Below are 461,373 nucleotides of genomic sequence, written 5' to 3'. Positions count from 1 at the left end.
TTAGTCCAATTAGTAATTACTTCTTGGTAATGGGTAGTTGTTTTCTTTTCAATACTACAGATGCCACACTGGTTATCAAAAAACCAATGATGATTTTTTTGACCAAACTATCCAAAATGACATCAGAGGCTGTGGTGGCTTTTACTTTTTCATAGGACTCGATGTAGGAGTTGGCTCCCATTTCTTCTACGATCTTTGTCTGTGTGTCTTCTAAGCCTTTAAGCATAATCGCTACATGCTCGGAGATCAAGTCCGTATCAAACTGGATGAAAACGTACATGAATAGAGCGGTTACGAACCCTATAGTGAGATAGACAATGGAGCCAGCAGTCATGCCTTGCCAGTACTGGAGAAGGTGACCGTTGTATCTGTCTCTGTATTCTTTCAGTCCAAAGAAAATGAAGATAGGGATGATAAAGAGGTCAAACATCTGTAGCTCCTGTAGCGGGTTTTCTCCTGAGAAGTAAAACACCATAAACATGATGAAAATCAATGCTGATCCGATCAGTCCATAACGGAGTGATATTCTGAATAAGTCTCTCATGATGGGGTTTGGTATACTTTTTCGCCGTTGAGTGTTGCACTCACTTGTCCAGTTAGTTCTTTGCCATAGTAGGGACTGTTGACGGATTTGGAGAGGTTCGATTTTTGGTCATACTTCCATTTCTTCTTCGGATCGATGAGTGTCACATTGGCTTTTTCTGATTCGGCTATGGTGACAGGAGCGAGTTTTAGAATAGCTCTTGGGCGGCTTGTGATTTTGTCTATCCACTCGCTAGGATCGAGTTCTTCGTCGAGAGATAGGAGAGAAGGGATCATGGTCTGTAGTCCTAAGATGCCATCTTCTGCTCTGTCAAATTCTAGTTTTTTACTTTCCTCGTCTTGCGGACTATGTGCGCTGACTATGGCATCAATAGTACCATCTTTTAGTCCCTTGAGCAGTGCTTTTCGGTCTCTGTTTTCTCTCAGTGGAGGATTGATTTTATAATTGGCATCATACCCGACGATTGCTTGGTCGGTATGGAGTAGATGATGAATGCTCACGTCACAGGTGATTTTGAGACCATTTTTCTTGGCCTTTTTGATGAGTTTTACACTCTCGGTCGATGAGATATTGGAGAAGTGTAGGCGTCCGCCGCTATAGGCTAGAATGTCCAGATCTCGCTTGATCATCAGGTGTTCTGCCAGTGCTGGCATGCCTTTGAGTCCCAGTCCTGTACTGACTATCCCTTCGTTCATTGTTCCAAAGCGTGTCAATAATTTGTCCTCTGGGAGGTTGATGAGTAGTCCGTCAAATTTCTGTAGATAGATCAGGGATTTGAGCATGATGTCGGTGTGCCACATGGGCTGGTTGCCATCGGTGAAGGCAATCGCTCCCGCTTCGTGCAGGTCTATCATCTCGGTGAGGTCTTCGCCCAGTGCATCGATGGTCACAGCAGCCATTGGGTATATATCTGTCAGGCAGTCTCTGCTTTTAGATTTGAGGTATTCGATATGGCTTTTGGCCTGTACTACTGGAGCGGTATTCGGGAGTGTTGCTACTCCTGTGTAGCCAGATGCCGCAGCGAGTTGACATCCACTGTAGATGTCTTCCCGATGCTCGAAACCAGGGTCGCAAAAATTGGCTTTAAGATCGAACAGTCCTGGTGTCAGGAACTGACCTTTGGCTTCTATAGTCGTGTCTGCCTGATGTTCTTTGTTGTCAATAGATGTGATCACGCCCTCTTTTATCAAAACATTGACACGTTTGAGATGGTGAGGGGACTGAGGATCCAGGACTTTAACTTCCCTTATAAATAGGCTCATTTACAAAAATCTTAGTAGCATGGATTCGGCTATCAAAAATAGCACGGACAAAAGTAAAGCATATTTCCATAACTCTATGCTGTGGTATTTTTCTTTCAGCGTATGGCTAAAGTTCTTACTGTCGACCTGATCAAATAGGGTGAGCGACTGGACATCCGATAGGAGCGAAAGGTATTCTTCTTTTTCCATGATCTCTAGTTCGGACTCTAGTTTGCTGGGGTTGAAAGCGACATAGTCTAGTATTTGTTGGTCGGAGAAGAGCTGATAGTTGCCAGGTGTTAGAAGGTACTTCGGGAAATCCATGGCTAGTTGGTTTTGGATCAGTCGCTGTGAAGGGATTAGCTCTTGGTTTGTGTTGATGTTGTGGCGGAGTTTGTAGAGCTTTTGGTTGTCGATCGTATCGAGAAGGAGCGTGACGTGGCTGTTGTCTGCGCTGTAGTAAAGCGGGTTGGCACTGCTAGCACTGAGCTCTGCGATGCGCTGCATGACTGGCACGAAAAAGGCATGACGCTGAAAATTGGTGAACTCATCTGTCAGTGGAGACGATAGCACATAGAGGTTGCCTTGTTGTGACACCTTGGAGAGAAAAGGAGAACCTGTTTTGAGACTGAGTAGGGGGTGATGTAGTCCGGATAGTTTTATGATGGGATTAGCCTGGGGTAGCTGCGTCTTGCGGTCGAGTGATTCGAATATACCATCAAAGAATGGGTTGGTCAGGTCGGGTGCTTGTATATCTGTTTTTTGGGTATCCCCAGTCGCCTTGTATTGGAGGGATATAGAGGTTTTTAGGTCACTTAGTTTGGTGTTGGTGTTTGGGATCAGGAGTACGGATTTTCCAGATGTTAGACGAAGTTTGATTTGAGACTGAATGCTAGGGTTGATCTGACCGAGGCTGTGAATGATGAGAAGATCGGATTGTTCCAAGACCTGATAGTTGATGTCTCCAGTCGTGTAGCTATGGAAATCGAATAGTTCATTGCTGCCAAATACGTTTTGCATGTATGGTGTGCGCTGGGTATCGGTGATTTCGGTGATACGAATCGTTGGAGCTAGGTTGAATGAGAAATAGAACTCATTGTCGAAGGTGACAGGGAAGTCTTGAAATTCGATTCGTCCTGCGTTGTACTTGTTTAGGTTCTTGCCCAGCTCAAAGTCAATTTTTTTAGTACTGTTGGCTTCTAGGCTGATGGCTACACTGGCAGATTGTCTGTCATTGATCTGTAGTTTGACGATCAGATCTTCTACAGCTTGCGTACTGGAGTTTTTGATTTTAGCGGTTAGCGTGTTTTTTTTATGTGCGAGAATGAAAGGCTGGTCAAGGTAGACCGAATCGACATAGAGGTTGTTTTGCTGGGCAGTAGCGATGGGGATCAGGTAGTGATGGTGGATGGTGTCCGCGTACGCAGAGATCTGTCCAAGTGTACTACGCTGCATGTCACTCAGTATGAATATATCTGAATGATCATCATTTGACGTGAGGGTTTGGATACGATCGAGCACCTCTTGTCCTGATCTACTGACTGATGAGTAGTCCAGAGTATTTAGGTATTCACGGATTTTATCTGCTGATTTATAATGGTTGGCAGATGGAGCAAAATCATTATCGAGCAGTTTGAAGGTCGTGGTGCTCGGGTAGAGATCGACGATCTGATGAGCCATGGATTTGGCTGTCACTAGGCTCTCGTTGTTCTCTGAGCTTAGGTTAGTCATGCTCCCTGAGTTGTCTAGGTAGATGATAACCGTGTTTTCGTTGAGACCATTCTCTTGCCCTGGGATGAAGGGTTGGGCAAAGGCCAAAACCAGAAAAGTAATAAAGGCCAGTCTGCAGAGTAGGACGAGCAGTTGTTTGAGCTGTAGCTTGGAAGAGGACTTCTTTTTGACTTGATTCAAAAATTTAACATTTGAGAATCGGATTAGCTTCGCCTTTCGAAAATTGAATAAATGAACAATTATCGGGATACTTAGGGCGATCAGCCCCCATAAGAATGTCGGATTGGCAAAGTTCATCGCAGCAAATCTAATCCAAAATGTAGGGTAGAAAAGTTCCGATGAATTAAAAATTAGTTAGTAGTCGTTTTATCGCGTTTTGCTAAAAAATCATCGATCTCAATACCCCTATTTTTATTTGGTTTTTAAAATCCTTATATTCGAATTGTTGTTGTGGATTAAGATTTGATTAGTCCTTTTTATTTTGAGTTTTTGACCTTGGGGTTCAAGTTAAGTCTTGAACCCTATTTTTTTGCTCCTTCCTGAACGGGTGCAGGAGGTCAAAAACAGAGATCAATCCGTATTTCTGGGGGAGAGGTAGTAGATCACTTCGTGATTCAAGATTCATTGTTCGATATTCATTATTGTTTTTCGTGAATAACCATCTCTTATAAGTCCTTGAGGTTAAAATGAATAATTGGAATAAAAAATATCGAACTTGTCTACCGAGTTTATCCCTCCAACTTTACAGACTGACCCAAAAACTGTTTTGTATTCGTGGAATGTTTCTGTCAATTCAATCACAGTAGGTTTAGACGCTAAACAACTGAATAGTTTTACTCCCCTCTAAAACTAATATCGCATACTTAATTAGCTTTTCGTGACTGAACGATACCGTACACTAGTGTCTCATACCTGAACATTTTTCTGAATATTGGACGATTCTTTATTGTTGTAAAGTGCAGTTAATCAGTGTTTTGTGTGTGTGGCACTTTTATTGGCATGTCTTGGTCAATATCGAAATAGACATTGACTCAGTGGACAGAATAATACCTAAAAAGAAGTGGACAAAAAGCAAGCTATTATCCATAGCCGTAGGAGTGGTACTCTTGAGCTTTGTGATATACAGAGTAGTGTTCGCCGATGGAGGAGTTAAGCTTAAAGTTGATAGGGATAAGATTAAGATCGCTACCGTAGCTATGGGGCAGTTTAGGGAATTTATACCCGTTGATGGGACGGTGCTACCTATCAAAACGATTAGACTGGATGCAATAGAAGGCGGGATAGTGGAGCGTCGCTATTTAGAAGGGGGGGTATTGGTCGAGCAGGGTGACACTATACTGAAGTTAGCTAACAATAATCTAGTGCAAAGTTTTATTCGAGAAGAGACGCAGGCTTTTATATTGGTTAACAATCTGGAGAATACCAAACTGAACCTCCAACGGACTCAGTTCGAGCTCAAACGTAGATTGATCGATCTGGATTATGATATAGCGGACGCAAAGGATACTTATGATAGAGCGGTAAAGCTTAAAACTGAAAAGATAATTTCCGATCAAGAATTTCAAAGAATCAAGCGGGGGTATGATAGACTCGTCGATACGAGAGAGATTGAAATCGAATCTCAAGCATTTGATACTAAAAATGCCAGAATACAGATCCGGCAGACAGAAGAGACATTGATTCGAACGCACAGTAATTTAGAATTGATCAAGGCCAATTTGGAGAACCTATATGTCAAAGCACCCATCGCAGGTAGATTATCTTCGGTTAGTGCGGAGGTAGGAGAATCGATACAGATGGGACAAAATATTGGTCAGATAGATGATATGAATGGGTTTAAAATCCGAGCTGCTATAGACGAGCATTATATTTCTAGAATCTATGAAGGGTTGAAGGGTAGTACAGATTTAACAGATGGTAGGCATAGCCTAGAGATTACAAAAATATACCCTGAAGTGAGTAACGGAATCTTCTCAGTTGATATGAAATTCTCCCAGGAACTACAAAAAGGTGTGCGTAGAGGACAGACTTTGCAGATCAATCTACAACTCAGTGAGAATATCGAAGCGCTACAAATACCTAGAGGTAGCTTTTATCAAACAACAGGAGGGAGCTGGGTTTTTGTTGTGACGTCTGAAGGGGGAGCTGCGGTGAGACGACAGATTAAACTCGGAAAACAAAACCCGAGGTACTATGAAGTGCTGGAGGGGCTGGATCCCGGAGAACAAGTAGTGATCTCCTCTTACAATGGGTATGAAGATAAGGATAGACTGATATTTAACTAAAAGGGAGTAAAACAAAGAGGAACAATGGAAAATACGACTTCACTAATCAAAACAGTAGGTCTGAAGAAGGTCTATCATACAGATGAAATAGAGACTACCGCATTAGGTGGGGTCAATTTGGATATCAAAAACGGAGAGTTCGTTGCGATTATGGGGCCATCTGGGTGTGGTAAATCTACTCTGCTCAATATCCTCGGGTTATTAGATAATCCTTCTCAGGGTGAATTTTACTTTGATAACCAGGAGATTTCCCAATACGGCGAACGCAAAAGAGCCGATCTTAGAAAGGAGAATATTGGGTTTGTGTTTCAGAATTTTAATCTCATCGATGAATTGACGGTTTTTGAAAATATCGAGTTGCCGTTGATCTATCTTAAGTATTCTGCCTCCGAAAGGAGGAAAAGAGTGGAAGAGGTGATGGAGCAGATGAAAATCATGCACCGCAGGAATCATTTTCCTCAGCAGTTGTCAGGCGGGCAGCAGCAGCGAGCGGCGATTTCTCGAGCGGTTATAGCTAAGCCAAATATGATCTTGGCAGATGAGCCAACAGGTAATTTGGATTCGGTGAATGGGCAAGAAGTGATGAGTCTCCTCAGCGAACTCAATGACAAAGGCACGACCGTGGTGATGGTGACGCACTCCCCGATAGACGCAGAGTATGCCCATCGTATAATCAACCTATTCGATGGGCAAGTTGTCTCAGAAAATATCAATCCCTCGAACAAAACCTTGGTGTAAACGACAGTAATAAGTTTTCTCAATAATTAGTAAAATCCTCAATGGGTGTCCGTGATAGATGGGCATCCACTTGGGAACTAAATAATAACACGATGAAAGGTATATTGATAATAATAATGATGATGGTAGGCTATTGGCTATGTGCCCATGAGCAAGCACCCGTTCATCAGTCTGAACAAGTGCTTACGCTGGATGCTTCTAGGTAATGCATGCGGTGTTTATCCTAGTGCGATCACATTGATTTCTGGGATTTCTAGCCATTGTGCTTCTTTCATTTTTTGACGTGAGATGTAGCCGATCCAGTAGTTGCCATAGCGACTAGAATACTTTTCCAATACTTCCGTAAAATCTGCTTCGTCTGGTTGCTGATCAGCGAACCTTACGTAAACCCTCATTTGGAAGTCTTCATGGAGTTCGATCTTTTCCTTTGACTTAGCAGATTTTTTATATTCGTAGCGGTAGCCATAGCCTAGCGCCGATATATCTGATAGTACTGCTGATCCAGTTGGTTTGTCGCCAGCTCCCTTTCCATACAAGAATTGACTTTCTGAGAATGCGCTTTCTAATATGACTGCATTGTATTCGTTTTTGGTCTGAGCCAAAATAGAAGACTTGTCTACAAAAGTCGGTAGGACGGTTGCGTCAATTTGACTGCCAATTTTCTTTGCTTTTGCGATGAGCTTGATTTCAAAATTATTTTTCTGTGCAAATTCGATATCGAAGGTGTTGATTTTGGTGATCCCGAGCGTGAAAAGCGTATGTGGGTCTGTGATCAACCCAAAGGCGTGATAGAGTAGGATGCAAAGCTTGTATCTAGCATCGATCCCTTCCACATCTAGCGTCGGGTCAGATTCTGCGAACCCCAGATCTTGTGCTTCTTTGAGTACATCTTCGTAAGGAGCACTCTCATTGATCATTTTAGTGAGGATGAAATTGGTCGAACCGTTGAATATCCCCTCGATGGAAGTCAGAAGGTCGTTATCGTAGTATTCTTCCAAGTTGCGGATGATCGGAATACTCGCGCAGCATGAGCCTTCGTAGAGGAAGGATACTTTGTTTTGCTTTTGTAGTGCAAGAAGTTCTTCGAGATGCTCTGCGATCATTTTTTTGTTGGCTGAGACGACGTGCTTGCCGCTGTTCATGGCAGTCTTGACGATCTCAAAAGCTGCTTCTGCATCATCTATCAGCTCCACGATCACGTCGATCTCTGGATTGTCCAAGAGCTCGGTTTTGTCATCGGTAAACAAAGTCGCATCGAGGCTTCTTGGTTTAGTGATGTTCTTAATGCAAAATTTGGCAATCTCTGCTTGTATGGTGTTGGATTGCTGTAGCACGTGATACAAGCCCTGTCCAACCACACCAAATCCGAATATTCCTAGTTTCATACGTCTAATTATTTTCGTTTTTCAATCATCTTTGTAGAAGACTTTCAAGGACTTTTGTCTGGAAAAGGGCATAAAAAAATCCCTTCCAGACAAGCTAGAAGGGATGATATATTTTTTGAAATTGTATCTCGTGCCTCTCGCTTATCTTTTCCGATTGCTCGGAACTGGAATTAGCACCCTTCCGTCTCGCGGGGGTTGCTAAGGTTTCGCAGGGCCAAATCCCTCCACCTTTCTTGATAAGTCATTCAATAAAAATAGAACTGTCGCAAATGTAAAGAAGAGAACTTCTACGAAACAAGTATTTAATTTATTCTTTTAATAAATACTCACTACTCACTACCTCATTTCATATACACTACCTTATTGCCATTGTTGTCCATGACGAAAGCCTTGGTTTTGGCAGTGCCTATTTTGAAGGAGACTTGTTCGATTTGGGCTAGATCCCGTTCTAGAGGCATGAACTCTGTCGTCTCTACTGATTCGTAGGGTAGATGGATGAGTTCGAGAATGATACCGTCTTTGGTGAGGTAGTTTTGAAAGTGGAGGTTGGTGTCATCTACGATCTCGATCTCCTCAAAGCCCATCTGTGTCGTATACCACTTGAGTGTATTGATGTAGTCGGAGGATTGGATCGTGAAGTAGCAGGGGTCGATTTCATAGAGCTGAGAGTTGTTGGGGTGATTAAAAAATTGGATTTTGTTTCCGTCAGGATCTATAGCGATAAAACTTTCAATGGGTAAATTGGGGTCGGTATAGGTGTCTTTGAATAGTTTTTGTTCGTAATGCGCCAAATAGAGGTGAAGGCTGTCAAAACGGTTTGTTTTGAAGCCAATCTTATCAATACCGTTAATGTATTTCTTTCCTTCCTTGAATCGAATTTGACTTTTGAGCAAGGTGCCACTTCCTTGCCTTAGCGTGAGATGGAACTCGTCATTGCGCATTTTGACGTGCTGGTTGGGGCGGTACTCTTCAATACTAAATTGCAGGAACTTACGGTACCAACCTGCCGATACCTTGAGATCTTTGACGATCAATGTAGCACCAGTCATGCGTAGTTCGGAAATGCTCTTTTGAGAAAAGACTGGCTTAGGGTGAAACATCATCACCACATAAACGATTAACAATAGGAGAGGGGCGAAGTTTTGATTTTTGATCATGGGGTATCACTCAAATTGGAAGATCAAATGTAAGTAGTTCGAGCGCTTTATCAATTCCCTTTATGAGATAGTAGAAAAAAATTATCCGCTCAGAACTAACATCCTGTCAGAAAGGTAGTAATTTTGCATTTATTTAAAGTGAGTCTAAATAATTCGTAGCGAATGAGCAATGACGATCAAATATTAGAGGAATTTACCTCAAAAGAATACGAACACGGTTGGTCTGTGGATTTGGATGCTGATGAAGCACCCGCAGGATTGAGTGAGGAGATAGTTCGTTTTATTTCAGCCAAAAAAGAAGAGCCAGAGTGGATGCTAGAGTGGCGATTGAGCGCGTATGAGCGATGGAAAAACATGGAGGAGCCGGATTGGTCCAACGTGAAGTATCCTAAAATCGACTACCAAGCGATCAAATACTATTCTGCACCTAAGCAGAAGAAAGCTGTCGGTAGCCTCGATGAGGTCGACCCTGAGTTGATCGAGACTTTCGAGAAGCTAGGCATCTCTTTGAACGAGCAAAAGCGATTGACGGGAGTGGCTGTAGATGCGGTAATTGACTCGGTGTCTGTTGCGACGACTTTCAAAGAGACCCTTGGTGAGCGCGGAATCATATTCTGCTCGTTTAGCGAAGCGGTCAAAGAGCATCCAGAGTTGGTGAGAAAGCATCTCGGGTCTGTAGTGCCGGTTTCGGACAACTACTTCTCTGCCCTCAATTCGGCTGTGTTTTCAGACGGTTCGTTCTGTTATATCCCCAAAGGCGTCAGATGTCCGATGGAGTTATCGACTTACTTTAGAATCAATGCAGCCAATACGGGGCAGTTCGAGAGAACGCTCATCGTAGCAGACGAAGGATCATATGTGAGTTACCTCGAAGGATGTACAGCTCCACAGCGTGACGAAAACCAACTGCACGCTGCAGTGGTAGAAATCATCGCTGAGAAAGATGCGGAGGTTAAATATTCGACTGTTCAGAACTGGTACCCAGGCGACAAGAACGGCAAGGGAGGTATATACAACTTCGTGACCAAACGCGGTATCTGTGCGGGTGATCATGCGAAGATTTCGTGGACACAAGTCGAGACGGGGTCTGCTGTGACATGGAAGTACCCTTCATGTATTTTGAAAGGAGATTATTCGATCGGTGAGTTCTATTCGGTAGCAGTGACTAATAATCACCAGCAAGCGGATACTGGAACCAAGATGATTCATATAGGTAAAAACACCAAGTCAAGAATCGTATCTAAAGGGATTTCTGCGGGATATTCGCAAAACTCATACAGAGGGCAAGTGCAAGTGATGAAGCGTGCAGAGAAATCACGTAACTTCTCACAGTGTGACTCACTATTGATCGGTGATCAGTGTGGAGCGCATACGTTTCCCTACATTGATATAGAGAACTCAACTGCACAAGTGGAGCACGAAGCGACTACTTCGAAGATCGGGGAGGACCAGATATTCTACTGTACGCAGCGAGGGATTGACGAAGAAAATGCAGTAGCACTCATCGTCAATGGGTATGCCAAAGAAGTCTTGAACAAGCTCCCGATGGAGTTCGCAGTAGAAGCGCAGAAATTACTTGCGTTGACGCTCGAAGGATCGGTTGGTTGATTTCGTAGTTCTATATTCAAGCTTGAAGAAGGGTGGGAATTCAGCCTTTTGAGGGTTTGCTAAGCGCAGGTAGTTATTCAGTGTCGTTTTCAGGAAGTGGGTTCATTCTCTATTCCTATGAAGTGCTGCTTTCAACTGAGGACGACAGGTTAGGGAGTTTCTTGCATTATTAAGTATTTAAAGAATTCAGAATTCAAAGGAACTAAGTATCACTCAAGTTGATCTTGAACTTTGAATAATAAATTTTGAACATAGATTATGTTAAAAATAACAAATTTACAAGCTAGAGTAGAGGAGAAGGAAATCCTCAAAGGGATCAACTTAGAAGTGAAGCCTGGAGAAGTACATGCGATCATGGGACCGAATGGTTCGGGCAAGAGTACTTTGGCCAATGTCTTGGCGGGTAGAGAGGATTACGAAGTGACCGGTGGGTCTGTAGAGTATCTCGGTCAAGATTTGTTAGACTTGGCAGCCGAAGAGCGTGCGAGAGAAGGTATCTTCTTGGCGTTTCAGTATCCTGTAGAAATACCAGGTGTGACCACTACCAACTTCATGAAAACAGCACTGAATCAAATTAGAGAGCACAAAGGACAAGAGCCTTTGGATGCTGTGGGATTCTTGAAGCGTATGAAGGAGAAAATGGCGCTTGTAGAGATCGATCAGTCGCTATTGAGCCGTTCGCTCAACGAAGGTTTCTCTGGAGGGGAAAAGAAAAGAAACGAAATCTTCCAGATGGCGATGCTAGAGCCTAAGTTGGCACTCCTAGACGAGACGGATTCTGGACTAGATATCGATGCATTGAGAATCGTCGCAAATGGCGTCAATGCACTCAAAAACAAAGACAATGCGACCATCGTGGTGACGCATTACCAAAGATTGCTTGATTACATCGTGCCTGATTTTGTACATGTACTGTACAAAGGTCGTATCGTGAAGTCTGGTACCAAGGATTTGGCATTGGAGCTCGAGGAGAGAGGATACGATTGGATTATCAAGGATTTAGAAGGAGCAGAAGCATAAGAAGCGCATGAGTACAAAGAAAATATTTGGTCAAGAACTGATCGATCAGGCGGAGCAGTATGTTTCTAATTTGAACGGAAATGCGATCGCTCACCTGAAAGACAACAGGACGCAAGGCCTAGCATATCTGAAAGAAAATGGGTTTCCTGGTCCTAAGGCGGAGGAGTACAAGTTTACTCGTCTGACCAAGGCGATTTCTGGGAAGTTTGATTTCGCAACACCTATTGCACAGGGGGATTTGCCGATGGACAAGATCGCTGATATCAAGAAGCGACATGCAGGAGCGAATATCCTGTTTTTCATCAATGGCGTGTACAATGCCGAGCAGTCGGAGATCGTCTCTACTGTAGAGGAGCTGAGAATTGATTCTCTAGCAGATCGTGCAGATGCACATGAATTAATCGCAGAGAATAGTGATCCGTTTCAAGCTCAAAACAACGTCTATGTCAATAGCGGTGTAGTGATCGAGGTGCCAAAGAATAAGAAAGTGGCTCAGCCTGTGTTGTGCTACTACATCTCGGTAGACAATGGGGTCAACTATGGCTTTGTGAAAAATATTTATTTGGCCAACGAAAGTAGCCAAGCAGACTTTGTTCACTTCCATTTCTCGGAAGGAAATGCCAAGACTTTCGTCAATGAGACCAAAAACTATTTGGTCAAGGCGAACGCAAATGTGAAGCTGTATAAAGTACAGGAAGAGTCAGAAAATGCGGTATACGTAGGGAATACCAATGTGTACCAAGAGAAAGACAGTGTCTTTTCTTCGTTTGTGTTCACGTTCGATGGAGAGGTGGTTCGAAACAACCTGAACATCCGTGTCGATGGTCAGGGATGCGAAAGCAATATGTATGGACTGTATCTAGCCAAAGGCAAGACACACATCGACAACCACACGCTCGTGGATCATATCCAGCCCAACTGTAACAGCAACGAGCTGTACAAAGGGATCATTGCGGATCAGGCGAAAGGAGTCTTTAACGGAAAGATATTTGTGCGACAAGCGGCACAGAAAACGAATGCATTCCAGTCCAATGGCAATATTTTGTTGTCAGATAACGCAACCATCCATACCAAACCTCAGTTGGAGATTTGGGCAGACGATGTGAAGTGTTCGCACGGATGTACGACAGGGCAGCTAGATGAGGAAGCGATTTTTTATCTACGAGCCAGAGGCATAGACAAAGACAAGGCAAAATCAATGATTTTGCTGGCCAATGCCGGGGAAGTGATCGAACATATCGGCCTAGGATGGTTGAAGATGGAGATTGCGGACAAAGTGATGGAAAGATTACAAGTGGACTAAACAGTACAATGGTCGAGACACAATTGAATATTGAAAAAATAAGAAAGGATTTTCCTATCCTCCATCAGGAGGTCAACGGGAAACCATTGGTGTATTTTGACAATGCGGCTACCTCGCAGAAGCCTCAGTGTGTGATCGATGCGTTGACCCACTACTACAATACAGACAATGCCAACATCCACCGAGGGATTCATACCTTGGCGGAGCGGTCTACGACGGCTTTTGAAGCTACACGCAAGACCGTGGGTAAGTTTCTGAATGCTGCGGAGGCAGAGGAGATTATCTTCACCAAAGGCACGACGGAGGGAATCAACTTGGTCGCGGCGACTTTTGGACGAAAGTTTATTGGTGAGGGAGATGAAATCATCATCTCGGCGCTGGAACATCACTCGAATATCGTGCCGTGGCAGATTCTCTGTGAAGAGAAGAAATGTGTACTCAAGGTCATTCCTGTCAATGAGAAAGGCGAATTGATCTTGGCAGAGTATGACAAGCTTTTGTCCGAAAGGACGAAACTCGTCTCAGTCAACTATATCTCCAATGCACTCGGTACGATCAATCCGGTGCAGGAGATCATCGACAAGGCGCATGCAGTGGGAGCCAAAGTGCTGATCGATGCGGCGCAAGCGACTCCTCATGCTAGAGTAGATGTGCAAGCGATGGGTTGTGACTTTTTGGCCTTCTCAGCACACAAAGTGTACGGCCCTACAGGTGTAGGCGCCTTGTACGGTAAGCGCGCCTTGCTAGAGGCTATGCCGCCTTACCAAGGGGGAGGGGAAATGATCAAAGATGTGAGTTTCTCAGGGACAACCTATAACGACATCCCGTACAAATTTGAGGCGGGGACGCCCAACATCGGTGAGGTGATTGCTTTCAAGGCAGCACTGGACTATGTCAATGAGATCGGGTTGGAGAATATCGCGGCGTACGAGCACGAGTTGCTGGAGTATGCCAACGAGCTGCTGGCGGATGTAGAAGGCTTTCGGCCTATCGGTACGGCGGATCAAAAGGCAAGTGTGGTGTCGTTTTTGATCGATGGAGTGCATCCATTTGATCTCGGTCAGATACTGGATGCTAAAGGAATCGCTGTTCGGACGGGACACCACTGTGCACAGCCACTCATGGAGATATTCAACATCGAGGGAACTGTCAGGGCGTCTTTTTCTGTTTACAATACCAAAGAAGAAATCAAATATTTTGTGGAGGCGCTGAAGTCTTCCATTAAAATGTTCAAAAAATAATATGGCAACAATCAATTCTGTACAACAATCAATCATTGAGAATTTTGGGATGTTGGATGGCGACATGGAAATGACCATTGGTTATATCATGGAGTTGGGAGCGAAGTTGCCGGAGTTTCCAGAGGAGCACAGGACGGACGAAAATATCGTCAAGGGCTGCCAGTCAAAGGTGTGGCTCTATGCTCATCTAGAGGGGGACAAAGTAATCTATCAAGCGGACAGCAATACGGCCATCACCAAAGGGCTGGTGAGTATGCTGACGGAGATATTGTCTGGGCAGACGCCTGACGATATATTGAGTGCAGATCTGTTTTTTCAAGAGCGAATCGGGATGAACAGATTTATCGGTACACAAAGGTCGAATGGCTTTGGTGCCATGATTAAGCAGATGCAGATTTATGCATTGGCATTGAAATCTAAAATAGGAGCTTAAGATGGAAGATTTGAAAGAAAAGGTCGTAGAGGCCATCAAAAAAGTATACGATCCAGAGATTCCTGTGGATGTCTACGAGTTGGGATTGATCTATGAGATCAGTATCCATCCGGTCAATAGTGTCTACGTGTTGATGACGCTGACTTCTCCAGCTTGCCCGTCTGCGGAAGCGATTCCAGACGAAATGAAGCAGAGGATTCAAGAAATCGAAGGGGTAGGGGAGGTCAATGTGGAAGTGACTTTTGATCCTCCATACGAGACTGATATGATGTCCGAGGCAGCCAAGTTGGAACTCGGGTTTATGTAATAAAGAATTAGTCAGGCGATTGCAGATAGGATTTAGTCAGTGATCGTTTGATAGGGAAATTAAATAATAAAGAAATGTATCCAGAAGAATTAGTAGCCCCAATGAGAGCAGATTTGACCTCTGCGGGATTTGAAGAATTGAAAACAGCAGATGCTGTGACTGAGCACTTGACAGACCATAGTGGTACGACCCTTTTGGTAGTCAACTCGGTATGTGGCTGTGCAGCAGGTGCTGCTAGACCCGGTGTGAAAATGGCTGTCGCCAATGGCGCTAAAAAACCCTCACATTTGACAACTGTATTTGCAGGAGTAGATGCTGACGCGGTGCAGAAGGCGAGAGAGTTTACGTTGCCTTACCCTCCATCATCTCCATCGATCGCGCTGTTCAAGGACGGTGAGTTGGTGCACTTTGTCGAGAGACATCACATCGAAGGACGTAGCGCTGAGATGATCGCTGACCACTTGGTGAGTGTATTCGACGAGTACTGCTAAGCCAGTCTTAACATATTAGAAAATAGACATTAGAGAATCGAGTATCTGATGTCTATTTTTGTTTTACTCCATTTTGAGTTCTAATTATTAACCCCAAAACCATGGCCAGAACCGAATCCAATATGATGCCGCTAGGCACTGTCGCTCCCAAGTTTAACCTACCCGATACCGTATCTGGAAAGAAGCTTTCTTTTGATGCTATCAAGTCTGACAAAGGAACTGTGGTGATGTTCATCTGCAATCACTGCCCCTATGTGATACATGTCCAGGAAGAAATCGTCCGCATGGCCAAGGAATATGGCGAGCAAGGACTGTCCTTCGTGGCAATCAGCGCCAATGATGTGGTCAATTATCCAGAAGATGCGCCAGACAAGATGACGGAGCATGCCCGAAAATATAATTTTGATTTTCCCTACCTCTATGATGAGTCTCAGGAGGTCGCGAAGGCATATCAAGCGGCTTGTACACCTGATGTTTTCGTCTTTGATGGACAAGACAAGTGTGTCTACCGTGGTAGAATGGACTCTTCGACACCAGGCAATGGGCAAGTCGTAACAGGCGAAGAGCTTCGGATGGCATTGGATGATTTGGTCAAAAATCTCCCTATCGATAGAGAACAGCATCCGAGCATAGGCTGTGGGATCAAATGGAAGGCTTAATACACGTAGTTTGAACGTGTGAGGATGGCAAAGAGACCCGATTGTGTAATCTGGTTTTAACCTTTTATTTGTTCGGTATCAAATAAACTTTCAACTTTACGACTTTTAACATTGAACAACGGCCATGTCTGTACACAAACCCAATATCAAGCGCGTCACGACGCATCAACTACAAGAGATGAAAAATCGTGGAGAGAAAATCTCCATGCTTACGGCCTATGATTTTTCGATGGCGCGGATCTTGGATCAAGCAGGGATCGATGTGCTACTTGTCGGAGACTCAGCGTCTAACGTCATGGCGGGTAACGAAACTACCCTGCCGATCACACTGGATCAGATGATCTATCATGCGCAGGGAGTCGTTAGAGCGATCAACAGAGCTTTTGTGGTGGTGGATTTGCCATTCGGTAGCTATCAAGGCAATTCTCGTCAGGCACTCGAATCAGCGATCCGAATCATGAAAGAATCTGGTGCGCACAGTGTCAAACTTGAAGGAGGAGCGGAGGTACGAGAGAGCATTCAGCGCGTATTGACGGCAGGTGTGCCTGTGATGGGACACTTGGGACTGACACCACAGTCGATCTACAAGTTCGGGACCTATAGCGTGAGAGCCAAGGAGGAAGAGGAGGCCGAGAAGCTGATTTCAGATGCCAAGGTGCTCGAAGAATGTGGTTGCTATGCGATCGTTTTAGAGAAAATACCGAGCAAACTGGCCAAGCGAGTAGCAGAGACAGTGTCCATTCCGATCATAGGGATAGGGGCTGGGCCTGATGTAGACGGGCAGGTACTGGTCGTGCACGACATGCTAGGGATCACACAGGAGTTTCAGCCAAGGTTTCTACGCCAATATGCTGACATCAGCAAAGCCATGCGTGAGGCCACCGAAAACTATATCAAAGACGTCAAAGCCAAGAGTTTCCCCAATGAAAAGGAGAGTTATTGATTTAGCTTGTTTCTGTTTTCTTAGTTAGAATGTCTTATGACAGGAGTTAAATAAGGTGTAAATGATCAACTCAAATGAGTCTGTGCAATGCCTGCTGAAGAGAAACTGGATGTAGAGGTTGTAGAATTAGGGTGAGCTAACACATTGAGCCAGGATGATACAAGTCTGAAGACTTGTCTTACATAGACTCTTTCAAGTCTCGCTTCACTCTAAGACTTGAAAGAGCAGGGGTATCTTATGACAGGAGGAGCTGGTTTTTCGAGAGATTCCCAAAATTCATCTAGGAGTAATCGTTCTCTATTGAAGGGGAGTGGGCTATATAAGAGTTTTGATAAGTCGTACATATCAGATTATATCATTTCTCGGAAACCAAGGATATTCAAAGAAGCAACACCTGAGTATTTGGCTGAGCTCCATGTCAAACTCGCCGCTCGTCGCAAAAAGGAAATCAAGCGAAAAATCAAAGCCATGGTTCTGTCTTTATTGATCGTCAGCTTGATAGTGTTGTGGCTTTTTCTTTCGTGACCACAGTGGAGAGGTAGTGGCGTTAGAGATGTTTTTACAGAAATGTTAGACCTATGCGTTTGTTTAAGCCTTTTTCGAAAATCCTTATAAGGGTAGAAAGCTGGATATTTCCTTTTGCATTTTCAATTTTTGAAATGTAGCTTTTTTTAGTTCCAGCCCGTTCTGCCAATTGTTCTTGCGTCATGTTTGCCGCTTTACGGGCATCTTTGAGCATTTCACTCACAATAAACATTTGAGCACCTTCTTCATATTCGTTCCTTGAATCAGTACCAATTGAACCATGTTCTACTTCTAGTAGCTCATCGAATGTTGTAACTTTTGAGTAATCCTTCATGATCTAATGTTTTTTGATTGAAAGTATTCGTTTTTAAGTCGCACTGCTTTTTCAATTTCATTCTTCGGTGTCTTTTGAGACTTTTTCTGAAAGCCGTTAAAGAGAATAACAATTTGACCTTCATCAAAACAGCAAAATATTCTGTAGATATTTGATTGATATTCTACCCGTATTTCAAATAATCCATCATGTACCGTCATTGGAGCTAAGAATTTCTTAGGAACCATATCTACTTGCTTGATGAGTTCAAAAACGTATTGAATTTTTCTTTTAACACCATCAGGTAATTTAGAGTAGAACTTGATGAAATGACTTTCGTGAAAAATTATACGTCTTGTCATGCTGTAAAGTTATCTTAAAAGATAACATAAGGAGCGGTGCTAAAGCAATATTATTAGGAATAAAGGAGATGTATGAGTGTTTTTGTCCATAAATGGTCGGTTTTTGGTCAGTGAGGGTTATTTTTTCTGTCCTTTCAACCAATAGCCCAAGTAGAAACTGCGAATCATTAGGGCTAAGACGAGGGGGATGAAAGCTTCGTGTAGTTGCTGGGGGAGTGCACCACTGAGGATGACCTGTAGCATGAGCACGAACCCGTATAGGTTGAAATAGTATTTGAGCCATGGTGCTTTCTTTTTTCGGAGTAGGAGGATGAGTGCGGTCAGGTTGAGCGGTGTGCACCAGATGAGGTTGTAGTTGTGCTGGGAGAGGTGATCCGTGCCAAACCAAAGGAGTAGTAGACTGATGCCGAGCACACCCGTGCTGCCGAAGAGGATCACATCGACGAAACGGTAGTTGGCCTGATATTTCAGACTGCGGTGCGTGACCAGTCCTATAAAGAAAAATACCAATACGAAGATCAAAAATGGACGAATAGGACTTGCCATGCTGGGTTGGTCGGCTGCTTTGTTGACTATCTTTTTGGTTTTGACGAGCGGTTGAGTGGTCGAGTCATTGGAGAGCTGGGCACCATCTAGGGCGATCTCGAGGTACTCGGGCATGTACATGTAGGCTGCGCCATCGGCACGTCTGTCAATCTCCGACCCGAGACAAAAGTCTATCCCTAGGTCTCCCCATGGTTGCTCTCCCAGATATTGGTCCATGAGGTCTCTGTAGCTGAGGGAGTCGTTGGCATAGCTGTAGTTGAACTGGACGCGTCCGTCTAGTGATTGTTCGATGACGTCTCGGATTTTGGTCGCGCAGTTGTTGTAGCAGTAGTTGTAGTAGTAGTCGGCGTTTTCGGGTTTGGCGTTTTCCGTTAGGAAGTCGAAGATCTCCTGTTTTTCGGTTGGGCTTAGGTTGAGGGTTTGTTCGGTGATGGTGCGGTTGATACTCATGTAGTAGCGCAGAAAACGCGAGTAGTGTGCCGTGCCGAGCTTGTAGAGTAGTTTTCCTTTGGTGAAGTTGAGGTAGAAATTGGGCTGATCAAAGTCGAAGATACCGTAGTTGAACACGATATCGAGGCGGTTGAGATCGTCACGTACACGGACGGCACTGTGTCCAAAAGCCGAATAGAGCTCCTCCTGTCCGGGGCTCATGGTCATGACGATGATCTCTGCCTGACCCGACAGCTGCGTGCGTTGGGCGAGGGTAGCGTGAGCGATGAGGGATAGGAAAACGAGCGTTAGGAGTGTTTTGAAGCCTTGCATGTGTCAGAGTGTATTGAGCGAGTAAATTAACCTGTCGCTTTTTTTGAATCAAATTTTAGATGGACTAAAATGCAGCCTTTCTCCCAAAGGTGACACAACTACACGATCATATCAATCTACTCTCGAAACTGGATGTGCGCAAAGTGCGCAACGCCTATCAAGTGTGGAAAAGCTATCGCCGGAGTAAGGGGAGTGGCGGTTATGTCGCGCCGGGTTTGCCACTGAGTATCGCGATCGAACCGACGACTTCTTGCAACTTGCGGTGTCCCGAATGTCCGAGTGGTTTGCGGTCGTTTACCCGACCGACGGGGATGCTGGAGCAGCGCTTGTTTGAGCGGTCGATTGAGCAGATGAAGGCACATTTGATTTACTTGACGTTTTATTTTCAAGGAGAGCCCTACTTGCATCGACAGTTTTTGGATATGGTGCGCTATGCCAGTGATCGCCGCATCTACACCGCCACGAGTACCAATGCGCATTATTTGGATGACCGACAGGCCGAGGCTACTGTGCGATCGGGTCTCGATCGGCTGATTATCTCCGTAGATGGGACGACACAGGAGACCTATCAGAACTACCGTGTGGGTGGTTCGCTGGACAAGGTGCTGGCAGGTGCGCGAAACATGGTCAAATGGAAGCGGGAGCTCAAAAGCAAGACACCTCATTTGATTTTTCAGTTTTTGGTCGTAGGACCCAATGAACATCAAATCGACGAAGCAAAACAACTCGCCAAGGATATTGGCGTCAATGAAATACAGTTCAAGACGGCTCAGATCTATGACTACCAAAACGGGTCTGATCTGATCCCTGAGAACCCTCAGTATTCGCGCTACCGCAAAAATGCCTTGGGCAAATTCGAGTTGAAGAATCCACTGCTCAATGAGTGCTGGAAGATGTGGCAGGGCTGTGTGGTGACCTGGGATGGCAAGGTCGTGCCTTGCTGCTTTGACAAGGATGCCAAGCATCAGCTCGGAGATCTCAACGAACAACCCATGGCTGAGATTTGGTACAGTGACAAATACACGAATTTCAGAAAAAGCATCTTACAGTCTCGCTCCAATATTGATATTTGTCAAAACTGTAGTGAGGGCTTAAAAGTGTCGCTAACCGATGGCTAAAAAGAATCTATATTTCGTGGCAATCGTGCCAGAGGAATCTGTGCGAGAGCAGGTGCACCAGTTCAAATGCGAAGCGGCTGATCGCTACGGCTCGAAGGCTGCGTTGAAATCCCCACCGCACATCACGCTGCATATGCCGTTTCAGTGGAGAGACGACCGAGAGGATCAGCTGCTGGAGGTGATGCGTTCTTTTTCGTTTGATCGCTATCCGATAGAGCTGACGCTCGATGGGTTTGACTTTTTCCCGCCTAGGGTGGTCTACATCAAAGTGGAGGAAAACGAGGCATTGCGCGAATTGCAGAAGGATCTATGCGATCACATCCGTCGCGAGCTCAACATATTCAATGCGACCTACAAAGACATGGGGTTTCATCCACACATGACGATTGCATTCAGAGATTTAAAGAAGACGCTTTTCCCTCAAGTGATGGAGGATTATTCGCAGCGGAACTTCCAAACCAAAATGACTGTAGCAGGCTTTACACTGTTGAAAAACGAGTCTAAGCAATGGCAGGAGGTGCTGTATACGGGGTAGTGTGATAGAAAAGGTGTGTGCCACAGGCCGAGGATCAGAATAGTTACAATCCCTCCAAGGGCTGAGTTTTAATAAAGCAGCGCACGATCGACAGTCTTGATGTTATGGGGCTAAACCCTTGGAGGGTTTTCTGCTCTAAGGTTCGACTCTGACTTAATAGACCAGTTGATCGACGGGTTGTTTGGTGTCCAGTTTTAGACTTTTGTTGCCCTCTGGCGTTTTGACATGGACGAGATTGATCTGGTCAGCGAAGAGTTCGAAGAGTACGGTGTTTTTGACGGATAGCGATTTGAGTTTTTTGACCTTGGGTACTTCGATGAAGCAGATCAAAACATCCCCTTCTACTTTCGACCCGAGATAGTCGAGTGTGACTTGTTTTTCATTCACGGATATGACAAAATGCTCCAGCATGTAGGCCTCTATCAGAGGGTTGAGTTCGGTGAAGTCTTCTGTAGTGGAGATGTTGTATGCATGATCCGTATCGAATCTGGTGAGCGCCTGTTCTAGGTCATCGATGAAGATACGTTGGCTGATTTCTAAGGCTTGAGACTCGGTATCATGCTCTAGTTTGGTAACTGACACATGGAAATCATGGAGCATCATACCGCTCATATAATTTATTAGCAACACAAAAGAATAGATCGTCATGAAGTCTGATTTTAAAACTATGTTTACAATATACGTACCCACAAAAGTAAGGAAACTTACGAGAGAGGTGTTGGATATTATACAAACGGCGAGCGAATAGCGATGACAGATTTTCAGTTGTATTTTGAATTAGGGAGAGAGCATATCATGGACATCACAGCCTATGATCACATCTTGTTTGTGATGGCGCTGTGTACGATCTATCAGGTAGCTGAGTGGAAGAAAGTCTTGATTTTGGTGACGGCTTTCACGATTGGGCACTCATTGACATTGGCACTGGTGACTTTGGATTTGATCGCAGTGAACTCGGCGGTGGTTGAGTTTTTGATTCCCGTGACGATCCTGATTACGGCCTTGGGCAATATCGGAAAGCGCAACGTGGATTTTCATCAGCGCGCCTCTCGAACCAATTACTTCTTTGCTTTGTTCTTTGGTCTGATCCATGGTTTGGGTTTTTCCAATTACCTCAAAGCCTTGTTGGGTACGGATACAGATATTATTGGTCAGCTTTTTGCCTTCAACGTAGGGCTTGAGGTTGGTCAAGTTTTGATCGTATTGATTTTTATGGGGATAGCAGCGGTACTACATTTTTTCTTTCATATCGCGAGGAGAGATTGGATACTAGCCGTCTCCTCAGCCATCGCAGGTATCGCGGTGATGCTGATGGTCGAGACTAAATTTTGGTAATAGATTATTAACTAATAGGTGCGTTAGCACCGAGGATTCTACTTAAATAAATTTCACACTATGAAGAGAATAATGATGTTCGCTCTTGCTTTGATGCCGCTATTGTCGCAGGCGCAGGGTGTATGGGAGCAGAAATTTGAGCAATTGGGCACTACCCTGCCCACACCGAACCAATACAGAACGGCATCTGGTGCTCCAGGAGTAGACTACTGGCAGCAGAAAGTGGATTATACCATCGATGTAGAGCTCAATCAGGCAAACCATGAGGTGACAGGTAGTGAGGAGATTACTTACACGAACAATTCACCAGATCAACTCTCGTATCTATGGGTGCAGTTGGATCAAAACATGAGAGCTAAGGATTCGGATACACCACTCGTAGAGGCGAATGAAGTCAAAAAAGAAATGACAGGAAAGTCACTGCAAAAGTTGACCAATGGGTTTGATTATGATGGAGGATTCAAAATCAAATCTGTGACAGATGCCAAAGACGCGGGGCTGCCCTACACGATCAACAAGACGATGATGAGAGTAGATCTTCCTGAAGTTTTGAAAACAGGTGAGAGCGTTACGTTCAACATCGCATGGTCATATACTGTGCAGGACAGACTCAATATGGGAGGTCGTTCGGGATATGAGTATTTCCCAGCGGATGACAACTACCTCTATACTATCGCGCAGTGGTTTCCACGTCTAGCGGTGTATGATGATGTAGAAGGCTGGCAAAACAAGCAATTCCTCGGTAGAGGGGAGTTTGCGTTGGAGTTCGGGGATTATGAAGTTAACCTGACCGTCCCTGCGGACTTCATCGTGGCATCTACAGGTACGCTGCAAAACCCTAAAGATGTTTTAACGGCCAAAGAATTGGCTCGTTTTGAGAAAGCCAAAACGTCTTTTGATGCGCCTGTTATCATCGTGACAGAAGAAGAAGTCATCGAGAAAGAAAAGACTAAATCAACGGCAAAGAAGACTTGGAGCTACAAAGCTGAAAATGTAAGAGATTTTGCTTTTGCTGCATCAAGAAAATTTATCTGGGATGCACAGGCAGTTAAATTGGGTGATAAAACACCACTGGCAATGTCTTACTACCCTAAAGAAGGAAACCCGCTATGGGAAGATGAGTCTACCAAAGCAGTAGTCAATACACTCATCACGTACTCAAAACACACGGTAGAATATCCATATCCAGTAGCGATTTCGGTGCATACCGCAGCGATAGGGATGGAATATCCGATGATTTGTTTCAACTATGGACGTCCTGACGAAAATGGAGAGTTTTCTGATCGATTGAAATGGGGAATGATTGGTGTGATTATCCACGAAGTAGGGCATAACTTCTTCCCGATGATCATCAACTCTGATGAGAGACAGTGGACATGGATGGACGAAGGGTTGAATACATTCGTACAGTCACTGACCGAAAAGGCATATTATCCAGAGAAGCCTTTGAGAAGAGGCGAAGCGAAATTGATCGTCGATTACATGAAGGGAGACAAGATGTTTATCCGTCCGATCATGACGAATTCAGAGCAGATCATTCAGTTTGGAAACAACGCCTACGGGAAGCCAGCAGCAGCGCTTAGCGTATTGAGAGAGACGATCATGGGGCCAGAATTGTTTGACTATGCATTCAAGACGTACTCAGAGCGTTGGGCGTTCAAACACCCGAGCCCAGCGGACTTTTTCCGTACAATGGAGGATGCTTCGGCGGTAGATTTGGATTGGTTCTGGAAAGGATGGTTTTATTCAACAGATCACGTAGACGTATCGCTAGACAAAGTGACTTGGTACAAAATGGGCGTACCAGAAGAAACCGTAGAGAACAAGCCTAAGAAAGGTAAAAAGGACAAGAAAGTCTCTGAAAGTACTGAGGATGAGAAGGTGCTTGATTTTGCAGAAGAAGCAGAGATTTTCGAGTTTAAGGATACCGAAGACAAGAGCTACTTTGAGTTCTTGAACAGAGTAGACGATGCAGCTGTCAAACTGGCCAACGAGAACAAAAACTTCTATGAGCTGACGTTCTCTAACCAAGGAGGTCTAGTGACGCCATTGATCGTCGAGTGGACGTATGAGGATGGTAGTTCTGAGACGGAGTACATCCCTGCTGAGATCTGGAGAATGAATGAAAACGAAGTGAAAAAGGTCTTCGTGAAGGATAAGAAAGTCACCAATATCGTGATCGACCCTAAGGAAGAAACGGCTGACACCAATGTAGAAGACAATGTCTTCCCACGTGTAGAAAAGCCATCTGACTTTGATGAGTTCAAGTCGGACAAGAAATAAGGTCAATTAGAATTAGAATCGAAACCTCTGGGAATTATCTCAGAGGTTTCTTTGTTTAGAGGGCTATAACAAATCAAAAACTATGGAATCTTTCGAATATGTGGTGGTTTTAACTTCCTTGATTCTTGGCCTAGCGATGGCTCAGATTTTAAATGGTGTCTCTGATATGGTGGCACATTACAGCAAGATCAAATTCAGCTTTGCGCATACGATTCTCATCGTCATCATATTTTTTGTTACGATTCAGGATTGGTTTTACAGTTACCAGTACTCTAAACAGATAGAGGAGTGGACTATGCCGACCGTCTTGTCGATATTGAGTTTTCCGATTTTATTGTTTATCGAAGCACGAATCTTATTCCCAACAGGTACCAGAAGCAAGGAGGTGGATATGGATGTGTATTTCTATGACAACTGGAAGTGGCTCTATACGCTTTTCACGATGACCATCATTGTGAGTATCCTCCAAAACATCTTCTTCTCTGGGTTTACGATTATCGAACAAGTACCATTGATGCTTTATGCAGGGGTTTATTTGCTGTTTATTTTTGGAGACTTCAAAAACAAGCTCTACCATGATATATTCATGGTAGCACAGTTATTTGTGTGGTTGAGCTTCTTTATTTTAGAAAAATCTACGCTGTAGTCTTTGTGAACTTTTCGTGATCTTTTTGCCGTTTCTTTACGAGTGACTAATTCCTGATGCTTGACCATGGACAAAAAAGTACTGATCATAGAAGACGACGAGAGTATCGTAGAGCTGTTGACGATACATCTACGAGATTTACACTGCGAGGTAAGTAGCGCCTATCGGGGCAATGAAGGTGCTACTATGGCGATGACGGGAGATTATGACCTGATCGTCTTAGATATCAATCTCCCTGAGAAAGATGGTTTGGATGTATGTCGTGAGCTACGTGCCGCTACCGTACTGACGCCTATCCTGATGCTCACCGCACGCTCCGAGGAGATAGATAAGATACTGGGACTGGAAACTGGGGCTGACGACTACCTTACCAAACCTTTTAGCATTCGAGAGTTTACAGCTAGGGTTAAAGCTATTTTTCGTAGATCCGATATGTCTCGACCTCAAAATCAGAAAGAGGAGCTGGCTACCATCGTATTAGGTTCGCTATCCATAGATCAGGAAAAACGCAAAGTCCTCAAGTACAATGAACGTATCGAACTGACGCCCAAAGAATTTGATTTGCTAATCTTGCTAGCGCAGCACCCAGGCCGTAGCTACAGTCGCGAACGATTACTCTCACTGGTGTGGGGGTATGAATTTAACGGATATGAACATACCGTCAACTCTCACATCAATCGCCTGCGTGCCAAGATAGAAGATAACATGAATGCACCTCACTACATCCTCACCACATGGGGAGTAGGTTACCGATTCAACGACGAACTAACATAAATTATGGCTTCACCATCCAATTACTCGACGGGTTTGTTTCTCAAACTGGCAGGGATTTTTCTCCTTCTTTTATTGTCTGTTTCTGCGCTGTACTTTTACTTTTCCCTGACGGTGGCTGACAAGCATTTTCAGGAGAAGAATCAAAAACTGAATGCCGATGTGGCCAAGCATATCGGTACGGAGCTGAAACCGTTTTTGGACGGGAAACTTAATGAACAGGCTACGGACGATATTATGCACCACATGATGGCGATCAATCCCGCCATAGAAGTGTACCTGCTCGATACCACAGGGGCTATTCTCAACTATGTCGCACCTTACAAAAAGGTGGTTTTGGATCGTGTGGGTCTCCAGCCGATAGCAGAGTTTTTGAATCCGAGTTGTGAGGCGATGATCCTAGGTGATGACCCTCGAAAAGAGGGACGAAGCAAGGTCTTTTCTGCGGCTAAAATCGAGGAGGATGGACAAGCACTAGGCTATGTCTATGTGATCTTGGCAAGTGAAGAGTATGATAGTATCGGCGAGCAGCTGTTTGATAGTTATATACTGAGATTAGGGTCTGTATATGGGTTGATTGCGGTGCTGGCAGCGTTAGTGATCGGGGTGTTGGCTATTTATTTCATTACACGAAATCTGAGTACGGTGATTGATACCGTTCGCCGTTTTCAAAACGGGGAGATGAGTGCTAGGATCGAAGTGACGAAAGGGGGCGAAATCAATGAGCTCGCAGAGTCATTCAATGAGATGGCAGATACAATCGTCGGTAACATTGAAAACATGAAATCGATGGAGAACCTACGTCGAGAATTGGTCGGGAATGTGTCTCATGATTTGCGAACTCCTCTCGCGGTGATCCATGGATTTATCGAGACACTGATCATCAAAGAAAAGGGGTTGAGTGATGAGGAAAAGAGAAAATACCTGTCTAGAGCACTAGATGGAACCGAGCGTCTCAAAAAGCTAGTCGAAGAATTATTCGAGCTATCCAAGCTGGAGGCAAAACAAGTTATACCCAACAAGGAAGCGTTTTTTATCAATGAACTGATAGATGATATCACTCAAAAATATGCTGTGTTGTTAGAAGAGAGAAAGCTGACCATGATACCAGTGCATGAAAACCACCCGTTTATGGTGTATGCTGATATAGGACTGATCGAGCGAGTCCTTCAAAACCTAATAGATAATGCCATCAAGTATACACCAGAGAATGGAGAAATTCGCCTAGAAATCAATGCGGTCAAGGAGCAGGTTGAGATCAAAGTCACCGACACAGGTAAGGGGATTCCTGAGGATCAGATACCCTTTGTGTTTGATCGCTATCATATCGGAGACAAACGTATATCACTAGACCAAAACAGTACTGGGCTGGGGCTGGCCATTGTTAAGCGTATTTTGGAAATCCATGATTCGTCGATTCGGCTGACTAGCGCAATGGGGCGTGGGACGACGTTTTCCTTTGATCTACCACAGTACACGGCTTAGGTTTGAAGGTTTTATGATGTCTTCGTGATAGTTCTGTGACATTCAAAAAGGATCTTTGGATAGAACAAAAACTAAAACAATGAAGAAACTAATATTATCTCTAACCCTGTGTGCAGTGTTATTCACTGCTTGTAAAGAAGACGAAGGATCAGCTATGGGAGTCTTAAGCTTAGATATATCTGGTCTAGGTGATCTGGGCGATGACTATGTGTACGAAGGCTGGATTATTGTTGATGGCAGCCCCGTATCTACGGGTGTTTTTTCAGTAAATGATGCCGGAGTGTTGGATCAAACGAGTTTCGAAGTAGACGAAGCGATCTTGGCCTCTGCGACTACTTTCGTGCTGTCTATAGAACCAGAAATGGATAGCGATCCAGCCCCTTCAGCCACGAAGATTCTCGGCGGTGATTTTTCTGGAGATGCTGCAACAGTGATGATTAGCCATACTGCTGCACTAGGGACTAGTTTTACTGAAGTCGGAGGTAGTTACATCCTCAAAACTCCTACGACGACTACAGATTCGGATGACCTGAGTGGTGTATGGTTTTTAGACCCAGCGACTGGGACACCAGCATTGACCAATTTGCCAGACCTGACGAGTAAGACAGGCTGGGTGTACGAAGGCTGGGCTGTAATCGACGGCCAGCCTGTATCGACAGGTAGATTCAACATGGATACAGGTGCGGACCAAAGTAGTGTGTTTAGTGGTCCTGAGTCTGGGCCAGGATTTCCTGGAGAGGATTTTATAACCAATGCGCCGAGTGGACTGACTTTTCCTACAGACCTAACGGATGGTGGAGTGATCGTGCTTAGTATAGAGCCAGAGCCAGACAATAGCCCTAATCCTTTCGAACTGAAACCTTTGCGTGGTGCAGTGCCCTCTGGTTTAGCTCCAGGGACTTTGCAGGCCATGGAAAATATAGCTGCGAGTACTTATGCCAGTGGTACCGTTAGTAGATGATTTTTTTAAAAAAAAGTGTAAATAGAAAATAGCCCTTATCTCTAAGGGCTATTTTTTTGATCAAACGCGATAGCTCTTTGGGGTTAATCTTTCTTCACGTTTCGCTATGGCAGTTGAGTTTGTCGTCTTTGAGTTAAAGAAATTGACCGATTTGAGAGGGTATATTTTGAACGATTGTCAGTGGGGTAGTTATTTAAATTGTTCTCAGGTTCAGTCCATACTGTTCGTTGAATCCTGCGATACCTTGCAATCCACCTGTGTGTACCGCGACGATGGTTTTTCCTTCTTCGATTTTTCCTTTTTTGATTTGATCAAAAAGTCCGTACATCATTTTTCCTGTATAGATGGGGTCTAAAGGAATGCCGTGTTGATCGTAGAAGTTTTGGATGAACTCGATGAGCTTAGGCGTATGCTTGGCATAGCCGCCAAAGTCATAGTCATGTACGATAGCTTGCCGCTCGTGAAACTCTGGGGCGAGTAGTTGTCCAACTAGTTTTTCGAGGTAGTCTTCTCCTGCTAGTGAAGCGAACCCCAAAGCTTTCTGATGAGCCTGCAGTCCAGATGCTAGTCCTGCCAAGGTGCCTCCTGTACCTACTGGACATGTGATATAGTCAAAGGGTGTATCTATTTCGCTTAGGATTTCTTTAATACCCTGTAGCGCGAGGTGATTGCTACCTCCTTCTGGGATGATGAAGGCAGAGTATTCCTGCTGGTGCATGGTGAGCCAGTGTGGACTCGTCCGAAACATGTAGTCAGCTCTGCTCACGAACAGTAACTGCATTCCGTCTTCGTGCGCTTTTTGTAACGTAGGATTAGAGTTCTCGTTGAGTTCCTCGCCTCTGATTACCCCGATCGCTTGAAAGCCAAAGCGTTTGGCTGCTGCTGCGGTCGCTGCAATGTGGTTAGAATACGCTCCCCCGAAAGTGAGGATGATCTCTTTGTCCTGTTCTTTGGCTTTGATCAGGTTGTACTTCAGCTTTCGCCATTTGTTGCCTGAGATGTCTGGATCGATAAGATCTTCTCTTTTGAGGAAAAGTTTAATGTTCTTTTCTTCAAGCAATTCGTCATGAATGGGTACAAGTGGTGTTGGAGCTGATTTTTCAAACATGTCCAAATCTATGAAGGAGCGAGCAAATTAACCAACAATTCTAGCTAGATAATAGATCAGCTATTCGATCAGGTCATTGGCGTAGGCAAATTTTATTAGTCCAACTAGAGAATTTGTTTTGGTTTTCCTAAAGATGTTTTTGCGATGTGTCTCGACGGTTCGTTCGCTGATGAATAATTCATCTGCTATTTTTTTGTTGGTGTATTCTTTCGCGATCAGTTCGAGAATTTCTCGTTCTCGCTGCGATAGGAGTTTTGGCGTGGTGATATTGAGATTGTCAATCAATATACGATTAATGTCTTGGCTGACATATGACTTACCGGCAAGCACGGTTTTGATTCCTGTCACGAGCTCGTGTTGAGAATCCTTTTTGAGGATGTATCCGTCAACCCCTGATTTTAGGATTTCCTTGACGAGATGTGCCTCGTCATGCATGCTCAGAACGAGCGTTTTAGCAGAGGAGTTAGCAGCCTTTAGGTGTTTGATGAGGGTAAGGCCATCACCATCTGGGAGGTTGTAGTCTGTCACGATGATGTCATAGTCTTTTCGGGCAGTTAAGTCTTTGGCTCCTTGTAGGGTGGTGGCCTGGGCTATGGAGATGTTATCAAACTCTCGGTGGAGTAGTTGTTCTATACCATCTAGCATCATCTGATGGTCGTCTACGATTAGGAAATACACGCTTCTGTATGTTTTAGTTCAGAAATGTAGGGGCGATGTTGTTTTGGTTTGTGGGCTATTAAATTATGCGATTTCTTTAAGTATATCAGTGGTAATATCCATGACATCTGATACATCAAAAATCGGCATTTCTTTGTTTTTGAAATAGTTGCTATGGAGTTGAGCGACATAGGCTTCTGTGAATGTATCGTCCCACATAAAGTCCTTAGCCAACTGTGGAAACCTCGTGAGAATAATAGAATCTGAAATGTCCAGCATAGTACGTAGTACTCTCAGAAATTTCACTTCGTCCTCCCTTACCTCTAGGTCGGCGTATATGACATCCACGGCTACCTGAATGAGTTGTAGCTGTTGTTCTTCGGTCAAGTTTGATTTGCTCACCTTTCTGAAGTAGTCTTTGAGGTACTCGGTGCCTCTCAGATTGATTTTCTTTAGCATAACTTCTAGCTCTTCGTCGATGGTGATGTCTCCGAAAATATTGTTGCTCTGCCCCATGCGCATGATGGATACAATTTCTTTCTTGTCGATGTGACCATCGCAGGTCATGAACGAAAATGCTGTGCGTAAGAGTAGGTGGGGGAATGTTGACTTGGACATAATGTGATTAGGATATTTGAGGGATAAATTTAATCATTTTGATCAAATACCTTTTGTGCGATTTGATTAATACTATCTAGAGCCAATTGAAGTTGTTGGATTATTCCCTAATATTGAATTGGAAAGTAAGTAGTGATTCGATCGCAATGACTCACTGCTTGATGAGGGTATTAGACGATGAGTAGTTTGGACAAGAGAACATTTCAGTTTTTACAATTAGGGTTGGCAATATTGGTTATGAGTTCGTCAGGGACTTTAGGTAGGTTCGTTGGGATTCAGCCAGAGCAGACGATATGGGCTCGCTGTGTAGTAGGAGCGATTGTTCTTTTTGCTTATCTCAAATTTTCGAATACTCCTACCTATTTGGGATGGGGGCGGTCGTTTAGAACCGTCAGTATTAGTGCTTTATTCTTAGGAGTGCACTGGGTGACTTACTTCTATGCTTTGAAGTATACCTCTGTGGCTATCGGTATGCTATCTCTCTTTACCTACCCGGTGATTACTGCAGTACTAGAACCCTGTATTCTTGGTTACAAGCACAAGCTCGCCGACGTGCTGGTTGCTTTGTTGGCATTCACAGGAGTGTTTTTTTTGGTGCCAGCTTATACCTTTGGCAACCAGGTGACGCTGGGGATTGCTTTTGGAGTAGTGTCAGCTATACTTTATTCGGTTCGAAATATACTACTCAAAAAAGATATTGGAGAACATTCTGGAATTACACTCATGTACTATCAGTTGGCAATTCTCAGCATTGTCATGTTTCCTGTGATCTATCTGGGAGATGTTGGTTCAAACCTACATGGGATTGGAGGCAATTGGCAGCCCCTGTTGATACTAGGTGTATTGACTACTGCTGTGGGCCATACACTATTTGTATCTAGTTTTAGATATTTTTCCATTACCACTATTAGCATTATCAGTAGTCTAACACCACTTTTTGGAATAGGTCTAGGACTGTTGTTTCTTGGGGAGATCCCACAGCCTAAGGTTTTAATTGGTGGAGGTATTATTCTGAGCTCAGTAATCGTCGAGAGTATTCGTTCGACCAAGCGTTAATAGTTCTATATGCACCTGTCATATCTATAGCTTAAGGCCAAAAATGTTCCTAGCGTCTGACAGACTAGGTTGATAGTTTTTCCATATACCAAAGGCGGATTTCCTGATAGCTCCTTTGCCAAATGACGATCACATGTTGAGTTTTACAAATACTACCCATCCAGTTGGTTGAAGAACTCTAAATGCGTCTATTTTCTTAATTTTAGTTGCAAAAGTAGACTTTTAAGAGGGTGAAATTGAACCAAAAGGACACTGCTAAGAGAGCGTAAACCGTTCATTTATAGTGTAATAATAGGATGATTTCAATATCTGTTTGCTGTATACCAATAGAATTTAAATACCAACTTTTGAGTATTCGTTTAGACGCAATTAATTGATATTTTTGACCGTTGCATAATATGTCTGGTTTACGGGAAGGGAATGATTCAGTTGCAGGCATTTACATAACTTATTTAACTAACGATAGAGTTGCTATGGGGAAAACTTACTTACGAACGTTGTTTGTATTCGTATTTGTGATGGTTGGATTATCCAAAGTTCAGGCACAGAGCATCAACAATGTACAAGTGCAGGTCGATGGAGATGATATCAATATATCATTTGATCTTAAATTCAAATCCAGTATTCAAGAAAAGTACGACATAGAGATATTCTCTTCTCGGGACAATTACGCTACGCCACTTGCAGTCAAAGATGGCAAGCTAAAAGATGTAGCAGCAGTGAATGCTCGGTTGACATATGTAGTGGACGGAGCTATAGTATTCGAGGAGTTCAAAGGAGATGTCAATTTTCAGATAGTAGCGACAATGGTGTATGCACCAATCGTAATCGATACACCTAGCAAGCCGAGTAAGCACAAGAAAGGTAGTATGGTGCAGGTCAAATGGCATGGTGGAATAGAGGATGAAAAGTTCTCTGTTGATTTATACAAGAATGGTGTAAAGCAAGAGACCTTAGATGCCAACAATGAATACGGTACCTATAGCTGGGTCATGCCACGAAAACAAAAGAAGGGAAAATACAAATTAGCTATTCAGTCAGATAGCAATAGCTCTAATCGGGCATTTTCACCAGAGTTTAAAATAAAAAGTAAAGTTCCATTTATTGTCAAAGTACTGCCTGTATTAGCGGCGGGTGCTGCTGCCTACTATTTCTTAGAGGTACAAGGAGGAGAGTCCGTAACACCTCCGGGGGGAGGAGAATCCTTACCTAATCCACCTGAACTACCATGATTCGGATCAATCTAATAATGATGAGAAAATTAGAACTTTACTTAGCTATGCGAAACATTACTAAAAATAGAAACCTGCCTAATAGACGATCTGTTTTTACATTAACGTTATTAATTTTCACCCTACTTCTATCGGAGTTTAGCGCCTCTGCACAGTGGAGTACAGATACGCTTTCTGATGCCCGTAGAATTTTGAGTGCGTCTAGTGTCGGAGATAAAGTTTTATTTGCTGGAGGGTTTGACGGCACTAATTATTCTTCGGTAGTTGACATCTATGATAGCAACACTGAGCTATGGAGTACAGCAGCACTTTCCCAAGCCCGAGGTGAAATGGTTGCTGTGAATGTCGGAGATAAAGTTTTATTTGCTGGAGGAGGCACTAGCTCTTCTTCTTCGGTAGTTGATATCTATGACAACAATACAGGTACATGGAGTACAGGAACACTTTCTGAAGCACGTACTTGGTTAAGTGGAACGAGTGTTGGAGATAAAGCTTTTTTTGCAGGAGGGTTTAATTCTGCTGTATCTTCAGTTGTTGATATCTACGACAACAGTACAGATACATGGAGTACAGCAACGCTTTCTGAAGCACGTCGCTATTTGAGTGCTACGAGTGTTGGGAATAAAGTTTTTTTTGCTGGAGGGATAAATGCTTCTGAAGCTTCTTCGGTAGTTGATATCTACGACAACAGTACAGATACATGGAGTACAGAGGTGCTTTCTGTAGCACGATCTCTAATGAGTGCCACGAGTGTTGGTGACAAAGTTTTTTTTGCTGGAGGATTAGATGATGTGGGCTCTTCTTCAGTTGTTGATATATATGATAATAGTACAGATACGTGGAGTACCGCAACACTTTCTCAGGCACGTTATTTCCTAGTTGCTACGAGTGTCGGAGATAAAGTTTTTTTTGCTGGAGGGTTTAATTCTGCTGTATCTTCAGTTGTTGATATCTATGACAACAGTACTGATACATGGAGTACAACAACGCTTTCTGAAGCACGTCGCTATTTGAGCGCCACGAGTGTTGGTGACAAAGTTTTTTTTGCGGGGGGGGATACAGGTTCAGAGTCTTCTAATGTAGTAGATATCTATACCCTTGAGGAAGAAACTGAAACAGCTACCTACACAGGTGCTTTCAGTCTAGAGACTCTTTCGGGGTTGACTACTCCCCAGGATGTAGTGTTCGTAGATATAAACAATGATGGACTCAAGGATTTGATTGTTACTGATCAGATAGGTAGTGGGGCTTCTGTGCTTAGAGTTTATGAAAACACTTCTAGCGGAGGTGTCTTCAGTTATAATGAGCTGGCTAGCATATCAGTCAACGATACCCCAGTAGTACTAGCCACAGGTGACCTAAATCAGGATGGTCTAGTAGATATTATCTGTGGTAATAGCGACAATACTTTTACTCTCCATCGCAATACTGGTTCTGGAAGCTTTGCAGCCAGCCAGAGTGTGTCCTACGGAACAGAAGTAAGTGACATAGAGATAGGAGATATCGATACCGATGGCGTGGTGGATATCGTAGTGTCTAGCTACGATGGAGAGAAATTCTCAGTGTATCTCAATAATACAGCTGCCGAAGCAACGAGCTTTGGTTTTGATGCTGCTGTAGAAGAAACAGGTATAATAGGAGCGAAAGGATTGGCCCTGGGAGATATTGACCAAAATGGGGTGCTGGATGTAGTAGTTGCTAGTCAGGATGCTAACCTGTTTCGTGTTTATCAAAACAGCTCGACGGACGGAACTGTATCTTTTGGCAGTACAGGTAGTATTGCTCAGTACAGTGTTACTACTCCTCACGACGTAGTGCTACAGGATTTAAATGAAGACAATTACCCAGAGCTGATTGCCACGACAGGTACGGGTAATGTGGTGACTCTATATGAAAATGTAGGTTCAGGGTCAGGATCTTTTATTTTTTCGAACAGGCAAAATTTATTAACAGGAGGAACGACTCCCTATGCTTTGCAAGTAGTAGATGTTGATGGAGATTACTTGGCGGATCTAGTCATGTCTAATAGTGGTTCTGATGAGGTTTCCATTTTCCTCAATGAATATGAAGGGAGCGGTATAGCACTAGGAAGCCCTGAATTATACTCTGTAGGTACAGGAGGTATGGGAATAACTGTAGCAGATTTGACAGGGGACGGCTTGCCTGAGATCGCAGTAGCCAATGAACAAAGCAATACGGTTAGTGTATTGCTAAATGCTGGGGAAGAAAGTTCTGAAAGTAATGATTTAATCGCGCAATATTTATTTGAAGGTGATGCTACTGACAGTTCGGGCAATGCTAATGATGGTGTTTTGGGTGATGGTGTCACTAGTACCACTTTCCCTACGCTCACGACAGATAGGGATGGCAATGCAGATGCAGCTTATTCCTTCGATGGAGGCGATTATATTGCAGTACCGCATGATGAAGGGTTCGACTGGGGTACAGATGTGGATGTGACCGCTATGTGCTGGTTCAATACTACGTCAACAGAACTGAGCGCCCTGCTTTTCAAAGAGGATGGATTTAATGGTTTGATCGTTTACCTAAGCGATGGTTCTATATCTCTCTATGGTGGAGAGTTTTTGGAGAGTAATACAACTGATCTCAATGACGGTACATGGCACCATGTAGCGGTTACTTTAGATAGGGATCAGGGTATGTCCATATATATAGATGGTGTTTTGGATGCTAGCAATACTGTCGCTACATCTTTATATGATTTCACTGACACAAGAGATTTTTTGATTGGATCGGCTCAGACAACTGGCAGTGTTAAGAATAGTTTCTTTGTTGGGGCGATAGACCAAGTGCATGTTTATAATCAAAGCCTAACGTTGTCAGAAATTCAGAATGTTTTCGTCATGGAAGGTGACGAAACTGCTGCCTCAGATCGTGATGCGCTTATGGCTCTTTACAATGCCACCGATGGTGCCAATTGGACTAATGTTTGGGACTTAAATGCTGAAATGAGTACTTGGTATGGTGTTGGTCTTGACGAAAACGGACGTGTGGATTCGCTCAACCTTGCTGAAAACAATCTGACAGGTAGCTTGCCAGCTGAGGTAGGAGAGTTGACAGCATTGAGACATCTCATTATTCACAATAATCAAATAGGGGGAGTTCTTCCTTCAGAGTTAGGTGATTTGGAAGGACTTGAGATTTTGAGCTTGAGTATCAATGATTTTGAAGGTGAAATCCCAGCTGAGATAGGCGCTTTGTCTAATCTGTACGAGCTCTATTTAAATCAAAATGATTTAGTTGGCAGTATCCCTGTTAGTTTAGGAAGTCTGTCTGGTTTAAATAAGTTATATCTATATGGCAATGATTTGACAGGAGACATGCCGATAGAGTTGGGTAGTCTAACATCTTTAGAGATACTGGATTTAAGTAGTAATAAGTTGTCGGGTAGTGTTCCTGCCGAATTCGGTAATCTGACTTTACTGAAAGATTTACGTCTTCAATTCAATGAGTTGAGTGGTGAGTTACCTGTCGAGATAGGTAGTCTTACTTCTTTGTCTACATTGGCATTTCATGGAAATAATATCACAGGGATTCCAGATTTGACGGCATTGTCTCTTGATGCATTTGGGTTATATGTTTATGGTAATAGCATTGGATTCGGTGATATTTATGCGAATATCTCTTTGCACGAAGAAGGGGTGAATTTTTTCTACAGTCCCCAAACCATAGAGGAAGAAGAATTCTTGGAAGTTAGTGATGGACAGACTTTAAATCTTACAACGAGTGAGTCATTTACAGGAACAGTTTATCAGTGGTTTGTGAATGGTGATAGTATTCCAAATGCTACCACTAATACATATTCTTTTGTATATGCTGATGGAGACGAAGGAGTCTATACTGTTAAAATGACAAATGAGTTTGTGCCAGAGTTGATCATCTCTCGCGCGAATTATCTAGTGAGCGACGGGGTGAATGAAGCACCAAGTAAGATTAGTCTTTCAGATACTACTGTATTCGAAACAGATGCTGTGGGAACTATTGTTGCGAATTTATCAGCGACTGATGATCCTGGGGATAGTCATTCCTTTGCGTTGATTGCAGGAGATGGAGATACAGATAACGACCATTTTTCTATCAATGAGGCCAATCAATTGGTACTGGAGGAGGTAGTTGATTTTGCTACAAATGAGGTGTTATATATCAGACTACAGGCTACAGACCAGTTTGATGTTACGTATAGTGAAAATTTTGAACTTCAAATTATCCCAGATATTGTTTGTCAGAGTGACGTACTGACTGAAAGTGAAGGGGTATTTGATGACGGTAGTGCAGAGTTTAATTATGAAAATAATTTTAACTGTTCGTGGCTCATAGAAGGAGGTGTAGGAGAGCAAGTAACATTAGGTTTCAATGCATTCGATGTAGAGTTAGATTACGATTTTGTTCGCATCTATGATGGGAGTGACACGAGTGCCCCGTTATTGGCGGAGCTGACTGGTCAAATTACGCTTCCAAATGAAATTAATTCTACCTCAACTAGTCTTCTTGTGGTTTTCGAGACTGATGGAGGAGTAGTCGCTACGGGTTGGGAGGCTTATTATTCAATAGGTAGTGAAGTACTAAGCTCTATCAACGGGTATGGTGAAGCAGATGGTAGAGGAGGATTTAATGCGTCCAGTTTCTCTGACCAAGTTTCAACAGAAATGACGATTGAGTTTTTACTGAATGTAGATCAATTCCCAGAAGCAGGTGTATATAGTCAGATTTTTCAAATTGAGAATACAAATATTCAATACATTGAAAGTCTAGAAGGAGGCGATAGAAATGTAGAATTTTATACTGGGGATGGCATCAGCTCTGGTGCGTCTGATAGTTGGCTTGGTTTAAACCCAACAGAAATGGGAGGTTTTGAATCAAACAAATGGTATCACTTTGCTTTTGTTTATGCTAACGGGACGAAATCTATCTATTTGAATGGGAGTTTTGTTAAGGATGAGGCTTTCGAATGGTTGAATGCAGGCAATGTCTCAGATTTAGGGGTAATACCAAATTTTGATGCAAAGATTGATGAGGTTCGTTTTTGGAATATTGCTCGAACAGACATAGAAATACGAGATAATATGCAGACTGAGCTGGTAGGGAATGAGACTGGGTTGGTAGGCTATTGGCCATTTAATAGCTATACGGATCAAGGGGATGACAGTAGTATTACGCCAGATCTGACTACTAATCAAAAAGATTTGAGCTTTTCTAATGCCAATGCCCAAATCATAGGAAACTTGCAATCACCTGTTTTGAGTGAGGCCACAGAGGTTTCTTCTACAGGGTTTACGATCAATTGGGAGACAGTAGAATCAGCAACAGCTTACGATTTACTCATTGATGACAATGATGATTTTAGCTCGCCAGAGTTTACTGAGAATTTTGATGGTAGTACGATTACATTCACTGCAACAGGATTAAATCAAGAGACAGTTTATTACATTAAGTTGACTGCATCGATAGATGATGTTACCTCTGAGCCAGCCTATGGCACAGTATCAACTTTGGGTTTAGTATCTGTCTACTTTCCCTTCAATGGAAATACTAATGACGAGTCAGGAAATGGGTTTAATGGTGTGCTAGGAGACGGAACTGCTGGAACCATGCCTGTATTGACTAGTGACAAGTTTGGTAATGCCAATCAAGCCTATTGGTTCGATGCATCTAGCGACTATATCAAAACGGATTTTACCCCTGAAGCAGGTGACCTGAGTATATCTGTATGGGTATATTGGGAAGAGAATTTGAATGATTACCGTGAGATACTTGGTTTTACGTCAGAGGATAATTCGGTGATCAACTATTTAGGAGTTAATGCTGAAGGCAATATCAGGTTCAAGGAAGATATAGATGTCGCTATGCCAGTACAGCAGTGGACGCATATTGTGGTGACTTATGACGGGACTAATACATCACTATATATGAATGGTGAGCTAAAAGCAACGCAGTTTGCGGAGGGATATACGTTTGGCCCACTTACTATTGGAGCTTTTGACCGAAACGGGGGAGAGTCTTGGAATGGAGCGATTGATGAGTTAAAAATCTATTCTCAGGTCATAGAGGGATCGACAATTATGAGCTTATACCATGAGGGTTGGGAAGGTCTGTCTGACGAAGTGGATTTCTTGTCTTTTGAACTTAGTGATCAGATCGGTGTAGCGAAGATAGAGGAGGATAGTCATGAGATTACTCATAAAATCGCAGGTTCCGCTGATATTACTTCCCAGACACTGACCTATATTTTGTCATCAGGAGCTTCACTTTACGCCAATGATGTAGAACTGGTTAGCGGAAGCAGTACAATAGACTTCACGAATCCAGTTTCATTCGAAGTAATTGCATCAAATGGTTTTAGTAAATCCCAATGGACTGCTAATGTGACTAAAGAAGTTGGGCTTGCTGCATATTATTCATTTACTGCAGGTAGCCTTACTGATGGTACAGGGTTTGGCAATGATCTGATACTGGGCAATGGAGTAGAGGTCGGGTATAACCCCGTCACTATAGCTGATCGCTATGATAATGCGGGTAATGCATACATGTTTGATGGAGTGGATGACTTCATGAGTATTAATAGTGGAGCGGGCGTATCAATATCAGGAGATCTTACCTTCAACGTTTGGATCTACGTTACTCAAATTGACAATAGTGGGCCATTTATTCTTTATACGCTAGGGGATGTAGAATACATGGATTTTAGGCTGACTAGTGAGGGCTTGCTTGCATATAGTGCTTCTAATAGTGAGAACGTGTATTCGGAAGACCCTGTAAGGATGGAAACTTGGACGATGGCGACTGTAGCGAGAGTAGGTACTACTGTGAATCTTTATATCGATGGAGAACTATCCACAACTGGAGTTACGACGCAAACAGGTGGTTTTTCTGTGACCAGTATAGGAGGTAGTACAGATGCTGTTGCTTTTGGAGGTGCGATGGATGATATGCGCTTGTATGATCGTGGATTATCTGATGATGAAGTCCGTAGAATATATGAGTCAGAAAAGGTTAACGTACAGATTAGTTTATCGGCGAACGCTATAGATGAAAATTTAGAATCGGGACATGAAATCGGCTCATTCAGCGATGAAAATGGAACGTACTCTATTTTATCTTCTGGTACTGAATTTACAATTGACGGATTTAAACTGCTTGCCAACCGTTCTTTTAATTATGAAGAGCAATCTGTATATCCGATTACCGTAGGTTATGATAAAGGGAATGGGGCGGTTATAGAACAGGATTTTGAGATCACAATCAACAATGTTGAAGAGGTACCAGTGTTTTCAAATCCCACATTTAATAGTACGATTGACTTGAATATAGTGGAATCTACTGATGTTTCGATTGAGGTGTTTGACCCAGAGGGAGAAACGCTAACGGTAACTGTTAAGTATGTCAATGCTACTGAGAACCCTGAGTCGCCTAATACTCAAGCTGCTATTGTATATTTGGATGGGGTTTTTGGTTATACATTCGACGCTACTGATTTTGATCAGACCAGTTTGTCTTACGTTTTTGTAGCGAGCGATGGGATATCAGAATCGACTTCTGACACATTTAATATTGCTCCCGTTTTACCTAGTGGAGCGTTCAGCGTATCTGTTAATACAGGTTCTACTGAGAGCGATTACCGTATTGTCAGTTTACCCTTCCAAAGCGTATCTGTGACTGAGCTGTTTAGTGACTTGGTAGGTAAGGACAAAGATGAATGGAGACTTTTGCACTATAACGGTTCTAGTTATACTGAGTATCCAAGTTTGAAAACATTGGAAGCGGGTAAAGGGTATTGGTTTTTGAATACCGTCAGTTTTGATTTTGAAGTACCGAGTGCTACTGTAGTGCGTGCTACTGAAAACAGGCCTTTCGAGATTAGTGTAAGACAGGGACAAAACCAAATTGGTAACCCGTATCTCACGAATATCAATTGGAATGAGGTCATTAGTCATAATGGACTTTCAGGTACTTTGTATACCTACCAGAATGGTACTTGGAGTTCAGCTTCGTCGACTTTGCGTGCTTTTGAAGGTGCTTTTTATAGTAATTCTGATGCATCTTTAACTGAGATAGAAATACCACTGAGTGCTGTCCGTAATGCATCTGCGAGAACTACTGATGCTCCCAAATTGATGACAAGTCAAGGGGTTTTTGGATCGGACGATTGGAGTTTTGGTTTTAATATCAATAGTGGAAACAAAGGGTATTATGTATCAGCTGTAGGAATGAAGCCTGAAGCTGCCATTGGGCTGGATAGGTTTGACGCACTTCCTCTTCCTAGGTTTTCTGAATATTTGGATGTTGTGTTTACACAGCATGGTGTGACTAAGGATATCGTCTCTCCATCGGATAGTTATAGTTGGAGTTTTGACGTAAACAGTGCGAGTGAAAAGCAGGTTACAATAAACTGGGATAATAGCACCATGCAAAACAGTGATTTTGGCATGTATTTGATAGATGTCTCTAATCAAATGATCATCGATGTATCTAATAAGAGTTCATACACTTTTAAGCCTATTGCAGTTAGTACAAGTTTCGAGCTTATATATGGTAGAAAGGTAGATTTGAAAGAACAAATATCAACGATCACAGACTTAATGATAGATCCATACCCTAATCCATTTGCTGATCAGCTGGTGTTGCCTATCGCGACGACTGCTGAGTCATCTACGGTTTCTGTTATGATGTTGGATTTGTCGGGTAGAGCAGTGTATCAGATAAGTGAAGTGGGTGTGACGTCAGGCTATCATGAGTATATGCTAGAAGCGGGGCAATTGACAGATGGGGTTTTAAGGTCTGGTACCTATTTGATCCAAGTCAAAATTCAAAGCGCAAATCACCAATCAATTTTCAATAAGAGAGTGGTGTACATAAGATAATTATATAACTATGAAAAAGTTACTACTACTAATCACTATCACTTTAACAGCTATTACGGCGGGATACAGTCAGACTGTATCTGCAAAAAGTGGAACTGTGTCGTTGAACTATGTTACTAACTCACCGACATATTTGGAGTTGAGGAGCCCTGAGTATTTGGCTGAATATGATAAATCAAGAGGTTTTATTCAGAAAGTAGAGGTTGAATACATAACTATTGAAGGAGTGATCGCTGATGATGATGGTGTCAAAGGTTTATGGTTGAATAACTATGAAGTAGATATCTCAGAGAGAACGGGTAGTTTCTCTTACGATTTGCCCCTGCAGGTAGGAGACAATACGCTCACCTTTGAAGCTATTGATGAGAAGGGGAATACATTTAGCCGATCATATCAGGTAGAAAGAGAGAAGCCAATACCTGTGGAAGTAGAAGAGCCAGGGAAATACTATGCTTTGATTATCGGGATACAAGATTATGATGACCCATCGATCACAGATCTAGACAACCCAATCAAGGACGCTAAGGCGTTATACAAAATGCTGACAGAGCAATATACCTTTGACGTAGAGTATGCAACGCTTTTGGAGAACCCTACGAGGGATCAGATTTATGACAAACTTGATGGACTTAGTGCTCAGGTGACGACTAAGGATAATTTATTGATTTTCTATGCAGGACATGGGTATTGGGATGAGCAAGCACAAAATGGTTATTGGTTGCCTCGTGATGCAGAAGAAGATAAGAAGCGGGACTGGATGCGAAATAGTGCAGTGACAGAGTATGTGCGTGAGATCAATTCTAAGCATACTTTATTGATCACGGATGCGTGTTTCGGAGGGTCTATCTTTAAGACGAGAAAGGCTTTTAAAGACGCAAGTATGGGTATCAATAAGCTATATGAATTGCCAAGTAGGAAGGCGATGACCAGCGGGACTTTGACGGAGGTGCCAGACAAGAGTGTGTTTATGAAATACCTATTGAAGAACCTAGAGAGAAATGAAGAGAAGTATGTGGCTTCTGAGCAGTTGTTTTATCAGCTGAAACCAGCGGTATTGAACAATAGTCCGAATACACCGCAGTTTGGTGAGATCAGAAACACAGGAGATGAAGGAGGAGACTTTATCTTCCAGAGAAGAATAATTGAGACGTATTAAGAATAGAAATGTCTAATACAGTTTTGTGAAATAAGAAAAAGCCCGATTTTGATCGGGCTTTTTCTATTAAGTAGAATCCTCATACTGCGTGTATGACAGGTTATATGCTGTCAGTGTCAGTGAAGGCAAATTAAAAGGAACTCAGTAAAACAAGGGGTGTTTTAGAAGAATATTTGGATTGAGGTGTTAATTATTGTATTTGTTGCAATTATTGTAAAGAAGAGTCTTGTTTTGCCTAATGAAATCATACTTTGAGTAGATGGAATGTAACGGAAATGATAGTTTGTTGAAAATCTTACTTTTCATTCTATATTTAGCTTACTTTGCTTCACTCGATCAATATTGATACACTATGCCAACGATTAAAATTAATAGGATACAATGCACCGTTCCTGATGAAATAGATAAGGATGAAATGTTCTTGAAATTTAAGGGAGAGAAGGTATGGCCTGTAGGGAATTTGTACTTTAGAATAGATACTGGTGATAAAGTTGATGTGGATCTAAAGCTAGAAGTAGACTTAGGCTGGGTGGATGTAGAACTATGGGACTTTGATTTTCTAAGCTTCAACGACCATCTCGGTACATTTACTTTCAATGTGGATGATACACCTGGAGAGTACTCCACGAGTATGAAGCTACTGGAGAAGAACAGTACGGCCAGTTACATTATGCATTGGGAAATTTTGTGATATTAATGCAGTGATCTCTCTGACTCGGTCGCCGAATCAGAGAGCTAGACTTTCTTATTGAGCAGGGAAGTATTTTGGGACTAAATCTATGATTTTGTCTAAGGTGTCTGCTACTGATAACTTACTCATGCCGCCAGCTGCGTTGGCATGACCACCACCATCGAAGTGTTCTGCAGCCAATACGTTGACAGGGTTTTCTTCTCCTTTTGATCGAAATGAAATTTTCATCATCCCATCACGTTCCGTGAAAACGATGGCGGCTTTCATCCCTTTGATAGATAGGGCTTGATTTGCTAGGCCGTCTGTATCACCTTTTTGGTAATCGTATTGTTCTAGTTCTTCCTTGGATAGAGAGATGATGGATACATGGTAGTCTTCCATGATCACTAGTTTTTGGCTCATAGCATAGCCCTGAAGGCGCAATCGGCTAGCCGTGTTGTTGTCATTAAGTACTTCATGGACGAGATGATGTTTGACACCTGCGGCTAATAATTTGGCAAGTAATTCATGCGTACGTGGCAATACTGATGGGAAACGGAAGCTACCTGTATCAGTTAGAATGCCAAGGTACAGTGGTGTGCCGATATGTTCGTCTAGTAGGTTTTCATGCCCTGACTGTTCGATCAGTTCTACAATCAGTTGAGCAGTAGAGGAAGCTGAAGTGTCAGATACTGCGAGGTTAGGAAAATCCTGAGGGTTGAGATGGTGATCAATCATGATTTTTTTGCAAGTAGCAGATTCTAGTAGAGCTTGCATATCAGGACCGATACGATCCGTACCGTTATAGTCTAGGCAAAAGATGAGGTCTGCTTTTTGAAATGCTGCTGTCACTTCTTGTGGTTGATCCGTCATCAGCAAGATTTGAGAAGTATCTAGCCAGAACAGGAATTCTGGTGCAATATCAGGGTGACAGATGACTGCACTTTTTCCGAGTTTTTCTATGAATCGTTGCAGTCCCAAAGAACTACCTACAGAATCTCCATCAGGTGACTTGTGAGAGGTGATGACGATATGCGAAGCATTCAGTATTTCGGATTTTATCTGTTTATAAATGTTCATTGTGGCTGTGATATTAGATAATCAAATGTAGTAAGGAGGAGGTAAGTTTGTCTGATTGTAAACAAAAAAGCCGATTCAAATCCAGTTTGAATCGGCTTGCAGTTTTATATGTTTGTCTTACAAGTGAATTGCTTCACCATATGCATCCTCTACGGCATCTTTGATTGCTTCAGACATGGTAGGGTGTGGATGTATAGCTTTCATGATTTCGTGACCTGTTGTCTCTAGTTTTCTAGCAACAACCGCTTCAGCGATCATATCCGTGACGCCAGCACCGATTAGGTGACATCCGAGCCACTCGCCATATTTTGCGTCAAAGATCACTTTTACAAATCCTTCAGCATTGCCCCCAGCTTGTGCTTTTCCAGAAGCAGAGAATGGGAATTTACCGACTTTGATGTCGTATCCAGCTTCTTTAGCTGCTTTTTCGGTCATACCTACAGATGCGATCTCCGGCGTACAGTAAGTACAGCCTGGGATGTTTTCATAGTCTAGAGCTTCAGGATTCTCTCCGAATATTTTTTCGACACAGATGATAGCTTCTGCTGACGATACGTGCGCAAGCGCTGGCCCGTGTACGATATCACCGATGGCGTAGATTCCGGGCAGATTAGTTTTGTAGAAATCATCTACGACAATTTTGCCTTTATCGGTCATGACGCCTACATCTTCTAGCCCTATGCCTTCGATGTTGGTAGAGATGCCCACAGCTGAGAGCACGATATCACAGTCGATTTGCTCCTCGCCTTTTTTCGTTTTGACAGTCACTTTACATCCCGAACCTTTGGTGTCTACAGAAGTCACCTCTGCACTGGTCATGATGTTCATACCTTGTTTTTTGAACGATCTAGCGAGTTGCTTCGATACGTCTTCGTCCTCTACAGGCACGATGTTGGGTAGGTACTCTACGATGGTTACTTCCGTGCCAATCGAGTTGTAGAAGTAAGCAAATTCAACCCCAATAGCTCCTGACCCGACAATCACCATTTTCTTAGGCTGTTTAGCGAGAGACATCGCTTCTCTGTAGCCGATGATTTTTTTGCCGTCTATCGGTAGATTTGGTAGCTCTCTCGATCTACCGCCTGTAGCGATGATGATATGATCTGCGCTATAGGTTTCGGTCTTGTCATCTGCATCGGTTACTGTTACAGTTTTATTTGCTGCTACTTTTCCGAATCCTAGGAGTTGATCGATTTTATTCTTTTTGAGTAGAAATTGGACACCTTTACTCATCGTGTCTGCGACACCACGACTTCTTTTGACCATTCCACCAAAATCTGCTTTTGAGTCTTTTACGGTGATTCCGTAATTTTCCGCATGAGAGATGTACTCGAATACACTAGCACTTTTGAGTAGCGCTTTGGTAGGTATACAGCCCCAGTTCAGGCAGATACCACCGATTTCTGCTTTTTCTACTACTGCTACTTTTTTCCCCAATTGAGATGCTCTGATAGCCGCAACGTATCCACCTGGACCGCTACCTATCACTATTACGTCATATTTGTTTGCCATAATTTCTTTGTACTGAATAAGATGAGACCTTGTTTAGTTCAGGCCGTTAAAGAGCTGCAAATTTAACCGCTTTGCCTTGAGAAAAAAAGATAATGTTCAAGCATAAAGCTTAAACCTATAATTTTAGCATTGTGACAATGCTATCTGATTCATTGTTGATAGAAAGAGGAAAGTCAACCCTGAATAGGAGGGGCTAGAGGGATTTTTTGAGGAAAAAACATCGGGATAGATTGAAAGAGTGTATTTTTGATTCAAATTTCGAAAGAAATTATTTTAAGGAAACAATCAAACGAAATGTGCAAAAGTAGTGTCGTATCGACTCGTGTCGGTAGCGAGCATTGCGGATGCGGGAGGTCCGTCTGCAGTCAGTAGACGTGATATCATAAAATCAATGACACACATGAAATTATTGGAAGGAAAAACGGCATTAGTGACAGGCGCTTCTAAAGGTATCGGGAGAGCTATAGCGATTAAATATGCAGAACAGGGAGCCAACGTGGCTTTTACTTATTTGTCAAGTGTAGAAAAGGGCGAGGCACTCGTCGCGGAACTCGAAGCGTTCGGCGTGAAGGCGAAAGGTTATAGATCTGATGCGTCCAAGTTTGATGCGGCAGAAGAACTAATCGCTAATGTAGTGGCTGACTTTGGTCAACTTGATGTGTTGATCAACAATGCTGGGATTACCAAAGACAACCTTCTCATGAGAATGACTGAAGAAGCATGGGATGATGTGATCAATGTCAATCTAAAGTCTTGCTTTAATACTGTCAAAGCAGCTACTCGTACTTTCATGAAGCAGAAAGCAGGCTCTATCATTAATGTATCTTCTGTAGTAGGTGTCAAGGGAAATGCTGGACAGTCTAATTATGCAGCTTCTAAAGCAGGTATCATTGGGTTCACCAAGTCTATAGCGCTAGAGTTAGGCTCTAGGAATATTCGATGCAATGCCATCGCTCCAGGGTTTATCGAGACGGAGATGACGGATGTGCTGGATGAAAAAGTAGTGCAGGGATGGAGAGATGCGATCCCTATGAAACGTGGAGGAAAGCCTGAAGAAGTAGCTGATGCTTGTGTCTACCTCGGTTCAGATATGTCTACCTATGTTTCGGGACAGGTTCTTAATATCTGTGGAGCAATGCTCACCTAAAGTTTAGTCTTTCAATACTACGGTAAAAAAAAGGATCAAATCCATTGGGTTTGATCCTTTTTTGTCTTTTATATTCTTAGTATGTCACCTTTTTGTGAGGGTAAAATACAAACATAAATCGCTATCAGCCCAAAGACTCACAACGATCTATGTAGGTGACATAACATTGTAGATTCTATTTAGAAATAAAAATTAGCAGTTACTTGCCCTCCAACGTTCCCGATGCCTGCATTGATTGTATAACCGCTGTTCGAAGCATTGGTGTATTCTACTACACTGTTAGATTGGGAGTCCCAAGCCTCGTAAGTATTGCTGCTAGCACCGCTGTCCGAGTAGCTGACACCCCACGTAAACTTACCTCCTAATGAGAATTTAGGAAACAAAAATGCTTCTACTCCAATGAAACCGTATGCACCAGCACCCCAGTTTGTTGAGTTTTTGGTTTGGCTAGGGCGATATCCTTGAGAAGGTATGGTAGTGCCTCCAACTGGAAACGATGGGGCTCCAGTAGAGGGAGCTTGATTAGTTTCCGTGATTTCATTGCCATAGGTGTATTTATATGAAGTGCTTGCGCTAAAGTTTACAAATACATCTGCACCATATACACCTTGAATGCGACCGCTACCTTTTCGCTTTTCAATCCCAGCCAACAAAGTGACACTAGAGTTGGTTCGCGAAAGTTTGTCCTGAACGTAATCGTCAGGGCTGCTGCCATTGTCATCCATCACGTCATAGTAGGATACATTGTTGTAGAAGTTCAAGTTGAAACCGATTTTGTACGCTGTAGTACCCGAAACCATGTATTTTCCTTGAATTACAATTGGGCTTGTTGAGCTTTGATATTGCCACCAGTCGGCATTGTTATTAGTGCCGCCAGTGAAGATGTTTCCAACATAAGTAAGTGCTGTAGATGCACCTATCCCAACAGACCAATCACCTTGCTGAGGCAGTACTTCTTGACCATGTTTGTTCTTAAACGAGGGCTCACTATCTGTGCCTGTTTGTTGAGAACTCGTTGTTTCTTCTTGAGCATAAGCACATAAAGGTAGTACCAGTGCCCATATTAAAATATATTTAATCATAAGAAGTCTAGTTTAAAATTCTGATGTGAATGTGTAGTCGATTATTACATACTTCGTCTCGCCTTCTGTTAGAGAGATGGTTTGAGGATTTGCAGAATAGAACCCTGTTTTTGTTTCTTCATCGAAATCTTCATCGTACCCTGTGTATTCTGTCAGAAAGTCTAGTCCACTTACCGTGTAGGATACATCATTAGAAATGGCAGGTACTTCTACAGTGAAGCGTCCCTCATCATCTACAGTTACATCGATCACTTTAGTGACATCTACACCATTTGGCTGAGAGAAAGATAGATCATGGGAACTGTATGATATTTTGATCTTTGCTCCTTCTGCAGCGACCATTATGTCTTCACTGTCGGTCAGGTCATCGTCAAACTGTACTTTGCCTTCTATGATAGCTATACCAACACTCGTTTCAAAAGGGTTTTCCTCTGGGCTACAAGACACCATTACAAAAATCACTAAACTCAAAAGTGATAAACTTACTTTTTTCATATTCTTTTTTTTAGATAGATAATTAAGGCACAAATGTATATATTTTTAGTACTAAACTATGTTTTATTTGTATTATTATAATTTCTATTTATTTATATTATTTGGCTTGATCATAGACTCTTTCGTGTTTTTGATGGAATTGAATTATAGATTTGTGCCTATTGAAGAAGTGGAATGCTTTTAGTCAGAAGACATTTTTTGGGACAACTTTTTTATTCCTATCTTTCGAGCCTACTTCATTTACATAGAAATTTATACACTATTGCCTGTCATTCAATTTCAATATTCGATTTGGCTTCTGCCACTGTATTTGCTGATTGCTCTGGCTTTCACCTATCTACTTTATGCTAAAAGTGGGCCATGGAATCAGCAGACCAATCGGTTACTTTTCGCGCTACGATTTGCTTTGTGGAGTGTCCTATCGATACTCCTGCTCAATCCGATGATCAATCAATACCTCGAGCAGTTAGAAAGCCCCAGGGTAGTATTAGCGGTAGATAATTCGGCTTCTATCCGAAATACTATGGATTCGACACAGATCACACTACTCCATGATCAAATGTCCAAATTATCTGAGAAATTGGAAGGTCGAGGGTACGAGGTGATCAAGATGGGATTGGGTAGGGGATTTGAATCATGGGATGATATGACATTCGTCGAACCCACCACTGATCTGAGTGAGATGATGAGTAGTATCACTGCTAGTTTTGAGAATACTAATTTGGCATCCGTGTTTTTAATGTCGGATGGAAAATTTAATAGAGGCGTGTCTCCGCTTTATCAGCCGTATCAGTTTCATTTGAATACGATAGGTGTAGGAGATACAACTCAGCAACTGGATCTGGAGTTGGATAATATTCTGTTCAATAAGATCGCCTATCAGGGGAATCGTTATCCTGTTGTAGTAGAAGTGAAAAATTATGGGTTCAAAGGACGTAAAACCAAACTGAGTATCAGACGTGAAGGAAAAGTCTTGGAGACTAAGGAGGTTAATTTTGACTCAGAGCAAGGCGTGACACGTGTGGTTTTTGAAGTAAAAGCAACTCATGATGGTTTGCAGTCTTTGGATGTGGTGCTTGCGCCCTTGGATGAAGAGGTGATTCAACAGAATAATTCCCAACGCATCTATGTAGATGTGATTGACGGGAAGCAAAATATATTAATCGCGGCACCCGCTCCGCATCCAGATTTGAAGGCTTTAAAAGCTGTGATAGAGAATAATCAAAATTTTGAAGTCACAGTGTATATAACAGGAGTTGGGGATTACCCTGAAGAAAAATATGACTTAGCGATAGTTCATAATGTCTATGATGGCGCTAATCGTACTAGGTCAATATTGGCTAAGCTTGAAAAGCAGAAGGTGCCCCTTTTTTATATAGTGGGATCTCAAACTAATTTTAGAACACTCTCTCGTGAGAATAAAGTGCTACAGGTCGTGCAGAAACGAAACCAACGAGACCGAGTGATCGCCTCGCTCAATCCGGAGATGGACTTGTTTATACTAGACTCAGAGCTAAATGAACGGTGGCAAGAGTTCGTGCCACTCTCTGTGCCTTATGGAGATATTAATATCCCAGCAAATGCCAAAGTGTTGTTGAACCAGAAAATAGGATCAGTAACTGTGAATAAGCCATTACTCTTTACAGTAGCTGCCGATGATGTAAAGCAGGCTTATCTGCTGGCCGATGGTATCTGGCAATGGAGGATGCAAGAGTATGGTCTTTATGAAGATACACAGAGTTTTGATGAGTTCTTTCTGAAATTAGTGCAGTACTTGAGCACGAAGAATGACAAGCGGAAATTTAAATTCTACCCTACAGATACGGAGTATAATACCAATGAACCCGTACATTTTCAGGCAGAGCTCTACAATGATGTCTATGAGCGAATTTACGGGCAAGAAATCAAGATCTCTGTGGGAGAAGTAGGAAAGGAAACCAAAGAGTATTCATTTGTGCCTGCTTCACAATATGCTAAGCTGGAGTTAGCTAATCTAGAACCTGCCAACTACCGTTATGAGGCTTCTACCTTAGTGGATGGGAAATCAGAAAAGGTTTCAGGTAGTTTTGTGGTGAAGGAACAGCAACTGGAACAGTTAGATCAGGTTGCTGATTTTGGATTGTTGCAACAGCTAGCGATCCAGAACCAAGGCCAGTTTTATACGCTTGCCGATTGGGATGAAATGCTGGGTGATGTTGAATCGTATGATTTCAAGCCCCGTGTGCATTTCCAAGAAGAAATCTTTCCTTTGGTGAATTTGATATGGGTTTTATTCGTACTCCTAGTACTGGTATCTTCGGAGTGGCTACTCAGAAAATATTCTGGAGGGTATTAAAAAAAAAGAGTAGGCTCTGGGCCTACTCTTTTTTCTCTTTCTTAGAATTCTTTTTCTTCTTGACTGATATACTCAGCGTTTCTTCTTTTTCTATATGATCTCCTAACAGCGTATCCCCTTCCTGAACATCTCCAGTTAGGATAAACTCTGCTACTTGATCTTCCAAGTATTTTTGGATAGCTCTGTTCAGAGGTCTTGCTCCGTATGCAGGGTCATATCCTTTCTCTGCTAAGAAATCTTTAGCTTTATCAGTTAGCTCTACATTGTAACCTAGTTCGATCACACGCTCTAGCAATTTGTCTAGCGTGATATCGATGATTTTATGTACATCTTCTCTTTCTAGAGAGTTGAATACAATCACATCATCTAATCTATTGAGAAACTCTGGTGAGAAAGTTTTCTTCAGTGCGTTTTGAATCGTAGACTTCATGATGTCATCTAGATTCTCTTTCTTGTTCTGATTCATGAACCCGATCCCAGTACCAAAGTCCTTGAGGTCTCTAGCACCGATGTTAGAAGTCATGATAATCACTGTGTTTCTAAAGTCCACTTTTCTACCAAGGCCATCTGTCAATATACCATCATCCAATACTTGTAGTAGGATGTTGAATACGTCTGGGTGCGCCTTTTCGATTTCATCTAGGAGAACTACGCTGTATGGTTTTCTTCTCACTTTTTCTGTGAGCTGTCCACCTTCTTCATAACCTACATACCCAGGAGGTGCTCCTACCAGTCTAGATACGGAGAATTTTTCCATGTATTCACTCATGTCGATTCTCACCAAAGCATCGTCTTTATCAAACATGTATTTGGACAATACTTTCGCCAATTCGGTTTTTCCTACTCCAGTTGGACCTAGAAAGACGAAAGAGCCAATTGGTTTTTTCGGGTCTTTCAGACCTACACGAGTTCGTTGTATCGCTTTTGATAGTTTAACGATAACTTCATCTTGACCGATCACTTGCTTTTTCAAGTCATCTTTCATCGTGAGTAGTTTCTTGCTTTCCTTCTGTGCTACCCTTTTTACTGGGACACCAGTCATCATTGCGATTACTTCGGCTACACTATCTTCGTCAACTACATAGCGTTGCGATTTGGTTTCTTCTTCCCACTTCGCTTTGGCTAGTTCGAGTTGCTCTATGAGCTTCTTTTCTTTGTCTCTGAGCTGAGCTGCTTCTTCGTATTTTTGGCTTTTTACAACCTGATTTTTTTCTACTTTGACATCTTCAATAGAGTCCTCAAGACTGATGATCTCGTCTGGTACATATATATTGTTGATATGTACTCTAGAACCTGCCTCATCCATGACGTCAATAGCCTTGTCTGGCAAGAATCTATCGCTGATGTATCTGTCAGATAGTGCTACACACGCTTTGATTGCCTCTTCTGTATAGTTGACGTTGTGGTGATCCTCGTACTTGTCTTTGATGTTATTTAGGATTTGCACGGTTTCATCTACAGTTGTAGCATCCACCATCACCATTTGGAATCTACGGGCGAGCGCACCGTCTTTTTCGATGTACTGTCTGTATTCGTCCAAAGTAGTTGCCCCGATGCATTGAATTTCTCCACGGGCTAGTGCTGGTTTAAACATGTTAGACGCATCTAGCGATCCAGACGCTCCACCAGCTCCTACTATGGTGTGTAATTCGTCAATGAAAAGGATCACTTCAGGAGATTTTTCAATCTCATTCATGACAGCCTTCATTCTTTCTTCGAATTGCCCTCTATATTTTGTCCCTGCTACTAAAGATGCCAAATCAAGTGTTACCACTCGCTTGCCAAACAATACTCTAGATACTTTCTTTTGAATGATTCTCAGTGCTAGGCCTTCTGCGATAGCAGTTTTACCCACACCAGGCTCACCGATTAGAATAGGGTTGTTTTTCTTTCTTCTACTTAGGATTTGTGCAACACGCTCAATCTCTTTGTCGCGACCTACGATAGGGTCGAGTTTGTCACTCTCTGCTAGCTTGGTCAGGTCTCTACCGAAATTGTCAAGAACAGGAGTTCTTGATTTTTCTCCGCCTTTGCCTGATGGATCCTTACTTGAAGAACCGCCTGTGCCACCAGAGCCAAATAGACGAGAGTCGTCTTCGGGTTCGTCTGTATCAGAAGACGAAGACATCGGGTGCTCTGTTTGATATTCTAGCAATTCTTTGACGACATCATAGGCTACATCGAACTTATCGAGGATTTGAGTCCCTATATTGTCTTCATCTCTTAGGATAGAAAGCAATAGATGTTCAGTGCCTATGAGTTGGCTTTTGAATATTTTAGCTTCTAAGTATGTGATTTTTAGAACTTTTTCTGACTGTCTCGTCAGAGGAATGTTCGCTAGGTTCTTAACATTGTTAGTAGCAGACCCTTTGGTGGCTTTTTCTATGGAAGCTCTGAGTTCGTCTAGCGAGACCCCTAGTTTCTTTAGTAAGCTAATGGCTACACCTTCTCCCTCGCGAATCATACCGAGTATGAGGTGTTCCGTACCTATATAGTCGTGTCCAAGTCGGAGTGCTTCCTCACGACTCAATGAAATTACCTCTTTTACTCTATTCGAAAACTTTGCTTCCATGTGCTACTTCGTTGTAGTAAAAATAATTTTTAATCTAACAAAAACTAAACATTAAGATAAAAACGATCTATTCATGTAATCGTTGTAATCAGGCTTTAGTTTTTACAAATAGTTGTCGGATTCTGGCCCAGTATTACTGAGCAAATCCAGTACGCTCAAGTTGGCTGCAAATTCTTTACCAAACAGCTGTGGGTACGGGATGGGATCAAAGATCTTTGAACAAATATAATCTTTTTTGGGGTGAATCATGGACCTCATGTCTTCTAATTGACCTTCTGTATTGGATTCGTATTGTTCAGTGAAATTGATTTTTGCGCCAATATTGAGGACTTTGAGACAGAATGACAGTATCTCAGTGTTGAGATCGATGAGCCGCTCGTGTTTTGCGAATAAGATGTCGTGAATGTATGGCTCGTAAAATTCGAAGTAGGGGGACTTATTGTATGCGGAGATAATCGCCCGCCAGTGATCATTGAGCCACCGGTGTTTGTACTCGATTTTAATGTCCGAAATTTTGATTTTTTTGTTCCCGCCAATCATTGGTATGGCCAGTGGTAGGACTTGGTTAGAGCCTAAGATGTAGCAGCGATTTCTATAGGTTTGTTTGACGAAATGTTCCTGAGTTTCTATCCATACTTCCTCTTTAGATTTGAGGAAGGAAAAGTAAGCTACACACGGAAAATACTGACTGTCAATGATGGTTTTCATATAAAATCAGACAAGTCTCCCATACCTTCCCTGACGATTTCTGCTTCGCCCTCAGTGCAGTCCACAACTGTACTGGCGACATTGTTTCCATATCCTCCGTCTATGATCAAATCCACCTTGCCGTTATACTTTTCATAGATGAGTTCTGGATCGGTAGAGTATTCGAGTACTTCATCATCATGGTGTATGGAGGTGGTGATGATGGGGTTTTCTAGTTCTCTGACGATGTCTCTCGGAATGTTGTTGTCTGGGACTCGGATGCCTATTGTTTTTTTAGAAGTGTGTAGCATCTTAGGGACCTTGGTACTTGCATTGAGTATGAAAGTGAAGGGGCCAGGAAGGGCTTTTTTCATCAACTTGAAAGTCGAAGTGTCCAGAGACTTGGTGTACTCTGAGATATGACTTAGGTCATAGCAGATGAAAGAGAAGTCGACACGTTTGCTTTTGATTTCCTTGAGCTGCTTGATTCTTTCTATGGCTTTGGTATTGAATATATCACAGCCCATCCCATAAATGGTGTCCGTAGGGTAGATGATGACACCTCCTTTTCTTAGGACTTGAACAATTTGACTAATTTTTCTAGGGTCTGGGTTCTCTTCGTACAGTTTGATGAACTCTGTTTTCATAGGATTCAAATTTAATCAAATGTCCGGTTTATAAATAGCAAAACATTATTAGTTCAAGTCGGATGCCGAAATGACTAATTGCTTATTTTTGCCGCCTTATGAATAAGAAAAAAGTGATTTTGGGAGCTGTTATCGTTTCATTCTCAGTGATGCTCTCCTCATTTGGGTTTTATTTTCATCAGGTCGTTTACGCCCCGAATTTTTTGTATGAAAAGCAACCTAAACCTTTGATCATTCCTACAGGATCTGATTTTAAGTATGTTCAAAAAGAACTTTCTAAAGGCGGGTTTTTGGACGAGGTGATTAGTTTTAGTTTTCTCTCCAAAACGATGGGGTATGATGAAAGCGTAAAGCCAGGTCTCTACCTGATAGAGCCAGGGATGAGTAACCTGGAAGTGATTAGAATGCTTCGGTTGGGCAGTCAGACTCCCGTCAACGTAACATTCAATAATGTACGCTTGGTGTCGGACTTAGCTGAGAAAATCACGAAAAACCTAGAAATATCAGAAGCGGATTTTATGGGTGTTTTGCGAAATGACTCTTTGATTCGTGCCAATGGCTTTGATAGTTTGACGATTATTTCGATGTTTATCCCCAATACCTATCAGGCCTATTGGACTACTTCTCCTGAGTCGCTTTTTGCGAAGATGAAGCGGGAGTATGACAAGTTCTGGAATGAGGAGCGATTGGCAAAGGCAAAAGCACTGGGTTTGTCGACCAAGGAGGTTTCAGTGCTGGCATCTATCGTACAGGCAGAAACAATCATGTCGGATGAAAGACCGATTGTGGCTGGCTTATACCTCAATCGCCTCGAAAGAGGAATCCCGCTACAGGCAGACCCTACCTTGGTTTTTGCTGCGCAGGATTTTGAAATCAAACGTGTATTGACCAAACATACTTTGATAGACTCCCCATTCAATACCTACAAGTATGCTGGACTGCCTCCTGGACCGATCAACATGCCGAGTATCAAATCTATAGACGCAGTATTGAACCATCAGGACAATAAATTCATCTATATGTGTGCGAAAGAAGATTTTTCGGGCTATCACAATTTTGCCACGAACCTCCGTGATCACAATAATAATGCGATTCGATACCAAAGAGCACTTAACAAAGCTGGACTCTACCGCTAATGGCCAAGCAATACAGTTTTTTCGAGGATGTTTATGAAGTGGTCAAGTTGATCCCAAAAGGACGAGCGACTAGTTATGGTCTGATCGCTAACTATCTCGGAACGAAACTGAGCGCGCGCATGGTAGGTTGGGCGATGAATGCAGCGCATGGATTGCCAGACGTACCTGCCCATCGAGTAGTCAACCGAGAGGGGCTATTGACTGGTAAGGTGCATTTTGGGTCTCCCACGTGCATGCAGGAACTACTGGAGGCGGAAGGCTTGACAGTTGTAAAAGATAAGATTCAGCATTTCAAAGAGATCGTTTGGGATCCGATGAAAGAACTGGAGAATTAACTTTTTCGGCTAATGATCGCTAGTCCGACGAAACTCAGAAGTCCGTTGAGCAGTAAAAGCTCAAACCCGAATTGATATCCTCCGAACCATGTGGCAGAATAAGAGTTGATTACGTAGGTCAATATCGGAGTGACTAGGCATACCACAGGAACGAGCTCATCTTTGACAGCTCGTTTGGTAAACAGCCCGAACGAATATAGTCCTAAAAGTGGTCCGTAAGTGTAACCTGCTACTTTGAAAACCTGATTGATCACACTGTCGTCGTTGATGGCCTTGAAGATTAAAATGACTACTAGTATCAGTACTGAGAATCCAAGGTGGATCCAGCGTCGCTGGTGTGTGGCGGATTCGTTGGGGTCTTTCCCCAAGAAGTCTATATAAAAGGAAGTCGTCAGTGCAGTGAGTGCTGAGTCAGCACTAGAGTAGGCAGCTGCAGTGATGCCGAGTAAGAAAATAACCCCTCCCAATAATCCAAAATGATTGATGGCTAGGTATGGAAAGAGTGCATCGGTGGTTTGGGTAAGGTCAATGTTTTTGACTTCTACAAAGTGATAAAGTAGTGTCCCTAGCCCCAAAAAGAACAGGTTGACAAATACGAGGACGATGCTAAACCAAAGCATGTTTTTTTGCGCGTCCTTAAGGGATCGGCACGTGAGATTTTTTTGCATCATGTCCTGATCCAGTCCAGTCATCACGATAGCAATGAATGCTCCGGCAAAGAACTGCTTGAAGAAGTTTCGTGGAGCTTGCCAGTCCCAGACAAACATCTCAGAGGTAGAACTATTACTGATGATGTCTATGATTTGGCCCGGGGAGTAGTTGAGGTCAGAGGCGATGATCCAGATGCTGATGCCGACGGCTAGTAGCATAAAAAGTGTCTGCAGAGTGTCTGTCCAGACAATCGTTTTGATGCCTCCCTTGAACGTGTAGAGCCAAATGAGAGCGATGGTCACAAATACGGACACAGCAAAAGGGATGTCAAATGCATCGAAAAATGCGACTTGTAGTACGGTAGCAACTAGGAATAATCTAAAAGCAGCACCGATAACTCTAGATATGAGGAAGAAAAAAGCACCTGTTTTGTAAGATTTTTTTCCGAATCTGGAGTCTAAATATTGATAGATGGATACCAAGTTCATCTTATAATATAGAGGAAGAAGTACACTGCCTATCACCCAATAACCCAGAAGGTAGCCCAAGACAATTTGGAAGTAAGACCAGTGACTACTCCCTACTTCACCAGGGACAGAGATAAAGGTGACACCAGACAAAGAAGCACCGATCATTCCAAAAGCAACCAAATACCAAGGGGACTGTCGATTACCTGTAAAGAAGCTTTCGGCAGTAGAACCACGACTGGTGAGTTTAGCGATCAGCATCAATACAGCAAAATATCCAGCGATGATAAGGAAGACGAGTAGTGGGCTCATAGAGAATCGAATGTTGAATGTTGCCGCAAACATATTAAATTTTGTCGGCTATTTTGGTCTAGCTTTGATTGATGGTGTTAATAGGGGGTGGGATTAGTAAGTGAGCATTATTCCTGTTATTTTTGCCGCCTATGCAAGAGAGAGCTACCGCGGAGAAGGTATCATTCAATCATGAAGATGCTACTTCGAAACAATTCGTTCAGACATTGAACAAACGAGTGAACGAATACTTCCAGTCAAAGGGGATTTCCAAACATGGGAATGTGACCTTGTACATCAAGACCGTAGTGATGCTGTCTATGTTTATTGTGCCCTACTTTGTGGTCATTCTGATGGAGCCACAAGGTCTCGTAGCTTTAGGTCTGATGATCATCATGGGGATGGGGATGGCTGGAATCGGATTGTCGATCATGCATGATGCGATTCATGGGGCGTATTCTTCTAACCGTACGGTCAACAAAATCCTCGGCTATACACTCAATCTCGTAGGAGGCAATGCCATCAACTGGCGTATCCAGCACAATGTCAAGCACCACACCTATACCAATATCGAAGAGCATGATGAAGATATAGAGCCGAAGGCTATTTTGAGATTTTCTCCAGGGACGAAGTTGAAGCCTATTCATAAGTACCAGTATTTGTATGCATGGTTTTTCTACGGGTTGGGGACTTTCTTTTGGGTGACGTTCAAGGATTTTGCTAAGATCACGCGATACAACAAGGAAGGCTTGTTGGCCAAAAACACGAAGAGTATTGCAGGAGAGTATGTGATATTGATCCTAACGAAGGTCGTCTATTATATCTATGCGATCGGTGTGCCGGTCTATTTCACTTCGTATACGGGATGGCAGATTTTCGGTGGGTTTATCCTCATGCACTTTGTGGCAGGTATGGGCTTGGCGGTGATTTTTCAGCCTGCACACCTGATGAATAAAGTGGATTTTCCAGCACCAGACAAGGACGGTAACATGGAGTATTCGTGGACAGTACATCAACTGTACACCACCGTGAATTTCGGGAATCAAAACCGAATATTGGATTGGTACGCTGGTGGGTTGAATTTCCAGATCGAGCACCATTTGTTTCCGCATATATGCCATGTGCACTACAAGCATCTGGCTAAGATTGTCAAAGAAACTGCTGCGGAGTACAATTATCCTTACTACGCAGAGCCGACATTTAGATCGGCACTATTGGCACATGGGCGCATGCTCAAAGCCTTAGGTTTGCCTGCAAAGGCTGCAGCGTAGCGCTAGCGGGATGTCCAAAGATCAGAATCTCTGGAGGTGTGATATGAGATTTTTAATGGTTCTGTTTGTAAGAATTCGAGTTGTCTAAAAACTAGGTACCAATATCTCTACTTACTTACACTTTGCGAAAGCAATGTCTAGGTCCGTTTGGATGTCTTCGATGTGTTCTAACCCTACGGAGAGACGAATCAAGTTGGCGGTGATGCCGGTTGCTTCACGCTCTTCATCGGTGAGTTTGGCATGAGTCGTCGAGGCAGGGTGCGTTACGATGGTACGCGTGTCACCCAGATTGGCACTGAGCGAGCACATCTCTACGCCTTCCAAGAAAGTCTTGCCTGCTTCTAAGCCTCCTTTGATCCCAAACGAAACCATACCGCCGCCCGTATTCATCTGTTTTTTGGCAATTTCGTGCTGCGGATGTGAAGGAAGGAAAGGATAACGTACCCATTCTACCTGCGGATGTGCTTCTAGATATTCAGCCAGTTTGAGCGCGTTTTCGCTGTGTCGATCCATACGTACTGCGAGGGTTTCCAAGCTCTTGGATAGAATCCATGCGTTGAAAGGAGACAAGGAAGGTCCGGTACTTCTCGAAAAAGTAAAAATGTCTGCGATCAAGTCTTTGCGACCGAGTACCATGCCACCCATCACGCGACCTTGACCATCGATGTACTTGGTGGCAGAGTGGATGACCAAATCTGCCCCAAACTCGATTGGACGCTGAATATATGGTGTAGCAAAACAATTGTCTACGATCAATATTAGATCATGCTTTTTGCAAAACGCGCTCGCAAAATCTAGGTCGATCAATTCAATCCCAGGATTAGTAGGTGTCTCTAGGTATAGCAACTTAGAGTTAGGTTTGACAGCTGCGTCCCAGCTACTGGTGTCGTTGAGGTCGATATAGTCACTGCTGATGTTGTACTTGGGCAGAAACTTGCTGAAAATCGTATGCGTCGAGCCGAAGATCGATCGGACGGAGAGCATGTGATCCCCCGCTGACAATATCGTCATGAAGGTGGTGAAGATCGCCGACATCCCAGTAGCGGTAGCGAATCCCGCCTCTGCTTTTTCCAACTTGCACATCTTATCGATGAGTTCGCTGGTGTTGGGGTTGGTAAATCGGCTGTAGGTATTGCGATCGATTTCGTTGGCAAAAGTCGCGCGCATTTCTTCCACATCGTCAAACAAAAAGCTTGACGTCAAGTACATCGGCGTAGAGTGCTCCTTTTCTGGAGTTGTTTCTATCTGTGTCCTAATGGCTTCTGTTTCGAAATGCTTATTGACTTTACTCATCTTCTATCTAATCAATTGACGAATTGCCCTGTTTTGAGCAAGGTGCAAATATGGCTTTTTCTTCCCTGAAATTGAAGGAAGAGCGATGACTATTATCATACATTTACTTAGGTTTGCGGTCGCGTAAATTTATGAGTGACAAGCCACAAATACTGAAGATTGAAAAAACCTTTCCGCTAGAGCGGGGAGGGGAGTTGCCTGCTTTGGAGATTGCCTACCATACGTGGGGTGAACTCAATGAGGCCAAGGACAATGTGGTCTGGGTATTTCATGCGCTTACTGCCAATTCCAATTTGGCAGATTGGTGGGGCGATATCCTCACGGACGAATCAGCCCTCAGTCCTCAGAAGTATTTCATTGTATGTGCCAACATCCTCGGATCACCCTACGGGACCTCTAGTCCGCTGACCATCAACCCAGAGACGGGTGCACCATATTATTCGGATTTTCCGATGTACACGATACGTGACATGATCGCTGCGCACCAGTTGCTGAGGGATCATCTCGGGATCAAAAAAGTAGCCATTGGGCTCGGTGGTTCGATGGGTGGTTTTCAGGCCTACGAATGGGCGGTACAAGAACCAGAGTTCTTCGAAAAACTGATCCTAGTAGTGACTGGGCCGAAGGAGTCGCCATGGAGACTGGCTGTACACAGTGCGCAACGCATTGCCATAGAGGCTGATCCGACTTGGAGAGACCACGACATGCGTGCGGGTGAACATGGAGTCGCTGCGGCGCGTGCCATTGGGATGTTGTCTTATCGCAACCATACGATCTTTAATCAGACTCAAGCTGACGAGATATCCAAGATGGATGGTTTTCGGGCAGACTCTTATATGAGGTACCAGGGCAAGAAGCTGATCGATCGCAAGTTTCAAGGCTATCTCCTTTGGTCGATGACCAAGGGAATGGACTCGCATGATATCGGCCGTGATCGCGGTGGGGTAGAATCGGCACTGCAACTGATCCAAGCGGAGGTGCTCCAGATTTCTATAGACTCTGATATCCTATTCGCCTGCGACGAACAAGAGTGGATCGCCTCACACATCCCTAAGGTCACTTACCGTGAAATCAAATCTCTCTATGGACACGATGGTTTCCTGACCGAATTCGGTAAGATCAACGTCCTGATGAAGGAGTTTTTAGGCTAGTAGTTAGATGCTGGTATTTAGATTTTAGTATCTAGATCAAAAAAAGAAACCTTTTCTGCCCAATTTCTAGTGTCTAGCGACCTAAGGTCTTGATTCGTTAATGTAGAGATTTTATTCTCCACTTAATCTATAGTGCTTTCTGTATATAGTCGTTTAAGTCCCTCTTCTTTGTTAATTTTCTGTACTTGTAACTATTGTTACAATCCCAAGATGATCAGAGCCGTACATTTGTTGTATAGTTTAAATGAAGAACTTTAAAAACATTGACTCATGAAGATAGAACAGATATATACTGGGTGTTTGGCGCAGGGAGCGTACTACATCGAGAGCAAGGGAGAGGCAGCCATCATTGATCCGCTGCGTGAAGTAGACTCGTACATCGCTAAGGCGAAAGAAGACGGTGCTACCATCAAATATATTTTTGAAACACACTTTCATGCAGATTTCGTGTCTGGGCATGTGGATCTTGCTCAGAAGACTGGTGGGCAGATCGTCTATGGTCCGAATGCAGAGACGGCTTTTGAGAGTCACATCGGTACGGATGGTGAGGTTTTTGAGCTTGGAGATGTTAGGATCAAACTCCTGCATACCCCAGGGCACACGATGGAGAGCAGTACCTATTTGCTCTACGATGAGTCGGGTAGGGAGCATGCGATATTCTCGGGGGACACTTTGTTTATCGGGGATGTCGGACGACCAGACTTGGCAGTGAAGACGGATTTGACACGTAATGATTTGGCGAGCCATTTGTTCGATAGTTTGAGAGACAAAATCATGACTTTGCCAGACGAGGTGATAGTCTATCCAGCGCATGGTGCTGGGTCGGCCTGTGGCAAGAACATGTCCAAGGAGACGTGGGATACGCTGGGCAACCAGAAGGAAGTAAACTACGCACTCAGAGCAGACATGACGCGCGAGGAGTTCATCAAAGAGGTGACTTCTGGGATTTTGCCTCCTCCACAGTACTTTGCCAAGAATGCCATGATGAATAAGTCAGGCTATGACAGCATCGATGAGGTAATGGCCAAAGGAAATGTAGCCTTGGATGTAGATGTTTTCGAAGCGATGGCCAACCACGAAGGTGCATTGGTGTTGGATACGCGTAGCAAGACGGATTTTGTGGCGTCACACATTCCTAATGCTATATTCATCGGGATCGATGGGAGTTTTGCGCCATGGGTAGGTGCTTTGATTACGGACTTGAAACAACCGATCGTATTGGTGGCTGATGAGGGGCGTGAAGAGGAAGTCCTCACCAGACTTTCCCGCGTAGGGTATGACAACACGCTCGGATACCTCAAGGGAGGAATGACGGCTTGGAAACAAGCGGGTAAGGATACCGACAGTATCGAATCGGTCACTGCTGAGGAGCTAGGACAGCGGATGGCTAGCGAGTCCATGACTGTGATGGATGTGCGCAAGCCTGGAGAGTACAGTTCTGAACATGTCGATGGGGCTTTGTTTTTCCCATTGGACTTCATCAATGACAATATGGATGGGTTAGACAAAAGTGAAAAATACTACATTCACTGTGCGAGTGGCTATCGGTCTGTCATCGCCAGCTCGATTCTCAAATCACGTGGTTTTCACAATATCGCAGACGTGGCAGGTGGATTTAAAGCCATACAGGAGACAGGAATCAAAAAGTCAGATTATGTTTGCCCTTCGACATTAAAGTAGGATCAATCAAAAGTTATTTACCATGTACGAAAATATTGATGAAGAAGAATTTGCTGAGAAATTGGCCGCTGATGACAATGCTGTCTTGTTGGACGTAAGAACGCAGCAGGAATGGGATTCGGGCTATATCAAAGATGCGATCTTGTTGGACTTTTTCAATCCAGAATTTCCTAAGGAAGTAGAGAAGCTAGACAAAGCCAAAAACTACTACATCTACTGCCGCAGTGGCAACCGCAGTGGGCAGGCCTGTGGCCTCATGGAAGGCATGGGATTCACCGGAGAACTATACAATCTAGAAGGTGGTGTGATGGCATGGACTGGCGATCTCGAAGAGTAATGCCTCAGCGTCTCCTTTGATAGAAAAGGATAAGCGTTAGATAGCACCTAGATTTCTGGGTGCTATTTTTTTTGTCTCACCGTCGGGCTGTACCTGATTACTCCAAGTAGCCGGGGTACTTGGTTTTTCGATCCATTGATTTCTGATTTGATCTCCTGATGAACGCATGGTTATGGCTGGGTATTGAGCCAATGAAGATCGCGAACTAGGATTAAGCAAGTCTGGAGACTTGCCCTGTATAGATGCTTTCAAGTCTCGCTTTGCGCTAAGACTTAAAAGAGCGGGGTTCGTTCTGCCGAAGCTTGCTAAATGCTCAGTTCGCACATGCATCTATACGCCATGTTACAGACCGTATTTTTCGATCTGTTCAGTTAAGAGTTGCCTAAGCAGGTTAGCATCTTCACGTACCCTCCAAATAACAACAAATAGTTGAGCAGTAAATACTATTGGTAGGTAGATCAACCAATCATTCTGATGTTCAAGGTAAAAGTAGATAGATAACGGCCACCAAATAACGATTCCAAAAATCAGAAGGTTTCTAAGGCCTTTCTTCACTTGTACTGTTAAGTTGATGGAGATAGCATCTTCGATTGGTTCGTATTCACCCGTTACGACACTAAACCACATTTCGAAGAAGTTGCCCATTGAATAGTTCTCCTTCTTTTGAAACCAGAATGCTTTGTTCTCGCAGCTTCCCATCAAAAGTTGGTTGGTTGCAGCAAATTGATTTCCTAAGTTGTTAGAGTCAGCCACAGACGTTCGAAACCAATGGATGAATTGACTTTCAGCCGCTTTAACTTTAAAATCTATCTGTTTGCTGAAGATTGGCATATTCGTTCTGGCATGGTCTGTAACGATCAGCTAAGCACAGTCGGCTGAGCCTTTCAGATATCTCAAATGTATCCGATTCAAATGCCCTTTGCAAGTACCTAAGTCTGCCGATTGGGCTTAGCGTCTGTTACCAGCTTTAATTTGCAAGTATCGCTTTAGTTTCAAAGAGTTGCTGTCCACGTTGTTCCATGAGTTCGTTAATGTTGCCAACGAAGAGATCGTTAAGCACTTCCTTGTCACTTGCGTTCATACTTCCGTTCCCATTTTTGTCAAGGTTAGTAACAATATTGAGGTTGCCAATGAGTTCAAAGTTGTCTCTAAAACTCATAAATTCTTTCCTCCAAATTGTTAGGCCGTAACTACCTAGAAAGTTAGGTTTTATCTCAGGATGAACAGACCACATATTCTCAAGTTGGTCACTCGGATATTTGAAGTATTCATCTCGTCTATTCCCGATTCCATAAAATTTGGTGTGGATTATGGATTCAGTTGTTGGTTTGTTCGTGTCACTGTAGTTGGTTGCCGCAAATGTGAAGTTATGAGGGCTTGCTTGTTTGAATACACTTGTGCAAAAAAACAATTTGAAATGATTGTCAGATGCCTTAAAAGTTAAAAAGTCGCCTTGGTTAAGTTGAGTTATCTTTTTCGTCATGAAGGTATTGCTGGTAACATTTGTGTAAAGTGCACAGTGCACTTTATATCTGCTATGTCTTTTATACTGTTCTTTATTTTTCTACGTAGTGACAGCTCTCAATAGGGCGAATAGCTCACAGGGTAGAGATAGCTGCACACTTCGAAGATAGTGATAGTCTAGTGACCAAACAACAATCCTAGGTTGATACCTACTTGCTCCAAAAACCTACAGAAGGGCTATTCGGATTCCGAGTAATGCCTCAGGCGAAGGGTTCAAAGCTTATTTCGCGCTTCCCTTGATTGTGTACTTATTTCTCGAACTTATGCTACAGGAAGCCGACTGCTGATCGACTTGGTGAGGCCAAACTAGTATTTCCTGTCGATATTCCCCAAGGCTACAGGCAGATCCCTTCGAATATCACAAAACGCGATGAGGTGGGTGCTGTATTTTGGATTGGGAGGGGAGTGAGACCTGACCTGTCCAACCTAAGCTTAGTTCGGCTCCCATGTTGCCTTACCTCAGGGTCAAGGTAAGCTTAGTTTCACCCTGTAGTAAGCTTAGGTTGGGACTCTGGTAAGCTTACCTTCAGGCTCAGGTAAGCTAAGCTTTTGTCCAAAGCGCATAAAGCCTGCTCAAAAGCCTTTTTTGAAGGTTTTTGAGTGATGAATAACCCCCTGCTGGTTTCTGATTTGATACCCTGATGGACGCATGGTTATCGCTGGGTATTGAGCCAATGAAGATCGCCAATTAGAACTAGGCAAGTATGGAGACTTGTCCTGTATAGATGCTTTCAAGTCTCGCTTTGTGCTAAGGCTTAAAAGAGCGGGGAATCCTACGATCTGAGAGGCTGACAAGTAAGTAATAATGTCGAATAGCTCTAGAGGAAAGAGTCTCGAAAGGTCAGTTCGAACTCACCCAATACTGGAACAGGGGCTGATAATGTTTCATTGGTAAGCAATAAATCAAAAGCACCACAAACATGCATCTCAAAATCATTGCCATGCGCCCCATAAATATGAAAAAAATTAGAATTAACATCGCCATAGTAAACTAGCCATTCTGAGGATCCATTAATAATAATGGTAAACTTAGATCCCAATCCTCCATTTGGAATGTTTTCACTGATTAAATAGGATCCGGGCTTGATAAGCTTTGATAGCTCATTTTCTTCTGACTGACTCAACAACTGAAATTGGTATGTGGTTATTTTTTCTATATTATCTCCTGATAGTTTATACTCACTCAACCCCGCACCTACTCCTCGTAAACCATATTCCTCATATAGTTTGATTTGATTCATAGTGTCAGATATATAAAGTACACTATCAGGGAATGTTAACTTTACGAATGATATTTTTTCATCCGAGCAACTCTGATTGTCGAATAGCTCTAGCATGTAGTTTGGTACTATGGGCTCTTCCTGATGACAAGCGTTAAAGACTATGATTGAAGTAAGCAATAGGAAATGATTTCTCATAGCTATTTGGGTTGGGGTAATAAAAAATATAATGCTTAAACTAGGTAAACCAAGACCTGCCAACAATGAAACAGTGTTATTTTTTTATCTTATTATTTTTAGTGTTTTACAGCAGCCAAGCCCAGCTTGTAGATCTATAAAAAACAAACTTCCACCAAGCCTTTTCTTCTGCATACAGCCGTCGGGTAAAAACATCTACCCATTCTACGACTGCAAATGTGATGAAATAAATCCCCTACTGATTTCTGATTTGATACCCTGATGGTTATGGCTGGGTATTGAGCCAATGAAGATCGCCAATTAGGACTAAACAAGTCTGAAGACTAGCCCTGTAATATAGGCTTTCAAGTCTTGCTTTGCGCTAAGACTTAAAAGAGCGGGGGTAAAGGCAGGTTTGTTGTAGTCTCTTCTAGTCATAAAAAAAGCCCAAACCATGTTTGAGCTTTATTAGAATTTTATAGTGCAGTCCACAAGTCCTGCCATGTCGTGCACTGATGATACAAATGTATCAACTTAATGTCAGAACGACAAAAATCCCGCTTTTGTTTCAATGATATCTGTGAGTGCGGCATTCGATTTATGAACTTGCAATAAAGAAAGCACCTTCGCACTAAATTCATTTTCTCTATCAGAAGAAATTTTTGAGAGGTAGTATTTTATTAGCTTAAAAACACCATAGAGGTTGTTTTTCTCTTTGCCTGTGAATTTTAAACCATAGATGTCTGTATTGGCTTTTGCCAGTTGTAAGTCGAAAAGTTGTCCGCCGTGTGCGCAAATGTTTCTTACTGCAATAAGGTTTCTGATATGGTTGTCGAAATAGTGCTGATTTCTTAAATCGTAGTGCTTACAAATCTTCTTTTGAAGCTCCTCACTTTTCAAATTCTTATAGATGGTAAGGATAGAGCCAAATGGCATGAATTCTAAGGCTTTCCATGCAGGGGCGTAGATTTGATTGATGTATTTCTTGTGATGATTCTTTAATGCTGTGTTGTTGTTTTTGAATCGCTCATCATAATACTTAGGAAGTTGATTAATGAAACCCTTTTTCATGATACTGGGGTCGGCAAACCACGTAGGTTTGGCCTGGTAGTGATTAGAAGCCTCGTAAATCAGTTTGGTTTTGAAGTTGACCTCAATTCTGTTTAGGAATTTGATAAAAACATGCCTCAAATCCGAATCGAGATAGTAGAGATCCAGTGCATCTGAGAACTTTGCACCTTCTTTGAAGTGGTGATCCTTATTCTGTTCAAGAGGATTCCAGTAGAAACCCATACGGTAATACCCAATATCGAAGAGTACTTCTTTGGCTTTGTCTTCTCCGAGGTTTAAGTGCATGCCTCGGTCTTTAAGTTTTTGAACTTGTTCCGATATTGTTGTTGCTCTCTTTCCCATATTATTTTATCAGTACCGGTTGTTCTATGTAAAACGGTTTACAGCCTTGTGCTCTGATTATGTTTTGGTGATAAGTGTTGTTTTCTAAGTTCTGATACTTCAACACTGCCTGATAGGGCGGGATATCCTTTGTCTGTTGTATTTTCTTCGCCGAATTTCCTTCTAGCGTAATTGGCACCTCTGTTTTCACCTCTCTCTTTACATCTGGTTTTAAGAATTCGCCAAGTGGGTCTTCCAACTCAATAGATTTGGTCATACTTCCTTTATTGATAAAGTATAGCGTCCATTCATTTCCATTGGTCTTCGTTTCTGAGGAGTACTCTTCAAAGCGTGGTTGGATTGACTGTAAATCATTCGATATTTTCTGTTTCTTAGACCCCCTACGATCTTTTAGATAATTAAAAAACTTCCAAATGGGGATTATTAAACCAATTGATAGCCATTTGAATTGTTTTAATATTTCAATTAACTCATTTTTCATTTTAAAGTGCTTTTTACAATCTCAATATTAGGTCGGTTAGGCTTAACCTTTAGTAGGCTTTGTCGATGGATTTCCTAGGTTTGAGTTTATTTACAATCATTAAGAGTTGTTGGTCATTAAAAGATCGATCAATATAGTCACTTAGCTTATTATTCGCACCTGAGCGTGGGGTGATTTTAGCTCTTTTGGTTTTTTTAGGGAGGCGTTGGCAAAAACCAAATGTGCTAAAATGTGCGGTGGTTTTTTTTCGCTGCGCTTATGGCATACAACATTTGTATAAAGTGCACTTTACTCGCACTGCATCAATCCAAAGCTAACTGATTTGCGCTCCTCGTCAAATCCATTTTGCCTTCAAATCTCCAATCTCAAGTCAATACTTTTCAACAATAAAATCCATATTTGCAGCCGTATGGATAGAAATGCACCCATTGGGATATTTGATAGTGGTACGGGCGGACTGACAGTCGCGAGAGCGGTCAAGGATATGCTGCCGGACGAGGACATGATCTACTTCGGAGATTCGGCACACTTGCCCTATGGTGACAAGTCAGCCACGACGATTCAGTCCTACTCCATCAAAATCACCAACGCCCTGCTGGAGCGTGGGTGCAAGGTCATTCTCATCGCCTGCAACTCAGCTTCTGCCGCTGCCTACGAACTGGTCAAGGAATATGTCGGCAGCAGAGCAAAAGTGTACAATGTAATCGATCCTGTGATAGACCTACTGGCCCAAAGATTCGTAGACAAGAAAGTCGGACTGATCGGGACCAAACAGACGGTCAACTCTCAGGTGTTTGATCAGAAGATCAAACAACGACAGATAGAGGTGTCGCTGGTGTCGCTGGCTACTCCGCTACTCGTGCCGATGATCGAGGAGGGATTCATCAACAACTCGATCAGTCATGAGATCATCGCCCAGTATTTGGGAGACGAACGTTTCGAAGGGATCGAGGCATTGATTCTAGGGTGTACGCACTATCCGATTATCAAAGATGCCCTAAAAGATTTCTACAAAAACGAGGTAGAGTTGATCGATTCGGCTAATATTGTGGCTCAGAACCTCAAACAACAGTTAATAACCCAAGACTTAACTAGAGAGAAAAACAAAGGCAATGACCAGTTTCTTGTATCTGATATTACCCCTGCTTTCGAAAAGGCCGCCAGTCTTTTCTTCAATCAAGATATTCATCTTGAGAAGTACCCGCTATGGGAGTAATTGCTGTTGTTGTTGATTGATTGACACCCCCTCGAAAACAAGCCAAATTCTTGCGCTGTTTTCCCTTGTTATTTTTTTAAATTACGATTTTTAAAATCAATCAATGATAGCGTTTCTCATCTATCTTCCTTTTCTACTCGTCTTTGTCATTTTCGCGGTATACGCGGAGAGGAAAGTGTCTGCGTTCATGCAGGACAGGATAGGGCCTATGGAGACGGGCAAGTTCGGGATACTGCAGTCCTTTGCCGATGTACTCAAGATGATGCAAAAGGAGGATATCATCGCACTGGCTGCCGACCGCAAGCTCTTCTTGATGGCTCCCCTCGTGATATTTGTCTCGGTATTTACCGGATATGCCGTGCTGCCCTTGTCTGCGGATATACAGGGGGCTGCTGCAGAGACGGGGATCTACTTTCTCCTGGCGGTGATCTCGCTCGACGTGATCGGGATACTGATGGCTGGCTGGGGCTCGAATAGCAAGTTTTCGCTCTTTGGTGCGATGCGCTCCGTGGCGCAAATCGTATCCTATGAAATCCCGCTTGGGCTAGCCATCCTCTGCGTGATCATGCTGATGCAGACGCTGAGTCTACAAGAAATTTCGCTCCAGCAGGTAGGAGGCCTAGGCTTCATCCACTGGAACATCATCCAATATCCCTTTCTCATCGTGCCATTCGTGATATACTTCATCGCGTCGTTGGCTGAGTCCAACCGGACACCTTTTGATTTGCCCGAGGCAGAGTCAGAGTTGATCGGCGGGTTTCATACGGAATACTCCGGGTTTCGATGGGCGGTGATCATGCTGTCGGAGTACGGGATGATGCTACTCGTGTCGCTCATCGCGGTGATCCTGTTCTTTGGGAGCTGGAATACCCCACTGCCCAATCTAGGACCTGTGCGCTTGGCAGACTGGACTTCAGGGACGGTCGGACAACTGTCCGCCGATTTATGGGGGACGTTTTGGATCCTGTCCAAGGCGATGTTGATGATTTTTGTGCAAATGTGGGTGCGGTGGACTTATCCAAGAATTCGTGTCGATCAGATGATGTCACTGAGTTGGAAATACCTCACGCCGATAGGTTTGTTTATGGTTTTTGTGTCGGGATTTTGGAAACTTTGGATGTAAGCTGTGAAGACCTATTTTAAAAATATCATCAAAACAACTGGCGGGCTGCTCTATGGCTTGAAGATTACCTTTAGGCACTTCTTGAAGGCGCGCACTTCGCGCAAGCCGATAGGCGTGGCGGACAAGGATTACTTCGAGCACAAGGAGGGCATCTTTACTCTCAAGTACCCCCAAGAGGAGTTTCCCGTACCGGACAATGGCCGCTACCAGCTGCACAATGAGATCGACGACTGTATCGTCTGTGACAAGTGTGCCAAGGTCTGCCCGGTCAACTGTATCGATATCGAACCCGTACGAGCGACCGAGGAGATCGGCAAGACCTCCGACGGGACATCCAAAAAAATCTATCCAGCGAAGTTTGACATAGACATGTCCAAATGTTGCTTCTGTGGTCTCTGTACGACGGTATGTCCTACCGAGTGTCTGACGATGACCAAGGAGTACGACTTCAGTGTGTTTGATTTGAAGGCGCACAATTTTGAGTTCTCGGACATGACGGCTGATGCGGTGGAAGAGAAGAAGAAGGAGTTGGAAATATTCAATGCGGAGAAAGAAAAGGCCAAGGCAGCCGCCGCAGCAGCGAAAGCCAGTACGGCGAAACCTGCAGCCGCCAAGCCGTCTTTCAAGCCGCGTGTGAAGCCTGCCGCTACGGAGGGAGAAGCTACGCCAGAGAAGAAACCCGCTGCGAGACCCGCTTTCAAACCGAAGGTGAAGAAGGTAGATTCGGAGAGTCAAGAACCGAATGTAGATACTGAGAACCAAGAGCCAAAGGCCAAGAGTGCAAAGCCAGTGTTCAGGCCGAAGATCAAAAAGTCAGGAGACGATGGTCAGGAGTCGAGAGAGACAAAAGCGGATGAGGCAGCGGGGAAACCGAAAGCTGCAAAGCCGGTGTTCCGTCCGAAGATTAAGAAGGTAGATTCGGAGAGTCAAGAGCCGAATGTAGATACCGAAAGCAAAGAGCCAAAAGCGAAAAGCCCTAAGCCAGTCTTTCGGCCTAAAATAAAGAAAAAGAAAACAGATGACGGGGAGTCGTCTACCCAGAGCGAAGAATAGTGGAAGAGATCAATTTCAACATATTGGCATTTTATGGCTTTGCGGGGCTAGCGGTGATATCGGCGCTGATGATTTTGATGTCCAAAAACATCATCCATTCGGTGTTTATGTTGGTGCTGGTATTCTTGTCAGTAGCGGCGATATATATCATCACCAATGCGGAGTTTGTCGGTGTGACGCAGATTATGGTTTACATCGGAGGGATATTGATCCTGATGATGTTTGGCGTGATGCTCACCAATCGCATCGATGGAGGCAAGATGCTCACCGAACATAGGCGCATCATACCTGCGGTACTTTTGGGCTTAGGTTTGGCATTTGTATTCTACAGTACGCTACAAACGAAGTTTCCTTTGGCGGAGTTTGGTCCGCAATCCGAGCTGGACAAATCGGTGACCGAGACGATCGGGATCAATTTCATGACGCATCAGTTGGTCGCGCTAGAGTTGACCGCTGTTTTGCTACTGATGGCACTGATCGGAGCGGCCTTCCTTGCAGGATCTAAATTCGAAGACAAGAAATGATACCGATAGAACACTATATCGTCTTGAGTGCAGCGCTGTTGATCATCGGTCTGATGATCATCATCATCAAGCGAAACGCCATCATGGTGTTGGTAGGGGTGGAGCTGATCCTCAATGCCGCCAATATCAATTTGGTCGCTTTCGCGAAAAGCGACCCACTGCTCACTGGGCAGATGATGTCGCTCTTTGTGATCGTGATTGCGGTAGCAGAGTCTGCCGTAGCACTGGCGATCATCTATCAGGTGTACAGACACCAACAAGTATCCAACATAGACGAACTAGACGAATTGAATGGTTGATTTGAATTCCATATTGATGCTCACTATTCTCTTGCTGCCCTTGGTCGGAGGTTTGTTGGCCTACATGGCGGGCAACCGAGGAGGAGGCGTGACGATCGCGACGGTCTTTGCTGCGGTGCTCGGGATAGCCGTTTGGTCGTTTTTGACCATCCCTGCAGGAACCAACCTGCAGGCAGACTGGATTCGCTTGGGTCAATATAGTTTTGCCGTGGGGCTGTGGTATGATCAGTTGACAGGGATCATGGTGATGGTCGTGGCACTGATAGCACTACTGGTGGCGGTGTTCTCGATGGAGTACATGAAGCATGACGAGAGTCGTGCACGATATTTTGGCTTGCTGGGGCTGTTTGCTTTCTCGATGTACGGGATCGTCCTGTCTTCCAATTTGCTGTTGACCTTTGTGTTTTGGGAATTGGTAGGATTCTCTTCGTATCTATTGATTGGATTTTGGTTTGATCAGGTCAAGCCACCGCTTTCATCCTTCAAGGCCTTCGTGATGAACAAGGTAGGGGATGCAGGATTCCTCTTGGGTATATTTGTACTGTACGCCTATTTCAAGACGTTGAATATCGCGGAGCTATTGGTACTGGCGGAGGCTGGGCTGGATATCCCTGATGCGATGTTATTCATGGCGGGCTTGGGGTTGTTTTTGGCAGCCGTGGGCAAGTCTGCACAGTTTCCGTTGCAGACCTGGTTGCCCGATGCGATGACAGGGCCTACACCCGTCTCTGCGTTGATCCATGCCGCGACGATGGTAGCCGCTGGGGTGTATCTATTGGTGCGTGTATTCCCATTGCTGTCGCCAGACGTACTGCAGTTGATCGGAGTGATTGGCGGGGTTACAGCCTTTACAGGTGCTTTTGCCGCATTCGCGCAAAACGATATCAAAAAGATTTTGGCCTACTCCACGGTATCCCAGTTGGGATACATGGTGATGGCGATAGGTGCTGGGTTTCCAGTAGCGGCATTTTTCCACCTTGTGACCCATGCTTTCTTCAAGGCGGGCTTGTTCCTCTGTGCAGGGAGTATTATCCACTATTTTCACGAGACCAATCATAATCATGCTTTTGACGGTCAGGACATCCGCAACATGGGTGGTTTGCGCACGGTGCTCCCAGTGACTTTCGTGGCATTCACGATTTGTACGCTTTCCTTGGCGGGCATACCGCTGTTCTCGGGTTTCTTGTCCAAGGAGCTAGTTCTTGGAGGTGTTTTATCTTCGGGGCTGCCGATGATTGTTTCGATATTTGCATTGGTGTCCGTGTTTATGACAGCTGCTTATATGGCTCGACTGTATTTCAAAGTGTTCTTTGGGGAGAAGGTAGAGAGTACTTTCATGGAACATATCAGAGTGAAGTTGCCACTGATCGTATTGACTGCTTTGTCGTTTTGGATTGCTTTTACACTCAACCCCTTTGGATCGCATACGGGGGTGACGGATGCTTTAGCGCAAATCATTGCCAATCCCGAACCAGGACATTATGCTTGGCTGCCGATGCTGTCTGTCGTACTGGCGGTCTCTGGAATTTTGGTGGCTTACCTCTATGTAGAGAAAGGAATGTTGGTCAAACCGGTCAGCGCATCTAAGAAGATATGGGGCGGGTTGTCTGCCAATAATTTTTACCTCGATCACTTTCATCGAAAGATCGTGGCTGGAGGTGCCATGAAGGGCGCCTCGTTCTTGTTTTTCTTTGACAAGAAGATATTGGATCGTTTGATTGATCTATTGGCGAAAGCCGAAGTAGTCTTTGCACATTTTGTGGGATTGATTGACAAGCACGTCGTGGATGGGCTGGTCAAGTTGCTGGCTTGGACGGCACGTTTTGCGGGTGGTCGCACCCGAAAACTACAGAGTGGTAATGTGCAGATGTATTTTGTGTGGGCTTTGTTTGGCCTATTGATCATTATTTATTTTTTGACTTAATTATCTAGGTATATGCTCCTTGATCACCTATTGTCATGGTTAATATTCGTTCCTTTGATCGCTGGAGGAATCATGCTTTTCGTCCCCAGTGACAAAGAGCAGGCATTCAAAGTCATCGCTTTGGTGGCTATGCTTGTCGAGTTCGTGCTGACGATGGTACTGATGTGCTCGTTTGATCGTTCGCTTGCGGGCTATGGCGCATCGAGCCTGCAGTTTGCCCAAAAGCTTGAATGGATCAATTTGAATATCGGATCGTTTGGGAGTATCCTTATACAATATTATGTAGCAGTAGATGGCGTGAGTATCCTGATGGTGCTGTTGACAGCCATCGTGATGCTGGTCGGTGTGATCTCCTCTTGGAACATCAAGAAGAGTGTCAAGGGTTATTTTGTGCTGTACATGGTTTTGACGACCAGTGTGTTTGGCTGTTTTGTGTCCATAGACATGTTCTTGTTCTATCTCTTTTTCGAGTTTATGCTGCTGCCGATGTATTTCTTGATAGGCATCTGGGGTGGCAAACGTAGAGAATATGCATCGATGAAATTCTTCATTTACACCTTGGTGGGATCGTTGTTCATTCTCATGGTGATGATCGGGCTCAACCTGTCAGTGGTCGAGGCACCAGGTAGTTCGGTACATACCTTTGATATCATGAAGATGATGGACCCGTCCAATTATCTTGGCGAGGCTATGTTGGGGTTCAGTACACAGTGGATGGGAGTCAGTGTCAGAGTATGGGCTTTCTTGTTTCTGATGATTGGCTTTGCCATCAAATTGCCAGCTGTACCCGTACATACGTGGTTGCCTGATGCACACGTGGAAGCGCCGACACCTATATCGGTAGTGCTCGCAGGGGTCTTGTTGAAGATCGGGGGCTATGGTTTTTACCGCATTGCTTATTCGATCTTCCCAGAGTCAGCGGTGGCGTATGGGTGGTACATTGCACTTGCAGGTGTGATTGCCATCATCTATGCTGCATTGGTGGCGATGGCACAGTCTGATCTTAAGAAATTGATCGCATACTCTTCTGTTTCGCACATGGGCTTTGTGCTGTTGGGCTTGGCTTCTTTGACGATCGAAGGAGCGTCTGGAGCGATGTTTCAGATGTTTAGTCACGGGGTGATCTCCGCGTTGCTCTTCATTTTGGTAGGTGTACTTTACGATCGTACCGGCAACCGTGAGATAGCCAACTTCAGTGGATTGGCGACCAAGATGCCGTATTATTCTGCTGCCGTATTGGTTGGGTTCTTTGCTGCGCTGGGCTTGCCTGGATTCTCTGGATTCATTGCGGAGTTTTTGGTGTTGATTGGTGCGTTCGACGGAGCGGTCAATGGTAGCATACTCAGTACATGGATGCCGATAGTGGGACTGGTAGGATTGGTGCTGGGTGCTGCGTACTTTTTGTGGACGCTACAGCGGATGTTCTTTGGCAAGTTTTGGGTCAAAGACGAGTCGTGGCAATTGCCCGATCTTAACCGCAGAGAGTGGCTGATGATTTTGCCACTTGTGGTGTTGGCGGTGCTCTTCGGTATTTTTCCCAACATCCTACTCGATTATTCTAACGAAACGATCATTGGCTTTGTGGATTATATCCAATCGCAGAGTGAAGCCAATACCATACTAATCCAAGCAGGGAATTGAAGCAGTCAGAATTCATAGCGTACATCACCACACTGATTGGGGAGTTTGGGTATTTGTTGCCAGAGATGACCCTGATAGCAGGGAGCTTGTTTCTAGTGGTACTTGACCTGCTGTACAAAGGGACAGCTGCAGCGACGGTTAGGACGCTCGCGACGTTGGTTGTTTTAGCAGCCACTTCGTTGGCGATTGATGCGGCACCTATCGAAGGGGCGTACCTCAATGGTGTCTTGGCGCAGACGGCCGTTACACCTACTTTAAAATATTTCTTTGTCCTGATGACAGCTGCCGTTTTGCTGTACCCCAACAGTCGAGTACAGCGTAGGACGGGCGAATATCAGTACTTGATCCTGATGGTGTTGTTGGGTACATTCTTTTTGATTCAAGCACAGAATTTACTCTTGTTTTATGTGGCGTTGGAGCTCGTATCGATTACTTCTTATGTATTGATTGCCTTCTCTTTTCAGAGAAAAGGGTTCGAAGCAGGAATCAAGTACCTGCTATTTGGCGCCATGTCCTCTGGTTTGATGCTCTATGGTCTGTCGTTGATATATGGACTGTCTGGGAGTTTGGATCTCGCGGTGATCCCGCAAATGGTGGCTCAGAGCAGTGACCCTGCCTGGCTCAATCTCGCGCTGATGCTGTTCTTCGTTGGGATCTTTTTCAAGCTGGCCTTGGTGCCGTTTCATATTTGGTCTCCAGATGCCTATGAGGCTGGGCCTACGGCTGCCATTGCTTTGATCTCTGTCTTGCCCAAAGTCGCCATTTTGGTGTTTTTCTATCAGTTTACTCAGCTGTTGGATACAACTGATGTGGAGCTATTCAATTGGCAATATGCACTTAGCATCTTGGCGATAGGGTCGATGTTCGTGGGCAATCTCTCTGCACTGCGGCAAAACAATGCCAAGCGTATGATGGCTTATTCTTCGATTGCGCATGCGGGGACATTGCTGATCGGTGTGATCGTAGGGACAGCGTTTGGGTACGAAGCGATGCTGTTTTATGCAGTCGTCTATGGCGTCATGAATGTAGGGGTGTTCTATTTCATCGATTGGATGGAAAAAAATGAATTGGAAAATATCTCAGATCTTGCGGGTCTGGGGCGGCAGTTCCCAGCTGCCGGTGTGTGTATGACCGTCCTGCTGGTGTCGCTTGTAGGATTGCCACCTACAGGTGGTTTTTCGGCCAAGCTGTTGGTCTTTTCTTCGCTGTGGGATGTGTACCTGCAGTCTGCGGATAGCTACCTGCTGTGGCTCTTTGCACTAGGAATTCTCAATTCCGCTATCTCTTTGTTCTATTACCTCAAAATACCATACTACCTATTTCTCAAAACAACGAACTCTACGCAGCGCTATCGTGTTGGTGCAGTGAGTGTAGTCTTTTTGGCATGTACTGCTTTGTTGGTTTTGGCAACCTTCTTTATGGCAGACCTTTTGTTAGAAATGCTATTCTAGCATAAGCTATTTGGAGGAGGTTTAATCTATAGACTCCCTCTATTTAGGTGTTCAATAAGTTGAATTATCACATGGAATCCATGTAACTTTGTATTTTGAAACTGAGCAATGAGTGACCCTATCAAGCATGAATGTGGTATAGCCCACATTCGACTAAGAAAACCTCTCCAATTTTACATTGACAAATATGGTACGCCTCTTTATGGAGCCAACAAGCTGTTGTTGCTCATGAAGAAGATGCAGAACCGTGGACAAGATGGAGCGGGTATCGCCAATATCAAATTGGGACTAGAGCCTGGATACCGATACATCAGCCGCTACCGGTCGATCGATCCCAATCCCCTCAATAAGATTTTTGAGAAGGTAGGAAAGAAATTTGGCAAAGCCCGCAAAGAAGGAACGGATGAGCAGTTTCACTCTGAGGAGTGGCTCAAGAAGAATTATGGATTTACGGGTGAAGTATGGTTGGGACACTTGCGCTATGGCACACATGGTAAGAATGGCCTAGAGAGTTGCCACCCGTTTTTGCGTCAAAACAACTGGCGCAGTAGGAATTTGGTCGTAGCGGGTAACTTCAACATGACCAATGTGGACGAACTGTTTGATATCTTGGTTCAGTTGGGGCAAAACCCTAAAGAAAAGACTGATACCGTCACCGTGATGGAAAAGGTGGGACATTTTCTAGACGAAGAAAATCAGTTGTTGTTTGATGGGAACAAAGACGAGTATAATAATCTTGAGATTACTCAAAAGATAGAAGAAGAATTGAAAGTGATCAATATCCTCAAGAAGTCTTTCAAGGATTTTGATGGAGGGTATGCGATGTGCGGAATGATGGGACATGGAGCCTCGTTCGTGGCACGTGATCCTGCGGGGATTCGTCCTGCCTACTACTACGCTGATGACGAAGTGATCATGGTAGCTTCTGAGAAGCCTGCGATCAAGACGGCTATCAATTGTAATTATGATCAGATCAAAGAGGTCAAACCAGGTCATGCCCTGATTATCGATAAGGATGGAGACTGGACAGAGGAGCAGTTTGTAGACAATATTCTACCTAAGAAGTCCTGTACCTTCGAGCGAATTTACTTTTCTCGTAGTTCGGATCCAGATATCTACCGTGAGCGTAAGAAACTCGGGGAGTTACTTGTACCAAAGGTGCTCAAAGCAGTCAATTTTGATCTGAAGAATACGATATTTTCATATATACCTAACTCGGCAGAGACTTCTTATCTCGGTCTGATGAACGGGATTGATGAGTATTTGATCCAAAAGCGTAAGGAGATCATCATAGATGGCAAGCCGAGCACAGATGATTTGGATGCATTGTTATCCTTTCGCCCTAGAGTCGAGAAGCTGGTGATCAAGGACGCGAAGCTGCGTACGTTTATCACAGGTGATGCCGAACGTGACGAGTTGGTAGCCAATGTGTATGACACAACCTACGAAGTAGTAAACAAGGGTAAAGATAACCTTGTGATCATCGATGATTCTATCGTGCGTGGTACTACACTAGAGAAGAGCATTTTGACCCTACTCGACAAGCTAGATCCAAAGAAGGTAGTGATCGTCTCCTCTGCCCCGCAGATACGATATCCGGATTGCTATGGGATAGATATGAGTAAGATGAAGGATTTTATTGCTTTTAGAGCTGTACTTGCGCTTCTTAAAGATCACGGTAAACTGAACTTACTCGATGAAGTGATGGCGAAGTGTGTGGAGAAAGGTAGTGATAAAGATGCCCCGAACTATGTCAAGGAGATTTATGCACCCTTCACGCAAGAGGAGATCTCAGCGAAAATCACGGAAATCGTGAGACCCAAAGGAATGAAAGCTGATCTAGAAATACTGTTCCAAACGGTGGATAATCTACATGTAGCTTGTCCTAACCATGAAGGAGACTGGTATTTTACTGGAGACTTCCCAACACCTGGAGGAAATAGAGTAGTGAACAAGGCGTTCGTGAATTTCATGAAAGGTACGACGGGTAGAGCGTACTAGATAGAAAACATAAGACACAAAAAAAGCACTGAAGATATTCCTCAGTGCTTTTTTTGTGTCTTATGTAAGCTTAGTTAGCTGATTTTTCTAAATCAAATGTCCAAGTACCATTTACAGAGTTAGTTCTAGCTGCTCCTGTAGTTACTTCGAAACTCAATTCTAAATCTGCACCAGTTGAGCTTTGTGTTGCGTCCATGTCAATTGAACCATCTCGTGTGATTTCAAGGCTACCGTCTGCTGCTACAGAAAATGCTAATTCACCACTTGCTGGCCATACTGCTTCGTAACCAGCAGGAACACCTGTTGCTGCATAATCAGCACCACTTGCAGTTGCGCCTGATATAGTTAGGACAAAAGAATCCCAGTCTCCTGCGTCACCAGGTTGTGTAACACTAGTAGCGGTGTAGTCACCGTTAATCAATTCAGCTACTTCACCAAGGTTGATTCCACCATCACCGTCTCCATTACCATCACCATCGCTATCATCTCCGCCGCAGCTTGATAATACTGCTAGTGATAAAAACAATGCTGCCGTTAAATAATTTAAATACTTCTTCATGTTGTTGTTGTTGAGTAAAAATTAAAAATTTGATCTGTATCAAAAATATATTTTTTTGATCACTCTACCTAATTTTAGTAGGAGGTAAACGTGTCACTTCCCTAACGGCACGGATAGGTCTATTATTCTATTGCAGCTTTGGTATTCTTCTTTCTGATTGGAAGCGATGATGGTGATGGTCTGAGAAGGGAGTGCGTCAAGTTGCTGTAGGTACCAGTTAAAACCAGTTTGGTCTAGATTAGAGCCAGGTTCGTCCAGTAGTACTACTGATGCTTCTGTATGAAACGCTAGAGCAAGTTTGAGTCGTTGCTTCATTCCACTGGAGAAGTTTTTGATTAGTTTATTTTCGTGTCCCTCGAAATACATCAGACGGATTAGTTCCTTATGGCTGATTTGTTTTCGGATGGGTTTGAATTTGAAATGAAAGGACAGCATTTCCATCAGCGTGAAATCCTCTATGAGCTCTAGGTATGGACTGGCAAAGGTAATGTGTCTAATGAGCTCGTCTTCATGAATGGAAGTGTCCTTGTCTAGGTAGTGCACGTGCCCCGAAGAGGGAAGCGACATGCCTCCTATGGTACGCAGTAGTGTGGATTTTCCGCTACCATTATTGCCTATGATAGCAATGCGCTCTCCCGTCTCAAAAGTGTAGGAGAGGTCTTTGAAAATCCATTCTTTATTGGAATATCGCTTACTAAGATGTTCTAGGCGGATTTCCATAAAGAATGGATTGAAATGTTATTGATCCTTGCGAACGATGCTGGCAGTCATACTTCCTTCAGAAGCCAATTTGCCATTTACATGAGCAGTACCTTTCATTTTGGCAATGCCTCTTTTGATCGGTTGTAGGAGCTCGCATTTGATATCAAGTGTATCGCCTGGCATGACCATTTTTCTGAATTTGAAGCCTTCGACTCCTAAAAAGTAGGTCCAGTAGTTTTCTGGATCAGGTACAGAGTTGAGTACAAGGATACCACCGATTTGTGCCATTGCTTCGATTTGTAATACGCCTGGCATGACAGGGTTTTCAGGGAAGTGACCTTGGAAGAAGGGTTCGTTGAAGGTGACATTTTTAATACCAGCTACGTGAACCTCATCCAGGTGATATATTCTGTCGATCAACAAAAATGGATACCTATGGGGTAGGATTTTAGCGATTTGGTTGATGTCATATACTGGTGGTTTGCTCGGGTCGTATGGCGGTACCACAGGTGTGTCTTTCTCCATTTTCTGAATTTTTAACTTAGGTATTTTTATTCGAAGACCGCAAATTTAGCCTTTTTTGCTAAAGACAATTGTTTCGCTCACGAAAATTGCATTTGTGCGTCAATTGAAGTTGTCTAACGGTGACCAGCAGAAAAAGTGCTTGGTGACGATTTTGCTCATGGCTTTGATGTTCGGTAAGTCGGTAGCGACTTCTATATCTTGTAACTCGCCTCTTTTGTCCAGAATTCTAATCTTTTGATTGCTTTTGATGTAGGCAGCATTGCTGATCTTGCCTGTGCAGGAGAAGTAGCTCAGTTCATCGTTGCTCAACTGAGTATGCTCACGCATTTTGTCTTTCGTTTGGTCAACGAATGTTTTGCTGGGTTCTTCATTGTCCAAGATGATCTTGAATATCTCTCGGTTCAGTAGATTCTTGCTTAGAGTGGATAGTACTACGTCAGGATGTTCTCTCCAAAATTTCATAGAACCCCATATATCACTGTCATCTAAGAGTGCGAACCGTTCAATAAGACCCGCATCTTTGGTGAAATCGTCTTTTGTGATCGTATGCTCTAGAAAAAAAGTTAATGCAGGTGTAGCGATAATTTTTTGTCCTCGGTGTGTCAGGTTTTTTGCTCTACGAATTAGTTGGATGAGCATTTCTTCTGCACTCACAGAGGTTTTGTGCAGATAGACTTGCCAGTACATGAGTCTGCGTGAGCTTAGGAAATTCTCGACGCTGTAGATTCCTTTGGCTTCCACGACGATTTGGTCGTCCTTGACATTGAGCATGTTGATGATGCGTTCGGAACCGATGCTGCCCTCCGAAACTCCAGTAAAAAAGCTGTCTCGCTTTAGATAATCTAAGCGGTCAATGTCCAACTGGCTGGAAACCAGTTGGTGGAAGAATTTTCGCTCGTACTGGTCAGAAAATATGTCTAACCCCAGACTCAGTGCGCCGTTAAAATGCCTGTTGAGATGCTCGAAGAACATCAGAGAGATATCTTCATGGTTGATAGAGCCCATCAGGTTAAATTCTAAGGTGTGCGAAAAGGGACCGTGACCAATGTCGTGGAGGAGGATTGCAATGAGCGAACCTTCTAATTCTTTTTCTGAGATTTCTACCCCTTTGGCGCGTAGGTTATGCAACGTCTGCTGCATGAGATACATTGAGCCTATAGCGTGATGAAACCTTGTGTGAAGCGCACCAGGGTAGACGAGATTAGTTAGTCCCAGTTGTTTGATCCGTCTCAATCGTTGAAAATAGGGATGCTCTATAATCTCAAATATCAGGTCGTTAGGAATCGTGATGAAACCATAGACAGGATCATTGATGATTTTGTTTTTGTTAGTCGTCAAAATGAACTGGGATTAAATAGGTAGAGTGCCTTGATTTTTCTTATTTTGAAATTCTTTAAGCATTGGCTGAATGGTCGATCAAATCTAAATAAATATTATGCGTAATTATAAAATATTGTGGGCCGATGACGAAATCGATTTGTTGAAACCGCATATTATTTTCCTCAATAATAAAGACTATGATGTGACCCCCGTCAATAGCGGTTCGGATGCTTTAGATACACTGACCAAGGAGGGTTTTGACATTATATTTTTGGATGAAAATATGCCAGGTCTTACGGGGTTAGAGACGCTCTCGCAGATCAAAGAAAACTATCCGAGTATTCCTGTCGTGATGATTACGAAGAGTGAGGAAGAGCAAATCATGGAGGAGGCGATCGGTGCTAAAATTGCGGATTATTTGATCAAGCCATTGAATCCAAACCAGATTTTACTCTCGGTAAAAAAGATACTCGATAACAAAAGACTGGTCTCGGAGCAGACCAATATGAGTTATCAACAGGAGTTTCGTAGCATCAGCATGGAGATCAATGAGAATCTTGATTTTCAGGAGTGGATTGATATCTACAAAAAAATGGTCTATTGGGAGTTGCGTATAGATGAGACCGAAGAAAAGGATATGGCCGAGGTGCTCAACATGCAAAAGGATGAGGCCAACGCTGAGTTTGGAGATTTTGTAATGGAAAGCTATGAGGATTGGCTCAATAACCCGAATGAGGAAAAGCCACTCATGTCGCATCGTGTGATGAAGGAGCAGGTGTTTCCATTGCTAGGGCAGGGAGAACCTGTATTTGTTTTCATCATCGATAATCTGCGTTACGATCAGTGGAATCTGATGGAGCCTATTATCTCTGAGTTTTATAATATCGAGAAGGAAGTGCCTTTTTATTCCATCCTGCCGACTACTACGGCTTACGCACGTAATGCTATCTTTAGTGGGATGCTACCAGACGAAATGGCTAAAAAGCACAGCGATATCTGGGTAGGTGAGGACGAGGATGAAGGAAAAAACAACAACGAACAGGAGTTTTTGCAGCGTAATCTGAAAAGGAATAATTTGGATATTTCGGTCTCCTACCATAAAATATTACAGAAGAATCAGGGCAGACAGCTGGTCAATAATGTGAATAATCTCATGACCAATGATCTGAATACGATTGTTTACAATTTTGTAGATGTGCTATCGCATGCACGTACAGATATGAAAATGATCCGTGAGCTGGCACCTGATGAGTCGGCGTATCGTTCTCTTACTATGTCGTGGTTTCAGCACTCTACGTTGCTAGAGTTGCTGCGTATCTTATCTGAGAAGAAAGTTAAGGTAGTCATCACGACGGATCATGGTACGATACGTGTCAAAAAGCCAATCAAGATCATCGGGGATAGGAATACCAATTCGAACCTGCGATACAAAGTAGGTAAGAATCTAAAAGTAGACACCAAGGATGTTTATAGCAGCAATGATCCTGACGCGCTGCATCTTCCGCGTCCGAATGTATCGAGCTCTTATGTGTTTGCGCAGAAGAACGACTTTTTGGCCTACCCCAATAATTTCAATTACTATGTGAATTACTACAAGGATACTTTTCAGCATGGTGGGATTTCGCTGGAAGAAATGATCGTACCCTTGATTCATCTAAAACCTAAGAATTAAAGTATGGAACTGAAGTTGAGCTCGCTGGATGAGATTTCGGAAGTAGCTGCTGCGGTCATTGCCTACGCTGGCGATCGTAGGGTGTGGTTGTTTGAGGGACAAATGGGGGCTGGAAAGACGACACTAATCAAGGCGATCTGCGAGCAACTAGGGATCATCGATGAGACGAGTAGCCCGACTTTTTCGTTGGTCAATGTGTATGTTGATGCAGCGGGGGAAGAGTATTATCACTTTGATTTCTATCGCCTCAATAAGGAGGAGGAAGCCCTTGATATTGGATGTGATGAGTATTTCTATTCGGGCAATCATTGTTTTCTAGAGTGGAGTGAAAAAATCCCTTCATTGATCCCCACTCAAAACCTGAAAATAAATATTAACTTGAACGCAGATACTACGAGAACCATCAGCTTGAGCAAAGATGACTGAAGAAATGCATGAAAGCGTAACCACTCTGATAGAGGAAACGAGAATTTATCCTCAGGAGAAATTAGCACCTATCAAGAAGGGCGCACAGCAGCTCAATATCGGGATACCCAAAGAAACATCGACCTACGAAAATCGAGTGCCTCTCACACCGAAGGCTGTAGGTGCCTTGACGGCCAATGGACACAGGGTGATCATAGAGTCAGGTACAGGCGTAGCAGCTAATTTTTCGGATGAGGAATATACCGAAGCGGGTGCAAATCTCGCTTCAGGAGCCAAAGAAGTCTTTAAGTCAGACATGATCGTCAAGGTAGAGTTTCCTACTGCGGAGGAGATAGACTGGATGACGAACAAACAGACGATTATCTCTACCATACATGCGGAGGAGCAAGATATCAAGAGTCGCTTAGAGTTGCTCAATCAGAAAAAGGCGATAGCGATAGGGTATGAATTTATCGAGGATAAAGTCGGAGGGCTACCCATCGTACGAGCAATGAGCGAGATCGCTGGCGTATCGGTGATTCCCATCGCGGCAGAGTACATGTCTGCCGATAAGAAGGGAGCAGGAGCGATATTAGGAGGGATCACAGGTGTACCTCCTACCAATGTGGTCATCATCGGAGCGGGAACTGTGACTGAATATGCTTCACGTACAGCGATCGCATTGGGTGCATCGGTGAAGATATTTGATCGACACCTCTATAAGCTGCACCGTCTCAAACATATCTTGTCCGCATCGGTGTTCACTTCGACAATAGATCAGGTTGCTTTGCGAAAGGCTCTGCTTGAAGCAGATGTGGTGATATGTGCCGTACGTACTGAGAAGGGACAAGTGGAGAAGATTATCACCGAAGAGATGGTGATGGGCATGAAAAAAGGAACTGTAATCGTCGATGTGAGTATTGATGAAGGTGGTTGTGTGGCGACCTCCGTACCGACTAATCTCAAGAAACCAGTCTTTACCAAGCATGGAGTGATACACTATTGTGTACCGAATATTGCCTCACGCTACCCTAGAACCTCTACCAAGGCATTAAGCAATATTTTTACGCCGATCCTGAACGGAATATCTAACCATGGAGGTGTAGATCAGATGATCTTTGAGAATAAATGGTTTATGAAAGGCGTATATTCTTACAAGGGTTTTATGACCAATTATCACCTCGCCAATAAATTTAATTTGCGCTTCAAGGATTTGAACCTGTTGATGGCCGCTCGGTTTTAACCGCATGGCAATAGCCTGTTGGGGTTAACACTCCTTCACGTCCACTACAGCGGACGATTCTCCCGGCCCTTGGTCAAATTGCACTAGACTACATTTTGGACTGTGTGGCACAGGTCAAGGAGAAACTAAATCTAGAGCTAGTTTATAAAAAAACAAGGTGTATCGTTTGCATGAAAAAGCCCTCTGGTGAATCAACATCAGAGGGCTTTTTTGTATGCTGTATATCGGCCTTCATGGTCTGTAGCACACAGATCATGGAGGCGGATGATTTGGAATTATAACTTTGCTTCTAGCATGGCTATTTTAGCTTGTGCATCTGCTTTTTTCTTTTGTTCCATGGCTACTACTTGCTCAGGGGCATTGTTGACGAATTTTTCGTTGCTGAGCTTTTTGTCTATACCGAAGATGAATCCTTTGAGTCGTTTGATCTCTGCTTCTACTTCTTCTTTTTGATCATCAGCATTGGCATGATCACCAAGGAGGACAAAATACTCGTCTCTGTCTATGATGAAGCTTTCCGCATTGTCTTCCTTCGTAGAGGTTTCGTCAATAGATGAAACGTTAGCGAGTTTAGTGATCACCGCAAATTCGTTTTCGAGGGCGGAGTAGTCCGTCGATTTGATCTTAAGTGCGAGTGCTTCCTTAGGAGATATGCCATAGGTGTTTCGGGTATTTCGGACGTTCGAAATCGCATCGAATACATTGGCGATTTGTTTGATATAGTCCGTATCGAAAGATTCTACTTTAGGCCACTCTGCTACGATGAGGTAGTCATTTTCCTCTCTCTCTTTGATGTTGTGCCAGATTTCTTCTGATAGAAATGGCATGAAAGGATGAATGATTCGCATCATTTTTTCGATATGACCGATGGCTTCATCATAAGATTGTTGATCTATGGCCTCACCATATTTTGGTTTGATCATCTCTAGATACCACGAGCAGAAATCATCCCAGATCAACTTGTAGGTGCTCATGAGAGCTTCAGATAATCTGAATTTCGTAAAGAGATCATCGAGCTCTTCTAGTACCTGATTTACTCGATTGTTGAACCATTTGTTGGCAGTAGCAGCACTGGCCTCTTGGGGTTGATCTTTGATCTCCCAAGATTTGATCAGACGAAAGGCATTCCAGATTTTGTTAGAGAAATTTCTTCCCTGCTCGCATAGCTTCTCATCGAAGAGTAGATCGTTGCCTGCTGCTGCACTGAGCAACATACCAACGCGCACGCCATCCGCACCATACTGATCGATCAGTCCGAGTGCATCTGGAGAGTTGCCTAGTGACTTAGACATCTTTCTTCGTTTCAAATCCCGCACCATACCCGTGAAGTACACTTTCTCGAAAGGTTTGTCTTTACCAAACTCATAGCCAGATAGGATCATGCGTGCGACCCAGAAGAAAATGATGTCCCATCCTGTCACCAGTACTTGGGTAGGGTAGTAGTATTTGTATTCCTCGTTGTCTGGATTCTCAAAACCATCGAATACAGAGATAGGAAGTAAAGCACTGCTAAACCATGTGTCTACCACATCTTCATCTTGTCGGAGGTCGTCTAGTGTCAAGGCAGCGTTTCCAGTGTCTTTGATGGCCATGGCGAGCGCCTCTTCTTTGGTTTTGCCCACCGCTACACCGTCTTCTCCATAGTAGTACGCAGGGATCTGTTGTCCCCACCATAGCTGTCTAGAGATAGGCCAGTCTTTGATGTTTTCTAACCAGTGCTTGTAGGTGTTCTTGAACTTGTCTGGGAAGAACTGAATGTTGTCATTCATGACATTGTCGAGTGCTGGCCCGACTAATTTTTGCATATCTACAAACCACTGCAGGGATAGCTTGGGTTCGATGACTGTATCAGGATTTCGCTCCGAGAAACCTACATTGTGACGTAGACTTTCTGTTTTGACAAGGGAGCCTTCTTCCTTTAGTTGCTTGGTGATGTTTTTTCTGGCTTCCTCTCTGGATTGTCCTACGAAGAATTGCGCCGCTTCATTGAGGGTTGCGTCATCGTTGAGGATGTCGATGGTCTCTAGGTTGTGTTTTTGGCCTAGGTCATAATCGTTGGTATCGTGAGCGGGTGTCACTTTCAGGCAGCCCGTACCAAATTCGATATCGACATACTCGTCTTCGATGATAGGAATAGAACGATTGACCAAAGGTACAATAGCTCTTTTGCCTTTGAGATGTGTGTATCGTTCGTCTTCTGGGTTGATACAGATCGCACTATCACCGAGGATCGTCTCTGGTCGAGTGGTTGCGATGGTGATTTTTTCGTCCGAGCCTTCTACTTGATATTCTACATAGTAGAGCGCTGCATCTACGTCTTTGTAAATAACTTCTTCGTTCGAAATGGTAGTTTGAGCCTGAGGATCCCAGTTCACCATTTTGTAGTCACGGTAGATATATCCTTTGTTGAAGTAGCTGATAAATACATCGACGACAGCCTTGGAGTTTTTTTCGTCCATGGTAAAGAAGGTCCTATCCCAGTCGCATGAAGCACCCAGTCTCTGGAGCTGGTTTAGGATAATACCGCCGTATTTTTCTTTCCACTCAAAGGCATGTGCTAAGAACTCTTCACGTGTTAGGTCTGCTTTGGTGATGCCTTTTTCGCGCAGTAGGTTGACTACTTTTGCTTCGGTGGCGATAGATGCATGGTCAGTACCGGGAACCCAGCAAGCCTCCTTGCCTTCCATACGTGCCTTTCGGATGAGCACATCTTGTATGGTGTTGTTAAGCATGTGTCCCATGTGGAGAACCCCCGTGACATTGGGTGGTGGGATTAGAATGGTGTATGGCTCTTTTTCTGGATTGGGTTTGGAGCTAAAGAAGCCCTTGTCCATCCATTCCTTGTATCTTTTATTTTCTACCTCTGATGGGTCATACTTTGCAGATATCGACATGCCTGATTTATTTGGATTTTTTCGAATCGCAAAATTATAAAATTATGTCTCAGATAGATTGGTAGAGAGACTTTATTATCTAACGATGATCAAATAAGGTGTGGTGAAACGAAAAGAGCAAGACGTGATGTCTTGCTCTTTTACATAATGGTGGTTATAAGCTTTTAGGTTTAAGCTTCGGTTTCTTCTTCTACTCCTTTTCCGCTGATTTTGCCTTTGATCCCTGTTTCTAATTCTTCCATTAGTTCAGGGTTATCTAGGAGTAAGTTTTTGACAGCATCTCTACCTTGGCCTAGTTTGTTGCCTTTGTAGGAGAACCAAGATCCAGCTTTTTTGATGATTTCTAGTTCTACACCTATGTCGATGATTTCGCCTACTTTGGAAATTCCTTCCCCATACATAATGTCGAATTCTATCACTTTGAACGGAGGTGCTACTTTGTTTTTGACGACTTTGACACGAGTTCTGTTGCCAAGAATGTTGTCAGCACTTTCTTTGATCTGACCGATTCTACGGATGTCTAGTCTGACCGAAGCGTAGAATTTGAGGGCGTTACCACCTGTAGTGGTCTCAGGGTTGCCGAACATCACGCCGATTTTTTCTCTGAGCTGGTTGATAAAGATACAAGTACAGCCTGTTTTGTGGATTGCCCCAGTTAGTTTTCTCAAGGCCTGGCTCATGAGTCGTGCCTGAAGCCCCATTTTACTATCTCCCATTTCTCCTTCTAGCTCGGCTTTAGGTACCAGCGCCGCGACAGAGTCAATCACGATGATATCAATCGCACCAGAACGAATGAGGTGTTCGGCGATTTCTAAGGCTTGCTCACCGTTGTCTGGTTGTGAGATGAGGAGGTTTTCGGTATCGATCCCTAGTTTTTCGGCGTATAACTTATCGAATGCATGTTCAGCATCGATAAAGGCCGCCATCCCTCCTTGTTTTTGAGCCTCTGCGATACAGTGCATGCTGAGGGTCGTTTTACCAGATGATTCGGGTCCATATATTTCAACAACTCGTCCTCTAGGGATACCTCCGACACCTAAGGCGATATCTAAACTGACAGAGCCAGTAGGGATGGATGGTATGTCCATGATGCTTTCGTCAGAGAGCTTCATGACCGTGCCTTTGCCGTAGGTCTTTTCTAATTTATCTAGTGTGAGTTGAAGTGCTTTTTGTTTTTCAGCGTTTTCGCTCATGTTTGTGTCGTTTATGAAGTGGGAATATGAGAGCAATTTAGGTCTATTTTGATAAACTGCGCTCGGTTTCCTTTTGTATCAGGAGTAAATATTTTAGCAATTATAGTGATGGGTTTCCGTATTTGAAACAAAATAGCTAAAAAAATTAGTATTCTGGTTGTGATAGAATACAGCTGCACATCGTTGGGGATAAAAGTAGCGGATTAGGCTGGAGATACTGCCTGTTTTATTTAGAACCAAGGGGAGCGTTTTATCTTTGTTTCTGTATTGCTGAGTGCTGGGATGATCTAATTATTGTGCGGTGATGAGGTGGTTTCAGTACGTTTTGAAGACTAAGTTGGTACCGAAGCATGGTGTCTGCCAATAGGCATTATATAAGAAATACCAAGAAGGCTTTCCTACCTAATCATAAAGGTCTCCACTAGCGACTGCTGGTGGAGACCTTTTTTATGCGCTGCAAAGAGTGCTAAGGGGTTGGGAGGTCTTGTTGATAGGTGTGTGCGTTACAGATCTTGGGACGGAGATGGGGTTGGTTTGTCACTTTTGGTCTATTACCCTATTTTGCCTTCTACTACAGTTCAAAGCATACTTTACATCAGACTCAATGATAAGGATGCTTTGAAAAGAAAACGAATTAAAAGACATAATGCGGATAGGTGGCATGATGTCACGTGTTCGGTTGTTAGCTGTAATGATACACCGCACGACAACACATTAATAAGAAAAATAACAGACCTTACATTAGCCTACAACAAACATATATTTGACTACAAACGTCCTTCTGTTTCTGCGGAATTTTGTTAAGCAATTTTGCAAAGCACATAAAAACAGAAAAGATGAAAGTTACACTTGCAGGTTCACTAGGCCATATAGGTAGACCTCCCGCTGTTCGACTTTTGTAAAGTCGAACCCTTATCGTAGGACTTGTAGTCCGAGTGCTCGGAAAGCTTCCCAATGATCAGTAGTGTCTCTGACATGGTGGGTCTAGAATCCAGTCCAAGATTGATTCCTCACCCCACCGCTCAAATCAGATTTTTTTCAATTGCCATTTTGACGAGCTGAGCACTGTTGGTGACATTGAGTACAAGCAATAGCGGTTTGGGTGTTAACCTGAACCGCTTTTCCATTAAGTAAAAGTATATTGTTATTTGAAAAGCAGTTGCACAAAATCCGCTACTGCTCATACACAAGACCTTTAGCGGTAATAAGACAAAAACTCAACCATAATATTGAATTTGAATACGTTTAGCCTTGATTTGAAAACTTTATTCATCTAAGTGTCCGATAGTTTTGTATAAAACAAAAAAATATGAGTACACAGAAAATTTGGTTTATTACAGGGGCCTCTAAAGGGATGGGACTTGAAATCACAAAAGCAGCTTTAGATAATGGAGATAAGGTAATTGCAACTTCTCGAAATACGGACACGCTTTTAGAAAAAATTGAAGATCACGAGGGTAATTTACTCCCCATTAAATTGGACATCACCAATGAAAAAGAGATTAAAAAAGCTATTTTAAAAAGCATAGATGAATTTGGACAAATAGATGTTGTGGTCAATAATGCAGGGTATAACCTATTGGGTAATATCGAAGAAATAAGTGATGCCGAGTTTAGAAAAACAATGGATGTTAATGTTTTTGCAATGACCCATATCATCAGAAATGTACTGCCACACCTACGCAATCAAAAATCGGGGCACATTATTAATATCGCATCTATGATGGGCTATATGAGTTATCCTGCTAACGGAAGCTATAGCGCTTCAAAATATGCGGTTATAGGTCTATCAGAAGCGCTAGCTCAAGAAATTGCACCTTTTGGCGTAAAAGTAACTATCCTTGCTCCGGGAACATTTCGTACAAATTTTATGAATGAGGACACACTCAATGTGGCGCAACATAAAATTGATGCCTATAATTTAGATAAACAGGTAGCACAGTTTACAGGGTTTGATGGTAAGCAATTAGGAAATCCTAAAAAATTAGCAGCCCTAGTACTTAAACTTGCAGAAATGCCGAATCCTCCCTTGCATCTTCCTTTAGGTTCTGATAGTTACAATGCCATTTTGGAAGTTCGCAAAAACGAAAAGGAAGAAATGGAACAATGGAAAGCTTTATCTTTATCTACTGATTTTGAACAAGAATAGTGTGAAAAAAGCTGCTCCATATAAAATTGAATCAATATCTGAACTTCATAGATTATTCAATTTGCCAAAACCAAATCATCCTTTAATAAGCGTGATTGATTTTGAGCATTTGAAATTCGATTCTAATGAGATATGGAGCAGCTTTTATTATGATTTCTATTGCGTAGCGATTAAAAAAGGGGCTTCAGGCAAATTTCGGTACGGACAAGGTCAATATGATTTTGATGAAGGTGTAATGAGTTTTACAAAGCCTGGTCAAATCTTTTCTGTCACAAACCCTGTGGATGACCATGTGTCAGGATATATGATGGTTTTTAAACCTGACCTAATACGGTATTATGAATTAGGAAAGCATATTGGTAATTATGGATTTTTCTCCTATTCAACCGCAGAAGCACTTCACCTTTCCGAAAAAGAGGACCATATCATTATGTCCCTGATGCATCAAATACAGGATGAACTAAAAAATAACATTGACCATTACAGTCAAGATTTAATAGTATCGCACATTGACTTGCTTCTCAATTACGCAAAGCGTTTTCACAATAGGCAGTTTTTGACACGAAGTTCTGTAAATAATGACATTGTAGTAAAAATGGAAGAATTAATGGATGTGTACCTAAAAAGTGATGCTACACTATTGGGTGTTCCAACGGTCAATTTTTTTGCGGAAAAGCTCAATGTTTCTCCTAATTATTTGAGTGATTTATTAAAAAATACTACCGGCAGAAATGCGCAAACCCATATTCAAGAATCCATAGTTGAAAGAGCGAAAGAACTACTTTCCACAACTAATCTTAGCATAAAGGAAATCGCTTATGATTTAGGGTTTGAATACCCTCAATCATTCAGTACTATGTTTAAAAAAAACACACAACAATCACCATTGCAATTCAGGGCATCATTTAATTGAAAAAAATTCTACTGCTTGCAACAGATTTAAAAAACAGCGGTTTTAGTTCTTAAATGAAAGAAAAAGAACTGACCTTACATTAGCCTACAACAAACATATATTTGACTACAAACGTCCTTCTGTTTCTGCGGAATTTTGTTAAGCAATTTTGCAATGAACATAAAAACAGAAAAGATGAAAGTTACACTTGCAGGTTCATTAGGCCATATAGGTAGACCGCTAACGCAGGAGTTGGTACAAAAAGGATATTCGGTAACAGTGATAAGCAGTAACGCTGAACGGCAAAAAGACATTGAAGCTATGGGAGCGACAGCAGCCATTGGCTCTATAGAAGATGTTGATTTTATTACTTCAGCATTTACAGGTGCGGATGCTGTATTTTGTATGGTGCCACCGGCAAACTATTTTGACCATGACCTTGATTTACTTGCCTATTATAAAGACCTGGGGAACAACTACGCACAAGCCATAACACAAAGCGGAGTGAAAAAAGTCGTTAATCTAAGTAGCATCGGAGCTCATATGAAAGAAGGTAACGGCATACTTCAGGACACTTTTTATGTTGAAAGCATACTCAATGCATTACCTTCGGATGTTGCTATGACTCACGTTCGTCCTACCGAATTTTATTACAATTTGCTGCCGCAGGTTCATTCGGCGAAGGCTCATGGGTTTATAGCATCTAATATCGGAGGTGAGGTTGTAAATGCGTGGGTATCACCCTCGGATATTGCTAGCGTCATTGCCGAGGAGATTACCTCACCACTTGCTGGCCAAACAGTACGGTATGTGACAAGTGATGAACTTACTTACAATGAATTGGCAGCTATTTTAGGTGAAGCGATAGGAAACCCAGATTTGAAATGGGTAACCATAACGGATGAACAGATGAGAGAAGGTCTGGCAGCTGCGGGCATGCAACCTGCCATTGCGGAGGGTATGATGGAAATGTATGCAGCTATAAACAGTGGTTTATTGTACGAACATTACAACGAACATAAACCCAAGAAGATGGGCAAGGTCAAAATGAAAGATTTTGCTCAAGACTTTGCTGAAGCGTATAATCAACTGTAGCCATAGATTATGAAAAACATATCGCCTCATCATATCAAAACAATTAGCGAATACCATCGATTCCGAGGCTTACCTAAACCAGAACACCCATTGATGAGTGTGATAAATTTGGATGAAGTAAGGAATCTTTCAACTGATGAGCAAACCAGTTGGGTATTTGATTTTTACTCTATTGCGTTAAAAAAAAATATTGATTCTACGGTAAAATACAAATATGGTCAGCAAACCTACGATTTTGATGAAGGCGTCATGTTTTTCATTGCTCCCAAACAGGTTTTTTCAGTCGAAACAGAAGGGGATTATAAGCTTTCGGGATGGATGCTGCTCATTCATCCCGATTTTTTATGGCAAAACCCATTGGCAAAATCTATAAAACAATACGACTTTTTTAGTTATTCGGCCAATGAAGCCTTACACCTTTCAGATAAAGAAGAGACCACAATTATCAATATTTTTCAAAGTATTAAACAGGAATATCTTTCTAATATTGACAAGTTTAGTCAACCCCTGATCATTGCCCAATTAGAAGTGTTACTCAATTATTCAGACAGATTTTATCATCGCCAATTCATAACCAGAAAAATATTCAACCATAAAATATTAAATCGTCTGGAAGAAATACTGAAAGAATATTTCAATCAGGATAGTTTGATAGAAAGTGGATTGCCTACTGTTCAAAATATTGCTAAAGAACTAAATGTATCACCTAACTATTTAAGTGGTTTACTGAAAACCTTGACGGGCCAAAGCACACAACAACATATCCACGAAAAATTGATTGAGAAAGCAAAAGAGAAATTGTCAACTACCAACTTGTCCGTAAGTGAAATTGCTTATACATTAGGCTTTGAACATTCACAGTCGTTCAGTAAGTTATTCAAAACAAAAACAAGCTTGAGACTTCTTACGGTTTTTCGATAGGCTACCATTGGAATATCATTAAAGATGATTATATCACAATTTACCGACATCACGGAGGGATTTTCGGAATGCAAAATTGGTTTATGGTCTATCCAAAATCCAATATGGGAATTTCTATTTTGAGTAACGCTAGTTTCGACGATACTGGAGATATTTTGGAAGAGGTTGCAGAAAATATAGCTAACGAAATAAAGGACCTAAAAAAAAACGAAAAATAAAAAACGGCTCATAACAATGGCTATAATTAATACGGGTTTTGGTGCTTAAACCTGAGTTTGGGTATATTTAGAAAGTCCGCCAAATCTTTTGATTTGGCTTTATAACAAATAAGATAAAACAAAATAAATAGTCAACCCTATTAAAGTGTCTTAATGCTTTAATGGGTGGATTTGAGGGGTTAAAGTGAGTTTAATTTGGTATATTTAATGACAAGAAAATGTGTTTATGAGCATTAAAATCTTGTCAAATGCAGCCAAAAAAGTCGACTAACAACCAGCTTAATTTTTTATCTCCTACTTTAAGAGAACAGCTCAATGCTAAGCAAGAACTTTATCTATTAAGTCATAAGGTACAATGGTCTTATTTTGAAGAAGAATTTGGCTTCCTTTACTCTACTGAAGGCCGCCCAGCTTACCCAATACGTTTGATGGTATCTCTTCTGATATTAAATCCATGTACAACTTATCAGATGAAGTGTTGGTAGAACAACAGTGGGAAATGAAGCCATACTTTCAATATTTTGGAGGTTTTGAAGTGATGCAAAGGGTCAGTAGTATTGACACAAAACACGGGCATTATCGTGGGGGCGATGACTTTTGAAGAGAATATTTACGATGGACATACCCTTGAAACGGTGTTGAATCAAACACAAATACTAACGGGCAACTATCCTAAGACTGCCACAGTAGACAGAGGCTATAAAGGAACTAGCAAGGTAAAAAGCACCACCATTATCCGTCCCTCAAAACCACTAAAACGAGACAGCACCTATCAAAAACAGAAGAAGAGAAAGCACTGTAGACGCAGAGCTGCCATTGAGCCGATCATTGGACACATAAAGAAGGATCATAGAGCAGTCATCAATTATCTCAAAGGAAAAACGGGAGATAAAATCAACTTCATTATGTCTGCAAGTGGATTTAATTACAAGAAATTGATGAAAAAACTAAGAGCAATAGCTCTTTGGCTCTACACTAAATTGCAAAACAAACCGCAACTACAAATTGAACTGATCAGGCATCTGCAATATCGACATGTCCAAAGCTTCAATGTGACTTTTTAAGGGACGACTAAAAAGTTTTGGCTAAGTGCTTAATCGGGAATTAATTACTTTTAATTCCCGTACTAACCATAGTCGAGACGTTAGCAAATATTAGAGAAAAACTGTAACACAAAAGAAATCAATTAGTCTAAATAATAAACATCAATCGAATAAATCAAAATGACTAAAATTATGACCAAAATCTTTCTGCTAAGCCTAATTATTTCTCTTTTTAGTTGCAAGAATAATGAGAATATCGATACTTATTTAAACGACCTTCATGAAAAAGGACAACTTAACGGAAATGTATTGGTAACGAAAGACGGAAAAACTCTCTACGAAAAGTCATTTGGTTATACAGATGGCTCAAAAAACACAAAATTGACTATGGAATATCGATTTAATATTGGTTCAATATACAAGGAATTTCCAGCAGTTTCAATAATGCAACTACAAGAGAAAAATCTAATAAATTTAGACGACAAAATTTCCAAATATATTCTTGAATTACCAAATTGGTCTGAAGAGGTATCTGTTCAAAATTTATTACAATATTCAAGTGGATTGCCAACAATTGGTTGGGACGTTTATTTTAGCAAAGGAATTAATGTAAATGATAATGATATACTAGAAGAGCTGAAATCTATTAAAAACCTTGAATTTGAGCCAGGTTCAGATTATTTATATTCAAATAGTAATCCCATTTTGTTGATTAAAATAGTGGAGAACATAACCAAAACCACGTTTAATAGATATTTGCAAGAAAATATATTCAATGTTTATGGGATGGAAAATACAATCATTAAAGAACAATATCCATATAAGGATAGAACATTAATGGCAATTCCTTTCAATGCAGATTTTAAAGAAGATGATTACAAACTATCAACAAAAAGTCTTTTATTCAGTTCGACCGCCAGAAATATGACAAATTGGTTTGAAGAATTAGGAAATTTTCAGGTTATCAATAAAAAATCTGTGAAAAAACTATCCGAACAAGCTAAAAAAGGTGATAATATTCAATCGCCTCTTGGATATACCGCATGGGAAAATGATAAGATTATCGAGCATTCTCATCACGGTTCAACTGCGAGTTACGAATGTGTTGCACGAAGATTTAAACAAGACAGGATTACCATTGTGGTCTTAACAAACCAAAAGCACCAAAATGTTTTTGAAATATCAGATAAGATTTATGAAATTATAAAAAAAGATAAATAACATTTGCCAATCGAGTAGACGGCTGACGGTCAAATGACCGCCAGTGCACCTCTCACACCACCCAGCTCTTTTAAGTCTTAGCGCAAAGCGAGACTTGAAAGCATATACACAGGACAAGTCTTCAGACTTGCTTAATCCTAGTTGGCGATCTTCATTGGCTCAATACCCAGCCATAACCATGCGTTCATCAGGGGATCAAATCAGAAACTAGCAGGGGGTATTTCATCACTCAAAAACCTTCAAAACAAGCTTTTGAGCAGGCTTTATGTGCTTTGAACAAAAGCTAAGCTTACCTGAGCCTGAAGGTAAGCTTACCAGAGCCCCAACCTAAGCTTACTACAGGGTGAAACTAAGCTTACCTTGACCCTGAGGTAAGGCAACATGGGAGCCGAACTAAGCTTAGTTCGGACAGGTCAGGTCTCATTCCCCTCCCAACCCAAAATATAGCACCCATCTCATAGCGTATTGTGATATACCAAGGGATTTGCCTGTAGCCTTGGGAAATATCGACAGGAAATACTAGCTTGGCTTTACCAAGTCGATCAGCAGTCGGCTTCCTGCAGCATCATTCGAGAAGAGAAAATTTTTTATAAACGTTTGAAGCAGTGCGCATATAGTACACTGTGTACTTTACACGAATGTTGGCATCTATTCACAAATCGCATGGGAACTTTAAAACTGTTTTACGAACTTGATGCAGACCATTTTATACAGTCAAAATATGAACACATCAAACGGGTAGTTGATGGTGAACAAGAAGACTATATTCTGAAGGTTGAAGCTTCTGAATATGCCGACCATCTAAAAAATCAATTCATAGTCGATTTTCCAGAAATTCATAGGGACAAAACGTACGTAGATAGCGGAGAAATGGACGTTCCGGGTAATCGCTTCCCACCTGTTTTTTTTACAGAGCCAAGCAAGACATATAGACGTGATACTGTAATTTTTTATGTGCCATATTCAGGCGACATAAGTCTTCTAGGGCTAAAGCCTAGTACTTATATGATGAACATTGAGTCAACAGTGGAATTCGATGAGAATGAAGGAGCCTTAATATTTAAATTCATAAACTTCCACAATGATCCAGAATTAATTAAACGAGAATTTGAGGGGCATTTGAATCGAATTTTTGGAACCTATGACCATCTCCAAGAAATGATTAACAACTATAACGATAGTTTAGCTTCAGTAATCGAATCTGAGGTTGACCGACGAAAACAGAAGCTCAAATCGACTAAGAGCTTTTTGTCTGGCCTTGGAGTTCCAATAAAGAAGAGAAATGATACCGCAGAGACTTTTGCAATTCCAAAACCTAAGACGAGAAGAAAAATACAGGTTGCCAAACCCACTGTTTCAAGAGGAGCATTTAAACCTGAGCCAACTCTTGACGACAAAAACTATTATGAAATCCTTAAAATAGTTAATGACGTTGGAAAAAATTTTGAAAGGTTACCCTCGGTTTATGCTGGTAAAAATGAAGAAGACCTAAGAGATCATATTCTTATGGTATTGGATCCTAACTTTGAATACGGTAGCGCTTCAGGTGAAACCTTTAATAAATCAGGAAAGACTGACATACAACTACGGCATGATAGTTCAGTTGTATTCGTTGCAGAGTGTAAATTTTGGTCAGGAGAAAAAGGATTTCACGAAACTATCGACCAACTACTTGGATATTTAACTTGGAGGGACTCCAAAACTTCGACAATTATATTTGTTGCTAACAAGAATTTTAGCTCCGTTTTAGATACTGTCACCAATTCAATTAGTAAGCATTTAAATTTTGAGAGCCGACAGGAAGATTCTGATAGTTCATGGTTCAACTTCACTTTTTCACTTCCAATTGATACCGACAAAAGGATCAAATTGGCTGTGCAACTCTATCACCTGCCTGAATAAAACAGATGCCAACAAATACTATCATCCATAAGCTAACTGGGCTATTTTCCAACTCGTCCTCGTTTGTAACGAGGACGCTTTTTTTTAAGCATTTGCAATGCGCTTTTCTACATTCAGTAAGAGGCACTTTCAGGTTAGTTAAAAGCAGAGAGATAGCGAGCCGACTCCAAGAAAGCTAATCCAAAAGTCATCTACGAAAGGTTTGAACGCACATTTTTCGCTTAACTATCCAACGAGATTCATCTTTAAAAAATGCTCATAATCGAGCAGACAGCTGACGGTCAAATGACCGCCAGTGCGCCTCTCACACCACCAGGATCTTTCTTCGTCAGAACAGGCCAAGCAGTTCTCAATCCCTACCCTACAGGTCGGCTCCTCGCTAAAAACATCTAACAGATATTTTCTTTACGCTCCGCCCCGTATAAAAAAGTCCCCGCACCGAGACAATTATATCTGGATGCGGGGACTTTTGATTTCGTGTCTGAGGGCGATTAGCCTAGCCAGTTGGGCAAGAACATCGTGATGCTCGGAAAGAAGGTGACGAGCATCAGTACGGCGATCATCGCGATGAAGAGCGGGATCAGCGGTTTGATAACTTTCTCTAGTGGGATGCCTGCTACGCCTATGCCGACGAAGAGTACCGAGCCTACAGGCGGGGTGCAGAGTCCGATGCAGAGGTTCATGACCATGATGATCCCGAAGTGGACTGGATCGATCCCGATGGTCTCTACTACGGGTAGGAAGATCGGTGTGAAGATCAATACCGCTGGGGTCATGTCCATGAATATCCCTACGGCGAGCAAGATGATGTTGATCAGCAGTAGGATGACGATGGGGTTGTCAGAGACGCTGAGGATCCCATCGGTGACGGCCTGTGGGATGTTTTGGTAGGCCATGATCCATGACATACTCATCGAGCAGGCGATCAGTAGGGTCACCACTGCGGTGGTACTCACCGAACTGATGGCGATCTGACGGATTTTGTCCATGGTCAGTTCGCGGTAGATCAGCGAGAGTACGAAGGTATAGAGTACTGCGATCCCAGACGCTTCGGTCGCGGTGAATATCCCTACGACGATACCGCCGATCACGACGACCAGCATCATGAGGCTAGGCAGTGCATCGACGAAGGTCCGTAGGACATTGCCTATCGATGATTTTGCGCCTCGCGGATAGTTCTTGATTTTGGCATAGACCGCTGCGATGATCATCAGGGTCAGTCCCATCAGTATGCCCGGCACATAGCCTGCTAGAAACAGTGCGGCGATCGATACTCCGCCACTGGCGAGTGAGTAGACGATCAGGATATTGGAAGGTGGTATGACGAGTCCAGTCGTCGATGAGACGATGTTGACTGCCGCGCCGTATGATTTTTCATAGCCTTCTTTCTCCATCTGTGGCCCGAGAGTCCCGCCGATGGCGGATACGGCTGCCATGGCAGACCCAGAGATCGCGCCGAAGAGCATCGCGCCGATGATGTTGACATAGGCTAGTCCTCCGGGGAGTGAGCCGACGAGTGCTTTCGCGAATGCAATGAGACGCTGGGCGATCCCTCCTTGGTTCATGATCTGTCCGGCAAGGATGAAAAAGGGGATAGCCAAAAGTGAAAAGCTATCCAGTCCAGTCCCCATGCGCTGTGCGATGGTCGTGAAGGCTGGCATGGTGTCGATGTTGACCAAGATGGTCAGTAGCGACGAGAGCCCTACGCTGTATGCGACGGGCACACCGAGTAGGAGGAAAAGAATGAAACTGATAACAAGCGTGTATATTTCTAAATGCTCCATGGCTTAGTCGATGTTCAAAAGGTCACAAATCGTATAATAGCAGATCAACAGGCCACTCAGTGGCAAGGCCAGATAGATATAGCCCAGTGATACCTGCATGGCAGAGGAGGTCTGCCCGAGGATGAAGGTGATGTACACCAGTCGTGTCCCTCCTAGGATCAATACAAAGATTGCAAAGCACAGGATGATGAATCGGATCAGTCGAAAATGTACAGCTTGTTGTTTTTCGTTGAGCTTGCGGGTGATGAGGTCTATCGACACGTGCATGCGTTTGCCTGTGGCATAGGCTGCACCGAGTAAGCCTACCCATATCAGCAGGTAGCGGGCGAGTTCGTCAGTGAAGGCACTGGGGTCATTGAGTAGAAACCGTGAGGCGACTTGCCACAGTACGTTGAGCACCATCAAGCCTAGTAGTAGGCTTAGGGCTATTTCAAGGTACGAATCTAGTTTTTGTCTTATCGTCATGCTTGTATTCTTATTTGCCTAGATTTTGAATTTCTGATATGAGTTGTTTGAGCTCAGGGTCTGTCTCAAAGGCTTGGTAGAGCCCTTGTACTTTGGCCTGAAAGGGTGACTTTTCGGGATGAAAAATCTCCACACCCGCTGCCTGTACTTTGGTGAGAGACTCCTGTACCGAGGCAGCCCATACTTTCTTTTGATAGTTGACGGACTGGTCGGCAGCCTCTTGTAGCCACTTGCGCTCTTGTTCCGAGAGGCTTTCCCATAGGTAGGTGCTCACAATCAGTGCATCGGGTATCGTAGAGTGCTCGTCTATCGAGTAGTACTTGCACACTTCGTAGTGTCGGGAGGTGAAAAAACTCGGCGCATTGTTTTCTGCGCCATCTACCACTCCCTGTTGCAGTGCGGTGTAGAGTTCCCCAAATGATACTGGTGTAGGAGAGCCACCCAGTGCATTGACCATGTCGAATGCCGATTGGCTGTTCATGACACGGACTTTCATCCCTGCGAGATCACTAGGTGATAGGATGGGTTTGGCTTTGGAGTAGAAACTACGACTGCCTGCATCGTAGAAACAGAGTCCTCTGAGCCAGTACTTGCTACCTTTTTCTAGTAGTTGTTTACCGATAGGACCTTGGAGTACGCTCCAGGTGTGGGCAGAGTCTCTGAATATGTAGGGGAGTGTGAGAACTTTCATCTCAGGGACGAAGTTTTCTAATGCACCGACAGATACTTTGGTCATGTCGAGACTACCGATCTGTAGGAGTTCGAGTAGATCACGTTCCTGACCGAGTTGGCCGTTGGCGTAGATCTCCATGGTCATTTTGCCATCCGAGATTTCGTCGAGAATTCGTCCCATTTCCAACATGCCAAGATGTACAGGGTGTTGGGCATTGAGACTATGTGCTAGTTTCAGGTTTCTGGTGTCGCTTTGCTGGGAACAGGACCACAGCAGGCAAACGGTCAGTAGCAATAGCAAGTGATTTTTGATGTTCATGCTCACTTATTTTTATTTAGTTCGATATTCATGCGCTTTCTCTTTCTCTGCATACCACCTTCAGTATGTAGTTTCATTTGGTTTCGGTTTGGCAAGCTGCGGGTTGGTGCAGCAGGGAGTTAGTTGATTTAAAGGCATGCTTGTCGCCGAAACCCAACGACAAGCATGCTGCAATTTAAAGTGAAAAGGTGTATAAGATACAATCGATTGTATTTTATTGTTTCCACTTTTTCACATCTTCTATTCATTCATAGGTTTTGCTGGAATTTTGAAGCTAAAACCCTTCGAGCTATGGATGTCAGATGTATTAAGCTTTGTCAAAACCAAAGTAAGTATTGGCATTGTTGTAGGAGATGTTTTCTATCATCTGTCCCAGTAGATCCATGTCGTGAGGAATCTCGCCATTGACAACATCCTGTCCGATGAGATCACATAGAATACGACGGAAGTACTCGTGTCTCGGGAACGAAAGGAAACTACGAGAGTCTGTCAGCATCCCGATGAATCGGCTGAGCAGTCCCATGTTGGAGAGGGCATTCATTTGGTTGATCATTCCCGTCTTTTGATCCAAAAACCACCATCCTGTACCGAACTGCATCTTGCCGATGATCTGACCGTCGTTGAAGTTGCCGACCATGGTAGCAAAGAGTTCATTGTCACTCGGGTTTAGGTTGTATAGGATGGTTTTGGCGAGCTGATTGGAGTCATCTAGTTTGTTGAGGAATGTCGATAGCGATTCGGCTTGTTTGAAATCCCCCATAGAATCATAGCCAGTGTCAGGTCCGAGTTCGCGGAGTGCACGGGCGTTGTTGTTGCGGAGTGCGCCTAGGTGAAACTGTTGTGCCCAGCCTTTGGCGTGGTACATCTTGCAGAGTTCGAGCAGGATATAGGCCTGTAGGGATTCCGCTTTGTCCTCGGACAAAGATTGTCCAGCTCTGACAGTCTCGAAGTAGCTCTCATAGCTTGTTTCTTTTCTGTTGTACATCGGGATGGTATTGAATCCCAGATCTGACAGTTTGCAGCCTAGACTGTCGAAGTAGTCTACGCGGTTTTGGAGAGCAGAGAGTAAATCACTGAGCGATTTGATTGCTGTGCTAGTCGCGTTAGCCAGTTGGTCGAGGTAGCTGTTGTAGCTTTTTGGATCAGAGACGTTGAGTGCTTTGTCCGGTCTGAAAGTCGGTAGCACTTTCAGAGGAATGTTTGCCGCTGCGATAGCTTTGTGGTATTCTAGACTGTCGATCGGGTCATCTGTGGTACAGACTACTTTTACCTGCTGACCGATGAGGAGGCCTTGGCAGCCCATGTTGTCCTGCTGTAGTTGCTCAGAGGTAGATTGGTAGATCGCATCTCCAGATTGACTGTTGAGCAATTGGTTCTCTCCAAAATAGCGCTGTAGCTCTAGGTGCGTCCAGTGGTAGAGGGGGTTGCGTAGGGTATAGGGTACTGTCTCTGCCCATTTGGAGAACTTTTCTTTCGGGTCAGCATCTCCAGTGATGAAATTTTCGTCGATCCCATTGCCACGCATGGCTCTCCACTTGTAATGATCTCCTTCGAGCCACGCTTCGGTGATGTTTTTGTAGTGCCTATCGTTGGCAATATCCTCAGGCGAAAGGTGGTTGTGGTAGTCAATGATGGGCATTTTTGCCGCATGGTTGTGGTAGAGTTCGGCTGCCACGTCGTTGGTAAGTAGAAAATCTGTGTCTAAGAATTTTTTCATCACACTATATTTATTAATTGTTTGCTTCACTAAAGTAGCAAGAACTTAATTGTCCTTGCTGCGTCTGATTCCGAGTTCTAGTCCCCTCAGTTCGGCAAGACCTCTCAGTCTACCGATGGCGGAGTAACCCGGATTGGTTTTTTTGGTCAAATCATCGATCATTTTATGTCCATGATCTGGTCTAAACGGCATACGAATGTCTTGTCGCCCTTGTGCCACACGCTTCGCTTGCTCCTCGACGAGTGCTTTCATCACTGCATACATGTCGACATCTCCGTCCAAATGATCCGCTTCGTGGAAGTTGCCTTCCGCATCGCGTTTCGTCGCTCTTAGGTGGATGAAGTGTATCCGGTGTCCGAGGCGCTCGACCATGCCTGCGAGATCATTGTCCGCGCGCACGCCGAAGGATCCTGTGCAGTAGGTCAGGCCATTGTGCGGGCTGTCTACCGCTGCATAGAGGTCAAGTACATCTTGCTCTGTACTGACTACTCTCGGGAGACCCAAAATCGGGAATGGAGGATCGTCAGGATGGATGCAAAGTAACACGCCCGCTGACTCAGCAGCAGGTACGATGGCTGCTAGAAACTGAAACAAGTTCGATTTCAAAGTCGCTGCATCGATGTTATCGTAGGAGGATAGCACGGCTTGGAACTGATCGAGGGTGTAGCCTTCTTCAGCGCCGGGTAGCCCCGCGATGATGTTGCCGACGAGTTTCATTTTGTCCGTTTCGCTCATTGCCTCGTGGTAGGTCTTGGCTTTCGCTATTTGGTCAGGAGTGTAGGCCGCTTCTGCACCGGGTCGTTTGAGCAAGAACAGCTCAAAGGCCGCAAAGGCAGTCACGTCAAAGCGCAGTGCTGTAGAGCCATCTCCGAAGGCATACTCTAGATCGGTACGTGTCCAGTCCAGTACGGGCATGAAGTTGTAGCATACGGTATCGATACCGCATTGGCCGAGGTTGATTAGGGACTGTCGGTAGTTCTCGATATAGTTCTCGAAATTGCCGCTGCGTTTTTTGATGTCTTCGTGTACTGGGACGCTTTCTACCACGCTCCACGTGAGCCCTGCAGCTTCTATTTCTTCTTTTCGTTTTTGAATCTCAGTGATTGTCCATACTTCTCCGTTGGGGATGTGATGTAGTGCTGAGACGATGCCTGTCGCACCGGCTTGTCGGATGTCGGAGAGGCTGACGCCATCATTGGGTCCGTACCATCTCCAGGTTTGTTCTAATTTCATTTTAGTCTCTTTCATTGTTAAACACCACTAAAAGCACTGAAGCCTCCATCAATAGGAATAGTCACACCCGTCACGAATGCCGAACCGTCCCCACAGAGCCATTCCAAAGTTCCTAATAAATCCTCGGGTGTCCCAAAGCGAGACATCGGCGTGTGATCGATGATGGTGTTGCCACGTGCCGTGAGGTCACCACTTTCTTCGGTGAGGAGTCTGCGGTTTTGCTCCGTGAGGAAAAAACCGGGTGCCATGGCATTGACACGGATGCCGACTTTGGAGAAATGCACGGCGAGCCACTGGGTGAAATTAGAAATGGCGGCTTTTGCTCCACTATAGGCTGGGATCTTGGTGAGCGGCGTGAAGGCATTCATCGACGAGATGTTGATGATGTTGCCACCTTGACTGGAGACCATGTCCTTGGCAAATATCTGACAGGGTAGGAGTGTCCCGATGAAGTTGAGGTCAAAGACGAACTTGATTCCCTCTGGATCGAGATCGAAAAATGTCGTGAGTTCTTCTGTAGCGTCTAAATCTGCTGGCTCGAAGTAGGGCTTAGAGGTGGTGCCTTTGGGGTGATTGCCTCCAGCGCCATTGATGAGGGTGTCACATTTACCTAGCTGCCTGTGCACTTCAGCTTGTGCTGCAAGTAGGCTGTTTTTGTCTAGGACATTGGCTGCTAGACCGATGGCATTTCCACCTGATTGGCGAATGCTTTCTGCTACTTGTTCAGCATTTTCCTGCTTTAAGTCGAGAATGGCGACCTTGGCACCTAATGCTGCAAGTTTGCTAGCCATCGTGCCGCAGAGCACACCGCCACCGCCAGTGATGACGACTACTTTGTTTTGAATAGATTCCATGTATGTGTTTGTTTGTAAAGTCTGTGTGTACGTTACCGCATTTCGCTTTTAAAAAACACTCGTCTAGGAGTGTTGTTAGTGCGTGTACGTTAACATTGTTTTGACAAATGTAGTATATTGCATCTGAATTCAAAATGTTTTTTACAACTTTAGATTCGATATGAAACCGAGAATTACTATAAAGGAGATTGCCAAACAGGCAGATGTATCCATAGGGACAGTTGATCGTGTGCTACACGATAGAGGACGTGTTTCGCCAGAGACCAAGGAAAGAGTCCTCAGAATCGCTAAGGAAGGGAATTATTCTTCTAACGTCTATGCACGCAATCTCAAGTTGAATAAGACTTATCATCTTGCGGTGATTTTGCCAGAGAAAAACTCCTATTGGGTGAAACACCGACAGGGCGTAGAGAAAGCTGTGGCGGAGTATGATTTCTTGCAAGTCGATATGCATGCCTATAGTCTAGCGGTGGAGTCACAGACAGAGATAGAAGGGATCATCCAAGAGGTCGTGGCAGCCAAGCCGGACGGTATTGTGCTGGCACCTATATTTCTGAATGAGAACAGTCCTGCAGTTGAGCGGTTGAAAAAAAGTCAGATTCCGGTGATCTTAGTGGATTCTAAAATCCCATTGCCTAACTGTCTATCATACATTGGTCAGGATGCGTTTCAGAGTGGTCGCATGTCTGGAGGGTTGCTCCACGAAGGGTATTCTGAGAATTATGATTTGTACGTGATTACTTTCCAAATGGCAGATTTGTACAATAAAACCATTGCAGCGCGGATAGAAGGGTTGGAAAATTACTTTGAAGAAGTGAACAACAGTCCTCAGGTTATCAAAATAAACATGGAGCAGGAAGCGATGGGCTACAGTGAACTAATAGAGCGTATGCTGATCAGAAAGAAACCGGTTCGTGTTTTCGTCCCCAACTCTCGATCTTATTTTTTGGCCACAGAGATGAACGAAGTGAAGCAAGAACTAAAACTTCGCATGGTCGGTTATGACCTGATCGAGGAGAATAAAATGTATCTCGAAGATGGAACGATCAACTATCTCATTCATCAGCAACCGAAGCAACAGGGCTTTAAGGCGATTCAAGCCTTACACCAGCATTTACTGCTCAATATGGAAGTAGAGCAACAACAGTTTCTTCCTTTGGATATCATCACTAAGGAGAACTTAATGTACTGTGAACATTAGGGGTAGAGACTAGATCTATAGAACCAAGACTAAAGAGACAAGATGCTGTTAGTCTGTTTTTAGAGAGGATTGTCTGATGATGATCTCGGAGGGGATGATGGTATTGTGGACGGGTAGCTGTGTTCCGTTGATTTGATCGAGAAGCAGCTCTGCCGTTTTTTGTCCCATGAGATTCGGGTTTTGATTGACCGTACTGAGTGCGGGAGAGGTGTAGGCCGAAATCGGTTCGCCACTGAAACCAAACACTTTGATCTCTTCGGGTATTCGGATGCCTGCTTTTTGGAGCACTTCCATCGCTGCGATAGCAGCTACGTCATTGGCAGAGAAGATGGCGTCAGGCATTTTATCCTTAGTGAGCAATTGCTGCGCGATTTCTTGACCATCTAGCTGTTTGAGTCGGCTCTTGAAGACCCAATCCTCCTGAAATTCGATGTTATTTTTCTCCAGTGCATCTTTATACCCTCTTAGCCTGTCTTGATAGATACTTGCTTCGCTGTTGCCACCGAGGTGGACAATATGACGACAGCCGTTTTGGATCAAGCTGTCTGTCAACTCATAAGCTCTCGAAAAATCATCGATGAGCACATTGTGACCTTGGATGGTTTTACATTCACGATCAAAAAACACCACCGGCTTCCCACTTGCTTCGATGCGTTGTATATGACTCCCGTCGCTCTGCTCGGTAGCGATCGACAAGATGATGCCATCGACTTGATTGGCCAGTAGGGTGTCAACGAGCTGTGCTTCGCGTTCTGCACTATCATGTGATTGGCAAATGATCAGATTGTAACCTTGTTCTGAGACGATTTCTTCCATGCCGCCTATCACAGTAGAGAAGAAGTGTCGTGAAATATTGGGGACGATAACACCTATAGTATGTGTGCGCTGTGTACGTAGGTTAGAAGCCAAGTGATTGCGCGAATACCCCATTTCAGCGGCCTTTTCTTGGATCAGTTTTTTGGTCTTTTCTTTGACCCGAGGGCTATCGGCTAGAGCCCTAGATACCGTGCTGGCGTTGATGTTGAGCTCGCGGGCTATGTCGTGTATGGTGGCCTTCTTTTTCATTGGAGTGGCGAAGATAAAATAAAAAAGCAACACAAAATACAATCGATTGTATTTTTAATATTTACCTTTGAAGCCAAAGGAATTTATAAATCAAAAAAGAAATAGCTCATGAGTGTTTCGTACGAAGTAAGATATGCATCGAGTCCAGATGCGGTAAAAAAATTGGACACCAAAGAACTAAGAAATGAGTTCTTGATTGACAATCTAATGAAGCCGGATGAGGTCGTCTTGGTCTATACACACTATGACCGATACATTGCTGGATCTGCAGTGCCTGCTTCTAAGAAATTGACCTTGGAAACCATCGATCCGTTGAAGTCGGAGACTTTCCTAGCAAGGAGAGAGCTCGGTGTGATCAATGTCGGAGGGGACGGTACGGTATACGTAGATGGAGAAGCCTTCGAATTGACCTACAAGGATGCACTATACGTAGGTATGGGAGCCAAAGAAGTGATCTTCGAAAGCAAAGACGCGTCTGCTCCAGCGAAGTTCTACTTGAACTCAGCACCAGCGCACCATTCATTCCCTAACAAGAAAGTCACTAAAGCAGAGGCGAAAAAGCTAGAGCTAGGAACGCTCGAAACCGCCAATGCTAGAACAGTAAACCAAATGCTCATAGGCGGTGTGGTAGATACATGCCAACTACAGATGGGGATGACCGAGCTCAAGACAGGTAGTGTATGGAACACCCTTCCATCGCATGTACATGATCGCCGTATGGAGGTTTATATGTACATCGAAGTGCCTCCTGAGCAGTCTGTGTGTCACTTCATGGGACAGACTGATGAGACGAGACACATCTGGATGCAAAATGAGCAAGCGGTGATCTCTCCCCCTTGGTCAATCCACTCAGGTGCAGGTACGTCTAACTATACGTTCATCTGGGGTATGGCTGGTGAGAATCTAGACTATACAGACATGGATGTTTGTCCAATCAACGAATTAAGATAAAAAGCATGGATTTATTTAATTTAAAAGGAAAAGTAGCGCTCGTGACGGGTGCTACACATGGCCTAGGGATGGCCATGGCGATGGGACTCGGCAAAGCAGGAGCTACCGTAGTGATCAACGGAAATTCGTCGCAAGAGAAGATCGACAATGCCATCAAAGAATACGAAAAAGAAGGCATCAAGGTCAGCGGCTATAAGTTTGACGTGACGGACGAAGAGGCAGTCAAAGCAGCTGTCGCTAAAATCCAATCGGAAGTAGGTGATATCGATATCTTGGTCAACAACGCTGGGATCATCAAGCGTGTACCGCTCGAAGAGATGGAAGTAGCGGAGTTTGAGCAGGTGATCAAGGTAGACCTAGTGAGTCCGTTCATCGTATCAAAGCATGTGGTAAAAGGTATGATTGCACGCAAGAGCGGTAAAATCATCAACATCTGCTCCATGATGAGTGAGCTTGGTCGTAGCACCGTAGGAGCCTATGCAGCAGCCAAAGGTGGATTGAAAATGCTGACGCAAAATATGGCGACAGAGTGGGCAAAGCACAACATCCAGACCAACGGAATCGGCCCTGGGTATTTTGCGACGAGCCAAACTGCTCCGATTCGAGTCGATGGACATCCGTTCAATGACTTCATCGTGGGACGTACGCCTGCCGGCAAATGGGGAGACCCGTCTGACTTGGAAGGTGCAGCGGTCTTCTTGAGTTCAAAGGCCAGTGATTTCGTTAATGGCCAAGTGATTTATGTCGATGGAGGTATTCTCGCGACTATTGGAAAACCTAGCAACGAAGACTAATGAAGCAGTTAGGAATAATAGCACTATCACTACTGGGACTGGCAGCATGTCAGCCCCCAGCAGTGACTGTGATACTTAAAAACCAATTGTCACAGGATATCGCTGAGATGCCTGTCGTGATTGAGAGAGTAGTGATCGAGCAGAAATTAGGTGTTTTAGAAGCGGGCACATTTCCGTTACTCAAGGATCAAGGATCTGTCGTGCCACAGCAGTTGGATGATCTAGATGGTGACGGTAACTGGGATCAAATTGCCATTTTGGTGGCTTTGACAGCCAGTACAGACAAGGTGCTCGATCTGAGCAAGACGAGTGTCTATCCGACATTTACACAACGTACCAGCGTGTATCTTGGCGTGGATTATGACCGGTCAGATGCTTTTGTAGAGAAAGATCAGGAAGTCAGACATGCTGACAATATTGCGATGCAGTATCCGATGATGTATCAGATGGAAGGCCCTGCTTGGGAAAACGACAAAGTAGGTTTTAGACTCTATTTTGACTCTCGAAACGGAAAGGATATCTACGGTAAGACGACCGATAAAATGACGCTTCACTTAGCAGGGGTCAAAGGTCAGAACTATCACAAGCAAGATGACTGGGGTATGGACGTGCTCAAGGTTGGGAACAGTCTCGGGGCTGGTGCTGTGGCGATGATGTATGAGGATTCGCTGGTGAAGTTAGGAGATACAGAAGCAGGAGAGTATGCTACGATTGTAGAAGGGCCTGTTCGTACGATTTTTGAGGTAAGGCATCAGGGTTGGAATACACCTGTAGGCGATCTATCAGTTACCGAGCGTATCACGATCTGGGCTGGTCAGTATGGCTACCAAGAAGAGTTGATCTGTGACCAAAAGGATGTCACCTGGGTGACTGGAATTGTTAACAAATATGCTGATAAAATGTACACGGGAGAGACTCCTCAGAGTCGGTATATCTATACGTTTGACCAGCAGTCTGAGAACAAGGATAACCTAGGGATGGCAGTGGTGGTCACTAGTGATTCGTTCGTAGATGCTGGAGAGACTGCTAACGAAGGGGACGGTGTTATCGAGACGTATTATGTAGCGTTCAAGAGCAATGAGACACCGAAGTACTACTTTGTAGCGGGCTGGGAACCTACTGATGCTCAGTTTTCGACTGCCGAAGGTTTTGGAGAGACAGTGGCACAGCAAGCATTGGTTTTTAGCGCTGCAGTAGTCATAGAGTAATATACCTCTAGTGTTCTCTTAGAAGGGTTTGTACGAATTTACCCCTTTATTTGTACGATTTTATGCTACAACTTAGCCAAATTTAGGCTTGGAATGGCGACTGCTTTCCCGTGAAGTAGTCGCCATTTTTTATTCTGAGAGACAAAATTAGAAGTAAGCAGGCGTGAGAGGAATGAAGCAATGCATAGCGGTGTGTGTACTGATGTTGTACACTTGGTGGAGTGTGGCTGATGAAGGTAAACTCGCCTTTAAGCATTTTCATTCTGCGGAGGGACTGTCTCAAAGTGCCGTGATCGCGATCGCTCAGGATGATTTTGGGATGATGTGGTTTGGAACCCGTGATGGACTAAACCGCTACGATGGGCGGAGTTTTCAAGTCTTCAGAACCAACCCCACAGATTCTACCAGTTTATCCAACAACGACATATTAGAGATCAAAGTCGATGCAAAAGGAGATCTTTGGATCGGTACTTATAATGGTCTGAATCATTACATCCAGCGTAGTGAGCGATTCGAACGCTATCTTGCCAGCGATGCGGGCGAAAACGTCTTATCCAATCACACCATACGTACGCTGGAGGTCGTCTCCGAAGATCAAATATGGGTAGGCACACAAGAAGGTCTCAATATCATCAATCCTAAAACCCATGAGATCAGAACCATCCGTCATGATACCAATAGGTCGAATAGTTTGGCTGGTGATTACATCTTAGATATCTATCAAGATAGCCGTGGAGCGGTATGGATCGCGACCTCTAATGGTCTGTGTGTGACGAGAAACCCCGAAGCTACATTGCTCATCTTTGAGGATGTTCCACTTGGAGACTCAGCAGATTTACAGACCAGTTTTGTACAAGAAGTTTTGGAAGACCCTAAAGGCAATATGTGGGTTGGTACGCGGGATTGGGGGTTGTTTCTGGTCGACCCAGATGGTCAGACGGTAGCACACTATGATACGAATACTACGCCCGCTATGGTGCATGACAATATCCGTTCGCTTGAGTACGGTCTGGATGGTTCGCTCTGGATAGGTACCTATACGGGATTAAATAGATTGATGCCAAATGGAGAGATGATCGCTAGCCTTGTTGACCCTCGGGATCAGGACGGGCTGTCTGAAAATAAAATCAAAAAGGTCTACTGCAGTGACAATGGAGCGATATGGGTAGGCACTTATTTTGGTGGACTCAATATGTGGCATGAGGTTAATTTTAATTTTAATAACCTGAGTCAGGAACCGGATGGAGGAGGTCTGAGCAACAATGTCGTCAGTGCAGTCCTGCAAGATGATGAAACCTACTATCTAGGTACCGAAGGAGGAGGACTAAATATATACAATAGAAGGCGTGGGACATTTGACTATGTGAGCAGTAGCGATGGTGCTATACCTAGTAGTAATGTGAAATACCTCAACTGGGAAACCAAAGGAGAACGAATCTGGATTTGTACTTTTGATGCAGGGATTGTATTGTGGGATCTTCGAAACAAGAAGCAAGTTTTGAGACTGTCTACCAAAGAGGGATTGAGTCACAATAGCGTCTATGATGTGGTACAGGATCAGGTGGGGCATTGGGTGATCGGTACTTTTGGAGGAGGTTTAAACCTCTATGACCCAGTGTCTGGTGACCTTCGATGGATACAGCAGCAGGAAGATCGAGCGATGGGTTTGTCTGACAATCAGGTGCGGTCACTGATGGTAGACCGAGCAGGCAACCTCTGGATAGCCACTCAAAATGGACTCAATTTGTCTACTGTGGACGCAGAGAATCCTTACGAATCTTTTCAGCATTACTTCTACGATGAAGCACTAGAGAACGGACAGGACGTTTTGTTTATCGAGCAATCACGAGATGGGACGATCTGGACGGCCACCAAAGAACAGGGACTGTATCGTATGGTGGATGGAGCGTTTCAATTTGTCGATATTTTTGGGGAGGTACCTAACTCTAGCCAGATCATTCATGCAATAGAGGAGGACGCTAAGGGGTATTTTTGGGTGAGCTCTAACAACGGAATCGCACGTTTCGACCCTAATACTGAGGAAATTAAATTGTTTACCGAATCGGACGGGTTGAACTCCAACGAGTACAATAACAAATCATCGCTGGCGAGCGAAGAGGGGCTTATGTTTTTTGGGTCTCCCAGAGGGGTTACTTGGTTTGATCCCTCACAGTTGAAATCTAACCCATTCACTACACAGGTAGTCCTCAGCCAGTTGACGGTCAACAACTCTCAGATAATCCCGAATGATTCGACTAATATACTGGCGCAGACACTGGCACTGACGGAGGCGATAGCGTTAGATTATGATCAGTCTAATTTTTCCATTGATTTTGCGCTACCCAGCTATGTCAACTCTAAAAAAAATCAGTTTCAGTACCGGTTGAAGGGTTTGGAAAGCGAGTGGAGACAATCGATGATTCCTTCGGTGAGTTATGCGATCCAGAACCCTGGAGATTACCTGTTTCAGATTCGAGGAGCTAACAATGACGGTTTGTGGTCCGACCAATGGACTGAACTCCAAATTAAGGTTCATCCAGCGCCGTGGAGGTCGGTATGGGCATTTGTGATTTATGGATTTGCGATTGCTGTGGCCTTGCTAGTACTGTTTAGAAGTATACGGTCACGTACCCAGCTACAATATGAGCTGGATCTGGAGCTAGAGTTGCACAAAAAGGAGCAAGAGCTCACTACGTCCAAGTTGCAATTTTTTACCAATATATCTCATGAGTTTAGAACACCGCTGACGCTGATACTCGGTCCCTTAGAACAGATCCTTCGTGATTATCAAGGGAGTAGTGCAATCTATAAGCAGATGAAAATCATGCAACACAATGCGGGCCAACTGCTCAAACTCATCAATCAGCTGATGGATTTTCGCAAGATGGAAAATAAGCAAGCACCGCTCGAAACAGCGGAAGGTAATTTGGTAAAGTTCGTTCGTGAGATTTATCTATCCTTTAAGACTTATGCGCGAAACGGAAAGTATACCTATGACTTTCTATCCGAGGAGGAGGAGGTATTGGTGTTTTTTGATCGGGACAAGTTGGAACGGGTCATGTACAACCTACTCTCCAATGCCTTTAAATATACCCAAGAGAATGGAACAATTCGAGTAGAGGTTCATCGTCGGGGAACGGAAGTGGAGATCCGGGTGATCGATACAGGGCAGGGAATACCTGCTGAGACACAGGACAAAATTTTCGACCGGTTCTTTCAGTTTCCGATGGATACGGCTCAGAGCGAATCTCAGCGTGGTACTGGGATAGGTCTCGCTTTGACTAAGAGTATCGTCGATCTGCATCAGGGCAAAGTAACGGTCACGAGTCAGGTAGGGCAGGGTAGTACCTTTAGTGTTTGGCTACCGCTAGGCAGTGATCATTTGTTGCCTAATCAGGTGATTAGTAACTTCAAGGGAAGCGATGCGCTGGAGAATTACCAGCCAGAAGTAGTCACAGATTGGTCTGAGGTTATTCAAAATGCTGTCATACAGCCTAAAAATGCAGACGCTAAAACTGTATTGGTCGTAGAGGACAACTCTGATGTTCGTCGATTTATCATTGATATACTGTCGGCAGAGTATAATATCCTAGAGGCAGAGAATGGTAAGCTGGGGTTGCGTGTAGCGATTCGTGAGGTGCCAGATCTGATTATTAGTGACGTGATGATGCCAGAGATGGATGGCATTGAATTTTGTACGCAGGTCAAAGCCAACTTGAAGACGAGTCATACACCGTTCATCTTGCTGACGGCACGTACTTCGTTGATTTTCAAATACGAAGGGTTAGAGTCTGGTGCAGATGAATATATCAATAAGCCTTTCAATACCAAAGAACTGCAGCTCAAGGTTAGAAACCTACTGCGTTTCGTAGATAACCTGAAAGACCGATTTCAGTCCAATGCCGAGATCGCTCCGAGCGAACTGACGATATCATCTGTAGACGAAGAGATGCTACAGCGTGCCATTGAGATCGTGGATCAAAACATCGACAACCAGTTTTTTGATGTCTCGCTGTTCTGTACGGAGCTCGGAGTGAGCCGCACGATGTTGTTTACGAAAGTCAAGGCATGGACGAATCTAACCCCCAATGAATTCATCCATTCGATGCGGATGAAGCGTGCAGCGAACCTGCTAGAGCAAGGGAAGATCACAGTAAGTCAGATCAGTTTCAAGGTCGGGTTCAAGAACCCCAAATACTTTAGCAAGTGCTTTCAAAAATACCACGGTAGCACCCCGAGTCAGTATGCTGATAAATTCAACACTCCACCTGAGTCTAAGACTTAAAATCATCAAATAAATCCCCTGAGTGGATATAAATGTACAATAGTGTACCTGTTCTGTACTTTTGGTTTGTTAAACGAAAGTAGAATTGTCATGTAAATTTTTAGAAAGCATGAATCTAAAAAAGCATTGGCAAGAGTGGATATTAGGTGTTTTCATCGTCATGATGTCCCTCATCATAATTTATTTCATTTAACAAAAAACAATCTTATGAAAGAAGATTTACTAAAACGCTTTAAGCTTGTGATCGCTATCCTAGTGATAGCAGCGGCCTCATCAGCCGCACAAGCTCAGAGTAACAAAGTACAAGGTGTCGTGACCTCATTTAACGATGAATCTGGGATACCAGGAGCAGCCGTTTTGATAGAGGGGACGAGTATAGGTACAGTTACGGATTTTGATGGTGCATTTACAATAGAAGCATCACCTGATGCGGTATTGGTGATATCCTTTGTGGGATACAAAACAGTCAAAGTACCAGTCAATAACCAATCACAGATAGATGTCCAATTAGAAGAAGACTACACCTCACTAGAGGAAGTCGTCGTGGTAGGATATGGTACAGTCAAAAAGAGTGACCTGTCAGGATCAGTCTCCTCGGTGAAGTCCGCAGATATTGCAGCGTTCCCAGCACTCTCAGCTACGCAGACGCTACAGGGGCGAGCTGCTGGTGTACAGATCAACTCTAACAATGGTGGTCAGCCGGGCGCGAGCTTCAATGTCAAAATCAGAGGTGGAACTTCTATCAACGCCAGTAGTGATCCGATTACGGTTGTAGATGGATTTGTGGGAGCAGAGATGCCTCCACCAGAAGATATCGCTTCTATCGAAGTGCTCAAAGATGCTTCGGCTACCGCGATCTATGGTTCTAGAGGAGCCAATGGTGTCATCATGGTGACGACCAAAAAGGGATCTAAAGGGAAAATAAAAATCGATTTTAATTCATCATATAGTACCCAGTCTCCAACCAAACAGCTGGATCTGCTCAATGCGGCGGAGTTTACGGATTATATGAACGAGTTCGCTCCTTATACTAATCTCGGATCGGATACCAACTGGCAGGACGAAATTTACCAAACAGGTATCATCTCGAACAATCAGCTCTCAGTGAGTGGAGGAGCAGAGAATGTGACCTATTACTTGTCAGGTACCTACTTTGATCAGCAGGGAGTAGTTGTCGGATCGGAGTACAAGCGATATTCACTTAACGGAAACGTAAACGTAGAAGCAACCAAATTTCTTAAGCTAGGCATGAGCATGTATGGTCGCCGAGGTACGAATGTCGGTGTACGTACCCAAGAGGGGTCTGGTGGAGCTGGACAAGCAGGCGTGACGAGTACTGCCTTTAGGTTTAACCCCGATTTAGGGATCTATGATGCCAATGGTATGTACACGCGATCCACCATAGGGGATCAACTAGACAATCCCGTAGCGATGGCTACTCAGTATGACAGAGAACGTGTCACGGATCGTTTTCAGAGCAATGTTTATGCGGATTTGAAATTCACCGATTGGTTGAGTTTCAAAACTACCTTAGGAATAGGCTCTACCAACTGGAGAGATGGCGAGTACTGGCCAACTACGCTGATCAGGGGTCAAGGAGCTGATGGTCTCGGTGGAATCGAGTCACGCAAACAGTCTTCGGTCATTAGTGAGAACTACTTTACCGTGGACAAAGAATACGGTCCACATCGTTTGACATGGGTGACTGGGTATTCTTTTCAGAAAAACACATCAGAAGCATGGAAGGCTTCTAGCCAAGGTTTTATTACCGATGCAGGTCGTTTCTGGTCATTGGATCAGGGAGCTGTACCTAATACACCTACTTCTAGTCTAACAGAGTCGACTATCAAGTCGTTCTATTCGAGAGCTAACTATTCTTTACAAAACAAGTATGTGTTGACTTTTACGGGTAGATACGATGGCGCATCTAATTTTGCGGCGAACAACAAGTGGGCATTTTTTCCATCAGGAGCAGTTGCATGGGATATCAAAGGCGAGAGCTTTATGGATGACCTGAACTTCTTGACACAACTGAAGCTGAGAGGTAGCTACGGACTCACTGGAAATCAAGCGATTGGCCCTTACCAATCATTGGCCAGTCTAGAGCCGACTTACTCCATCGTACCAGGTGGTAATGCCCTCGCGGTAGGTACACTTGCTAACCCTGACTTGACGTGGGAGACGACTAGCCAGGTCGATGTAGGGTTGGATATAGGACTATTCGAGGGGCGTGTCAACGTAGTGATGGACTACTATGAGAAGATCACGAGCGACCTGCTGTTTCAGAGACAATTACCATCTTATGTAGGTGTAGGGACACAGCTACAAAACATCGGAAAGGTGAGTAACAAAGGGTTTGAGTTTATGCTGAGTACCAAAAATTTGGTAGGAGAGTTTACATGGAATTCAGATTTCATCATCTCTGCCAACCGAAATGAGGTGCTAGAGTTGCCTGATTCGGTAGAGTTCTATGGGCAAGAGCCAGGTCACTTTTTGTTAGATGGCTCATCACAACTGCTCTTAGAAGGTCAGCCAGTGGGCGTATTCTATGGGTATGATTATCAGGGGATTTATCAAACAGGAGATGCGTTCATTCCTGGGTCTGGTTTTGAGCAAGAGGCAGGAGGCGAGAGCTATGCCGATATCTCTGGGCCTGATGGTGAGCCAGATGGACTCCTTTCAGGAGAGGATAGAAAAATCATTGGCAATCCCCACCCAGATTTTGTGTGGTCATTTAACAACAGTTTCGGTTACAAGAATTTCGATCTCAATATTTTCATCCAAGGCGTACATGGCAATGACATGCTCAGCTTTACGAACATGGAGTTAGAAACCATGTCAGGCAAGAGTAACGTGCTATCATCAGCATTGGATAGATGGACGCCTACAGATCCTAATACGGATGTGCCAAAGGCCTCTTCTACGAGAGCATTTAGGGTGTCTGACAAGTATGTGTATGACGCCAGCTATGTACGGTTGAAAAATGTGACTTTAGGGTATACTTTCCCAAAGACCATTTTGGACAAGACTTTCATCAGGTCGCTGCGTCTCTATGTCAGTGGGCAGAACCTGCTCACGATGACAGATTATCCAGGGCTAGACCCAGAGGTCGGTTATCAAAACTCAGGCAGTGGAGCGGATGGCAACCGAAACATAGGCTTGGATTATGCGAGTTATCCTAATGTCCGTGCATACACTTTTGGAATCAACTTAGGACTTTAAAATTGAAGAAAATGAAGAATATAAAATATACAGTGATAGCATGTCTATCGATGCTCGTATTAGGTACATATTCATGCGGTACACTAGACGAAGAGCCTGTAGGGTTATTGGCACCTGAGGCGGTTTATAAGACACCACAGGATGTAGCCAATGGCGTTAGTGGAGGATACTCTCTGCTGGCACATGAGAACTTCATGGGGAGAAAAATATCTCTTTCACTAATCCTGAGAGGGGATATGGTCACGATCGGTGATATGACTACATCTTCTGCACGTATCGAGGTGGATCAGATGGCTATGAGTGCGAACAGTGGGATGGTCGGTAGCTTTTGGCCTATGGGGTACCAGATATTGGCAGCAGTCAATTACGCCATTGAAGGAGGAGAAGGCTTGGATGCGCCAGAGGATCAGATCAATCCAGTGATAGCCGAAGGACGCTTTTTGCGGGCCTATGTTCATTACAATTTTGTTCGTCTATTTGGAGAGATTCCTTACATTGATTTTGCTTTTTCGGATGCTGATTTAGCCTATACATTGCCTCAGAGTGCTGAGTCAGATGTGTATGAAGGAATCATAGAGGATCTAGAGTATGCCAAACAATGGTTGCCTGATGTCCCGACGATGAGGTCTAGACCTGGCAAAGGTACTGCTGCGGGTTTTTTGGCTTCTGTGCATTTGACGCGAGGCGATTGGTCTGATGCTTATGATGAAGCTAAATACGTGATAGACAACAGTGGCAAGTTTATGTACAATCTGGAAGCAGATTATGCAGCACTATATGACCCGTCATTGCCTAATGCATCTAACGAAGTGATGTTCGAAGTGAATTTTGTAGGGAATGATGCTGCTGGTAACCCGGGTTCTCTAGGGGGAGCCAATGCTGCCACCGACTACTTGGCTTCTGTCACAGGACCGAGAGGTGATGAGCGCTTTTCGACAGGAGAAGGCTGGAGTGTGGCTGTGCCTGCTTTAAATGTATTCGAGGACTGGGATGCACAGGACTACCGTCGTGCTGTGAGTTTTGATACTTTACTGATTTATCAAGGGGTATCAACTCCTTATACCTCATGGGAGAATATTGCTCGAAACGTATCTAGACCACATATCGCAAAATATTTTCGTGCATCTGGTGAGGCAGGTACTTTGTCTGGCAATAATGGTAGAGATTCTGACGTAGATTTTCCTGTGATGCGCTATGCTGAGGTGCTGTTGATAGCTGCCGAAGCGTTGAACGAGATGAATTCAGGAGCTAATGCTGAAGCGGAAGGTTATATCAATGACATACGGATGAGAGCGCGTAGAGAGTTGGATGGTGATGTGTCTAATGATAGTGCTGTACCAGCCAATGTAGCGACAGGGATGTCTGTTGACGCATTTCGAGACGAAGTATTGGAGGAGCGTAGATTGGAGCTAGCATTCGAAGGAGGTAGATGGTATGACATTCAGAGAAGGCAGTTGGGAGCAGAGGTATTTGGTGCTACTGGACGAGAACCACAGAATTTTAATCCAGCAAAAGATTATTTATTTCCTAAATATCAAGCGGATGTGGATAGAAACCCGAACTTGGATCAAAACGATAATTACTAATGATAAAAACAAGAATTTTATTTGTACTGATTTTAGCGATTGCCCTAGGGTGTGAGGAAAATACCCAGCAGGATAGCAAAGAAAAAGATGAGACAACAAATTCTTTAATAGTGAAACCGAGCTTAAGTGCTCGGTTTCACTATCTACTCAACTATGAAGTGGATTCTACGAAGTTTCCTAGGAGTTTAGAGGAGAATAAAGAAGTGAGAGGTGTAGGATCCTCGGATTGGACGAGCGGTTTTTTTCCTGGCTCGATGATTTATTTGTATCATTTGACGGGAGAGAAAAAATATCTCGATCGCGCAGAGCAGTGGATTCCTTTCATGGAAAGGGAGCAATGGAATGGCCGTACCCATGATATGGGGTTCAAGGTCTACAGTAGTATTGGTAAGGCGTATGAGATTACCCAAAACGAGCATTACAAAGCAGTACTGATCCAAAGTGCCAAGACACTGATGACCCGTTTTGATCCTAAGGTTGGATGTATCAAATCATGGGATTTTGGCCAAGATAGATGGCAGTATCCTGTGATCATTGACAACATGCTCAACTTAGAGCTGCTTTTTCAAGCCACACGACTGACTGGAGACAGTAGCTATCATCAGGCCGCCGTATCACATGCGACGCTGACGATGGAGAATCATTTCCGCTCAGACAACAGTAGCTACCATGTAGTGGACTATGATGTAGAGACAGGACAACCTGTACAGAAGATCACCCACCAAGGCTTGAACGATGAGTCGGTCTGGTCGAGAGGTCAGGGTTGGGGACTCTATGGGTTTGTGATGGCTTATCGATATACTCAAAATCCAGCATTCTTAGCGCAAGCGGAACAAATCGCGGATTACCTCATGACCTTGGGCAATTTGCCAGAGGATAAAATTTTCTACTGGGATATGAAAGATCCGAGTATTCCAGATGCACCGAGAGATGCTTCGGCAGCAGCGGTCATTGCTTCTGCATTATTGGAGCTAGACGAGAACACTACGGACGAGCGATATGCACCTTTTGCATTGGCTATTTTGGATGCATTGGATTCGGAGGCTTATATACTACCTGCAGGTTTGACCGTGCCATTTTTGCTAGGTCATAGCACGGGCAACTACCCAAAGGATGATGAGATAGATCAGCCGATCGCCTATGCAGATTATTACTTTTTGGAGGCACTCTATCGGTCGATGCGTTCGGGACAGTAGTATAGTGTAGTTGTTTGTCCGAGAGAGATTAATGAATAATTATCCTGAAAGGCGTATTTCGGGAGTAAAATCAATGAAATGAAGAGAATATTAGGAATTATGCTTGGCGTACTGATCGCATACGGAGGCTGGGCAATGGAGAGAGAGAAAAGCAAGTTTAATTCCGATTGGGACTATCTGGAGCAGCCTGTATCTACATGGGTAGAAGCGAATCAGCAGGCAGGATGGGAGCGGATCGACCTCCCTCATACTTGGAATGCTACTGACGTGATGGATCAGGCTCCTGGATACAGACGAAATGCTAGCTGGTACAAAAAGTCGTTTGAGGTAGAGCGTTTGTCTGAGGGTGATAGGTATTTCCTTTATTTCGAAGGAGCGAATATTACTACGGAGGTATACATCAATGGCAACTTGGCAACTACTCATATCGGCGGATATATAGGCTTTGAGGCAGAGATGACGACTTATTTGGTAGAAGGGGTTAATACCGTGAGCGTACGAGTAGACAACAGCTATGATCGCCAAATCATCCCTTCTCAGAAATCTGATTTCTTCATCTATGGTGGCATCACACGTGATGTCTGGCTGGTCAAGACCCACAAGACACGGGTATCTTCTGTGCAGGTTTCCACACCAGCAGTGAGCGAAAGTAGTGCATCTACTCTGATAGATGTCACATTAGATGGAACTGAAACGACTGCTTATACAGTCAGAACGAGAGTCACTGATCCAAAAGGGAAAGTGGTCTATGACCAAGAGACAGCAGCCAAAGCGACACAGTCTATTGATTTTGAGATCAGAAAACCAAAACTATGGGACGTGAACAATCCGCAACTGTACCAAGTGCAAGTAGAGTTGATCAAGGATGGAAAAGTGGTCGATACAGTCGATGACCGCTACGGCTATCGCTGGTTCGAATTTACCCAAAATGGCCCTTTTTATCTCAATGGTAAACGGCTCTTGCTGCGTGGTACGCATCGCCATGAGGAGTCTGCTGGGATCGGTGCAGCTCTTCCTAATGAAATGCACCGTCAGGATATGGAGATGATCAAAGGCATGGGGGCAAATTTCGTTCGCTTGGCACACTATCCACAAGATCCAGAAATCTACAAAGCCTGTGATGAGCTAGGTATTCTAGTCTGGGATGAATTGCCGTGGTGTCGCGGAGGGGTAGGAGACGATACGTGGAAAACCAATACGAAGAATCTACTCACTGAAATGATCGATCAGAATTACAATCACCCAAGTGTGATTCTGTGGTCATTGGGCAATGAAATCTATTGGCTGCCAGATTTTGAAAACGGAGATGACGAGGAGGAGATCAATGCGTTTCTATCCGAGCTCAATGACCTATCGCATGAACTTGACCCTAGCAGAAAGACTTCCATTCGCAAGTATTACGCAGGTGCTGATATCGTCGATGTGTTCAGTCCGTCGATTTGGTCTGGTTGGTACTCTGGTACATACAAGGGCTATGAAAATGCGCTCGAAAAGTCACTGGCCAAATATGATCATTTCCTACACATGGAGTATGGAGGGTCAAGTTTCGTCGGTCGACATAGCGAAAATCCGATCACTGGAGATGGTGAGATCAGTGCTGGAGATTGGGAAGAACCCATCAATCAGGTGGAGTATCCCAATATTGCTAATGATGGTGACTGGAGCGAAAACTACATCGTAGATTTATTTGATTGGTATTTATCCATTTCTGAATCTTATGACCAGTTCGCAGGGTCGGCACAGTGGGCTTTCAAGGATTTCGGGACGCCACTTAGGCCTGAAAATGACATTCCCTATCTTAACGAAAAGGGACTCGCCGACCGGTCGGGAAAGCCCAAAGATGCCTATTATGTATTCAAGAGCTACTGGTCAGATGAGCCTTTTGTTTACATCGAATCCCACACGTGGACTGAGCGATCTGGTCCAGAAGGGAAAACTAAAAATATATCTGTATTCAGCAACAACGAGACGGTAGAGTTGATATTGAATGGCAAGAGCCTCGGCAAGAAAACAAGAGACATGGGCCAGTATCCAGCCTGTGGGCTCAATTGGGATGTGGAATTTCAGGAGGGGGAGAATGTCTTCGAGGCGATAGGATACAAGGGTAGAAAAGTGATTGCTGCCGATTCTTTGGTAGTCAGCTATAGTTTCGAGCAGGCTGGCGCACCTGATCAGATTGTGTTAGCAGCCGAGCGTCTAGACAATGGACACTATCTCGTCAGTGCCAGAGCTATAGACAAGAAAGGGTTGCGTTGTTTGGACTATGAGGATAGAGCCTACTTTCAATGTTTGGCTGGAGGAGAACTTGTCAAAGATCAGGGGACACCTACAGGTAGCGAAGTGATCAATATGGCCAATGGACGAGCTGCGATAGAGGTAATCCCTGATCCGAAGAGCAAGAAACTGGTGATGGGCGTCTACAACCAGAACTTCAAAGGGACTTATTTAGAAATAGACCTTAAGGATATTAATCCTTAAGTCTTCTAGATATACTAGAGCCACCTGTGCCGACCAAACCGATTCATTATTCAACCTCCCGAATAAGTCACTAGATTCATTCGAGAACAAAGAGATAGCAGATGAAAAGACTAATACTATTATGTGTAGCGACTTGGTGTGTCCTCAGTGTACAGGCTCAAGTCGCCCCGATATGGGAAAATTACCTCAGTGATCGGGCTGCGGGGATTACGCCGGAGTTGTATGACTACTCCTATGCAGGGTATCATTTTTCTGAAAAGGAAATACCTGATGTATCAGCTTGGACGCAGTTCGATGTGACAGACTATGGTGCTGATGGCACTGATGAGGATTATGATGATGAATCCATACAAGCCGCGATAGATGCCGCACAGCTGCATGACGGCCCAGCGGTAGTATATTTCCCGTCTGGGAGATTCATCGTGAGTCCTGACAATGATGTCAATCAATTTTTGCGCATCACGAGGGACTCTATCGTGCTCAAAGGAAGTGGTAGTGGAGATGGAGGGACAGAGATTTTTATGGATCAAATGCGTGTCAAAAATGGTCACTGGCAGTTTCGTTTCGAACCCAGCGATATACAAGCGACTTTCTTGACGGTACTAGATGCGCCAGCTAGCCGAGGGGACAGGAGTGTGGTCGTGGCGGATGCTAGTTCCTTAGAACCTGGGATGGCGATTTATCTCAGTCATAAGAGTGAAGCGTTTGCTCGTGCGCACTTTGACCCGCTGGAGCTGTCGGATGATTGGACGCGTTTGTTTGGGGTGACAGGTGGGATGACGCTACAAGAGCCACACCTCATCGCATCGATCAGTGGCAACCGAGTGACTTTTCAAAACCCTTTACAAATCGACTTGCCCACACTGGAGGAGGACTATCAGGTACGAAGCTTACCCGTGATCAAAGAAGTAGGAATTGAAGGTATTTTGTTTGTCTCCGATTGGGAAAACTATGAAGAGGAGTTTGTGCATCACAAAGACGATATCCATGACTATGCATGGAACGCCATTCAATTCAATAACACGCAGAATGGATGGTTGCGCAATTGCGAATTTAGAAGTTGGAATCAAGTCGTCGATGTACGACAGTCCATCGGAGTGACGATAGAGAATGTGACGATTTCGGGCAAGAAGGGACACGCGTCGTTCCTAACCCGTCGTGGGTATGGATTACTTGTCAAAGACTGTGTTGACGAGGCAAGTCAACACCATGGCCCTGGGACGGGCTACTCGGGTGTCAATACGGTCTATCTTAGATGTCAAATGCAGACGGATCAGTCCTTTGATAGTCACAGTGGGCAGCCTTATGCTACGCTGGTAGACAATGTCACTGGAGGTGTATTCAACAAGAATGGCGGACCACATGAGAGTTATCCGCATCACGCCAGAGGCTTAACTTTTTGGAATTTCAAGCACAATGCCTCGGGCAACATCGGTTATGATTTTTGGAGTCTTTCGCGCAATGGCAATACTTATGCGGATCCTTATTTCGTAGGTTTCCAGCCCAATACGGATGTGAACCTGACAGATACAGGTCTCAACCAACTCGAAGGACAGCAAGTAGAACCCGCCTCGTTATTTGATGCGCAGTTACAGTTGAGGCTAGAGGAGCAAGCGACCTTGCCTCAGGTGTATTTTGTTTCTCTAGGATACGGAGATCATCTAGATATCGGGTCGGATCAGGTGGTGACAGTGACTGCCGAAGATCCCGATGGTAGCATTGCAGCGGTTAGACTTTTTGTCAACGGCGTAGCATTGCGCACCATCGATACGGCACCTTATGTATGGGGTGAAGACGAAGCGTTGGATCCAGCATTGTTTGATCTGGATGCAGGAGCGCTGGAGCTCAAAGTAGAGGCTGAGGACGATGATGGAAATATAGTTACCGAAACAATAGATGTGTCAGTAGGATACGTCCCAGAGGTGCAGATCGTGAAGCCTGATTCGGATGAAATCATAGGGTTAGGAGCACCTGTCGTCGTGGAGGCAAGCGCCAGCGACGAAGATGGTACGGTCGAGTCAGTGACGCTATACCTAGATGGGGAGATGGTCAGTAGCCTGACGACTGCACCCTATGTCTGGTCGGAGATCGATGCACTTGACCAACTCGAAGGAGGAAAGCATGTACTCAAAGTAGAGGCTGTCGATAGCGACGGGTTAACGGCCGTGGTAGAGCAAATGCTTGTCATCAATGCGCTACCAGAAGTGAGTTTTGTTACACCAGCAGCGGACGCGGTGTTGCCAGTGGGTAGCAGTGTCCAAGTAGAAATCAATGCTACAGATACCGATGGTACGATAGCTAGGGTTGATTTATACTTGGACGGAACGTTTTACAGAGAGGAAATCAATCCCCCTTTCATCTGGGGGGAGCGTATTGATTTGGATCCAGAATTGTTCGGTATGGCTGCTGGGGTCTATGAACTAATGGCAGTAGCTACGGATGATATAGGGAGTACATCCAGTGCTACGATCAGTGTAGCGGTAGAGGCAGAGGTATTGTCTGCTAAAAGTGATTTAGATGCTGTTTTGGTCTATCCCAATCCTGTAACTGACCTATTGACACTGGACACGAGTACTACGATACAGCAGGTCAAAATGATGGATGCCACAGGAAGGTTGCAGACGCTAATTATATCAGATGCTACTACGTCTCGACACCTAGCGATCGATACCAAGCAGATGGACCGAGGCGTGTATTTCCTCCAAGTCAAAACAGCAACAGATCAGCAGGTCGTTAAAGTGATCAAACAATAGGAAATATGATGAATAAAGAGACGAGAGCACTAGTTTTTTTAGGATGTGTAATGATTTTTTGCCAGTCTGTTTCCGCTCAGCAGCTGCCAGAGATATTGACGGACCATGCCTTGCAAGAGGAGGTGTACCTGCCTGATTACTCTTATGCGGGCTACCATTTTGGAGAAGATGCCGTTGCGACTGATGCTAGCGATGTAGTGTTGCATGTTACGGACTTTGGTGCTGTGGCGGATGATGGTATGGATGATAGTCAAGCGGTACGGCGTGCAATGGATGCAGCGAATCAAACGGATGAATCTGTCACGATTCAGTTTCCAGCAGGGCGTTTTATCTTGAGCGATATTCTTTATATCACACGAAGCAATCTCCAACTCAAGGGGGCGGGTAGTGCTATGGGTGGTACGACGCTATATTACCCACGCCCGATGCGCTACTTTGATGATCCTGAGCCACTCACAGAGCTACGTGAGTACTTGGTGGAGCTGGACAAACGTCAGCGCGAACCTGAGAATAATTTGGACCTCCCGTTCTCACAGTATGCCTGGTCTGGCGGCATGATATGGGTAGCAGCGCCAGGCGCACGGGTCAAATCATATCTAGACAAGTACGACCAGAAACCTAAAGTACTTGCTAAGCTTTTGGAAGGAAAACGAGGGGAACACCAAATTAAGGTGGCGTCTGCAAATAAACTGGCTGTGGGGGATGTCGTTCAGATCGAATGGTACAATAAGGAAGGCAAAGAAGGATCGCTGATTCGGTCTATGTACGACTCGGTACAACTGAAGGTTGGTTCGCACCATTGGAATTACCCCAGTCACGCGCTAGTCATGCAACAGGTGCAAATCACGGCGATTCGTGGTGATCAAGTCACGATCAAAGCCCCCTTGCTTCACGATCTGAGACCAGCATGGCAGCCTGTGATGGTGGAGTGGCAGCACCTGGAAGAAGTCGGGATCGCACACTTCAATATCGAGTTTCCTATGGCTCCCAATATCGCCCACCATGTGGAGGATGGATACAACGCCATCTACCTCACCAACCTGTTCAATGGCTGGGTTCGGGATGTAAAAATCAAGAATGCGGATAGTGGAATCCTGACAGAGCAAATCTCCAATGTAACCATCGAATCGATCGAAACCACGGGAGACAAGAAAGCACACTACAGTGTAGCGATGGGCAGCGTGCACAACGTGCTGGTGCGTGACCTGACTGTGCGCAATCGCGTAATGCATCCGCTGAGTTTCAATACTCACGCCACCAAGAGCGTCTATACCCATTGTACGGTATATCGCGATCCAGTATTGGATCAGCATTCGGGAGCCAATCACCAAAATCTATTTGATGACATCACGGTCTATGTTGATTTGGATCAGGACGAGTATCCGCTTTTTGCAGGCGGAGGAGCGGGTTATTGGAAGCCTTCTCATGGTGCATATACCACTTTTTGGAATATCGATGTGCGTTTTGGCAATGGGATGGACCGTAAACAACCCGTACTGCTCAATGGCATGAAAGATGGTCCGTCTGTGCGATTGATCGGAGTGCATGGCAATCGTGACCTCACGATCAACTACCAGCCCAACCCCTATATCGCAGCGACCAACGATCCTATGATTTTGGTGCCATCATTGTACAACTATCAACTCCAGCAGAGAACGAGGTAAGAACTAAGGGCTACCTATTCAGTAAATAACAGTTAGGGTTGTTGGTCTTAGGATCGACAACCCTTTTTGATGCTCTGCTGTCTCTTGTGTCAGTATTTCTACTCCGGTGATTGGCTAGTATGCCAGTGATATTCCTGTATCAAGCAAGTGAAATGGCTAGGCTTTGTTTCCCATTTCCTTGATCATCTTGATGGAAACTAGAGCGAGTACAACTCCCACTAGTCCGATGATGCTCCATATCAAATATATGTTTTCGAAGAGGCTAACGGACTTCTGAGCAGTTGGGCTATTGTCTGAGATATGATGAATCGGCGATAAGTGAGCGAGTGCTAGGTCGCTAGGGATTTGGTCTTTAAAAGCCGCCAGATCATAGATCGGTGCATAGAGGTTCTGATCTCCAAATTTGATGAGGTAAGAGTGGTCCGGAGAGAGTTTGGCAATAGCGTATTGATTCAAAAAGGAAGCAGTCACCTGTTCGACTTGCAGTGGCTGATTGTCCTGGTTGTCGATTTGTATTTGTAGCTCTTTGGCTTGCGTACTGCCTAGGTTGATGCTATTGTCGCTTGACGAATTAAACTCCGTGTTACCGATTTGATGTAACGTGTAGCGTGTTTCATTTTTGCTGTTCGTTCTGCTCTTTTTGATCAATATTCGAGCATCTCGCGCGTAATACTCGGCTCCTTTGATGTTGACATGTAGGTTCTCTAGATAAACCTCTCTAGGCATAGCCAGTGTGATATAGGAGTGGTTCGCACTGTCTAGTTGGCTCTTGATGGGGAAGTCAAAACGCGTAGAGAGTCCTTGTTTTACCTCGGTGGCGTAGTATCCTACTTTCAAGATATGTATTGGATCCTTTAGGTTGTCATCAATTTCTAACTTGAAGTAGGGGTAATTGCTGAGTGGAAAACGAAGGACATTCGAATCTGTCGTATGGTCAGTGCTATGCATGGCCTGTAGCAAGTAGTCGTTTTTGATGGCAAACCAATCCTTTTGATTGTGACTACCACTCAATCTAGCTCGTTTTTTTACCTCTGTGTTTTCGACGATGATGTGGACCTCATGGATAGACTCTTGGGGGTTGTTTTTGAATATGAGGTACGAGGTACTGTCTTCTTCATGTTCTCGTTCTATAATTTGATAAGCACGGAATTCTTGATGTGAAGATCGAGCAGACTCCCTTTGGATGAAGTAGGGTTGTTGTACTCCCGCTTCATCATATATTCTTAGATCAGATAGATTGCTATTTGCCATTCCGAGTAGTTCGGGAGACAAGAGTATCTTATGATATCCGTCTGTCGAAACGGGCTCTATCTCTGTCGTATGTGTAAAGTCCTGTGCATAGATCACTGAAGACCAAAGCAAGCAGATTGCCCAACTAATCTTTCTTTTCATCATCTTGAATTATGAATTTTAGTTTCTGATATAGAAATGAAACCAATAATAGAATCACTCCTAAGAGTATGAATGATATGATCTTTCCAGTAGAATTCCCAGCTAGATCGTAGAAGAACAATTTGATCGTCGTGATCGAGAATATAACCAATGAAGCCAGGCGGAGTGTCTTGAGTTTGAATTTCATTCCCAGTATCATCAGCGCCAAGGCAGAAATTGCCCAGACGATAGGGTAGGCATGTTTGACAGCATGTGTGTAGGCGATAGCCTCTTCGGTATTGCCGATGTTGCCTTGGCTGAGGACTGAGATGTGACCTACTTCGATCGAGCAAACGAAAAGGCAAATGAATGCTAGTAGCCATAGGGCGATGCTTCCATTCTTGGATTTGAATCCAAATTCAACATAAATCTCTCTGTATAGGTTGATCAGTATCAAGATGAATAGTACGAGCAAAACATAATGTGCAAAATACCCCGTAGATGTAGCATCTTGATTGCTTATATATAGATCTCTGGCGAACGAAATATAATGAAGGTAAGCGGTCAAGTATGAGATTACCACGGCGATGGACAAGCCAGCGATTACTTTGCGCTGTAAATCACTTGGCTTGAAGTACTGGTAGATCATCAGTCCAAGCACAAAGGAAAAGTTGTATATACCTAGCAAGATCATTCTATAGGTATAGGCTAATTCGAACTGAATAAATTGGTAGTCTAGTTCAAGAAAGAACCCACCATAGACTATTAAGATGAAAAGTACTTTGACGTATAGAGGTCTCCATACCAATTGTGTTTTTGGGAATACAAAGTCTTGCTGTCTTTTCATCAAGCCGAGTGTGGCGAAAAGTGCCCCCATGGATATGAAGGATGTGATGAAAACTTTATTCAGAAACACCCGCATGGATGAGTCTGAGTACATGATGTAGTTTTGTTGCCAATCTATCAGTAAGCTTATAGTCATGAGTAGCGAGATAAGGATAGAGGCTAAGTTCATGAGTTTGATCTGGGATTTTTGGGCAAGCCATAGCAATAGAACGCTTTCGAGTGCCCAAAACAGCGTGATGAAATTCCCTTTGAGTTGGATTGGAGCGACTAGAGTCAAAAATGTAAGGACAAGTCCGATCAATAGATAGATGAGGTTTTTGTCTATTTCTTTTCGCTTATACAATACATAGGCAAACCCAAAATTGAATAGCGCAACGAGCCCTGTGAACAATCCGCTGTACAACCCACCTTTGTAGCCCTGTGTCAGGGCTATCCCAAATCCAAAATAGATAGAAGAGTTACTCAATAGCATTCCAATTTCTGGCCACTTGAATGCTCTTTTGTTCTTCACATTGTAGACAATGCTCATGACAAAGAAGATCAGATAAAAGGCAGTGAGAAACAGGAATAGTTCGCCATTCGCTGTGGTGATATAGTTTAACTCATTGTTGATATAAACACCCGAGAATAGAATATAGGTGAACCCATAGGTGAGATAATTGACGATGTTCCACTTTTTGAAGTAAACCAAAGTCAACATACCGATATCAAGGATCAATATATAGGCGAATAGCGTGACAATATCACCCGAACCTGTGCTGATAAAAAACGGAGTGCCAAAGCCACCAATGAGTGCCAAGACAGCCAATGATTTGCGATCGTAGGAGACTGACAGGAGAACGCCAAATGCAGTAATTAGCACCATGATGATGAAAGCAGCAACCTGTGGCAATAGTCCGTATTCGTGAAAGGCCAAGGCAATTGTGAAGTATAAAACCGCCAAAGCACCACCTATAAGTATGGAACTGAATTTGGAAAAGGAATGTCGTAAATAATGTGCTAAACCGATCATCGCTCCACCGATCAAAACACCGATAGCTACTCGTAGACCTTCGGTGATTACACCGCTATCGATCCCAAGCTTGACAAGGAATCCCATGCCTATTACGAATATCACAATACCGATTTTGCTCAATAGATTTTCTCCAATGAAACGCTCTAGGTCAGGGTTTCGCTCCATGAACGAAGGCTTAGGAGGACGCGGAGGTGTTGTAGGTTTGATGATTGGTGATGCCGCTGCTATAGGAGTAGACTGTTTATGGACTATTTCCGGGGCTACTGGTTCTTCGACTGCTTCGGGTTTTTTCTCCTCTGTGTCGTCGGCTTTCTCTGGAGCAGGCTTTTTGAGGTTGATCTCGTCTTCTATCGCCGCGATGATGTCACGGGAGTCTACTGGAGGTTTTTTTGGTTTGTCAACATTGCCCGAAGAAGGGTCGTTTTCCAATTGACTCTTCAGTTCATCTAGTTTTTGGTCTATGCTGTTTACCTGCCCTTTGAGTTTGTAAATCATCACTGTCAATACAAACAATATCAATACAGCTATTATTTCCATAGTTTTTAGGTCAATTAAGGTTTGTTTGAATTTGCAGGGTGTTTACGCCGTGCAAATAACTGTTGTTTAGTTGGTTGCTCATGGGTGATTTGATCCCCTACGAACCTTTTGAGTTTTTGTAGCTACAGTCTTAGTGATTTACGGTACTGTTTTCCCAGAATAACCGTGATCAACTTCAAAGGCAGGACTTTCATGAAGGCAAAGGCCACTCGGTTCATGAAGCCCGGTACATAGTTGTGTTTTCCTGTTATGAAGCAATGGATGGCTTCTCGTGTCGCTGTTTGTACAGGCATGAGCCATTTTTGTAGGTCTTTGAAACCGTCCGCAGTGGTCATGTCTGTAGCGATTCCTCCTGGGCTGAATACACTGAGTGTCAGTTGTGGGTTTCGGATTTCTAGCGCTACGCTGTTGATGAAGTTGGTAATGAAGCCTTTGGTGCCTGAGTATAGCGCTTGGTAGGGGGTAGGGTAGTGCGCTGCAAGGCTGGAGATGACCATGATTTTGCCGGGCTTTTGCGTTTGTTCGAAGTGACGGACAAAGTGGCTGGCGAGTTTGGTGGTACTGATCACATTCAGGTTGAGGATCTGAGCGATTTGTGACTCTTCTAGTTGGGCGTGTTCACCGAGGTAGGTCATGCCTGCATTGAGTATTGCGCCATGAAATCCTTCTTTGGCGATGCATTGTTCTGCTACACGGTGCGTCTCCTCTGGGTTGGTCAGGTCTGCAGTGATTGTATCAACAGAAACCTCGGATGAGGCTAAAATATTTTCCTTCAATGAGGCAAGTCGATCAGCACGACGAGCGACTAAGATCAAATTGGCTTGGTGTTTAGTCGCGAGGTATTTGGCCATTTCGAACCCTAAACCTGAGGAGGCTCCAGTGATCAAGATCCATTTGTGAGTGAGTGCTGTCATAGGGTTGTACATTTGGATAGGCTAAGATGAAATAAAAAGGCGCACATTACAAGTGTGCGCCTTTTCTGTGTTTTGACTATTTACGTTTAACCATTCTTTTTGGCCCAGTTGTCTCGTAGCGTCACCGTACGATTGATCGTTGGCTTGCTGGCCTCCGAGTCTTTATCGATGATGAAGTAGCCCATGCGCTCGAACTGAAACTGTGTACCAGGAGCCATGTCTTGGACTGATGGTTCAGCGATTGCATGAGGCATGATAGTCAGGGACTCTGGGTTCAGATGGTTGCGGTAGTCGTCCTCGATTGTGTTCAAGTTTTCGGTCTTGAACAGTCGGTCGTAGAGTCGTACTTCTGTCTGTATGCCTTTGGCAGCATCTACCCATCCTAGCGTTCCTTTGACTTTTTTGCCTGTATTATCTTGCCCGCTTTTGGTAGCAGGGTCGTACTCACAGTAGACTTCTTCGATCTCACCAGCTTCGTTTTTCTTGAAGCCCGTGCACTTCACGATGTAAGCGTATTTGAGGCGAACCTCTCTGTCTGGTCCTAGACGGAAAAACTTCTTTGGTGGCTCTTCCATGAAATCACCACGCTCGATGTAGATCTCACTTGAGAATGGAATCTTACGTTTGCCTGCTGATTCGTCTTCTGGATTGTTGACTGCATCGAGTTCTTCGGTTTGTCCCTCAGGGTAGTTGGTGATGATCAGTTTGATCGGATCCAATACGCCGAGTACACGGTTGGCTTTCTTGTTTAAGTCCTCGCGCACGCTGAACTCCAGCAAGGCTACATCACTGATGCCGTTACGTTTGGCTACCCCGATCTTGTCTGCGAAGCTGCGGATAGATTCTGGGGTATAGCCACGTCTTCGGATGCCAGAGATGGTAGGCATGCGGGGATCGTCCCAGCCATCTACATGGCCTTCCTCGACGAGTTCGCGAAGTTTTCTTTTGCTGACGATGGTGTAGCCTAGGTTGAGTCGGGCAAACTCCGTCTGCTCAGATTTGTATATGCCTAGGTTTTCGATGAACCAATCGTACAGCGGTCTGTGTGCTGCAAACTCCAGCGTACAGAGTGAGTGCGTGATCTTCTCCAACGAATCAGATTGCCCGTGAGCAAAATCATAGGTAGGGTAGATGCACCATTTGTCACCGGTACGGTGGTGTGCCATTTTTTTGATGCGGTAGATGACTGGGTCACGCATCTGCATGATCGATGAGGACATGTCGATGTTGGCACGGAGTACGTGCGATCCTTCGTCACATTTGCCGGCCTTCATGTCTTCGAATATTTGAAGATTTTCTTCCACCGATCTGCTTCTGAAGGGGCTCGGTTGACCCGGTTGGTTAGGTGTGCCTCGTTGTGCACTGATCTCTTCAGCAGACTGATCGTCGATGTAGGCTTTGCCTTCCTTGATCAACTGTACGGCGAAGGCATACAGCTGGTCGAAGTAGTCCGAAGCGTAGTATTCTCTATCGCCCCAGTCATAGCCGAGCCATTTGATGTCTTCTTTGATTGAGTCTACATATTCTGTGTCCTCTTTCTCAGGGTTGGTGTCGTCGAATCGTAGGTTACAAAGCCCGTTGTATTTTTCGGCCAGACCGAAATTCAAACAGATAGACTTGGCATGCCCGATGTGGAGGTATCCATTCGGCTCGGGAGGGAAGCGCGTATGCACGCGTGATTCGTTTTTTCCTTCCTTGATATCTTTTTCGATCATTTGCTCAATGAAATTGAGCGTTTCCTTTTCGGTACTCATGTTACTAGTATTGAACCTTGGGCCGTGGCTTTATCAGTTAATGGGAAATAGAAAAACGGTGTGCGAGAGGAAGGGTGTTCCTGCCTATTTAGTCACATCCATTTTTCAAAGAATTTTATGTAATCTAGATACTTTTCATCTGACGAATCGTGGCTTTCGGGTCGGGCGTATTGTATATCCCAGACCCAGAGACGATGATGTCAGTACCTGCGTCTATGACTTGTTTGATGTTGTCTAGTTTGACCCCTCCATCGATTTCTATCTCGATGTGTTCTAGGTGTTTTTGGATCAGTAGATCCTTGAGTCGAGCGATTTTGTCTAGTGAAGACGGTATTAGACTTTGCCCCCCAAACCCAGGGTTGACAGACATGATCAGTACAAAATCCACGTCTGGGAGAATGTCTTCGATCGCCGAGAGTGGTGTGTGTGGGTTGAGGACGACACCAGCTCTTTTGCCTAGACCTTTGATGAGCTGTATGCTGCGGTGTAGGTGTGGGCACGCCTCTACATGCACACTGATCCAATCTGCACCGGCCTCAGCAAATGCCGGGATGTAATTGTCTGCATTTTTGATCATCAAATGCACATCGATCGGTAGTTGGGTACACTTTCGGATGCTGTTGAGTACGAGAGGTCCTATGGTGATATTAGGGACGAAATGACCGTCCATGACGTCATAGTGGATTACATCGGCACCTCCTTCGTCTACCATGACGATGTCTGCACCTAGTTTAGAAAAGTCAGCAGAGAGGATGGAGGGAGCTATTTGAATCTGTTTTTGCATGGGCTTAATTTTGTGCAAATATATACGTGGCTCACCTTTTCTCATTTATTAAAATTCACTTTCTTCTATTCACCCATTATTTAGTTAATTTGCGCTCTCAAAGGGATGAATCGAAATGTTCATCCTTTTTATTGTAACTATATGAAGTCCTTGGGAATAAAAAGAAAGACTAAGACAAAGTACAAGCCAATCCTCAAAAACAATAAGACTTGGCCTGTCATGCAAATGGCAAAAAAGAGGAAGGAGTTTGTTCATCTGGTAACGGAGGAGAGCTTTGACAATCTTTTGGAGTTGAGAAGAGGGAAATCGCTCAAGGAGGAGTTAGAGATGACGATCTTTCGGGAGAGACAGCGCGTCAAAAACAACCCGTGGAAAGTTGATCCCGATGATGACTACTCCTACTGGGAAGGGCAAAATGAGAAACTCGTGGGAGTGGATGCATTGCCGGAAGAAGAGCAAGAACCACGACTCAAAGAAATTCTCAGAGATGTAGTCGATAGATATAGCAACGAAATAGCGGGGCATTTTAACCCCTCTCACTATAACGTCACTCGTACGCTGGTGACCATCGGTTTTGGTAGATTGCTCAATGCAGCACGTGTCAAAGGTCCTTGGTCGGTATTTAGCAATCAACTCGACCTAGATGACAAAATTCATGTCAAGGGCAAGCTGGACGAACTCCGAAAGTTGGCTAAAATAGGTACTGTCGTGATGGTGCCTACCCACTACAGCAACTTGGATTCGGTATTGATCGGCTGGGTGATACAGCATTTGGGTCTCCCGCCATTCATCTATGGCGCAGGACTAAACCTGTTCAATCTCAAGATATTCGCTTATTTCATGAATAGCGTCGGGGCATATAAGGTGGACAGGCGCAAGAAAAACCCACTCTATCTCGAAACACTCAAATCCTACTCGACCATAGCGATTCGTGAGGGATGCCACAGTTTGTTCTTCCCAGGAGGGACTCGCTCTAGAAGTGGCAAGATCGAAAAATCACTAAAGCTTGGACTACTCGGTACGGCCATCGAGGCGCAGCGTCAAGTATTTCAAAGTGAGGACGAGGATCAAAATAAAGTCTTTGTGGTTCCTGTTGCCATCAACTATCACTTTGTGCTAGAAGCACCGAGTTTGATCAATGACTACCTGAAGAGGAAAGGGCAGCAGCGCTACTATGAGGAAAATGATGAGTTCACGACCTCTTATAAGATATCAAAGTTCTTGCTCAAGTTCTTTACCAAAGGATCGGATATCTCTGTGTCGATAGGAGATGCACTGGATGTATTGGGCAACCATGTAGACGCAAAGGGCAATAGCCTCGACAAGCAGGGAGAGGTGATTGATATCAAGGACTATTTCAAGTCCAACGGGGAGGTCACCGAAAACCATCAGCGCGAGCAGGAGTACAACCGTATCCTAGGAAAGAAAATCGTAGAGGAGTACCACAAGCATAACCGCGTGTTCTCTAGTCATCTGGTGGCCTATGTGGCATTTAGGATGCTGGGTAGAATACACCAACATCTCGATCTCTATGGCCTACTCAGACTGCAGGACGATGATTTGGTGATCGATTATGAAGTGTTCAAAAAGCAGTTTGTAGTCATCCTCGACGAGCTGAAAAAGCTCAATGCACAGAATGAGGTTGGCCTTGCGGATCATCTGTTAGGAGACATAGATGGTGTGATTACGCATGGATTGAAAAATCTAGGCATGTACCATGCCGTGATCCCTGTGGTCAAAAACAAGAAAGGAAATATCAAAGTACAGAGCATGAACTTGTTGTACTACTACCATAACAAACTACAAGGCTATGATCTCGAAAAGTTCTTCTAGGCGGCTGGTAGGAGTGATAGGCGCGGGTAGTTTCGGTACTGCGATAGCCAATATTTTGGCAGAAAAGAGTGATGTGCTTCTCTATGTCCGAGACAAAGAAAAAGCCAAAGCGATCATGACGGATCGTGTCAGCTCGTCTCAGCAGTTGGAAGAGAATATTACCATTGTCACGAGTTTAGAGGAGATAGGCAACAGCTGTGAGATCATCTTTCCGATCGTCCCCTCGGCGAATTTTCGGTCGATGATTCGCGACTTGGCACCTTACCTCAAACCCTATCATGTATTGATACATGGGACCAAGGGGCTCGATCTCAATATCCCAGAAGGAACTGTCATCACCAAAGAAAACCCGCTCTCTCGAAAGCATGTGCGGACGATGAGTGAGGTGATACTAGAAGAGACCTCTGTACTGCGTGTAGGGTGTCTGGCTGGGCCCAATCTGGCCAAAGAAATAGAACAACGCCAACCTGCAGCGACTGTCGTAGCGAGTCACTTTGAGGAAGTGATCGACGAAGGGCAAAAGCTCCTCAAGAACGATCGGTTCATGATCTATGGCAGCAATGATCTCATCGGTATCGAACTTTGTGGAGTGCTAAAAAACATCATTGCGATAGGCTCAGGAGCGGTGAGTGGTATGGGACTGGGCGAGAATGCCCGTTCGCTGTTGATCAGTCGTGGACTGGTCGAAATGATCCATATCGGCAATGCCCTCGGAGGCAATACCAAAGCTTTCATTGGGTTGGCAGGCGTAGGAGATTTGATCGCTACCTGTACCTCTAGTCTCAGTAGAAACTACACAGTAGGTTATCGTCTGGCAAAGGGCGAAACCATCGATCAGATCAAAGGCTCTATGGAAGAAGTCGCCGAAGGGATCAATACGATACAGATCATCAAAGAACTAGCGGATAGCCTCAATATCCGTGTCCCCATCACAGAGACCCTACACAAAATCATCCACGGCAAGATGACAGTGGCCGAGTCACACACCTACTTTATGAAGTTTCCCTTCCGTGCGGAGATTGATTTTATTTGAGTCGTAGCGTCTGCTAGGTGTGGGGTAGGATTATCTGATTTACAGGCCTTCAATGAGAAAGGGTTTGTCAATTCGTTTTTCGACAAAGTGTATTAGTTCACACATAGACTAAAAAGTAGATGAAATGGTATTGTTAAGAATTTATTAAATAGTTGTAGAGGACTTGATAATACTTTACGTAGGGCTTACTTTGGTTGTGTAGTTTTATATATTAAATACTAAACAATCCATGAAGACCAACCTATTTGATAGGCACGTAGTTTGCCTTTTGTTATCAATTTTTATTTTTTCTTGTCAAGAACCAGGAATAGATCCAATAGTATCATTAAACACTGCTGATTTATCATATCAAGTGAGAGCTGATGACGTGGAAAGTCTTACCAAAGCAGCTGTGTATACTGCAATGGATAGTAAAAGTAGACGGCTTGACAATATACGTGTTTCTGAGGTGATAGTAATTCCTGATGAAATTGGGAATCCCTCTTTATATGTTTCAAAATTTGATAGTATCGGATATTTAATCCTTTCTGCATCAAAAAAGGAAGCTCCTATTCTTGGTTACTCGTTTGAAAGTAACTTTAACATGGAGAGTCTTACTGGAGGTATGAGAGAATGGTTTTTAGATAGAGTTTATAGAATTCAAAGTTTAAATAAAGATGATGATTATCAGGTTCCTGAAGAAATAAATTTAAAATGGAAAACCCTATATGATCAGAATGTATTGGCTAATTCTAGACAACACCCTGAGGGAGGAATCTATCAAATTGTCGAAATTGAAATATTAGAAGAATACGGGCCGCTATTATCAACAAGGTGGGCGCAGAGATCACCATATAATGCACTTGTCCCCCTCAATTGTCCCTCACATGATTCAGGGAAGGCGCCAACGGGCTGTGTAGCAACTGCTATTGCTCAAATAGCGAGATATCATGAGTACCCTTCGAATAAGTACAATTGGCAAATAATGCCTGATTGGCCAACAACTATAGAAGATATCGATGCAGCTAATTTGGAAATTGCTCGGTTGATGAGGGATGTTGGCGTTTGGGTTGGGATGAATTATGGGTGTGGTGAATCAAGTGCTGGTACTGGTGATATTGTTAATGTCTTTAAGAATAAGTTCAATTACTTAAGTGGTGGGATCCATGAGGCCAGATCTTTGGAAGAGGCCGAACCGTTGGTTAAAGCAGATTTGAAAAAAGGTCTACCTGTTATAATGGCTGGTCATGAGCATTATACTACGTGGTCTTGGTTGTTTTGGGAAGAAACTTTTTATCAAGATGGTCATGTTTGGGTTTGTGATGGATATGCAAAAGATAGAGTTAGGATGATAAATCATAACAATAAACAGTTTTACTTTTTTTTATATGAATTTTACCACATGAACTGGGGGTGGGGCTATTCTGGAATGGGTAGTGCAGATAACAATGGTTGGTTTAGTTTCGAAGATATAGAGTTAAATAATGGAGTGAATTTTCAATACAATAGAAGATATATTACAAATATTAGACCGTACTAAGATGAGAAAACTTGTTGTTTTATTTGTGTGCTTTATTTTGGCTGTAAGTTGTGATTCTGAGAGTGCTTTAGAAAGTGACTCTCAAGCCACAGGCCCTGATTCAACGTTTGAATTTTCTTTCAGAAACAAGGAAGAAGCAGATTTATTGAATCCTAATACTGATGGATATTATTCTCATGAGCAGGTCAGAGTTTATTTAGACCCAGAAAGGTCACAGGATATTACTACACAATTTACAGGGGATTGGGACTTTGTTATACCTCCAGAAACATCAGGTTCACAATGGTACTGGGTTTATCTTGACGCAAGTTTGAATGGGAATGTTGGAGATGTTAGTTACTACCTTCAATTAAGTGCCATCGATGTTGATACTATAGTTGCTAAAACAAGAGAGCGAAACGCTTGGCCTGAAATTTATTATTTGGAATACAATGGAGTAATTCTCTTTGATGATTTAGAGAGTAAAAGGTTATGGGACGGTGTTATTTACAAATAGAGGAGAGATTGGGGAGTTTATATGGGAAGGACGAAATGATGCGTACCCCAATCATCCCTTGGTCGTAGTGTCCGCTAAGACCCAATCGTCCTCGTCTGTGAAGAGGATGCTGTGGTAGAACATTTGCAATGCAACTAATATCTCAACACTTTGTCTTCGAAATAGTGATATTCAATTGAGTAGATATTAATACGCTAAAGTTAGCGTATTAATATTCGAATAGTTGGGGGGATATACTAGTACTTCTTCGTCGCAAGACCCCATAAATACTATCATACAATTTGAGCCTGTCAAGCCATCTCAGAATATGACATCTACCGCACCAAAATCATAGCTACCATGTCATAAGTGACAGCTACCACTCAAAAACGGCATCTACCGGGTAAAAAGTCACATCTACCGCTTGAAAATCGCAGCTACGGGGTAATATATTAAAGCAACCTGTATGACTGGACTGGTATGCGTGACTAGTTGGTGTCAGGTGATGCCAAATCAAAGCGTGTAGATAATTGGCGCAATCTACTCCGCTACTATCCGCCGCACCCCTCTGGTCTTAGTGGACACTAAGACCTAAAATATAGAAGGGCGTCCCCGATGTATGAGTGATGCAATAAGAGATGATCAGCCTGTGATGAAGATCGTAGCGGGCGCTACGAACAGAGGAGGAATAGGTCTTTGCCATTCTGAAAGGGTTTGTGTTTAGATTTCTCCTAAATCGTCCCAAACCCTTCTTGAAAATGCTGTTTACAAAGCCTGGAGAGGGTTTTTATCCTCCTTTTTTAAACACGTGTGTTTGCTCGATCAAACACATGTGTTTCGAGCGTCAAACACATGTGTTTCGAGCGTCAAACACATGTGTTTCGAGCGCCAAACACGTGTGTTTCGACGGCCAAACACGTGTGTTTGTTTTGACGAGTATTTGTAGTCCTTTCATCCCCAACTTTTAGGGTCTCCCATAGCTGCTTTCGCTCGGCCGTAACATCCGCTAAGATCTAAAATGTGAAGGGTTTGTACTTAAACCATAAGACTGGGTCTGGATTATTGCCAGAGCGTACGCTGGGAATTAAATGACATTGAGGGGAGCTGTTTGTGATCGAGCGGACGCTCTTCTGATGGATAGGTCTTAGTAGGTGCTACGACCAGAGGGCTTTGTACTTCTTGATATTGTAAGCTTCCCCTCAAAAAAGAGGAAGCTTACTGAAGTATAATGTTAATTATAAACACAAGTAGCCTCAACAAAAGCGATAGACCCTTTACTTTCCCAATTCTCTAACCAATAACTATTAATGTCATCTTTATTTGCTGTTATGGTTTTCGTTATTGTCCCTCCACTATTAAACTCTTGAACAGTCATATAACTTGAGCTTTCATCTCCACGGAAATAAATGTCAATTCCTTTGTAAGAAAAATCGGAATCAATCCCCCCATTAGCAGGTTCTATAGTAGCCTCTACAGTTATAGATGTTGAAGTTTCGTTAATTATACAAGCTTTTTGTCTTATCCCTGCTGATGAAATATCACCACTAACTCCACTGTTACCCAAGCATTCGGTTAGGTAGTAATGCCAATCAGTACAGTCTTCCGAATTATCATCATCATCATCGTCATCATCATCATCATCATCTTTCTCTTTGTAGATTCCTACATCTTCAAAAGAATCCTCTCTAGGGGCCCATTCGTACCTTCTATTGTTTTCAAATGTTACCGTTTTCTTAAACCCAACGGCTTTTACATCTTCATTATTGGCTAACTTAGATAAAGCATCCCACTCATCTTCCCCTTCAGCGTAAGTATATATATATGAAATAATAACAGGTTTATTAGGGGAAACCTTACCAGAAAAGTTAGACCAATACAATAGTGCTGTATTAAGACTTGTACTTATATAAACTTCTTCACCTCCTTCATTAGACAAGTATAAATCTCCTTCATCAAAGTCTTTAAAGGCAATGATGTTGTCAGGATTTTCCTTTTGAATATCTGCAGTAGAAATTTCAGGGTTGATGATTTCCAAATAGTTAACCTTATCTATAAGATCATCCTCTTCATTATTACACGATATTAAAAAGACTGACAGGGCAATAAACAGAGTTGTTAGTTTTATTGTTTTTTTCATAGTTGTTTTAATGTGTTAATAAGCCCAAAATTGCCGCTCCTTTTTATGAAGAGGAATACCGAATATTTAGTATTTTTCCTTAAGCAAAATAATGTTACCCCAACCGTCCTCGTCTGTGACGAGGGTGCTGTGGTAGAGCATTTGCAACGCGATCAAAAGCAGGGGTAAGGAGATTCGCATTTTTGATTAGCTTTTATAGATGCCTAGAGATAGATACATAATCGCAGATCAACAAGCCATATACTTTTTGACATTTACTGTGGTGGATTGGGTTGCTGTTTTTACCCGAAAGGGACATAGCTTGAAAATAGTAGAAAGCCTATCCTACTGCCAATTACACAAGTATTGATTCTATCAAGTTTTACTCTAAAATCACCAGAGACATTCCCGTAAGTAAGCCTTACCCTCAAATTACGCTACCTTTTCCATCGCTTCTATCCGCTGCTGTAGGCTGGGGTGTGAGTAGTTCACGAAGACATAGGCTGGGTGTGGAGTCAGGTTGCCTAGATTGGTGGCGGTGAGCTTTTTGAGGGCGCTGATGAGTGGTTTACGGTCGTAGGTGCGTACGGCATATTCGTCTGCTTCGTACTCATTTTTCCTGCTCAGTAGGTTCATCAAGATACCGATGACGGTTGAGACTGGCGAGAACAGCATGCCGAATGCCAGTACGTTGATGTGCATGCTGGTGGAGTTAGCGCCTAGTGCCCAGGACACTTCGGAGCTAGAGATCAACAGCGAAAGCAACCAGAGCATGAATCCGATTTGAGCCACACTCAGGACCATAGACCAGACGATGTGTTTCTTCTTGTAGTGTCCTACTTCGTGGGCGAGTACAGCGACTAGTTCTTCTTCGCTGTGTTGATCGATGAGCGTATCGTAGAGTACTACTTTTTTCTTTTTGCCTAGCCCGCTAAAGAAAGCATTGGCTTTGGAGGATCTTTTGGAGCCATCGATCACGAAGATATTGTTGAGCGAGAAGCCAACTTTTTGGCTGTAGTGCGTGATGGCATCTTTGAGAGTCCCATCGCCCAGAGGAGTGAGTTTGTTGAACAGCGGGATGATTAGTGAAGTGTAGAACATGTTGATGAACACCATCAGTACGGCTGTTACGATCCAGAAATAAATCCAGAACGTCTGTGGGAATAGCGCGACGAGCGCAATGAAGACACCCACGATTATACCACCGACGATGACGGTCATGAGCCAGCCTTTGAGTTTGTCTAGGACGAAAGTCTTAGCTGTGGTTTTGTTGAATCCGAATTTTTCTTCAATCACAAAAGTGCCATAGATGTCGAAAGGGAGTCCCAAAATATCCGAAGCAAAGTACAAGATGCCAAAGAAGTAGAGTGACGATAGGTATTCGACTGGGGCAATGGCGCGAACTTGCGCATCCAGCCAGCCAAATATGCCAAACCAGAGCATGGCGAGCATCACGAAGAAACTCAACGTACTGCTAATCGCAGAGAACTTGAACACAGCAGTTTGGTAGCGCTGTGACTCGGCGTACTTTTCTTCATCGTAGATTCCTGTCAGTGATGCAGGGATCGGTTTTTTGCGACTCTTGTTGTTGAGGATGCCGAGGACTTTGTTGAAGACAAAGTCAAAAATGGTGATGCCGATGATCAGGTATAGAATCGTTTCGCTAGTCATACTTTCGTGTTTGTGGCAAAACTAAGAAAATACAGCGAAGGATTAATTCTTCGGTAGTATCCATTCGTTGTGTCCCCAGTAGTTCCATTTGGCCTGAGCCAGATCTACAGTCGGATCGATGAATGGCGCATATTCTCCTCGGTTGATTCTCACTTTGCTACCGATGAAATAAACCTCTGGGTGTGCTATACCTTTGGTTTGATAGTCCGCTTTGAGTATTTGAGCGAATTGCCAAGCGAAATCAGGGAAAGCACTGACGCTGTAGCGTTGCTTGGTACTGAGATAGTCACGTTGACGGATGCTGTAGTTTTTTCCTGTATCGGGATCATGCACTTGAAAGAGCCCTTGACCATAGCGAGACCTTAGCATCATGCGCCAGCTGAGTCTATGACCTTCTTCGGTCCATAGCACATCGCCCGGGATGTGATGATGTCGCAGCGGGAGATAGATCTGCCATAGAAAATACCCTACGAAACAGTACATGATCCAGCGGTTCGACTGATGAGACTGTGTATTGAGGGTAGGGCTGGTAGCAAAGAAAGTTGTCTGGATTTGCTTGGGATCAAAAAAGAATATGGCCAACGCCACGACCATGTAGGGAAATATCCCGATCTGAAACACTGCGGAGTTGAAGAGATTAAAAGATATTAGACCTACAAAAGCCATCTTTCTAGTTCTCTTCCAGAGCAATAGAGGGCAGATTAGTGCATCGAACAATATCCCCGAGTAGGTCACAAACGCCTGAAACCAAGGTTTGATGAGTAGTGGACCGATGAGGAAATAATCTCCTTTGGAGGCGAACTTCATCGTGATGAAATCTCCTGATATCCAGCTGTCAGAGAATTTGGCAACTGCTGCATAACTAAACATGACAAAGAGCTGTACGATAAAAAACAATCGATACCAATTGGGAGCATCGTATCGTGTGATACCACTAAGCCTACTGTCTAGTGATTTGCGCTGGTGTGGGTTGATCAATGCCATGAACCAGCAGAGTAGGACTGCTAGATAATAGTGGTTGTTGTAGCTAGACTTTTGCATGAAGTAGCACCCCGTCCAGAGTAGCGCAAGCGCTAGAGAACTCCAGCGGTATTGGTAGCCTGCCGCGACCATCAGACTAGCGATTCCCATCACGACGAAATAATAATACATGCCATCTCCGGGTAGTGGGTGCAACCAGTCTACCCAGATGAATGGAAAATGATGTTCAGGGTCTATAAAGACTTTTTTGATCCAGCCTGTACCAATCGCACCAAAGGATTCGGTAGCCATGAGTAAACCAAAGAGTATCCTGAATAAGACGATCTGGCTGTTGTCAATAGGTCTGAAAAATTCAGTCCGAAACTTGGCGAGCATCTGCTAGAAGATTACAGGGACGGGACATTTGAGCTCTCTCACATCGCGAGAGGGCTTGCGAGGATCCCCCAGTCTAAAGGTGTATATAATCGATACTTCGTGCGCTCCACCCGTGTTGATGCCGAGGCTAGATAGGGTGTAGTCAAAACTATAGCCGAAGGTGAGACTTTTTTGGGTGACCCCAAACATGAAGATGAGTGATTCACTGTTAGTGCCACTGCCCTCTGGGGTTTTGATTGGAATCCCTCGATACCATAGACCGAAGATGACAGGCTGTAATGTGAAGTACATCCCTAAGTCTAGTTGGTCAAATTCACCTTGGCTTCTATAGTTGAACGTAGGAGAGATGCTTCTTTCCATGCCTTTGGCTGTTTCACCTCTTTTGTATCCCGTCTGGAGCGGGATTTTGTATCCCCCATGAAACGATAATTTGCGAGGCAGTGGACTACCATCTCCTAGGAACGATTGGTCAGGTTCTCGGATATGGTGCATCGCTGCGCCAAACCAGATCCTCTCCGAATAGACGAGACCACCTAGCCCCATGTCAAAATAGCTTACTTTGCCTGCTCCATCAAACTGCTCCGCAGTTGGGTTGCCATTGAGGCCATTGTTGTCCAACTGATCGCCAAAGGTCAGGCGGTTGAAATTCAAATCTCGTAGCGTGTAGGATGCTTGGATGGCTGGACGAAAAGTCCATTTGTAGTTGACATTGACCTGATAGGCGTATTGTAGGGCGATCTCTGTAGAGGTTAGTCCTGCGATTCCTTCACGATCTGAGGTGATGAGGAGCCCGACGCTGCTGTTTTTTTCGTCAAAGTTATTGTCAACGTAAGCCGAGAAAGTCTCGAAACTTGCGTCGATCGAGGGCCATTGGTTGCGGTAGTTGACTCCTGCCCGCCCGATCTGATTGACTCCTGCCAAAGCGGGGTTTAGATACAATGGAGCTGCATAGTACTGCGAAAACTGCGGGTCTTGACCGTAGCTGTCTACTGAAATCAGTAAAGTTGAAACCAAAAAAAAGACGAGGACTTTCCTGAGCATAGGGTTAAATTTCGAGACTATACCGTGTAATAATAGAATCGTTGCAAAATAGAAAATATTGTAGCAATAAAGAAACGATTTATTTTTTGTTGACATCTATAGCATAGAAATGTCATTTCGTCTCGGAACTTAATTGAATTGCCTTATTTTTAGGGAAAATTTAATTATTTGAACAATAGATAATAACCGTTTTTTGGGACAGAAAAGCATCATCAGAATCAGACCAAACCAGCTCGTATTATGGCAATGCTTTGTGATGGCAGTGCTCAGTATGGTACATTTTGGGTCTCATGCACAGGATCAAAACTATTCTGAGTACAATTGGTTATTTGGTAACTCCACCGCTGGCATCACATTCAATAAGTCAGACGCTAGAGCACAACTAGACAATATCCAACAAATCCCATACGGGATAGGTGGAGGTGCTGTGATCACTAATCCAGTGACTGGAGACCTTATCTTCTACTCGGACGGTGAGCGTGTCTTTGACATCAATCATAACCCTCTTCCTGGTAATCCATTGTTGAATGGCAACCCTGCCATCAATCGATCTGCCGTGGTTTTTCCTCTTCCTTATAGTACGGGGCAGTACTACCTCTTTACCAACTCAGGGAGTGCGGGAGTCAACGAAATTCAATACAGCATCCTAGATAGAACACTGACTGGCAATGCTGTTGCGGGAGAGCCAGTCCTAGGAGATGTGAGTAGCCTCAACAATGGGACAGGTTTGGTAGATCCCTCAGAAGCCATGATCGTCATCAAGCAAGATGCAGATAACTATTGGCTAATTTCTCAGAACCGAACCACGCTAGAGTACCGAGTCACAGCGCTCAGCAGTGCCACGGGAGTGGGAGTCACGACTACTTTTGCGATAGGAACGGTTACTGACCCTGCTTATGAAGCGGCTAGTTTCGCCTATGACGAAATCAACGGACGTTTGGCGATCGCACCGAAGGAGGAAAATCGAAATGTCTATGTCATGGATTTGGATATAGCCACTGGTACCTTGGTTTTCAATCGAGCTATTCGCAATACAGGTTTTAGTGATGGAACTGGCGAAGCGGTCTATGATCTAGAATGGTCTGCATCAGGGGATCAATTGTATATTTCTCGCTTTGGTAGTTCCGCAGAGGAGGGAGATTTGTACCAGTTTGATTTTAACGATACGGTAGAGACGGTTAATTCTATTTTGTTTCAGCCTGTCTTTAGAAGTTATGGGATACAAAGAGGACCAGATCAGAACATCTATCACCTCTATCAGCAGACCAGTGGTGATGCGATAGAGATCGGACGAATCACCGAGGCGGATAGTACTTATCACGAGGATAGCTTGTTTTTCAATGTGGGCTATGACAGTTTGGCTTTTGCCCCGTCCAATATCAATGGGCGTCAGTTTCCTGCTTTTGCCGCTCCACATTTCGAGATGTTCGATACGGTGTCTTTTTTCTTACTCGATACCTGTACTTCACAGTCTACCAAATTCTTTTCGATGGTAGAGCCCACGCCAGAAAGTTACGTTTGGGATTTTGGGACTGGAGACTCTTTGTCAGGTCCAGCGCCAGTTTATACTTTCCCAGCCGCAGGCACTTATTCCGTATCGCTGACTGTCACACTCAATGGAATCGAAGAATCATATACCCGAGTGGTGTCTATTACCGAAAATGACTTGGTGATCGATCTCGGTATGGATACGGTGAGATGTCCTGGCGAAGTGTTTACCTATGATGCGGGAGACGGAGGACTGACCTACGCATGGAATACGGGAGAGACGACCCAGACGATAGATGTAGATACTACGGGGATCTTTTCGGTGGCGGTAGAGACTGCTGCAGGCTGTCGTAGTTATGGCTATGTGCAGGTCGTCACCTATGAGGACGAGTCACAGTTTCGTAACCAATGGTACTTTGGAGAGAATGCAGGGATAGATTTTAATGATCCTAATGGTACGGTGGCTATTACTGATGCCAACCTCATGACTTCACCGCAGGCGGCATCTTCGGTTTCCGATCTCAACGGAGACCTGCTTTTTTATACGAATGGTGTGACAGTCTGGAACAAAGAACATCAAATTATGGTCAACGGCACCAATATAGGTGGAGACAGTACGTCGATGCAGGGGGCGATGATTATGCCTTTTCCTGGAGATAGTACGACTTTTTATGTCTTTACGAGTGATCCAGTCTATGGGGATAATACCTACAATATGCGGTATAGCATCGTTGATATGAAACAGGATGTGATGCGTGGCGCAGTGGTACAAAAGAACCTGCCATTCTTTACGAACAGTACTGAGCGGATGACTGGAGTGGGGCTGGGGCAGGGTTTATCTTGGTTGATCACGCATGAGTTTGGTAACAATCAATTCAAATCTTATCCCGTGACAGCTACTGGTATAGGCGAACCGTTGACTTCTGCTGCGGGGAGTGTACTGCGGTTAGATGAAGAGAAGAATGCAACTGCTGAGATGCAAGTCGCTCAGGCAGGTAACTACATCGCGATGGCGATTCAGGACACCAACGAAAATTACATAGAACTATTCGAAATCGATACTTTTGGTGTGGTGAGTCAAATCGCCAAGATAGATGTAGAGGAACCATTACCGGCACTGATCTATGGGGTAGAGTTTTCTTCTGGAGCTGAAAAGCTATATGTCACGACCCATTCAAACGGGTCAAAACTTCTGCAATATGACTTAGACAGTATCCAAGCGCCCACCGCCGAAGCAGACATCATGGCGACCAAGTATGAGCTAGGAGCTAGTGCAAGCTTGGAGTTTGGAGCATTGCAGACGGGAGCGGATGCTGTGATCTATATGGCCATCGAAGGACAGACGACTATCGGTACGATCAATAGCCCTGCAGCAGATGATGACTTGGCAGGGTTTGTCGTAGATGGATTTGATCTCGAAGGGCGCACAAGTAGGTTGGGACTACCCAATTTTGCGCAGACCGTACCTTTGACAGCCATGCAACCAGGAGCACTGGTCACTAATGCCTGTCTGGGACAAGAGACTATTTTTGATGGGTCAGGGACTTCTATTATAGATAATTATTTATGGACTTTTGATGACGGGACTTCTGCCGCAGTAGAGGATACGACACACTTATACAATCTAACGGGTATTTATAACGTGTCACTACAGGTGACGAATCGATGTGGTTTGGATACCACATTTTTGCAACCCGTGGAGGTTTTTGCCATACCGACCGCACCGACGGTAGAAGATGCTGTCACGCTCTGTAATGGACCAGTGATGCTAGAAGCATGGCCTATCGATACAGCGGCATTTTCATATACTTGGTCTACAGGAGATACCACACGCCAAATAACAGTAACGCAGGCTTCCATTGTTTCAGTCTTTATCACAGACACCACGGGTTGTCAGTCAGATCCTAGAGAGTCTTTTGTAGACGATACCAGTCCAATTGTCAATTTGGGGCCAGATCAGATGATTTGTCAGGATGTAGTATTTGCTCCTTTGGATGCACAAAATCCAGGGTCGGCGTACACTTGGAGTTTGAATGCTACTCCAAATGGAAACACACTGAGCCAGCAAGAGGTAGATACTAGTGTGCCAGGAGTCTATTTGTACGAGGTGGAGGTTGTGGACATATTCAACTGTAGTACGATTGATGATATAGAACTCACAGTACAGCCTACACCTAATTATACTTTCACGCCGACTCCTACTACTGGCTGTGGCGCTACGGATGGTGCACTGAATATCGACATCACGGATGCGGGTAGCTTTACCTATGGATTGTCAGGGCCTGTATCGGTTACATCTACAGCAATCGCAGGGCCATCTGGGGATACCCAAATCGCTAATAATCTGAGTGGTGGTGGATATACCATCACAGTGACTAATACCGTTTCGGGGTGTGCCAACCCACAGCTTGCTACGGTAGCTGATGGAGGAACATTTACGCTGAGTGTAACACCAGTACGAGGCTGCCCTGGTGATGGAGAGTTAGAAGTCACAGTGAATGCACCCGTTACTGCTAATGTAGATTATGAGCTTTTCGATGAAGTAGGTAATTCGATATTTGCATCAAGTGCTACTTTAGATGCAGCCAATCAATTTGCGATTACCAATCTAGATTCTGGTACTTATTCTCTCGTGGTAGAGGGAGTTGATGGATTAGGGAATGTATGCGTCGGTACACTTGACGATATTCAGCTGGACGGGAACGAAAGAGCGGACTTCAGTGTCGATCCACAGTACATTTGTGGTACAGAGGGGCAGGTAGGGATTTTGCCCGTGACCGTCAATGCTGCCGATCCAGTGTTGTACTCTTGGACAGGACCCAATATCATAGGTTCGGCACAGGGAGACTCTGTTGTAGTCGGGACGGCAGGTAGTTATTTTGTGACCTCATCGAGTACAGGTTATTGTGATTATACCCAAGAGGTCATAGTGACGCAAAATGATTTACCAGAAGTTCAGATAGACGTGACGGGTAACGAGTGTGATGGGTCACTACTACTAGAGGCGAACATTACCAGTACGCTAGTGGGTAATCCGGCCTACGAATGGGATAATGGAAACCTAACTTCTCAACGCAATGTAACCAATACAGGTACCTATACTGTGAGCGTGTTGGATCAAGGGACTGGTTGTGTCAATACCGTGGACAGGACAGTAGATGTTTTTGATGAGCTCACTGTCTTTATAGCCGCAGATCCTAACTGTGACGATAATTCAGAAGTGTTTTTGAGTGCCTATGCCAGTATCTCTGAGGATGTGACTTTTACCTGGACAGACTTGAATGGTGAAGTGTTGTCTGAGACGGGTGCAGAGATATCTATAAGCGAGAGTGGTAGCTACTCGGTCAATGTGGCTTCTGATGTGAGTGTATGCCAAGCTGACGCGAGTATAGATGTAGCAGTGACTCCAATCGATGAAGACCAACTGACGATGTCTCCAAACGAGTCTTTTTGTAGTCAAGATCCAGATCCTCAGAATAGTGAAGTAGCGTTAGACCCAGGTGCATTTACATCCTATGTATGGACAATCATTAATGATACGGATGTCTTGGGTACGGATCGCATATTAGTTGTCAATACGCCAGGTGTTTATGAGGTAACTATAGGCAATGGGTTTAGCTGTATCAGAGATATTGTAGAGGTGTTTGACAATTGTGCTCCTATCATTCATGCGCCGAATGCCTTTGCTCCGAATGGAACGAATGATCAGTTTTTTGTTTATCCTAACGACTATGTCTTCAATTTTAGCATCAAGATTTATTCGAGATGGGGGGAGTTGGTGTACTATTCTGAAAATATCAACTTTAGATGGGATGGGTATTATCGTGGACAATTGCTACAAATGGGGACGTACGCCTACATTATGACATTTGAAAGTTCGCTCCAGCCCGAGAGAGGGCAAATCCAACAACGAGGAGGAGTGATGATTGTGCGCTAAAACTTTATGGTTCAGTTAATTAAAAATATTTGGCATGGTTCATGAAAGAGTGAGAGCGAATCAATTAAGAATATGGATGGAAAAGTATTTTTCAAAAAGTGTTTTATGGATTTTGATTTTTTTACTCTCTGCGTCTTTTCAGCCGGCAGAGTTGAGGTTTTTGCCTACTAAGTTAAAAATCACGGTACTCAATGAATTGGGTAATCCTGTAGAGGGAGCAGAGGTAACGGTTTTCGCGACGAAGGATGACTACAGAGCGGAAACGAATGCAGTGTTACCCACGGACAAGACGGATGAAAACGGACAGGTATTGTTCAAAGGACTCGATCCCATTCCGTATTACATTCATGCTGACAACAGTGGTCAGAGCAATATTGGTGCAGGGGTATTGACCTCTGAACTCAAAGAAGGAAGAATCAATAAAGTAAATACAGTCATTGGATAGAAAGGAATTAATCAGGCAGATTGAATCATATCAATCTGCTTACATAGAGGAATTAGCATATAAAAGGAGGTTTTTGGACCTCCTTTCTTTTGATAACTGTTTTGAGCGCAGCCTGTCATTTGGGCACATCACCGCGTCCGCATGGGTACTGAACCCGAACCGCGATGCTGTCATGCTCTTGCATCACAAGAAACTAGATCGATGGCTACAGCCTGGTGGTCATGCGGATGGTGATGAAGATGTCGTGCGTGTTGCACAAAAGGAGCTGTCGGAAGAGACCGGGTTGACGCAAGTGAAGTTGTTGAAGGACGGTATATTCGATCTGGATATCCATGCTATCCCTGCCCGTAAGGCTGATCTTGCACATGAGCATTATGATGTACGTTTTGTATTCGTAGCATTACAGCCCGACGAAATGAAAAAGAATGAGGAGTCCAATGATTTGGCTTGGATTCCGTTAGAGCAACTCGACGATTATGTAGCGGGCGAAGCGTCTATCTTGCGTATGTTAGAAAAATCCAAGCACTTATAAGTCAGAGCAATAGGTGAAAGCACTATTGTTCCCTACCAATCGGGCTTGTCGCTACTCTGGTTGTTGGTAGGTCTTCTGCGGTTTTGCTGGATGTATTGTATCTCGCTGTTTTTGAGTGCTTCTAGGATCATTTTTGCCTTTTCTTCGGAGATATTCATTTCTTTTAGCTTATCAGAGGTGCTAGGAGGGGCTTGTCCTTCTTGCCCTTCTTGTGAATCAGTATTTTGCTGATCTTGCTGTTCTTCTTGATCGCCCTCTTGGCCTTCTTGGTTCTGCTGCTGTTCTTGCTCTTGGTCGTTTTCTCCTTCTTGCTGGTTTTCTTGGTTTTGATCTTGCTCACCATCTTCTCCTTCTTGGTCTTCGGATGATTGCTCATTTTGATCTTCGGACTCTCGGTTCTCACCGTCTTCGTTCTCTCCTTCTTGGTCGCCTTCTTGGTTTTCTTGATCTTGTTTCTCTTGATCCTTCTGATTTTCGTTTTCCTGTTGGTCGTCCTTGTTTTCTTGGTCTTGATCCTGATCCTGCTGTTCCGTTAGTTTTTTCTTGATCAGTTCATAGTTGTAGCGTGCATCTTCATTGCGAGGATTGGCTTTGAGTGCTGATTTGAAAAAAGACAGTGCTTTTTGGAGTGTTTTGGGGTCGTTAGATAGCGCGCCGAGCTGCTGATAGGCAATTGATTTGAGTTCCTCGTTCTCGGAAAGAATGAGTTTCATATATTGGTTTTGTGCCTCTTCATTTTTTCCTAATTGGAAGTAACTGTGACCTAGGTTGAGGACTGCATTTTCATCATCGATATTCATCGAGTCTATGAGGTAGGAGAACTTCTCAGCTGCGAGTGTATAGTTACCCGCTTTGAATGCCTTTTCGCCTTCTTTTTTGAGACCATTGACTTTGGCAACATCACTGCCATCTATCGTCCATGTCATCAGGAAAATGAAAACTAGCTTGATCATATCGTCATGGTTTTAGTTCTAACGAGTACGTCGAAAAGCAAAAGGACGATCGCGAGTGCTAGAAAGTAAAAGTACTTATTGGCCGATACATCGACTTGTTTGGCATCTCGTAGTTCCCCCTCTATGTCTCCTATGGTATTGATGAGTTTTTTGACATCATTTTGCTTGTCATTAATCTCGAAATAAATTCCGTTGGTTGACTTAGCTAGTTTTTTTAGAGAGGTCGCGTTGAGTTTTGAGATGACTTCTTGTCCTTGGTTGTCTTTCTTGAAACCGTTTCGGGTCATAATTTTACTACCTCGTGAGGTGCCGATTCCTAGTGTGAAAAGCTTGATTCCTTCATCTTCTACTTTTTTGGCGATTGATTCGGTGTTTTCCCCGAAATCTTCCCCGTCACTGATGAGGATGATGATTTTTGATTTTTGTCTGCTGACGGTGTTTTCTTCGTCCGTGATTTTTTCTAGGGCCATACCCAGAGGAGGCCCAAAATCTGTACCCGTATTGGGTACTAGAGAGGTGTTCAGTGTTTCGATAAAGAGACCCAAGGCACTCTTGTCATAAGTCAGAGGGCACTGTACATAAGCTTCATTTGAGAACATGATCAAACCGATGCGATCCGAGCTAAATGCCTGAACGATCTCATTCAGTTCAAATTTTATTTTTTCTAACCGAGAAGGCTGGATGTCAAAGGCGTTCATGGACTGGGATAAATCCACACAGATGAAGATGTCTTTGCCTACAGATTTGATCTCTTTCTGGCTGTGACCAAATGAGGGACCCATCAAAGCAACGATAAATAGTGAGAAATAGAGGGTACGTAGTACTACTTTGTAAAACACCCTACGGTAGCTACTCTGGAGTGCACGAGCAGCATTGACCGCTCTCACGATGTAGGCGATGTATAACAATCCGAAGAGTAAGATGAAGACAATCTCCAAGGTACCGAGTGTACCATTCCAAACCATATGCTGACGCTGTTTTTAGATTCTGACAAATATAATTATCGGCTCAGCAAGCCCAAATCATTCCGTGCGCTATTTAACAATTTTTAGCATTTGATTGTCTGAGAGGAAGAAATGACCGTACTAGTATACGCTACAGCTTCACACCGAATTTTGCTCCTAGTTCGTTTAGATCCGCGATGACCGCATCCAATACAGGGATGCCGTTTTTCAAACGTTCTGCCTCCATACCTCGCTCATAGTCTCCAGGGATTTGGACTGGTACATTAGGATCGATAGGCGTAGTTTGTCGGAACCTTGCGACCCATTGGTCCATGTGCCGAAGGAATTCTTCCTTAGGTCTAAAAGCATCTACGCGCATGGCTCCAAAGAAGTGTCCAAGTCCTTCGCCTACAGGATCAGCAACTGGGTCGATGAAACTCACGAAAGGAGGTACCCACGGGCCATAGTTGGCACCCGACAGTACTGCCGAAAAAATATCAACAATAGAACCTAGAATGTATCCCTTGTGAGAGGCATGTTCACGATCTCCGCCGAGAGGTAGCAGTGCGCCCCCCTCTTTGACCCCATGCGCATTTGAGGTAGGTGTACCGTCTCCGTCTTGGATCCAGCCGAGAGGAGCATCTTCTTTTTTGCGTTGTAAAACTTCTAGTTTGCCATTGGCTGCTGTCGTAGTTGCCATATCCGCGATGAAAGGCGTCTCGTTGAGCGTAGGGATTGCTACAGAGATTGGGTTGGTACCCAACATACGTTCTTTTCCAAAAGTAGGAGCGACGAGGGGGCTTGCATTGGTGAGCGATATACCGATCATGTCCTCTTCGAGAGCCATCATGGAGTGAAATCCTGCGATTCCGTAGTGGTTTGAATTCTTGACACTGACCCATCCCGTGCCGACTTGTTTAGCTTTGTCTATGGCCACCTGCATCGCACGCGGACCTGCCACGAGCCCTAGTGCAGCATCTGCATCGATCGTCGCGGTAGAAGGGGTTTCATGTACGATTTGGATGTTAGGCTTGGCATTGATGCGGTCTACTTCCCATAACCTGACGTATCCTTTGAGTCGAGCAATTCCATGAGAATCGACTCCTCTGATATCCGCACTGATGAGCACGTCGGCAGCACTGGCAGCGAGTTCTTCGGTGTGACCGATAGCAATGAATATTTTTTTGGCGAATGTATGTAGTTGTTCGTAGCTATACATGTTTACTTGATTTTAGTCGGGAGTCCGTGATAGAGTACGCCTTCCTTGAGGGCAAATGGGGAGATTTTGATTTGATCAAACCCGCAGTTATCGAGTACGTTATGCGTGACGATGGATGCACCGACAATCATATCAACTCTCAATTCTATCATGCCCGGTATGGCTAAACGCTCTTGTTTGTTTTTAGCGATCAGCTCTTGGTGAATGGACTCAAAAAGTTCTTTGCTTAAGGTTGGTTTTTTGGTAAGGTTGGGCTGTGTTTTTTTTGATTGGATGTCCCAAAAAGTGTCAAAAGAGCCGGAGGACCCGATGAGGTATTGGGCATTAAATTTTTCACTCATAGAGAAAACTTCCTGCAAGGTCTCTGTAATGAATGCGTCGAGATCATCGGCTTCTTGTGTTGTGATAGGGTCCGATTTGTGAAATTGATCGATGAGTCGCTGACCACCGATCTCGTAGCTCCTGAGCCAGAGTATGTCGTGCGCATCGGCTAGGATAAATTCGATACTCCCACCACCGATATCCATGATGAGAGCAGGTTCTTGGATGTCAATAAATTCTTTGACGCCTTGATAGATCAAAAAGGCCTCTTCATCTCCTGACAGGACTTGGATTTCTATCCCAGTTGTTTCTCTGATAGCATCGATGAATTCCTGTTTGTTTTCCGCATTTCGAACCGCGCTGGTGGCTGTAGCGGTGGTTTCGGATACTTCGTATTCTTTGAGTTTTGTACGAAAACGTGATAGCGTTTCTATGGCTCTTTCCATAGCATCATCAGATATGAACCCCTTGCTGATTCCGTTTTTTCCTATGCGAACGGCTACTTTCTCCTTATGTAGTATTTTGTTGTTGTTTGACCGATCTACGATCAGCAAGTGGAACGTATTGGTTCCGATATCTATGACCCCTTCTCTCATGTTCTTCAAAAATTCGGGCTAATTTATGAAATAAATTGATCTTAGAGATGGACTGAGGGAGACTTGTTGCGGCATGGGAGAAATGTTTGTCGGACTACTTATATTTGATAGAAGACTAAACCCAAACAGCATGAATCTAAAGACCGAAGAAGAAAAAATCGATTATCTCGAAAAGCTGAATCGAGAGGCAGAATTAGGTGGAGGAGAGAAACGTATCGCGGCGCAGCATGCCAAAGGAAAGTTGACGGCCAGAGAACGTGTAGAGCTACTGTTGGATGACGGTACTTTTCAGGAGATTGGCAAATTGGTGATTCATAGAGCAGCTGATTTTGGTCTCGATAAACAGAAGATATTAGGGGATGGTGTGGTGACTGGCTATGGCAATGTCAATGGACGTTTGGTCTATATATACAGTCAAGATTTCACTGTGTTTGGTGGGGCTCTATCTGAAACTCATGCGGAGAAGATTGTCAAGATCATGGATTTAGCTCTCCAAAACGGTGCCCCCATCATTGGTCTCAATGACTCAGGAGGCGCTAGGATACAGGAGGGGGTAGACTCCCTAGGGGGCTATGCAGATATTTTCTTTAAGAATACGATGGCTTCTGGCGTGGTGCCTCAGATTTCTGCAATCATGGGGCCTTGTGCTGGGGGAGCGGTGTACTCGCCAGCCATTACGGATTTTGTATTTATGGTGGAGCATAGTTCTTACATGTTCGTAACAGGACCTAATGTGGTAAAAACAGTGACGCAAGAAGTCATGACGGCTGAAGAACTCGGTGGTGCATCCGCGCATAGTGTCAAGAGTGGTGTGACGCATTTTGCCAGTACAAATGAAGTGGAGTGTTTGAGGAGTATCAAACGACTACTGAGTTTTATTCCGCAGAATTGTGAGGAGTCGGTAGGGGAAGTACCCTACGTGATCTCCGAAGAGCAACGTCCCAGGTTGAATCAAATCATCCCTGCTAACCCTAATCAGCCCTATGATATTAAGGAGGTGATCACGGAGGTGGTGGATGACCATGATTTTTTTGAAGTACATCAGAACTATGCTGAAAACATTGTTGTTGGGTTTGGGAGAGTGGCGGGACGGAGCATAGGGGTAGTCGCAAATCAGCCGCAGAGTTTGGCAGGTGTACTAGATATAGACGCAAGTAAGAAAGCGGCACGATTCGTCCGGTTTTGTGATTGTTTTAACATCCCGTTGGTTGTATTCGAAGATGTGCCGGGCTTTTTGCCTGGTACGGATCAAGAATGGAACGGCATCATTAGCAACGGTGCTAAGTTGCTGTTTGCGTTTTGTGAAGCGACTGTACCACGGATTACAGTTATCACGCGAAAGGCTTATGGAGGAGCCTATGATGTGATGAACTCGAAGCATATCGGGGCAGACCTGAATTTTGCATGGCCGACTGCTGAAATAGCTGTGATGGGCGCAAAAGGTGCTTCGGAGATTATTTTCAAATCCGAAATCAAATCTGCTTCTGATCCTGAGGCTAAGTTGAATGAGAAAGTAGAGGAGTACACAGACAAGTTTGCCAATCCCTATATCGCTGCGAGTCGGGGCTTTATCGATGAGGTGATTGTTCCTGAGAATACGCGACTAAAATTGATCGCAGGCCTACGCATGTTAGAAAATAAAGTGGCTACTTTGCCCAAGAAAAAACACGGAAATATACCCTTGTAAGATATGAATGAGAATAGTAAGAAGTTTTTGTACAAATATTTAGATAATCCTTCACCTACTGGTTTTGAATCTTCTGGACAGAAGATCTGGTTGGAATATATGAAGGCATATACCGATGATTATATCACGGATACCTATGGTTCGGTAGCGGCGATCATCAACCCTGAGGCCAAATACAAGGTAGTCATAGAAGCACATGCCGATGAAATCTCTTGGTTCGTCAACTATATCACAGATGAAGGGTACATCTATGTGGTGAGGAATGGCGGGTCGGATCATCAAATCGCACCTTCTAAGCGAGTCAATATCTTCACAGACAAAGGAATTGTCAAAGGTGTATTTGGGTGGCCTGCCATCCACGTGCGCAAAGATAAAAACGAGAAGAATCCTGCGATGGATAATATCTTCATCGATGTAGGATGTGAGAGCAAAAAGGAAGTTGATGAGCTAGGAATCAAAGTGGGCAATGTCATTACATTCGATGATGAACTGATGGAACTCAATGGTAAATATCTATGTGGAAGAGCTTTGGACAACCGCATAGGAGGGTTTATGATTGCCGAGGTAGCACGTAAGCTCAAAGAGAACAAAGTAGAGTTGCCATTTGGGCTTTATATCGTCAATGCGGTGCAGGAAGAAATCGGCCTCAGAGGAGCTGAAATGATGGCCGCTCGAATCAAACCTAATGTAGCGATCATCACCGACGTGTGTCATGATACGCACTCACCGATGTACGACAAGAAGCTCGATGGAGATCAGAAAGCTGGAAAAGGCCCCGTCTTGTCCTTTGGTCCTGCTGTTCAGAATAACTTACTGAAGATGATCATGGACGTGTCCGAGTCTAAGGAGATACCTTATCAGCGTGCGGCTTCTTCACGATCTACTGGAACGGATACGGACGCCTTTGCTTACAGTGGAGAGGGGATTGCTTCGGCATTGATCTCATTGCCGATCAAGTATATGCATACGACGGTAGAAACGGCTCATCTTGATGATGTGGAGCATGTCATCAACCTGATGTACGAGTTCTTGGTGCAGTTATCCGAGGGACATGATTTTAGCTATTTAAAATAGAGCTGTCAAGGGTTTGGGCAGTAGCCAAAACCTAAAAGAGCCGATGAATGTGAGTTCATCGGCTCTTTTAGATTAAATAGTTGTTTTGCGTGAGACTGACTTAGTCTTCTAGTTTGATGAAACTAAACTCGCGTAGAAATTTTTGTGCTTCTTGGAGGTTTTGGAATTCGTAGTTCTTGATCTCTCCTTCGTTGCTATGAAGTACGAGCTTTACTAGTACTACTTTTTTCTTGCCTGTCAAGTCTATGAACTGCGTATGTTCGTCGATGTTGAAATCATCTTCGGATTTTTCAGTAGACAGCTTGACGGTTTTACGTTTGACACGTTTGCAGTAGGAGCATTTATAGTGCTTGATCAATTCCCCGTCTTCTTCGTTAGAGGCTTCCTTAGAGATCTCTTCTTTTTCCAATTTGAGAGTCTGGAAACCACAGCGATCACACTCCATGGCACTGAGTCGACCTTCATATTTTTCAATTTGGGTATCCCCAGTTTCAGTATCGATCCATACGTCATAGTCTACAGAGAAAACGTCTTCCTCTGCCTGCATACCTTCGTCCAAGTAGGCATCCTCTTCTTCTTCGCTGAGAAGTTTCATTTCATTGCCGTTCTTTGGATTGATACGGTGGGTGTATCTGTATTTTTTGAGCTTTTTGGCTTGAACGCTGGGGTAGTAGTATTTGAGCATCAGTTGCGCTACATAGCCATACAATACGCCAAAACACGCGGAGATAAAGAAGCGAATAAAAAACCATACAAAGCTCAATAGAACCGTTTCTTGTTTGTAGGTATTACAAATGAAAAATACGCCCAAACCGATTGCAGCATGCGTGATGAATAGATAGTTGTATTCATACTTACTGACGAAATCGTATTTGGCTTTGAAAGCTTTTTTGCTAGAGAGTCTTAGTCTGTAGAAAGTATAGATGAGCACCCCTAAGAGAACCGATGAGGGCGCTAAAATGTACATAATTCTTTGCCACTCGGTAATAAAATTAATTAGGCCTTCACTCATGGTATTCGTTTTTCAGTTGATTTTAAAATTTGTATGCTATTTATTCTAATAAATATAGAGGAGAATGCGTTATTGGAGAACCATTGTTTGAAAAAGTAGTTTAACTATTTTAAATAAAGGCACACTTTTTGAATCTGTCGTAAAGAATCCTTGAATTCTGCTAGATTAGTTGTATTCATGCCTTGTTTTTGATACTATATCTTCAATATCCTTACGTTATTGATAAATTGAAAGAGTATCTTTTGGTAAAGAATCCATCAACAATTGAATAATTTTATTTTATGAGAAGCACTTGTTTATTTCTGGTACTGGCTATGCTGTTCTTACAGTCTTGTTTGAAGATTGAGAGTACGAGCTCTAGCGACCATGAAATAGATAGTGTGTCAGTAGATAATATGGTGACTGGCCTAGCTGCGCAACAAGACCAAGGCTATACTTCCCTGACGGGTAAAAGGCTACTCAGTCCTGAACTCGATCGATGGTCTCTCATGAAACGAGAAAATGAATTGGAAGAAGCTTATCAAAACTATCTGAGTTATCCAGATAGTCTGCCAATGATATACTGGTATGGTCGTCGGTTGTCTTACCTGTACCGATACCACGAGTCGATCCAAGTGTACACTGCGGGTTTGTCTAAGTTCCCAGAGTCTTACGACTTATATCGGCATAGAGGTCACCGATATCTAACCGTTCGTGATATAGACCATGCGATAGATGATCTAGAGAAGGCCGTGTTTTATGTCCGGGATTTACCGACTATCATGGAAGATGATGTGGTGCAAAACGAAAGAAATATTCCGCGCAGTTCTGTTCAGTTCAATATCTGGTATCACTTGGGTTTAGCATATTACATCAAAGGGAACTTTGATAAGGCGGTCTCGGCTTATAAGAAATGCATGTTAGTGGCGGATAACCATGATATGCTCGTCTCAGCGACGCATTGGTTGTATATGACGTATCAGAAAATAGGGAATACTCCCGCTGCAGAAAGGTTGCTAGAACCTATTACTCCGAAGATGAACATTGTGGACAATGAGAGTTATCATCAACTGCTGCTGATGTACAAGGGGCTATATGAACCCGAAGAAATCTATAATGTTCAAGATACCAATGGCGAAATCTCTCAGCTCACTCTGGGCTATGGTGTGGGTAATTGGTATTACAATCACGGCAAGCCCGAACAAGCGATAGAGGTATTCGAGAAGATGATGGAAAGCCCGTATTGGCAGGCTTTCGGGTATCTGGCAGCCGAGGTAGAGTTAGCGAACCATACCGCTGTAGCAGGCTAGCCTATCGTTACTTCTATATCGTTGGATTTGGCATGGCTGACACATAGCAGGACGTATCCTTCTTCTTTTTCACTATCAGTCAGACCATCTGCATTACCTTTATCAATCTCCCCTTTGACTAATTTCCCTCTACAGGCAGTACATAGTCCACTTTGACATGAATATGGCATGTCTATCCCGTCATCTAGTCCTGCTTCCAAGATAGACTTAGAGTTAGGAACCATCACTTGGTGTGACTCACCGTCTAGATTGATGGTGACGAGTTTGTCCGCAGAGTCATCGATCACCACCTCAGTAGCACTAGCTGGTGTGAAACTCTCCTTGTGTATGATCTCTTGAGGGATATTGAGTCCTTCCAATGATTCCAATACGATATTCATCATAGGCTCTGGTCCGCAGGTCATGTATTGGATATTGGTGTATTGCTCATCCTGTGACTGGTTCAAGACTTCTTTGATGATGTCCTTGGTTAGGTATCCACTGTATCCGTTCCAGTCAGTAGGTGCAGTCTCTAGGCAGTGAATGACCTGTAGTCGGTCTCCATGCTCCGCTTTTAGTGCTTCGAGTTTGGATTTAAAAATAATGCTTTCCTCATCTCTATTGGCGTAGAGTAGGGTTATTTTGCTGTCCGGTTCGAGTTTTAAGGTTGTTTTGGCGATAGACATCAAAGGCGTGATACCGCTACCTCCTCCGAATAGGAACAAATGCTTTTTGCCTTCTGGTTTGATTTCAATCACAAAACTGCCCATAGGTGCCATGACCTCTATGGTGTCACCTGCTTTGAATGTGTCACTGACGTGGTTGGACATGCGTCCACCTTCTACACGTTTGATCGTGACGGTAGGGGATTCATTGTACGCGGAGCTACTGGATAGCGAATAGGCTCTACGGATTTTTTTACCATCTATAGTTGATATCAATGTGAGGTATTGTCCAGGTTGATATTGGATAGCGCCAGAAGCAGGTTCTTCAAAAACGACGCTCACTGCGTCTTTGGTTTCTTTCACGACTTCTTTGATCGTGAGTTGAAGATTCGTCGAATCTATAGTACTTTTTGTTTTCTTCTTGAATAAACCGAACATGCGTATTTGTTATGGTGATATAGATAGGGCAAAAGTAAGCACGGAATGCTAGAAATCAAGTGCTTTGTTTGTTCTGTGCCGTGTCACATTTGTCACAGCCTCCTGCACACCCAGCAGATGCATCTGATTTGAGAATGAACTTCTTGACCAGAAACCAAAGAGCTCCTAAGAATAAAGCCAGAACGATGAGATTTTGGATCATAATAGTACTACCAGTTTTTATTGATAACGGCCAATAGTTCGTTATGGATGTGTCCAGTGGCGACTATTTCCCTCTTGAACAGAAAGTCTTTTCCTCCAGCGAAGTTCGTGACTTGACCTCCCGCTTCTTGTACAATTAGTGCTCCTGCGGCTACATCGTAGGAGTTTAGGTTGTACTCAAAAAATGCTTCGTATCGACCGATGGCTGTGTACACCAAATCTATCGCAGCACTACCCATTCGTCGCAGACCATGCGACTCTTGCATCAAGTGGCGCAAGATGCTGATATAGCTATCCATTTTTTCAAAATTGTAATAGGGAAAGCCTGTAGCAATCAAGCTATTAGCGATCAGATTAGTAGGAGAGACCTGTATGGGCTGACCGTCTTGGTATGCACCACCACCCTGATAGGCATGAAAGCATTCTCCCTGACCTATGTCATAAACCACACCAATCAGCAACTCTTCGCCTCGTGCAAGTGCGATACTGGTAGAGTAACAAGGCAATCCATGAATGAAGTTGGTCGTGCCATCTAGCGGGTCTATGATCCATTTGAGTTCTCGATCGTCCTCTTCTATGGTGTTTTCTTCAGTGATGAACCCAGCGTCAGGCAAAATATCTTTGAGGCCTGTGACAATCATTTTTTCGGCTTCTTTGTCTACATAGGATACCAAATCATTTTTGCCTTTTTCTTCGATTTTGGAGGTGTCAAAGCTCTCACCTTCTTTTTTGATGAATGCACCTGTGGCGATGGATAGTTTGACTACTTCTTGGGTGATGTGTTTTAGATTCATTTTCCTGCTACGACGATGACGATTTCTCCTTTTACTTTTTTCTCTCCAAAGTGTTCCATGATCTCAGTTAGCGTTCCTCGGACGGTTTCTTCGTGGATTTTGGTGATCTCTCTGCTGACCGATGCCTGACGATCAGCGCCCAATACTTCGGCTAATTGGCCCAGTGCTTTGACGATACGGTGAGGAGATTCATAAAATATCATCGTACGGGTCTCCTCTGCCAATGCATCCAGTCTCGTTTTTCGTCCTTTCTTCTGTGGTAAAAAGCCTTCGAATACAAAGCGATCAGCGGGCAATCCAGAATTGACCAACGCTGGCACGAAAGCCGTCGGGCCAGGTAGGCACTCTACGCGCAGATCCTCTTGGATGCAAGCTCGCACAAGTAGAAAACCAGGATCACTGATAGCAGGTGTACCCGCATCAGAGATTAAAGCCATCTTTTGTCCATTCTTCATCGCATCGGTGAGCTGCTGTAGCATGTTGTGCTCATTGTGAATGTGGTAGCTTTTGAGTGGCTTTTTGATCTCAAAATGCTTCAAAAGAACTCCACTAGTTCTCGTGTCTTCGGCCAGAATTACATCGACCGTTTTGAGTGTTTCAAGCGCACGGAGGGTGATGTCCTGTAGGTTGCCAATCGGCGTAGGGACCAAATAAAGGGAGGAATCGAAGTTCATAGTTATTATAATTGATCGATAGCGTCTGCTAGCGCTTTGTCTTTGTCGGTGATGGTGCTACCCGCATCGTGCGTACAGAGTCGGATGGTCACTTTGTTGTAGACATTGGACCACTCTGGGTGATGCTCCATTTTTTCTGCAACGATAGCGACTTTGGTCATGAAGCCAAAAGCCTCCGTGAAGTTTTTGAAAGTGAATATTTTGACGAGTTTGTTGTCTTCTTCGTACCACATAGCGTTGTTTTTTATTTGTTCAAATTAGGAAGAAAGGATATTAGTTCTGGGAATAATATCACTAACCCCAATAAAACTACTTGAATAATTACAAAAGGGATAATTCCTCGGTAGAGCTGTCCTGTTCGGATTTCTGGTGGGGCGACTCCTTTCAGATAAAATAACGAAAACCCAAAGGGTGGGGTTAGGAAGGAGGTCTGTAGATTGAGTGCAATCAATATTCCGATCCAGATCAAATCAATCCCCATCGCACTGAATATCGGTGCAGCGACAGGTACGATGATAAAGATGATCTCGATAAAATCGATGAAGAACCCTGCAATAAAAACCACGAGCAATACCGTCAATAGAAACAGGTTAGGGGATAGCCCGGCTTGCGTGATGGCGTCTGCGAGAATTTTGTCTCCTCCCATGGCGCGAAACACCAGAGAAAAGGAGGTAGCACCGATCAGTATCATGAATACCATGCAGGTCAGAAAGGTGGTGTCTCGCATGACTTCTTTTAAAATCCCGAAGTTTAGTTTCTTTTGTGAAGCGGTCAGAGCGATAGCGCCTAGTGCTCCTACAGCGGCGGCTTCAGTAGGAGAGGCGATTCCTAGAAAGATAGACCCAAGCACGAGTAGTATCAGTGTAAAGGGAAGCACGAAAGCGTGAATCACTTTTTTGGTACTTCCAGTAGACCAAAATGCTGCGCTCTCTTCGGCAGTGATCGCAGGTGCGGAGGCGGGGTTTAGGTGGGCAATCACGAGGATGTACCCGATATACATTCCTACGAGTAGTATACCAGGGACTAATGCAGCAGTGAATAGATCACCGACTGATACGTTGAGTACACTACCGAGTAGTACGAGTACTACAGATGGCGGTATGATCTGACCGAGTGTGCCCGAGCTAGCAATCGTGCCAGTGGCGAGTTCTGGCGAATAGCCCTTCTTGAGCATAGTAGGTAGGCTGATGAGTCCCATGGTGATGACTGTCGCACCGACGATCCCTGTAGAGGCTGCGAGCATGCCGCCTACGATGACAACCGAGATGGCGAGCCCTCCTTTGAGTCTCCCAAATAGGTGTGACATGGTTTCGAGTAGACTCTCGGCTAGCCCTGATTTTTCGAGCATGATCCCCATGAATACAAATAGCGGTACGGCTACCAATACGAAGTTGTGCATCGTGCCAAAAATCCGTAATGATAGGAGGTAGAAGAAGTCTATGTCATAGAGTATCAGTCCTGCGATGACGGAGAGACCGCCGAGCGTGAAGGCCACGGGATAGCCAAATAGAATAAGGATAAAGACCAGTGCAAACAGGAATAAAGGGAGGTAATCTAAGATCATGATGCGGTCGGGTTAAGTATCGTGCTGAGGTTGTCAAGCGTGATCGCTACGCCTTGGAGTAACAGAAGTATAGCACTGATCGGAATGGTTGACTTGACCAAAAACCGGTGTGAGAGTCCGCCAGGTTCTGGACTGGATTCATTGATGTTCCAAGCATCGATCACGAAAGGCACCGAAGTATAGAGTACTGCCCAACAAAAGGACATGAGAAATATTAATGTTCCCAGGAGGTTGACCCAAGCTTTGGTTTTGATGGAGAATCGGGAGTAGAATAGATCGACACGTACATGTCTGTCATGACGCAGCGTGTAGGCTGCTCCTAGAAGAAACAGCGCTGCGAAGAGGTGCCATTCTAGTTCTTGGTTGGCCGAACTAGTCCAGCTAAAAAGGTAACGCAGAACGACATCTATCGCGATGAGTACGACCAAAATCACGCTGATGTATGAAACCAAAGAGCCTGTCTTGTCGGTGAACAGGTTGATCCAGTTTACGATTTTATTCATTTCGGCAAATTAGACAGAATCACCAGTAAAAAGAAACGCTATTTGATTCTCAAAAACTGTGACTGACTTGCGGCACGAAGAGAGGGCTGTACACCCGCCAGAAAGGTGATCAGAATGATACTGATCGAAGTGTATACAAAATCTGAAGCGATGATTTTGATAGGATAGGCTTGCATGACGGCCGACTCCACGCCCATCGATATGATACCGAAACTCTCCTGTAACCATGCGATGCTAAACCCCAAGATCAAACCACAACCCGAACCGATAAAGGCGATGATGGCTCCTTCTGTCAGGAATATTTTTCGGATCATGGATCGGGTAGCCCCCATGGCAAAGAGTAGACTGATGTCGGCTTTCTTTTCGGTCACGAGCATAGACAGTGAGAAGAAGATGTTGATCGATGCGATGGCGACTATCAGAGAGAAGACAATGAAGACAAACAGCTTTTCGATTTTCAATATCTTGTAGAGGTCTTCATGTTGTTGATCGGCATTTCGGACGATATAGTCTGAACCCAGAGAGGCTTGCAGTGCTTCTTGAATCCTAGCTGTCGACTCGGGGGAGTCTATGCTGATTTCTAATGCGGTACGCTTGCCCTGATAGTCTAGGAGTTTCTCTGCGAAAGTGATGGGGACGAAGACATAGTTGTCGTCATAGTGCTGTTCTAGTGCAAATACTCCTCCTGGTGAGATGATGGCATGACTATAGTATTTGGATGGGTTAAGCGAGCCTGGCTTTACGTTTTTCGGGTAGTAGAATTCCATGAAGGTGAATTCGTTTCGTAGGGATATCCCGAGATTAAACTGTATACCTCTGCCTACGATGGCTAGGGGGCGTTTTCCGTCTTGTAATGCAAATTCACCATGTTTGATGGCGTTTTTCATTCTCCCCTGTTCGATGAAGTCTTCACTCAGTCCTTTGATTTTGACGACCATCTCCGAGTTGTTATACTTTAGTAAGGCATTGTCCTCGATGACTTCTGTAATTCCCATCACACCATCTATGGAGTTGATTTTGAATTTGAGATCATCGGTGTATTGAAAAGACTTTCCTTGGGCCGGCATCACTTGCATCGCTGTATCAAACTGCCCATATATCGATCGCAGTAGATCCTCCATGCCGTTGAACACGGAGAGGACTATGATGAGCGCGGCGGTACCGATAGCCACCACGAGCATCGAAATGATCGCAATGATATTGATGAAGTTTTTCTTCTTTTTGGAGAAGAAATATCTACGAGATATAAACAGGGGAAGGCGCATGTAGGAGATTTATTCTTCTGACTCTCCTTTATCCTCTTTGGGGATATTGAGTCGGGATAGAATGTTGTCCATTTTTTGTGCATGATCCTGAGATTCGTCTAGGACGAAATGCAGCTCGGGTACGATGCGGACTTGTTTGCCTATTTTGAGTCCCAGTGCTTTACGGATTTCTGGTTTCTTCTCTGCCATTTTCTCTATGAATGCCTCTCGATCGTCTATCATCATCAGACTGATAAACACTTTGGCAAAACTGAGGTCGGGACTGACGTTCACTTCTGTAACAGTGATGAAGGCATTGCCAAACCAATGACGGCTATCTTTTTGGAATATCTCGCTCAGGTCTTTTTGAATCAACCCTGCGTATTTTAGTTGTCGTGTACTGCTCATATTTTGATGCAAATATCCCTATTAATTTAAATTATACTTAATAAAACGGTATTTTCGTTTTTCGATAGACGACAGAATAAACCGCTACAGAATTGCTTTCCTACTTCAAAGCCAATGACCCCTATAGATTACTCGGGGTATTCCTCATACTGATTATCATTAGAGTGGCTGTGCTCCTCAGTGGTGTGCCGCTTATACTACCAGAGCTGAAATGGCTACTGCTCGGTGAACGACTGGGCGGTGAGGGCATGATTATGTACCGAGATGTATGGGATTATACTGCGCCACTCTCTGTACTCGTCTACAAGTGGCTCGATATCCTATTCGGTAAACACCAATTGGTCTATCAGATCGTCTCGATGATATTGGTAGGGTTTCAAGCCGCGATATTCAACAATGTAATGCTTAAGAACAAAGCATACAACAGCCCGAGTTATGTCCCCGCCATCGTGTATGTACTCATGATGAATCTTTGTTTTGATTTCCTGACTCTGTCGCCTGTCCTGATGAGCATGACTTTTATTCTATTGGCTTTGAACAACCTGTTCAAACGGATGGATAATCATACGCAGGACGAGCTTTTCGTGTATACGGGGATTTATCTAGGGATTGCCGTGTTGTTTTATCTACCAGCGATATTTTATGTGCTGGTGACTTTAATCTCCCTGTTCTTGTACACAGGGTCAATTTTTAGGAGGATACTGTTGTTGATTGTTGGTTTTCTGTTGGTGTTGATTTTTAGTGGCTTATTTTTTTATTGGAATGATAGCTTTTTGGTCTACAACCATCATTTGTTTATGTCTATCTGGGCTGTGGATCCGAGTTACTTTTTGAGTGGAAAAGGGATGGTAATAATGGTTCTAGTGCCATTTTCGATATTTCTATATAGCATCTATAGGACGTTTAAGATCGGGAAATACGTTAATTTCCAGAGTAAAATTCAGAGTGTCATGCTCATGTTTTTTGTCTCAGGGATATTGGCATTTTTTATGGTGAAGGAGCGATCTACTTATCAGTTTATTTATCTAGTGCCTGTGATGGCTTTTTTTGTAGCACATCATTTGTTGGTGATTAAAAACTGGATATTGGCTGAGGCTACATTCCTGTTGATTTTTGTTGCCATTATACTTAATCTGCTTTTTCCGCTTCGGGGATGGTTGTTTGTGGATCAACTGGTAGGTGTAGAGCGTCTGCTAGTGCAACCGAGCCCCTATGCGGAGCTGACAGAGGGTAAGGACATATTGGTGATAGGAGAAGGCATAGAACACTACAAAGGAGCGAGTCTCGCGACTCCTTACCTAGATTGGCAGTTGTCTCAGATTCACCTTCAGCATCTCAATTATTTTGACAATAGTGCAGAGGTGTTTCTCAATTTTACTTCGGACATGCCAGAGGTGATCATAGACGAGCAAGAGGTGGTGCCTGAGCTGTTTCGCATGATGCCGACGATCGCTGCGCAGTATAGGGAGCATGTCACGTATGCTGGCGTGTATGTTTTAATGGATTAAAATCGATCTAAAAAAAGGCGATAAAAAAGCGCAACAAACTGCTGCGCTTTCTTCTAAAGTCTACTGTTTCAGCATTGGCTCAAACACAACGAATCTTATCGACTCTGGTCTGGTGTCTGCCCCCTTCGAACTCCGTGGTGACGAATTTGTCTACCATTGCGAGGGCTTTGTCTAGCGAGACAAAACGAGCGGGGAGACAGATGATATTGGCATCATTGTGCTGACGAATGAGTTCAGCTACTTCTACTTCCCAGCAGAGGCCTGCGCGGATACCTTGGTGCTTGTTGGCGGTCATAGCTACTCCATTGGCACTGCCACAGATCAAGATGCCTAGCTCGTTTTTGCCACCTTCGATGGAGTCAGCTACAGGGTGCACATGATCGGGGTAGTCTACCGAATCGGCAGTGTTTGGTCCGAAATCCTCTACCTCATGCCCTAACTTTTGTAAGTGAGAGATGATGTCTCTTTTGTATTCAAATCCGGCATGATCACCGCCTATTGCTATTTTCATCTTGCTGTTATTTACAATTTGATTAATTCTTTTTCTCTGTTCTTATACGCTCTCTTGGATACTGTGATACTGATCTGATAGAGCCCGATGAGGGGTATAGCTATCAGTATCTGACTAAACGGGTCTGGTGGGGTCAGCAAAGCTCCCAAAAAGAATATGACCACTATGCCATGCTTGCGGTAGGCTTTCATGATTGCAGGAGTGATGATCCCTGCTTTGGTGAGGAAGAGTACCACCATCGGGAGTTGAAACAACAATCCACAAGCCAATACCAGTGTGGTCACTGTCGATACATATGAGATGATGTCAAACTCGTTGAGAATCGAGGGATCGATCTGGTAGTTGGATAGGAAATTGACACTGAGAGGTGTCAAGATCAGATAGCCAAAGGCCACACCTATCATGAAAAGAAAGCTAACCCAAAAGACTGCTCCGCGCGCTACTTTCTTTTCGTTGATATAGAGTCCTGGGCTGATAAATCTCCAGATTTCCCAAAAGGCATACGGAAATGCACAGATCAGTCCTATCGCAAAGGAGGACGCGATGTGCATCGTAAACTGCCCCGTCATCTGTCTGCTTTGCAGGATAAAAGGGAGTGTATCTATGCAAATAGCTTGCGTCTGTAGGAGGTCACCCAACTGACAGAGCCAGCGATAGGTCCAGAAGTCCGTTTTGGATGGCCCTAGAATGATGGTGCCGAAAACCAGCTCCTTGGACGCAAATGCTCCGACGGTGAATGCAGTGATCGCAATAAATGCTCTGATGATGTGCCACCGGAGTTCTTCCAGATGATCAAGAAACGACATTTCATTTGTTTCGTGTTCGTCTGGATCCATTTGATCCAAGGGGAGGTTACTCATAGTTTATACCAAAGAAGCAAGTTGTGTGTAAAGTGGGAAGTCTTTCATCCATGTGTTTACATCGTTTTTCACTTCGTTGATTTTAGCGTCATTGTCGAGGTTCATCAAAACGGTATCCATCAACTCAACCACGCGATCCATGTCGCCATCTTTCATGTGGCGTGAAGTGATAGCGGCAGTACCTACACGGATACCTGAGGTGACGAACGGAGAACGCTCATCAAATGGCACCATGTTTTTGTTGACCGTGATTTCAGCTCTAACGAGCCCGTTTTCAGCATCCTTTCCTGTGATGCCTTTTGAACCGAGATCGATCAGCATGAGGTGGTTGTCTGTGCCACCAGAGATCAGGTTGTAGCCTCTTTTGACGAAAGACTCAGCCATTACCTCTGCGTTTTTCTTGACCTGGAGTGCGTAGTGCATGTAATCATCCGTTAGCGCTTCGCCAAATGCAATGGCTTTTGCTGCGATGATATGCTCTAGCGGTCCTCCTTGTGTACCTGGGAATACACCCGAATCCAAAACAGACGACATCATGCGAGTGATGCCTTTTGGTGTTTTCAATCCCCATGGGTTTTCAAAGTCTTCGCCCATCAAAATCATCCCACCTCTTGGTCCTCTGAGTGTTTTGTGGGTGGTGGTGGTCACAATGTGACAGTGCGGCATAGGATCCTCCAAGAGACCTTTGGCGATCAGTCCAGACGGGTGAGAGATATCAGCCAATAGCAAAGCGCCGACCGAATCAGCGATCGCTCTGAATCGTGCGTAATCCCAATCTCTAGAATAAGCAGATGCTCCGCAGATGATTAATTTAGGTTTTACAGCTTTGGCTTTCTCCTCGACTTTGTCCATGTCGATGAGTCCTGTTTCTTTTTCTACGCCGTAGAAGTTGGCGTCAAAGTATTTTCCTGAGATATTGACGGGCGAACCGTGCGAGAGGTGACCGCCGTGCGACAAGTCAAAACCTAATACTGCATCCCCTGGTTTCAAACATGCCAAGAATACCGCTGCATTCGCTTGTGCACCTGAGTGTGGCTGCACGTTGACCCATTCTGCACCGAACAGTTCTTTGGCTCTGTTTCTAGCGATGTCTTCGATTTGATCGACGACTTCACAGCCACCATAGTATCTTTTGCCTGGTAGACCTTCAGCGTATTTGTTGGTGAGTACCGTTCCAGCGGCCTCCATCACTTGCGGTGATACAAAGTTCTCAGAAGCAATAAGTTCTATTCCACTTTCTTGTCTTTCTCTTTCTTTTTCGATTAGGTTGAATACGTCAAGATCTCTCTGCATGATATAATGGTTTCTATGAGGCGCAAATTTAGAAGATGCCCTCTTATTAAGCAAAGAATGCTGGTGATGGAAATTAAAAATAATGGGATAAAATATTTGAATGTAAAATTGTGAATCTGTGAATTATGGCTTAGTCTTAAGGCTGATTTCTAAGGAATCAAGTAGCACTATTTACGAATTGGAGAAAAGTTGATCAGCTATGACTATTTCGGAATCTACTCATGTATGTGAAAGCAAAATGGTTTAATTGATTTATTTTCGTCTCATACATGACTCCCATTGATACCAAACAAGGTTTACTGAAGATTGTAAAAGATCCCATTCTACGCATAGATTGGAGTGGCAGGGTATTGGAGTGTCATTGTCACCCTAGCAGTGATCCAGCTATTTTGGAGTTGGATTTGTACAACAATCGGAATATTAAGGATTTTGAGTTTTTAGGAGAGGTGTACAAAGCGGTTCGTGATTGTATCGAGTCTCAAGAATCACAATCTGCATATTTCTCATTAGGGAGGCTGGGGAGCAGGACGCACTACGAAGTGCTAGTAGAGCCCAATGATACAGACGAGGTTCTGGCGATCATCAAAGAAATTACGAAAAAAAGGCAGCGTGAAAACGAACTCATAGAATATTATGATTTGCTTCAGAATATCTATGAAGCGACATCTTCTTGGACGGGCACTGATTATTTGGACCAACTGACGCTACAGCTGTCCAAAGCGCTCAAGGCCGATTATACTGCGATATGTTTAATAGATGATAGACAAGATCTTTTGGAGACTGTCTCTGTTAACTTTATAGGAGGGAAAATTGAGAATGTTGAGTGGGAGATAGAAGGCTCACCCTTCGAAGAGGTCGTTACTCATTCTTATTTTGAGATTGGTCATGGTTTCAAAAATAAATTCCCTCATTTTGAACTCAATCAATACCATGTTTTCAATGGTTTTGTAGGTATTCCTCTTTATTACAATGAATTGTATAGCAAGCCAATAGGGTTCATTTTTGCACTTTACGAAAGACCATTGGTGTCCAGTAAGCATACCGAAAAAATCTTGCAAATATTCTCGACACGTGCAGCTGCGGAGCTACAGCGTATTGAATACCAAAAGAAAATTGAAGATAGCGAAAACCGGTTCAAGGCTCTTTATAATAATACACCAGCTTATTTCTCCTCTACCAATAAGTCTGGCGTGGTGATAGAAGTGGGGGATTACTTCCTAGAGAAGACTGGCTATGCTAGAAAAGACGTGATTGGTAGACGAGCGATGCATTTTCTGACATCACGGTCTAGAAAGGATGCCGTCAAGATGTTGCCTGATTTTTTGCAAAATGGTTACTGTAAAGATGTGGCTCTGCAGTTCATCAAGAAGAATGGTGATATCATGGAGGTCATGTTCTCTGCTACCACCATCAGAGATGAGCATGGTAGATTTGTTAAGAATATTATGAGCTTGAATGATGTGACATTGTTGCGTCAGGTGGAAAGAGATCTACGTCTCAGTGAGGAGCGAGTAATAGAGGAAGCCAATCGTTTTCAGTTGCTTTTTGATAACTCTCCAGTTGGCATCATTATACATAGCAATGGTGTGATCAAACACGTAAATACCGAGACGGTTCGTTTAGCACGAGGAAATAGCATCTATGATTTTGTAGGGAAGCAAGCCATGAGTTTTGTCCATCCCGAATCTAAAGAAATCGCCCAAGCAAGAGTAGATAAGATATATAAAACCAAAAAGGCACATCGCAACGAACAGAAGTTTCTATGTGTGGATGGGTCAGTAATAGAAGTGGAGGCTATGGGCACCTTGATAGATTATCAAGGAGAAGAGTCTGTGCAAATTGCATTTTATGATATATCAGATCGTAAAGAAGCGGAACGTCATATTCTAGTTAGAGACCAAGAATTGGAAGTGCTTAACGAAAATCTCGCTCGCCAAAACAATCAGTTGGAGGAGTTTGCTCACATCGCGTCCCATAATTTGAGAGCACCGATTACCAATATGCTATCTCTGATTAAGATTAGAGAAGCGGACCCGTCAGAAGCCACACAGGCGTTCGTGTGGGAGAATGTAGGAAAGACGGTCCGTAACCTAGACGAGACCATTATTGAGCTCAATGATGTCGTGAAGACTTCTTGGGAGCTAGATAAACAGAGGAAAATTTTGCATTTTGAGGAGGTGTTAGAGAAAATACTAAACAGTATTGTTGACCAAATTGCTAAGGCAGATGCGGAGTTTGTGGTTAACTTTGACATGCCTTCAATTTTTTATCCCAAAATCTATTTGGAGAGTATCTTGCAGAACCTAGTGACCAATGCGATAAAGTATCGGAGGTCTAATGAGAAGGCACTGATTAAGCTGCGAAGTTGGGAACAAAACGGTAGAGGGTATCTTTCGATTGAGGACAATGGTCTGGGGATAGATCTGGAAAAGCATGGTGACAAACTGTTTGGATTGCGAAAGACATTTCATGCACACCAAGATGCGCGGGGCGTAGGGCTATTTATCACTAGAGCACAGATAGAATCCCTAGGTGGCTTGATTTCGGTAGAAAGTAAAGAAGGAAAAGGGACTAAGTTTATTGTCGATTTTGGAACATTAAAGTTGATAAGTACAGACCATTAATATAAATTAGATTTCACATTATGGGTAAGATAAGAAAGGTAGCAGTTATAGATGATGATCAGGTGTTTCAGTTGATTATCAAGAAGCAAATCGAGATGAAAAATTTCGAATGTGAAATTCTCAGTTTTTTTAATGGGCAAGAGGCGTACGATTTTTTTAAAGAGAATGTAGATCAAGCCGATGTACTTCCAGACTTGGTTATGCTGGATGTGAATATGCCTGTTAAAAATGGTTGGGATTTTCTACAGGACTATCAGACGCTGCCTTCAGAGATGAGATCTAAGATAAAGCTATACATGGTCACTTCTTCAGTGATTCAATCTGATATTGATAAAGCCAATGACAATGAAAATATCATTTCATTTGTCAGTAAGCCTATCACCAACGAAAAACTAGAAGAGGTCTTTAGTTAAAATTCTTTTGTAGGAATCCCTAATGTTCTTCGTGAAAGTATAAAGTGTAGTAGTTGAGTTTTCGCTCATTGTCGTACCCGCGTGTAATTTGTTCTTTGTTGCCATGTACATAGACATGAAAATTTTTATCTAGCTTGATGATCGAACGGATGAATCTCTTGGTGTTCTTAATGGCTGGTTTGGATATATCGAATTGATTGGTGTCTAGGTCTGGTTCTTCTTCTTGTTTTTTTATTTGAAAGTTCTCGAATTGATCAATCAGTTCTGGTGATTGTAATACCTTTTCTTGATAATCCTCTTTGTTGAAAAATTCGTTGTTTTTTAAGTAATCAATGGATTCATTGACAAAGGAAAGCTTCTCTGGCTTTTCATTTTGTTCGAAAGCCCCTTGAGCAAATTCCTGAATGTTATTGATGAGGTTTTGTGTTTGATAATATTCGTCTACCGTTTTTTCTAGTCCCAAAAAATCATTTTGCCAGTATTGCGCACTATTTGATTTGTTTGTTATATCTACGAGCAAAACTTGATATCCACTTTCTCTACTTGTATTGAAGATAAGTACGCCTTTGTCGAGTTTATTGATGCTTATACCTTCGTCGGAGATAATATTGAAATCGTTTCCTTGCCCCATGATTTTGATGTAGGTCTCTTTGTTTTCTACTTTGAACAACCCGATCACATCTGTAACTTCATCGTCGATTACGCAATCTTCAAAGTGACACACCAAGAAGTCTCCTTCTTTAATGTTTTGGTTTTGAGAAAGAGCAGAGAGGTGTGAGGCTAGTACTAATGAGTGATCGTAAAGAGATTCAGGGTTGTCAAAAATCTGACTAACCACTTCAAAAGTTTTAGGATCAATCTCCTCATTGTCGATCGCAAAATGGTATCGCTCTTCTTCCTTGAAAGACTTGAAGAAATAATTAACCAACAGTTTATTAAGGTCTTCGTCTAGCGCGTCGATACTACCAGTAGAGGTGATGAGACCTTCTTCTGCCAGTTTGTGAATGACCAATTGGTTGAGCCGAACTTCTGATGATATAACCATGAGTGATTGTGTTAAAGTCTACGAAGATAAATTAAACGACTATTTTCTGTATGCACCAGATTTAATATTGTCTAACCAAGGTTGATTGGCGAGATACCAGTCTACTGTTTTTGTGAGTCCTTCTTCGAACTGTACCGATGGCTTCCAGTTGAGTTCGTTGGATATCTTGGTAGAGTCGATCGCATACCTCATGTCGTGTCCAGCCCTATCGGTTACGAAGGTGATAAGCTGAGCAGAATACCCTTCTGGACGGCCTAGTTTGTTGTCCATGATTTTACACAGGAGTTTGACTAGGTCTATGTTTTTCCATTCGTTGAAGCCACCTATATTGTAGGTTTCTCCAATTTTTCCTTTGTGAAAAACTGCATCAATGGCCGTGACATGATCTACTACAAATAGCCAATCACGTACGTTGACACCTGCCCCATATATGGGTAGCGGCTTTTCTTCAATGATTTTTTCGACACATACTGGAATCAATTTCTCAGGAAATTGATTAGGACCATAGTTATTGGAACAATTAGAGATTACTATAGGTAGGTTATAGGTGTTTTGATAGGCTCTTACAAAATGATCCGAACTAGCTTTTGAAGCAGAGTAGGGAGATTGAGGATCGTATGAGGTCGTTTCTAAGAAGAACTCTCCATCTTTTAGTGACCCATAGACTTCATCAGTAGAAACGTGATAAAAGAGCTTATTGTCAAAATCTCCATTCCATTGTTTCTTCGCAGCATTGAGTAGGTTTACCGTGCCAATTATATTGGTATTGACAAAGGAAAGTGGGTCTTCAATGGAACGATCCACATGTGATTCTGCTGCCAGGTGGATGACGGCATCAATGGACTCTGAAGCGAACAACTTCTCTATGAAGTTTGCCTCGCAGATATCTCCTTTTAAGAATTTGTAATTACTATTTGTGACGTCTGTTAGGTTTTCTAGATTTCCTGCATAGGTTAGTTTATCTAGATTTATGATTTGATAATCAGGGTATTGGTTGACAAAATATCGTACAACATGCGAACCGATAAACCCTGCTCCACCAGTGATAAGTATTGATCTTTTCATTTGTTCTAATGCTTTACTATTTCGATTTGAAACTTGTGGGTTGTCAATTATACAGATAGCCTTACCTATACAAAAAGACCGAGGCATGAATGTATAATTCACACCTCGGTCTTGTATTGTTATTCAATCTTACTTTACAATCGCTCTACCGATGCTGTAATAAGTAATTCCTAATTCGGCCATCGTCTCAGTATTATAGAGATTTCTACCATCGAAAATGACATTGTCCTTGAGCGTAGACTTGATTTTGTCAAAGTCAGGTGTCCTGAATACTGGCCACTCCGTCATGATGAGAAGAGCATCTGCATCTTCTGCTGCGTCGTATTCATCTTTGCAGAACGTAATAGAATCACCGAGAAGTTCTTTGACGTTATCCATCGCTTCTGGATCGTAAGTCTTGATTTTAACACCAGCTTCTAACAATGCCTTGATATTAACAAGAGCAGGGGCTTCTCTAATGTCATCGGTATAAGGTTTGAAGGCAAGCCCCCATACTGCAACCGTTTTTCCTTTGAGATCAGAACCATAGTGGTCTTTGAGCCTGTCTATTAACTTGGTCTTTTGCTCTTTGTTTTTAGCCATTACTGCATTAAGAATCTCAAAATTATAGTTGACCTCTTTTGCAGATTTGGCTAGAGCTTGTACGTCTTTAGGAAAGCAACTACCTCCATATCCGATTCCAGCAAATAGGAATCTTTTTCCGATTCTAGAGTCAGTTCCTACTCCTTTTCTTACCATATCTACGTCAGCACCGACGAGTTCACACATGTTGGCGATTTCGTTCATGAACGTGATTTTAGTAGCCAAGAAAGAGTTGGCAGCATACTTAGTCAGCTCCGCAGACTTCTCATCCATGGTGATGATAGGATTGCCCTGTCTAACTAATGGTGCATAAAGCTCTTCCATGATTTTTTGTGCCTTAGTAGATGATGTACCAATGACTACACGGTCGGGCTTCATGAAATCTTCTACGGCAACCCCTTCCCTCAAGAATTCTGGATTAGATACTACACTGAATTCTACCTTAGCGTTTTCAGCAATCTTTGCAGTAACCTTGTCTGCTGTGCCAACAGGTACTGTGCTTTTGTCTACGATGACAGTGTATTGATCCAGTAATGGGCCTAAATCTTCAGCTACACCAAGGATGTAACTTAGATCAGCTGATCCGTCTTCGCCTGGAGGTGTTGGAAGTGCTAAAAAGATGATTTTAGCACCTTTGATCCCTTCCTTCAGATTAGTCGTAAAGTCTAATCTGCCTTGTTTGATGTTTCTATCAAAAAGGACTTCTAACCCAGGTTCGTATATAGGGATTATCTTGTTTTTAAGTTTTTCAACTTTTTTCTCGTCAATGTCTATACATGTAACATGGTTGCCTGTTTCGGCAAAACATGTACCAGTTACCAAACCTACGTAACCAGTTCCAACTACAGCTATTTTCATATTTTTCAATTCATTTGGAGTGGTGCAAATCTAATGGTTGAATTGTTAAAATGGGAGTGTTTTGATATGAAATGAAGTGATTTTAAGTCGTAACTTAAAAATCTCACATGCGTATTTTTATTATTGCGGATAATGTTTTAATAATTGTGTTTAACAACTGATAATCAATTAAATAAAATGATAAAAAATAGCGAAAATACGCAAAACATCTCTATTCAAAACTGTGAGTTGATTGCAGATATGATTAAAAATTTTGCTGAAAAGGAGATTAAACCGCAGTTCATGCAATGGGATGAGACTCAGGAGTTCCCTATTGACTTGTTTAGGAAGCTAGGTGAAATGGGTATGATGGGGGTTCTTGTACCAGAAGAGTATGGAGGTTCAGGTTTTGGTTATCATGAGTATGTGACAGTGGTTTCGGAGATAGCAAAGATTGACGGTTCTATTGGTTTATCCGTTGCTGCACATAATTCGCTTTGTACGGGGCATATCTTACAGTTTGGGAGTGAGGGACAAAAGCAACGATGGTTGCCCAAACTTGCGTCAGGAGAATGGATAGGTGCATGGGGCTTGACAGAGCCTAATACAGGTTCTGATGCAGGTAATATGAAGACAGTTGCGAGAAAGGATGGCGACCATTGGGTGATCAATGGTACGAAAAATTTTATCACCCATGGGATTAGTGGTGATTTGGCAGTAGTGATGACAAGGACTGGTGAAGCTGGTGATTCACATGGTATGACAGCCTTTGTGGTGGAGCGAGGGACGCCTGGCTTTTCTGGAGGTAAAAAAGAGAATAAATTGGGGATGCGAGCATCAGAGACTGCTGAAATGATTTTTGATGATTGTAGAGTGCCTGAGGAGAATATATTGGGAGAAGTTGGAGAAGGGTTTGTGCAAGCTTTGAAGATTCTTGATGGGGGGCGTGTTTCTATTGCAGCATTAGGGCTTGGGATAGCTCAGGGGGCATTAGACGCGGCTGTTGCATATGCACAGGAGCGGAAGCAGTTCAATCAAGAGATTGCTAAGTTTCAGGGGGTTTCGTTTAAGATAGCGGACATGGCGACTCAGGTGATGGCGTCAAGACTATTGATCAAGCAGGCTGCTGAACTGAAAAACCAAGGCAAAAGTGTAAATAGAGAATCTGCGATGGCAAAGCTTCATTCGTCAGAAACTGCTGTTTCTGTAGCCAATGACGCTGTTCAGATTTTTGGAGGCTATGGTTATGTTAAAGATTTTCCAGTCGAAAAATTCTACAGAGATGCTAAATTGTGTACGATAGGGGAGGGGACTTCAGAGATTCAGAAGTTAGTGATATCTCGTACTTTGTTTGATAAAATTTAATTAATACTAGAGGGAGTCTTGGTAAAGTCTGAATTGAATCATAAATTTGCGCTCCTTTAGAAAACAAGATATTATGTTAATTATAAACGTTAAAGAGAACGAATCAATTGATAAGGCTTTGAAAAGATTCAAAAAGAAGTTTGAAAAAACGGGTGTTTTGAAAGAATTGAGGTCTAGAGCATACTTTGAAAAGCCTTCTATTACAGAGAGAACGCAAAAGATCAGAGCTGCTTACAAGCAGAAAATGTTCGCTGACGAAAACTACTAGTCTTTGTAGTTTTTCTGGATGGTTTTTGATAAGTTAGTATAACCTTCATGTCAAGGTTATACTAATGATAGAACCTTTTATAAAACACCTTCTTAACGAAAAGCGGTACAGCATTCATACTGTACAATCATATGAAATTGACATCAATCAATTTCATGCTTTTTTAGAAGATCTTAACGAAACGCTAGAAACTGCTAATCCAAAGCTTTTGCGAACTTGGATAGTTTCTCTCATTGAAGCTGATATTAAGCCCCGATCAGTTAACAGGAAGATTGCATCCCTGCGAACTTTCTATAAATTCCTTATAAAACGAGAAGTAGTTGCCCAGAATCCTGTAGTAGGGATACGTCCGCTCAAAATACCTAAGCCTCTACCAGAGTTTATTCAAAAAATTGAAATGAATAACATGTTGGATCAGATGGTGTTTGAAGATAACTTCTCAGGCCAAAGAGACCGTTTGGTACTTGAGTTACTTTATGGTACCGGTATTAGATTGTCCGAATTGATAGGCTTAAAGGTTGCGGATGTTAATTTGTATGTTGCTACCATTAAGGTTTTAGGAAAAAGAAATAAAGAGCGTATTATTCCTCTGTCAGTTGACAACACCTCTATCATCAAAACGTATAATAAGCATAAGCAAGAAGCTGGTTTTGATAGTCCATTTTTGTTAGTGACAGATGCTGGTAAGCCATGCTATCCTATGTTGATCAATAGGATAGTGAAGCGATACCTCGGGTTGATATCAAAAACAAATAAGAAAAGCCCTCATGTGCTAAGACATACTTTTGCGACGCATATGTTAGATAATGGGGCAGACTTGAATGCGGTCAAGGATTTGCTGGGACATGCAAGTCTTGCTGCTACTCAAGTCTATACTCATAACTCTTTGGAGAAGCTAAAATCGACCTTCGATCAGGCGCATCCAAAGGCATAAATCAATTGTTTAATTAAAATTTAATCTTATGAAATTACAGATGCATTCCATTCATTTTGACGCAGATCAAAAATTGGTAAACTTCATCCAAAAGAAGGCTGACAAGTTGGAAACATTTTATGACCGTATCATTGATGGTGAGGTTATCATGAAAGTGGAGAACGCAGATTCGAGAGATAATAAGACAATAGAGATTAAGGTTAATATACCTGGGACACAGTTATTTGCTAAGAGACAATCTAAGTCTTTTGAGGCAGGGACAGATGAGGTGATAGAATCACTGAGACGTCAACTGAAAAAGAGAAAGGAAAAGATGGCGGCTCACTAAGTCGTATTACATATTAAGAATATAAAAAAAGCCGAAGTGAGAACTTCGGCTTTTTTTATATCTAATCAATTGGGCGATTTATAGTTCTCCATCGTTATTATTGTTTTGACTGTTGTCTTGCTTATCTTCTCTGCTTTTCTTCTGATTAAGACGGTAGGTAAAGCTGAGAATAAACTGTCTCGATCTCCATTGAAACACCGAGCTGGACTCAAAACCTGTATCGGCAGACTCGTTTCGGTACTTTCTAGTGTTGAACAAGTCTTGTACACTGGCTGTGAGTGTGGCTTTGCCATCGAAGAAGTCACGAGTAGCGCCTAAGTCAACGGTGTAGAATGCCAGTCTCTTTCCCTGAGTGGTGTTCTGCGGTCCTCTGTAGTTCAGGTTGGCCTGAAAATCAATATCTTGAGGAAGGTCAAACTTTGTGTTGACCCGGGCACTGTAGGAGCGAGCATCTGCATCGAATGACTCGCCTCTCGCTTCCCCTGCTGTGATTCGCCTGAAAAAATTGAAGTCACCATTCATTGTCCACCAATCGGTGAAGTCCTGCGATACATTGATCTCAAAACCATAGGCATCTTCAGTCGCTAGATTGTAGAGCTTAGAGTGCATCACGCCATCGTCATCCGGATTGGGGCTGGGGAAAGTCAAACGATCAATCTCATCGGTTGTATGATTGTAGTATATCCCTCCATAGAAAGAACCCGTTTCCCAATTATGGAGATACCCTAGTTCATAGGAGTCTGTCAATTCAGGGTTTAAGTCAGGGTTTCCAAAGCGTAGGTTTCTATAGTCGCTAAACCCACTAATAGGATTAAGGTTGCGGAAACTGGGTCTACGTAGACGCCGTGAGTAACTCAATTGTACATTTTGATTTTCGTTCATTTCGTAGGTGAAATGCCCGGAGGGGAAATAGTTGACATATTTTTTTGTGTTCGTGTCATCAAGTATTTCAGATTCAAGTGTTGTCTCAATGTTGGTGGCTTCTACCCGTAAGCCGAGTTGATAAGAAATCTTGCCGAATTTATTGCCATAAATAGCGTAGGCGGCATAGATGTTTTCTTGGTATTCAAAATCGTTGGACAAACTATCTTCTCTGACCCATATTTCGTTTTCTAGACTTTCGATTAGATAGTCATTTCGGATGTTTCTTAGTGAAGTTCGAATGCCGAGCTCAAATTTTCCGGTTTCTGAAAAGGGATGAATATAGTCTACCTGTGCTAGTTGAGTTTTCTCCCCTTCGTCGTTTCTCACCTTTTGGATCACATCGCTATCTGGTTTAGTCGATACCTGATCGATGTCTGACTGCTCTAATTCGCTATTGTCACGGTATTGTAGATATGCTGTTAGTTTATGATCCTCGTGATCAGAGAAAGTTTTTTCATAATTAAGGGAGGTTTCGATTAGACTTTCGTCTTCTTGCTCAGTATCATCCCTATTCGTAATGTAGCGTAGCGAATCGTAGACGTCAAAATCATGGTAGATTAGTGTAGTATTATTGGTTTCGTCTCCTACATTATAAATTCCTGTGAGGGTGAGCTTGTTATTGTCGTTGATGAAATAATCTGCACCCACTCTATAGTTTTGAGAGATGCCTCCCCGATCATGGTCGCGACGGCTATCGGTAGCGTAAGTGGTGTCTGTCTCATAGTAAGTCGTGTATGATTCTCCATAGCCGTTGTAGCGGCGGTAGCTGAGGCCTGCTCCGGCGAAGAAGTTGAACTTGCCTGACCGGTAGTTGATACTGGCATTGGGTCTGATCAGGTCAGGGTATCCAGCGTCTAGTCCGAATGTCCCGTTCAGGCCTTTTTGTGCATCTTCTTTTAGTACTATATTGATGATGCCGCCCGTGCCTTCTGCATCGTAGCGTGCCGATGGATTGGTGATCACTTCTACTCGTTCGATCATATTGCCTTGTAGCATGCGGAGTGCATCTTGACTACTCATGCCAGCCATGCCTGAGGGCTTTCCATTGATTAGGATGTTGACATTGTCATTGCCCCGGAGAGAAACGTTGCCTTCTACATCTACTTGTACAGAAGGGAGATTGTCCAGTATGTCGGAAGCATTTTTTCCGATATTACTTATATTTTCATTTACATTAAAGGTCTTTTTATCGAGTGAAAATTCGACTTGTTCTTTCCTGCCTTGAACTACTACTTCTTCCAATTCTTGGCTGTCGACTGTCAGCATAATGTCTCCTAGGTTGATATCTGAGTTGCTGACTATGAAATTGATGTTTTTGGTTTCGTAGGAGATGAATTTTACTTCCAAATAATAAGAACCAGGTTTTACTTGAAGCTGGAAGGTACCTGATTCTTGTGTGATTTGTCCATCGACTAACTCGTTAGTGGTTTTGTCATGAATAGAAGCAGTAGCATATGCCAAAGGTTCTTTTGATGAAGCATCAATTATTTTGCCTCTGACTTGGTACTCAGTGGCAGCAATGGACCAGTTCGGGATAGAAAATAAGATGGTGGTGAATACAGCAAGGAATAATGCTTTCATGTGTTCGATAATCGTACGTTTTAAATGTTTTCATCACAAAGATAGAATGCAAATCTGTGTAGAATTTGAAGTTTTACATGAGTGGGTAGACAGCCTTGGATACAAACGAAAGACTCCCAGTCATGTATATAAGATAGTGAATAGGGTGATTAGGATAGCTCAATGGTGATTTCGTGTTGTTTTAGACTCTGATCAAAGGAATAATCAAATCCATAGTTAGATAAATCACAGATCTTTTTGATGATAGATAGACCTAAACCGATAGAATCGTTGTTAGAGCTGTCTTTTTTGAACCGTTGCATGAGTATCTCTGTCGTGGCGTGTAGATCGTATCCTGAGTTGGCTATTTTGAGTTTAGTATGGCTTAGCGATATCGTGATATTGCCGGCAGTTGATAGGTTGTGTTTGATGGCATTTTGGAGAAGGTTGGTGAGTAGGATTTCGATTAGTACAGGGTCGTTTTGGATGACTGTGTCAGTTGCTAATTCTGTTTCGATATGGATGTGTCGTAGTTCAAATATGTCGGCGTTTTCTTCACAGATATGTCGGATCATATGACTGAGCTGGATGTCTGCAATATGGTTGAACTCCTTGTTTTCTATCCGGCTAAGAGTGACCAGAGATTGTTGAATCTTAGAGACCTTGTTAAGCGCCTTTTGGGACTGAATTGTCCAATCGATTTGTTGTTCGGACAGCTCACTGTTTTGCATCAGGAGGTCGAGTTTTCCTGATGCAATAGCGAGTGGTGTACGGATCTCGTGTGCTATATTTTCGGAGAATTCTTTGAGGTTATTATAGTCTGTGACTGTTCGGTGCGTCATGTTCTCTATGAAGTCATTGAGTTTTTTGAACTCTGAAGTGCTGGCGGGTTCAGTTACGATTGGTGTAGAGGTTTGGACATTGAAGTTCTGAATAAGTTTTAGTGCTTTGTGAAAGGGTTGAAGGAGCCATTTAGATACGAAAAAGCTGTAAATCAGGGAGAATAGAATTAATGCTATAGATACGACTAGCGTAGCTTTGAAAGTTCCATAAAAGGTGTCGAGCGGTTCGATTACTGATTCGTAGATTTGGAAATGGTACCAGTTTTGGTTGATTTGAACTGTTTTTTTGATCTTTCGGTGGTGAATTATTGCCTTGGAAGGCCCGTGATAGGCTGTGGTGTCCTTGAATGCTCTCGAATGGTGCATGTCTGCACTGTCTACTATGAGTGAAATTTGTACGCGCTGATCGGTAAGGGAATCATAAGGGATTCCTTTTTCAATGAATTTGGAGAGTCTGCCTACTTCTCCATTGAGCTCATAATCGGTTTCTTTATCAATTAACTGGGTGAAGGTAATATAGTAGAAGACCCCTCCCAGAGAAAGAACAACTAAACTAAGTAGCAAGTAGAATAGCGTAAGTTTTTGAACGAGTTTCATGCGTCAATTGCGTATTTATATCCAGAGCCATAGACTGTCTGTATGAAGTCATTGCCACCTGCGGAGATGATTTTTTTTCGAAGATTTTTGATGTGTTGATAGACAAAGTCCAAAGAACCTAGCGTGTCTGTGAAATCTCCCCAAAGATGCTCGGCGATCGCTAGTTTGGTTATGATTCGGTTCTTGTTGGCATAGATGTAGAGTAGTAGGTCATATTCCTTCTTTGTTAGTGGGATTAGGGTGTTGTTGATACAGACTTCTTGTTTGTCTGTGTCTATGGTGATGTTACCGATCTGTAGTTTTTGATTGCCGCCCAGCGTGTTTCGTCTGTAGAGTGCTTTGAGTCGAGCGATTAACTCTGTCATGAAATATGGCTTAGTAATGTAGTCATCTGCACCAAGGTTGAGCCCTTCTACTTTGTCATCCAACTCATTTTTGGCGGATGCAATGAGGATGCTGATGTTGATATTTCTCGACTTGACAAACTGGATAATCTCAATACCATCTCCATCTGGTAACATTCTGTCTAGAATTAGAATGTCGTATTCGAATGCAACGAGCCGGTCTTGACAGGCTTGAATAGACGTAGCACACTCACAGAGAATACCTTCATTTTGGAGGTAGGTGAGGATGTTGTTTTGCAAATCAACGTTGTCTTCGGTCAGAAGTACTTTCATTCAAATAGAGGGTTGATGAAGGACAAATAAAACATTAGATTTTGAATTTTGTCTGAAGCTAATCAATAATGGAGATTTTATCACTTGATAAGTCGGGTGGGGAGCGACGAGTAGTGAAGTGCATAATGGGTGTAGCAAAAGATACTGATATTGGTTAATTTAGTGCCATAAAAGATAATGCCCATGAAACAACACATCAAGGTTACCAAGAACTTTTACTTCATCGTCACGGTGGTTTTTCTGGTATGGATGCTGTTTTTTGATTCCAATGATTTTTATTCCCAATATCAACTAAAAAGTAAGGTCGAAGAACTCGAAGATCAAAAAGCTTACTATCAGAAGAAGATTGAGCGTACGGAAGCAGACCGTGAGGCACTCCTCAATGATGATGAACTGTTGGAGAAGTTTGCTCGTGAAAAGTATTTCATGAAGAAGGATGGAGAGGATGTTTTCGTAGTAATAGAAGAGTGATGTTACAAGTAATAGATATGAAGAAATTAGTAGTGGTCAGCCTGTTTTTCGCTTTGATGACTGGTGTGGCAATGGGGCAATCACGCAATGGCTATACGATAGAAGGGGATAAACGTGGTAACCAAAACCGTGAGTGGATGGATAAAGTCTATGTTGGTGGAGGTATAGGGTCGCTGTTTTTTAGTGATCGTGAGACAAATGTAGGCGTGTCTGTATTGACGGGGTATAGGTGGACCGAAAAACTCAATACTGGTGTAGGTTTGACCTATCAATATTATAAATGGAAGCCAACTAATACGAATTACAATGACTATGGAGTCAATGTGTTTGCTCAGTACGCGATCTACCCGCCATTCTTTCTGATGGCGCAGTATGAATACCTAAATCTAGATTATGTCGAAGAGCGAAGAGGATATGATGCTTTTTTTGTGGGAGGAGGGTATTCTCAGAATATTGGTGGGAAAGCGGCTATTAATTTTTACGCACTCTATAATGTGACCTATCGTACGGGTCGAGACAATGGACGCTATGCTTCTCCCTGGTCTATAGGGATGAATATCATGGTAGGCTTCTAATAAATTGACCACTGGTTTGTGCCAGCAGTCAATTTGTTTTTCGTATCCTTATATTTTTGTCAAATCCAGGAATAGCAGTCCTTCTGGTTTTTTGCCCTGTGCTTTTGCTTTTTTGCGTTGCTGCTGTGTTTTCTTTTTGATGTAGTTTAGACTCTTGTATTTGCTATAGTAACTCTTGAAGTTTAGCTTGTCTTGCACCATCCACTGTTCATAGGTGGATAGGTTGTCTCTAAACTCTTTGTTTTCCAGGTTGGGGCTGTTAGGTCCATCGATGCGGTACTCATTGAGTAGTGCTAGTATGTACATGAGTTTTTGCTGGAGGATAAATGTTTGCTCACGGATCGACCCGAATTTGGGTAGGTCGTTGAATCCAAATGCGTTGATACCAGTGGTGATAGCAGCCATGATACCGACGAAGGGCACTAACTCACTGGCTGTAGATCCGTCATCAAAGACGTTACCACTAGCGGTATAAACAGCCAAAAACATAGAAGTCACGGATAAACCTTTTTTGAGGCTCTGGACTTTGTTTTCTCTGTCTTCCATTTCGTTGTTGATTTGAGAGAGTAGCTCTATCAATTGCACTGCATCGTCTCTGTAGTCTAGATAGGTTTCGTAGGTTACTTCGGTGTTTTCTCGGTGCTCTACAGTGATGGTAAATGCTTTCTGATCTACATAGCCATGTGGGTCTCTAACCACTAGTAGCATGTCGAATTTTTTGGGTTGCATCTCTACTCCTACCACTTCAAAACCAGGAGTCCATTGAATGGATAATAGGTTGTTTTCAAAATCCCATACCATGTTTTCGGGAGCACCGATGATGTCTATTTCCAATTCAGAAAACTGATCATTTCCATCTTGAATAAAGACTTTCTTGTTTAGAGTAATACCTTCTCTGATCTGTTCGTTTTGCAGGTTTAGGATTTTTGGGGGCTCGTTTCGGATACTTTTTCTGATGAGAAATGTCTTGGAGATGGTGTTTGGGTTTTCAGGCCCTTTCTCTGTTACTTCTACCGTTACTTTCATAGGGAAGAAGCTTCTCAGTCTTCGGATTTCGTCCCCGTTGATTTTCCATGTGAATAGCCCTTTTTCAGACAATCTCGGATTACCGATTTTGCTGGGGATGATTAGCTCATAGAGTAGTGAGTCATGATCCATATCATCTGCTGATAGATCTATCGACAGGGCCTCATTTTCTGCGACGTAGTATTCATCCAAAACAGGGAATTTGAAATAGGGCAGGTGATTGTTGCTACTTAGGGCAAACATGAGCACTTCCTTGGTGACGTTATGGTATTCGTCAGTAGCGATCAGTGTGAGACGATAGTATTTCTGTTGGATTTGCAGTGCATCTGGAGACCACTCTATGTTGAGGTGATGTCCTTGGCTCTTGATGACGACATTGTCGAGAGACTTTAGCTCAGGATTTTCATTGAAATAATAGTCTAATACGGCGCCAGTAGAGTCTGCACTATAGGGTAGATAGGCCGAAGCATATAGGTGGAAATCCGAGGCGGGGTTGATTTTGTAGACGCCATTTTGGAGAACAGCATTGCTTTTGATCGTAATCTGCGGAGCAGAAGAGGGCTGAGTGATAATGATGAATATGGACTGTGCATCTACCAATCTCTCTTCGAGATATAGATGTACTTCGACGATGGCGTTGTTTTTAGCATAATGATTTGGGATGTCCCAAAAAAAGTTGCCAGACTGGTCGAGTGTAGCACCTTCGGGCGCTTTGATCAATCTGATACGACCATAGTCAAGTGTTTTCCCTATTTGGAACTTTATTTTTTCTCCTCTTTGTGCTTGAATGAAGCTCTGGTCTATCGAGAGTTTGAGACTGTCATTGGCTTGACCAAAAGAGAATTGAGAGAATAGGCACAGGGAGAGAAGGACGAGTAATCTAGTTCTTAACATATATGTCGCAAATGATGTTTTTAGCTATATTTAGTTGCTTTCGAGATCGTGACAAGAAAAAAGTATGCCATTTTCAGTACTACAGGTGTGTTTTTTTAGTTGGGGTTGATTGTAGAATTAGGTTAGATAGATCGTGGTATATGATTAGGTGTTGAGCCATTTCCAGAATTTTTGAAGTGCATTTCCTTCTACTTTTTCTGGTTTATGTTTCTTGATTTTTGCTTTCTTTTTGGCTGGAGTATTGGTAGGGCTGGTTTTGACTTGGGATTGGTAGTATTGTTTTTTTGCTTCTTTTTCTTGCCGCAATTGACGCGCCTTTTTTCTTTGCTCTTCTTTCTCTTTGCGTCTTCTTTCTGCTTCTACTTTGTTGACAGGGTTGGGTTTGTGCGATTTTTTGTTTCGGCGAGGGTTGTGTTTTTGGGTTCTTTCACGTTTTGGCCCGCTGGTGTACACGATGGCATTAGGATCTAGCGGTTTAGATTCTTTCTCTTTTTTCTCTTGAGCTTTTTGCTCGGGCGTTTTGGGTTGTGGTAGATCGATTTTTCCCTTGATGGTGAGCCCTTGGAGCGTTTGAGCTTTTGGAGCCTTGATGATTTTGACAGATTTGTCCAATGCCAGTAGCTCGGCTCTGGCTTCTATTAATGTACCATCCTCAGCTTCTATGGGTTGATATTCTGGCTCTGGCTCTGCCGAAACTGACTCTTCTGTGATTGGGTCTATTGCTTCTTCTGGCTGTGTGTCGGGTTCATCGATCGCTTCTTTCGCTTGGACTTCTTCCACATCTGCGGTCGTAGTAGATTCGTCCATTTCGTCAGGTATTTCTTCTGCTTCCAGTACTGTTTCGGTGGGCAATATTTCGTCCTCTAGTTCCATTTCTACTTCATTGACCGTAGAACTATCGGTTTCAGGAGCGACAGCTTCTTCCAGGATGATTGTTTCGGTCGTATCTACAGGAGATTCTTCTAGGACAGGCTCTTCTTCTGTAATAGGGGCTTCTTCAGGTTCTTGGTAGTCAAATGCCTCTTGGACTAGCTCGATGGTTTCGTCCGTTAGCTTAGAATTAGTCCCCTGAGGTGTGTCAATCGATCTTTCGGATAGGAAATCCGCCAATTGATTGGGGGTGATTTTGATCTTTCTAGCTAAGGAACTCAGTCTCATACTTTAATACTTAGGCGTGTTTAGGTCGCAAATATAATGGTCAGAAAAAAAAATCAAGTGAATTATGTTAAGTAGTATCAAAAGATGATAAAAAAGTGGGATGTTTTTTTAGGTGTTTTAGCTGATTTGTCGTCAGCTGGTTAGGTTTTACGATAATCGAAATGGGAATTGCCTTTTGGAGTTTGCTGATTAGACCCTTGTTGATGTTGTTGATTTGCTTTGTTAGGTCGGATTTGTCATCGACTAAAAACATAGCAGTATAAAGCCCGAATCGAGCGAGTAAGGTTTCGATGAGTTGTATTAGATATTGCTCATTATCATCTGGACTGTAGATATAGTCTACTGCAAGGAACCGAAATTGTTGATTGAGTAACCGGTTGAAGACCGGGATTCTACTACCAATATTGAGCAGAATTTTGCCCAATGAACTAGGTAAGCTGTGAATCTTCCATTGTTCTGGGTTGGCTTGTAGTCCAGCCAATATCTTTCCGTCCGAATCCCGTAGGACAAAGTAGTTGTCTTGATAGAAAAGATTGTCTTCCGTGTAGAAGTTATAGTTCTGATAGTGAGTGCTGAGTAGTTTTCGTAGCAGTGGCTGAGTCTCGGGAGTCACTTGCTCTGGTAAGCATCGCTCTCGGGGGAAGAGTCTTCCTATCATTTGGGTCCGAAAGCTACCTATTGTCTCAAAACCAAACTCCTCGCAGAGTAGCGCCGACCTTGCATTGTTGGGGTCTACATAGGCATAGAATAGGTTGGGCGTATGACTGGCGTGAGCAAATGCCGTCCCGGTTAGTAATTCGTGTACTTCTTGTTTGAGTAGGCTGTTCTTTTTGCGTCCATTGGGCAGTCTTTTGGCGACTCTGAGTTGATCTAGGAATGAAAAGTAGCGAACATAGTAGCTAGTGAGTGGTGTTTGGTCTATCCTCGTTTCGCGTTCACAAAAACAACATACGCCCAGTAGACGATCTCCTTTTACCAGTTCAGCAAAGTGGGGTCGAGGAAGTTGACTGAGTTTTTGATCAGTGGAGAGCTGCTGGTAGACAGGTGACTGTCCCGCTGTGCCGATCACATTGGTACTGAGCATCTGTCTGATGCGTGGGCTGACTGCTTTGCTTAGATATAAAATCGACATTTTCATAGGTCGTCTGTTCGACAAATCTAAGGCAAGTCGAAAGGAGGAGAAGAAATCATGCTCAATAAGTTTGTGTAAATCGATAATGTATTCTAATATCGCTATATGGGAACAACAAAGACCGAAGGTTTCGAATCACGCATCACTGAGATGGCAGATATACTCAAGGCACTGGGGCATCCTGCTAGACTGGCCATCATGGAGTATCTAGCTAAGAGTCCTTCATGCATATGTAATGATATCGTCGGGGAGTTGCCGCTGGCACAGCCTACGATCTCTCGACACTTGTCAGAGTTGAAAAGGGTTGGATTGATCAAAGGGAGCATTGAGGGAAAGAATATTTGCTACTGTATCGATGAGCAGACGTGGATGCGTGTCAAGGGAGCTTTGGCAGAGATATCAGAGATATTGACTGTAAATAAAAACTGCTGTTAAAATTTTTTGTTTAACCCTATTCTAATATTGCAATATAAAAAGCTATAAATATGAAACTATCAGAAATGAAATTAGCATTGAAGGGACTGGATCAAGTCGTATTCAAATTGCCAAACGGTGAGATAGTGCCAGAGCACTTTCATGTGACAGAAGTAGGAGGGATTCATAAGAAATTCATTGACTGTGGAGGGACGATTAGAGAAGAGCAGGTGGTCAACTTCCAACTGTGGCATGCTGACGACCATGACCACAGGTTGAGCGCTTCTAAACTCGTGAATATTATATCCTTGTCAGAGGAGAAGCTAGGAATAGAAGACTGGGAGATAGAGGTAGAGTATCAGTCAGATAGCATCGGTAAGTATGGCCTGAGCGTAGTAGATGGCGAATTTGTCCTCACGACCAAGCAAACCGCTTGCCTTGCAGAGGATGCATGTGGTATTCCTGCCCAAAAGCCGAGGATAAAAATGTCAACACTACAATCAGAAAACGAAAACAGCTGCGCTCCTGGATCAGGATGTTGCTAATATTATTCAAATCATGAATCAACAAGAAACGAACAATTGGTATCCTGCCCTAGCCAAAGCTGTTGAACAAATAGATCAACGGTCTGTGTCTGAGGAGAGGAGAGAGGTTTTGCAGGTACTCATCGATTATATTCAGAAGAAAGTGGATGAGGGACAGCCCATTCATCTCAATTTCATCTGTACGCACAATTCACGTAGGAGCCAGTTTTCACAGGTTTGGGCACAGACAGCGGCAGACCGCTATGGGGTATCGGCACACTGCTACTCTGGTGGGGTAGAGGTGACGGCATTTAACGAGCGTGCGGTGGCCTCTATCGAACGCAGTGGTTTTCAGGTGAGTTCGGTGGGAGAGGAAAACCCCAAATACACCATCACGCACTCGGAAAGCGGAAACCAAATATTGGCTTTCTCAAAACTGTTTGACGATCCTGTCAACACTGCAGACCAGTTCGCGGCGATCATGACCTGCTCACATGCGGATGACAACTGTCCTTTCATCCCTGGTACAGAGCAGCGAATCCCCGTACGCTATGAAGACCCTAAGGCTTTCGATGACACGCCTAAGGAAGTAGAGATGTACGATGAGCGATCGCATCAGATTGCTTCAGAGATGTTTTATGTTTTCTCTCAAATAAAATCATGACCATGGGGAGTTCAAAAAAATTAAGTTTTCTCGATCAGCATCTGACATGGTGGATATTCTTGGCCATGGCTGTGGGGGTTTCTATAGGATATTTGGTGCCATCCACAGCTGGTTTTATCAATTCGTTTAGTCATGGATCGACCAATGTACCCATCGCGATAGGGCTGATTTTGATGATGTATCCACCGCTGGCCAAGGTCAATTATAGGCTACTCCCGGCGGTATTTAAGAACGTCAAAGTGCTATCCGTATCGCTGTTGCTCAACTGGATTATTGGTCCTGTATTGATGTTTGTATTGGCCATCTTGTTTTTGAGTGACTACCCTGAGTATATGGTAGGACTGATTCTAATCGGACTGGCCAGATGCATCGCGATGGTGCTCGTCTGGAATGATCTGGCAGAAGGCAGTACCGAGTATGGTGCGGGTTTGGTAGCCCTCAATAGTGTTTTTCAGGTGTTCGGTTATAGCTTTTATGCATGGTTGTTTATCACTGTGCTGCCTCCATATTTTGGGTTTGAGGGAGCCATCGTTGACATATCCATAGGGACTATTGCTGAGAGTGTGGCATTGTATCTGGGCTTGCCCTTTTTGATGGGGATTTTGAGTCGAGTGATTTTGGTTAGGGTCAAAGGTGAAGACTGGTACAACAACCGTTTTATCCCAGCCATTTCGCCGATGACACTGATTGCGCTTTTGTTTACCATAGTGGTGATGTTTTCGCTCAAGGGAGAATTGATCGTAGAGATCCCGATGGATGTGGTGCGGATAGCGATTCCTTTGTTGGTTTATTTCTTTATCATGTTCTTGATTGGGTTTTTCATCAGCAAAGCAGTCGGAGCGGACTACAGTCAGAATGCCTCCATTGCTTTCACAGCTGCGGGCAACAACTTCGAATTGGCCATTGCAGTAGCTATCGCCGTGTTTGGTTTGAACTCCGGACAAGCCTTTGCTGGCGTGATTGGACCTTTGGTAGAGGTGCCTGCCCTGATACTGCTGGTACGTGTGGCGTTTTGGCTCAAAGCCAAGTATTATGGACAACCTCGCACATCATAACATCAAAAAAGGCGAGTCGACCGACTCGCCTTTTACAAGCAATGGATAAACATGACAGAGCACGGAGGATTCTTCGCTGCTCAGGCGAGCGACTACTCCTCGTTGTTATTTCCTTTTTTGGTGGATCTGGATCTAGCGGGTACTTCTACCTCCATGATGATTTGGTCTATCTGGGTATTGAGTGCTGCGATACCCGCGATGTTGGCCATCTCTAGCCCATTGAGCAAGTGGCAGAGCGTGGTGAGTGGACTTGCAACAAAAAAGTGGACAAATAGCTAAGCTTACCTGAGCCTGAAGGTAAGCTTACCAGAGCCCCAACCTAAGCTTACTACAGGGTGGAACTAAGCTTACCTTGACCCTGAGGTAAGGCAACATGGGAGCCGAACTAAGCTTAGTTTGGACAGATCAGGTCTCACCTCCCCTCCCAATCCAAAATATAGCACCCACCTCATAGCGTTTTGTGCTATTCGAAGGGACCCGCTCGGTCGCATGTCCTAATGCGACTGAAAACTTTAGAGGCATTTGAAATACCCAGAAGAAGCGATCGCAGTGCAATTGCGATCGCGCTGAACGTCAGGAGTAAATCCCGTCACACTTCACTGAATAGCCCCCTGTATCTAGGTATATATAGGTCGTACTTTGATCTTAGAGACCCGCTTGCTTGTATCTATCAGGGCTAAGGGGTATTCTTGGGGATATCAATGACTGTCGTAGTGTTGATACCAATACTATATATACGCAATTGCGTATAGCGAAATGTTAGCGAGAACTATATATGAGACGATTAATCATAGCTAAAACACTACTAGCCTTAGCTTTTTCTGTTACAACTCTGAACACCTTTGGGCAGGAACTCCCTACATGGGCGCAGCATCGATTCTCTAATATTAATAACATCTTTGAAGTATCTGATCAACTTAAACCTCAAACGATTGCAGCTGATTTTGATGGAGATGGAACTACTGATATAGCTGTATTTGTCAACAACAAAAAACGCAACAAAGTCGGAATCATGATTCTTTTAAACAATGAACTCGAACAATACTTTGTAGCAGGAGCAGGCAATTCATTTGGCGCTGGTGGTGACGATTTTAGCTGGGCTGGTATATGGCTGAGATATGAAAAACCAGAAGCTTATGAGACTACCTTTAAACCCAGCGGAGATATCGAAGGTGAGAAAACTATCCAATTAATCAACTCAGCGATAAGTATCAGAGAAATAGAGGGTTCAGGAGGGCTCATATATTTCAATGGAACTAAGTTTGTATGGATACGTCAAGGTGGGTAAATCTCGCTAACATGGTGTAGGCACGAATGCCCGCTCATTCGCATTTCCTAATGCGACTGAAAACTTTAGAGGCATTTAAAATGCCCAGAAGAAGCGATCGCAGTGCAATTGCGATCGTGCTGAACGTCAGGAGTAAATCCCGTCACACTTCACTGAATAGCCCCCTGTATCTAGGTATATATAGGTCGTACTTTGATCTTAGAGACCCGCTTGCTTGTATCTATCAGGGCTAAGGGGTATTCTTGGGGATATCAATGACTCTCGTATTGTTGATACCAATACTATATATATACGTAATTGCGTATAGCGAAATGTTAACTGCAATATCAAAACTCAGAATATGGACTGCATAATTTGCGACAATATAGCGGATGAAATTGGCTCTCATTTAATTCCAGCAAGTCTAATAAAAAGCTGTGTTGGTAATCGATATTCTGAAGAATCCTATAACATAGATTCAAAAACCGCTAATGTAGATGTCTATTTCGGAAGAGATAATTTAAAGAATAAATCCACTAAACAAAAACAAAATCATTACACGAGAGATAATGTTTTATGTAAAACTTGTGAAAAAAAGTTAGCCGATTTAGAATCAAAATTTGCTCGAGAATTTCTTAATAAATTTCGAATCGAAAAATACAACAACAATTTCGAAATTTATTATTCAAAGATTGGACACGAAATTTTCAAGCCTAAAAAATTAACAAACGAAGAGATTTTAGCATATTTCTATTCTATAGTATATAGATTCTGCAAAGTTTATGAAATCGAGGATAATTATAGTTATTTAGATTCTAACGATTTGTTGGTTGTAAAAAAATTCTTGAAAAGCTTTTTATATCAAGATTTTCAAGAAGACTGCTTAGAAGATATTCAAGAATTTAAAATTTTAATCAATTTCAATAAATATTCCGACAAGGGTAAGTTTATAGCAACTTCAAATGAATTGAAAGACCCACATATATTTTATTTTTGTGAAGCTATAGTTATCTTATTTACAAAAAAAACAGATGAAAAAGCTGAAGAGCTGTTTGGTGAAATCTTAAATACAATTAAACAAGAGTCTACGAAAATTGTTGTTGGTCCTGAAATGCTCTATGAAAGTATGTCTGATAAAATTGCACGTATTTTAGCAAATGACTTTATAACTAATGCTGTTAATATTATTACAGATTTAAATAAAAAACCTTACGAATTAAACTTAATTGAGTTTAATACTCTATTTTCAAAATATAATGATGGAATTGATACTTCTGCATTAACAAAAGCATTTGATGAATTGAAAAAGAAATACAGCAGTTAACACTATATATAGCAAATAGGGCAATGAGTGTTTAATCGAAAGGTCGTTGTCTATTTGTAAAGTCGCCAAATCTTTTGATTTGGTATTAAATGAGAAAAATTAAAACAAAATACAAAAGATTTGGCTTGTTGCTAAACCGAAAGTAATTACTTGTTTTCTGCCAACTTGCCATATATTTAACGTTGGCGAGAACTATATATGAGACGATTAATCATAGCTAAAACACTACTAGCCTTAGCTTTTGCTGTTACAACTCTGAACACCTTTGGGCAGGAACTCCCTACATGGGCGCAGCATCGATTCTCTAATATTAATAACATCTTTGAAGTATCTGATCAACTTAAACCTCAAACGATTGCAGCTGATTTTGATGGAGATGGAACTACTGATATAGCTGTATTTGTCAACAACAAAAAACGCAACAAAGTCGGAATCATGATTCTTTTAAACAATGAACTCGAACAATACTTTGTAGCAGGAGCAGGCAATTCATTTGGCGCTGGTGGTGACGATTTTAGCTGGGCTGGTATATGGCTGAAATATGAAAAACCAGAAGCTTATGAGACTACCTTTAAACTCAGCGGAGATATCGAAGGTGAGAAAACTATCCAACTAATCAACTCAGCGATAAGTATCAGAGAAATAGAGGGTTCAGGAGGGCTCATATATTTCAATGGAACTAAGTTTGTATGGATACATCAAGGTGGGTAAATCTCGCTAACATGGTGTAGGCACGAATGCCCGCTCGGTCGCATTTCTTAATGCGACTGAAAACTTTAGAGGCATTTGAAATACCCAGAAGAAGCGATCGCAGTGCAATTGCGATCGAGCTGAATTGGTGCTCCGTCAGGTTTTTGGAGCAAGTAGGTATCAACCTAGGGTTGTTGTTTGATCACTAGACTATCACTATCTTCGAAGTATGCAGCTATCTCTATCCTGTGGGCGATTCGCCCTATTGAGAGCTGTCACTACGTAGAAAAATAAAAAAACAGTAATAAAAGACATAGCAGACATATAGTGCATGGTGCGCTTTATATGGTTGTTGGCGTGCATGATCTGCAGAACTTTAAATCCTAACATGAATAAATATATTATCCTCTTTGCCGCTTCACTTCTCATTGGCTGTTCGACTTCAACCAAGCATGAAGAAAGAGACGAAACGCAGGTTTCTGAGACAAAAGTAGAATTTCGAGTTAACGAAAAATATACCGCTGAATCTGCAAGAAAATTAGATAGCTCGGAACTCCGAATTAAACGCAACGAAATATTCGCACAGTACGGATACAAGTTCAAATCGGAAGAACTATCGTCTTACTTTTCTACTAAAAAATGGTATGAAGCGAAGCATAGTAATGTTGATTCTTTCCTAACTCAACTTGACAAGGATAACATCAAAATACTATTGGCTAAAGAAGCTGAACGAATAGCTCAGAGTAACTTTAATTGCGAAAATTTTTCAGATAATCTACCCAACTTTTCATTCAGCTCTTCTATTCGAACGGCAGTTGATTCTCTTGGAAATCCAGATAGGACTTTTATTCACGAAGATATAACATGCCCGATCGGTCAACTGCATTATTGGAACGACAACATCAAGAACCAACAACTTGTAATACTTGGAGATGACTACAGCGGAACTGAAAATTTCTCGGCCAAAAGCAGATACTATGCAATTCAATCACTCAATACATCTAAACCGAGTGAATTTTATTTCAACGGAATCAAACTTGGTGATACCGAAGAATCCGTCAAGCAAAAAATTGACTGCATATTAACAAAGAACTCGAACTTTGAACTCAGTGAGAATAGTGGTCAGTCCATAGTTGAGGTTCACTTTGTTGAGAACCAACAGAAGCAATATGTAATCTCTAAATCAGGTTTGCTTATTCGATTCATTATTGACTCAAGTGAACGACTGAAATGTATTGTCCTCACTTCATTTAACGATCATATAGCGTGTTAAACGACACGCCAACAAATGCTATGAATGAATGGGGTTTTATCGGTCAGGATATTTTCGTGGGGATTGGAAAGTCCGCTACAAGTATTAAATTTAAATCAAGGCGTGGCTATGTGCGAGCCGAGAGGTTAGTGTTTTCTACTCCGCTCGGTCGCATTTCTTAATGCGACTGAAAACTTTAGAGGCATTTAAAATGCCCAGAAGAAGCGATCGCAGTGCAATTGCGATCGAGCTGAAATCAGCTCCTCGTTCGTCTTGTCACTTTTGATCTATTACCCTATTTTACTTTCTCAATTACAGTTCAAAGCATACTTCATCTCCGGTTGTTAGACGTAATGGCAAAAGACTGTACAAACATTAACGGGAAGAAACATTTGATAAAATAAATGCTTGCAGAAATTTTAAAAAAGTCATTTGAAAGATACTTCAATGCACCTATTGAAGTATGGAAAGAATTTGCTGACTTATGCGAACCAATTCATTTTGCAAAGGACGAAATAATTAAACATCAACATAAAGCGGAAAAGTATTTTTATTTTATAATTAAAGGGAGTGCAGGGATTTTTTTGTGGAAAGAAAACAATTTTGTTTGTCTTGACTTTGCATTTGATAACAATTTTTGTGGGGACTATATGTCTCTGTTAACTCAAAAACCCACAGAATTGGAAGTAGTAGCCCTTGAAAAATCTGAAATGGTTAGAATTTCAAGGAATGATTTTTACATGTTAAGTCAGAAATCGGTTGGGCAGGTCATAATGCAGAAGTCGGCAGAGTCTTCTTTTGTTGAAAAACAGCAACAGCAAATTGAGCTGTTAACTAAAACAGCTGAAGAGCGATATCGGATTTTACAAACCAAATTTCCGAACATTCATCAGCGAATTGCACAAAAACACATTGCATCATATCTTGGGATTACACCGCAAAGTTTGAGTAGAATAAGAAATCCAGCAGGTTGATTTTTTACCATATGGTAACGGCTTTCAAACAGACAGTTTTGACCTTTGCATCTTAACAATTTTAAAAATGAAAAGATGCGTGGAATTTTGATTCTTACCTTAACAGTTATGGCAAATTACACATTTGCACAAACTAATTTAGACAAGAAACCAGTTGAACGAAAAGGCTTTGTAATTGGCTTAGGACTTGGTGCAGGTGTATTATCACTCAATACAAACGACACTACCGAGATAGCGTTTTCGACGACTTTACCAAACATAAAAGTGGGGTATATGCTCAATAATCGACTTGCCTTACTGGCTCTGCTGCCAGGAGCCAACTACAAATACAATGGTAAGGACAGAGGATTTGAAGGGGTAATAATCGCAGGACAATATTGGCTAAAAGAAAATTGGTGGGTATTGGGTGGTGCAGGTTTGACATTTGATGCTCCTGCATTTTACACAGTTAAAGATCCTAAAACAGCAGGTTTTTACACTGGATTTCCAGCATTTACGTTTGCAACAGGTTATGAAATTTGGCACAAGGGGCGTTTTGCGTTGGACTTGCAATACAGAATATTTCTTGGGAAATCTAATCTTTCTAATAATGGACAAAGAGAAGGAGTTTCAAGTATGTTCATCATTGGATTCAATTGGTATTAATATGATAACTTTTTCTCAATACGGTCTAATAATTATTCTATCATTTTTTTTAGTTCTACATGTCTGCATTTTAACTAAAATGATTCCGTACAAAAATGTTTGGGGTGGACGACTAAATTCCGATAAGGAAATGTATCAGTTTGAAATGGTATCCATTTTAATCAATCTATTTTTTCTGTTTATTATATTAGTTCAATCCGAATTCTTGTCCATTCACTTTCCAAAAAGTATGATGACAATCTTGTTGTGGGTTATGACGGTTCTATTTCTTATTAATACTTATGGTAATATTATTTCAAAAAGCAAAATAGAGCTATGGGTGTTTACTCCTATCACCATTATTCTCGCTGTATTTTCACTAATTCTAGCTTTGACAATTTGATAGAAAATAGTGCAAATCCGAGTGGAAAACGGAGGCCATCACGTACCTGAGCACGAAATTGAATCTCGATATCAACTTGGATTCCAGAACCTCAACGAATATTGGAAGTATTTTGACGAATTGTACTTGTTCGAAACGAGTGCTTTCAAGCAAGAGGTCACGCCAGCACTAACTTTTACTTATCCATATTAATGCTCCTCTATTGGCAAGTTGAAAAAAAATCCCATCAGCCCGAGGGATTTTGAAATCACTAGCGTCTATACCAAAGAGGCGAGAAAAATTCATTTCGACTCATAATGAAAAAGAATTTGTTTTATCAAAATCACAACTATGATTAATATAAAAGAGCGTATTCTTCTGCATGTCACAAAAGCCATGCTATTCGTGTTGAGTTTATCCTTTTTGGCTGCATGTAATAGCGAAGAAGGGATATCTACTGATGAAGAAGAAAAAGAGGTCGTAATAGTACTAGACGATACGGAATTTGAAGCCACGGACTGGACTACAGAAACGCACAGCAAAGATGCCGATCCTAATTTTGCCGAAGTGTTTGAAGACAATGCCGTAAAGAGGCTTGATATCGTAATTTCAGAATCTCGTTGGGAAAGCATGCTAGATGATATGACCAACATGTACGGCACTTTTGGTAGGGGTAGAGGTTCATTTTCTAGCGACGATGAAGATCCTATTTTCGTTCCAGCAGAGGTTTTTTATGAAGGAATTGAGTGGTATAGAGTGGGGGTGCGTTTTAAAGGAAACTCCAGTTTGGCTTCCTCATGGGCCAGCGGCATTTTGAAACTTTCTTTCAAATTGGATTTTGATGAGTTTGAGGATGACTACCCACAGATCGACAATCAACGCTTTTATGGATTCAAGAAACTGAGCCTTAAAAACAATTACAATGACGACTCGATGCTTCGTGAGAAGGTATCGAGTGAGGTGTTTAGAGATGCGGGTTTGGTGGTTTCGCATACGGCGTTTTATACCGTTTATGTAGATCATGGTGATGGGCCTACCTATTTTGGGTTGTACACCTTGGTAGAGGAAGTAGACGATACGGTTTTGGATGAGCAGTTTTCAGACAATGACGGCAACTTGTACAAGCCAGATGGCGATGCGGCTAGTTTCGCATTGGGCACATACGATGAAGATGAGTATGTAAAGAAGACGAATGAGGATGACGCAGATTTCACGGATGTAGGAAGCTTGCTGACCATCCTTCATGACGCTACGCGCACGAGCGATGCGGCTGCATGGAGAGCTGATCTAGAAGCAGTTTTTGACACAGATGTGTTTTTGAAATACCTAGCGGTAAATACGGTAATCCAAAACTGGGATACCTATGGCAGAATGACCCACAACTATTACCTATACAACAATCCCGATACGGAAAAGTTGACATGGATACCGTGGGACAACAATGAAGCCTTGCAACAAGGTAATATGGGAGGTTCTTTGGCACTGAATTTTTCAGATTTAAGTACTTCCTCATGGCCACTGATTGGCTATCTCTACCAAGATGATGTTTATAAGGCGAAGTATGATGCCTATGTACAAGAGGTTGTAGATGGTCCTTTCAGTGTGAGTACCATCCAGGCTACTTATTCAAAATATTCCACTTTGGTAGAGGAATATGCGACCTCCGAGCTCGATGGATATACTTTTCTAAATTCTAGTTCAAGTTTTCAGTCTGCAATTAGCGAACTGAATGCACATGTGGTGCAGCGCAACTCAGCTGTGGACAGTTATTTGGATGAATAAATTCCTGTTTGAATGCTAGAGTAGGGGCTGAAACGCGGGAGTTCTTTAGCCCCTTTTTTGTGATTGGAGTTGATCTACTTGCTCGACCTGATCATTGATGTACTGAGTAGCGCCTTTTGAACTAACCGCTTTGGTTTAAAGTGAGAGTAGGTGGTTTCATATTTTCTGATGTTGGTTTATCTTACTGAGATATACAAGTATGTTTCATAAGGGTGTGCATACTTGATTGTTCGCAACAATTAAAAACAATTAGCCTATTCTGAAACTTTATCACCCCATTCTGCAATAGACTCAATTATTGGAATTAAAGTCTTCCCAAAATCAGTTAAAGTATATTCTACTTTCAATGGCGGTTTTTTATTGTATACTTTCCGAATGACTAGTCCATCTTCTTCTAATGCCTTTAATTGTAGACTTAACGTACGCTCAGTTACTGTAGGCATCGTTTTCCTCAATTCATTATACCTCAACTTACCTGACATTAAATGGTAGAGAATTACGGTTTTCCATTTACCGCCTATTATACCCATCGTAAGACTCGCACAACAAGGGTATTCTTTCCCTTTAAATTGTATTACTTTCTTTTCTTGCCCCTCCATTATTTCATACTATCATTTGTGACCGTTATTGTAAAGGTAGTTAACTATAATTAATATTGTTGCTATAATAATTATAGTAACAAAAAAGAGTCATGAAAACACCCAGCATACAAAAAGAAGAGATTTTAAATGCATTTCAATTTCGTCACGCTTGCAAAGAATTTGATTCGACTAAAAAAATAACTGATGAAAACATCAAATTCATTTTAGAAACAGCACACCTGTCCCCTAGTTCGTTTGGTTTTGAACCTTGGCACTTTATTGTTGTGCAAGATAAAGAGTTAAGAGAGTTACTTAAACCTGTAGCATGGGGCGCTCCATTAAAATTAGATACAGCAAGTCATTTCGTATTGGGCTTAAGCATGAAAGCTCCCTTGACACATCACAAATCTGACTACATAAAACACATGTTGGAAGAGGTAAAGAAAATGCCTGAAGATGTAATTGAAGTTTACAGCAAATTTTATCGCGAATTTCAAGAAAGTGATTTTAAGCTTGATGACGATAAAAAATTATTCGATTGGGCATCTAAGCAAACATATATTGCCTTGGCAAACATGATGTCTTCTGCCGCTTTAGTTGGTATTGATTCATGTCCTATTGAAGGGTTCCACCAAGAAAAAGCAGAGAAAGTGTTACAAGAAAAATTTGATGTAGACACTACCAAATACGGTCTATCATTCATGGTTGCATTTGGATACAGAAAAGAAGACCCTATTCACGCAAAATCAAGAAGAGCGTTTGACGATATCATAACTTGGAAATAATAATAGTATGAAAAACTTAACCCACACATTCCTTTTCGCTTGCTTATTAGTTTCATGTTCTACTCCAACAGAAGAAACCAACAGCACTATAACCAATCATAAAATTGTGTTGAGTTCAGATATTAAATGGGAAAAACTCAATCCAGCACGTGGAGACAAAAGCCCACAAGCAGGCACGATATGGGGAGATAGAAAAGGCGAAGTTGCAACTGGTTTTCTGGCAAAATTTGTTGATGGATTTTCGTCGCCTCCACACATCCATAATGTTACATACAGAGCAATTGTTCTTAAAGGCTTAATTCATAATGATGACCCTGAGGCAAAAACTATGTGGATGAAACCTGGGTCTTTTTGGACTCAACCAAAAGGTGAATCACACATTACATCAGCCAAAGGAGGCGAAACTATTGCTTATGTTGAAATAGACCAAGGTCCTTACCTTGTTGAACCAATTAACGAAGCTTTTGACAATGGAGAACGACCAATCAACATTGATGTTTCTAACTTAGTTTGGTTAGGCTTTGACCAAACCAATTGGATTGAACAAAACACCAATGCAGAGCTCTGTTATTTATGGGGAAGTCAGAATGACGATAATTTAAAAGGCCTATTTATAAAATTACCAAGCGGTTTTAAAGGCAATATTAGAAGCAATGGAGACATATTCCATAGTGTAGTTGTACAAGGAAAACTAGGTTATTCTACTACTACAAATAGTATTCTTGATGTCGGCAGTTATTTCAGTTCTACAAGTGCCACTAATCATAGCATTGCTAATGACAGCAATAAGGAAACAGTACTCTATATAAGAACAAACGGGTCAATTAAAATCCAATAAGCCATGAAGACAATTGTAATAACTGGAAGCACCGATGGTATAGGAAAACTTGCTGCTACTCAACTTGCTTCAGAAGGACACCAAGTAATACTACACGGTCGAAACCCTGAAAAATTAAACGCTGTCAAAAAAGAAATCATCAACACCACTGGCAACCAAAACATACTGGCTTTTAATGCTGACCTATCAAATCTAAACGAGGTAAACGATTTGGCAAAAGATATTAGCCAAACAAGCTCTTCGATTGATGTATTAATTAATAATGCTGGAGTATTTAAAAGTAACAGACCTACAAACAAAGAAGGATTAGACTTACGTTTTGTGGTTAATTATCTAGCTCCTGTAGCATTTACAAATATGCTAATGCCTTTGCTCACTAAAGGCGACTCTCGAATAATAAACTTAAGCTCAGCTGCGCAAGCTCCGGTGTCAATTAGTGCCTTGTGTGGAACAGAAACCATCGACTCACAAAATTCATATGCTCAGAGTAAACTTGCTCTTACTATGTGGAGTTTTTATCTAGCAGCAAAACATCCTTCAATAACTACAATTGCTGTTAACCCAGGCTCTTTATTAAACACGAAAATGGTGCAAGAAGCATATGGCCAATATTGGAACTCCGCTGATAAAGGAGCTTCTATCCTGTGTCAATTAGCTATTAAAGAAAAGCACCTCACAGACTCAGGAAAGTACTTTGACAATGACAAAGGAAGTTTTTCTACTGCTCACCCTGATGCTTATAATCAAGAAAAAATAAATCACTTGATTTCTGAAACAAACAAAATATTAAAAGTATGACAACCATTAACGCTCTGACAAAAGCTCGTGCACTCACCTTACCTTCTCGCGAAGCATCACTTCAACGTGATATATCAGTCTCTCATTTTTGGAATAACAATAGAAATTTACTCGAAAATGCATGGGCAGAATGGGAAATCGAAAACAAAGACAATTTATTAGTTCCAGACGAAACACTCCTTGCACCAAACTTGCGACAAGCTGTTAACGAAGCATGGAAAAACCCGGAAAAAGAAAATGCTGTTGCTGATTTATGGGAAGAAATCATTCCGAATGTTTATTCTGCACAGTTTTTTGACCCTGAACGACTAGCGGATTTCCGTAATTATTTAGAAGCTGTAGTAAACTCACAAATCCCTAAACGTGCACCTTATGGTATTCAATTAAATCGTTATGGAATGATGCTTGATCCTCGATCAGAAGGGTTTCTTGCGGCACCTAATTTTCAGAATTTTTACCATGATATTATGAACCGCTACATGCGACCGATTGCGCGTTTATTATTAGGGACTTATGGGTATGATAGCCAAACATTTGGTTTTTCTATTCAGTACAACCCCGACAAGGACAAAGATTTAAAACCACACACAGATGCTTCTGCAGCCACTTTAAATATCAACATTAACTTACCCGATGAAGAGTTTACAGGCTCACAAGTTGATTTTCACGACAATACTACAGGACTAACTGTGCAAACGACTTTTGGATCAGGTAAAGCAATTATTCACACAGGGAATGTTCCCCACGCTACGCATCCAATAATTAGTGGGCAACGCAGTAACTTAGTAGTATGGTTATATGGAGACCGTATGCAAATTCCACGAGGTGGTTCAAGTAGCTATGGTATTTTTAATAATTCTTCCACATCTATTGATACACGAGAAAACGTTACTGCTCATCAACGATGGAGTATTCCCAACAATCCTAAAGACAATTCTGCACCATTCTAATACAATTATATATTCATCGTGTATTTAGAAAGTAATAAAAAATAGTTGCCAATCTATACAGGTACTGATTCTTTCAGCATGGCAAAGTTCCCTCCTCCGTCGGGATGACACAATGGAACGTATGCATTTAACTTAACGACATGGGGTGCGAGTTTGCAGCTCGTACCTCCACGTCTGATACAATCTATCTCAAACATTCTCTGTGGAGTGGTTAGACACAAGCTGCAAATTTGCAGCGCGGTGACTATGCGATTGATGACATCAAAAAAGGCGAGTCAACCGACCCGCCTTTCACAAACAATTAATTTCCTAGCTAAAGCCTTAGAACGATGCTGGGCCTCCTACAGAGATACTGGCATTGTCATAGCTCAATGAGTAGAAGATCGCATCTGGGTCAGATGATAGAGGGAGTGTAGTACCCCCCCCGTAGGCTCTTCTGACAGATAGTCCATAGCGGTTCATGTCTCCAAAGTTAAACTCTTCTAACCCTGCTCTGTCTACGAACAGTGAAGCAGGGACAGAGACATTCTGCCATCCATTTTCATCCGGAGCAAACCCCATGTCTAGCAATTCTTTCATCGTAGCGTTGTATTCATAATAGTCGCTAGAGAATCTAAATCTAAATCCAACGACCATTTGTCCGTCGTCTTCATCGCCTGTATAGCCCTCTGGTAGGTCACCTACATTCATTTGGATGTTGAAATAGATGTTTTCTGGTAGTGCTGTCCCAAAGAAGTCAGAGAAAGTCCCTACCTCTTGTTCGGCTGTACCCACATAGCAGATGTAGCTGCCTGAGTACTCCGTGCTGCTGTATCCTTCCATGTGGAAGAAAGTCCCATCAATGGCTGATGGTAGTGCGTCCGCCACGTCTGCTACGTTCGTGACATCATCACTGCGACCAAATGCTGTAGACTCTTCGGTATCTGGACTACCCGAAAAGGCCAATTCCACATCATCATTGTCAAATGTCATTCGGTATTTTTCGTCGATCATTTTGATGACGTAGAATGCATTTTGTTCCGTAGAGGTAGTGGCCGTTCCGCCTTCGTTGATGATAGTGAGCGAGCTGAGTCCTAGTGCCGAGCCATCTCCTACAGTGATCGTGGCAGTAGTTTCGGTTGTACTGACTACCGTTGCATCGACCTCACCGATTTTGACAGAGGAGATAGTCGCCATATCCGTACCTGTGATGATTACAGTCTCTCCCGCCTGAGCAGACATAGGGCTAATATCTGAAATGACGGCAGCTCCTACGATGATGACGTTGAAGTCACCGGCGCTTTCTGCTACGCCACCTTCAGTGGTTACTCTGATTTTGCCTGTCACGGCATCTTCGGGAATAGTCGCTACGATCTCAGTAGAGGTATTGGATACGATGGAAGCATTGGCTCCACCGAATGCAACCGTCAGCGCTTCGTCTAGGTCCGTACCTGTGATCGTGATGTCGTCACCAGGCTCTCCACTCTCTGCACTGACAGCAGTAATGGTAGGAATGGGTGCCGATTTGCCTCCTTCATCTTCGCTACAGGAGATCAAAACTGTCGTGAATAGCAGAATGGCTCCCGCCACCCATGTGCTTTTGAGGTGTACTCTTTTAGATAAGTTTTTATACATAGTATATACATTTAGTTTTCTAAGCTCATAGTTAGATGGATTCAAAAAACTAAAAATCCAGAAATGGGGGTGTAATCGTACAAATGCGGTTCAATGACCTATTCGAGGAGGGTGAGTGCTTTAAACCTGCCAAAGGAGAGATTCTTAGTACCGAACTCAGGTTGTTTGCACTGATCAGAATAGGTATCAGAGATAGTGATCGACTTGCTGGTATTTTGGGCTATTCGGTCAATACCATCTACGCTTATAAGAATCGGATCAAGAATCAATCGTTGATCCCCAACAATGAGTTTGAAGCGGAGGTGATGAAAATTCAATCTAATTAGAGCTTGATTCCTTTTTCTGTCGCGTATTTAGGGGTTAGTGATTTAAGGTCGTAATTCGGTCATGTAGGGTATTTCATTTTCTCTAAACCTAAGCTGTTTTTAGTCTGTGGAGGTATGGTGGCTAACTTGAGAGTAAAGCATTAGGAATCAATGTGGCGCAGTTCTTGGATAAATCTGATCTGTAACGTAGCAGTTTGAAAACGACATAGCTTATCATTGCTGCTACGATAGCATTGGGTTGTATTAGGACTGTATGTCGATAGGGAAGAACTACAAGATTTTAAAGGGTATAGGCTGGGCCATTTCGGGGATTTTCATCCTCTTTGTGGGGATTGTACTCCTCATTCGCAGTGCGTGGGGACAAGGTCTCATTGTGACCAAAGCCCTTGATTTTGTAGCCCAGAAGACAGACACACGTGTCGAGTTGGATAGGCTGTTCATCACCTTTACGGGCAATGTCTACCTAGAAGGACTCTACGTCGAAGATCAACAACAGGACACGCTGCTCTACTCAGACAATCTGGAAGTCTCCGTTGCATTGCTCCCCATTCTCATGGATCGAACCATTGACGTGGACAAAGTCTCATGGTCTGGTCTGACCGCTCGCGTCCAACGAGCGGATAGTACGGGAGCTTTCAATTTTGATTTTCTCATCGATGCATTTGCCTCACAAGATACCGCACAGACTGATCCTCCTAGCGAACCATACCAGTTTGCTATTGGGGTGATTACCTTTCGAGATTTTGACCTGTTATATGATGATCAGTATGCTGGGATGTATAGTACGCTGCAGCTCGGTGAGTTGAGGCTAGATGTAGATCGTATGGATCTGGAGACGCTGACTTTCGAAGTAGACGAACTCAATATCGCCCATACTCAAGTCGTCTACGAACAGACCAAAGCAACCGCAGAGAACGGCAGTAGTTCGAGTGATGATGCGAGTGCTTTGCCTTTTTTTCGGGTAGGGGATTTGGAGCTGGAGGACGTTACGGTGCGTTATGCCGCGAGACCAGATACTATGTCGTTGGATGCTGTGATTGGCTACTTGCTGTTGGAAGATCCTGTTTTGGATTTGACACAGCAGTATATTCAAGGAAAGAAGCTACAGTTGGATGACTCGGATATTGCTTGGCATAGCATGGCTATGGAGGAGCAAGAGAGTGACACGCTGACACAGTCATCAGCATCATTCGAATGGCCAGACTGGCAAGTACAGGTGGATGATATTAGTCTGGAGCGAAACCATTTGTCCTATACTACTGGTAGCAATACCCCAACGGTTGGAGCCTTTAATCCTCAGGCAATGGAGTACCGAGATTTGACGCTCAAAGCGGAGGATATCAGTCTGCAAGATCAACAAGCTCATTTGATACTAAACCAGTTAACATTTGCTGAGGCAAGTGGATTTACATTGAGCGAACTCGCTTTTGAACTGACAGTGGATGAGCAATCTGCCGCGTTGACGGATTTCGTTTTGGCGACTGCCCAGAATAAGCTAAAGGCTGACATACATGCCGAATATGCATCCATCGATCAGTTGATCGAAAACCCCAAACAGACGAAAGTAGCCTTACAATTAAACGACATGGTGCTACAGATGCAGGAGGCTTACATATTTGCCCCTGATTTAGCACAAAACGCTACAGTCGCTGTATTTGGTGAGGAGGTTCTGTCAGGTAGGATTGACCTAGAAGCATCTCAGGCAGCGGTGACACTGCGCCATACGGAGCTACACTGGGGCGATCAGACACACATTACGTTAGATGGAGAAATTCTGAACCCTTTGGATAGCAATCTACTGAGTTTTGACATGCAGACGGTAAAGCTCCGTACAAGAAGGGCAGATGTAGACCGACTGTTAGGAGCACAGGCCTCTGGTATTCAGTATCCTGATTCGATACGGGTGACAGCAGCTGTGGTAGGCGACCTGAGTCAGGTCAAGGTCAATACAGCTGTGAATACTACGGATGGTGATGTGCGTTTGGATGGGCGGTTTTCGAAGAACAAAATGATGTCTTTCGATGCTGACCTAGCAGTGGATCAGTTGGCGATGGGCAAATGGCTACAGAATCCTGCACTAGGAGAAATGAGCTTTACGGCTACAGCCAAAGGCAAAGGGAATGATCTCCAGTCTCTTAATGCAGACCTCAAGACACACTTTACGGCTTTTCAAATCAAAGAAAAAGACTACTCTGATCTTACGCTCAAGGGAGAAATGAAGAACGGGAAGGCAATGGTAGATCTGATCATCGATGATGAAAATATCAAGTTGGCGCTCAACGGTCAGCTGCATCTGATCGAGGAGCGCAAAGAGATACAATTGGCTCTGGATCTAAAAGGAATAGACCTGTATGCACTGGGATTGACACAGGACGATATTCGAGCGAGAATGAAACTAGAGCTTTCGGCTGTTTTAGATTCTGCGGATAGCAGATTGCATGCGGTGATTTCAGAAGGGCAGGTGGTCTATGACAAGGAGCCGTATTCGCTGGGGGCTTTTTCGGTCGATGGTCTGCGTGATGAAGACTCGACGAAATTAGAGATTTCGAGCCAAGTACTCAACGCCAAGCTACTGTCCAATGCCGCTCCTGAGGTGATGATTGCTGCGATAGAGCGGCACTTGTCTAGTTATTTGGAGGATACGACGGAGAGGAATATGGACAGCCCTGTGGGGATGACGCTGGATATGACCATTACCGAAACGCCCATGCTACTAGAGGTGGTTTTGGCAGATTTGGAGGAACTCGATCCAGTCAATCTACATGTGGATTTTAGCGAAGAAAAACGACTGCTGGATTTGCAGTTTTCAGCTCCTTATACCCAATACAACGGAACAGTCGTAGACAGTTTGGAGATGCATGTCCATGCAGATTCTGCTCAGTTAGCCTTTGATATGGGGTGGTATGAGATCGCGATGGATCCAGTACTGATCGAGCGTACGCGTCTGTCAGGGACGGTGGCTGAGGATCAATTGGTATTCGACCTGGATGCCTACCGAGGAGAGGATGTGCTCGTGCATGTGCAGTCTGATGTGCATAGCATTGGCGATACGATAGTCTATCATATGCGCCCAGAGGGGTTGGTCTTGAATGGGCAGTCATGGCAAGTAGACCCTGACAATGAAATCAAACTAGCCCAGTCATTTGTGAATTTTTCAGATTTTGTATTGAGTTATCAGCAGCAGCGGGTGGAACTTGACTGTGGTTTTGCGCAGGTGGATGAGCCGCACATCGGTTTGCGTTTGGCGAATTTTAGTATTGGTTCGGTGACTAGTTACCTGTCGGGAGGTGAGCCGCTGGCTGATGGAGTTATGGGTGGGGATGTGGTTTTGGCCAATCCCTTTGCTGACAAAGCGCTCCTCGCTGACCTGACAGTAAAAAACCTTCAGGCCATGGGAGCGCAGCTGGGTACACTGACCTTGTACGGTGAATCGAAAACAGCTAAAAATTATGATTTTGATCTAGGACTGAAAGGAGAATACATTGATCTGGGACTGAAAGGAGACTATCATGCGTCGGCGGATAGAGCGGCGATGAATCTTGATTTGGACCTGAGACAGTTTCAGGCGGATTTGCTAGATAGTCTCTCTGGAGGGCAGCTCTCAGGTGCTTCAGGTGTGATTACGGGCAAGGCCAAGGTCAGTGGTACGACGCTAAAACCGGAATACAAAGGAAACTTAGCATTTGATCAGGTAGGTTTTCGTGTGGATGCTTTGGATGCCAAGTTTATGCTGGCAGAGGAGCAAATCAGCTTTGATACGAAACAGGTCATACTTAACCAATTTACGGTCCTCGATGAGAAGCAAAATAGCATCGAAATTGATGGGCTGATCAATACGGTAGATAGACTGAACCCGAAGTTTGATATCCGTCTTCGGGCGAAGAATTTTCATGCACTCAATTCTGACAAGAGTGACCAAGAGTTGTTTTACGGGAAAGTCAACTTGGATGCGGACATGAAAGTAGGTGGAGATTTGAAAATTCCTATCATCCGTGGCAAGATCAACATCAACGAGGGGACGAACCTGACAGTTGTGATTCCAGAGTCTGAAGTGGAAGTCAAAGAAAGAGATGGCGTGGTGCTATTCGTGAACAAGCAAAACCCAGACGATATCCTCACCAGAGGCAATGAGGAAGAGCTCTCTGCTATGACACTCAAAGGCTATGATGTCAATGCCACTGTCTCGATCAACGAAAAATCAACTTTCAAAATCGTAGTAAATGAAAACACGAATGACAATTTAGAGATATCCGGTAAAGGAGATTTTAACCTTGGGTTAGAGCCGAATGGACGTACGTCCTTTAACGGTAGGTATGAGATCAGCAAAGGACACTACAAAGCCAGTCTTTATAATTTGGTCACGAAGGAGTTTGATATAGCGTCTGGTAGTCGTATTGTGTGGAAAGGTGACCCGTTGGATGCCGATGTGGATGTTCGTGCGATCTATAAAGTAACGACATCTGCCGCACCACTGATGGCTAATAAGACCTCTGGTTTAACGAGCGATGCAGCCAGTATCTATAACCGACGCTTGCCGTTTTTGGTTTATCTCAATGTGAAAGACCAGTTGCTGAAACCACAAATCTCATTCGAGCTAGATATGAAACCAGAGGATCAGAGTACCCTTGGTGGAGAGGTATATGGACAGATCAAGCAGCTCAACGAGCAAGAAGAGGAACTTAATAAGCAGGTGTTTTCACTGTTGGTGTTGGATCGTTTCTTCCCACAGGCGGGTAGTGACGGTAGTAGTGGAGGTACAGCCGCTATCGCACGAGACAATGTCTCTAAGGTGCTGTCAAGTCAACTCAATCAGGTGTCGGACAAGGTGACGGGCAATTCAGGATTGGAACTGAATTTTAATGTAGACAGCTATACGTATGATCAGGGCGAAGGGGCTGAGACGCGCACGCAGCTCGGAATCGATGCAAGGAAGAAATTTGCGGATGATCGCGTGATTGTGAAGGTCGGGAGTGATGTCAATATCCAAGGCAAAGAGCAGGAGGGACAAGGTTCGCCATTGATCGGTGACGCGAGTGTCGAGTATTTGTTGACCAAAAACGGCCGATACCGTGTCAAAGGATTTGGCAAGGATGAGTTCGATACGGTGATCGATGGGCAGTATTTCGTGACGGGTATAGCTTTTATATACAACCGCGAGTTCAACGAGTTTAGTGATCTATGGAAGAAGGCCGCCAAAGAAGCAGGGATAGATTTAGACTCAAAAAAGCAAAAGAGTTCGAAGAAAGAAGAGCAACAAACCAAGACCGACAAGAAGAAATAATATGACGACAAAGCTCAAAACATATAGCTATTTACTCTTCATCTTACTCATCATAGAAGGATGTACAGTGATGCGTTATGTGCCAGAGAATGAGCGGTTGTATACAGGAGGATCGATTGCTCTCAAGGCGCCTGATGGCGAGAAAAACAAGCGAGCACTGGACAGAGAACTCGAAGAACTATTGAGGCCAAAACCCAATAAGAAGATTCTTGGGCGTAGGGTCGGTCTGATGGCGCATTATCTGGTAGAAAATGATAAAGATGATTTTGTCGTTCGTTTCATCAATAAAAAAATAGGAGAGGAGCCAGTCTATCTCTCCGATGTGAAAACAAACCGAACCGAAGAATTGATAGAAAACCGTCTCGAAAACCGAGGGTACTTCAAAAACTACATCAAGAGTGAAGAGAAAATAGGTCGCCACACTGCTCAGGTGAAATATAGCGTCGAGATGCAAACGCCATATAAGTTGCGCGAATACATTCTCAGTGCTGACAGCCTCCCAATATATAAGGTGATCGCCGAATCCATGGAGAAAACGTTGCTCGACTCAGGTTCACGTTTTGATCTGTATGCACTGACTACCGAGCGGGAGCGTATCGACACCTACCTAAAGTCTCAGGGGTATTATAACTTTAGTCAGAAGCTGCTCATCTTCGAAGCAGACACCAATCAGATCGGAGACAAGAATTTCAATCTCTATCTGCGACTGAAAAAGGATGTGCCTCATGCATCCATTATTCCCTATGAGATTAGTAGTCTGACAGTCTATCCGAACTATTCGGTAGACGAGGATGCGGTAGAAGATACCGTCATGCTCGATAGTACAGCGTATGTACAGGAGGGGATTTTCTTTAAGCCCAATCGGCTGTCCGATCACATCGTATTAGCACAAGGGCAGGGGTATGACCCGACCAATGCCAAATTCACCAGCCGTAGACTCTCCTCGCTCAATACCTACAAGTATGTCAATATTGATTTTGAAGAGCAGCCCATTGATAGTACTTCTCAGCAAGGGTTTTTAGATACCAAAATCTACCTTTCACCGCTGAGCAAACGTGCGGTGCGGGCCGAATTGCAAGCGGTCATGCAGTCCAATAACTTCACGGGTCCAGCTTTGTCTCTGACCTATAGCGACCGCAATCTTTTCGCAGGGGGAGAGAAAATCAATGTCTCGGCAAAGGTGGGCTATGAAGCGCAAGTGCTCAATGGGAGTAACGAAGGGTTGACGAGTACTCAGTTAGGGGGTAATGTGGAGCTGATTTTTCCAAGACTCATCTTTCCTGGGCGATATACTGGACGGTTCAAATATTCGATTCCTAAGACGAAAGTGGCTATGGGTATGGATTTTCTGGATAGGAGTAGCTATTACCGACTGATCTCATATCTCGGGACTTTTGGCTATGCTTGGCAAGGCAACAGACGGGTGTTTCACCAGATTAATCCGATTAGCATCAACTATGTGAACCTGACCCATGTGACGAGTAGGTTTCAAGACATCCTAGATGAAAACACCTTTCTCAAGACCAGTTTTGAGCAGCAGTTTATTGCAGGGCTGACCTATACCTTCGTGTACAATGAGCTGGTAGACTCCAAGAAACCCAACGCACTGCTGATGAAAGTGAATGTAGACATAGCAGGCAACATGGTAGATCTCTTCGCTGGACAGGAGGATGGTGGAAGTAGTGATTTTTTAGGGTTAGCGTATGCGCAGTATGCTAAAATCGATATGGATATTCAGAATCATTATCGTTTTGGGCGATCCCAGGTGCTCGTTGGACGGGTGTTTGGGGGCGTGGGTTATGCCTATGGCAACTCGGTCACTATGCCATATTCCAAGCAGTTCTTTTCGGGAGGGCCTTATAGTGTGCGAGCCTTTCGCATACGGTCTTTGGGACCAGGAACGACCAGTCCTGACGATGCTCAGACCGATAGTTTTTTCGATCAGTCAGGAGATATCCGCATAGAGGCCAATGTCGAGCATCGCTTCCCATTGATTTCATTTTTGAAAGGGGCGTGGTTCGTGGATGCAGGGAACGTTTGGTTGATTAAAGAGAATGATGAATTGCCAGGAGGACGTTTTTCGTCACAGTTCCTGAGTGAACTGGCTGTGGGAGCAGGGGTCGGTCTGAGGGTCGATCTACAAGGTTTTGTGATCCGCCTTGATCTCGCTACCCCACTCAAAAACCCAAGTCTGCCTGCTGGTGAACGACTCACATTTGATCTCCGAGATTCTATCCTCAACTTTGCCATAGGGTACTCGTTTTGATTGTTCTCATGAGAGGATATTGGTATGCTGGGGTTGAATTTTGTGGGCTAGCTAAATGCTTTAGGTTTGCGCTTTTGCCCTGCACTTTCTACGATATCTGTGATTCTTTTTTGTCGAGTCTCAGGTCTTTTGGCTAAGATGACCCATTGCAATAGACTTTTTCTCGCTGATTTACTTAGACTTAGAAAGTAGTCCATGGCGCCAGTTGTCTTTTTTAGTTCTTGGTCTAAGTCTTTGGGTATGGCGAGATTTTCTACTTCATCTAGGATCGTCCATGACCCATTTTGTTTGGCTATCTCGATACACTGAAGCCCTGCATCTGTCATTAGACCTTCCTTGATCAAGAGTTCTACTTTGTCCTTGTTGATCTTTGACCAGATACTGTTGGCTTTTCGTTTGCTAAAGTACTGTATGTATTTTGTCTCGTCGATGGTTTTTTTTACGCTATCTATCCAGCCAAAGCATAGTGCCTCATCTACTGATTGGCTCCAAGTAATGGTAGGGATTTGCGCTTTTTTCTTATAGAAGATGAGCCATACTGCGTCTTTGTCCACATGGTTGGTTTGGAGCCATTGTCGCCATTCTTGTTGATTGGAGGGGCAAAACTCCTCGATTGTTTTCTCTTTCATGTAGGGGTATTATCAGTGCGATCTGAATAGTGTCTATGATGCTAATTTATCCTGAATTGTATAATTCAGGAGTTAAACGTTAAAAAGAAGGTAGTTTAAAGGTCGTAATCAATGTGCTAAATAGCATTTTACTAAGTGTAAGCGTTTAACCCATCGGGTTAAGCTACAACTGACGTTCAGTTCCGAAAAAAACAAACGCGGTTAACATTGGCCGGTAGGGATAGATAAATCCTTTTGGAGGGGATGTTAGATATGTATCAAAACAAATAGTGCAAGGCTTGGAGTAGCCTTGCACTGTGTTTTTTCATTAGAGTAGTGAGTCCATCTTAGCGATGGAGGTTTTTGTTAATGTCCTTGATCGCTGCGAGCGTCGGGATCATGTTACCTTCTACATCCAGAAATTTGATCTTCTTTTGTGAGACCAATTGTACCCGTTCTATGGGACGGATTTCGCGGTATTTTTCTACACTGATCAGGTCGTATCCTGATTTTATTTTGATTGATATTTGGTGTACGGTCATATCGTGATTTTTTCTCGGTTCTACTTATTTCATCAATTGGAGCAACTCTTCTTCGCTCATTTCCATCTCTTCCTCTTCTTCGCCCATATTGGCCTCACCTCCGATGATGATACCATACTTTTCCTCATCAGGAGAGACACGCAGACCTATGGTTTTCTTGAGTAGCGTGAACATGACATAGGAAACCGTGATGGTAAAAACAAAAGCGACTGATACACCTAGTGCTTGTATGCCCAGCTGTGTTAGTCTGGAAGTTTCTGGACCGAATTGCCCGAACAAAGCCACACACAGCGTACCCCACACGCCACAGAATCCATGGACTGGAATGGCGCCTACTGGGTCGTCCAGTTTTAGCTTATAGAGGATGAGGTCATAGCCATAGTTGTGGACGAGTCCAGCCGTGAGACCGACTGCTAATGCGCCGAAGTGGTTGACATTGGCACAGCAAGCTGTGATGGCAACTAACCCACCTATGATTCCTCCGAGAAACTTAGGGTACAGGTCTTTTCTATTCTGAAACCAATAGCAATGAAAGAAGGCAACCAGACCAGCCGCCGCTCCTGCGATGTTGGTATTGAGGATGATGTCGCCTACTGCTCCATCTAGCGCCAACTGGCTACCGCCGTTGAAACCCCACCATCCGAGCCATAGGATGAGTAGTCCTAGGACACTGTAGGAGTAGTTGGCGGGCTTGAACTCCTTAGGGTTTCCGTGGCTATCGAACCTGCCGAGCCGTGGACCGATGATCCATATACCCACTAGTCCTACCCATGCACCTATCGAGTGCACGACGGTCGATCCAGCAAAATCGATAAAGCCTAAGTCGGCTAGCCAAGCGGGATTGTCTTCATAAAACAGATTGCCCCACACCCAGTGTCCAAAGACCGGATAGATGACCACAGCTACGATCGCTGAGGCAGTCATGTAGGGGATAAAACCCGTACGCTCTGACATGGCTCCTGATACGATCGTCAGGGCGGTGGTCGCAAAGGCGATCTGGAATAGGAAAAAGATGGTGCCTAGGCCTGACCCTTCAGGGTTGTCCTGTACACCGATCCCAAAAAACAAATCAGTACCTATGAGCCCATAGGAAGATTTGCCAAACATAATTCCAAACCCGATAAACAGGAAGATCAGACTACCGATGATCCAGTCGATGAGGTTTTTGATGGCAACTGCATTGCCATGCTCGGCTCTGACCATTCCGACCTCAAAAGCCTTGAAGCCCGCTTGCATGAAAAATACCAGCGCGGCGGACAGCAATACCCAGATGTGATCGATGTTGAAACTAACTGTTGGGGGGGAGGCATCGGGCATAGCCCATACCTCAGACATTGTTGCATACGAAATCAGCAACAATGTTGTCATAATTTTTCTCTTCATAAATGATTTTAATGAGTGATTCTACCTACTACTAATTGCGAATATTACTAATAAGTAGTGTGTTTAAAAGCAATCAGAGCACTATATAGTAAAATATGTGAAGAGATAGTTTTCAATATGTCTAATGACCATAAAATAAGGTAATAACTAACGGTTTTAGTGTGGGGGAGTGTCAGGTATTAGTTGCATGCCCTACTCATGTATGAGTCAGGCTATGACTCAAATTGGCTATACAACGGTCGGGTTTACTGACCAATGTAAATTCTTGATTCGGAGAATAAGTCATAGACTGCTACGAGAGATTCTCTGCCTGTCGAGTTGTCGTAGGGTTCGTATTGAGAGATGCTGTTTCGGTCTTCGGTATATACTGGCGAATAGCTCGACTCGAACTCATCCCAGACAATGAGGAGGTATTGATAAGAGATTTTGCTCAAACGGCCCTCTTCTAACCAAGTATTGAAAAGCATTTCGTCTAGTGGTCTCGGGTAATCAGAACTATCAAACATAATTTATGGGATGCAAATCGTTTCTTTCAATAAGGTAGACCGTCTACGAATGTCTGTGCAAATCTAGAAAGTAGTTGGGGCAATTTGGTATTCGTGTGATGCTAATTTAGGCAGGTATTCATCTCCTCAAATCGTTTAATAATTTTCATAGCCGTAAATTGCTCAGTAGACTTTAGCTGGTTGACTACCGATATACTCGATTCGTCATAGTGTAGATAGTCATTTTTTAGGTCTACCCGTTGTCCCATTTTTAGGCGTTTTTCTTCGGTATTGTACCACAAGTAAATCATTTCTTATTGGACTTTAGCTGTTTGATGTTTCAAATCTGCCGTGATCTAGATCTAAAATGAAATTGTTTCGATAGAGGCCTCTAATGAGACGATGAATGAGGGGGGTGATGCTTTATATGTATGATATAGGTGGTGCCAAAGTACATTGACCAGCTTTTTTGCCTTTTGTCTAAGGCCAAAGGCAGGAATTGTAAATTCGGTTTTAACTTGCCATTGAATTATTATGCGTATTACATGATCACGATTATTAGCGGTACTAACAGAAGAAACTCTGTATCGAAGAAAATAGCACATATCTATCAATCTATCCTGAGAGACAAAGGGCAAGAAGCGGAAGTGATTTATTTGGAAGATTTGCCAACGGACTTTGTCACGACGGCACTCTACGAAAACGCTGGAAAGAATAAGCTCTTCAACCCTTTTCGTGAGCTGATCATACAGTCACAAAAAATGATCTTCGTCGTACCTGAGTACAACGGTTCTTTCCCTGGTGTACTCAAAGCCTTCATCGACGGGATGAAATACCCTGATGCATTTCGAGGTAAGAAAGCCGCTCTCGTAGGTTTGTCTTCAGGGATACAAGGGGCAGGTCTAGCGCTGAGTCACCTTACGGATATATTCAACTACTGTGGCATGCACGTACTCGCCCAAAAGCCCAAACTATACCATATCGAAAAGAACCTGACCGAAAACAAACTGTCAACGCTGTATCATGGTCTACTCGAAGAGCAGGTCGATGCGTTGCTGACATTCTGATGAGCGCTTGCTGAGAAACGTCGGGAGACTTAAAACCATACAATACTTCTTTCTGACATGCTTTTGGTATCTAGCTTAGTTCTGTCTCTTGTTGCTCTCAGGTATGCATGTGGTATCGAAAATAGCTAACCCTGCACAGCTGGAGGTGTAGTGAGCTGTGTGATCATCCCTTTAAAGATGAATCCATGAAAGGGGAGTACTGCATACCAGTACAGTCGTCCTAGTACACCTAAGGGTCTAAAAGTAGCGGTCTGTATGAGTTGATCGTCCACTATCTTGAACTCAAGCCAAGCTTCGCCGGGTAGTTTCATCTCAGCAAATAAGAGTAACCGCCCTTCGGTTTTGTTGGCGTACAAGGTGCGCCAAAAATCGATCGTGTCACCGACATTGATAGATGAGGGATTGGTTCGTCCTCGTCTTAGTCCGACACCCCCGGAGAGTTTGTCGATAAAGCCCCTTAGGCTCCATAGCCAGTCGCCATAGTACCACCCTGTCTCTCCACCTAGACTCCATATTTTGTGAATGCATGCGGTTCGGTCTTTGATGGTACGGGTTCTTACATCTTTGAAACATCCGTAGGAAGGGACTTGAATAAAGTCCGATATGTTAAAGCTAAGTCCGCTACTCGAATAGGCATCTTTCCAACTGGACAGGATTTCGTTGCTTTCGATTTTGTGAAAGGCTTTGGCCAAGGATTCTTGATAGCTGATAGGCTTGATCCCTAGGATGTCAGCGAGCTGATGGTCACGGCAGATCACTTCTATTTTCATACTGTTGACGAGGGATATGGCCAGTTTGTAGGAGGTGGAGGTGACGAAGTATAGCCAGTAGGAGGAGAGTTTTGGGGTCATCACGGGCACAGTGATGATGGTACGCTTAAGGTTTCGTGCTTGGCCAAACTCCAGCAGCATGCTTTTGTATGACAATACATCTGGCCCACCGATATCAAAGTTTTGGTTATAGGTTTTTGGGTTGAAGAGTGACTTGGAGAGAAAACCAAGGACATCCGAGATGCCTATGGGTTGACACTTGGTGTTGAGCCACTTGGGGGTGATCATGACAGGTAGTTTTTCTACCAGGTCACGTATGATTTCGAAGGAGGCACTGCCCGAGCCAATAATGATCCCTGCTCGTAATGCAGTGAAACTGTAGTCCCCTTTGCTCAGTTCTATTTCTACATTTTTTCGAGAACTGAGGTGTTTCGAGAGCTCTGATTCGTTGACTATCCCGCTGAGATAGATGACATGCTGGACACGGGTTCTATTCAGTGCCTGTCTGAAATGGATGGCGGATGTCTCTTCGAGGGACTGATAGTCGGCTGACGCGGACATGGAGTGTACCAGATAATATGCGGCATCTATGTCCTCGGGGATATGTGCTAGTGATGCCTCATCCAGTAGGTCTAGTTGTAGTACGGAGATATTGCCATGCAGTGACGCAGGGGGATTGAATCTTTTAGGGTCTCTGACACAGCAAATGACCTCATGGCCAGCTTCCACGAGAATGGGAAGCAGTCGTTTGCCAATGTATCCTGTAGCTCCTGTTAGTAGTATTTTCATAGGGTAGGGTTGTACTCCATTGCTACAGCGGTAGCCTTGGGTTTAGGTGAAGATAAAGGATCGGTTGGCCAATAACCAAAATGTGGCTAGAGGTTCCCTACCGATAGACAATGGAAATGCGATCGAACGTGGGGAGAACTTTTTCCAAAATGCTATCTTTTATTGTCCTGAAAAGTTCAATTCTTTTGAAACGGCTATTCGATTGTCTCATCGTCAGGCAACCCGTTTACTTGGTTTTTCGACTCGCTGATTTCTGGTTTTATACCCCGATGGCCGCTTGGTTTGGGTTGTATATTGCAGTGATGGGAGCATACTCAAAAAGGTAAGCTTACTAGGAGTATAAGGTAAGGCAACACACACCTCAACTAAAGCTTACTTGGAGCCCATGGTAAGGCAAGCTTTGGGTCTTGTATAGTCCAGTATTGAAAAACGGTCAATGTACCTTGGGTTTATCGTTCACGGCCGTCTACTTGATTAGCGATTTTTTTTAATCTCCTTTAGTAGTTCTTTTGGATTTTGTCGATTATCACTAAGAGTAATTATTTCTATATCAAGTCCTTTAATTCTGTAATAAAAAGATGTTTGTTTGGAAATAACACATTTGTAAAACCCGCCCATTAAATTAGTTTTAGGAGAGGATTCAGGGAATTTTTCAATTCTTCGGATTGCTGAATCTAAATCTTTAAGAAAATTTGATTTAGATTGATGTCCCCACTCAGAATTTAGATATTCAAGGAGTTTATCTAGTTTTAATTCTGCAACAGGAGATAAGTAAATAGTATGCTTACTACTCAAGAAACTTTCTTCAAATAATCATCAAATGAGGTTCTACTTCCTTTATCTAGAAGATTTAAAGCAATTTCAATTTCTTCGGTTTCAGACTTTGTTAATTCTTCTCCGAAATCTTCATACTGACTTTGTATTAAGTCCTTAATCTTTTGAAGAATAGAGGGATTCTCTAAGTTTAAAATAAGTTTTGCTAATTCTATTTTAGATGTTTGTAAATCCATATTACAATTTACGAAAAAGTATGATTGAATTTGTCTGAAGTAGATTTATTAGATGTTAATTTTCGCTATCGCCCATGTATGAGGCATGTGCTCACACTTTGGACGAAGTGGCAAAATCTTCCAGGGCATCTAAAGTATTGGAAAGCACTGCTTTTAGAAAGATGAAAACTCCTACGAACCGGAGGTCCCTTGCGAGCAGGCCTGTAGGGTAACTGTACGCTGGGTGGTGTGAGAGGCGCACTGGCGGTCATTTGACCGTCAGCCGTCTACTTGATTGGCAACCGTTTTTTATCAGCTAGTTATAAAACTATTTAATTGTATCAGAATTCTTTAGAATCTTATTCTGCAAATTATCAATAGTTTCGTTGTCTTTAATTAAAGTTGATTCTTGATTTTGAATTTCATCAGCTTGTTGTTGGGTTTCTATTTCTTTATTTGGGATAATTCCAAAATCTTTCAATAAGCTAATACCACTATAAATTCCACCAAAAGAACCTAAAATTAATACTGGGATAAATGTTTTGGCTTTTATTTTTGAAATTTGAAAATCCAATTCCGCCTTTCTTTCCTTTCTATTTTGGGTTTTAAAATAATCATCAAAATCAAAACCATAAGAATTGGATGTCCTTAAAATCAAAGCCCATCCAGTTTGAGACTGTTCAAATTTTCCTGCCTCTGCTTTGTCAAAAATATTTGCAAATCTTCTGAATTCAGTATCTAAATCATTATTATTATTATTGAAATTTTGCTTAAAATCCTTTGGTAAGCTGTCAAAATCAATTCCATTGCTATTTATTGGCTTAATCAATTCTGACAATAAACCTTTTAAAATTGGGATATCTTTCTTTTCTATTTTCATTCTAAATGGTTGCCAACAACCGAATATAGTTCACTCCACAGTTTATACGTATAATTACACGTATAAAACACGACTACCATCAGGCTGTTTGTTTTGATTCCTCCAAGGATAAGCCATTCTTCACAATCCCATACCAACACCTGGCTTGAAAATCACGCGAATCATGAAAAACTCCCAAATCTAGGTAGCGAATCAAAGGCTCGCTCTTTTCATCTTTCAGATAGCTTTGAGGAGAGTAATAAAGGTTTGGGTTTCTGCTTGCGCAAGCAGAAGATCCACCTTGGGCAAGCAGGCAGTTGAGCTTGCCCAAGCACAGGCTCCCCCTTGCGCAAGGGGAGCGTCGACCTAGCGCAAGACCAGAGCTGAGTCAATGGCTGTACAAGCGCTACAAAACAATATCCCACCCTTGGAGGCTTGTCTACTACGGAGAGTTGCCCTCTTCTTCCAAAAGCCTGACTGAGTACCTGTCCAGATTCGATATACTCCTAACCCTTCAAGATTTATCTTCACTTAGACAGAAATCTTGAAGGGTTTAGTGGGCTATAAAGGCATTTTTTACTTCTTGATTTGTTTCAAGGCTTGGTCTACTGTCTGTGTGGGCAGTTGGCAGGATTTGTTTTGGCAGACGTAGAGGAAGGTGGCACCTTCGGAGTGTTTTCCTGCTAATAGCGCGAGCGTTCCTTCTGTTTTGCCGCCTAGGAGTATCTTGTTGGGGATGTAGTGCTGGGCTAGCGCATCGCGTTTGGCGGCTGCCTCGTCTCCTACGATGGCTACTTCGTAGTGTGTTTCTCCTAGTAGGGTGTAGAGTCGCGCCCAGTTGCTGTAGTAGAAGGGGTATTCGCTGAAGTTGGCTTGGCTGTTGGCGATCATTTGTGCAGCATGCTGGATGTCTTCTTCTTGGTAGAAGTACTGCCCCAGCAGGATGAGTGCATGCGCCATGGCGGAGTTAGAACTGGGGATGACGTTGTCCGAGAGTTCCATCTTTCTCGCGATCAGTTTCTGATCCGTGTCAGAGGTGTAGTAGTACATTTTGGATTTTGGATCCAAAAAGTGTGCATTGACAAAGGTCTTCATCTCTTGTGCCTGGAGTAGCCAAGCCTCGTCAAAGGTCGCTTCGTACAGCTTGACGAAAGCGAGGATGGTAAAGGCATAGTCATCTAAGAAACCATGTATGGTCGATTTGCCATTCTTGAAGTTTCTATTGATTTGATTCGCGTCAAAGATTTGCTGGGTCAGTAAGAAGTTTCCTGTTTCTAGGGCTTGCGTTTTGTACGCCTGTTTGCCCGTCGCAAAGTATGCATCCGTCAGTGCGGTGACCATGAGTGCGTTCCATGAGGTCAGGATTTTGTCATCTAGTCCTGGGCGTATGCGCTGGTCTCGTGCAGTGATCAGCGTGGCTTTGCAGTCATCGATGATGCGTTGGATTTCGGTCTCCGTGCGGCCATAGTCTACCGATAGCGTTCTGACAGAGGTTTTGCGTTCTAGGATGTTCTTTCCTTCAAAATTCCCTTTGGGCGTGATGCCATAGTAGGTCTTGAATATTTGGGCTTTTTCACCCAGTAGGCTATCGATCTCACTGGCCTGCCATACGTAGAATTTGCCTTCCTCTCCATCGCTATCGGCATCTAGTGACGAGTAGTATCCGCCTGATGTGTCTTTGAGCTCACGGTTACAAAACGCGATCGTTTCCTCTACGGTCTGTAGGTAGGTATCATCACCATAGTGTTGATAGGCGTGACTGTATAGACTGATCAACTGGGCATTGTCATAGAGCATCTTCTCAAAATGCGGAACGGTCCACGTCGCGTCGACCGAGTAGCGCGCAAAACCACCGCCGAGGTGATCGTAGATACCGCCATTGGCCATGTGATCTAGCGTCGTGCGTATGGCTTGGTTGACTGTGTCGTTGTTTCGGTAGTAGCTCTCTGCCATCAGGTATTCATAGACCGTCGGCATGGGGAACTTAGGCGCTTCGTTTTTGCCTCCTAGTTCTAAGTCTATCCCGGCGAGTAGGTTTTGAGCGATTTGGATGGTAGTGTCTGAGGAGTAGTCGCCAGCAGTTTCGTTGAAGGTAGGCATCTCGTTGTTAGAGATGCCTTCGGTTACTTTGTCGGCATGCTCACGGAGCTTTTCGGGTTCGCTTTGGTAGATTTTAGAGAAGTGGTTGAGCACTTTCTCCCAGTTGTCCCGAGGGAAGTAGGTCCCTGCAAACACAGGTTTGCCATTCGGCAAAGCGATGATATTGAGCGGCCAGCCACCACGGCCAGTCATGAGCTGGGCGGCATCCATGTAGATTTGGTCGATATCGGGGCGTTCTTCTCGGTCTACTTTGATGGAGACGAAGTTGGTATTCATGTTCGCTGCGATCAGGCTATCCTCGAACGACTCGTGCTCCATGACATGACACCAGTGACAGGCGGCATAGCCTATGCTGATGATGACGAGCTTGTCTTTTTTTTGTGCCTCGGCTAGGGCTGGGTCTCCCCAGGGCTGCCAGTTCACGGGGTTGTGTGCATGCTGGAGCAAGTAGGGGCTGCTTTCGTGGATCAGGGCGTTGGTGTACTTATGTTCTTGGTTCATAGGGGTACAGGCATGGATGAGTAGCAGGGCGATGAGCCCTGCTAAAAATTGCTTTTTCATAATCTTGGTATTTGGATTCCCAAACGCCCCAATCTACGCGTCTATTAGGACGCGACAGTGATCAGGTAGTAGTTTTTCTTGCCCTTCTGTGCAAGCAGGTATTTGTCATTGAGTAGGCTGAAGTCAACCGCTTGATCCGCAGATTCTACTTTGGTTTTGTTGATGCTGACACCACCGCCTTTGATCATGCGTCGCGCCTCTCCTTTGGAGGGGAATACTACGCCATCGCTGCCTTCGGATAGTAAGTCGGTCACGTTTTCTAGCGCCGCATAGTCCGCTTGGCTGATGGTAGCCTGTGGTACGCCTTCGAATACAGACAGCAGTGTTTTTTCGTCCAGAGAAGCCAGATCCTCAGCAGTTGACTTGCCGAATAGGATACTGGATGCTTTGATGGCCATCTCCAGATCCTCTTGAGAATGTACTCTGACCGTGATGTCCTCGGCGACTGCTTTTTGGAGTATTCTGAGGTGTGGGGCTTCCTTATGCTCTGCGATCAAGTTGTCAATCTCTTCTTTCTCTTTGAGGGTAAAGATCTTGATGTAGTTTTCTGAATCTTCGTCCGATGAGTTGAGCCAGTATTGGTAAAACTCGTACGGAGACGTTCTGTCCTTGTCCAGCCATACATTGCCACCAGCCGTCTTCCCAAACTTAGTCCCGTCTGCCTTGCGGATGAGTGGCGTAGTGATCGCCCATGCTTCGCCTTGTGCTTTTCTTCGGATCAGTTCGGTACCGGTGACGATATTGCCCCACTGGTCAGACCCGCCCAATTGTACTTTGCAGTTTTTGTTTTGGTTGAGCCAGTAGAAGTCATAGCCTTGCACCAGTTGGTAGGTGAACTCGGTGAAAGACATGCCTGTCTCTAGTCTTGTTTTGACAGAGTCTTTGGCGAGCATGTAGTTGACAGAGATGTGTTTGCCTACATCACGGATGAAGTCAAGGAAGTTGAAATCCTTGAACCAGTCGTAGTTGTTGACCATCTCAGCAGAGTTGTCCCCACAGTCAAAATCCAAGAACTGCTCTAGTTGTTTTTTGACACTTGCCAGGTTGTGATTGAGGATGTCCTCGGACAGCAGGTTTCTTTCGGCAGATTTGCCAGATGGGTCACCGACCATGCCTGTCGCACCACCTACCAGTGCTAGTGGTTTGTGTCCTGATCTCTGTAGATGTACGAGCGTCATGATCTGTACCAAGTGTCCGATGTGTAGCGAATCAGCCGTCGGGTCAAATCCAATATAGGCAGACACCATTTCTTTATTCATTTGCTCTTGTACCCCAGGCATCTTATCGTGTATCATGCCTCTCCACGTCAGTTCTGCTACAAAGTCTTTTATCATTATTCTAATAATATTCTGTAAGTATTCTTGAGATTTTGAACTGACAAAGATAGAAGTAAAAAATAGGATTGGATAAGGATTTTTAATTAAGCCAAAAAATAAATTATTCAATCTGTAATCCGTATTTTGGGCGTTAAAATCTACTGTGACCAGCTATCTAACATAACTAAAGCCATGATATGCAGCTAAAACTAACGCTAACGATTTTAACATTTCTCACATCTTTTATAGCTCTAGGTCAGGGGCAAGATTCTTATTCGAGCCGAGCAGAAAAGGAGGCCGCTGCTGCCCGATACTATCAACAAGCGAACGAAGCGGTGCTCCAAGCCAGATATGAGCTAGGCGTGATCTACTACGATAGTGCAATCCAGTTGGATAGCCGCCAGTCAGACTATTATATTTCCAGAGGGCAGGCCAAAGAGCTGGAAGGGGATGAGGTCGGTGCTTTGATTGATTTTGAGTCCGCTCGCAAAGTAGACCCTATGAACTATGCTTCGGTGTTTAAGCGAGCTTTGATCTACTATAACAGAAAGAACTACAAGCAGGCAGCGTCTGATTTCACTTTCCTGATCGACAACATGGAGACCATCGAGACGCGTGCGGTGATTTTTAAAGGCGTGTCCTATGAGGAAGATGGAGAGGTCAAACTATCAGGAATCTCTACGATGGAGGAAATGAAGGCGGATGTCTACATTCATCGTGCGATGACCTATGAAAAGCTAGGGTACAATACGCCAGCGATGTTGGATTTTGATGCGGCGATCGAGTTGAATGGTTTCGATCCAAACTATTATGTGAGTCGGGGGATGTACCGGTTGGATCGTGGAGACAAAACAGGTGCGATAGCAGACTATCGTCGTGCACTCAAGATCAATCCGCATCACCGCAATGCACTATATAATCTAAGCTTCCTCGTAGATGAAGACGAACGTGATGAGATCAATCAGATATTGTTTGGCAAAGGTGATTTTGCCAAGGTGTACTCCAAACGGGCATTTGAGCGCTTTCAGAAAGGGCAGTATGAAGCGGCGCTGTTGGACTATGATTCTGCTTTGCTCATCAAGGCTGATAATGCCAGTGACCTGATGAATCGCGGGATTGTTAAATCCAAACTGGGAAAGTATGAGTCGGCTATCGAAGATTTTAATTCATCCATCTATGCGGATAATTCACTGCTGAGGAACTTTGTGCTCATCGGCAATGCGCAGCAGGAGCTAGGAGACTATGGCTATGCGATCAAGTATTATCAAAGATTTCTAGACAATGCGGGACCAGACGCGTCAGTATTCTACAATATGGGACTGGCTTATATGAAGGATAGTCAGGATGATGAGGCTTGCAAGACTTTTCGTAAGGCGATAGAGTTAGGAGAAGAGCGAGCAGAAAAACCGATGGATAAGGTTTGCTTCTAAATGTTGCATCTGGATTCAATTTCTATCGGGTATCTAGGTTGCATTCCACTCAATATGATATATTCGCTATCAGTAGATATAAAACGTATTAGGTACGGGTATTAAAACACAAAGCATGTACGAAGTAAAAAAAGCGCCAATCGGTAGGTTTGAAGCCTATCGTTTGACGAACACAGCAACTGGCGAGTATTTGGAGGTATTGTCGGGTTTTGGAGCAGGGATCAATGATTTAGTGGTCGAGAACGGCAAAGGAGATTTGGTGTCTATCATAGATGGATACCGCAGCGAGGAAGAGGTGATGCGTACCCATCATTCAGCCTTCAAAGGCTCTAAGCTTTCACCGTTTCCTAATCGACTGACTGCTGGGCAATACAGTTTTGAGGGTGAGGATTACCAGATGATAGTCAATGAAATCGATCGCAACAATAACCTGCACGCATTGTTGCACTGCAGACCCTTTGAGGTGGTAGATACGGTGGATGGCTCTGACAACTGTCAGTTGGTACTCCGCTATCAATACCTCGGTACCGATCAAGGTTATCCATTTGCTTACGCGATGACTGTCACGATTTCGTTCGGAAAGGAAGGTACACGTTTCGACACGTCGATAGAGAATATAGGGCAAGGCAGCATGCCGATAGGTGACGGATGGCATCCTTACTTTCAGTTCGACAATGGTGTAGAACAGTTGACATTAGAGATGGGAGCTGCCAAGCGTATCTTTTCGCTTGCAGGCAATGCCGTTTCGGACACACATGGTTTCGAGTCAGGTCAGGAGCTAGCCGATATGGCTTTAGATGATTGCTTTCAAGTGACGGATACCAATGTGCCTTTCGTAGTGTCTATGACAGATCCATCGAATGAGATGAAGGTACAATTGTTTCAAGAGAAAGAGTATGGGTACTGTCAAATCTATTCGCCTGATTCGCGCAAGACACTGGCTGTAGAGCCTGTAACGTGTCCTCCGAATGCCTTCAATACAGGGGAAAGCTTAGTCGTTTTAAAGCCAAATGAGAAGTGGGAGTTAGGCTTTGGAATCAAAGTATTGAAGACTCAATAAAATTTAGCCAGCGTTATTAGTTACTCAGAGAAAGCGTAACTAATGATGTTGGCGCCCATGCGCAGTGCTTCTTCTCTTTTGTTGGCGGGATCGTTGTAGATGATTTGATCCTCCCAGCCATTGCCGAGATCGGATTCATAGGAGTAGAAACAGACCAACCGTCCTTCGTAGATCAGACCGAACCCTTGTGCAGGTTTGCCATCATGTTCGTGGATTTTGGGTAGACCTCCAGGGAACTGGTATAGCTGTCGGTATATCGGGTGGTCATGCGGCAGCTCTACGAATGCTAGATTAGGAAAGACTTTCTTCATTTCGAGTCGGATGAATTGATCCAAACCATAGTTGTCATCGATATGCAAAAAACCTCCTGCTATGAGATAGTTGCGCAGATTGCTGGCGTCATTGGGTGAGAAGACTACATTGCCATGCCCCGTCAAGTAGACATAAGGGTACAAAAATAAATCTGGACTACCGACCTCTACCACTGCATCTTCTGGATCTAGGTTGGTATGGAGTCGCTGATTGCAGAAAGTGGCTAGGTTGGGTAGTGCGGTCTTATTGCCATACCAGTCTCCCCCTCCGTCGTATTTGACTTTGGCGATCTGTATTTTGTTTTGCGCAAATGCGCTACTGCAGGAGATCAGCAGTACCATCAGTATACTTTGTAGTTTGTGATCAATCATACGCACCCCGTTTGCCAAGTATTTTGCCTTTTCTGCCTCTTCCTTTTTTTGATTTGAATACATCTTTTGGGAGGTAAACCTCTAGGTTGACATTCATCAGAAAGTAAGAATCGAATTTCCCATTGCCACGTTGCTGTCCAGGAATCATTTCATCAAACGCGTCTTGGTTGATGATGTAGACATTGTCTTCGAATTTACGATTGCTGAGAGATGCATCGATCGTGCCGTCGGGATAGCCCTGTCCGTCACCGTTGGGGTTGGCATAGTCACCGTACACATCATCCAGATGACCTGTGAATGCATACCTATAGCCAACGTCTACGCCTAAGTTGATGAATTCAGTGATCACTAGTTTTATACCGATATTGACGGGAATGATCCATGCCCAACCCTTGTAGTTTTCGGTTTCGGTTTGGTAGTCGCGTAGTGTGTAGGTGGTGGATTTGCCTTCTGAGTTGGTCAAATCTGCTTTTGGGTTGAAGAAAGTTTGTCCTCCACCTATGGCGATGTAGGGTTCATAGACTCTGCGTTTGTAGTATTTTCCTTTGTACTTGAACAGATAGTAGACCATCTGTAGTTGCCACTCATGGTTTTGAGAATGAAAGGAGAGGTTGCGCTGCCTGTTGTAGGAGCTGTCTGCGGCGTTACGGTCTGAGCCTTCTAGTTTGTAGGTGGCATATTGGGCACGAACCGCAATTTTGGAATAGAGACGCGCTTCTGCACCTACGTTGAAATGTGATAGGCCAGAGGTAAGGGGTGATCCATTGGTCAAGTCTCCTAAGTAGCCTGTCCATCCCGTCCCAGCGAATACCGAGAAATACCGATCGTGATAGCGCCAGTCAAAGAAGTTTTGGGACTGGCTTGCAAAGGCGGAAAGGAAGAAAATAACAAATAGACTCGTGCGAAGCATATAATTTTTTTAACCCTTCAAAAGTATGGTATACACACAATAGTTGCTGTTTGAAGAGGTAGTAATATTACGAATTATTGTTGCCAAGATTACAGTTCGATTTGGTTTTTTCTCAAAACCAAGGTCGTCATGCATCGCTTTCTGTCGACGAGTACAGATTTGGTAGCTTCTATAGGGCTATAGTTATAGTCATTTTGGAGTTGCTCGATCATGCTCTCGGTGATGAGGAAACGAACGCTGCCATCGGGTAGCGCATGCTGCTCTCCTTGTGGGCTGATAATATCCTCCAGTCCCATGATGGCTGTCATACGGATGAATAGCATACCTCCAGGTCTGAGGACGCGTGTCATCTCTTTGACCCCCGCCCAAAAAGTAGCGGTGCTTGGAGAGAAGTGCAGTACAGCACTGCTGATGACCAAGTCGAAACATTGGTCAGGATAGGGCATGTCGTGGATTTGACCTTCTATGAAGTTTCCTTTGGGGTGATCGGGATAGTTGCTGCCTGCGATGAACTGTAGCATGCGAATCGCATCAGGATTTTGGTCTATCCCGTGTACATTGTAGCCATTGTTGAGGAAATAGATCAGGTTTCGACCTTCTCCACAGCCTGCATCTAATACCCGCGCAGTGGGTAGTATATTGGCTTTGAGGATTTGATCTAAAAGGTAGAGGTCTATATTGCCTAATTCCTTGTTGAGCTGTTGTATGGTCATGGATTGATATTTGATTCAAAAATAATGGAGGAATCCTATCTATGACTTGTCGTTGCTCTAAAATTGAATTGATTAATTTCGCATGACAACCAATGCTGTATTTTTTGAATAAAAGTAAATATATCCTCTTATTGTTGCTATGCATGGCGCATGTCTTGTTGGCAGATCGGTCCAAACAAGCACTCCGTGCCATTGAAAAGGAAGACTATGAAAAGGCGAAGGAATATCTGATTCGGTCTTATGATGTAGATAGTCTGAACCCACTGGTCTCCTATGCCTACGCTAAGTTCTATGTCGCACCGAGCAACGAACAGGGTGACCTAGATACAGCGCATGATTACATCCTAGCAGGGATGAACATGTTGCCAGACCGTACAGAAGATCATAGTGATGAGATGGATAAGTCCGATGTGACGGAGGAATCATTCTCAGTGCTGAAAATGTATATTGACAGTCTGGCTTATCAACGAGCAGTAGCTGTAGATGAAATTGAAGCGTATGCGTTTTTTATCAATTACTACCCTAATGCTGAGGAGTTAGGCTTGGCTAAGTCTCGTCGGAATGAACTCCAGTTTCGAGTCATTGTGAAGGAAGGGACGTGGGAGGCTTATCAGGATTTTGTGTTGCGATACCCTGAGGCTGCACAGTATGCGGAGGCCAAAGAGCGTTTTGATCGACTGGCGTTCGAGGAGAAAACACGATCCAACCAACTAGCGGATTTAGAACAGTTTTTAGTCGACTTTCCTGATACTCCGTATCGTGATGAGGTAGAGACCATGATCTATCAAAAGAAAGTTGCGGGCTTGTTAGCCGAAGATATTATGGATTTTGTCAACCACTACCAAAACCCTCGACTAACCCAAAAAGCACTTGGGTTGCTCTATCATTCGGGAGGGATAGATGCGGATCAATTGGCTTCCTTTAACCGATCGGTATATCATCACTTCATGGATTCTGTTGCAGCATTAGAGGCGCTGAATGCGGTTGTGCTTTATCCATTTTACAAGGAGGGTAAGTATGCATTTTTTGATCTGGAGGGCAGCGCTTTTTTGGGAGGTCCTTATGAAGATATAAGTTTTTCATATTTGTGCGGCGGTGTAGAGGAAGAAGTTCTGGAGGTAAAACAAAATGGGCTATATCAGCTGATCAATCGTGCGGGTACGGTTATTTATGAAGGTGCGTTAGATAGCTATCGTGATCTGGGAAACGGGATATTGGCGGTGATCAAAGAAGGTAAAGAGGGAGCGATTACGCTTACAGGAGATTTGATTCTACCTAATGTCTATGAAAAGATTGATGTGCTGGATGATAGACTGATCGTGTTTCAGCAGAATGGTAAAAAGGGTTTGGCGGGAATTACGGGTCAAGTGTTTTTGGAACCCGCCTATGATGATATCTATCTCGAAGGATCCTTTTGGGTGGTCGAAGTAGATGGTGTTTTTGGTGTGACTAGTCTGGACGAAATACTCCATGACCAAAGAGAGATCGAACTTGCCTACGAGGAGGTAGAATTGATCAACGAAGATTATATAGTAGGCTATACGGCGGATCATGAGTTCTTGATCAATGGCGGTCTGCAAGTCGTTTCGCCAGAAGCCACGATTAGTATCAATACGCTTTATGAAACTTGGGTCTTTCGCGTAGAGGCTGGGTACTATGTATATGACAAAAAGTTTGGGCACTATTCCGAATTGATCTATGATGATATATTGCAAAACTACGAGTGGATAGGACTAAATGCGAAAGGAGCTTGGTCTGTGCATAATAAGAGCATGGATGACGAACCGATTTTAAATATTGATTCGCTGAAGCTGATAGGGGATGATATAGCGATTGTATTTAGTGGAGAGAGAGGTACGGCTATCTTCCCGAATAAGAAAGTCGTAGAGGTGGAGGAAGGAGAGTATCTACAAACCGTGAGTTCTAGCCGCAGGACTGAAGTACATTATCTGGTGATACGTCGTGACGGGATACTGTACCTGTATAAAGATGGCGTGTTACAGTTTCGCTGTGATTATGATGAGATAGGCTTTGTTGCGGATGACGTGTTTTCCGTCAAGGAGGGAAATAAGTATGGTGCTGTAGATGCCAAAGGTAAACTCATTATGAAGGTAAACTATGATGCAATTAGTGAGGCAAAAGATGGTGTGTCTCATGTACTGCTTGATGGTGAATTCGGAGCATTTGATTTCAATAAAAGACAGTTGCTTACCATTGGATTTCAAGAGAAATTTAGACGCTACAATGAAGCGTTGTTCGTTGTGAAAGAGGAAGATGGCTATGGTTTGTTAGGGATAGATAATCAGCAGCGTATTGATGGTGTTTACGATCAGATCGAGTATTGGACTGATAGTGCTGTGCTAGCTCATCGCAATGGACAATGGGAGGTAAGGGCGATCTATAGTGATGAGGTATATGTGAGCGGTATCGACGGTTATCAGTACTTTAGTGACTCCAGTTCGGTCAAAACCATAGAGGTTCGGATAGATAACAAATATGGGGTCTATCATGCCGAGAGAGGGTTAATCATCCCCGCAGTTTTCAACGACATCTACAATGTCGGGAGTTTACAGCAGAATGTATACTTTGCTGAGCGGGTATTTCCAGAGGGAGATTTCTATGTAGTAGTGTACTATGATGCCATGGGGAATAAAATCAGATCAGAAGCGTATAGAGGTAATGAGTATGAACTAATCGTCTGTGATGACTAGTCCAACTCATTAATTTTTCTCTCCTCTAACTCCAAATGCTGCTGGTTGTAATTTTGAAAAGATCTCGATGGAACGATATTATTTAAATAAAATCGTTTCAGTTACAACTCAAACCAAGGATGAGAATTAGCCTCCAGTTTGATAACTGGAAGCTAATAGTTTTTCCAAACCTATTCCACAATGCCTATGTTATTTCTATAATAATACATTGTGAATTTATAGTGCTGCGAGTGCTTGCTCGTAGTTGGGTTCTTCGGTAGTCTCAGCGACTTGTTCTGTGTAGACTACTTTTCCACTTTCGTCTACTACGACGATGCTACGTGAGTGTAGTCCTTGTAAAGGTCCATCGATGATATCTAGGTTGTAACTCTTGCCGAATGCTCCATCTCTGAAATCAGACAGCATTACCACGTTTTCGATTCCTTCTGCCCCGCAAAATCTGCCCTGTGCGAATGGAAGATCTCTAGAGATGCAAAGTACTTTGGTGTTGTCTAGTTTGGCAGCCTTTTCATTGAATGTCCTGACCGAAGTAGCACAAGTGCCTGTATCTACACTTGGGAAGATGTTGAGGATGAGCTTCTGTCCCGCAAAGTCAGCTAACTTAGCCTCTGAGAGGTCTCCTTTAACCAAAGTGAACTCTGGCGCCGTTGAACCTGTAGCAGGTAATTGACCAGACGTGTGAATTTCGTTTCCTTTTAATGTAATCGTTGACATGTTTCTGTTTCTTGATTGATAATAGGTAAATATACTAATGCATACCCCGATGGATGGAGATATGTTTTGACTTCTTGCTAGTTTTGATCAAAAAAATGTCATGAATCAGGATTTAAGTTGGAGTGATTTTCAGAAAGTAGATATTAGAGTTGGAGTGATTGTCAGAGCTGAGATGTTTGAGGAGGCGATTAAGCCTGCTTATAAACTGACGATAGATTTTGGTGTACTGGGACAGAAAAAGACCTCTGCACAGATCACTAAACTGTATGAACCTGAATCACTCATTGGTAAGCAGGTACTCGCCGTAGTTAATTTCCCGCCAAAGCAGATTGCCAATTTTATGAGCGAATGCTTAGTGCTGGGAGCAGTAGGAGAGGAGGGACAGGTGACCTTGATTCAGCCTGAGCGTGAGGTGGATAATGGCCTTAGAATAGCATAGAGGTCTAGAAATTCTCTATGTAAAACATTGCCGCCAAGACTAATAGATCAAAATCTGGTCACGCTGTTTCAGATAGTCTCCTCTACCTATCATGTCGAGTTCTTCCAGTTTGGAGAGGCTCCCATTGGACTCTATCCATTGTCTCACTTGGTCTGTGCCATTCAGGATGTCGATGGGCAGTAGGTTATACTCATACTCATAGGGCGGTTGCTTCCATTGGAATGCCTGTCCAAGGTGATGATAAAATGCTTTGCATAGAATCTGACCAACCTTCCATGGTTCGAATGTTTGAAGATCTGTTACATGAACCTGATAGCCTTGGCAAGGTATACCATGGTGTTTTTGAAAGGTGGGTATGAACGTAACGGGTCTGAGTACAAAGCCTTCTAGTTTCGCTTCTCTAAACATGGAGGTTAATGTTTTTAGCAGGTCAAAATGTTTGATATCAGGATGTCCAATGATTTCGAGACCTCTGGATGTGCCACGCCCTTCCGAGATGTTAGTTCCTTCAAACAGTACCGATCCAGGAAAAACGTATGCCCCATCTACTGTGGGAAGGTTAGGCGATGGAAGAACCCATGGTAGACCTGTATCGAAAAAGCTCATTTGGCGATCATATCCAGTCATCTTAATGACGTTCAATTCGCATTTGACATCCCAGTGTGTGGTAGCCATCTGTGCTACTTCTCCTATGGTCAACCCATGTCTCATGGGCATTGGGTAGCGACCGATAAATGAACGATACTGCATATCAAGAACATTGCCCTCTACATGAACTGTATCGATAGGGTTAGGTCTATCCAAAACCGTCACAGGAATACCTAATTCTCCACAGGCTTCCATCATATAGATCATCGTGTAGATGTAGGTGTAAATTCTAGTGCCTACATCTTGCAGGTCGATGATGACATGGTCTAAGTTGTCGAGCATCGATGGGGTAGGTTTGCGTGTTTCGGAGTAGAGGCTGTAGACGGGTAGATGATAATGCGAATGCTCAAAGTGATCTGATTCTACCATGTTATCCTGCACGTCAGCAGATAGTCCATGTTGAGGAGAGAATAACTTGGACAGTCGTTCGCCAAAGATAGATTGCAAGACGTCTATACCGTGCTGAATGTTAGTGTCGATAGAGGCAGCATGGCATAAGTAACCAATGTTTCCTTTGATGTCTTGTTGTGCAGTTTTGTTGCTGCTCAATATATCTAAACCAGTTTTTACCATAATATGATATGTTTTTGCCCTTGTTAGTGTAAATCTAAACCATGCATTGCATTTATATGCAAATAAATGTTACATTTGGGTATTATACATGCAAAAAAGATGCAAATATGCTAAAACGAGAAAGGCAAGATCAGATATTGAAATTGCTTAGGGAGGAGAAAAAGGTATATTCTACTGACCTCAGTGTTCGGCTGAACGTGTCAGAGGATACAATTCGACGTGACCTCAAGGAACTAGCCAATGAAGGTAAGTTACTAAAAATCCATGGTGGAGCGCTAAATACCTCTCAAAAGGTTTACTCTTATCAAGAGGAAGAGATTTTTGACCATGACAAGAAATTAGTGATGGCTGAAAAGGCACTGGAGTTGATCGAAGACAATGACGTACTAATTATCGGTGGAGGAACGACCAATTTCGAATTGGTCAGTCTTATGCCTCCTGATTTAGGAGTGACAGTGTTTACCTACAGTTTGCCGATCGCAATGAGATTATCGGAACATCCGAAAATTGATGTGATCTTGTTTGGAGGTAAGCTGATGAAGAGTGCACAGGTGACGATTGGTCTAGATATGATTCAGTATATCTCAAAGATTAGAGCTGACAAGTGCTTTTTAGGGGCTAGTGGTATTGATATGAATACGGGGCTAATGGAGATCGATTGGGAAGTGTCTCAGTTGAAAAAAGCTATTATTGCTGTTTCGGATCAAGTGGTGGTCATGTCAACTTCTGAAAAGATCGATACCAAGCAACGATTTAGAGTTAGCGGTTTAGAGTCCATACATACACTGATTACAGAGGTGGATTCATACGATGGGAAATTAGCTGGTTATAGGTCAAGAGGTATACAAGTGATATAATTAACTGTATGTAATACAGTTGTTTATGTCTTGAAAAAAATACTGTTTCACTTTGTTCAAAATTGAAACACGGACTTTCTATGTCTTTTTTTTTGATATAGAAGCATTGATATTAGTCTGCATTGCATGTAGCTATTAGTAGAAAAATAAGATTAAACCACAATGATAAAAGCAAACACCAATCCTTGGAGTTGGATACCTACGCTCTATTTTGCTCAAGGACTGCCTTACGTGATGGTGATGACCGTATCGGTGATCATGTATAAGAACCTGGATATAAGTAATGGGGAAATAGCTTTCTATACGAGTTGGCTTTATCTACCATGGGTAATCAAACCCATTTGGAGTCCACTGGTAGATATCATTGGTAGCAAAAGGAGATGGGTAGTGATGATGCAGTTACTCTTGGGTGCATCATTGGCTTGTGTAGCACTGACCATTCCAATGGATAGTTTTTTTCAGTATTCTTTGGCCTTTTTGTGGTTAATGGCTTTTAGTTCAGCGACACACGATATAGCAGCGGATGGATTATATCTCATCGCATTGAATTCTGGTCAGCAATCCTTCTTTGTAGGGATTAGGAGTACATTTTACCGTATATCTATGATAGCAGGTCAGGGTCTCTTGGTCGTTCTGGCGGGGTATTTTGAAGAGACTATGCCGAGTATACAAATGGCGTGGAGCACTGTTTTTGGAGTTGTATCAGCATTGTTCTTTGGTTTTTTTATTTATCACCAGCTCTTTCTACCCAAAGCAGAAGAACCCGTTACCGTTAAGAAGACAGGTCGTCAGGTGTTGGCAGAGTTTTTCGAGACTTTCCGTCTCTTTTTTACCAAGCCAGATTTATTGATGACGATTGCATTTTTGATGACCTACCGTCTTGGCGAATCTCAGTTGGTCAAACTATCATCTCCTTTTTTGTTGGATGATGTGACCGTCGGAGGGTTAGGTTTGAGTACCCAAGAGGTGGGTGTGATGTATGGGACTTTTGGGGTGTTGGCGTTGACTATTGGAGGTATTGTAGGTGGGGTATTGGCATCTAGAAATGGTTTGAAACATTGGATCTGGTGGATGATGTTAGCCATCAACTTACCTAACCTTGTTTATGTGTATTTATCCTTTTTTCAGCCAGACTCTTATGTGTTGATCACCACGGCAGTAGTAGTCGAGCAATTCGGATATGGCTTTGGCTTTACAGGTTATATGCTATACATGCTGTATGTCTCTCAGGGGAATTATAGTACGGCTCATTATGCTATTGCTACAGGTTTTATGGCTTTGGGTATGATGTTACCTGGTATGGTGAGTGGATGGGTACAGGAGTTAGTAGGGTACAAATATTTCTTTATATGGGTTATGATCGCTACGATTCCATCTTTTGTGATCACTAGGTTTTTGAAAATAGATAAAGATTTTGGAAAGAAATGAAAAACGATATTAAAGTAGGTCAGGCAGATAGCCAAGCTCAAAGCTGGGCGAGTCAAATGCTTAGTGGATTTTCTGTCGAACAAAAAATTGGACAATTGATACATGTCGCTACATGGTCTAATAAGAACGATGAGCACACTACCTATATCAAAGATCTCATACAAAAGTATGGAGTGGGAGGGTTAATATTCTTTCAGGGAGACCCTGTGAGTCAAGCACGTTTGACCAATGAATATCAGTCATCTAGTGAAACACCCCTGATGATCTCTATCGATGGTGAATGGGGACTGGGGATGCGACTGGATAATGCTGAGCCTTTTCCATATCAAATGACGTTAGGTGCAATAGAGAATGAAAAAGCCATTGAAGAAATGGGGGAAATCGTTGCTCGCCAGATGAAAAGGATAGGAATTCACGTCAATCATGCCCCTGTTATTGATGTGAATACGAATCCCGATAATCCAGTAATCAATTTTCGTTCGTTTGGTCAGGACAAAATAAAAGTAGCTCAAAAGGGTACCGCTTACATGAAAGGGATGCAATCTGAAGGGATTTTGGCTGTAGCCAAGCATTTTCCAGGGCATGGTGATACAGCATCAGATTCGCACAAGGAGCTGCCCAAATTGGACAAGTCTCGTGCAGAACTGGAAGAGACGGAACTCTACCCGTTTAAGAAGCTATTTGCAGCAGGTTTGGGGGCCGTCATGGTTGCGCATTTGCAGATTCCACAGTTGGAGCCAGATACCAAACGTGCCTCTACTTTGTCTCGCTCTATTGTACAAGATTTGCTAAAAGGTGACATGGGGTTTGAAGGTCTGGTATTTACAGATGCGTTGGATATGAAGGCAGTAGCAGATCACTATGCTATAGGAGAGGTGGATGTAGAAGCGTTCAAAGCTGGCAATGATGTACTGCTCTTTGTGCAGGATGTTGAAGCAACTATACAACAGTTCAAAGTTGCATTAGCGGACGGCAGTATCACTGAAGAAGAGTTAGACGAGAGATGTTTAAAGCAACTCGTAGCTAAATATAACATGGGGCTGGATCAGATAGAGCCTATCAAACTAGAAGGGATATTAGAGGATATTAATCGAGATACGCGTACGATCAATGAACAGTTGTATGAAGCTTCGATGACGCAGGTGAAGCATACTGAAGGGTTATTGAACGATGAATCTATTGGTATGCTGTCTCTATTTGCTAATGGGGACCAGGCCGAACAAGGTGCGCTGAGTCACCATACTTTGCTCAAAGGAACTCTGGATCAAACAGGAACGCCACTATTTGAACAGTTGGTTACAAAAGATTTGGGAATTGAGAAAAGCATTTCTCTACGTTTTGATCAAATCGAGAGTAAGAAGGAGAAAGTGATTAGTGAACTCAAAGAAAAGCAAGCAGTCATTGTAGCGATACACAATGTGAAACTCAAAGCACCAGACAATTTTGGGATAACTGCAGAGATGGCTCAGCTGGTTGCTGATTTGTCTAATGCGGTGCCAGTTTACCTCGTCTTCTTTGGCAATGCCTATGCGGTCTCTAAGTTGGGTAGTTTAAATCATGTGAAGTCTATGTTATTGGCCTATCAGGAGAACGAATACACGCATCGTCTGGCATATGAAATAGTGAGTAATAAAAAAGAAGCAAAGGGAATACTGCCTGTAAGTATTTAACCGCAGGGAGATAATCCCTTCGGTCTAAGTAAATGGCTGATTAGAAGGTTAATATCTCGTGGACTTGTCACGAGGATGATTTATTGAAAAGTGGTAACACAATGAGAGGAAATAGAAAAATGAAAGGAATTGAGAAGAGGGTGTTGGTAGTGATGATTGCTCTAGTGAGTGGTCTATCTGCTTTCGCCCAGACTGCACCAAAGCGCGAGTTTAGAGCAGCGTGGATTGCAACGGTCAAAAATATTGATTGGCCCTCTAAACCAGGACTAACTGTAGAGGATCAAAAAGCTGAATACCGAAAACTGTTGGATCATCACGAAATGACGGGAATCAATGCGGTTATTGTGCAGGTTAGACCATCGGCGGATGCATTGTATTATTCAGAAAAGGAACCTTGGTCTAGATACTTGACAGGAGTGAGTGGCCAAGCGCCTGATCCATATTATGACCCGCTGACTTTTATGATCGATGAGGCGCATGATAGAGGAATGGAATTTCATGCTTGGTTCAATCCGTACAGAGCATTGGTGGACTTTGAGGAAATGCCAGAGGACTCTGCTAACCTGCTCTACACTAAGCCCGAATGGTTTGTGACCTATGGAGATCGTATGTATTTTGATCCAGGAATTCCAGAGGTCAAGTCTTACGTGACGGATGTGATCAAGGACGTGACGGTTAGGTACGATATTGATGCAGTACATTTCGATGATTATTTTTATCCCTATAGAATATGGGGGAAGGAATTTCCCGATTCTCTTTCTTTTGCTACCTATGGTCAGGATTTTGAACTGGAGCAAAAAGATGACTGGAGACGTGAAAATGTAAATACCGTCATACAAATGCTCAATGACACGATCAAAAGTGTCAAGCCTTGGGTCAAGTTTGGGATTAGCCCTTTTGGTGTCTGGAGAAATATAGCTGATGATCCGAGAGGATCTGACTCGGATGCTGGTCAAACGAACTATGACGATTTGTTTGCAGACGTACTGTTATGGATGGAAGAAGGCTGGATCGATTATGTACTACCTCAGTTGTATTTGCACATAGACCATCCAAAGCTCTCGTATAGCAAGGTGCTCAAGTGGTGGAACGAGCAACCGTTCAATGGGCACGTCTATGTGGGACATGCTTCTTACCGAATTGGACTGGAAGGTGCAGATAGTGCTTGGCAAAATCCTTCAGAGGTTCCCGATCAGATTCGTTTGTCCAGAGAACTAGAAAATATTCAGGGCGGAGCCTACTTCAGTGCTAAGTCTATGCTACAAAACCCACTAGGTTTTAGTGATTCACTCAGGACAGACCTATACAGTACAAAGGCTCTCATTCCAGCGATGAGTTGGTTGGGACGAAAAATACCTACGATGCCTGACAGTATTTCTGCGCAAAATGAGTTCGATGGCGTGTATCTAAACTGGCAAATGCCTGATAGTACGGCTAAGTATGTAGCGATATACCGTTTCGAAGGCAAGGAGACAGGAGACTTTGAGGATCCAAAGAATATCCTAGATATCCAACGTGCCAGTACCACGTTTTATGTAGATAAGTCCGTTCAGCGCCGCAAAAAATATACTTATGCTGTGACGGCACTGAGTCGCTTGTACAACGAGAGTAAGCCGAGCAAAGGTGTAATGATAAAAGTGTCACTTAAAAATCCGAAAAAATGAGAAAATTGATTGTTTTAATGTTGATTCTACAAGTAGTTAGCTGCTCCCCGTCTAAAGAGGGAGCAGCTAATGAAACGAACCAAGTCGGTCAAGAAACCGCTGTTCAAGAGGTCGTGGAAGAGAAAGAAGAAACGCCTGTTTCTAACGGGTCATATACTGCAGAGCTATTGGAGCCTACAGGTTATTTTCCTCAGTTTTCCACTGAGGGAAAGATTTTGCTTTATACTGATCAAAAGTACGAAGGTCTTTGGATGCTAGACTTGACCACTAATGAGGTAACGCAACTAACGGATCAACGAGGTGCTGGATATCTACCGGTAATTTCTGGTGATAAGGTTACCTATCAAGTCAAAGGCAAAACGAAGCGATTGGAACAGATCGATATGAAAACCAAAGAAGTGACTAAGGTGGCTTCAGAGTTTGCAAGATTTTCTCCACAGGAGTACCACAAAAGTCTCTCTGGAGAGACAACTGTATCGTTAGCAGAGGATCTGTCTGGGATCATGGTGAGCGGTGAGGAGCAACCGGTTAAACCACAAGGAGAAGGAAACTATCTATATGCAGTTTTGTCTCCTGATGGGAAAAAAATACTTACCAAATCGGCAGGGAATGTAGCGGTCATCTGTGACTTGAAAGGAAATATCATGCATGAATTGGCAGATGTACATGCCGATATTTGGATCAATAACCAAACCGTACTATATGCTAAAACGACTGATGACGGTATGCAGCAGCTGTCTGCAGAAATCGGCGTGTTAGATATTCAAAATAATAAAATGACTCCTGTCGGGAGTGATTTAGATGTAGCCCTCGAAAACCCAAATTTTGATACCGCTACGCTACAGATCACAGCGAATACACCCGAAGGACAGATGTATATTTTTAAACCAGAGTAAAATATGAAAACAATAACTCAAAAAACACTGTGTTTGATGCTGTTATGCTTTTGTGCGATCTTTTCGTCCAAAGCACAGGAGCCACTAGATGGGATTAGGATTTGTCTAGATCCTGGTCATGGAGGTCACGACAGCAATGATAGACCTACCGAACTAGGGTTGGGTGTGACGTACTACGAGTCGGATGCGAACTGGGAGGTCGTAGGCTACCTAGATACACTACTGCAAAAATTGGGAGCAGAGGTGAAGGTGACTAAAGTGACCAATGATCCCGAAGCGGAAGATCGAGATCCGAGTTTATCAGATCGCGTTCAAGTAGGCAATGCCTTTGAATCCGATTATTTTCACTCGTTTCACACCAATGGAGTAGATAATCAGACGGTTAACTATACGCTCGTGTTATACGCTGGGCCAGAGGATGGTACCGCAGATTATCCCGAGTCATACGAGATGGCAGAGATCATGGATGATGAGTTGTTTGCCTATATGCGTACGACCACTAAGTATGCTCGTGCAGATATTCCATTTACTGGATATACTAATGGTTTGGGTGTGCTTAACAATCTAAACATGCCTAGTACATTGTCCGAAGCGTCATTTCATAGTAATCTAAACGAAGGAAGAAGGTTGATGAGCAGTAGCTATCGTAAAGCGGCAGCTTGGAGTATTGTTAAGTCATTTTTAGCCTATTTCGAACAGCCAGATCTAAGCGTAGGAGAGGCTGGTGGATTAGTGCTAGACAGAGATGGAGCAGCGCTCAATGAAATTACGGTGACACTTCAGCCAGGTACTGAGGACGAACAGGTGTTCGAAGGAGATGTGTTTCTCAATGGGTTTTATTTCTTTGATTGGTTAGCACCTGGTTCGTATGAAATGAAGGTTGAGAAGTTTGGATATGATGCCAAAATTCAGACCATCGATATAGTGGCAGGAGAGTATACCGAGACAGATTTCGAACTGACCGAAGTAGGAGGAGCTCCAGCTGTGCCACAAATGTTAGCTTTAGAAGCTGTCGGTACGTCTGGCGTTTCGGTGAAGTGGGCTGCCATTACGGAAGAAACATTATTGGGTTACCGGCTATACTATGCGACTGATGATACCATGGAGAATTGGACGTTGGCAGCTGACGAAACGACACTCGATGAAACGACTACATCTGTTGTACTTGCTTCAGACGCAGATTTTAAATACACGCCTCAGGAAGAAGCTTATCATTTTGAGTTGCGTTCGGTTGCAGAGTCAGGAGCGGAGAGCGAAGGAGGACAAGTCTTTTCACGTCTAGGAGCTACGGCTGATCAAGTGTTGATCGTCGATGGTTTCGATAGACGTAGCGGTTCGTATACGGAAGAATACCATACTTTTATCTCAGACTATATGATGGCGATACGTGATATGCGACTAGCGGGTATCTCATCTTCTACGAACGAGAGCGTAGTGGACGGAAAGGTAAGTTTGTCTGATTATGATTTGGTCGTCTGGATATTAGGTGATGAGTCTACGACTAACGAAACATTCAGTACTAGTGAGCAAGCCCTTATAGCGGATTATCTAGATGCTGGAGGAAACTTATTGGTCTCTGGATCTGAGATAGGCTGGGACTTGGGGATCAAAGGTGATGCAGCAGATCAAGCGTTTTATGCTTCATACCTCAAGGCAACATGTATCGGTGACGGATCTGTGACGTTTTCGCCAGCGACAGGGCTAGAAGGGACATTGTTCGGTGGTCAGACCATAGATTTTGGGATTACTTATCCAGAAGATTATCCAGATGATATAGCAGCTGTCGAAGGTGCCGAAGAGGTGTTTTCTTATGCAGTCGAAGGAGCGCATGGAGGGGTTGGTTACAAAGGAGTTTTTGGCAATTCTACTGAAGCAGGTGGTGTGCTGTATTTTTCCTTCCCGATAGAAACAACTTCTACGCTTGATCAACAGTTTTTGCTCAAAAACGCCATGGATTATCTAGAAGTGGGGTCATATTATGATTATACACCTACTAGACCTACGCTATTGTCAGCCACTGAATCAGAAGCAGGTAGAGTGTTGTCATGGACTGCTAGCAGTGACGATGCGTTGCTATCTGGATTTAGAGTTTATTATTCTTTGGATGATGATTTGAGTACTCGTGTTTTATTAGCCGATGAGAGTGAATTGACTTCAACTACCTATGAATTGGTATTGGTTGACGAATATTTCACCGATCATTCTGCCGATGAGGTGTCTGTGTTCAGTGTGGTAGCTGTAGCAGACGGAGGGTCGGAGAGTCTATCTAGTGATACTTATGCAGTTAAAAGCAGCGATATTGCTTTTAAAACATTGATCGTTGATGGGTTTGATAGAGTTTCGGGTTCGTACAAATCAGGTAATCATGATTTTGCTGCTCGATACTATTTAGGTGCTAGTGCTGCATATGATGGAACTGTACATACAGTAGCCAATGAGCAGGTAGCCGATGGAGTGGTTAGTTTGATGGATTACGATCGTGTATTCTGGTTTTTGGGTGATGAATCTACAGTTTACGAGACACTATCAGACGGAGAACAAGTTCTATTGCAGGCCTATTTAGATCAGGGAGGTCAACTGTTTATATCAGGAAGTGAAATAGGCTGGGATTTGTATTCCAAAGGAACAACAACAGACCAAGCCTTCTATACTAATTATCTAAAAGCAGTGTATCAGTCCGATGGAGGACCGAGCTTTACAGTGGCTGAAGGTGTCGCTGGCGGCTTGTTCGAAACACTCAATGTGCCTATAGGTGTTGTGTATCCAGAAGATTATCCAGATGAGATTTCTGCTACAGAGGATGCTGAGAATATATTCTCTTTTAATGATAGTGAACACTTTTCTGGTGTTGCCTATGAAGGTGCTTTTGGGGGAGAGGCCACTGGGGCAGTGATTTATATTTCTTTTCCATTAGAGACAGCTGTGCAGTCTGATTTGGAGGCAGTGATTGCTCAAGTTTCAGCTTATTTAAAAGGAGAAGAAGAGGTTTTAGCGAGTTCAGAACAAATAGATCAAGCTTGGGTTTTATATCCAAACCCATCGTCAGGAGATGCAACCTTGCAGATCGGGAACGCAGCGGATCAAATCTATACCATTGCAGTGTATGACATACAGGGGCACAAACACAATCAATGGATGATTCAGTCGGTTGATCATCAGATTTCCTTGCCTACTGCAGAATTGTCGTCAGGCATGTATTGGCTTTCGATCCAAAGTGATGATGCGAAATCAATGATTCGGTTTCTGAAACAATAATGAGTATTGACATTAAAGACGAAAAGATGAAAAAAGCGATATTAATTTTTCTGATGAGTGCAATAGCACTCGGTGCTAATAGCCAGTCGGTTCATGTGATAGGAGTAGAAAAACTGGATGTAACAGGGTATTACCCTCAGTTCGTTCCAGGCTCTGATGATATAATAGTCACAGGTCAAAATTTCAAAGGTTTGAAAGCTTATAACCTCACAACAAAGGATGAGATAGTTATTTCTGAGGAGTCAGGAGCGGGGTATGAAGCCGTTGTTCAATCTGATGAAGTAAGGTTTGATACCAAAGACCATGGGAGTTATTCTTATGTTTGGTCTAGTGGCTCACGTAGCAAAATCTCTGAGGAATCATTGGTTTCTGCACGACGAATCGGAACTGGTGTTTTTGCAGAAGCAACTCGTGACTTGAGAGCGATCGAAGTGAATGGTTTACAGGGCACAAAAGTTATTAAGCCATTGGGAGAAGCAGATTACCTTAATGTTTCGGTCTCTCCTGATCAAACCAAACTTGCGTTTCGTGTATCTGGTTTAGGTTCTTTTGTGACCGATATGGATGGAAATGTATTGCGTGAATTAGGTGATGTTGAGTTTCCTAAATGGGTAGATAACCACACGGTGCTTTATACCAATACCAAAGATGACGGCTATCAGTATGTTTCTTCTACTGTCATGATAGCTTCTTTGGATAACATCGAAGGAGCTAGTCGTTTGACTGATTTGAACAAACAAATTGCTCTTTTCCCAGCGGTTAATTCATTAGGAACCAAAGTGCTATTTCATACGCCGAATGGTGAGATCTATCTGCTCAATGTTGATAGAGAGCAATAGGGAGGATTAAAAGATGCCTTTGTCCAAGACTATACATCAGGTCAGTGCCATAGTTTTCGCACTGATCACCACAACAACAAGCTATGCCCAGACGAATGATGTCGTCTGGGCACCTAGGGTAGATTTGAATGAGAGCATGCCTCAGTCAGTCCGGTATTTCGAGAGCAAAACTGATTTGCTATACGAAAATGGGGTGAATGAAAAATTTAATGCTTTTTGCGTGATAGCCGATTTGAGTAAAGGGGAGGTGGCTGTTCGTGCGGTGTTGTCAACCCCACTAGATGAGCCTACTGACATAGCGAAGGAGTTAGGGACGAAAGTATACACGACCATCAATGGGGGGGTATTTCGGTGGGAATTCTTCCTATAGTCTGCTTGTGGACAATGGGGAAGTCAAAGCGCAGAATATTCGTGCTCTATCTAGAGCAGGGGGGACGTTTAACGTGACTAGAAGTGCTTTTTCTATTGATAATAATGGTAATGCGTCGATTGATTGGGTATATGGGTTGCCTACAGGAGAGGTTTGGAGTTATCCTTCTCCTCACCTCAATGTAGAGGGAGAAACGCCACAGCCAGAGCCTACCAAAGAAGTGCCAGCGTTTGGGACGGCACTTAATGCAAATGCAGCTGTAGGAGGAGGTCCTATCTTGCTCAAAAATAATGAATTGATCACTGATTATGGACCAGAGATGTTTCAGTCCGATATCACGACTTCCAAAGCACCCCGTACCGCTATAGGGTATACAGCTGACAACAAAGTCATAATGGTAGTAGTAGACGGTCGGCAAACACATAGCAAAGGAGTGACTTTGCCGTATTTGGCCAAAATCATGAAAGGGTTAGGTTGTGTAGATGCTATGAATCTCGATGGAGGAGGTTCGTCAGTCATGGCAGCCAATAAAGAAGTGATCAATCAACCCTCTGATGGAACGGAAAGAAAAGTTGCAACTGCACTCATGTTGGTGCCAGGGCCGAAAGTTATCGATACGGAGGATATGGGTTATATTGACAATGGAGCTACTTCTCCCTCGTTGGAAGTGACTCCATATGGAGATAGTCCTACCTTGTGGTGGGATGCAAGCACAGTAGCTGAGGCGGCTACTTATTCGTTTGAGGGTATAGTGCCAGCATATTATGCACTGGGTGTATGGTTTGAGCGTCATGAGAGTCAGTTAGAGGAAGTCGTCTATGACATCAAAACTAGCGGGGGGATCGAGACGGTAGTGCTGGATCAAAAGCACGGTGAAGCAGTGGCTCAGTTTCATGCATTGGGTACGTTTTACTTGACGCCAGATGATATATTAGAGATTAGAACCGAAGGGACAGGTGTTACTGGAAGGATAGCTCTGGATGCGGTTAAAATTCAAAAAAGAAGTCAGCCGCTACCGACTATTTCACTAGTGTCTGATCAGCTCAAGTATGCCACTGGTGAGACCATCAGTATAGCAGTACAGGCAGCACCCTATGCGTCGGATTTGCCATTGGCGTCTGCTAGACTTTGGGAGGACGGAGTGCTACTACAGGAGATTGAGGTTGAGGAGGCTGTTCAGGGTAACGAAGCACTATTCGATTTTTCTTACACTGTCACAGCCGGTGATTTCGAAAAAGTACCCTTGACCATAGAGGTACTGGATGAGTATGGGAATACTCAAACCAAGGAAGTTAGTTTAACTGTACGGAATTTGAGACCCTTTGTGAAGTTTGCCAGTACAACTAAAAACGAAATGATGGTTGATCATTATAAAAATGAGCCACTGCTTGTAGTACTAGATTTGAGTGCTGCATCAGTGAGTCGTCCTATTTATAAGTTTATCGTCTCCAAAAGCATAGATTCAGGAGAGACTTATGCGGTGATAGATGAACAGAGTTTTTCGGATAGCTTCCTAGAGAACACGGTTAATTATGAAACTTTCATTTCTTCAGATCAAAAAGTGGTGTACTTAAAATTCGAAGTTGAAGATGTGGTGGGGTATGTAGGTGAAGCCGTATTGCAGATCAATGTGCTAGATGAGGTGCTGGGTACTGAGGAGCAGGAGGGTGCATTTTACGCCTATGTTAACGATCGTACAATGCACTTGGGGCTACCTGGTCGATATATTTATCAGGTCAAACTCATCAACTTATCGGGCCGTACTGTACTGAATAAAAGCAGGATAGAAACCAGTAGATATAGTCAATTATTGCCATTATCAGTGAGTGGAGTGCATGTATTGAAGGTGTTGACCAGTGATGGGGAGTATATGTTACGGAAAATTGTTGTTTTGTAAGTTTTTAATAGGAAACAATTACTTATCGGGAGTGAAATACCGCATAAAAAAAGCGAATCAATCAGGTTCGCTTTTTTTATGCGTAGATGTTAGAAACAATTGGTTTTGAGTTGTTTAGATGCTTTTGTTCTTCTGTTCCCTAGGCTTGAGCCTAACTGTAAGATTTATAAACCCCACTTATAAATAGGTTATGCGTGTTTTTCTGATATTGTTAAACGCTGTATCTCTAGTGGTTAAAGACAGTTGTCCTGTTTTGGCATGGTGTACCTTCAGGCTTCTAATGTGAGTGTTTCTTTGCTTTGTTTTATGGTTTTTGTCATGTGTATATGTGTTTGTTGTTGTTTTTGCATAAAAAATGCATAAAACGTGCATTAATATTGCGTTAAGCCTGAGTTATTGATTATATTGCTGTATGATTCTTAACAAAAATGAACATAGCTGCATGAAATCGATAAGAGTACTACTGATTTTGAGTTTTTGCTCAATGATATCACTGGTTCACGCACAGAGCGTGACAGTTAAAGGTCAAGTTCTGGATGAAAGTGACAATTCTTCATTACCTGGTGTTTCTGTACTGTTGAAAGGAAGTTCGACGGGTACGGTGACGGATTTGGATGGTAACTATTCTATTGCTGTTGATGTCAGTCAAAAGCCAGTTTTAGTTTTTTCTTTTATTGGCTTCCAAAAGCAAGAGATTTCTGTAGGGAGTAAAAAAGTCGTGGATGTTCGCATGTCTGTAGATGCTACAGAGCTGAATGAAGTAATCGTGACTGCAATGAATATCACGCAAAATAAGCGAGACCTGAATTACGCAGCCCAGGACATCAAGTCAAAGGAGATTACAGAATCTCAACAGCAAAATCTCGTCAATGGAATGCAGGGTAAAATAGCTGGGGTGCAAGTCACTGCATCTTCTGGATCACCAGGAGCCTCGTCATCTATTGTCATTAGAGGGGGAACTTCTATCTCCGAGGGGAGAAGTAACGAACCGTTATTTGTAATAGATGGTATCATCATGGATAACTCCACCTTTGAAGGAAGTGGTAATGCTGCGATGGATATTAACCCGGATGATATCGCGTCCATGACAGTTCTCAAAGGACCTAGTGCTGCGGCTCTATATGGTATAGGCGCAGGTAATGGCGCAGTGATTATAACCACTAAAACAGGGCAAGCAGGAAAGATCCAAGTAACTTTTGGGTCAACGGTTGCGCTGGATAGAAAATTTAAAACCCACGAAGCACAAACGACCTATAGTCGAGGGCTGAGTGGTGTAGTAGATGATGAGACCTATCAAATGTGGGGTCCTGCCTATCTACCTTCAGACAAAACGTATAATAATATCGATGAGTTTTTTCAAACAGGTGTTCAGCAAAAGTACGATTTGAATATTAATGGTGGGTCTGAGAAAGCTAAATTCTACATGTCTGTTTCGAATAACAACCAAACAGGTATTGTCCCAGGTGAAAGCTATAACAGGTTCAATTTCCTCCTAAAAGGATCTTCACAGTTGCGTCATAATTTGAATGTTACGGCATCTGTCAATAGTATCTGGTCTGAGAATGTAAGAGGTGGATCGGGAAGTATGTACAACGTATTTAACTGGCCTTCTGATGACCAAATGTCTGACTACCTCAATGCAGATGGGAGTAAAAAGTGGCTGATACCAGCGGATAACCCGACTGATCTTACGCTTAGAAATAGAGAAAATCCCTATTGGTATGTGAATAATAACCTGCCAGAGTATGATGTTAATCGTACGATTAGCCAAGTGTTTTTTGACTGGGACATTATAAAGCCTCTGAAGCTGACTTATAGAGTGGGGATGGATCGTTCGGGGCAGTATTATAAGAATCCAACCGTGCCAGAGAGTACGAGTAGTTATTATGGACGTATATATGAGTCTGATCTATCCAAAGAACGATTTACGTCAACGCTGAATCTTAGTTTTTCTAAGATGTTTAACGAGACATGGGATGTATATGTGTTAGGTGGGGCAAACGTTGATATGACCGAAGCGCGTAAGCTTAGTTATACAGGGTCGAATTTTTTACTTCCTAACCTTATTAGTATTAATAATACTGATCCAGAAGCTTTTTTGTTACCCGTTCAAGGTACTACCAGGCGAAGAGTACTGGGGACATATGGTGAGGTTAGAGTAGACTACAAAGGAATAGCTTCCTTAGGGGTCACTGGACGTAATGATTGGACTTCAACGATCGCCCCAGGTAGTAATTCCTTCTTTTATCCATCGGTGACGGCAGGCTTTGTGTTTACTGAGGCATTGGGGGGGATTTTAGACCCAGTACTTTCATTCGGTAAGTTCAGAGCGAGTTGGTCAGAATCTGGTCAAGATGCTAACGCAGAGAGTTTGGATGTAGTACTGGAGCAGTATCCAGGCCCAGGGGGAGGGTATAAGCATGATTATTATGCGGGTAATCCCTACCTAAGACCAGAATCATTAAAAGCGCTAGAGCTGGGTGTTAATTTGGCTTTCTTTAAAGGGAGAGTTAACCTGGATGTGGCCTATTATGACCAGGGGTCGTATGATATGATCATCCAAAACAGAATCTCAACAGCTTCTGGCTGGGTTATTCAGACTTTCAATACGGGAGATATGAGTAACAAGGGTTGGGAAGTGATTCTTGATGCGAACGTGTTGAATAACAATGGTCTGCGATGGGATGTAAAAGGTAATTTTTCTCGAAATAGATCGAAGCTATCTAATTTGCCTGGATACATATCTAGACTCCCAGTGACTACAGGGCAGATTATCAATGAAGCAAAGCCGATAGCATTGATAGGTCAACCGCTATATGCAATAGAAGGTATTCCTTTCCTTCGCAATCAGGATGGTGATATCGTGATGGATGATAATGGGTACCCGAGATGGGGGACTTATGAAACGGATGAAAATGGAGATTATACCTATGACTCTGATGGCAATATCAATGTGTCACAGGAGAATGTCTTCCTAGGTAATCGAGAGCCTGATTGGTTATTGGGTATTACCAATACATTTAGCTATAAGCGATTTGGTCTGTCATTCCTATTTGATATTAAAAAAGGTGGAGATGTGATCAATGTTACTGCTAGCTCTATGATGAGCAATGGTACGCATGCAATGATCGATGAATATAGAAATATACCTTACCTCTTTAGTGGGGTAGTAGAGACACCTGAGGGGTTTGTAGCCAATGAAGAAGAGGTCGTTTTGGATGACTACTATTTCAGAAACGTCCACCGAAGAGTTGGTGAAAATTTTGTCGAGGATGGCTCATGGGTTAAGCTTAGATATGTCGCTTTGAGCTATGATATGGGTGCGATTGCTGAACGAATCAAAATGCAAAAATTGAGTTTCTCGGTAACAGGTAGAAACCTATTTATGTGGACCAAGTATTCTGGAGGTGACCCTGAGAATGATTACAGTGGGTCGTCTGTAGGAGGTGCGGGTACTATAGGGGTAGATTATTACAATGTACCTACGACACAGGGGATTACCTTCAGCCTAAAAGGAACTTTTTAAATAAGTAATGCGAACAACGATGATGAAAAATATACTTACATATTTCATGGCTTTCACTTTGGTACTTAGCAGTGTCAGTTGTGAGGATTTCTTAGATGTTAATGTGGACGAAGATCAGCCAAGTTCGGCTACTCCAAACTTACTAATTTCGCCGATCATAGCGCTTATGTCAACGAACTGCTATGAGCAAGGGGAAACTACGGCATATTTTACACAGCAATTGACGACACTGAGCGGATTTAACTCTGTCAAAGATAGATGGGATTACTCTAGTGTGACTCGAGTAGGATTGTTTAGACGTCATTTTCATGATGTAGCTAGTAATGCTTGGAATTTGATTAGAACTTCTCAAGCGGAAGGGTCAGGAAACTATGAGGCTATAGGTCATATTATTATGGTTTTGTCGACGCAGACCGCTACTGATTTGTTTGGTGATATGCCTTATTCTGAGGCACTCAAAGGAAACCCTTCTCCTCCATATGACGATCAATCAGTTATATATGATGGTATGTTGGAGGAGATCGAACTGGCTATTGATCTGTTAGAATCACCAGATGAAACGGATAGAGCTTTGATTAATGATACAATGTTTGATGGAGATTTGTCTAATTGGTTGGCTTTTGCACATGCTATCAAGGCAAGGATTCTCCTTCATATGACACCAAATGTGAATCAAGACTACCAACCTATAATTGATGAGGTGGATTTAGCCTTGTCGGGTTGGACTGACCCAGTGTTTGATCTTTATGATTCGTCGGCTAACCTTTACTTAGTTAATCAGTGGGGGCCGATGGCTGCTAACCCAGAATGGGATTATGTTCCCAATATCTTGAACTCCAGTGCGCCGACTACATTCTTTTTGGAGAGCGTGATGGGTTTTGACCCAATTACACAAACGATAAATGATCCACGGATGCCGCTATTGGTTAAGCCAAATGCGAGCGGGGAGTACCTTTCTATCATTGCATCTGAAGGGAAGAATGCTTTGCTAGAAGATGAAGATTACCCTGATCTTTTCGGGAGTTATATGACTAGAAACGATTCTGAGCAGCCTTTTATGACTATTGAAGAGTTATATTTTATCAAGGCAGAGGCTGCTTTTCAGTCAGGAGATAAAGGGATGGCTTTTACAGCTTTTCAGATGGGTGTAGAAGCACACATGAAAAGAGTAGGGGTGGATGCAGTAGATATTGCAGCTTTCATGTCCAGCAGTATGGTGCCTCAGTCAGTGGCCGAACTGCAATTGTCTGACGTCATGATGCAAAAATGGCTGGCTCTTTACTTGCAGGCAGAGGCTTGGGTGGATATGCGCAGGTATCAGTATGATGATCAGGTATACCCAGGTTTGACCAAGCCTGAAAACCTAGCAGTGTTTTGGTCTGATGATGATACAGAATGGATTCAAAGAATAGCTTATGATAATCAGACTGAAGAGATCTATAACAAACCTGAATTGGAACGCTTGGGAGCATTTCAAAACCCTGAGTGGTTAAAGGTGAAAATGTGGTGGGCTCAATAAAATTAATAAAGACAAGAAATACTTATAAGATGAAAAAATCAATAACGATACTTCTTTCTGTCCTAGGTCTGATGACTTGGTCGAGTTGTGAAGAAAATAACGTTTTCGATGATCTGGGCGCTGCACAAGGTAGTACGCTTGCAGATGTGTATTTTGAACCGTTTGCCCCTAAGCTACAGGCGGGCGTTGAGGTCGAGAAGTTTGTTCAGTTCTGGTCTGTAGATGACTATTTCGAGTATACTGGATTATGGGAATATGTCTACCTATTTCAAGACATGACTGTGGAAGTAGAAGGCGTGATTTACGAGTCTAGTACGAGCGATGAGTTTGCTGATTGGACAGAGGTTCAGGCTTATCCATTTGACTATGCAGACTTTAATCCAGAGGAAAAAGCGTACGTCAAAACCATTACTTATCAGGTAGATAATGCTTATGATTTGGTGAGCTTGGATAAAGATGATTTGACGGTTACTGAATTTATAGAACAGACTCCAGAGGAGTATCAAGAAGATGTGTTCTCGTTTTACAGTGAAGAGTTAGGCAAGGATGCGTTACAGAACATCATAGTAGGTAATGGACTGATGACGCAGTCTGAATTTGATGCCTTGTATGATGAGAATGGTAATTTGACAGATGCTGGTCAGGCAGAAGTTATTGCCAGTTTTGAGCAACTCGGATTAGCATCTCTGATAGGCGATAGCTATACAGTTGAGAATGAATATCAAATCACCCTAGGCTACCGTGTGACCAATGGCAGTCAGAAGTTTAATGACGCTAGAAGGTCATTTTTAGTATTCTAAATTTTAAACAACTTAAATTTTATTTTTATGAAAAGTGTTTACACTCTATTGAATAAGGCAACCATTGTGTGTCTTGTATTAGGATTGGCGCTATTTAGTGCTTGTAAGGATGACGCAGAGTCAGTTCCTGATTACCGCGTAGCGTTCTCGGTTAGCAATGAAAACCCACAAGCGGGCGAGGAAGTTACTTTTACTAACGCCTCTACTGGTGGTGATAGTTTCGAATGGACTTTCGGGGATGGTGGCACGTCTGGCGATAAGAATCCAGTTTATACATATGAGGAGTCAGGAGCTTATACTGTTACGTTGATGGTAGATGGTTTTGAGGAATTGTCTGCTACTAAGGATATCACTGTAGGAGATCCTGTGCCTGTGATCATGATGTCTGTAGAGACTATCGAGGCAGGTGCTGAAGTGGTTTTTACTGCTGAAGTTTATAATCCAGATGGAGAAGAATTGACTTATGCATGGGATTTTGGTGCAACTGCTACAGGTGCTGATCTAGTGGATGGTATGACTACTGTTGCTGCTCCAGCTGTTGCATTTACTGAAGCGGGTGCAGTTGAAGTGATGTTGACAGTGACATTAGCAGGTGAAGAACTATCTACTAGTGCAACGTTAGATGTTAAAGCTCAGTTGGCTAAGACACTTATCTTCACAGTAGTGGATTACGAATCTGGTGATGGTTCATTGTATTGGAAAAAACTATACACAGGTGATGCTGTTTCTGTAGCTGAGGATATGAATGTACCTACTGCGTCTCACCCGTTGACGGTAAGAATCCATGATAACAGAGTGTATGTTTTTGATGCAGGTTTGGGTATTGCATTTTCTTCTGATGAAGCCGCTGAGGCTGATGGTACGATCTATAGTGTAGATTTGGACGACCCTACTGATTATGTGTCTATTATGGATTTTGCTGGTGGTTCTGGTGACTATACTACTGACCCATTCTTTGGAGATGTATCGGATACCAAAATTTACTTCGGAGACAGAAGAAACGGTATAACTGCTATCGATATTACTACTGAAAATGCAACTTATACTACAGCTGATTATCCTTATTGGGTTGTTAATAATCAGTTAGGTTACTATTCTTCTTGGAGAACTGATGGTGGACCTACTTATGGATGGGGAGCACTCAACGGTTCTTTCTATGTTAGAGACAATGGTGGTAGCGAAGAATTCTGGTGGGCTAAAAACTCTAACCACAAAGGGTTGTGGAAATTTGAGTCAGGTGATATCACTGATTTAGAATCTGCTACACCTGCAGTACCTGCATTGGGAGGTATCTTGACTAGCGAAGCAGTAAGAGCCTTTGAGGTAGATGAGACGAATCAGAAGGTTTACTTCTCTATTAATTTTGTAAACGGTACCAATGAAATGGGATTATATAGAGCTGATCTAGATGGCACGAACATTGAATTGATCGATGATACGAGATGGCATTCAGAAGGTGGTGACAGTGAGAGAACTGGTATCACTGGTATCGCTGTAGATGCTGAAGGTGGATATGTGTACTGGGGGTATAGAGCACCAGCAGATGCTGATCCTGAGGTTAATCCACTAGAAGTGAATAGTGTGAAAAGATGGAAAATCGATGGGTCAGGTGACGTTGAAATTTATGTTGCTGACGTATGGGTATATGGTCTAGCTATTGATCAAGTGAAAAAATAATGCTCATTAATATTAATGACAAGGTTACTGAATAATTAAATATAGAGTCGACCTGAGAGGGTCGACTCATTTTTTATCCTCCGATAATGCCAACCTTCCTTTCCAGCTAATAAGAAAATAGTAATTAGATGAAAAAACACGCTTGCTTTCGACAAAGTATTACCCACTATAGTCTTTGTACTATAGCTATTCTATTGCTGATGATGTGCTCACTCGAGGCATCATGGGGGCAAACTTACAAGGCTGAATACCGTGCGGTGTGGGTAGCGTCAGTTAGTAATCTCGACTGGCCTAGTTCTGCCAATCGTACTAATATGGAAGCACAGAAGCAGGAATTGATTGATATCTTAGATTCGGCAGCTGCTTGGAATCTCAACGCAATATTTCTGCAAATAAGACCGCAGTCCGATGCATTTTATGAGTCAGCACTTGCTCCTTGGTCGGAGTATGTGTCAGGCGCTAGAGGGACTAGTCCAGGATATGATCCTTTGGCTTTTGCAATCGAAGAAGGCCACAAACGTGGTATAGAAATTCATGGATGGCTCAACCCTTATCGTTACGAAACCTCTCTTGGCAAGAATGACGGAAAACCAGGCGACTACAATGCGGATCATCCAGAGTGGATGCTTCGATACGAAACTTCTAGAATTTTCAATCCAGGTGTTCCAGAAGTAATGGAGCATCTCAAAGATGTTGTAGGAGAGATAGTGAATAACTATGACATAGACGGGATACACTTTGATGATTACTTCTACCCATACTCGGGCACGAGCAACGAAGATCAAGCTACCTACGAAACCTATGGAGGGGATTTTGATGATATAGGGGATTGGAGAAGAGATAATGTAAATACCATGATTGGAATGGTTAAGGATACCATCGAATCTCTAAAGCCTTATGTACGGTTTGGAATCAGTCCATTTGGTATCCATGGCAATGGTGAAAATCCAGAGGGAATCTCAGGTCTAGATGCATACAATGCAATCTATACCGATGCTGAGCAGTGGTTGAGTTCTGGCAATATTGACTATGTGTGTCCACAGCTATACTGGCCTACAGGTGGAGCACAAGACTTTGCGACATTGCTCCCGTGGTGGGCAGAGCTTGCTTATGAAAATGATCGTCACGTCATGGCAGGGCATGGAATATACAGGTATGCCAACAATCCAGATGTTTCGGCTCGTGGAAGAGCCACAATTCATGAAGATAAAAAATATTTTGATGTTGATGATCCGAACGGGCGTACTCTAGCGGATCCATGGACATTGGAGCAGATTTCGACACAGATCGATATCGTACGGGACAACAGGGATATCAATGCCTTGGGTGGATGTTTTTTTCGCTACCAAGATTTTATCCGTGTCAATGGAATCAAAGATCAGATAGTCGAAAATCACTATCAAGATGTAGCATTGATGCCATCTATGACGTGGAAGACAAGCGAAACCCTAACCGCTCCTGCTAACCTGCACTGGGATGAAGACGAATCAGGTATATACTTTTTGAGTTGGGATGAGGGGAATAGCGCAGATAGATATGTGTTGTACGCATCCTCTACTGACTCACCTACAGAAGCGTTTTTTGAAGACCCTGCAAATATTTTGCGAGTTGTATATGGTGACTATTACTATATAGAGGATGGGGATATGAATAGTGATGTACGTCCGTACTTGTTCATGTCAACCTACGACCGCTATGGCAATGAAAGTACTGAGCGATCGATGATTGAAGTAGATGCTCCTGTAGGTGTGCCGACATTGGCGAGTCCAGAGGATGAGAGCACTAGTCAGCCTACGGATTTTGATTTTGAGTGGACATCAGTCCCTAATACTCAGTCGTATTTGTTAGAACTATCTCTTTCAGAGGATTTTGCTCAGATTGATTTAACTCAGACGGTTTCAGGAACTTCTTTTAATGCTACAGGTATAGAGCTTTTGGGTGATACGCAGTATTATTGGAGGGTTTCTCCTGTCAATTTTGCAGGTACTGGATCGGCGAGTGTGGTCTATTCGTTTAGTACAGGGTTCCCTTCTATACCTAGTATCGTATCTCCTGTGACTGGTTCAGATTTGATCCCATTGAAACCACTGTTCGAATGGAGTCAAGATGATTTGGTTACAGGAGTCACTTTAGAGATAGCACGCGGGGGAAGCCAATTCGAAAGCTACAATGTGGTTTTTACTGAAACACTCGGAGGAGTGAGTGAGTATCAAATGACAGAGGAACTCGACGAATGGACAACCTATCATCTACGACTCAAGGTGTTTAATGATTTAGGAGAGAGTATTTGGGTCTACAGTAGTTTCAAAACATTGATCGTACTCCCTGAGCCTTCCGTGATTTATTCACCGCTCATGCAGAGTAATCTATTAGAGGGAGATGTTTTAGAGGTGGAATGGAGTAAATCTGATTTGGCTAAGGGATATAAGGTGACGATTTCATCGGACGCTGAGATGTCTACTGTTATTGACACTTTTGAGAGTTTTTCAGTGAATGATACTACCACGTCTTTTAGTGGCTTGATGGGAGGTGATTATTATGTATCGGTTCAGGGTAAAAATGTCGGTGGGTATGGACAACCTGCACAGGTATCCATTAGCATAGATAAAATCTTAGGGGTGTATGATGACTTATCAGATGAAATAGCGCCAGCAATGCAGGCTATTTATAGCATGTCTGGTGATGTGAAAGTGGTATTTAGAGATGCCGATGTAAGCGTATCTAATCTGGAACTGTATAATGTGCTAGGGAGGAGGCTTTCGATCCCAGATTTGAACTATGATGCATCGAATGCCCCTGTGTTGAGGTTAGAAGGTCAAATGCCAGGCGCTTTGATTTTAATACTGAGAACTGATAGTACCTATGAGAGAATTAAAGTGCTAATAAGGTAGTTCTAACGATTTGCATGCTTTGTTTTTGATTTATTGCATGTTTTTGGTTTTAAACGTGCAATAAAAATGCAAATAGTGATTTTATTTTGCGTTCATTGTGTAAATTTGCATTAGTTAGTAATTGTTTTAGAGCTGTGGTTTTTTATTCGCACTATGACCACAGGTTAGTATTAGAGTTTGAAATTGTTAGTCATCAGAGGAGTGGATCATAGTCTAAGCTCCTCTGATCTAATTTTAGATCCAAAAATGGAAAAAACGAGTATAGAAAGTCCAATAGAAATTTTTGAACATTCCCTAGAGGCTTCAAAGAAGATAGCGAGTAGAATCGCACAGTTGATTATAGCAAAGAAGGAGGTAGGTCAGATGGCTGTTTTGGGGTTGGCTACAGGATCATCTCCGATAGAGGTTTATAATGAACTGGTACGAATGCATCGTGAAGAGGCATTGAGTTTTCAGAATGTCATTACGTTTAATCTTGATGAGTATTTTCCAATGGCACCTGATCGTGAGCAGAGTTACCATCGGTTTATGAACGAGTACTTGTTTGATCATGTAGACATACTTCCAGAAAATATCCATATCCCAGATGGAACCTTGACTAGTGTAGAGTCAGTGAATAAATATTGTCAAGCGTATGAGGAGAAAATAGACGAAGTAGGAGGAATAGATTTACAGATTTTAGGGATTGGACGTACGGGGCATATTGGTTTTAACGAACCTGGGTCAACTTTAGAGTCTATTACTAGACTGGTGACCTTAGATAACAAGACTCGTGTAGATGCAACCAAAGACTTTTTCGGCAAACACAATGTACCCAAAAATGCCGTTACCATGGGGATCAGTACGATTCTAAAATCGAAACAGGTTGTACTCATGGCTTGGGGGGAAGGTAAAGCGGAGATCGTAGAGCGTGCGATCAATGGTCATATGTCCTCGCAAGTACCAGCGACCTTTCTACAAAACCATATGAATGTCACTTACTATTTTGACATGCCGGCAGCATCAGAACTAGCTCAGGTGAAGACGCCTTGGTTATTGGATTCGATCACATGGGATGCCCTAATGGTTAGAAAAGCAGTTGTATGGTTGTGTGAGATACTAGGGAAACCGATTTTGACCTTGACCAATGAGGACTACAATGAAAACGGCCTTAGTGAGTTGCTGACCAAACGGGATTCAGCCTATAAGATTAATATTGAAGTTTTTAATCAACTACAGCATACGATTACTGGATGGCCAGGAGGCAAGCCTAATGCTGATGATAGCCAGAGACCAGAACGAAATACGCCTTTTCCTAAGCGCACACTTATATTTAGTCCACACCCAGATGATGATGTGATTTCTATGGGAGGGACTTTGTTGCGATTGGTAGAGCAAGGGCACGAAGTACATGTTGCTTACCAAGTGTCTGGTAATATCGCTGTGTTTGACGAGTATGCTTACAACTATCTGGATTTTATGTGTGATTACAATCAAATGATAGATGTAAAAAACGAAAAACTGATAGCACTCCGAGACGAGGTTCGTGACTATATGCAGTCGGATCAAAGTGGTAATAAGGCACCAGATGCACTAAGGGAGCTCAAAGGGCAACTTAGAAAAAATGAAGCCAAAGCGGCATGTCGTTATTGTGGTGTCGATGAGAAGAATTTGCATTTTATGAACCTACCGTTTTATGAGACGGGAGAGGTGAAGAAGAAGCCTTTGGGCGAAGAAGATATTCAATTGACGATGGAGCTACTCCAAGAGCAGCAGCCTCATCAGGTGTTCTTAGCAGGTGATTTGTCTGATCCACATGGTACACATAGAGTGTGTTTGGAAGCCATCTTTGAAGCTATGCGCCGTCTCAAAAATGAAGCTTGGACGGACAACTGTAAAGTATGGATGTACCGAGGTGCGTGGCAGGAATGGGATATTGCTGATATAGAGATGGCAGTACCGATTAGCCCTGAGGAGCTGATGAAAAAGAGGCAAGCTATTTTTAGACATCAATCTCAAAAAGATGGAGTGGCATTTCCAGGTAGTGACGCACGTGAGTTTTGGCAAAGAGCTGAGGATAGAAACAGACATACCGCTAGACAATATGATAAACTAGGGATGGCACAGTATGAAGCCATGGAGGCTTTTGTAGAATGGGATTTTAAAAACGAATAGAAAGGTTGAATAGTCATAAGCAAATGATTTTGTTGGCAGAAAGTGGTTCGACCAAGACCAGTTGGAAATTGATAGATCCAGACGGATCAGTTAAGTCTTTTTCCAGTCCAGGGATCAACCCTGTCTTGCAACGTAGTGGTCAAATAGAAGAGGATCAGGCTGGGTATTTATCTCCTATCCATGGAGAGCAGGTAGATGAGGTCTATTTCTATGGTGCAGGCTGTGGAGGAACAGAGTCCAGCGGGAGTGTCAGAGAATGGTTGTCATCACTGTTTCCATCAGCGACACTGACGGTGGATAGCGACCTGATTGCTGCAGCTAAATCTTTGTTCGGGGATGATAATGGTGTAGTAGCGATACTAGGTACGGGTTCCAATTCTTGTTATTATGAAGATGGGGAGATAAAGAGAGGAGTACCTAGTTTAGGTTATATACTAGGAGATGAAGGGAGTGGTAATCAGATAGGTAGTCAGTTGATCGCTGACTACCTCAGAGGAGTCATGCCTACCGAAATTCAAAATTTCATAAGAGAACAATTCAATATTACGGAATCGTCCGTATTGACACAGGTTTATTCACAGCCATATCCTAATCGATATATGGCAAGTTTCGTGGCTCCTATATCTAAAGCTTTTGGGGATCATCGTTACTTTCAAAACGTTTTAGAGTCACAGTTTAGAGCTTTTTTTGACAATTGTTTATCCAAATATAGTGAGTTGGGCTATTGTCAAATAGGGTTTGTTGGATCCATTGCATATCATTTTAGACCCATGTTGAAAAAACTATGTGAGGTCTACGAGTTTGACTTGCGAGCAGTGAACGAGAAACCTATAGATCAATTGATCGAGTATATTAAAACCAATCAAAAAACACATTAATACACATTAAAAGAATAGATATGACGATAACTGAATCACCATCTAACTTTAGTGATCTTGATAAAATGAGTGTATTAGAATTACTGTCTAATATCAATAAAGAAGATCATGGAGTATCCAAAGCTGTAGAGAAAGTAATACCTCAAGTCCAGCTATTGGTCGAGGGTATAGTTAGACGAATGAAAAAGGGAGGAAGGTTATTCTATATAGGAGCGGGTACTAGCGGTAGACTAGGTATTCTGGATGCATCAGAATGTCCACCTACCTATGGCGTCTCTCAGGGATTGATTGTAGGGATCATCGCTGGAGGAGATCAAGCGATTAGAGTAGCTGTTGAAAATGCTGAAGATGATGAGAATCTGGCGTGGGAAGAACTATCCAAGTATGATATCAATGAGTTAGACTCAGTGATTGGGATCGCTGCGTCAGGTAATACTCCCTATGTAGTAGGTGGTGTGAAAAAAGCCAAAGAGATGGGGATATTCACTGGAGGGATTTGTTGCAATATTGATACCAAACTGGTGGCGGTCGCAGACCATACGGTCGAGGTGATTGTTGGTCCTGAGTTTGTTACAGGAAGTACACGTATGAAAGCAGGGACTGCTCAAAAACTAGTGCTCAATATGATTTCGACTTCTGTCATGATCAAGCTGGGCAAAGTAAAGGGCAACAAAATGGTGGATATGCAATTAAGCAATAAGAAACTGGTAAAGCGCGCTATTCGTATGATTATCGAAGAAACTGGCGTAGAGCACGATGTTGCCGCAGAACTACTGGATAAGTATAAATCCGTAAGAAATGCTGTGGACAACTATAAGGGCGTAACGCAAGGGGTATTAAGTAAGTAAAGTATTCAGGCTAAGGTTCGTTATAGTATTTTAGTTTTGTCCTGACCTTTTAATTGGCGATGTTTCGGTGATTAAAAGGTCAGGACAAAATTCTTTTTAGTACTTGCGATACAATTTAATATTTGTTTAAATGAGAAATGGGATTTGTCTTTGGGTATTGGTATTGATGGTCTTTGCTTCCTGTGAGGAAAATAAGATAGTGGATAGACCGGTTAGTTTTGATCAAGAGCGAGTGGATTTGACTCTGCAGTATCTCGACGAACACTATGGTCTGGTACAGGAGAAGCCGACGATCGATCCTAAGATGATTGTAGTCCACTATACGGTGATCCCTACATTAGAGAAGTCTATAGCAGCTTTCGAAAATTCTAAGTTGCCCAACTGGAGACCAGAGATTGCAGGAGCAGGAGCACTGAATGTATCTGCTCATTTTTTGGTCAATCAAGATGGGACTATATATCGCCTGATGCCAGAGAACTACATGGCAAGACATGTCATAGGACTCAATCACTGCGCCATAGGAATTGAAAATGTAGGAGGTACGGAGGCAGTACCGTTAACTCCCTCTCAGGTCAAAGCCAATGTATGGCTCGTTTCGTATCTCAAAGAGAAGTATGATATTCAATATTTGATCGGTCATGACGAGTATACATTGTTCGAAGGGCATGATCTATGGTTGGAAAAAGATGCCGGTTACCGTACCGTGAAGTCTGATCCAGGCAAAGCTTTTATGGCTGCAATTAGAGAGCAGACGGATGATTTGGGATTCTTGCCATTGCCTGAGCCAAAGTTGAAAACACCTCTACAATAGTTGTCTATAGATATGATAAAGAGATTTTATTTAGTCCTATTCTTCTTGCCTACATTAGCGATGAGTCAACCGACTTTTGACAAGTTATACGAGGGATATGAAGACTATCGTGAGCCGACGCTGACACATCTAAGATTCAAACATGCGGACATACAGCCGCTCATTGAACAGTATAAAGAGATCAAAGGATTCGAGGTTAGTGTATTAGGGCATTCTATCGATGGACGTAGTGTCTCTATGATTTCTGTAGGTACTGGAGATACTGATATTTTGCTATGGTCTCAGATGCATGGTGATGAATCTACGGCTACTATGGCGATTTTCGATATGCTTAACTTTTTGTCGGATAAAAAATCGTTTAAAAAAGAGAAAAAAGAATTGCTGAAACAGGTGCGGTTGCATTTTGTGCCTATGTTGAACCCAGATGGTGCTGAGGTATTTCAAAGGCGCAATGCGCTTGATATTGATATCAACAGAGACGCGCTACGTTTGCAAACATCAGAGGGACAAATTCTCAAGGCGGTTCGGGATAGTTTAGATGCTGAGTTTGGGTTTAACCTTCACGACCAAAGTCGCTATTATAATGCTGAGCGCACGGCTAAACCAGCTACGATTTCTTATTTAGCTCCTGCTTACAATTATGATAAGGATATCAACGATGTCCGAGCCAATGCCATGAAAGTCATCGTATTGATGAATGACATTATCCAAAAATATGTACCTGGTCAAGTAGGACGTTATTCGGATGATTTCGAACCTCGCGCCTTTGGAGACAATATTCAAAAATGGGGGACTAGTGCTATTTTGATCGAGTCAGGAGGTCAGTACAATGATCCCGACAAGCAGGAAATTCGCAAACTCAATTACATGTCTATTCTTGCTGCTATTTTCAGTATAGCGGACGAGAGTTATGCTCAGGTGTCTATAGACCGTTATGAAGAAATACCTCAAAACGACAGAAAACTATTTGATCTAAAAATAGAAAATTTGACTTACGTCCGAAATGGAAAGCCTTACCAGATGGACGCTGGGATACATCATTATCAAATCGATAATGAGGCACATGATGATTATCATTTTGTGGGAAAAATTTCCGAGGTGGGAGATTTGTCAACCTATTATGGTTTTGAGACTTTGGACGCTACAGGACTGACCTATCGAGAGGCAGGAGTGGTAGACGGGTCGAGCGATAGTTTAGCGATCAGTACGGATGAGTTGCTAGGCTATCTGAGAGAAGGTAAAGCGTGGATCAAAACAGATTCTATCTCTGCAGAGACTAAGTACAGTGAGTGGCCGATCAACCTGACAACTACCGCTGATATGGATAAACTAAAAGCTGATTTGAAGCTGAGAAGTGGTGCTACATTTCTGCTGATGGAGGACGAAAAGGTTCGCTATGTAGTGCTTAATGGTTTCTTGTATGATGTGAAATCAAATCAGCTCAAGATAAAAAATGGTGTGATTGTTCGGTAGTTTTTAGCATATGTGTAGGATAGACATAGCAAAAGGGTTTTGGGTGATGGTCATGTCATTGATCTTAAGCTTGTCTATGTCGGTATCTGCACAATTACCCAATGGCTTTGTGTATGTACAGACACTCGATTCTACTATTGTGCTTGACTTGCGGTATTATTCTACCAATAACTTCGTAGGAGATACCATCGATGGGTACGAGGCTCCAGTATTGATTCTGTCTCAGAAGGCAGGAGAGGTACTTGCACAGGTGCAGCAGGATTTGAATGGGCGTGGTTATGGCCTAATCGTATATGACGGCTATCGACCACAGCGTGCGGTTAATCATTTTTCTAGGTGGGCATCCGATCTTAGTGATCGTAGAATGAAATCTGTGTTTTATCCTCATGTTCAAAAGAGTCGGTTGTTTCAGTTGGGATATATAGCCCATAGATCGGGACATTCTAGGGGTAGCAGCGTGGACTTGTCTTTGATCGATCTGCACACGAAGCGACCGTTGGATATGGGTAGCCCCTTTGACATGTTTGATGTTCGGTCTCATCATGAGGCGATGGTTTCCAAAACACAACTAGCCAATAGAGAATTACTGAAAGCTACGATGCGGGAATATGGATTTAGGCATTATCGTAAGGAGTGGTGGCATTATACATTAAACCAAGAGCCTTTTCCTAATCAGTATTTTGATTTTCCTGTTCGTTGATTTTTTGATCCATGCCATCCTAGTGTTGCTTATTTTTTTCATGTACTAATGATGTACTTGAATGTTTGATTTTGTGAATGCCACAAGTATTCATTGATCCTGAATTATGCAATCAGTGAATTATGTATTGAAAAATTAGAGAGTTAAATGTAAGGTGGTCTATGAGGTAAACAGCGTTTTATTAAGCATAAGATTTTAACCGATAATAGGGTTAAACTATAACTGAGAGTCAGTTCTCAAAAAGCACAAACCCTATTAGCTGTTTTTCTTTTTCTATTAACGTTAATGGTGTTATTGCATCACTCGGGTTTATGCTCTTTTTTGACGCTGATTGACAGGTGTCTTCGGTGAGTTCTTTATGTGTGTCTGTGATATGACGTGTGTAATTAATTGTCTTTCAGTTGATATGGGTTGTGATGGGGAAATTGTGTGACTCCTTTTTGTAAAGATTGACTCACTTAAAATTGTTATAGATAATAGTATATGAAGAAAAACATAGATACGATAATCATAGGAGGAGGGATTGTAGGACTCTCTTGTGCATATTATTTACAAAAGGAAGGAGTAGAAGTCGCAATCATAGAAAAGGGTGCGCCCAAGGATGCCTGTTCTCATGCCAATTGTGGTTTAGTCAGTCCTAGCCACGCGCTTCCTCTCAATAGTCCGGAACTGATGATGAAAGCTATGAAATGGCTTTTTCAGAGTGATTCTCCATTTTATATCCGTCCTCAGTTAGATGCCAATTTTATCTCATGGATGTTGGGGTTTGGTCTCAATGCTCGTGCTGATAAGGTACAAAAAGCCATGGAGGGGAGAAATAACTTGATGCTAAGTTCAAAGGCATTGTTTAAGGATATCATTAAGGAGGAGAACATTGATTGTAATTGGTCCGATGAGGGGATTATGTTTGCTTTTGAGTCGGAAAAAGCATTTGATAAGCATGCTGCGATCAATCGTCGATTGACGGACTTGGATATGCAGCTGATGGCAGATCCTATGGTGGGTGATGCATTATATCAAAAAGAGCCAGCATTGAGTGAAAACGTACATGGAGGATGGTGGTATCGGTTCGATGCATCCATTAAACCTGATCTGATGGTAGCAGGACTCAAGAAAACGCTCAAACAAAAAGGGGTTCAGTTTTTTGAAGAAACGGAAGTAGTGGGGTTTGAAAGTGCTAATTATCAGATAACAGGAATTAATACCAACCGTGGGGATTTCAAAGCTAAAAATATAGTGCTAGCGACAGGAGCGTGGTCTCCCAAAGTAGTTGATGATCTAGATTTGAAAATTCCCATTGTCCCAGGAAAAGGATATAGTATTACAATGAAGTCCCCTGGTTTTAGCCCCAAAATGCCCTGTATCATGGAGGAGAAAAAGGTGATTGCTACACCATGGAATGGGAGCTATCGCCTAGGAGGTACCATGGAGTTTGCGGGATACAATACTGAGCTGAATAAGGTTCGGTTCAATGCACTTAAAAAGGCAGCGAATATCTATTTGAGAGATCCATACACAGATGATGTATTGGAACACTGGTATGGCTGGAGACCGATGACCAACAATGGCTTACCTATCATAGATCACGCCCCGAAGTATAGAAATATGCTTATGGCCTGCGGTCATAATATGCTCGGGCTCAGTATGGGGCCTGCTACGGGTAAGCTCGTTTCTGAGATTTTGACAGCTAAAGAGACACACATCGATCCTAGCTATTATGCGCTGAGAGGCAATTTTAACTAAACCAACACAAAGTAAATGAAGCTAATATTACACGAGTATGATTTGAAGCTGAAACACAGGTTTAGCATTGCACACGATTCTAGAGATATTCAGAAATCCTTGATTTTGGAGTTACGAGATGGGCAGTTTTCAGGTTTTGGAGAGGCGACAGCTAGCAAATATTATGGCTATAGCATAGAAGAGATGAGAGCCATACTGGAAGTCAATCGTGAGCAGATCGAGTCTTATCAGTATCAAAGCCCTGAGGAGTTTTGGGTAGATATGTCTACTGAGATGTCTGTTAATTCTTTTGCTCAGTCTGCTTTAGACGTAGCTGTCAATGATCTCTATGCCAAATCAAAAGGAGTCTCGCTGAGCAAACTATGGGGGGAGGAAAGCTCACATAACCTGGTGTCTAACTATACGATTGGGATAGATACAATAGAGAAAATGGCTCAGAAATTGGAGGAGTTCCCATGGCCTAGTTATAAAATAAAACTAGGTACCAAAGAAGATATCGCGATCATCAAAGAGCTCCGAAAGCTCACAGATGCGAAGTTTCGGGTGGACGCCAACTGTGGGTGGGGAGTAGAAGAGACGCTCATTAATGCCCGCGAGATGATAGGGCTAGGTGTAGAGTTTATAGAACAGCCTTTGGTAGCTGACGATTGGCTCGGGATGAAGACTTTGTATGAAAAAAGCCCTTTGCCCATCATCGCTGATGAGAGTATTGTAGGCGAAGGTGATATCGAGCGGTGTTATGGTTTCTTTCACGGCGTGAATATCAAACTCATGAAGTGTGGGGGATTGACACCAGCCAGAAGAATGATTAGTAAAGCAAAATCCTATGGAATGAAAGTGATGGTGGGATGCATGACAGAGTCATCAGTAGGTATCTCGGCTATTGCTCAGCTATTGCCGTTGCTAGACTATGTGGATATGGATGGTTTTTTGCTGCTAGAGAGTGAGATCGCTGATGGTGTACGTTTGGCTAACAATACCATCGTGGTGCCAGATTCGGCAGGCATAGGAGTCTCTTCTTTGATTAGTTGAGATTGCCAAGAGGACTTAATGGTCTTGAAACCTTATTTAGAATAAAGATTGAAACCCCAAAATGCAAAAGATACAAACACCTTTTTATTACTACGATTTAGACTTGTTGGATCAGACGCTATCCAAAATGGTGCGTGCCAGAGGGGATAGTTCTTTTCATGTACACTATGCTTTAAAGGCGAATGCCGAGGCTAAAATCTTAGCAAAAATGAAAGCTACCGGACTCGGAGTAGACTGTGTCAGTGGGGGTGAAGTTAGGTATGCGTTAGAACAGGGGTTTGGTGCGGACCAAATTGTCTACGCAGGAGTGGGTAAGACGGATTGGGAATTGGAACTAGCCATATCTAGTGAAGTACATGGGATTAACTGTGAGTCGATAGAAGAGCTGGTAGTGATCGCCGAGGTGGCTAATAAATTGCAAAAATCAGCGAATGTTTACTTGAGACTCAATCCAAATATAGATGCGAAGACTCATCCAAATATCACAACGGGAACTTTACGTAATAAATTTGGTATTCCCGCAAATGAGCTGTGGCTAGCGCTGGAAGAACTAGCGAAATACCCTTGTTTGGTTTTTGCAGGGCTACATTTTCATATAGGCTCTCAGATCGAAGACTTATCTCCTTTTGTAAGATTATGCACAGAAGTTAATGTCTTGCAGAAGGCACTTCGTGACAAAGGATATAATCCAGCCAATGTCAATGTTGGTGGGGGATTGGGTATTGATTACAAAAAACCTGATGCGAACCCAATAGCGGATTTTGATACTTATTTTGAAAACTATAGACAGCACCTTAATATTTATGATAACCAGCAAGTTCATTTTGAACTGGGTAGGTCGCTTGTCGGGCAGGTAGGGTATTTGTTTTCGGAGGTGCTTTACATCAAGAAGACTAAAGAATTGGATTTTGCAATCATAGATGCGGGAATGTCAGAGTTGATGAGGCCTGCCTTGTATGGTGCCAGGCACGTGATTCAGAATGTGAGTTCTGTACTTCCAGATCATGAGTATGAAGTCGTAGGGCCCATTTGTGAAAGCACAGACACTTTTGGGAAACATGTTTTGCCTACAACACAAAGAGGTGATTTGTTGCAGATACGTTCGGTAGGAGCCTATGGCAGTGTCCTATCGACCCAGTATAACATGAGAGGTGAAAACCAACCCATGTTCTCTGACGAAGAAAATGCACAGCAGTTTTTTTCGGCGCTACACGCTGAGGTGTAGGACGGGTTAAACCTTGATAAAAATTTTCTTTCGGTACAGTACATAGCCAAACGCCCAGCAGATACTGACCACTGTCATGGCAAAACAGAGGGATGCGAGTTTGGCTTGATTAGGAAGCACTCCCATATAGATGGTTTCATAGCACCAGCGGTAGAACCTCACCGTTTCGCCCTCAGCGTCTTTCCATTTGATGATGTAGACCATTACCTTGGATAGTACTCCAGAAAAAACAAAAATTATCATAGGGTTCATCCCGAAAACGATGAAGGGCTTGGTCCACCTGTTGTAACCTCTAATGTCAATGATCTCTATTAATAGTGCCAGTGTAATGCACGCTATACCGCCAGCAAACAAAACATAGCTGCTAGACCAAATAGGTTTATTGATGGGGAATACTGTATCCCATACCAGTGCAAGAAGTACAGTGCTCGTTCCTATTAAGAGTAGATTTTTGACTAATAAATTCTTGTCATTGAAGGACTGTACAGTGTAGCCTGCTAGATAGCCAAACATCGCAGTGACAATGGCAGGTAGGGTACTCAATAGCCCTTCAGGATCGAATGGGATTCCGAACCCTTTGTAGATGTGGTTTTCTCCAAGTATGGCTAAATCCACTGCGGTAGTGATGTTTCCTTCTAGAGAGAAAGGTTCAGCCCCCCCCAACCAATACAGCAGTCCCCAGTAGGTCAGTAGTATTCCTGTACCGATTTTCCAAATCGACTGGATGGATACTGAGATGCAGATCAAGGAAGCAGCTCCATATACTAGTGCAATTCGCTGTAATACCCCCATGATTCGCAGCGTGTCTAATGAGCGATTGAAAAAAGGGAAATAGTTGAGTAAAAGCCCAATCATGAATATAGTAATCGTTCGCTTGATGATTTTCTTCGTCAGTTCAGAGGTCAGGCCTTGATCAAACTTCGAGAAGGAAAAAAACATAGACACACCGACAATGAAAATAAAGAATGGAAAAACCATATCTGTAGGAGTCGCCCCATGCCAAGATGCGTGGAGCAGTGGCGGAAAAACATGTGACCAAGATCCAGGTGTGTTGACCAATATCATAAAAGCGATGGTCATACCTCTAAATACATCTAACGCAAGTAAACGTTGGGGTTTTTGGGGAGCTATGTTTTGTGTCATGCGATTTATACTAGTTAATGCTTTATGTGCAATATGCATGTAAAAGTGCATAAAAAACGCAATTAATTGAGTGTATCTAAGTGTAAAATCATATTTATTGAGGGTTTTAACTTGTTTCGAGTGGATTACATTGTTTCTGTGAAGGGATTGAGCGGTTGCAAGTACAGTCAGTGGCCAGTGTTGTTTGACCGAACGTTGTTCTGTCAAAAGATTCATGTTTCGTGAAAAAGAGAGAAGTTCGACTTAGACGATTTCTTCTTTGTTTACAATGATCTTTTCTTCCTCTGGATTGAGTTTCAGTTCCTCGATAATGAGGTTAAGAGTCGGACGGCTCAGGGATAGTAGGATCATGGAACCAACATAGGTCATGATAAACAAACCACTTCCCGTGATATACAGCATGATCGTAGAGCCCATGTTGATACCTGCGAATATCCAAAACCGCTTGTATAGTGTAGCGTAGTAGGCTGATAGTTTAGCTCTTAGCGTTGATTGCTCTTTGGCGATTTCTTTTTCTTTTTGATGTACTTGATGTGTACGCCAAGTCAAGTAGGCTAGAGTCGCTATTGCAGGAAGCGAAACAGCCCAAAGCTGCCATGAACCTAGAGACATCACGCCAAGATTGCCACTGTGCTTTTCTAGGACTAAATACCCAAAGGGGAGCAGCGTGATCGCTACTGTGAGATTAAATACTGTATATATTTTATTGTAGTATTCTTCTCCGTTTTTGAATCGAAGTGCCAAATCTGATTTAATCTTTAGAGGCTCGGATTTGATCCAGCTGTTCGAGTTCTTCTCTGATCTCTACCATACGGTCTGGGTAGTCAGTGATGATTCCGTCTACTCCCATATTGAGCATTTTGATCATGTTCTCACGCTCATTGACGACATAGGTAAATACTTTGTATCCACGGGCCTTGAAGCGAAAGAGTCTGCGCTGTGAGAGCGTCGTGAAATGTGGGTTGAGTGTATTATAGAATTCGTGTTTGTTACGGTGATCGGTAAATGATTTAGCATTGATATAAAATGCTAGAATGTGAGTTTCCTCTTCACCCATCATGATTTTTTTGAGCTGTACCGTAGAGTCTGCCTCGTAGGCTTCTTCGAGATACGCTTCGTCGTAGGCTTGTACGATCGCCCATTCTTTTGCCTCGTACTCGTCAATGATCTCAATGACTCGTGCTGCAAAGCCATCGTAAAACTCGTGTCCTTTGGATTTGATATCAATGACGCATTCCATTTTGCCATGGATGAGTTCTAGTGTCTCTTGTAGGGTAGGGATTTTTTCCCCTTTGTACTGTTCATGATCTCCGAACCATGAGCCTGCATCTAGTTGTTTGACTTCAGCAAGAGTCATTTTGTGGATTTTTCCTGTGCCATTGGTGGTACGGTCCACATCTTCATCATGGAATACGACCACTTCGCCATCTAGCGTATAGTGTACGTCGATCTCTACCATGTCTGCTCCCATATCCATGGCCTTTTGAAATGCCGCTAGCGTATTCTCTGGAGCTACACCAGAGGCACCTTTGTGTCCTACGATCTTGAAGTTCCTTTTTTTGATATCTTCTATATCATCACTTACCACATAGCGTTGATAGAACCATGGTTCATAGAGCCACATCATGGCAAGAAATAACATCATTGGGAGTGCGTACCAGATAAAGTTGCGACTATTCATACGTTGCTTTCAGAAAGTTGAACTATTTGGGCTTAAAAATACTACAAGTATACTAACTTAAAAAATGCGCGAAGGTATAGGATGGGCATTTGAAATGGTAGTCTTTTATTAATTTGCCTGCTAGCTTTTTATCCCTTTTGAATAGGGGAGTATCAGAACGAATTTTCATGCAGTATAAACGATTGATTAATTGTCAGATAGCGATAACCGTGACGCTGATCATAGCCTTCGCATCAGGATGTCAACAGGAGAGAGTAGAGAGGAAAGAAATAATCATAGATGCCCCCAGTGCGATTGGAACGGAAGAGGATCCTCATGCTCGCGCGGCGTTTGAGCGGATGCAGCTCGTAGACCCTGCGACACATGAAATCCCTGAGCTGATCAATCAGCATCAGGTTAACTATGCGAGGCAAGTATTGGCGGGTCAAAACCACAAAGCCCGAGTGACCGCCTCTGAATGGAGGCCTCTCGGCCCGGTCAATGTCGGTGGACGAACCAGAGCCTTAGCGATAGATGTGACGGACGAAAATATCTGGCTCGCAGGTGCTGTATCAGGCGGGATGTACCGTTCGACGGATCAGGGGATCAACTGGGAGCGAACGACTCATCCAGCCATGCTCAACAGTGTGACGTGTATCGCTCAGGATACCCGTCCGGGTTTTGAGCATATATGGTACTACGGCACAGGTGAGCTACGTGGTAGTTCGTCCCGTGCATCAGGAGCGCCCTATCGTGGAGATGGCATCTACCGATCGGTAGATGGAGGTGAGACTTGGGATGTGCTCGTGAGCACGAGTATGAATCGACCTGCGGATTTCGAGAGCCCGTTCAACTATGTCTGGGATATTGTAGTGGATCAGTCCGGTAGCGTGTATGCGGCATTGTATGGCTGTGTCGTCAAGTCCGACGATGGAGGGCAAACTTGGGATGTGGTGTTAGGGCCTGATCTTTTGCATCCCGAGCTCTTCGTACCACCGATAGAGGATCTTAATGAGTCTGGCGCGCCATTCTATACCAGTGTGCTCCTCACAGATGCAGGACAGCTGTATGCGAGCATGAGTTCTTTTACAGCGCTGGGGTATCGGTCGCAGTACGCAGGTGTCTACCGTAGAAATGCCGTAGACGTGTGGGAGGAAATCACGCCATTTGGCTTCCCGATAGAGCATGACCGTACGGTGATGACTTATAGCCCTAGTCAGGAAAATTGGCTTTATGTACTGACCGAATCTGCTAGTTTGAATTTCTGGAGGTTTGATGGGACGAACTGGCAGAATCGGTCACAATATTTGCCAGCAGTCCAAGACACCTTACCTGCTATCGATACCCAAGACTCCTACAATGTCCTAGCGAGAGCGCACCCCTTAGACCCTAACATCGTGTTTTTGGGAGGGACTAATCTTTACCGCTCTACCAACGGGTTTAGTTCGTCGGATCAGACGACATGGATAGGGGGCTATGACCCAGATGGGACGACTGCTGCCAAATACCCAGGGCATCACCCTGATCAGCATGAGTTGTTGTTTATGCCTTCTGACCCGAATCAGGTTCTCTCTGCCAATGATGGTGGTGTGCGCTATACGTCCCAAATCTTAGCGCCTAAGGTGACCTGGCAGGCTCGCAATAAGGGCTATGTTTCCTCACAGTTTTATACCATAGCACTATCCAAAGACGAAGAGAGCAACAAGGCGATTGGCGGTATGCAGGACAATGGTACCTATATGAAGGTTTTTGCGAGTGAAAACTCATCTTGGAAGGAAATATTAGGAGGAGATGGCTCTTATGCGGCCACTACACCAGAAGAAAAGTTCTGGTACGTCTCCTTCCAAAGTGGTCAAACCTATAGACTGACACTCAACAAAGAGAATGAGTTGACTTCTTTTGCGGAGGTAGACCCAGTGGGGGGAGAGGGCTATCTTTTTATCAATCCATACATACTAGACCCCAACAATTATAACCGCATGTATATGGCGGCTGGTAGAGTCGTCTGGCGCAACGATAACCTCCAACAAATCCCTAGTGGTAAGCAGAACCCTACATCAGTCAACTGGTCTCAGATCGCAAGTACCGAGGGGTCGAGTTCTGCCGTTTCGTCACTCGATATATCTACGCATCCTGCGCATGTACTTTATCACGGTACGTCTTATGGAGCAGTTTTCAAGACCATATATGCCAATACCGATACCGCACAAACAGACTTTGTGTACCAACATGTGATTCAAGATGATGCTGGTAGAGAGTCTAGTGGATATATATCGAGCATAGCGATAGATCCGACAGATGCTCAGCGTACGATGTTTACCTACTCCAATTATCATTTTCCGAGTGTGTTTTTTACCCCGGATGGGGGACAGACCGTAGTGGATGTCAGTGGAAACATGGAGGAGAACCCAGATGGCAGTGGAGGTGGATCGAGTGTGCGCTGGTGCGAGATTGTTCCGTTACAAAACGGCAGTTACTTGTATTTCTTGGGTACAAGTACAGGTCTGTACAGTACTACAGCCCTAGATGGCGCGCAGACAGTGTGGGTCAAAGAGGCTGACGAATCTATTGGGAACTCGGTTGTTAGTATGCTGGATTACCGTTCGTCAGATGGCAAACTCATCGCAGCGACGCATGGCAATGGCACCTTTGAGACCAATATAGAGGGGACACTGGAGATTACCCCAGAACCAGTGGAAGGTAGTATAGAGGTTCTGACTGCCTACCCGAATCCTTTTGAGGATCAAGTGACCGTGTTGTTTAGTATCCCTGAGTCAGGAAGGGCAGTGGTACAAGTACTCAATAGTGCAGGACAGTTGATCAAAACCATCCTCAATGCAGAGCAGTTTGCTGGGGAAGTGTCGGTCACATGGGATGGAACCAATGCTACTGGCACACCGGTCGATCCAGGGATGTACTTCTACCGTGTCTATTATGATGGTGCCTTGAAATCTGGAAAATTACTTTATAGGAATTAATACCACTATGCAAGAAACTTTTTGGGTCTACTGCGTAAGAGTATTTTTCATTAACCCAAAACTGAAACCATGCCCAATAGAAATTTTCTTCTCTATGCTGTTCCAGCGTTGATCTGGGGATCGACGTGGTTTGTCATCACCTTTCAGCTCGGTGTAGTGGATCCCTTGATATCGGTCGTCTATCGCTATGTGCTGGCAGGAGTGATAATGATGCTCTATTGCTGGATTCAGAAACTGCCCATGCGGTTTTCGGGACGGCAACATTTTTTTATGGCACTACAGGGCGCTTTTCTTTTTGGGATCAACTACTGGATGGCCTATAAGGCCGAAGAGTATATCCCTAGCGGGCTGATGGCGGTGGCGTTTTCTACCATTGTATTTGCCAATTCTATCCTCGGTTATCTACTCATGGGCAAGCCGATCAACCGTGGTGTCATCATCGGTGCGTTATTTGGGTTGACAGGTACCTTGCTCATCTTTAGCCGTGAGTTTTTCTCAATGGCATTTTCTGATCAGATACTTTGGGGTGCTGGGATTGCGATGGGCTCAGTACTGTTGGCATCTCTGGGCAATCTCGCCTCTGCCAGAAATACCGCCGCAGGCGTACCCGTGATTCAGGCCAATGCCTACAGTATGGTATATGGTGCCGGGATGATGGCGCTACTCGGTCTAGCGCTGGGCAAAGAATTCGTCTTTGTCTGGACGACTCAGTATGTGTTGTCTCTGCTTTATTTGTCCATATTTGGTTCCATCATCGCCTTTGGTTTTTATCTGACCCTAGTCGGGAAGATCGGAGCAGACAAGGCTGCCTATGCTTTGGTGGTGATCCCGATCATTTCTATCGTACTGTCCACGCTTTTCGAAGGGTATCAGTTCACCGCATATTCCTTTGGAGGTATTGCCTTGATTATACTAGGCAACCTGTTCGCACTGCGCAAAAAGAAGGTGGTGAAAGTGGCTTGATTGGTTTTGTAACGTATCTGCTCTATCTAGTGTCACGCCATTGCAACCTATTTTCTTGACATACCATTACACCCTATATACACTCTAGCATCTACTAAACAATCAATAGCAGTTGTTTTTCATAGAATGACCAGCCGTTGCAAAACGAGGGATTGGGAGGGGTGTTGTGACTAGTCATGAGGAGAAGAAAGAGTGATGCTTCAATAGCATCATGCGTTTAGCCTTTTTGGCGTAATGCGTGTTACCTTCTGGTCTTAGATTAAGAGATAGCGATGCTAAGCTCGTATGTTGCTAAAATATGCCCATAAAATGAATAGGATCTGCAGAGGGATTCTAAACCATAAATAGAGGAGACCATACCCATCGAATGTTCCTTTCTGGTAGTTCACGTGATGAATGGATGCATATATATTGGCAGGAAGCATGAGTAGTAGAAAAACAATTAGTACCCATCCTGTGATCGTTTTTAGCTGAGGGATAAGTAAGCCGATGGCGAGTAGGATCTCAAAAACACCAGTGAAGTAAACTATGCTTTCGCTAAAGGGAATAAATGGTGGGATCATCATAGACATGCCCTTGGTAAATGCAAAATGTCCTATCGCAGTAAAAGCTAGCATGATCGACATAGCTATTCTAGCAGATAGGCCAAAATCATAGTCTTTTTGGGTGATTCTAATTGCTACAATAGAAATGGCAAAGCTGAGTATAAGTACAATGAGTGGTTTCATGTTTGTCTGAGTAATTGAAATGCAAAGTTCAGAAAGCATGCGCGCAGAAACAATGAACCCAGGTTAAGTAATGCGCTTTCTGATTCTGCTCAATGCCTGTGGTGTCACGCCGATATACGAGGCGATGTATTTTAGTGGGATTTGCTGCAGTAGCTTTGGTCTGTCGGAAAATAGGTCTAGGTACCGTTCTTCTGCCGTTTTGCTCAATAGAGCAAGTTCTCTTTTGGACTTGATCAAAAACATCTTTTCAGCCATTTTGCGTCCAATGATGTTGCCACTGTGGGTTTGCTCGTACACTTCGTGTAAGTCTCGATGCGATATTCTCCACAAGGTGGTTTCTGTCAACGTCTCTATTTGGTATTCGGAGGGCATTTGTGTCAAAAAGGAATCGTAGGCAGTCACAAATTCATTTTCGAATAAAAAGCCAAAGGTTAAATCTTGTTCTTCTCTGGGGATGTAGAGTCTGACTATTCCTTTGGTAATAAAGGATAGTGCATTTTCTGTTTCTCCCATCTCCAAAAGGTGTGTGTGTTTGTGAAGGGTTATAGTTTTTAGTTTGGAAGAGAAAAACTGCCAATCACTATCATTCATAGGCGTAATGCGCTCAATAAACTGTCTAATCTGGTTCATCTGTAGCTTTTTTGTAACAATTTGATCTTTTCTTTTGGTCGAATTTATGGATGCGATTTGATCTTCTACCCAAATCGTCCTCGTTTGTAACGAGGATGGTATGGTTTGAGCATTTGCAATGCGATCAGAGCAGAACATGTAGTATAAAACAACAGGGCGACTGAAAACCAATCCTATAAAAACAATGTCTCCGACACGGATCAGCTACTCGATCACCTCTATTGACAGCAAACCTTTCCGAGCTGCATATTCTCTTGCACTATCATACAGATATGCTGCTGGTTCATCAACTATCCGTGAATTTATAAGTAGACCTCAGCATGAAGGTAGAAAAATCCTGCTAGACAAACCGTGTCGGAGACACTATTGATTATGTAAAGGTTGATTGAAGACAATGTGCGATTGATGCATTTCAGACAAGGTTTTAATAAAGTTAAATAGTACGAATCCTAAGACTGAGAAGACTTCAAGCGGCGATCTGGCCTTGCGCAAGGTCGACTCTCTCCTTGCGCAAGGGGGAGCCTGTGCTTGGGCAAGCGCAACGGTCTGCTTGCCCAAGGTGGACCTTCTGCTTGCGCAAGCAGAAACCCGAACCTTTATTACTTTCCTCAAAGCGATCTGAAAGCCTTTGACCCACTACCTGTACTTTGATCTTAAAGACCCGCTCGGTCGCATTTCCGATCGATCTGAATATTTGTAATACGAGAAGTGGGTATAACGGTACCAGAGGCTATGCAGGCTTGATGACCTTATGGATTCTAACAAAGCCCATAGGATGCCTGTCACTCGTTTCTACCCTCGCTCGTCTCACATAGCCTCTAAGAGATCTTGCGCTTGTTGATAGTCTTGCGCTTCTACTGGTATCTGCTCTAGCAATTGTTTGCATTCATCCATTTTATTTTGCTTGAGATAGCAAAGTGCACGAAACCAAGTTGCTCGGTGTTTGTACACAGATGTGCCATTTTGCAGTTCGGTCAGTAGCGTATTTGCGAGCTGATAGTCTCCTGTTTCTATATAGCTGAGCGCTAGATAGAACAAGGCCTTGACACTGTCATTCTTATCGCTGATCTGTTTGAGGTAGTTGGCCGACGCAGTGTAGTCGCCCGCATTAAAAGCCGTTTCTGCCTTCTTTCTCAAGGCAGCATCTGGATCATCACTTCTTAGCGAGAGGCTCAAGGCGTCATACTGTGCATAGTCACTGTACTGCGGACTACCCATGTTGAATACATACACTACAGCTACCAGCAAAGCCACTACTGCTGCGACTGCCAAGTACCATGGTCTTTTGGGTTTTAGTACAGGTGTGTCTCCTGCTTTCGCAAAATAGGCTTGGGATGCGAGTTGCAGGCTGTTCTTGAGCTCTGATTCGTGAGCTTCTCGCTGGATGCTTGATTTGAGGCTTTTCCAAGTCTCCTCATACACTTGGTATTGTTCGGCTAGCTCAGGCTCAGTGTTTAGACGCTCTTCAAACGCCTTGCGTTCTGAGGCTTCCATATCCCCCTGTATATAGGACTCTATCAGTATATAATTTTCTTCCTGGCTCATTATGTGTTCAAGTTTTTATATTCATCAGAGGTGCGTACCATTTCGGTAAGACTCCCCATACAGGTAGATTTTTTCTTGCGGGCATAGGCGTAGCTTACGCCGAGTTTTTCTGCTACCTCTTTCATCGAGTCTAGTTTCAGTGAGAGACGAAGCAATTCTTTGCACTTATCACCCAGTGCTTCAAATTTTTTCTCAAACAGTGTACATTTTGCTTCATGTACTTCGCTGAGTGAGACGAGCTCGTCTTGCCCTTCGTTTATAGATAGCGTTTCGTCCTCGATTGTTACCTCTGTTTTTCGACTTTTTAGTTGATTCCACCAGCGTCGTTTGCATAGCAATAGAAAATAGGCCTCAAACGGACAGGTCAGTAGTAGCCCCTTGTCCTGTGCCTGACGGTAGATCACGATCAGTGTGTCCTGTATCAGATCACTGGCAGACGATTCATCTCCCTGATTGCTTTTCACGAAGGCTACCACCTTAGGGGCAAACTTTTCATATATCTCCTGCACCAGATATCGATCATTCTCTAGCAGTCCCTGAATGTAGCGTTGGTCACTATGTTGGTCTTCTGTCATGTTGGTCGTTCTATTTATCAATAGAGGCGGTTTTTATTCTGAAAAGGCAAATTATGAAAAAAAAATTGAGAGAGGGGGTAACAAACTGGGGAAGTATTGATCTAGGAGTGTAAACCAAAAACGAACATTATGAAAACGAACAAATTTATTTCATTCTTGAAAAAGCCAGTAGTAGTACTAGGTATTGCAGCAACGGCTATGTTAGGTGCCTGTGAGAATAAAGGCGAAGATATCTTGGATCCAATATTGCCTGAGCCAGATGGCCAAGCACTCAATGAGAGTTTCACTGAGCAGCTGAATGAACGCAAAGAGACGTTTGCGTTCGATGTAGCAGAAGGAGGCTCATGGAGCAGCAAAAGCGGAACAAGTACACTGTCCATCCCTGCGGAGGGGTTAGTGGATGCGAATGGTGAGCCTGTGACAGGTTCTGTGGATGTGACTTTTATAGAAATATTCGGACGCGCAGATATGCTGCTGGGCAATAAGCCCACCATGGGCCAAATGGGAGATGGTACCCGAGCTACGCTCATCTCAGGTGGAGAATTCTATATCGAAGTGAAGCAAGATGGCGAAGCGGTATTCATGAAAGAAAACATGGGCTATCAGCTACAGGTGAAAACCGACTCACTAGACATGGACATGCGCATATTTGGCAATGCCAATGAAGACTGTGAGACGGCGGACTGTGATGTAGTCTGGGAAGAAGAGAAAAACCGAGGATTGGAAGCAGTCGGTCAGGGTGCAGATGGCACGGGCGGTGGACAACATGCCGGGACTTATTATGCCTTCCTCAACGATTTCGGGTGGACCAACTTGGACAAATGGTATAGTTCTGACCTACCTAAGACGACTGTGTTCGTAGATGTGCCAGAGGGCTATGATGATACCAACTGTGCAGTGTACTTGAGTTATGACGGGGAACCTGCTGCATTGGCGCGTTTCGACACGTACTTCCCAGAGGACGAATTGTTCTCAGAACACTACGGGATGATGCCGATAGGGATCGATGTACACTTCATCGTAGTGTCCATCGTGGATGACGAGTACCACTATGCGATTCAATCCGCCACTACAACCGAAGATCATGTCGAAGTAGTGGATGCGCTGATGCCTACTACCGAAAGTGAACTCACACAATTGATCAATGATCTACCCTAAGTAGATCTCTTTGACCAGCTCAAGATACCACCTCTGGATTGCCAAGTGGTATTTTGTTTTTGGTAGTCACAGAATAGAGATGAAAGCATGTTTTAATCTCCATTCTCTTTTTAGACAACATTAACCCTACTATCATGAAACGCAACACGATAATAAATCTGATTACACGCTTTCTTCTTTTGTGCGTGCTTTTTACTGCGCTGCTTATAGCCTAAATGTTAATTCTTAACTAGAATAAAATTGTATCTAATAAAGAATCAATTATACTTTGGTACTTTTGAGTGCGTTTGGTTCTATAAGTATCACAGACACATAACCTACAATCCACCCCATCTATGCGAAAGAATTTACCCTTCCTTTTATTGATACTATCAGTTGTATATGGCACGGCTAGTCAAGCACAAAGTCCCATCGCTACAGATAGTCTTAGAGAAGCCAATATACTGATCGAGCAAGATCAAAATAAAGTCAAGCTCTCAGCAGATACACCACCTTTGATTCAAATACCCGGTGCACCAGAGCCTTTCTATACTTATTTCTGGGAGTTTGGAGACGGGTCGTATAGTATGGACGAAGCGCCAGAACATACCTATGAAAACCCTGGAGAGCAGGAGGTTCATCTTCAGGTCACCAACAACTATGACAATGGAAAAGCACCACCTAGCCGTCCCAAAAAAGTAACCGTAAACCAAACCTCTTATGAACCCGTCAAGGATAGTGTCTATGAGAGTTTTGGAGGGATAGCGATGCTCAAAAACCGAGAACCCGTACCTAATGAACAGATGGTGGTGACGCTGCGCTACGAAAACACGAGCCAGCAGATTAGTAGTGGCAAACTTTATGTCTACTACAATGAAAACAAATTTAGAGCAGACAACTTCAAAATGGTCGATGTACGCACACATCACGGAGAGCGTACCATCGAATCACCGATGCTGTCAGCACTGTTCAATTCATCGGATTTTCAAACCGATAAGTTATGGGTAGGGATGGGGAGTCCTGCGGGGCTCTATGCCGATGGTGGAGGGGACTCTACTGAGCATCCACCCTTGATTCAGACTTTAGATGAATCAGAGCATACGTTTCGCGACAGGCTTATCTTGGAGTTTGGAGACATGAGACCAAATGAGCAGCGTAACTTTTTCATGACACTAGAGACTACACCTGACATGCTGAAGGATACCAGTGCGATCATCAAGGTACGTGGCATCTATGTGCCAGATCGAAGTAGCAGTGCACACAAAGTGGAGGATCTAGAGATGGAAATCACCACTTCGCATGACCCCAACAAAATGGCTGTATCGGATACTCGACTCAACTATAGATTTGCCAAGAATAAAAAGCTCAAGTACAAAATTCGTTTTCAGAACAATGGCGAAGGACCAGCCAGTAAAATCCGTTTGGATGTAGACGTGCCTGAGCATCTGGATCAATCGACGCTAGAGGTGCTGGATATGCATCCACCGTGTCCGATCTGTCCTGATGGATCCATGCCTATTACCATCAGTTGTTTGGATACCATTCGGGGCGAAAAGCAAATGTCATTTGTCTTTCGAAACATATATTTGCCAGGGAGTAATCAACCCGGAGTATCAGAATATGACTCGACGAAGGGATTTGTAAAATACAAGATTGCGCTCAAAAAGGATGTGCCTAAAAAGAATACAGTCAGTCGTACCGCCATCATTTTTGACAAGAACGAGCCCATCCTGACTAACTACAGCAAGTCATATTTCAAACCGGGTATATCCATCGGTGCGGTGATGGGTTATACTGCTATTCCTTCCCTCAGTGCGAGTCGCCAATACTATGCAGGAGCGACGATAGCTCCTTATAAACCCGACCGAGGTTATCTACAAGCCGAACTGCTCCTAGGCAAGGGGAGCTATGAGAGCCAGAGTCAGACCCGAACAGAGACAGAAACGGATCGCCAGGCGATCACGGAAATAGAGGATATATATGAGGAGTCTTCTTTTGATTACCTGACGATGACTTTGATTCCAATATCGTACCGTTACAATCTGGCCAACTTTGTAAGTTTTGGTGCTGGGATTCAGTTCAATATGAAACTAAAAGAGACGGAGGATTACGAGCGTGCGTATGATTACTATATTCGATTTGAAGGAAGCGATCAACTGGAGCCTAATCCAGATCTAAGTAGGGTAGATGAGGGAAGTGCTGATACGGGGGCGCAACGAATTGTTCCTGGTGCATTCGTGGATGTCAATCTCGGGTTGGCACGGATAGGGCCTAGTGCTGGTTTTCGTTACTCTTACCTGCTCAATCAGCCGAATCATCAGTGGTCGATGTATCTGATATGGCGATTCTAATACGGGAATTTTGCTTGCTGTTCCTATGTCTTTTGGTGATGCAGGTCACGTGGGCGCAGGATACTTTTCGATCCCAAGACGATCTAGAAGGTTTGATCTATGCGACCTTAGATGAGTTTTTGGCACACCCTACGAAAGAGAACCTCAGTATTTTTGATGCCATAGAAAACAACAGTTGGCGACCTGCCACGCAAGCAGATGAGCATCTGGCGCTTTGTGTGCTGTATAGCAATGAGGGCTACTATCGAATGCAGTACGGGCAAGTGACGCAAGCGATCCAAGCGTATGAAAAGGCTTGGATAGAAGGCAAGGGTCAGCCTGTCGAAAGCTATGACTTGATTGATTATGTGCTGATTCCTCTAGCCAATGCCTACAGTATGATTGGTGACTACAGTAGCGCAGAGAGTATCATTCAGCTTTATCTCCAAAAAGCACAAAAAAACAAAAGCCGAGAGCAACAAATCACTGCTTTGATCAACCTGTCGATCGTGTATAAATCGACGGGTCGAGTGACGAATGCCATTGATCTACTGCGGCAAGCGGAGTTTTTGATCGCTCCAGAGCAAGTGGATCAAAAGGTCAGAACTCTTGTCAATCTATCTCATGCCTATCTGCTAGATCAACAACTAGAATTGGCTCAGCAAATCAGTGCGCAAACGCAAACCCTTTTCGAGCAAAATAGTGTGTCTGATCTGCTACAGGCTGATCATTGGTCTAATCAGGCTTCTCTGTATCTACAGTTAGAAGATACGGTCAGTGCCATCGCTGCGACACAAAAAGCCTTAGCGCGCTGTAAAGAACTACAAGAGATAGAACCACGACGACTGGCCAAACTGCATGTCCAACTGGGGCAGTTGCTCATGAGTACGAGACGATGGGTTCCGAGCAAAGAGAGCTTCGAAAAGGCGTTGCATCAGTTGATCCCAGAGTGGAATAGTGGTTTACCTCATGATTCTTTGCTCTATGCAGAAAATACACTTAAGGCAGCTATGGATGGTATGGCTGATGTTTTGGTGCGTCTCGGACAATTCAAATTGGCTATGGGGTACTACCACAAAAGTGCTAGGGTGGAAGATCAGTTAGCGCAGCATTACAATTATGGAAAGTCCATTCTCCTACAGCAAGGAGAAAGAAGACAACGGACAGAAAAAATCTTGTATCTACTCTATCAGCAATATCAGGTAGTCCCTCAGACCCAACTGGCAGCACTGGCACTGCAAGTAGCTGAGCGTACCAAAGCTGTAGAACTACGGCAGCAGATTGCTAGTTATGATGCTGATTCGTCGCGAAGAAAATGGGTGCGGCGACAGGCTAAAATCGAAGGGGAGTTGGCACAAGCTCGTGCCAAGGGGTCTGGAGCGAGACTAGAAGAGATACAGCAACTCATCGATCAGCAAAACCATATCCGGCTTGAGGCTAGTACGTCTGGGTCCTCTCAGGATGTTCCTATGCGTTCATTACTCGATTTTGACAGTTTGCAAAAGCGGTTGGATCGGGAGAGACTTCAACTCTGGGCATATTTTGTAGGTAAGCAGGCTTATTATCGATTCGAAGTGACACCTCATTCGGTCACGATGCACCGTGATACCGCTGTGTACCAACTCAAAGAAGACAGTAAGTCTTTGTTGCATTTCTTTTCTAGCCCCGAACACATCAATGAACGACCTACGGAGTACGCTCATGTAGCGGAACGGTTAGGTAGTCAATTGCTCGGAGATACAACTCCTTCGCAGCTGATGGTGGTAGCGGACGGCTTACTTAATTTTGTACCGTTTGATGCTTTGCTGACCGAGACAGCAGTCGGGATGAACTATGCCTATTGGCCCTGGTTGCTTCGCCAAACGACTTTGCTTCATCACTATTCTGCCCAACTTTATCTGCAGCAACGGACTAGTACATCGGGAGATCATAAGCTATTGGGGTTCTTTCCTGAATTTGCTGGCACGAATCTTCATCTGCAGTACAGTGCGCAAGAAGCGTCCGCAATTAGGGGACAAATCAAGGGGCAGTACTATAGTAAGGAAAAAGCGACCAAACGACGATTTATGGAGGAGGCTAAAAACTATGGAATCATTCATCTATCGACCCATGCTTCTGGGGGCTATCTGCATGATCCGCCTGCGATCCAGTTTATCGATTCTACGCTTTATTTTCCAGAGATTGGCAGTATGGAATTGTCCGCTTCGCTCATGGTACTAGGTGCCTGTGAGACGGGTTTGGGACTGCTCTATCAGGGAGCAAGTCCTCAGAGTCTGGCGACTGCTTTCGTGCAAGTAGGGGTCAAGAACGTACTACTCTCTCTCTGGCGAGTCAATGATCAAGCCACTGCAGAGCTCATGGAGAGGTTTTACCAACACTACCACAACAATGCATATCCCTATCAAGCGATCCGTCAGGCCAAAATCAACTACCTCGATGATACCAAACTGAGCCAAGAGAAAAAGTCTCCTTACTATTGGGCATCCTTTATTTACCTCGGTGCACCGGACCAAATAGCTCCTGCTACTTCTATGGCCTGGATCTGGTTGAGTGTTGTATTAGGCGGTTTGCTGTTGCTTTTGGGATGGTATGTTTATAAAAGAGGTCTTATATAAACAATAAGCTTAGTGTGGTTTAAATGGATAATGGAGGAGATTAAAAGCACGAACTCAATTATTCTTGTTAATTTTCGTTTTAGTAAGATTTATAAAAAGACTAACATGATGATGAATAAGATTTCAATGGTCGTCCTCGCACTTGTGATGACTACCTTTTATGCACAAGCACAACAATTCAAGGCACTGTTGTTTACCAAAACGGATGGCTGGCACCATGGCTCGATCCACGAAGGGGTCACAGCGATACGTGAGATTGCTGAGCGAAACGATTTTCAACTTGATTGGTCCGAAAATGCAGGGTTGTTTTTTACCGATAAGAGACTGGCGCAATATAGTGTGGTGATATTTCTCAATACCACTGGGGATGTACTTAACGAAGAGCAGCAGGCAGTTTTCGAGCGATTCATACAGTCAGGTAAGGGGTATGTAGGGATTCATTCTGCTTCAGATACCGAGTACGATTGGCCATGGTATACCCAGTTGGTGGGACGTATGTTTCACATCCATCCGCACAACCAGACGGCACTGCTCAAAGTAGAAGACCGTAACTTCCCAGGGATGCAACTCATGCCTGATACACGCTGGTGGACGGATGAGTATTATGAGTTTTTGGAAGAGAAGGCAGACAACCTGCAGTACCTGCTGACAGTGGATGAGTCTACCTATGATTACAAAGCCCAATGGGGAGAAGGTAGAGTCGCCAAAGGCATGGACGGCTATCACCCCATGTCTTGGTATCATACGCACGATGGTGGACGAGCATTCTACACGGCACTAGGACATCTGCCAGGGACATACAGTGATGCGATTTTCCAAGAGCATATTTATGGTGGTATCTTTTGGGCTGCCACGGGCAAAGGGGCTTTGGCTCAAGAGGAAGTTACTAAGAAGAAAAAGAGATAAAAGATACAGAGAATCGTATATGGAAGTATGGATTCTACCCTCCTAATAAACAAAGAAGTGGCTACTATACGGTAACCACTTCTTTGTTTATTAGGGGTTCTGTACTTAGCTATTAATTGAGGCCATCATCTTCTACTTCTTCTGAGGTGTCGCCGCTGACGACTTTAAAAGGGGCATCATAAGTAAACCTCATATGCCTTTCTGTATTGGGGACTATATCATTTTCATATAACCAGTTTAGCTCTGGATCGAAATCTATCTGTGAAATAGTAATGTCAAACACTAATTTATACGCACTGCCTTCGGTAGAACTTACCTCCACGGTACCAGACGTTGCTAGATATATGACGTCTTTCTCTACGTCATCCTCGTTGGTTAAGGTCGTTCCATTGTTATTTCCATCAATAGCAAATGCTAGTTCTCTAAAGAAGTATTTACCGTCAAGTTCTTCTGCCGTGGCGTCTCCTGGAGCGTGTTCGAATGTGCCCAAGTTAAAAGATTCAGTTCCTGGAGAGTAGAGTTCTGTTGCAAAAAGCAGAGTGATGTTTGTAAATTCAAAGTCCTCTTCGTTTTCTTCATCTTGGGTTAGGTCTCCTTCTGCGAAACTGAAGTTGTAAACAAAGTGAGTATTGTTGCCATTATCGAAAGGGTCAGATGCACCTTCGTCCAGAAGAATACCTTCATCGCCAAATTCGTATGTGATTCCATTGAGGATTAAGATGCCTGTTTCGTCCACATCTGAGACATTGATTGTGACGATTGTCTCATCGGAAGATACATCATCTGAAATCTCAACAGTTAGTTCATAACTATCGGTTTCTTCATAGTCTAGAGATATACCATCAGCCAATGAAATCTTGCCATCATTTGACATGTCAAAGATCCCTGCATCGTTTCCAGATAAAATATTAAAACTTAACGAAGAGGTTTGCGCATGGTCGACTTGGATTTCACCAATTAGATCACCTGATTCAATATCTTCTTGTACAGTGAGTGTTTGATCTGGAGCATTTAATGAGGTACTTCCATCATCGTCGCTACCGCATCCTGATAAAATGCATAGATTAATTAACAATAGTAGAGAAAGTAGTGGGTTGAGTTTATTCATGATATAGTTACATTTAAATATTATACATGACTATTTGAATTGTAAATAGTGTTTATCAAAGACACGGTACTCCCTAACATGGTTGTAATTGGGATAGAAATTTTGAGTAGTTTGTAATAAACTGACCAGTTAGTGACACTAATTGACGAACTGAAGATCGTAGGTAGCGGTATTGTCTGTTGAGGACTTTATTATCTCTGATGATTTCTACATATTACAATACAATCAACCTATGGGCATTCCATAATTTAATTCAATTAACAATTCCAAAATGAAATATCTACTATTAGGATTATCTCTCCTGGTGTCATCAGTGGCGTTTTCACAAACCAAGCTGATCGAAAAAGTCACCAAAAAAGGCGATGAAGTCATTATCCCTTATGAAAAATATGAATTGGCCAACGGCCTGACACTGATCATCCATGAGGATCATTCCGACCCGCTCGTACATGTCGATGTGACCTACCATGTCGGCTCAGCACGAGAGGAGTTGAACAAGTCTGGCTTTGCTCACTTTTTTGAGCACATGATGTTCCAAGGATCGGATCATGTGGCAGACGAAGAGCACATCAAAATCGTGACCGAAGCAGGTGGTACCATGAACGGGACGACCAACCGCGATCGTACGAACTATTTCGAAACCGTACCTAGTAACCAGCTAGAGACCATGCTGTGGTTAGAAGCCGATCGCATGGGGTTTTTCCTTGATGCAGTGACCCAAGAGAAGTTTGAAGTACAACGTGCTACTGTGAAGAATGAAAAAGGCCAGAACTATGATAACCGTCCCTATGGCAGGTGGAGAGAAATCAACGCAGCTGCACTTTATCCGTATGGTCACCCTTATTCTTGGTTGACGATCGGTCGACTAGAGGATTTGGATCGAGTCGATGTGACTGATCTCAAAAAGTTTTTCATGCGCTGGTATGGACCTAACAATGCGACACTGACTGTCGGTGGAGATGTCAAGACCAAAGACGTGATCGCCAAGGTTGAAAAGTATTTTGGGGTGATCCCTAGAGGTCCAGAGGTGACAGATATGAAGCTAGCGATGCCTACGCTGGATCAAGACCGCTATGTATCGTATGTGGATAGCAATATTCGGTTCCCAGCGTTGATGTTCACCTTTCCTACTGTTCCTACTCGCCATCCAGATGAAGCGCCGCTGGATTGTCTGGCGGAGATATTGGGTACGGGCAAGAGTTCATATTTTTACAAGAAGTTTGTGATGACACAAAAGGCCATTCAGGCATCTACTTTTCATCCATGCAGTGAGTTGGCAGGTGAGTTTACCATGTTTGTATTGCCATTTCCGGGGCAGACTTTGTCTGATTTTGAAGGCGAGATGCGTACCATCTTAGAAGAGTTTGCCGAAAATGGGGTGACAGATGATGATATCACCAAGTTTAAAGCCAATCGTGAGGCCGATATGATCAATGGTTTGGCGAGTGTTAGCGGAAAAGTAAGTCAGCTAGCGAGCTACGAGACTTTTACGGGTAATCCCAACTATATCAAAGAGGACTTAGATAGGTACAATAGCCTGACGAAAGAAGACGTAATGCGTGTATTTAATCAGTACATCAAAGGGAAACCAGGCGTGATTCAGAGCGTAATCCCAGATGAAAATACGGCTAAGGCCAAGCCTGACAACTATGTCCCACAGATGGAAGGAGATAGTCCTTTTCCTACGACAGACTATGATAGGGTGGCTTACAATAAACCTGCTCCTGATAATTTTGATAGAAACGTGAGACCGCCGCTAGGACCTAACCCTACGATCAAGGTGCCTGATTTCTGGAAAGATAAAATGGCCAACGGAATCAAGGTCATCGGTGCAGAATCTAATGAAATCCCGACCGTGACGCTACAGCTCACGATCAACGGCGGACACAAAATGGACGCCTATGCGCCTACTAAGTCTGGTCTGGCGAGTCTAACTGCTGCGATGATGAACGAATCTACGGAGAATTATAGCTCGGAAGAGATTCAGGAAGAGTTGAGGAAGATCGGTAGTGAAATCAACGTCTCTAGTAGCACGACCATGACGACCATGACGATCAATACCCTCAAAAAGAATTTGACTAAAACCCTCGAACTGGCAGATGAGATTTTGAAGCGTCCAGCCTTTACGCAGGAGGATTTTGATAGACTAAAGAATCAACAATTGGAGGGAATTAAGTCTTCTCTGAAGGACCCGTCTAGTATTGCTGATTTGGTGTATGACCGATTACTCTATGGAGATGAACATATTTTTTCTGTCCCTAGAGAAGGGATAGAAGAGACTGTAGAGGCGATCACGGTAGAGGATGTAAAGTCATTTTATGAGAAATATTACTCACCGTCTATCTCTGAACTGGTTGTAGTAGGAGATGTGACCGAAAAGGAAATCAAGAGTCAGTTGGGCTTTTTGAAATCATGGAAGGCCAAAGAAGTGAAGTTGCCAGAGTTGCCAGCAGCCAAAGCATCTGCGAATACTGCCATCTATCTAGTGGACAAAAAGGATGCACCCCAGTCTGAGATTCGTATCGGGTATGTCACGGACATGGCTTATGATGCGACAGGGGATTATTATAAAGCGTACCTAATGAATTTTCCGCTCGGTGGAGCATTCAACAGCCGCATCAATCTGAACCTGAGAGAGGACAAAGGTTGGACTTATGGAGCTAGAACGTATTTCCATAGTGAGGATGAGCCAGGTCCATATACTGCACTGGCAGGGGTAAAAGCGGACGTCACGGATAGTGCGGTCTTTGAGTTCATGAGAGAGATTACAGGGTATCGTGAAGATGGAATCACGGATGAAGAACTAGCGTTTATGAAAAAGGCCGTTGGCCAGCGTGATGCACGTAAGTATGAAACACCACGTCAAAAAGCGAGCTTTCTTCGAAGGATCAATCATTTCAACCTATCAGAGGATTTTGTAGATCAACAAAACGAGATCATCGCAACAGTCGGTAAAAAGGACTTGGATAAGCTGGCGAAGAAGTACTTGGCGGAGGATAAGTTCTACATCGTAGTAGTGGGCGATGCAGCCACTAATCGATCGAAACTCGAAGCACTGGGGTATGAGGTCATCGACGTGGATGAGAAAGGTCAAGTGATAGAAGAAAATAAAATTGATCGAAATAAATAATCAAGTTTTGTATTTCAGGGACTGAGAGAGTACCGTCAAAAACTCTTCATCAGGAAAATGAAAATGAGTCCTCATCGATTAGAACCGATGAGGACTCATTTTTTATAGGGGGTAAATCGATCATTTATGCATCTAAATGTTTCGATCCTTGGTTTTGTCGACTGACAAAACCTGATTCATTTTATATATTGTGGATTGAACTCAGCATGATGGAGTTCGAAAATTTAGACATGATTATGAAAGACAATGAAGGACACAAGCGCTACTGGAAGACTAATCTCCGGTATCTAGTCATATTACTTGTGATATGGTTTTTAGTTTCATTTGGTTTTGGGATTATCTGGGTAGATGAGCTCAATACGATTCGGCTCGGAGGGTTCAAACTCGGTTTTTGGTTTGCACAGCAGGGGTCGATATACGTATTTGTGGTTCTCATATTCACTTATGTGTGGTTGATGAACCGCCTAGACAAAACTTCTAACCTAGACGAAAACTAATCGCTATGGATATTCAATCTTGGACATTTATTATCGTAGGGGCAACCTTTGCACTCTATATCGGGATCGCGATCTGGTGCAGGGCTGGGTCTACCAAAGAATTTTATGTGGCAGGTGGCGGGGTGCATCCTTTGACCAACGGACTAGCCACTGCAGCGGACTGGATGTCAGCGGCATCTTTTATTTCCATGGCGGGACTGATCTCGTTCATGGGCTATGACGGAGCGGTCTACTTGATGGGCTGGACGGGTGGTTATGTGCTATTGGCACTGCTGTTGGCTCCCTACCTGCGCAAATTCGGCAAGTTTACCGTGCCGGACTTTATCGGAGATCGGTACTACTCTAATGTTGCCAGGACGGTGGCTGTCATCTGTGCGATCATCGTGTCGTTCACCTACGTGGCAGGGCAGATGCGTGGAGTCGGCGTGGTGTTTGCCAGATTCCTCGAAGTGCCGATCAATACAGGCGTATTCATCGGGATGGGCTTGGTGTTTTTCTATGCGGTACTCGGTGGGATGAAAGGGATTACTTACACACAGGTAGCACAGTACTGTGTTTTGATCTTTGCATTCATGGTGCCTGCTATTTTTATTTCCATCCAGTTGACTGGAAACATCATCCCGCAGATGGGATTCGGTGGTACGATAGAGGATGGGTCTGGGATGTTTTTACTAGATAAGCTTGACCAGCTGCATGTTGAGCTTGGTTTTCAAGAATATACTACGGGAGCAAAAGGTAGATGGGATGTCGCTGCGATCACGCTAGCACTGATGATGGGGACGGCAGGATTGCCTCACGTGATCGTGCGATTCTTCACTGTGCCACGAGTCAAAGACGCACGTATCTCAGCGGGCTGGGCATTGCTCTTCATTGCGATACTGTACACGACTGCTCCGGCTATATCTGCTTTCGCGCGTACCAACTTGATTACGACGGTCTCTGAGAAGAGCTACTCCGATGTACCGGAGTGGTTTAGCAACTGGGAGTCAACGGGGTTGATAGCCTATGAGGATAAAAACAAGGATGGATTGATCCAGTATGTCGCTGACCCTGCGGTCAACGAATTGACTATCGACAGAGATATTATGGTTTTGGCCAATCCCGAAATCGCACAGTTGCCCAACTGGGTGATCGCATTAGTTGCAGCAGGTGGACTGGCAGCAGCGCTTTCTACAGCAGCAGGTTTGTTGTTGGTGATCTCTACGAGTGTCTCGCATGACCTGATCAAGAAGCAACTCAAGCCTAACATCTCGGACAAGGAGGAGTTGATGTGGGCACGTGCTGGCGCAGCAGTAGCTGTGGTAGTAGCGGGCTACTTTGGGATTAATCCTCCAGGGTTCGTTGCTGCGACGGTGGCACTGGCTTTTGGTCTGGCAGCTGCGTCGTTTTTTCCTGCGATCGTGATGGGGATCTTTGACAAGCGTATGAACAAGGAAGGTGCTATCGCTGGGATGATAATCGGTACGTTGCTGATGCTGTTTTATATGGTCAAATACAAACTGCAAGGTTTTGGAGGTGGTATGCCTGAGGATTGGTGGTTTGGGATATCTCCTGAGGGTTTTGGTTCAGTCGCCATGGTGGTGAATCTCGTGGTGTCACTGGTGATATCTCGTATGTCTCCAGCGCCACCTGAGGAAGTGCAAGAGATGGTCGAGAGCATTCGTTACCCACGCGGAGCAGGTGCCGCACAGGATCATTAGCATAGCAGTATGCTGATCTAGATAGAGAAATTCAAGAGCCTAGGTTCGTGATGCACGAATCTAGGCTATGTATAAACCGGCTAGGTTTTTCTTTTATAAACTGGATCTATTGATCATTACTGAAGCTTGCGCAAGCAAAGGGTTCAACTTGGGCAAGCATGCCCTTTTGCTTGTGCAAGCTGGATCATGTGTTACACTTACTGCAACTCCCTGCTTGCGCAAGCTCAAGGACTTTGGTATCCAACCATTTCTTTTTTGTTCTGTACACATGCTATATCTTGAGTCAGGGTTACGATTTAGCATGTATTCGGAACAGCAAAACGTATTACAACGCTGGGAAAATGTAGTTCTCTAACATGTCGTCCATCTGGTCGATGTAGATAGGCCACTTGAGGTAGTTGCCTTGGGTCATCACGACGACCATGTTTTGCTGAGGAAACACATTGATGAAATTGCCCCCATCTCCCTCTGCAGATAGGTAGTTGATCCCATCCAGTGATCTTAACCAGAATCCATGACTATACTCGCCCGAGTCGGTGTTTTCTTGTACTTCTAGGCATTGAGCGACCCATGCTTGGGGTATAACTTGTTGGCCGTTCCATTGTCCGTTATTGAGTAGGGTGATGCCGATTTTTAACATATCTCGCGGTCTGAGGTACATGCGTGCGGATCCTTCAGGCGTACCGTCAGGCTGTGACTGCCATTGGTAATCAGTGATACCGAGTGCTTGGTAGAAGTTGTCGTCCGCCCAGTCTCTAATGTCCTGATCGACGATGTTGCTTAGCGCTTTGAGGATGAGGTTAGGCAGGGCACTGTTGTATCGCCACTCTGAGTTAGGCGACATATTGTTTCTGGATAGGACAAATTCGGCAAAGTCCTGTGACTTCCAGAGGTCTTTGAGATCATTGCCAGTCCACTCATTCCATTGGAAACCTGCCGTCATGTTGAGGCAGTGGTGTAGGGTGACTTTCGCTTTGTTGGGGTCCGTGAAATAAGACGCATAGTCGGGTAGATACTGCGAAATAGCTTCATCTGTGCTGATTCCTTTTTCTGCCAAAACCATTCCTGCGATCGTACCCGTGAGGGCTTTGTTGGCAGAGGCTACATAGTGCTTGTCTTCACGAGACCACTGGATAGGGGCAGGTTGATGATCGACCGTCACACCGTTTTCAAAGTCGATGGTGTCATTGTTGCCATAGTAATACTCCTCGACTACCAGCATGTTATCTTTGTAGATTAGGAGACTGTGAATCTCTTTGTATTCATCTCTGACCAGTCTGTCCATCAGGTTTTGAATGAGCTGCTGATCCATATTCTGATCCTGAACGGTACCTGTAGTGATGCCATCGCTCAGCTGTACGGGCTGATTGTAGTAGTAGACGGGGATGTCAACTGGAGATAGTTGGATGGTATTGTTGGTGTCTATGGTAGCGTTGATTTCTAGCGGTCGATAGTCTGCTAGGGTCAACTTTAGTCCCACCTGTGCCTCAACTAGAGTGGTAATGTCCATTTCTGCGAATTTGAAACTCCCATTTTCATTCGTCGTGACAGATGTGCCCGTTTCTATCAGTAGAACTTGTACGCCTGACAATGGTGCGCCGGTGTAGGCATTCATGACTTGTCCTTTGAGTTGTGCATTGCTTTCTTCTTTGCACCGCGAGAGTAGCAGTGAGAGTGCAATTAATAGGGGAATAATCCGTATCGTGTTTTTCATGCTTGTATCGTTTGGGGGGCTAAAGAAGCAATTTCATCATTATATAACCTGATATAATGTGGCACACAGACTATGTATTAGCCAGTGTGCCACATGCCAAGGAATAACGGTCTAAACTAAGAGTAAATTTGTTTACTGAACAGCTTCTGCTGTCAATAGGAACGTCTCTGTGAGTAAGTCCGTAGAATTGGTACCGACCATCACGTCAAACATGCCGTCTTCTACTTTGTAACTGCCTTCATTGTCATAGAAACCCAATTCTTTTTCAGTGAGAGTGAAGGTCAGGTCTTTGGATTCTCCTGATTTTAAAGTCACCTTCTGAAAGCCTTTTAGTTCTTTGATGGGTCTCACCAGACTGGCAAATTGATCTCGGATATAAAGCTGTGCGACTTCTGTACCGGTAACTGCTCCTGTGTTCTGTAGTGTCACCGAAACTTGAATTGCGCTTGGGTCACTACTATCTACAGCTAGGTTGTCATATTTGAAATCAGTATAGCTAAGTCCATATCCAAAGGGGTATAAAGGTGCATTGCTTTGGTCAGTGTAGTGTGACCAGAATACCTCGTTCTTAGGACCAGGTCTGCCAGTGTTCATGGCGTTGTAGTAGATAGGGATTTGTCCGTTGCTCCTAGGGAAAGTCATAGGAAGCTTGCCAGATGGGTTGTGATCACCAAATACGACATCTGCTATGGCATGACCCGCCTCTGAGCCCAAGAACCATGTTTCTAGGATTGCTGGCGCTTTGGCGTCTAGCTCTGGGATCGCTACCGGTCTCCCGTTCATCAGTACGATGACAATGTTTGGGTTCACGGCATAAATCGCGTCGAACAGTTCCATTTGTAGGCCTTTGAGCCTGATGTCTGCTTGGCTTCTGCCTTCGCCGGATTGGAAACAATCCTCACCAATGGCTAACAATACAATTTCGGATTTTTTGGCGGCAGCCACTGCTGCTGCGAATCCAGTACGATCTGTCGTATTGAATTTGATTTCACCTGCAAAATTTCTTTCGCTGGTGACGAGATCACAGCCTTTGGCATAATTGATCGTTACGTCTTTTCCAGCTCTGGCTTTGATGCCTTCTAGTACAGATACTGCCGAGTTGGCGACTGCATCGGCTCTCCAGTTGCCTAATGGAGCATCTTTGTCATCTGCTAGTGGGCCTACGACTGCTATGGATTTGATTGATTTGCTGATCGGGAGTTTATTCTCCTCATTTTTTAACAAGACGATAGACTCTCTGGCAACTTTTCGTGCGGCAGATTTATTGCCGAGACTGTATAGTGTGTTTTTCTCCCATTCTTTGTTGGAGTACTTGTATGGATCTTCGAAGAGCCCAAGACGGTATTTGACAGTCAAGACACGTTTGACCGCATCATCGATGATCTTGATATCTACTTTGCCTTCTTCCACCAGTTCTGCGAGGAAGTTGGTGTAGGCATTGCCCTCCATGTCCATGTCCGAACCTGCATTGATCGCCATGTTGGCGGCTTCTTTGAGATCGCGTGCCGCACCGTGAGCGACCATCTCTCCGATGCTGTTCCAGTCAGAGACGACAAAGCCATCAAATCCCCAGTCACCTTTGAGCAATTGTCGCTGGATGTACTCGTTGGCAGAGGCGGGGAGGCCTTGGATGGTATTGAAGGAGTTCATATAGGTCGCTGCACCTGCTGCGGTACTGGCTTTGAACGGGGGTAGGATGACGTTGTGTAGTGTAGCGTTGCTGATGTCTACGTTGTTGTAGTCTTTGCCTGATTCGGCAAAAGCATAGCCTGCAAAGTGCTTGGCACAGGCTGCAATCGTTTTTTGGTCTGCTAGATTCTCTCCTTGAAAGCCACGTACTCTGGCTGCTGACAGGATACTGGCAAGATAGGGGTCTTCACCTGCGCCTTCCATGACACGGCCCCATCGGGCATCTCTACCTACATCCATCATCGGTGCAAAAGTCCAGTGAAGACCTGCTGCCGCAGATTCTAAAGCGGCAATTGATGCGGACAGTTTGACGACCTCAGGGTCCCATGAGGCAGCTTCACCGAGTGGAACGGGAAACATTGTGCGGTAGCCATGGATGACATCATACCCAAATATGAGCGGAATGCCTAGTCTGCTGTTTTCAACGACTAATTTTTGTGCATTGAGCGTAGCTTCTGCTCCAATGACATTGAGCATAGAACCGACGAGCCCAGACTTGAGTCTTTCTTCATGTCCTTGGGCGTACTCTGGAGCAGGTCCTGTCATATTCCATTGACTGGTGATCTGGTGGAGCTGACCTATTTTTTCTTCTAGGGTCATTTTGCCTAATAGCTCTGAGACGAAAACTTCTTCTTCGTTGTTTTCTACTTGTTTGGATCCACACGAGAATAGGAATAGACTAACGGTGAGCGTCACAATGGTTTTGGCTAGCCATTTTATCTTGTGTGTGTTCGATTGGTATTGAGAGGACGCCTCATGCAGCGTCACGGACGGATTGGTCTGTTTACTATTGTTCATAATCAAGTCATTTCGTAATGAGTGCTAGCGACAAAGCTGTTTTGAACGCTTGCATCTTGATACAATAATCAGTTTCTATAACTTGAAACCGAAATTATTCGACCCTACATTAATACATCAAAGCTCTTGTGTGCGCTACTTCAAAAACACTACAATTGGACTTAAATGAGTGTTTTTGAGCTGTATAAGTGTTTTCGGTGTACAGTAGGGATAAAAAAATGATTACATCAGACCTGTTGGTTGATAGCACTGATTATACATCTTGAATTAGAGAGCTAGTTTTCTTGATCTACGGATTTAAAATCTGCCTATGAACTCTGAAAGATTCACTTCTCTATCAAGGTTTAGTTTTTTTCTAAGTCTGTAGCGTGCTATTTCTACTCCTCGTGTAGTGATATTCATCAACTGAGCAATCTCTTTGGTAGATAGACTCATTCTTAGATAGTTGGATAGTTTGACCTCCTGAGGAGACAGGTTGGCATAGGCTTGTCTGAGTCTAGTCGTAAAGTCCCCATGTACCTGATCAAAGTACTGTTGGAAGTGCTCCCATTCGTCATCGTGTGTGATACTGCGGTCAATCTTTTTGAGCATTTCTTTGAGCGAACGGGTATTGCTGTTTTTCTTGTCTTGATCCAGGATGTGCTTGATGTCATTTTTGAGACCTGTCAAAAGCTGGTTTTTATCAATCAGGTTCATGGTAGAGCTGGCGAGTTCTTTGTTCTTGGTGTTGATTTCCAATTCTAAGTTCTCGTTTTGAAGCTTCATGATTTCTGCTTTAGACTTTTCGGATAGCTCTACGATTTCATTGTCTTTTCGGATCAATTCTCTCTTTTGAGTCAGTTTCATCACTTTCTTCTCTTTGGTGTGTACTACATTTTGCGAAATCACGACAGTACTGATACTCCCGACGAATAGCACAAAATATAAGAAGTAGGCGATTTTGGTGCGGTACCAAGGTGGGTTGATACTAAAGTGGTAGCTGGCGATTTCACTTTCTATGTCATAGATGTTTTTGGCTTTGACGGTGAACTCGTATTCCCCCTCACGGAGATTGGTGTATTCCTTTTCTGTGTTTATAGTCCATGCAGACCAGTTGTCCTCGTACCCTTTGAGATAGTAGCTATACTCAGTTTTCATGTCTTCGTCTACAAAGTTGGAGCTAAATTGAAAAAGCACGGAATTCTCACTGTAACTGTACTCGGGCAGTACAGAGGCTGGTTGACTGGAGACTACCTCACCTTTCGTCTGGAAGCTACCGTCGAAGAGGATCAAGTCATCATTGGTAGATAAAACACGTCGGATCAGTACTTTGATGGGATTTAGTAGGACGGATTGTTTTTGGGGATCGAAATGAATGAACCCTTCGTGCGCACCAAATAGTACATTGCCAAAGTCCAATACAGATATGTCTTCCAAATCATCATTCAGTTTGCTATGAATCTTGTTGAAAATCTTGGTATCAAGGCTGTAGTCATTGAATTTGTCTTTGGTCAAGAGGCCTGAAAAATTTGAGGCGATGAAATATATATTGCCATTGGCGTCCTCTTGCATTTCACGGATATGAATTTTAGATCCAAAGATGTCTGTGAACTTCTCGTGTAGGACGAATTTGTCACCTTCTTTGTCATAGCGATAGATTCCTTCTCCAGAGCAGAATATATTCTCGTTGTTGATGCTGAAGACATTGATCAGCCGGTTGGTAGCAAAACCATTTTTTTCGCCGTAGAACCGTACTGAGTCTATTTTGCTGTAGTCTTTGGCTGGATAGATTTTAAAAACGCCTTTATATCCATGGGTCATCCAGATAGAACCGTCCACGTTCTCAATAAAAACACGTGAAGATTCCCTAAGACCTTCGAGTAGCCCATTGCTTTCCCATTGTCCATTTTCTTTTCTATAGACCTTCATTCCTAGATAATTTCCTTCGAGGAGTAGGGAAGAGTTGTTTTGTGGTGTGATGAATTTCCATGCACCTTCTGTGGTAGAGAACTGATTGACCACTCCGTGATCTAAAAAGGTAGCTCCATCTTCATGCCCGAGAAGGATTTTGTTTTCTAGTTCTCGAATAGAATAGATTTGACCATTCATGGGCTTGCTGGTGCTGTAGTCGTTGAGATTGTTCTGGGTTTCTTTGTTGTTATTTATGAGGTAAAGTCCATTGTTAGTACCCAAGTACAGACCGTCTTTGTTGGCATAACTGCAGTAGCCAGCTCCCTCAAGATCAAATTGCTGGCTGATGTAAGTGAAAGGAGAGGAGATTTCGATTTTGGCTAGTCCATTGTTTTGTCCTACCCACAGGTTGCCGAATTCATCTTCCATGAGACCGAAGATGGCTTTGTTGTTGAAACCTCTTTCCTTGTCTAGTTTGGCGAGAATCTCACCTTCATTACTGATGAGGAATATACCGTTGTTGCGCGTACCGATCGCAATGGTATGGTTGGATAGTGACAAGACAGTCTGAATAAAGACCGAGGTGAGCAAGCGGCTTGCGCCAACTTTCCATTTTTCAAATTTGCTCCCGTTGTAGTAGTACAAACCATTTTCTTCGGTGCAAACTAAAAACCGATCATTGGCTAGGGGCAGAAGCCCAGCGATACGTTTGTTGATGAACCTCTCACTGCCATAGACCATGATTTGGTGGTCTTTTTCGATGTAGTACAGCCCTTTGTTCTCTTGGTAGATATAGAGTTGGTTGCCAATCACAAAAGAAGAGCCGATTTCTATATCCTGTGCTACTATAGAGACGGATCGACCATCATACTTGTAGATGTGTGTGTCTGTGCAGAAGTATATGTTTTTTTCGATCACATAGCACTTCCATACTTCTCCTATTTGCTGTTGATTGTCTGGGAGTAGGTCTGAGAGTGAGTGGTAGGTCATGAGACCCTCTGCGTTAGGAAAGAAGTAACCAAACTGATTTTGTGCACCTACATATATACTACCATTGGCGTGTAAGGACACGGATCTGACCTTGGTGCCGTTGCTGACGGAGTAGATACGCCATCTGCTGCCATCATACTCTAGTAGCCCGTAGTTGTTAGCGATGTAGATGACTCCCCGTTGATCCTGTAGTAGGTCGTTGTTTTGCATTCCCGCATTGTATTGCTTGGGGAGATAGGTGGTGATGAAGGGGATTCCCTTGTAATCATCGGCGGTAGCCGAAGAGCTGAATAGGGATATGAATAACAGGATGGTGCATAGCAGTGATGTAGTCGCTTTGTTCATTGTCGGGAAAATGTAAATTAATCTTTCATGATAAATATGTCGATTATTTGCTTCAAAAGCTATTATTGACTCTCATTGATGAGTTTTTGATGTATTCTATTTTTGACGTTGATGTATTATTGTGCAGGCTCTATTTTGAAGTGCTGTGATTTAGTTTCTCATAATTGTAACCATGGATGAGGTGGAAAACCGAAAGACTTCTGATCTCTTTCCAAGAACAATTACTAAAAACTAAATTTTCTAAGCATGAAAAAAACAAGACTAATTTACGCACTCATGTCTATGATGATCATGGGCATTGTGATGATGGGATGTTCTACTGATGAAGGTGGAGAGCCAGAGGCAAAAGATCCGATTGCCAGCTTTCAGGCTGCTGTAGATGAGGTTGATTTCTTTGAAGTTTCATTTACCAACTTCTCTCAAAACGCAACAACTTACACGTGGGATTTCGGTGATGAGACTGGAACCTCTACTGAGGAAAATCCAGTATACACCTACACTGCTGGTGGGAAATATACTGTGACTTTAACAGCTGCTAACGATGCGGGTGTAGAAGCTGAATTTTCTTCGGAACTGACGATTAAAGATCCTGATGCTCAACTGACCCTTTTAGCAGGTACTACTTCTAAAACTTGGAAATTGTTAAGAGATGGTGCATCGCTAGGAATTGGCCCTGATGAAGCGACTTGGTATTCTTGGTGGGCAATGGTTAACGATGGTTCTAGAAATTGCTTGTATGATGATGAATTCATATTCAGCAGAGATGGCCAATTTGAATACAATGGAAATGGTACTTTTTGGGGAGAGGCTGATTATTATGCTGATTCTGATAAGGCGGATTTAAATGAGACCTGTTTCGAAGAGTCTGTTGCGAACATGACTGTAGATGGTGTTGATTATAGCTCTTGGATGTCGTCTGACACACATAGTTATGAGTACAATTCTACAGAAGGAAATATAACACTGACTGGTTCTGGAGCATGGATGGGATTATATAAGTTAGGAACTACTGAATACAATATTAAAGGCGTAGTTCCTCCAGCTAGTACTTCATTTTCTGCTACGCTGATGGATGGTGAAGAGAGTGGTGTAGATACACTGCATGTTGGTTTTCAGTATGATGGTCAATATTGGAAAGCAATCTATGTGAGTTATGAAAACCCTGCAGATGAGCCCGATCTACTAACTGAAGCACCAGTTTTTGGTGAAGATTTAGCAGATATTAGTCCAGCAACCATGTCACATTCTTTTGCATCGGCGACTGATTTTGTAGAGTTAGGTGCTATTGCTGGTAATTCGTTGATTACTGTCGGTGCAGATGACCCTGCTGACGCATCGGCAGCTAAAGTAGGTCAGTTCGACCGTGTAGCAGAAGATTATCAAGAGGCACAGTTGATGACGAGTCCTGACGCTAAGGATATCCAGTTCGATAACTTGACGACCATTTCATTAGAGGTCTACTTACCAAGCTCAAACGACTACTCTACTACTTTAACTAAAGTTGTAGAACTAGGAATAGCGGACCAAAGTGCTACTCAAGAATGGTGGAATGCGATTTACAAGTATACTTCAGATGAATTGGAACTTGACACTTGGGTTACTTTGACCTATCAGATTGATACGCCAACTACTGCTCCAGCAGAGGGGACTTCTCCCAAAGATCGTACGGATCTTGATATGTTCTACATCAACATAGGTGGTGCGGGACATAGTGTAGCAGGTACATTCTATGTGAGGAATTTGAAATTCGAATAAGAACCTTTTCATAATACTCAGCAGTGTACACGACCGTGTACACTGCTTCATTTCTTATTTCAATCCGATGATGAAATTCTACATACCGATATTGATCGCTTTCTTATTTTTAATTTCCTGTGAAGAAGAATCTGGAGAGATAGATACTTCCAACCCTTCTAATCTAGTGATAGACGTCACCGTCTCCGAAGACGGGTCTGGCCAAGTAGATATCGTGGCTACTGGCGACAATGTGACACAGTACCATTATTACATGGGAGAAGATCCAGAGTCATTCGAGTTTAGCGTTGATGGCAAATTGACTTATACTTATTCCGCTTTTGGTATCTATGAGATTGAGGTCAGAGCCTACGGAGAGTCTGGTCGCTATGTCAGCAAAAGCAAAGAAGTTAATATTCAGGTAGGTGACCAAGGAGGTCCTATTGATTTGGAAGATGGATATTCGACTCCTACGAGTTATGAGGGGATGGATCTGGTCTGGCATGACGAATTTAACGGCAATACACTCAATGCCGCAGACTGGAGTTACGAAACAGGTACAGGTAGCAATGGCTGGGGTAACAACGAACTTCAGTATTATCGTCAAGAAAACACGACGGTTGGCGAAGGTGTCTTAACCATCACAGCGAGAAATGAATCATTTCAGGGTAGAGATTATACCTCGTCTAGATTGGTGACAGCCAAGAAGCAAGAGTTTACCTACGGCAGAGTAGACATCAGAGCAGTCCTACCCAAAGGACAAGGACTATGGCCTGCACTCTGGATGCTAGGTGCTAACTACCAGACCGTAACATGGCCTGCTTGTGGAGAAATTGATATCATGGAGATGGTCGGCGGTACGAATCGTGACAATGAATCACATGGGACAGTTCACTGGGATAGCAATGGTAACTATGCCAGTTATGGCCAAGGAACCAAATTGTCCTCAGGGATTTTTGCAGACGAGTACCATGTCTTTTCGATCGTGTGGGATGAAACCAAAATCGCTTGGTACGTGGATGACAAGCAGTTCAACGTGATAGACATCACACCTGCCGATCTCAGTGAGTTTCACAAGGATTATTTCTTCATCATGAACATCGCAGTGGGTGGCAATTGGCCAGGAAGTCCGGACGCTACTACTACATTCCCACAGACGATGAAGGTGGATTATATCAGGATGTTTCAAAACAACTAAGGGAAATGAACAGAATCAATTGCCTTGTGTTATTAAGTCTCATTTGTTTGGGATCCTGCCTATCAGCTACAGATGGAAAGGATAAAAAGTACAGTACACTGGTCTGGTCGGATGAGTTTGATTACTCAGGCGTGCCTGATACGACCAAATGGACTTATGATTTAGGTGATGGTTGTCCCAACAATTGTGGATGGGGTAATAATGAATTGCAGCAATACACGAGTGATGCAGCCAATGCCTATGTCAAAGATGGCAAACTGATCATTGTGTTGCGTCAGGATAGTGAAATAGATAGTCTATTCACTTCAGCGCGACTTTTATCTACGGGCAACAAGGGTTGGAAATATGGTCGCTTTGAGTTCAGGGCTAAACTGCCTTCAGCGCTGGGGACTTGGTCTGCACTATGGATGCTCCCGAGCGAATGGATATATGGAGGGTGGCCACACAGTGGTGAAATCGACATCATGGAAAATGTCGGTTACGATCCAGATAGTGTGGTGTCAGCAACACATACCGGTATGTATAATGGTGCGCAAGGGATGCAAAAGCACACGGCGATAGCGGTACCAGATTGTGATACTGCTTTTCACAATTACATCTTGGAATGGGACGAAGATGAGTACAGAGTCTATGTGGATGAGAATCTATTTTTTACCTATCAAAACGAAAACAAGTCATCGGCGCAGTGGCCTTATGACCAGCGTTTTCGCTTGCTGATGAACATAGCCTTTGGGGGCAACTGGGGAGGTTTGAAGGGGATAGACCCGACAGCACTGCCAGTCAAAATGGAAGTGGATTATGTAAGAGTATATCAATGAGAATTGATTGCCAAAACAAAATATGAAAGACATGAATAAACGTATACAAAAATATTTAGCAGTGCTGCTGATGACCTTGGTGGCGTCTCAGGTATTCGCTCAAACGAGTATCACAGGGGTGGTCAAGGACGAAATCAACGGGGAGACAATCCCTGGAGCGACAGTCATCGTGAAGGGTACGACCAACGGGACTGTGACAGACCTAGACGGACGTTATACTTTGAATATTTCAGATGCAGCAGAGGCTGTTATTATTTCCTTCGTGGGATATGAAGTGATGGAGTTACCGATCAACGGACGCAGCGTGATCGATGCAAGTCTAGCAGTCTCCATGACCGAGCTGACCGAAGTAGTCGTGATCGGCTATGGTACGCAGAGCAAAAAAGTAGTTACTGGTGCTATTGCTAGTGTGTCTGCCAAACAGATAGAATCCACACCTATTCTACGTGTGGAGCAAGCGCTCCAAGGTAGAACTGCAGGGGTGCAAGTGACCAACCTCTCAGGTCAGCCTGGAGATGCACCTACCGTGAGGATCAGAGGTGCAGGTACTACTGGAGATGCTAACCCGATCTATGTCGTAGACGGTATGGTAGTCGGAGGGATCGACTACCTCAACCCAGGAGATATCGAAAGTATGGATGTGCTAAAGGATGCAGCATCTGCTGCCATTTATGGAGCCAGAGCTGCCAATGGTGTCGTACTGATTACGACCAAATCTGGTGTGAAGGGACAAATGAATGTTACCTATTCGGGCTACTACGGTATCCAAAATGCCGCCAAGAAAATCGACATGCTCAATGCCGAAGAGTATAGAATGATGCAAAACGAAGGAGCTAGAAATGGTGGACTAGATGAGCCATTCGACTTGGCACAGTTGCCTGCACATGATACAGATTGGCAGGAAGAGATGTTTACCAAAAATGCACCAATAAGTAATCACCAAATTCAAATTTCAGGTGGGTCAGAGAAGTCATCATTTACGACTTCCATATCAGCCTTTTCTCAGCAAGGGATCATCGGAGGAGAAAAATCACAGTTCGATAGATATACTGCGAGATTTAACTCTCGTCAGCAGGTGACGTCATGGCTTGATTTCGGGAATAACTTGGCCTATACCCGCAAAACAACGAGAGGGATTTCGAGTAATACTTCTTTTGGTGGCGCGTATAGTTCTGCTTTGAATATTGATCCTTTGACTCCTGTCACGGAGCAAGATCCAGATATTTTGTCTCAGAGTCCATATTCTAGCGAACCTGTACTCTACGCTGACAATGGTTTTCCGTATGGAATATCTACCAACGTAGGGTCAGAAATAGTAAATCCGCTAGCACTGATAGACAATCAGCATGGTGAGTGGAACGAAGATAAGCTCGTAGGTGGAGTCTTTGCAGAGTTTCAACCGATCAAAGGATTGAAAATCAGAACGGCCTATTCTATCGATTTGGCGATAGGAATTAACAGTAATTTTACGCCCATATTTTATCTCAACGGGTCACAGGGTAATCTAGAAAGAACCAGTGTGACCAAGGAAGCGCAGAGATGGTTTAATTGGCAATGGGACAATACCATTACCTATTCTAAGAAACTCGGAGATCACAATTTTGCTGTGCTAGTAGGTACCTCTGCACAGGAGAGAACCTATGAAAATATAGGCGGATCGAAAGATAAGGCACCTTTGCTAGATTATGATCATGTGTACATCGATCAAGCACAAGATACAGTCGCTAATGCATGGGGTGGTGCTACCGAAGATGCACTGTCTTCTTATTTTGGTAGAGTTACCTATGACTTCAAAGACAGATATTCCTTTACGGCTATTTTGAGAAGAGATGGTTCTAGCAAGTTTGGTGACAACAACAAGTATGGCTATTTCCCTTCGTTAGGTGTGGCGTGGGTGCTGAGCGACGAGGCATTTATGCAGAGTTTGGGGCCGATCAATCTATTGAAATTCCGTGCTTCATGGGGGATCAACGGTAACGAATCTATTCCTAGATTCCGTTACGCTTCACCGATGAATTATACACGTGGATATACGCTCGGTAGTGGTTATACAGTAGGGGCTTCTCCCGCCTATGCGGCCAATGCCGATATTCAGTGGGAGGAATCTAATCAGATAGATTTGGCGATTGATTTTGGACTCTTGGACAACCGACTAACAGGTACGGTAGATGTCTACAATAAGACGACCAACAAACTACTTTACAATCCTGCTATTCAGCCACATGCAGGTATCGGTGCTCCCTACCAAAACGTAGGTTCGGTAGAAAACAAAGGGATAGAGATGTCTTTGAATTTCAGAAATGCAGCTGGAGAATTGAACTACTCCATTGGTGCTAATGTGACCTACAACAAAAATACGATGACCAAGATTGACGGGACGGGTAACGCCAACATCCCAGGAGCGAGTTGGGCAGTGGCAGGACCAGTGACCAACACGATCGAAGGAGAGCCGATCTCTTATTTCTATGGATATAAAACTGATGGTATATTTCAAAGCAACGCAGAAGTATTTCAGCACATAGGACCAGGGGGTGAGCCACTCCAGTCTCAGGCTGTACCAGGGGATGTTCGCTTTGTGGATTTGAATAATGATGGCGTTATCGATGACAAAGACAGAACCAACATTGGTAACCCGACACCTGATTGGACTTTTGGGCTCAATGGTTCATTGGATTTCAAAGGGATTGATTTCTCCTTCTTGTTTACGGGGTCTTTGGGCAATGATATTTTTGCGGGACAGCAGAGACGTGACTTGCGCTATACCAACATGCCTACAGATATGTTGGATAGATGGACACCTGAAAACCCAAGCACGAGCACGCCGAGGTTCACATGGACGGATACCAATAATAACAACAGAGTTTCTGATTTGTACATCGAAGATGGATCGTATCTGAGGTTGAAAAACATCCAATTAGGCTACACGCTACCAAATAGTATTTTGGACAGAATAGGTGCCAACACTTGGAGATTCTATGTGTCTGCCGAGAACGTCATTACGCTGACTAACTATAGTGGTGCAGACCCAGAGATCGGTGCGATCAGTGCATTTGATATCGCGATCGATAGAGGTGTCTATCCACAGGCGAGAACCTTCAGAGTGGGTACATCCATTACATTTTAAGGCTAAAAGAATTTGAATTATGAAAACATATAATAAATATATTTTATCGCTGTTGGCTTCATTCATGCTATTGAGTTGTTCGGATGATTTCTTGGATCGACCAGATTTGATCAACCCAGATTCTCAAAATTTTTACCAAACTGAGACAGATGCCATGCAAGCATTGATGTCAGTATATGACGGGATACAGTCACAGGCTCATGCGACGACCTGGGCGCCAGTACTTACGGTCTCTGACGTGTTGTCAGACCATGCGTTTGCAGGTGGGAGTGATGCCAACGATGGATTCAATTATCAGCAGCTCAATACTTTCAATACCCCTGCAGAGAATCCTCAAACAGGCACTATATGGAAGAAAAACTATGTAGGTGTATATAGAGCCAACCTCTTTTTGGAGAAAATAGAAGGCATAGATGCCAGTGATGATTTCAAAGCGAGAACATCTGCAGAAGCTAAATTTTGTCGGGCTTACTCTTACTTTGAGTTGTTGCGATTTTTTGAGAATATTCCATTTATGACCGAAACTGTAAAAGGCTCTGATTATAACATGCCTCAAGCAGATCCAGAGGTGGTGTACAATCAGGTCGCTCTTGATTTGTACGAGGCTAGTCAGGATTTGCCAGAGGTAATTGCTGCTGACGAAACGGGACGGTTGAGCAAATGGGCTGCAAAATCTTTGTTGGCAAGAGTATTCTTGTTTTACAATGGAGTCTATGGCAAAGATTTGATTGCAGGTGATGTGACTTTAAACAGAGCAGCGGTTTTGGCTGAACTAGAAGACGTCATCGCCAACAGCGGGCACGACTTGCTAGATGATTACGCCATGTTGTTTAGGTTGGAGTCAGAGTATAGTATAGAGTCCGTGTTTGAGATTGGCTATGGAGATTCTCCAGGATGGGGAGATTGGAATTATATTCCTGGAGGAGAAGGTAACCTAGCGGCTCAGTTACAGGGACCACGTGCTGGTGGAGGAGGTGACTGGAATAGAGGTTGGAGTTATGCACCAGTTTCTTACAAAGTGGTAGAGGCTTTTGATCCAGCGGATGTTCGGTTGGAAGCTACGATTCTCAACGAGTCAGAAATTAATACGACGGTGGATCATGGTTTTCAGCACACGACTTATTTTTCTCAGAAGTACACTTCGGACAAGGAGCACTGGGGTACGGATGGTTCGTTGGAGCTGAACAGAAAGACGAACTTTAGAGTGATTCGTTTTGCGGATGTCTTGCTCATGGCAGCAGAATTGGGGAGTCCCAATGCACAAGATTATCTCGATAGAGTGAGAACGCGTGCTGGCGTACCATCGATACCTGCCACCGCTGACAACATCTACAACGAGCGTTCATTGGAGCTGGCCTTGGAGGGGTTGAGGTATTTTGATCTGCTCCGAAAAGGATTGACCTACGCAGAGTCCGAATTGACACAGGTGGGAGAGCGCGGACCATTGTACGAAGGTGAGCAAGTTAACTTCGATGTAACCTTTGATGTTGCAACGAGAGGATTTTTACCGATCCCGCAAGATGCATTGGATTTATCCAATGGCAACTTCACACAGAACGACGGGTACTAAAAAATTGTAGCTCGTTTTATTCATACTTAGAAGGAGGCACTGCCTCCTTTTTTTTATCCTATTCTACCATGAACTATTTGAAAAAAGTCAATTCATTATACCTCCTATTGTCGTTACTGATTGTCGGTCTATCTTATACCTCGTCACAAGCCCAAGTCATCTTGCGGGACACTACGGTGACCTGGCAGCATCATCGATATGCCTTGAATCCTGACTATAGTATGGATACTTGGACTACTGACAATACGGATATCGAAGAGGTTTCCTTTTCGGGAGCAAAAGTCATCGAAAATGACCTCATCCGATTGGTCGTCGTGCCAGAGTATGGTGCACGAGTCCTGTCTCATTATTACAAGCCTACGCAGCACGAGTACCTCTATCAGAGCGAATGCGGTTCTCCTTATGGAATGAATGCTGGCAATTTCTACTATGATTGGCTGATGGTGTGGGGAGGGATTTTCCCGACCTTTCCAGAGCCAGAGCACGGCAAGGCTTGGCTCGTACCGTGGGACTATTCGGTGGTAAAAAATACCACTGATACAGTCACGATCCGGATGCAATACACCGACGAGAGGAGTTTTGAAGGTGCTCCGGGTGGATTCAACAACGGTACGACCAATATCACTTGTGTCGTAGAAGTAAGCGTCTACAATCATAGTGCGGCGTGGGATTTTGATGTCAAACTCATTAACAACGAGGCGGAAAGTGTGAACTACGAGTATTGGACATGTACCACCCTAACTCCCGGTTCTGAGGTGGGAAAGACCGCTTCACCGCTCAATTCCGAAATGATCATTCCGTCCGAAGAGTACTTTGCCGCCTGGAGCCCTGGTGCATGGATCGGCAACTATAACAGTTACTATGCCATGAGTGATATTGCTTACCTCGATGATTGGGTGGACATGGGGATCGCTTATGCTGCGGATTTCAAGGCCAACTATTGGGGTGTCATCAATCATGAAAATGAGGAGGGAATCATGCGCATCTCGGACAATCAAGAGACACCAGGTGTGAAACTCTGGACATGGGGGAGAAACAATGTGGACAACAATATGTTTGATTTCAACAACGGAGGAGCAGATAACTACATCGAATTGTGGGCGGGTGCTTCTGAATCCTTCTTTACCGATGCGACCCTCAGTGCCAACGAACAAAAGAGTTGGAAGGAAAGCTACTGTGCCACCGTCGGTATGACGGGCATAGATGCCATGGATTATCATGCGGCATTGCATCTCCTGTGGAACGAAGCGTCGCAAAGCTTAGGGTATGAGCTCAATACTTTTCAGTCCGATGCGGTATATACGTTGGTTTTGTCGTTGGATAACCCTTCTGGATTTACGGTAGAAAAGGAGATTGCTTTTGATGCCCTCGGTCAAACAGCTGATTATGATTTGACAGCTGAGGATATCTCAGCGGGTTATTATATGGCTAGTCTTGAATTGCGTAATCCAGAAGATGAAGTGATCCTGTCTAGTGCCAGAGAAATCTATGTTGGGACGGTACTGCATGCTGATATAGCTGTCCCAGGTTTGAGTCAAATGGCTATTCATGCCTTGGGTAATCAGCGTATCATGGCACAAATGACAGAACCTGGACATTATGCGTATCAAGTCTACAATCTCAATGGGCAAACGGTGCAACAGGCACAAGTAGACGATAGTCAGATCGATATCCAGCTATCAGAGGCAGGTATCTATCTGCTGCGTGTAGCAGACGGTCATTCGGTAGTCACCCGAAAAATAGCGGTACGCTAATATGCGTAAACCGCAATACTGAACCTGACAGGTTTTACTCATTGGATGGTGAAATTTGTCAGGTTTTTTTATCTATAGCAAGGCTTTTAACTCATCTATACCTGCTGATTGTTGGGGAGAAAAATCTGTAGAGTTCATATAGTTCAACATCGCTTGGTGTAGCTGTACAGCCTCGGGTTGGTCGATGATTCTTTCAAGATCAGACATGCATACCAGTAACTTGCCTTCTCCTACTTTGAATTCAAAGATTAAGCCCAATTTATGGTTTCGTTCGAGGTTGTCTACTACTTGGACGATTGGTCTGTAGTGGGCTGAGGTACTATCCAAGAAAAGTGACCGGCTGGCTTTGATGATCGAAAACCACTGCCAGTTGGTGTGGTAGTCCGTGGGGAATGACCGGAATAGTGGATGTTCTGGATCCATACATAACCCCAGTGTGCCTGGAGAAACGGGTTTTTTGACCCACTCGCTGATCCCTTTGAACATGCCATAGTTCCAAAACTCAGGAGGAAAATGCCCCGCAACACTTTTGCCTTGGATGTCTTCCGATTGTGGAAAAAGTAAAACGCTCTGTCCGGCCTCCAATCGGGCTAGGGTTGCTTGGTTTAGACTTTTCGAAACGAATACCTTCTCTATATTGTCCTCTAATTCTATACTTGGATACACCCAGAGATCATATTGATTGCTATAGGTCGTGCCAGCGATGGAGGCATGCAGAGTGAGCTGTTTTGCTGTCTCGATCTCCGACAGGTTTATGGCAATAGAACTGATAGTGTTTAGTCGACCGTTTGGTATTTCTTGCTGATCAAAGTGGCCTTCTTGGATCACATTTCCTTTTTTGTCCACCAATCGCCAGAGGATATCTCCAGTGAAGGTTTGGTTGCTGTAGTTGGCGATTTTTAGTTGAGACTCGAATGTTTCTGTATTGGTCCATACATATTTGGAAAACTCCATGAGTAGGACTACATCGTTGCAGGACTGAAGCCACTGTTCACGGCTGACGACTCCTTTGTCCTCCATAAATGCGTCCAAAATCCCCACCAAGGCCGTTCCTTGCCCCGGAAAGTCTTGCAAGTCCAACAGTTGAAAACCAGCCATTTGTTCCGTGCGTAGAGCGGCTTCCATTTCAGCTTTGTAGCAGAGGGCAGACCATGCTCCTGTAGCTTTTTGGAAGAGACTGTCTTGATCGAGCATACCTGCCTTTTTCAATCTTTCTTGGAATACTTCCAGATTCCAAGCGCGTAGTACTCCCGTGTATTTTTTGATCTCTTGGTAGTCAGGGTAGATCTGGTATTGCCCGATTTCGTGGCTGACCAAGGGCATATCTGTTTGGGAGATAGGGTAATCAAAGTTGATCTCGGTGTTAGGTTTTTGGGTGTTGAGACTACCCCCTCCCCGCGAATCTGCAAAGGCGTGCGTCAACCGGGTGTGGGTCATTGTAGTGTCTCCGTCAGAGGGAGTGCGTGATGCCACAAAGAAGTCCGAGCTTTTGGTGGGAGGCATGTAGCCAATGTTGTTGTTAGACCCAAAGGTGTACAAAGGCCTAGAATCAAATGCTTTGAGTGCGGCGATGTTGCGTTCGGCACGATCGTGTCCACTCCATATCTCATTGCCATGGGAGAGCATTACAAAAGAGGGGTGATTGGCATAGCTTCGGAGCATGGCCAACCCTTCTTCTCGAAGCATCATCGCCACGGTATCAGATTCTAGCCCTCCCCAGAAGGGGAGTTCGACTTGCAAATAAATCCCTGTCTGATCCGCAGCAGTAAAAGCCGCTTCTGGGGGGCAGTAGGAGTGAAATCGATAGTGATTGATGCCATAGGATTTGGCGATTCCGTAGACGCGTATCCAACTGTCGACATCCATCGGTACATGTCCTGTCAGTGGAAACACCCCTGCTTCGTGTTTCCCGCGAAGGAAAGTCGTCTTACCGTTGATTTGAAATTGCTTAGCGACTGCTTCGAAGCTCCTCATACCAAAGGGGACGCTCATTATATCTATGGTTTCGTCGGTAGAAGAGATCGTCACGGTGAGATGATATACCGGTTGGTTGTACTCGTCCCATAGCTGTATTTGGTCACCAAGCACGTAGCTGAGTTGTACCACAGAATCACCAGAATGAATGGTTTTTTGAGGGGGTAAATTGGGTGCATTTTCACCATCCAAAGTGATACTCAACTCGATCGTCAACGATGGGCTGGTTGTAGGTTTTTTAACCTTTAGCGTCACATCTATACTTTGATGGGTGAGATCAGGGTATACCTGTAGATCTGTGATATGTGTAGTAGGGAGGGAGGCGATGTGCATCTGTCCTAGGATACCATTCCAGTTGGTCTGGGTGTCATCGGAGTAGATATGTACGTGACCGTATGGCGTCAGTGTCAGGCTATTGTCCACGCGCACGGTGATATAGTGTTTACCGGGTGTTAGCAGGCTTGTCGCATCAAATCGCTGTGGAGACTGGAGGAGTATGGACTCACCGAGGTAAGTAGAGTCTATCCATACTTGCGAAGGTTTGCTACGCTCCCAGTAGAGCTGTAGCTGTCTTTGGTCAAAAGTAGGAGGTATGATGACCTTTTTGCGATACCAAGCAGCTCCTTCGTATTTGTATAAGCGACTGAGGTGCATGGTCGTCGTGTCACGATTGAGCCAGCCCTTTTGATTAGAATCTGTAGTGCCGGGTAGGCTAATTGAATCAGCCAACTGTCTCAAGTACCATTTTTCTTCAATCCCAATATCCGCTGTGTCAAGAGCAAATTCCCATTGTCCAGATAGGTCAATATAGTCACGTGTAGCAACGGTCTCTGGCTGACAGGCCAGTAGAGGAAGTAGGGCTAGTATGAGGTATATGCTTTTGGTCATGAGGAGTATTACTTATGGTTTGCGATGAGTTTTGGGTGTGTAGGTTTATACTTCTCCAAAGTAAGTTTAAAAACACGAGGTGTAGCAAGGTGAAAATGCACCGAGAGCATAGTCTCAAGTTGCCTCAGAGGGTGCATTCTAAATGAGTGAGTGAAGGCCTAGTTTTTTCTTAATGAAAGTCATTTGTTTACTATTTGGCTAGAATTATACACCCTAGGCGATGGTATCAGCCTAGTGGGGTGATTCTTGCGAATTACCTGCCCACCCCATATTAAAGTAACATCGGGTAGTGTAGTAGTGTTACATCCGTCTCTTTATGACCTTCATAATGGCCCTAGAGGTCTTGTAGAATCCGTCCACGCTCAATGTGAAATCCTTCACGGATGTTTCAGCTGTAGTATGACAATCTTGCATATAGGATTAATCCCAATCATAAAGACGATATCAGATGAATAATGAGCAAGACAAACAGCATACAAAGAAGAGATACTTTCTATTGATGGAGGTCTCGATGGGTGTTGCGATTGTTGGGCTGATTTATTTCTTATTGAAGCTGTTGATTGACATCTAGTCAAAGGGATTAAACTAGCAGGTGAGAAATGATTATTTAAACTAAAGCTAAATGAGAGAAACAAATACTTAAAATGCGGTGGCATGACACGAAAAGGACTCTTGACTGAGTCAAACCAATAAGGTTCATGGAGTAAAGTTTCTGTGAATTTAATTCAAACAAAAATACGTGCTGGTTCATAACACGATCGGCATAAGACTTATTAATTACTATTTATACTAAAAAAAGCATGTTTATGAAAGACGTTTACAAAAGACGTAAGGCATGGATGATCGGAGGGTTTAAGACCCCTGCAGTCCTGCTTATAGTTTTCTGCGTGGTACTGCTAGGAGCATCCCCAGCTTTGGCGCAGGAGGTGAAAGTTTCCGGCAAGATTACCGCCGGTGATACAGGAGATGAATTACCTGGTGTGACGGTAGTTCAGAAAGGCACGACGAATGGCACGATTACCAACGTGAATGGAGACTATTCGGTCAGTGTGTCTTCAGATGCAGTACTTGTTTTTTCATATCTCGGATATGAGAGCAAGGAAGTTGCGATTTCGGGTAGATCTACTATTGATGTAGCGATGGATATCAATGCAGAGGAGTTGGAAGAGGTGGTCGTTGTAGGGTACGGTGAGATGAGAAAGGCTGATTTAACCTCTGCGCAAACTTCTATTTCCTCTCAGGAAATCGATCGTACTGTGAATACGACTATTGATCAGGCAATCGCGGGTAGATCTGCGGGTGTACTGGTGACACAGAATACGGGCGCACCAGGTGGAGGTATTTCTGTGAACATTAGAGGGCTTAGTACCTTAGGGGGTAGTAACGAACCTCTCTATGTGATCGATGGAGTACAAATACAAGGGAGTAATTCACTGAGTGGAGTTAACCCATTGTCTTCTTTGAACCCTGCTGATGTGGAAAGTATCGAGATTCTTCAAGGTCCATCAGCTACCGCTGTATTTGGTTCTAGAGGTACCAATGGTGTGGTGATGATTACGACCAAAAGAGGAAAGGCGGGTAATGCTAAAATTACTTATGGCTACAGTTACAGTCTTCAAACCCCTCCAGAAAATCAGGATGTGATGAATTTGAGACAATATGCTCAAATGGAGAATGAGCAAAAAACTTTAGTGGGAGGTGAAATAAGAGAAGACTTCTTAGATCCTTCTATTTTGGGTGAAGGCACTGACTGGCAGTCTGAGTTATTCAATCCTGCTGCCATACAGAAGCACCAAATAGGTATCAGTGGTGGAGATGAGAAAAGTTCCTACTACATTTCTGGTGAGCGGTTTATGCAAGAGGGTGTTGCTGTAGGGTCTGGTTTTGAAAGGACTTCTATGAGAGTCAATTTAGATACCAAGCCGAGAGAATGGTTTGCTGTGGGTGTTAACCTCAACCTAACGCAGACAGATGAAGAAATTGCTTCTACTCAGGGCAATTTGATTTCTAGTGCTCTCCGGTTGGCACCTCAAATTCCTGTAGCTAATATTGATGGGTCTTATGGAGGTGGAAACTTAGATAATAATGCAGAGCAATTTGCTCCAGTCAATCCTATCGCTTTGGGTAACATGATTACCAACGAGCGTATGGAAAGAAAGCTAATCGGTGGGGTCAATGTGAAATTCCAAATCATTGATGGCTTGGAACTTCGTTCTAGCATCAATACCAACATGGGCTTCCAAGCATCTACCTATTACATACCAACGTATGAATTTGGCTGGCAAGTAAATGACTTGGCGCGGTTGACCAACAACCATAACTACAATACCTGGTGGAATTGGAACCAAACACTCCAATACACCAAGCAACTGGGCAAGCACCATGTGAACGCTATGGTGACACACGAGGCTCAGTCGTCTTATTGGAAGAATGTAGGTGCGACAAGACAAGGCTTTAGTACCAATACCCTATTTGATTTAGAAGCAGGTAACCCCGAACTATCTTCCAACTCTGGTCAACAGGCTGATTGGGCTCAGGACTCTTATTTGGGAAGAGTGAACTACAATTATAATGATCGTTATATCATTACTGCGGCATTTAGAGCAGATGGTTCTTCTAACTTCGGTCCTGAAAACAAATGGGGATATTTTCCATCTGTGTCAGCGGCATGGAGAGTATCCGAAGAGGCGTTTTTTAACGTGAACTTTATCTCTGATTTGAGATTCAGATATGAGATTGGTTTGACGGGTAACCAAGGGAATGCGGGGCCTATATATGCAGGTATGTCATCGGCGATTCCTACAGATTTAGGTACTGGTTTCCGACCAGCGTCTTATCCTAACCCTGACTATCAGTGGGAGCAAACACAGACGGATAATTACGGAGTTACGCTTGGACTCTTTGGTAGTCGCATCCAGTTAGATGTAGATTATTTTATAAGAAGTACAGACAACCTTATCCTACAAGCAGCTTTGCCTTCTTACATGGGGACCAATGGAGCAGCATCTGTAACAGCACCAACAGTTAACATAGGATCGTTACAGAACAAGGGCTGGGCTATTAGCCTCAATACCATCAACATTGACAACAATGGCTTCAAATGGGAGTCTAATTTTAATGTAACGAGCGTTGATACAGAAATCACCGCGTTGAGTGCTGGAGCTACCCATATCACCCGTAGAGGAGAAGATTGGTTTCTAAAAGGCTTTGCACAGCGCTCTGTGATAGGAGAGTCCCCTTGGAGGTTTTTTGGCTATGAGGAAGAAGGGATTTTCGAAAGTGTAGAAGATATCGAAGCGAGTGCAATACCTGTTGATAACAATGGAGACCGACTATCAGTTGCAGAAGATGGTGTTTGGGTTGGAGATGTCAAGTACAAAGATCAGATCACGGAAGATACTGATGGAGATGGCGTAGCGGATGCCGGTGATGGCATCATCGATGAAAAAGATATGACTTTCATTGGCAATCCTCTTCCAGAGTTTTATGGTGGGTTTACCAATACTTTTTCTTACAAAGGGTTGAGTTTGAGTGTGCTGTTGATTGGGAGCTATGGAAACGATGTTTACAATTATTTGCGCTTCCAAAACAGCAATCCTAATAACATCAATTTGGGACAAAATATGGTTGTCGATGCGATGAATTATGCTAGAGTAGGAGTCGATGAGGCGGGAAATCCAGCTTTGGAAAATCCAGGTACCAATGTAGCAAGATTGACTAGCTCAAGTGCTAACGGTAACTATGATAGATTGACAGATAAATATGTTGAGGATGGTTCTTACATCAGAGTGAAAAACATTAGTCTCTCGTATGTACTGCCTTCATCATTGATAGACAGACAGCGCGTGATTAGAAATGTCACTTTGGGTGTGAGTGCACAAAACGTCTACACCTTTACCAAATACAGTGGGTATGATCCAGAAGTAGGAACTTTTGTTGGAGATAGTGGAGGAGTAGGTGCTGCTTCGGGCTTTATGGGCGTTGACTATGGTAGATATCCATTGACTCCTGTCTACTCATTTAGCGTAGGACTTGAATTCTAAAACGATTAAAGAAGAAGAAAATGAAAAACTATAAATATATATACGTTGCGCTTCTCTCTATTTTAGGGTTGACCGTGTCCTGTTCAGAAGACTTTTTGGACAGACCACCTAAAGATAGATTGGTTGACGCAGGCTTTTATCAAACGGACGATCAGTTATTGTCAGGGACTGCACCACTTTACAGTGCGGTATGGAAGGATTATGCAGACAAGGCCAATTTTAAATTGGGCGATATACGTGGAGGAACATTGTACCGTGCCTGGAACGACAGGGATGCGGTCGAGTTCAATATTACTGCTGTATCAGACGCTAGTGAATATGCTTACCGTGCGTTCTACATTGTAATAGGACAATCCAATTTGATCATGAACAACATCAATACTTATGCTGGAGATGGAGTTTCTGAGGCGGTTAAAAACCACGCTTTGGGTGAAGCGCGATTCATGAGAGCGACGGCATATACACATCTTGTGATGAATTTTGGTGCTGTTCCTATCATTGAAAATAACTTGGATCATTTGAACAATCCTCAGTTGCGTAGAAACAACGTGGAAGATGTCTGGGAATTCATTCTTCGTGACTATGAGTTTGCAGCAGAGAACCTGTCTGAAATTTCTTTAGCTGATGGACGATTGACTAGTTATTCTGCCAAAGGTATGTTGGCTAGAACACATCTTACCTTAGCAGGCTTAGGCGCATCAGCAGGTGGTAGAGATCAAGGCCATCTAGATAAAGCCAGAGATTATGCAGCAGATGTGATCAACAACAGTGGAAAATCTTTGTTGTCTAACTATGCTGATCTGTTTACTTATCCGTACGACAATGGCAATGAGTCTTTGTTCGAATTGCAATGGTCGTATTCTCCCAAAGGGAGTTCTACTCAGTATGAAGCCTCAAATACGATGATTTCGCAAATCAATCCCAACAATGAAGTAGCTGCCAATGGAGACGGTTGGGGAGGCGATCTCAGTGCTTCTTGGTGGATGTTGACTCTCTATGATGGGTTGATTCAGGACGATGGTGCTACGCCAGGTTTTACTTTGGATCAAAGATTGAAAGCTACTTTTATGTTGCCAGGCTTTACTTATCCAGGTGTCATCCAAACGGTAAAAGATGATGAGGGCAACAATGTAAATCAGGATTTGGTAGTTGCTGATCCAGGAGAGGATCCTTACCAAGTTTTTGCCAGCATCAAAAAGTATGTCATTGGACGAGGGGCTTATTTGGAGGGAGACGCAGATGCGCAGGATTATCCTAATAATACCTACATGTTGCGTTTGGCAGAGATGTATTTGATCTATGCTGAGGCAGTGTTAGGAAACAGTGGCTCCACTACAGATGCGGCCGCTTTGACGGCCTTCAATGCAGTACATATGAGAGCAGGCCTTCCTGAGTTTGAGGATCCGTTGACTTGGGACGATATCTTCGAAGAACGAGTTAGAGAGTTTGCTATGGAAAGTATCACTTGGTATGATTTGGTGAGACTGCACTACTATGACCCTAGCGAGGCATATGACATTATCAATGCTCAGGATAGAGGTTTATTTGCTATCGAGCCTAACCAGTGGCCAGACCCATCTGCATGGACATTCTCGAAAACCCCTGATCAGGCATTTAGAAATGCAACTGCAAACTCGGGTAATTTCTTGATCCCTATACCTGCATCGGAAATGAGTCAGTCTCCTAGCTTGGCAGAAGAGCCAGAGTCTTATGATTTTGGTGACGGAGAGTAGGATAAAATTTAAAATGAGAGAGGTAAACATGAAGTGTGTGTAACTTCAATTGTGTTTTACTTCTCATAGATCATTAAAAATATAAAAATATGAATTCTATACTTAGATATACATTATTCCTTGCGATGACAGTGGTCATCTGGGGAGGATTGTCTTCTTGTCAAGAAGATGATATGAGTGGAGGAGAACCAATGGTGTCTTTCATTAGGATAACTGCTCCTGAGTCTGCAGACTCTTTGGTTGTCTCTGCGGGTCAAGGTCAGATGATCTCGATCATGGGAGAAAACCTCCAAAATGTAAAACAACTTTACTTTAATGACAGGCCAGCGACTTTGAACCCGTCATTTATCACGAGTAGTTCTGTGATAGTGACTGTACCGTCAAAAATTCCTTCTGAAATCAATAATTTGATGACGATGGTGTTTAGCAATGGTGACTCACTGAAAGTTCCTTTTGAGGTAAGAATCAGTGCTCCTAGTGTTGATAGATTCTTGAGTGAATATGTCAATGAAGGAGATGTTGCTGTTGTTTATGGAAATTACTTCTATGAACCGCTGTCTGTGACTTTCTCTGGAGATGTAGCGGGAGAAATTCTTTCAGTAGAAGACGACCTGCTTTTGATTAGAGTGCCAACAGGCGCTGAAGCTGGACCAATTTCTATTACTTCTAATTTTGGTACTTCAAAATCTAAAGCTTACTTCAGAGATGATCGAAACATCATTGCGAGTTTTGATGAGACTTTTGAAGGGATGTGGAGAGGAGCTGATTATGTAGTCTCCAGTGATGCAGATATTGCCAACATTAGTGGTGATTTTATTCGTCTCAATAATGGAGCGCAAGCCGCATACCCATACATTGAAGTCTATGGTGGGCCTCAAGAAAGTGATACAAATATTGAAACCAGAAATATTCCAGCGGATGCATTTGACAATCCAGAGGCTTATTCTTTGAAGTTTGAATTGAACTCGCAAGAGACTTTCGTGGGAGCAACTATGCGTTTATACTTGGGTAATGGTGATGGCAGCACTTTTGGTGATGATAGAAACAACATCTATTATATCTGGGAGTCTAATGTCGATACGCAGGGTGTATGGCAGACCATAAGTATTCCTTGGGAGGAAGTATATGAAGCTAACCTTAGTTTTGATTATGACCCAAGTGGATATGGTATGTATATCTATTTCCATGGGCCTAATGCGGCTATTTATAACATCGGTATGGACAACTTCCGCGTGGTGCCTAACTAATTATTTCATTTAAACGAAAAACAAGATGTTTAAAAATATAAGCTTAAAATATGCTTTTCCAGTGGTACTGCTAGCGCTCGTCGCGCTATGGAGTGCTTGTGAGGAAAAGGAAGATGAATTGAGCAATGAGGTAACTTTATATAGTTTCGGTCCCTCTGTGTTGCGCGGAGGACAGCTCAAATTTATTGGTGAAAACTTGGAAGATGTAGAGCGAATCATCCTACCTAAGGATGTGGTGATCGAAGCATCAGAATTTGATAGCTTGTCGGCAAAGTTGATCGTGATCAATGTGCCAGATGATGCAGTAGAAGGTCTAGTGTCTTTGCAGGTGAAAGGAAAAGAGGACAACCTTGTGACGAAAACTCCTTTGAGTATCCTAGAACCTATTACCATTACGTCTATGCCAGACAAGGCGGTTAGACCAGGTTCTATCATCACCATCAAGGGTACTTACCTTAATTTGATCGAAGAGGTGGTTTTTGCGACCAATAAATCGGTTACGGCTTTCGAAGAGCAGAGTAGAGGTGAGTTGAAGTTAATGGTGCCAGCAGATGCTCAGACTGGAACTTTGGTATTGTTGGACTCAGAAGAGATTCCTAACGAAATCCAAACAGAGGAAGAGCTGATGGTGACTTTGCCAGCGATTTCGGGGATTACTCCTTTGACAGTGAAGGCAGGAAGTAATGTGACCATCAAGGGTAGTAACTTGGATTTGGTGATGAGCGTAGAGTTTGGTGGTAGCCAGATTGTCGATAGTGCCAACTTCGTGAGTGCAACTGCTGGCCAGATTGTAGTGGCTGTACCTGCCGCTACCAACGATGGGGAGATTGCTTTAGCAGCACCTTCTACAGTTAAAGTGACTTCTACAGAGGCTTTGACACTGGTCGTGCCAACTTTGACAGATTTGACACCAAATCCTGCCAAAACAGGACAGAATCTTACCGTGACAGGAACTAATCTTGATCTAGTGAGCCAAGTTGTGTTTGCAGGAGATAAAGAAGGAACAATAATCGCGGGTGGTTCTGATACTTCGATCACAGTAGAAATTCCTGCAGACGCAGAGAGTGGAACGATTGAATTCCGTACACAGGCTAACAAGAGCGTAACTTCTGTAGCAGTCGATATGGTGAGGCCAGGGATTACGACTATGACTGCTGAGGTTAAGTTGAATGAGGATATCACCATTACAGGTGAGAACTTGGACATTGTCAAGGAAGTTTGGTTTACAGGCGGAACGATGGGAACGATTGGGACGGCTACTGAGACGAACTTAGTAGTTACTGTACCAGTTGGAACCAATACTGGTGTAGTTACTTTGGTAGCTAATAATGGTGTAGAGGTAGTATCAACGAGTGCTTTGACTATTTTGGCTGAGGTGCCTGTATTTGATAGTTTCCCAGCTACGGCACGCCCAGGTGATATGTTGACCCTTACAGGTGAGAAGTTGAACCTAACGAATGAGGTGATTTTCCCAGGTGATGTGAAGGCAACAAAGTTTGGCAATAGAACTACTGAGATATTAGAAGTATATATTCCTGACGCAGTTGCGCTAGGTTTAGGTAAGATTACTTTTACTACTTATAGTACTGATTTTACTGAGTCAACGAACATTAATTTCACAGGCGTAGAATCTATCGTTGACCCTGCGTTAGTCTTCTTTGACTTTGATGGTAAAGATTCTTGGTGGGGTGATGGTGCAGTAGGGTCTGATCCAGCAGAAGGTATCAATGGTAACTACTCTCTGTTAGAGGGGGCAGTGACTGCTGATTATAAAGGATTCTTCTTTAGAAATGGAGGAGATAATTTCCCAGCGGCTACCATCGGTACCGATGTGGATAATTATTACTTTAAGTTTGATATAAATGTTAAAGAAGCACTTGCTGCGGGTAATTTGAAATTCCAATTGGGAGATTACTGGTGGACTTATGGGCCTAACGCTACAACTGCAGAGGGTCAAGGTAACCAAGCAGTACCTTCTTCCAATGGATGGGTGACTGTCACGGTCAACCTATCTGACTTCCGTAACAACTATGGATGGGGAGATCGAATTACGGATCTCAATGCCGTAGGTGATGGAGGATTTGGCTTGGCATGGGGCGAAGGTGTCACCAACCTAAATGTCCTGATAGATAACTTGAGGTTCCAAGAGAAGTAAGAGAATCAGGGTAATGAGTTTTGATTAGCAAGTAATTCAAGATTCATTTATATAAAAGCAAAATAGCCAGGCACCATTGGTGTCTGGCTATTTTTTTCTTGACCTAACATAGGTCAATGTAACAATTGTAGTGAGGTCTTGTTACATAGTTTGTAAAGTATCAAGGAAGATAATAAGACACCCATTTCTGTGAAATCACACCCTCCTGTGAGGACTCTATACACGAGATATTTGTGAGATAAATTAAAAGTAAGCACGTCAAGGAACTTCATCTTGGAATAAATATGAAGTCCGGATATCATTTAAGAAATAACAACCAAGAATGGAAAAGCATACATTGAAAATTTTCGCTTCTGTACTCATACTAGCTTCCATGCTAGCAGTCATGCCTGCTTTGGCACAGTACGATCTTCTCGATCATAAAGCGACCAAAGAAACCAAAAATCTCTTCAATAACCTGATCAAGATTGCCGACGGTCAGATCATGTTTGGACACCAAGACGACATGGCCTATGGAGTCGGTTGGGAAAAGATCGAAGGGAAGTCTGACGTCAAAGATATCGTCGGTTCGTTTCCCGCTGTGCACGGTTGGGATCTCGGACGCATCAAGACAGGCAAAAGTTTGGATGGCATATCCATAGATGACATGCGGGAGTGGATGAAGAGCATCTATACTCGTGGAGGCATCAACACGATTTCCCTGCACTGGGACAACTTCGCTACGGGAGGCAACTCGTGGGATTTGACTCCAGCAGTCAAGCATATTTTGCCCGGAGGCTCAGCACACGAGCGATATGTGCAGCAGCTCGACGAACTTGCGGACTTCATTCAGTCTGTCAAAGTAGGCAAGACGATGGTGCCGATGATCTTCAGACCTTTTCATGAGCACAATGGCGATTGGTTTTGGTGGGGGAAAGGCCTCTGTACCGAAGAAGAGTACATCGCTATATGGAAGTTTACGGTAGACTATCTCCGCGATGAAAAGAAATTGCACAACCTGATCTATGCTTTCTCACCCGATGCGAGCCGCATGGGGACGACCAATCTCGAAGCGGGTTACCTATACGGCTATCCGGGCGATGACTATGTAGATATGCTCGGTATCGATGACTACTGGAACGTCGGCCGTGATGCCAACAAGCTCAGTCTAGATGAACAAAAAGCTGTGTTTGTAGAAATACTCGAACTTGTCACGCGCTTGGCAGATGACAAGGGCAAGGCGACAGCCATCACAGAGACAGGGTTAGAGTCGATCACCAATCCTGATTGGTTCGATGCGCATATCCTCAGCCCGATCAAGTCTTCGGACAAGATCAAAATGTCCTATGTGTTGGTATGGAGAAATGCCAACGAAAAACATCACTACGCACCTTACCCAGGACATGCCTCAGTAGATGGGTTCAAGAAGTTTTGTGCAGACGATGCTGTATTGATGGAAGATGATTTGAATGGAATGTATAGAAAATAGCTGAAGACGAACAGAATACGCTCATTAAGTGGCTGAATCCCTCCAAGGGGGTTCTGTTGTTTTTACTAAGAGGAGTGTACCTGATCATTCGGATAATGACACGAAATTAAGGAGGTCTCTACCGTTATTCCCTCGTCGAGGGGACGGGAGAGGAAAGAAAGAAAACAGATGAGCAAAGAACATATAGCAGCAGTCAAACAACTGATTGCCGATCACGAAGCATTTTTGGCTACAGCCAATACTCCAAAAGAGGAATTCAATGGAGTGATACAGCGCTACCAAAACCCGATCATAACTGCCAAGCATACGCCTGTGTTTTGGCGCTATGATTTGAATCCAGAGACCAATCCCCTACTCATGGAGCGACTGGGAGTCAATGTGGCTTTCAACTCGGGGGCTATCGTCTTTGACGGGAAAATTTGCTTGGCCGTGCGGGTAGAGGGAGACGATCGCAAGTCATTTTTTGCGATCGCAGAGAGTCAAAATGGGATTGATAATTTTCGATTTTGGGATCACCCCATCACTTTGCCTGAGACTCATGAGCCAGACACCAATGTCTACGATATGCGACTCACTCGTCACGAGGATGGGTGGATTTACGGGCTGTTTTGTACGGAGCGGAGAGACCCCTCTGCACCCGATGCAGATCAATCTTCCGCAGATGCCAAGTGTGGAATCGCTCGTACCAAAGACTTGGTGACTTGGGAGCGATTGGCTGACTTGGATTCTGGCAAGAATCAACAAAGAAATGTGGTACTGCACGCCGAATTCATCGAGGGGAAGTACGCCCTCTATACGCGTCCACAAGATGGATTCATCGAGGCAGGCAAGGGCGGAGGAATCGGCTGGTGCCTCATCGAGAGCATGGACAATGCCAAGACGGGTGCTGAGAAGATCATCGATCCGAAGGTCTATCATACGATCAAAGAAGTAAAAAATGGGCAAGGGCCAGCACCGATCAAAACAGACGAAGGCTGGCTGCATCTCGCACATGGTGTACGAAATACCGCTGCGGGTTTGCGTTATGTTCTGTACATGTTTATGACCTCACTGGACGACCCCTCGGAGGTGATCCACAGACCGGGAGGACACTTCATGGGGCCAATCGACGAGGAGCGGGTGGGCGATGTGTCCAATGTACTCTTCACCAACGGATGGATCAAAAAAGACAATGGTGAGGTATTGATCTACTACGCGTCTTCGGATACACGGATGCACGTGGCAACCTCATCGGTCGCTCAGCTAGTGGACTACTGCAAGCACACACCAGAGGACGGATACCGATCCTATGCGAGTGTAGCGACGAGAAACAAACTCATAGATAGCAATTTGGCTTATTTGAAGTCAATAGGATTAAAATAAGCCATATGAAAGACACCAGTATGAAGGTTGGGTTGAGAGAGAAGATGGCCTATGGCTTGGGGGATTTTGCGTCTTCTATGTTTTGGAAGCTATTTTCGATGTTTTTGTTGTTTTTCTACACCGATATCTTTGGGATATCTGCAGCAGCGGTGGGGACTATGTTTTTGGTGACGCGCGTCTGGGATGCCGCCAATGACCCATTGATGGGGATCATCTCGGACCGCACGCAGACCCGTTGGGGCAAGTTCAGACCCTTTTTGCTCTTTGGAGCGATTCCTTTTGGGATCGTGGGGGTGTTGACTTTCACTACGCCTGACTTGGACAGTACGGGCAAGTTGATCTATGCCTACGTGACTTATACGCTGATGATGATGGCCTACACGGCTGTCAATGTCCCATATGGTTCGTTGCTGGCGGTGATCAGTAGCGACAGCAACGAGCGGACTGCTTTGGCGTCATGGCGGTTCATTGGCGCTTATTCTGGGGGGATGCTGGTGACCTCTACTGCGACCGTACTGGTAGCCTACTTCAGCGAGGGTACGACACAGGCTCAGGGTTATCAAACGACGATCGCACTCTATGCGGTAGTCGCGGCGATCTTGTTTGGACTCACCTTTTTGGGCACCAAGGAGCGACTGATTCCGACCAAGGAGCAGCAGGGATCGCTCAAAAATGACCTCAAAGATTTGGCAAAGAACAAGCCTTGGTTCATTATGCTGGCGGCCAATATTTGCATCTTGATATTCATGTCGCTGCGAGACGGTTCGATTTTGTTTTACTTCAAGTACTACGTCCAAGACCAAACGCTTAGTCTATTTGGGACGACTTACCAGCTGACGACAGCTGTGTTGTCCTCGGTGTACATGACGCTTTGGCTCGGGTCCAATATCATCGGAGTAGTGTTGGCCAAGCCCATTTCTGCCCGACTGGGCAAAAAGAAGACCTTCGGTTATGCTGCTTTGGTGTCGGCCTTCTTGAGTATGTTATTTTTCTTCTTAGAGCCGTCTCAGATAGTCGTGATTTTTGGACTCAATGTCTTCATTGGGATCAGTGCAGGATTGGTGATGCCGCTCGGTTGGTCGATGTACGCCGATATCGCGGATTATTCAGAGTGGAAGACTGGGCGTAGAGCGACAGGTCTGGTGTTTTCTTCTTCGTCCATGTCGCAGAAGTTTGGCTGGACGTTGGGTGGTGCCTTGTCTGGATGGATATTGGCAGCTTACGGTTTCGAGGCGAATCAAGAGCAAACGGAGCTGTCTTTGTTGGGTATTCGACTCATGTTTAGTGTGTTTGCGGCAGCAGGAGCTTTTGTGTCCTTTTTAGCGATTCAGTATTACAAATTGGATGAAAAATTCATGGAAAAGGTCAATGCGGAGTTGAACAGGAATACCATGGAAGAGTGATGAGAAACTAAAAATTGGGGTAAGAAATGAATGGATTTAGGGTAAGGAAAAACCATAGGGATTCCAAATCAATTCAGACTCCTTCATATTGCAGTTGTTAGAAATTAAGGCATATAAATTATGAAACTGAGAAGACTATTATTCATCCTACCGATGTTGCTGGTGATGCAATCTTATGCGGCGGATCTTACCTTACCTAGATTGTTTGCGGACCACATGGTGTTCCAACGCAACCAGCCCACCAAAATCTGGGGTTGGGCCAGTCCCAAACAAAAAATCAAGTTGCAGTTTGACGACCAGAAAGTCAAAACCAAAGCCGATGACACAGGCTACTTCGAAGCATACCTCGACGGCAAAACAGCAGGAGGTCCCTATACGCTGACGGTAGCCGCAGATACGACGATCACTTACACCGATATTTTGATCGGTGATGTCTGGATCGCAGGAGGACAGTCCAACATGGAGTGGCAGATGCAATGGGAGGTGGACAACTGGGAAGAGGAAGTCAAAGACAGTGACTATCCAGAGATCAGGTTTTTTCAGGTACCCAACGAATTTGCGACAAGCCCACAAAAAGACATCAGCGCAGGAGAATGGCTCTTGGCGGGACCCAAAAATACCCCGAGCTTTTCGGCTGTAGCATGGTTTTTTGCGAAGCAAAACCATCGAGAGAAAAATGTACCTGTAGGAGTGATCGAGAGCCACTGGGGGGGCACACCTGCCGAAGCATGGGCTTCTGTCGAGACGCTGACCGAGACCCCAGGATACGAAGCAGCAGCAGAGAAGATCATCAATCCCGAGATCAGTTGGGAGGAGTTTACGGAGAAAAACCAAGCCAAAGAAGCACGAAAGTGGGAGTTGATGCGAGACAAAGATGGAGCCATCGCCAGCGGGGCACAGCAGGTCGAGTATGACGACAGCAGTTGGACCACCTACGAGCTGCCCAGCAATGCGAAAATGACAGATTTGGCTTGGCTAAGAAAGGAAGTGCAGTTGTCCCCAGACAGTGTAGAAGATCTGAAACTCTACATCAACAATGTCGTGCAGGAAGCTTTTGTCTTCTTCAATGGCGAGCTGATCTGGACCAAAGTATGGAGCGATGGCATAGAGCCGCTGGAGATTCCGAAAGAACTCGTACAAGAGGGGAAAAACGTCATCACATACCGTGTAGCCAACTCGTGGGACAACAACGTGTACTTTGGTCGTGCAGGCGAGATGTGGCTAGAAGTCAATGGACAACAGCAGTCACTCGAAGGAGCATGGAAATACTCTAATGACGTGGAGTCGAAGATCCCAGAGTCGATCAAGATGTATCAATTGCCCTCCTTCCTCTACAATGCCAAGATCGCACCGATCGGTGGGTACACGGCGCGAGGAGTGATCTGGTATCAAGGAGAGTCCAATGCCGACAAACCACAATACTACCGTGACTTGTTTGCCAATGTGATAAAGGACTGGAGAAAGCTATGGGGGGATGATCTGGCCTTTCAGTATGTACAGTTGGCGAATTTCATGGCCAGAAAAGACGAGCCAAGCGATAGTGACTGGGCGAGATTGAGAGAGGCGCAGACTGAGACTTTGAGCCTCCCAAAGACGGGTATGGCAGTGACGATCGATATAGGGGATGCGGACGATATCCATCCCCGCAACAAGCTGGATGTAGGGCAGAGACTTTGGCTGAGTGCCAAAAAGGTATCCTACGGGGATGATGTGGTCTATGCAGGCCCGATGTACAAGAGTCATCAAGTGGAAGGCAATGCCGTGACGGTGACTTTTGACAATATCGGTACGGGACTGAAGTCTAGTGAGGACAAAGTACTGGGGTTTGCGATTGCAGGAGAAGATCAGAAGTTCTATTGGGCGGATGCCAAAATAGTAGGAGACCAAGTGGTCTTGTCTGCGTCGGAAGTGGCCGTGCCAGTAGCGGTACGCTATGCTTGGGCAGACAATCCCGCGACTAGCCTGTACAACGAAGAAGAATTGCCAGCGGTGCCTTTCCGCACCGACGACTGGGAGAGACAATATTGATCAAATAGACCGCTCGTCTTTCCTTCCATTTTGGGAGCGCAGAGAGGAAGAGGACAGTTCAAACAAAACGAATAGCATGAAAAAGATACTCATAGTAGCAATGATCACTGTTTTTGCACTAGGTGCAAAAGCACAAAAGTTCGAAGGATTAGCAGACACTCCTCCGATGGGATGGAACAGCTGGAATAAATTCGCCTGTGATGTGACCGAAGATTTGATCAAAGAAACGGCAGACGCCATGGTGTCTTCGGGTATGAAGGACGCAGGATACGAATACATCGTGATAGATGACTGTTGGCATGGAGAGCGAGACAGTTTAGGGTTTATCCAAGCAGATCCAGCGCGTTTCCCTTCTGGGATCAAGGCTTTGGCAGATTATGTGCATTCCAAAGGCTTGAAATTTGGCATCTATTCTGATGCGGGATGGCAAACGTGTGGAGGTCGACCGGGGAGTCGGGGTAGAGAGTACCAAGATGCGATGACCTATGCGAGCTGGGGAGTAGACTACCTCAAATACGACTGGTGCAATACCGAAGGTCTCAAAGCAGAAGGAGCCTATTTGACGATGCGTGACGCACTCTATGAGGCAGGTCGCCCGATTGTACTCAGCATCTGCGAGTGGGGAGACAACGATCCGTGGGATTGGGCAGAGCCTATCGGTCACCTCTGGAGGACGACAGGAGATATCTACAATTGTTTTGACTGTGAAGAAGATCACGGGACTTGGTCGTCGTGGGGCGTGCTGCAGATTATCGACATGCACCCGGGTATCCGTAGCGCTGCAGGGCCTGGTCACTGGAACGATCCAGACATGATGGAGGTTGGCAATGGCATGACTGTCAACGAGGATAGAGCACACTTTGCGCTTTGGGCAATGCAGGCTGCTCCGCTGATTGCCGGCAATGACATCCGAAATATGTCACCAGAGACTCTGGAGATCCTGACCAACAAGGATGTGATCGCGATCGATCAAGACACGCTCGGTGTACAGGGCTACAAGCATATCGATGAGGAGGATTACGAAGTATGGGTCAAGCCACTCGCCGGTGGTGACGTAGCGATTTGTTTCCTCAACAGAACCGAAGAAGCGATGGACATCACGTTTGACTGGGCGACCAACAAACTTGTAGACCCTGATTTTGGACACACGACTGATTTTGCACAGTCTCGCTATGACATCTACAACGTCTGGACACACAAGAAAGCAGGCAATACCAAGAAAGCACTGAAGGCTTCATTGCCAGGCAGAGATGTATTGATGCTTCGTCTGAGCAAGAAATAGACCATGACAAGCACGTCAATTCGCTAGGGATGACGTGCTTTTTTTATTCCCATCCATTTTATGAAAACACGATGACTATGAAACAAATGTTCAGAACATCTGCGCTGATTGTTATCCTATTCGCTTCATGGGTCGCGAGAGGACAAGACCCCGTGGCGAGTGTAGAAGCAGAAGAAGGTGTGCTCAATGGTGTGCAGAGTTCTTCAAGTACTTCTGGTTACTCAGGTGAAGGTTACGTCACGGGATTTGACAATGGTAATGACTATGTAGAAGTGCAGATTAATATATCGCAAGGAGATTTGTACCGCTTAGAGATAGGTTATAGTTCGTCAGCAGGTTCTCGGACGCAAAAAATATTTATCAATGATGAAGGACCTCACCCCATACATTTCGAAGGAACGAATAGTGGCGAGTGGTTAGTCCAGCGATCAGGGACTTATCGTTTCAACAGTGGGAGCAACAAACTAAAGTTGCAAAGTGATTGGGGTTATATTGATATAGACAATTTTACGCTCTACGAGGTAGAAGAAAAGAGCTATGATGTGACAACTACTCTGATTGATCCTGAAGCTAACGAAGATGCAGGGCTACTATATGATTTTATGTTGGAGCATTTTGGTAAACGGGTTATTTCAGGTCAGACTAATGACACGTATGAAGACTTGGCCGACGAGGCAGGCTATCGACCACTGATGCGGACTTTTGATTTTCAATCTTATACTGAGGGCTATACTTACGCTTGGGACAATCAAGCCGGAGGCCATACTTTCGGGGCAGTAGATGATGGACAAGTGGATACAGCTATTACTTGGTATGAAGCTACTGGAGGTCAGGGTATAGTCAATTGGCAATGGCACTGGCACTCGCCGAGTGGGGGAGAAGCTGGTACCAATTCTTTTTATACAGACCAGACCGATTTCGATGTGCGTGAAGCGGTGAAGAAAGGTACAGCAGAGTACGAATTGGTCATCAGAGATATTGATGCCATCGCGGTACAATTGCAGAAGCTGAGTAATGCGGGAGTCCCTATTATCTGGCGACCCCTGCACGAAGCGGGTGGAGGATGGTTTTGGTGGGGAGCGAAAGGTGCTGAACCTTGCCTCCAGCTTTGGGATATCGTCTATGATCGTCTGCAAAATCATCATGGTATTCATAACTTGGTTTGGTCTTGGTCTACACCAGAGGAGGACTGGTATCCTGGGAATGAAAAGGTGGATTTTATCGGGTATGACTCTTATCCGGGTGCTGAAAATTATGTCCCACAGACACAGATGTATGATCAGGTCTATGAAATAACCAAAGGGAAGAAAATCATCGCGATGACCGAAAATGGCCCTATACCAGATTTTAAAACCTCTTTTGGGGAGGGTGCTCCTTGGTCGATGTTTATGTCTTGGAGTAATCTGGTTTTTGAGCAAAATAGCAATGCACATATTCAGCAAGTGTATGGCTATTGGAGAGTACTGGTTTTTGATGATGATTATAATCTGATTATCAGGGAGGAAGAAGATGAGACAATCGAACCAGAAGAACCTGTCTTGGATGTCAAACTGGGGAGTGGAGGAATGCGGCTGTATCCTAATCCAGCCCACGATCAGGTGCAAGTATTGGGAGGAACATTTGTAGACCTAACGGTGTATGACATGACAGGTAGGTCTGTAGGTCAATGGCCGCAGCAGTCAGATACTGTAGATGTATCTGGGCTGAGCGATGGCCACTACATGATGGTCTTCCAAAACGGACAGACCACAGAGCGTCTACAACTGATCATTAGACATTGATGGTTGAGCAAGTATTGGTTTTAGCTATCTATGCGCGACTATTGTCTAAGTACTAAATTTTTATACTCAAAAATACTATATTTAGTGATTGACGAGGAATTGAAATACAGCATTTGAGGATATGAAGAGTTTAGTGATAGGGGTGGTATTAGTCGTGGGGCTGATGTATGTGGGGTATACTCAGCCCCAGAGTATCATGACCAAAAATGTATATTTTGAGCAATTGTCGATGGATTTGGGGTTGTCCCAGCGATCTATCAACTGCGTGATGCAGGATCACGAAGGCTATCTATGGATAGGTACATGGTCTGGTCTGATCAAATATGATGGCTATACGACCAAGCTGTTTCGTGCAGACAACAGTACGCCAGGTAAAATCAAGAGTAACAAAATCGTTAGAGTTTTCGAAAGTCGCGATTCGACGCTGTGGGTTGCTACTCGTAGTGGAGGCTTGTTTCGCAAGGATAAGGTGACAGACGAGTTTTATCAATACACTTATCAAGAAGGAGCGAAGAACTGTCTGAGCAATCAGCACGTGTGGGATGTCGTCGATGACGAAAATGGAGACCTCTGGATAGCTACAGAAAATGGACTCAATCATTTGAACCGAAAGACTGGAAAGTTTACGGCCTTTTATACTGATCCTGCAGATGTCAATACACTCGGCAATAGTTTCATTACACGGTTAATGATAGACCCCAAAAAGAGACTTTGGATTGCGACAGAGTACGGCGTCAGTGTCATGGAGACTATCAATCATGAAAATCCAGTTTTCAAGCGTATCGAATACCTAGAGGATTTTGGGAATAACGGGCTGCATAACTATGTTTTTGATATGGGAGCTGTTGAAAATGCGCAAGGAGTCAATATCTACTGGGTGACCAAAAAGGGACTGAAAAAGTATAGTCAAGGCAAATTGCAAAACTATGAAGTGAAGCGAGGGGTCTCGTCTTTTAACTTCTTTAGGTCTATGGCTTTGGTGAAAACCAATGAGCCATTTTTACTCTTGGGTTCTGAGATGGGATTGAGTGTTTTTGATGTCAAGAAAAATGAATATGTGCGGTTCTTTGGCGACTATGATAAGGAAGTAAATCTCAGTCAAAACACGGTCACTGCGCTGATGATGGACAACAGCGGTGTGCTATGGGCAGGCACGCGAAAAGGGCTCAATAAGTTCGATACCTACGACAACAATATAGGCCTATACCGCACCAAATCTTTTGATCCCACCAATAGTATCATCAGTGGCATTCGGCAGTTGCCTAATGGCCAATACTGGATGAGTACGCTAGGAAGTGGCTTGTTTCAGATCACGATGAATGGTGATCAAGTGATGCAAATAGAGAATTATGATATCCTGACCGAGGGTGAGGTTGATTATACCAACTATATACAGAAACTGGAAGTGGATCATAAAGGGAGGCTCTGGGTGGGCACAGCTGGAGCTGGAATCTATGTGGTAGATAAGTCTGGCATAGATCATTCTAAACACACCATTAATCCCTATAGACACTACGGTATGCATGATGAGTCCAATGCGATATCGGATGACTATGTGATGTCGCTCTACCCTTCCAATGGTGGAGGAATGTGGGCTGGTACATGGAATAGAGGTTTAAATTTGATCACTGAATCCGGCAAAGTGATTGTTTTTCGAGAGGAACGATTGGAGCATATTGTTTTTGCATCATTGTTTGAGGATTCTGAAGGGTATTTATGGATTGGTACCCGAGGCAATGGCTTGTTACGGTTGAAAATCGAAGGGGATAGTATCATTGATTTTCAACGCTATGAGTATGACGAATCAGGTGGAGGTTTATCCAATGATTTCGTCAATGTCATCTTTCAAGATGTACAGCAGCGACTATGGGTAGGGACAGAAGATGGACTCAGCTTGTATGACAAAGAAAATGATGTTTTCGTACTGATGAATGAACGGGATAGTGAGTTGCCACGGGATGTGATCAGTATCATGCAGGATGGTAATGGCCAACTGTGGCTGGCAGGCTATGAAGGGATTTCTGTGATGGATCCAGGCAAGGAAAAAATGTTTGTCAATCATCTCGATACGCAGGATAGAATTCAGGGAGGTTTTTTCTTCAATGAAGTCAATTTGAAAACCAAATCCGGAGCACTCATTTTTGGTGGATCGAATGGGTTTAATGTTATAAATCCTAAAAACATCTATCACAATCCTCACATACCATCTGTAGTGATTAAAGAAATAACTGCATCCGATGTGAGTCTAGAGCCAGGGAAAATATTCAATGGGAGAGTAGTACTGGACAAGCCCATTAGTTTGACTAATGAGATCGTGTTACATCATGATGAAAATACATTGTCGTTTGAATTTGCATCACTTAGCTATGCGAACCCTGCCAAAAATAAATATGCATATCGTTTGGAGGGATTTGATGAGGATTGGAAATCTACATCAGCCAATAGACGCTTTGTTCGGTACACGAACTTACACTCGGGTAAGTATAAGTTCACCGTCAAAGCCTCGAATGACGATGGACTATGGAATGAAGAGGGAACGGCCATTCATGTAGTGATCACGCCTCCGTGGTGGAAGACGCAGTGGGCCATACTGCTATATGTGGGTATAGCGATGATATTTCTATACCTGTTTCGAAGATTGATTTTGATTCGCTCGGGATATGAACATGAATTGAAGTTTGAACGATTGGAAAGAGAAAATACGGTAGCGCTCAATAAATCCCGATTGCAGTTTTTTACCAATATTTCTCATGAGTTTAGGACACCGTTGACACTGATACTTGGGATCGTGGAGCAGATGATGAACGCTGGAGAGGGTGGTCTAAACGTACAGAAACAACTCAAATTAGTATCTCAAAATGCAAGCAGACTACAGCGATTGATTAGTCAGCTGTTGGATTTTAGAAAAGCAGAGGCAGGTAGTCTTAAACTCCGTGTGGCAGAGGGTAATTTCTATAAATTTGTCAAGGAGGTGAAGCTTTCCTTTGATAGTCTAGCAGCACAGCGAGGTATCGATTATAGTTTTGAGGCTTCATCCAATGTTGTCAATGCTTACTTTGATCGTGATCAGTTCGAGAAAATACTCTTTAATTTGCTATCTAATGCCTTCAAACATTGTTCTGGAGGTCAGTCTATCATCATCAAACTGGTAGAGAGAGAAGAGGCGATATCCTTATCGGTGATAGATCATGGAGAGGGAATCTCCAAAGAGGCTGTTCACAAAGTTTTTGATCGGTTTTACTCTGGAGATCAGGAGTCAGGTACAGGGAGTGGGATTGGTCTGGCACTGTGCAAGAGTTTGGTAGAGTTGCATCATGGACAAATTCTCGTGGAGAGTGAAATAGGGAAGGGATCGACGTTCGAAGTGTTGTTGCCGAAAGGCTTTGAGCATTTTGAGAAAGCCGAGTTGATTACCAACTTCAAAGACAGCGAGCACATTGACTTGTATCGTGATGTGGTGCTTGAAGTCCCAGAATCAGAAGAGGTGAAGCAGGATACTGAACTGCCCAAGACAATCAAAAATGTAGAGGACATGAAACGCATCTTGTTGGTGGAGGATAATCCTGATGTGCGTAGTTTTCTCAAGTCGCTGTTTCAATACGAATACGCCGTTTTTGAAGCAGCCAACGGACAGGAAGGACTGGAGATAGCCGAAGAAGAAAATCCTGATTTGGTGATTAGTGATGTCATGATGCCGGTGATGGATGGTATCACATTATGTGATAAACTAAAGACGAACCTCAGTACATCGCATATTCCTGTGATTTTACTCACGGCACGAACCTCTTTTATTTACAATGTGGAGGGACTCGAAAAAGGAGCAGATGACTATGTCACCAAACCATTTCATATCGAAGTAATTAAACTCAAAGTACGTAACCTGATTAAATCACGGGAAGAAAGTAGACTGTTGGTTCAAGACAATAAGCAACTGATACTTGAACCAAAAATGGTGACTGTGACCTCTGCAGATGAGATTTTTATCCAAAAATGTATAGAAACTATAGAAGAAAATATGGCCAATTCGGAATATTCTGTGGTTGAATTCGGCAAGGAGATCGGGCTGAGTCGTATGCAGCTCTATCGCAAACTCAAGGCGCTGGCAGGAAAGTCACCGAACGAGTTTATCCGAATGATGCGCATCAAACGTGCAGCACAGCTATTCGAGCATGGGGATTATAATGTGTCAGAAGTGACCTATCAAGTGGGTTTTTCTGATCCAGCCTATTTTAGAAAGTGTTTCAAAGATCAGTTTGGTGAAACTCCATCCAACTATATCAAAACAAAGAAAGGCGGACGGTAGTCCTGATTATTTTGTTAGTAGCACCTCACTTTGTGCAAAATAGAACGGTTTGCTGAACGATTTGTATGCCCTGTTCTCTACACATTTGCTCCATCTTGCTGCTCTAATTAATGAACATCAATATGCGTAAGATATTTGTATTGGCGCTGCTACTGTGTAGCGGTTTGGCCTTTGCTCAAGAGGGCTTTGTAAGAGTAGAAGGGTTAGGATTTGAGATTGACGGAAGCCCATATAAATACATTGGAACTAATTTTTGGTATGGAATGAATCTCGGGTCTACAGGTGAGGGAGGAGATAGAGACCGACTTAACCGCGAGCTGGATCGAATGACAGATATGGGATTAAAAAATCTCCGAGTGATGGCCGCTAGTGAAGGTGCTGAGGATAGCCCTTATCAGAACAAACCTATACTCCAGACTGCACCAGGTGTATACAATGAAGACTTGCTTGTTGGTTTGGACTATTTTCTCGTTGAGATGGGCAAGCGTGACATGAAGGCCGTGGTTTGTTTGGGTAATTTCTGGATGTGGAGTGGTGGTTTTCCGCAGTATGTGTCATGGGCTGATGGATCAGAGATTCCGTATCCAGATGTGATGGGGGGCGGTACTTGGGATCCATTTATCAATTATGCACAGTCTTTTTACAACAACAAGAAGGCGATGAAAATGTATTTTGATTTCGTCAAATTCATAATCAATCGTACCAATAGCATCAGTGGGGTAAAGTATAAGAACGATCCGACCATCATGGCATGGCAACTAGCGAACGAGCCCCGAGGATATAGACAAGTGCCTGCGTTTCGTGCATGGGTCAATCAAACCGCAAAGCTGATCAAGAAGCATGATAAGAAGCATCTGGTGTGCTTAGGTACAGAAGGAGATACAGCGGCAGACTACTCGGGCAACGACCTATATGAGGATAATCTATCACCTGATGTAGACTATGCGACTACTCACGTGTGGATACAGAACTGGGCGTGGTACGATCCTAAGAATGAGGCAAGTTATGAGGAAGCCAAACAACTCACTATTGAATATCTCGAAGGGCAACAAGAGAAAGCACGTATGCTAGGCAAGCCGCTGGTAATCGAAGAATTTGGTGTATCTAGAGATAATGGAGACTTTCGGAATACAGCACCGGTGAGCTATCGTGATGATTACTACGATTTTATATTCAACTATACACTCAATAGTATTAAGGCTGGAGGGATTATTCAAGGCTGTAATTTCTGGTCATGGGGAGGCGAAGGACGCCCTTCCGATCCTGGTCAATTGTGGGAGAAAGGAGATGATCTGATAGGAGACCCTGCTCATGAACTCCAAGGTTGGTATTCGGTATATGACACGGATGCTACCACCATCGAGGTGATCAAATCTGCGACATCTCAGTTAGAGGATTAATCGGAGGGCGACAGCCTGTTGGGTTTTTATCGCTCCGACCTTACCCGAAAGTGACTCGTTTCTACACCACTCTAGACTAAACGGTAATAGTTTTTTCTTGCAGGTGGTATAGGCTTTTGAGATAGACTGCCCATTTTTACACAAACAAAATTGAGATGGAAATAGTATCTACAAATATTGCCACTTCGAGAACTATCGTTTGGAATGGTAAAGAGGAACAAACAGGCATCTACAAGGAGCCTACCGATCAGCCATTGTATCTGGGTAAGGCAGATGTGAAAGGAGATGCAGTTATCGATAGAAAACATCATGGTGGTGTGGACAAGGCCTGTTATTTGTACTCCGCAGATCACTATCCTTTTTGGAGAGAAAAATATCCAAACCTTGATTTACCTTATGGGATGTTTGGAGAGAATCTAACCGTAGCTGGTTTGGATGAAACAAAGATGATCGTAGGAGATGTCTATCAACTAGGAGAAGCTAAGGTGCAGGTTTCAGAGCCCAGACAACCTTGCTACAAACTAGGTGTTCGTTTCGGAGATCAAGGAGTTCTAAAAGAATTCATCGCTGCTAAATACGCTGGTGTGTATCTACGGATAATCGACGAAGGGCAAGTGCAAAAAGGTGATCAATTCGTTTTACTGGAGGCGGTTAAGGGAGGGTTGTCAATTGCCGATGTATTTGATCTAACCTATGGCCAGTACGCCGAACCCGAATTGCTGCGTACCCTTCTTAGTGATGAGTATTTGCCCTCAAAACTCCGAGAAAAATTGATTAAGAAACATAGTAAGTGATCATTGATCTATGCTTGGAGATCAGATCGAAAAACTATTTAGGGTTAATCGAGTTTGGATAGCGTGTCTTTGAGTAGTTTTTTGGTTTTCTCCCAGACGGTGTCTGGTTTTTTGTTGAGAAAGTCTGCGACGATGCGTCCCATCTCTGGTGTACGGAGGTAACCATAGGATTTGTGTGCATTGTTAGTTACCCAGTTTTTGTAATCATTGTCCACGAGATGATCGATGGGCTTGATCTCTTTGCTGTTAGGAGCGAAAAATTCTGCGAGCTCGTCGAATACAGCGAAATGGTCTTCTTTGTCCGAAAGATTATACCAGTTGTTGATCGACTCAGGTGTTGGGAGTAGAGTACCTTCTTTATAGTCCAGTTGGTGTTCATTGGCAATATTCTCTCTGATTAGGGGAAGACCTAATGGAGAACCCATCGACACAAAAGTATCTATCTCGTAGATGTTTTGTAGCAGATAGAGTACATCATAGGTGATGATAGACCCCATAGAATGCGCTACGATTAGGATGCGTTTGTGCCTGTTTTTGTATAGCAGTCGTCTGAGTCGGTTACGAATCAAGCTTTTAACGGGCAGTTGATCCATGAACTCAGCCTTCGTCTGATCTTCGTTATAGTAAGCGTCTAGGTCTTTGAAAGATTGTTTGACGACAAAATTGAAGGGTAGGCGGTAGTTGGCTAGTCCGTTTTTACTCAGAAAAGCGATTTCCTTCATCTTATTAAATCCCAATTTGGCGAGATGCCAAGGCGTGTAGCGTATCGTAGGAGTAGGGATGGGTTCAGCGATGTAGGGCTCCTCGATATGTAGATCGTGATCGGGGTTTTTAATGCGTGGATTGAGGGAATGCGGGTACATGATATCCGCCCAATACACCATCTCAAATTGAAATGTTTTGGGAGCTCCTTCGATTTTTTTGAGCCCCTCGACCAAAGCTTTTTTCCACCAAAGTTTGAGTGTTGCGTGAGAAGGCTTATTACCTAATCCATGTACACCCAGTATTAGGGTTTTGGGTTCTTTTCGCTTTTTGGTTTTGCTAAATAGCCGTTTGCTCGCCATGGGATTATAATACCGATTTGATTTTTTTCAACAGATAGTCTCTACCTAGTATCTCTGCGCAGGTGACCACCGAACTGATCGTAGCACCTAGGACGCCATGGAGGATGATGTTTTGCCCCGTGAAGTACATGTTTTTCATTTTAGTTTTGGTATTGATCTGGGATTTTAATGGGAAATTATGATCCCGAGAGATGCCATAGAGTGATCCTCCAGTTGTGTTGAGATAGTCTCGTTGCGTTAGAGGCGTGGAGGTATGGTAGCTCTTAATGTTTTTCCTGAGACCAGGAGAAAAGCCTTCCATTTTTTCTAGCAGGAATTGTGCTTTTAATTCCTTGAAATTTTGATAGCTTTCATCTCTGTCGCTTTCTTGAAGTGTCGTGTTGAAGGTGTTCATCCATGGCAACATCTCTTCCATTTTCATGTAGGCCATTACGGTGATTACACTGGCATACGTTGGGTTTTTGTTATCGGGGAGATAAAATACAGCAAAATCTTTCCCCCAATCTTCGGGCTTATAATTGGTCAGACCCCATACTTTATTCTCGTTAAAGTTATAGAAGTTGGAGTTGCGATATTTCACGGTCTGAGGCTTGAGTACCAGATAGAGTGTGAATACCGATACGGTATTTTCTAGTCCCGCGATCCTAGATGTATAGGATTTTCTCATAAGTCCCTGATCCATCATTTTGATAGTTTCGGTGGGATGGACATTGGAGATGAATAGGTCTGCTTTGATTTTTCGCCCATCGACTAACGTGACACTAGATACCGAAGTGTTATTGTGATCGATGGTTGCTACCTCGGCATTTCTGACAATGTTGCCTCCTCGTTCTTTGATCGAATAGTTGAGTGATCGACTAATTTGACTACCCCCATGGTGAAATTTGTAAGCACTCATCATATAAGAGTTGATGATGAGGGCGTGGACGTAAAACGGGGTTTTGTCTTCTTCCCCTGCGTAGAGAAGGTTGGATCCTGCGAGTACACGCTGTAGTTTTTCGTTAGAAGTATAGGCTCTAATGCGTTGACTGGCTCCATCGTACATGTATTCAAGTTCGTTGGTTCTGGCAGGCATGTCATTGACATTGTACAGTGCGAATTTTTTACAGAGTGCTTTAATATCCGTTACATATCGATCTAAATTTTCTTTTTCGTCTGGAAAAAACTTGAGGAGTTGTTCCTTGAAGTTTTCGTAACCCTGTGCATGAGGATACTCGTTGCTGTCTCCGGCGAAGGTAATGACATCATAGGCGTTCTCATCCAGCTTCATGATATCAATGTCTTTGAATATATCGAGATACTTGAAGTAAGGGTGGAGCGGCTGACCTTCATCTAATCCACCGACATAGTGTACACCTGTGTCGAACTTTCCTCCGTCCCGTTTAAAGGTTTGGAGTGTCCCACCGATCTGTGCGTTTTTTTCCAATACACAGACGGATTTTCCTTCCATGGCTAGGATGAGGCCACAGGAGAGTCCCGCCATACCTGATCCTATAATGACTACATCGTATTTATCTTCTATCTTTTTCAATTGGCTAGCTGTCGTTTATCTACGAACCTTCTGGGCTTGCGACTTCCTTTGGGTAGGATTTCGCTGGCGATGTAGGCCGCGGTATTTTGTTCTAAAATCGGATTGACTCTCAGGCTTTGCTGTAGTAGTCGCTGCGCCTGATCTAATACATTGCGCTCCAGATGGTCTGGCAGTATCACTTTGAGTAGGTCTAGCCCTAGATCGTCTAGGGACAGTTCGATGATGTAATTGTCGATTTCGCTGATATGATTCAGAACGTTTTCGATCTGCTGCGGAAAAAGTGTAGTGCCTTTCCATTTGATCATCTGACCTTTTCTCCCTTCTACAGGGCCAAGCCGGCTCGTGTTGCGACCACAGCTACAAGTTTCTGTATGCAGACGAGCTAGATCACCTGTTTTGTAGCGGAGCAGCGGCATGCCTTCGATTCCAAAAGGAGTGACCGTCACCTCACCGACTTCACCATCTGCTACGGGCTGATTCTGATCATCGAGTAGCTCTACGTGAATTAGTTCGGGTAGTAGATGTCCCCCTTGACCCGCTTCACATTCGGTAAAGGCTGTCGCCATTTCTGTACTGGCATAGGTAGAGTACAATTGTACATCCCAGATTTCCATCAGTTTTTGGTTGAGTGTATTGGGAGCAAAGGATGTATCTTTAATCGGTTCACCTATACAAACGATCTTTCGGATCGAGGTGCTTTTAGGATCTATTCCTTTAGAGAGTAGATAGTTGCCGAATTTGTAAGCGAATGAGGGAACTGCGATCAGTACGGTGGGTTGAAAGCGACGGATATTATCCAACTGAAAATCTGGATCGCCGATACCCGATCGGATCACAGCAGCACCTAGTGCTGTCGCGCCTAAGTAGTAGGCGATGCCCGCCATGAAACGCTTGTCTAGTGTCGTGGTGATCTGTATCACATCATCCGCAGTGATGCCACACATATTCAACGAACGTTTTTCGTTCCAAGTGAGCCGTTTTTGATCTTCGAGTGTCAGCGCAATACTGATGGGATTGCCTAGTGTGCCGGAGGTGGTGACATATTCTACAACAGACCGTGGGCTGACTGCCTGAAAGTCCAGATTGTTCGTTTCGATCTCTTCTTTGGTCGTAATAGGGATTTTCGTGAGGTCATCTAGACTTGAGATATCTTCAAGTGTTATACCGCACTTATCTAGTTTGTCCCGATAGTGCTTGGCATGGGAGTAGGTGTACTTTAGGTGGGAGAGGAAGCACTCGTTTTGCAACTGTCGTATCTCTGATTTGGATAAATAATCTTGGTTTGGGTCTATCTCCACAATGCCTACTTAGTTATGATTAGGTAAGCCACAGCATGAGTACTCGTGTGACTTAATGATACAAATATGTCTTTCAGTTCTGATTTATCAAAATATCTTTTACTTCCTCCTAGTAGGTGAATAGAAGGGGCTCCTTCTGCATTGTTTTGTACTTCGATTTCTTTAAAATCTGCTCCTTCTACCCACCCTGTCCCGAGTGCTTTCATATAGGCCTCTTTTGCGGCAAAACGAGCAGAGAAGTGCTGCTCTGGGTGCCCCATTTTTTGGCAGTAGGCTATTTCTAGGGGTGTGAAAACCGTCTGTAGAAAAGGGAGGTTAAGAAGTTTTTTTTTGAATCGATCTGTTTCCACGATATCAGTACCTATTCCTGCTATCATGGGGTGAGCGTTTTGATTTGTTCTTTCATGAACGTTTCATCCTCTTTGTAGGCGATATCTTTGGTCAATCCCTCGCGATAGGCAGCGATGGCTTTTTCGTTTTGCCCTAGGCTAGCGTAGTAGTTGCCGACGAGTCGATGGGTTTCGTAGTAGGCAGGGTTCGTCTCTAGGAAGGTTTGGATTAGTGTACTGTCCATGGGTTGCTCTTTGGCCGTGTGGCGGATGATTTTGGCCTTGAGCTGCTTGAAGACTTTAAATGTCTGATAGCCTTCGCTAAAGTAAAACGGGTCAGCTGCGATAGAGAGTGAATCAATCGTAATATCGTTTTTTGTACCCGGCCATTGATCAAAGTCATCTAAATCATAGGTGTCAAAGACATTTTCCTGAAAAGGATAGTTGGAGACCCAAACGCGCTTCTTGACATTGTCAAAGAGAACTGCATGATGTGCGAGTAACTGGTTGATCGCTTTAGGATTGCCAATACCAAGGTCTTTATCCTTAATACCCGCTTGGTTGCGGAGGATTCCTGCGATACTCTCTGTATTACATTTAGGGAGCTGGGCGGTGAGCTCTTGTGTACGGGTATAGCGATCTACAGACTCGGAGTTGATCATGTGTTCCTGATTGAGAGGAATATCTTTGAGTTCTTTACTTTGGTAGTGGTTGGTGACGATCAAGGTGTCTTCGGATGGGTAGAATATTCCAGTGTTTGTTGGGGATTTTTCTATCACAGCCATTTGTTTATCCTTCAGAGATGAGATAGTAAATAGCTCAGAGACAAAGCTGTCATAGCGATCTGCTATGGTTTTGGCTTCATCGATGGTGGCTGCATACTGTAAGATGTCTCTGGCAATAATAGAGACAGGAGTACCTGACTCAGTAGGGATCTCTGAGATGGCGGAGTTTAGTGTGATGCTAAGTCCATGTTCGTTCATCCCTGAGACGATACCACAGAATCCACCCCAAGTGACAGAGAGATACTTATAGCCCTCGGAAGGATTGCAGAGTAGTACGATTTTATTTTTGGCAAATTCATCGCCAAAGTAGAAGTCGAAGTTTCGGCCGGACATCATTAGCTCTGTCGAGTCGTTGAAGTTCCATATTCCTACAGATGTACAACCGACTAAATGCATATTTTGTACGGCATGACCTATGTCATGGGCAGCATGGTAGTTGATGATACGGTTGAATTTAGGGCCGATGTAGTCATATTCGTCGGAGAAGAATTCAGATATACCATATATTTCCTGACGGTACTCTTCGGGAATGTATTGATCTAGGTCTCGGTTAAACCATGATATGCCTAGTATGAGCATTTTTCGGAGAAACCATGAGGAGACGTTTCTGTCGATTTCATCCACGAATACTTTTTCTTGATCCTGAATCAGCTGTTGATGGAGGATACCGATCGTACGACCTCTGTCGTAGGCACTCCCTTCGATATAGCTCTCCCAGTTACCGTATTTATTTTGCTTGAGCCATGAGTTTCCCAGCGCATAGTGATGCTCAGCGATCATTTCTAACTGTGACGAATGCACAGTAGAGACAGGGAGTGTGGGCGTATCGTAGATGACACGTTGTACAAACCAGATAGCACTGAGGGTAGATATCACCGAGAGTACGATTAAAAATATATAACGCTTTTTCAATAGTATTTTTTAGTTTTGGACAAAATCTAGACTAGCCTTATCTATTGCAAAGATACCAAAGCGCAATTTTAGCGATTTCATCTCTAATCATTGATCTATTGGAGATGAATAGAAGCGGAATAGTCGGGGAAAAATAACAAAAAATGACGGATGTATTGGTGATAGGAGCTGGTCCAGCAGGTAGTGTAGCAGCAGCGTATTTAGTGAATCAGGGTTTTAGTGTGACTGTGGTTGAGAAATCAAAGTTTCCGCGATTTACGATCGGTGAGAGTTTGTTACCCTTGAGTATGGAACACTTCGAAGAAGTGGGTATGCTGGATGCATTGAAGGCTGCGAATTTTGAAGTAAAGTCAGGTGCGTTATTTGTTCGAAAGGATGACGAAATGGATATTTCGTTTGATGAAAATTTCACCCCAGGTTGGACTTGGACTTGGCAGGTGCCACGAGATGAGTTCGACCACATCCTTGCCAAGGAAGCTGAGAAGAAAGGCGCTAATTTCAAATACGAGTCAACTATTGCTTCTATAGATTTTCAAGAAGATAAAGTTGTCACGGAGATAGAGGATGGCGGTAAAGTTGAGACGCACGAGTTTAGATATGTATTGGACTCTAGTGGTAATGCTGGCGTGTTATCCAAAATGCTCAACTTTGATGTCGACTATGCAGAGACGGGCAGGTGTTCGCTTTTTACTCAGGTGAAAGAGACCAACCGTGAGGAATTCAAACGACCACTCCGCATTACTTTTGAGGTGCTGGAGCAGGATCTATGGTATTGGGTGATCCCATTTTCTAATGGCAATACTTCGTTAGGTTTTGTAGGGAATAAGAAATGGTTCGATATTCCAGCAGCGGATAAGAATGATTTGTTTCGTAAGATGATGGAGAAATCCGAGCATTTCATTGAGCGATTTGAGGGCAAAGAATTTTTGTATGACGTGCGAGGAGCGGATGATTACACCAATTCTTCTACACAGTTGTATGGTCATCGTTTTGCACTGGCTGGTAATACTACGGGGTTTATCGATCCTGTGTTTTCGTCAGGAGTAGCGATCGCTACAGAGTCCGCGATGCGTAGTGCAAAGTTGATCGAGCGAGAATTAAATGGAGAAAAACCTGACTGGGATAAGGAGTATGTGCAGCATATGAAACAAGCCACAGAGGTATTCAAGGCAGTCGTAGACACTTGGTACAATGGGGAGTTACAAAAAATATTTTTTCATTCCGAAATCAAGGTGGAAATAAAAAAACAACTGACCTCAATTTTGGCTGGTTATGTTTGGGATTTGACCAATCCTTTTGTGAAACGAAACCGGAAGCTTATTAAGACTGTGGCTCATGTGGTAGATATGGAAGTAGATGCTGCTTCTGAAAAGTCTAAATAACCCAATTAGATTTTATACATCCTAGTCAATATTTTGGAGGTGTTTTCGTTAAGTGGATATTAGCCCTATTGGGCTTTTTTATTCACCTATACTAGATTCTTTATGTTTAAATCTAAACTTCCGTTCGTAGTGATATTCGTTTCACTCACCGCACTTAGTAGTGCGTGTAAAGTCAAAGATTCTATAGAAGATGATCTGTTTGGCTGCAATGGTTATGATACAGAGATTAACAGCCTTTTAGAAGAGTTGACCGCTGCACAGACTGCATATACCAATGATCCTACAACCTCGACATGCAATAGCTATGTATCCGCTATGGATACTTATGTCACCGAAGTGTATGAATATCTCGATTGCATCCCCGGTGCTCAAAAGCAAGCTTATCGTGATGGTTTAGATCAATGGAATACGAGTCTCGATGAGACTCGAGACAGCTGTGATGCCCTATAAATTTATAGTTGTTACTTCAACTTACAAGCCAATATGGTGTGGTAGCTATCACCGATGAGTGCGTGGGTTTCGATGATTTGCATACCTGCTTTGTCTATCAGTTCCTTGAAAGTCTCCAGTTTGTACATCTTACTGTTGCCATTCGCGATACATGTAAAGTATAGTGAAGTAGCGACCAGAGAGTAGGTGGCAGCTTCATAGGGCTGATTATCAATGAAAGGCTCCATGATGTAAATGGTCGTATCCTTGGTAGATGCCTGTGCGCAGTTGAGTAGGATCGCTAAGATTTCCTCTTCTGAGAAACAGTCTAAGAACTGACTCATCCAGATGACGTCAGCTCCCTGTGGGATTTTTTGTGTGGTGTCTAGCAGGTTGATGGGATGAAACTCAATTCTGTCCTGTAGGTTGTTATCAGCGATGTTCTTTTTTGCCATTTCGATCTGCCCTGGTAGATCCAAAATTTTAATATTCACATCAGAGTCATAACCGCAGCATTTGATAGACCACTTGCCCGTGTTGCCACCTATATCGAACAGCTTACCTGGTTTGTTTTTGAATACAATCTCTAACGCAGAGTCAAAAGCATCTTGAGAATAGAAGTGATCAAACTCCAACCATGATTTTCTGACTGGTTTCTCTAGCTTAGATAAACCTTCGTACACGGTGTCCCATTCACCAAATACTTTGAGTCCAGCTGGCTTGTTCGTTGCGAGTGATTCTTCGAGATATTTAGATCCGTCGTAGCATACATCATTGACGAAGTTCATATTGACACGAGTCAACTCATCACGCAATAGAAAAAAACCAATCTTCGAGAGAGATAATTTTCCCTCCTTGGTTTCGATGATATCCATCACTTCAGCGGTTTCTAACATAACCTCTACCGAGTACTTACTAATGCCTAGATCTTCAATGATTTCAGCTTGGGTAGCATTCCCTCTTTTTTTGTAGATGTACTCCATGACACCTAGGTTTTTCATCGCCATGATGGCTTGGAAAGTTATTGGGGCAAAAGCAATTTTTTGTGCTTCGTATTTAGCGTCTATTGCGGATATATTCATGTGTGATTCTGTCAATCTACTCTCTTAAAAACTATCAAGACGAAAAGATAAGTCGATCTGTCTTTCTAGTCACACAAATAAGCCATGATATTTTGATAAATCGTGAAAAACAAGATTAGATTCTGATTAGAGTTATGTCCCTTATGGTGAGTTTTATGCCGTTTTTGGTTTCTGTTTAGGAAAGGAGGGGCGGTTATTTACTAGTGTATTAATAAGTGTTAAAACGTTGGTTATGAGTGATTAATCGACTACCTTTAAATGGAGGAAATAGTACTCAATTGTGGAAGTGGTAAATGTGCTTATGTGATTATTATAGTGCATTTTTCTGATCAAAGTGATTTGATTTTTTGACTGATTTACTAAACATAGAACGCCTGTTCTAAAACCAAAAGCATGATGAACAATCCCAATGAAATAACCCTAGATGTATTTGGAAAAATCCTCTATGCCCTAGCTATGGCAGATGGAGGTATCCAGAAAGAAGAAAGAGAAGCCTTGCAAAAGATGGTTGATCAAGATGACTGGGCGCACCGCATCAAATTGTCCTTTGATGCGGCGATGAATCTAGAGATGGATCCCAAAATGGTATTCTATAAAAACATGCGGATATTTCAGACTTTGAAGACTGATGTACACATGCCTTACTTCCTAGACTTGATGAATCGTATGGCCAACGCCTACGAAGGAATCGTACCAGAGGAACGTGCTCTGATCGAGAATTTTAACCATAAAGTGAATCAATCATCAGTTCTTGTTTAGAATGGTGATTTATAGTGTGAGGTCTTGAATTTCTTGATGCAGTATACCAGCGGACCATTTGAGCTCACCGATGGATTTGCCATACTTTGCACGAAGTTCGATCAATTTGAGCTCACTTTCTAGCTTTTTGTTTTCACGACTATTGAGTAGGAATACCGAGCTTTCTCCATTGTTAAACTTGATTTGCTCTGCCACTAGGAGTCTTTGGTAGTTGGCGAGGATCTCTTCCTGTTGTGCTATCATTTGATTGAGAGTAAGCACCTTGTTGTAGGATTGTCGAACTTTGTTTAGCGTTTGTCTCGTTTTTTCATCAATCATTAATTCATTCTCCTGAATTTTTAGTTTTGTGCTTTGCAGTTTTGCACGCTCCTTTCTTACCAAAATTGGGAACTCGAATTGAAAGCCTAGTTTGTAGTTGTTGTTAAAGTAGGTGTCGTATTCATTGTCCTGCTGATGTAACAAAAAGTTGTAATTCACATCCAAAACAGGTTTGATCTGTTCTACACTCAGTTTGCGATCCAGTTCTAGAATTTCATTTTTTAGGGTCAACTTCTTTAGGTTAGGATGCGAAGCTAATATTTGCTCTTCGAGTGCTACAAAATCCAATAGCGTGTTTTGGGTAGTATACTTGGGTTCGAACATGTCTATCTCTAGACTATCCGACCAAATATAGTTGTTCATGTACAGTGTACTGTTTTGTAGTTGCATCTGCGCGTCTCTGTGTAGATTTTGCCATTTTTGGACTTGAATTAGTGTTTCTAAAGAGTCTACTGCTGCGTTTTCTCCATTGGCTACAGATTCTTTGATTGCCTCGAAACGATTGCGCATTAAAGTCAAGTTATTTTGTACTACGACGTACTTCTGATGAAACTCGTACCACCACCAAAAGGCATGGTTAGCATCATACAACAGGTTGTTTAACACCAGAACGGATTCATTCATGTATTGCTGCTCTTCATAGCGACTTTTTTGTAGGTTGATCTTTCGAGGATTATGGATCAAACCTTGTCCTAGCGGTACTGAGATCCCTGCATAGTATAATCCATCTGTGGGGACATTGTGCTCCGGGTTTAGATATGTGCCGCTGTTTCTTTCATACCCTGCCTTAAAGTCCACGTTGAGTAAGGTGGGCATCTCCAAGTAGCTATTCCATAGGTTGTAATAGTCCTTTCCGTTGTATTCTTTGCTATTATAACTTGAAGAGAGCTTCGGGTCAAATTGACCTTTTGCTTGTTGGATCACTAACTCTCCACGTTGGTTGAGTAGTAGGGCTTGACGAGCCACAGGATGGTTATTGACCACCATTTGATAGAAATCATCAAGGGAAAGTACTTGATTTGACTCTTGGGCATGAACTGAATGGGTCAGCTGTATGAGCAGTGTTGAAACGAAAAATAGTATGATACGATTCATTTTACCTTACCTTTTTTAGCTTTTGGTTCTTTCAATTGTTCATTGATATAAAAATCGGGAGGAAAACCATTGAGGTTTCGCCACATTTCGTACCAGATAGGGACATTTTTGAGTAAAGAGATGCCATAGGCACCAGATCCTATCCTGAGCAATTGTGGCCATTCGGGCGAGTCAGGGTCTGGAGATACCAATACTCTAAACTCACCGTTGGCAGTAGCGGCTTTGTCATAGGCGACCACTCGGCCAGTGTAGGTTCCAAAGGAGAGGTTGGGCCAGCCACTGAAAACCAAAGCAGGCCATCCATCAAATTGGATCTGTACTTTTCGACCTTCCTCTACTAGAGGTAAATCGATGGGACGAATGTACATTTGAAGGGCTAAATCGTAATCCGATGGGATAAAACTGAAAATGGGGTCTCCTTCTTTGACTGTCTCACCTATCCCAGTGGTGATGGCTCTGGTGACATACCCGTCTTGTGGGGCTTTGATATAGTAGAATCCAGAACGCTGTGTATAGTTGGACTGTTGAATGGACAGTTTGTTGTAGTCGCTCTCTGCCTCCAAGGACATGGAAACTGCAGACATGAGGTCGGATTGTGCTTTGGCGATTTTCTCTTGAAACTCCCCTTGAATGGTATTGATATTGAGTTGTGCGTTGATTAGTTCGTTTTGACTCGTGAACCATTTGTTTTGGTAGGAAGTTTTTTTATTGACGGCTTCTTGTAGCTTTTGTCTTCGTTGTTCTAGTTCTGTTAGGGATTTTAATCCATGTTCATACAGCTTCTCTTGTCGGGCAAATTGTTTTTGGGCTATATCTAGATTGATGATCGCAGTTTCGTATTCTATGCTGTCCGAATTCACCTTTAGACGCTGTTGACTTAGATAGTTCTTCGCTTGTTTGAGTTTGAGTTTTTGGTTGTTTTCTAGTGCATCAATTTGATTTCTAAGTGCCTCTGCTTTACTTTTATAGGATGTGATTGAAGCTTCCTTGGCATTGGTTTGGTTCTTGGATTTTTCGATGAGGTCTGGATCGAGGTATTCTGATTTCATCTCAGAGATGAAGATGATCGTGTCTCCTTTAGCGACGAACTGTCCTTCTCTGACGAACCATTTTTCGACGCGACCAGAGATCACCGAATGAATCTCTTGTTCCCGGTTTTCTGGTCTCAATGTTGTGAGTGTACCTCGTGCCCGTATGCTTTGAGTCCATGGGAGAAACAGCATTACAAATCCTAGGAAAAATAATACAGAAAGTAGCCGAACCAGTGTTCTAGAGGCTTTCGTACGCATGACCTCCTGATAGGAAGATTGGTTTTTGAGAATCTCATCTCTGTTGATCGAATTGTGTGATATATTGAGCATGATTCTTCCTTTAGATTATTGATGGTTTTTGTTCTTTGATATCGACTATGTTGCCTTTTTCCATGGTGACGATTTTGTCCGAATGGTTCATCATCAGTGGATCGTTGGTTACAGCTAGTAGTGTCCATGGTTGCTCTGGAGAGGTTAGGATCGTACTGATGAGTTTTCTGTCTGTGAATTCTAGCCCTTGCAGCGTGTTGTCCATAACGATGATTTTGGGTCTTTCGGCTATAGTACGGGCGAGGATGATTTTTTGTCGTACACTAGAGGATAGACCTTGACCTTCTGGTTGTATCATGGTGTTGAGCCCTTTGGTCAGCTCTTTGAAGTATTCGCTCAGGCCTACTTGCTTGATAGCCCAGAGTATATCAGCTGTGTCTATTTGCTTTTTTCCTACAGTGATGTTTTCAGCTAGTGTGCCATAGAATAAGTCTTGCATGCTAAGGTTGTCACCTATGACGGACCGAAAACTCATCGTATTTAGGTTGCTTAGCGGTACACCATTAAACATGATAGATCCATCGTAGTGACTGTATAAGCCTGATATGAGCGCTATTAACGTTGATTTTCCGGATTGATTTACTCCAGTGATACATACTTTTTCACCCGCTTCTACTTTCAGGTTGAGGTTCTGTATCGCAGGGGAGGTAGTAGAGGGGTAGGAAAAAGTAAGATTTGATAACTCTACTGAGATTTTCTTACCCACGGTCATGGCTTCTAGGTCTATTCCATCTTCATTTTCCATCTCTATATCGGTCACTTGTCCGAGCTTTTCGATTCCAGTGAGTACATCGTAGACGGTCTCCATACTGAGTATCAGTTTTTCGACAGAGCTGAGCACCAGTAGTATGATAATCTCAGAAGCCACAAATTGACCTAAATTGATTTCTTGATTGATGACCAATATGCTACCTAGGATCAGTAAGCCAGCGGTAATCACTGTTTTGAATCCTACGATATTAGAAAATTGGAGGATAAGGATATGGAAATGTTGTTTTCTGAATTTGAGATAGTTTCCTACATATTCATTCATCTTATCGATAGGTAGATCGGTTTTTCCTGCTAGTTTAAAAGTACCCATAACCCTTGCTAGCTCTTCCAACCAGTGTGCCACTTGATACTTGTATTTGGATTCAAGAATACTTGTTTTTAGACCTTTGGGGCCAGTTAGGAAAAAGATCAATGTAACAAGGCTAACGAGGGTAATACCAAAGAAAACAAAAAACGGATGGTAGAGCGATAGTAACAACAATCCGAAGATGATTTGCAAAGTAGAACTAGATACATCGATGAGAATTTTGGAAAGCCCTTTTTGGATATTAAGTGTATCAAAAAATCTATTCATAAGCTCAGGAGCATAGAATCCAGAGATAGACTCCATTTTGAACCGAGGGATGCGGTAGGCAAACTCGAAGGAAGAACGGGCAAAAATCCTGCGTTGTAGTAGTTCCGTGAGTGACAATTGTAGAATCTGAATGATTCCCGCTGCAGCTACACCTAGAACTACTATAAATATCAAAATACTAAGAGATGCAGAGTATTCGGCACTAATCACAAAACCTATAATGGCCTGAACTCCGAGCGGAAGTGATAGGTTGATCAGTCCATTGAATATGGCGTAGGCATAGATGATCAGGATCTCTCGCTTGTCTAGGGATAGCATTCTGAAAAGCCGTTTGAAAGGAGTCAGCTTAACTTCTTGGGAGCTCTGATTTTCGTTCATAGTGGTAGTGCTTTTCAGGTTTATTAAGGTACGTTTTTCAATACTTTGAAAATCATATCTTCGATGAAATCATAGACTTGGACGTTGAGTGACTGCTCTTTCTTGGTCGATATTTCTGTCAAAGAAGGCAGGTGGTTGGCAAAGAACGTTTGCTGGTGAGTGGTTTCTAAGATGTTACTCACCAATGCATGAGGGTAGCCATATGTTGGATTGATTTCTATCAGTACTTCTGCGATTTTGTGACATAGTTTTTTGAAGCCTCTAAAGAGTCCCTGACTATTGATTTCATCTACTTGCTTGTTCAAGTAGGTTTTGTCAGACTCACTCATGACGACCCGTCTCAGGGAGATTGTGTCAGTTCCACAGATAGTGATTTGAGACGTTTCGGTTTGACTATAACTGAGAATTTTGAGGATTTCTTTGAGCTTTTCCTCCGGAGTCCGAATATGGTGTGTCTGATAGTCGATTTGATATTCTAACCATGCCCAGTACCAGCGAGTGAGGTACAGCAACATCTTCAGTTTATTATCAAAGTATCTATAGACTGAGGCTTCTGTCGATTTAATTTTTTCAGCTAGTTTTTTAAAAGTGAACTGTTCGAAACCGAGCTCGTTTAGGAGGGAAATGCTGGCTGAAATGATGTTTTTGCCTAGTTCCGTGGACTGAGGGTCTTTGTTGTAGTACTCTTCCTCTATAACAATTGAGATATCTAGCATGTTCCGATAGTAGTCATTCGTGTAATAATAGTAATACTATTGTTTATGAAAGTACTTTTGTGTTTGATTTTTTTCAAAATTATGTATAAACAAAGAGAGCTTGTCGCATATGTGACAAGCTCTCTTTGTTTTAAGGTCAAAGGAATCTGGTTAATTCTTGGAGAGAATAAATAGTGTGTTAGAAGATTTATCCGATTGTGACTCTATAGATAGGCTATAGTGATGATGCTCTGCCCAGGCTTCTATTTCCCTTCTTTTTATGAAATGTAGCGCACCATTGGTCTTGTTGAACTTGATTAATTGAGTAGACCATTTTTCCGATTTTTCTGTCCATTTGTGTTTTTCTTCTTGATCAGAAATGCCGTCTCTTATCAATAGGATTCCGCCAGGTTTTAGACCTTGATCACATTTAATTAGTAACTGTTGTTGCGACTCTGGAGATAGATAGTGGAGCGTATCTGCTAGTACTATGGCGTCTGCGTCTTGGATAGATGTTTCTTCTGCTTTGTCGACTGTGAATTCTACTTGGTCTGATTTCAAATAGCTATTTTGTGCTAAGGCTACTTTTTCATTATCATAGTCTACCCCAATAACGGTTCGCTCGTTATTTCTCAGCCATAGAAAGTAGCTTAAGTAACCATACCCACAGCCTAGGTCATAGATTTTTTTAGTCCCCGTTCCGATGAGTTGATGGTAGTGTTCGTAGTTGTTTTTTTCAAAGCGCCACTTTATTCGGAAATACCAAGGTAGTATAGGGCTTTTGTAATAAAAACTATACAGGAGTGGTGCATAGGCGTGATCGAGACAGGCTGTACTTTCAATATATTTCTTAAAGGCAGCTTTATAGTACGTAGATATTTTTTTTGTACGCTCACGATACCCTGATCCGAATTTCGGGTCGTTCCATGAGATACGTGGTAGGATGACTGTGTCACAGGGAGAGTCTTTGAAGTAGTACTCATTCTTAGGCATGACATAGCCATGCCCATACAGTAATATCGGTGTGATGTCTAGTTGGAGTTCTTCGGATAGGTAGAAGGCTCCTTTGTGAAATCTACCCATTGTGCCGTCTTCTGATCTTTTTCCTTCTGGGAAGATGGCTATGGTGTAGCCATCCGCTACGAGTTGGCGTAGCTTGGGTAGCTGATCCTCCATGTTTTGATAGGCTGGGATGTAGTCCGCGTAGCGAATCGCTGGTCCAAAGAGGGGAGAGTTATATACCCACTCGTTGACGAGCAGTACCATCTTGGGATGTAACCTAACCAATGCCAATATGTCAAAGAAGGATGTATGATTAGCGATGATAATCGATGGAGAGGCAAAATCCAGATTTTCCATTCCGATGTGGCGCTTTTTACTTTTCCACAGAATATCGAGTTGGAAACCTGATACTTTTTGGAGAATGCGATGCGTGCCTAGTTTTTTTGTTTCCGTAGAGAGAGGTAACATCTTTAGTCCAAAAGTCATCGCTACACTCAATAGACTACCGCCGATAAACATGCCATATCCCCAGATACTGAACAGAATATTGGCGATGGAATAGGGAGGTTTTCCCTCTTCGGTACGGTGACTGATTAGCATCCTGAAAAGTACCGGCTGGATAAAAAATGTGATGGGTACTATGATGCCAATCCCGATGATACTTAGCAGTGCGATGGATTGTAGCGCAGGATGTTTGGCGAATAGCAAAACGCCAGTACCTATGATGGTAGAGACGGAGGAGAGTACGATCCCTGTTTTATACTGTCCCATGACTTCTTTGCGGTACTTATAGCGATGCAGGAGTCCGTCCGTGACGAAGATGCTAAAGTCATCACCTAGACCGAAGATAAAGGTGGTCAGGATGATGTTGATGAAGTTGAATTTGATATCCAAAAGAGATGCCATGCCAAGTACCCAGATCCAGCTTAGCACCATGGGGATGAACGAAACGAGCGTCAGCTCGATATTGCCATAGATGAGTAGGAAGGCGATGAATACCGCCAATCCAGCATAGAGTAGTAGAAAATTGAAGTCGTCTTTGACGCTATCTACGATTTTGGTGACGATGCTCATATTGTCTATGAGTACGATGCCCGAAAGTGAGGCTAATTCTTGTTTGACACTGTCTACTTGATCGATCGGACAGACGACTGTAGTGAGGATTTCGGTGTGTTCTTCGTCTGTTAGCGTCATGTCGCTGAGGTTGTCACTACTTGCTATGAAATCGTTGAGGTCGTAGGTTTGATAATCGTTTTCTACCATGTCGTAGAACCTATCGAAATACTGTGGTTTCCAGTTTTGCTGCGTCGCTGCATTTTGAAATGAGTGCAAGAAAGGGGTTCTTTTTTGTTCCCAATAGCTGTTCCATCTTGCTATTCTCTCCTGTTGTTTTTCTTTGGATATTAGAAAAGGCGCAAGGGAAAAATGAGACTTGATGATGTTTTGGTTTTGTAGTTCATGTAGTTTGTCGGCGAGCTGCTCATTGTTCCATTCTGGGCTGTGGTCGTCAGCTGCGACGGAGAGCATAGTGAGGTGCTGTTCGGTAGTAGGATGGGTGTTGCGTAGTGCGATCTCCCGTTGCTGGAGTTCGTCGGGGTAGTAGTTGATTTTGCGCAGATCACTTTCGAACTGCACGTCTATGCCCATGTATAGCATCCAGCTTGTGAGGCCAATAAAAATGAACATACTCCATTTGCTAGGTATGCTTTGTCCTATTTTGATTTTAGCAAATAGTCGGTCAAGAGGATTGGTTTTTGTGAACTTGATACCTTTTTCAAAGCGGCGCAGAATCAAAGGCAGGGCTGTAAGTATAAAGAACAGCGTTCCTGCCAGACTCAGGGAGGTAAAAAGCCCAAAGTCATTCAACGTTTTAGAATCTGCAAATAGCAATGATAGAAATGCGACGATGGTCGTGCCAGCACTGATCAGGAGTGGGAACATGATTTCATCTCGGCTCTTTACGGCATTTCCATTCTCTTTAAAGTGAGTAAAAAAATGAAACGAATAATCCGCCACAATACCGAACACAATGGCACTGGCAGCCAGTGCTAGCCCAGAAATTTGCCCTTGAATCAGGTAGATGAATGCTGCAGCAGTGAGGATGCCAAACACACCTGGGACAAGAAATAATACTAGAATGATTGCTTTGCGGTAGTAATAGGCTAGTAATAGGATGATAGCCACTACTGCGATAGTTACCGTGAGATGGACGTCTTTTTTGATTTGCTCAGCATTTTCATCCGCGACTAAGAAAGTGCCAAAGTAGTCTAGCGTATGCGCATCATGAGTCTGGTTCCACTGTGCTACGAGACTGTCTAGTGTATGCGCCGCAGATCGGTTGGCTGCACTGTTGGCCATGTCAAATGTTGCCCGTCCTTTGATGAGTAGCTTGCTTCGGTCTTGAATCAAAAAGTAGCCATTACTCTGGATGATGTCATCTGTCATCTGTAGCTGCCCAAACCGTGCCAGTGCCAGATGAGAAAAGCCTAGTGGGTCGTCTAGCAGTTGTCTTCTTTGACCTATCCCTTCTGGGGACATGAGGGTTTTCTTGTTGTCGGTGAGCTTTTGCGTGATGTAGCTTGGTGCGATGAGACTGTCGAGCTGGGTGTAGTCTTTTTCTTCTAGGTAGATGGGGAGGTTGTCTTGTATCAGCTGGATGAAACTTTCAGGGTCTATGTCGTTCTGATATTGTATGTTTTGGATCAGAGCTGTTTGTTGGATTTGTTTCGAAAGGTCAGAGGCTATTGGTTCTATCTCATCAATTGTCATATTGATTGGAATGTCCAGCGAAAATACGACGATACTTTTTTGCTTGTCTATCCACGATTGTATGCTGGAGTTTTGATCATGACCTGGCAAGGTTTGATCTAAATTTTCACCTATCTGTAGGTGAAACAACCCGTATAGACCTGCACAAAAAACACATAGAATAAGAAGGGGGATCAGAAATCTATTAAGAGACATATTAGCGAATTGGCTGTTTCTTTTTTGAGTTCACAATATTAAAGGATACACATTGAAAAAGTCATAATTGGGTAGACTAAACTAGGAGCTGACAATTAATTAATTAGATTTGTCAGTTAGCAAAAATAAGGTTCGAATTTTTAGATAAAACTACGCTAGTTGGTAAGGCTTACAATTGAAAAAATAGAAGAGATATTCGATAGGAACAGTGACTATCGATTAGATTCTGATCAGAAAGAAAGGATTGAAAAGTCCTATACCTTCCTGAAGGATTTCTCTAAAGATAAGGTGATATATGGGATCAACACAGGCTTTGGCCCGATGGCTCAGTATAGAATATCAGACGATAAACTAGAGGAACTCCAATACAATTTGATCCACAGTCACAGCAATGGGACAGGGGCTTATTTGGAAGAGGAGTATGCTAGGATTGTGATGATCTGTCGATTGAATACGCTATCTCTCGGTTTTTCGGGAGTGAGTTTACAGTATCTTGAGACTTTGGAGCAGTTTATACAGCACGACATTATTTCATGTATTCCTGTACATGGTGGTGTAGGGGCGAGTGGTGATCTTGTGCAGTTGGCACATGTAGCGTATACGCTCATAGGACACGGCAAGGTCTACTACAAAGGTGAAATTGTAGAGACTTCCGAGGCGTTAAAAGCGACAGGTATATCACCTGCTAAACTCAAGCTGAGAGATGGGCTAGGAGCAATTAATGGAACCTCCTGTATGTCGGGTATTGCAGCGGTCAACCTCATCAAAGCAAAGAAGTTAATTGGATGGGCGATACACGCTTCGTCCATCATGAACGAACTCACATCCTCTTACGACGATTCGTTTTCATCAGAACTCAATGCTGCCAAGCTGCACCGTGGACAGCAAAAGGTTGCTAGTATTATGCGCGACTTGGTGAAGGATGGTAGTGTACTGAAGGAGCGAAATGCCCATCTTTTTAACCAAGACCATATCAAGGGACAAGAGTACTTTTCCGAAAAAGTACAGGAGTATTATTCGCTGCGCTGCGTGCCGCAAATTATAGGACCTGTGTTAGACACGTGGGAGTATTGCAAGCAGATCGTAGAGGATGAGGTGAACTCTGCCAATGACAATCCTATCATCTGTACCGATACCCAAAATGTCTACCATGGAGGGAACTTTCATGGGGACTACATCGCACTAGAGATGGACAAATTAAAGATTGCCATCACCAAGCTAAGTATGCTGATGGAGCGTCAGATCAACTTCTTGATGAACTCTAAGCTGAACCAGATTTTTCCTCCATTCCTGAATATGGAAAAGCTGGGGTTCAATTTTGGTCTTCAAGGCATGCAGTTTACTGCGGTCTCTACGACAGCTGAGAATCAGACACTATCGAACCCGATGTATGTACATAGTATACCGAACAATGGTGATAATCAAGACATCGTCAGTATGGGGACTAATGCTGCTGTGATGACGCAGAAAGTAATCGATAATTCTTTCGAAGTGTTGACGATTTTGATGATCTCAATTTCTCAAGCTATCGATTTGACGAATAAGATTGATCAGAAAGCACCATCAACGAGAAGTTTTTACAATTTTGTAAGAACTGAGGTTCCAACCCTGACTAAAGACGTAGCGTTGCATACGCATCAGTTGGAGCTGAAAAAGAAATTGTTAAATACAGAAAAGGATTTGTTTTGAAAAAATGCGCACTCGTAACAGGAGGATCTAGAGGTATAGGTAGAGCGGTAGCTGTAGCCTTGGCAGCAGATTTAGGATTACATGTGATAATCAACTATGCATCGAATGATGATGCAGCCAACGAAACCAAAAGACTCATCGAGGAAAAGGGTGGAACTGCCGAATTGCTCAAATTTCAGGTGCAGGATCATGCTGAAGTGGAGGCTAAGTTAAGTACTTGGCTTAAAAATAACCCAGAGTCCAAAGTCCATGTTCTTGTCAATAATGCAGGGATCACCAGAGACAACCTGATGGTGTTCATGGAAGAAAGTGATTTCGACGATGTGGTACAGACGAGCTTGAAGGGCATGTATAATGTGACTAGGCATTTGCTTCAGCACTTTGTACGAAACAGGTCAGGGCGTGTCATCAATATGGCCTCCCTATCTGGACTTAAAGGAGTTCCAGGTCAGGTTAATTATTCTGCGGCTAAGGGCGGAATGATCGCCGCTACCAAGGCATTGGCTCAGGAAGTGGCCAAGCGAAAAATCACCGTCAATGCAGTAGCTCCTGGGTTTATTACCAGTGATATGACCGAAGATTTGAATGAGGATGAACTGAAAAAGCTCGTTCCAATGAATCGCTTTGGTCAAGTACAAGAAGTTGCTGATTTGGTGTCGTTTTTGGCTTCAGATAAAGCGGCCTATATCACTGGAGAAGTTATCAATATAAACGGAGGATTGTATTCCTAATCACATGAGAGTAGTTATTACTGGATATGGAGTTTATTCCTGTATAGGGAAAAATGTAGGAGAGGTTACTAATTCTCTCCGTGAAGGAAAAAGTGGGATAGGACTTGATTTGGCTAGAAGAGAATTTGGCTATCGTTCTTGTCTGACAGGAATCGTGACAGAACCAGACCTCAAAGCTGACCTACCTAGGCGTGCTAGATTAGGGATGTCTGAGGAGGCGAAGTATGCTTATGTCTCCACCAAAGAAGCTTTGAATATGGCGGGGATCTCTCAGGAGTATCTAGATGCCAATCGTGCAGGGATACTTTTCGGGAATGATTCGACGGCTGGTGCTGTAGTTGAGGCTGTGGATACGATTAGAGCCAAGAAGGATACTATGTTAGTCGGGTCAGGCTCGATTTTTCAATCCATGAATTCTACAGTTAATATGAACTTAGCGACAATTTTTAAGTTGCGAGGGATCAATTTTACTATCAGTGCAGCCTGTGCATCAGGTTCACATGCAATAGGAGTAGGCTATCATCTGATCAAATCCGGATTGGAGGATATGATTATATGCGGAGGTGCGCAGGAAGTCAATATGTACGCTTTTGGTAGTTTTGATGGATTGGGAGTGTTCTCTACTAGAGAAGAGGACCCTGCGAAATCATCACGACCTTTTGATCAAGGGAGAGACGGCTTAGTAACTAGCGGTGGTGCAGCAACCGTCGTGATAGAGTCACTAGAGTCAGCCCAGCGACGAGGGGCGACTATTTTAGGAGAAGTGACAGGGTATGGTTTCTCATCCAATGGAGACCATATTTCTAATCCAGATACGGCAGGTCAAGTAGATTCTATATCTAGAGCGCTGAAAATGGCAGAGGTTAAGCCAGAACAGATAGACTATGTCAATGCCCATGCAACTTCTACCCCCAAGGGAGATATGTTCGAGGCGCAGGCTATTTTTGATGTTTTTGGAGGGAAAACCCCTGTGAGCTCTACCAAGTCAATGACGGGACATGAGTGCTGGATGGCAGGGGCGAGTGAGATCGTTTATTCGATGATTATGATGAAGAATGGCTTCATCGCTCCAAATATCAATTTTGAAAATCCCGATGAAGTATCCAGAAATCTTAATATTATTGCAGAATCAAAGAATGCAGAATTGAATATGATCGCCTCTAACTCCTTTGGTTTTGGCGGTACGAATTCAACCCTTATTATTAAGAAATATGAGTAGAGAAGAAGTAGTAGAGACCGTTAATGGTTTTTTGGCAGAGGAGTTTGAAGTGGAAGTTGAGGCATTGGATCCTAATGGTGTGTTGCACGAAACGCTAGATTTAGATAGTCTAGACTATGTAGATTTGGTAGTGGTGATCGAGAGTCACTTTGGATTTAAGGTGACAGGAGAAGATTTCAAGTCGATTTCTACGCTCAATGATTTTTACGATTTCATCGTCAACAAGCACGAGCATGCCTAATGACAAAATGGACTGGACGTACTAAAGGTTCCCTACTAGGGTATCGTATCATTGTATGGACTCTGAAATTTGTTAATATTCGTGCGGCCTACCTAATCCTAAGAATCGTATCGTTTTATTACTACCTGTTTGCCTCTACACCTAAAGAGGCACTTTTTGATTTTTACTCCCGAACTTTAAAATTATCCAAAAGGGAGGCTCGTCCCATTATTCGTAGAAATTTTTATGAGTTGGCACAGTCACTTTTGGATAAGATCGCCTTTACTGCTGGTAAAAAGGATTTGTACTCCTATACTAATGAAGGCGAAGATGATCTACTAGCACTAGCCGACCAAGGAAAGGGACTCATACTGATATCGGGTCACTATGGCAACTGGGATATTGCGGGACAGCTGCTGCGTGGATTCGATAAGAAAATCAACATCCTAATCTATGACAATGAACACGAAAAGATCAAAGATTATTTGAAAAGTCAGGGAGTTCAAAATTACAATGTCATCGTTCAGGGAAATGATTTTTCTCATCTGATACAGATTTACGAAGCGTTGCGCAATGACGAGATATTGTGTTTGCATGCGGATCGGTTTCTGCCAGGTGCGTCTACGTTCACGTTGGATTTCTTTGATCAAAAAGCATTGTTCCCTCAAGGTCCCTTTCAGATGTTGTCAAAATTGAAATCACCATTTGCCTTTGTGTTTGCACATAAAAGAACTCGATTTCAATACCATTTCACTGCTCATATGCCTCATACTGATCGCAAAGATGTAGCAGGTGTAGCGCAGGAGTTTGCCGATATTTTGGCTCAAAAAGTGAGAGAAAATCCAGATCATTGGTTTAATTACTACAAATTTTTCCATCAAGTATGAATCCACTAATCAACCGTCAAGAGATCATTCAGTTCATCCCACAGCGAACACCCATCATCATGGTGGACGAGGTGTTGACCTATGAGGAAGCTGAGATTACTACTAATTTTGAGATTAGAGAAGAGAATTTGTTCATCCTAAACGGACGAATGACGGAATCTGGGCTGATTGAAAATATAGCACAAACTGCAGCTGCTAAAGCAGGTTATACTTGCCACCTAAAGCAAGTTCCTGTTCCACTTGGGTTCATAGGTGCCGTGAGCAAAGTACTGGTGCATGGACTGCCACCATTAGGATCGCGCATAGAGACTCAGGTCACCATCAAGAATGATGTGATGGGGGTAACGATCGTGTCTGGTAGAAGTGAGTTGGATGGTGAGCTGTTGATCGAGTGCGAAATGAAAATTATTATCCAACAAGACTGATGGAGTATATAGAAGCGAGTATATCGGTACGAGCAAGGTTCTCAGAAGTAGATGCGATGGGTGTTGTATGGCATGGCAACTATCTAAAGTACTTTGAGGATGGTCGTGAGCATCTGGGCGAAACGAGTAATATGTCCTATATGGATATCGCCAATAGGGGATATTTTGTACCCATCGTCACAGCACATGTGGATTATAAATCCCCCCTGACATTCGGTGACCGCATTCAGATCACTTGTAGGTTGATCAAGAGTAGGTCTGCCAAACTCATCCATGAATATGAGGTGAAGAACTTGGAGAATAACAAAGTGAGCTGTCTTGGAAGAACAGAGCAGGTGTTTTTGAATGCTGACACGAAGGAGTTAGAGCTGACTTACCCATCTTTCTATGAGGAGTGGATCGGAAAAACAGCGTGGAGCACAGAAGCATGAGTTTTATAGCAGCCCCACATATTATTTCTCCTCTCGGGAATTCCGTACATGAAAATTTCGAGCGAGCACTAGTAGGTCAATCTGCTCTACGTCTTCATTCGGATCATCCTTTTGCTCCAGTGGATATTCCATTTGGTATCATCACGGATCATGAGAGATCTGAGGGATGGACCAAACTGGAGTCGCTCTGTCTACAGTCCTGTCAGCAGAGTTTGGCACAATTGAAAGACACATCTGGCAAGTGGTTGTTGATATTCTGCACGACCAAAGGAGATATAGATCGCCTAGCCAGTGGTCTCAGCGAAGAAGTGAAGCCACAGTATTTGGCACAAAAAGTAGCCAAAGAATTACCTATAGATATAGATACAGAAGTAGTCTCCAATGCCTGTATTTCAGGATTGTTAGGCGTGATCATGGCACACGACTATGTTTCGACAGGTGTTTATGACCATGTATTGGTACTAGGAGGGGATTTGTTCTCTGATTTTACTTATAAGGGATTTGAATCCTTTATGGCGTTGAGTGCTCAGGCATGTAAGCCATTCGATGCGAATAGAGATGGGTTGTCACTTGGTGAAGCGGTGGTGAGTGTGGTTGTTTCTGACCAGAAAGAGATTTTTAACCAAGTGGATTGTCAAGTGCTTGGTGGCGCTAGTGCCAATGATGCCAATCATATATCTGGGCCTTCACGAACAGGCGAGGGTTTGTACCGATCCATCCAAAAGACATGGAAGCAGACGGGACTTTCGGCAGAGGAAGTAGATGCTGTGTCAGCACATGGTACTGCGACCCGGTACAATGATGACATGGAATCTATTGCTTTTCATCGTGCAGGATTGGCAGCCAAACCGATTAACAGCATGAAGGGGTACTTCGGTCACACCCTAGGAGCTGCAGGGGTGTTAGAACTAGTCATGTCCATGGAAAGCATGCGTGCCGGCATATTCCTTAGTAGTCTGGGATGTGAAGCATCCGGAACAACTGAAGAGATCAATGTCGTGACCGAAAATAGACCTATGGAGATTCACACGCTGCTCAAAACCACCTCGGGATTCGGAGGATGCAATGCCGCAGCGATAATCCAAAAGATACAATGAGTCAGCAAGTGTGTCATATCAAATGGAATGCAGATGGACTGATAATCGATGGTCAGCAGGCTGATTTGCTTCCTCATGAGGGAGGACTAAAGGAATTATTAGCAGCCTACTACAAGTCGCTAGGTTTGAATTACCCTAAGTTTCATAAGATGGATAATCTTTCGAAGCTGGGTGTGCTAGGCGTAGCAATGCTTAGTGCGCAATATGATTTGAGTGCGTATGCAGATGATGCCATAGCGATGCATTTTCAGAATGCTTCGGCGAGTTTGGATACGGACTGGGTACATCAGCAAAACATCAATGAGGGAAAGGCAGCGAGCCCCGCCAATTTTGTGTACACTTTGCCTAATATTGTGCTGGGAGAAATTGCCATCCGAAACAAGTGGTATGGTGAGAATTTATTTGTCGTAGCAGATAGCTTTGATTTGGAACGATGGATGAAAACCAACCAAGTGCTATTCGACCAAAACAAGGCTGAGGCTGTGTTAGGTGGATGGGTAGAGGTCTTGGAAGAGAAATTTGAATTAGAACTGTACTTCGTAGTGAAGCAGTAAAATATAGCGTTATGGATTTAAAATTAGAGCTGAAAGAAAAGCTGATTGACCAGTTGAATTTAGAAGAAGTGAAACCTGAGGATATCAAGGACGATGAACCCTTGTTTGGCGAAGGTTTGGGATTGGATTCTATCGATGCGTTAGAGATCATTGTGATCTTGGATAATAACTACAATATCAAAATAGGTAATCCAGAGGAAGCGAGAGATATCTTTCACTCGATCAATACCTTGGCTACTTATATAGAAGCAAACCAAAAGTAATGAACGTGTATGTGACAGGCATCGGAGTAGTCTCTGCACTGGGGATAGGCGTAGCGGCGAATCAAGATGCCCTAGCGTCTGGACGTACAGGGATTGTGAGCTGCGAGACTCGAAAGGGTCCCAAGCTGAAAGGATGCCTATCACTATCTGACGAAGCACTTAAGTCACGGCTAGGGTTAGAGCTGTCTGCACAGGTGCCACGTACTGCTATGCTAGCGATGCTAGCAGCAGAGGAGGCATTGGGAGACACAGTCATGCATACTGACATTCGTTCGGGATTCATCAATGGTACGACGACTGGTGGGATGGATTTGAGTGAAGCGTATTTTTCTGCGCTTTATTTGGAAGAGGACGATTCAGAGATGGTGAAGTTACTGACCCATGATTTGGGCACAGTGACCCAGCTAGTCAATCAGCGTTTGGGCTTCACCGATTATGTCAATACACTTTCTACCGCGTGTTCATCGGCAGCCAATGCGATCATGCTAGGTGCTAGAATGATCAAAGCTGGAATGATTGATCGGGTACTGGTCGGGGGCGTAGATGCCTTGACTGATTTTACGGTGGATGGCTTTGGGTCTTTGATGATCTATGATACGGAGCATTGTAGACCATTTGACGAAGAGCGTGTCGGGCTGAATCTAGGAGAAGGAGCTGGTTTTTTGTTGATAGAAAACGATAAGAGTTTGGCTCAGTCTCAGAACAAAGTACTGGCGCGATGTGCAGGTTGGGCAAATGCCAATGATGCCTACCACCAGACGGGCACCTCCCCAGAGGGCAATGGCGCAACACTGGCGATGATAGAGGCGCTCAAAGTAGCGCAACTCACGCCATCAGCTATCGACTATCTCAATGCACACGGTACAGCGACCAAAAACAATGACAATTCTGAGTTGAGTGCGATTGATCGCGTGTTCGAGGGTGTGGATGTAGATTTTAGCTCTACCAAGGCCAATACTGGACATACACTAGCTGCGGCTGGTGGGATAGAGGCGGTTTATGGGATTATGAGTATCCTGACGGGAGCAGTTTTTCCTAATCTCAACTGGAAGAACAAGATGCTGTCCAGTGACCGTAAACCAGTACTGACTTATACCAAGAAAGAAATTAATGCGGTCATGTCCAATTCATTTGGGTTTGGCGGCAACAGTACCTCTTTGATATTTACTAAGGCATGAGGAGAGTATTCATAAAGTCGGCCGTTTCTATTTCAGTATTGGATAGTTTTCTGCAGGAGGACTTGTCTCAGTTGTCAGAATCTCCAAATGGAGCGTGGACACTCAAGGAACCAAACTACAGAGACTATGTCGCACCAGCGATGCTTCGCCGTGCCTCCAAAATGATGAAAATGTCATTGGCATCTAGCCAAACCGCATTAGAGCAGTCAGGAATCCAATCACCAGACTCTATTATCGTCGGGACTGGCTTAGGTGGGATGACTGATACAGTCAAATTCCTAGAAGGATCGATACGCGCCGAAGAAGGAAGCCTGATTGCACCTGGAGCTTTTATCCAATCGGGACACAATAGCGTCTCTGGCCAGATTGCGCTACTCTTGAAAAACCAGCAATACAACATGACGCATGTCCAAAAAGGACTTTCTTTTGAGTATGCGCTGTTGGATGCGATGCTTCGTGTCAAGGAAGGAGATGATGCAGTATTGTTAGGAGCTGTGGACGAAAAAATAGGTGTCCTTGATCAATTGGCGGAGCGGATGACATGGCCAGAGGATATGCGGAGGCAACTTTCAGAAGGTTGTTCATTCTTCGTAGTGGAGGGAGAAGCCGCGACGGGTGTAGAGATCGTAGAGGTTAAGATCAGCAAGACAGAAGACTTGTTGTCCAATCTAGATAGGTTACTAGAGTCGCATAGCTTAAATCTAACGGATAGTGTTCAGAACTTTGTGGGGTATTCGGAGTTGCCCAAGGCTGATTTGCCTTTTGCACATCAGGTCTATACGGATCGTGTAGGACGGTACTTTAGCAGTTCGGCTTTTGGGTTTCATTTGGCCAGTGATACGCTCAAACATCAAGGTAAGCCGGGCGATTTTGCGACGGTGATTCATTTTAGTGATTTGCAGTTTAGTAGCATTATGCTCCTCAGACGTGTCTAAGTTTTACCTCACGATAATCATTTACTTTCTGGTGCAGATGCCCTTCATGTTTTGGGTGGATGCGGACGATGCATTTGCGTATAGCATGCTATCTCTGGCAGTATTGTTCGTTTTGGTGATGAGCATGTCTCTGATGATTCGTGCCAATTTCTTTCTGACGGCTCGGCATAGACTGGACTCAGACCATGTGATGCTGACTTTCGATGATGGGCCGCATCCTGCGCTTACACCGAGAACGTTAGATATATTGGAAGAAAAAGGAGTCAAGGCGATGTTTTTCCTCATTGGCAAAAATATAGAACAATACCCTGAGCTTGTAGAGCGGATCGTTAGAGAAGGACATCTGGTGGGTGGGCATAGTTACCATCACGAGTGGTCTATAGGATTCAAGACCGGGCGGCAATTGACGCAGGAGCTGATGCGACCCCAGCGTCAGTTGTCGGAGATTACAGGACAAGATGAGCGGTATTTTAGACCGCCTTTTGGAGTGACCAATGCGCACATCGCCTATGCCGTGCAGCAAAATAAGCTAAAAACGATAGGCTGGTCATTGCGGACTTATGATACTGCTGCGGATTTTTCTACGGAGAAAGTGGCGAGAATTGTAAAGCGAGCTAAACCTCGTGACATTGTGTTGTTGCACGAGCGCATGGAGTCTACGGTAGAGGCCTTGCCAGCATTGATCGATGGCATCCGCCAAAAGGGTATGGAGTTTGGTGTACTAACCGCTAAAAGTTAAAATCAGATGAAGATAAAAATAATGACATTGGGTCTCTGCCTCTTTGCAAGTCAGTTTTTGGCTGCACAAGATGCGGCAGTGGAGGATTTTTTAAAGCGTTTAGAGGCTTTCAATGAAAAGACGACCTCTATCGTGAGTGATTTTGAGCAGGTGCAGGAGTTTTCTTTTTTGGAAGAGAAGATGAATTCTAGCGGCAAGTTTTATTTCATGAAGCCCGGGATTATGAAATGGGATCAAATCAAACCAGAGCCTTACTTTTTTGTCATCAAAGAAGATGAAGCCTATAAGTCTGATGGGAATGGGATCAAAAAGATTCCCGTGAACAGTCCACAGATCATTGGCTTTAAGAAATTTCTCATGCAGACGATGGATGGTTCTATCCTCAAGAGTGATGATTTTACCCATGAGATTACACTCACGGACCTATCGGCCAAGATTACTTTAGTACCGCAGCAGCGTGCACTGAAACGTATGTTTTCGCAAGTGCGTCTGGTGTTCGATAAAAAAACGTTGCTTCTTACAGAATTGACCTTTTATGAGTCTGCCGAAGACTTTCGTTCTGTTTATTTTAGCCAGCACGAACTAAATACACTCACTGACGCAGCGCAGTTTACCCGATAATCTATGAACGAGAACGCTTTCCTATCCTTAGTTACATTCGGTACGCTAACCACTGACGAGTCAGGGTTCACGCTACCACTCACTATCAATCCAGCACATGAGATATTTGAAGGGCATTTCCCAGAGCATCCGATCGTGCCAGGTGTTGTCACCATGGAGATACTCAGGAGAGGGTTGGCGTTAGCGACGAGTCAGAACATTCGCTTGCGTAAGGCTGCCAATATTAAGTTTCTCGGGATGATAGATCCCAATGCTACACCAGAACTGATTTTGCAGTTTAGCACGACAGAAACGGACGAGGGACTCAAAGTTAAGGCCAGTATATCTGCCAAGGACACCGGTGCGGTACTGTTCAAGCAGCAAGCCACCTATTATGCAAGTTGAGGCAGCGCATATCCATTATTGCGTACTGATCCCGACTTACAACAACGGGACGAAGATAGCACCTGTGCTAGATGCGGTCTCTGACTATACGTCTAACGTGATCGTGATCAATGATGGGGCGACAGACGATACTGCCGAGATATTGGCGCGTTTCCCACAGTTCGAGGTGATCACACATCCTGTCAATCAAGGAAAGGGCGTGGCACTCCGACATGGGTTCGAAAGGGCGATCGAGCTAGGCTATGACTATGCGATTACGATCGATTCGGATGGTCAACATGATCCAGATGATATTCCGCTGTTTTTGCAGGTGATAGCTGCCAACCCTGGAGCAGTAGTGATGGGTGCGCGCAATATGGAGCAGGAGGGCGTACCAGGCAAGAGTAGCTTTGGCAATAAGTTTTCTAACTTTTGGTTTTGGGCGGAGACGGGGATTTCACTGCCTGATACGCAGACAGGATTTAGAGCCTACCCATTAGCGCCTATCAGTAAGAAGCGATGGGTCACTTCTAAATTTGAGTTCGAGATAGAAGTGATTGTGCGGTTGGCCTGGTCTAATATTTCTTTTGAGTCAGTGCCCATTAGTGTGACTTACGAAGAGGATAGGATTACGCATTTTAGGATGTTTCGTGATTTTGCACGTATCAGCGTGCTCAATACCTTTTTGGTGACCTTGGCTTTGTTGTTTTTCTTGCCTCGGCTATTGATCATGCGTTTTTCGCTTCAAAATTCAAGGAAGAAACTTCATGATGAATTTAAGAAGAACAAGGATAATCCAGGGCGAATGGCTTTCTCTGTGGGTTTAGGGCTCTTTTTTGGGATATTTCCGGTTTGGGGCTTTCAGATGCTTGTAGCCTTCGGGATCGGTAGCATATTCAAGCTGAACCGTATGGTGGTGCTTTTCTTTTCGAATATTAGTGTCCCACCTATGATACCGCTCATTATTTTCTTGAGCTTTGTATGCGGAGCACCTTTTGTCGATGATCCCGTGTCTATCGAAGACTTTAGAGTCCTGACGATGGATTCCATTTATGATCAGTTGAGACAGTATGTGATAGGCTCGATTTTATTTTCCTTTCTAGCGGGTGGACTAGGGACACTGATTTCCTTTCTGATTTTGACTTTTGCACAGCGCAAACCACAGTAGTCTTAGAACCGTGATTTTTTGATTTGGGTTGGATATTGTACTTAATAGGAGCATAACCAAAAAGCTTAGCTTACCTGAGCCTGAAGGTAAGCTTACCAGAGCCCCAACCTAAGCTTACTACAGGGTGAACCTAAGCTTACCTTGGCCCTGAGGTAAGGCAACATGGGAGCCGAACTAAGCTTAGGTTGGACAGGTCGCTTTAAGACTTAAAAGAGCGAGGGGTTTTAGGGTGTGGCATTTGTTCCTGACGCTTGCGGAAAGCAGTAAAATGTATTTTGTGGTTCATACAGTCAGACGAGGGAATGTTGCATACTTCTGCTGATGGTATTCATGTCCTCTGTGTAGCATTATCCCAAACTTCGTCCAATGTTATCAAATAGCTCATGTAGCTGTATATTCATTAACATGCCTTTCTTGCTATTAATACAAAAATAATGATGAGTAAATGGCTCAATAACATGTGTTTATCACTTTTGTAAATAAACGAGCATGAATATTCAACTAACCACTCCATCATTCAAAGGAATGCCCCACCACTCGAAGCGTGCCAGGGTTGTGTATCTTTTTAGAGCAGTACAACAGTTTTTCTTTTCTATGATTTCGCAGTTCACCGGATCGTTAAGATCGCCACTCAAGTCGAACTAGATGAAGAAGTCAGAAAAACGCAGTGTTGATATCCTTATATTGTCAGATATCCACCTAGGTACCTATGGTTGTCGAGCGAAGGAGCTGCTCGTCTATCTCAAGAGTATATCTCCCAAGGAAGTAATTCTCAATGGTGACATCATAGATATATGGCAGTTTAGCAAGCGGTACTGGCCCAAAAGCCACATGAAGATCGTGAGCTATATCTTTAAGTGGATCTCAAAAGGTGTCAAGGTAACGTATCTCACGGGCAATCATGACGAAATGCTGCGTAAGTTCGAAGGCTTCACGGTCGGGTCATTCGAGTTGCAAAACAAGATGGTGCTAGAGCTGAATGGAGAGAAGGCTTGGGTTTTTCATGGAGACGTATTTGATATCACGATGCAGCATTCGCGCTGGGTGGCTCAGTTGGGAGCGATAGGGTATGATTCGCTCATTATGATCAATCAGGTGGTCAATTTCGTCAGCGAGTTTATGGGAAAGGGACGTATTTCGCTTTCTAAGAAAGTGAAAAATAGCGTGAAGAGCGCGGTGAAATACATCAACCAGTTTGAACAAACCGCAACAGAGATCGCCGCGGACAATGGGTTTCGCTATGTGATATGTGGGCACATTCATCATCCCGAAATGCGAGAGTATGTCACAGAGAAGGAACCCGTCATGTACTTAAACTCGGGAGACTGGATAGAAAATTTGACCTCACTGGAGTACAATGATGGCAAGTGGTCGATTTTTCAATTCAAGGACGAGGACTTCCCTCAGTTGAAAACAGGAAAGGATAGAGAACAAGAGTTAGAAGAAGAGATCATGGATTTGTCCGACAAAACGCCGAAAGAACTCTATGGGCGTATGCTCCAAGAGATGTTGAAGAATTAAGAGATTAAGCAGTAGTCAATGAAGATATTATACGCGATACAAGGAACGGGAAATGGTCATTTGAGCCGTGCCATGGATGTAATTCCCGCATTAGAAAAACGGGTCACAGTGGATGTGCTCATCAGTGGGATACAGGCAGATCTCAAAGTTCCTTTTCCAGTCAAGTATCGCTATGATGGGTTGAGCTTTATCTTTGGTAAAGGTGGCGGAGTGGATATACTCAAGACGTTTCGAAGAGCAAGTGTCCGAAGACTGATTCGTGATATCAAGAGCTGCCCTGTGCAGGACTATGATTTGGTGATCAATGATTTTGAGCCCGTGTCAGCGTGGGCTTGTCGAATCAAAGGGATAAAGTGTATTGCGCTTAGCCATCAAAGTGCGTTGCGTTCTAGTTTGGTACCTAAACCAAAACATGCTGATTGGATGGGGTCTCAGATTCTCAAAAACTATGCACCTGCCAGTGACTATTATAGCTTTCATTTTAGAAAGTATGATAACAAGATTTTTACGCCCATCATTCGCAATGATATCCGCAATCAGGAGATCACAGATATGGGACACTTTACGGTGTATCTACCTGCCTATGGTGACAAGAAATTGATCAAAAATTTGGCGAAAATAAAGAATGCCAAGTGGGAGGTCTTCTCTAAACACACGACGAAAGATTATAACCAAGGCAATGTCCATATTCAACCCATCGATGGGATGAAGTTCGTGCAGAGTATGGCTGCTAGTGCGGGTGTGTTGTGTGGGGCTGGATTTGAGACGCCTGCTGAGGCGATGTACCTGACTAAGAAACTGATGGTGATCCCTATGAAGCGTCAGTATGAGCAGCATTTTAACGCAGAGAGTCTGCGCGAGTTAGGAGTCCCAGTACTCCCTAAACTAGGCAAGAAGAGTAGAAAAGTACTGCAAGAATGGGTAGATGAGGGAAAAGAGATTCCTGTTTACTTCCCTGAGCAGACCCAGTTTATCATCGACAAGGTGCTGCAGGAGCATATCTCCGCACCAGAAATAGAAGAGGTGAAGAAAAAAGCCCCGCTTTTCTCCTTGCCAATCCTGAAAATATTATCCTAATATGATTTTTACGAAAGACGATTTTGGCCCCAATTTCCATTGGGGAGTGAGTACTGCGGCCTATCAAATAGAAGGTGCACATGATAGTGATGGCAAAGGGCCTTCTGTTTGGGATCAGTTTGTCTCTAAAAAAGGTAAAATTCAGGACGGATCGAATGGCAACCATGCCTGCAATCACTACCATAACTATGCTGAAGATGTAGCACTTATCCAGTCGTTGAATATTCCCAATTATAGGTTTTCCATTGCTTGGTCTCGTATTTTTCCAGAAGGAGTGGGCAATATTAATCAAGCAGGAGTGGACTACTACAACCGATTGATAGACGCCTGCCTAGCCAGTGATGTGGTGCCGTGGATCACCCTGTATCATTGGGATCTTCCGCTTGCGCTTCAGCGTAAGGGGGGTTGGGTCAACCGTGAGGTGTTGCACTGGTTTGAGGAGTATGTCACGGCATGTGTCAAACTTTTCGGTGACCGAGTCAAAAACTGGATGGTGCTCAATGAACCAATGGTGTTCACGGGAGCAGGGTATTTTTTAGGGTATCATGCACCAGGCGTCAAAGGGATTAAAAATTTCGTACCAGCGATGCATCACGCTACGCTGTGTCAGAGTCTGGGTGGACGGATTATTCGTGACCTACGTCCAGATGCGCATATCGGGACTACATTTTCGTGCTCACATATCGATCCAGCGAGTCAAGAGACGAAGGATATCAAAGCGGCTAAGCGTTTTGATGCCTTGCTCAACCGCCTATTTATAGAACCAGCGATGGGGCTAGGCTATCCTGTGGAAGATCTACCAATCGCAAAGCGCGTAGAGGACTATTTGGAGGTAGATGATGAGAAGAATATGCCTTTTGACTTTGATTTTGTAGGCTTACAGAACTATACGCGTGAGGTAGTCAGGCACAACTGGTACATTCCCTATCTACAGGGACAGATTGTAAAAGCCGAAGACAGAGATGTGGAAAGGACGGAAATGGGATGGGAGGTCTATCCCAAAGGGATCTACAAGATGTTGAAGCGATTCAATAGCTATGAGAATGTCAAGTCAATCCTAGTGACTGAGAACGGCGTAGCGTTTGATGATCAGGTTGATAGCGGCTATGTCAAGGACCCACGCCGAGTCAAGTTTTTGCAGTCCTATATCTCTGAGGTGCTCAAAGCGAAACGCAACGGAGTGAAAGTGGACGGATACTTTATTTGGTCACTGATGGACAACTTTGAGTGGGCAGAGGGGTACGCGCCTCGTTTTGGGATAGTACACAATGATTTTGAGACACAAAAACGTGTCGTGAAGGACTCTGGGTATTGGTACTCGCGCTTTTTGAAGTCATCTAAGGTGATGCTTAGCGATGATCCCAAGAAGTCGATGGTTTAGCTTTTTTGATTGTAGAACAACAGGCTGTCAAGAGAAAAAGATGGACAGTTCGAAGAAGTAAAGGAATGTCAAGAAGATCGCCATGGACAGTTTCGTATCTAGGGTCATAAAGACAAAATGATAGAGCAATGCACCCAGTAAGATTATTTTGATCAAAAAATTAAAGAACCCCATCATGCTGCCTCTCTGCTTGAGGTGTATGATATCTCCCTGAGTCGAGCGGTAATCCATCGTCACGGGCAGAGAAAAGATAGTTGACCGGTGTACAGTAGCGACTTGATTCTTTCGCATGTATTTAACATCTCCTTTGTCGAACTTCATATGAAAGTCTGGAAAATGAACGACATCATAGTACCCGTAGGATTTACCTCTTTCAGGAGCTACTTGTCTGTTGACCACTTGATAGTCATCAGTTTGTAGGGGTAGGTAAGTGTCTACCTCCAGCAGTATATTGAACAGCAGCATGGCGACTGTACCCACATTGAAGAATTTAAGTAGGTATTTGATTAGCTCATTTTTTTCTCGGATCGCATCGCGTGTACGCTGCTGTGCATAGGCTCTGGCTTTGGCACGATACTGACGGTATGCCTCTGCCTCTGGATCATAATCATAGTCAGACTGAGAGGGTTTGATCGTCTGAGGTCGAGGACCTACAGTGGTTAAAAATTTGTAAGCCTCATGGATTTGAATGAAACGCTCTTTGGCATCTTCATACTTGCTAATGTCTGGATGATATTGCTTAGATAGGGAACGGTAGGCGGCTTTTATTTCTGCTTTTGTAGCACCTTCATGGAGACCCAGTATGTCAAGATAGTAGTTATGCGTCACGTGGAGGAGTTTGTTTTTTGGATGTGGAAAGCTAAAAAGAATTGGGTGTTTGTTAGGGAAAAGTGTTTAAAAAATTAGAGTTGATTCAATAGCTCTTTTTGGGGATCAATTTTTTCAAAGGCTCGACTTATAATCTCTCGACAAATCTAAATATACGGAAATAGCTGTAATGACAACTTCGGGAAGTCAGTAGTGCACTTCAGTAGAATTCACCAGAGTTAGACTTTATTCATAATTCGAAAATCAAATATTAATTGGATACTGACAAATACACATAGGTAGCTAGCGAACAGACACTGTGTATATATAGAGTCTGTCTTTGTAGTTTATTCGAGGTGAAAATCAATTCGAATTAATATGAAAAAGTTAACCTTACTGATAATGATGGGTTTGTTGTCCTTGAAGTATTCTTCAGGGCAAGCCCAATGTTCAGCTCCATTTCAAAATGTGATGGAGAATTTTGATGTCGTACCAGATCCTAATGATCGGTCGGTTCTTCCTGATTGTTGGAGCTCTTATTATACAGCACCATACAACGGGCGTGAGAATGGGTCGATTCAGGTTTATAATGGGGAGTTAGCCATGAACTCTACCTATGGAGGGATAGCCTTTACACCAAATCTCAACAATGTAGATGGTGTGATTAGTTTTAAAGCGTATAAAGGATACTCAGGTACAATGACCTTGGATATGGGCTTTTATGTAGGTTCGACATTTCATATTGCTCAGAGTTATACCTTGTCTTCTACAGAGCAAACATATACCTATGACTTTTCCACTTATACAGGTACATCGAATTCTAATATTGCATTTAGACATGGTAATGGAAATGGCTCTGCAGTGAATTTGTATATCGACGATATAGACTATAGAGGGCAGTGTCTAAACCCAGGGAACCCTACAGCAATTGCAAAGGATATAACTGTATCACTAGGGTATAATGCGCCTGAAGTAGTCGTGAGCGCGGCTCAAATCAATAACGGGTCTAAAGACGACTGTGACATTACGATCACTAATTTTAGCCTTGACAAAACTACATTTACTTGTGATGATCTGGGAGAAAACACCGTGACACTGACAGTAGTGGATGAAGGTGGACGAACTGATACGGATATAGCGATCATTACTGTAGAGCCCTATGTGGATATAGCAGTTTATACTAGTACAGGGATCGTTTTGGATGAAAATGGAGAGGCGAGCTATACGGTCGAGGAACTCAATCATGAAAACAGTTCAGCCTGTAGTGCTATTACGTATAGTTTTAACCAGCTAGAGTTTAGTTGTGCAGATATGCCATATACAGATGTGACGGTTACGGCTACTTACGACGGAGAAACAAAGTCCTATACACGTACTTTGAGCATCAAAGATGTAACTGCCCCAGTAGTGACGGCTCAAGACATTAGTGTGACCTTAGATGAGACGACCAATGAGGTAGCCATTACGGCAGACATGGTAGATGATGGTTCTACAGATGTCTGTTCGTCAACGTTGACTTACGCACTATCCAAGACGCAGTTTGACTGTTCAGATGTAGGTGAAAACGTGGTGATACTGACGGTGACAGATGAGTCAGGCAATAGCAATACTGCCGAAGCAACGGTGACCGTTCTTTCGACTATCACAGATGAGACCTTGACTAGCTCGGTGACCGAGTTTTGCCCAGATGGTACATCATCTGATGTGACCATCTCTACGGGAGGGTCTGAAGTAGGCGTGAGTTATTACCTAAGAAATAGTGCAACGGGTAGTGTCGTAGATGGTCCGATTGCTGGTACAGGCAATGCGCTAGACTTTGATGCAGGTACACTCAGTGAGACGACTACATTCAACGTCTACGCCGAACCTGATGAGGTAGAAGACTATGCGTTGGAGTTTGCTCAGGGAAATCAATATGTTGCTGCTGGAGAAGATGTAGATTTTAACTATGATCAGGGATATACCATGGAGGTTTGGGTTAAATCCTCTTTTAATACAAGTTATTCACATGCGTTGGTAGAATACGGTACGAGTGGAGCTAGTGATATTCAAATCTATGTTCAGGGTACAACAGGTTATTTGACAATTGTTCATGATAGAAACGGATCACCCAATACTTATTTTCAGTTTCCTCAACCACCAACTAACCAATGGACGCACATAGCAGTGACTTATGATGGGGGTACAGCGGGTGTTAAAGCTTACTATGATGGAGTAGAACAAACTAGAACCAACGAAGTGAACCCAACAGGTTTGTTGCCCAAGCGAGCTGGGGCTACTTTAAATATCGGCCGAGCGTTGACATTTAATAATGCTACTGATAGTTATTCGGGGCTGATGGATGAGCTCAGGTTATGGAGTGTCGAGAGAACCTCTACAGAGATATCTGATAATATGAACGCTGCCCTAACTGGGGCCGAAATGGGACTCGTATCCTATTTTGATTTTAACCAAGAAGGATCTTCTGTTTTGACAGATCTTGCTGGTGACAATGATGGTACGTTGACAAGCATGGATCCAGCAACAGACTGGGTGAATGGAGTATTTTATCATGAGGTATGTGGGGTGTCGATGATGTCTGAGGTAACCGTCGGAGACGGCACTGCTCCTACGGCGATCGCACAAGATATCACTGTACAACTGGATGCGAATGGCAATGCAGCGATCACTGCTGCGGACATAGACAATGGTTCGACTGATAACTGTACAGCAGTTGGTGACTTGGTCATGACGCTCGATCAGAGTGAATTTGATTGCACCATGTCTGGAGAAAATACGGTGACGTTAACCGTGACGGATGCCTCAGGCAATGAAGCAACAGCTACGGCAGTTGTCACGATTCCGTCATTGATAGAAGATGCGGTGGTGAGTACAGAGACTACATCTGTTTGTCCAGGATCAACTGCTACGATTAGTCTGGCGAGTTCTATGGAAGGGATCAGCTATTATCTGCGCAATGCTGCGGATGAGAATATAGCAGGACCTATAGCGGGAGATGGAGAAGCATTGGATTTCGAAACGACAGCCATCAATGCCGAGACTACTTATCATGTGAGTGGTCAGTTAGAGGCATCTGAAGATAACAAGGCCGTGCAGTTCGGTGGAACCAGTACAGCTGCATATGCTGAAATCGCATCTTCTACTACGATGCAATTGTCGGGCAGTTTTACACTAGAAGCATGGATCAACCCTAGTACTTACAACAATTACGTGCCAATTATAGAGACCTATGATGCATCAGGAGGGTATATATTAAGGTTGCAATCGAATGGAATTCCTGAAGCTTATGCGATGTACAGTTCTTCAAGTTTCTCAAAACTGGTGGGTAATACGGCGGTACCAGCAAATCAATGGAGTCACTTGGCTTTTGTTTTTGACGAAGAGAATGACAACATGACGCTATACATCAATGGTACTAGCATTGGGTATTTGGCTTCCACGATTGATCAGAGAGGTAGCGGGACGACTATCAAGCTAGGAGCCATAGGAGCAAATGCTCAGAGGTATGGTCAAGTGACGGAGGATGAAGTGAGGATTTGGAATGGTGTTCGTACGCATCAGGAGTTGCTCGATAACATGAATACCTCGCTATCAGGGGATGAAGCCAATTTGGTAGCCTATTACACTTTTAATGACATGACTTTTGCGGCTAGTGACATGGTGATCACTGACCAAAGTGGTAATGGCAATGACGCAGTGATCAAAGGGGTCTATGATGCTGAAAATATTATAGAAGGTGCTGACATTAACCCAAGTGTAGTGTGTAGCGGTGATATGTCTACTACGGTGACGATTACACCAGAGGATGTCACAGACCCAGAGGTCGTGACGCAGAACATCACTGTGGGACTAGATGGTAATACGTCTGTGACGATTACGACAGAGGATATTGACAATGGGTCTTCGGACAACTGTAGTGCATTGACTTTTGCCTTGGATGTGACCACATTCACGGATGCAGAAATAGGTGAACATACGGTGACCTTGACAGCTACGGATGCTAGTGGTAACTCGGCGACTGCCACTGCTACAGTGACTGTAATAGATAAGTTGACTCAAACCATCACTTTTGCTGCGATTGCAGACCAAGTATACGGAGCAGAACCAGTTGATTTGGATGCTTCGGTGGACTCTGGTTTAGAATTGACCTATACAGTCGTTGATGGGCCAGCAACGATTTCGGATGCAGGAGTCAATTTGACCGGTGTAGGTACAGTGACTATAGAGGTTTCACAAGCTGGAGATGAAGATTATGCAGAGGCTATTTCTCAGCAACAAAGCTTTGAAGTCAGTCCTGCGACATTGACGGCTACTGCTGATGACTTGGAGGTTATTTATAATGGGTCAGTTCCTGAGCTAATGGTGACTTATACTGGTTTTGTTAATGGAGATGATGTGTCAGACCTGACAACAGAGCCTACCTTGACGACAGATGCAACTGGTGATGCAGGAACTTATGTGATTAATGTAACTGGAGGAGAAGCTTCCAATTATACATTTACACTAGTAGCGGGTTCATTAGAGATTACACCGGCAGCCTTGACGGTGACGGCTGATGACCAGCAGATCAACTATGGAGATGCTATTCCTGCCCTTACCATGACCTATAGCGGTTTCGTGAATGGAGAAGATGAATCAGCTCTTGATACAGAGTATGCTTTAAGTGTGGATGGAGATGGTGTCAATGCAGGAACTTATACTATCCTTGTTTCTTCCAGTGCTAATACTTTAGCGCGCCAATCAGCCAATGCCAAAATAGACAAAGAGGCTTCTGAGGGTAACTACAGTATTACCACAGTCAATGGTACATTAACAGTGAATAAAATACCATTGACCATCACTGCTAATGATCATGCTTTAGTCTATGGAGAGAACATTTCAGAATTTGGTATGACATATAGTGGCTTCATTAATGGGGATAGCCATGAGAATTTGCTCTCCCTCCCGACAGCTTCTGTAGATGGAGGAGTCAATGCGGGTACCTATGATATAGTCTTAGCCTTTAATACTATGGAAGAGCTTGCTAGCCAAAGTAGTGCTTCTAAATCAGTAGTCGCAAAGGCAGATAACTATGAGATCACCTTGGTGAATGGAACCTTGACGATAGCACAAAAGGAACTGACGGTAACGCCAGATGATCAGACGATGGTCTTTGGGGAGGAACTGCCTGAGTTGACGATGGCTTATTCAGGATTTGTAAATGCGGACGATGCATCAATGCTAGATACTGCTCCTGTAGCGAGTACCACAGCTACGAGTAGTAGTGATATAGGCCAGTACGATATCACTGCAGCAGGTGCTTCGGATGTGAACTATAGTTTTGTGTATGTCACAGGTCAGTTGACGATAGGGGTAGCTACTGCTACGATTTCTATCACTGATTTAGATAGACATGCTAATGGTTCAGCAATCATACCGACAGTGACGACTAGTCCAGCTGGCTTGAATGTGATACTGACCTATGACGGATCATCTACCGCACCTACAGCAGAAGGAACTTATCAGGTAGTGGCTACCATAGATGAGCCTAACTATACAGGCGATGCGAGTGCGACATTGGTAATAAATCAAGTGTTGTCAGCGGATGACTTGGAGCAAGAGATTAGTTTCTATCCTGTACCAGTGATGGATCAAGTAACGATAGTGGCTAAACAAATAGATAAAGGCCAAGTATTAGTCTACGATATCCAAGGACATCAAGTCATGAATATGAGGCTATCCCAAGGTCAAGGGCAGTATAATGTGAGTGCGTTGCAAGCAGGGTTGTACATTTTTGCAATCATAGATGAAGAATCGAACTTCATCAAGCGACAGAAGATAATAGTTCGATAACAGTGATTTTCACAACAACCGGAAGCGGCCTGATATCAGGCCGCTTTTTGTGTTTATAGCGTAATGTAGATTTCTAGGATACGTTACAGGATTACTGGACTTACCCAATTGCTGACCTAAGAGTCAGATGCAACATCTGTCGCATCGATTGTTGAATATGTGATATAGATATAATTGGCTTTTTCGTCAATTGCGGGTAATATTAGGTTGGTTAAGAAGACAAGGATTCATGGTTAGAAGATTACTAAAGAGCTGCTATAGCCTAGTAGTGGTACTGATGGGTGTGGTGATGGCCGTTCATGGGGCGGAGAGACTAAACCAATACGTCTTTACTGCGATAGACGAAGGAATGAGTAAACGTGCCGTGACGTCATTTGCTCAAGATAAAGAAGGGTTCATTTGGATTAGTACTTTTGGGGGAGGTCTATATCGTTATGATGGGTTGGATTACAAGCAGTATAATTTTGATCCAAATGATTCAACATCTCTGAATAGCAATGTGGTTTTTGGTATTTACAATGACAGTCAGGGAGTCATGTGGGTCATAACAGACAATGGTGTTTGTCGGTTCAATAAGGATAATGACTCTTTCGACCGGTTGAAAGTTATAGTAAATGGGGTCGATGTAAGTGATCGTTCATACTTAGCAATGGCGGAGGACGATCAAAGCAATCTACTTTTTTCTGCAGGAGGCTATGGGCTGCTGCGTTATGATCGCCAGACAGAGACCACTGACCAGATTTCTGTCCAACGCACTTCAATTGGGCAGCTACAGATTGAGCAGATATTGACGACTACTTCTGGTGAAGTGTATCTCGCGAGTAGCGAAGGCGTGATGATTTTTGACTCAAAAAACAAACAAGTAAAGAAAGCAACTTTTGACGATGCTAGCGGAGGGTTTGAATTGGGAGGATCGATTATTTCTCTTTACGAATCCAAAAATGGAGATCTCTGGGTAGGGACTCAGCTGGAGGGGGTTTTTAGGCTCTCGCACCGTGATGATCGGGGCAATGGCATGTGGTCGAAACAAAATATACCCGTATCGAATAAGCGCATTTTATCCATGATGGAGGATAAGGGTGGTTTGATGCTCGTCGGGACAGAAAATGATGGGCTGTGGTTAATTAACGAAGAGGGGGAGGTAGTGGATAGCTATTACTATGACAAGTTCGCTGGAGATCATATTAAAGCGAACTCAATTTGGTCACTCTATCGAGATCATAACGACCGTATTTGGCTCGGCTACTATGACAAAGGGGTAGGGTTATATGATCCGAATTATGACAAGTTCAATCATCTCATTAGTCAGGCGAATGACCTGAATTCGCTACATGTGGCTTCTGTTAGTGGTATTGTAGAAGATCGTCAAGGGAAGTACTGGATTAGTATGGATGGGGGTGGTATTGATATTTACGATCCCGAAACTGGCATATTCGAACATACATTAGGACATGATCCGCGAATCAAAGGAATGAAAAATAAAGCCGTGCAGGCACTGTTAATGGATCAGGGTTTTGGATTGTGGGCAGGCAGCTGGGAGGGAGGATTGTTCTATCTGCCCGAGGGAAGCGAACGCTTTCAGCATTTTAATCTCGTGAATGATGAAGGAGAAACTGAGTCGATTCGTATCATATCGCTGGCACAAGGGACAAGCGGTATCCTGTGGTTGGGGACGTTTGGACACGGTCTTTTGTCTTTTGATCCCAAGACGAAACAGTTTACTACCTATCTTGGAGAGGATTTTTTGCAAAATGAATTGGTTAACGTAGATGTTCGTACAGTACTAGTCGATACTAAAAATGATGTCTGGGTAGGGAGTACACGAGGGTTGTATAGACTCTCGCATGCGCGTGGGGATATCACCTCTTGGGAGGAAATCAAGTTGCCTCAGGGGGATGCAGAGCATCATGCTAGTATTACCCATGTCGTTTCCTTGTTTGAAGACTCAAGGCACAATATGTGGATAGGTACGGACGGAGGGGGGCTGTGTCGTTATGATCCATCCACTGTTCGTTTCGAATGGTACAATTCTGAAAACGGCCTACTGCAAGAAACCATAAGTGGTATCATAGAAGACGATCAAGGTAAGATTTGGCTAAGTGGTCAGTCTGGGATTACCTCTTTGGACATTGATACTGGATTCACTCAGCAATATTCGGTGCATGATGGATTGCTGTCTAATGCATACAATTTCAACGCGACGCACAAAAATAACAAGGGCGAGTTGTTTTTTGGCAACTATGCGGGGATTGACTATTTCAATCCTAAGGATTTGATCACCAATAGGGTTAAACCAAAGGTCTATCTCACAGAGTTTCGTTTGTTCAACGAACCAGTATTGCCGAGTCAGAATAATGCAATTCTACAGCAAGTTATTTCAGAGACCGAGGCGATCACTTTGATGCATGATCAGTCTGTATTTACCATTCAGTTTGTAGGATTGAACTATACCAGACCAGAAGAAAACGAATATGCATTCTATCTGGAGGGGTTAGAGTCTGACTGGAACTATGTAGGTAACAAGCGAAGCGCTACCTATACCAGTTTGACGAGTGGGGAGTATGTCTTTCGGGTTAAAGCAGCCAATAACGATGGTGTTTGGGGAGATGAAGTTCGAGAACTGACGATTACAGTTTTACCTCCATGGTGGAAGACCAAAACAGCTTTTATGCTATATCTCTCCATGTTTATGTTTCTACTGTATCTGTTTTTTAGGGTGATTAAGATACGAGTCCACGATAAGCAAGCGGTGCTCACAGCTGTGGAAAATAGAAAAAGAGAGGAAGAACTGAATGATAAAAAAATCCAATTCTTCACCAATATTTCACATGAATTTAGGACGCCTTTGACTTTGATCATGAATCCGCTGAGAGATATACTGCATGATCCTAATGTAGCGCTGCCAGAGCGTATGTTGGATAAGCTGCAAGTGATGTACAAAAACTCTGACTTGCTGAAACGATTGATTGATGAGTTGATGGACTTTAGAAAATTGAAGTTTCAAAAGTTAAGACTGAAAGCGGAACTTTTGGATGTAGAAAATGCAGTTAGAGCCGTTTGTGATTACTTTCAAGAGGAAGCTCTTTTTAAAGAAATAGATTTGGACGTGATACCAAATCCAACCGAGCAGCTGCTATGGATGGATCGCGGGATGTTGGAAAAAATAATGTTTAATCTACTTTCCAATGCTTTTAAAGTTACGCCTCAGCAGGGGAGTATTCAGGTGCATACAGAGCTTGCTAGCCATACCTATTCAGATCAAAACACGGTTGATAGTTTGAAAATTAGGATTCGGGATACAGGTCCAGGTTTGGATGAAGATCAGTTGGATAAGATTTTTGAGCGCTTTTATCAAGTGGATAAAAAGAACAAGGATTATTTTGGAGGCACAGGGATTGGACTTGAAGTCGTCAAGGATTTCATCACTTTGAATAAAGGAGATATTATAGTGGAAAGTGAAGTGGGAGTGGGGACGTCATTTGTACTTTGTTTCCGATTAGGGGATGATCATTTGGAAGAAGGTGATAAAGTAGATGCAATTCTACCTGATGAAACCCTGATGACGCCAAATTATAGCGAGAGGCTAGTGGCTAGCGAGGAGAGAGAGGTCGTGCCTGAGCAAAAGCGAAAAACCATTTTGGTGGTGGAGGATAATCTTGAACTACGAAAGTATTTGAAGAATGAGCTAAGTCTAGTCTATAAGGTGTTGATGGCTAAAGATGGACAAGAAGGATTAGAAACGGCAGTCAAAGAGATCCCTGATCTGATTTTGACGGATGTAGTGATGCCGCGTATGACAGGACTAGAACTATGTGCAGCGGTAAAGGGTAATTTGAATACGAGTCATATTCCTATCCTCATGCTGACAGCTAAGAGTAGTGCAGATGAGCATCTCGAAGGAATAGATACTGGTGCAGATGCGTATATCACCAAGCCTTTCGATATGCGATTGGTACTGAGTCAACTGTCTCAGTTGGTTCAGAGTCGTGAGGTGCTCTTTGCCAAGTATTTTAAAGGAACTGCTACGAAGGAGGATGTAGGAAGTACAACGACACTTGACAAGGGATTTATCCAAAAACTATTAGACTATGTCCATGCCAATATCTCCAAAACAGACCTGAGGGTAGAATCTCTAGCAGATGAATTGAACCTGAGTAGGAGTCAGTTGTATCGGAAAGTGAAGGCTATTACAGGTAGTTCCGTCAACGAATTTACACGAAATGTGAGACTGAATCGTGCCCATAAATTGATCGAACAAGGCAATACGAACATCTCAGAAGTCAGCTATAGTGTTGGGTTTTCGTCTCCCTCGTATTTCACGAAGTGCTTTAAGGAGTATTTTGGGTATTTGCCTACAGACACTCCTTCGGTTTCTTGATTTGGTGTGTTTTTAGAGCCTAAAATACAAAAGAAAAGCCACTCCGAAGAGTGGCTTTTCAAATTGGATAGTCTGTAAGGGCGGCAGACTATCGCCTCTAATTAAAAAACAATTACTAATTACTTTCTTAGTTTCTTAGCGATCGCTAGTGTGTCTTTCACTTTTGCAGTGACTGCTGCATAGTCAAAGTTTCCACTTGCGTCTTTTGAGAATAGTTTCGATCCCATACCTACACAGTGCACGCCTGCATCGAACCATCCTTTCATGTTTTCTTCTGTAGGCTCCACACCACCTGTCGGCATGATGCTAGACCATGAGAATGGGCCTTTGACAGCTGCTACGAACGATGGACCACCTACTTGAGAGCCAGGGAAGATTTTGACTACTTCGGCACCCAGTTCTTCTGCATAAGAAATCTCTGTCAATGAGCCACATCCTGGTGACCAAGAGATCTTTCTTCTATTACACGTTTTTGCCATCTCTGGATTCAAAATAGGAGATACGACAAAGTTGGCGCCTAACTGGATGTAAAGTGAAGTAGTACCAGCATCTACTACAGATCCGATCCCGAGGATCATTTCTGGGGTTTCTTTAGCAGCGAATTTGTTCAGTTCGCCGAAAACTTCGTGGGCATAATCCCCTCTATTGGTGAATTCGAATACTCTCGCACCACCGTCATAGCATGCTTTCAATATCTGTTTGCACACTTCGAGATCTTTGTGATAGAACACAGGTACTACACCTGTTTCTTTCATTTTCAACGCAACGTCTATTCTTGTAAATCGTGCCATTTTCTTAATTCCAGTTTAATATTTTATTAAAATCATATTGTTCGGGATTGTCTACATACGTTCCCAGTTTTTCAAAATCCTTCTCTTTGATGAAGTGAAGGTTTTTGAAGCTCAATTTAGAGATTTCTGCATCTATGTCTACGAGACGTGGAGGGATTACGCCATCTCCATTTTCGAATTCAGACAGATACATAGGTGTGATATCTCCTCTTGAGTTGGTGGTGACGATACATCCGCTGATGCCTTCGTCGTATAATTTTTTGACCCCAATCGCTAATAAGGTACACAGTGTAAGATCATAGCCAATCGGACGACAACATCTCAGTTCATAACCTAATTCGATCGGTCGACTTTTCATTTCCAGCCCCAATTCTTTGAGTTTCTCTTGTACGAGAACGTTGAATATGTTGGACTTGCTGACATTGCCTAGCTCTGGGTGACCGTGAGCATCATAGGTGAAAAGAATGCCTGAATCTTTGAGCTCCTGCTCATCGATGATATGAAATACGCCTTCACTGACCAATGCTACACCATAATCGATCCCCATGATCATACGTTTGAGCATGGACGAAATAATGAGTGTAACCACTTTTTCTAGTGTTGCTTTCGTTTTGTTAAACATCTCAGGGATGATCAACATAGGAAAGTGACATGCCGATGCGATACCAAAAGCCAAATGTCCAGCAGATCTCCCCATGGCAGACATGATGAACCAGTTGTTGCTCGTGATCGCGTCCTCATAGATCGTATTACCGATTTTAACGCCCTCGTCCTTTGCAGAGTGAAACCCGAACGTTGGATTCCTGTCTGGAAGAGGGAGGTCATTGTCAATGGTTTTTGGGACATGGATATTGGCAACATCCACGTTATTTTCTTTTAGATACTTGGAGAGTCTATTGGCTGTGCTGGCTGTGTCATCACCACCGATAGTTACCAATAAGCTCACGTTTTCTTCCACAAAAAGACGGGTATTAAAATCCTCCTGTTTAGGTTTGAATCTACTCATGAGTAGGGTAGATCCACCTCTGCTAAATATCCTGTCTGCGTAGTAGAAGTCAAATTCTACTGTTCGAGGATTAGGAGAAAGTAGCCCTTTGTAGCCTTCATGGATGCCCAATACGCGATATCCATCTGCCATGAATATCTTGGCAACTGTACTGATGACGGTATTGATTCCTGGTGCGGGACCTCCTCCGCAGATGATGGCTACTGTTTTCTGTGTCATATTAGGTGTGGGATGAAAAAATGGGGGGCTGGATTCTGTACCGAAGTACTATGCAATCAAACACCAGCCCCCATCTAGGAGATATTATCTAGCGACTCTGCCTGAGGCATCGCCACCCATTAGTTTTTCTACTTCGTCTACAGTGACTAAGTTAGCGTCACCTTTGATCGTGTGTTTCAAGCATGATGCAGCTACCGCAAAATCAAGTGCGTTTTGATCATCTTCTGGGTATTTCAACAATCCGTAGATCAATCCACCCATGAATGAGTCACCACCACCTACTCTATCCACGATATCTGTGATTTGATACTGACGTGTCTCTAGCATGGTTTTGCCATCATACAATACGCCCGCCCATGTGTTGTGTGATGCAGAGATCGAACCTCTGAGCGTAGTGATTACTTTCTTTGCTTTCGGGAATTTCTCCATCATTTGTTGACATACAGATAGGAAAGCTTCCGCCTTGACGTTGTGTCCTTCTGTCTGTACAGATACGCCTTCTGGCTTGATGCCAAAGTGCATTTCTGCATCTTCTTCGTTTCCGAGGATGACATCACAGTATGAAGTCAACTCTGTCATGATAGACTCACGGTCTCCACCGTACTTCCATAATTTTGCTCTGTAGTTGAGGTCAGTAGAGATGGTGATCCCCATTTCGCTTGCTACTTTGACGGCTTCTAGACATGCATCTGCTGCTCCTTGAGAAATAGCAGGAGTGATTCCTGTCCAGTGGAACCACTCTGCTCCATCAAACACTTCCTTCCAATCGATCATGCCTGCAGTGATTTCAGACATAGATGAATGCGCTCTATCATAGACTACCTTGCTTCCTCTACTGACTGCACCAGTCTCTAGGAAGTAGATGCCTAATCGGTCGCCACCGAATACAATTTTGTCGGTGTTTACACCTCTTTTACGCATTTCCATCAATGCGCACTCGCCGATATCATTCTTTGGTAATCTTGTTACGAAATCAACAGGTACTCCGTAGTTGGCCAATGAGACAGCCACGTTAGATTCACCACCACCATAGACTACATCGAAAGAATTGGCTTGAGAAAATCTCAAAAATCCTTGTGGTGCTAGTCTTAGCATTATCTCTCCGAATGTTACAACTTTTTTCATAATATTAAATGTTTTCAAATTACCGTGTTCGAACACGGTGATACTCCTAAAAAAGCCCTTCGATTGAAGGGTGATTGCATCGTGTACGAACACGAATGTTCACAAATGTAATATTATTTGAGGATGCTCCAAATTATTTCAATCTTTTTTTTCATCTTTGGCTCAATGAAAAGAATTACCATCAAGGAAATCGCCAGACAAGCTGGCGTGTCTGTGGGGACGGTCGATCGCGTGTTGCACAAAAGAGGAGAGGTGGCAGAGGCTACTAAAGATTTAGTACTCAAAATTGCCAAAGAAGGGAACTACACGACTAATGTATTTGCGCGTAATCTGAAGCTCAATAAGGTGTATCAAATCGCTGTAATACTACCCTTGGATAATGATTATTGGAAGACTCAACGCCAAGGGATCGAACAGTCTGCTGAAGAGTATGAGTCGCTAGGGATGGTGCTTAAGTTTTACCCCTTTGATAGAAGTAACCAAGGGTCTTTTTTGACTAAAGCGGCCATGGCTATTGATGGTGAGCCTGATGCAGTGATTCTAGCTCCCTTGATGGAAGAGGAAGCTACCGATATCTGTGGGCGATTGAAGTCTAAGGCTATTCCGTTTGTTTTTGTGGATTCTAACTTGGAAGAGGTTGCGCCATTGGCCTTCATAGGTCAGGATTCTGTGCAGAGTGGCTATCTAGCTGCTCGATTGCTCAATTATGGTTATGGTGAAGGACATGATGCATGGATTTTGAAATATACGGATTTTGATAGCCTCAACAAGACGATTGATGAACGTATCGATGGGTTTCGTCAGTACTATGTGGATCAAGGTTGGAATGCTGGACGAATCCATGAGATCAATGTAGAGAATCAAGCAAAGCTGACAGAGGTTTTGAATTCCATCAAAGGAGAGGGGATGCACTTGTTCGTGCCTAATTCTCGATCCTATCAGATCGTATCGATGATAGATGAATCCAATCTTGCGCGTAAAAAACGTATTGTAGGGTATGATTTAGTCAAAGAGAATATTGCGCCACTGGAAAACGGTCATGTGGATTTTATTATAGATCAAAATCCGAATCTACAGGGCAATCTAAGTGTTCAGGTGCTATATAAACAACTCATCGCAAATGCTCCCATCAAGCAGTATCAATACATGCCGCTGGAGGTGGTTTCTAAGGAAAACTTGCGCTTTGCTAATTCCTACAGGGAGGAACCAGAAGAGGTGGTGGGTTGAAAAAAGTTGACATCTCCCACTAGGGAGAGTCAATAGCTGATTATACTAAGATCAAGTAGAGCATTACTGGCAATACTTTCAACAAAATGGTATAGAATAGAATAGATCTCTTTAACATTTTCATAGCTGTGTTATTTGATTATTTCTATACAAAATTGTTTAATTCTAAGATTAAAATAAATACGGGATTCACGTATTTATAGGAATAGGTATTTTTCTTAGGTATTGATTTACGATGCTCTTAGATGTCAGGAGTCTACTATATCTACTTTGGGATAGACTCAAAAGCCTTACTTTCTTGATTACTTCACTACCTTTGCATTATGATCGCACAAAGACCCATAACGGATTGGTTGCCTATCACCAGAAAGGAAGTTCTCGAACGGGGCTGGGATGAGCTAGATGTAGTAATCGTCTCAGGAGATGCCTATGTGGATCACCCGTCATTCGGTGGTGCGGTAATTGGAAGGATTATCGAGAGTGAGGGCTACAAAGTTGGGATCATTCCTCAGCCTAATTGGCAGGATGATTTGCGCGATTTTAAGAAATTTGGGAAGCCTAAGATGTTTTTTGGCGTGACCTCTGGCTGTATGGATTCTATGGTGAATCACTATACAGCCAACAAACGCAAGCGATCCAATGACGCCTATACCCCAGGTGGGGAAGCAGGCTTTCGTCCAGACTATGCGACGATTACTTATTCTAACATCCTGAAGAAGCTATACCCTGACGTACCGATCGTCATCGGTGGAGTGGAGGCGAGTTTGCGTCGTGTGACACATTATGATTATTGGTCGGACAAGCTCATGCCGTCTGTTCTTGTGGATAGTAAAGCCGACATGCTGGTCTATGGCATGGGCGAGCAGCCTTTGCGTGATCTTCTTAGATTGCTGGGCAAGGGAGTACCTTTTGATCAACTGAAGACCATACCACAAACCAGTGTTTTGACAGACCGGAAAGAGGATTTGCCAGAGGTGGATTGGAAAACGATCATGCTCAATAGTCACGAAAAGTGTCTGCGAGACAAAAAGTCTTACGCTTCGAATTTTAAACATGTAGAGCAGGAGTCCAACAAGCTTAACGCCAATAGAATCGTGCAGGATGCTGATGACTACCATGTGATTATCAACCCACCTTATTATACGATGACAGAGACTGAAATTGATCAGTCGTTTGATTTACCCTATACACGTCTGCCGCATCCAAAATATAAGAAGCGTGGGCCGATACCAGCATATGAGATGATCAAGTTCTCGATCAATATGCATAGAGGATGTTTTGGAGGATGTAGCTTTTGTACGATATCAGCCCATCAGGGCAAATTCATAGCCAGTAGGTCGAAGGAGTCGGTGATGAAGGAAGTAGATCAGGTGACTTCTATGCCTGATTTCAAGGGGTATATTTCAGATTTGGGTGGACCATCTGCCAATATGTATGGGCTAAAGGGTAAAGTGCAAGAGATCTGTGACCGATGCGTGAGTCCGTCCTGTATACATCCTGTGATCTGTAGCAACTTGGATACGGACCATAGTTCTATGACAGAGTTGTACAAAAAAGTAGATGCGCACCCGAAGGTTAAAAAGGCATTTGTGGGCAGTGGGATTCGCTACGATCTGTTGGTGGAGAGTTATAATAAAAATGCCAACAACAGCATCGATGAGTACATGGAGCAACTGGTGACGCGTCACGTATCCGGCCGATTGAAAGTCGCCCCAGAGCATACAGCAGATGATACGCTTCGTGTGATGCGAAAACCGTCTTTTAAGCATTTCCATGACTTCAAAAAGAAATATGATTTCTATAACAAGAAGAATGGACTGAATCAACCTTTGATTCCCTATTTTATTTCTAGCCACCCAGGGTGCAAGGAAGAGGATATGGCTAACCTAGCGGCAGAGACCAAAGACATGGGCTTTATGCTAGAGCAGGTGCAGGATTTCACGCCTACGCCGATGACTGTCGCTACAGTGATCTATTATTCGGGTTTTCACCCGTATACGATGGAGCGGATGTACGTACCTAAGACAGAGAAAGAAAAGCGTGCACAGCACATGTTCTTTTTCTGGCATAAAAAAGAGTATCAGCAGCGGATCAAGGACAAACTAATCAACAAGAACAGACGCGATTTGGTAGAAAAGTTACTTGGAGGCAGGATTGTTCGTGATGTACTAGAAAAACAACCTTTCGTAGAGAAGGCTCACCAGAATAGCAACGGGAAAAAAGCTTTCAGTGCAAAGAGTAAGGCTTTTAGAAAGAAAAGGAGACGCTAGTCTCTTTCTTCTATCATGTAAGCACGAGGTGATGAGCGAACTCTAATTAAATTGCTCTCCAGCATAACCTTTCTCCACTGCATATTTGATCAGTGAGGCGATATTCTTTTGATTCAGCTTGGTCATGAGGTTTTTTCGATGGGTGTCGACAGTGTGTGTACTGATAAATAGTTTTTCAGCGATCTCGTTGGTCGTCAATCCATCCGCTAACAGTCTCACCACGTCACGTTCTCTGTCGGTAAGGTAGGCTGGGCCTACGTGCCCTTTGGTTTTGAGGCTTTCCATGATGGTATCTTTAACCTCCGCGCTAAAGTGCTGTTCGCCTGCATGAACTGCTTTGATAGCAGTGATCAATTCGTCTTTTGGCGTATTCTTGAGTACATAGCCGTGCGCACCTATTTCTATTAGATTACGGATGAATTCTGGCTTGTTGTACATGGATAGGATAAGAACTTTAGTCAAAGGGTAGTTTTTTCTGATCAGTTTGGTCGTTTCCAATCCGTCAAGTTCAGGCATATTGATGTCGAGTAGCACTACATTGACCGCTTGCGTTTGTAGTTGGTCAATTACTTCATTTCCGTTATGAGCATGACCTACGATATGGATACTGTTTTCATTGGATAAGAGGGCTTTTAGACCCTCTACTATGACTTGATGGTCGTCTGCGATCAATATATTTATCATGCTGCTAGCGGTATTTGAATAGTGATAGTAGTGCCGTGACCTGGAGTAGAATCAATAAATACCGAACCAGCGATTTGGTTCAGGTTTCGCTCTATTTCTTTCAGTCCGATACCGTTTCCTCTGATAAAGTTAACCTGTCTTGGGTCAAATCCAATACCATTATCCTCCACGGTCAGGATTAATTCTTGATCGTTACGATTGAGTTGAACAGTGATTTGACTTGCATAAGCATGGGTGAGCGTGTTGGTAATGAGTTCTTGGATCATGCGGAATAGTCGTAGGTTCAGTTCATGGCTTAGCGTTTTGTCCAAACCATGAAAGTAGATGCCCAGTTTGATTTTTCCTTCCTGTTCTAAAGTATGCTTGATATGTTTTAAAGACTTCATGATGTTGAATTCTGACAATTCTTTGTCAGACATGCCATAGGCTAGTTGGCGGGTGTCATTGACCACCTGATCCAGTAGAAGATGTCCTTGTACGTAGGGGTTGGAATTCAGAATTTCAGGATGGGGGAGCGAACCAAATTGCATTTTGGCAGCTACGATTTTGTTTCCAATGTTTTCGTGGAGTTCATGTATGATCTTTTTTCTCTCCGAGTCATTGTCCAACAGTAAATCATTCATGGTTTCTGTTTCTATTTTTTGAAACTGTTTGCTCACATAATATTTGTAGATATCTTGTTTGAGAGATAAGATGATTGTGTTGTGTTTCTTGTTTTGAATGTAGTAGATGCATAAAATCACAATTATGCCAAAAACTATTATGAGTATTGGGACCGCCATGGTTTTCCTGTCAATTTTTCTACCAAAAAATTAGCACTTATTGCCAGTGATTGTAATCCCTTGATTCAGGTATATTGAGGCTTTTGTGACTTGCTTTTAGTAGTATCGATAGAGATAGCGCGCTTTTGTTATGCATGCAGCTTATTTTCAGTGGGTTGAAGAGGTTTTTTCTGAGGTAGTGATTTTATCAAATTGTTAATTATTTAACATATTATCTACGTAGTTTTTTTTTCAAACTCATATCTTCGCATTCCAAATGATAGAAAATAACACGAACCCGATGTGATTTTAGCTATATGCTGAACTTTTTAAAAACATAAATAATCAGTGATGATAATAGGGGTATTAAAATGTACTGAAGAAAATCTGGTAGGATTAGTGCCAAAAGTGGTGTCTAAATATACCAAAGGAGACTATGAGGTACTCGTGGAAAGTGGAGCGGGTGCAGCATCTAACTACTCTGACGATATGTACGAGGAGGTAGGGGCTAAAATAGCACCTAGAGCGGAAGTGTTGGCACAGGCTGAAATTTTGCTTACATCTACAGGTATAGAGGTAGATGAACTATCAAAGACCAAGCAGTCTGCCATAATAGTGGGTAAGTTCAACGGTCGTGTGGAATCGGAACTATTGACTGCTTTGAAACAGGCGGAAACCAAAGCGTTTAGTTTGGATCTATTGCCACGTTCGTCTATTGCTCAGTCTATGGATGTGCTGTCTTCTTTGGCGTCTTTGTCGGGATACAAAGCGGTCGTCTTGGCTGCAGATCATTTTGGTGGGTATTTGCCTATGATGACGACTTCTGCGGGGACAATTCCTCCAGCGAAGGTAATGGTATTGGGTGCTGGTGTCGCTGGACTACAGGCGATTGCTACTGCAAAACGACTGGGTGCAATGGTAGAAGCCTTTGACGTGAGGTCAGCGGTAAAAGAAGAGGTGGAAAGCCTCGGTGCTAAGTTTATCGAGGTAGAAGGAGCAGCAGAAAGTGCCTCTGCAGGAGGTTATGCCATAGAGCAGTCCGAAGAGTACATTGCGAAACAAAAGGAGTTGATCCATCAGACAGCCATGAAGGCTGATATTGTGATCACCACGGCGAACATACCTGGTAGAAAGGCTCCGTTACTGATCGAAGAGAAAACTGTTAGAGCGATGAAAGCTGGTAGTGTTATCGTAGATATGGCGACAGCCAGTGGAGGTAATGTAGCCCTCGCACAGGATAACCAAACGGTGGAGGTAGAAGGGGTCAAAATTATCGGTGACACCAAACTATATAACCGGATGGGGCCTCAGTCTAGTTTCGTCTATAGTAACAATATTTTTAATTTCCTGACCTTTATGTTCAAAGAGGGAGCGGAAAACATCCCATTCGAAAACGAGATCATAGCGAATACGCTGCTCAAGGTTGAGCAAGACGAGGCGGTTTCAGCTTAAGTTTATCACGTAACACCTAATTATTATGCTAGAAATTTTAGATTATCTAAGTGATAATGTATTGACCATTAATTTATGGATCATTACGATATACCTCGGTTTTGAGGTCATCTCCAAGGTTCCAACTGTACTCCATACACCACTCATGTCTGGCTCCAATGCCATCTCTGGTATCGTCATCATCGGTGCGATCATTCTGGTCAGGCAATCAGCCAACGACGATTATGTTTCGCTGGTGATCGGTAGTGTAGGTATTGTGCTTGCGACCATTAATGTAGTAGGGGGGCACGCAGTGACCAACCGTATGTTGGACATGTTTAAGAAAAAATCATAATGCAGTATATCAATTTATTATACATCCTCTCGACGGTTCTATTGATCATCGGGTTGAGAAGAATGAGCAGTCCAGCATCAGCTGCTAAAGGTAACCTGATTGCAGCAGCAGGTATGGGATTGGCGACTATTGTAGCGATGTTTGATCCGATAGCTGGAGATCAAGGCAACTATGCATGGATCATCGTTGCGTTAGCGATTGGTACAGTTGTAGGCTTGGTCTTCTCTAAGAAAGTCGCCATGACAGCTATACCAGAGTTGGTTTCGTTATTCAACGGATTTGGTGGTGCCTGTGCCGTAGCAATCTCTATCATAGAAGTGTACAAGTTCGGTGAAACCAGTAGTATAGGTGCACGTGCGACGACTTATATGGCTTTGTTCATAGGTGGCGTGGCTTTTACAGGTTCGTTGATTGCTTATGGCAAATTGAGTGGAAAGGTTAAGGACTGGAAAAGTGGGATTTCGTCATATTTTAACCTCATCTGGTTGGCACTATGTCTAGGACTAATCATCTACGAAGTAGTAGCGATGGGTCAGATTGAATATCTACCTATGGCTATTTTAGTGGTGTCGTTGATCTATGGATTTACTTTTGTGTTGCCTATCGGAGGAGCAGATATGCCTGTGGTGATTTCCTTGCTCAATGCCTTCACCGGTATTGCAGCAGCTTTGGCGGGTATCGTCTACAGCAATATGGTGATGCTTTTAGGTGGGATACTCGTCGGGTCATCAGGTACGATCCTTACTGTACTGATGTGTAATGCCATGAATCGTTCGTTAATCAATGTGATCATCGGAGGGTTTGGTAGCTCAGCTGCTACCGCTGGAGCTGGCCCAGAAGGGGATGTTAAAGAAGCTACTGCCAATGATACTGCCATCATGATGCGCTATGCTACCAATGTGATGATCATTCCTGGGTACGGGATGGCAGTAGCACAAGCGCAGAAAGCTTGTAAAGAACTCGATAAGAGTCTTACCGAACGAGGCGTGAATGTTAATTACGCGATCCATCCTGTGGCGGGTCGTATGCCAGGTCATATGAATGTACTACTAGCCGAGGCGGATGTGCCATACAACAAACTCATCGATATGGATGATGCTAACAATATGTTCGGAGATACAGATGTATGTTTGGTGGTAGGGGCTAATGATGTGGTCAACCCATCAGCTCTCGATGATCCAAGTAGTCCGATCTACGGTATGCCTGTTTTGGAAATCCTAAAGAGTAAAAATGTAGTCGTGCTAAAAAGAAGTATGAACAAGGGATATTCGGGGATTGAAAACCCATTGTTCTTTCATGAGAGAACTAAAATGCTCTTTGGAGATGCAAAAGCTACAATTGAGACATTGAATAACGAAGTAAAATCTATGGATTAATCATCCAAACGAGAATGAATTTATTAAAAGCACCATGCGTTAGCATGGTGCTTTTTTTGTTTTATAGAATAGGTCAGGGTATTTGACAAGTCTCAAACCATCTAAAGTCTGTGGGAATTGTTCTACACATTGGGTAGTTGGACATACGGATTCAACAACTAAGTAGCCCTAAAATGCCTTTTTGATCTATTTGAGAGCGATGGCTAGGATTGGTATGTTCTTTTCAATAGATATGGTATAACTAAAAAAACAAAACCATGTTTAGACTAGCAATTGTATTTTTTATCGTAGCTATCATCGCAGCAGTATTTGGTTTCGGTGGGATAGCAGTAGCAGCAGCAGGTGCTGCCAAAATAGTATTTTTTATAGCCCTAGTATTTCTCGCGATTTCATTATTGGCAGGGATACTTCGAGGACGTTAGGTAGATATAGATAAAGACAGTCATTCAACAATGGCTGTCTTTATCGTATGTATCATTTACCTAGATTTTAATCAAACACCAAGCATGAAACTGAATAAACTACTTACTACGCTAACATTTCTCACACTTTTCACCACATTGTATACTCAGGCACAGCCACAGACAGGAATCAAGGCAGGTTTGAATTTTAGTAATCTGATGGAAGGTGATGTCAATGATGAAAACGTTAGACTGGGATTTCACGCTGGAATTTATTCTCAAGTCAAACTAAGAGGGCCGGTGTTTTTGATGCCAGAGTTGACTTTTAGTACTAAGGGGAATTCAGTCATATATGATGTACTTGGCGCAGAGGGTAAAACCGATTTTAATCTCTATTACATAGACATGCCTTTATTAGCCGGCGTACGTTTGGGAGAAGTTCTGGAACTACATCTAGGGCCATACATGAGTTATATGTTAGGAGCTAATATAAAGACGGAGGGTGACCTAGGTGAGGATGAAGACGAACTTAATCGAAAAGATTTACAAACTTTTGATTATGGGATTTCTGGTGGTTTAGCGTTCAATTTCGATGATTTTGGTGTAGGAGCGCGTTACAATTGGGGACGCGCACGTGTTGCCAAGCGTGATGCGGCAGAGTTTTTGTTAGGTGATGCTAAAAATTCGGTAGGACAAATATACTTGAGGTTTAGATTGTCGAAATAATTACCGAAATTGATCACACCAACTTGATATACTCCTATGAATAAGAAACGCTCTCGCATTGTATTTTCCATTTATTTTTTCGTTGTTATTCCTGGCTTGTTCATACTCGCAGAGAATAATATAGGGTATTTCATCGACCGGCAGCTGAGCAAGCAGAATGTAGTGGCTGAGTCAACTGGAGCTGACTTTGACCTGTGGTCTCGGTCTGTGTCTATCGACAAAGTGAAGCTTACCAACCCTATGTTGGGTCAGGTCACCTGTACTAACCTTCGCATTTCTAAAATAGGTTTGGTAAGTCTACTCGTCTCGGGTGGATTTCATGCTCAATCTATTGCCGTTGATTCTTTGTTTATAGATATAGATGTGCTGGCAGATACTCTCCCGACGGATACCATGTCCGCGAGCAAGCGTAAGGTGACGTTCGGTGTAGGGCGATTGGATATAGGGTACGGTATGTTGGATTTTATAGATCAAGACTCTAGTCGATTGACATTTGGCTTTCATGTAGATTCGCTGCAGTATGATTCAAAGGTAGGTGCTAATCAAGGGTCCGTTGTGATTCGTAAGGCGGTCTTCGATTTGGCGAAAGATTTCTCGACTATTCGAGCTGATTCTATTGCGATGAACCTAGATCAAGGCGTATTTAGTGGTAATACTATCGCCTGGGAGTCAAATCTTACTCGTAGAGAGTTTTCCAAGAAGTTTCCTTATCAAAAAGGGCAATTTCATTTAGTAATCCCCTCTTTTACGATGAATGGATTTAGTCTACAGGCCTTGCACGATGATGCCAAAGGCATCAAGTGTCAGCGAATGGTTGTGGATACTTTTAATTTGAAATCCTACAAAGACAAGCGCCAGCCTTTTCCTGACCGAGCTAATATTCCTTTGTTAGCAGATATGATTAAATCTGTTCCAGTCAAGTTCGGCGTAGATACGCTGCAGTTGGTCAATGCTTATATTCAGCATCAGGAGAGTTTTCCAGGAGCGAGTCTACCAGGTTCTGTTTCGTTTGCAAGGCTCTATGCCACATTCTACAATGTGTCTTCGGCTAATGATGACACGATGATCCTAGATGCACAGGCTACTGTGTTGGGGGAGGGTAAACTCAAAGCGCATTTTGAACTTAACCCATCACCAAAATCCAGCCATGTTTCGGGTACCTTGTCTCCTATGAGCCTTACCCGTGCCAATCAAATGACTATCGCTGCAGCTGGTCTTGATGTGGAGAAGGGAATGCTTAAGCACATGGATTTTAATTTTGACTATGATAATGACCGTTCTACGGGTAAGATGAATATGCACTATGATGATTTATCATTTCAAATTATCGACCCAGACACAGGAGAACAGAATGCAAAACAAGGGATAACGACTCTAATCGCCAATACCTTCATCGTGAAGGATAGCAATCTGCCAGACAAGAACAACTATCGTGTAGGGTCGATTTCTTTCGCTAGAGATAAGAAAAAGGCAGTATTTGGCTACTGGTGGCGGTCAGTACTCTCTGGAATCAAAACATCTGTAGGTGTTGATAAGGAGTTGAGTTAAGTAGTCTCTTTCCTTGAACAGTACTCATTTCTTTATGTGAAGGATTTCATATACCTGATCTAGTCCCTCATGACTATCTGACAAAATCATCAAAATATCTTTAGCCTCTAGGAGCGTCGTGCCACTAGGTGTGATGAATTGGTTGTTACGACTGATCATCGCGATAATCGTAGATTTCGGAAATTGAATGTCAACTATTTTTTTACCCACTACATAGCCATTACGTGGGATTTCTATTTCTGCCATGGCTGTTTTGGCATCCTCTGATAGGAGCAGGTCTACTGGAGATTTACTCTTTTCTTTTTGTGGAAGTGCTACACTGAGCCATTTAGCGACTATAGGCAGAGAGGTTCCTTGGATGATGACAGAAGTCAATGAGATGAAAAAGACCGTATTGAATATCATGTCTGCTTTGTCGATCCCAGCGAGCAATGGATAAGTCGCAAATACAATGGGAACCGCTCCCCTTAACCCTATCCAAGAGATGTAAAACCTTCTCCGGGGCTTCATTTTGAAAGGAATTAAACTCAGGAATACACTAATAGGGCGCGCAATCAATATCAAAAAAAGCGAGATGAGTATCCCCACGCCGACAAAGGGGAGCACGTGGCTAGGGTATACCAGTAGTCCCAGTGTCAAGAATAGGATGATCTGCATGAGCCATGCCAGCCCGTCGAATAGTTTGAGAATCGTTTTTTTGTGGATGATGTTTTGATTACCGAGGTAGACTGCTGCGAGATAGACCGCTAAAAAACCATTGCCACCGATCGCATCAGTGGCAGAGAAGGTGATGAACATGAGCGCGATGACTAGTACAGGGTATAGCCCTTCGAACCCCAGTTCGATTTTGTTGATGATGAATTTGTTGACTTTGCCGAACAAAAAACCACAAAGCCCCCCGAGGATCATTTGTTGTAGAAACAGTGGAATGATGGACAGTATGCCTAGGTCTTGGTTGATCACTAAACCTAAAAAAGCAATGGTGAGTACATAGGCCATCGGATCATTACTACCGCTCTCTAGTTCGAGGGTAGGTCGCAAGTTGTTTTTGAGCGCAAGATTTTTGGATCTCAGGATGGAAAATACAGCTGCCGCATCTGTCGACGATACGATAGCACCTAGCAAAAGCCCTTCGTAGATTGTCAAGTCAGTGATGAGCCAGATGAAGGAGCCCATGAGCGTGGCAGTGAACAGCACACCGACAGTGGATAAGCTGATGCCCTGCCAGAGGATGGGCTTGATCGACTGCCAGTTGGTTTCCAATCCCCCGGAGAAGAGAATGAAGTTCAACGAGACGATTCCTATAAACTGTGCGATCTGTGGATCATCAAATTCGATACCCAAACCATCTGTCCCAGCGAGCATCCCTACGACCAAAAATAGTATCAAAGTTGGAATCCCGTACTTGTAAGAAGTCTTTCCAGCTAAAACACTGGTTAGTAGCAGTAAAGAACCTATCAGTAGGATGTTTTCGATGGTGATGTCCATTTGGGCTGTGCTCGTGATTTAAAAGTAAATTTAGACACCTTTTTCTAATGGCGCTTAGATGTGCGCTTTTATTGGTCAGCGCTGGAGTTAAAACTACGGACTTTAGTGCATCTCACTTTAGCTTTTACCAACCTCTATAGGGTACGAGTATTTAGATTTTAGTCTCTAGATAAAAATTTGATGTTTTTTTGTCTAGAATCTAGTGTCGAGCGATCTAAGGTCTTGATTCGGAATGTAGAGAATTTCATTCTTTCCTAAACCACTATGGTGCTTTCAGACCATAGTGGTTTAGGAAAATGGACAACTTGGAATTAACTTAAAATCTTTTACTTCACACCAAACTCATAGATCGTTTTGGTCTGGTAGGTCTGGCCTGGTTCCAAAACTGTAGTCGGGAAGGCTGCTTGGTTAGGAGAATCAGGGTAGTGCTGGGTCTCCAAACAAAGACCTGTTCTGTACTGGTACGATACGGCAGATTTTCCTGTTAATGAGCCATCGAGGAAGTTGCCGCTGTAGAATTGTATGGCAGGCTCCATGGTGTAGATTTTCATCAATCTACCAGACTGCGGGTGGTAGAGGCTACCACCATACTTCATCTGATCTGTCGTGTCTTTGTATACCCAACAGTGATCATAGCCCTGCCCATATAATAGCTGTTGGTTCTCGTGATCTATGCGGTCACCGATCACCGCAGGGGTTTGAAAATCAAACGGAGTAGCAGCTACAGGTCTTAACTCTCCCGTCGGGATCAGGGTGCTATCTACTGGTAGAAATGAATCAGCAGGTAGCTCCAGTACATGATCTAAGATCGTATTGCTAGCATCTCCAGACAAGTTAAAATATGAATGATTGGTGAGGTTCACAACGGTTGTCTTGTCTGTTGTCGCTTTATATTCCATCACGATCTGATTTTCATTGTTGAGCGTATAGGTGACTTCAGTGGTTAGATTACCAGGGTAGCCTTCTTCCATATCTGGGCTAGTTCTAGTCAGTACTATACCTACCGCATTTTCATTTTCAAAACTTTTCGCTTCCCAGAGTACTTTATCAAACCCTTTAATACCTCCGTGTAGATGATTGTTCCCATCATTTGTGGCAAGTTGATAGCTGTCTTCACCAAGCGTGAATTGACCATTAGCGATACGATTGCCGTACCGACCAATCACTGCTCCGAAATATGGAGCCTCAGCGATATAATGCTCTACTTCATTGAATCCCAAGACAACATCCGCCATGTTACCTTCTTTATCTGCAACAATGAGTGAAGTGATGACTCCACCAAAGTCGGTGATGGAGACAGCTGTGCCTTGACTATTTTTGAGTGTGTATAACGTTGTTTCCTGTCCGTCCGGAAGTGTTCCAAATTTGGACTCGTTGATAGAAACGCTGTTGGTCGCTTCCTCTTGGGGTTGGCTAGCGGTGCATCCCCATATAGATAGGGATGCGACCAATATGATTATATTTATTTTCATCTTAATGTTTTGTTTGTGGTTTACCAGAATATCCCATAAAGGAATACAACTATGACGATAATCCCTATCGCGCCGACATTGAATCCAACGTTGGTGGTGAACAGCGTCTTAGCATTCTCCACTTTTAGCGCCTTAGGGTCCTCTATGTCGATCTTGAAATTCGTGTAGAAGATGATTCCTAGCATCAGTAGGAGTACACCCATCATCAAGATAGATTCTACACCCAAATGGCTCAGTGATATGCTAAAGATAGCTCCTGCGATTAGACATAGGATACCTAGTGCCATGAGGATATAGGAGCTTTTGATGGATAATTTTTGTACATCACTATCAGCAGCGGGTGATTTGACTTTGATCCCTTTGTCTAAGAAACTAATGACAGAAGCTACTGTACATAGAATCATAAATACATAGCCCATTCTCATGATGAATGGAATCTCAGGCATAGACAGTTTGATGATGATCCCGATAGGTATGGTGATGATGGTCGTCCATAGTGCGGCTTTAGAAGTCATTTGCTTCCAGAACAGTCCCATGGCAAATACCACTACGACACCTGGGTAAATGAACCCTGTGTACTCCTGAATGTATTGGAATACCTGATCTAGATTGCTCAGCATCGGTGCGACTGAGATAGCGATCACGAGTGCCACTACAGCAGCCATTCTACCTACCAATACGAGTTTCTTGTTAGAAGCTTCTTTGTTGAAGAATTCCTTGTAGATATCCATCGTGAAGATGGTCGACGTACTATTGATCATAGATGCGAGTGAGGAAACAATCGCTGCGGCCAGTGCAGCAAATGCTAGTCCTCTAATCCCAGTAGGGACGAAGTTCTTGAGCAACCAAGGATAAGCTTCATCGGACTTACCGATGATGCCGATGGCTTCTACGGGTTTTCCGATGATGACTGACAACTCTTCGGGCGTGAAATGGTTGACGAGTACATAAGCTGTAATACCTGGGATAACCACCAATAGCGGTACGATGATTTTGAGATATCCTGCGAATATCAATCCTTTCTTAGCCTCATTGATTGATTTGGCAGCTAGTCCTTTTTGGATGATATACTGGTTGAAACCCCAGTAGCCAAGATTGGTGAGCCACATAGCTCCAAAGATGACTGCTACACCAGGTAGATCGTTGAACGTGTCCTTGAATCCTCCAGATCCATCAGGAACCATGGAAGAACCGCGCGCTATGACCATATGAAAATGGTGAGAGGTCTTATCGAAGATCACACCAAAACCATCGATCACACTACCTGCACCGACTGCATCGAGCGCCAAGAATGTAGTGAATAATCCACCGATGACGAGGAAGACAACCTGAATCACATCGGTCCAAGCCACGGAAGACATACCGCCGTAGATGGAGTAAATACCTGAGAATATGAGCAGTCCTACGATTCCGTAGATCAGCGGTACGCCGATGATATTTTCTAGTGCCAATGCACCGAGGTAACTGACAGAGGTCAAGTTGACGAATACATAGACGAGCAGCCAAAATATGGCGAAGAAGGAGCTTACCGATCGGTTGAATCGCTGGTTGATGAACTGTGGCATGGTGTAGATTTTCTTCTCGAGGAAAATCGGGAGGAAATACTTGGCTACTACGATGAGTGTTACAGCAGCGAGCCATTCATAAGCCGCAATCGCTAATCCTATCGCATAGCCTGATCCAGACATGGCGATGAAGTGCTCGGCGGAAATGTTAGCCGCGATCAGCGAAGCACCGACAGCCCACCATGTAAGCGAGTTACCTGCTAGGAAGTATTCGTTGGCAGTTTTTTCCTGCCCTTTTTTTGGTTTAGAAACCCAAAGCCCTAGGCCAATGATGACCAGACAGTAGATCCCAAAGACGATATAGTCTAATGTAGAAAATCCCATTTTGATTTGATTTAGTCTTTTATATTTTAATCCTGCTCAGATGCAATAAAGAGCTTTCACTACATCTGCTGTTAGATGCCAGTGACGTGTGTAGACATCTTTCGATCCAAATATAGATAAAAAACATTAAGTGTAATATATACACTTAATAAAAATAACATACTTATAAAATGATAGGGGTGTGATGATGAATGAGGGGCTAGCGAAGCATTAACCAGTCAGCAAGTCGCTGACTCCAACTGGAGAGGTGTGGTTGATTCAAGGCGAAACCATAGCCATGACCGCCAGATGGGTAGAGGTGCATTTCCGTAGGGACCTGATGGGTACGGAGGGCTTTGTACATCTGTAGGCTGTTTTCTATAGGTACAGCTTCATCATTCTGACTGTGAACGATGAATGTCGGAGGCGTGTCAGCAGTGACTTGGAGTTCGCTGGAGTACTCTGCAATGAGTGCTGGAGTGGGGTTCTCTCCTAGGAGGTTGGTGCGTGAGCCCATGTGGGTGTAGTCTGTTTTCATCGTGATGACGGGGTATATCAGTGCCATGAAGTCTGGTCGAGTCTCTTCGTCATAGTGAGTGCCTAACGTGGCGGCCAAGTGGCCTCCTGCTGAAAAGCCCATCACGCCGACTTGATCGGTATCGATATTCCATTTAGTGGCATTTTGACGAATTAATTTCATACCCTGTTTGGCATCCATGATAGGGGACAGGTGAGGCGTGATGTTGGAGTCATCTTCTGGTAGTCGATACTTTAGAACGATCCCAGCTATTCCGTAACCATTGAGCCATTTGGCAAAATCAGTACCTTCTTTGTCGTAGGCTAAAATGCCATACCCACCTCCTGGACAGATCAGTACAGCTTTGCCTGTAGCACTACTTTTGGTAGGGAGGTATACTTCGATGCTGGGGTTTCGGACTTGTCTGATCCGTTTGGTGTCGGTGATTTCAGATTCTTCTGTCAGTTTTGACTTTCGTTCGTTTGGCACTTGGTCAGGCCAAAGAGGTAGAATTTGGTTTTGTCCATGCATAGGTAGTGCAAACATAAGTAATAGGATGGCGGAGGATAATGGTTTTAGGGTCATACTAGGTTTTTTTGGTGTGTTCGGTGTTTGGATTTTGGACGAACTGAGTCGGTGACATCCCGAACTCATTTTTGAAGGCTCGTGTAAACGAATTGGGTAGATCATAGCCTACCATGTAGCCTACTTGGGAGACGTTGATTTTGTCTTGGGCCAGTAGCTGTTTGGCACGAGTGAGTCTAAAGGTCTTGAGTAACTCGACTGGCTTTTTGCCTGTAAGTTGCTTGACTTTTCGGATGAAATGCATGTGGCTCATGTTGACCATTTCGCACAGTTTTCCTACATCGAACTGGGTATCAGATACGTTTTCTTCGAGGAGCTGTGAGAGTTTGTCGAGGAACTCCTCGTCTACGGAAGTGACTTTGATATCCTTGGGTTTGAACTTGAGGTTATCGGCGTATTTTTCTTTGAGCTTTTCTCGGGATATGATTAGGTTTTGGACACGGGCGAGCAGTAGATCTGGCTCGAAAGGTTTGACGATATAAGAGTCTGCACCTGATTCATAACCTTTGATGCGTTTGCTATCCATAGCCAGGGCAGTGAGTAAAATCACGGGCAGGTGACTGGTCGTGCTATCCGATTTGATAGATTCGCAGAGTGTGATGCCGTCGATTTTGGGCATCATGATGTCGCTAATAACGAGATCGACGTATTCCCTACTTAGGACCTCTTGTCCTTGCGCTCCGTTGCTGGCAGAGAGTATATTGTACTGTGGAGTTAGCAGTGATTTGATGAAGGATAGCATATCAACATTATCCTCTACCACCAGTATAGTTTGTTTCGTACTGTCTTTTGTTTGCGTGTTTTCGAGGTTGAGACTGAGTTCATTTTCTACACTGTATGTCTCAGTAGGATGTGTGTAGTTGGATACAAAATTCTTGTCAACTGGAGTGGTCAGGTCGGAGGTTTGTGCTTCTAGGTTCTCAGGAATGTACACAGTGAATTTGGTGCCTTGATTAGGCTCACTTTCTACTTTGATATTTCCTTTGTGTGCATCGATTAGGTCTTTGATATAGGATAGTCCTATGCCGCTATTTTCTTCTTTTTGGAATTGCTCTACATCGTTGTGCCCGACTGAGAATCGTTCGAAAATCGTATTCATGACTTCTTGATCCAGCCCTGTTCCGTTGTCTTCGACTACTAGTCTGATAAATTCCAAATCGGTGTCCTTCATTAGGTACTTTTCGGCTTGTAGGATGCTTACTTTAATTTGTCCTTTTCGAGGTGTGTGCTTGAAGGCATTGGAGATCAGGTTAAATAGTACTTTTTCTACTTTGTCTTGATCGTATTGGATACTGAGTTTGGAGAAGTCGGAGTGAAATTGAAGATTGATCTCTCTGTCCAAAGCTTGATTGGTAAACAGGTTTTTGATCCCCTCGGTAAAAGATACGATATCATTTTCGGCAAGTACCAAGTCAAGGTTTCCGGCCTCTATTCTTCGGATTTCAAGGAGCTGGTTGATGAGTTTTTGTAGTCTGAGTGCATTTTTTTTGATCAGGTCGTAGTAGTTGCGCTCAGCGGCATTAGCAGGAGCATCCTTGCTGAGTTTGTCTATTGGTCCTAGGATCAAGCTAAGTGGCGTTCTAAATTCATGAGTGATATTGGTAAAGAACTTGACCTTGGCATTTGAGAGCTCTTCGATTTTTTGTACTGCTGTTTCGAGTGAGTCTTTTTGCTTTTGCACTTCGATGTTTCGAGATTCTAGTTCCGTATTAGCGGATTGGAGTGAGCCATTTAGCTTTTCTAGAATCTCTTGCTTTTTCATGATCACATAGATGAAATAACCAATGACCAATAATAGTGACCCAATCAAGATGATAAACCAGGGTTGTTTCCAAACGGGTGGGAGTACTGTAAACTGGACGGTCGCAGGTGTAGCATCTATGTTACCTTCAGTATCCATAGCCCGTACTTTGAAGGTGTAGTCTCCATTGGTGAGTCCTAAAAATGTGTGGTTGCTCTGGCTGCTGAATTTGGACCAAGGTTCGTCATTGATCTGGTAGGAGTAGCTTAGATTATCCGCACTGACTTTATTGAAAAAATGACGTCCAGTCCAAAAAATGGAAGTATTACCAGTGTTGTCCACTGTCTCCGCAAAGACTGTTATCTCCGTTTGTGGAGCGATGGTGTCTTTGATAAAGCGGTAGGTATTGAATTTACTTTTGATCGCGATATCGGGTTTTTTACCCGTGTAGACGCGTCGTTTCCATTCTCGTAGTGATCTACTGATCCATACTTCGTCAAACTGGTTGGTCTTGATCGTACCTCCCTCGTAGGATAGTGTGAGTTTTTCGGGAAAGATGTGGTTGGTCCAGACTCGCCCATTGAAGTAACTGATGTCTTTGTCAGTGGCTAGCCATACTTCATCCCCGTTTTGGCTGGTGCAGACACTGATGATGTTGTTGCTCATCAGTCCGTTGTTCATGGAGTAGTTTGTCCATTGCTCATTTTCATAGATATATAGACCGTGCTGTCTGGATCCGACGTATAGTGTGCCCTTGTCGTCATGCTGTACATCGTTGACGAAATCATTGAGATCAGGTATGTCTAGGTATTTCCATGAAATCTTGTCAAAATAGCAGAGTCCTGTGCCTCCGATCCAAATTCTATTGTCAGCAGACTGTGTTATACCATAGGCATTGAGTTGGTTAAGCCCGTTGGTTCGACCTTTGTGATAGATGATCTTTCTGTATTGGCTGTGTGGGTTGACGATTTGGACTAGGCCACCAGACTGTCCACGGTCTAGATAGACATCAGAACTACCCCCTAGCCACATAGATCCGTCTTTGGACTCGAAGACCGCTCGGTAGTCGACTCCCCATGACAAGGAGTCAAACTGCATTTTGATCCACTGCTTATCTTCTAATAGACTCGCGGCGGCTATACCCTCGTCACTCCCTACTGCCCAGATATAATTTTCCGAATCTGCATAGAGACTAACTGGATTGTCAATTAGTCCATGACGCATCGTGAACTTGCTCCATTGTCCACCTTGATTGGTGATTACATTTCCTTCGAAATCTAAGAACCAAGTGTCCCCATTGTCTGTCGTACATTGGTAGTTGAGTCCAAGGTAGGTGAGCCATCGATCCTGTGATAAATCCACTCGTGTGACGGAGGCTTTGTTTTCGTAGATCCAGAGTTTGGAATTGCCTGGAGAATGAATTTTGATGTGACCATGTGGGATTTTGTAAGTCTCTGAGTTGTATTTGTGCCAGGTGCCGTCAGTATCTAGGCTATAGAGATTTCCGATACCACTGATCCATATTTTACCATCTTCGGTTTCTAGGATGTTTTCTGAGTATTCGTCATCTCCGAATTGTTTGCCATAAGGGACGGGCCTCCACTGGTTGTTAGAAAACTTGAGTGCTGGTACTTTGTTGGACTTGTTGATGATCCATATATCACCCTTAGAGCTTTCCATGATGTGGTGCTCATAACCCAAATCGATATTGTAATAATTACTAAGTAGACCGTAGCTGGTGAGTTGCTGATTGGCGATTTCTTTTTCAGAAAACATCATGATGTCTCCCTTTTCATCTTCTAGATGGTGTGTGATGGATATCCAGAGTTCTCCTTTGGTAACTTCAAAAATGTCTGATATGTTGTCGAATTTTTGATTTAAGAGCAGAGGGCTTGGGATTTGCAGATAAGCGAGTGCTGCGTCCTGTTGTTTTAGAGCCGTGATGTTAAGGGTGTTGCTGAGGAAGATCGGTTTCTGCTCGGTGATTAGGATTACTCCTAGGTTGGTCGCACAGATGATGCGGCCACTTTGGAGTTGTTTGATAACTTTGAATTGAAGGTTGACTGCTGCTGGGAGGCGAAACACGGAGGCCCATTGCTCATTTACCAGCTTGTATAGACCTTCTTTGGTGGCGGCATAGACTTGATCGTCCTTGTCCAAAAACATTTTTTGCACAGCTGTCCCTTTGATGCCATCAGAGGCGGTAAAGTACTTCCAGTTATAGCCATCGTAGCGTGCTACCCCCGAGTCCAGTCCGAACCATATCACTTCACTTTTCATGTCAGAGGTAATACTACGGACTCCCTTGTTATCTAACTCTGGAAAAAATGCATAACGCCAAGCCTCCTGCATAGGATCAGCAACCTGAGGCTGAAAGGTGTCTACGGCATATACACCACCACATATACTGAGAAGAAGGGTAATTAGCGTTAGCTTAATTTTCATACAATGCATGCTTTTAGTTCATACGGATAGTTAGGTAGGTGTGGCGACCCGTAAGGATTACTTGCAAAATAATAATTAATAAGAGTAAGCAAGTCAATATGAATAGGGAATGGTAAAAAATGGATGAATCTATAAGGGGGAGGTGAGTAGCTCAGGTTGTGATTTAGTAAAGTGGGCGTGTGATTTATGGTTTCAATAGATCACACTGACTTGAGGATTGCTGAGTATCCATAGCTTCATGGAGAGCGTGTCGATCTTATTACCAGTAACGACTAGCTCTGTCAACATGGGAAGTTGATCGAGTTTAGAAAGTTCTTGTTTGAGATCTAATTTATTCATGGATAGGTTTAATTTTTCAAGGCGAGTGAGTTGATCCAAGTTGGAGGGTAGGGTTGTGAGGTTGAGGTCTACAAGCGTTAATGATTTTAGTTGAGTAAGTTCACAAAGTTCGGAAGGGATTTTATGAAATGGTGGGGTTGAAATATATAAATCGATATAACTGGACCATTGTGACAGGGGAGGGTAGACTTGCCAATTCGTGTCCATCATGATCTTGAGTTTTTGGCAGTCTTTTAGAGCGTTGATCTCTGGTGGGATGGAGTCTAGATCGTATTCACTCAAATATATGGTGACTTCAGGTTCGTTGAGTTGATCGAACAGTCCCTCCTTACTAGGAGCGCAACTGGAGAGGAAAAGGGGCAGTAGTACTGCTAGTAAAATAGCGACTTTCATCTTGGTTGGTCTGAGATATACTCGAAGATAATGTTTTGAATTTAGAATCAAACATTATTTTGAACGAAACCGCTATATGAAATAAAAGGACATAAAAAAGCCTCGGCAAATACTGCCAAGGCTCAAATTCATCAAGTAGGGCAGTACCCTTACTTCAATGCGATAGTTTTCTTCACGCTATACACGTCGTTGGATACTGTGTAAGCGTAGTTTCCTGCAGGGTAAGCAGATAGGTCGAATGCTTTGGCATATTTAGCACCTTCTACTTTCTTGTCAGAATAGATCAAAGCACCGTAATTGTCATAGATTCTTACTTTTACTTCTTCACCTTCTAGTTTGTCAAAGATCACGATTACTTTAGAATCAGCAGTCGCTTTGATCTGTACTTTAAGCTCAGGGCTCACTACTTTTTCAGCTTTTTCTCCAGCGAAAGCTAGTGAAGAGCATGCTACCATTAGGGTCAGGGCGATTGTTTTGATTGTCGTTTTCATCGTAGTAATATTTTGTTTGTTTGAATTTGATTACGATGCAATGATAGCACAGCCCTACAGCCTACTAAAGCGGAAATCGGTGAGCTTCAATATTTTTCAGGTGAGATTAATAATTATATCTATTGAAGGGTTAGAGCAGTGGGGAAGGTTTTACAAGTTATTGGATAAAAAAAGGGCAGTAGATTATACTGCCCTTTTAGTTGTTGTGTAGTTGAGTATTTAGTGTTTTACGATTAATCTTTTAGTCACACGTGTTTCTTCATTGAGGAGTTGAACAAAATAAATTCCTGAATCAAGATCTGCAATGTTTAAGATTTCTGTTCCTCCTCTATGTTGAATCGTTTTGATTAACTCTCCATTTAGGTTAAACAGTTTCATCTCTGCTTGGTCTAACTCTGTCTCTATTGTTATAACCTTGTCAGATGGGTTAGGGTAGATGCTTACAGTCACGTTTTCATTACTCACACTTAACACCAGTTTGATGGTCAAAATACCATTAACAAGGTTGTAGTCATAATGAGTGTCTGTTCCACCCGTCAACAATAGATCAAATTGACCTGTAATATCTGAAGTTTCGGCATTTGTTTCTAGGGTAGGTAGTTCATCTAAATCATCGATGGTATCTCCTAGTTTAAAGCCAGAGATATTGTAAGTGAATTCAGGAAATGAACTTCCTTGATCCAGAATAATATCTTCTGCTTCAAAATTCAACGTTGCTTTCGAGACGTTGAAACTATGCTCTACAGCTATAGCTGATTGGAATTCGTTGTCTCCATCTTGAATTGCTCTTACGATGTATTGACCAACACCTGAAATTTGAAGAGAACTTTCTGTAATAGATCCTTGACCAGCAATTAGTTCGAATACAACAGGTAAGTTGCTCGTAGCGGTAGCTGACAGATTAACCTCAGTGCCATAGGTTTGGTCTTTGATGGATTGAAAGCTGATAGTCTGTGACGTTTTAGTAGCGTCTGTTACTTTAAAAGTCCGTGATACCGACTCAGCTGCCAGATAGTTGTTATTGCCTACTTGTGAAGCTTCTATAGTAAATGTGCCTGTCGCATTGACAGTCAACGTACCGTCATCTATAGATCCGTCACCTGCAGTGAGTTCATAAGTCACCGCGAGTCCAGAGTTAGCCGTTGCATCCAACGCTACGCTACCTACGGCAATGTCTATGTCAGCTATTTCTGTAAAGGAAATGGTTTGTTCTGCTTTGTTGACTGTTAAAACTTGTTCGACAGCTGTAGCAGGGTTGTAGGTTTCGTCACCTGTCTGCGTGGCAGTGATTGTTGTAGTCCCAGCGCCAACAATGGTTATGGTGCTACCAGATATAGTTGCGACGTTTTCATCGGAACTGGTATAGGTTACATCAAGTTCTGAATCCGCAGTAGCAGTCAAATCAAAAGCCTCATCACCAAAGGTTTTCTCCTCCAAAGCTGTGAACGTGATGATTTGATCGGATTTCGAAGCGTCTGTCACTTCAAATGATTGTGAAACCGACTCAGCAGCCAGATAGTTGTCATTACCTGCTTGTGATGCGGTGATGGTAAATGTGCCTGTCGCATTGACTGTCAACGTACCGTCATCTATAGATCCGTCACCTGCAGTGAGTTCATAAGTCACCGCGAGTCCAGAGTTAGCCGTTGCATTCAACGCTACGCTACCTATGGTAATGTCTATGTCTGCTATTTCCGCAAATGTGATTGTTTGTTCTGCTTTGTTGACTGTTAAAACTTGTTCGACTGCTGTTGCAGGATTGTAAATTTCGTCACCTGTCTGTATAGCAGTGATTGTTGTCGTGCCAGCGCCAACAATGGTAACTGTGCTACCAGATACAGTCGCGACGTTTTCGTCCGAACTGGTATAGGTCACCTCGAGTTCTGAATCCGCAGTAGCAGTCAAGTCAAAAGCCTCATCACCAAAGGTTTTCTCCTCCAATGTGGTAAAAGTGATGGTTTGATCAGATTTAGAGGGACTTGTCACTTCAAATGATTGTGAAACCGACTCAGCAGCCAGATAGTTATCATTACCTGCTTGTGACGCGATGATGGTAAATGTGCCTGTAGTATTGACAGTCAACGTACCGTCTTCTATGGAGCCGTCACCTGCAGTGAGTTCATAAGTCACCGTGAGTCCAGAGTTAGCCGTTGCATCCAACGCTACGCTACCTATGGCAATGTCTATATTTGCTATTTCCGCAAATGTGATAGTTTGTTCTGTTTTGTTGACAGTTAAAACTTGCTCGACTGCTGTTGCAGGATTGTAAATTTCGTTTCCTGCTTGAGAGGCAGTGATTGTTGTCGTGCCAGCGGCAATAATAGTAACCGTGCTACCTGAGACAGTTGCCACCGAAGAGTTGGAGCTCGAGTATGATATTGCCAATTCAGAATTAGCGACTGCTGTTAAGTCAAACTCTTCATCCCCGTAAGTCTTAGTTGTCAAATCACTAAAGGTAATCAACTGACTTTGTTTGGCTATTTCAATATCCACATAAGAATAAACACTTGCTCCATGAGGATCCGTAGCTTCGAAACGAATGCTGTAGTCCCCAACTGATCCAGTTGGCGGGTTGATGGTGAAAACATCACCTTCAATGGACATCCATTCTGGCACTGTAGAGCCTGTATTGTATGTCACTGTATAAACTAATACTTCATCATCAGCATCTTCAAAAACAGTTGATATATCGATTGTCGATACTACATCAATGAATACAGTCTGATCACTTAATGGGTTAGCATTCACTGGTGACTGATTGGTTGAGATCACACTAATTTCAAAAATATCAGAAACTGTTAGTTCTCCTACATCAGTACCGGTCACTTTAATATCCCAATCTCCAACTACAGATTCACTACTGATACCAGATAGGGTTTTGGTCTCTTCATCATAAGTCAACCAATCCGGCAAGTCTTCTCCATCAGCCAATGTCACAGAATAGCTTAATTCTTCATCCTCTTCATCACTGAAATGGCCTGTGAGTACTTTTGACACAGTTGCTCCTGCGTCTACTTCTATGTCACTGAGTCCAGAAGCCAAATAAGGTGCGTCATTGACCTCATTGATAGTCAGACTAAAAGTAGTGCTGACAGATGCAAACTCATCCTGTGCGGTCAGTTTAATCATCAATACGCCTGTGTTGTCTTGTAGTGGTGTACCGGAGAAGTTCAACGTTTCCTCATCGAAAATCAGCCATTCGGGTAAGTCAGAATCATCTGACAATGAAATTGAATAAGTCAATTCGTCTTCATCCGCATCGCTGAACGTATTCTCATTAATAGAAAGCTCAAACAAGTCATCCTCATCGGTTTCTAAATCCCCAATTTCATTAGCAACTATTGGTGCATCATTTTGAATAGAAACTTCTATGGTGAACTCAGTGGTAACACTAGCATCATTAGGATCAGTGGCTATTAGTTTTACGTCAAATTCAGCGACATCATCTACTACTGGCGTTCCTTCAAAGGTGTTTGTTTCAGTGTCGAATGTTAGCCACTCTGGTAACTCCGAATCGTCATCCAAAGATGCGGTCATTGTCAATTCATCACCATCTTCATCAGCAAATGTAGCTTCAGCTACTTCATAACTGAACAATGCATTTACTATGGCTGTTTTTTTGGTTATTGAACTAGACACAGTTGGTGCGTCGTTGACATTGAGTATAGTCAAATCAAATTCGTCAGAGACATTACCTCCTGCACCATCGTCAGCAGATACTTTTATCGCAATCGTCCCTACGTTGGCTTGCAAAGGTGTACCGCTCAAAGAATTGTCCGAATCGTCAAAACTTAACCAATCAGGAAGGTCCGAATCGTCTGTTAGTGTCACACTGAGGGTCAATTCATCTGAATCAGCATCTTCAAATGTCTCACTTGGAATGCTAAAACTGAATTCTGCATCTTCGTTGGTCTCCAAATTGGACAATGCATTGGCGATTGTCGGTACAGTGTTGTTGCGGTTTTTGAAGTAACCAATTTCGTCAGCATTGTAGTTGGAGGTTAGGATGTCCAATCGACCATCTCCATTGATATCAGAGACCTGAAGACGCTGAATACCCAATTCTTGACCGGATAATAGCTGTGTATCAAAGGTATCATCTCCATTGTTTTCTAAATAAAATAGTGAGTTTGTAGTTTGAGAGGCTACAACAAGGTCCAAATCACCATCGGCATCTATATCGGCAACTTTAAAGTCCTCAAAATTATCGTCAAAAATAGTTTCAGTAGTGAATGTTAATGTGCCATCATTGTATAAAATTTCTAAATCACTGCTGTAGTGTAACCTGACGATATCCATGTCACCATCCTGATCGATATCTACCACTGCTGCTTCTTTAAATTCAAAACCCTCGTGAGATTCGAATGATTGAAAACCATCATTTTCGTACCATTCTCCGCCAGATCCTAACACATCATAATCACCATCCAAATCCAGGTCTGCTACCGTCACATTTGTATGGTCGTCATTGGATAGATGATGTTTGGTGAAATTCAACGTACCATCATTTTCATAATAATCCAATGAGTTGTCTGACGGTACGATTACATCAATATCTCCATCAAAATCCATATCCAAGAGACTGAAATCATTTGCACCAGAAACACCTGTAATCAAGTTGCTGCTCGTAAATGAACCCGTTCCGTCATTGCTGTCAATTTTTATGGCGTTGCTAAGTGACCAAACACTCACAATATCTAAGTCGCCATCTTGATCCATGTCGTATACGATAGAATGAGTTGCTTGTGTATTGAGATTGGTGGCAGTAGTTGTTGCTCGACTCTCAACATCTAACCAATTCACAGAAATGCCTTTTCCAGAAGACACACTAGAGGCTATAATGTCATTCACTCCATTTCCATTCATATCACCTAGATCAATACTAGTTGGATCTATAGGTTGTGCGATGGTAGGTTGTTTTTGAAAAAAGGCACCTGAAATATCGGCGTTCGTGTAAAAGAAAAATGAATACGCAGAAACGCTAATCCCACCATCCTCGGACTCTATATCAGATGAAACCAATACGCGATATTCTTCATTGTTTAATAGAGCGTCATCAGGCGTAAAGCTAATCGTGGCAGTACCTCCACCAGAGATAAGGCCTGATACTCGCAACCCTTTAGAATTCCTAACAATGATCGCATCGTCCAAAGTAGTGGTTTCTACCGTTTTATCAAACACAATGGAGACCGTGACATTCGTATCATTGTATGTCGCGAGTGATGGCGAAAAAGAGCTTATTGAAATCAGTGGGGGTAGTGTCACCCAAAGCTCAAATACGTCTTCTGCATATTCTCCCGCATGATCGGTTCCTCGCACTTTTAGGCTGTACTCACTTTCTGCAGATAGAGGAGCAGTGCCTGTCAGTAAACGCGTCTCATTGCTAAAGGTCATCCATCCTGGCAAAGGATCTCCATTGTCCAAAGTCATGGAATAGACAAAAACATCACTACCATCAGGGTCTACAAAGATATCATCCACTGAGATAGAAAACGCTACATCACCTATTACCTCTTCATCTTCTTTGGGCGTATCTACCACTGGCGTTTGATTGACTACATTTTCATAAATCGTGATATCTGAATCTACTGTAGAAATAGCTGCAAAATCCAAATCACCATCACTATCTACATCCCCAAAAACCATAGAGTAGCCTTCTTTATCTGCTATATGCCAATAGGTAAAATCTAATGAGCCTTTGTTTTCTAGCCAACCTACTTCTTTGATGTCAGCTGCACTGGTGATAATATCTAGGTCTCCATCTGCATCTATGTCTACAAACCTTGCGAAACTGGGACCGTCCGTACCCTCAAAAATATTCGTATCGGTGAATACCTGATTGCCATCGTTTTGATAGATCACCACATGATCTTCCCTATTCTCAGCGGTAAGCAAATCCAAATCTCCATCGCCATCCACATCTGCTACATCCAAATCAGATACACCATCAGCGTCTGTCGTTATTTGATGCTGAGTGAAATTTTGGAACCCATCGTTTTCAAACCAGACTAGTGTATTGGAAGCGTACACATGCCCACCTGCCACAAGGTCCATATCTCCATCTTGATCCAAGTCGACAGGAAGTACCGTCTCAGTCATTTGAGTCAAAACACCTAATTCTATTTGAGTAAAATTGCCTGCACCATCATTTTTTAGCCACCATATTCCTTCAGAGTTGATTTCCCATACAATAACGTCAAGGTACCCGTCTCCATTTATGTCAGATAAAATGACACTTCCGATAAAGTCAAGATCGGTGTTAATTGAGTGACTTGAGAATGTCTCATTGCCATCGTTTTCGACCCATTGAATTGTAGGCCTTCGAGCAGTAACCAAATCTAAATCTCCGTCCAAGTCAATATCGCCTATATCGAACCCTAGGGATGATCCTGAATTATCTATGGTAGTAGCATTAAAATTGCCATCCCCATCGTTTTCATACCATTCAATATTGCCCGTATCAATACCATTAAGTATATCTAAATCTCCATCTCCATCCAAATCAATCATTTTAAGTTTTTCGGCATTTGCCCCTGCTGATAATTCGGTAGATCCTACGATTAATGCTGGACTACTAGGGGAGACAGCCGCACCTACGACAAAACTGAAAGTATTATTTTCTACCACGATACTTCCCCCTTGACTCGTCAGAGCAGTCAATATTTTTACATTCACGGCCTCTCCCGGAAAGAAATCATTAGTCGGGTCAAAAATAATATTGGGCGTGCCACCACCAGAAAAAGCACCCGAAACCAAACCAGACATAGAGCCAATGACTTGGAAATGTTGGATGTTGAGTGTAGTGGCATCTATGCTTTCAGAAAAAGTAATACTAATATTAGATGATGCAACAATCCCGCGACTCTGATGTGTAGGCGAATGGTCGTCTATGGTCATCAGCGAAGTAGGTGAGATCACAATATCAATTACATCGTCTGTAGATAACCCTCCTGGATCAGTAGCGATTATTTTAACTGATATAGTACCTACATCAGTGGCAGTAGGAATCCCTGATAAATTCCTCGACTCTGGATCAAAAGTCAACCAATCGGGCAAAGGGTCATCATTGGATAAAGCAGCACTATAGCTGAGTGTTGATAGCTCAGGGTCTGAAAAGGCATCTGAAGGTACGAGATAACTGAAGGTTAGATATGACTGAGTAACTTGGTCTGCTAAGGGGGTGTCTAAGACAGGAGATTCATTGGTTTTGTTTTCAAACCAAATAATTTTTTCATTACCCGTACCTACTAAGTCCAATCGCCCATCTAAATTTAAGTCGACTAAATCACTAATATATGGTCTGATTATGTCCGCACATAGTGTTCTTTCTGTAAAGTTTTCAAGTCCATCATTTTCAAACCAAAGTATAGCTTTACCTACATTATCTGCTGCAAAAACATCCATATCTCCATCACCATCTACATCGCCCACCGATGGGTTATGCATCACTTCCGCTGAGTTGATTATTGTATGTTTTGTAAAGGATTGGCTACCATCATTTTCATACCATAACAACCAGTCGTTATTATGAAATGTGGTGATCAGATCTAAATCACCATCATCATCTAAATCTACAACTTGGAACTCTGTATTAAAACCATACCCATTACCGTCTATAAAATGCTCAGTAAATGAAAGGGCGCCATCGTTTTCGTACCATGCAAACCTAGTATTAGATCCTAATGGCTGACATAATATATCCATATCACCATCACCATCTATATCAGAAAAAGTTACCGCTCTTCCATTAGCGTGGGTTTCTGACATGTTTTGTGGTATATAGGTTCCCGAACCAGAATTGATATACAAAACAACTCCTCCGCCATTAGTTGCTACGCCTATATCGTTCAATCCATCACCATTCAAATCGGCTACATCAGCTGCGTACGGCGCATAGCCTGAGTTTACTATCACGTTTTCTGAAAAACTGCCAGTACCATCATTTTCATACCAATTGACATAATTAAAATAATTACTTACACCCAAGACATCTGGATAACCATCACTATTAATATCACCTACCTGTATGGTAGTAGGGTTTGCATCATAAACTTCATCGCTGGCACCATAGGAGAAGTTTTCGTCTCCATCATTTTCATACCAACGCATGTTTCCATAATTACCTCCTAATATATCCAAATCATCATCACCCTCTATGTCAGCTATTTGTGTTGCTCCCGCACCTATACTGGTTACCAATTTGGCAAGGCTAAGAGGAGTAGAATATGCCGGCAAGGTCTTGACTCGAAATGTAAATGAAAAACCGTTCGTCAATGGATCGCTTCCAGTAGATTCTATGGACTCGGTCAGCGTCACTTGTATCCGATCTCCATACAAGAAATCATTCGTAGGATTCACTGTGATGACGGCAGTACCTCCGCCAGAAACAGAAAACGGCAAAGCACCTTTGACGGCACTGGTGACAATGATGTTGTCTGCCAAAGTGGTCGCATCAATAGAAGCGTTGAAGGTTATTTCGATATCCTGGTCTATTAACGCGTAATTTTCGTTTTGATTAGGAGATAAGCTCGTAATCTCTAATTGAGCATACCCAGAGAAAAGTGTAAAGACTAATAGAGTGGTAAGTAAGGTTTTCATACAGCGATTTTTAAATATTTAGATCTAAAATCGCTAGATCCCTTTAGCTCACGAATTCCCTTTTAGCAGAGGGGTATTTTCATTTAGTGAAGGGGAGGTTTGAACAAGTAAAGAAATTACAGCATGGATAGCATTTTTAAAAACTCCTTACGATAGGATTTTCCTAGTAGTACTTTGTGTCCTCTTAAAAATACATAGCCTTCTGAGATAGAATCAATATGATCAAAATTGATAAGATAAGATCTGTGGATACGCATAAAACCGAAAGGTAAGAGCTTTTCTTCTACACTCTTCAGTGTGTGGCTGATGATGAATTTGTCTTTTTCTGTATAGACATTGGCATAGTTATCAAAGGCCTCTACATAGACGATATCTGATGACATCACGGAGACAATCTCTTGTCCGTTTCGCAAGAAGAGTTTCTCAGGAGTTTTGGCTTCTTTCGTGGTTTTCTGAACCCTGGATAGAGCAATTTCCACATTGGCGATGAGGTCACTTTCGTTGAAGGGTTTCACGATGTAGCCAGAGGGGTTAGTCTTTTTCGCTCGATCGAGTGTTTGCTGATCGTAGTAGGATGTCAGAAATACAAAGGGGATATTCAGTTTCCCTGCTAGGTCGATTCCGTCTGCATCTCCTTCAATATTGACATCAAGTAGCGCTATGTCTGGATTGTGTTTGTCAATAGATGCTAAGGCATCTGGGGCTTCATCTACTATGTCTACGACAGTGTACCCGTTTTTCTCAAGAATGCCTGCTATATCATCGGCGATCAATGGCTCGTCTTCTACTACCAACACGGAGGGTTTACTCATACGACTAATTTATATCGGGAAAGGTTCAAATACACGATTGTGCCGTTTTCATTTTTTACTATAATCTCAGCCTTCAGTTTTCGGGAGAGTGACTTAATCATTTTCCAGCCAAATGAGTTCGAGTTTCGCATCGTTTCTTCATCCATACCGACCCCATTGTCACGGACCATGACTTGTAGTATGTCATCTATTTCTTTGATCTCTATGTCCAACCGACCATGCTCAATCCCTCCAAAGGCATATTTCAGGCAATTGGTGATGAGTTCGTTTAAGATGAGACCTAATGGGATGACGGTATCGATATCCATTTTTATTTTATGTGCAGAGACACTGCTTTCCACTCGATCTCTGTCTGTGCCAAAAGCAGTAAAAAGTTCAGAGACCAGATTCTCTATATAGTCATGGATGTCGACTCCTCTGATATCGTCGGCACTGTAGAGCCTTTGATGGATCAAGGCCATTGATTTTACGCGGTTTTGTCCTTCTTTGACTGCATCTATGGCTGCTTCATCGTCTAGCGATCCTGCTTGCAGATTGAGTAAGCTAGAAATGACTTGTAGGTTGTTTTTGACACGGTGATGAATCTCTTTGAGGAGTGTTTCACGATCTTCCAAAGCATGGGTGATCTCAATGTTTTTGTTTGTGAGTAGTTCGGAGGTTTTCTTTTTGGAAGTATAGCGTTGGTACAAAAAGCCTGCAAAAATGATAAGGATAGTAAATCCAGAGACGAATACATTGCGTTGGTTTTGAGAGTTGGCCAAAGCCAGTGCTGCACTTTTTTGTTCCAATTCTAGCTCTGTGATGACTCTTTCTTTTTGTTCCGCTTCGTATTTGGCATTGTACTCGTTGATGGTTTCTTTATTCTTGATGTTAATCAACGAATCACGAAGTATGAGATATTCGGACTGTATGCGGTATGCGTTTTCATAATCCTTCATGGTCTCATAGACTAAGTATTGTGCTTGTTTTGTCTCTATGAATCGACCAATATCCCCGAGCTTTTGTATATATTCTAGACTTAAAGTGTAGTAATCCAGCGCTTTGAGTAGTTCTTTTTTCTCACTATATAGTTCACCGAGTTTTCGATAGAGTACGCCTAAACCTTCATGATCTCCGATTTTCTTCTGAATGGCCTCAGACTTGTTAAAGTAATATTCTGCACTATCGAATTCTTCCATATAGGAGAAAGTACTGCCTAAGTTTAAGTAGACAATACTCTCCATCAATTGATCTGCACTCTCTACGAAAGGAGCTAGTGAGCTATGGAGGTAGAAGAGTGAGGAGTCGTACTGTTCTGTCTTGTTAAATATCAGTGCAATGTTGATCTTGGATTTGGCCACTTCCTCAGGGTTATTGAGTTGTGTCCTGATATTCATACTCTTGAGGAAATAAGTCAACGCTTGGTCATAATCATATTGTTGATAATGGAGAGCCCCTACACCATTGTAGGCCCACGCCAGATGTTTAGGAGAATTGATTTGTTCAAAAATCTCAATACTCTCAAAATGTAAGACGAGTGCGTCAGAAATATTTCCTTGAATTTCATCGACTATGGCTAGAGTCTCTTTGGATATCCCTAGTTGTAGGCTGTCATTTTCGTTGATCTCAATGGCCTTTAGTAGCAAGACTCTCGCACTATCCAAATCTTTGTAGGTGTATTCATAGGCCAGGTCATTGAGTACGATTAGATTTTTGGGCTGCTCGATGAGGACAGCTTTCAGGCTATCGATATAGCTCTTGTCTTGACTCCAGCAGGTACAGGATAGAATAGATAAGGTGATCGTCAGTATTAAACGGAAGCGGTTCATTAAGGAAATTTGCGTTAGGTATGACCAAAACTAAGAAAACAATTGAGAAACTAGATTTATGTATCAACAATTGTGCGATTCACCCAGTGCAGTTGTGAAGGATTGTAGGTTGATTTGAGGATTGAAACCAAAGAACTGAAATTAATACAGAATATTAAGACATGAAAAACACATTACTAGCCGCTGGTCTATTGGCAATGGTATCTTGCACCGCACCAAAGACCTCCGAAGGGGAAGTTCAAACACCACAAGACGATATCCAACGATGGGAAGCCGAATTGTTTTATGAAGACAAAAACGAGTTAGGCGAAGGGGCCATTTGGAACCACGAGACGAATGAGCTCTGGTCGGTAGATATTGAGGGCAAGAAGTGGTTTCAGCTCGATGTGTCTAACAAGTCTCAGTTGGTACATCAGTTGGATCAGCGGATAGGAACGATCGTACCGTCTGCGGATGGACGTGCAGTAGTAGCACTAGAAAACGGTGTGTACTATTATGATCCTACTACAGGAGAGCAAGAACTAATCGTGACACCTGAAACACATACGGGTAAGATTCGCTTCAACGACGGCAAGTGTGACCCGTCAGGCAGACTTTGGGTAGGCTCTATGCATCTCGATCAGATTAGTGATGCGGCAAGCCTCTATAAAATTAGCGCTGACGGTAGCTCAGAGCAGATGCTTGACAGTGTGACCATCTCCAACGGGATCGTTTGGTCATCTGACAAAAAGACGATGTACTATATCGATACACCAGATGGCAAAGTACGCGTGTTCGATTATGATGACAAGACGGGTACGATCTCAAACGAGCGTAGTTTGATGGATTTTACGGCATACGGCTATCCCGATGGCAGTACGATAGATGCTGAGAACAATCTGTGGGTGTGCCTATGGAATGGCAACAAAGTGTTGCAGATCGATACCGAGTCAGGAGAGATCATTGGTGAAGTGCATATTCCTGCACACAACATCACGTCTTGTGCTTTTGGGGGAGAGAACTTGGACTCGCTATTCATCACTTCTGCTAGAGTGGATATGAGTGAGGCGGAATTGGACTCTCTACCACACGCTGGAAGTATATTCGTAGCAGTCCCAGGAGTCAAAGGGGTTAAAGCCAATTTCTTCGGTCAGAAGTAAGTTATACTTCAAGTGTAAATGTGATGATTAGATTTTGGCTATACCCACGTATGTGCAAGAGTGTTTTGGTAATGATGCTTAGGCTTGTGACTATCCAGCAGCTTGCTGCGATGCGAGGAAAATAGTTTTATATCTCATCTACTGACAAAAGCCCGATTGAATTCGTTTCAGTCGGGCTTTTGCGTTTGTAAGTAGTCTTTTGTGATCTAATTGATTGTAAATAAGGTTGAGTTGGAAATTATTTAGACGCTGAATATCAGTATACCTGCTGATAGGGGATTCCGAATGCACATTTTGGGATCAACACTTAGTCTCCCGACTCATTTATATGAAGTGTATTATTTACACAGTTATTTGTTCCTTGTTAAGTCAATGTGAATAAATGAATAGTCCAATGTTTTTCCATGCTTCATCTTTAGCGTCGGGTTTCATTATGTGATTGGTTTTAATATTGGATCGGTCTAGTGAAGTCAAATTGAAAGATGTACGATTAAAGACTAAATTATGAAAAAAACTTACTTCGCTATTGTAGCATTGTTGGTTTGCTCACTATGGGCAAACGCGCAACTCGCAGGGACAGTCACCTACGAGTTTTTGGACGAAACCATCATAGACTCAGGTATGAGTACAGATGGACTAGTCGACTGGACCGCTGGATACCACGGGGGCACTTACGGCATGAACATGAAGCTCGGTGACGAGATCAATGTCAAAGTCCCAGGAAGTAGCACCATTCGATTTTTGGGATCAAAACACTCTGGACTAGAACTCACGGGTACCGCTCTCGAATCTGGAGATTTGGGAACTCTGACCACCAAAGTAGAAACAGATCTATCTGACACCTACTCATTTGTCTATTCAGGACCAGAGACCACACTTAACTTCAAAGCAGTAGAAGGAACCGGTAGTGACATCTACCTGCCCTCTATTGAAGTGATCCCCGCACAATCAGGTGCTACAGCGACTACTGCAGAGGCCAGTATCATCTACTATTATGACTTGCGAGATGGCAGCATCATCCCTACAGATACCGATGGTCAGCCGGATATCAATGCTGGTTTGATCGACGTGATCGTGGGGACAAGCAACGCATTCGGATACAATGGGGATGATCACGGTTCGGTTTTGAAAACAGGCAACCAAATTGTACTAGATGTAGCAGGCAACTCCTACATCAAAATAGGGGGATGTGTCTACTCTGGGGGCACTATTGCGATCTCTAGCGAATCAGGGGAGTTTGACATCACCGAATCTGACAATACCGCTGGCGAGTATGACAATGACAACTATACGCTAGACATCCTGTATGTAGGCGAAGCAGGGAGCGTAACTTTGGATTTTACAGGCACCAATTACGTCCCCTATTTAGAGGTAGCTCCGATTCCATACGAAGTGCAAATCGGCCCCTCTTACCCGAATTCGAACGGATTGATTGATGTATGGGATTTCGGAGCGGCACAGCTAGACGAAGCTACTTACAAAAATAATCTAACCGTCGACATCATCAATGCTTGGTATGCAGATACCGAAGCAGGCACTGCGGGACCTACACTACCAAGCTTCACGGCAGATGTACTGAGCTGGGTCGGTGGAGGAAATGACAGACTCCGCTCTACCAACGAAAGCCTGACACGATACGATGACAATATCGCTGGTGCAGAAGAGTACACGGGACGAGTCTACGTCAATGCTTCTGCAGCGACCACTCGATACATGAGTTTGACTCTCTACGAAGACGATGAAGTCACGATGATTGTCAAAACCGACGCAGGTGGAAACCTAAACTTCGACTATGCAGAAGACCCTACGCTCCAATCCGATCAAATCGAACTCGGAAGTGATATCGTTGAAGTAAAATTCGTGGCTCAGCACAAAGGAATTTACCACATCTACGATGACTTAGGCAAACCAAGCTACTATAGGATCTACCGCAAGGATGCTACGTATGCAGACTTGACAGGTAGCATAGACGTCACAGCCGCGACAGACATACCTGAGGGCTACTCGATCTCCTTTACCAATGAAGTCGGCAAAACTTGGATTGCAGATCAATCGAGCAACAGCTACAGTGTTTCATTGCCGGCGGGCTACAGCTATACCTTGGGACTGACAGATGCCAATGGGTACGTGATCAGTACGGAGAGCACATTGGCTGTGACAGCAGAAACGACTACTTATGATTTGACACTTGAGAAAGTAGAGCTCTACACCGTGACAGGGAGTATCACTGGTCTCGACGATCAGCTCATGGACTTGGAGTTGAACTACAGCGCAGATGGCAAAATCTACCAACCAGAACCAAGTATAGATACAGAAGCTGGCACATACAGTGTGCAACTCGAGCCCAACACGAGTTACACGATTACAGCCAAAGGAGTCAACGACTATGAATTGACCGAAAGTACAGTATCTATCACGGCAGATGCGACACAAGCCATTGCTTTCACAGAGAAGGCGCTCTTTGATGTTGTCATTACTACAGAAGGACTGACTGACGACCAGGTCGCCAAATTAGGCCTAGTATTCACCAACCTCTACGAGGAAGGCTATGAATATGATTTCCCATCAGCAAGTGAGGTTCAACTAAGAACCGGGACTTACTCGGTAGCCTATACAGGACTGGACGAGTCGCCAGTGCAGTTGGCTCCCACTTCGAATCTGACAATAGAAGCAGCGGATGTCAGCAAAACACTTTCGTTCACCACTGTGACCCAATGGAACTTTGACGATCAAGTCATCGAAAGTGGTACAACTACAGCCTACAAGGGGCTGTTGTTCTCAGGAGCCATCGCGAACCAGATCAGCAAAGGGCACTTGACAGCAAAAGCAGACGCCACGATCCAAGTCCCTGTCAACGCGGGAGACAAAGTGACTATTACGTATTACTACGAGGCGGACTTCTCCATCGAAGGGGGCGAAGCAGTCACGACTACCAGTGGCAGTACGAGCACCTTGGAGAGTGTGGACTACAACTACACAGGTTCAGAATCTGGGCACATCACGCTGACCATCGGAGCAAGTGTAGGGACGACATACATCACGCAGATAGCGACACAGCAAGCCGTAGACTATAGCGAAACATTGACGGTCGGCACAAACAAGGATTTTGAAACGATCAATGAGGCTTTAGACGCAGTCTCAAGAATGGCTCGTGAAAGTGATCAGCGCGTCACCATCATGATTGATCCAGGCAACTACGAAGAGATGTTGGTGATCCGTGTGAATAATGTCACCTTGAAAAACGCAGCAGCTATTCCAGATATCTCCCTAGCCAACGCAGGTGTGGATATCTCTGATCAAGCCGTCAGAATCACTTCTTACTATGGGCACGGCTACAGCTATTACAGCATGGGCAATGACCAAAAATGGAATGAAGATGTACTCCGTGTCAACAAAGCCAACGGTTCACTCTCCTATGAGAATGCTGGAAGTGGCACCACCAACGGTTCGTATTGGAACGCTACGGTGGTCGTGAGTGCAGATGGGTTCGAAGCTGAAGATATCATCTTCGAAAACTCATTCAACCAATACATATCCAAAAAAGAATCCGAAGACAAAGTTGTCATGTGGGCATCAGGTAGCAAGGGAGAGAGACCTACTACTGCTGGTAGCACAGAGGTGCAAAACAAGAGTTTTGTAGAAAGAGCCGCTGCGATAGCCATTACGAACGACGTAGACAAAGTGGTACTCAACAAATGCCGAGTGGTTGGTAGACAAGACTCCTTCTATGGAGGTACAGGATCAAGAGTAGTCGTCTACAAAGGTGCTATGATGGGGGCTACAGACTACATCTTTGGTGGCATGACAGCCGTATTTTACCAAACTGACTTGGTCATGAACACCAGCGAAGACAAAAATGACAGATGCTATATCACCGCCGCCCAACAAAGCAGTGGTCGTGGGTACTTGATGTACGAATGCACCATCACCTCAGCGACTCCAGGCTCAGAAACTGCCTCAGCGTATCGCTCTAAGCCTGGGTACTTTGGGCGTCCATGGCAGGGAGCAACCAGTGAGGTAGTCTTCTACAACACGACCATCGAGACCACCAACTTCCCAGACAACGACGGAGAATCGTTGATCGCTGCAGAAGGCTGGTTGAGTACGCTGGGAGGTGAGTCTCCAGGCATGTATGAGTTTGGGACGACCGAACTATCAGGTGCTGATAATTCGGGTAGTCGAGCGAGCTGGTCTACACTCTTGACCGAAGCAGTGCTCAGTGACGATAGTGAAATCTCGAACTTTACCTTTACCAAAGGAAATGACGATTGGGATCCGTTACCGGGGTTGGTGACGGCCGAAGAGGAAGAGTTAGAGGAGGAAGAAGAAGTCCTATCTACTCCTTTGATTCCAGTTTCAGGTGTTCAAGTTTACGCTTACGAAAATCAGGTTCACGTTGGCAATGTGATGTCCAAAACACAAGTACATGTATATAACCTCATGGGACGTAAAGTGAAAACTGTAGAAACAAACCATGATATTAATTTTAGTCTCAACAACGGGCTTTGGATAGTCATGATGAACTCAGCTGACGGTCAAAAGGCAGTGAAAGTGTTAACGCGCTGATCTTAAATGTTCAAAGTGTTAGAAGAGGGTGTCTATATAGACACCCTCTTTTTTTTGTCTTAGTTACCGATCAATCACAAATTATAAAGTGTATTTTGTACACGTTATAATTTGTGCTACATTTGACGTATGGATTCAGGTCTTGAAGTAGCTAAATGGTACTGTGAAGTATTGTAATCAAGGCTGGTGCTCCCTAAAGAGGTGTTTAGGCATTGTGAGTCCTATTTGAAGTATCGGTGAAATAGAATTGAAGGGGGCTTGCAGTAGCGTGGTTTACTTGCGTTTTGGGATTAATATCCACCTTTGAGGTTATAAATAATAGATTTTTAAATTAGTTTTGGGTTTAGTAAATGCCTTGGATTTAAAAGATTTCCGAGGCATTTTTTAATTTCTAGAAACAGTACAAATGAAGACAGTAGACTTACAGGCAGCAGACAACATTAGGGCACTAGCCGTTTCGATGGTAGAGAAGGCAAAATCTGGTCATCCAGGTGGACCCATGGGAGGTGCAGATTTCATGCACATTTTATACTCAGAGTTTTTAAGATTCGATCCGGACAACATGAGCTGGCATGGAAGAGACAGGTTCTTCATGGACGCAGGCCATTTGTCTTCACTGATGTATGCGCAGTATAGCCTGTTGGGCAAGTTCTCGATGGAAGACCTCTCCAACTTCAGACAGTGGGGATCGGTCACTCCAGGCCACCCAGAAGTAGACGTAGAACGCGCGATAGAAAACACCTCAGGGCCACTCGGTCAAGGACACGCTATGGGAGTAGGAGCGGCGATCGCTGCGAAGTTTCTCCAGGCGAAGTTTGGCAACTGGATGGATCAAAAAATATACGGATTCATCTCTGACGGAGGGATCCAAGAAGAAATCTCTCAAGGGGTAGGACGTATCGCGGGTCACTTGGGATTGAACAACTTCATCATGTTCTTTGATAGCAACGACGTGCAGCTCTCTACGATGACTGACGAGGTGACTACTGAGGATACTGCGATGAAATACGAGTCATGGGGATGGAAAGTCGTCACAATCGACGCACACAACCACGACGAAATCAGAAAAGCACTCAAAGACGCAAACGCTGAGACGGAGAAGCCAGTACTCATCATTGGTAAGACCATCATGGGCAAAGGCTGTGTGACAGCTGAAGGCGAGATGTTCGAAGGACACTGCGAACTACACGGTCAGCCAATCGGCGCGACAGGTGCGGATTACGAAAAAACATTGGAGAATCTAGGATCGGACCCTAAGGACCCATTCAAAATATTCCCTGAGGTAGCTGCACACTATGCACAAGTACTGAAGGATAAAACGGCTGCTGCCAAAGAAGCTTACACGAAAGAAGAAGCGTGGAGAAAAGACAATGCAGCACTCGCAGCGAAACTAGATCAGTTCTTGACAGGTAAGATGCCAGAAGGAATTGATTTTAGTGAGATCGCACAAAAAGAAGGTGTAGCGTCAAGAGCAGCAGGCTCTGCGGTATTGGCTTACCTCGCGGACAAAGTAGAAAACATGATCGTGTCTTCTGCGGATTTGTCTAACTCAGACAAGACGGACGGTTTCTTGAAGAAAACAAGAGCCATCCAGAAAAATGATTTTGGTGGCGCTTTCTTGCAGTCAGGTGTAGCTGAACTGTCTATGGCGGCTATCGCCAACGGGATGGCACTGCACGGTGGTGTGATTCCAGTGGTGGGTACGTTCTTCGTATTCTCTGACTACATGAAGCCCGCGATCAGACTTGGAGCGATCCAAGAGCTACCGGTGAAATATGTATGGACACATGATGCGTTTAGAGTAGGAGAGGATGGACCGACTCACCAGCCGATCGAGCAAGAAGCACAGATCAGATTGATGGAGAAAGTTCAAAATCACAGTCACAAAAATAGCTTCCTTGCACTCAGACCTGCAGATGCTGCAGAGACAACCGTAGCGTGGAAAATGGCTATGGAAAACACAGACGTCTCGACAGGTTTGATCCTATCGAGACAAGGGATCAAAGACTTACCAGCTGTAGGTGCTTCGAGATACGAAGATGCGCTCCAAGCGGAGAAAGGTGGATACCTTGTGCAAAAAGTAGAAAACCCAGACGTGGTGTTGATCGCCAATGGTTCGGAAGTAGCGACTTTGTTTGCGGGAGCAGCTTTGCTCGAAGAGAAGAAAGGATTGAAAATCAACATTGCTTCGATTCCTTCTGAGGGACTATTCAGAAGCCAAGACAAAGCTTATCAGGAATCAGTAATCCCTACAGACAAGCCTATCTTCGGTATGACGGCTGGATTGCCTGTCAACTTGGAAGGACTCGCGGGACCAAACGGTAAAGTCTTTGGATTGGGACATTTCGGATATTCTGCTCCTGCTGGAGTATTGGATGAGAAATTCGGATTCACGGGCGAAAACGTGTACAACCAAGTGGTTGAATTGTTGGGACTTTAATTCCGATGGTCTTCTTGGTTTGTTTATGACGAGCCAAGAAGATCTGATACATAGAATAAAACTTTGACTATAAACAGACAATAGACATGCAATTTTTCATCGATACCGCCAATCTTGATCACATCAAGGAGGCATATGACTTAGGAGTATTAGACGGTGTGACCACCAACCCATCGTTGATGGCCAAAGAGGGCATCACTGGTGAGGAGAACATCAGAGCACACTACAAGAAAATCTGTGATATCGTAGATGACAAGGTAAGTGCAGAGGTAATCTCTACCGAATTTGATGCGATGCTCAAAGAAGGGTTGGAACTAGCAGCGATCGATCCAAAGATCGTCGTGAAAATCCCAATGATCAAAGACGGTATCAAGACCATCAAGGCGTTGAGTGACAAAGGGATCAGAACCAACTGTACGTTGATCTTTAGCCCAGGACAAGCGATCCTCGCTGCGAAAGCGGGTGCGAGCTATATCTCTCCATTCATCGGGAGATTGGACGATATCGGGTTTGACGGGATGAACCTCATCGAGCAGATCGTGGGCATCTACGATAACTTCGGTTTCGAAACAGAAATCCTAGCGGCATCTGTGCGCAACCCACTACACTTGATCAAGTGTGCTGAGGTAGGAGCAGACGTAGTGACCTGTCCATTGAGTGCGATCATGGGCTTGTTGAAACACCCATTGACCGACAGTGGATTGGCGACTTTCCTAGCGGATTACGCCAAAGGAAACAAGTAAGACAACTTACTTTCTAGAAATTAAAAAAGGGATACATCTAATGATGTATCCCTTTTTTGTTTGATACGAAGTGGTAGTTAACACTTCGTTGGCTTACTGTCGGGTATCTTTAGTGATGTTTGGGTTCCCAAATTAGTCTTACGAAAGAGCTTAATCTTTCATTTTCTCTTCTCACAGGAATTCCTCCCACTATTCCAATCAATAAATGGTCTGTAATACCTAAGCGCATCTGAGGACGAATGGTCATGTCAAAATCACTCTCGTCGATGGTTTTATTAAATTCAACACCAATAAAATTGCGTGTACCTGGAATCATATAATGAAAACTTGTATTGACGTCATAGGTCGTATGGAATTTGTTGGTATTGAAATGCTGCTCAATCATTGGCCCTGTATAAATCAATGAATGAAAGTTGTTTCCCCAGCGTTTGGCAATCACAAAGAATGGATTGTAGATATTGCCAGTAATGAAAGGCTTTCCAAAATTCCTAAAGTCAGAGAGTTCAAATTCGTTAATGTACCCAAGCGCCATTGAAGTTGCCAATGGTTCGCTTACAAAGAATGACCATTGTGTCGCAATTTTAATACTATTCAATTCATTAGCGGGGTTCAATTCCTCACCTGTATCACTTACGGGTGAATAAAAGGTGAAAGGCAGTTCAACCTCTAGCCCTAACCTATCCATGGGAGCCCATTCATATTCTATGAGTGCTTCATATGAATCAAATTTTAAATTGTCCGTGAGCCCAAATCCTAAGTTCCACTCTTTTTCACCTTTCCGTGCACCTAAATCCCGTATCAGGTCTACATAGAGAGGCTCGGCATGCAGTACTTTATCAGGTTCTTTATCGTCTTCTATTGTTTGAATGTAAATTTCATCCCTTTCAGATTTGGTCGTTTGAGCGACTGAATATATCGAAGATGCCAATAGTGTAATTAGCATCAATTTCTTCTTGATGTTCATATTGATTTGTTTTTTTAAGCATAATAAAATTGTCCCAGCACTACTTTTTAATAGTGGGGATAGTCAATTGTGAAAAAACAAATCATGCTTTCGGTGGAGGAGTGTCTATTTTGTGAAAGCCGTTAATTAGAGAAGTGTTATAGCGGGGGAATGCCCTCTTTACTGAGTCAAAGTACGATTGATTAATGATAGAATCAATACTGAATTGAGCAATTAGCTCTATTTTAAAGTTTGCTTTCTTGTTATGATCTTCGGTATCATGATCATCATACTCTTTAATGGCATCATCATAGCCTAGGACTTTCTCCACGATTATTTCAATGATACTTTCTTGATCATTGATTGACAAATCCTCTGGAATATGATCTGGGTACGGGTCTGCCGTATCCACACTTATATTGAGTAGGTACAGCCCCATGAATCCCCAGAGGACTTTTGAAAAGATGCTATTTTTTATTTGATCGATCAAAGCGCCAATTTAATGCTCTTTTTTAACATTAAGCAATCTGTACCTTATCGTTTTTTTAGCACTCCGTCCTTAGCGTTCGTATTCATTCAGGGTTTAAATGTCTTGGTCGATAGTGTGGTTTATACTTTCGTTCAGTATCAAAAACAGCAGCCGTTGTTGCAAGTAGTTCAGTTACTTGCAACAACGGCTGCTGTTTTATCCGTACGAGTGAAGATTGGCCGTTTAGTGATCTGCTTAAAAAGTCAATCTTTCTGTCTCAGTAGGGAAGTTGTTTATGATTACTATTCTTTAAAAGCACTCAAGGTTTCGATCTTACCATTTTCATCGTGCTTTAATTCCATCATCTTGACACTACGTAGGTGCGTTTGGCCTTCTGATAGTGATGTATCGTGATAGAACAAGTACCATTTTCCGTTGAACTCGGTAATGGAGTGGTGGTTGGTCCAGCCATATACTGGTTCTAAAATAATGCCTAGGTAGGTAAAGGGACCATAAGGATTATCACCAGTGGCATAGCAGATATTATGTGTGTCACCTGTGGAGTAGGAGAAGTAGTATTTGTCGTTGTATTTGTGAACCCATGAAGCTTCGAAGAATCGTTTGTCATGGTCATCAGCCATGATAGGGCTACCGTCTGCATCTAGTATCTCTACTTCTTTTACTTCTTCAGCAAATTGCTTCATGTCATCACTTAGTTTAGCCACCCTCGGTAGCAACGCTGGGACATCACCACTAGGCTCCTGAGCAGTAACGCTAGCGTCATAGGTATTGTCATCCCATCGCTGTAGCTGACCGCCCCATACACCCCCAAAGTACATGTAGTATGCTCCGTCATCGTCCTTGAATACAGCTGGATCCATGCTGTAGCTGTTTTTCATCGGTTCTGGCTCGGCTGTAAAAGGCCCTTCTGGTCGATCACTAGTCGCTACCCCGATCTTGAAAATATCTTGCTTGTCTTTCAGAGGGAAGTATAGATAATACGTACCGTCTTTTTCGGCTGCATCGGGCGCCCATAGTTGACGTCCAGCCCAAGCAATGTCCTTCTTGTCTAATGCTACGCCGTGATCGGTGACCTCTCCACCTACTTCGTCCATGGAGAGTATGTGATAATCTTGCATATCGAAATGACTGCCAAAATCATCTTCTGCTATGCCAGACTCCCAATCATGGGATGGATAGATGTAAAGTTTTCCTTCAAATACATGTGCAGATGGGTCAGCTGTATAGATGTGTGTCACGAGTGGTTCACTTTTAAATGCTCGTACTGCTGTGGTATCTATTACTGACGACTCTTCGGACGATGGCTTACTGGTAGGTTGGCAGGCCACCAAAAAAGTTGCAATACCTAGTGTGAGGTACATCCCTTTCATTACTTCTTTCATATTAGTTGCTCTTATTTGTATTTATACTTTGTATGCGTTTCTATCTAAGTAGGGGCTATGCAAACTAGGAGTGCATTTTTCAACATTACGAGTAGGTGGAGAGATTAAGTGTTGCTGTTTTGATTACGGTAACCCTGTGTTATAAAGCTCAAATTTATAGATAGAATGCATATTACGCAACCGATTGCGTTACTAATTTTTCTCAATCTGAGAGGGTATAAATGGCTCTTACTTATTCTTTCTTGATGGACACATAAAACGACAGTATGCCTATTTAGGGACGAAAGTATACATTGTTCGAAACAACTGGCAGTTTGATTCTTGTATTGACCTACCAGTTAAAGGATTTAAATCTTGAACTGGTACTGTAGTATCCACATATCCATGCGTTTGGTGACTTGGGAGTAGTCACGGGTTTGGTTGCTGTAGATCGGGCGGTTTTGGATGGCTAAGGTTAGTTTGGATCTGTGACCGTCGAATAAGAAGTTAAGCCCATAGTCATACATGATCATTCGGTCATTTAGTCCATCATAGTCGGCAATTTGTATGGAAGCATAGGGTTGAAGGTAAGGCGACTTTTCGTTTGGGCTGATACGTGTACGGTAGCCCAACTGTAGATAGGCGACCTGTCCTGTTCCGGTAGTAGGGAAGGAGTTGCCCGCCCCAGCGTATGAACCGTTCCTCACGCCATTGCTCGGGTTGTTGGCACCAGAGAGGCGGATGTAGTCTTTTCCGAAATCATAGTCGAAGTATCCAAGATAGACGGTGACAGAGCGGCTGTTCTCATTGTTGAGTGGTAGATCCATGAAAAAATCAGCCGCCAGTAGGAGCATGTCATAGCTGATGGTGTCCATCTGTGTGTCAAGTCCTGCCAGTGCGTCTTCTTGATACAAGAACCCTACACTGAGATTTATGATTTTTTTGCTGCCATGGTAGGTGCCTGCCTTGAAAGCACTGGTTTGACTCTCTCTGTCCATAAACTCATAACTGAGATAGGCAGAGTACTGGAGGTCAGGGAAGTTGCTGTAGAAATTGGCCTCCTCACTTAGCGTATTTTGATATACAGCGAGTGGACGAGCGACTACTGCGCGGTAGGCGAAGTGTCCGATGTTGCCTTTGGCATAGAGGCTGAACTTGCGCAGGAGGTCATCGCTGATACCGACTGTGGGCATGGTGAATAGCGGGCAGTCATAGCTGAGGGCAGATGAAGTGGCAGGAGCAGCATAGCGAGAGAGTCCGACGTAGGCATTTTTGCCTCCTCCTATTTCGAAAGCATCGGCAAAGCGATAGGAGGTCTCTATATCCAGTATTTTCAGCGTGCTGTTGTTGTTGATGTAGTTGAGGTTGTTGGTTCCCAGTTGGAACTTGACGTACCATCGGTCGGTGATTGATCCAGATAGAATCATTCGAAACCTGCGTATGGATACATCACTGACATAGTCTTTGGTTTCTCCTTGAATGGTCGTGCCAGGGTTTAGTTCGGTAGTTCTGAGCCAGAGCTGAGCAGAGGCAGACAATTTGAGCTGAGATTGGTTCCCTAGTTTTAGCTGTGGGGGAGTGACGGGTTGGGCATAGGACATAGTCGCCCGCCCATAGGTCATCGTCAATAACACAATATTCAGTACGTACATGAGTAGCCGTGAAAACTTCTTGTTATGCCCAATCATGGTGTTTGTTTTAAAAGACCAAAAAGTGTTTCTTGATCCAGCACCTCCAAGAATAATTTGTAGTTAAGTCCTTTTTGGATGATGTATGAGGTCAAGAGTATTTTTATCTTGTGGAGGAGGTCATCTGCCTGCCATGGCTTCTCGAGATAGTAGTCAATCCCCGCCATGTTGATGGCCTGTATTGTGTCCATATGGGTAGCCTGACCTGTGAGGAGGATTTTCTTGGTATCCGAAAACCGCTGGTCATTGTGGAGGGTAGTGAGTAGTTCTACGCCTGTTTTGCCGGGCATCACATGGTCAGATACGACTACTGCGATGAAATCTCCCTTGGTGTCTATCTCTTCTATGAGTTCTTCTGCCTCGGGTGCGGATTCACACTCCTCTATGATCACGTACTGATCCAAGCTGGAGAGTTGGGTAGCGATGGTATTGAGAACCTCTCTTTGATCCTCGACACAGATGATATATATTTTTTCCATGGTGTTATGTTTTAGGTAGTTGAATGTTGAAAGCAGTACGTCCCGCTTGGGAGGTCACTGATATGGTACCTCCGTAGCTGGTGATGATTTTTTGGACAATAGATAGCCCAAGTCCCAGACCAAAGGATAGGCCAGACACTTTGGTGGTGACGTTGGGTTGGAAAATCGTCGATAGCAGGTGATGTGGTATACCAGGTCCATTGTCGATGATTTGGATCTGGATGCTGTCCTGATGCAGTTCAGAAACCAACTGTATACTAGGGTTTTGTGTCTGGGCATGGGTCAGGCTTTCGGCTGCATTTTTGATGAGGTTGACCCAGATCTGTATCAAATCTCCTTCGCGAGCGACTAGCATCAATCCTTTTTCGATTGCCAAATCGATTGAGATCGTTCTTGTCATGTTGGACAGGAGTGAGAGTGACTTTTTGAAGGTTAATCGTAGATCGCATGCTTGTACGTTGCTATGGTTTTGAGATCCTAGGTCTTTGATTGAGCGAATGACATGTGTGGTGTGTGTGGATGCCACTTGCATATCATGCAGCGCCATACCTATCTCCCAAAACTCGTCCATCTCTTCGATAGCTGTGCTTTGGTTTTGTTTGGCTATTTGTTGGATTTCATCGTCTGTGAGATTGATCCTTGCTAGTTTTTTGGCTAGTCGGTCGTCTATTTTGAGTGTCTTTTTGATTTGCTCTTTGCGTTTTCTTGCTTCGGCAGTAGAGCAATGTTGCCCTTGTTCGAGCCCTTTGACGAACATTGGGTACACATGATCAAATTCTTTGTGATTGAAAATTGTCTTTAGTCGATCTGTCATCCATTGGGTTTTGTTTTGCAATACACCGATGGCATTGTTTAGTTCGTGAGCTAGCCCTGCAGCGAGTTGTCCTAGTGTCGCTAGCTTTTCGCTTTGCATGAGCTTTTTGAGTGTGACCTCCATTTGGGTAGCATTTCGTACGACGAGCATTTGTCTGAGGTAGATCTCATTGACGATGATCGGTAGAATATGCTCCGAAAACAGCAAGTGGTCGGGGTGATCTTTGGCTGGCAGGTTAGCCTTGCTCATATAGTATAGGGTCGTGTCTTCGTCTGCTGTGACAGTCGTGTAGCTGCATCCGTCTGGAGAAAAGAAACTGTAGATCCCCAATACCGCATCTGCTCCTGTCTGAAATATCAACAGTATACTCCCATTTTCGGGCTGATGGTGGCCACTGAGTTTGCCACTAGCGACATAGTAGATGCGGTCATTTTTCTCTCCCTGCTTCAGGATTGTCTCTCCTTTTTTGAGCAATACTTTCTGTGCGGGATTGGAGAAGAAATGTTTCTTCAACCAACTCGTATCGGTAAAACTGGATAGTTTGTTTCCTTTTCCTTCCATGACGTGCTATAAAAAATTGACTTTGTTCAAAACGTACATGAGTATGCCTATGAGGACTAAACCTACTATGGCCAAGGTGACGCCTACTTTGGACATATGCCGAGATTCTATCATGCCTGTCGCATGAGCGAGTGCATTGGGCGGAGTGCTGATCGGTAGGGACATGCCCAGGGATGCAGCTAGTGTGGTGGCGAGGATGAGCATTTTTGCGCCTCCGAGCGCTTCGAGGCTCATGACTGACACACCTACTGCTGTGATGATGGGCAGTAGCAGGTTGGCAGTCGCAGTGTTGGACATGAAGTTGGCCATGATCGTTGCAAGTATGGCAGCCATCGCTACGATCAACACAGGGGCATACTGATCAAAAGGGATGCTGTTGACCAAGTGTGCTGCCAAGCCGCTCTTTTCTAGCCCTAGGCCTAGAGCGATCCCTCCTGAGACGAGCCATAGGACATCCCAACTCATTTTCTTTAGATCTTCTTTGGTGATGATACCAAAGGCCAGAAAGACAGCCACAGGAATCATCGCGACGGTATAGGAGTTCATACCATGTACGAAATCAAACAACCATAGCAGGATAGTGAGGCCGAAGGTGACATAGACGATGATGGCTTTGCGAGAGGTCATGAATTTGCCTTTGATCTCTAGTGCCAAGTGTTCGGCCTTGGGAGGGAAGAATTTGAGCAAGAGAAACCAGGCTACTGCCAACAGGACGATGACAAAGGGAACACCAAATGCCATCCACTCGCCAAAGCCAATGTTGTTTTCGTCTGTCAGATATTTCAGGGCGAGGGCGTTGGGAGGTGTACCTATCGGTGTGCCTATCCCGCCGATGTTAGCCGCGAATGGGATGCTGAGAGCAAAGGCAATTCGTCCAGGGTCTTTCTCGTCGAAACAGGTCAATACAGGTGCCAGAATAGCCAGCATCATAGCCGTCGTAGCGGTGTTACTCATAAACATGGAAAATACCGCTGTGATGATCATCAGTCCTAGCATGATCATTTTGGGGCGTGTGCCAAAGGGCTTGAGCAGGACCTTGGCCAATCCCTGATCTAGTCGATATTTGGTAGAGGCCATCGCTAGGAAAAAACCACCAAGAAAGAGCAGTATGATGGGAGAGGCAAAGGTGCCCATGATGTCTTTGTAGGCAATCAACTCACCGAAATGGTCGCCCTGATTGTCGATCAGGATATTGATCCCTGAAGTGGAGATCGTCAAGAGCTCTAGTACAATGATCAAAATAGAGGTGGCATAGATAGGAATAGGCTCCAGCACCCACAGCATCGCTGCAAATACAAAGAGTGCCATCACACGTTGCTCGATGACGCTGAGCTGTGCTAGAGGAAAGTACTGGCTGGGGATGAGCACAATGGCGATGGCTACTACCAGACTAAGGATGAAATTTTTAGCTTGTGAGGTCACTTGATTTTGTTCTAGAGGTCAGTAATAGAACAAATGTAGAATCAAGCGTGGATCAAAGAGCTGACCCAAAACATGTGAAGGGCTGATCTTGATCAGTTTTATTGACTAGAAGAATGCGTCAATTTGTTAGGCCATCGGGGCAGTACAAAGGCTGAATTCCTTGGTGGTGACCTTCCTGATATCTAAGTGAGGGCCATATAAAGTATATCAAAAGCGAACGATAACTAAATCTCACTGTAATGAAAAACACAAATCTAAAGTCACTAATGGAAGACATGATCGAGCTAGGCTTAGAGCATGTCAAAGGCGTATTGTGGAATTTGACTCCCGCCGAGTTGATCACAGAAGCAGTCAAAAAAGACGAAGGTGTCTTGACTGATACAGGTGCGCTGATGTGCCGTACCGGTAAGTTCACAGGTAGATCTCCTAAGGATCGCTACATTGTCAAAGACGCCATCACCAAAGACAAAGTGTGGTGGGGCGATATCAATATCTCATTTGATGAGGACAAGTTCGACGCGTTGTACAACAAGATGGTGGCATCACTGGGTGATAAAATATTATATGTGCGTGATGCCTATGCTGGTGCTGACCCTCAGCACCGGTTGAAAGTCCGGGTGATCGATACACAGGCTTGGCACAATCTGTTTTGCTACAACATGTTCATCCAGCCTGAAAACGATGACTTGACGGATTTCCATCCTGAGTTCACTGTTTTGGCTGTCCCAGAGTTCTATGCTGATCCAGAGGTAGACGGCACACGCCAAAAGAATTTTGCGATTGTCAACTTTACCAAGAAAGTGATCATGGTGGGAGGTACGGGCTATACAGGAGAGACCAAAAAAGGAATTTTCTCAGTGCTCAATTTCCTCCTGCCAGACAAAGACCATGTACTCTCTATGCACTGTAGTGCCAATATCGGCAAGGAACGTGGCGATAGCGCAGTTTTCTTTGGCCTATCAGGTACAGGCAAGACCACCCTATCTGCTGATCCGAATAGACTGCTGATCGGTGACGATGAGCATGGATGGACAGACGAGGGAATCTTCAACTTCGAAGGAGGCTGCTATGCCAAAACCATCGACCTGACGCAGGAGAAAGAACCAGAGATATGGGATGCGATTAAATTTGGTGCCATACTAGAGAATACCAAATTCTATCCTGGGACCAACACGGTGAATTATGCTGACTGCAGTATCACAGAGAATACACGGGTGTCTTATCCACTCAAAAATGTTAAGAATGCGGTCACGCCATCTGTAGGAGGGATTCCCGAAAATATATTCTTTCTGACCTGTGACGCCAGTGGGGTACTGCCTCCGATCTCTAAACTGACGGTAGGACAGGCCATGTATCATTTTATTTCTGGTTTTACTGCCAAGGTAGCAGGTACTGAGGCGGGAATAACTGAGCCAGTGAGTGTTTTCTCAGCGTGTTTTGGGGCACCATTCATGCCACTACACCCGACCAAATATGCGGAACTTCTAGGAGAGAAAATCAAAACGCATGATGTCAATATCTGGTTGATCAACACCGGATGGTCTGGTGGAGAATATGGTGTAGGGCAGCGTATCAAACTGAAATACACCAGAGCCATGATCTCTGCGGCGCTAGAAGGCAAGTTGGATGATGTCAACTATAGCCAGCATCCAGTCTTCGGTCTGGCCATGCCTGATGCCGTGGCAGGTGTCCCCGCTGAGATACTCAACCCTAGAAATACATGGGCAGATCAGGCAGCTTATGACCGAAAAGCGGATAAGCTAGCGAGTCAGTTCGTCGCTAACTTTGTGAAATTCGAGGAGTATGCCAATGATGAGATTATGTCAGGAGCACCCGTCGTAGAGGATTCTGTTTTGGCCTAATGCCTAATTTGTGAGTTGTGGCCACCTTTTACTAGGGTGGCCTTTTTTTTTGCCCATTTCTGTATATGCGCTAGGTATTTGGTGCCGATATATATTCTCGCAGATCACATTTTTACATTTTGAGCATATTTATTATATTCACTATAGTGTGATGAGTTGATCAATGGATTGATAGTCAGCACTGTTTCGAAATTATATATTGAACTAACCCCTGAATGGCCTCATTCAGACCTAAACGAAACTATGAAAGCTAACCAACTAAAACAGTATGATGAGGTGCAAAACCAAATCATCGAAGAATTGCTGTCCGACCCACGCTATGAAGCGTTTTTTTTGCAGTATCGTGACAGCTCGATACCTCACTTTGCCAAAGCCTATGCGCACCACAAGGCCAACCTGCTGGTGTATGGTGACTTTACCAAGTTTCAGCAACGCTACCTATGGGATATATGGCAGGATTCGGCATGGTACTGTCTGCGCGAAATCCAGCAAAAAAAGCTCTTTGACCTGTGCTGTCGCTGGCAGGCCGGGCAGGTGACAGACCTACCCGAGATTGAGATTACACATGATTTTGTGACGGTAGGAGGGCATGTGTTAGATTATTCAGTGCTATCGGATATTTCTGAAGTAGACCTAGACCAGTATCTCGATTACTACCAATCCGACGAAATAGATCACCGCGAAGTGTACGAAATGGACTATCAGCAATACCAAGATATACAAGAGCACTACATGGAGGAGGGAGAGACGGGTATTGCCTATTTTGACTTTCACAATACGCACACAGGCAATTATACGCTGCTACAGCAGCCCCCGCTCAGGTTAGAAAAGGAGTTGTTCTATATTAAAAAGAGTATGGAAAGTATACATGCTGACCATGAGGAGAAGATGAAGAATACGCCACCCGAAAAACCATACCTGAGTTCTTGTGATGAGGAATTGATCAAATTTGCAGAGCGGTTCAAAGACCGAAAGACCTCTCGGTTTATTACCGACTATAGCCAGTGGCTGAAGGAGAATCCTGATTTGGAAATTAAGTATGCTTTGGACTATCTGAAATGGACATCCCCAGAGAAGGTCTCTATCCGAGCCCATGACGACTGGCAAGAGAGCGTCCTAGACGCTGTAGATAGGCACAAGCGACAGAAGGTGATCGAAATACTTCCCACCATCTATGAGGAGTACCTCATGAAAAAGCAAATTGGAATCAGACTTACCCCGGAAAGTCGAAAAAAAGAATATAACTCTGCCAAATGGATGAAAGACCTGATCCTGAAAGGCCGAAAGCTACAGGGAGAACCTGAGAATTTTGACTTTTGACAAACCGCTGCTCATGGCTTCCAAAGCGCCATCTGGATGCTGGATCCAACCTGCGGGGGGATAACAGTACCCGTGAGGACTTTGAACTATTTTGCTACAACTAGACCGACGCAGCAACTAAGGTCTACTCTACTGAGCCATAACCGGTTGGATTTCTCCTCCGTCGAAAGGACAAAAAACGTTCCCGTCATGCTGTGCATGGTGGAGATACCTTGCCCCATCTGCTCTTAGCCTCCGCTAGGAGCTAGAATAAAGAAGGGCGTCCGCTCTGTTGTGGGTGTTTTCTTCCTATCGAGCGTTTAGTCTTTTTGGGTGCACTGCGAGACTTGATCCGAGCCTACGATTACCCACTGACCGTCATTGCCCGACCAGGACGAGGGACGAGGACGCAGATCGGAGCAATCCCCCGCTATGAACAATACTAGTTGTTACGCAACTACGGCGTTCACTCCAGCGGATTCCCTTGTCAAGCAAAGGGAATGACGTGTAGCATAGAGCGGTCGAAATGACAAAAAACAGGGTGAGGGGCATCTTGCAGAATAGCTAAAGGTTGGCATTGGCCAAAATCAAAGTGTGGAGATAATGGGCCGAATCTACTCCGCTACTACCCACCGCACGGGTGCGACGGCTTCCCGCAGATTGCAGCGACACATCGCATCGGTGCGACGGCTTCCTGCAGATTGCGGCGGCTCATCGCATCGGTGCGACGGCTTCCTACAGATTGTGGCGGCTCATCGCATCGGTGCGAAAGCTTACTGCAAGTTGCAGCGGCTCGTCGCATCAGTAGTCTCTATACGAGTATCGTCCCGAAACTCACATATCTCTCTACTACAGCCTCTGACGAGACATCACTTGTCCCAAATTTACCTCCTATTTTCCATCGGTTTGAAAGGTAGTTTTTATACTTGCATCTTAAACCTAAGGGAAAAATGAAATTAGACTATCCTATCAAATTCGAACCGATTCTGAAATACAGAATGTGGGGAGGAGACAAACTAGTAGACGTACTCAACAAACAATCCGACGAAAAGAACCTCGGCGAGAGCTGGGAACTCTCAGATGTACCCGGTGATATCTCTGTGGTAGCCAATGGAGACCTCAAGGGCAAAGACCTCAAAGAACTGCTGACGCTATATGGAGCAGACCTAGTAGGGCAGAAGAACCGAGAGCGATTCGGTACGGATTTTCCTATCCTGATCAAATACATCGATGCGAAAGTCCCACTATCTATCCAGCTGCACCCTAATGATGCTCTGGCCAAAGAGCGTCACAACTCCTTCGGCAAGACCGAGATGTGGTATGTCATGGATGCTGAGCCAGACGCAGATCTGATCGTAGGCTTCAACAAAGAAGTGACCAAAGAGGAGTATGTACAGCATGTGGATAACAATACACTAGAGGATATCCTCAATGTCGAGAAAGTCAAAAAAGGCGATAGCTTCTTCATCAATACAGGTAAGATTCACGCCATAGGTGCGGGCTGTCTGATCGCTGAGATTCAGCAGACCTCTGATGTGACCTATAGAGTCTTCGACTGGAACCGTGTCGACAAGGATGGCAAGCCAAGAGAGCTGCACACGGAGCTAGCACTCGATGCGATTGACTTTGCGAAGAAGGATGACTTCTGGCTGGACTATACCAAACTGGAGAATAGTTCGAACGAAATCGCTTCATGTCCGTACTTCACCACCCATTATCTACCAGTCAAAGGCGAGACGACACAGGACTACAGTGCTACAGATTCTTTTGTGATCTATATGTGTGTGGACGGAGAAGGTACAGTCACGGCAAACGCGCACAGTGTTGCGATCAAGAAAGGCGAGACTATCCTGCTGCCCGCGGCGATAGATGAGGTGCAGTTGTCTTCCACAGGCATGGAATTGCTGGAAGTGACGGTCTAACAGCCAATGGTAATAAAAAAGCCGTCACAGCCTTGATTGATTAGGTGTGACGGCTTTTTTGTGCGCCTTTGGGGAGTCTATGAACCGACGACTATCTCATCTAGTGTCACGACCTTGCCCGCGGCTAGTTGTCCCAAATGGATGTCACCGATGCGAACTCTGATGAGCCGAAGTGTGGGGAATCCCACGGCAGCAGTCATCTTTCGGACTTGGCGGTTTTTGCCTTCCGTGAGGGTGATGGATACCCAGCTAGTCGGTCCGTGTCTCTCGTCTCGCACATGGCGCGAGTTGGTCCAGCGCACTTCTTCATCTTCTAAAGCTTGCGCTTGACAGGGTAGGGTCGTGTAGGTTTCTTGTTTTACGGTGATATCCACGCCTGACTGTAGCTCGGTGATTGCTTGTTCGGTGATGATACCATCTACCAGTGCGAGGTATTCTTTTTCTACTTTTTTGCTTCGCACATCTAGGCTGACTTGGCCATCAGTGGTGAGGAGTAGCAATCCCTCAGAGGCTTCATCTAAGCGACCTATTGCCATCGTGCCATCGGGAAAGTCGTACAGTTCTCCTAGTTTCTTTTTGTTCCTGCGCCTGCCTTCGTTGCTTACGAATTGTGAAAGATAACCGTAGGGTTTGTGTAGCATGAAGTGCTGGTGTGTGGGCATAGTATAGCATTGGCGTGACATGCGTCAAAATCGCAACGCACGGTGAAATTAGACTGCAAAAATAGTCACGCAGCTGTAGTATCCTATCGAACAGGTGACAATACCTACGGCAAGACCAATGAGTAACCTTTTTTTACGAGATCAAAATAGGCTTCTATATTGAACTGATAGTAGTATGCACCTTTTTTGGAGGTGGATTTGTCTTTGCTATCGAGTCGATCTAGGTAGCCTGCAGATAGAATCTTCTTTCTGAAGTTTCGATCGTCTAGCGGTGCTTGCAGGATCTCTTGATAGAGCTTGAGCAGTTTCGGGATGGTAAATTTCTCCGGAAGGAGGTTGAACCCAATAGGCTTTCTGCGGGATTCATTTTGCAAGGTATGTAGCGCATCGAGAATCATTTGGTTGTGATCGATGACTAGGTCAGGAATCTCATCGATATGAAACCACTGTGCATGAAAGGACTGGACAAGCTCTTCTTTTTGCTCGTCGATACGAATGAGGCTGTAGTATCCTAACGAAATGACGCGTGCACCAGGGTCTCGGTCAATGTCAGAATAGGTGTTGAAATGCTCCAAAAACACATCCGTCAGTCCAGTGAACTTGGTTAGGATACGCTGAGAGGCCAGCTCGGCAGATTCATCGCTCTGCACAAAACTACCGATCAATGACCAGTTGCCTGCCTGAGGTTCTACTTGTCTCTTAAACAAAAGCACTTTGAGTTTCTCTTCCACAGGATCAAAACCAAAGATAACATTGTCTACCGCCACTAAAATAGGCGTGCCATCTTGATACGTCTCGTTGTGTTTGGCTAGATTTATACCTTTGATTTCATTCATTTAGTAAAGATAATATAATTAAACGTTTCTTGTACGCTTAAATTAAAAGCGTTATTATTACGTTTAATTAGTAGAGACGACAACTATGGCAGATAAAACAATACTAGTAACGGGAGGATTGGGCTATATAGGAGCACATACCGTGGTAGAACTGATACAAGCAGGTCATCAGGTTCATATCGTAGATGATCTATCCAATACCGAGGAGGTTGTACTGGATAGGATCAAAGAAATTACAGGGGTCAAACCAGCATTTACATTGCTGGACCTGAGAGATGGAGTGGCTGTGGAGGCTTTGTTTTCGTCACAGTTTTTTGATGGAGTGATACACTTTGCGGCTTCCAAATCTGTAGGTGAGTCCTCTACTGACCCACTGCTATACTATGACAATAATATTTCAGGTTTAGTAAACTTGATTGCAAGCATGAAAAAACACGGTGTGTCAAACATCGTGTTTTCTTCATCGTGCACGGTGTACGGCCAGCCAGAGGTGCTACCAGTGACGGAGCAGACACCTATTCAGCCTGCTGAGTCTCCTTATGGGAATACCAAAAAAATCGGGGAGGATATTCTGCGTGACAGTTCACGGGCCTATGAGAATATCAATGCCATCGCACTGCGCTATTTCAACCCTATCGGGGCGCATAGTTCGTCGCTGATCGGTGAGCGACCAAAGGGAATTCCAAACAATCTGATGCCTTATCTGATGCAGGTAGCCACGGGGGAGCGCGAGATGCTCAGCGTCTTTGGCAATGACTATGATACGCCTGATGGGACAGCGGTTCGAGATTATATCCATGTGGTAGACTTAGCCAAGGCACATGTGATCGCTGTTAATCGTCAGTTGGAGAAGAAGCAAAAGACGGCCTATGAGTACTTTAACTTAGGGTCAGGTTCAGGATTTTCAGTGTTGGAAATCATCCAGTCTTTCGAGAAAATCAATGGCGTGAAGGTCAACTATCAAATCGCGGATAGAAGAGATGGAGATATAGAAAAAATATACGCTGACAATACCTACGCTACGGAGGAACTGGGCTGGACAGCACAGTTGTCTCTCGATGACATGATGTCCTCTGCGTGGAATTGGCAATTGAAATTAAAAGGATAAACGAGAGTTATGAAAGAGGTCAATGCGAAGAAGGAAGCTATAATAGCGTGTTTCAAGGAGAAATTCGGTGGAGAACCTTTGGTGATCAAGTCACCTGGGCGTATCAACCTTATCGGTGAGCACACAGACTACAACAATGGGTATGTCATGCCCGCTGCGATCGAGCAGGCGGCCTATGTAGCCATCGCCAAGAGCGGATCAAAGGAGTGTAAACTGGAAGCGTTAGATTTAGATGAACAGTACAGTTTCTCCATCGACGATGCACTCAAACCTGTAGAGATGGGATGGGTCAACTATTTCCTCGGTGTACTCGATCAGTACAACAAGAAAGGACTGGCTCTCGAAGGATTCAACATGGTCTTTACGAGTGATGTGCCGTTGGGAGCGGGTCTGTCTTCTTCCGCAGCGTTAGAATGTTCTTTTGGGTTTGCAGTGAGTCAGTTGTTCGGGCACGAGGTGTCGTTGGTGGATGTTGCCAAGATGGGGCAGCAGGCAGAGCACAACTTCGCAGGCGTGAAGTGCGGGATCATGGATCAGTTTGCGAGTTGTTTGAGTACTGCGGATCATGCGATCATGTTGGATTGTCGCTCGCTGGAGTACACGTCTATCCCTTGTGACCTGAAAGACTACCAACTGGTGCTATTCGATACAGCGGTCAAGCACAACCTAGCCAGCTCGGAGTACAATGTACGCCGCGAGCAATGCGAATCCGGTGTAGCTGTGCTGCAAAAGAAATTTGAAGGAGTCGAGAGTTTGAGAGATGCGACAATGGAGCAGCTCGATGCGGTCAAGTCGGAACTAGATGCCGTCGTGTACGATAGGTGTGCATACGTGATCAGTGAAAACAATCGCGTACTTAAAGCTGCTGAAGCATTGAAGAGTGGTGATATCGAACTGCTAGGCAAACTCATGACCGAAACGCACGAAGGTCTGAGCAAACAATATGAAGTGAGCTGTGCAGAGCTGGACTTGTTGGCGGACATTGCTAAGGCTAACCCTGACATCATCGGCGCACGAATGATGGGAGGTGGATTCGGAGGCTGCACCATCAATATTGTCAAGAAATCGGGATTAGACACAGCAGTAGAAAGTGTCCTTGAAAGTTATAAAAAGGTCACCCAAGTGGAACTAAAGCATTATATTGTCGCCCCTGGCGATGGCGCCACTTTACTTAAAAACTAATTACTAAAACAAATGAATTTTTCTACGTTAGACTTTATTATTTTCGGCGCATACTGCGCCGTTATTTTGGGGGTTGGATTATTTGTCTCTCGGGACAAAGAAGGGCACGAAAAGAGTGCAGAAGACTATTTTTTGGCAGGCAAGTCTTTGCCGTGGTGGGCGATAGGGGCATCTCTCATCGCAGCGAATATCTCTGCCGAGCAGTTCATCGGCATGTCGGGTTCGGGCTTTGCGCTGGGACTCGCGATCGCATCCTACGAATGGATGGCTGCTATTACGCTACTGATTGTCGGTAAGTATTTCCTGCCGATATTCATCGAAAAAGGACTGTATACCATTCCTGAGTTTGTTGAAAAGCGATTCAGTACCAACCTCAAAACGATCCTTGCGGTCTTTTGGGTGGCCTTGTATGTGTTTGTCAACCTGAGTTCGGTATTGTATCTCGGTTCGCTGGCACTAGAGACCATCATGGGTATCCCGATGATGTACGGTGTGATTGGCTTGGCCTTGTTTGCGGCGGCTTATTCGCTGTACGGTGGGTTGTCTGCTGTGGCATGGACGGACGTGATCCAGGTCGTGTTCTTGGTTCTTGGAGGTTTGATTACGACCTATCTCGCGCTCGACGTTGTCTCTGATGGGCAAGGCATGATGGCAGGGTTTAAGCATTTAGTCGATGCAGCACCAGATCGTTTTCACATGATTTTAGAAGAGACTAATGAGCAATACTCCAACCTCCCAGGGATCTGGGTATTGGTAGGAGGGCTATGGGTAGCCAACATCTACTACTGGGGATTCAACCAATACATCATCCAAAGAACTTTGGCAGCTAAGTCACTGGGCGAGGCGCAAAAAGGTATCGCATTAGCAGCCTTCCTCAAATTGATCATTCCATTCATCGTAGTGGTGCCGGGTATCGCTGCGTATGTGATCGTCAATGATCCAGCCATGATGGCGAGGTTGGGCGAAATCGCACAGTCCAATTTGCCAAGTGTAGGACAAGCCGACAAAGCGTATCCTTGGTTGCTGCAATTGTTGCCTTCAGGACTGAAGGGGATAGCATTCGCAGCACTGACAGCTGCGGTCGTATCGTCATTGGCTTCTATGCTGAACTCTACATCGACCATCTTTACGATGGACATCTACAAGCAGTACATCAACAAGAATGCTTCTGACAAGCAAATGGTAAACACAGGTCGTTTTGCGGCGGCAGGTGCATTGATCATTGCCTGTATCATGGCACCTCTCTTGGGAGGAATCGATCAGGCGTTTCAGTTTATCCAAGAGTATACAGGGATCGTGAGTCCAGGTATCTTGGCCGTATTCCTACTGGGGCTGTTCTGGAAGAAAACCACCAACGCAGCAGCGATATGGGGAGCGGTGATCTCTGTGCCGATAGCCATAGCATTCAAGTTCGTACCGGGTATGCCGTTTATGAACCAAATGGGTTTGACCGCTGTAGCTACCATGGTAGTGATCGTGATCATTAGCCAGTTGACCGGTGGAGGAAAGGACGATCCAAAAGGTATCGACTTGACCAAAGGATTGTTCAAAACCAATCCGGTATTTAACATTTCGGCATTTGTCATCTGTATACTCACCGCAGTGTTGTATGCGATGTTTTGGTAACATTATAAAACAAGAATAAAACATGTTTGATTCAAAGGAACATTCTCACAGACGACTCAATGTACTGACAGGGGAGTGGGTTCAGGTAAGCCCGCATCGGTCCAAAAGACCATGGCAGGGCCAGGTAGAGAAGTTGGAGCAAGAGCGACGACCTGAGCATGATCCGAACTGCTACCTATGCGCTGGCAATGAGCGCATAGGTGGAGAGCGAAACCCTGATTACAAGGACACTTTCGTCTTTACCAATGATTTTGCTGCGCTGCAAGGGGATATCCCCTCAGGTGGTGAGAGCACGGGGCTCTTGCAATCCAAGAGCGAAAGAGGACTGTGTAAAGTGATCTGTTTCTCTCCACGACACGATTTGACCATACCAGAAATGGATGTCGATGGGATCGAAAAGGTAGTGGAGCTTTGGGTCGAACAATGCAAGGAAATAGGAGCGATTGACTACATCAATCATATCCAAATCTTCGAAAACAAAGGCAGTGTGATGGGGTGCTCTAATCCCCATCCACACGGCCAAATCTGGGCACAAGAATCGATTCCTGTCGAGCCGATGAAAAAGCAGTTTCAGCAGGAGAAGTACCGATTGGATCATAAGACAGACTTGTTGGAGGATTATATACAGCAGGAGCTAGCTGCCAAGGAGCGTGTCCTATTTGAAAACGAGCACATGGTGGTCTTGATCCCGTATTGGGCGGTATGGCCGTTTGAGGCGATGATCTTGCCGAAGCGACGCATGGCGCAGATTATTGAGATGACTGCAGAGGAAAGACGTGCTTTTGCAGAAGCGTATCAGCACTTGACGATCAAGTATGACAACTTGTTCGAGACGTCCTTTCCGTATTCGGCGGGGATACACCAAGCACCGTATGACAACCGAGAGCATCCAGAGTGGCACTGGCACATGTCTTTTTATCCGCCGCTGTTGAGATCAGCTACGGTCAAGAAGTTCATGGTAGGGTACGAGATGTTTGCCAATCCGCAGCGGGATATCACTGCGGAGTTTGCAGCACAGCGCCTGAGAGATTTGCCAGCAGTGCATTACGCCCAATCAGGGAATTGATCTTCAGAAGAGAGAAAACAAAGAAAGCCGATGCGATAGCGTCGGCTTTCTTTGTTTTAGAGACATGGTGCATGTAGATAGATAGGGATTGGTTAGTCTTTAGGTTTGGAATGATTATCTTTAATTGGTGTTTAATAAGCCACCGTTACCATTAAACTCACCTGTATGAAACTAAACTTAATGAACACTCGGAACACTCGGCGTATTAAATCTCTGAGTATGATCCTATTGGTCTTGTTGTCCTTTTCACTAGTAGCGCAGGACACCACCGCTACCAAAGAGGATAAAAAAGCCGTAAAAGAAGCCAAGAAAAACAAAGTGCCTGAAAAAGGTGATGTCTACTTTTCCCCTGTTCCCGTATTGGGCGCTAACCCAGCTTTTGGATTCATCTATGGAGCGGGCGCAGCGGTTAGTTCATTTCTGGGTGAACCTAGCGATACCAAGTTGTCATCCGCGCTTTTAGGTTTGGCTTTTACGACCAAAAAACAAACGATTGTGACGCTGAAGTCTACGGTGTTTACCAGTTCGAATGATTGGGTATTCATGGGGGATTGGCGCTATTTGGATTCTTCACAGCCCACTTACGGTATTGGTACAGGTCCTCAGTCTGCTAGACTAGCCGATGATGGTTTTGAGTTTGATGACAAAAGCTATGATGGCACCTCTGAAGTGGATATGATGGAGTTCAACTTCTTTCGTTTTTATGAAACCGCTTTGCGCAAAGTCAACGACAATGGGTTTTATGCAGGGGTTGGTTTGCACCTTGATTTGTTCAATAATATCAATGACCAACTACTGCGTTTAGCGCCAGGTGATACGGTCATTACACCTTATTATGCATATAACGTATCCAAAGGTTTTGATCAGGACAAAAGCACACTGGTGGGGCTATCGCTCAACGGGATGCTGGATACTCGTGACAACATCAACAATCCCTATGCGGGGAGATATGCCCTCATTTCATTCAAAATGAATCCAGAGTTCATCGGTAGTGACCAGAATTCTACCTCTCTGTGGTTAGAGTACCGTGACTACTTCAATTTCACGGATGACAACAACAATATCCTGGCTGTTTGGGCTTTTGGCAACTTCACCACCTCTGGCAATTTGCCCTACATGAACTTGCCAGCTTCAGCTTGGGATCAATACAGCAAATCTTCTGAACCTTATGCACAAGGACGGTTTAGAGGATATGATCTCGTTTTTGCAGGACTTGAATTTAGAAAACATCTAATAGCAACCAAGAAGAACCCTAAGTTCTTCGGTGCAGTAGCCTATGCGAACATGACCACTGCCAGCGGAGGTGAAAACGGCATAGACCTGTTCGAGTACATAGAGCCAGGCTATGGGCTTGGCCTTAGGTTCAACATCAGTCAAAAATCCCGCACCAACATCGGTATTGATTATGGCTGGGGCAACTACGGGACTTCAGGTCTCTTCCTCAGACTCAACGAAAACTTCTAAAGCAACCAAAATATAATTAACCGCACCTTCTCCAGTCAGCCTTCATTATTAGGGATGATAACAGATCTTCTTTGGGAGTGAAACCCTAAGGAAGGTCTTTTTTATAGCAAGGCCTCTAAACCTTATAGATCTATATACAGCTGTGCCGATACTATAAGGTTTGTCATAGAATAGGAGGGCTTACTCCCTAAATGCGGTCTATGCATCACAGATCTTAGTACAGAGATGGGTTAGATTAGACTTGTCCCTTTGGCTCTATTGGGTTATTTTACTTTCTATTACCGAACCGACCAAGGCATACTTTACACCAGATTCATTAGATAAAGCATGTTTTGAAAAGAAAACAAATTAAAAGATATAAGGCGGATATGTGGCAAGGTGTTATATATCTGGTTGTTGTGTGCCATGCGAGAACGAAGAAAAACCCACCGCACATTTTAGCACATTTGTTTTTTACCAACACACAAACCCCTCCCCCAAAAAACCAAAAGAGCTAAAATCTCCCACCGCCACCCAAACTACATATTGATTTTAATACTCATTTTGTGAGATAGTGAGAAATAATTCCTACTTTGGTAGTCTGAACTAATCATTCAAAAATGAACCGAATTAAAGAGGTTTTAGACGAAAAGGGAATCAAGCAAATTTGGTTGGCTGAAAAGCTGGGCAAGAGTTACAATATGGTTAACTCTTATGCTCAGAACAGAAGACAACCTAGCATTGAAGACCTGTACAAGATTGCTGAGATATTAGGCATTGAAGCCAAAGAACTTTTAGTAGAGACAAAAAGAACTAATGATAAATAAGAATAAGCTAGAAAACCTAACCAATGAAGTCTGGAAAGGTGCGATTAAACTAAGAGGAAAGTTTAAAGCAAAAGATTACCCTTCTGTAATTCTTCCGATGATTATGATTCGAAGAATTGAGTGTGTGCTGGAAGAAAACAGAGCAAAATTCAAAGCTGAAATCATTTCCAAGGACAACAGCTTCTCAGACGAGAACATTGCTCAACTCCACGAGAAAGATGCTGAAAAAGCAAAAGCTAAAAAAGCCGAACTAGCAAAGAAAATCAAGCAACACGAGGTTCACAAACTAGACTTCTTTAACAAAACGGATTGGACACTCAAAAGCATTTTGGCTGATAGTAGCACGTTAGTCGAAACCAACTTCCGTGACTTCCTCAATAACTTCAGTGATAACATAGACGAAATCATAGACAAGTTTGAGTACCGTCAAGTCGTGACCAAAATGGTCAAGGAAAAGCGACTTTCTGAAATCATACAACTGGTAGCGGAAGAAGACTTTAGCCCTACTCGATTGTCAAATATCGAAATGGGGTATGTCTACGAGAACCTATTACAGCTATTCTCTCAGGATGATGCCAAAGACACGGGTGAGCATTTTACACCAAGAGAGGTTATCCGTATTATGGTGGACTTGATGGAGATTGATTTCGACCCTGAAACGAGTAAAGAAGCCATTTCTTTGTATGACCCTGCTTGTGGTACTGGTGGTATGCTTTCAGTTGCCAAAGAACATTTGGTTGATAAAGCAAAAACACCTGAAGGTATTGCCAATACTGAAGATTTGGTCATGCTGAACGGACAAGAGCTTTTATCTCAAAACTATGCCCTTTGTCAAGCAGATATGCTTTTAAAAGGTGAAGTAAAAAGTAACATTACGAATGGAAACTCTCTAATCCCTCATCTGGAAAGCATTGAAGATGATGGTGACCAACACGCCAATAAGCACTTTGATTACATGATTTCCAATCCTCCATTTGGAGTGGATTGGTCTCCTTATAAAGCTCACGTAGAAAAGCTCAAAGGCTCTCGATACTCAGCTGGAATGTCACCGAGCAATGACGGTGCTTTGTTGTTCTTGCTGACCATGATAGAGAAGATGAAACCAGCAGATAAAGGTGGTTCTAAAATTGCCATTCTGTTCAATGGTTCTCCTTTGAGTAATGGTGATGCCACTTCTGGTGAAAGTGAGATAAGACGCTACATCTTAGAAAACGATATGCTGGACAGTATCTTGATGATTCCTGACCAGATGTTTTACAACACAGGTATCTACACCTATGTTTGGTTGCTCAACAACAACAAGCCGAGTCGTAAAAAAGACCATACGCTCATCATCAACGCCCGTGAGCAATTTGAAAAAGAACCAAAGTCTTTTGGGAATAAACGAAAACGCCTCACAGACACACACAGAACTTGGATTCATGACCAGTTTGAAGCTTGGGAAGAAAATGAGTTTTGTAAGAAATTTCATTACACCGACTTTGCGTTCCATAAAGTGAAAGTCACCTTTTGGCAAGAGGATGAAAACGGTGAGCAAATGTGGATTGATGAAGCATTTACTACACAATTGAGTGGAGCAAACGTAAAAAAAGCTTTTGACCTCTATGGTGATTTTACCATGAAAGTAACGGTGAACGAACACACGGTTGACTTAACTTTTGATGGTGAAACGGCTTTTGAAACTTTACTTGCGAACACTATCAAACCTTTAGTAGCTGAACGAAAAGACCAAAAGCTCAACGACATTAAAAAATGGCTAAAAGCACAAGACAAGTCTGCGACTTATAACCACCGCCATTACATTATTGATAACGAGTACATCCCTTTTGACAGAACAGCAGAAGATAAAGAAGCTTATGTCAATACCTTTTTAGCCGAGGAGATTGATTACGAGATTATAGCTTGGGAAGCATTTGAGGAATTGGGCTATGAAATACTACCCAACAAATACTTCTACAAATACCAAGAGCCTGAAAGCAGTGAAAAGCTGATTGACCAGTTTTGGCAACTGGAAGAAGAAGCAACTGGTTTGTTGAATGAGATTCGTAACCTCTAGTCAGAATCACGGATTAGAATGATGAAAAGATTACACAGATTATGGATTTAAAATTCAAAGACATTACGGAGAAAGTTATAGGTGCTTCTTTTGATGTGCATTCGTTTTTAGGCAATGGCTTCCAAGAAGTCATTTATCAGCGAGCCTTGGCGTATGAGATGAGTCAAAGAAACCTCACTTATAATAGAGAGATAGAGCAAGACATATTTTATAAAGACCTTCCAAAGCCAATAGGTACACGAAGGGCTGATTTTGTGGTAGAAGATAAGGTGTTGGTAGAGCTAAAAGCTATTAAGGAGCTAGAGGAGGTTCATTTGGCGCAGGCGCTCAATTATTTGAAAGCCTACAAATTGGAAGTAGGCTTACTCATCAACTTTGGAAGCAAATCGCTCACATTTAAACGGTTAGTGTTATGAAACACGGATTAGACAGATTAAAAGATTACGCAGATAAACTGGCAGAATTGAAGTGATGAAAGACACATTAATACAAATAAAATCCGAGCAATCCAAAAATCAGAGAATAATTTCTGAAACACGGATTTTTTAGATTAATAGATGACGCTGAGTTATTAGAGAAGCACAAAAATGGAAGACATAACGACAAACATAAAATCCGAGCAATCCCTTAATCCGAGCAAATCCGCGATTCAGACAACATACAAACCAAGTGGTATTGAATGGCAAGGTCAAGTTCCTACCCATTGGCATTACGACAAACTTTTTAGAGTGTGCTCTAATATGGGAAGTGGTGGTACGCCCAAAAGTTCTAATCAAAATTTTTATGGAGGTCCAATAAAGTGGATTCAAAGTGGTGATTTAACAGATGGTTATGTTTCCCAAACATCCAAAACGATTACTGAAGAAGCTCTAGAAAAGTCATCTGCGAAAATGTTTCCTAAAGGCACATTGCTTGTTGCTATGTACGGTGCAACAATCGGTAAATTAGGAATAATGGAAATGGATGCTGCAACCAATCAAGCTTGTTGCTCTCTTCAACTATCATCAAAAATTGATTCCAAATATGCCTATTATTTAATGCTTGATGCACGAGATTATCTTTTAACTCAAGCCTATGGTGGTGGTCAACCAAATATTTCTCAAGAAACTTTAAAACAATTTCATCTTGTATATGCTCCCCTCCCAGAGCAAAAAGCCATAGCCGAGTATCTAGACAAAGCCACTGCCAAAATAGACCGCATTATCGCTATTAAAAAGGAGCAGTTGGAGAAGATGGAGGAAAGCTGGCAATCCAAAATGCAGGAACAAGTTACAGGCAAAATAGAAGGAGTTCAAAACCTATTAAAATCAGCGGATAGAGAATTATTGAACCTACCACCAGATTGGAGCCTAAAGAGAATAAAGCAAATAGGAAAAATAAAATATGGACTAGGTCAACCTCCCAAAGAACTTGATGGCGGTCTTCCAATTATAAGAGCTACAAATGTCAGTAAAGGGTTTATAGATGAACACAATATGATATACGTTGATCCTGAAGATGTTCCATATAGTCGTGACCCTGTTTTAAGAGAAGGTGATATTATTGTTGTAAGAAGCGGTGCATACACAGCAGATTCAGCAATAATTCCTGCAAAATATGAAGGAGCTATTACAGGGTATGATATGGTATTGAGATGTTATTTAAATGTTTCTGCAAAGTTTGTCAGTTATTGCCTACTTAGTAAGTATGTCCTTAATGATCAAATGTTATTATCATCACTTCGAGCAGCTCAACCCCACTTGAATAAGGAAGAACTCGGAAATACATATGTACTGATACCTAGTTTATCAGAACAAGAAAGAATTGTTGAAGTATTGGATAATATTCAAGGTCATTTTTTAAAGATGAAAACTAATCTTGAGTCTCAAATCCAAACCCTACAATCCTACCGCAAAAGCCTTATTCACGAATGTGTAACAGGGAAGAAGCAAGTGTCTGAACCTATGATTATCAATGATTAAATGATGGACTATGATGAATACAAAAGCTTGCACCATGAACCAATCAAGGAAATCTAGTAATCAAAAAAGTCATAGCTAAGACAATGGCAAAAGATAATTCACCATTCACAAATCAGCATTCATCCATTTTGATGTATCAAACAGAAGATGGGCTGACCAAAATCCAAACTCGTTTGGAGGACGAAACCGTTTGGTTAACCATAGAGCAAATGGCAGAATTGTTTCAAAAAGCAAAATCAACCATCAATGAGCATATTCTCAATATTTACAAAGAGGGCGAACTAGAAAAAGAAGCTTCTTTGAGAAAAATCGGGAATTCCGATTTTTCTACCAAACCCACCAATTTCTACAACCTCGATGTGATCATATCAGTAGGCTACAGGGTCAAATCGCTTAGAGGTACGCAGTTTCGTATGTGGGCCACTCAGCGGCTGAGAGAGTACATCGTCAAGGGTTTCACTATGAACGATGACATGCTCAAGGAAGCAGGTGGTGGCAACTACTTCGATGAGCTCTTGGCACGTATCAGAGACATACGCTCATCGGAGAAAGTATTTTGGCGCAAAGTGCTGGACATCTATGCCACCAGTATCGACTATGACAGCAAAGCAGACACCTCGGTGTTATTTTTTAAGACCATACAAAACAAAATGCACTGGGCGGCTCACGGACAAACAGCCGCCGAAACGGTCTATCAACGAATCAGTGCCAATAAGCCACACTTAGGCTTAACCAATTTTAAGGGCGAAAAACCCACCAAAAAAGAAGTAGAGGTAGCCAAAAACTACCTGACCGAAAGTGAGTTGGATATCCTCAACCGAATGGTGACGGCCTATCTGGAATTGGCAGAACTCCAAGCCCTCAACCGAAAGCCGATGTATATGAAGGATTGGGTGTCTCGCTTGGATGATTTCCTACAGATGACAGGCAATGACATATTGACCCATGCAGGAAGTATCAGTCATCAAAAAGCACTAGACAAAGCGCATAAAGAGTATGAAAAATATAGAGAGCAAACCAAAAACGACTTGTCTTCAGCCGAAAAGGACTTCATCAAACAAATAGATGAAACCAATAAAAAGCTAAAAAAGTAAGCCATGCCGAGTAATAAAGAAACCCTTTTTCAAGACCATGTGTGTGACTTTTTGGATACGCAACACGGCTACCAAACTTTTGAATCTTCAAGGTTACCGAATGCCAATCACTTCATAGAAGAAGATGTGATTGCCTACATCAAAGCCACGCAAGAGAACAAATACCAAGAATTGGTTGAGAACTTTGGCTCAGATGCAGATAGAGAAATCATCAAGGCATTAGAAAGCGAAGTAACTAAAAAAGCCTTATGGTTAATCATTAGAGAAGGCTTAACGGTAAAAGGCACCAAAGTGCAACTCTATGCCCAAAAGCCTCGCTCCAACACGAGCAAAACACAGGCAGAGCATTACAAGCTCAACAAATTCGTTTTCAAAAAGGAGTACTACTACAACCCCAATACACAAGAGCGAATTGATATTGTTATTTGGCTTAATGGTTTGCCTATCATCGTCCTAGAACTCAAACATGAAGACGAAGGACAAGATGTAAATGATGCCATACATGAGAGTTTCGTAAATCGTGACTTAAACAATCCGCTTTATAAGCTCCCTTTCTTATTTGTGGCATTGAGTAACACAGAAGCCAAAATTGCTA

The 461,373-nt window shown here is 43.5% G+C and carries 349 protein-coding genes, 1 pseudogene and 1 riboswitch (1 of these 351 cut by a window edge); of the genes and pseudogenes, 208 read left to right on the top strand and 142 right to left on the bottom strand.

The window, feature by feature from the left end:
• Window positions 1-16: 16 nt before the first annotated feature.
• Genes BGP76_RS12660 through BGP76_RS12650 form a run of 3 tightly spaced genes read right to left on the bottom strand, consistent with a single transcriptional unit; the run spans window position 17 to window position 3,813 of the window.
• Window positions 17-544, bottom strand: a complete 528-nt coding sequence (locus tag BGP76_RS12660) for a DUF4199 domain-containing protein (RefSeq protein ID WP_119844929.1) — start codon at window positions 542-544, stop codon at window positions 17-19.
• A complete protein-coding gene (locus BGP76_RS12655; RefSeq protein WP_119844928.1) occupies window positions 541-1,806 on the bottom strand; it encodes a dihydroorotase family protein in 1,266 nt (421 codons plus the stop codon). Before BGP76_RS12655 ends, BGP76_RS12660 begins: the two co-directional genes overlap by 4 nt.
• On the bottom strand, window positions 1,807-3,813 hold the full coding sequence (locus tag BGP76_RS12650) for a BatA domain-containing protein (RefSeq protein WP_119844927.1): 2,007 nt from the start codon (window positions 3,811-3,813) through the stop codon (window positions 1,807-1,809).
• 737 nt (window positions 3,814-4,550) lie between these two features.
• On the opposite strand from BGP76_RS12650, the gene BGP76_RS12645 reads away from it, so the two are divergent.
• Window positions 4,551-5,801, top strand: coding sequence for an efflux RND transporter periplasmic adaptor subunit (locus BGP76_RS12645; protein ID WP_119844996.1), 1,251 nt, complete (start codon window positions 4,551-4,553; stop codon window positions 5,799-5,801).
• Window positions 5,802-5,825: 24 nt separating this feature from the next.
• Window positions 5,826-6,539: an ABC transporter ATP-binding protein gene (locus BGP76_RS12640; RefSeq protein WP_073122485.1), complete on the top strand. Its 714-nt coding sequence runs from the start codon at window positions 5,826-5,828 to the stop codon at window positions 6,537-6,539.
• Window positions 6,540-6,757: 218 nt separating this feature from the next.
• Here the strand turns inward: BGP76_RS12640 and BGP76_RS12635 are convergent, their stop codons facing one another.
• Together BGP76_RS12635 and BGP76_RS12630 are read right to left on the bottom strand one after the other, a co-directional pair.
• Window positions 6,758-7,924 carry a homoserine dehydrogenase gene (locus BGP76_RS12635; protein WP_119844926.1) on the bottom strand — a complete coding sequence of 389 codons (1,167 nt, stop codon included), beginning with the start codon at window positions 7,922-7,924 and terminating at the stop codon, window positions 6,758-6,760.
• Between the two features lie 138 nt (window positions 7,925-8,062).
• Window positions 8,063-8,167: riboswitch (SAM riboswitch) on the bottom strand.
• 98 nt (window positions 8,168-8,265) lie between these two features.
• Window positions 8,266-9,081, bottom strand: a complete 816-nt coding sequence (locus tag BGP76_RS12630) for a hypothetical protein (RefSeq protein ID WP_119844925.1) — start codon at window positions 9,079-9,081, stop codon at window positions 8,266-8,268.
• A gap of 162 nt (window positions 9,082-9,243) precedes the next feature.
• On the opposite strand from BGP76_RS12630, the gene sufB reads away from it, so the two are divergent.
• From sufB to panB, 9 genes are all read left to right on the top strand, one after another.
• Window positions 9,244-10,689, top strand: coding sequence for a Fe-S cluster assembly protein SufB (gene sufB, locus BGP76_RS12625; RefSeq protein ID WP_073122478.1), 1,446 nt, complete (start codon window positions 9,244-9,246; stop codon window positions 10,687-10,689).
• 258 nt (window positions 10,690-10,947) lie between these two features.
• Window positions 10,948-11,709 carry a Fe-S cluster assembly ATPase SufC gene (gene sufC / locus BGP76_RS12620; protein WP_073122476.1) on the top strand — a complete coding sequence of 254 codons (762 nt, stop codon included), beginning with the start codon at window positions 10,948-10,950 and terminating at the stop codon, window positions 11,707-11,709.
• A 7-nt stretch (window positions 11,710-11,716) separates the two neighbouring features.
• On the top strand, window positions 11,717-13,012 hold the full coding sequence (sufD, locus tag BGP76_RS12615) for a Fe-S cluster assembly protein SufD (RefSeq protein WP_119844924.1): 1,296 nt from the start codon (window positions 11,717-11,719) through the stop codon (window positions 13,010-13,012).
• A gap of 8 nt (window positions 13,013-13,020) precedes the next feature.
• The gene (locus BGP76_RS12610) at window positions 13,021-14,253 is read left to right on the top strand and encodes a cysteine desulfurase (RefSeq protein WP_119844923.1); all 1,233 of its coding nucleotides are present in this window, start codon (window positions 13,021-13,023) and stop codon (window positions 14,251-14,253) included.
• A gap of 1 nt (window position 14,254) precedes the next feature.
• Entirely contained in the window at window positions 14,255-14,686 is a 432-nt protein-coding gene (locus BGP76_RS12605) for a SufE family protein (protein ID WP_119844922.1), read from the top strand.
• 1 nt (window position 14,687) lies between these two features.
• Window positions 14,688-14,993, top strand: a complete 306-nt coding sequence (locus tag BGP76_RS12600) for an iron-sulfur cluster assembly protein (protein ID WP_073122471.1) — start codon at window positions 14,688-14,690, stop codon at window positions 14,991-14,993.
• A gap of 74 nt (window positions 14,994-15,067) precedes the next feature.
• Window positions 15,068-15,484 (top strand): BrxA/BrxB family bacilliredoxin, encoded by a 417-nt coding sequence (locus tag BGP76_RS12595; RefSeq protein WP_073122469.1) that lies wholly within the window; start codon window positions 15,068-15,070, stop codon window positions 15,482-15,484.
• Between the two features lie 101 nt (window positions 15,485-15,585).
• Entirely contained in the window at window positions 15,586-16,143 is a 558-nt protein-coding gene (locus BGP76_RS12590; RefSeq protein WP_119844921.1) for a thioredoxin family protein, read from the top strand.
• 124 nt (window positions 16,144-16,267) lie between these two features.
• Window positions 16,268-17,086 carry a 3-methyl-2-oxobutanoate hydroxymethyltransferase gene (panB, locus tag BGP76_RS12585; protein ID WP_073122466.1) on the top strand — a complete coding sequence of 273 codons (819 nt, stop codon included), beginning with the start codon at window positions 16,268-16,270 and terminating at the stop codon, window positions 17,084-17,086.
• Between the two features lie 559 nt (window positions 17,087-17,645).
• Here panB and BGP76_RS12575 read toward each other — a convergent pair.
• The 3 genes from BGP76_RS12575 to BGP76_RS12565 form a co-directional block, all read right to left on the bottom strand.
• Window positions 17,646-17,945, bottom strand: a complete 300-nt coding sequence (locus BGP76_RS12575; RefSeq protein WP_119844919.1) for a helix-turn-helix domain-containing protein — start codon at window positions 17,943-17,945, stop codon at window positions 17,646-17,648.
• Window positions 17,942-18,286, bottom strand: coding sequence for a type II toxin-antitoxin system RelE/ParE family toxin (locus BGP76_RS12570; RefSeq protein ID WP_119844918.1), 345 nt, complete (start codon window positions 18,284-18,286; stop codon window positions 17,942-17,944). Before BGP76_RS12570 ends, BGP76_RS12575 begins: the two co-directional genes overlap by 4 nt.
• Before the next feature lie 117 nt (window positions 18,287-18,403).
• Window positions 18,404-19,594 (bottom strand): DUF4105 domain-containing protein, encoded by a 1,191-nt coding sequence (locus BGP76_RS12565; protein WP_119844917.1) that lies wholly within the window; start codon window positions 19,592-19,594, stop codon window positions 18,404-18,406.
• An 89-nt stretch (window positions 19,595-19,683) separates the two neighbouring features.
• Here BGP76_RS12565 and BGP76_RS12560 point away from each other — a divergent pair, with 89 nt between their 5' ends.
• Both BGP76_RS12560 and BGP76_RS12555 read left to right on the top strand, forming a co-directional pair.
• The gene (locus BGP76_RS12560) at window positions 19,684-20,712 is read left to right on the top strand and encodes an SPASM domain-containing protein (RefSeq protein ID WP_119844916.1); all 1,029 of its coding nucleotides are present in this window, start codon (window positions 19,684-19,686) and stop codon (window positions 20,710-20,712) included.
• On the top strand, window positions 20,705-21,247 hold the full coding sequence (locus BGP76_RS12555; RefSeq protein WP_119844915.1) for a 2'-5' RNA ligase family protein: 543 nt from the start codon (window positions 20,705-20,707) through the stop codon (window positions 21,245-21,247). The genes BGP76_RS12560 and BGP76_RS12555 overlap by 8 nt, the downstream gene beginning before the upstream one ends.
• Before the next feature lie 153 nt (window positions 21,248-21,400).
• On the opposite strand, the gene BGP76_RS12550 is transcribed toward BGP76_RS12555, so the two are convergent.
• Window positions 21,401-21,895 (bottom strand): DUF6702 family protein, encoded by a 495-nt coding sequence (locus BGP76_RS12550; RefSeq protein WP_084190509.1) that lies wholly within the window; start codon window positions 21,893-21,895, stop codon window positions 21,401-21,403.
• A gap of 102 nt (window positions 21,896-21,997) precedes the next feature.
• Between BGP76_RS12550 and BGP76_RS12545 the strand changes: the two genes are divergently transcribed.
• The 6 genes from BGP76_RS12545 (at window position 21,998) to BGP76_RS12520 (ending at window position 28,728) form a co-directional block, all read left to right on the top strand.
• Window positions 21,998-22,582: a HupE/UreJ family protein gene (locus BGP76_RS12545; RefSeq protein WP_119844914.1), complete on the top strand. Its 585-nt coding sequence runs from the start codon at window positions 21,998-22,000 to the stop codon at window positions 22,580-22,582.
• Window positions 22,583-22,642: 60 nt separating this feature from the next.
• Window positions 22,643-24,865: a M1 family metallopeptidase gene (locus BGP76_RS12540; RefSeq protein ID WP_119844913.1), complete on the top strand. Its 2,223-nt coding sequence runs from the start codon at window positions 22,643-22,645 to the stop codon at window positions 24,863-24,865.
• Window positions 24,866-24,947: 82 nt separating this feature from the next.
• The gene (locus BGP76_RS12535) at window positions 24,948-25,511 is read left to right on the top strand and encodes a hypothetical protein (RefSeq protein WP_073122452.1); all 564 of its coding nucleotides are present in this window, start codon (window positions 24,948-24,950) and stop codon (window positions 25,509-25,511) included.
• A 66-nt stretch (window positions 25,512-25,577) separates the two neighbouring features.
• Window positions 25,578-26,285 carry a response regulator transcription factor gene (locus BGP76_RS12530; protein WP_119844912.1) on the top strand — a complete coding sequence of 236 codons (708 nt, stop codon included), beginning with the start codon at window positions 25,578-25,580 and terminating at the stop codon, window positions 26,283-26,285.
• Window positions 26,286-26,288: 3 nt separating this feature from the next.
• Entirely contained in the window at window positions 26,289-27,767 is a 1,479-nt protein-coding gene (locus tag BGP76_RS12525; protein WP_119844911.1) for a cell wall metabolism sensor histidine kinase WalK, read from the top strand.
• Window positions 27,768-27,846: 79 nt separating this feature from the next.
• Window positions 27,847-28,728, top strand: a complete 882-nt coding sequence (locus BGP76_RS12520) for an anti-sigma factor (protein ID WP_119844910.1) — start codon at window positions 27,847-27,849, stop codon at window positions 28,726-28,728.
• Between the two features lie 193 nt (window positions 28,729-28,921).
• Here BGP76_RS12520 and BGP76_RS12515 read toward each other — a convergent pair whose 3' ends face one another.
• From BGP76_RS12515 to BGP76_RS12505, 3 genes are all read right to left on the bottom strand, one after another.
• Window positions 28,922-29,836 carry a 1-aminocyclopropane-1-carboxylate deaminase/D-cysteine desulfhydrase gene (locus tag BGP76_RS12515; protein ID WP_119844909.1) on the bottom strand — a complete coding sequence of 305 codons (915 nt, stop codon included), beginning with the start codon at window positions 29,834-29,836 and terminating at the stop codon, window positions 28,922-28,924.
• A gap of 60 nt (window positions 29,837-29,896) precedes the next feature.
• Complete coding sequence (locus BGP76_RS12510) at window positions 29,897-30,514, bottom strand: response regulator transcription factor (RefSeq protein WP_255416127.1); 618 nt, start codon at window positions 30,512-30,514, stop codon at window positions 29,897-29,899.
• Window positions 30,515-30,577: 63 nt separating this feature from the next.
• Complete coding sequence (locus BGP76_RS12505) at window positions 30,578-31,111, bottom strand: TerB family tellurite resistance protein (protein ID WP_147407465.1); 534 nt, start codon at window positions 31,109-31,111, stop codon at window positions 30,578-30,580.
• Window positions 31,112-31,297: 186 nt separating this feature from the next.
• Between BGP76_RS12505 and BGP76_RS12500 the strand changes: the two genes are divergently transcribed.
• From BGP76_RS12500 to BGP76_RS12480, 5 genes are all read left to right on the top strand, one after another.
• A complete protein-coding gene (locus BGP76_RS12500) occupies window positions 31,298-32,167 on the top strand; it encodes a DMT family transporter (protein WP_158584269.1) in 870 nt (289 codons plus the stop codon).
• 473 nt (window positions 32,168-32,640) lie between these two features.
• Window positions 32,641-33,399, top strand: coding sequence for a Ser-Thr-rich GPI-anchored membrane family protein (locus BGP76_RS12495; RefSeq protein ID WP_119844905.1), 759 nt, complete (start codon window positions 32,641-32,643; stop codon window positions 33,397-33,399).
• A gap of 47 nt (window positions 33,400-33,446) precedes the next feature.
• Window positions 33,447-42,278: a LamG-like jellyroll fold domain-containing protein gene (locus BGP76_RS12490; protein ID WP_221409887.1), complete on the top strand. Its 8,832-nt coding sequence runs from the start codon at window positions 33,447-33,449 to the stop codon at window positions 42,276-42,278.
• A gap of 10 nt (window positions 42,279-42,288) precedes the next feature.
• On the top strand, window positions 42,289-43,434 hold the full coding sequence (locus tag BGP76_RS12485) for a caspase family protein (RefSeq protein WP_073122433.1): 1,146 nt from the start codon (window positions 42,289-42,291) through the stop codon (window positions 43,432-43,434).
• Window positions 43,435-43,786: 352 nt separating this feature from the next.
• The gene (locus tag BGP76_RS12480) at window positions 43,787-44,125 is read left to right on the top strand and encodes a hypothetical protein (protein WP_073122432.1); all 339 of its coding nucleotides are present in this window, start codon (window positions 43,787-43,789) and stop codon (window positions 44,123-44,125) included.
• 54 nt (window positions 44,126-44,179) lie between these two features.
• Here the strand turns inward: BGP76_RS12480 and BGP76_RS12475 are convergent, their stop codons facing one another.
• Window positions 44,180-45,184, bottom strand: a complete 1,005-nt coding sequence (locus BGP76_RS12475; protein WP_119844903.1) for a bifunctional oligoribonuclease/PAP phosphatase NrnA — start codon at window positions 45,182-45,184, stop codon at window positions 44,180-44,182.
• Window positions 45,185-45,301: 117 nt separating this feature from the next.
• Window positions 45,302-46,696, bottom strand: coding sequence for a dihydrolipoyl dehydrogenase (lpdA, locus tag BGP76_RS12470; RefSeq protein WP_073122428.1), 1,395 nt, complete (start codon window positions 46,694-46,696; stop codon window positions 45,302-45,304).
• A gap of 400 nt (window positions 46,697-47,096) precedes the next feature.
• Between lpdA and fabG (BGP76_RS12465) the strand changes: the two genes are divergently transcribed.
• Window positions 47,097-47,843, top strand: coding sequence for a 3-oxoacyl-[acyl-carrier-protein] reductase (fabG, locus tag BGP76_RS12465; protein ID WP_073122565.1), 747 nt, complete (start codon window positions 47,097-47,099; stop codon window positions 47,841-47,843).
• Window positions 47,844-48,022: 179 nt separating this feature from the next.
• Here the strand turns inward: fabG (BGP76_RS12465) and BGP76_RS12460 are convergent, their stop codons facing one another.
• Complete coding sequence (locus BGP76_RS12460) at window positions 48,023-48,925, bottom strand: hypothetical protein (protein WP_073122426.1); 903 nt, start codon at window positions 48,923-48,925, stop codon at window positions 48,023-48,025.
• Between the two features lie 12 nt (window positions 48,926-48,937).
• Window positions 48,938-49,420, bottom strand: coding sequence for a hypothetical protein (locus BGP76_RS12455; RefSeq protein ID WP_147407464.1), 483 nt, complete (start codon window positions 49,418-49,420; stop codon window positions 48,938-48,940).
• A 262-nt stretch (window positions 49,421-49,682) separates the two neighbouring features.
• Here BGP76_RS12455 and BGP76_RS12450 point away from each other — a divergent pair, with 262 nt between their 5' ends.
• A complete protein-coding gene (locus BGP76_RS12450; protein WP_147407463.1) occupies window positions 49,683-51,755 on the top strand; it encodes a hypothetical protein in 2,073 nt (690 codons plus the stop codon).
• Between the two features lie 22 nt (window positions 51,756-51,777).
• On the opposite strand, the gene BGP76_RS12445 is transcribed toward BGP76_RS12450, so the two are convergent.
• The 3 genes from BGP76_RS12445 to BGP76_RS12435 form a co-directional block, all read right to left on the bottom strand.
• Window positions 51,778-54,327: an ATP-dependent Clp protease ATP-binding subunit gene (locus BGP76_RS12445; RefSeq protein ID WP_119844900.1), complete on the bottom strand. Its 2,550-nt coding sequence runs from the start codon at window positions 54,325-54,327 to the stop codon at window positions 51,778-51,780.
• A 102-nt stretch (window positions 54,328-54,429) separates the two neighbouring features.
• On the bottom strand, window positions 54,430-55,035 hold the full coding sequence (locus BGP76_RS12440) for a WbqC family protein (protein ID WP_119844899.1): 606 nt from the start codon (window positions 55,033-55,035) through the stop codon (window positions 54,430-54,432).
• Window positions 55,032-55,661 (bottom strand): L-threonylcarbamoyladenylate synthase, encoded by a 630-nt coding sequence (locus BGP76_RS12435; protein WP_119844898.1) that lies wholly within the window; start codon window positions 55,659-55,661, stop codon window positions 55,032-55,034. Before BGP76_RS12435 ends, BGP76_RS12440 begins: the two co-directional genes overlap by 4 nt.
• A gap of 98 nt (window positions 55,662-55,759) precedes the next feature.
• On the opposite strand from BGP76_RS12435, the gene mltG reads away from it, so the two are divergent.
• Together mltG and BGP76_RS12425 are read left to right on the top strand one after the other, a co-directional pair.
• Window positions 55,760-56,797, top strand: a complete 1,038-nt coding sequence (gene mltG / locus BGP76_RS12430; RefSeq protein ID WP_073122415.1) for an endolytic transglycosylase MltG — start codon at window positions 55,760-55,762, stop codon at window positions 56,795-56,797.
• Window positions 56,797-57,132 carry an MGMT family protein gene (locus tag BGP76_RS12425; RefSeq protein ID WP_119844897.1) on the top strand — a complete coding sequence of 112 codons (336 nt, stop codon included), beginning with the start codon at window positions 56,797-56,799 and terminating at the stop codon, window positions 57,130-57,132. Before mltG ends, BGP76_RS12425 begins: the two co-directional genes overlap by 1 nt.
• Here the strand turns inward: BGP76_RS12425 and BGP76_RS12420 are convergent.
• The gene (locus BGP76_RS12420; protein WP_119844995.1) at window positions 57,129-58,562 is read right to left on the bottom strand and encodes a sodium:solute symporter; all 1,434 of its coding nucleotides are present in this window, start codon (window positions 58,560-58,562) and stop codon (window positions 57,129-57,131) included. The two genes, BGP76_RS12425 and BGP76_RS12420, sit on opposite strands and share 4 nt — an antisense overlap.
• A 131-nt stretch (window positions 58,563-58,693) precedes the next feature.
• Between BGP76_RS12420 and BGP76_RS12415 the strand changes: the two genes are divergently transcribed.
• Entirely contained in the window at window positions 58,694-59,812 is a 1,119-nt protein-coding gene (locus tag BGP76_RS12415) for an acyl-CoA desaturase (RefSeq protein WP_119844896.1), read from the top strand.
• A 111-nt stretch (window positions 59,813-59,923) separates the two neighbouring features.
• On the opposite strand, the gene BGP76_RS12410 is transcribed toward BGP76_RS12415, so the two are convergent.
• The gene (locus BGP76_RS12410) at window positions 59,924-61,105 is read right to left on the bottom strand and encodes an O-succinylhomoserine sulfhydrylase (protein WP_119844895.1); all 1,182 of its coding nucleotides are present in this window, start codon (window positions 61,103-61,105) and stop codon (window positions 59,924-59,926) included.
• A 131-nt stretch (window positions 61,106-61,236) separates the two neighbouring features.
• On the opposite strand from BGP76_RS12410, the gene metX reads away from it, so the two are divergent.
• From metX to BGP76_RS12395, 3 genes are all read left to right on the top strand, one after another.
• Window positions 61,237-62,256: a homoserine O-acetyltransferase gene (metX, locus tag BGP76_RS12405; RefSeq protein WP_119844894.1), complete on the top strand. Its 1,020-nt coding sequence runs from the start codon at window positions 61,237-61,239 to the stop codon at window positions 62,254-62,256.
• 270 nt (window positions 62,257-62,526) lie between these two features.
• Window positions 62,527-63,936 (top strand): rhodanese-like domain-containing protein, encoded by a 1,410-nt coding sequence (locus BGP76_RS12400; protein WP_119844893.1) that lies wholly within the window; start codon window positions 62,527-62,529, stop codon window positions 63,934-63,936.
• A gap of 22 nt (window positions 63,937-63,958) precedes the next feature.
• Window positions 63,959-64,273 carry a rhodanese-like domain-containing protein gene (locus tag BGP76_RS12395; protein ID WP_073122399.1) on the top strand — a complete coding sequence of 105 codons (315 nt, stop codon included), beginning with the start codon at window positions 63,959-63,961 and terminating at the stop codon, window positions 64,271-64,273.
• A 36-nt stretch (window positions 64,274-64,309) separates the two neighbouring features.
• On the opposite strand, the gene BGP76_RS12390 is transcribed toward BGP76_RS12395, so the two are convergent.
• The 6 genes from BGP76_RS12390 to BGP76_RS12365 all read right to left on the bottom strand — a co-directional run bounded on the left by BGP76_RS12390 (window position 64,310) and on the right by BGP76_RS12365 (window position 69,088).
• Window positions 64,310-64,525 carry a hypothetical protein gene (locus tag BGP76_RS12390; protein ID WP_119844892.1) on the bottom strand — a complete coding sequence of 72 codons (216 nt, stop codon included), beginning with the start codon at window positions 64,523-64,525 and terminating at the stop codon, window positions 64,310-64,312.
• Between the two features lie 90 nt (window positions 64,526-64,615).
• The gene (locus tag BGP76_RS12385; protein WP_119844891.1) at window positions 64,616-65,104 is read right to left on the bottom strand and encodes a hypothetical protein; all 489 of its coding nucleotides are present in this window, start codon (window positions 65,102-65,104) and stop codon (window positions 64,616-64,618) included.
• A 136-nt stretch (window positions 65,105-65,240) separates the two neighbouring features.
• Entirely contained in the window at window positions 65,241-65,756 is a 516-nt protein-coding gene (locus tag BGP76_RS12380) for a GIY-YIG nuclease family protein (RefSeq protein WP_119844890.1), read from the bottom strand.
• 859 nt (window positions 65,757-66,615) lie between these two features.
• Window positions 66,616-67,038 carry a hypothetical protein gene (locus BGP76_RS12375; RefSeq protein WP_147407462.1) on the bottom strand — a complete coding sequence of 141 codons (423 nt, stop codon included), beginning with the start codon at window positions 67,036-67,038 and terminating at the stop codon, window positions 66,616-66,618.
• A 696-nt stretch (window positions 67,039-67,734) separates the two neighbouring features.
• Window positions 67,735-68,550 carry an Abi family protein gene (locus BGP76_RS12370; protein WP_158584267.1) on the bottom strand — a complete coding sequence of 272 codons (816 nt, stop codon included), beginning with the start codon at window positions 68,548-68,550 and terminating at the stop codon, window positions 67,735-67,737.
• A gap of 58 nt (window positions 68,551-68,608) precedes the next feature.
• On the bottom strand, window positions 68,609-69,088 hold the full coding sequence (locus BGP76_RS12365) for a hypothetical protein (RefSeq protein ID WP_119844887.1): 480 nt from the start codon (window positions 69,086-69,088) through the stop codon (window positions 68,609-68,611).
• Between the two features lie 409 nt (window positions 69,089-69,497).
• Between BGP76_RS12365 and murI the strand changes: the two genes are divergently transcribed.
• The 9 genes from murI (at window position 69,498) to BGP76_RS12320 (ending at window position 80,320) form a co-directional block, all read left to right on the top strand.
• Complete coding sequence (gene murI, locus BGP76_RS12360) at window positions 69,498-70,304, top strand: glutamate racemase (RefSeq protein ID WP_073122387.1); 807 nt, start codon at window positions 69,498-69,500, stop codon at window positions 70,302-70,304.
• A 103-nt stretch (window positions 70,305-70,407) separates the two neighbouring features.
• Window positions 70,408-71,427, top strand: coding sequence for an NADH-quinone oxidoreductase subunit NuoH (gene nuoH, locus BGP76_RS12355; protein WP_119844886.1), 1,020 nt, complete (start codon window positions 70,408-70,410; stop codon window positions 71,425-71,427).
• A 3-nt stretch (window positions 71,428-71,430) separates the two neighbouring features.
• On the top strand, window positions 71,431-72,480 hold the full coding sequence (locus BGP76_RS12350; protein WP_119844885.1) for a 4Fe-4S dicluster domain-containing protein: 1,050 nt from the start codon (window positions 71,431-71,433) through the stop codon (window positions 72,478-72,480).
• On the top strand, window positions 72,480-73,004 hold the full coding sequence (locus BGP76_RS12345; RefSeq protein WP_099599224.1) for an NADH-quinone oxidoreductase subunit J: 525 nt from the start codon (window positions 72,480-72,482) through the stop codon (window positions 73,002-73,004). Before BGP76_RS12350 ends, BGP76_RS12345 begins: the two co-directional genes overlap by 1 nt.
• Window positions 73,001-73,303 (top strand): NADH-quinone oxidoreductase subunit NuoK, encoded by a 303-nt coding sequence (gene nuoK, locus BGP76_RS12340; RefSeq protein WP_119844884.1) that lies wholly within the window; start codon window positions 73,001-73,003, stop codon window positions 73,301-73,303. The genes BGP76_RS12345 and nuoK overlap by 4 nt, the downstream gene beginning before the upstream one ends.
• Window positions 73,304-73,319: 16 nt before the next feature.
• Window positions 73,320-75,227 carry an NADH-quinone oxidoreductase subunit L gene (locus BGP76_RS12335; RefSeq protein ID WP_158584266.1) on the top strand — a complete coding sequence of 636 codons (1,908 nt, stop codon included), beginning with the start codon at window positions 73,320-73,322 and terminating at the stop codon, window positions 75,225-75,227.
• 12 nt (window positions 75,228-75,239) lie between these two features.
• Window positions 75,240-76,868, top strand: coding sequence for a NuoM family protein (locus BGP76_RS12330; protein ID WP_119844882.1), 1,629 nt, complete (start codon window positions 75,240-75,242; stop codon window positions 76,866-76,868).
• Window positions 76,865-78,319, top strand: coding sequence for an NADH-quinone oxidoreductase subunit N (locus BGP76_RS12325; protein WP_119844881.1), 1,455 nt, complete (start codon window positions 76,865-76,867; stop codon window positions 78,317-78,319). The genes BGP76_RS12330 and BGP76_RS12325 overlap by 4 nt, the downstream gene beginning before the upstream one ends.
• 108 nt (window positions 78,320-78,427) lie before the next feature.
• Window positions 78,428-80,320 carry an amidophosphoribosyltransferase gene (locus tag BGP76_RS12320; RefSeq protein ID WP_119844880.1) on the top strand — a complete coding sequence of 631 codons (1,893 nt, stop codon included), beginning with the start codon at window positions 78,428-78,430 and terminating at the stop codon, window positions 80,318-80,320.
• Between the two features lie 70 nt (window positions 80,321-80,390).
• Here BGP76_RS12320 and BGP76_RS12315 read toward each other — a convergent pair whose 3' ends face one another.
• From BGP76_RS12315 to BGP76_RS12300, 4 genes and pseudogenes are all read right to left on the bottom strand, one after another.
• Window positions 80,391-80,879: a hypothetical protein gene (locus BGP76_RS12315; protein WP_119844879.1), complete on the bottom strand. Its 489-nt coding sequence runs from the start codon at window positions 80,877-80,879 to the stop codon at window positions 80,391-80,393.
• 93 nt (window positions 80,880-80,972) lie between these two features.
• Window positions 80,973-81,599, bottom strand: coding sequence for an ABC transporter ATP-binding protein (locus BGP76_RS12310; protein WP_119844878.1), 627 nt, complete (start codon window positions 81,597-81,599; stop codon window positions 80,973-80,975).
• Window positions 81,600-81,617: 18 nt separating this feature from the next.
• Window positions 81,618-82,085 (bottom strand): annotated as a pseudogene (fabZ, locus tag BGP76_RS12305) (3-hydroxyacyl-ACP dehydratase FabZ); the annotation flags it as partial.
• Between the two features lie 120 nt (window positions 82,086-82,205).
• Entirely contained in the window at window positions 82,206-83,444 is a 1,239-nt protein-coding gene (locus tag BGP76_RS12300) for an HD domain-containing protein (protein ID WP_119844877.1), read from the bottom strand.
• A 97-nt stretch (window positions 83,445-83,541) separates the two neighbouring features.
• Between BGP76_RS12300 and BGP76_RS12295 the strand changes: the two genes are divergently transcribed.
• Genes BGP76_RS12295 through BGP76_RS12285 form a run of 3 tightly spaced genes read left to right on the top strand, consistent with a single transcriptional unit; the run spans window position 83,542 to window position 86,746 of the window.
• Window positions 83,542-85,098 carry a PglZ domain-containing protein gene (locus tag BGP76_RS12295; protein WP_119844876.1) on the top strand — a complete coding sequence of 519 codons (1,557 nt, stop codon included), beginning with the start codon at window positions 83,542-83,544 and terminating at the stop codon, window positions 85,096-85,098.
• A gap of 3 nt (window positions 85,099-85,101) precedes the next feature.
• Window positions 85,102-85,524, top strand: a complete 423-nt coding sequence (gene tsaE / locus BGP76_RS12290; RefSeq protein ID WP_073122367.1) for a tRNA (adenosine(37)-N6)-threonylcarbamoyltransferase complex ATPase subunit type 1 TsaE — start codon at window positions 85,102-85,104, stop codon at window positions 85,522-85,524.
• Window positions 85,517-86,746 carry an alanine dehydrogenase gene (locus tag BGP76_RS12285; protein WP_245816828.1) on the top strand — a complete coding sequence of 410 codons (1,230 nt, stop codon included), beginning with the start codon at window positions 85,517-85,519 and terminating at the stop codon, window positions 86,744-86,746. Before tsaE ends, BGP76_RS12285 begins: the two co-directional genes overlap by 8 nt.
• A gap of 275 nt (window positions 86,747-87,021) precedes the next feature.
• Here the strand turns inward: BGP76_RS12285 and BGP76_RS12280 are convergent, their stop codons facing one another.
• Together BGP76_RS12280 and recA are read right to left on the bottom strand one after the other, a co-directional pair.
• On the bottom strand, window positions 87,022-89,640 hold the full coding sequence (locus tag BGP76_RS12280; protein WP_119844875.1) for a valine--tRNA ligase: 2,619 nt from the start codon (window positions 89,638-89,640) through the stop codon (window positions 87,022-87,024).
• 170 nt (window positions 89,641-89,810) lie between these two features.
• Complete coding sequence (recA, locus tag BGP76_RS12275) at window positions 89,811-90,833, bottom strand: recombinase RecA (RefSeq protein ID WP_073122364.1); 1,023 nt, start codon at window positions 90,831-90,833, stop codon at window positions 89,811-89,813.
• Window positions 90,834-92,142: 1,309 nt separating this feature from the next.
• Between recA and BGP76_RS12270 the strand changes: the two genes are divergently transcribed.
• The 8 genes from BGP76_RS12270 to BGP76_RS20335 all read left to right on the top strand — a co-directional run bounded on the left by BGP76_RS12270 (window position 92,143) and on the right by BGP76_RS20335 (window position 100,667).
• Window positions 92,143-92,982 (top strand): SDR family NAD(P)-dependent oxidoreductase, encoded by an 840-nt coding sequence (locus BGP76_RS12270; protein ID WP_119844874.1) that lies wholly within the window; start codon window positions 92,143-92,145, stop codon window positions 92,980-92,982.
• A 1-nt stretch (window position 92,983) separates the two neighbouring features.
• Window positions 92,984-93,895 (top strand): AraC family transcriptional regulator, encoded by a 912-nt coding sequence (locus tag BGP76_RS12265; RefSeq protein ID WP_119844873.1) that lies wholly within the window; start codon window positions 92,984-92,986, stop codon window positions 93,893-93,895.
• Between the two features lie 153 nt (window positions 93,896-94,048).
• A complete protein-coding gene (locus BGP76_RS12260) occupies window positions 94,049-94,969 on the top strand; it encodes an NAD(P)H-binding protein (protein WP_255416126.1) in 921 nt (306 codons plus the stop codon).
• Between the two features lie 9 nt (window positions 94,970-94,978).
• A complete protein-coding gene (locus BGP76_RS12255) occupies window positions 94,979-95,890 on the top strand; it encodes an AraC family transcriptional regulator (RefSeq protein ID WP_119844872.1) in 912 nt (303 codons plus the stop codon).
• Window positions 95,891-96,665: 775 nt separating this feature from the next.
• The gene (locus BGP76_RS12250) at window positions 96,666-97,172 is read left to right on the top strand and encodes a transposase (protein ID WP_147407461.1); all 507 of its coding nucleotides are present in this window, start codon (window positions 96,666-96,668) and stop codon (window positions 97,170-97,172) included.
• Between the two features lie 171 nt (window positions 97,173-97,343).
• A complete protein-coding gene (locus BGP76_RS12245; protein WP_158584265.1) occupies window positions 97,344-98,372 on the top strand; it encodes a serine hydrolase in 1,029 nt (342 codons plus the stop codon).
• 663 nt (window positions 98,373-99,035) lie between these two features.
• On the top strand, window positions 99,036-100,274 hold the full coding sequence (locus BGP76_RS12240) for a hypothetical protein (RefSeq protein WP_119844869.1): 1,239 nt from the start codon (window positions 99,036-99,038) through the stop codon (window positions 100,272-100,274).
• Between the two features lie 252 nt (window positions 100,275-100,526).
• Window positions 100,527-100,667: a hypothetical protein gene (locus BGP76_RS20335; protein WP_158584264.1), complete on the top strand. Its 141-nt coding sequence runs from the start codon at window positions 100,527-100,529 to the stop codon at window positions 100,665-100,667.
• Window positions 100,668-100,765: 98 nt separating this feature from the next.
• Here the strand turns inward: BGP76_RS20335 and BGP76_RS12235 are convergent, their stop codons facing one another.
• From BGP76_RS12235 to BGP76_RS12210, 6 genes are all read right to left on the bottom strand, one after another.
• Window positions 100,766-102,058, bottom strand: coding sequence for a TRAP transporter large permease (locus BGP76_RS12235; protein ID WP_073122357.1), 1,293 nt, complete (start codon window positions 102,056-102,058; stop codon window positions 100,766-100,768).
• Window positions 102,059-102,061: 3 nt separating this feature from the next.
• Complete coding sequence (locus BGP76_RS12230; protein WP_119844868.1) at window positions 102,062-102,523, bottom strand: TRAP transporter small permease; 462 nt, start codon at window positions 102,521-102,523, stop codon at window positions 102,062-102,064.
• 10 nt (window positions 102,524-102,533) lie between these two features.
• A complete protein-coding gene (locus BGP76_RS12225; protein WP_119844867.1) occupies window positions 102,534-103,514 on the bottom strand; it encodes a TRAP transporter substrate-binding protein in 981 nt (326 codons plus the stop codon).
• A gap of 307 nt (window positions 103,515-103,821) precedes the next feature.
• A complete protein-coding gene (gene uxaC, locus BGP76_RS12220) occupies window positions 103,822-105,231 on the bottom strand; it encodes a glucuronate isomerase (protein WP_119844866.1) in 1,410 nt (469 codons plus the stop codon).
• 45 nt (window positions 105,232-105,276) lie between these two features.
• Window positions 105,277-106,464 carry a mannonate dehydratase gene (gene uxuA, locus BGP76_RS12215; protein WP_119844993.1) on the bottom strand — a complete coding sequence of 396 codons (1,188 nt, stop codon included), beginning with the start codon at window positions 106,462-106,464 and terminating at the stop codon, window positions 105,277-105,279.
• Window positions 106,465-106,481: 17 nt separating this feature from the next.
• Window positions 106,482-107,318, bottom strand: a complete 837-nt coding sequence (locus tag BGP76_RS12210; protein WP_119844865.1) for an SDR family oxidoreductase — start codon at window positions 107,316-107,318, stop codon at window positions 106,482-106,484.
• A gap of 160 nt (window positions 107,319-107,478) precedes the next feature.
• On the opposite strand from BGP76_RS12210, the gene BGP76_RS12205 reads away from it, so the two are divergent.
• On the top strand, window positions 107,479-108,519 hold the full coding sequence (locus BGP76_RS12205) for a LacI family DNA-binding transcriptional regulator (protein WP_119844864.1): 1,041 nt from the start codon (window positions 107,479-107,481) through the stop codon (window positions 108,517-108,519).
• A 48-nt stretch (window positions 108,520-108,567) separates the two neighbouring features.
• On the opposite strand, the gene BGP76_RS12200 is transcribed toward BGP76_RS12205, so the two are convergent.
• Window positions 108,568-109,584 carry a LacI family DNA-binding transcriptional regulator gene (locus tag BGP76_RS12200; protein WP_119844863.1) on the bottom strand — a complete coding sequence of 339 codons (1,017 nt, stop codon included), beginning with the start codon at window positions 109,582-109,584 and terminating at the stop codon, window positions 108,568-108,570.
• 108 nt (window positions 109,585-109,692) lie between these two features.
• On the opposite strand from BGP76_RS12200, the gene kduI reads away from it, so the two are divergent.
• The 10 genes from kduI (at window position 109,693) to BGP76_RS12150 (ending at window position 129,721) form a co-directional block, all read left to right on the top strand.
• Complete coding sequence (kduI, locus tag BGP76_RS12195) at window positions 109,693-110,535, top strand: 5-dehydro-4-deoxy-D-glucuronate isomerase (protein WP_073122345.1); 843 nt, start codon at window positions 109,693-109,695, stop codon at window positions 110,533-110,535.
• Between the two features lie 5 nt (window positions 110,536-110,540).
• The gene (locus BGP76_RS12190) at window positions 110,541-111,329 is read left to right on the top strand and encodes a gluconate 5-dehydrogenase (RefSeq protein ID WP_073122343.1); all 789 of its coding nucleotides are present in this window, start codon (window positions 110,541-110,543) and stop codon (window positions 111,327-111,329) included.
• Window positions 111,329-112,537: a DUF4861 family protein gene (locus tag BGP76_RS12185; RefSeq protein ID WP_119844862.1), complete on the top strand. Its 1,209-nt coding sequence runs from the start codon at window positions 111,329-111,331 to the stop codon at window positions 112,535-112,537. Before BGP76_RS12190 ends, BGP76_RS12185 begins: the two co-directional genes overlap by 1 nt.
• 172 nt (window positions 112,538-112,709) lie before the next feature.
• Entirely contained in the window at window positions 112,710-116,822 is a 4,113-nt protein-coding gene (locus tag BGP76_RS12180) for a two-component regulator propeller domain-containing protein (protein ID WP_119844861.1), read from the top strand.
• A gap of 207 nt (window positions 116,823-117,029) precedes the next feature.
• Window positions 117,030-120,044, top strand: a complete 3,015-nt coding sequence (locus BGP76_RS12175) for a TonB-dependent receptor (protein WP_073122335.1) — start codon at window positions 117,030-117,032, stop codon at window positions 120,042-120,044.
• Between the two features lie 11 nt (window positions 120,045-120,055).
• On the top strand, window positions 120,056-121,630 hold the full coding sequence (locus tag BGP76_RS12170; protein ID WP_255416125.1) for a RagB/SusD family nutrient uptake outer membrane protein: 1,575 nt from the start codon (window positions 120,056-120,058) through the stop codon (window positions 121,628-121,630).
• The gene (locus BGP76_RS12165; RefSeq protein ID WP_119844860.1) at window positions 121,630-122,826 is read left to right on the top strand and encodes a glycoside hydrolase family 88 protein; all 1,197 of its coding nucleotides are present in this window, start codon (window positions 121,630-121,632) and stop codon (window positions 122,824-122,826) included. Before BGP76_RS12170 ends, BGP76_RS12165 begins: the two co-directional genes overlap by 1 nt.
• Before the next feature lie 78 nt (window positions 122,827-122,904).
• The gene (locus BGP76_RS12160; RefSeq protein ID WP_119844859.1) at window positions 122,905-125,304 is read left to right on the top strand and encodes a glycoside hydrolase family 2 TIM barrel-domain containing protein; all 2,400 of its coding nucleotides are present in this window, start codon (window positions 122,905-122,907) and stop codon (window positions 125,302-125,304) included.
• 101 nt (window positions 125,305-125,405) lie between these two features.
• A complete protein-coding gene (locus BGP76_RS12155) occupies window positions 125,406-128,057 on the top strand; it encodes a DUF4955 domain-containing protein (protein ID WP_119844858.1) in 2,652 nt (883 codons plus the stop codon).
• 5 nt (window positions 128,058-128,062) lie between these two features.
• On the top strand, window positions 128,063-129,721 hold the full coding sequence (locus tag BGP76_RS12150) for a glycoside hydrolase family 55 protein (RefSeq protein WP_221409886.1): 1,659 nt from the start codon (window positions 128,063-128,065) through the stop codon (window positions 129,719-129,721).
• A gap of 156 nt (window positions 129,722-129,877) precedes the next feature.
• Here BGP76_RS12150 and BGP76_RS12145 read toward each other — a convergent pair whose 3' ends face one another.
• The 5 genes from BGP76_RS12145 to rpe all read right to left on the bottom strand — a co-directional run bounded on the left by BGP76_RS12145 (window position 129,878) and on the right by rpe (window position 136,942).
• A complete protein-coding gene (locus BGP76_RS12145; protein ID WP_147407460.1) occupies window positions 129,878-131,116 on the bottom strand; it encodes a hypothetical protein in 1,239 nt (412 codons plus the stop codon).
• The gene (locus BGP76_RS12140) at window positions 131,097-133,490 is read right to left on the bottom strand and encodes a DUF2339 domain-containing protein (protein WP_119844856.1); all 2,394 of its coding nucleotides are present in this window, start codon (window positions 133,488-133,490) and stop codon (window positions 131,097-131,099) included. The genes BGP76_RS12145 and BGP76_RS12140 overlap by 20 nt, the downstream gene beginning before the upstream one ends.
• Before the next feature lie 122 nt (window positions 133,491-133,612).
• The gene (locus BGP76_RS12135; protein ID WP_158584263.1) at window positions 133,613-134,404 is read right to left on the bottom strand and encodes an SDR family oxidoreductase; all 792 of its coding nucleotides are present in this window, start codon (window positions 134,402-134,404) and stop codon (window positions 133,613-133,615) included.
• 86 nt (window positions 134,405-134,490) lie between these two features.
• Window positions 134,491-136,158: a glutamine--tRNA ligase/YqeY domain fusion protein gene (locus BGP76_RS12130; protein WP_119844854.1), complete on the bottom strand. Its 1,668-nt coding sequence runs from the start codon at window positions 136,156-136,158 to the stop codon at window positions 134,491-134,493.
• 124 nt (window positions 136,159-136,282) lie between these two features.
• The gene (gene rpe, locus BGP76_RS12125) at window positions 136,283-136,942 is read right to left on the bottom strand and encodes a ribulose-phosphate 3-epimerase (protein WP_119844990.1); all 660 of its coding nucleotides are present in this window, start codon (window positions 136,940-136,942) and stop codon (window positions 136,283-136,285) included.
• 150 nt (window positions 136,943-137,092) lie between these two features.
• Here rpe and BGP76_RS12120 point away from each other — a divergent pair, with 150 nt between their 5' ends.
• The 4 genes from BGP76_RS12120 to BGP76_RS12105 all read left to right on the top strand — a co-directional run bounded on the left by BGP76_RS12120 (window position 137,093) and on the right by BGP76_RS12105 (window position 141,823).
• Window positions 137,093-138,775, top strand: coding sequence for a 1-acyl-sn-glycerol-3-phosphate acyltransferase (locus tag BGP76_RS12120; RefSeq protein ID WP_370453795.1), 1,683 nt, complete (start codon window positions 137,093-137,095; stop codon window positions 138,773-138,775).
• Window positions 138,753-139,808, top strand: coding sequence for an NAD(P)H-dependent glycerol-3-phosphate dehydrogenase (locus BGP76_RS12115; RefSeq protein WP_119844852.1), 1,056 nt, complete (start codon window positions 138,753-138,755; stop codon window positions 139,806-139,808). Before BGP76_RS12120 ends, BGP76_RS12115 begins: the two co-directional genes overlap by 23 nt.
• Window positions 139,809-140,037: 229 nt before the next feature.
• The gene (locus tag BGP76_RS12110) at window positions 140,038-141,327 is read left to right on the top strand and encodes a C10 family peptidase (protein ID WP_119844851.1); all 1,290 of its coding nucleotides are present in this window, start codon (window positions 140,038-140,040) and stop codon (window positions 141,325-141,327) included.
• A gap of 1 nt (window position 141,328) precedes the next feature.
• On the top strand, window positions 141,329-141,823 hold the full coding sequence (locus BGP76_RS12105) for a hypothetical protein (RefSeq protein WP_119844850.1): 495 nt from the start codon (window positions 141,329-141,331) through the stop codon (window positions 141,821-141,823).
• 1,210 nt (window positions 141,824-143,033) lie between these two features.
• On the opposite strand, the gene BGP76_RS12100 is transcribed toward BGP76_RS12105, so the two are convergent.
• The 4 genes from BGP76_RS12100 to BGP76_RS12085 all read right to left on the bottom strand — a co-directional run bounded on the left by BGP76_RS12100 (window position 143,034) and on the right by BGP76_RS12085 (window position 147,986).
• Window positions 143,034-143,939: a hypothetical protein gene (locus tag BGP76_RS12100; protein WP_119844849.1), complete on the bottom strand. Its 906-nt coding sequence runs from the start codon at window positions 143,937-143,939 to the stop codon at window positions 143,034-143,036.
• Window positions 143,940-144,350: 411 nt separating this feature from the next.
• Entirely contained in the window at window positions 144,351-145,589 is a 1,239-nt protein-coding gene (locus tag BGP76_RS12095; protein ID WP_119844848.1) for a M48 family metallopeptidase, read from the bottom strand.
• 42 nt (window positions 145,590-145,631) lie between these two features.
• The gene (locus BGP76_RS12090) at window positions 145,632-146,945 is read right to left on the bottom strand and encodes an HTTM domain-containing protein (RefSeq protein WP_119844847.1); all 1,314 of its coding nucleotides are present in this window, start codon (window positions 146,943-146,945) and stop codon (window positions 145,632-145,634) included.
• A gap of 3 nt (window positions 146,946-146,948) precedes the next feature.
• Window positions 146,949-147,986, bottom strand: a complete 1,038-nt coding sequence (locus tag BGP76_RS12085; protein WP_119844846.1) for a type IX secretion system membrane protein PorP/SprF — start codon at window positions 147,984-147,986, stop codon at window positions 146,949-146,951.
• Window positions 147,987-148,179: 193 nt separating this feature from the next.
• On the opposite strand from BGP76_RS12085, the gene BGP76_RS12080 reads away from it, so the two are divergent.
• From BGP76_RS12080 to BGP76_RS12070, 3 genes are all read left to right on the top strand, one after another.
• A complete protein-coding gene (locus BGP76_RS12080) occupies window positions 148,180-153,411 on the top strand; it encodes a PKD domain-containing protein (protein ID WP_119844845.1) in 5,232 nt (1,743 codons plus the stop codon).
• Between the two features lie 34 nt (window positions 153,412-153,445).
• Entirely contained in the window at window positions 153,446-153,856 is a 411-nt protein-coding gene (locus tag BGP76_RS12075) for a carboxypeptidase-like regulatory domain-containing protein (RefSeq protein WP_119844844.1), read from the top strand.
• Window positions 153,857-153,929: 73 nt separating this feature from the next.
• Window positions 153,930-154,388: an NUDIX hydrolase gene (locus BGP76_RS12070; protein WP_245816826.1), complete on the top strand. Its 459-nt coding sequence runs from the start codon at window positions 153,930-153,932 to the stop codon at window positions 154,386-154,388.
• Window positions 154,389-154,420: 32 nt separating this feature from the next.
• On the opposite strand, the gene BGP76_RS12065 is transcribed toward BGP76_RS12070, so the two are convergent.
• The 4 genes from BGP76_RS12065 to BGP76_RS12050 form a co-directional block, all read right to left on the bottom strand.
• Complete coding sequence (locus tag BGP76_RS12065) at window positions 154,421-155,341, bottom strand: lipopolysaccharide assembly protein LapB (protein ID WP_119844843.1); 921 nt, start codon at window positions 155,339-155,341, stop codon at window positions 154,421-154,423.
• A complete protein-coding gene (locus tag BGP76_RS12060; protein ID WP_073122304.1) occupies window positions 155,338-156,306 on the bottom strand; it encodes a VWA domain-containing protein in 969 nt (322 codons plus the stop codon). The genes BGP76_RS12065 and BGP76_RS12060 overlap by 4 nt, the downstream gene beginning before the upstream one ends.
• Window positions 156,307-156,436: 130 nt before the next feature.
• Window positions 156,437-157,504: an Ldh family oxidoreductase gene (locus BGP76_RS12055; protein ID WP_119844842.1), complete on the bottom strand. Its 1,068-nt coding sequence runs from the start codon at window positions 157,502-157,504 to the stop codon at window positions 156,437-156,439.
• 2 nt (window positions 157,505-157,506) lie between these two features.
• A complete protein-coding gene (locus BGP76_RS12050) occupies window positions 157,507-158,421 on the bottom strand; it encodes an exopolyphosphatase (RefSeq protein WP_119844841.1) in 915 nt (304 codons plus the stop codon).
• Between the two features lie 130 nt (window positions 158,422-158,551).
• On the opposite strand from BGP76_RS12050, the gene BGP76_RS12045 reads away from it, so the two are divergent.
• Together BGP76_RS12045 and BGP76_RS12040 are read left to right on the top strand one after the other, a co-directional pair.
• Window positions 158,552-160,108, top strand: coding sequence for an acyl-CoA carboxylase subunit beta (locus tag BGP76_RS12045; RefSeq protein ID WP_119844840.1), 1,557 nt, complete (start codon window positions 158,552-158,554; stop codon window positions 160,106-160,108).
• A gap of 3 nt (window positions 160,109-160,111) precedes the next feature.
• Window positions 160,112-161,182 (top strand): M42 family metallopeptidase, encoded by a 1,071-nt coding sequence (locus tag BGP76_RS12040; RefSeq protein ID WP_119844839.1) that lies wholly within the window; start codon window positions 160,112-160,114, stop codon window positions 161,180-161,182.
• A 100-nt stretch (window positions 161,183-161,282) separates the two neighbouring features.
• Here BGP76_RS12040 and BGP76_RS12035 read toward each other — a convergent pair whose 3' ends face one another.
• Window positions 161,283-162,194: a hypothetical protein gene (locus BGP76_RS12035; protein WP_147407459.1), complete on the bottom strand. Its 912-nt coding sequence runs from the start codon at window positions 162,192-162,194 to the stop codon at window positions 161,283-161,285.
• 281 nt (window positions 162,195-162,475) lie between these two features.
• Between BGP76_RS12035 and BGP76_RS12030 the strand changes: the two genes are divergently transcribed.
• A complete protein-coding gene (locus BGP76_RS12030; RefSeq protein WP_119844837.1) occupies window positions 162,476-163,483 on the top strand; it encodes a tetratricopeptide repeat protein in 1,008 nt (335 codons plus the stop codon).
• Here the strand turns inward: BGP76_RS12030 and BGP76_RS12025 are convergent.
• From BGP76_RS12025 to rbfA, 9 genes are read right to left on the bottom strand one after another with little or no spacing between them, the layout of a single operon-like run.
• Window positions 163,480-164,565, bottom strand: coding sequence for a ferredoxin--NADP reductase (locus tag BGP76_RS12025; protein ID WP_119844836.1), 1,086 nt, complete (start codon window positions 164,563-164,565; stop codon window positions 163,480-163,482). The two genes, BGP76_RS12030 and BGP76_RS12025, sit on opposite strands and share 4 nt — an antisense overlap.
• Before the next feature lie 55 nt (window positions 164,566-164,620).
• Window positions 164,621-164,767: a FeoB-associated Cys-rich membrane protein gene (locus BGP76_RS20635; RefSeq protein ID WP_084190500.1), complete on the bottom strand. Its 147-nt coding sequence runs from the start codon at window positions 164,765-164,767 to the stop codon at window positions 164,621-164,623.
• Between the two features lie 7 nt (window positions 164,768-164,774).
• On the bottom strand, window positions 164,775-165,560 hold the full coding sequence (locus BGP76_RS12015) for an inositol monophosphatase family protein (RefSeq protein WP_073122290.1): 786 nt from the start codon (window positions 165,558-165,560) through the stop codon (window positions 164,775-164,777).
• Complete coding sequence (rsmI, locus tag BGP76_RS12010; protein WP_073122288.1) at window positions 165,557-166,234, bottom strand: 16S rRNA (cytidine(1402)-2'-O)-methyltransferase; 678 nt, start codon at window positions 166,232-166,234, stop codon at window positions 165,557-165,559. Before rsmI ends, BGP76_RS12015 begins: the two co-directional genes overlap by 4 nt.
• Window positions 166,235-166,239: 5 nt before the next feature.
• Window positions 166,240-166,467: a 4a-hydroxytetrahydrobiopterin dehydratase gene (locus BGP76_RS12005; RefSeq protein WP_119844835.1), complete on the bottom strand. Its 228-nt coding sequence runs from the start codon at window positions 166,465-166,467 to the stop codon at window positions 166,240-166,242.
• 11 nt (window positions 166,468-166,478) lie between these two features.
• Window positions 166,479-167,798: a TRAP transporter large permease subunit gene (locus BGP76_RS12000; RefSeq protein WP_119844834.1), complete on the bottom strand. Its 1,320-nt coding sequence runs from the start codon at window positions 167,796-167,798 to the stop codon at window positions 166,479-166,481.
• Window positions 167,795-168,301: a TRAP transporter small permease subunit gene (locus BGP76_RS11995; protein WP_119844833.1), complete on the bottom strand. Its 507-nt coding sequence runs from the start codon at window positions 168,299-168,301 to the stop codon at window positions 167,795-167,797. The genes BGP76_RS12000 and BGP76_RS11995 overlap by 4 nt, the downstream gene beginning before the upstream one ends.
• Window positions 168,302-168,339: 38 nt before the next feature.
• Window positions 168,340-169,566, bottom strand: coding sequence for an FtsX-like permease family protein (locus tag BGP76_RS11990; protein ID WP_119844832.1), 1,227 nt, complete (start codon window positions 169,564-169,566; stop codon window positions 168,340-168,342).
• Window positions 169,567-169,575: 9 nt separating this feature from the next.
• Window positions 169,576-169,953: a 30S ribosome-binding factor RbfA gene (gene rbfA, locus BGP76_RS11985; protein WP_119844831.1), complete on the bottom strand. Its 378-nt coding sequence runs from the start codon at window positions 169,951-169,953 to the stop codon at window positions 169,576-169,578.
• A 92-nt stretch (window positions 169,954-170,045) separates the two neighbouring features.
• Here rbfA and BGP76_RS11980 point away from each other — a divergent pair, with 92 nt between their 5' ends.
• Window positions 170,046-171,461, top strand: a complete 1,416-nt coding sequence (locus BGP76_RS11980) for a hypothetical protein (protein WP_119844830.1) — start codon at window positions 170,046-170,048, stop codon at window positions 171,459-171,461.
• A gap of 79 nt (window positions 171,462-171,540) precedes the next feature.
• On the opposite strand, the gene rpiB is transcribed toward BGP76_RS11980, so the two are convergent.
• The 3 genes from rpiB to glyA are packed head-to-tail and all read right to left on the bottom strand — an operon-like array spanning window position 171,541 to window position 174,125.
• Window positions 171,541-171,972, bottom strand: a complete 432-nt coding sequence (gene rpiB, locus BGP76_RS11975) for a ribose 5-phosphate isomerase B (RefSeq protein WP_073122265.1) — start codon at window positions 171,970-171,972, stop codon at window positions 171,541-171,543.
• Window positions 171,973-171,983: 11 nt separating this feature from the next.
• A complete protein-coding gene (gene tatC, locus BGP76_RS11970; protein WP_073122263.1) occupies window positions 171,984-172,832 on the bottom strand; it encodes a twin-arginine translocase subunit TatC in 849 nt (282 codons plus the stop codon).
• 3 nt (window positions 172,833-172,835) lie between these two features.
• Complete coding sequence (gene glyA, locus BGP76_RS11965; protein WP_073122262.1) at window positions 172,836-174,125, bottom strand: serine hydroxymethyltransferase; 1,290 nt, start codon at window positions 174,123-174,125, stop codon at window positions 172,836-172,838.
• A 269-nt stretch (window positions 174,126-174,394) separates the two neighbouring features.
• On the opposite strand from glyA, the gene BGP76_RS11960 reads away from it, so the two are divergent.
• Window positions 174,395-176,749, top strand: a complete 2,355-nt coding sequence (locus BGP76_RS11960; protein ID WP_119844829.1) for a PAS domain S-box protein — start codon at window positions 174,395-174,397, stop codon at window positions 176,747-176,749.
• Window positions 176,750-176,769: 20 nt separating this feature from the next.
• A complete protein-coding gene (locus tag BGP76_RS11955) occupies window positions 176,770-177,162 on the top strand; it encodes a response regulator (protein ID WP_073122258.1) in 393 nt (130 codons plus the stop codon).
• A gap of 19 nt (window positions 177,163-177,181) precedes the next feature.
• Here BGP76_RS11955 and BGP76_RS11950 read toward each other — a convergent pair whose 3' ends face one another.
• From BGP76_RS11950 to BGP76_RS11940, 3 genes are all read right to left on the bottom strand, one after another.
• Window positions 177,182-178,207, bottom strand: a complete 1,026-nt coding sequence (locus tag BGP76_RS11950; RefSeq protein WP_073122256.1) for a nucleoid-associated protein — start codon at window positions 178,205-178,207, stop codon at window positions 177,182-177,184.
• A 39-nt stretch (window positions 178,208-178,246) separates the two neighbouring features.
• A complete protein-coding gene (gene rfbB / locus BGP76_RS11945) occupies window positions 178,247-179,272 on the bottom strand; it encodes a dTDP-glucose 4,6-dehydratase (protein WP_119844828.1) in 1,026 nt (341 codons plus the stop codon).
• 129 nt (window positions 179,273-179,401) lie between these two features.
• Window positions 179,402-180,712, bottom strand: a complete 1,311-nt coding sequence (locus tag BGP76_RS11940; protein WP_119844827.1) for a UDP-glucose/GDP-mannose dehydrogenase family protein — start codon at window positions 180,710-180,712, stop codon at window positions 179,402-179,404.
• Between the two features lie 177 nt (window positions 180,713-180,889).
• On the opposite strand from BGP76_RS11940, the gene BGP76_RS11935 reads away from it, so the two are divergent.
• The 4 genes from BGP76_RS11935 to hpf all read left to right on the top strand — a co-directional run bounded on the left by BGP76_RS11935 (window position 180,890) and on the right by hpf (window position 183,586).
• Window positions 180,890-182,056, top strand: a complete 1,167-nt coding sequence (locus tag BGP76_RS11935) for an acyl-CoA dehydrogenase family protein (protein ID WP_119844826.1) — start codon at window positions 180,890-180,892, stop codon at window positions 182,054-182,056.
• Between the two features lie 73 nt (window positions 182,057-182,129).
• Complete coding sequence (gene rpsU, locus BGP76_RS11930; protein WP_073122250.1) at window positions 182,130-182,324, top strand: 30S ribosomal protein S21; 195 nt, start codon at window positions 182,130-182,132, stop codon at window positions 182,322-182,324.
• A gap of 64 nt (window positions 182,325-182,388) precedes the next feature.
• On the top strand, window positions 182,389-183,258 hold the full coding sequence (locus BGP76_RS11925; protein ID WP_119844825.1) for a tyrosine-type recombinase/integrase: 870 nt from the start codon (window positions 182,389-182,391) through the stop codon (window positions 183,256-183,258).
• Window positions 183,259-183,286: 28 nt separating this feature from the next.
• Window positions 183,287-183,586, top strand: a complete 300-nt coding sequence (hpf, locus tag BGP76_RS11920) for a ribosome hibernation-promoting factor, HPF/YfiA family (protein ID WP_073122245.1) — start codon at window positions 183,287-183,289, stop codon at window positions 183,584-183,586.
• A 78-nt stretch (window positions 183,587-183,664) separates the two neighbouring features.
• Here the strand turns inward: hpf and BGP76_RS11915 are convergent, their stop codons facing one another.
• From BGP76_RS11915 to BGP76_RS11905, 3 genes are all read right to left on the bottom strand, one after another.
• Complete coding sequence (locus BGP76_RS11915; RefSeq protein ID WP_119844824.1) at window positions 183,665-186,091, bottom strand: outer membrane beta-barrel family protein; 2,427 nt, start codon at window positions 186,089-186,091, stop codon at window positions 183,665-183,667.
• Between the two features lie 149 nt (window positions 186,092-186,240).
• Window positions 186,241-187,509 (bottom strand): HAMP domain-containing sensor histidine kinase, encoded by a 1,269-nt coding sequence (locus tag BGP76_RS11910; RefSeq protein ID WP_119844823.1) that lies wholly within the window; start codon window positions 187,507-187,509, stop codon window positions 186,241-186,243.
• Complete coding sequence (locus tag BGP76_RS11905) at window positions 187,506-188,186, bottom strand: response regulator transcription factor (protein WP_073122237.1); 681 nt, start codon at window positions 188,184-188,186, stop codon at window positions 187,506-187,508. Before BGP76_RS11905 ends, BGP76_RS11910 begins: the two co-directional genes overlap by 4 nt.
• A gap of 183 nt (window positions 188,187-188,369) precedes the next feature.
• On the opposite strand from BGP76_RS11905, the gene BGP76_RS11900 reads away from it, so the two are divergent.
• Together BGP76_RS11900 and BGP76_RS11895 are read left to right on the top strand one after the other, a co-directional pair.
• Window positions 188,370-188,657, top strand: a complete 288-nt coding sequence (locus tag BGP76_RS11900; RefSeq protein WP_119844989.1) for a septum formation initiator family protein — start codon at window positions 188,370-188,372, stop codon at window positions 188,655-188,657.
• A 17-nt stretch (window positions 188,658-188,674) separates the two neighbouring features.
• A complete protein-coding gene (locus BGP76_RS11895) occupies window positions 188,675-189,232 on the top strand; it encodes a hypothetical protein (RefSeq protein ID WP_158584262.1) in 558 nt (185 codons plus the stop codon).
• A gap of 48 nt (window positions 189,233-189,280) precedes the next feature.
• On the opposite strand, the gene BGP76_RS11890 is transcribed toward BGP76_RS11895, so the two are convergent.
• From BGP76_RS11890 to BGP76_RS11880, 3 genes are all read right to left on the bottom strand, one after another.
• Complete coding sequence (locus tag BGP76_RS11890; protein ID WP_119844821.1) at window positions 189,281-191,152, bottom strand: hypothetical protein; 1,872 nt, start codon at window positions 191,150-191,152, stop codon at window positions 189,281-189,283.
• Between the two features lie 144 nt (window positions 191,153-191,296).
• The gene (locus BGP76_RS11885) at window positions 191,297-192,310 is read right to left on the bottom strand and encodes a hypothetical protein (RefSeq protein ID WP_119844820.1); all 1,014 of its coding nucleotides are present in this window, start codon (window positions 192,308-192,310) and stop codon (window positions 191,297-191,299) included.
• Window positions 192,311-192,377: 67 nt separating this feature from the next.
• Window positions 192,378-193,442, bottom strand: a complete 1,065-nt coding sequence (locus BGP76_RS11880; RefSeq protein ID WP_119844819.1) for a hypothetical protein — start codon at window positions 193,440-193,442, stop codon at window positions 192,378-192,380.
• Between the two features lie 105 nt (window positions 193,443-193,547).
• Between BGP76_RS11880 and BGP76_RS11875 the strand changes: the two genes are divergently transcribed.
• The 13 genes from BGP76_RS11875 (at window position 193,548) to BGP76_RS11815 (ending at window position 204,394) form a co-directional block, all read left to right on the top strand.
• Window positions 193,548-193,877, top strand: a complete 330-nt coding sequence (locus tag BGP76_RS11875; protein WP_073122223.1) for a helix-turn-helix transcriptional regulator — start codon at window positions 193,548-193,550, stop codon at window positions 193,875-193,877.
• Between the two features lie 50 nt (window positions 193,878-193,927).
• Window positions 193,928-194,401 (top strand): DUF6428 family protein, encoded by a 474-nt coding sequence (locus tag BGP76_RS11870; RefSeq protein WP_073122220.1) that lies wholly within the window; start codon window positions 193,928-193,930, stop codon window positions 194,399-194,401.
• A 13-nt stretch (window positions 194,402-194,414) separates the two neighbouring features.
• Window positions 194,415-195,044: a protein-tyrosine-phosphatase gene (locus BGP76_RS11865; RefSeq protein ID WP_255416124.1), complete on the top strand. Its 630-nt coding sequence runs from the start codon at window positions 194,415-194,417 to the stop codon at window positions 195,042-195,044.
• A 2-nt stretch (window positions 195,045-195,046) separates the two neighbouring features.
• Window positions 195,047-196,099 (top strand): ACR3 family arsenite efflux transporter, encoded by a 1,053-nt coding sequence (arsB, locus tag BGP76_RS11860; RefSeq protein WP_073122548.1) that lies wholly within the window; start codon window positions 195,047-195,049, stop codon window positions 196,097-196,099.
• 51 nt (window positions 196,100-196,150) lie between these two features.
• Window positions 196,151-196,378, top strand: coding sequence for a hypothetical protein (locus tag BGP76_RS20175; protein WP_147407458.1), 228 nt, complete (start codon window positions 196,151-196,153; stop codon window positions 196,376-196,378).
• A gap of 496 nt (window positions 196,379-196,874) precedes the next feature.
• Complete coding sequence (locus BGP76_RS11855; RefSeq protein ID WP_119844818.1) at window positions 196,875-197,387, top strand: hypothetical protein; 513 nt, start codon at window positions 196,875-196,877, stop codon at window positions 197,385-197,387.
• A gap of 340 nt (window positions 197,388-197,727) precedes the next feature.
• Window positions 197,728-198,690 carry a hypothetical protein gene (locus BGP76_RS11850; protein WP_119844817.1) on the top strand — a complete coding sequence of 321 codons (963 nt, stop codon included), beginning with the start codon at window positions 197,728-197,730 and terminating at the stop codon, window positions 198,688-198,690.
• A 198-nt stretch (window positions 198,691-198,888) separates the two neighbouring features.
• On the top strand, window positions 198,889-199,401 hold the full coding sequence (locus tag BGP76_RS11845; protein WP_119844816.1) for a hypothetical protein: 513 nt from the start codon (window positions 198,889-198,891) through the stop codon (window positions 199,399-199,401).
• Window positions 199,402-199,768: 367 nt separating this feature from the next.
• The gene (locus tag BGP76_RS11840; RefSeq protein ID WP_221409885.1) at window positions 199,769-200,653 is read left to right on the top strand and encodes a YARHG domain-containing protein; all 885 of its coding nucleotides are present in this window, start codon (window positions 199,769-199,771) and stop codon (window positions 200,651-200,653) included.
• Between the two features lie 383 nt (window positions 200,654-201,036).
• Complete coding sequence (locus BGP76_RS11835; protein ID WP_119844814.1) at window positions 201,037-201,606, top strand: Crp/Fnr family transcriptional regulator; 570 nt, start codon at window positions 201,037-201,039, stop codon at window positions 201,604-201,606.
• A gap of 75 nt (window positions 201,607-201,681) precedes the next feature.
• The gene (locus tag BGP76_RS11830; protein WP_119844813.1) at window positions 201,682-202,251 is read left to right on the top strand and encodes a hypothetical protein; all 570 of its coding nucleotides are present in this window, start codon (window positions 201,682-201,684) and stop codon (window positions 202,249-202,251) included.
• 391 nt (window positions 202,252-202,642) lie between these two features.
• Window positions 202,643-202,825, top strand: a complete 183-nt coding sequence (locus tag BGP76_RS11820; protein WP_119844811.1) for a hypothetical protein — start codon at window positions 202,643-202,645, stop codon at window positions 202,823-202,825.
• Between the two features lie 138 nt (window positions 202,826-202,963).
• Window positions 202,964-204,394 (top strand): CotH kinase family protein, encoded by a 1,431-nt coding sequence (locus BGP76_RS11815; protein WP_119844810.1) that lies wholly within the window; start codon window positions 202,964-202,966, stop codon window positions 204,392-204,394.
• Between the two features lie 254 nt (window positions 204,395-204,648).
• Here BGP76_RS11815 and BGP76_RS11810 read toward each other — a convergent pair whose 3' ends face one another.
• Window positions 204,649-204,993, bottom strand: a complete 345-nt coding sequence (locus BGP76_RS11810; RefSeq protein WP_073122201.1) for a helix-turn-helix domain-containing protein — start codon at window positions 204,991-204,993, stop codon at window positions 204,649-204,651.
• Window positions 204,994-205,085: 92 nt separating this feature from the next.
• Here BGP76_RS11810 and BGP76_RS11805 point away from each other — a divergent pair, with 92 nt between their 5' ends.
• The 4 genes from BGP76_RS11805 to BGP76_RS11790 are packed head-to-tail and all read left to right on the top strand — an operon-like array spanning window position 205,086 to window position 208,346.
• Window positions 205,086-205,760 (top strand): NAD(P)H-dependent oxidoreductase, encoded by a 675-nt coding sequence (locus BGP76_RS11805; protein ID WP_119844809.1) that lies wholly within the window; start codon window positions 205,086-205,088, stop codon window positions 205,758-205,760.
• Between the two features lie 7 nt (window positions 205,761-205,767).
• The gene (locus BGP76_RS11800; protein ID WP_119844808.1) at window positions 205,768-206,598 is read left to right on the top strand and encodes a DUF4437 domain-containing protein; all 831 of its coding nucleotides are present in this window, start codon (window positions 205,768-205,770) and stop codon (window positions 206,596-206,598) included.
• A 3-nt stretch (window positions 206,599-206,601) separates the two neighbouring features.
• Window positions 206,602-207,396, top strand: a complete 795-nt coding sequence (locus BGP76_RS11795) for an SDR family NAD(P)-dependent oxidoreductase (protein WP_073122198.1) — start codon at window positions 206,602-206,604, stop codon at window positions 207,394-207,396.
• The gene (locus tag BGP76_RS11790) at window positions 207,393-208,346 is read left to right on the top strand and encodes a 2OG-Fe(II) oxygenase (RefSeq protein ID WP_119844807.1); all 954 of its coding nucleotides are present in this window, start codon (window positions 207,393-207,395) and stop codon (window positions 208,344-208,346) included. Before BGP76_RS11795 ends, BGP76_RS11790 begins: the two co-directional genes overlap by 4 nt.
• A gap of 53 nt (window positions 208,347-208,399) precedes the next feature.
• Here the strand turns inward: BGP76_RS11790 and BGP76_RS20330 are convergent, their stop codons facing one another.
• The gene (locus BGP76_RS20330; RefSeq protein ID WP_158584261.1) at window positions 208,400-208,543 is read right to left on the bottom strand and encodes a hypothetical protein; all 144 of its coding nucleotides are present in this window, start codon (window positions 208,541-208,543) and stop codon (window positions 208,400-208,402) included.
• 124 nt (window positions 208,544-208,667) lie between these two features.
• Complete coding sequence (locus BGP76_RS11785) at window positions 208,668-209,960, bottom strand: IPT/TIG domain-containing protein (protein ID WP_147407457.1); 1,293 nt, start codon at window positions 209,958-209,960, stop codon at window positions 208,668-208,670.
• Between the two features lie 83 nt (window positions 209,961-210,043).
• Between BGP76_RS11785 and BGP76_RS11780 the strand changes: the two genes are divergently transcribed.
• The 3 genes from BGP76_RS11780 (at window position 210,044) to BGP76_RS11770 (ending at window position 217,833) form a co-directional block, all read left to right on the top strand.
• Window positions 210,044-210,286 (top strand): DUF6377 domain-containing protein, encoded by a 243-nt coding sequence (locus BGP76_RS11780; protein ID WP_119844805.1) that lies wholly within the window; start codon window positions 210,044-210,046, stop codon window positions 210,284-210,286.
• Between the two features lie 253 nt (window positions 210,287-210,539).
• Window positions 210,540-215,567, top strand: a complete 5,028-nt coding sequence (locus tag BGP76_RS11775) for a translocation/assembly module TamB domain-containing protein (RefSeq protein WP_119844804.1) — start codon at window positions 210,540-210,542, stop codon at window positions 215,565-215,567.
• 1 nt (window position 215,568) lies between these two features.
• Window positions 215,569-217,833 carry a BamA/TamA family outer membrane protein gene (locus BGP76_RS11770; protein ID WP_119844803.1) on the top strand — a complete coding sequence of 755 codons (2,265 nt, stop codon included), beginning with the start codon at window positions 215,569-215,571 and terminating at the stop codon, window positions 217,831-217,833.
• A 47-nt stretch (window positions 217,834-217,880) separates the two neighbouring features.
• On the opposite strand, the gene BGP76_RS11765 is transcribed toward BGP76_RS11770, so the two are convergent.
• From BGP76_RS11765 to BGP76_RS11745, 5 genes are all read right to left on the bottom strand, one after another.
• Window positions 217,881-218,462, bottom strand: coding sequence for a YdeI family protein (locus BGP76_RS11765; protein WP_073122186.1), 582 nt, complete (start codon window positions 218,460-218,462; stop codon window positions 217,881-217,883).
• Window positions 218,463-218,788: 326 nt separating this feature from the next.
• Window positions 218,789-218,983 carry a hypothetical protein gene (locus tag BGP76_RS11760; protein ID WP_073122184.1) on the bottom strand — a complete coding sequence of 65 codons (195 nt, stop codon included), beginning with the start codon at window positions 218,981-218,983 and terminating at the stop codon, window positions 218,789-218,791.
• 24 nt (window positions 218,984-219,007) lie between these two features.
• A complete protein-coding gene (locus BGP76_RS11755; protein ID WP_119844802.1) occupies window positions 219,008-220,366 on the bottom strand; it encodes an ammonium transporter in 1,359 nt (452 codons plus the stop codon).
• A 245-nt stretch (window positions 220,367-220,611) separates the two neighbouring features.
• Window positions 220,612-220,872 carry a hypothetical protein gene (locus BGP76_RS11750; RefSeq protein WP_119844801.1) on the bottom strand — a complete coding sequence of 87 codons (261 nt, stop codon included), beginning with the start codon at window positions 220,870-220,872 and terminating at the stop codon, window positions 220,612-220,614.
• A gap of 101 nt (window positions 220,873-220,973) precedes the next feature.
• Window positions 220,974-221,162: a hypothetical protein gene (locus tag BGP76_RS11745; RefSeq protein WP_073122179.1), complete on the bottom strand. Its 189-nt coding sequence runs from the start codon at window positions 221,160-221,162 to the stop codon at window positions 220,974-220,976.
• A 234-nt stretch (window positions 221,163-221,396) separates the two neighbouring features.
• On the opposite strand from BGP76_RS11745, the gene BGP76_RS11740 reads away from it, so the two are divergent.
• Window positions 221,397-221,918: an NADPH-dependent FMN reductase gene (locus tag BGP76_RS11740; protein ID WP_119844800.1), complete on the top strand. Its 522-nt coding sequence runs from the start codon at window positions 221,397-221,399 to the stop codon at window positions 221,916-221,918.
• A gap of 125 nt (window positions 221,919-222,043) precedes the next feature.
• Here BGP76_RS11740 and BGP76_RS11735 read toward each other — a convergent pair whose 3' ends face one another.
• The 6 genes from BGP76_RS11735 to tyrS all read right to left on the bottom strand — a co-directional run bounded on the left by BGP76_RS11735 (window position 222,044) and on the right by tyrS (window position 229,317).
• Window positions 222,044-223,477, bottom strand: coding sequence for an SDR family oxidoreductase (locus tag BGP76_RS11735; protein ID WP_119844799.1), 1,434 nt, complete (start codon window positions 223,475-223,477; stop codon window positions 222,044-222,046).
• Window positions 223,478-223,951: 474 nt separating this feature from the next.
• On the bottom strand, window positions 223,952-224,272 hold the full coding sequence (locus tag BGP76_RS11730; protein ID WP_084190497.1) for a type II toxin-antitoxin system RelE/ParE family toxin: 321 nt from the start codon (window positions 224,270-224,272) through the stop codon (window positions 223,952-223,954).
• Window positions 224,269-224,487: a hypothetical protein gene (locus BGP76_RS11725; protein ID WP_073122175.1), complete on the bottom strand. Its 219-nt coding sequence runs from the start codon at window positions 224,485-224,487 to the stop codon at window positions 224,269-224,271. The genes BGP76_RS11730 and BGP76_RS11725 overlap by 4 nt, the downstream gene beginning before the upstream one ends.
• Before the next feature lie 307 nt (window positions 224,488-224,794).
• Window positions 224,795-225,346 carry a hypothetical protein gene (locus BGP76_RS11720; protein WP_119844798.1) on the bottom strand — a complete coding sequence of 184 codons (552 nt, stop codon included), beginning with the start codon at window positions 225,344-225,346 and terminating at the stop codon, window positions 224,795-224,797.
• A gap of 555 nt (window positions 225,347-225,901) precedes the next feature.
• A complete protein-coding gene (locus tag BGP76_RS11715) occupies window positions 225,902-227,986 on the bottom strand; it encodes a thioredoxin domain-containing protein (protein ID WP_119844797.1) in 2,085 nt (694 codons plus the stop codon).
• A 44-nt stretch (window positions 227,987-228,030) separates the two neighbouring features.
• Complete coding sequence (gene tyrS, locus BGP76_RS11710) at window positions 228,031-229,317, bottom strand: tyrosine--tRNA ligase (RefSeq protein WP_216011054.1); 1,287 nt, start codon at window positions 229,315-229,317, stop codon at window positions 228,031-228,033.
• 182 nt (window positions 229,318-229,499) lie between these two features.
• Here tyrS and BGP76_RS11705 point away from each other — a divergent pair, with 182 nt between their 5' ends.
• Together BGP76_RS11705 and BGP76_RS11700 are read left to right on the top strand one after the other, a co-directional pair.
• Window positions 229,500-230,732 carry a tetratricopeptide repeat protein gene (locus BGP76_RS11705; protein ID WP_119844796.1) on the top strand — a complete coding sequence of 411 codons (1,233 nt, stop codon included), beginning with the start codon at window positions 229,500-229,502 and terminating at the stop codon, window positions 230,730-230,732.
• A 115-nt stretch (window positions 230,733-230,847) separates the two neighbouring features.
• Window positions 230,848-231,792 carry a hypothetical protein gene (locus BGP76_RS11700; protein WP_119844795.1) on the top strand — a complete coding sequence of 315 codons (945 nt, stop codon included), beginning with the start codon at window positions 230,848-230,850 and terminating at the stop codon, window positions 231,790-231,792.
• Window positions 231,793-231,812: 20 nt separating this feature from the next.
• Here the strand turns inward: BGP76_RS11700 and BGP76_RS11695 are convergent, their stop codons facing one another.
• From BGP76_RS11695 to BGP76_RS11685, 3 genes are all read right to left on the bottom strand, one after another.
• Window positions 231,813-232,475 carry a DUF4159 domain-containing protein gene (locus BGP76_RS11695; RefSeq protein ID WP_119844794.1) on the bottom strand — a complete coding sequence of 221 codons (663 nt, stop codon included), beginning with the start codon at window positions 232,473-232,475 and terminating at the stop codon, window positions 231,813-231,815.
• Window positions 232,468-233,385: a DUF6089 family protein gene (locus BGP76_RS11690; protein WP_119844793.1), complete on the bottom strand. Its 918-nt coding sequence runs from the start codon at window positions 233,383-233,385 to the stop codon at window positions 232,468-232,470. The genes BGP76_RS11695 and BGP76_RS11690 overlap by 8 nt, the downstream gene beginning before the upstream one ends.
• A gap of 89 nt (window positions 233,386-233,474) precedes the next feature.
• Entirely contained in the window at window positions 233,475-234,098 is a 624-nt protein-coding gene (locus BGP76_RS11685; protein WP_119844792.1) for a class I SAM-dependent methyltransferase, read from the bottom strand.
• A 104-nt stretch (window positions 234,099-234,202) separates the two neighbouring features.
• Between BGP76_RS11685 and BGP76_RS11680 the strand changes: the two genes are divergently transcribed.
• Complete coding sequence (locus tag BGP76_RS11680; protein ID WP_158584260.1) at window positions 234,203-236,809, top strand: WG repeat-containing protein; 2,607 nt, start codon at window positions 234,203-234,205, stop codon at window positions 236,807-236,809.
• A gap of 216 nt (window positions 236,810-237,025) precedes the next feature.
• Here BGP76_RS11680 and tpx read toward each other — a convergent pair whose 3' ends face one another.
• Window positions 237,026-237,523, bottom strand: coding sequence for a thiol peroxidase (gene tpx / locus BGP76_RS11675; protein ID WP_073122159.1), 498 nt, complete (start codon window positions 237,521-237,523; stop codon window positions 237,026-237,028).
• A 100-nt stretch (window positions 237,524-237,623) separates the two neighbouring features.
• Between tpx and BGP76_RS11670 the strand changes: the two genes are divergently transcribed.
• Window positions 237,624-237,962 carry a tRNA-binding protein gene (locus tag BGP76_RS11670; protein ID WP_119844790.1) on the top strand — a complete coding sequence of 113 codons (339 nt, stop codon included), beginning with the start codon at window positions 237,624-237,626 and terminating at the stop codon, window positions 237,960-237,962.
• A gap of 39 nt (window positions 237,963-238,001) precedes the next feature.
• Here the strand turns inward: BGP76_RS11670 and BGP76_RS11665 are convergent, their stop codons facing one another.
• Entirely contained in the window at window positions 238,002-239,183 is a 1,182-nt protein-coding gene (locus BGP76_RS11665) for an exo-beta-N-acetylmuramidase NamZ domain-containing protein (RefSeq protein WP_119844789.1), read from the bottom strand.
• A gap of 107 nt (window positions 239,184-239,290) precedes the next feature.
• Between BGP76_RS11665 and BGP76_RS11660 the strand changes: the two genes are divergently transcribed.
• From BGP76_RS11660 to lysA, 23 genes are all read left to right on the top strand, one after another.
• Window positions 239,291-240,040, top strand: coding sequence for a DeoR/GlpR family DNA-binding transcription regulator (locus BGP76_RS11660; RefSeq protein ID WP_073122154.1), 750 nt, complete (start codon window positions 239,291-239,293; stop codon window positions 240,038-240,040).
• Window positions 240,041-240,202: 162 nt separating this feature from the next.
• Complete coding sequence (locus BGP76_RS11655) at window positions 240,203-241,468, top strand: MFS transporter (RefSeq protein ID WP_119844788.1); 1,266 nt, start codon at window positions 240,203-240,205, stop codon at window positions 241,466-241,468.
• Window positions 241,465-243,138, top strand: coding sequence for a glycoside hydrolase family 3 protein (locus BGP76_RS11650; RefSeq protein WP_119844787.1), 1,674 nt, complete (start codon window positions 241,465-241,467; stop codon window positions 243,136-243,138). The genes BGP76_RS11655 and BGP76_RS11650 overlap by 4 nt, the downstream gene beginning before the upstream one ends.
• 101 nt (window positions 243,139-243,239) lie before the next feature.
• Window positions 243,240-244,802 (top strand): glycoside hydrolase family 10 protein, encoded by a 1,563-nt coding sequence (locus BGP76_RS11645; protein WP_255416122.1) that lies wholly within the window; start codon window positions 243,240-243,242, stop codon window positions 244,800-244,802.
• Window positions 244,799-245,698, top strand: a complete 900-nt coding sequence (locus tag BGP76_RS11640) for a hypothetical protein (protein WP_139280966.1) — start codon at window positions 244,799-244,801, stop codon at window positions 245,696-245,698. The genes BGP76_RS11645 and BGP76_RS11640 overlap by 4 nt, the downstream gene beginning before the upstream one ends.
• A 3-nt stretch (window positions 245,699-245,701) precedes the next feature.
• Complete coding sequence (locus BGP76_RS11635) at window positions 245,702-248,953, top strand: N-acetylmuramoyl-L-alanine amidase (protein WP_119844786.1); 3,252 nt, start codon at window positions 245,702-245,704, stop codon at window positions 248,951-248,953.
• A gap of 26 nt (window positions 248,954-248,979) precedes the next feature.
• Entirely contained in the window at window positions 248,980-249,792 is an 813-nt protein-coding gene (locus BGP76_RS11630; RefSeq protein WP_221409884.1) for a hypothetical protein, read from the top strand.
• A gap of 19 nt (window positions 249,793-249,811) precedes the next feature.
• Complete coding sequence (locus BGP76_RS11625; protein ID WP_147407456.1) at window positions 249,812-250,162, top strand: hypothetical protein; 351 nt, start codon at window positions 249,812-249,814, stop codon at window positions 250,160-250,162.
• Window positions 250,128-252,059 (top strand): phosphodiester glycosidase family protein, encoded by a 1,932-nt coding sequence (locus tag BGP76_RS11620; protein ID WP_119844783.1) that lies wholly within the window; start codon window positions 250,128-250,130, stop codon window positions 252,057-252,059. The genes BGP76_RS11625 and BGP76_RS11620 overlap by 35 nt, the downstream gene beginning before the upstream one ends.
• Before the next feature lie 442 nt (window positions 252,060-252,501).
• On the top strand, window positions 252,502-255,585 hold the full coding sequence (locus tag BGP76_RS11615; protein ID WP_158584259.1) for a SusC/RagA family TonB-linked outer membrane protein: 3,084 nt from the start codon (window positions 252,502-252,504) through the stop codon (window positions 255,583-255,585).
• Window positions 255,586-255,604: 19 nt separating this feature from the next.
• A complete protein-coding gene (locus BGP76_RS11610) occupies window positions 255,605-257,104 on the top strand; it encodes a SusD/RagB family nutrient-binding outer membrane lipoprotein (RefSeq protein ID WP_158584258.1) in 1,500 nt (499 codons plus the stop codon).
• A 29-nt stretch (window positions 257,105-257,133) separates the two neighbouring features.
• Window positions 257,134-257,904, top strand: a complete 771-nt coding sequence (locus BGP76_RS11605; protein WP_073122135.1) for a hypothetical protein — start codon at window positions 257,134-257,136, stop codon at window positions 257,902-257,904.
• Window positions 257,905-257,931: 27 nt separating this feature from the next.
• Window positions 257,932-259,581 (top strand): PKD domain-containing protein, encoded by a 1,650-nt coding sequence (locus BGP76_RS11600; RefSeq protein WP_119844780.1) that lies wholly within the window; start codon window positions 257,932-257,934, stop codon window positions 259,579-259,581.
• A gap of 128 nt (window positions 259,582-259,709) precedes the next feature.
• Entirely contained in the window at window positions 259,710-262,472 is a 2,763-nt protein-coding gene (locus tag BGP76_RS11595; protein ID WP_119844779.1) for a family 10 glycosylhydrolase, read from the top strand.
• A gap of 246 nt (window positions 262,473-262,718) precedes the next feature.
• Window positions 262,719-264,626 carry a glucosamine-6-phosphate deaminase gene (gene nagB, locus BGP76_RS11590; RefSeq protein WP_119844778.1) on the top strand — a complete coding sequence of 636 codons (1,908 nt, stop codon included), beginning with the start codon at window positions 262,719-262,721 and terminating at the stop codon, window positions 264,624-264,626.
• A 5-nt stretch (window positions 264,627-264,631) separates the two neighbouring features.
• Entirely contained in the window at window positions 264,632-265,504 is an 873-nt protein-coding gene (locus BGP76_RS11585) for a hypothetical protein (RefSeq protein WP_147407455.1), read from the top strand.
• A gap of 20 nt (window positions 265,505-265,524) precedes the next feature.
• The gene (gene murQ, locus BGP76_RS11580) at window positions 265,525-266,352 is read left to right on the top strand and encodes an N-acetylmuramic acid 6-phosphate etherase (RefSeq protein WP_073122124.1); all 828 of its coding nucleotides are present in this window, start codon (window positions 265,525-265,527) and stop codon (window positions 266,350-266,352) included.
• Between the two features lie 130 nt (window positions 266,353-266,482).
• On the top strand, window positions 266,483-267,163 hold the full coding sequence (locus BGP76_RS11575; RefSeq protein ID WP_119844776.1) for an N-acetylmuramoyl-L-alanine amidase: 681 nt from the start codon (window positions 266,483-266,485) through the stop codon (window positions 267,161-267,163).
• 12 nt (window positions 267,164-267,175) lie between these two features.
• The gene (locus BGP76_RS11570) at window positions 267,176-268,636 is read left to right on the top strand and encodes a M14 family zinc carboxypeptidase (RefSeq protein WP_119844986.1); all 1,461 of its coding nucleotides are present in this window, start codon (window positions 267,176-267,178) and stop codon (window positions 268,634-268,636) included.
• Between the two features lie 10 nt (window positions 268,637-268,646).
• Entirely contained in the window at window positions 268,647-269,336 is a 690-nt protein-coding gene (locus BGP76_RS11565; RefSeq protein ID WP_221409883.1) for a M15 family metallopeptidase, read from the top strand.
• A 483-nt stretch (window positions 269,337-269,819) separates the two neighbouring features.
• Window positions 269,820-271,079: an FAD-binding oxidoreductase gene (locus tag BGP76_RS11560; RefSeq protein WP_119844774.1), complete on the top strand. Its 1,260-nt coding sequence runs from the start codon at window positions 269,820-269,822 to the stop codon at window positions 271,077-271,079.
• A 15-nt stretch (window positions 271,080-271,094) separates the two neighbouring features.
• Window positions 271,095-272,111, top strand: a complete 1,017-nt coding sequence (locus BGP76_RS11555; protein ID WP_073122117.1) for a dipeptide epimerase — start codon at window positions 271,095-271,097, stop codon at window positions 272,109-272,111.
• Window positions 272,112-272,172: 61 nt separating this feature from the next.
• Window positions 272,173-273,336, top strand: coding sequence for a diaminopimelate decarboxylase (gene lysA, locus BGP76_RS11550; protein WP_119844773.1), 1,164 nt, complete (start codon window positions 272,173-272,175; stop codon window positions 273,334-273,336).
• A gap of 6 nt (window positions 273,337-273,342) precedes the next feature.
• Here the strand turns inward: lysA and BGP76_RS11545 are convergent, their stop codons facing one another.
• The 3 genes from BGP76_RS11545 to BGP76_RS11535 all read right to left on the bottom strand — a co-directional run bounded on the left by BGP76_RS11545 (window position 273,343) and on the right by BGP76_RS11535 (window position 276,160).
• Window positions 273,343-274,479: an acyltransferase family protein gene (locus tag BGP76_RS11545; RefSeq protein ID WP_119844772.1), complete on the bottom strand. Its 1,137-nt coding sequence runs from the start codon at window positions 274,477-274,479 to the stop codon at window positions 273,343-273,345.
• Between the two features lie 243 nt (window positions 274,480-274,722).
• Window positions 274,723-275,223: a hypothetical protein gene (locus tag BGP76_RS11540; protein ID WP_119844771.1), complete on the bottom strand. Its 501-nt coding sequence runs from the start codon at window positions 275,221-275,223 to the stop codon at window positions 274,723-274,725.
• Between the two features lie 7 nt (window positions 275,224-275,230).
• The gene (locus BGP76_RS11535) at window positions 275,231-276,160 is read right to left on the bottom strand and encodes a glycerophosphodiester phosphodiesterase family protein (protein ID WP_119844770.1); all 930 of its coding nucleotides are present in this window, start codon (window positions 276,158-276,160) and stop codon (window positions 275,231-275,233) included.
• A 167-nt stretch (window positions 276,161-276,327) separates the two neighbouring features.
• Here BGP76_RS11535 and BGP76_RS11530 point away from each other — a divergent pair, with 167 nt between their 5' ends.
• Both BGP76_RS11530 and BGP76_RS11525 read left to right on the top strand, forming a co-directional pair.
• Entirely contained in the window at window positions 276,328-279,117 is a 2,790-nt protein-coding gene (locus tag BGP76_RS11530; RefSeq protein ID WP_119844769.1) for a FlgD immunoglobulin-like domain containing protein, read from the top strand.
• A gap of 69 nt (window positions 279,118-279,186) precedes the next feature.
• Window positions 279,187-280,080 carry a DMT family transporter gene (locus BGP76_RS11525; RefSeq protein WP_073122106.1) on the top strand — a complete coding sequence of 298 codons (894 nt, stop codon included), beginning with the start codon at window positions 279,187-279,189 and terminating at the stop codon, window positions 280,078-280,080.
• Between the two features lie 275 nt (window positions 280,081-280,355).
• Here BGP76_RS11525 and BGP76_RS11520 read toward each other — a convergent pair whose 3' ends face one another.
• From BGP76_RS11520 to BGP76_RS11505, 4 genes are all read right to left on the bottom strand, one after another.
• Window positions 280,356-280,808 (bottom strand): DoxX family protein, encoded by a 453-nt coding sequence (locus BGP76_RS11520; RefSeq protein WP_073122104.1) that lies wholly within the window; start codon window positions 280,806-280,808, stop codon window positions 280,356-280,358.
• Window positions 280,809-280,871: 63 nt separating this feature from the next.
• Window positions 280,872-281,438, bottom strand: coding sequence for a Crp/Fnr family transcriptional regulator (locus BGP76_RS11515; protein ID WP_119844985.1), 567 nt, complete (start codon window positions 281,436-281,438; stop codon window positions 280,872-280,874).
• Between the two features lie 807 nt (window positions 281,439-282,245).
• Window positions 282,246-282,983, bottom strand: coding sequence for a tetratricopeptide repeat protein (locus BGP76_RS11510; protein ID WP_119844768.1), 738 nt, complete (start codon window positions 282,981-282,983; stop codon window positions 282,246-282,248).
• Window positions 282,983-283,579 carry an RNA polymerase sigma factor gene (locus BGP76_RS11505; RefSeq protein WP_252737193.1) on the bottom strand — a complete coding sequence of 199 codons (597 nt, stop codon included), beginning with the start codon at window positions 283,577-283,579 and terminating at the stop codon, window positions 282,983-282,985. Before BGP76_RS11505 ends, BGP76_RS11510 begins: the two co-directional genes overlap by 1 nt.
• A 108-nt stretch (window positions 283,580-283,687) precedes the next feature.
• Between BGP76_RS11505 and BGP76_RS11500 the strand changes: the two genes are divergently transcribed.
• The 4 genes from BGP76_RS11500 (at window position 283,688) to BGP76_RS11485 (ending at window position 290,546) form a co-directional block, all read left to right on the top strand.
• On the top strand, window positions 283,688-284,716 hold the full coding sequence (locus BGP76_RS11500) for a hypothetical protein (protein WP_073122097.1): 1,029 nt from the start codon (window positions 283,688-283,690) through the stop codon (window positions 284,714-284,716).
• A 335-nt stretch (window positions 284,717-285,051) separates the two neighbouring features.
• Window positions 285,052-287,046 carry a PKD domain-containing protein gene (locus BGP76_RS11495; RefSeq protein WP_119844766.1) on the top strand — a complete coding sequence of 665 codons (1,995 nt, stop codon included), beginning with the start codon at window positions 285,052-285,054 and terminating at the stop codon, window positions 287,044-287,046.
• The gene (locus tag BGP76_RS11490; RefSeq protein WP_147407454.1) at window positions 287,034-289,640 is read left to right on the top strand and encodes a CHAT domain-containing protein; all 2,607 of its coding nucleotides are present in this window, start codon (window positions 287,034-287,036) and stop codon (window positions 289,638-289,640) included. The genes BGP76_RS11495 and BGP76_RS11490 overlap by 13 nt, the downstream gene beginning before the upstream one ends.
• 105 nt (window positions 289,641-289,745) lie before the next feature.
• A complete protein-coding gene (locus BGP76_RS11485; RefSeq protein WP_245816823.1) occupies window positions 289,746-290,546 on the top strand; it encodes a ThuA domain-containing protein in 801 nt (266 codons plus the stop codon).
• A gap of 112 nt (window positions 290,547-290,658) precedes the next feature.
• Here the strand turns inward: BGP76_RS11485 and BGP76_RS11480 are convergent, their stop codons facing one another.
• Window positions 290,659-291,654, bottom strand: coding sequence for a cadherin repeat domain-containing protein (locus tag BGP76_RS11480; protein WP_119844764.1), 996 nt, complete (start codon window positions 291,652-291,654; stop codon window positions 290,659-290,661).
• A 271-nt stretch (window positions 291,655-291,925) separates the two neighbouring features.
• On the opposite strand from BGP76_RS11480, the gene BGP76_RS11475 reads away from it, so the two are divergent.
• From BGP76_RS11475 to BGP76_RS11465, 3 genes are all read left to right on the top strand, one after another.
• Window positions 291,926-294,784: a pitrilysin family protein gene (locus tag BGP76_RS11475; RefSeq protein ID WP_119844763.1), complete on the top strand. Its 2,859-nt coding sequence runs from the start codon at window positions 291,926-291,928 to the stop codon at window positions 294,782-294,784.
• Between the two features lie 236 nt (window positions 294,785-295,020).
• A complete protein-coding gene (locus BGP76_RS11470; protein WP_170863774.1) occupies window positions 295,021-295,281 on the top strand; it encodes a DUF4212 domain-containing protein in 261 nt (86 codons plus the stop codon).
• Window positions 295,282-295,286: 5 nt separating this feature from the next.
• The gene (locus tag BGP76_RS11465) at window positions 295,287-296,981 is read left to right on the top strand and encodes a sodium:solute symporter family protein (RefSeq protein WP_119844762.1); all 1,695 of its coding nucleotides are present in this window, start codon (window positions 295,287-295,289) and stop codon (window positions 296,979-296,981) included.
• Between the two features lie 325 nt (window positions 296,982-297,306).
• Here the strand turns inward: BGP76_RS11465 and BGP76_RS11460 are convergent, their stop codons facing one another.
• The 3 genes from BGP76_RS11460 to BGP76_RS11450 all read right to left on the bottom strand — a co-directional run bounded on the left by BGP76_RS11460 (window position 297,307) and on the right by BGP76_RS11450 (window position 304,407).
• Window positions 297,307-298,695: a serine hydrolase gene (locus tag BGP76_RS11460; protein WP_119844761.1), complete on the bottom strand. Its 1,389-nt coding sequence runs from the start codon at window positions 298,693-298,695 to the stop codon at window positions 297,307-297,309.
• Between the two features lie 132 nt (window positions 298,696-298,827).
• Window positions 298,828-301,182: a beta-glucosidase BglX gene (bglX, locus tag BGP76_RS11455; protein WP_119844760.1), complete on the bottom strand. Its 2,355-nt coding sequence runs from the start codon at window positions 301,180-301,182 to the stop codon at window positions 298,828-298,830.
• 297 nt (window positions 301,183-301,479) lie between these two features.
• Complete coding sequence (locus tag BGP76_RS11450; RefSeq protein WP_119844759.1) at window positions 301,480-304,407, bottom strand: triple tyrosine motif-containing protein; 2,928 nt, start codon at window positions 304,405-304,407, stop codon at window positions 301,480-301,482.
• A 246-nt stretch (window positions 304,408-304,653) separates the two neighbouring features.
• Here BGP76_RS11450 and BGP76_RS11445 point away from each other — a divergent pair, with 246 nt between their 5' ends.
• The 6 genes from BGP76_RS11445 to BGP76_RS11420 all read left to right on the top strand — a co-directional run bounded on the left by BGP76_RS11445 (window position 304,654) and on the right by BGP76_RS11420 (window position 314,605).
• Window positions 304,654-306,162, top strand: coding sequence for a PKD domain-containing protein (locus tag BGP76_RS11445; protein ID WP_119844758.1), 1,509 nt, complete (start codon window positions 304,654-304,656; stop codon window positions 306,160-306,162).
• Window positions 306,163-306,229: 67 nt separating this feature from the next.
• The gene (locus BGP76_RS11440) at window positions 306,230-307,339 is read left to right on the top strand and encodes a family 16 glycosylhydrolase (RefSeq protein ID WP_119844757.1); all 1,110 of its coding nucleotides are present in this window, start codon (window positions 306,230-306,232) and stop codon (window positions 307,337-307,339) included.
• 5 nt (window positions 307,340-307,344) lie between these two features.
• The gene (locus BGP76_RS11435; protein ID WP_119844756.1) at window positions 307,345-308,157 is read left to right on the top strand and encodes a family 16 glycosylhydrolase; all 813 of its coding nucleotides are present in this window, start codon (window positions 307,345-307,347) and stop codon (window positions 308,155-308,157) included.
• A 31-nt stretch (window positions 308,158-308,188) separates the two neighbouring features.
• Complete coding sequence (locus BGP76_RS11430) at window positions 308,189-311,281, top strand: TonB-dependent receptor (protein WP_158584257.1); 3,093 nt, start codon at window positions 308,189-308,191, stop codon at window positions 311,279-311,281.
• A 19-nt stretch (window positions 311,282-311,300) separates the two neighbouring features.
• Window positions 311,301-312,851: a RagB/SusD family nutrient uptake outer membrane protein gene (locus BGP76_RS11425; RefSeq protein WP_119844754.1), complete on the top strand. Its 1,551-nt coding sequence runs from the start codon at window positions 311,301-311,303 to the stop codon at window positions 312,849-312,851.
• 68 nt (window positions 312,852-312,919) lie between these two features.
• The gene (locus tag BGP76_RS11420; protein ID WP_119844753.1) at window positions 312,920-314,605 is read left to right on the top strand and encodes a DUF5107 domain-containing protein; all 1,686 of its coding nucleotides are present in this window, start codon (window positions 312,920-312,922) and stop codon (window positions 314,603-314,605) included.
• 72 nt (window positions 314,606-314,677) lie between these two features.
• On the opposite strand, the gene BGP76_RS11415 is transcribed toward BGP76_RS11420, so the two are convergent.
• Entirely contained in the window at window positions 314,678-317,467 is a 2,790-nt protein-coding gene (locus tag BGP76_RS11415) for a sugar-binding domain-containing protein (RefSeq protein WP_119844752.1), read from the bottom strand.
• 806 nt (window positions 317,468-318,273) lie between these two features.
• Between BGP76_RS11415 and BGP76_RS11410 the strand changes: the two genes are divergently transcribed.
• The 13 genes from BGP76_RS11410 (at window position 318,274) to BGP76_RS11350 (ending at window position 342,466) form a co-directional block, all read left to right on the top strand.
• The gene (locus tag BGP76_RS11410; protein WP_255416121.1) at window positions 318,274-321,510 is read left to right on the top strand and encodes a TonB-dependent receptor; all 3,237 of its coding nucleotides are present in this window, start codon (window positions 318,274-318,276) and stop codon (window positions 321,508-321,510) included.
• A 20-nt stretch (window positions 321,511-321,530) separates the two neighbouring features.
• Window positions 321,531-323,243 carry a RagB/SusD family nutrient uptake outer membrane protein gene (locus BGP76_RS11405; RefSeq protein ID WP_119844750.1) on the top strand — a complete coding sequence of 571 codons (1,713 nt, stop codon included), beginning with the start codon at window positions 321,531-321,533 and terminating at the stop codon, window positions 323,241-323,243.
• Between the two features lie 89 nt (window positions 323,244-323,332).
• Entirely contained in the window at window positions 323,333-324,490 is a 1,158-nt protein-coding gene (locus BGP76_RS11400; protein ID WP_119844749.1) for a glycan-binding surface protein, read from the top strand.
• Window positions 324,491-324,515: 25 nt separating this feature from the next.
• A complete protein-coding gene (locus tag BGP76_RS11395) occupies window positions 324,516-326,645 on the top strand; it encodes a glycan-binding surface protein (RefSeq protein WP_119844748.1) in 2,130 nt (709 codons plus the stop codon).
• A 322-nt stretch (window positions 326,646-326,967) separates the two neighbouring features.
• Window positions 326,968-328,113: a glycoside hydrolase family 26 protein gene (locus BGP76_RS11390; RefSeq protein WP_099599548.1), complete on the top strand. Its 1,146-nt coding sequence runs from the start codon at window positions 326,968-326,970 to the stop codon at window positions 328,111-328,113.
• A 168-nt stretch (window positions 328,114-328,281) separates the two neighbouring features.
• The gene (locus BGP76_RS11385) at window positions 328,282-329,475 is read left to right on the top strand and encodes a glycosidase (RefSeq protein WP_119844747.1); all 1,194 of its coding nucleotides are present in this window, start codon (window positions 328,282-328,284) and stop codon (window positions 329,473-329,475) included.
• Between the two features lie 5 nt (window positions 329,476-329,480).
• Window positions 329,481-330,878: an MFS transporter gene (locus BGP76_RS11380; RefSeq protein WP_119844746.1), complete on the top strand. Its 1,398-nt coding sequence runs from the start codon at window positions 329,481-329,483 to the stop codon at window positions 330,876-330,878.
• A 120-nt stretch (window positions 330,879-330,998) separates the two neighbouring features.
• Window positions 330,999-332,906, top strand: a complete 1,908-nt coding sequence (locus tag BGP76_RS11375; RefSeq protein ID WP_119844745.1) for a sialate O-acetylesterase — start codon at window positions 330,999-331,001, stop codon at window positions 332,904-332,906.
• Window positions 332,907-332,982: 76 nt separating this feature from the next.
• Window positions 332,983-334,188, top strand: coding sequence for a glycoside hydrolase family 27 protein (locus BGP76_RS11370; RefSeq protein WP_073122052.1), 1,206 nt, complete (start codon window positions 332,983-332,985; stop codon window positions 334,186-334,188).
• A 77-nt stretch (window positions 334,189-334,265) separates the two neighbouring features.
• The gene (locus BGP76_RS11365; protein WP_158584256.1) at window positions 334,266-335,969 is read left to right on the top strand and encodes a glycosyl hydrolase; all 1,704 of its coding nucleotides are present in this window, start codon (window positions 334,266-334,268) and stop codon (window positions 335,967-335,969) included.
• 121 nt (window positions 335,970-336,090) lie between these two features.
• Window positions 336,091-340,272: a two-component regulator propeller domain-containing protein gene (locus BGP76_RS11360; protein WP_119844743.1), complete on the top strand. Its 4,182-nt coding sequence runs from the start codon at window positions 336,091-336,093 to the stop codon at window positions 340,270-340,272.
• A 122-nt stretch (window positions 340,273-340,394) separates the two neighbouring features.
• Window positions 340,395-341,672 carry a cellulase family glycosylhydrolase gene (locus BGP76_RS11355; protein WP_158584254.1) on the top strand — a complete coding sequence of 426 codons (1,278 nt, stop codon included), beginning with the start codon at window positions 340,395-340,397 and terminating at the stop codon, window positions 341,670-341,672.
• Window positions 341,673-341,827: 155 nt separating this feature from the next.
• Window positions 341,828-342,466, top strand: a complete 639-nt coding sequence (locus BGP76_RS11350) for an MOSC domain-containing protein (protein ID WP_119844741.1) — start codon at window positions 341,828-341,830, stop codon at window positions 342,464-342,466.
• A 44-nt stretch (window positions 342,467-342,510) separates the two neighbouring features.
• Here BGP76_RS11350 and BGP76_RS11345 read toward each other — a convergent pair whose 3' ends face one another.
• From BGP76_RS11345 to BGP76_RS11325, 5 genes are read right to left on the bottom strand one after another with little or no spacing between them, the layout of a single operon-like run.
• Complete coding sequence (locus BGP76_RS11345; RefSeq protein WP_073122043.1) at window positions 342,511-343,530, bottom strand: hypothetical protein; 1,020 nt, start codon at window positions 343,528-343,530, stop codon at window positions 342,511-342,513.
• A 4-nt stretch (window positions 343,531-343,534) separates the two neighbouring features.
• Entirely contained in the window at window positions 343,535-345,061 is a 1,527-nt protein-coding gene (locus BGP76_RS11340; RefSeq protein ID WP_221409882.1) for an NAD(P)/FAD-dependent oxidoreductase, read from the bottom strand.
• Window positions 345,058-346,359, bottom strand: coding sequence for a phenylacetate--CoA ligase family protein (locus BGP76_RS11335; RefSeq protein ID WP_158584252.1), 1,302 nt, complete (start codon window positions 346,357-346,359; stop codon window positions 345,058-345,060). Before BGP76_RS11335 ends, BGP76_RS11340 begins: the two co-directional genes overlap by 4 nt.
• Window positions 346,360-346,364: 5 nt before the next feature.
• Window positions 346,365-346,736, bottom strand: coding sequence for a holo-ACP synthase (gene acpS / locus BGP76_RS11330; protein WP_119844739.1), 372 nt, complete (start codon window positions 346,734-346,736; stop codon window positions 346,365-346,367).
• Window positions 346,733-348,385, bottom strand: coding sequence for a C45 family peptidase (locus BGP76_RS11325; protein ID WP_119844738.1), 1,653 nt, complete (start codon window positions 348,383-348,385; stop codon window positions 346,733-346,735). Before BGP76_RS11325 ends, acpS begins: the two co-directional genes overlap by 4 nt.
• A gap of 143 nt (window positions 348,386-348,528) precedes the next feature.
• On the opposite strand from BGP76_RS11325, the gene BGP76_RS11320 reads away from it, so the two are divergent.
• Together BGP76_RS11320 and BGP76_RS11315 are read left to right on the top strand one after the other, a co-directional pair.
• A complete protein-coding gene (locus BGP76_RS11320) occupies window positions 348,529-349,767 on the top strand; it encodes an NAD(P)/FAD-dependent oxidoreductase (RefSeq protein ID WP_119844737.1) in 1,239 nt (412 codons plus the stop codon).
• A 102-nt stretch (window positions 349,768-349,869) separates the two neighbouring features.
• On the top strand, window positions 349,870-350,217 hold the full coding sequence (locus BGP76_RS11315; protein ID WP_119844736.1) for a hypothetical protein: 348 nt from the start codon (window positions 349,870-349,872) through the stop codon (window positions 350,215-350,217).
• Between the two features lie 11 nt (window positions 350,218-350,228).
• Here BGP76_RS11315 and BGP76_RS11310 read toward each other — a convergent pair whose 3' ends face one another.
• Window positions 350,229-351,278, bottom strand: coding sequence for a class I SAM-dependent methyltransferase (locus tag BGP76_RS11310; RefSeq protein ID WP_119844735.1), 1,050 nt, complete (start codon window positions 351,276-351,278; stop codon window positions 350,229-350,231).
• Between the two features lie 393 nt (window positions 351,279-351,671).
• Here BGP76_RS11310 and BGP76_RS11305 point away from each other — a divergent pair, with 393 nt between their 5' ends.
• Window positions 351,672-352,037, top strand: a complete 366-nt coding sequence (locus BGP76_RS11305) for a hypothetical protein (protein WP_119844734.1) — start codon at window positions 351,672-351,674, stop codon at window positions 352,035-352,037.
• Between the two features lie 9 nt (window positions 352,038-352,046).
• On the opposite strand, the gene BGP76_RS11300 is transcribed toward BGP76_RS11305, so the two are convergent.
• The 5 genes from BGP76_RS11300 to BGP76_RS11280 form a co-directional block, all read right to left on the bottom strand.
• Complete coding sequence (locus BGP76_RS11300) at window positions 352,047-353,450, bottom strand: TolC family protein (protein ID WP_119844733.1); 1,404 nt, start codon at window positions 353,448-353,450, stop codon at window positions 352,047-352,049.
• Window positions 353,447-354,811 carry an HlyD family secretion protein gene (locus tag BGP76_RS11295; protein ID WP_119844732.1) on the bottom strand — a complete coding sequence of 455 codons (1,365 nt, stop codon included), beginning with the start codon at window positions 354,809-354,811 and terminating at the stop codon, window positions 353,447-353,449. Before BGP76_RS11295 ends, BGP76_RS11300 begins: the two co-directional genes overlap by 4 nt.
• A 10-nt stretch (window positions 354,812-354,821) precedes the next feature.
• Window positions 354,822-356,534, bottom strand: a complete 1,713-nt coding sequence (locus tag BGP76_RS11290; protein ID WP_119844731.1) for a peptidase domain-containing ABC transporter — start codon at window positions 356,532-356,534, stop codon at window positions 354,822-354,824.
• Window positions 356,535-356,557: 23 nt separating this feature from the next.
• The gene (locus BGP76_RS11285) at window positions 356,558-357,250 is read right to left on the bottom strand and encodes a TetR/AcrR family transcriptional regulator (protein WP_119844730.1); all 693 of its coding nucleotides are present in this window, start codon (window positions 357,248-357,250) and stop codon (window positions 356,558-356,560) included.
• 150 nt (window positions 357,251-357,400) lie between these two features.
• Window positions 357,401-361,195, bottom strand: a complete 3,795-nt coding sequence (locus BGP76_RS11280) for a trifunctional MMPL family transporter/lysophospholipid acyltransferase/class I SAM-dependent methyltransferase (RefSeq protein WP_119844729.1) — start codon at window positions 361,193-361,195, stop codon at window positions 357,401-357,403.
• 159 nt (window positions 361,196-361,354) lie between these two features.
• On the opposite strand from BGP76_RS11280, the gene hutH reads away from it, so the two are divergent.
• The 19 genes from hutH (at window position 361,355) to BGP76_RS11185 (ending at window position 377,694) form a co-directional block, all read left to right on the top strand.
• On the top strand, window positions 361,355-362,884 hold the full coding sequence (gene hutH / locus BGP76_RS11275) for a histidine ammonia-lyase (protein WP_073122018.1): 1,530 nt from the start codon (window positions 361,355-361,357) through the stop codon (window positions 362,882-362,884).
• Window positions 362,881-363,615, top strand: coding sequence for a 3-oxoacyl-ACP reductase FabG (fabG, locus tag BGP76_RS11270; protein ID WP_073122016.1), 735 nt, complete (start codon window positions 362,881-362,883; stop codon window positions 363,613-363,615). Before hutH ends, fabG (BGP76_RS11270) begins: the two co-directional genes overlap by 4 nt.
• A 4-nt stretch (window positions 363,616-363,619) precedes the next feature.
• Window positions 363,620-364,834, top strand: coding sequence for a beta-ketoacyl synthase (locus BGP76_RS11265; RefSeq protein WP_073122014.1), 1,215 nt, complete (start codon window positions 363,620-363,622; stop codon window positions 364,832-364,834).
• Window positions 364,827-365,075 carry an acyl carrier protein gene (locus BGP76_RS11260; protein ID WP_073122012.1) on the top strand — a complete coding sequence of 83 codons (249 nt, stop codon included), beginning with the start codon at window positions 364,827-364,829 and terminating at the stop codon, window positions 365,073-365,075. Before BGP76_RS11265 ends, BGP76_RS11260 begins: the two co-directional genes overlap by 8 nt.
• Window positions 365,075-365,941, top strand: a complete 867-nt coding sequence (locus tag BGP76_RS11255; RefSeq protein ID WP_119844728.1) for a lipid A biosynthesis acyltransferase — start codon at window positions 365,075-365,077, stop codon at window positions 365,939-365,941. The genes BGP76_RS11260 and BGP76_RS11255 overlap by 1 nt, the downstream gene beginning before the upstream one ends.
• On the top strand, window positions 365,938-366,366 hold the full coding sequence (locus BGP76_RS11250) for a 3-hydroxyacyl-ACP dehydratase (protein WP_119844727.1): 429 nt from the start codon (window positions 365,938-365,940) through the stop codon (window positions 366,364-366,366). The genes BGP76_RS11255 and BGP76_RS11250 overlap by 4 nt, the downstream gene beginning before the upstream one ends.
• Entirely contained in the window at window positions 366,366-366,797 is a 432-nt protein-coding gene (locus BGP76_RS11245; RefSeq protein WP_119844726.1) for a thioesterase family protein, read from the top strand. The genes BGP76_RS11250 and BGP76_RS11245 overlap by 1 nt, the downstream gene beginning before the upstream one ends.
• Complete coding sequence (locus BGP76_RS11240) at window positions 366,794-367,894, top strand: beta-ketoacyl synthase N-terminal-like domain-containing protein (protein ID WP_119844725.1); 1,101 nt, start codon at window positions 366,794-366,796, stop codon at window positions 367,892-367,894. Before BGP76_RS11245 ends, BGP76_RS11240 begins: the two co-directional genes overlap by 4 nt.
• Window positions 367,891-368,448: a 3-oxoacyl-ACP synthase gene (locus BGP76_RS11235; RefSeq protein ID WP_119844724.1), complete on the top strand. Its 558-nt coding sequence runs from the start codon at window positions 367,891-367,893 to the stop codon at window positions 368,446-368,448. The genes BGP76_RS11240 and BGP76_RS11235 overlap by 4 nt, the downstream gene beginning before the upstream one ends.
• 11 nt (window positions 368,449-368,459) lie before the next feature.
• Window positions 368,460-368,711, top strand: coding sequence for a phosphopantetheine-binding protein (locus tag BGP76_RS11230; protein WP_073122000.1), 252 nt, complete (start codon window positions 368,460-368,462; stop codon window positions 368,709-368,711).
• Complete coding sequence (locus BGP76_RS11225) at window positions 368,711-369,889, top strand: beta-ketoacyl-[acyl-carrier-protein] synthase family protein (RefSeq protein ID WP_119844723.1); 1,179 nt, start codon at window positions 368,711-368,713, stop codon at window positions 369,887-369,889. Before BGP76_RS11230 ends, BGP76_RS11225 begins: the two co-directional genes overlap by 1 nt.
• On the top strand, window positions 369,886-370,824 hold the full coding sequence (locus BGP76_RS11220; RefSeq protein WP_073121996.1) for a beta-ketoacyl synthase chain length factor: 939 nt from the start codon (window positions 369,886-369,888) through the stop codon (window positions 370,822-370,824). The genes BGP76_RS11225 and BGP76_RS11220 overlap by 4 nt, the downstream gene beginning before the upstream one ends.
• Window positions 370,817-371,563 (top strand): polysaccharide deacetylase family protein, encoded by a 747-nt coding sequence (locus BGP76_RS11215; protein ID WP_119844722.1) that lies wholly within the window; start codon window positions 370,817-370,819, stop codon window positions 371,561-371,563. The genes BGP76_RS11220 and BGP76_RS11215 overlap by 8 nt, the downstream gene beginning before the upstream one ends.
• A 6-nt stretch (window positions 371,564-371,569) precedes the next feature.
• A complete protein-coding gene (locus BGP76_RS11210) occupies window positions 371,570-372,184 on the top strand; it encodes an outer membrane lipoprotein carrier protein LolA (RefSeq protein WP_073121994.1) in 615 nt (204 codons plus the stop codon).
• A 3-nt stretch (window positions 372,185-372,187) separates the two neighbouring features.
• On the top strand, window positions 372,188-372,568 hold the full coding sequence (locus BGP76_RS11205; RefSeq protein ID WP_119844721.1) for a 3-hydroxyacyl-ACP dehydratase: 381 nt from the start codon (window positions 372,188-372,190) through the stop codon (window positions 372,566-372,568).
• Complete coding sequence (locus BGP76_RS11200) at window positions 372,558-373,715, top strand: DUF2062 domain-containing protein (protein WP_119844720.1); 1,158 nt, start codon at window positions 372,558-372,560, stop codon at window positions 373,713-373,715. The genes BGP76_RS11205 and BGP76_RS11200 overlap by 11 nt, the downstream gene beginning before the upstream one ends.
• A 645-nt stretch (window positions 373,716-374,360) precedes the next feature.
• Window positions 374,361-375,236: a UDP-2,3-diacylglucosamine diphosphatase gene (locus BGP76_RS11195; RefSeq protein ID WP_073121977.1), complete on the top strand. Its 876-nt coding sequence runs from the start codon at window positions 374,361-374,363 to the stop codon at window positions 375,234-375,236.
• An 18-nt stretch (window positions 375,237-375,254) separates the two neighbouring features.
• A complete protein-coding gene (locus BGP76_RS11190; protein ID WP_119844719.1) occupies window positions 375,255-376,313 on the top strand; it encodes a glycosyltransferase family protein in 1,059 nt (352 codons plus the stop codon).
• A gap of 1 nt (window position 376,314) precedes the next feature.
• The gene (locus BGP76_RS11185; protein WP_119844718.1) at window positions 376,315-377,694 is read left to right on the top strand and encodes a GH1 family beta-glucosidase; all 1,380 of its coding nucleotides are present in this window, start codon (window positions 376,315-376,317) and stop codon (window positions 377,692-377,694) included.
• Between the two features lie 27 nt (window positions 377,695-377,721).
• Here the strand turns inward: BGP76_RS11185 and BGP76_RS11180 are convergent, their stop codons facing one another.
• On the bottom strand, window positions 377,722-378,522 hold the full coding sequence (locus tag BGP76_RS11180) for a DnaJ domain-containing protein (RefSeq protein WP_073121971.1): 801 nt from the start codon (window positions 378,520-378,522) through the stop codon (window positions 377,722-377,724).
• A gap of 357 nt (window positions 378,523-378,879) precedes the next feature.
• On the opposite strand from BGP76_RS11180, the gene BGP76_RS11175 reads away from it, so the two are divergent.
• Both BGP76_RS11175 and BGP76_RS11170 read left to right on the top strand, forming a co-directional pair.
• Window positions 378,880-384,333: an MBG domain-containing protein gene (locus BGP76_RS11175; RefSeq protein WP_119844717.1), complete on the top strand. Its 5,454-nt coding sequence runs from the start codon at window positions 378,880-378,882 to the stop codon at window positions 384,331-384,333.
• A gap of 229 nt (window positions 384,334-384,562) precedes the next feature.
• Window positions 384,563-388,711 (top strand): two-component regulator propeller domain-containing protein, encoded by a 4,149-nt coding sequence (locus BGP76_RS11170; RefSeq protein ID WP_119844716.1) that lies wholly within the window; start codon window positions 384,563-384,565, stop codon window positions 388,709-388,711.
• 119 nt (window positions 388,712-388,830) lie between these two features.
• Here the strand turns inward: BGP76_RS11170 and BGP76_RS11165 are convergent, their stop codons facing one another.
• The 3 genes from BGP76_RS11165 to BGP76_RS11155 form a co-directional block, all read right to left on the bottom strand.
• Window positions 388,831-389,502: a bifunctional 4-hydroxy-2-oxoglutarate aldolase/2-dehydro-3-deoxy-phosphogluconate aldolase gene (locus BGP76_RS11165; RefSeq protein ID WP_073121966.1), complete on the bottom strand. Its 672-nt coding sequence runs from the start codon at window positions 389,500-389,502 to the stop codon at window positions 388,831-388,833.
• Window positions 389,503-389,506: 4 nt separating this feature from the next.
• A complete protein-coding gene (locus BGP76_RS11160) occupies window positions 389,507-390,727 on the bottom strand; it encodes a 6-phosphofructokinase (RefSeq protein WP_119844715.1) in 1,221 nt (406 codons plus the stop codon).
• A gap of 84 nt (window positions 390,728-390,811) precedes the next feature.
• Window positions 390,812-391,852: a sugar kinase gene (locus tag BGP76_RS11155; protein WP_073121962.1), complete on the bottom strand. Its 1,041-nt coding sequence runs from the start codon at window positions 391,850-391,852 to the stop codon at window positions 390,812-390,814.
• A 165-nt stretch (window positions 391,853-392,017) separates the two neighbouring features.
• On the opposite strand from BGP76_RS11155, the gene BGP76_RS11150 reads away from it, so the two are divergent.
• Window positions 392,018-393,079, top strand: a complete 1,062-nt coding sequence (locus tag BGP76_RS11150) for a LacI family DNA-binding transcriptional regulator (protein ID WP_158584250.1) — start codon at window positions 392,018-392,020, stop codon at window positions 393,077-393,079.
• Between the two features lie 326 nt (window positions 393,080-393,405).
• On the top strand, window positions 393,406-395,349 hold the full coding sequence (locus BGP76_RS11145; protein WP_073122523.1) for a YgiQ family radical SAM protein: 1,944 nt from the start codon (window positions 393,406-393,408) through the stop codon (window positions 395,347-395,349).
• 42 nt (window positions 395,350-395,391) lie between these two features.
• Here the strand turns inward: BGP76_RS11145 and BGP76_RS11140 are convergent, their stop codons facing one another.
• Together BGP76_RS11140 and BGP76_RS11135 are read right to left on the bottom strand one after the other, a co-directional pair.
• Window positions 395,392-396,033 (bottom strand): response regulator transcription factor, encoded by a 642-nt coding sequence (locus tag BGP76_RS11140; RefSeq protein ID WP_073121958.1) that lies wholly within the window; start codon window positions 396,031-396,033, stop codon window positions 395,392-395,394.
• Complete coding sequence (locus BGP76_RS11135; protein ID WP_158584248.1) at window positions 396,030-396,656, bottom strand: sensor histidine kinase; 627 nt, start codon at window positions 396,654-396,656, stop codon at window positions 396,030-396,032. Before BGP76_RS11135 ends, BGP76_RS11140 begins: the two co-directional genes overlap by 4 nt.
• Window positions 396,657-397,145: 489 nt before the next feature.
• On the opposite strand from BGP76_RS11135, the gene BGP76_RS11130 reads away from it, so the two are divergent.
• The 6 genes from BGP76_RS11130 to BGP76_RS11105 all read left to right on the top strand — a co-directional run bounded on the left by BGP76_RS11130 (window position 397,146) and on the right by BGP76_RS11105 (window position 402,631).
• Window positions 397,146-398,246 carry an NAD(P) transhydrogenase subunit alpha gene (locus tag BGP76_RS11130; protein ID WP_119844713.1) on the top strand — a complete coding sequence of 367 codons (1,101 nt, stop codon included), beginning with the start codon at window positions 397,146-397,148 and terminating at the stop codon, window positions 398,244-398,246.
• A gap of 25 nt (window positions 398,247-398,271) precedes the next feature.
• Window positions 398,272-398,580, top strand: coding sequence for an NAD(P) transhydrogenase subunit alpha (locus tag BGP76_RS11125; protein ID WP_073121952.1), 309 nt, complete (start codon window positions 398,272-398,274; stop codon window positions 398,578-398,580).
• Window positions 398,580-399,956, top strand: a complete 1,377-nt coding sequence (locus BGP76_RS11120) for an NAD(P)(+) transhydrogenase (Re/Si-specific) subunit beta (RefSeq protein ID WP_317041714.1) — start codon at window positions 398,580-398,582, stop codon at window positions 399,954-399,956. Before BGP76_RS11125 ends, BGP76_RS11120 begins: the two co-directional genes overlap by 1 nt.
• 257 nt (window positions 399,957-400,213) lie before the next feature.
• Window positions 400,214-400,378, top strand: a complete 165-nt coding sequence (locus BGP76_RS11115; RefSeq protein WP_073121948.1) for a DUF1328 domain-containing protein — start codon at window positions 400,214-400,216, stop codon at window positions 400,376-400,378.
• Window positions 400,379-400,462: 84 nt separating this feature from the next.
• Complete coding sequence (locus BGP76_RS11110; protein ID WP_158584245.1) at window positions 400,463-401,083, top strand: porin family protein; 621 nt, start codon at window positions 400,463-400,465, stop codon at window positions 401,081-401,083.
• A gap of 36 nt (window positions 401,084-401,119) precedes the next feature.
• Window positions 401,120-402,631 (top strand): DUF748 domain-containing protein, encoded by a 1,512-nt coding sequence (locus BGP76_RS11105; RefSeq protein WP_119844711.1) that lies wholly within the window; start codon window positions 401,120-401,122, stop codon window positions 402,629-402,631.
• A 24-nt stretch (window positions 402,632-402,655) separates the two neighbouring features.
• On the opposite strand, the gene BGP76_RS11100 is transcribed toward BGP76_RS11105, so the two are convergent.
• From BGP76_RS11100 to BGP76_RS11050, 10 genes are all read right to left on the bottom strand, one after another.
• A complete protein-coding gene (locus BGP76_RS11100) occupies window positions 402,656-404,119 on the bottom strand; it encodes a potassium/proton antiporter (RefSeq protein WP_119844710.1) in 1,464 nt (487 codons plus the stop codon).
• Between the two features lie 326 nt (window positions 404,120-404,445).
• Window positions 404,446-405,591, bottom strand: a complete 1,146-nt coding sequence (locus BGP76_RS11095; RefSeq protein WP_119844709.1) for an aldose epimerase family protein — start codon at window positions 405,589-405,591, stop codon at window positions 404,446-404,448.
• Between the two features lie 20 nt (window positions 405,592-405,611).
• The gene (locus BGP76_RS11090; RefSeq protein ID WP_119844708.1) at window positions 405,612-407,480 is read right to left on the bottom strand and encodes a sodium/solute symporter; all 1,869 of its coding nucleotides are present in this window, start codon (window positions 407,478-407,480) and stop codon (window positions 405,612-405,614) included.
• Between the two features lie 199 nt (window positions 407,481-407,679).
• Complete coding sequence (locus tag BGP76_RS11085) at window positions 407,680-408,561, bottom strand: alpha/beta hydrolase (protein WP_073121936.1); 882 nt, start codon at window positions 408,559-408,561, stop codon at window positions 407,680-407,682.
• A 1-nt stretch (window position 408,562) separates the two neighbouring features.
• A complete protein-coding gene (locus BGP76_RS11080; RefSeq protein WP_158584243.1) occupies window positions 408,563-412,747 on the bottom strand; it encodes a hybrid sensor histidine kinase/response regulator transcription factor in 4,185 nt (1,394 codons plus the stop codon).
• 192 nt (window positions 412,748-412,939) lie between these two features.
• Entirely contained in the window at window positions 412,940-413,479 is a 540-nt protein-coding gene (locus BGP76_RS11075) for a hypothetical protein (protein ID WP_073121932.1), read from the bottom strand.
• Window positions 413,480-413,628: 149 nt separating this feature from the next.
• Complete coding sequence (locus BGP76_RS11070) at window positions 413,629-413,970, bottom strand: T9SS type A sorting domain-containing protein (protein WP_119844706.1); 342 nt, start codon at window positions 413,968-413,970, stop codon at window positions 413,629-413,631.
• A 219-nt stretch (window positions 413,971-414,189) separates the two neighbouring features.
• Entirely contained in the window at window positions 414,190-422,568 is an 8,379-nt protein-coding gene (locus BGP76_RS11060) for an FG-GAP-like repeat-containing protein (protein ID WP_119844704.1), read from the bottom strand.
• A gap of 116 nt (window positions 422,569-422,684) precedes the next feature.
• Complete coding sequence (locus BGP76_RS11055; protein WP_073121924.1) at window positions 422,685-423,380, bottom strand: LytTR family DNA-binding domain-containing protein; 696 nt, start codon at window positions 423,378-423,380, stop codon at window positions 422,685-422,687.
• The gene (locus tag BGP76_RS11050) at window positions 423,377-425,188 is read right to left on the bottom strand and encodes a histidine kinase dimerization/phosphoacceptor domain -containing protein (RefSeq protein WP_119844703.1); all 1,812 of its coding nucleotides are present in this window, start codon (window positions 425,186-425,188) and stop codon (window positions 423,377-423,379) included. The genes BGP76_RS11055 and BGP76_RS11050 overlap by 4 nt, the downstream gene beginning before the upstream one ends.
• Window positions 425,189-425,349: 161 nt before the next feature.
• Here BGP76_RS11050 and BGP76_RS11045 point away from each other — a divergent pair, with 161 nt between their 5' ends.
• The 4 genes from BGP76_RS11045 (at window position 425,350) to fsa (ending at window position 434,076) form a co-directional block, all read left to right on the top strand.
• Window positions 425,350-426,327 (top strand): SMP-30/gluconolactonase/LRE family protein, encoded by a 978-nt coding sequence (locus tag BGP76_RS11045; RefSeq protein ID WP_119844702.1) that lies wholly within the window; start codon window positions 425,350-425,352, stop codon window positions 426,325-426,327.
• 504 nt (window positions 426,328-426,831) lie between these two features.
• Entirely contained in the window at window positions 426,832-430,893 is a 4,062-nt protein-coding gene (locus BGP76_RS11040; protein ID WP_119844701.1) for a pectinesterase family protein, read from the top strand.
• Between the two features lie 406 nt (window positions 430,894-431,299).
• Window positions 431,300-433,333, top strand: a complete 2,034-nt coding sequence (locus BGP76_RS11035; RefSeq protein ID WP_119844700.1) for a transketolase — start codon at window positions 431,300-431,302, stop codon at window positions 433,331-433,333.
• An 86-nt stretch (window positions 433,334-433,419) separates the two neighbouring features.
• Window positions 433,420-434,076, top strand: a complete 657-nt coding sequence (gene fsa, locus BGP76_RS11030) for a fructose-6-phosphate aldolase (protein WP_073121916.1) — start codon at window positions 433,420-433,422, stop codon at window positions 434,074-434,076.
• 109 nt (window positions 434,077-434,185) lie between these two features.
• On the opposite strand, the gene BGP76_RS11025 is transcribed toward fsa, so the two are convergent.
• The 7 genes from BGP76_RS11025 to BGP76_RS10995 form a co-directional block, all read right to left on the bottom strand.
• The gene (locus tag BGP76_RS11025) at window positions 434,186-435,040 is read right to left on the bottom strand and encodes an HAEPLYID family protein (RefSeq protein ID WP_119844699.1); all 855 of its coding nucleotides are present in this window, start codon (window positions 435,038-435,040) and stop codon (window positions 434,186-434,188) included.
• A gap of 82 nt (window positions 435,041-435,122) precedes the next feature.
• Window positions 435,123-435,509, bottom strand: coding sequence for a hypothetical protein (locus BGP76_RS11020; protein WP_119844698.1), 387 nt, complete (start codon window positions 435,507-435,509; stop codon window positions 435,123-435,125).
• A gap of 281 nt (window positions 435,510-435,790) precedes the next feature.
• Window positions 435,791-436,891: a glycoside hydrolase family 43 protein gene (locus tag BGP76_RS11015; protein WP_119844697.1), complete on the bottom strand. Its 1,101-nt coding sequence runs from the start codon at window positions 436,889-436,891 to the stop codon at window positions 435,791-435,793.
• Window positions 436,892-437,238: 347 nt separating this feature from the next.
• On the bottom strand, window positions 437,239-438,558 hold the full coding sequence (locus BGP76_RS11010) for a hypothetical protein (protein WP_119844696.1): 1,320 nt from the start codon (window positions 438,556-438,558) through the stop codon (window positions 437,239-437,241).
• Entirely contained in the window at window positions 438,555-439,037 is a 483-nt protein-coding gene (locus BGP76_RS11005; RefSeq protein ID WP_073121906.1) for a response regulator, read from the bottom strand. Before BGP76_RS11005 ends, BGP76_RS11010 begins: the two co-directional genes overlap by 4 nt.
• A gap of 4 nt (window positions 439,038-439,041) precedes the next feature.
• Window positions 439,042-440,412 (bottom strand): ATP-binding protein, encoded by a 1,371-nt coding sequence (locus tag BGP76_RS11000; protein WP_119844695.1) that lies wholly within the window; start codon window positions 440,410-440,412, stop codon window positions 439,042-439,044.
• Window positions 440,413-440,418: 6 nt separating this feature from the next.
• Window positions 440,419-441,834 carry a DASS family sodium-coupled anion symporter gene (locus BGP76_RS10995; RefSeq protein WP_119844694.1) on the bottom strand — a complete coding sequence of 472 codons (1,416 nt, stop codon included), beginning with the start codon at window positions 441,832-441,834 and terminating at the stop codon, window positions 440,419-440,421.
• 239 nt (window positions 441,835-442,073) lie between these two features.
• Between BGP76_RS10995 and pckA the strand changes: the two genes are divergently transcribed.
• The 3 genes from pckA (at window position 442,074) to BGP76_RS10980 (ending at window position 446,917) form a co-directional block, all read left to right on the top strand.
• Window positions 442,074-443,696 carry a phosphoenolpyruvate carboxykinase (ATP) gene (pckA, locus tag BGP76_RS10990; protein WP_073121901.1) on the top strand — a complete coding sequence of 541 codons (1,623 nt, stop codon included), beginning with the start codon at window positions 442,074-442,076 and terminating at the stop codon, window positions 443,694-443,696.
• Window positions 443,697-443,939: 243 nt separating this feature from the next.
• On the top strand, window positions 443,940-445,016 hold the full coding sequence (locus tag BGP76_RS10985; protein ID WP_147407453.1) for a hypothetical protein: 1,077 nt from the start codon (window positions 443,940-443,942) through the stop codon (window positions 445,014-445,016).
• A gap of 929 nt (window positions 445,017-445,945) precedes the next feature.
• Window positions 445,946-446,917 (top strand): type I phosphomannose isomerase catalytic subunit, encoded by a 972-nt coding sequence (locus BGP76_RS10980; RefSeq protein ID WP_119844692.1) that lies wholly within the window; start codon window positions 445,946-445,948, stop codon window positions 446,915-446,917.
• A 77-nt stretch (window positions 446,918-446,994) separates the two neighbouring features.
• Here the strand turns inward: BGP76_RS10980 and BGP76_RS10975 are convergent, their stop codons facing one another.
• Together BGP76_RS10975 and BGP76_RS10970 are read right to left on the bottom strand one after the other, a co-directional pair.
• Window positions 446,995-447,579, bottom strand: coding sequence for a pseudouridine synthase (locus BGP76_RS10975; RefSeq protein ID WP_119844691.1), 585 nt, complete (start codon window positions 447,577-447,579; stop codon window positions 446,995-446,997).
• Between the two features lie 104 nt (window positions 447,580-447,683).
• Window positions 447,684-448,415, bottom strand: a complete 732-nt coding sequence (locus tag BGP76_RS10970; RefSeq protein WP_119844690.1) for an NUDIX domain-containing protein — start codon at window positions 448,413-448,415, stop codon at window positions 447,684-447,686.
• 85 nt (window positions 448,416-448,500) lie between these two features.
• Here BGP76_RS10970 and galE point away from each other — a divergent pair, with 85 nt between their 5' ends.
• The 11 genes from galE to BGP76_RS10915 form a co-directional block, all read left to right on the top strand.
• Window positions 448,501-449,523, top strand: coding sequence for a UDP-glucose 4-epimerase GalE (gene galE, locus BGP76_RS10965; protein ID WP_073121891.1), 1,023 nt, complete (start codon window positions 448,501-448,503; stop codon window positions 449,521-449,523).
• A 9-nt stretch (window positions 449,524-449,532) separates the two neighbouring features.
• Window positions 449,533-450,705, top strand: a complete 1,173-nt coding sequence (gene galK, locus BGP76_RS10960; protein ID WP_084190476.1) for a galactokinase — start codon at window positions 449,533-449,535, stop codon at window positions 450,703-450,705.
• A 12-nt stretch (window positions 450,706-450,717) separates the two neighbouring features.
• Complete coding sequence (locus BGP76_RS10955; RefSeq protein ID WP_073121889.1) at window positions 450,718-452,331, top strand: sodium/sugar symporter; 1,614 nt, start codon at window positions 450,718-450,720, stop codon at window positions 452,329-452,331.
• A 22-nt stretch (window positions 452,332-452,353) separates the two neighbouring features.
• Complete coding sequence (locus tag BGP76_RS10950; protein ID WP_073121887.1) at window positions 452,354-453,397, top strand: UDP-glucose--hexose-1-phosphate uridylyltransferase; 1,044 nt, start codon at window positions 452,354-452,356, stop codon at window positions 453,395-453,397.
• 219 nt (window positions 453,398-453,616) lie between these two features.
• Complete coding sequence (locus BGP76_RS10945; protein WP_119844689.1) at window positions 453,617-454,861, top strand: BamA/TamA family outer membrane protein; 1,245 nt, start codon at window positions 453,617-453,619, stop codon at window positions 454,859-454,861.
• 599 nt (window positions 454,862-455,460) lie between these two features.
• Window positions 455,461-455,667, top strand: a complete 207-nt coding sequence (locus tag BGP76_RS10940; protein ID WP_119844688.1) for a helix-turn-helix domain-containing protein — start codon at window positions 455,461-455,463, stop codon at window positions 455,665-455,667.
• Window positions 455,657-457,723 carry an N-6 DNA methylase gene (locus BGP76_RS10935; protein WP_119844687.1) on the top strand — a complete coding sequence of 689 codons (2,067 nt, stop codon included), beginning with the start codon at window positions 455,657-455,659 and terminating at the stop codon, window positions 457,721-457,723. The genes BGP76_RS10940 and BGP76_RS10935 overlap by 11 nt, the downstream gene beginning before the upstream one ends.
• Window positions 457,724-457,764: 41 nt before the next feature.
• Entirely contained in the window at window positions 457,765-458,139 is a 375-nt protein-coding gene (locus tag BGP76_RS10930; protein ID WP_119844686.1) for a GxxExxY protein, read from the top strand.
• 171 nt (window positions 458,140-458,310) lie between these two features.
• Complete coding sequence (locus BGP76_RS10925) at window positions 458,311-459,684, top strand: restriction endonuclease subunit S (protein WP_119844685.1); 1,374 nt, start codon at window positions 458,311-458,313, stop codon at window positions 459,682-459,684.
• Between the two features lie 83 nt (window positions 459,685-459,767).
• Entirely contained in the window at window positions 459,768-460,778 is a 1,011-nt protein-coding gene (locus tag BGP76_RS10920; protein ID WP_119844684.1) for a virulence RhuM family protein, read from the top strand.
• Window positions 460,779-460,781: 3 nt separating this feature from the next.
• Window positions 460,782-461,373, top strand: partial view of a DEAD/DEAH box helicase family protein gene (locus BGP76_RS10915; RefSeq protein ID WP_119844683.1) — the 5' end (the start) only. Its footprint extends 2,357 nt past the window's final position; only the first 592 of its 2,949 coding nucleotides appear in the window; the start codon lies at window positions 460,782-460,784; its stop codon lies off the right edge, out of view.

The sequence above is a fragment of the Reichenbachiella sp. MSK19-1 genome, from assembly GCF_003590315.1.
GTDB classification, from domain to species: domain Bacteria; phylum Bacteroidota; class Bacteroidia; order Cytophagales; family Cyclobacteriaceae; genus Reichenbachiella; species Reichenbachiella agariperforans.
Note: the sequence above shows the minus strand (reverse complement) of the source record. Positions and strands in the feature narration are given on the sequence as shown.

What these genes read in the sequence shown, in the direction of transcription:
- BGP76_RS12660 (WP_119844929.1), bottom strand. Translation starts at nt 544, where the DNA reads ATGAGAGACTTATTCAGAATATCACTCCGTTATGGACTGATCGGATCA.
- BGP76_RS12655 (WP_119844928.1), bottom strand. Translation starts at nt 1,806, where the DNA reads ATGAGCCTATTTATAAGGGAAGTTAAAGTCCTGGATCCTCAGTCCCCT.
- BGP76_RS12650 (WP_119844927.1), bottom strand. Translation starts at nt 3,813, where the DNA reads ATGAACTTTGCCAATCCGACATTCTTATGGGGGCTGATCGCCCTAAGT.
- BGP76_RS12640 (WP_073122485.1), top strand. Translation starts at nt 5,826, where the DNA reads ATGGAAAATACGACTTCACTAATCAAAACAGTAGGTCTGAAGAAGGTC.
- BGP76_RS12635 (WP_119844926.1), bottom strand. Translation starts at nt 7,924, where the DNA reads ATGAAACTAGGAATATTCGGATTTGGTGTGGTTGGACAGGGCTTGTAT.
- BGP76_RS12630 (WP_119844925.1), bottom strand. Translation starts at nt 9,081, where the DNA reads ATGATCAAAAATCAAAACTTCGCCCCTCTCCTATTGTTAATCGTTTAT.
- sufB (WP_073122478.1), top strand. Translation starts at nt 9,244, where the DNA reads ATGAGCAATGACGATCAAATATTAGAGGAATTTACCTCAAAAGAATAC.
- sufC (WP_073122476.1), top strand. Translation starts at nt 10,948, where the DNA reads ATGTTAAAAATAACAAATTTACAAGCTAGAGTAGAGGAGAAGGAAATC.
- sufD (WP_119844924.1), top strand. Translation starts at nt 11,717, where the DNA reads ATGAGTACAAAGAAAATATTTGGTCAAGAACTGATCGATCAGGCGGAG.
- BGP76_RS12610 (WP_119844923.1), top strand. Translation starts at nt 13,021, where the DNA reads ATGGTCGAGACACAATTGAATATTGAAAAAATAAGAAAGGATTTTCCT.
- BGP76_RS12605 (WP_119844922.1), top strand. Translation starts at nt 14,255, where the DNA reads ATGGCAACAATCAATTCTGTACAACAATCAATCATTGAGAATTTTGGG.
- BGP76_RS12600 (WP_073122471.1), top strand. Translation starts at nt 14,688, where the DNA reads ATGGAAGATTTGAAAGAAAAGGTCGTAGAGGCCATCAAAAAAGTATAC.
- BGP76_RS12595 (WP_073122469.1), top strand. Translation starts at nt 15,068, where the DNA reads ATGTATCCAGAAGAATTAGTAGCCCCAATGAGAGCAGATTTGACCTCT.
- BGP76_RS12590 (WP_119844921.1), top strand. Translation starts at nt 15,586, where the DNA reads ATGGCCAGAACCGAATCCAATATGATGCCGCTAGGCACTGTCGCTCCC.
- panB (WP_073122466.1), top strand. Translation starts at nt 16,268, where the DNA reads ATGTCTGTACACAAACCCAATATCAAGCGCGTCACGACGCATCAACTA.
- BGP76_RS12575 (WP_119844919.1), bottom strand. Translation starts at nt 17,945, where the DNA reads ATGAAGGATTACTCAAAAGTTACAACATTCGATGAGCTACTAGAAGTA.
- BGP76_RS12570 (WP_119844918.1), bottom strand. Translation starts at nt 18,286, where the DNA reads ATGACAAGACGTATAATTTTTCACGAAAGTCATTTCATCAAGTTCTAC.
- BGP76_RS12565 (WP_119844917.1), bottom strand. Translation starts at nt 19,594, where the DNA reads ATGCAAGGCTTCAAAACACTCCTAACGCTCGTTTTCCTATCCCTCATC.
- BGP76_RS12555 (WP_119844915.1), top strand. Translation starts at nt 20,705, where the DNA reads ATGGCTAAAAAGAATCTATATTTCGTGGCAATCGTGCCAGAGGAATCT.
- BGP76_RS12550 (WP_084190509.1), bottom strand. Translation starts at nt 21,895, where the DNA reads ATGACGATCTATTCTTTTGTGTTGCTAATAAATTATATGAGCGGTATG.
- BGP76_RS12545 (WP_119844914.1), top strand. Translation starts at nt 21,998, where the DNA reads ATGACAGATTTTCAGTTGTATTTTGAATTAGGGAGAGAGCATATCATG.
- BGP76_RS12540 (WP_119844913.1), top strand. Translation starts at nt 22,643, where the DNA reads ATGAAGAGAATAATGATGTTCGCTCTTGCTTTGATGCCGCTATTGTCG.
- BGP76_RS12535 (WP_073122452.1), top strand. Translation starts at nt 24,948, where the DNA reads ATGGAATCTTTCGAATATGTGGTGGTTTTAACTTCCTTGATTCTTGGC.
- BGP76_RS12530 (WP_119844912.1), top strand. Translation starts at nt 25,578, where the DNA reads ATGGACAAAAAAGTACTGATCATAGAAGACGACGAGAGTATCGTAGAG.
- BGP76_RS12525 (WP_119844911.1), top strand. Translation starts at nt 26,289, where the DNA reads ATGGCTTCACCATCCAATTACTCGACGGGTTTGTTTCTCAAACTGGCA.
- BGP76_RS12520 (WP_119844910.1), top strand. Translation starts at nt 27,847, where the DNA reads ATGAAGAAACTAATATTATCTCTAACCCTGTGTGCAGTGTTATTCACT.
- BGP76_RS12515 (WP_119844909.1), bottom strand. Translation starts at nt 29,836, where the DNA reads ATGTTTGAAAAATCAGCTCCAACACCACTTGTACCCATTCATGACGAA.
- BGP76_RS12505 (WP_147407465.1), bottom strand. Translation starts at nt 31,111, where the DNA reads ATGTCCAAGTCAACATTCCCCCACCTACTCTTACGCACAGCATTTTCG.
- BGP76_RS12495 (WP_119844905.1), top strand. Translation starts at nt 32,641, where the DNA reads ATGGGGAAAACTTACTTACGAACGTTGTTTGTATTCGTATTTGTGATG.
- BGP76_RS12490 (WP_221409887.1), top strand. Translation starts at nt 33,447, where the DNA reads ATGCGAAACATTACTAAAAATAGAAACCTGCCTAATAGACGATCTGTT.
- BGP76_RS12485 (WP_073122433.1), top strand. Translation starts at nt 42,289, where the DNA reads ATGAAAAAGTTACTACTACTAATCACTATCACTTTAACAGCTATTACG.
- BGP76_RS12480 (WP_073122432.1), top strand. Translation starts at nt 43,787, where the DNA reads ATGCCAACGATTAAAATTAATAGGATACAATGCACCGTTCCTGATGAA.
- BGP76_RS12475 (WP_119844903.1), bottom strand. Translation starts at nt 45,184, where the DNA reads ATGAACATTTATAAACAGATAAAATCCGAAATACTGAATGCTTCGCAT.
- lpdA (WP_073122428.1), bottom strand. Translation starts at nt 46,696, where the DNA reads ATGGCAAACAAATATGACGTAATAGTGATAGGTAGCGGTCCAGGTGGA.
- fabG (WP_073122565.1), top strand. Translation starts at nt 47,097, where the DNA reads ATGAAATTATTGGAAGGAAAAACGGCATTAGTGACAGGCGCTTCTAAA.
- BGP76_RS12460 (WP_073122426.1), bottom strand. Translation starts at nt 48,925, where the DNA reads ATGATTAAATATATTTTAATATGGGCACTGGTACTACCTTTATGTGCT.
- BGP76_RS12455 (WP_147407464.1), bottom strand. Translation starts at nt 49,420, where the DNA reads ATGAAAAAAGTAAGTTTATCACTTTTGAGTTTAGTGATTTTTGTAATG.
- BGP76_RS12445 (WP_119844900.1), bottom strand. Translation starts at nt 54,327, where the DNA reads ATGGAAGCAAAGTTTTCGAATAGAGTAAAAGAGGTAATTTCATTGAGT.
- BGP76_RS12440 (WP_119844899.1), bottom strand. Translation starts at nt 55,035, where the DNA reads ATGAAAACCATCATTGACAGTCAGTATTTTCCGTGTGTAGCTTACTTT.
- BGP76_RS12435 (WP_119844898.1), bottom strand. Translation starts at nt 55,661, where the DNA reads ATGAAAACAGAGTTCATCAAACTGTACGAAGAGAACCCAGACCCTAGA.
- mltG (WP_073122415.1), top strand. Translation starts at nt 55,760, where the DNA reads ATGAATAAGAAAAAAGTGATTTTGGGAGCTGTTATCGTTTCATTCTCA.
- BGP76_RS12425 (WP_119844897.1), top strand. Translation starts at nt 56,797, where the DNA reads ATGGCCAAGCAATACAGTTTTTTCGAGGATGTTTATGAAGTGGTCAAG.
- BGP76_RS12420 (WP_119844995.1), bottom strand. Translation starts at nt 58,562, where the DNA reads ATGAGCCCACTACTCGTCTTCCTTATCATCGCTGGATATTTTGCTGTA.
- BGP76_RS12415 (WP_119844896.1), top strand. Translation starts at nt 58,694, where the DNA reads ATGCAAGAGAGAGCTACCGCGGAGAAGGTATCATTCAATCATGAAGAT.
- BGP76_RS12410 (WP_119844895.1), bottom strand. Translation starts at nt 61,105, where the DNA reads ATGAGTAAAGTCAATAAGCATTTCGAAACAGAAGCCATTAGGACACAG.
- metX (WP_119844894.1), top strand. Translation starts at nt 61,237, where the DNA reads ATGAGTGACAAGCCACAAATACTGAAGATTGAAAAAACCTTTCCGCTA.
- BGP76_RS12400 (WP_119844893.1), top strand. Translation starts at nt 62,527, where the DNA reads ATGAAGATAGAACAGATATATACTGGGTGTTTGGCGCAGGGAGCGTAC.
- BGP76_RS12395 (WP_073122399.1), top strand. Translation starts at nt 63,959, where the DNA reads ATGTACGAAAATATTGATGAAGAAGAATTTGCTGAGAAATTGGCCGCT.
- BGP76_RS12385 (WP_119844891.1), bottom strand. Translation starts at nt 65,104, where the DNA reads ATGCCAATCTTCAGCAAACAGATAGATTTTAAAGTTAAAGCGGCTGAA.
- BGP76_RS12380 (WP_119844890.1), bottom strand. Translation starts at nt 65,756, where the DNA reads ATGACGAAAAAGATAACTCAACTTAACCAAGGCGACTTTTTAACTTTT.
- BGP76_RS12375 (WP_147407462.1), bottom strand. Translation starts at nt 67,038, where the DNA reads ATGAATCAAATCAAACTATATGAGGAATATGGTTTACGAGGAGTAGGT.
- BGP76_RS12370 (WP_158584267.1), bottom strand. Translation starts at nt 68,550, where the DNA reads ATGCACTTAAACCTCGGAGAAGACAAAGCCAAAGAAGTACTCTTCGAT.
- BGP76_RS12365 (WP_119844887.1), bottom strand. Translation starts at nt 69,088, where the DNA reads ATGAAAAATGAGTTAATTGAAATATTAAAACAATTCAAATGGCTATCA.
- murI (WP_073122387.1), top strand. Translation starts at nt 69,498, where the DNA reads ATGGATAGAAATGCACCCATTGGGATATTTGATAGTGGTACGGGCGGA.
- nuoH (WP_119844886.1), top strand. Translation starts at nt 70,408, where the DNA reads ATGATAGCGTTTCTCATCTATCTTCCTTTTCTACTCGTCTTTGTCATT.
- nuoK (WP_119844884.1), top strand. Translation starts at nt 73,001, where the DNA reads ATGATACCGATAGAACACTATATCGTCTTGAGTGCAGCGCTGTTGATC.
- BGP76_RS12335 (WP_158584266.1), top strand. Translation starts at nt 73,320, where the DNA reads ATGCTCACTATTCTCTTGCTGCCCTTGGTCGGAGGTTTGTTGGCCTAC.
- BGP76_RS12330 (WP_119844882.1), top strand. Translation starts at nt 75,240, where the DNA reads ATGCTCCTTGATCACCTATTGTCATGGTTAATATTCGTTCCTTTGATC.
- BGP76_RS12320 (WP_119844880.1), top strand. Translation starts at nt 78,428, where the DNA reads ATGAGTGACCCTATCAAGCATGAATGTGGTATAGCCCACATTCGACTA.
- BGP76_RS12315 (WP_119844879.1), bottom strand. Translation starts at nt 80,879, where the DNA reads ATGAAGAAGTATTTAAATTATTTAACGGCAGCATTGTTTTTATCACTA.
- BGP76_RS12310 (WP_119844878.1), bottom strand. Translation starts at nt 81,599, where the DNA reads ATGGAAATCCGCCTAGAACATCTTAGTAAGCGATATTCCAATAAAGAA.
- BGP76_RS12295 (WP_119844876.1), top strand. Translation starts at nt 83,542, where the DNA reads ATGCGTAATTATAAAATATTGTGGGCCGATGACGAAATCGATTTGTTG.
- tsaE (WP_073122367.1), top strand. Translation starts at nt 85,102, where the DNA reads ATGGAACTGAAGTTGAGCTCGCTGGATGAGATTTCGGAAGTAGCTGCT.
- BGP76_RS12285 (WP_245816828.1), top strand. Translation starts at nt 85,517, where the DNA reads ATGACTGAAGAAATGCATGAAAGCGTAACCACTCTGATAGAGGAAACG.
- BGP76_RS12280 (WP_119844875.1), bottom strand. Translation starts at nt 89,640, where the DNA reads ATGTCGATATCTGCAAAGTATGACCCATCAGAGGTAGAAAATAAAAGA.
- recA (WP_073122364.1), bottom strand. Translation starts at nt 90,833, where the DNA reads ATGAGCGAAAACGCTGAAAAACAAAAAGCACTTCAACTCACACTAGAT.
- BGP76_RS12270 (WP_119844874.1), top strand. Translation starts at nt 92,143, where the DNA reads ATGAGTACACAGAAAATTTGGTTTATTACAGGGGCCTCTAAAGGGATG.
- BGP76_RS12260 (WP_255416126.1), top strand. Translation starts at nt 94,049, where the DNA reads ATGAACATAAAAACAGAAAAGATGAAAGTTACACTTGCAGGTTCATTA.
- BGP76_RS12255 (WP_119844872.1), top strand. Translation starts at nt 94,979, where the DNA reads ATGAAAAACATATCGCCTCATCATATCAAAACAATTAGCGAATACCAT.
- BGP76_RS12245 (WP_158584265.1), top strand. Translation starts at nt 97,344, where the DNA reads ATGACCAAAATCTTTCTGCTAAGCCTAATTATTTCTCTTTTTAGTTGC.
- BGP76_RS12240 (WP_119844869.1), top strand. Translation starts at nt 99,036, where the DNA reads ATGGGAACTTTAAAACTGTTTTACGAACTTGATGCAGACCATTTTATA.
- BGP76_RS20335 (WP_158584264.1), top strand. Translation starts at nt 100,527, where the DNA reads ATGCTCATAATCGAGCAGACAGCTGACGGTCAAATGACCGCCAGTGCG.
- BGP76_RS12235 (WP_073122357.1), bottom strand. Translation starts at nt 102,058, where the DNA reads ATGGAGCATTTAGAAATATACACGCTTGTTATCAGTTTCATTCTTTTC.
- BGP76_RS12230 (WP_119844868.1), bottom strand. Translation starts at nt 102,523, where the DNA reads ATGACGATAAGACAAAAACTAGATTCGTACCTTGAAATAGCCCTAAGC.
- BGP76_RS12225 (WP_119844867.1), bottom strand. Translation starts at nt 103,514, where the DNA reads ATGAACATCAAAAATCACTTGCTATTGCTACTGACCGTTTGCCTGCTG.
- uxaC (WP_119844866.1), bottom strand. Translation starts at nt 105,231, where the DNA reads ATGAAAAAATTCTTAGACACAGATTTTCTACTTACCAACGACGTGGCA.
- uxuA (WP_119844993.1), bottom strand. Translation starts at nt 106,464, where the DNA reads ATGAAATTAGAACAAACCTGGAGATGGTACGGACCCAATGATGGCGTC.
- BGP76_RS12210 (WP_119844865.1), bottom strand. Translation starts at nt 107,318, where the DNA reads ATGGAATCTATTCAAAACAAAGTAGTCGTCATCACTGGCGGTGGCGGT.
- BGP76_RS12205 (WP_119844864.1), top strand. Translation starts at nt 107,479, where the DNA reads ATGAAACCGAGAATTACTATAAAGGAGATTGCCAAACAGGCAGATGTA.
- BGP76_RS12200 (WP_119844863.1), bottom strand. Translation starts at nt 109,584, where the DNA reads ATGAAAAAGAAGGCCACCATACACGACATAGCCCGCGAGCTCAACATC.
- kduI (WP_073122345.1), top strand. Translation starts at nt 109,693, where the DNA reads ATGAGTGTTTCGTACGAAGTAAGATATGCATCGAGTCCAGATGCGGTA.
- BGP76_RS12190 (WP_073122343.1), top strand. Translation starts at nt 110,541, where the DNA reads ATGGATTTATTTAATTTAAAAGGAAAAGTAGCGCTCGTGACGGGTGCT.
- BGP76_RS12185 (WP_119844862.1), top strand. Translation starts at nt 111,329, where the DNA reads ATGAAGCAGTTAGGAATAATAGCACTATCACTACTGGGACTGGCAGCA.
- BGP76_RS12180 (WP_119844861.1), top strand. Translation starts at nt 112,710, where the DNA reads ATGAAGCAATGCATAGCGGTGTGTGTACTGATGTTGTACACTTGGTGG.
- BGP76_RS12175 (WP_073122335.1), top strand. Translation starts at nt 117,030, where the DNA reads ATGAAAGAAGATTTACTAAAACGCTTTAAGCTTGTGATCGCTATCCTA.
- BGP76_RS12170 (WP_255416125.1), top strand. Translation starts at nt 120,056, where the DNA reads ATGAAGAATATAAAATATACAGTGATAGCATGTCTATCGATGCTCGTA.
- BGP76_RS12165 (WP_119844860.1), top strand. Translation starts at nt 121,630, where the DNA reads ATGATAAAAACAAGAATTTTATTTGTACTGATTTTAGCGATTGCCCTA.
- BGP76_RS12160 (WP_119844859.1), top strand. Translation starts at nt 122,905, where the DNA reads ATGAAGAGAATATTAGGAATTATGCTTGGCGTACTGATCGCATACGGA.
- BGP76_RS12155 (WP_119844858.1), top strand. Translation starts at nt 125,406, where the DNA reads ATGAAAAGACTAATACTATTATGTGTAGCGACTTGGTGTGTCCTCAGT.
- BGP76_RS12150 (WP_221409886.1), top strand. Translation starts at nt 128,063, where the DNA reads ATGATGAATAAAGAGACGAGAGCACTAGTTTTTTTAGGATGTGTAATG.
- BGP76_RS12145 (WP_147407460.1), bottom strand. Translation starts at nt 131,116, where the DNA reads ATGATGAAAAGAAAGATTAGTTGGGCAATCTGCTTGCTTTGGTCTTCA.
- BGP76_RS12140 (WP_119844856.1), bottom strand. Translation starts at nt 133,490, where the DNA reads ATGGAAATAATAGCTGTATTGATATTGTTTGTATTGACAGTGATGATT.
- BGP76_RS12135 (WP_158584263.1), bottom strand. Translation starts at nt 134,404, where the DNA reads ATGACAGCACTCACTCACAAATGGATCTTGATCACTGGAGCCTCCTCA.
- BGP76_RS12130 (WP_119844854.1), bottom strand. Translation starts at nt 136,158, where the DNA reads ATGAGTACCGAAAAGGAAACGCTCAATTTCATTGAGCAAATGATCGAA.
- rpe (WP_119844990.1), bottom strand. Translation starts at nt 136,942, where the DNA reads ATGCAAAAACAGATTCAAATAGCTCCCTCCATCCTCTCTGCTGACTTT.
- BGP76_RS12115 (WP_119844852.1), top strand. Translation starts at nt 138,753, where the DNA reads ATGATCTCGAAAAGTTCTTCTAGGCGGCTGGTAGGAGTGATAGGCGCG.
- BGP76_RS12110 (WP_119844851.1), top strand. Translation starts at nt 140,038, where the DNA reads ATGAAGACCAACCTATTTGATAGGCACGTAGTTTGCCTTTTGTTATCA.
- BGP76_RS12105 (WP_119844850.1), top strand. Translation starts at nt 141,329, where the DNA reads ATGAGAAAACTTGTTGTTTTATTTGTGTGCTTTATTTTGGCTGTAAGT.
- BGP76_RS12100 (WP_119844849.1), bottom strand. Translation starts at nt 143,939, where the DNA reads ATGAAAAAAACAATAAAACTAACAACTCTGTTTATTGCCCTGTCAGTC.
- BGP76_RS12095 (WP_119844848.1), bottom strand. Translation starts at nt 145,589, where the DNA reads ATGACTAGCGAAACGATTCTATACCTGATCATCGGCATCACCATTTTT.
- BGP76_RS12090 (WP_119844847.1), bottom strand. Translation starts at nt 146,945, where the DNA reads ATGCTCGCCAAGTTTCGGACTGAATTTTTCAGACCTATTGACAACAGC.
- BGP76_RS12085 (WP_119844846.1), bottom strand. Translation starts at nt 147,986, where the DNA reads ATGCTCAGGAAAGTCCTCGTCTTTTTTTTGGTTTCAACTTTACTGATT.
- BGP76_RS12075 (WP_119844844.1), top strand. Translation starts at nt 153,446, where the DNA reads ATGGTTCATGAAAGAGTGAGAGCGAATCAATTAAGAATATGGATGGAA.
- BGP76_RS12065 (WP_119844843.1), bottom strand. Translation starts at nt 155,341, where the DNA reads ATGATCAAGCTAGTTTTCATTTTCCTGATGACATGGACGATAGATGGC.
- BGP76_RS12060 (WP_073122304.1), bottom strand. Translation starts at nt 156,306, where the DNA reads ATGGTTTGGAATGGTACACTCGGTACCTTGGAGATTGTCTTCATCTTA.
- BGP76_RS12055 (WP_119844842.1), bottom strand. Translation starts at nt 157,504, where the DNA reads ATGTATAGCTACGAACAACTACATACATTCGCCAAAAAAATATTCATT.
- BGP76_RS12050 (WP_119844841.1), bottom strand. Translation starts at nt 158,421, where the DNA reads ATGAGAGAAGGGGTCATAGATATCGGAACCAATACGTTCCACTTGCTG.
- BGP76_RS12045 (WP_119844840.1), top strand. Translation starts at nt 158,552, where the DNA reads ATGAATCTAAAGACCGAAGAAGAAAAAATCGATTATCTCGAAAAGCTG.
- BGP76_RS12040 (WP_119844839.1), top strand. Translation starts at nt 160,112, where the DNA reads ATGAATGAGAATAGTAAGAAGTTTTTGTACAAATATTTAGATAATCCT.
- BGP76_RS12035 (WP_147407459.1), bottom strand. Translation starts at nt 162,194, where the DNA reads ATGAGTGAAGGCCTAATTAATTTTATTACCGAGTGGCAAAGAATTATG.
- BGP76_RS12030 (WP_119844837.1), top strand. Translation starts at nt 162,476, where the DNA reads ATGAGAAGCACTTGTTTATTTCTGGTACTGGCTATGCTGTTCTTACAG.
- BGP76_RS12025 (WP_119844836.1), bottom strand. Translation starts at nt 164,565, where the DNA reads ATGTTCGGTTTATTCAAGAAGAAAACAAAAAGTACTATAGATTCGACG.
- BGP76_RS20635 (WP_084190500.1), bottom strand. Translation starts at nt 164,767, where the DNA reads ATGATCCAAAATCTCATCGTTCTGGCTTTATTCTTAGGAGCTCTTTGG.
- BGP76_RS12015 (WP_073122290.1), bottom strand. Translation starts at nt 165,560, where the DNA reads ATGAATCTAAAACACATCACCCAAGAAGTAGTCAAACTATCCATCGCC.
- rsmI (WP_073122288.1), bottom strand. Translation starts at nt 166,234, where the DNA reads ATGAACTTCGATTCCTCCCTTTATTTGGTCCCTACGCCGATTGGCAAC.
- BGP76_RS12005 (WP_119844835.1), bottom strand. Translation starts at nt 166,467, where the DNA reads ATGTGGTACGAAGAAGACAACAAACTCGTCAAAATATTCACTTTCAAA.
- BGP76_RS12000 (WP_119844834.1), bottom strand. Translation starts at nt 167,798, where the DNA reads ATGATCTTAGATTACCTCCCTTTATTCCTGTTTGCACTGGTCTTTATC.
- BGP76_RS11995 (WP_119844833.1), bottom strand. Translation starts at nt 168,301, where the DNA reads ATGAATAAAATCGTAAACTGGATCAACCTGTTCACCGACAAGACAGGC.
- BGP76_RS11990 (WP_119844832.1), bottom strand. Translation starts at nt 169,566, where the DNA reads ATGCGCCTTCCCCTGTTTATATCTCGTAGATATTTCTTCTCCAAAAAG.
- rbfA (WP_119844831.1), bottom strand. Translation starts at nt 169,953, where the DNA reads ATGAGCAGTACACGACAACTAAAATACGCAGGGTTGATTCAAAAAGAC.
- rpiB (WP_073122265.1), bottom strand. Translation starts at nt 171,972, where the DNA reads ATGAAAATAGCAATAGGCGGTGATCATGCCGGATTTGAATACAAAAGA.
- tatC (WP_073122263.1), bottom strand. Translation starts at nt 172,832, where the DNA reads ATGAGTAACCTCCCCTTGGATCAAATGGATCCAGACGAACACGAAACA.
- glyA (WP_073122262.1), bottom strand. Translation starts at nt 174,125, where the DNA reads ATGCAGAGAGATCTTGACGTATTCAACCTAATCGAAAAAGAAAGAGAA.
- BGP76_RS11960 (WP_119844829.1), top strand. Translation starts at nt 174,395, where the DNA reads ATGACTCCCATTGATACCAAACAAGGTTTACTGAAGATTGTAAAAGAT.
- BGP76_RS11955 (WP_073122258.1), top strand. Translation starts at nt 176,770, where the DNA reads ATGGGTAAGATAAGAAAGGTAGCAGTTATAGATGATGATCAGGTGTTT.
- BGP76_RS11950 (WP_073122256.1), bottom strand. Translation starts at nt 178,207, where the DNA reads ATGGTTATATCATCAGAAGTTCGGCTCAACCAATTGGTCATTCACAAA.
- rfbB (WP_119844828.1), bottom strand. Translation starts at nt 179,272, where the DNA reads ATGAAAAGATCAATACTTATCACTGGTGGAGCAGGGTTTATCGGTTCG.
- BGP76_RS11940 (WP_119844827.1), bottom strand. Translation starts at nt 180,712, where the DNA reads ATGAAAATAGCTGTAGTTGGAACTGGTTACGTAGGTTTGGTAACTGGT.
- BGP76_RS11935 (WP_119844826.1), top strand. Translation starts at nt 180,890, where the DNA reads ATGATAAAAAATAGCGAAAATACGCAAAACATCTCTATTCAAAACTGT.
- rpsU (WP_073122250.1), top strand. Translation starts at nt 182,130, where the DNA reads ATGTTAATTATAAACGTTAAAGAGAACGAATCAATTGATAAGGCTTTG.
- BGP76_RS11925 (WP_119844825.1), top strand. Translation starts at nt 182,389, where the DNA reads ATGATAGAACCTTTTATAAAACACCTTCTTAACGAAAAGCGGTACAGC.
- hpf (WP_073122245.1), top strand. Translation starts at nt 183,287, where the DNA reads ATGAAATTACAGATGCATTCCATTCATTTTGACGCAGATCAAAAATTG.
- BGP76_RS11915 (WP_119844824.1), bottom strand. Translation starts at nt 186,091, where the DNA reads ATGAAAGCATTATTCCTTGCTGTATTCACCACCATCTTATTTTCTATC.
- BGP76_RS11910 (WP_119844823.1), bottom strand. Translation starts at nt 187,509, where the DNA reads ATGAAACTCGTTCAAAAACTTACGCTATTCTACTTGCTACTTAGTTTA.
- BGP76_RS11905 (WP_073122237.1), bottom strand. Translation starts at nt 188,186, where the DNA reads ATGAAAGTACTTCTGACCGAAGACAACGTTGATTTGCAAAACAACATC.
- BGP76_RS11900 (WP_119844989.1), top strand. Translation starts at nt 188,370, where the DNA reads ATGAAACAACACATCAAGGTTACCAAGAACTTTTACTTCATCGTCACG.
- BGP76_RS11895 (WP_158584262.1), top strand. Translation starts at nt 188,675, where the DNA reads ATGAAGAAATTAGTAGTGGTCAGCCTGTTTTTCGCTTTGATGACTGGT.
- BGP76_RS11890 (WP_119844821.1), bottom strand. Translation starts at nt 191,152, where the DNA reads ATGTTAAGAACTAGATTACTCGTCCTTCTCTCCCTGTGCCTATTCTCT.
- BGP76_RS11885 (WP_119844820.1), bottom strand. Translation starts at nt 192,310, where the DNA reads ATGAGACTGAGTTCCTTAGCTAGAAAGATCAAAATCACCCCCAATCAA.
- BGP76_RS11880 (WP_119844819.1), bottom strand. Translation starts at nt 193,442, where the DNA reads ATGTCGATTTTATATCTAAGCAAAGCAGTCAGCCCACGCATCAGACAG.
- BGP76_RS11875 (WP_073122223.1), top strand. Translation starts at nt 193,548, where the DNA reads ATGGGAACAACAAAGACCGAAGGTTTCGAATCACGCATCACTGAGATG.
- BGP76_RS11870 (WP_073122220.1), top strand. Translation starts at nt 193,928, where the DNA reads ATGAAACTATCAGAAATGAAATTAGCATTGAAGGGACTGGATCAAGTC.
- BGP76_RS11865 (WP_255416124.1), top strand. Translation starts at nt 194,415, where the DNA reads ATGAATCAACAAGAAACGAACAATTGGTATCCTGCCCTAGCCAAAGCT.
- arsB (WP_073122548.1), top strand. Translation starts at nt 195,047, where the DNA reads ATGGGGAGTTCAAAAAAATTAAGTTTTCTCGATCAGCATCTGACATGG.
- BGP76_RS20175 (WP_147407458.1), top strand. Translation starts at nt 196,151, where the DNA reads ATGACAGAGCACGGAGGATTCTTCGCTGCTCAGGCGAGCGACTACTCC.
- BGP76_RS11855 (WP_119844818.1), top strand. Translation starts at nt 196,875, where the DNA reads ATGAGACGATTAATCATAGCTAAAACACTACTAGCCTTAGCTTTTTCT.
- BGP76_RS11850 (WP_119844817.1), top strand. Translation starts at nt 197,728, where the DNA reads ATGGACTGCATAATTTGCGACAATATAGCGGATGAAATTGGCTCTCAT.
- BGP76_RS11845 (WP_119844816.1), top strand. Translation starts at nt 198,889, where the DNA reads ATGAGACGATTAATCATAGCTAAAACACTACTAGCCTTAGCTTTTGCT.
- BGP76_RS11840 (WP_221409885.1), top strand. Translation starts at nt 199,769, where the DNA reads ATGAATAAATATATTATCCTCTTTGCCGCTTCACTTCTCATTGGCTGT.
- BGP76_RS11835 (WP_119844814.1), top strand. Translation starts at nt 201,037, where the DNA reads ATGCTTGCAGAAATTTTAAAAAAGTCATTTGAAAGATACTTCAATGCA.
- BGP76_RS11830 (WP_119844813.1), top strand. Translation starts at nt 201,682, where the DNA reads ATGCGTGGAATTTTGATTCTTACCTTAACAGTTATGGCAAATTACACA.
- BGP76_RS11815 (WP_119844810.1), top strand. Translation starts at nt 202,964, where the DNA reads ATGATTAATATAAAAGAGCGTATTCTTCTGCATGTCACAAAAGCCATG.
- BGP76_RS11810 (WP_073122201.1), bottom strand. Translation starts at nt 204,993, where the DNA reads ATGGAGGGGCAAGAAAAGAAAGTAATACAATTTAAAGGGAAAGAATAC.
- BGP76_RS11805 (WP_119844809.1), top strand. Translation starts at nt 205,086, where the DNA reads ATGAAAACACCCAGCATACAAAAAGAAGAGATTTTAAATGCATTTCAA.
- BGP76_RS11800 (WP_119844808.1), top strand. Translation starts at nt 205,768, where the DNA reads ATGAAAAACTTAACCCACACATTCCTTTTCGCTTGCTTATTAGTTTCA.
- BGP76_RS11795 (WP_073122198.1), top strand. Translation starts at nt 206,602, where the DNA reads ATGAAGACAATTGTAATAACTGGAAGCACCGATGGTATAGGAAAACTT.
- BGP76_RS11790 (WP_119844807.1), top strand. Translation starts at nt 207,393, where the DNA reads ATGACAACCATTAACGCTCTGACAAAAGCTCGTGCACTCACCTTACCT.
- BGP76_RS20330 (WP_158584261.1), bottom strand. Translation starts at nt 208,543, where the DNA reads ATGTTTGAGATAGATTGTATCAGACGTGGAGGTACGAGCTGCAAACTC.
- BGP76_RS11785 (WP_147407457.1), bottom strand. Translation starts at nt 209,960, where the DNA reads ATGTATAAAAACTTATCTAAAAGAGTACACCTCAAAAGCACATGGGTG.
- BGP76_RS11780 (WP_119844805.1), top strand. Translation starts at nt 210,044, where the DNA reads ATGCGGTTCAATGACCTATTCGAGGAGGGTGAGTGCTTTAAACCTGCC.
- BGP76_RS11775 (WP_119844804.1), top strand. Translation starts at nt 210,540, where the DNA reads ATGTCGATAGGGAAGAACTACAAGATTTTAAAGGGTATAGGCTGGGCC.
- BGP76_RS11770 (WP_119844803.1), top strand. Translation starts at nt 215,569, where the DNA reads ATGACGACAAAGCTCAAAACATATAGCTATTTACTCTTCATCTTACTC.
- BGP76_RS11765 (WP_073122186.1), bottom strand. Translation starts at nt 218,462, where the DNA reads ATGAAAGAGAAAACAATCGAGGAGTTTTGCCCCTCCAATCAACAAGAA.
- BGP76_RS11760 (WP_073122184.1), bottom strand. Translation starts at nt 218,983, where the DNA reads ATGACCGTACACCAAATATCAATCAAAATAAAATCAGGATACGACCTG.
- BGP76_RS11755 (WP_119844802.1), bottom strand. Translation starts at nt 220,366, where the DNA reads ATGAAGAGAAAAATTATGACAACATTGTTGCTGATTTCGTATGCAACA.
- BGP76_RS11750 (WP_119844801.1), bottom strand. Translation starts at nt 220,872, where the DNA reads ATGTTTGATAGTTCTGATTACCCGAGACCACTAGACGAAATGCTTTTC.
- BGP76_RS11745 (WP_073122179.1), bottom strand. Translation starts at nt 221,162, where the DNA reads ATGATTTACTTGTGGTACAATACCGAAGAAAAACGCCTAAAAATGGGA.
- BGP76_RS11740 (WP_119844800.1), top strand. Translation starts at nt 221,397, where the DNA reads ATGATCACGATTATTAGCGGTACTAACAGAAGAAACTCTGTATCGAAG.
- BGP76_RS11735 (WP_119844799.1), bottom strand. Translation starts at nt 223,477, where the DNA reads ATGAAAATACTACTAACAGGAGCTACAGGATACATTGGCAAACGACTG.
- BGP76_RS11725 (WP_073122175.1), bottom strand. Translation starts at nt 224,487, where the DNA reads ATGGATTTACAAACATCTAAAATAGAATTAGCAAAACTTATTTTAAAC.
- BGP76_RS11720 (WP_119844798.1), bottom strand. Translation starts at nt 225,346, where the DNA reads ATGAAAATAGAAAAGAAAGATATCCCAATTTTAAAAGGTTTATTGTCA.
- BGP76_RS11715 (WP_119844797.1), bottom strand. Translation starts at nt 227,986, where the DNA reads ATGAAAAAGCAATTTTTAGCAGGGCTCATCGCCCTGCTACTCATCCAT.
- BGP76_RS11705 (WP_119844796.1), top strand. Translation starts at nt 229,500, where the DNA reads ATGCAGCTAAAACTAACGCTAACGATTTTAACATTTCTCACATCTTTT.
- BGP76_RS11700 (WP_119844795.1), top strand. Translation starts at nt 230,848, where the DNA reads ATGTACGAAGTAAAAAAAGCGCCAATCGGTAGGTTTGAAGCCTATCGT.
- BGP76_RS11695 (WP_119844794.1), bottom strand. Translation starts at nt 232,475, where the DNA reads ATGATTGATCACAAACTACAAAGTATACTGATGGTACTGCTGATCTCC.
- BGP76_RS11690 (WP_119844793.1), bottom strand. Translation starts at nt 233,385, where the DNA reads ATGCTTCGCACGAGTCTATTTGTTATTTTCTTCCTTTCCGCCTTTGCA.
- BGP76_RS11685 (WP_119844792.1), bottom strand. Translation starts at nt 234,098, where the DNA reads ATGACCATACAACAGCTCAACAAGGAATTAGGCAATATAGACCTCTAC.
- tpx (WP_073122159.1), bottom strand. Translation starts at nt 237,523, where the DNA reads ATGTCAACGATTACATTAAAAGGAAACGAAATTCACACGTCTGGTCAA.
- BGP76_RS11670 (WP_119844790.1), top strand. Translation starts at nt 237,624, where the DNA reads ATGAATCAGGATTTAAGTTGGAGTGATTTTCAGAAAGTAGATATTAGA.
- BGP76_RS11665 (WP_119844789.1), bottom strand. Translation starts at nt 239,183, where the DNA reads ATGGTAAAAACTGGTTTAGATATATTGAGCAGCAACAAAACTGCACAA.
- BGP76_RS11660 (WP_073122154.1), top strand. Translation starts at nt 239,291, where the DNA reads ATGCTAAAACGAGAAAGGCAAGATCAGATATTGAAATTGCTTAGGGAG.
- BGP76_RS11655 (WP_119844788.1), top strand. Translation starts at nt 240,203, where the DNA reads ATGATAAAAGCAAACACCAATCCTTGGAGTTGGATACCTACGCTCTAT.
- BGP76_RS11650 (WP_119844787.1), top strand. Translation starts at nt 241,465, where the DNA reads ATGAAAAACGATATTAAAGTAGGTCAGGCAGATAGCCAAGCTCAAAGC.
- BGP76_RS11645 (WP_255416122.1), top strand. Translation starts at nt 243,240, where the DNA reads ATGAGAGGAAATAGAAAAATGAAAGGAATTGAGAAGAGGGTGTTGGTA.
- BGP76_RS11640 (WP_139280966.1), top strand. Translation starts at nt 244,799, where the DNA reads ATGAGAAAATTGATTGTTTTAATGTTGATTCTACAAGTAGTTAGCTGC.
- BGP76_RS11635 (WP_119844786.1), top strand. Translation starts at nt 245,702, where the DNA reads ATGAAAACAATAACTCAAAAAACACTGTGTTTGATGCTGTTATGCTTT.
- BGP76_RS11630 (WP_221409884.1), top strand. Translation starts at nt 248,980, where the DNA reads ATGAAAAAAGCGATATTAATTTTTCTGATGAGTGCAATAGCACTCGGT.
- BGP76_RS11620 (WP_119844783.1), top strand. Translation starts at nt 250,128, where the DNA reads ATGGGGGGGTATTTCGGTGGGAATTCTTCCTATAGTCTGCTTGTGGAC.
- BGP76_RS11615 (WP_158584259.1), top strand. Translation starts at nt 252,502, where the DNA reads ATGAAATCGATAAGAGTACTACTGATTTTGAGTTTTTGCTCAATGATA.
- BGP76_RS11610 (WP_158584258.1), top strand. Translation starts at nt 255,605, where the DNA reads ATGATGAAAAATATACTTACATATTTCATGGCTTTCACTTTGGTACTT.
- BGP76_RS11605 (WP_073122135.1), top strand. Translation starts at nt 257,134, where the DNA reads ATGAAAAAATCAATAACGATACTTCTTTCTGTCCTAGGTCTGATGACT.
- BGP76_RS11600 (WP_119844780.1), top strand. Translation starts at nt 257,932, where the DNA reads ATGAAAAGTGTTTACACTCTATTGAATAAGGCAACCATTGTGTGTCTT.
- BGP76_RS11595 (WP_119844779.1), top strand. Translation starts at nt 259,710, where the DNA reads ATGAAAAAACACGCTTGCTTTCGACAAAGTATTACCCACTATAGTCTT.
- nagB (WP_119844778.1), top strand. Translation starts at nt 262,719, where the DNA reads ATGGAAAAAACGAGTATAGAAAGTCCAATAGAAATTTTTGAACATTCC.
- murQ (WP_073122124.1), top strand. Translation starts at nt 265,525, where the DNA reads ATGACGATAACTGAATCACCATCTAACTTTAGTGATCTTGATAAAATG.
- BGP76_RS11575 (WP_119844776.1), top strand. Translation starts at nt 266,483, where the DNA reads ATGAGAAATGGGATTTGTCTTTGGGTATTGGTATTGATGGTCTTTGCT.
- BGP76_RS11570 (WP_119844986.1), top strand. Translation starts at nt 267,176, where the DNA reads ATGATAAAGAGATTTTATTTAGTCCTATTCTTCTTGCCTACATTAGCG.
- BGP76_RS11565 (WP_221409883.1), top strand. Translation starts at nt 268,647, where the DNA reads ATGTGTAGGATAGACATAGCAAAAGGGTTTTGGGTGATGGTCATGTCA.
- BGP76_RS11560 (WP_119844774.1), top strand. Translation starts at nt 269,820, where the DNA reads ATGAAGAAAAACATAGATACGATAATCATAGGAGGAGGGATTGTAGGA.
- BGP76_RS11555 (WP_073122117.1), top strand. Translation starts at nt 271,095, where the DNA reads ATGAAGCTAATATTACACGAGTATGATTTGAAGCTGAAACACAGGTTT.
- lysA (WP_119844773.1), top strand. Translation starts at nt 272,173, where the DNA reads ATGCAAAAGATACAAACACCTTTTTATTACTACGATTTAGACTTGTTG.
- BGP76_RS11545 (WP_119844772.1), bottom strand. Translation starts at nt 274,479, where the DNA reads ATGACACAAAACATAGCTCCCCAAAAACCCCAACGTTTACTTGCGTTA.
- BGP76_RS11535 (WP_119844770.1), bottom strand. Translation starts at nt 276,160, where the DNA reads ATGAATAGTCGCAACTTTATCTGGTACGCACTCCCAATGATGTTATTT.
- BGP76_RS11530 (WP_119844769.1), top strand. Translation starts at nt 276,328, where the DNA reads ATGCAGTATAAACGATTGATTAATTGTCAGATAGCGATAACCGTGACG.
- BGP76_RS11525 (WP_073122106.1), top strand. Translation starts at nt 279,187, where the DNA reads ATGCCCAATAGAAATTTTCTTCTCTATGCTGTTCCAGCGTTGATCTGG.
- BGP76_RS11520 (WP_073122104.1), bottom strand. Translation starts at nt 280,808, where the DNA reads ATGAAACCACTCATTGTACTTATACTCAGCTTTGCCATTTCTATTGTA.
- BGP76_RS11515 (WP_119844985.1), bottom strand. Translation starts at nt 281,438, where the DNA reads ATGAACCAGATTAGACAGTTTATTGAGCGCATTACGCCTATGAATGAT.
- BGP76_RS11510 (WP_119844768.1), bottom strand. Translation starts at nt 282,983, where the DNA reads ATGAGCCAGGAAGAAAATTATATACTGATAGAGTCCTATATACAGGGG.
- BGP76_RS11500 (WP_073122097.1), top strand. Translation starts at nt 283,688, where the DNA reads ATGAAAACGAACAAATTTATTTCATTCTTGAAAAAGCCAGTAGTAGTA.
- BGP76_RS11495 (WP_119844766.1), top strand. Translation starts at nt 285,052, where the DNA reads ATGCGAAAGAATTTACCCTTCCTTTTATTGATACTATCAGTTGTATAT.
- BGP76_RS11490 (WP_147407454.1), top strand. Translation starts at nt 287,034, where the DNA reads ATGGCGATTCTAATACGGGAATTTTGCTTGCTGTTCCTATGTCTTTTG.
- BGP76_RS11485 (WP_245816823.1), top strand. Translation starts at nt 289,746, where the DNA reads ATGATGATGAATAAGATTTCAATGGTCGTCCTCGCACTTGTGATGACT.
- BGP76_RS11480 (WP_119844764.1), bottom strand. Translation starts at nt 291,654, where the DNA reads ATGAATAAACTCAACCCACTACTTTCTCTACTATTGTTAATTAATCTA.
- BGP76_RS11475 (WP_119844763.1), top strand. Translation starts at nt 291,926, where the DNA reads ATGAAATATCTACTATTAGGATTATCTCTCCTGGTGTCATCAGTGGCG.
- BGP76_RS11470 (WP_170863774.1), top strand. Translation starts at nt 295,021, where the DNA reads ATGAAAGACAATGAAGGACACAAGCGCTACTGGAAGACTAATCTCCGG.
- BGP76_RS11465 (WP_119844762.1), top strand. Translation starts at nt 295,287, where the DNA reads ATGGATATTCAATCTTGGACATTTATTATCGTAGGGGCAACCTTTGCA.
- BGP76_RS11460 (WP_119844761.1), bottom strand. Translation starts at nt 298,695, where the DNA reads ATGAAAAACACGATACGGATTATTCCCCTATTAATTGCACTCTCACTG.
- bglX (WP_119844760.1), bottom strand. Translation starts at nt 301,182, where the DNA reads ATGAACAATAGTAAACAGACCAATCCGTCCGTGACGCTGCATGAGGCG.
- BGP76_RS11450 (WP_119844759.1), bottom strand. Translation starts at nt 304,407, where the DNA reads ATGAACAAAGCGACTACATCACTGCTATGCACCATCCTGTTATTCATA.
- BGP76_RS11445 (WP_119844758.1), top strand. Translation starts at nt 304,654, where the DNA reads ATGAAAAAAACAAGACTAATTTACGCACTCATGTCTATGATGATCATG.
- BGP76_RS11440 (WP_119844757.1), top strand. Translation starts at nt 306,230, where the DNA reads ATGATGAAATTCTACATACCGATATTGATCGCTTTCTTATTTTTAATT.
- BGP76_RS11435 (WP_119844756.1), top strand. Translation starts at nt 307,345, where the DNA reads ATGAACAGAATCAATTGCCTTGTGTTATTAAGTCTCATTTGTTTGGGA.
- BGP76_RS11430 (WP_158584257.1), top strand. Translation starts at nt 308,189, where the DNA reads ATGAATAAACGTATACAAAAATATTTAGCAGTGCTGCTGATGACCTTG.
- BGP76_RS11425 (WP_119844754.1), top strand. Translation starts at nt 311,301, where the DNA reads ATGAAAACATATAATAAATATATTTTATCGCTGTTGGCTTCATTCATG.
- BGP76_RS11420 (WP_119844753.1), top strand. Translation starts at nt 312,920, where the DNA reads ATGAACTATTTGAAAAAAGTCAATTCATTATACCTCCTATTGTCGTTA.
- BGP76_RS11415 (WP_119844752.1), bottom strand. Translation starts at nt 317,467, where the DNA reads ATGACCAAAAGCATATACCTCATACTAGCCCTACTTCCTCTACTGGCC.
- BGP76_RS11410 (WP_255416121.1), top strand. Translation starts at nt 318,274, where the DNA reads ATGAAAGACGTTTACAAAAGACGTAAGGCATGGATGATCGGAGGGTTT.
- BGP76_RS11405 (WP_119844750.1), top strand. Translation starts at nt 321,531, where the DNA reads ATGAAAAACTATAAATATATATACGTTGCGCTTCTCTCTATTTTAGGG.
- BGP76_RS11400 (WP_119844749.1), top strand. Translation starts at nt 323,333, where the DNA reads ATGAATTCTATACTTAGATATACATTATTCCTTGCGATGACAGTGGTC.
- BGP76_RS11395 (WP_119844748.1), top strand. Translation starts at nt 324,516, where the DNA reads ATGTTTAAAAATATAAGCTTAAAATATGCTTTTCCAGTGGTACTGCTA.
- BGP76_RS11390 (WP_099599548.1), top strand. Translation starts at nt 326,968, where the DNA reads ATGGAAAAGCATACATTGAAAATTTTCGCTTCTGTACTCATACTAGCT.
- BGP76_RS11385 (WP_119844747.1), top strand. Translation starts at nt 328,282, where the DNA reads ATGAGCAAAGAACATATAGCAGCAGTCAAACAACTGATTGCCGATCAC.
- BGP76_RS11380 (WP_119844746.1), top strand. Translation starts at nt 329,481, where the DNA reads ATGAAAGACACCAGTATGAAGGTTGGGTTGAGAGAGAAGATGGCCTAT.
- BGP76_RS11375 (WP_119844745.1), top strand. Translation starts at nt 330,999, where the DNA reads ATGAAACTGAGAAGACTATTATTCATCCTACCGATGTTGCTGGTGATG.
- BGP76_RS11370 (WP_073122052.1), top strand. Translation starts at nt 332,983, where the DNA reads ATGAAAAAGATACTCATAGTAGCAATGATCACTGTTTTTGCACTAGGT.
- BGP76_RS11365 (WP_158584256.1), top strand. Translation starts at nt 334,266, where the DNA reads ATGAAACAAATGTTCAGAACATCTGCGCTGATTGTTATCCTATTCGCT.
- BGP76_RS11360 (WP_119844743.1), top strand. Translation starts at nt 336,091, where the DNA reads ATGAAGAGTTTAGTGATAGGGGTGGTATTAGTCGTGGGGCTGATGTAT.
- BGP76_RS11355 (WP_158584254.1), top strand. Translation starts at nt 340,395, where the DNA reads ATGCGTAAGATATTTGTATTGGCGCTGCTACTGTGTAGCGGTTTGGCC.
- BGP76_RS11350 (WP_119844741.1), top strand. Translation starts at nt 341,828, where the DNA reads ATGGAAATAGTATCTACAAATATTGCCACTTCGAGAACTATCGTTTGG.
- BGP76_RS11345 (WP_073122043.1), bottom strand. Translation starts at nt 343,530, where the DNA reads ATGGCGAGCAAACGGCTATTTAGCAAAACCAAAAAGCGAAAAGAACCC.
- acpS (WP_119844739.1), bottom strand. Translation starts at nt 346,736, where the DNA reads ATGATAGCAGGAATAGGTACTGATATCGTGGAAACAGATCGATTCAAA.
- BGP76_RS11320 (WP_119844737.1), top strand. Translation starts at nt 348,529, where the DNA reads ATGACGGATGTATTGGTGATAGGAGCTGGTCCAGCAGGTAGTGTAGCA.
- BGP76_RS11315 (WP_119844736.1), top strand. Translation starts at nt 349,870, where the DNA reads ATGTTTAAATCTAAACTTCCGTTCGTAGTGATATTCGTTTCACTCACC.
- BGP76_RS11310 (WP_119844735.1), bottom strand. Translation starts at nt 351,278, where the DNA reads ATGAATATATCCGCAATAGACGCTAAATACGAAGCACAAAAAATTGCT.
- BGP76_RS11305 (WP_119844734.1), top strand. Translation starts at nt 351,672, where the DNA reads ATGATGAACAATCCCAATGAAATAACCCTAGATGTATTTGGAAAAATC.
- BGP76_RS11300 (WP_119844733.1), bottom strand. Translation starts at nt 353,450, where the DNA reads ATGAATCGTATCATACTATTTTTCGTTTCAACACTGCTCATACAGCTG.
- BGP76_RS11295 (WP_119844732.1), bottom strand. Translation starts at nt 354,811, where the DNA reads ATGCTCAATATATCACACAATTCGATCAACAGAGATGAGATTCTCAAA.
- BGP76_RS11290 (WP_119844731.1), bottom strand. Translation starts at nt 356,534, where the DNA reads ATGAACGAAAATCAGAGCTCCCAAGAAGTTAAGCTGACTCCTTTCAAA.
- BGP76_RS11285 (WP_119844730.1), bottom strand. Translation starts at nt 357,250, where the DNA reads ATGCTAGATATCTCAATTGTTATAGAGGAAGAGTACTACAACAAAGAC.
- BGP76_RS11280 (WP_119844729.1), bottom strand. Translation starts at nt 361,195, where the DNA reads ATGTCTCTTAATAGATTTCTGATCCCCCTTCTTATTCTATGTGTTTTT.
- BGP76_RS11265 (WP_073122014.1), top strand. Translation starts at nt 363,620, where the DNA reads ATGAGAGTAGTTATTACTGGATATGGAGTTTATTCCTGTATAGGGAAA.
- BGP76_RS11260 (WP_073122012.1), top strand. Translation starts at nt 364,827, where the DNA reads ATGAGTAGAGAAGAAGTAGTAGAGACCGTTAATGGTTTTTTGGCAGAG.
- BGP76_RS11255 (WP_119844728.1), top strand. Translation starts at nt 365,075, where the DNA reads ATGACAAAATGGACTGGACGTACTAAAGGTTCCCTACTAGGGTATCGT.
- BGP76_RS11250 (WP_119844727.1), top strand. Translation starts at nt 365,938, where the DNA reads ATGAATCCACTAATCAACCGTCAAGAGATCATTCAGTTCATCCCACAG.
- BGP76_RS11245 (WP_119844726.1), top strand. Translation starts at nt 366,366, where the DNA reads ATGGAGTATATAGAAGCGAGTATATCGGTACGAGCAAGGTTCTCAGAA.
- BGP76_RS11240 (WP_119844725.1), top strand. Translation starts at nt 366,794, where the DNA reads ATGAGTTTTATAGCAGCCCCACATATTATTTCTCCTCTCGGGAATTCC.
- BGP76_RS11235 (WP_119844724.1), top strand. Translation starts at nt 367,891, where the DNA reads ATGAGTCAGCAAGTGTGTCATATCAAATGGAATGCAGATGGACTGATA.
- BGP76_RS11230 (WP_073122000.1), top strand. Translation starts at nt 368,460, where the DNA reads ATGGATTTAAAATTAGAGCTGAAAGAAAAGCTGATTGACCAGTTGAAT.
- BGP76_RS11225 (WP_119844723.1), top strand. Translation starts at nt 368,711, where the DNA reads ATGAACGTGTATGTGACAGGCATCGGAGTAGTCTCTGCACTGGGGATA.
- BGP76_RS11220 (WP_073121996.1), top strand. Translation starts at nt 369,886, where the DNA reads ATGAGGAGAGTATTCATAAAGTCGGCCGTTTCTATTTCAGTATTGGAT.
- BGP76_RS11210 (WP_073121994.1), top strand. Translation starts at nt 371,570, where the DNA reads ATGAAGATAAAAATAATGACATTGGGTCTCTGCCTCTTTGCAAGTCAG.
- BGP76_RS11205 (WP_119844721.1), top strand. Translation starts at nt 372,188, where the DNA reads ATGAACGAGAACGCTTTCCTATCCTTAGTTACATTCGGTACGCTAACC.
- BGP76_RS11200 (WP_119844720.1), top strand. Translation starts at nt 372,558, where the DNA reads ATGCAAGTTGAGGCAGCGCATATCCATTATTGCGTACTGATCCCGACT.
- BGP76_RS11195 (WP_073121977.1), top strand. Translation starts at nt 374,361, where the DNA reads ATGAAGAAGTCAGAAAAACGCAGTGTTGATATCCTTATATTGTCAGAT.
- BGP76_RS11190 (WP_119844719.1), top strand. Translation starts at nt 375,255, where the DNA reads ATGAAGATATTATACGCGATACAAGGAACGGGAAATGGTCATTTGAGC.
- BGP76_RS11185 (WP_119844718.1), top strand. Translation starts at nt 376,315, where the DNA reads ATGATTTTTACGAAAGACGATTTTGGCCCCAATTTCCATTGGGGAGTG.
- BGP76_RS11175 (WP_119844717.1), top strand. Translation starts at nt 378,880, where the DNA reads ATGAAAAAGTTAACCTTACTGATAATGATGGGTTTGTTGTCCTTGAAG.
- BGP76_RS11170 (WP_119844716.1), top strand. Translation starts at nt 384,563, where the DNA reads ATGGTTAGAAGATTACTAAAGAGCTGCTATAGCCTAGTAGTGGTACTG.
- BGP76_RS11165 (WP_073121966.1), bottom strand. Translation starts at nt 389,502, where the DNA reads ATGGCACGATTTACAAGAATAGACGTTGCGTTGAAAATGAAAGAAACA.
- BGP76_RS11160 (WP_119844715.1), bottom strand. Translation starts at nt 390,727, where the DNA reads ATGACACAGAAAACAGTAGCCATCATCTGCGGAGGAGGTCCCGCACCA.
- BGP76_RS11155 (WP_073121962.1), bottom strand. Translation starts at nt 391,852, where the DNA reads ATGAAAAAAGTTGTAACATTCGGAGAGATAATGCTAAGACTAGCACCA.
- BGP76_RS11150 (WP_158584250.1), top strand. Translation starts at nt 392,018, where the DNA reads ATGAAAAGAATTACCATCAAGGAAATCGCCAGACAAGCTGGCGTGTCT.
- BGP76_RS11140 (WP_073121958.1), bottom strand. Translation starts at nt 396,033, where the DNA reads ATGATAAATATATTGATCGCAGACGACCATCAAGTCATAGTAGAGGGT.
- BGP76_RS11135 (WP_158584248.1), bottom strand. Translation starts at nt 396,656, where the DNA reads ATGAATGATTTACTGTTGGACAATGACTCGGAGAGAAAAAAGATCATA.
- BGP76_RS11130 (WP_119844713.1), top strand. Translation starts at nt 397,146, where the DNA reads ATGATAATAGGGGTATTAAAATGTACTGAAGAAAATCTGGTAGGATTA.
- BGP76_RS11125 (WP_073121952.1), top strand. Translation starts at nt 398,272, where the DNA reads ATGCTAGAAATTTTAGATTATCTAAGTGATAATGTATTGACCATTAAT.
- BGP76_RS11120 (WP_317041714.1), top strand. Translation starts at nt 398,580, where the DNA reads ATGCAGTATATCAATTTATTATACATCCTCTCGACGGTTCTATTGATC.
- BGP76_RS11115 (WP_073121948.1), top strand. Translation starts at nt 400,214, where the DNA reads ATGTTTAGACTAGCAATTGTATTTTTTATCGTAGCTATCATCGCAGCA.
- BGP76_RS11110 (WP_158584245.1), top strand. Translation starts at nt 400,463, where the DNA reads ATGAAACTGAATAAACTACTTACTACGCTAACATTTCTCACACTTTTC.
- BGP76_RS11105 (WP_119844711.1), top strand. Translation starts at nt 401,120, where the DNA reads ATGAATAAGAAACGCTCTCGCATTGTATTTTCCATTTATTTTTTCGTT.
- BGP76_RS11100 (WP_119844710.1), bottom strand. Translation starts at nt 404,119, where the DNA reads ATGGACATCACCATCGAAAACATCCTACTGATAGGTTCTTTACTGCTA.
- BGP76_RS11095 (WP_119844709.1), bottom strand. Translation starts at nt 405,591, where the DNA reads ATGAAAATAAATATAATCATATTGGTCGCATCCCTATCTATATGGGGA.
- BGP76_RS11090 (WP_119844708.1), bottom strand. Translation starts at nt 407,480, where the DNA reads ATGGGATTTTCTACATTAGACTATATCGTCTTTGGGATCTACTGTCTG.
- BGP76_RS11085 (WP_073121936.1), bottom strand. Translation starts at nt 408,561, where the DNA reads ATGACCCTAAAACCATTATCCTCCGCCATCCTATTACTTATGTTTGCA.
- BGP76_RS11080 (WP_158584243.1), bottom strand. Translation starts at nt 412,747, where the DNA reads ATGAAAATTAAGCTAACGCTAATTACCCTTCTTCTCAGTATATGTGGT.
- BGP76_RS11075 (WP_073121932.1), bottom strand. Translation starts at nt 413,479, where the DNA reads ATGAAAGTCGCTATTTTACTAGCAGTACTACTGCCCCTTTTCCTCTCC.
- BGP76_RS11070 (WP_119844706.1), bottom strand. Translation starts at nt 413,970, where the DNA reads ATGAAAACGACAATCAAAACAATCGCCCTGACCCTAATGGTAGCATGC.
- BGP76_RS11060 (WP_119844704.1), bottom strand. Translation starts at nt 422,568, where the DNA reads ATGAAAACCTTACTTACCACTCTATTAGTCTTTACACTTTTCTCTGGG.
- BGP76_RS11055 (WP_073121924.1), bottom strand. Translation starts at nt 423,380, where the DNA reads ATGAGTAAACCCTCCGTGTTGGTAGTAGAAGACGAGCCATTGATCGCC.
- BGP76_RS11050 (WP_119844703.1), bottom strand. Translation starts at nt 425,188, where the DNA reads ATGAACCGCTTCCGTTTAATACTGACGATCACCTTATCTATTCTATCC.
- BGP76_RS11045 (WP_119844702.1), top strand. Translation starts at nt 425,350, where the DNA reads ATGAAAAACACATTACTAGCCGCTGGTCTATTGGCAATGGTATCTTGC.
- BGP76_RS11040 (WP_119844701.1), top strand. Translation starts at nt 426,832, where the DNA reads ATGAAAAAAACTTACTTCGCTATTGTAGCATTGTTGGTTTGCTCACTA.
- BGP76_RS11035 (WP_119844700.1), top strand. Translation starts at nt 431,300, where the DNA reads ATGAAGACAGTAGACTTACAGGCAGCAGACAACATTAGGGCACTAGCC.
- fsa (WP_073121916.1), top strand. Translation starts at nt 433,420, where the DNA reads ATGCAATTTTTCATCGATACCGCCAATCTTGATCACATCAAGGAGGCA.
- BGP76_RS11025 (WP_119844699.1), bottom strand. Translation starts at nt 435,040, where the DNA reads ATGAACATCAAGAAGAAATTGATGCTAATTACACTATTGGCATCTTCG.
- BGP76_RS11015 (WP_119844697.1), bottom strand. Translation starts at nt 436,891, where the DNA reads ATGAAAGAAGTAATGAAAGGGATGTACCTCACACTAGGTATTGCAACT.
- BGP76_RS11010 (WP_119844696.1), bottom strand. Translation starts at nt 438,558, where the DNA reads ATGATTGGGCATAACAAGAAGTTTTCACGGCTACTCATGTACGTACTG.
- BGP76_RS11005 (WP_073121906.1), bottom strand. Translation starts at nt 439,037, where the DNA reads ATGGAAAAAATATATATCATCTGTGTCGAGGATCAAAGAGAGGTTCTC.
- BGP76_RS11000 (WP_119844695.1), bottom strand. Translation starts at nt 440,412, where the DNA reads ATGGAAGGAAAAGGAAACAAACTATCCAGTTTTACCGATACGAGTTGG.
- pckA (WP_073121901.1), top strand. Translation starts at nt 442,074, where the DNA reads ATGAAAAACACAAATCTAAAGTCACTAATGGAAGACATGATCGAGCTA.
- BGP76_RS10985 (WP_147407453.1), top strand. Translation starts at nt 443,940, where the DNA reads ATGAAAGCTAACCAACTAAAACAGTATGATGAGGTGCAAAACCAAATC.
- BGP76_RS10980 (WP_119844692.1), top strand. Translation starts at nt 445,946, where the DNA reads ATGAAATTAGACTATCCTATCAAATTCGAACCGATTCTGAAATACAGA.
- BGP76_RS10975 (WP_119844691.1), bottom strand. Translation starts at nt 447,579, where the DNA reads ATGCCCACACACCAGCACTTCATGCTACACAAACCCTACGGTTATCTT.
- BGP76_RS10970 (WP_119844690.1), bottom strand. Translation starts at nt 448,415, where the DNA reads ATGAATGAAATCAAAGGTATAAATCTAGCCAAACACAACGAGACGTAT.
- galE (WP_073121891.1), top strand. Translation starts at nt 448,501, where the DNA reads ATGGCAGATAAAACAATACTAGTAACGGGAGGATTGGGCTATATAGGA.
- galK (WP_084190476.1), top strand. Translation starts at nt 449,533, where the DNA reads ATGAAAGAGGTCAATGCGAAGAAGGAAGCTATAATAGCGTGTTTCAAG.
- BGP76_RS10955 (WP_073121889.1), top strand. Translation starts at nt 450,718, where the DNA reads ATGAATTTTTCTACGTTAGACTTTATTATTTTCGGCGCATACTGCGCC.
- BGP76_RS10950 (WP_073121887.1), top strand. Translation starts at nt 452,354, where the DNA reads ATGTTTGATTCAAAGGAACATTCTCACAGACGACTCAATGTACTGACA.
- BGP76_RS10945 (WP_119844689.1), top strand. Translation starts at nt 453,617, where the DNA reads ATGATCCTATTGGTCTTGTTGTCCTTTTCACTAGTAGCGCAGGACACC.
- BGP76_RS10940 (WP_119844688.1), top strand. Translation starts at nt 455,461, where the DNA reads ATGAACCGAATTAAAGAGGTTTTAGACGAAAAGGGAATCAAGCAAATT.
- BGP76_RS10935 (WP_119844687.1), top strand. Translation starts at nt 455,657, where the DNA reads ATGATAAATAAGAATAAGCTAGAAAACCTAACCAATGAAGTCTGGAAA.
- BGP76_RS10930 (WP_119844686.1), top strand. Translation starts at nt 457,765, where the DNA reads ATGGATTTAAAATTCAAAGACATTACGGAGAAAGTTATAGGTGCTTCT.
- BGP76_RS10925 (WP_119844685.1), top strand. Translation starts at nt 458,311, where the DNA reads ATGGAAGACATAACGACAAACATAAAATCCGAGCAATCCCTTAATCCG.
- BGP76_RS10920 (WP_119844684.1), top strand. Translation starts at nt 459,768, where the DNA reads ATGGCAAAAGATAATTCACCATTCACAAATCAGCATTCATCCATTTTG.